Here is a 461,373-nt window from a genome sequence, read left to right as displayed (position 1 = left end):
TTCATCTTGCTTAACTTTTTCTAATATCTCTTCATCTGTCATCTTAGAGACTTCGCTGATAGTTAACTTAGTATTCTTATATCTGCTAATTTTATTATCCTTATCAAATACTAAAACAGACTCAGTTGCTGTATCTTTTCCAAAATCATTTTTTGTAACATACCATAGTTTTGTTTCTTTATCTTTATCATTCATATATTCAGCAAACGTATACTTTCAAAATTGGGCGCTATTAATTATTTTATTTAGGCTTAACAATGCAAAAATAACTGCATAGTAGTTAAATCTCTCTAAAAATTTATATCCAAATGGTGTTACTTTATACACACCCAAAATAAAAAAAGCCAGAAACACCTGCAAATAGGCATTTCTAGCTTAATCAATACAATTACCCCACAGACCCTTCCAATGACTCTTTTTGGAATCAAGGGAAAGAAATAGGCTTTACAATGATATTTCATTTAACAAATTACTATAGACTGATAGTGTATATCAGCAGGTAATATCATCTAGAACGTAGCCAATATCGTAGTCAAAACAGCAGGTAGAGGAGTTATTTAAAGAATCAAACTCTTTTTCTTATTAATCATGAAGTTAAATTCTTTCTAGAAAGTTGGGAATAGTTATAATTCAACTTGAAAAAATTTAGATTTCTATTTTATGTCTTCTATATCTATATCGTTTTTAGCCATTATGGTCTTAATTACTTCTATGCCTATCTCAGTTAAGAAATTGTTTCGTGATCTAGATAGAAATTCAGACTCATCTCGTTTATATAGCCTTACTATTTCAGGTATTAAATAGAAAAATACATAGATAGGGATAACATATTCAACATCTTCATTTTTTACCAACGGTGCTATACTAGAACTTTTCTGCACAACTATTCTCAGTTCTTTACCTTCAGAAACCTCATTTAGATAAAAAGTGACTGCCGCAAGTGGCATTTGCAAATCAATTTTTATAGACGTAATTGGATAACCGTTAGTAATAAACGCTTTAGTTATGATTAACTCAGCTGTCTGAATACTAGTGCCTTCAAATTGGTTTTCTTCACTAAGAACTGTGCCTGTAAATCCATTAATGTTATCTAAAGTAATATCTTTACTTAATTCAAATTCTTCCTTTATCCGTTTATAAAAAAGCCAATGAAACAAGTCTGATTCAGTTTGATGGATCGAAGATAATGGTTCAATTGATCCTTCCCCAATCAACCGCTTCACACGCCTTAACTCATAGAATTCAGCAGAGAATATTACAGCATACAATCCATCTTCCGATTTAACAAAAATGACATCGACATTTGACTTATTTAGTCGTTCCTCTTTAGGTAGTAACACCCCTGTACTTTGATCAAAAACTCTTCGAGTGCTAAATTCACAAAAAGCTGTAACTTTAATATATGAAAATACTTCTTCAACTTCTTCAAATTTAATTTCTTCTGCTTCCGAAACATTAATCCACTTATAAAGAAATGTTTTTTCATCCTCAGGTGTTCCCTCTGGAATATTTTTAACTGCCAAAGGGTCTTTATGTTCCCTAACCAGAACTTTCTCTTTAACATCGTCTAAAGTAGCAAATTCATTATTTAGTTTTAAAAGCGTATAACGTTGGTTTTTAGGCAAATAATTCATTAATTTAACTCCTAACCTTGAATAGTAAATTGTTCTAACTGAAATTTGCAGTAATTTATAAATAGATATTTAGATAAGAACGGTGATTTAGATAAATCTAGTTCAAGTTTTATTTCTCCTCTAGCTGCTTGGACTAGGAGGAGATTCAATTGTAAGTAAATTGAACTATACTCACTTGAAGAACTATATTTCGAGAAAATATCGAAGGTTATAGATCCATTTTCTAAATAAAAATCTTCATTATTTGCAATAAACCCCTCAGCTAGTTCTATCGCACACATTTGTGGGTTTAACCTTATAACGATCTTTGCATTCAAAATTCGTTTGAGAAACCAGAGTTGTATTTTAGTGAATTTCGCATCAAAACAAATTTTTAAGTATTGAGGTTCTTCAGGACTGTCTCTAAAATCTAGCTCCTGAATTTTTTTATCTTTTTGATTAAAAAAAGAAACTTTTACTTTTGGAAAAGTAATACTCTCCCAAATCCACTTAATTATTCCGAAAAATGCGAGAACTAAAATAAACCCTACAGCTACAAAAAACGCGAATACAATACCTTCAGCCTTCTCTATCCTAGTAGGTTCCCATTTTAAATAGTTGAAGTATGAAGTAAAAATTGGCATAAACTTATGAGATAAACCTAAAGCCATTAAACTTCCAAAAAAGGTAGCAATCGCATCAATAAATTTTGATTTTATCTTCTCCTTCATAGTTAGCGCGTGTGTCCTGTAAAAAGGAATTGGACAATCTTGATTATTAAAGAATATAAGCCCTTATCAAATGTATTCGATAAAGATATATTCCCATTAGAATGAATACGGACACGATTTTTTGGACTTTTTAGATACAACTCTATATATTGAATCTTTTGACTATTCTCTTTTAAGAAATTAGATATATTGCCAACTTCATCGGAATCAGACAACATGTCTTTAACTGTCGTTTTTTCCAACTCAGCTTCTTCTCCGTCTTCTTTAAAAGAAAAATCAGTAAAAACAAATTCTTCAAGCTTTGATACCCACAGTAATAAAGCTAGAAATTTGTAATTTGTGATTATTACGGGTCTAAAATTCCCATTTTCAAATTGCCTACTTATTTTATCCACATTTTGTAAATAACAATCAGGATTATATGCAATGCATTTAAATGGGGTATCTTCTTTACCAATAATAGATTGTTTACTAGAGAATAGAGCTGCCAAGTCCTCTAGCTCAGATAAAGAAAAATCTTTCAATATCTGAATTGCTTTATAAGTTGCCAATCTCTACACTCCCTTTCTTCAATCCTATTCACTGTAAGTATAATATATAGCTGAAATAAATACTATAATTTTCCACTTGTTTCCACCATCAATAATTTGAAAATATTTTGAACATGCTAAATCAATTACTACAATCAATAAAAGAAAATGTAACACAAGAGTATTCCCTAATGTTGCATACCTCATTTATTATTATACCAGTATTTATTTACGACACATAAGGGTGTACCATAATAATTTTAAACGAAATGACTACATGTAGTCATTGAAGCCAATCTTCATAAGACATCTGTAAAATCTTCAAAAAAAGAAGCGTTGAAAAGAAGGAACTTTTCTTCAATGCTTCTTTTTTTGATTTAGTTTACCGCCCTACCTGAACGAATAATCTGATTTCTAAACTCTCGAAAAACTTCTTGTGGTTGATAATAGTCTATATCTATTTCAAATATTTCCGAAAACAATTCAAGGAACTTTTCTACTGAAATGATGATGTTACCATCTTCCTCTTGGCTATTTTTTATTATTTCTGCTTCTAATTCAAATAAATCTAGTGACGAACTAAAATCATAAATCATGTCATATTGAACAAAAAAATCAAGAAAAAGTTGCTCAAATTCTTTCTTATTTATCACTAGTGTTTCAAGCGGATCAACTTTATTTTCTTCAGCCATTCTTCCAATTTCCTCACTTTCATTTTCAAAAATCACAAAAATGATATTAACTTAAAAGCCACTAACAAAATAAGACTTACAAAGTAAAGGGTAATCCAACAAAATAACCATTCGCTCTACGTAATACGATTTGGTATTCCTGCTTTTCAATCGGTAATTCATAATAGTAATTTACTGTTTCTGCTTTCCCACTTTCAATATACTCAGGATTATCCAATATCATAGCATACTCATAAAGCTCTTCACCATCCTTATTTTCAATCGACCATTGTTGCGGACGTATCGGATTTTCCGTATCATTTTTAAGTGTATAGGTCACTTGTAATACACGATCATGTTGTGCAAATTCATTTCTTTTTTCGGTCAATTCAATATTTTTAAATGTTAGTTCAACCCCATCTGCCTGATAAGTTTCACCTATTTTTAAATCTTTTGTTACAATTTTTATTGGCTTTTGTTCTGGAAAATATCTGTCTTTAATTGTTAGATAACTTCCAAAAAGAATCAATCCTAGTAGCACTAAAAGAATTCCTTTAACGAGCCACTGAAACGGGAAGTAAACTTTAAACATCTTTTTTCTCCTCCGTTTTGTATTTGTTTTTTAGAAAATACGATAACTTTTGATCAATGTCATCCAGCTTTTCAATTACTTCATTACTTATCATTGATTCTAGTTCTGAAATTTTTTGTTCAAATTTAATGCTTTCAGGATCATTAAATTTATTATTTGATGGACTAGCTAACACTGGTAAATTTGAAACCATAACACGAAACATATTTGCCTTGGAACCAAAAACTCCTTTGTTTTGGTTGTAAAAATTGTTGAATATTTCTTTAGTTTCTTCTGAAGCCGAGACTTTAAAATATGGATAGTTCATTTTTTTCTTCCACCTTTCTTTTTTTGGGAGGGAGTCTGTAGGGAGCTTGCTCCCTCAGAGATTTACCCACCATCTGACTTGCCAGAAAGTAGCCTAGCGTGAGCGGGGCGGATTGACTGGCAAGTAGATGGGTAGCTGGCGTATGTCCTAAAAACTGCTTCTTTCCAAGCAACTCTTCATAGGCAAAAAACTGGAAAGTCCACTAACAAGCCCATTCAGAATTCCATTTCAAAATTTTGTTGCCTTTTTTGCTGATTTTCAATCATTTGTTGTGTGAATTCATAATCCTTTTTAGCACGATACATTTTTACATCGTCATTCATTATGCGACTGATTTGATAGTGAATCTGTTTAGCAGAAGGTGTATGAGAACAATTTTTAAAACCCTCTGCCGGTAAAAATAACTCTTTCTGATCAGTCTTTTTAATAGAAATTGTTTTACTTTTCGCACTACGTAAAGTTTGAGGATTCACATCCGTATGAAGTTTAATCGTGTATTCTTGATCATCTTCTAAATACATTGTATTTACAAAATGCTTGTCTACCTCTCGCAAGAAGTCATCATATTTAATGAATTTTTCATCGCCTTCACGGTCGCTAAATTGCTTTTGTGCGATGGAATCTAATTCCACAAACGGTACATTTAACTCACCAGTTTTGTAATTTACTCCACTAATTAGCGACATAACTTGCTCTCTTTCCATATTAAAAAAATTTTTTATATGTGATTCTTCTAAATTCTTTTCAAGTTGTTCAGAAACAGATTCAAATGAATATCTTTTCCCTAACTTTCTTGCACTAAAAGTACGTTCGACATACTGACTTTTTTCTTTTCTAGATTGTTTATCTCTTCCTAAAGTAATTAACTCACCTCTACGCTCATAGAAATTTACATCTTGTTTGTAAAGAACATAGCCTAGTTTGTTATTTGTTTTTGAAAATTGATAAACTTCAATGTTATATTCTTTTGCCAAATGATCCGAAAAATCTTCAAAAGAATTCACTTCGCATTTTTCCAACGTTGCTTCGATCGCATTTTGCACAAACTCTTGATAATTAATTTTTCCATATTTCATCTTAGAAGGATCGTTTGAATAAAGATTGGTTCTCTTTTCTAAGTTTTCATAGTACTCATTATTCACTGATTCAAGACCATGTTCATTGAGGACTTGATCGTTAATTTTTCGCATTCGTTCTAAATCTTTAGGGTCAATACGCAACCTTTTACATGTTTCTACGTTAATATTATTAATGACAAGATGACTATGAAAATGATCTTTATCATTGTGACTTGCAACAATGATTTGCGAATTTGGAAAAGCTTTCTCTGCAAATTCGACAGCTATTTCGTGCATTTTAACAATACTTAACTCTTTAGAAGTACTCTTATCAAACGAATGAATAACATGAAACGCTTGTGCTATATCTTTAGATTTATTCATCTTGGTACGTACTAAATTCATTTCTTGCAGTGCTTCCTCACTATCATCACTACAATTTATTCCTGAGACTGCAACACATTTTTCTTTTTTTGAAGAATTAGCTGCATATTGTAATAGCGAGGATAAATTTTTCTTGCGTCCTTTCGATGTTATAGTAGCTCCCAAAGTTGTTTCACCTCATCTTTTAAACTTGCAATAATCTGAATTGAGTGGATTAAATTCTGATCAACTTTTTGGGAATACTCTTCTTTTGTACCCGGTCTAGTTTGCTTTTCTATCCAATATTCGAAATATTCTTTTTCTACTTCTGATAATTTAAAAAAAGAGGGAGCACTCCGATTGGACTCCAAAAAAATGTCATCTGGGTAACTAATCATCAACTTTTTTGCTATGCTATTGGCAAGTTCATCTTTAAAAATGTTGTAACGGCTAGCATCAAAACTAAAATGTAGGCTCTTTTCTTTTTTATCTTCAGATTCTTCTCTAAAATATTTAGCAATGATATTTAATGCCTTTACCGCTTGATTCAAATTGTTACCAATTTGATTTAACTGTTTGGTTAAAGCTACCCTATCATCTTCAGCTAACAACGGCGGTTCATATTTGAGTCCCTTTAACCGCTCACGGCAAACGTCTGCTCTAGAAATTCCCCTTTGTTTTGCAATCAATGTCAGTTCAAGATAAGTCTTTTTATCGACACGAAAATTTAAGGCCTCACTATGTTTGCGATTTTTTTCGTACATTTTTTGTTTATCATCCATTGATTATCCCCTCAATTTTTTCTAGAAAGCAACATTTGAAATTGCTCTCTATTTCATTTTTCATCTTTAATTCTTCTTGAATCATCAGTTCAATATAATTAGTGACCGTGATTTTTTCATTTGTTGCGTTCTTTACTGATTCACATAATTCGTCAAGTTCTAAGAAATCATGCGTACTAATCTTTAGAATTAATTGCATGACAATCCCCCCTTTTATTTTTTTAATAGATTATCGAAAAGTGGATTAGGATCATTAAGTGTATCTCTGAATAACTCATTGTCTTCATAAGTGAATCTTCGTCTTGATTTTGATCCCTTATCATTTTCACGGATTTCACTATCAATAATCACTTTTTCATGATTTGAATCAAATTTTTTCGCTGACTTTCTGTCTTCAACAATATTGATTTTTTGTGTTTTTTCTTTCATTTCTCCACTATCTTTTTGAACGTTCTCCCGAACATCTACTGTTTTGAATCCTTGACTACTTGTAGAACTTTGTATATTTTCTCGGACATCTACTGTTTTTGGTTGACTTGCATTGCTACTTTGCACATTCTCTCGGACATCTACTGATTTAAACCCTTGACTACTTGTAGAATTTTGTACATTTTCTCGAACATCTACTGTTTTTGGTTGACTTGTACTGCTACTTTGCAGATTTTCTCGAACATCAATTGTCTTAGTACCTTGACCATTTGAAGAACTTTGTAAATTCTCTCTTACATCAACGTTCCGTCCGACATGACCATTCAATGAACCTTGAATATTTTCTCGGACATTTACTGATTGTCCACCTTGATTACTTGTAGAATTTTGTAGATTTTCTTTGACCAATTTTTCTAATCCGGTATTTGAATTTTTAGCTTCTTGAATTCTTTCTTTTGTCAACGCTTCTTTTTCGTCCATATTAGCGCCTGTACGTCCTTCTACACGTTTCCTTAACATTTTCTCACGATTCATTGCTTCAGGCGTGTATTTCGCTTCCTGTCGCTTCTGATTAATTAATTCTTCAGCAGACTTAGCTTGACCGTGCATAACATTTTTGCGTTCTTCAATATCTTGTTGAACTTTTTGCTGAATTGCACTTGCAGGATTATTATTCGATTCAGCATTATTTTTCATTGCTTCACGCATACGTTCAGAACTAGACATAATTCTATCGGCATTTTCAACCTTAGCACCATCTTTTCTATCCGAAAGACGTGTGGGCATGGAATCAGCATATTTTCCAGTTTCATCTTCTTTATTTTTAGCCAACATAGGTTTGCTATTTTTATTAATAGCGGACACGGTACCATCATCTAAACCTTCTTTGAACTTATTCTTGGTATCATTAGCTATATCACGCATACTTTTAAATGGTTTTGTTGCTCTTTCACTAGCCATTGTAGCTCCATCTGAAACTAAACCTGATAATCCACGTTCATGGGCATATCCCAAAGCTCTTCCAGTTTTGCCAGCTTTTTTTGATAGAGTTTCGCCGAAATTCTTTTCTGGTTTTCGATCTTCTCCTTCTCCGCTGTCTGATCCATTTCCATTTCCGCTTCCTTTGGCACGATTAAATCCATTTGATCCTTTTCTAAACAGCATAGCGCCCATGCCGAATGCTGAAGCAAGTTGCCCATAGCCTTCTTTGAGTCCAATATCAACACCAAAGTATCTCATGACTGTTCCACTGCCTTTTATCAGCACAAACACAGCACAGATATAAGCAATTGTTTTTATAAAAATATTTGTGGAGATACCTTCGCCAGTATTTAGGTAATTTATGAACATTGCAAACATAGATAACCCGAACCCTTGAAATCCGACTGTCAAATAGCACTGTAAAATATCTGACAAAACTTGTTTTGATCGTTGTCCTGTTTCTAAGTCAGTAGCAAATACTAAAACTCCGAGTACACGTTTAAATGCTAACTCGAGTATTGCTGTAATTATAATGAAAGCACTAAAAACATACGCTACCGCTAAAGCAATCAATCCAAATGAAATTCCCCATAGTTTCGCTTGATAGCGATAATATCCTGATTTGATACCATCAACAAAGGTTGACAAAAAATTATCTGAAAATTTAGTAGCAACAAATTCATTATCAGAATTTTCAACTAATTCATAACGCAGGTTATCAGCTGTTGGGTTCTCTTTTTCCATTTTATCAATTACATTATCTGTCAATACTTGCGTAAGATCCGTTTTCCAGAAATTTTCTTTTGTTAGATTATTCCGGTCATTCGTTTTGTTAATCATTGAATACTGATCTGTTTTATTGATATAAGCTAAATCAGTGACCCCTTGTTCAATCAGCGACCACGCCACGCCTTCGTCCGAATTTGTAATCGTAGTCGTATCACTATAAAATGTTTTAGAAAACTCTATTCCACTGTGAATCAAAGTCGGCATTAAAAGAATCAATGCTACTGACATAACTACGTTCATTCCAACCGATTTTAAGTCTAAAGTCCCTTTTACAGTCACCATTTTATATCCAATAATCATTAGTGAGAGTACCATCAATCCAATAACAATTGTATTTAAAACTGACTGATAGACTTTGTTCAATCCGGTACTTTCTACAAAGCTAAACAAATCTAAAACCTCGGGAATCATATTTTGAATGCCATCGACAACAGCGAACATTGATTTTATAACAGACCAGCCTATCCACATACCGAACTGGCTGTAAAAATTTCCGTTATATTTTTTCAAATAATTCTGATAAAGTGGATTAGTTAAAAACTCAGTTTGACTCTCAGTATCATCAAACCAGTTGAAAATACTGCCTTCTGCAACGTTACTCGTAAAAATAATCATAGCTGTTAGAATAAGAAAACTAATCGACAACCAATTAATTTTACTCTTAATTACCTTCATTGTTACCTCCCTCAGCCCATTTTTTTAGGCTCTCAGAAAGCTTCTGCGCTGTTTTTCTGTCAATTATGATGTGAGTTACACATTTGTCATTTTCAGATCTTAAATCGAGAACTATAGTATTGAAGCAGATACTCTCGATTAGTTCGAGAGTATCTGTGTTTTGATCAAGACACCATATTTGATCTATTAGACGATTTTTAATCATGTTTTTTCTCCTTCTAACCAATTATGCATAGAGATTTTAGGTAACTCTTTAATTCCGAAGGCTTTATTGAATTGATCTGTAGTTTCTATATTTTCTAGAAGCTGATTTTTATATCTAATTTGAAGTCCCTTTAGAAAAAACTTTGTGTAATCGAATAGTCCTTGATCTGTTTTTGCTTGAAAAACGCATGCTTTATGTTGTGTTATAATGCATTGAGCGTTAAGATACTGAGTATTTTCATATAAAAATTCAATGATTTTTCTGATATCTTTTATGTCTACATTAGCGTTTTTCAAATAGTGATACACTTGAAATAATTTTCGACCATCTTCGTTATTTGCTTCATAAAGAACACTAATCTTACTGTAAATCCTCTTTATATTAATATCCTCTTCTTCCATAACGGGAGTAGTCTTTGATGTGTTCTGTGAAGTAGTCTTTGTATACGTATATACGAATTTGTACATACCTCTACCTTTTTTTAAAGAGACATATCTCTTTTTTTCGATAACCCTCTGACGGATTTTCGACACATACTCCTTTTTTTCACGATCTAAAGCAGGAAAAGTAATTTCTATCAATTTATGTACATTTAAAACAATGTACATAACATTTGATAATGTAACTGCTCTTTGCTCATAATAAATATTTCTAAAAACTCTTTTGATAATTCCCTTTTTCTCTAAGTACACAATTGCATCTTTTATAGCTCTTTCTGATAGTCCTGTTTTTTTGCTTAATTGCTTATATGATTTTTGCAAAATATCTTCAATAAATTTCTTTTTATATCCAATTAACTGGCCCTCATCGTTAAAAATTTTTTGGGGTCTGTACCAGTAAGTAATTTCTGCTAAGATAACTATTGCATTCAAATAGGGCTTCTCAACGCCTTTTTTCGTTTTTTTTCTTAATTGACCGTACCACGAATGTGGAATTACATTTCCGTCAAAATTTATTTCTCTAAGTTTGTCAACTACAACATTTCCAGAAGAAAACACCTTTTCACCTTCTTTTTGATATAATAGCTATAAATAAAGTTTTCTCAGAACTTTATTGTCGAGTGCTTCCTGTGGTCGCCAAACTATCGGGAGCACTCTTTTATATATTTTTTTCAATTCTTTTCAATACTAAATTTGCTATTTCATCTTCTCTCAAAACTTTCACCTCTCTTCATTCGAGCAAACATAAACTCATTAACTGCCTTTTTCGAATAAAATTTTCTTGCCCCTAATTCAACGACGGGCAATCCCTCATTTCTCACAGCATTTTTTAAAAAGTTTTCGCTCACATTTAAGTATTCTGCCATTTCCTTTTGATTTAGATATTCTCTTGTCATACCCGCATTTTCTTGAGCCTTCTCAATCGCTTTTGTAGCAATCTGATAAAACTGCTTTAGAAACATTTCCTCCTGCTCTTCTGAGATCATTAATTTTATTGCTTCCACAAAAACCTCTCCTTTTTGATTGTTCTATAACTTCTCTACCTAACAAATTATTACTTTTTGTTACAAAATATCGCGAAGTAACAAAAAGTAACAATTTACACCATTAATATACTATCGTCTCCTATTAATGTCAATTGTTTTTTTGTCTTTTTTTGTTACTTGATATATAATGAAACCAAATTCCATAAGAGAGGTGATTGTATGAAACCAAATCCTGTTGAAACAGGTAAAAGAATTAAATCAATTCGTTCTAATTTTGGAATGACTATGGAACAATTTGCAGATTTAATTGGAAATGCTCAAAAAGGAAATATTAACAATTGGGAACGAGGATTCTCCCTTCCCAACAAAGAAAGATTAATTAAAATTGCTGAATTAAGTAACAAAACTATCGACTGGATTAAATGGGGAACTTTGGAAGAATACATAGCTTCATACCTTAAAGATTCAGGGTATGAACTATATATTAAAGACTTCCCAGAGATACCTCACAAAGTCTTTAATGACATTCAAGAAAGATATAGTAATACGTTTTCGCTAAATAAAGACTATGAGTTATTGAATCCTATAATAAAAAATATATTTACAAAATATTACTCAAAAGATTTTGAAATTTATCTAAATGAGATACTTGCTAATAATATCAATCCTCTTATCGAAGAGTACGCTAGTCAGAAACACTCTATCTCTAAAGAGTTATTTTTCAAAAGAGCCAACAGTAAACTTCAAGACAAAATAAGAAATGGTGATTTCAAATACGGTGAAAAAGAAACACTGATTGATTCTTTAAAACAGCTATTAGACGAAATGGACTTAGCCTATCAAGATATTTCAGAGTATTCATCTGTCGAGGATTTCTTTTATAAAATTACTAAAAACCAATTTGAAACAGAAAAATTCATTTCTGATCTTAGCAAAAAATACAATTTTCCATATGAGAAAAATAGTATAATCGCAACATTTCTAACTAATAATCACGATAAATTTAAAAACAATTGATTCTTCAAATAACTTCTCTACCTGCAATCATGAAGTAAGGAGAGAATCAAATGGCAACATTTTTTTGTTATAAATTACAAAATGGCGAAAAATATTGGGGATTTGAAACTTATTTAGGAAAAGATCCCAAGACTGGAAAAGATATACGTACAAAGCGTAGAAGATTCAAGTCAAAAGCTGAGGCGCAAACAGCACTTAATAGACTACTTGTAGACTTTAAAGAAAAACAAGAGTTTAAAATAAATGTTACAACTTTTCAAGAGTTGTATGAATTATGGATTGATAACTACAGAACAAGAGTAAAACCGTCTTCTGTTGCCGTTGCTCAACGTTTTTGCAAGAACCATATATTACCTGCTTTTGGAGAATTACGATTGGATAAAATAAGTGTTAGTTATTGTCAAAAACAGGTGAATGAGTGGCACAAAACATTAAAACAATATGGTTTCTTGAGAAAAACAACTGCTCAAATATTTAAATTTGGAGTAGCAATGGAAGTCTGTAAGGATAATCCTATGTCTAAAACATTGCTTCCAAGAAAAATTGAAGAAGAACAACCCTTGAAGTTTTACACGAAAGATCAATTACAACTGTTTTTACAGAATACTAAAGAAAATAATTCAGTTAAACTGTACACTTTTTTCCGTTTATTAGCTTATACAGGAATGCGTAAAAGCGAAGCATTGGCGCTTCAATGGGAAGATATAGACTATTTCAATAAAACAATAACAATTGGTAAAACTATCGCTCAAGACGAGTTTAATCAAGTAGTTCTACAAGTACCTAAAACTAAAAATTCATCAAGAACGATTCAGCTTGATGATTTTACACTTAAACAACTGCGTATTTGGCAACAAGAACAAATGAAAATAATGATCTTATATGGCTATAACACGAATTCACCAAAACAGTTTCTTTTCACTACAAACACAAACAAGTTGTACTACCCCCAAGTAGTAAACGATTGGTTAGACTGGATTTACAAAAAGACACCGATGGAGCCTCAAATTACTCCACATGGATTTAGGCATACCCACTGTAGCTTATTGTTTGAAAGTGGTGCGTCGATAAAAGAAGTACAGGAACGATTAGGTCATAAAGATATTAAAACTACCATGAATATCTATGCTCATGTCACACCACAATCTGTTAAGAAAACTGGTGACCGATTTGCAAAATTTATGGGCGAATAATTCCAAACGTAGCCAAAAACGTAGCCAACTATTAAAATACAAATAAAAAAACGCTCGAAACGCTTTAATATCAACGTTTCGAGCAATGAAATAGTTATTAACCCACAGACCCTTCCATCTCATAACTAATCAACCGGTTCAATTCGACTGCGTATTCCATCGGTAATTCTTTGGTGAATGGTTCGACGAATCCCATGACGATCATTTCGGTTGCTTCGCTTTCGGAGAGACCGCGGCTCATTAGGTAGTACAGTTGTTCTTCTGAGATTTTGGAGACTTTGGCTTCGTGTTCTAGGGACACCTGGCTGTTGTGGATCTCATTGAATGGGATGGTATCGGATTTCGATAGGTCATCCATAATGATAGTGTCACACTCGATATGGGAGATAGAGCCTGCGCTCTTCTTGCCGAAGGTGACTTGTCCACGGTAGTTTACTGCACCTCCGTCTTTAGAAATTGATTTTGAGACGATGGAGCTGGAGGTATTTGGTGCGTTATGGATCATTTTTGCACCAGTATCTTGGATTTGGTTGGCACCTGCAAAGGCAATGGAAAGCATCGTGCCCCGTGCGCCTTTGCCATCAAGATACACACTTGGGTATTTCATGGTTGTTTTGGCACCTAAGTTGCCATCGATCCATTCAACGGTAGCACCTTCTAAGGCTTTGGCCCGTTTGGTTACTAGGTTATAGACGTTGTCTGACCAGTTTTGAATGGTGGTATAGCGGCAGTAAGCGTCTTTTAGGGTGAAAATTTCAACGATGGCTGCGTGCAAACTATTGCTTGAGTAGGTTGGGGCGGTACAGCCTTCGACGTAATGAACGCTGGCGCCTTCGTCAACGATGATCAATGTTCGTTCGAACTGACCGGTATTTTCGGCATTGATCCGGAAATAGGTTTGTAATGGCACATCGACACGAACGCCTTTTGGTACATAGATAAAGGTACCACCTGACCAAACGGCTGAGTTTAAAGCAGCAAGCTTGTTATCGGTTGGTGGGACTAATTTTGAAAAGTATTGTTTGAACAGCTCAGGGTATTTCTTCAAGGCTGAATCGGTATCGGTAAAGACGATGCCAAGTTTTTCAAACTCTTCTTTCATGTTGTGATAAACGACTTCTGATTCGTATTGAGCAGAAGCGCCGGCCAGGTATGCCCGCTCGGCTTCTGGAATACCAATGCGCTCAAAGGTCTCTTTGATTTTTTCTGGTACGTCATCCCAATCACGGGCAGGACGATCACTTGGTTTTTGGTAATATTTGATGGCATCAAAATCGATGTCAGACAGGTCTGGGCCCCAGTTTTGCATGGGCATCTTGTTGAAGGCTTCAAGAGACTTCAAGCGGAACTCAAGCATCCATTCTGGCTCTTGCTTGACCCGTGAGATTTCACGGACGATGTCTTCGGTCAATCCTTCGCCGGTACTAAAAACAGGCTGCACGTCATCGTGGAAGCCAAATTTATATTCTTCTAATTCGGGTACACCCATGGTTCTCACTCCTTTTGTAGTGCGGTTGTCTATTCGCTGGTTTCTTCAGTGTCAGATTCATTGGCGTGGCTGTGACTGACAGATGCTTGTGTACTGTCGGCAGCAATGGCTTTTTCTAATGCTTTCCAAGCTAAAGTCGCACACTTGATGCGTGCAGGAAACTTCGCCACACCTCCAAGCATGGAAGCATCGCCTAAGCGATCGCTTTGGGGAATGTCATTTCCTTGGACGAGCTCAGAAAACAAGCCTGATAGTTCACCAGCTTCTGCTAGTGTCTTACCGATAATCGCATCCCCCATCATGGATGCACTGGCGGTACTGATGGAACAGCCTTCGCCAGTAAACGCGATGTCTTTGATGGTGTCTCCTTCGACAGCGAGCTCCAAGTGGATCACGTCGCCACAGGTAGGGTTATTCAATTCGACTTTGTACGTTGAATCATCCAAGGTGCCCCGATGATGTGGGTGGCTGGAATGATCCAGAATGACTTGTCGATACAAATTATCTAATTTCGTTAGTGCCATGTTGGAAAAACTCCTTCGTCAGCTTGATGGCGTCAACCAGTCGATCGGCGTCCTCTCTTGTATTATACAGGTAAAAGCTGGCCCGTGCAGTCGCTGGGACTTGCAAATAGCTCAAGAGGGGTTGGGCACAATGATGACCTGCCCGTACCGCGATGCCTTCCATGTCTAAAGCGGTGGCAACATCATGAGGATGGATGCCTGCTAGATTAAAGGCGATCACTCCCGTGCGTTTTGCTGCTTCTTGGGGGCCATAGATGGTCAAGCCTTCAATGGCTTGCAGTTTTGGCAAAACGTAAGCAGCTAAGTCTGCTTCATGGGCGTGGATGTTTTCTAAGCCGATTTCTGTTAAGTAATCCACCGCTGCACCTAAACCGATCGCACCGGCAATATTTGGTGTACCAGCTTCAAATTTCCACGGCAGTTCTTTCCACGTGCTTTCTTGCAGATGGACAAAATCGATCATTTCACCGCCAAATTCGACGGGCTCCATCTGATCCAGCCATTGCCGCTTGCCGTACAAGACACCAATGCCAGTTGGTCCGCACATTTTATGGCCAGAAAAGGCATAGAAATCACAATCCAGTGCTTGGACATCAACTGTCATATGTGGAACAGCCTGAGCACCATCCACCACCATGACGGCTTGGTGCTGATGCGCCAATTTGGTTAGCTCCGCAATCGGATTGATCACGCCTAAAACATTGGAAACGTGAGCGATCGAAACGATAGCGGTTTTTTCTGTGATCTGTTTCTTGGCATCTTCCATGTCCAAGGTGCCTTCTGGCGTCAGCTGGATATATTTCAAGGTAGCTTTTTTTCGGGCTGCTAATTGTTGCCAAGGGATGATATTGGAATGATGTTCCATATAGGAAATCACGATTTCATCGCCTTCATTGACAAAACGGTCGCCGTAGCTGCGGGAGACCCAATTTAAACCAGTGGTCGTCCCTCGAGTAAACAGCACTTCCGCCGTTTCATTCGCATGGATAAAGCTGCGCACTTTTTCCCGTGCGCCTTCATAGGAATGGGTCGCCCGTTCTGCGAGGGTATGGACCCCACGATGAACATTGGCATTGTCTTGATGGTAATAATCGGTGATCGCCTGCAGCACCGCCTCTGGCTTTTGCGTAGTGGCGGCATTGTCGAGGTAGATCAATGGTTCGTCATTTACGAGCTGATCCAAGATGGGAAACGCTTGTTTCACTTTTTGGGCATCGATCATGCGAGTAACTTCCCTTCGATAACGGCAACCAATTCTTGTTGCACTTCTTTGACTGGGATCGCGGTCAAGACGGAGCCTAAGAAGCCACGAATCACCAAACGTTCCGCTTCTGCTTTGCGCAGCCCACGACTCATCAAGTAGTACATTTCTTCTGGATCGACCCGTCCCACACTGGCTGCGTGTCCGGCGGTTACTTCGTGCTCATCGATCAAAAGGATTGGGTTGGCATCGCCCCGGGCTTGGTCAGAAAGCATCAAGACCCGACTTTCTTGTTGCGCGTCCGCCCCTTTTGCTCCTTTTAAAATGTGTCCGATACCGTTAAAGGTTAAGACGCCGCGTTCTCTAATGACGCCGTGTTGCAGGATATGGCCAATGGAATGCGGTGCTTTGTTGGTGACGCGAGTGTCGATTCCTTGTGTTTGACGCCCAGCACTGATTGCGACCGCTTTGACTTCCGAATGCGCGCCTTCGCCTACAAGATCAGAATCAAAGTCCGCCACGACGTCGCCGTCATTCATGACTCCAATTGCCCAATCTACCATCGCATCTCGCAACACGTAGCCGCGACGATTCATGTACGTAGTGATGTTGACACCTAACTGATCAATCGCAGAGAATTTGACCTTCGCACCTGCTTTGGCGATCACTTCCACTACGATATTGCCAGACAGTTTTTTCGCTTGGTCGCCTTTGGTTTGGAAACGTTCCAAGTAGCTGAACTCACTGTGCTCATCAGCAACGATCAAAATGTGTTTAAAGAAATGCGCTTGACTATTGCCATTGTGATAGAAAATCGCTTCAAGGGGTTCTTCGATCACCACGTTTTTTGGTACATACAAGAACATGCCGCTATTCATAAACGCCGCATGTGCTGCGGTCATTTTGTCTTCATCCATTGGTACTGCTTTGGTCATGTAGTATTGATTGACCAACTCTGGTACTTCTTTCATTGCTGTAAACAAGTCGGTGAAGATCACGCCTTTGTCGATCAGCTCTTGCGGTAATTGCTCAAAGATGGTGGTGTCATCAAACTGAACGAGAGTCGGATGGTTATCCATCGCGTCAAAGGCGGGAACCAAGCCAGCACCTGTCTCCTTAGATTCACTTGCAGGTAAGGTTGGATCGATGAAGCCTGCAAATTCTTTTTCACCAGCAAGTGCTTGTTCGTCGATATTGAACAATGGCCAACGCTCGTAACGCACCCGCTCGATTTTTGGAAACGCAAGTTCATCCACTTTCGCAAGGGCTGCTTGGCGTAATTCCAACATCCATTCAGGTTCTTCTTTTAACGCTGAAAAAACGTTGACTTGTTCAAGATAATCCTGTAATTTTGCCATTTACCTTGCCTCCTTACGCTTCTTCTTCTTTGTAGTCGATCCCTAACTCTTTACTGATCCCAGCATAGCCTTCTGCTTCTAGGCGTTTGGCTAAATCTGCCGAACCGGTCATCACGACACGGCCTTCCATCATGATATGAACCACGTCTGGTGTGATGTAGTTTAACAGACGTTGGTAATGGGTGATGATCAAAGCGCCAAAGCCTTCACCGCGCATTTCATTGACGCCTTTTGCTACGACTTTCAAGGCATCAATATCTAGACCAGAGTCGATCTCATCCAAAATCGCAAAGGTTGGATCTAGCATCAACAATTGTAAGATTTCATTTCGTTTCTTTTCTCCACCAGAGAAGCCTTCATTCAAATAGCGTTCCGCCATTTCTTCTGGCATATTCAATAAATCCATTTTTTCATCTAATTTTTTCAAGAAATCCATGACAGAGATTTTGTCGTCTTCGTCACGTTTGGCATTGATCGCTGCCCGCATAAATTCCGCATTGGTGATGCCTGGAATTTCACTTGGGTATTGCATCGCCAAGAACAGACCTAAACGAGCTCGCTCATCCACTTCCATTTCCAAGACGTTTTCGCCGTCGAACAAAATTTCCCCTTCTGTCACTTCATAATTCGGGTTACCCATGATGGCAGCGGACAAGGTTGATTTCCCTGTACCGTTTGGTCCCATGATGGCATGGATCTCTCCAGTTTTTAACACTAAGTCAACGCCTTTTAAGATCTTTTTATCTTCGATTTGGACGTGTAGATTTTTGATTTCTAAAACTGACATTTCTTTCCCTCCAGTATCTTTTCTTTCTCACTATTTTAGACTAATTGAGAATGAACTTCAAACGCTATTCCCGACTTTTTTAAAATATTTCTAATCTGTACATTGGAATTATTATAAAGTATTACATAGAGATAGTACATGGTTATTGTCTGTAATACTAGAAATTTTTTTGATTTGTTGTAAAAAAGAAAAAGGAATACGACATTGGCTGCCGCATCCCCTACCTTCACTTCTGCTGTGCCCATTCTTCTCGCAAGATGCCATACTTGATGGAATCATAATAGGTGCCTTCCCAGAAACGGACTTTGCGGATCTGGGCTTCTTTGGTCATCCCTAGCTTTTCTCCTAGTTTCATCATGCGGTGATTGCCCGACCACGTGGTATAACCAACACGCTGGATATGAGGCTGTGATTCAAACAACTCATTGATCCACTGGCGAATTGTTTGGCTGCCAATCCCTTGATTCCAAAGGGAAGCATCATAGATGGCTATCCCGAATTCCAACCACTGCTGCAAGGTATTGTCTTCCCAATAAGCGGTCGCGATCCCTACGATTCTTCCTTGATAGCTGATCGCTTTACGTAACGGGTTGTCGATACAGCTAGCGCCAAACCCCGTTCGAAATTCTTCCCACGTCAACACGGGGTCTTGGAAATACGGTCCGTCCCATTTTTTCCATTCTAAATCTGCCTTAGGCCCATAGCTGATCGACCAAAGTTCAGCAATTATTTCTTCCGTAATCGGTTGAAGTGTGACTGTTGCTGCCATCTTCAAGCCCCCCTTTCTCCTAAAAAAAGTCGTCTCCTTAAAGGGTTCTTCACGCATTATGGAGAACCCTTTGAGATATAAGTACACGTATTGTGATCGACGATCAGTGCTTATTTCCCAAAAAGCTTTTGGAGAAACCCTTTTTTCTCAGGGACTTCCTTTGTTTCAGTCACCTGAAGCGGTCCAGTTTCCTTCACGACTTGCTGAAAGCCACGATTGTCTTGCAGCAACAGACCGTTTAGTTCCAAAATCCCAGTCAGACTGCCAATCATCCGCCGCACCTCTCCCGCACTTTTACCGAAAAAGCGCTGGTCGTCATTTGCTTCGGCTTCTTCCAAAATAACCAGCAGCTGTTGGATGCTTTGATTTTGTTCACCTAAGACGTACGACAACTGGTCAACTTCCGCTGCTGTAGTTGCCGCTGACGGTACTAAATCCGTTACGAGCTTTAAGCTATCTAAATAATCCTTTAAGTCAAAAATGAACGTTTGTGCCGCTTCATTGTTCATTAATTGGCTTTGACTCAATTTTCTTTGTAGCGCTTCCAATTCGTTTGAACGTTTAGAAAGTTCGCTTACGATCGTTTCTGTATCCATACGCCACCTCCTAATGACATTGTCCCGTTTTCTCTTTCATCCGTCAAGAATTCGTCGGACTTTTTTCTGCGTTTTTACCGATCAGACCTGCCTATTGCTCCTGTTGGTACTTTGACGGTGCGCAGCCATAGCGCTTCGCAAAGAGCCGATTAAAATGGTTGATGTTTTGGAACCCAGATTGAAACGCCGCCTCTCGAATCGTCAGTGTTTCGTTACTGCGTAAATAAAAAAACTTTTGAAACCGAGCTTGCAATAAATCTTCTTTGGGCGTGGTATGAAAAAATTGTTGATAAAGCTTATAGAATTGGCTTTTACCGATGGAAAGCTCTCGGCTAAACTGGTAAAAATCCCATTGCTGTTCGCAATTGACTAACATTTTCAACCGCATCGCTTGAAACAGTTGATAGTGTTCGTTTTGTGGTTGCGGGATGCTTTCTTCAAAATTGCGTTCAAGTAAGACCAATAGATTTGTCATATACGCCGCGATCAATTCTTCCGTGTGCCGTTGTGGCAACAAGGATTCATGATTGATCTTTTGGATCAATTTGTTGATTTGTTGAATATTTTTCGGCTGGAACAGTTGGTTACAAGGGATCGCATAGGTTTCTTCGATCACTTGATCCGTTTGAAACTCAACAAAGCTATTAAAAAAATCTTCTTTGCCACGATAATCTTGATAGACGGTTGGAGGAAAAAGAATGCAGCTACCTTTTTCACTAGTTTCTTGATGACCATCTTCAAAAGTGAAAACCATTGGAGACAACGTCAACACGAAAAGATAATGCTTTAAGCCAGAGGGTCGATAAATATGATCGGAAACAGCATTGTGCATTTGAAATCCTGAATAGGTTACGTTCAACTTCTCACTCCTTCCTACTTGCCTTTAGTATAAAGAAAACGGACAAAACGTCAATAGAATAAGACAGAATGTAGTGTTTATTTTCATGGACTATCGCTACAATGAAAGAAAAGAAAGGGGTTGCAAAATTGAAGAAAACTACGATGTATTTAGACAAACACTTTATTTTGGCACCAGTCGACGAACGGATCTACGGCTCTTTTGTGGAGCACTTAGGGCGCTGTGTGTACGAAGGGATCTATCAACCAGAAAGTTCTTTTGCCGATGAGCAAGGCTTTCGTCAAGATGTCGCTGCCTTGGTCAAGCAGTTGAATGTGCCGATCGTCCGTTACCCAGGAGGCAATTTCGTCTCTGGGTATAAATGGGAAGATAGCGTCGGCCCTAAAGAGCAACGGCCAGCAAAAATCGATTTGGCCTGGCGGGTAATCGAAAGCAATCAGTTCGGCTTAAACGAATTTATGGATTGGACCAAACAAGTCAATACGGCACCGATGATGGCGATCAATCTTGGGACACGAGGAATCGAAGCAGCGAAAAACTTGATCGAATACACCAATTTAAAAGGCGGCAGCTATTATAGTGACCTCCGTCGTGCCCATGGGGTGGCCGATCCTCATGACATCAAACTTTGGTGTCTAGGAAATGAAATGGACGGTCCTTGGCAAGAAGGACATAAGACAGCCGATGAATATGGCCGTCTCGCAGAAGAAGCTGGCAAAGCGATGCGTTTGGTGGACCCAACGATCGAAACCGTCGCTTGTGGTAGTTCTTCTCTCACGATGCCGACCTTTGGCATGTGGGAAGATACAGTATTAAGTCATTGTTACGATCAAGTCGACTACATTTCCATGCACCAATATTATGGTAACCGTAACGGCGATAGCCAAGATTATCTAGCAAGCAATGTCGCAATGGATCAGTTCATCAGTCAAGTCGCAGCAATCTGTGATGCAGTGAAAGCCAAACGCCGAAGCAAGAAGACGATCAATATTTCCTTCGACGAATGGAACGTCTGGTACCACTCAAATGAACAGGATCAAAAAATTGAACCTTGGAGTCAACACCCACCACAATTAGAAGACGTCTATCACTTTGAAGATGCGTTACTCGTCGCAAGCATGATGATCACGATGCTTCATCACGCAGATCGCGTTAAAATCGCCTGCATGGCACAGCTGGTCAACGTGATCGCACCGATCATGACTTCCGATACTGCCGCTTGGAAACAAACGATTTTTTATCCCTATGAAATGATCAGCAACTATGGTCGCGGTCACGTGTTGCATAGTATCCTTCGAGGAGCTGATTTCGATAGCAGCCACGGAAAAGCTTCTTATGTGGATGCCATTGCGATCGAAAACGAAGATGACTATTTGACCTTTTTCTTAGTAAATAAGGATTTGCAGGATGCCAATGAATTCACTTGCGACTTGCGTCAATATGATTCATTGCAAATCGCTACCCATCAAGTCTTGCACCACCCAGACTTGCATGCCGTCAATACCGAAGCAACCCCGAACAACGTTGTGCCCGTCAATGGAAAAACAGCGGAATTGAATGACGGCATTTTGCGTGTCGTCTTGGAAAAACAAAGCTTCCAGATGCTACGCTTGAAGAAAAACGGCAGCAAGTAACGAGCGTATCTGTTTTAGCCAAAAAAAGCAGCAGCCTTGGTGACATCCTGAAAAAACGAGACTTTTACGGAGTGGAGAAATCCACTCCTTTTTTATGATCCCCCCTGTTCACTTGCTATTTTTCACATTCTTAACTGATCTGGGCAAAAAGGCGGCAACTGTCGGCTTACTTTTCCAAAAAAAGAGACGACAAAAGAACACCATGCGGCAGCTAAGATACCGCAGGGTGTTCTTGATTCATTGTTTAGCCGTTATAGGCATCAACGATGATTTGTTTCAATTCAGAGATTAGTGGTTCTTTTGGATTTGCTGTTGTACATTGGTCTTCGTAAGCCAATTCAGCCATGCGATCAACTGTTGTATCTAGTGTTTGTTGAGTGACGCCTTGCGCTTTCAAGCTCATGTCGATACCCACAGATTGTCCTAATTCGTAAACAGCTGTTGCCAATGCTTCAACCAATTCAGCCGTTGTTTTGCCTTTAAGGCCTAAGAATTTCGCAATGTCTGCGTAATCTGTATCGGCACGGAAGAAGTCATATTTAGGGAACATTGCATGTTTTTGTGGGTCTTTGGCATTGTAACGGATGATGTGCGGTAAAAGAATCGCATTTGTACGTCCGTGAGGAATACCATATTCACCACCGATTTTGTGGGCTACTGAGTGACAAATACCTAGGAATGCATTGGCGAAGGCCATACCTGCCATTGTTGAGGCATTATGCATTTTTTCGCGAGATTCCATATCAGGTGTTTTCACTGATTTTTCTAAGTAGTCAAAGACTAACTTGATTGCTTGTAAGCTCAATCCACGAGTGTAATCAGATGCCATTACTGACACATAAGATTCGATCGCATGAGTCAAAACGTCCATTCCAGTGTCTGCTGTAACAGAAGCAGGTACTGACATTACGAATTGAGGGTCAACGATTGCAACATCTGGTGTCAATGCGTAATCAGCTAATGGGTACTTCACGTGTGTTTCACTGTCAGTGATAACCGCAAATGGGGTTACTTCAGAACCAGTACCAGACGTTGTTGGGATACAAACGAATTGCGTTTTTTCTGGTTTGTCGATCTTGTATGTCCGTTTACGGATATCTAAGAATTTTTGTTTCGCGCCGAAGAATGAAGTATCTGGGTGCTCATAGAACATCCACATGCCTTTGGCAGCATCCATTGCTGATCCACCACCAAGGGCGATCACTGTATCTGGTTTGAAATCAACCATCATTTTTGTTCCAGCGTAAACGGTGTTTGTTGATGGGTTTGGTTCTACGTCAGAGAAGACTTCGATTTTCACGTCATTTTTACGACGAGCAAGTACTTCACGAACCGTATCGCAATAGCCGAATTGAACCATACCAGGGTCACAAACGATCATGACACGTTCAACGTTTTCCATTTTCTCCAAGTACATTAGAGAGTTCTTTTCAAAGAAGATTTTTGGTGGCAATTTAAACCATTGCATATTATTTCTCCGTTTCGCTACAGTTTTCACGTTGATCAAGTTCACAGCAGAAACATTTCGTGATACAGAATTTTTCCCGTATGAACCACAACCAAGTGTCAATGATGGAATCATTTCGTTGTAGATATTTCCGATACCACCTTCTGCAGATGGTGTGTTAACTAAGATACGGCAAGCTTTCATGCGTAGGCCGAATGCTAATTGCAAGTCTTCGTTTTCAGTGTGGATCACCGCTGTATGGCCTAATCCGCCTAAATCAAGCATTGCTTCACATTTTTCGAACGCGTCTTCTGTGTTGTTTGCTTTGATCATTGCTAAAACTGGAGAAAGTTTTTCTCTTGATAGTGGGTAATCAGCACCGACACCGTCAAGTTCAGCGATCAATAATTTTGTTCCTTCTGGTACGTTGATGCCTGCTAATTTCGCGATTTCCATTGCTGAATGTCCAACGATTGCTGGATTTACGGCATATTTTCCTTCGTTCATCACGGCATCTTCAAGTTTTTGTAATTCTTTTGCTTTTACAACATAGACTTGATGTGCTTCAAATTCTGCTTTCACAGAGGCATAGACTTCTTTATCAACGATCACTGCTTGTTCAGAGGCACAGATCATTCCGTTATCAAAAGTTTTTGATACGATCAAGTCATTGACTGCTCGTTTCACTTTCGCTGTTTTTTCGATATATGCAGGTACGTTCCCTGGTCCAACACCTAATGCAGGTTTACCAGTTGAGTATGCTGCTTTGACCATGCCAGCGCCACCAGTTGCTAATACGATCGCAATTCCTGGGTGGTTCATCAATAAGCCAGTCGCTTCGATTGATGGATGTTCGATCCATTGCACACAGTTTTCAGGTGCCCCAGCAGCGATGGCTGCATCACGAACGATACGTGCAGCTTCTGCTGAACATTTTTGTGCAGATGGGTGGAAAGCAAAAACGATCGGGTTACGTGTTTTCAAAGCGATCATTGCTTTAAAGATCGTTGTAGATGTTGGGTTAGTTGTTGGTGTTACCCCACAAACGACACCAACTGGTTCAGCGATTTCGATCAAGCCTTTTTGTTTGTCTTCATTGATCACGCCGACTGTTTTGTCATGTTTGATACTGTTCCAAATATATTCTGAAGCGTACATGTTTTTGATCGCTTTATCTTCGTAGATACCACGGCCAGTTTCTTCTACTGCCATTTTAGCTAAAGGCATATGTTTGTCTAGTGCTGCCATTGCCATTTCATGAACAATGTGGTCCACTTTTTCTTGATCAAAGCTTTCCATTTCTTTTAACGCCACATTTGCCTTCGTTGCTAAATCGTCAATCATTGCTTGTACGTCGATTGTCACTTCTTTTTCCAATGTCTTAGCCATTGTATGTCCTCCTAGTTTTTAAACATGTTTTGTTTGTTAACTACTTCACATACAGATCATACAACATCTTTTTTCGTTTGTAAATAGTTTTTGTGATTTTTTTCACAGTTATTATGATTTTTCTTTTTTCAAAACCGTTTTCAAGGGTTTCTAAAGAAAAGAAGTGGACAAAAGTTTCGGTTTTTCTTAAGAAACATGTCATGTGCTTAATTGAACAAACGGAAGATTTGCGAAAATATTATATCCTTAATAAATATTATCTCTTCATCTTTTTCCCATTTTCTGTTAAAAGACTAACTCTCTTAAGTAATTATTCATATGACGGCAAATCTAGTACACTCCATTTCTTTAGGCGTTGACTTTTTGCCGTGAATGTATCCTGTTTGAACACCTCACAAGCTTTTAATACAAGCGGTGATGAATTTTCTTCATTTAGCTGTTCGATTGGAAAAAAAGCTGCACCCAATGAATCTTGTCCTGCAAATTGAGAAACGTTTTTCTCAAGGTTGCCAGTGGTTGCTTTAATCTCATAAAAGACACAGATGTGATTATTCATGGACATTCCTTGATAGTGCCAGGGGTACAGAAAATTAATTGTTCCTAATTGATGATAGCTAGTAACGGTCATGCCGGTTTCTTCTTTAAATTCTCGATACAGTGTGTCTTCCAGCAATTCACCTGCCTCCATGCTGCCGCCTGGTAAATCATAGCGGTTTTGATAAGGTCCTGCCTTCTTTTTGATGACGGCCAAGCAGTTGCCTTGAAACAAAATTCCATATACTCCAAATGCGGTATGGTACAACCGAATCCCTCCTAACTTGTATCTATTCTACGTAAATCAAAACAAATCATCAACAGGCTTAGTCGATTTATGTCTTACATCGAACATGCTTGGCTTGATTCATAAAAAAACGACCAGCCATCGCTGATCGTCTTTCTCTTTAAAACAAATCCTCTTGGTCGGCTTCTGTTAGAGGCTTTCCGTGGGCAAGCTGGGAAACAACGTGCGCCATCTTTTTGTAGGAATCATTCAATCCGATTCCGCCTTTTTTCGGCATCTTCAAGATATAGATGTCTTTGGCATAGATTGTCACTGCTGGATTTTCCTCTGACATCGCTGCAGCCCCTGGAATTCCTTGCGCATTGAATACTTTCGTCAATCCTGCTGCCATTTCGCCAAAATTAGGATAATGCATCGCAGGTCCGCAAAGAACGGCATCGGCGTCAAATTTTTTAGCAAACCCCACAAATTTTTTGTTCACTTCTTCTTGATGCTCGTGATAATATTGGTCACCACAATAAAGCGTTGCAACGATTTGTGCGTCTTGCTCTTGAAAAAGTGGATTCAAGGTTCGACCTGGACCAAGGGCAGCTTTTTTGCCGCTTGGCGGCAACTGAGCATTTTCATCACTTCCCATCCCTGCAGTGACATGATTGAGAATCAAAATTATTTTTTTCATGAGCGGTGCCTCTTTTCTTATAGATCATCAAAATCGAAATCATCAAAATTGATTTCCTCTTCTTCTTGTTCAACGGTATCCGCTTCTTCTTTTAGATATTGATTATCTAAGACTTTGATAAACGGATAATAAATAGCCATTCCTAAGAGGATCAACAAGACTTGTAACACGGACGCTTGCCAACCACTGACTAAGAAACCAGAAATAATCGGTGGCGTGGTCCATGGCAGTTGAATTCCATTGGTATAGTTGACTAACCCAAGATCCATACAGAAGTAAGAGATAATAATATTGATCGTTGGCACTAAAGCAAAAGGAATCAGCAGAACTGGATTCAAGACGATCGGTAACCCAAAGATGATGGGTTCATTGATCCCGAAAATACCTGGGATTAACGATAACTGTGATAGTTTTTTGACCCGTTGGCTTTTACAGACTAAGATCATGACTAAAATCAAAGATAATGTCGAACCGCCCCCACCAAAGGTCGCGAACATGTCTTGAAATTGACCGGTGATGATGTTAGGAATTTCTGCGCCATTCTTGAAAGCATCTAAATTTTCAATAGATAATGCTCGTAAGATAGGGTTGAAGACAGCGCCGACCACACTGGAACCATTGATCCCAAAGAACCAGAAAAAATGCAAAAATAGGTAGGCTATGATCATGGCACCTAAAGTATTTCCTAAACTTAACAACGGTGTCTGTAAGAACTTAAAGAGTATCTCTTGCAGATTGCCATAAGACGTCAAGTTGGCTAACCAGTTGGCGATCATAAAGACCGTCACGATCACAAAGCTGGGAATCAACGCCTCAAAGGATTTCACCACAGTTGGGGGAACACCGTCAGGCATTTTGATCGTCCACCCTTTGCGTAATAACGCAACGAACATTCTGGTGGAAATCAAGGCAACAACCATCCCTAAGAACAAACCGCTAGAACCCATCCATCGTAATGGCAGGCTGCCAACTTCATATACTTCCGTAGAGCCTTCTGGTGTGAAAACGGTCGTAAATGGTGTCACGATAAAAAAAGAAACGAGTGAAATAATGGCTGCTTGCATGGCATCAACTTTAAACTGTTTTGCCAAACTATACCCGATCCCACCAACGGCTAAAATCGTCATAATGTCAAAGCTGGCTGTTGCTGGCATATTCAACATCGTTGCCCAGTTGTCTCCCAGCAAACTGCTCATCATCTCGTTCCAATTTGGAATCGGAAAATTGGTCAAGACTAAAAAGAGTGAACCCACGATCAACAACGGTGTGGATAATAAGAAACCATCACGAATCGCAATCAAGTATTTGTTTTCACCGATCGTCTTTGCCATCGGTGTTAACACTTTTTCTAACCAGTTTAAAAATTTCTGCATTTTTCTTCCTCCCATCTGCGTGCTATCTGGCAGATAACACGTAGTCCCCTGTTACTCCAACACTTTTATTACTTTGCTTTGGCTTTTTTGATCAAGCTTAAGGCATCTTTCAACGCTCGTTCGCCATCCATCATGCCGTATGCTTCTGTCGCGATCGTGCCGACTGGAATCCCCATTGGCTCGAAAGTTGCTTTCATTTTGCTATCTAAGTGTCGTACTTGTGGACCTAACAAAATAGCGACTGGTTTTTCTTGTTCGACTTTTTCTTCTGCATGGATCGCAGGGAATGCTTCAATCGTCAAAGGCATGTTGTGCTTTTTGACGACTTCCATCATTTTATTGACCATGATACTCGTTGACATTCCAGCTTCACAAAACAAATAGATTTTTTTCGTTGCCATATCCATTCCTCCAATGTTTGTTTTTCTCAATCGCGGTTGTTAGACCGGCGCTTTGATTCGTTTTTCATAAGCCTCCAACCATTCTTTCGTGATGGGTTCGATCACGGTTGTCTGCTCAGGTCCTGGTGTTGCCATAAAAATAGCAGGCGCTTGATTGGTGGTTGCGACACTAAAGGTAAATTCTACATTGGTTGCCACCCCCCAGCGACCCTGTTTATCTAAGGCGATCAGCGAGAAGGCGCCGGCTTTGCCGTAGCGCTTCTTCAATCGCGCTTCAAAGTCGTAAACGGCTTGATCACATGCTTCTTGCGGTGCTAGCCCTTCTCCCATCAAACGGACGATCTCGTAGGAAAGGCAGCCTTTCATCAAGTCTTCCCCTAACCCTGTGGCAGCGGCACCGCCGATTTCACTATCCACATAAAAACCAGATCCAGATAAAGGTGAATCGCCAACACGACCGCTTTTTTTCATAAATAAACCAGAACTAGAGGTTCCTGCTGCCATGCTTTGGTATTCATCCAGCGCAACTACTCCCACTGTATCGTGGCCGTCATAGGGATCGAGGTTGTTGGCAGCGATCTCTGCTTTGCGCTTTTCCCAAATGGTTTTAGCTCGCGGTGTCAGCATCTCTTTGGGCTGGAATCCTTCGGCAAGCGCATAAGCGACCGCTCCTTGGCCGATCCGAAAACTATTGAATTTCTCCTCACTTAGGCTGCGTGCCACGGAAATAGGATTTTCCACATCGACGATCCCAGCGACGGCACCAATTTTGAAGGTATCACCATCCATGAAGGCAGCGTCCATTTCCAACACGCCTTCTTCGTTGGGCAGTCCGCCATACCCCACCGATTTATAAAATGGATAATCTTCCACTGCTTTAATGGCTGTTTCTACTGCATCTTGGCAGGAGCCTTGTTGCTCTAATATTGCTTTAGCAGCGAGCACGCCATCGTGTGCCATCCGCCATGTAGCAATCATTCCCCACATAACTATCCCTCCATTTTTTCATAGCGCTTTCAAGTATATTCTATACGGTATATACTAGTATGTCTATACTAAAAAAAGAGTTTCTCAAAAAAATTGGAAAAACTCTTCTTCGTTCGTGTCTTCGCTTATTTTGTCAGTGCTTGTAAGCTGCGCAAATAAATTTCAAGATTCGTCCGTAGATCGGCAACCGCCATGTACTCATCTTGGTTATGAGCGATCCCTTTTTGCCCTGGAAAAGACGGACCAAAAGCAAGGATGTTTGGCATCTTGCGGGCGTAGGTTGCTCCTGTAGTCGTCACGGGGGTTGGATCATTCCCCGTTACTTGGTGATAGATCGTCGATAGCTTTTGGATTTCGGGGGCATCTTTTGATCGGCAGAACCCTGGAATGCTGCGAAGGATCGTAAGGCTTGCCCCTTTTGGCAATGCCTTTTGCACCCCAGCGAGCACTTGTTCCTCCGTTACCGATACAGGATAGCGAAAGGCCACTTCTAACGCTAGTCCACTGGCGGATTTTTGGAGAACCACAGGGGTCAAGATCAATTTTCCTGAGTCGGCATCTTCTAGTACCAAATCAAGGCCTTCGCCATAGTACTGCTGGTGAAAACTTTGGGTGATCCACTGCAAAGCTGCTTGCAATGACGGTGTCGCCGCCAGTTGCGGTGCCACTTGCTGCGCAAGTTTTGTAATGGCATTGTCCCCTAGCTCAGGGGCATTGCTAGGGGAGCGTTTGCCTAGTGCTTCAAAGGACTGGCTGCCTACGGTTACCGATAGGTGGTCTGGCACATGATCGCGGAATTGATCGCCAGAAAACGCAGCTAACAGCTGCTGTTCTTGGACGGGCAATGGAAAATCAAGTTGCACATTGACGACACCCCGTTCGCCGTAAACCACTGGATACTTGCAGTCTGGCGTAAAACCAAAACGCGGTGGCTGCTCAACCGCTAGATAATGCGGGATATCCGACATGCCGCTTTCTTCATCTGTACCGAAAATGATCCGCAGCGGTAATTGCGGTTGATGACCAAGGTCTTTCAATACTTTCATGGCAAACAAACAGCTGATGATCGGGCCTTTGTTATCTAAGATCCCTCGGCCATAAAAGTTGCCGTCTTTTTCAGTTAGTGCAAACGGTGGGTAGCTCCAGCCAGAACCTGCCGAGACGACATCCAAGTGTCCTAACACACCGATATAGTCGGTATCCGTTGGTCCCCAATGGGCATAGCCGATCGCATCATCGATGACCGTTGTTTGAAACCCGTATGCTGCACTTTTTTCCATGACATATGCTAACACTTCTCGTGGTCCTGTGCCATAAGGCGCATGAGGCGCCGGCTCACCTTTGACGCTTGCGATCTGCATCACCTCGCTCAAAAGCGTGAGAAATTCTGACCAATTGGCTTCAATACTTGCTGTGAGTGGATCCATTGTCTTCACCTCTAAAGGATTGATTTTATTTTTGACGCACTAATGTATTTTTGAAGGTATATTTGTCTGCTCGGTAATAGGATGTATCGTATAAGATCGGTTTGGCTGATGCGGAATAGGTCATCGAATGGACCAAAAGCATCGGTTCCTCTTGAGGCACCTGTAAAAGTTTCGCAATATCGGCAGGACTTTTCACAGCTTCCACCTCTTGATGGGAATAACCAATCTCGATGTTGGCTTCAATGACTTGATACAAAGACGACTCTAATTGAGCTTTCGTGAGTTCTGCGGTGTCTTCTTGCAGATAGCGTTTCAGTACGTAAAGATTTTCCACCGTCATCGGCTCATCATCAAAGTAGCGCAAGCGCACCAAATAAACGATTGGTTCCTTGGCGTAATCGCCAAACAGCTGACCAATCTCTATCGGGAGCTCTTTGACGGTTTCGATATGCAAAACTTCCGTACGGGTCTTTTTCCCTTGGATTTTGGCGGTCTCGGTAAAACTTTGGAGCCCGCCAGAGCCGCTTTGGATCTTGGGCTGTTTCATGACATAGGTTCCTTTGCCTTTTTCTTTCACTAACAAATTCTGGCCAATCAATAGATCGATGGCTTTGCGCACCGTTAAACGGCTGCACTGAAATTCCTCTGCTAAATCATAATCGGAAGGAAGCTTTTGGCTCGTCACGTACGTACCTTCATGAACCCGTTGCGCAATCTGCTGGGCAATTTCTTGAAATACTGCTTGTTTTTTCAACGTCTCTCCTACTTTCTTTCACTTTGCTACCATTCATAAAACGATCGATTGGCACTGACGCCAGAAGAAACACTGACAAACGCTTGTTCATCGATTCCTTGGATCATGCCTTCGACGGTCTTGAGTTCTCTATGGGAAATGACCAGTAATAATAGTTTTTTCTGTTGATGATCAAATCCACCTTCGACATCGTTGATGACCGTGATGCCTCTCTGCAAGGCACATTGCAACGTCGTAATGACGGGTTCTGCTTTTTCTGTAACGACCAGCAGCTGTACACGCCGCTGCTTCAGGTTGACGTAGTCGACCATCCGCCCACTGATGAAGAAGGAAATGGCACTATAAAAAGCATAAGGCCAGCCAAAGATCAGCCCTGCTGCTAGCTGCAAACTGACATTGAAGCCTATAAAGAAACTGCCGATACTTCTACCAGTGGCTTTTTTCACTAAAATCCCTAAAATGTCAAGCCCACCCGTTGAAAAATCGTCGTTCAATGTCAAGCCCACCGACACCCCGTGCAGCAATCCGCCAAACACGGCATAGATCACCGGATCGGTCGTTAAAGCAATGACCGGTACCACCTTCATCATAACAGAAGACAGGACGACGGTACAAACCGTCATGATGGTAAATTCTCGATCGATTTTGACCCAAGCAACCGCTAACAATGGCGCATTAAAAAAAAGCACCAAAAGCGGGATCGAAAGCTGCAGATTCAACTGCTCATCTAAAAGCTGCGATAACAATTGCGACAAACCAGTGATCCCACTCGCATAAATATTTCCCGGCAGCCAAAAGAGATTTAGGGCAATCGACGACAGCAATGCATAGATCAAAGCAACAAGCATTCGTTTTCTATAACGTGCCATGTTTTTCCTCCTCCACTTCGCTTTTAGTATATATCATTAAGTATATACTGTCACGCAGAAAAAGCAGGCGAAATGAGGGGGAAAACAGGAACGAAGCAATGTAAAAACACGCCAACATCAAGGAGAAAAACGTTGGTATCAAAGGTTTTTTAAGATTTTTTTTAAGCGAGTAAATCACTTGAAATTCGCTAAAAAATGAATAAAATAAAAAGTGTAAAAACAAAAGAATAAAGAAAGGATGATTCTTATGACACATGAGATTGTGCCACGCCGCTCAGATTCATACAGTATGACACCTTTTGGTTTCTTTGAAGATTTTGGCCGCAGTTTTTTTGATGGGTTTAAATCGAACCTGATCAAAACCGATATTCACGAGAATGACACGGAATTTCTCGTTGAAGCAGAACTGCCTGGCATCCCTAAAGAAAATATTCAAGTAACCTATGAAAATGGGGTTTTAACGATTACGGGACAACACCAGACGGATCATGCGACCGAAGATGAAAAAGGACGTCTGGTTCGCAGCGAGCGCAGCTTGACAAGCGTTCGGCGGCAATACCTGTTAGAAAACGTCAAAGAGGATGAAATCAAAGCCTCTTACGCTGAAGGAATTTTGAAATTGACGTTGCCAAAAGACCAAGGCAAACAAGCGTCAAAGAAACTGATTCCGATCGAGTAACGAAGGCAATCAAAGCACCGCAGCAAAACGAGCGATCTCTGTTTTGCTGCGGTGCTTGTTTTACTTTAGAAACTGTCCGACTACTAAAAAAATGCACCATCGCTTCTGAGAAAGCGACGGTGCGTTTGTGCTTATTCTTTGGTTTCGTCTTGGATGCTCGTTGCGTCTTCGACATCAGCTGGTTCGATTTGTGTCTCAACGGATGCAACAGTTCCGGGTTTCACTGTGCGGATCGCTGAACGATCAAACTCTAAGAAAATTCCTTCACAGTCGATGATCACGGTACTTTTTTCTGTGTTGACTTCAGAAAGAACGCCGTGGAGTCCGCCGATGGTTACGACTTCATCGCCAGCTTTCATATTTTCTAAAAGATTTTTACGCTCTTGCTGTTGTTTCTTTTGTGAACGACTCATAAAGAACCACATTGCCACTAAAGCAACCAGCATAAAGAGCATTGGTAAAGATTGTGCCATTTTTTTCACCTCGATTTATTTTCTTTCCTATAAGATACTTTATCAGAATTCCTCTATTATTCCCACCATTTTAGTAGAGAATGTTAGAAATTCCTCGCATTTTCCTTGTTGAAACCATACTCTTCAATAAAATGCTCACGGAACTCCAACAAGTTGTCATCCATGATGGCTTGACGGACATTTTTCATCAGATTCAATAAGAAGTAGACATTGTGGTAAGACGTCAAACGCATACCAAAGGTTTCATCACATTTGATCAAGTGGCGGATGTACGCACGAGAATAGTTTTTACATGTATAGCAATCACACTTCTCGTCAATTGGTCGAAAGTCACGGGCATATTGCGCATTTTTCACGACTAAACGACCTTTTGAAGTCATACAGGTACCGTTTCTTGCGATCCGTGTTGGTAAAACGCAGTCGAACATATCGACACCACGAATCACGCCATCGATCAAGGAATCAGCTGCCCCAACGCCCATCAGGTAACGTGGTTTGTTTTCTGGAATCCAAGGAGTTGTAAATTCCAACACGCGATTCATTTCCGCTTTTGGTTCGCCAACTGACAGGCCACCGATGGAATACCCTGGGAAGTCCATACTGATCAAGTCTTGGGCACTTTGCTTGCGCAAGTCTTCAAATCCTGTACCTTGAATGATCCCAAACAAGCCTTGCCGATCGGGATTGGCATGGGCTTTCAAGCCACGCTCCGCCCAGCGAGCCGTCCGTTCCACCGATTTTTTGACGTAGTCATAGCTTTCATCAAATGGCGGACACTCATCAAAACTCATCATGATATCTGACCCTAATTTGTTTTGGATATCAATCGCTTTTTCAGGAGATAAAAACATTTTCGACCCATTCAAATGGTTTTTGAAATGGACACCTTCTTCGACGATGTTGCGCATTTCGGCTAATGAAAAGACCTGAAAACCACCAGAATCTGTTAAGATTGGTTGATCCCAATTCATAAATTTATGTAAGCCGCCTGCTTCTGCAACAATGTCTTCTCCTGGACGTAACCACAAGTGATAGGTATTGCTTAAAATGACGCCTGCACCCATTTCTTTCAACTCTTCAGGGGCAAGGGTTTTGACCGTTGCTAATGTGCCGACTGGCATGAACATTGGCGTTGGAAAGGTTCCGTGAGGCGTGATCAGTTCGCCTAAACGGGCACCGGTATGCTTTTCTTTCTTTATCAGACGATAACGAATGGCTGGTTCCGTCATTCATTTCCCTACTTTCTCTCTATACTCGATTAACTGTGCAACGCTATCTATGATAAGGGTTGCCCTTACATTTTGCAAGGAAGTTTAAAGAAACTAAGAGTATTTTCTCCTAGTCATGCGAAACATCTATTACTTTTTTTTGAAGATTTAGCGAAAGTTTGCTATCATGTTATTTATATTGAAGGGAGGTTTTTTGAAATGAAATCAAATAGAGAACTAAAAGCAGAAGCAAAAGCAATGCTGCGAGGACGCTGGAAAGACAGTGTTTTGATGTGTATTGTACCGACTTTGATCTCGATCGCTATCGCATTCGTCATTATCGTCCTTACTGTTATTCCATTGTATCAAAGCGGTATGTTCAATGATCTTGGTTCTACCGATGCAGTCAATTCCGCTGGCGGCAGTGGTGGCAGTGGCGGCGGCGGTTTGATCAGCGGTCTATTTTCTGCCTTATTCGGTGCTGGGATCTCTTGGACTTTCCTTGATCTTTTACGCGGTAAAAAACAGTCGATCCAACCCTTTTCTGATGTCTTTCGTGGCTTCAGTGGTGCTTTCGTGTTAGGGATCATCGTCATTTATATTTTGTCGACTATCTTCACGACGTTGTGGACATTCCTGTTTATCATTCCTGGGATCATCAAAGCTTATTCTTATTCTCAAGCATATTTTGTCTTTTATGATACTCATGAAGAAACGGGCATGCGGCCAGATTTTCTCAGCTGCATCACAGGTAGCCGTCATTTAATGAGAGGCTACAAAGGTCAACTGTTCATCCTTGATCTGAGCTTCATCGGCTGGCACATTTTGGCCATCATGACTGCAGGAATCGGCTACTTATGGCTGACACCTTACATCAGTGCAACCAAAGCAGCGTTTTATGACAATCTACCTAAACGAGCACTTGCTTAAAAGATCGGTTCGCCGGTCTTTTTTTTGAGGAAAACGACCTTTTTCTTTTGCAAACGCTTCCGTTTCGTGTTATAGTATACGTGTAAGGAAGGTAGCAACTCTGTTGGTGGTTTTCGTAAATATCGCAAACTCAATCTACTAAAAGTTGTTGAACGTACAAGTTTCACCTAGTACCAAACGTGTAAAGTAACAAGAAGAAAAACGTAACAAGGATCGAACATTTCCATATCGAAAAATGATACGTCTCATTTTGTATCGGAATACACGAAACATGTGTAAGTTTGTAAATGAAAACAAATTTTCGAGAAACATTGCTTTGCATGGACCACAAAAAGCGACCACCACTTATACCTTCCTCTAGTAGTAAGCTGGGCGACAAAAAAGCAGTTCTAAAAGTTGAGAAATTGTTTCAACTTAAAGAGCCGCTTACGTCGCTCAGTTTTTTTTGTTTATTTTAAGAACATCGCATCGCCAAAGCTAAAGAAGCGATACCGCTCATCGATGGCATGCTGGTAGGCAGAAAGTGTTAGGTCGCGTCCTGCAAAGGCACTGACTAACATCACTAAGGTTGATTTTGGTAAATGGAAGTTGGTAGAAAAAGCTTCCACGATTTTAAACTGATAGCCTGGCGTGATAAAAATACTCGTCCACCCACTATCGGCTTTGATTTGCCCATCAAACTTAGTCCCAATGGTTTCTAACGTACGGATCGAAGTCGTACCGACTGCAACGATCTTGCCGCCATTTGCCCGAACCTCGTTCAATTGAGCGGCAGCTTCTTCTGTCAAACGGTAAAATTCGCTGTGCATCTCATGATCAGCGATATTATCGACACTCACTGGACGAAACGTTCCTAAACCAACGTGCAAAGTCAGATAAACCAGCTTGACGCCTTTTGCGGCGATCTGCTCCAGCAATTCTGGGGTAAAATGCAAGCCGGCAGTCGGTGCAGCAGCTGAGCCGTTTTCTTTGGCATAAACCGTTTGATAGCGGTCTGGGTCTTCTAGCCGTTCTTTGATATAAGGCGGTAACGGCATTTCGCCAAGTGATTCCAGAATCTCTAAAAAGATTCCTTTGTATTGAAAACGAATGATCCGGCCGCCGTGATCGAGCTCTTCTTCCACCACTGCCTCTAATCGTCCGTCGCCAAAGGTGATCTTCGTGCCGACTTTGGCTCTTTTGGCTGGCTTGATCAAGGTTTCCCACGTATCCCCTTCAATATTATTCAGTAAAAGGATTTCCAAATGGGCACCTGTTTCTTGTTTTTCGCCATAGATACGAGCTGGTAATACCCGCGTATCATTCATCACCAAAGCATCCCCTGGTGCCAATTCATCAATGATGTTATAGAAGTGCTTGTCCTCAAATTTGCCAGTCTCACGGTCAACCACTAATAAACGGGAACTTGAGCGATCGCTTAATGGCGTTTGGGCGATCAGTTCTTCCGGTAATTCAAAATCAAAATCTTCAGTTGTAAGCATGTTGTTCCTCTCTTTCCCTAAATTCTTCTCTATTCTAGCATGTTTTTATAAAAATTGAAAAAACAGCTTTTTATTCTGCCCTTTCTTAGAAAAAAATAAAGAGACTGCTGCCAAGGCGTTCTGCAGAAAAACCCCCTTTTTCCCAATGAAAAATAACGGGGGATCTTCGCCGTTTCTATTCCCTATGCATCGCTCCTTAATTTGGACTTGCTTCTGGCGCTATTTTTGGTTTTGCCTATACAATTATGAAAAAAATGGGCAGATTATTTGAATAACAAGGGACTTTTCGGCATACTTAGTACAGATTCTAAGCCATTATTCAGATTGCTTAAATAAAAATAGAGGTGACATCATGATTGAGTTTCAGCAGGTATCCAAAATTTACAAAGGTGGTAAAGTCGCTGTTGAAGATGTGAATCTTTCCTTTGAAAAAGGCGAATTCATTTGCTTCATCGGGACAAGTGGTAGCGGAAAGACGACTTGTATGCGGATGATCAACCGTATGACGGATCCTTCTAAAGGAAAAATCTTGATCAATGGAAAAAGCGTTACAGAGATCAACCCAGTGGAATTACGCCGTCAAATCGGCTATGTGATCCAAAGCATCGGTTTGATGCCTCACATGACGATTCGGGAAAACATTACATTGGTTCAAAAATTGTTAAAAGTCAGCCAAGAAGAACGCAACAAAACTGCCGAGCGCATGATCGATTTGGTGGAATTGCCGCGAGAAATGCTCGACCGTTACCCCAACGAATTATCTGGGGGGCAACAGCAACGGATCGGTGTTGTCCGTGCCTTGGCAGCTGACCAAGATGTCATCTTAATGGATGAGCCTTTTGGCGCACTAGACCCAATCACTCGTGATTCCCTACAAGATTTGGTCAAAGACTTGCAAGAACGGCTTGGAAAAACCGTCGTCTTCGTTACCCATGATATGGATGAAGCATTGAAACTTGCTAGCCGCATCGTGATCATGAGTGAAGGAAAAGTCATTCAATTTGATACACCAGAAAATATTCTGCAACACCCAGCAACACCGTTTGTGGAAGAATTGATCGGTGAAGACCGCTTGTTGCAAGCAAAACCTGACACAACGCCAGTCAAAGACGTGATGTTGAATACCCCGATCGCTATCACACCAGAAAAATCCTTACAAGAAGCGATTCATTTGATGCGGGAAAAACGGGTCGATACCTTGCTGGTTACCGACAATAGCAACGTGTTAAAAGGCTACATCGATGTCGAATCCATCGACCGCAACCGTGGCAAAGTTACTAGTGTCGGCGATATCTTGAACAAAGATGTCTTTTTCGTTCGTGAAACCGCCTTGTTGCGGGATACCTTGCAACGCATTTTAAAACGCGGCTTAAAATATGTGCCGGTAGTAGATGCCGACAAACATTTAGTCGGGATTTTGACCCGTGCTTCCTTAGTTGATATCGTTTATGACGTGATTTGGGGCGATGAGCCATCGATCATGGAAGCCATTGAGTCGGCGAAACCTGAAGAAACTGAGGAGGTCTAGCGCATGCAAAGCTTCTTTAATGAATATGGCGGCCAATTGGTCACCAAAAGTCTCGAACATTTGTATATCTCCTTTGCTGCTTTGCTCTTAGGGATTCTTGTTGCTGTACCGATCGGTGTGATCTTGACCCGTTTCCCCAAAGCAGCAACGGTCGTGATCGGCATCACCAGTGCGCTGCAGACCGTGCCTTCTTTGGCACTATTGGCATTGATGATCCCGATTTTAGGTGTCGGAAAAGTCCCTGCTATCGTCGCTCTTTTCATTTATTCCTTGTTGCCGATTTTGCGAAATACCTACATTGGAATGAAAAAAGTCGATTGGAATTACCGCGATGTTGCCAAAGGGATGGGGATGACCAACTTGCAGTCGATCATCAGTGTGGAATTACCCCTAGCGATCCCAACGATCATGGCAGGGATCCGCTTATCGGCCGTGTATGTTTTAGCCTGGGCTACCTTGGCTTCTTACATTGGTGCCGGTGGACTTGGTGATTTGATCTTTAGCGGACTAAACAACTACCAACCGCCTTTGATTTTTGCTGGGACGATTCCAGTGACGATCTTTGCTTTATTAGCTGACTGGTTACTGGGTTTGTTAGAAAACAAACTGACACCAGCTGCCTTAAGGGGGGATGCGTAATGAAAAAAACTTCAAAATTAGCGCTGTTGTTTTCCTTAAGTGTCGCTTTACTGTCCGGTTGTTCCTTTCCCGGTTTAGCCTCGACTTCTGATGAGAATACCGTGGCGATCACAGGTGGGATCACTTCCGAAGCCCAAATTCTTGGCGCGGTGGTTGCCGGTATGGTCGAACACTATACGGATAAAAACACAACCGTCATTAACAACTTAGCAACAACGACCATCAATCACCAAGCGATGATGAATGGCGATGCGTCGATCTCAGCTGCCCGCTACACAGGAACTGACTTGACCACGACGTTAGGGTTGGAGCCAGAATCTGATCCACAAGCCGCCTTTGACAAAGTCAAATCAGAATTTGAGCAACGGTACCAACAGACTTGGTTCCCTTCTTACGGCTTTGATAACACGTATGTCTTTCTTGTCAGAAAAGATACTGCCGAAGAATACGGATTGGAAAAAGTCAGTGACTTGAAAGATGTCGCAGATCAATTGGTTGCAGGGGTCGATACCGCGTGGATCACACGGGTCGGCGATGGGTACGATGGCTTCCAGAAAGCCTATGGGTTCTCTTTCCAAAACATCCTACCAATGCAGATCGGTCTCGTCTATGATGCTGTTGATAACGGAAAAATGGATATCGTTTTAGGGTACTCAACCGACGGCCGGATCGGCAGTTACGATCTCGTGATGCTGGAAGATGATCTAAACTTCTTCCCGCCTTATGATGCCGCACCGATCGTCGATGACAAATTGTTGAAAGAAACACCTGAAATCGGCGATGCCCTGAACAAATTAGCAGGCAAAATCGATACCGAAAAAATGCAAGAATTGAATTACCAAGTGGATAATGACCTTCTAGAACCAACGGTAGTTGCCGAACGTTTCTTAGAAGAAAATAATTACTTCGAAGGAGAGTGACGAAATGGCAGACATGAATTTATTCCAACAATTTCTTTTCTATTTTCAAGAAAATGGCGGCTATGTTTTTGCTCAGTTCATTCGTCACTTCTTGATTTCAATCTACGGGGTACTTTTTGCCTCGATCGTCGGGATTCCAATCGGGATCTTGATTTCTAAAAAAATGCGTTTGGCAGATTGGGTGATTCGTTTCGCCAATATCATCCAGACGATTCCATCTTTAGCGATGATCTCGATTTTAATGATCGGCATGGGCTTAGGTGTGAATGTCGTGATTTTAACGATTTTCCTTTATTCTTTGTTACCGATCATCAAAAATACCTATACCGGCATGCGCCAAGTCGACCGCAATACGTTAGATGTCGGCAAAGGGATGGGGATGACTAGCTGGCAGCGATTGTATATGATCGAATTGCCATTGTCTGTTTCGGTGATCATGGCAGGGATTCGAAACGCCTTAGTCGTGGCGATCGGTATCACCGCTATTGGCGCTTTCGTTGGTGCTGGTGGACTGGGGGACATCATCATCCGCGGAACCAATGCGACGGATGGTGCATCGATCATCTTAGCCGGTGCTTTACCAACTGCCTTGATGGCGATCATTACGGATCTTGGATTAAGCTTTATTGAACGCCGCTTAGATCCCGCCAGCCGTACTTCACGCTAAACTTATTTGGAAAAAGCAAAAGCCGTTGTGACCATTTATTGGTCGCAACGGCTTTTTTGGTTCGGTCATTTTTCAGAAAAGCATCGCTTCAGCCGCTTCCCTTTTTAGGGTTAACGCCCTGCTCTTTTTTGCTATTTATTCATTCCGTATACTTCGACTTCATAGATTCGGGCTGCTGAGTCTGCTCCTTGTGTTGGTTTATCGATACTGATTTTTACATATTGCACCTTCTTGACAGCAAACGTATTGGTGCTATTGCCCGCTTCATTTTTCAACGTTCGTGAAACTGGCTCATAGTCTTTGCCGTCTTCACTTACGAGCACCGTATACGCCCGCGTATTCATGTCTGGGCCTTCTCCACCAGCTTCCGCATGGGCGAGGCGTACTTCACTGACCGTTTGTGGTCGACCGAGATCGATCATCAACTCATGAGGCGCATTGCCTGTCGCACACCACTTCGTACTCAAATCACCATCGAGGGCAAAAGCTGGTGCTTCGGCATCATTGACAAACGATGAAGCAGTTGCTTCGGCATCTTTTGAAAGCAGCATTAACTCTTTTGGCGCATCAGCAGAAATCGTGATCAATCCCGCCATTTCCAGAGGGGTCTCTCCTGCTTCGTTTTTGGCAACAAGCGTGACTTTGTAGGTACCTGGTTCCGAATAGGTCACTTGGGGATTTTCTTCTGTACTGCTGGTGATATCGCCGCCTTCAAACGTCCATTCAAATGCTTCGGCATTCGCAGATGAGGTATTCGTGAAGGTGATCGTTTCCCCCGGTGCCGCTAAGGTTTTAGAGGCTGTAAAGGCTGCTTTTGGCAGCTGATTGTTTGGCCAAGTGATCTCCACCGTATCGGATAGCTTGCCACGATTGCCATAGCGATCCACTGCCACCACCGCGAACTTGGTTTTCGTCCCTTTTGGTCGTTCAATGGCATTCAAATAGTGGTTGGTTGCTGGCGTAGCTGCTAAGAAAGAGCGTGAGCCGTCATCGTTCATTTGATAGACCTCATAAACCACAGCTGTCTTGTCCTTGGCAGCTTCCCACGTTAAACGGACACCCGCATAGTTGCCCTCTTCTTCATCAAAGAGCACATCCTCCACCGTCAATGCTTCGGCAGCGAATTTCTCCGCTCTCTGATCTCCGATCGTTAATTGCCCTAGATTCAACTCATAGACATCACTGGTATCTTTCGTGGTTATGTCATAACCGATCGCTGTCACTTCCCCTTTGATGTCTTTCAATGAGTAAGTGATCGTCGTCCAGTCTGTTGCGACCTCTTTGTCTCCTTTGATCGTTTGTGTCGAACCATCGGCTAAAGTCACGACCAAATCAAGAGCTGTCGGTACCGTTGCTTTGACAGTCGTCGTCAGCTTCGTCTTTTTCGTCACAGGAAATGCTGTCTGATACAATGCCATGTGACTGGTACTGCCTTTTGTCATCTGTCCACGTAGTTTCAGTGCATTTCCACCATTATAGGCATCCGCATAATTGATTGATACAGCCAAATCATTGTCTTTTCCATGATCAAAGACCCAACGATAGGTCGGCAAAATAGCTTGCAAGCTTCGGTTGTTCCAATTGCGGCTGGACACTTTTTCTCCCTCGATAAAATAGTTGTAGCCATTCCCCAGACTAAAATTCGTCACAAAAGGCAGCTCTGTGATAGCGGTCTGTTCCAGGGCATAGGTGGAGATCCCAGGCCACTCTGTCGCTTCTGGCAGCTGGCTTTCCCGAGGATCGCCCGTGTTATTGACCCAAAAAGCATTCTCTTTGCTTTGGAAATCATCCGGCGTACTAGCAGAAGAATAGGTCCAGCTAGGCACATACAGGCCCAATGAGGTATAAGGAACGCCTCTTTCATCCGTAAACAGATCCCAGCGCACAGGCGTTGAATAGCCATTTTCTTGTACATCGATCCCAGCAAAAAGATCGTAAGGATCGACACCGATTTCACGGGCTTTTTCATTGGAGGCCTTCAACAGCTCCTTGTCCGCCAGTTTGTCAGTGGTCCACCAGAAATTCAAGAACATACTATCTGCCAATGGGTTCATCTCTGCATCCACCAAATAGGCTTTGTTCTTATCCGTCAAAGCGTTTTGCCAATCCATTTTCCCATCACTCGTCATGGAATCATACCACATGATCTCTAAATGCTCGTCGGCTTGTTCTTTGAATTGGGCGATCAATTCTTGCATCGCTTTGGCGTGGCTTTCATTTAGTCCTTTACCATCAGCCCCCGATTGTTCGACACCTTCCGCTGCATCATCAAAACTAGTGACCGCCGTATCGGTTTCTTGATTGATGAACCAGCCATCAAAGCCATACGTATTGGCAACTTCGATCATTTTTTCTACGATCGGAAAATTGCCATCCTCATCCTTAGCTAAAAACGTATCTAGCCATTCCAACTTCCCACCATGGGCAGTTTGTGGAAAGAAGATCGTTCCTAAAACCGGCACGCCATTCCTATGAGCAGCATCTGTCACATCAGGACTTGGTGGTACGATGATCCCTTCGCCAGAAGAGCCGCCCCAATAAACCAATTGATCGATGTATTGCCAATAAGAAAAGACATTGGCATCAAAGGTATTGATCCCACGTGGTGCATTGCCGCTCGTACTGCTATTCATGATCGAAAGCGCCACGACTTTGGTTTCTGCCGTTTGCGTGTCATTCATCTTCGGCAACGTCTCTTTAGCTGCCCGCTGCGCTAATGGAACAACGCTGGTATTGTATTTCGCATCTGGATCTTTTTCAAAAGACCATGCCAACAAATCCTCTGGGAACCAATAAGACGACTCCGGTTGATTGTCCATCGCTTTTTCCAACGTACTTTTGGCTGTTTCTTGGTAAACGACTTTTCCAGTTGTCTTCGCCTCACTTTGGGTGCAGCCACCGATTGCCGTTGCCGCTGCCAACACCAACAAAGATGCGCCAACTTTACTGATTTTCCTTGTCACACTTCTTCCTCCTTGTTTTACATAAACCCGCCAACATTCCTACACTAAAACGATAACGCTTTCAAAGACCGGAATATAGGAACAAATTAAAGAAATCATGCAACAAATCCAAGAAGGTTGAGTTTAGAAAAAAAAGAGCCTCCTTTTTGGGAAGCTCTTGGTCAACTAGCTAAAAAATCAGCTCTTCACACTTCATTCATAATGTGTCCATGCAGAATAAATTTCCACAACTTTATTTTTCTCATCAACTTTGTAAACCACTCGATGTTGCCTACTCAGCCTACGTGAATATCTGCCTTCATGTGTAGGTCTCAGCTTTTCAAAAGACTGCGTGGGCATATATGGATCTTCCTTCAAGGCCTGAATCACTTCTTCAAACTGTTTTTTTAAATTCGATTGTTTGATTTTCCTTAGATCCACTTTCGCAGAGTTTTTGATTGTGACCGTATCACTCCTCATCAAAGAGCTTGCCAATCAATATCATCGATATCCGTAAAGCCACTGTCGTCTTTTTCGCGGTCTCGTACCTTTTCTAGAGTACCTGTTTGCTCAAGAAAAAGGGTTTCTTGAATCGCTCTCCAGTCTCCTAGCCCAATCAACACCGCATTGTTTCCACTTCGATCACTAATAATCTCAATTTCAGTATGGTTTTCATTTACATCTTTCAATAACTGATAAAAATTTTTACGAGCAGTGCTAGGATTCATCGTTGTTTTAGCCATTGCCACTCCTCCTTTTCTTGATATAATTATAGCGTACCTGATTGAGTACATCAAAAATACAATAACGTACTCATATACAGCGAACTTTCCCCGTTATTTTTACATAGAAAAAAAGAGCCTCCTTTTAGGGAAGCTCTTTGGCCCTGCTTACTTCTTACTCCTTTCCAACGAGCGGCAGCCAAACGCGCATTTCGCCTATGCCCCGATTGCCCCATAAATGGTATGGGATCAGTTGCCACGTACGAGGTATGACCGTTTCCGCTCGTTCTTCGTAAAGGGTTGTTCCCGACCATTCTTCGCTTTGGTAGCCTTTGATCGCCAAGCGTAAAGTAGTTGGCAACAACGTATCCTCTTTCGAAAAGGTCGCCTCCAGCGCCTGTGGGTCGATGCGGCAACGCCAGAGTGCTTGACCATTGTCGGCTTCTTCTATGCAATACACGAAGGGGCCACGTTGCAATGCGACTTGATTGATGTCTTGAATAACTTGAGGATTCGCACGCAAGATTTGCAATGGTTGTTCAAAACGGATATTGGCCGTCACGTTTTCGACTGCCTCAAAGATGATTGCCTCGTTCGTCTCCTGCCATTCGTGTTCACTATCGATTTGAAACTTACTTAGTCCGTTAGGTTTGTGGATGATGAGCGTCTTTGGAATGCCTTGATAGCGAATCGTGAGGTCCTCTGTAAAAGGAAACCCGCCCGTTTGTTCAAACGTAAATTGATCAGGTTCTTCTAAACGGCTTGCTACAAATAAATTCACGTAAAGCTTCTCTTGATCGCAAGTGTAAACCAAGCGCTGCAGCGAAGCGACCATCCGTGCAAAATTGGGCGGACAACACGCACAACCGAGCCAATCGGGTCGTTGGGCTTTGACGTGACCTTTGCCAGGATTTTCTTGATCTCGTTGGGGATTGACCTCCAAAGGATTCACGTAGAAAAAGTGTTTGCCGTCAATTGCCGCACCAGAAAGGACGCTATTATACAACGCTCGTTCCATCGTCGCTAAATATTTTGGTTCATTGGTTAGTTTGAACAGCTCAAAAGAAAATTGGACCAATGCAATAGCTGCACAGGTTTCACAATACATCGTATCATTTGGCAAATCATAGGGACCGACAAAGGCTTCCCCGTGAACGGTTGAGCCGACGCCACCGGTCACATACATTTTCTTACAGGCGATGTCTTCCCAAATCGCTTCGCAAGCGTCGATTAATGCTTGATCTTGGGTATGCTGGGCGACTTTTGCCATCCCGCTTGCCATATACAGCATTCGTACCGCATGACCTTTGGCTTCATGCTGCTTTTTAGGTTGATCGTAGGCTTGTAAATAGGTGAGGTCTACCCTTGGCGTTTCATCTGATAAGCCATCCGCTTGGTTTTTCAAGATTTCTTTTTCGTAAAAGGCAGGATCTTCCCCACGTACTTCAAGAAAGAAATCAGCTAATGTCAAATAGGTTTGTTTACCGGTGTATTCATACAAACGCACCAGAGCCAATTCGATCTCTTGATGGCCATCAGCACCTTGAATTTTTCCAGGCTCCCGCCCAAAATACGTGCAAATATTGGCGATATTTTTCTCTGCCACGGTCAGCAATTTATCCTTGCCTGTTGCTTGATCATAAGCGATAGCCGCTTCGACTAGATGCCCGGCACAATAAAGTTCATGACTGAAATACAGCTGACGGTATTTTAACTTCGGTCGGGTCAATTGAAAGAAGGTATTTAAGTATCCATCCGCTTCTTGCGCAGCAGCAACTAAGTCAATCACTTCATCTACTGTCGTTTCCAACTGCGGATCGCTAGTATTCAACAAGCTATACCCAGCCGACTCGATCCATTTGTAGACATCACTATCTTGGAAAAACCAGCCAAAATGTTCCCCTTCCATTTGCCCTGCAGCGATGCGAAAATTCGCCAATGCATGGCTTTTCCCAGCTGGCAAATTGGGATCTTCCCGTTCTGCTTGAACATCTACATCGATTTCATCATTTAGGACTTGGTATTGGTAAGGAATCGTTTCTTTGCGAACAAGCTCTTGGTATCCTTGCCAAAACTCGTCCGTGAGCTGGATCTTGTTTAATGCGAATTCTTTCATTACGTTCTCCTATTCTTTTATTTTTTTATGTTTGATCATTCGTTTCATATTTACTTCATTAATAAAAAGGCCGGATCATCTCCTGTGATATGTTGCCCTGCCTCCTCTTTGATCGTTTGCTTATATAAGAGCTGGTAGGCTTTAGGACTCATGCCTTTTTTCTGTTTAAAGGTATTGGTAAAGTGCTGCCTACTGTTGAATCCTGCTTGAGCGGCAATTTCGACGATTGGCAGCTGACTATTGCTTAGTAAAAATGCTGCCTGCTTCAGACGCTCACTAGTGAGAAAATGGTTGACCGTCACTCCCAGTTGCTCATGAAAGAGTTTATGCAAGTAGGCTTTCGTAATCCCCACAGCCGCTGCGATTTGGGAGACTTGAATATCTTCATCAAAATGCTGTTGAATATAGTTGACCGCAGCGTTCACATAGCAATTGCCCCGTTTGGTTTCTTTCGTACGTAATGAAAAGGCTAATTCCATCAACATCCGCTTAAACAAGAGCTCGATCGTAAATTGCCGTTCAGCAGACGGTTGCTCTTGAGTATCATCGATCATTAGCAGCTGCAGCAATGACTTGATCGCTTGTCCAAATTGGCGGACATCGCGACTTTTCGCGTAAGGCTCATTCAATTGTACATTTCCTTTGATGTATGCAAAAACATCACGAACACAAAGGCCGGACGGTGTCTCACTCAGAAGAAATTCAATATTCAGTAAGGTGCAGGAATCTCCTTCAACGAGTAAGGCGTGTTCCACAAACGCGTTTATGAAAACGAAATCATTTCTTTCCAGAACAATTACTTGATCTTGCACCTTTATCTTACACTTCCCTTTGGTCACAAACATGATCTCACACGCTGGGTGTTGATGTGGATCCATGGAAAAACGCTCAAGGGCAACACTATAGTATGCTGTAATCTTCGCATAGTTTGTTTCTTGTGGAAACACCATTGATCAACTCCTTTTTCATTCGTTGACGATTTCTTTCTTTTTTATTTCTAGTAGACAAAACTTTCCCTCTCTTTTTTATTGCTTAATATACTATAAGAAAAACGTACTAGGAGGAAATCAATGTCTTTTTTACATTTTGCACAAACACCCCCAATGGGATGGAATTCTTGGGACTGCTATGGCGCTTCTGTAACCGAAGCAGAAGTGATCGCCCATGCAGATTTTATGGCAGAGCATTTGAAAGCTTATGGTTGGGAGTACGTCGTCGTGGATATTCAATGGAGCGAACCAGAAGCAAAGTCTACAAGGTACAATGATTTTTATCCGTTGTGTATGGACGACTATTCTCGCTTGATTCCTGCTGAGAACCGTTTCCCTTCAGCAAAAGATGGCGCTGGTTTCAAAAAACTTGGTGACTATCTGCATCAAAAAGGGCTGAAGTTTGGTATCCATATCATGCGCGGCATTCCACGACAAGCAGTTCATCAAAATACGCCGATCAAAGGAACGGATAAACGGGCACGGGACATTGCTATGAATTCAATCTGCCCTTGGAATTCCGATATGTATGGGGTCGATGTTTCATTGCCTGAAGGACAGCTTTATTATGATTCTTTGCTCGAATTATATGCTTCTTGGGGTGTTGACTTTATAAAGGTGGATGATATCGGCGATTCGAAAATTTACGGTGATGCCCATAAAGCAGAAATCAAAGCGATTCGCCGTGCGATCGATCGATCGGGTCGAGAGATCGTCCTTTCTTTGTCTCCCGGACCAGCTGCCCTCAAAAATGGTAGTTTCTTTCAAAATCATGCCAATATGTGGCGCTTGACGGATGACTTTTGGGATCATTGGGACGCCCTTTACGCCATGTTTGACCGAGCAGCAGAGTGGGCACCTTTCGTCCGTCCAGGTAACTGGCCTGACTGTGATATGCTGCCGTTGGGTCATATCGGCATTCGGGCAGTTGATGGTGGCGGTGGTGATAGCTGGACACGTTTTACGGAAGAAGAGCAATACTTATTGATGAGTTTATGGACGATCTTCCAATCTCCATTGATGTTCGGTGGTACTTTACCAGACATCGATCCCTTTACGTTACGTTTATTGACGAATACTAAAGTCTTAGAAATGTATCGAAGAATCCATACGAAAAAAGAGTTCTATCGTGATCAAGAGTGGATCATTTGGGAGGCGTTGAGCGACACAGCCGTCTACTATGCCATTTTCAATGTTTCTGATCAAACGCAAACCATCCCAAAATCGATTGCTGCTTTACTACCAATTAAAAGCGGCACTGAGTTATGGCAACAAAAAGAACAAACAATTGCCGATGCTGAGGTTCCTACTCATGGTGTCAGATTATTAAAAGGCAGTATTTAGTAAAAAGGGCAGCAGCATACGTTTACAAGCAGCACAATGTAACCTACTCATTGTGCTGCTTGTTTTTTATTCTTCGTACACTTTTCGACCAAGAAACGCAACGCCTTGATCATTGATTCCAGAGAAAAACAACCTTTCTTTTTGGTCGATGTACTCATAATATGGGACAAATTCGTTTTCTCCCCACAAGTAACTTCGTCCTTCTTTTTTTAATGCTGTTATTTCTTGCAGTTGAGAAGATATAACTTGAGATTCATGATCAAATTGGATGATTTCCCACTTTCCTAACAGAGTTTCCTGCTCTGGCATTCGTGAAACACTTCCTTGATAGATTGAAGCAGAGATTACTGGCCAGCCTGATTCTAGCCAATAGAGTTTACGTATTTGTAAATGGAATTGGTCACTGAATGGTTTTCTCCGTGCATGATGCACAACGAAGCTTTCTTTATTGGATTGCGTAAAGATCGAGTTATGACCAGGAGCGTATACAACTGGTTCTTCTGAGAACTGATAACTGCCCAACAGTTTAGTCCCTACTTCGGTTGGCGTCTTTTCTTGATCCGTCATGGCCGTACCATGCCAGTCCAGATATGGCCCTGTAATTTCTTTTGCTCGGGCGACACGGATATTATACGAATCGTTAAGTGAGTCGAAAGAAACAAACAAATAATAATAATCGGTTTCAGGATGATAATAGATAAATGGGCCTTCAATAGCAGTATCAACTGTTTTCGGACGAAAAGCAATCCGTTGGCCATAGCTCTTTTCTTGAAGTTTTCCAGTTTCTTTGTTCAATGGAGCAATATAGATTCCGCCAAAGAAAGAACCATAGATAAACCACTGCTCACCCGAGCGGTCAAAAGCAATATTGGCATCGATCGCGTTATGCTGTGCAAGAGTTGCATTGGTTTTAACAACCTCTCCTTGATCTTCCCAAGGGCCCAAAGGATCTGATGCTGTAGCTAAGCCGATAAAAGAAGTGGTACTGCCGAATGTCGAAGCAGAATAATACATACGGAATTCGTCCTTGTAGCGGATAACTTCCGGTGCCCATAGTCCTTGAGCTTTGCTCCATTTTACTGCTGGTTCAGGCATTTCTGACAATGCCTGTTTCTCAAATTGCCAATGGATCAAATCTTTTGAACGACGAATTGGTACACCAGCCGTTTTGGGCTGGTGTGTGTCCGTTGAATATAAATAAAAGGTGCCTTCATGTTCAATAATCGTAGGATCATGAACCCCATTGATCGCTGTCATGTCTTCCCTCATCTCCTAATTGATTTATGCTATTTTATAAAAACAGGACAGCTACTTGACGAGCTGTCCTGTTTGTTCCCACATTCCTGCAGGACAGTTTTTCTTAGCTAAATTTGCGCGAAACCGATAAAAGCAGCCGCATTTGGTACAGGTATGATTCAATCGCAATGGACAAGTCTCACAAACAGCGATTCTCCTACTGACGATCTTCGGCGAAGCCAAGTCGCTTTCTAAAGAAAGTTGTTCTGCTATCAAGGATTCAATGTCTTCCTGTGCTGCTGCAGCAGCATCTTTCACTTCGCATCCTTTACAAGTCATGGGATCAGACTGTCAATGAGATCGTTAGAACACTCATTGCTGGCACCCGCAAGCTGACTTTGTTCTCTTTAACATCGTAAGCGGTGAAGTCTTGGATCACCACATCTTCAGGATGATCAAAATCATTGTGTGCGTTCATTTTGTCCCCCACGATATAACGAGCTTCTTTCACTTCATTGATCGCTGTTTCCAGGGAGAAGGTTAATTCTTCCGTGCCTTGGGTAGCAAAATTACAAACCGATAGATGGATCGTATCCTCTTTTTTCGAAATCGTATACGTAATGGTATCACTGCTAGTTCCATGGCTATCAATGGTTTCAGCATCTTGATGGACTTTGTACAAATCAAAGACATGATAGCTTGGAGTTTTCACCATTTGTTCGCCATCTGTCAAAATCATCGCTTGCAGGACGTTGACGGTTTGTGCGATATTTGCCATATGCACTCGCTTGGCATGTTTATGGAAAATATTCAAGGTGATCGCTGCGACCATGGCATCACGAATCGTATTTTGTTGGTATAAGAAGCCTGGATTCGTCCCAGGTTCTGCTGAGAACCAAGTGCCCCATTCATCAACAATGATTCCCACACGCTGTTCTGGGTCATACTGGTCCATGATCGCGCTGTGGCGGGTCAATAATTCATCCATGTAGGCTGCTTTTTCACAGGTCACTTGCCACTCTGCCTCATCAAATTCCAAGGCGCTCCCTTTTTCTTCCCAGCCCTGCGGATGAACGTAGTAGTGCAAGCTTAGGCCGTCCATCAACCAATGGGCGTTTTTCATCAGCGTTTCTGTCCAATGATAGTCTGCGACATTCGCTCCGCCAGCAACTTTGTAGATTTTTTTGTCACCGTATTGGCGGACATAGGTTTGATAGCGGCGATACAGATCCGCATAGTACTCTGGCCGCATATTGCCGCCGCAACCCCAGTTTTCGTTTCCTACGCCAAAGAATTTCATTTCCCACGCATCTTCATGGCCATTTTCTCTGCGAAGATCAGCCATCGGAGAAATGCCATCCATCGTAATGTATTCCACCCATTCCGACATTTCTTGCACCGTTCCGCTGCCGATATTACCGTTGACATACGCGTCACATTCCAGCTGCTTGATCAATTCAAAAAATTCATGGGTCCCGAAATGATTGTTTTCAGTCACGCCGCCCCAGTGAGTGTTGACCATCGTTTTGCGGTTTTCTTTAGGACCAATCCCGTCTTTCCAATGGTATTCATCGGCGAAGCAGCCGCCTGGCCAACGCAGCACAGGGATTTGAATGTTTTTCAGTGCTTCAACCACATCGATCCGCATCCCATTTTTATTTGGGATCTGCGAATCTTCTCCAACGTATAATCCTTCATAGATACAACGGCCTAGATGCTCTGCAAAATGACCGTAGATATATTTGCTGATCGTTGTTCCTGATTTTGTGTTTTGAATGTTGATCGTCAATCAGTTCACCTTCATCTCTAATTTATTGTTTGCGACCGGCTCGCCAAAAACTGGGAATCCTTTTTCATCCCAAGTGAATGGTTGTGCAACTGCATGTCGATTCGGGTTTGCCAGAGGATCGCCTGCCTGATTTTTTTCTGGTCTTGCATGATAAACTAAAATGTCCTCACCATCTGCCCCTTTTGTAAAAGAGTTATGCCCCGGTCCATATTGAGAATTCCGTTCTGACGTTTGAAAGACTGGCTCTTGGGATTTGTGCCAAGAAAATCCATTCAATAAATCACTATTTTCGTCTGTCCACAATAATCCCATAGCGTAATTTTCATCTGTAGCACTGCCAGAATAAGTGATAAAAATCTTACCATTTCGCTTAAGCACGGCTGGTCCCTCATTCACCATGAAACCAATCTGTTCCCAAGGGTATTCAGGGATCGATAGTAAAAGCTGCTTTCCTTTTAGTGTCCATGGATTTTCCATTTCTGATAGATAAAGATTAGAGTTTCCTGGAATTCTTGGATCTTGTTGCGCCCAAACATAATAAAGTTTCTCCTGATGTTCAAACACAGTTGCATCCAAACTAAAACTTTCAAATTGCGTGATGACCTGTCCTTTTTCTTCCCATTCCCCTTCAAAAGGGTCACTTGCATTATTTTCGATCACGAACATTCGATGATGATAATTTTCATTTCTGATCTCTTCATTATCACTCGCGGCAAAATAGATATACCACTTATCAGCGATAAAATGAATTTCTGGCGCCCAAATCAATTCACTCATTGGTCCCGACTCATGTGCCTGCCAAACCGTCTTTCTTTCCGCATCTTCAAGTTCATTGAGGCTTTTCGCTCGTCTAAGTTCAATCGACTGATACCCAGGAACTGAACCTGTAAAATAATAGTAACCATCGGAATGTAAATATACCCAAGGGTCTGCTCGTTCATACACGATTGGATTTTGTATTGTCTCTGCATTTGCTTTTGCCATACCTTACTCCTCATTCCTAACAATAAATAATGGTACTCCTGCTTCTGAGGTACCTGTAAATGTCATTACTTGCTTTTGCTGATTTTCATCCCAGCCGGAAAGAAACTTCCCTTTATAAACAGTGTCATCGATAACCACACTTGAATCTTCTTGACTATTCTTTTCTGCTAGTTCCCATGTTCCAGTGCGATCACCTTTGATCGTGCCATTTTTTTCAACTGTAATTTCCTGTGGTTCTTTCAAATCATCCGTTAAAAACTTGTCAAAGGAAATCAGCGTATAGGCACCCGTAACTTGATTCTTTGTATAGTCAGCAATCGTTTCTTCGCTGTATCTCAATGGAGAAACAACCGGCCAGCCTGCTTCTGTGAAAAACATTTGATGGACTCTCACAGAATGGTATTCTCCGCTATTTGGAAAACGTGTATGGAAAATCAAGTAATATTGATTGGTTTCTTCATCATAATAGGTCGAGTTGTGACCTGGCGAAACATAGCCAACCCCTTCATTGCTCGTATTCTCGGTATATAGGAAGTTCCCCATAATTTTAGTTCCGAAGTCTTGAATACTTGCGTCATCAAAAACTGTTCCAAATTTCCCTTTGACCTCAGCCATTGGATTTCCTTGGCTGTCTTCATAAGGACCATCGGGATTCTTTGACCGCGCGACTCGAAGGTTGTATCCACCGTCTGCATCTAGCCCACCAAATGAAGTGAACAAGTAATAGTAGCCATTTTCTTGATTATACTGAATGTATGGTGCTTCGATGCGACTGTGATTTCCGCCCATCAAATGTGTTCCGTATGAATTGCGATCTTTAGGCAAACCCGTTTCATCATCCATTTCTAGGATAAAAATCCCACCTGAGTATGATCCATAGACCATCCATAATTTTCCTTCATTGTCATAAAAAACATGAGGATCGATCGCATTTGGATGAATCGCTGCATTGTACGCTTTACCAAACTGCGGAGAGGTTCCTGAATAAAGAAAAGATTCGACTTTTTCATAAGGACCTTCAATAGAGTCAGATACCGCCACTCCCATTACGGAGAGCGGTGAAGTTCCTTGACACAAACAATAGTACAAATAGTATTTTCCATTCTTAAACTGTTGGATATCACTAGCCCATAAAGTATCTGTCTGTGCGTACTCAAACTCTTCTGCCAATTCTTCTCGAATATTCTCAAATAGTGTATCTTCAGATACTGAATTAGATATCTGCTCCCACTTCATCAAATCCTGAGACTTGGCAAATTGCATATGTGATCCAATAATATAAAACGTATCATCCGCTTTGATCACCGATGGGTCATGGACACTAACATCGGCAAACTCAGGAGGGGACAAGACTTCTTCAACTGCAGAAGCAGTACAGCCAGATAAAAGAACCATTAGAGGAACACACGAGAAAAGAAATTTTTTGATCATGATTTTAACAATCCTTTCTTGCTATAGCCTGACAACAAGCACTTGCTGGCACTGTACAAAAAGATTGAAATTGCGACAAAAAAGAACCAATGATACGCCATGCTAACAATTGAAAATGTGAGAACCATCAAAAGACAAAGAAGCGATTCTTTTGGTAACAAGAATGGACTCGTCAATGAAAAAACGGCTTTTTTCCGCCACTTATCTTTACTCAATCGAGTGACTAAGGATAAATTGATCAATACTAAAATCACATAACTGAACAAAAACAAAAGTGGCCATTGGAAAAATGCTCTCATTAGATCACTTTGCTGCACAATCAGCAATTCCAAATAGAGAATGCCTAGAATAAGTGGAAATATAAAGACCCGCCATTTGTATAAGCGAATGGCTGACACATAGTTTTTCCAAAATAAAGTCAATACTTCTATATAAGAGTAATAGCCTGTAAATAGATCCTCTTTATTTAGAATCGTTAAGACAGCAACAGTACTGGGAACAAAGCCGACCACAAAAAAACCAGCTAAAATACCTAGAAGCCACAAAATATTTAGTTCTATCAGAAGTACCAATGCATTTAGCCAGTTCATTGCTTTTAGAAACATCTACTCACCCTTTCATTCCAGAAAGTGCAACTGATTCAATAATTTGCTTTTGGAAAATAATAAATACGATCAAAACCGGAAGTAATGAAACAACGGAAGCTGCCATAATCAACGGATAATCCGTTTGAATTGCATAGGCGGCATTTAAGTTTGCGATCACTACTTGCAATGTTTGTTTTTCTGGACTATTCAAGTAGATCAAGGGTGCTAAGTAGTCATTCCAAGCACCCATAAACCATAAAATAAATTGAGCAGCAACCGCTGGACGAATCAACGGAAAAATCAATTGGATAAAGGTTTGTAAATAGCCCGCACCATCAATTTTCGCCGCCTCAACGATCGAATCAGGAATATTAGATAAATATTGTCGTAAAAAGAAAATCATCGTGATATTTCCAAACATTCCTGGGATGATCAATGGTAATAACGTATCAACCCAGCCAATTTGGGAAAACATCATAAATTGCGGGATCATCACCGCTGGATAAGGAATCATCAAAGCGGCTAAAAGGATTAGAAATAGCGCATCTTTATGCGGCATCCGTAATTTGGCAAATGAGAAGGCGGCTAAACTGGATGTCAGAGTACCTACAACAGTCACAGAAAGTGAAACGATCACTGTATTTTTAATCCCTGAGAACAAAGTGTCCAGCTCAGATAAACGTTTGTACGCATCAAATTGTACTGGGTCTGGAATCCATTGAGGTGGCAGCTGGAAGACGCCAGCTCGGTCTTTTAGCGATGTTGAGATCATCCAAAGTAACGGCCCCACCATAATAACTGCTCCAAGGGAGAGAATTAAAATAATGAGTACGTTGCTTATTTTCAGTTTTTTCATTCTTTTCCCTCCTAATCTAATTTATAGCTTGAACGATTGTTCATATAGAATTGGAATGCTGTTATCACAAAAACCAATACTGCTAGAATCAACGCCATACTGCTTGCATAACCCATTTGCCAATTTCTGAAAGCTTTTTGCCAGATATACCAAACGACCGTAGCACTGCTATATTGTGGTCCGCCAGTTGGTGTCATAATGTTTATTTCCGTAAAGATTTGTGAGCCGCCAATAATATTCGTAACGACTAAAAAGAAAGTGACTGGTCTAACCATCGGCCAAGTGATATTGCGAAACTTTTGAAAAGAAGAAGCACCATCTAATTCTGCTGCTTCATAAAAGGTTTTTGGTACACTTTGAATCGCTGCCAAGTACAAGAGCATAGAATAGCCCAATCCCTTCCAAACAGACATAATAATAATTGCCGGTTTGACTGTTGATGGGTTTTGCAACCAGTTAGGGCCGCTGATACCGAAGATATCCAAGACCTGATTGACTAAACCAAAATCACCATTGTAAGCCCATTGCCACAAAATCGAAATGGCTGCTAATGATGAGATGACTGGAATATAATAGATCGTTCGAAAAATCGTCGTTCCTTTAATTCCTCTGCTCAGTGCTGATGCCAGCATAAATGACAAAATCAAACCGATTGGGATCCCTAACATCAAAAAGACGGTATTAAACATCGTCTTATAGAAGTACTCATCTCTAAAAAGCTTCTGAAAGTTCTCAAAACCGATAAAATTCATTTGCCCTAGACCGTTCCAATCTGTAAAGGCAGCATAAACCGAATAGCCCAAAGGTATCAATGAAAACAAAATAAATCCTAAAACTGGAAGTAGAACGAACAAGAAAGCAACTTTGTGCTCTTTTGCATAAAGACTATTTTTATTTTTTGTTTTTTTTATTTCCACTTGTTCCATTACGCGTCCCTCCATAAAAATCTTTGGGGTCACATAGATATGTGACCCCAGTGAGTCTATCTTGCTGTTTCTTGTTGGCGAATCGCTGAGTCTAGTTTTTCTTGCATCTTAGGTTGAACTTCTTTTAAATAATCCGCTGCCGTTTGATCTCCATCTAACACAGGTTGGATATTGATAAAGAATTCATCGTACCATTCTGCATTGTAGGTTGTTGCTACTGGCAAAGCGCGACCATAATCTTGGACGATGTCAATAAATTCTTGTTTATTATTAGGTACACTGTCCGTATCAGAAGCCCATTCTTCAGCCATATCAATCAGGTTAGGAATTTGAATCTGTGCGTCTACTAATTGTTGTTGTCCTTCTTCAGATGCACTTAAATACTCAACTAATTTCACTGCTTCTTCTGGATGTTTGGTTTTGCTGGCAACACCAATTCCTAAAGAACCGATATACGTTGCAGATTCGCCTGTAGAGCCTGCTGGCCAAGGCATCAAGTCATACTCAAAATCTAATCCTGCATACGTACTCATATCCCAAGGTCCTACAGGGAAGAAAGCAATCTCACCATTCATCCATCTTTGATACGTATCCAATGTTTGGGCATCAGAAATTGAAGGGGTGAGTTCATGCACATTTTGCAGATCCGCAAACCATTGCAATGCTTCCGCAAATTCTGGTGTATCGACTGTAACGGTATCTTTGGCTTCGTTGATCCAATCTGCTCCGTTACTCCAAACAAAAGCTTGTAAACTCCAGTTTACGTTAAATCCTGTTGCCCATTGGTCAAGATTTCCATCTCCATCAGAATCCTTCGTCAACTGTTTAGATACTTCAATGAATTCATCCCATGTATAAGGCGTATCTGTATCTGGCAAATCAATACCAGCTTCTTTAAACATGTCTTTGTTATATCCTAAAGCAAATGGTCCAACATCTTTTGGTAATCCATACAAAGCACCGCTACCAACTTTTTCACCATCATACCGATAACTGTTTACCCCATATTCCCAAATGTTTGAAAGATCAAAATCTGAATTCTCAATTTCATCCGTAATATCTAGCAAAACACCATTATCAACGTAAGCCATTAGATTGCTTTGTTCTACATAGAAAACATCGGGCATATTACCGCCTGAGATTGCCGCTTGCAGCTTTGTTGCATATTGATCAGCATCTGTGGCGATAATCTTAACGCTTACATCATTTTCTTCCTCAAATTGTTTAATTGCTGTTTCATAGGCTTTCTTCTCGTCCTCGCCGCCTCGAAACATAAACGTAATTTCTTTACTTCCGCTATCATCACCTGAACTATTATTACTGTTTCCGCAGGCCCCTAATACCAAACTACTTAAACCTAGAACTGCTCCCGAAAAAATAACCTTTTTGATGTTCATCTTTTCCATCCTCTCAAGTTTTATAGATATTTGCAGGTACGTTATCACATTTGTTCATTGACATCTCTTAAAAAAGACCTTACTAACTGCTCATAATAATTCCTAACACCTAAGATATTTCCTATAAAGAAGCCTATAAACAATTCACAAAAACAAAACATAGAAATTGATGTTTGCAAACACTTTCAATTTACAAATAAATCATAACTTGATTTGTAATCGCTGTCAACAATATTTTGATTAATTTATTTAGGATAATATCTATATTAATTAATAAATATATTAATAACTAGCGAAATAAACAACGCTATTTACACAAATTAGCAAATATGTTAACATTCAAGTAAATCAAACAGTTTAAGCGGAGGTGACACGATGCAATTAGAAATCAATCAAGAAGCATTGCCTGTCTATGAGGCACTTGCCAGTAACGTGCGAATCAAAATCATTCAATTGCTGGCTAAAAACAAGATGAATGTCAAAGAGTTGGCACAGGAGTTGGGCTTAAGCAGCGCCATCATTACGATGCACATCAAAAAATTAGAAGAAGCCAAAATCATTAAAACAGAGCGTGTGGGGCAAAAAAAGATTTCCAGTTTAAGAGTGGATCATATCGATATCAACTTTCCTGAGAAAATCTTTAATGCCTTTGATACGAAAGAAACGGCGATACCGATCGGTCATTATACAAATTACTCGGTAGAACCAACGTGCGGGCTTGCTACTTCAGCTGATTTTGTGGGAATGGTGGATGAACCGAAGTTTTTCATGGATCCCCGACGAATGGATGCCCGCATCTTGTGGTTTACGAAAGGATTTGTTGAATACCAATCGCCAAACTTCTTAGCAAGAGAAGAAAAACTGGAAATGATGGAGATTTCAATGGAAGTTTCGTCTGAATTTCCTTTTTCCAATAACAACTGGCCGTCAGACATCACCTTCAGCTTAAATGGTGTGGAGCTTGGTACATGGACTAGCCCAGGGGATTTTGCAGATATTCGCGGCAAGTATACACCAGATTGGTATCCAGACAATCTCAATCAGTACGGGTTATTGAAGACGATCCGCATCATGGATCACGGAACTTACATGGAAGGTGTTCCTCTTTCCGACATTACGATCAAGGATATACCTGCCTACGAAGATACGTGGCACTTAAAAGTGGAAGTCAAAGAAGATGCCGAGCATGTCGGCGGTTGTACCCTCTTTGGCAAGGGGTTTGGGAATTACGATCAGGATATCAAACTGAAAATGTTTTATAGCTAAAAAAAAACGCTAGTCTTAGCGGCTGACCAAAACATTTCTTTTGGGAATCAGGTCGCTAAACTAGCGTTTTTGTTATTTCTTCAAATGGTAACTGTACGTACTTACAATGATGTTCTCACGCCAAGAGAGTCTGAAACGCAAGCGCAGGCTTGTTTGGTTGTGCAAAATATTTTGCCAGCGACGTCTTGGGACAAACTGTGGAATGATGACGGTCGTTGTGTAATTGTGTTTGGCTGCATTGCGGCTGACTAGATCCACATAACGCAAGATGGGATTTTCAATCGAACGATACGAAGAATGAACGACGGAGAAACGCACGTCTGGGAATTTTTGCTTAAATTCTTGTTCGATCTCTTTTTCTTTCTTCACATCTTCATCCAACGAGACGTGCATCGCCACGACATAATCACCAATCGATTGGGCATAGTTCAATGCGCCGATATTTACTCGGGTAACATTTCCGACGAGAACGATCACGGTATTTCCTTCATAGACATGCAGTGCTTCTTGTTTTTCCAATCGCAGCTGTTCTGCGACTTTTTTATAATGATCATGGATCTTGTAAAAGATATACAAGAGGATCGGCATGATAATGAAAAATGGCCAAATATCGCCTAAGCGATACACGAACAAGATGGCAATGATCGCAAAAGAAATCAAAGCCCCAATGATGTTGGCGATCGATTTAAAGAACCAGCCTTTGCCTTCTTTTTTCCATTTGATGACCATTCCGCTTTGGGATAGTGCAAAAGGAATGAATACCCCGATGGAATACAACGGAATCAAACGCTCGGTCGATCCTTGGAAGATAAACAATAGGACGATGGAACCAGCAGCTAAGGTGATGATCCCGTTTGAGTAGCCGAGACGATCCCCACGGTCTTGATACATGTGTGGCATATATTTGTCTTTGGCTAAGTTATACGCCAACACGGGGAAGGCGGAAAATCCAGTATTTGCGGCAACTGCTAAAATCAGCGCTGTGGCAAATTGCAAAACGTAGTACATAAACCCATGACCAAAAACAGCAGAGCCGATTTGAGATAGGACGGTCACTTCTGCTTCTGGTACGATACCGTACCAATAGTTGATAAAAGTGATACCGACGAAGAAGAACCCTAAGATCGCAGCCATGATCGTCAAAGTCGCAGCTGCATTTTTCGCCCGTGGTTTTTTGAAAAATGGCACCGCGTTACTGATCGCTTCGACCCCCGTCAAAGAAGAGGAACCTGATGAGAAAGCCCGTAAGATCAAGGCTACGGATACCCCAGGCACCACAGCTCCCGGCAGTGCGGTTGCATTCAACGGTTGCGCACCAGTTACGATGTTGTACAAGCCCACCACGATCAAGACTGTGATCACTGCGATAAAGGTGTAGACAGGAATCATTAAGAAGCTAGCTGATTCTCGCAGCCCTCGCAGATTCATCATCATGATCAAGAGCACGATCACGACAGAAATCGCCACTTGATGGCCGAACAACGCTGGCACAGCAGAAGTGATGGCTTCCGCCCCTGCTGAGACGGATACTGCTACTGTCAGCATATAATCGATCAACAGTGAGCCGCCGGCAATCAGGCCCGCATTTTTCCCTAAATTTTCACTACTTACTACATACGCCCCACCACCGTGAGGGTAAGCATGAATGATCTGACGGTAAGACAAGGTCAATGAAATCAAAAGAATAATAACAAAAGCAGCGATCGGTAATGAATACCAGATGGCAGCAGCGGAAAGTGCCACTAATACGACAACGATCTGCTCTGTCCCATAAGCAATCGAAGACAAAGCATCAGAAGATAGCAACGCAAGGGCCGCCGTCCGGCTCAGTTTTTGTTCATCATTCTCTGCGGATTTCAATGGACGTCCGACCAACAAACGTTTCAAATACTCCACTTTTTCTACACTCCTTTTCATGAAAAAATCCTTCGTTAAACTTGTAACGATATCCTCACAAATATTGAATTATCAAGACTGTATGCTACTCTTGTAACCGCGAAAAGTCAATGAAAATCAGATGAAAAAACGACCCTTTTTCCCTCTTTTGATTATTAGAAATTTCACGTGATGGCACAAAAGCAGAAAGAACAAATGCTCTTTCTGCTTTTCGATGTTAGTGGAAGAAATGACTTTCTTTGGAAATGTCGCTTAATTTCTTCGTAGAGTTGACTAGATAAGGATACGCGTAGGTACCGACGATCCCAAAGACCAGGAACAAAATCGTTAAAATAACCAATTGTGGTACGGCATTTGGCCAATAGATCCCGCCAGCTGATTCTCTTAACAGATTGACTGCATGGGTAAATGGCAGCAGCGGATTAATGAATTGGAAGAACTTCCCAGAAACTTGGATCGGGTAGTTTCCTCCCCCACCTGAGATGGAGAGAACCAAAATGATGATGGCGATCCCTTTCCCGAGGTTGCCGAACAGTCCTGCCAGTACGTAAACGATCATCATAAAAGCGAGTCCGACGAGTAATGCGAAGAAGACACTGTACACTGGATTGTGGACATCAACGCCTAATAAAAACATATTTCCTAGGGTCACGATCAAACTTTGGGCGACTGCCATCGTCAAGAACGTCAGCATTCGTGCCACAAAGGTTTCACGTTGTGTAAAGCGTTTTTTGTCTTTCTTCTCTAAATGATACTCCGTTGTAGCGACACTTGACAACAATAATGCCCCTACCCACAAACACAATGCGGTATAAAACGGTGTGCTAGCTGAACCATTGTTGGCGATTGGATAGATTTCATTGCTTTTTAATTCCACTGGTTGTTTGAAGAAGTCGGCTTCATCGGTGGCATCAAGTTTCAATAATTTGATGACTTCTCCAAGATCGACTTCATTTTCTCCTGCTCGGATCGCATCAGCGGCTTTGTGGATGCCTGCTTTGATACTCGGCCAATCGTTATTGATCAAATCGACAGCCGCATCCAAGGCTTTTTCAACTTCTGGCAGTTTTTCATCCACCATCGCCATCGTAGAGCTGATTTCTGATTTGATGGTTGGCCAGTCGTTTTGCAAGAAGTTTACGGCCAGCCCTAATTTTTCTTCGACCACTGGCAATTCATTGTTGTAAAGGTCGGCTCCTTTGTTGATGGCATTGACGATTTCATCCATGTGACCATTCAGCATCGTATTGGCATCGTGCAATTCTTGCTTGATGGCAGGCAATTCTTTTTGGTATTTTTCCAAAATCGTCACGGCATTGCTGACCACTGATTTGGTGGAAGACAGCAACGAGTCAAAATCGATCTCTTGGGCTTTTTTCAAGACATCTTCGGCGGTGGTGATGGTTTCGATTAGTTTGGTTAGAATGTCGTTGATGGTGGTGGTGATTGAATCAACATTGATGCTGTTCATGAGATTGGCAACGTTTTGAGCAGCTGCGGTAACTTGATCGAGATACGCTGTAATTTCATCAACAGACCCATTTTGAACAAGGTTATTCAATTGCGATAAGCGGTCAGATAAAACACCTAACGTTGTTTTGGCATTGCTTAGTTGTGCAATGATACCTTCTAGGTCGGCGTTACTGCCAGAATTCTGAATATTGGTTAAAAAGGCAATCAAGGAATCCAAGGCGGCTTGTTGTTGTTGGATGTTCTTTTGAAAGTCAGTGATCGTTGCACTGATTGCTTGACGCTCTTCATCTGTTAGTTCATTTTCAGCCAGCGCTTGGCGAATCGTACTTGTTAGACCGGCTGTGGTGGTTGCCACTTGACTGATCGACTCAATCGTCACCTTCACACTGCTAGAAATACTTGGCAGGGCATCTTGCAATTGTTGCGCCCCATCTTTGGTCGCGGTGGCGAAGCTGGCGGCTTGGTCGCCTAGTTGTTCGATCTGTGGTAAAGCGGCTTGCACTTGTTCAATGACTTGCAGTCCTTGCTTGGCGGTGTCGATGCCGTCCGTCATGGTGCTGGCAATGTCATCGAAATCATCGTCGATCATCTTCAATTGTTTGCCAGCATTTTGGATCTCTGGGATCTTTTCTTGCAAGGTCAAAATGATGTTGGCTTCTTTCTTCAATGCAGGCAGCTTATCGTTTAAGCCGATCAGTTTTTCCCCCATGGCATCCACTTGTGGGATATAATCGGTGAATTCTTCGGCTTTTGCGATCTTTTCTTTGATTTCTGGAAACTTATCGTGCAAGGTGACGATCTCTTTCGTATAGCCATCGATCGTAGCCAAATTGTCATCGGTGTCTAAGATCATCGATTTGACTTTGTTGATGCTGACTAAGTTGGAATCAATGTCATAGCCGATTTCATTGAAGACTTTTATCAACGTGGAGCTGGCGGTTTCAATAAAGTTTTGTGAGATCTCTTCTTGAAGGCTGCTGGCTCCTTTATCGGTGATTTTTGGTGCGATGGCATTGATTTTTTGGTTGCTATAATACTCGATGGTCGGTTTTTCGATTTTTCCACTGGTAAAGCTGATCAGATCATCTGAAAAATCCGCTGGCAGATAAATACCCGCGTAATATTTTCCTGACTTGACCCCTTCTACTAAGTCCTCTTTTGAATCCAAGAAACGCCAGCCCAACTGCTTGTTTTTATGGAGGGTATCGATGACTTCATCACCGATATCGATGTGCTTGTCTTGAAATTCTGCCCCTTTATCCGCACTGTAAACGGCGATCGGCAATTCACTGGTGTTGCCGTATGGGTCCCAGAGGGCTTTGATATTGAACCACGCATAAAGCGAGGGTAAAATCATTAAGGCAATGATCAAAAATGCAGAGATTGGATTGCTGAAAATTCGTTTCCAGTCCAGTTTATATAAATAGAAAACATTCTTTAGTTTATTCATTTTTTCTTCCCCCACTAGTTCTTCGTCGAAGGATAATTTACCATGTTTTTCCCCTGCCGCCAACGGCTAGGATCGACCAAGAAAAGTCCTTTTGACAAATGGACGTTTTTGTCAAAATGAAACCCCTTTACTTTTTGTTTTTTTTCGCTTATTGTTAAACTTTCTTTAACTTTACCATGATGGCGAAAAACACACCACTCATATCCTTTGATCTGTTTTTTTACAGGCCTTTCCTATACAAAAAAAGCTTCCTTTTTCTGCAACGAAAAAGGAAGCTTTTTTAGGTATTATTTCAGTTGATCCTTTGCCAATAACTCATACACATACTTCAATGAGGTAGCTTCGCCATATAATTGAAGATCTGCTTTTTCCTCTGGGGAATAGACTTGATCAAAACTTTGATCGGGAATCAGCACGACATCGATGCCCGCACGCGTCGCGGCTGTTGCTCCCACAAGAGAATCTTCCATGACTAAAGCTTTTTCTGCTGCGACTTGCGCTTTTTCTAAAGTCAGCAAGTAAGGTGCTGGATCAGGTTTATGGGCGGAGACATCATCGCCAAAGGTCTGATAGTCAAAGGCCTGCAACAAATCGAAATGCGCCAACAATTCAGAGGCTCTTTTTTTCATCGTCGAGGTGGCTAATGCCGTTTGGAAGCCTTTCTCACGAGCCAATGCGATGGTTTCTTTCGCATAGGGTTTGGTTTTGAAGGTGCCATCGATTATTTGCTGGGCAATATAGACTTCCCGTTCTGCTCGTAATTCCTGCACTCGCTGCTGACCGCCTACGAGGTCGGCTAATTTAGTGGCAGTCTGTTGCCAACTTTGACCACGCCAACCAAAAATATCAGCGGCTGTAATCGGAAGCTCATACTTTTTAAATAGCGCCAACCACCCATCAAAATAGACTCTTTCAGTATCGACTAACAATCCATCAAAATCAAAAATCAAAAGTTCTTTCATAAACGCTCCTTCGTTTTGCTAAGATTTTTTCCTCACTCACTGGGGATCAAGACATCTCTCGACTTTTGTCAGCAGCTGCTTGCACTGCTTTGATGACAGCCGCCCGAAAGCCATTTTCCTCTAAGGTTTTGACTGCTTGGATCGTTGTGCCCCCTGGCGAGCTGACACGATCCTTTAAGACGCCTGGGTGTTCCTTCGTCTCTAATACCATCTTCGCTGCGCCTAATACCGCTTGAGCAGCAAATTCATACGCCATCGGCCGCGGCATTCCTTCTGCCACTGCTCCATCTGCCAAAGCTTCAATGAACAAATACGTGTAGGCTGGTGAAGAACCGCTGACACCAATGACTGCATCGATCATGCTTTCTGGTACTTGCTCGGCTTTGCCCAGGCTTTCAAAAAGCTGTTTGACTTCATTGGCTTCGGCTTTCGTCACTTGACCGTTGGGACTGATAGAAGACATCCCTTCCCCCACCAGTGCAGGGGTGTTTGGCATGACCCGCACGATTTTGCGCGCACCGATGATTTCTTCCATTTGCGCGATCGTCACACCCGCGGCAATGGATACTAGCAAATGCTCCTTGGTCAAGCCGTCTTTTAAATCAGCAAGCAAGCGGGGAAAGACAAAAGGTTTAACTGCTAAGACGAGGATCTCCGCTTTTTCGGTGACATCTGCTAGCTTAGTTGTCCCAGTGATCCCGGTTTCTTTTTCTAATTGTGCCAAAGTCGGCTCGTAGCGATGGTTATAAACCAAGATCTCTGCTGGTTCATACAGGTTTGCTGCAATCAAGCCATTAATGATAGCTTTTGCCATGTTACCGGCTCCTAAAAAGGCGATTTTTCTCATAGTTTTCACGCTCCACTTCTGATTTTGGTACCACTTTTTGCTAAAAAAGCCTAATCAATGACTAGGCTTCAAATTCGATCATATACGGATGCAAGGCAGTGTTATAGATCCCTTCTGTATATTCTACCACTTCTCCTTGTAGATCATACGAATAACGGGTTCGTTTCAAGGCAGCGACCTCCGGCGTGATCATAAACTTCTGTTGCTCTTCAGTCAAGGTCGTTGCCACAAACGCATCTTGAAAGCGATCGATGATCATTCGATGTTCATCCAATAGGCGATACAATGATTTTTCTTCAAAGACCTCGATGGAGGTTCCCTTTAGTTGCTTTGGCAAATGGTACTCATAGTAAATAAAGGGTTGGTGGTCAAAATAATACATGCGACGTAAACGCATGACTTCTTTGCCCATCAAAGAATACGCGGGGTGCTCAGGCGCAAGTTCGACTAATTCATAGCTGAGGTTTTTCTTCGTGTATTCCTTGCCAGTCTTTTCAAGCAATTGGCTAAACGTCGTGCCTTTTGACAGCTTGTTATAAGGGCGATTGCTTAAAACCGTCGTCCCACGTCCGCTGCGTTTTTCCACATACTCATCTGCCGCTAACAATTCGATGGCTTTGCGGACAGTGATCTTGCTGACATTGAAGGTGGCTTCCAATTCTGTTTCCGTCGGTAAAAATGAACCAATCGGGTAGCGACCCGACATGATGTCTTCTTTGAGCTTATCGGCAACATCACGGTAAAGAATGTGTTTGCGTTTCATTGCTATCTCGCCTTTCTCTCATTGGATTGGTCTTGTTCTCCTTATTCATCAAAGGTAGGAATGTCTTCTGGTTGCGGCTCGATCAAGACTTTCCGCGGCTTGCTGCCTTCAGAAGGGCCAACGACACCTTGATCTTCTAATTCATCCACTAACCGAGCCGCCCGGTTATAGCCGATGCGAAAACGTCGCTGCAAGAGAGAAACGCTGGCGGTCTGCATTTCCACCACAAGGGCTTTGGCATCTTCGAATAGCTCATCTTGCGGTTGTCCGCTACTGCCGGTACTCGTTTCTTCCTCAGTGACCATCATTTTTTCTTCATAATTGGCTTCTTGCTGATCGGTCACGAATTCAACCACTCGTTCGACTTCTTGGTCGGAAATAAAGGCCCCTTGGACCCGAATCGGTTTGTTCTCACCCATCGGCAGATACAGCATGTCGCCGCGTCCCAGCAGTTTTTCGGCTCCGTTCCCATCAATGATGGTCCGCGAATCGACACCGCTGGAAACCGCAAAGGCCATCCGTGACGGAACATTGGCTTTGATGATCCCTGTAATGACATCCACACTTGGTCGTTGCGTTGCCAGGATCATATGGATACCTGCTGCCCGTGCCATTTGCGCCAAACGAATGATGGCATCTTCGACTTCGTTGCTGGCAACCATCATCAAGTCGGCTAACTCATCGACAATCACTACAATGAATGGCAAGATCGGACGATTTTCGCCGTCTTCTAAATTCTTATTGATCACTAAATCGTTGTAGCCAGTAATGTTTCGGACCCCAGTTGCCGCAAATTTTTCGTAGCGCTCTTCCATTTCCTTGACCACTTTTTGCAACGCTTGCGCCGCTTTGCGGGGATTGGTCACGACAGGTGTCAAGAGATGGGGAATCCCATTGTAAACATTTAATTCAACCATTTTCGGGTCGATCATCATCAGTTTGACTTCATGGGGTTTTGCCCGCATCAAAATACTGGTGATGATGCCGTTGATGGCTACGGACTTCCCGCTCCCGGTCGATCCGGCAATCAAGAGATGGGGCATTTTCGTTAAGTCTGCCGTTTGGACACGGCCAGAAATATCGCGTCCTAAAGGTACTTCTAATAGTTTATCTGGATGATCCGGTTGGGCTTCGATCACTTCTCGGAATGAAACCATGCTGACTGCACTGTTTGGAACTTCGATCCCAATCAATGATTTCCCTGGGATCGGCGCTTCCATCCGCACATCTTTGGCAGCTAAGGCCAAGGCGATATCGTCGGTCAACCCGACGATTTTGCTGACTTTGACCCCTACTGCTGGTTGAACTTCGAATTTGGTTACTGCTGGTCCTAAGCTGGCTTTGACGACTTTTGCGTCAACACCGAAGCTTTGGAAGGTAGTTTCTAACACACCGATATTTTGTTCGATCTTTTTGTACTCGCTGCTTTGATCCGTTGAAGGGATCGAATCGAGTAATTGCGCTGAAGGCAATTCATAATCACGATTTTCAGCTTCTTCCGAAATCTCAAATTCCAATACTTCACCATCATCATCGAGGATCTCTCCGTCTTCATTGACCTTTTTGCTTGGTCCCGGTTTGTTTCCTGCTGGATGTGGTGCTTGAGCGGCCTCTGGTCCCGCCGCTTGCGGCAATTCCTGGAAGTGGTCGATGGGTACAAAGCTCAGCTGCTCTGGTTCAAAGTCAGCTGGCGCTTGCATCTGTTGTTCTTTTGCTGATTTTTCGTTTTCTGTCATTGGTCGGACTTGATTCTTTTCTTTGATCTCCGCCATGACTGCTGCTCGTTCGGCTTCTTTTTTGGCTTCTTTTTTGGCTTCTTTCGCAGCTTGTTTCTCTGCTGCTCGTTCCGCTTTGCGGGCTTCTCGTTCGGCTTGCTTTTCTGGAGAGCCTTCTAACAACCGCTGCAGCTTGTCACCAGCTGCTTGCAGGTGCTCGACTAACTCGTGGCTGCTCATTTGGCTGAACAAGAACACCCCAATCAGCATGAGTAAAACAGCAATGATGTAGCTGCCGATCTGGGAAACAAGAAAATAGGTCGCCCCATAGAGCATGGCGCCAATCATTCCGCCCCCGACATTTTGGATCACTTGGCTGCGCCGAATATCGCCTAACAGCGTCATCCACGTGGTTTGGAAGATATTGGCTTGTTCTCCCACCACATTACTAAAGATTTGCGCATGGAGGATGATCAGTAAACCAAAATACACCAATACACAGCCAATCACTCGCCGAATACTCTTAAAGCGAGCATCGGTCGTTTTGATCGCTAACCAGACACCATAAGCGGCTAGGGCAACACTCAAAAATTGGTACGTGTTTCCGCCAACGATCCGAAACCCGTTGGCAATCAAGGTTCCTAAAAAACCTAAATGGAAAAAGCCAAATATCGAAAACAAGACAAAGAGCAGGCCGACGCCGACCAGCATTAATTTCTCTTGCTGTTTTTGTTGTTTTTTTGTTTTGCGTTTCTTTGCGCGTTTTTTTTGCGCCATTTCTATCCCTCTTTTCATCTTTCCCTATTATAACGAAAAAAGAAGGCGAACAAAAGTTTTCCTGTGAGAAATTTTGGTTAGCTGTTGGAATTTAAGGAAAAAAGAGGATGTCTGCCAGATATAGCAGTGATCATCCTCTTTCTAGCTGGTCAACAAATTCAGCGACTGTATAGACAATCAGTCCCGATGATTCAAAATCAGCTGTATTGGTCGTTACTAGACTGTCGATTTGATTTCGCTTCGCACAAGCTGCTAAAACAGCATCCTCAAAATCTGTCATTGTTGAATCAAGCGCCTGAAGGCAATCTGCTTCCGTGACGGTTAAGACGGTATGCACTTGGATCAGTTTTTTGACTTCCCTCCGAGCATCGACTCCTGCTGCTCCATCGAGAATATAGAAAAGATCCGTTAAGGTACCTGCCGTAATCACGCCCTCGCAAAGTCCATAAATGGAACTGTTGTATATCTGTTTGATGGCTTCTTGATGGCTTTTAGCCCCTCTTCCTAATAAATAGTCAAGGATCACATTGGTGTCAATCACGACTCGTTTGGCTTTGTATTTGGTCATGCTTATTTTATTCTCCCAGATATTTTTTCCTACGCCGTTCGTTTCTTACTTTTTTGATGTCCACAACGTCAGGTGTTTCAAATGAATCTGCTAAAATGCCTTGCAAAGAATCGACTAAACGAAGTTTCTCCTCTAGGGACAACTCTCCTACTGACTGCTTTTCTGTAATAACTAACTGTTTTTTGCCATTGACTTCTTCTGCCAGTTCCATTTCTAGTTCAGAACCTACCTGGAGATCCAATTTCCGAATCATTTTCTTAGACAAGCGAACCCCCTGTCCGTTGCCCCACTTAATCAAATGAGCGGTCTCTTTATAATGTTCCACTCGGCTCCCTCCTCTTTATCGGATTTTCCTTACTACCTATCATTATAACATGAGCACGCCTATGTATACACAAGTATATACTTCAATCGTTCCTTCTTTCCTTAAATACGCAAAAGAAATGAATGTATAAAAAAACACCAGCTGCTAAGCAGCCAGTGTATCTTGTTGACTTGTTTTAGTTTGGTGTGACATCTTCGCCAAACCACTTTTCAGAGATTTCAGCAAAGGTGCCATTGTCTTGCAATTCTTTCAAGCCATCATTGATTTTATCTGCCATGGCTTGATCGTCTTTACGCACACCTACAGCAAAATCTTCTGCTTCAAAGGGGCTTTCGATTTCGTTGAAGTCATCGGTTTTGCCTGTTTGAGTCAAATAATATTCTGCGTAGACGCGGTCGATCAAAAGACCGTCGATCCGACCGTTTTCTAGATCGATAAAGGCTTCATTAAAGCTGGCATACAAGGTTGCGTCATTGCCGTCTACGAGATCCTTCAGAACTTCCGGTTGGTTGTTGAAGGTCTCATAACCAGAAGAACCTTCTTGGGCGCCTAAGACTTTGCCCTCCATATCATCAAAGCTAGTAATGCCGCTGGTTTTTGCTGTGACTAAGACTTGTTTGTTTTCCATATAAGTATCTGTAAACAATACTTTTTCTTCACGAGCTGCGGTTTTGGTATACCCGTTCCAGATCATATCGATGGTGCCATTGCTTAGTTCGGTTTCTTTCATGGACCAATCGATTGGTTGAAATTTGACTTTGGTTCCTGTTAGATCCAAAATCGCTGTTGCTAAATCCACATCAAACCCAACGATGTTGCCTTGGTCGTCTTTAAAGCCCATCGGTACAAAAGTATCGTCTAGGCCGACGATCACTTCTTCTTTGTCAGCGGCACTGGTTGTGGTGTCATTGTTGCTGCCACACGCCCCTAATAAAAATACACTTGCTGCTGCGATTCCCGTCAATAGTAATTTTTTCATTTTGTTCTCCCCCTTATTCTCCTGCTACTTTTAATAATTGATCACCGATATTTTCGGCAAAAACCAAATCATGGGTCACCACGATCTGGGTCACTCCTTCTTTTTTCAGATCCAAGATCAGCTGTTCGACTTGCTGTCTCAAGCCTGGATCTAAGGCGCTGGTAGGCTCGTCATAGGCCAACACTTTGGGATTCATCGCCATCGCTCGTGCGATAGCCACCCGTTGCCGCTGCCCCCCGGACAATTGGAAGGGATATTGGGCTAGTAGGTCACATAATCCTAGTTTTTCTGCCAACTGTTCGGCTTTTGCTGTATACGCGGCCTTGTCTTGTTTTAGCACCATTTTTGGCGCCAAAGTGATGTTTTCAAAAACTGACAAGTGCGGAAACAATTGGAAGTCTTGGAAGACGACACCGACGACTTGTTCTTGTTCTTTTGTGTCGGTGGGATCAAAGGCTTTGCCATCCAGCAAAAAGCTTCCAGAATCGATCGTTTCTAAACCAGCCAGTGTCCGAAGCAAGGTGGTTTTCCCGCCACCGGAAGGACCGACCACCGCTAAGATACTGCCGTCTTCGATCGTCAAGTCTAGCTGATCGATGACTTTTTTAGCGCCAAATGACTTTGATACTTGTTTTAGTTCTAACATATGTGGTTCCTCCTAACGGTAATAGTCCAGTTTGGTCTCGATTTGTTTTAACAACAACGTAAAGACGCCCGTCATCACCAAGTAGATCAAGCCGACCCCGACTAACGGAAGCAAGGTACTGTCTCGCTCCATAGCGATTTTTCCGATTCGCATCACGTCTGACAATCCTAAGATGTAGACGAGGGATGTGTCTTTGACAAGATTGATGACTTCATTGCCGACAGATGGCAGGGTGATCTTGACGACTTGTGGGATGATAATTTTTTGGATCGTTTGGATCGGGGACAAACGCAAGACTTTCGCGGCTTCGTATTGTCCTGCTGGAATCGATTGGATCCCTCCACGGAAAATCTCGGCAAAATAAGCAGCGTAATTGATAATAAAAGCGATCAAGGCTGCTTCAAAGCGGTCAAAGACGATCCCTAAGATCGGCAGACCGTAGAATACGAAGATCAGCTGTAGCAATAAAGGCGTTCCTCGCATCAACCAAACGTAGACTTGCACGATCAATTTCAAAATACGCAGACGACTGGCTAAAACAAAGGCCAACAAGATGCCTAAGGGAATGGACCCGATTAAGGTCAGTGCGAACAATTTAACGGTGATTCCAGTTCCTGAAATCAGTTGGGGCATAACATTGACTAAATACTCAAACATGGTGACTTCCTCCTTGATAGGTTTCAATTTCGATTAGCAGCGATACAGCTTAGCGACGGTTGGCTCCGACGCTTATGTGGCGCTGTACGTTGGCTGGTGAGGGGCAACTGGCAAGTTTCATTTTTCTAAAAAAGAAAAACAAAAAAAGCGCACACTGGCATTTGCCAGAGGACGCTTGATACGTGGTTCCACCTCAATTTGCCTTTCCTTCACAGGAAAAGGCCTCGTGCAGTCCTTGTGATCCTTCCACTTTCGGTTTTCGGTGAGATGCAAAAAAAGAGAAAAAAAACGTCCCCTAGCCATTACAGCTAAAGGACGTTATCAACGCGGTTCCACCTTTGTTTATCAGTGCTTCACAGCAACTGAACTCAGAAAGTCATCAATCAATGACTGCTGCTGTAACGGGCAAACCCGGTCTTTCCTACTTTTCTTTCGGAAAAACGACTCCAAGATGTGTTTCACAACCATGCGTTATCTCTTTGCACCAACCAGAGACTCTCTTCAAACAGCAAGTCTTGCTACTCTTCTTTTCGATGTCTGTTTCATTAAGTTGTGTCTTACTTTACTCGCTCTTAAAGAAAATGTCAAACATTTTTTCTGAAATTTTCGAAACTTTGTCGCATGCACCGGTTTCGAGGGGAAGATTCAGGGAAAAGAAGACGCAGCTGCTCAACCGAAGTACGCTTCAGCTAAGGCTTGTCCTTGCTTGATTTTTGCCCATTGCTGTTCAGTCGAAAGCTCATTGCCGCAGTCACAAGAGGCAAAGCCGCATTGATGAGAAAGATAAAGCCGCTCCTTAGGAATGATTTGGCTGGCTTTGTCTAATAAAGCGATCACTCGCTCTTCATCGTCTAATGTGGCGGTTTTGCTGGATAATAAGCCTAAGACAACTTCCACTTCTGGACGGTCTTTCAGCGCTTCTAAAGCCGAGATATCACCGGCACGGTCATCGTCCCACTCTAGGAAAAAGCGGTCATAATGCTGATCACGCAAGAATTTTTCGGCGATCGCTTTGTAAGTACCGCTGGCGGCCGCGCGGCTTTGGTAATTGCCGCGGCAGTTGTGGGTCCAGACTTTTAATCCTAATTCGTGGGCGTAGTCAGCGACTTCGTTGTTGATCGCCACGAATTCATCTGCTAACGCTTCTAAGCCGTCATTGCCTTGGGTGAAGAAGCTCTTGTCATTGTCTTCGGCGAATAATTCCCATAAACAATCATCGAACTGAACGATCTCACCACCTGCTTCTCGGTATTCCTGCAAGAATTCCTTGTAGGCGTTAAGCAGCCCTTCCCGCAAGGCTTCTTTCGTTGGATACACTTGACCTTCACCAACGAGGTCGTTAAAGACAGTCAGCTCGGTAAAGGCGTGGGCAGCCCCCCAGACGGTGATTTTGACTGGCAGATCGCCAGCTTGGCGTTTGGTTTCTTTAAACAACGTCAAGTAATGATGGTTTTTGCCAGATAATGGTTCTGTGATTCGGATGCCGATGTCTTTACGTGTCTCAAAATGTCCACCGTCCAAATCTTCAAAGGCATACCCATGATCGGAGATATAGCGCTCAACGCCTTTTAATCCCCAGAGAAAATCCAGGTGCCACATTGAGCGGCCGTGTTCGCCGTCTGTGATGACTGTGATGCCGTGTTCTTTTTGCGCTGCAATGATTTCAGTGATCGCTTTTGCTTCCGTTTCTTGGTAGCCAGGAAACGCATCATAAAACGGGTAGCGGATGTCCTCCCGATGCTCGATTTGATTTTTGTAGTCCAATAAATCTTGTGGTCGTAACAATGACCCCACAAGCTGAAATTTGTCTGTTGCCATATCCATTCCTCCTATACAAAGTTTTCAAAATTGTTAGATTTATTCTAGCAAACATCTTATACTATAGATAATACTTATAAACTTATATATTCCATAGGCAATACCTATAACATAAAAAGGAGGTTGCATCCCATGCGTATCCAGCAGCTTGAATATTTGGAAAAAATCGTAGAAACTGGCTCTTTCAATGAAGCCGCAAAACAGCTTTTCATCAGTCAGCCCTCCCTCTCTCAAGCCATGAAAGAGTTGGAAAAAGAGTATGATCTGCAGCTGTTTTACCGCAGTAAATTAGGGGTGACCTTGACCGATGATGGCCGTTCCTTTCTCAACTATGCTCGAAATGTTTTAGACCAAGTCAATCTCTTGGACGAACGCTTTCGCAAAGACAGCCATCGCAAGCATGTTTTCAGTGTTTCCGCACAACACTATGCCTTCGTCGTCCACGCCTTCGTGGAGCTGGTCAAACAGTTAGGGGAAGATGAATTTCAATTCACCTTGCGAGAGACCCAGACACAAAATGTACTGGATGATATCCAGACGTTTAAGAGCGAATTGGGGGTCATTTATCTGAATGATTTCAACACGACGGTCCTCACCCGTTTGATCCACGAAAAAGACCTGCAATTCATTCCTTTGTTTGAAGCCAAACCCCACGTCTTCATCGGCCGAGAAAATCCCCTGACTCAGAAAAAAAGTATCACATTAGCTGATTTGGAACCTTATACCTATTTGTCGTACGAACAAGGGGAAACCAATTCCTTCTACTTTTCTGAAGAGATCTTAAGCACTTTACAGCGCAAAAAACACATTCGCATCAGCGATCGTGCCACGATCTTCAATTTGATGGTGGGTCTCAACGGCTATACCATCAGCTCTGGGATCATCAGCAGTGAGCTGAATGATGAAAAAATCGTTGCGATCCCTTTGGAAGTCGATGATGCGATGACCCTAGGTTACCTCAAACACAAGAAAATGGAACTGAGCGAGATGGCTTTGGACTATCTCGCCTTGTTGAAGCAGCATATCAAAAATTACGGTTTCGACGTCTTTTAAAAAAAACGATCCGCAGACAGTCGGTCGGGCTACCTTAGTAAGGTGTCCCGACCCTGTTGCGGATCGTTTTGTTTCTTTTGTGCTTTTTTTGTTCTTAAACTGTCTTACGTTGGCGTTGTGGAGAATAAATCAACGCAATGGTTTCCATTCCCACTCTTCGACTTCAGCGATATCATAGCCGTTTTCTCGAATAAAGTCATGGTGATACGCAACGGTGTCTGCCATTTTTTGGGCAAAGTCCGTTGCTTTTTCTCCATAGACCCATTCGGCGGCGTCTTTGGCTAAGTGGAAGCGATCCAATTCAGAAAGGATCCGCATATCAAACGGTGTCGTGATGTCGCCATTTTCTCGGTACCCGTGAATATGAAGCTGTTGGTTGCGACGGCCAAAGAAGATGTCGCGAATCAGTCCTTCATATCCATGGAAAGCAAACACGATCGGTTTGTCTTTCGTAAAGTAGGCTTCGAATGCTTCATCGCTCAACCCACGAGGATCGACTTCTGGACGACGCAATTTCAATAGATCGACCACATTGATGAAGCGGACTTTCAACTCTGGGAAGGCTTCAATCAGCAAGGAAACAGCGGCTAAAGCTTCCAAATTCGGTTCCGTCCCAGCAGCTGCGATCACAATATCGGGTTCTTGTCCTTCATCTGTCGATGCCCAGTCGATGACTTTCAAGCCATCTTTGACAAGCACTTTCGCTTCATCCGCCGAATAAAACTGCGGACGTGGGTGTTTTGAAGAGACCACTAGATTGATCTTTTCTTCAGAAGCGAGCGTTTCTGCCATGACAGCCATCAAGCTATTGGCGTCGGCTGGCAAGTAGACCCGCACAAAGTCGGCTTTTTTCTCTGCAATATGGGTCATGATCCCTGGATCTTGGTGGGTGTACCCATTATGGTCTTGTTGGAAGACCGTTGATGAAGCAATCAAATTCAATGAGGGGTACGGGTTGCGCCAGTCAAGATCATGGGCTTTTCGTAACCATTTGAAGTGCTGCGTAATCATAGAATCAACGACTCTTAGGAATGACTCGTAGCTGGCAAAGAAGCCATGACGACCCGTCAGCACATAGCCTTCCAAGAAGCCTTCTGCTTGATGCTCTGATAATTGTGAATCAATCACACGGCCCACTGAAGACAGCCATTCATCGTAATCAGGATGTTTTGGCTCCAACCATTGGCGATCCGTGACTTCAAACACATGGTTCAACCGATTGGATTTGGCTTCATCTGGGCCAAAGATGCGGAAGTTGTCAGGATTTTCTTTGATGATGTCACGGGCAAATTTCCCAAAGACCATCATGTCTTGGGCAGTCGTTTCCCCAGGTGTCTCAATCGCAATGGCATGTGCTTGCCAATCTGGCAAGCGTAGCGGTTGCGGATCGATCCCCCCATTGGTGATCGGATTGACCGCCATCCGCTGCTCCCCTTTTGGCGCCAATTCTTGAATCTCAGCTTTGATGCGGCCGTTTTCGTCAAAAAGCTCTTCTGGACGATAAGACTGCAGCCAATCCGTCAAAGCATCCACGTGTTCCATATGTTTCGCATTGACCGGGATCGGCACTTGGTGGGCACGGAAGCCCCCTTCAATCGGCTCTCCATCCCAGACTTTCGGTCCAGTCCAGCCTTTCGGCGTGCGAACGATCAAAACAGGCCAATGAGGCATAGCGGCTTCTTCCGCAGAACCTTTGCGGACTTCTGCTTGGATCGCGTGGATCTGTTCGATGGCTTGATCCATTTTCTGTGCCAATTGCGGATGAACGGCTTCTGGATCGTCCCCTTCTACGAAATAAGGGGTCCAACCCATGCCTTCAAAATATTTCGTGAGATCTTGGTCACTTTTACGAGCCAAAATCGTTGGATTGGCAATCTTGGCGCCATTCAAATGCAAGATAGGCAAAATTGCGCCATCATTGACTGGATTGATAAAGGTATTTGAAAACCAGCTGCCCGCTAATGGTCCAGTTTCGGCTTCGCCATCACCGACCACTACTGCTGCAATGACATCGGGATTGTCTAAAATAGCTCCGGTAGCGTGGGCGATGGAATAGCCTAGCTCGCCGCCTTCATGGATCGAACCTGGCGTTTCAGGTGCCGCATGAGAAGCGATCCCACCTGGGAAAGAGAAGGTTTTGAATAGATGTTTCATCCCTGCTTCGTCTTGGGTGGCTTTTGGATAGATCTCGCTGTAGCTGCCGTCTAAATAAGCATTCGCAACCATGACTTGTCCACCATGGCCTGGTCCTTCGATATAAAACATGTTTAAGTCGTACTTATTGATGACGCGATTGAGATGGGTGTAAATAAAATTTTGCCCTGCGATCGTTCCCCAGTGACCAATCGGATTCACTTTCAAATCTTTTTCTTCGATGGGGCGGCGCAATAAGGGATTGTCTTTCAAATAAATCTGACCAACGGAAAGGTAGTTGGCTGCTCGCCACCAAGCGTTCATTTTCTGATAATACTCTGGTGTATCGTAGGTTGTCTTCATTGTGCTCCTCCTTTTAGTCCATTGTTCCACTCTTACATAAAAGTCTATGCCCCCTATATTTAAAAGTCAATTTTGCTGATTGCTGGTGCTTTCAGGGGTCTGCTTATCCGCACTTCGCAGCCAGAAGGCAAGAAAGCTTAAGAAAAACGCAAAGAAACCGCCGACCATCGCCAACGGTTTCTTTTGTGATTGGGTACTTATTTGATCGTTACGTATTCTAATCCCACAAGCTTCGCCCATGTTTCGATCTGATCAGAATTTAGGACAAGTGAGACAACGGTGTGATGGCCACCGCCTGTTTCGATCCACTGTTTGACGCCATCGTGGAAGTTTGGTTTTGGTGTCCACATTACTCGTGCAACCGGTAGTTTTGGTGCTTCTTCAGTTGGCTCAAAGGCATCGACTTCATTGATCAATAATTTGTAGTGGGTGCCAAAGTCTGCCATCGAAACCACGACACCTTCGCCGCCTTGGCCGTCAAAGACGAGTCGGGCTGGGTCTTCACGATCCCCCATCGACAATGGCGAAACCACGATTTTTGGTTTGTTGGCTGCTAATACTGGATCGACTTCCATCATGTGGGATTGCAAGATGGCTTCTTTTCCTGGTGTCAGCTCATAGGTATAATCTTCCATAAAGCCAGTCGCTTTATTGTGGGCCATGATTTTCATCAAGCGGTCAATAGCGGCGGTTTTCCAGTCCCCTTCACCAGCAAACCCATAGCCTTCTGCCATCAAACGTTGTACAGCTAAACCAGGCAACTGCTGCATACCATATAGGTCTTCAAAGTTCGTGGTAAATGCCGTATAGCCGCCTGCTTCAAGGAAGCGGCGCAGACCGATTTCTTGTTTGGCTTGGGCTTTGACATGACGTGCCCATTCTTCTTTGTCGTAATCGCCATAATCGAAATCATACAGCTGGCTGTATTCTTCAAAGAGTGCATCGACTTCTTCGTCAGTCACCGCATCGACGACTTGAACCAAATCGCCGATCCCAAAATAATCAACGGTCCAGCCAAATTGGATCTGTGCTTCGACTTTATCGCCTTCGGTCACCCCAACGTTACGCATGTTGTCGCCAAAACGAGCGACTTTGATTTGGAAGCTTTCATTGTAGCCGACTGCCACGTCCATCCAAGCAGCGATTTCTTTTTGGATGGCTTCATTTTTCCAATAGCCGACAACGATTTTGTTTTGCTTTTTCAAACGGGCATTGATAAATCCATATTCTCGGTCACCATGAGCCGCTTGGTTCAAGTTCATGAAGTCCATATCGATGGTTTCCCATGGAATTTGTTCATTGTATTGAGTGGCAAGGTGCAGCAATGGTTTTTGTAATAATTTCGTGCCGCGAATCCACATTTTTGCTGGTGAGAAGGTATGCATCCAGGTGATCACCCCAGCGACTTCATCCCGATAGTTGACTTCTTTCATGATTTTCGTAATCGTATCGGCAGTAACAGCGAGTTCTTGTAAAACGACTGGATAAGGCAGCTTTGAGCTGTCATTTAAGCTTTTGACCATTTCTTCTGCATGGTCCCGTACTTCTTGTAACGCTTCTTCTCCGTATAAGTGCTGTGATCCTACAACGAACCAAAATTCTTTTTTCCCGATTTCTAACATTTTACTTGCTCCTTTTTCGTTATTTTTGCCCGTAATAGGCATTTTCTCCATGTTTGCGTAAATAATGCTTGTCTAAGACCCGCTGCGGCAATTCGGGTGCGTAACTGTTCAGCTGACGCGTGATAAAATTCATCTTAGCGATTTCTTCTAAGACCACTGCGTTCATCACCGCCGCATCCGCCGTTTTGCCCCAGGTAAATGGTCCATGACCGTGAAGCAAGACACCAGGAATTTCTTCTGGCGTGATGCCCCGTTCCTTAAAGGTTTCGACGATCACCTGTCCTGTTTGTGCTTCATAGCCTTCATCGATCTCGGTTTGCGTCAAAAAGCGGGCACAGGGGACTGCCCCATAAAACGTATCGGCATGAGTTGTGCCCATCGCTGGCAGATCGAGTCCTGCCTGAGCCCAGCTCGTCGCCCAAGTAGAATGGGTATGGACGATCCCACCAATTTCTGGAAATGCTTTGTATAAAACGGCATGCGTTGGCGTATCGGAGGAAGGATTTTTCGCTCCTTCCACTACGTTGCCCTCAAAATCACAAACCACCATATCACTGGCTTGCATGGTTTCATAGTCAACACCGCTAGGTTTGATGACAAACAATTGCTGTTGGCGATCCACTGCTGACACATTGCCCCAGGTGTATTTGATCAATCCTTGCTTCGGCAATGCCAAATTGGCCTGAAAGACTTCTTCTTTTAATCCTTCTAACACAAAATTCCCTTCTTTCTTTTTAAATCAACGCATCGATTGCCGCTTGCTCGATCGGCAACCCTGCTTGGTAACGTTGGGTAAAGACGGTGAACCCCTGAATGTCGGCTTCTGTCGGGGCTAAGGTCACGCCGTGGTCATTTTTAAACACTTGATCTGCTAAGAATGCGGCCAAGGATTGTTCTGGCGTATGACGGCGAAGGTACGCTGCTAAAAGGGCGATCCCCCAGGCGCCGCCTTCACCAGCCGTTTCCATGACCGTGACTGGGGCTTCCATGACAGCTGCCAAGACACGTTGGGCAACTTCTGGCGTCTTGAAGATCCCACCGTGACCAACGATTCGATCAATAGCGACGTCTTCGGCTTCCAGAATCTTCATCCCGATCTTCATCGCACCAAAGGCACTAAACAGATGTAAGCGCATGAAATTTGCTAAAGTAAAAGAACTCTCTGGCGATCGGACGAAAAGCGGCCGTCCTTCAGGGATCTTAGTGATATTTTCACCAGAGTAATAGCCATAAGAAAGCATCCCGCCACAGTCTGAATCCCCTTTCAATGCTTCGTTGAATAAGGTCGTAAACAATTCTTCCGTGGAGAGTTTCATTCCAGCTGCGTCGGCAAACTCGCGGAAAAGTTTGACCCAGGCATTGATCTCCGAGGTACAGTTATTCGTATGGACCATCCCCACCAAATCACCAGAAGGCGTCGTGACCAAATCGATCTCTGGATACACTTTAGTTAAGGGTTCTTCTAAGACGATCATGGCAAAAGCAGACGTCCCGGCTGAAACATTCCCGCTTCGCTGTGCCACACTATTCGTGGCAACCATGCCAGTGCCCGCATCGCCTTCTGGCGGACATAACGGGATGCCAGCTTGCAAAGTACCAGTTGGGTCGAGTTTTTTTGCACCTTCTGCCGTCAATGTGCCGGCTGGTTCGCCTGCTGTCAACACTTGCGGCAAAAGGTCTTTGATCTGCCAAGGATAGCCTTGACTGCTGATTTGTGTATCAAATTGCTGCAGCATATTCGCATCATAGTTTTTTGTCGTACTGTCGATTGGGAACATCCCTGATGCATCGCCGATTCCGATAACTTTTTCCCCTGTCAGCTGCCAATGGACATAGCCGGCTAAGGTAGTGAAAAAAGCAACCTCTGGGACGTGGGCTTCTTGATTCAAAATCGCTTGATACAAATGCGCGATACTCCAACGCTGCGGGATGTTGTATTGGAACAATGCTGTCAAGGCTTTTTCTGCTTCTTCCGTGATCGCATTGCGCCATGTCCGAAAAGGTACCAACAGCGTGCCTTGCTGATCAAAAGCCATATAGCCGTGCATCATTGCAGAAAAACCGATACTGCCGATCGTCGTCAAAGGTACCTCAAATTGCTGTTGGATGTTGTGCGCCAACTCTTGGTAGCTGGCTTGCAGTCCTTGCCAAATCGCCTCTAGTGAGTAGGTCCAAATCCCTTGCTCCAATTGATTTTCCCATTCAAAGCTACCTGAAGCGATCGTCTGAAACTGCTCATCGATCAAGACAGCTTTGATCCGTGTCGAGCCTAGCTCGATCCCAAGAGACGTGCGCCCGTCAATAATTGCTTGCCTTACTTGTTGCGTCATCTTCTTATTCTCCTTTTTGGTTATTGACTGAACCGCGAACGATCAGCTCCGGTTCAAAATAAAAGCGTTGCGCTTCTGTTGCCTTACCTGTAGTGATCCATTGTGCCGCCAATTCCCCCATCGCTTCTTTCGGGTGAGTCAGTGTGGTGATCGTCGGTGTGGACAAGGTGCTAAGAGGCGAGTCATCGTTACCCACGATCGAAAAATCAGTAGGGACGTTCTTCCCAGCAGCCGTCAATGCTTGAATCAAGCGATGCGCGATCTCATCGTTGTAACAAACGATGCCTGTGACTTGATTATCGGCAGCCGTCAAGCGCTGGATCGCTTGTTCAATAACGGCTTCTTTCGTCTCGGTCGTATACGTCAAGACGTCTTCTGCTGCAAACGTCCGCTTGGCTTGGGTCAATGCTTTGACAAACCCTTTCATCCGATATTTCCCTTGTAAGTCATCGATTTTCGTGATCATCATCAACTGCTGATGCTGTTGTTCTAATAAATAATTGGTTGCTAAAAACCCAGAACGTGTATCGTTGACACAAATATGCGGCAAGTCTAGTTCTTCATAATAGGCATTGATCATGACGAGAGGAATCCCGGCTTCTTGGAGGGCGACATAATAAGCAAGATTCGGGTTGTACTGGCTGCTCTTCGTTGGCTCAACGATCAACCCGTCTACCCCTTGATCCATCATTTGCTGCAAGCACGCTCTTTCTTGCTCATGGTCATTGTTGGTTGATCCTAGAAGCAGTGAATAGCCTTGCTCCCGCAATGTCTGCTCCACGCCGCGCATGATCGAAGGGAAAATATAATCAGACAAATAGGTCATGATGATCCCAATCGTTTTGCGGTTTTTATGATTGACAGTCTCAGGTTTTGAAACGTAGGTGCCTGAGCCCCGTTCTTTTCTTAAATAGCCTTCATTGACCAAAACAGCGATCGCTTGGCGTACCGTGTGACGGCTATAATGAAATTCTTCCTGTAAGGTTGCTTCTGAAGGGATCGCATCGCCTTCTTGATAGGTGCCTAAGCGGATCTTTTCTCTTAAGATATCCGCAAGTTGTTCGTACTTATTCGCCATTTTAATCCCATCTTTCAAAAGTTGTCCGTACATCTAAGATACCAAGAAACCGCTTCCGTGTCAATTGCTGCTATGGCTTTTTTCTAAAAAAACCTAACGAAAAGAAGGTAAATGATAAATTACCTTTATTTTCATCAGAATAAAACGAATCAAAACACTATTTGTTGTATAATTGAATAAAATGTTGCTTATTACGTTTAAGGAGGTAAGTATTTTGACGAGAACACCTAATGAAACCTACGAGGAACCCATTATTTTGTATTCAAAAAAATATCGAGAAAATCGCAGACATGATGCCAGCTGTCGTTGGCTCATTACGAAAAAAGGCGTCTGGATAAACAACACCCATCCAAAAATCCCAGATGAAAAGATCCCCATGGCAAAAATTGCCGATGTGGAATTACATATAGGCAAAGGTCTCTTAGTGGACTACCTCCGACTGCAGGTACCAGGTAATTCTCAATTGCTCTATTTCACCAATCGAATCGATGCCCAAAAAGCCTATGAATTTTTAACGGATCATTTGGCAGCACTTGGTGGGCAATCAGCCAAAAGTTACGTGGATGAAGAGGCTGGAAAAATCAAATTACTTTCCTATCATTATCGTGATGCTTGGGTCATTTCAGAAGATACCCTCACAATCATCGATTACAAGAAGAAAGCGAAACAGGTTCTGCAGATTCCCCAAATTACCAGTGTCAATTTGAAAGAAGTTGCTGAATCAGGTCTTTGGAAAGGCAATGGCTTTTTAGAATTGTATATTGGCGGCGGAGCGATCAGAGAAACCCATTCCTTCAGACGAATGGAACCGAATCACTCCCTTTGCTTTGCCGAAAAAGACCTGGTGATTGCTCGGATCATACAGCGCTACCTCACCAACTTCCCTCGGGAGCGGTCGGTCCCGTTAACGAACCCATCGCCGCCGCCAGCTGCGAAGCCGACGGAAGCGCTCATTGCTGAACTACGTGAACTAAAAGTGTTGGTCGACGAAGGAATTTTGACTGAAGAAGAATTTGCATTCAAGAAAAAACAACTGTTAGGATTATAGAAGCAATCGCTTCGGGAAAAAGCCGCCCTCCTGCCATGAGAAGGCAGAGCTTTCCGTGAAGGGCTGTGCTTTTTCCCTGGGAAAATTTTGAACGGTTTTTTTAGAACATGCTATACTAAATGAAGAATACGTAGAGTATCTCAAAGGAGGTCTTTCTCATTTTTTCTTTTAATGACATCAAAGCACGTTTCCCCCAGGCAACGTTGCATGACAAAGTTGCCACAACGAAGGCTATCGAATCCATCGCCTTCGGCAAAAAATATATTTGGCTGCCAACTGACCAATTAAGTGACAGTGAAAAATTGCTGATCCAACTGGGAAACGGCTCTTTGCAACCAGAAATCGATAACCGAAACCATCCATGGTATCCGATTTTATTTGAACATCAGCCCGTTCAAGAGCCAGAGTGGATTCGCTTGCTGCAAGTTCATTTCACCCGAACCATCGACTCTTTGCAATCCGAATGGCTCGCAGAGATTCAGCAAATGCTCCCTAGCGTGGTGGATCTTTTTTTCCTCACCGAAGACCATGCAGTGATCGTAGAAAAACAAGATGGTGCCAATTTGCCCATCGAAGATCTCGACGGCTTATTCGTCGCTTTGGATATGGATTTCGACTGCTATTCCCAGCTGTTCGTCGGTCCCTTCCATCATCCGCGCCACGATTTCACTACCTTATGGGCAAGTGAGTCTAGCCTGTTCAAAAATGAGTTAAAAACGAAAACCACCAGTAAAAGCATGGATCTGCCCAAAGTGGTCTTCTCTCTTTTTCGCAACGGCTTTTCCGAGTATATTTCCTTGTTTCGTACCTTGTATCTAGATTGGTTTGAAGAAGAGACCGAAACGATCATTCAATCCCTGTGGCGCAATCAAGGCAATGCAAGCTCCACAGCCAAAGAACTGTTCATGCATCGGAATTCTCTCCTATATAAGATCGATAAGTTTCAAACACTGACGCGCTTAAATTTAAAAAATATGGATGATCTGCTGCTTTGCTATTTATTGATCGATCAGTTCACCCATCAGAGCAATTAAACAACATGCACAAGAAAATGTTTTTTTCTTGTGCATGTTTCCGTTGCACCTTCGAAGCGTTTTCATTTATGATGTTCATGTAAACTAAATGGAAAGAGGTAATCCCAATGGTAGAAATGGCCTTAAAAAATATCCACAAAAAATATGATAATAATGATGCATATTCGGTAACTGATTTTAATTTAGATATCGCGGATCGCGAATTCATCGTTTTCGTTGGACCTTCTGGTTGCGGAAAATCAACAACGCTTCGAATGATCGCTGGTTTAGAAGATATTTCTGAAGGCGAATTGAGCATCGGTGGAAAAGTAATGAACGATGTGGCACCAAAAGACCGCGACATCGCGATGGTTTTCCAGAACTACGCATTGTATCCCCATATGACTGTTTTCAACAACATGGCATTTGGTTTGAAATTGCGTAAATACGACAAAGAAGAAATTAAAAAACGGGTAGAAAATGCCGCTGAGATCTTAGGATTGACAGAATACTTAGATCGTAAACCAGCTGCCCTTTCAGGTGGTCAGCGTCAACGGGTTGCCCTAGGCCGTGCCATCGTCCGTGATGCCAAAGTCTTCTTGATGGATGAGCCGTTGTCAAACTTAGATGCGAAATTGCGGGTTGCCATGCGTGCGGAAATCGCAAAATTACACCAACGTTTAGAAACAACGACGATCTATGTAACCCATGACCAAACAGAAGCGATGACCATGGCTGACCGGATCGTTATCATGAAAGATGGCTTCATTCAACAAATCGGTTCACCAAAAGAAGTCTACAACACACCGAAAAACATTTTCGTTGCCGGCTTTATCGGTTCACCAGCAATGAACTTCTTCAATGTTACGTTGAAAAACGGTATGATCTCTGATGGACAAAGCTTGAACTTACGTATTCCTGAAGGCAAGAACAAGATTCTTGTGGAAAAAGGGTACGAAGGCAAACAATTAGTCTTTGGTATTCGTCCAGAAGATATTCACAGTGAACAAATCGCATTGGAAGCTTCTCCTGAAGCAACTGTACGTGCCGAAGTAGTCGTATCTGAATTATTAGGTGCAGAAACGATGCTTTATACACGCGTAGGTGCGACTGAATTTATCTCGAAAGTTGATGCTCGTGACTTCCACCGTCCAGGTGAAACGGTTGATTTGGCTTTCAACATCAACAAAGCACACTTCTTCGACAAAGATTCAGAAAATGTCATCACACTTCCTTAATTTGTAGTTACCATGCACTGTTCTCGGATTTGCCCCCTAGGCAGTCGCATTTAACTAATATCCACTTTTATTCCTTATTTGTATCCCCTAAAAACAGACAGTCAGCAGACTGTCTGTTTTTGGGTTTCGTTGTGTTTCCTACGAAACGCTTAGTTACGAACGAGAAACCAGAAGCGGTGTAAGCAGCTCATTTCCCCCCTTCTACCGCCCACAGCCTCGATGCTTTAAGTACGTGAAACACTCGCCCATCACTTGCCTTTAGACAACATACGCGTGGTGTCAGCTTCGTCCTCTTCCTCCTCAATTTCTCTTTTGTTTGTCTATGATGCGATGTCCTAAACACGAGAAAACGAACCAACGGGCTTGCCACGCATTGCTGCTTAAGAGGGGCTTTCTTGGCTAGTGTAGGCAAAAAAGCACCGCAAAAAGAGTAGTGCTTGTGGGGGATGACAAGCACTACTCTGGGGAGCCTATTCAACTGCTGACCACCTAGCTTTTTGCCAAGCTGCTGGTTAGCGATCGTTTTGCAAGAGGGTCAGGCTGTCTGCAAGGACAGCTTCGCCATCTAACAACTCGTAATCTGTTTCTTTGATCAATTTATAAGGCACCGCTTTGACCATGAGAAAGTCTTTCAATCGATTGACTTCGTACTTCGACTGCGGACCGATCAGCAAGGCATCGACAGTCTGCTGCTGCAGGATCTGTTCAGCAATGATGGCTGGTGCCGAATAGATATGCACGGCTAATCCTTTTTCATCTGCAGCTCGCTGCATGTTTTTCACTAAGAGACCCGTAGTGATACCTGCGGTACAAATCAATAAAATCGGCTTTTGTGCTTGTTCCTCCATAAACAGGGCCTCCTAAGATATTTTCTTTTTCTTATTGTAGATATCCAACACGACGGCCAGCAGCAAAATCAATCCTTTGATGGCTTGCTGCCAATCGACACCGACTCCTAAGATCGACATCCCATTGTTTAAGACACCCATCACCAGACCACCAACGATCGCACCCATCACAGTACCAATACCGCCTGATGTGGAAGCCCCACCGAAATACACTGCAGCCATTGCATCTAATTCCATTGACGTTCCTGCTTGCGGGGTGGCTGCGTTCAACCGAGCGGCTAAAACCAAGCCCGCCAAAGCTGCCATCATCCCCATGTTCACGAAGACCCAGAAGGTGATTTTCTTCGTCTTGATCCCAGAAAGTTCGGCTGCTTTTTTGTTGCCGCCGGTTGCATAGATTTGACGACCAGCAACGGTTTTGTTAGTCAAAAAGCCATAAGCAGCCACGATCACCCCTAAGACGATCAAAATGATCGGATACCCTTGATAAGAGGCAAAGATATAGGTAGCGCCGAGAAATACGACCGCAGTAAAGACGGCTTTAAAGGCAAAGGCTGCCATTGATTCCACTTCAAAAAGATTTTTTTTGCGACGCTCACGGGTCCGCCATTGGCCTAAAATCAGGATGCCCGTGATCACTACACCTAAAATCATGGAAAGTAAATGGATCTGACCGCCTGCAATATCTGGCAAATACCCAGTAGAAATTTGTTGGAATGCCTTGGGAAACGGCGCCAATGATTGACCACCTAAGACGACTTGGGTCAGTCCTCGAAACATCAGTAAACTAGACAAGGTCACGATAAATGCTGGGATACCGACATACGCGACCCAGAACCCTTGCCAGGCACCGATCACTGCGCCCATCAGTAAGCAAAGAGGCACTGCCAGCCAAGGACTGATGCCGTTATTGACCATTAAGACGCCTGCAATCGCACCGACAAACGCCATCACGGACCCTACGGATAAATCAACGTGTCCTAACAAGACGACCAAGAGCATACCAGCTGCCAAAACGAGAATATGACTGTTTTGCAACACGAGGTTGGTGATATTCAGCGGCCGCCAGAAAATCCCGTCGGTCATGAGCTGAAAGGCCACCAGCAGCACTGCTAAGATAATGATCATACTGTATTTGCTAAAGATTTCCAGTGCCTTTTCTTTCAGCGAATGGCTGCGTTCTTTTTTTAATTTATTGGTTGTTTCCATCTCAAACCCCACTCTCTTCTAATGTCATTAGATTCATCAATCGTTCTTGATCCGCCTCTTCCCGCAGGACCTCGCCAGTGAAGCGGCCTTCGTTCATCGTATAGATTCGGTCACACATGCCTAATAGTTCTGGCAGCTCCGAGGAGATGATGCAAATGGCTTTGCCAGCTGCTGCCATCTCTTCGATGATCGTATAGATTTCGTATTTCGCCCCGACATCGATCCCACGGGTCGGTTCATCTAAAAATAAGATGTCTGGTGTGGTCATCAGCCATTTTGCCAAAACGACCTTTTGCTGATTCCCGCCGCTCAAGCTGCCGACGTTTTGATAGATCGAATTGGTTTTCGTCCGCATTTTTTTGCGGAACTCTTCTGCCATCGTGACTTCTTTTTCTTTATCGATGACCCCTTGGCGGCTGATTTTGGCAAGACTAGCAATGGTGGTATTCTCGCGAATATCCATCAGCAGATTCAAGCCCAGCGCTTTTCGATCTTCCGACACATAGGCTAACCCATTTTTGATGGCGGTTGGCACGTCTTTGACAGAAATCGGTTGGCCGTCTTTATAGACTTCCCCCGAAATCGAACTGCCGTAGGAATGACCGAAGACACTCATGGCAAACTCTGTCCGTCCCGCACCCATCAAACCGGCGATGCCGATGATCTCTCCTTTGCGGATCATCAAGTTCAAATTCTCATTCACCACACGGGTATGGTCGATTGGATGATGGACCGTCCAATTTTTGACTTCAAAAAACGGTTCACCAATAGTGGGGTTCCGCTCTGGGTAGCGATTGGTCAAATCTCGCCCAACCATGCCGCGAATGATGCGCTCTTCAGAAATTTCGGCACCACTCAGCGTCTCGATCGTTTGCCCGTCACGTAAAATCGTGATGCGATCCGCCACATTGACGATTTCATTCAACTTGTGAGAGATGATGATCGAGGTGATCCCTTGGTTGCGGAACTCTTTGATCAGCTCTAACAGATTGGCACTTTCTTCTTCATTCAACGCCGCGGTTGGCTCATCTAAAATCAACAATCGGACGGATTTTGAAAATGCTTTGGCAATTTCCACCAGCTGTTGATGTCCGACACCGATTTGTGAAACCAGCGTATTCGGATCTAATTTCAAGCCAACAATCTTTAAGAGGCTGTCTGTTTTCTTTTCGGTCAGATCCCAATCAATGATGCCGTGTTTGGCTTGTTCGTTTCCTAGAAAGATATTTTCTTTGATCGACAGGTAAGGACTTAATGCTAACTCTTGATGAATAATAACGATTCCTTTGTCCTCACTGTCCCGCAAATCTTTGAACTTGCATAACTCCCCTTCATAATAGATCTCTCCGTCATAGCTGCCGTAAGGATAGAGTCCGCTTAAGACATTCATCAGCGTGGACTTGCCAGCGCCATTTTCTCCACACAGTGCGTGGATCTCTCCTCGCTCGATCGAGAGGTTGACGTTATCAAGGGCGCGAACCCCTGAAAACTCTTTGACGATGCCTTTCATCATCAAAATATTATCTGCCATGTTCTTTCACCCTTTTCCTTTTTATGTAAAAGTGGTGCGCTGCCTTTGTAAGAAAAGCGGAAAGAACGAATAGTGGGGATGATTCGTTCTTCCCTACTGCTTTCGGGGAAACTAGTATCTTTTCTCGCTGGATCAGCGCTTCTTGCTTAAATGCCTAGCTCTTCTTCTGTATAGTAATCGGTATCGATCAGTTCTTCTTTGTAGTTGTCCCTATCCACAGAAACGGGATTTGACAAGTAGGTTGGTACGACTTTGACGCCATTGTCATAGGTTTCCGTATCGTTGACTGGCACTTCCTCGCCATTGGTGATGGCTTCGATCATTTCGATCGTGTTTTTCGCCAACACCCGTGTATCTTTGAAAATCGTTTGGGTCTGTTCGCCCGCGATGATCGATTTCACCCCTGCCACCGTCGCATCTTGACCGGTAATCACAGGTAGTGGTTTATCGGAAGAACCATAGCCAACGCCTTTAAGCGATGAAATGATTCCTAGGCTGATTGGATCATAAGGTGAAAGAACGGCATCCAATGTTTGATCCGTATAGTTGGCACTCAACAAGTTGTCCATCCGAGCTTGCGCAGTTGAACCATCCCAACGCAAAGTAGCGATTTGGTTGAAGTTGGTTTGACCAGAAGGAACGACTAGCTGTCCGCTGTCAAAGTATTGTTGGAAGACCGAAAGGACCCCATTATAATTGATCAGTGCATTGTTATCATCTGGAGAGCCGCCGAATAATTCAATGTTAAATGGTCCTTCACCGTCTTTGAGACCCAATTTGTCTTCAATATAAGACGCTTGCAGCACGCCGACTCCAAAATTATCAAAGGTGGCATAATAATCGACGTATTCCGAGTTCATCAGTAAACGGTCATAGGCGATAACTGTGATATCTTCGTTATGGGCTTTTTCCAACACGTCTGTCAGTGCCGAACCATCGATCGAGGCGATCACTAAAGTATCAACGCCTTTGGTGATCATATTCTCAATTTGTGCCACTTGGTTTTCTACTTTGTCTTCTCCATATTGCAGGTCAGTTTTATAGCCGAGCTTCTCTAATTCTTCTACCATGTTGTCGCCATCTGCGATCCACCGTTCTGCCGATTTGGTCGGCATCGCGATCCCAACAAATCCTTTGTCTCCGTCACCGTTTGCCCCGCTGTCTGATCCATTCCCACAAGCTGCTAACAATCCGCCAACCAATAAGGTGGATGCTAGGACGACCAATTTACCAAAAGTACCTTTCATTGTGATCCCTCCATGTCTTTTTCTTACATTCTCAGTATAGCCAGTTAAGGAATCGCTTACATTTAGATTTTTTCGAGGTTTCTTGGATTTCTTGAGAAAAAACGACTCAGTTGCCCCCATTTCTTTTCGTAATCTTGGATTTTTTAAGATTCCCTTGGTTTTTATTTGATTTGATATTTTGTGTAAAGCGCTTCCGTATTTTTTAGTAGAATAGACCATAGAGGTGAAAAAAATGAGGAATATAAAAATTGGGTTACTCGTTTGGTTGTGTTTGTCTTTCTTGGCTGGTTGCCAAGCAGTCAAAGAAACGACCGCTGAAACATCGGAAGAAAGTATCGTGATCGGTTTTTCTCAATCGGGAACAGAAAGCAGCTGGCGCAAGCGCCACACCGAATCGATTCGCACTGAATTAGAGAAGGAAGGCTATGAAGTGCTCTATCGTAACGGCTATATGAATCAAGAACGTCAGATTCAAGATATCCGCAGTTTTATCGTGTATCAAGTCGATGCCATCGTCTTTACCCCGATTCAGGAAAACAATTGGGAACCGATTTTGGAAGAAGCTGCGCAAGCGGGGATTCCCGTTTTCGTGGTGGACCGTCATGTCAACGTCAGCGATCCCTCCTTGTTTCTGACTCATATCGGGCCAAGCTTCAAAGCCGAGGGCAATCGTGCAGGTCTCTACGTCAGCAATTATTATAAAGAACATCAAAATGAAACGATCAATGTTTTAGAATTGACGGGACTGGATGCTACTTCTCCGACGTATTTGCGCTCAGAAGGGTTCCGAGAAACCATCAAGCGTGATTATGCCCACAACAATGTAACGATCCAAGTCAAAGATGAGCTAAATGGTGACTTCATTCGCCGCAAAGGCAAAGAAGTCATTGAACAATACATCGCAGAAGGCAAAATGGAGCAGATCGATGTCTTGTTCAGTCACAATGACGAGATGACTCTTGGCGCTCTTGAAGCCCTCGAAAAAACCGATATTGAGCCAGGGAAGGATTTGGTGATCGTATCGATCGATGCCCAAAAAGAAATGATCGACAAATTGAAGCAAGGGATCGTCAATTGTGTCGTTGAATGCAACCCAGATGCTGGTGTGTTCGTCAAAAATGCCATCTCGCGCTACTTGGCTCGCGGCGCCGATGCCATTCCTCGTGAAATCTATGTCCATGAAACAGTTTTTTCCAGTGATATGGACTTTGATCAGATTCCACCAAGAAATTATTGAGGAGATGAAGATGAAAACAAAAAGTATCAAGGGCATCTTCCAGCAGACCAACAAACTGATGATCCTCGTCGCCTTTATCCCCCTCGTAGTAAGCAGTGTCTTTTACTCGCGGCAGATTTTTATTTATCAAAACACCATCAACAATATTGAAGAAGCCAATCAATTATCGGAAAAAGTCGATGCCATTGTCTTGGAAGAAATGTGGGATTTAGTCTTTGGTCAAAAAACCGTCGCACAAGTCCAAGAAACCAATGTGATCGATGAACTAAGGAGCGATCTGCAGCACATTCAAGAAAATACCAGCACTGCCAAAGAGCTCAATATTTTAGCAGTCGCCTTTCGGACGCTCGATTCTTTAGAAACCTATCAGCAACAGTTGATCGATAATATTCTCATCGATGAACCGGTGGAACAAAACCAATACGTCATGATCCAAGTGGATTCGGTGATCGATTTGCTATCCGATATTTTGCAGCAGTTTGTCGGAGTAGAGATCAGCTTAGCCAGCCAAACCAACCACGAACTGGTCCAATCCGTGTTGCTGCTGATCCTTTTTCAGGTCGTGTTGCTTTTGATCATCTTTGCGATCATCAATAAAAACCGCCGCTTTGTTCGTGACAATCTGCAATACCCGCTGGATCGGTTGTTAGACCTTTCCAATGAACTATCCCAAGGACATTTGAGCTACCGAGCAGAACTGCCCGAAACCCCAGAGCTGCGGACTCTGACGAGTAGCTTGAATCGAATGGCAGATGACTTGACTCGGCTCTTGGAAGAAAATGCCTTGAAGCAGTATCACTTAGCCCAAAGTGAGGTGCGGGTCTTACAAGCCCAGATCACTCCGCATTTCATCTATAATAGTTTAGATGCGATTGTTTCTTTGATCGAAGCTGCCCGTTTTGAGCAAGCAACCGAAATGACTTATGCGCTGTCAGATTTTTTCCGCATTTCCTTAAGCAAAGGGCAAGACTGGATTCCGCTGGAAAAAGAATTGCGGCATGTGGACGATTACTTGAAGATTTTGCAGATCCGCTATGGCAGGATGCTGTCTTACACCATTGAAGATCAAACCGTCAGTCCAGAACTACAGGTTTTGAAAATGGTCCTGCAGCCCCTTGTTGAAAACGCCGTATATCATGGCACCAAGTTTGTCCGTCGTGTCGGCATGATTCGAATCACAGTGTCAGAATTGCCTCACCAGATTCAAATGACCATCAGTGACAACGGCGTTGGGATCGACCCTGAGCGTTTGGAGGAGATTCGTCGTAACCTTAAAGAAACCACTGATCCCGCCTCTGAGAGCGGCTATGGCCTATATAACGTCTATCGCCGTCTCCAGCTGAACTACGGCAGCGAAGCGCAACTGACGATCCACAGTCAATACCAAGAAGGCACCACGATTAACGTCACAGTACCAAAAAGGGAGGAACCCAACCATGTACAAAGTGTTCATAGTTGAAGATGAACATCTGATTCGCGATAGTTTACGCCACCAAATCATGACTCTCGCCAAACAATACCCGATCGTTTATAGCGATGAAGCCGCAGATGGCGAATTGGCGCTGGCTTCGATCCTTGATCTGCGTCCTGATATTATTATCAGTGATATCAAAATGCCGTTTATGGACGGCTTGGTCTTTGCGAAAGAAGCCAAGAAGTTATTGCCGCAAGTTCGCATTATTTTCGTTAGCGGTTTTGATGATTTTGACTATGCAAAAACGGCACTGCAGCTGCAAGCAGACGATTACTTGCTCAAGCCCATCAAAAACGAAGAATTAGAACAAGCCATCAAAACCGTCGTTCAACACTTAGATGAACAACAAGCCACTCATCAGCAATTATCCAAAGAAGACGATTTATTCGAAATGGAAATCAAAAAGAATCACTTTCTGAATCACCTCTTTAAACAAAAGATCACGATCTCAGAAGCCTTTTTGCAAGCAGAAGAACTGGGCCGGCGCTTTTCAGGCAAACAGTTTTGTGTGCTATTAGCAAAAACCCCCTTCAATCAAAGCTTTTCTGACTACACTCGCTTTAGCCAGCAGCTGACCAAAGCCTATGAACAAGATGATGCTGTCTTGTTCTCCAGTGTGTCCAGCCGCTTCATCAAGTTTTTGCTTTTTGACCATGACCGAGAACAAGTTTTAGAAAAAGCCTATCAGATCGCTCAAAGCCTCGTTCATGGTTCTGGGGAAGAAGTAGCAGTGGCGATCGGACCGGTAGCAGATCGCTTCTCGGGTATCTCTCTTTCTTATCAGAAAGCTCGTGACATGCTAAAAACCTATGGCAGCATCCGCAAGGAAAAAATCATCAGCTATGAAGACGACATTCGCGAAGGGGAACTATCCCCCACCAATCCTTTCAAAACCGACCTTGCTTCACGGCTGGCAAATGCTGGGAAACAGACGATCCCTGAGCTGATCGCTGAATTGATGGCGCCTCAAGGAACCGTTGAGCGAACACAAATGTACCGTTTGTTCGTCTTAGTCGAACTGCTGGCATTGTTGAAGAAAAAAGACAGTCATTCGCTGCCCCAGATCGTTCAGCACGCCCATGACTTAGACTATCTAGCGGCATTGACCCATGAGCCAGAGAACTATCAAACGACTCTGGCAGAACTGTTGCCATTATTGACCAAACAACCCATCAATCCTGCGATGGCGAAATATCAAAGCGTCATCAATCAAGCCAAAGCCTTTATCAGTGAGCACTTTTCTGATCCCAATATTTCCTTAAATGTAGTTGCTGAAAAAGTTCATTTGAGTCCAGCACATTTCAGCACCATCTTCTCGCAAGCCACTGATTCTACGTTTATCGAATACTTGACCGAGCAACGGTTGACCTTAGCTAAGGAACTGCTGTTAACGACCAATCTACGGCTATCTGAGATCGCCTTTGATGTTGGCTACAATGACCCAAATTATTTTTCCTTTTTGTTCAAGAAGAAAGAAAACATCTCACCGAAAGAATACCGTCAAAAAAATGCCTAAATGAGTGAAGGGATGCAAAAAAAGAGTGAGGGACAGCAAAATCGTCCTCACTCTTTTTCATTTTCTACCTCATGCAGTTATTTCTTCTCCATCGCAGCTTTTAAAGCAGCTGCTAATGGGCTTTCTTGCGGTTCTTCTTGATTGATTTTGTTCATCAAGCGGCGTTCTTCGTGTTTCGACAGCTTTTTGCTGCGTTCCTTTTTATCCGCCATTTTTTCGGTGGTCCCATCGAATTTACAGCGGAAATAGGCGCCGTTTTTCCCTTCAATGATCTCCATCTTTCGGTGGCATTGCGGGCAGCGTCGGTTTGAAACTTTCGGGTCTTTCCGACGACGGTACTTGCAGGTGCCACTGGAGCAAACATAGATCTTGCCATCACGGGTATTTTTCTCCCGCAAGGGTTCGCCGCATTCGGGACAACGTTTTTGGGTCAATGAGAAATCTTGGTACTTGCTTTCGCTTTGCTTGATTTCTTTGACCAGTTGTTTTGTGTCTGCTTCGATTTGTGCAAGGAAGGTTTGGGCAGAATAGGTGCCTTTCGCAATGGCTTCCAGTTCCTTCTCCCATTTTTCCGTCAATTCTGGTGTCACCAAGGATGGATTGACTAAGACTAACAGCTGCTTGCCTTTTGGCGATACTTGCAAGCCGCTTGGGGTCCGCTCCATCAGCTCAGATTTGATCAGCTTTTCAATGATCTCCGCACGGGTTGCCGGCGTACCGAGACTATGTTTTTCCATTTTGCCTAAAAGAGTTCCTTCATTCAACGGTTTCGGTGGTGTGGTCAACTCTTTCTGGATGGTGAACTCAGGCTTGACGGTACTGCCTTTTTGCCAAGCTATGTCACTGGTTTCTTCTTCAGAAGTCGTTTTCCATCCCGCTTCTAACACGGTATTGCGGTTGAATACAAAGGTTTCTGAACCAAAGGTCACGGTCACTTTCTGCTGCTGCTTTTTATGGGGTTTCGCAAAGAGCATTAAGAAACGACTAACGATCATTTGATAGATCCGTTGTTCATCGGTAGTTAATTTTTCATAACGTGCCCGCTGTTCCGTTGGCAATAAGGCATGGTGATCGGTAACTTTTTTATCATTGAAGACAGCTTGCTGCACCACTTGTCCGCCATTTTTCAAGTATTCTTTGACTTCTGGGGCAAAATCCGCAACTGCCTGCAGGCGTTCCTTCATGGTTGCCTTCATATCATTGGTCAAATACTTGGAATCCGTCCTTGGGTAAGTGACGATTTTATGGGTTTCATACAAGCTTTGAACAAGCGACAAGGTCTTCTTGGCTGAAAACCCATAACGCTGATTGGCTTCTCGTTGGATCTCGGTCAAATCGTAGGGCAATGGTGCACTTTCTGTTTTGACCTTTTCTTCGATCGCTGTCACGCGACCATTTTGTTGACTCATTTGCTTGACCAATGCTTCGGCGTCGCTGCGTTCTTTTAGTTGATAGGGATTTTTTTGCTGCAGGCGGGCCTTGGCATCGCCTACGTTTAGGGTAATCACATGATAGGTTTGCGGACGGAAACTCTCGATCTGCATTTCCTGACTGCGCACCAAAGCTAAGGTAGGGGTTTGGACCCGACCCGCACTAAGATTGTCTTGATATTTGACCGTCAATGCCCGGGTGACATTCAACCCTACCAGCCAGTCGGCTTTTGCCCGCGCAAGGGCGGAGTAGTAAAGATTGTCGTAGTGCTTGGCTGACTGCAATTTTGCAAAGCCTTCTTTGATGGCTTTAGGGGTTTGCGAAGAAATCCACAAACGTTTGACTGGTTTGTCAAAACGAACCCACTCCAAAATCCAGCGAGCGACTAGCTCCCCTTCTCTTCCCGCATCGGTAGCGATCACGACTTCCCCGACATCTTTTCTTTGAGCCAGTTGTTTGATGGCTTTTAGTTGATGACCGGTTTTTGGTAACGGCTTGATCCCGATGGACTTAGGGATCATCGGTAACGTTTCCATCTGCCATGATGCCCAGTCTTTGTTTAAATCTTCAGGCATTTTCAAGCCCAATAAATGACCAAGGGCCCAAGTAACGATCGCCTTGGGTCCTTCGTAATAATTTTTATGTTTTTGCTCACAGCCCAAAACTTTGCTGAGGTCTTTGGCAACGCTTGGCTTTTCCGCTAGAATTAGTTGTTTCATAAAAATCTTTCCTGCTTTCATCGACGACTTGCTGATATTCTTTAAGCAATGCCAGTCCAATATATTGTTGGAGGTAATCGTCGCATTCTTCGCACCAGCGTTCGTCTTCTTCATTCCAAAAAGCCGTCATAAAGTTTGATTTTGCATTTATGTACGAATACTCTTCTCTGATTTCTTGCCATTTTTGTTCATAAAATGACTGCGCCTCGCTGAAAGTTGTAAATGTGAACGCCTCTTGAATATCTGACTGCCATCCCTCAAAAAACCACCACGGTTCATTGTCCCCATACATGACTACTACTTGATACATTCCATTGCTCCTTTCACGATTCCTTCCTCATATTAGTCACTTTTACTTAAACTTGCAAGGAATAAGTTTCAGCATTTAAACATTGCTTTAAAAATTCATTAAACCCTCGTTTTTTTGTACGATTTATCGGTTGTTTAAGATTACATCATTTCTATGCCCCTATAGTCTAGCACAGATGTTTCCTGTTGTGAATATAACATCAAAAGATTAAAAAAATATCAAACAAGATTTATTTTAACCTCGTAAAAAAAATTTGTCTGCGATGGATATGCTACAATAATGACAACCACGAAATTGCCAGGAGGTGCCCCATGTATCTCGAACAAATCACTTTTCCCGATCAAGAGACCGAGTTTGATTTTTTCCTTTCCATCAAACGAACCGTTTATGATTCTTACTACCCTTTTCAGATTCTCAGTGCCCGCCTTTTTCAGCAGATCGATTTTGAACCGGTCACGATCTTATATGGCGGCAATGGTTCTGGTAAAACCACCGCATTGAACGTGATTGCCGAAAAGATCCACGCGCAGCGCTTTGCTGCGTATAATCGCTCGAATTTTTTCGAGAACTACTTAGCCTACTGTACTACTGGCAGCATCGACGAACCGCAAGAAAAAGTACTTTTGACCAGCGATGATGTCTTTGATTACATGCTGGCTATTCGAAATTTGAATCAAGGGATCGATCATCGCCGAGAAGAAGTATTCCAAGAATACTACCAAGCAAAGTATGCAGACTTTCGTTTCAAGGGTTTTGACGATTACCATGAATTGAAGAAAATCAATCTTGCACGATCCAACACACAGTCCAAATTCACCCGCAAGCACTTGATCGACAATGTCCGAGAATATTCCAATGGCGAAAGTGCCTTTCGCTTCTTTCAAGAAAAGATTCGTCCCAACAGCCTTTACTTATTAGATGAACCAGAAAATTCTCTTTCTGCTGAGCGTCAGCTGGAACTGGTGCAGTTACTAGAAGATTTTGTCCGCTATGAGCAGTGCCAATTCATCATTGCTACTCATAGTCCTTTCGTTTTATCTTTAAAGGAAGCCAAAATCTATGATTTGGATCAAACGCCCGTCGATGTTCGGAAGTGGACCCAGTTAGCCAGTGTCCAGCAGTATTACCGCTTTTTTCAAGCACACCAAGCCGAATTTGATGATCGATCATGAGCAAAGTAAACCATTTTCCGCCAAAGATTTCTTTTGGTGGCTTTTTTCCGTCGCACTCACACAAAGACCAAAATCAAATTGATCAGCGCAATACAGAAGGCGACCACTCCCGCAATTTTGCCCCACTTGACTTCTGCTTGGTTATACTGATCGGAATGCCCCGCAATCTGAGAGGACAAAAAGTAGAACTTTTTAAAAACAAGCAAATACCCGGCTAAACCCAATAGTACGGCTAAGGCAAGATGGTTGATTTGGCTTGAAATGACCTGAGTCTGATGAAGCATCACCACCCCTACGACACTAACGACAAACCCCCATTTCATGAGATTGGCTTTGGTACGATTCATGCTCCTCCTCCTTTCTTTTAAAAATGCCAATGCATCAAAAACATTCATTTTCTACCTAAATTATAGCATAATTTGACTATTTTTTTAAAATGGAAAGCGCTCGCTCTATTCGGACTTTCGAATTGATTTATAAAAAGCCCTAGCTAAGTGCAACTGATTGGTTCAGTGGTCTTAGCTAGGGCTGATTGTGTTAGTGGTTAAACATATTGTAATTCTTTGGCTTCTTTGTAGGCTGCATCGATCAAACCGCCGCCCAAGCATTCCATCCCGTCATAAAAAACGACTGCTTGTCCAGGAGTGATGGCGCGGACTGGTTCGTCAAAAATCACTTCTGCTCGATCTCCATCTAATAGACGCACCGTTACTGGTACATCTTGTTGACGGTAGCGGAATTTTGCTGTGCATGAAAATTCCGTGCCGCGGTCTTGTTCTGTAGTAAAGTGGATTTGGCTTGCTTCCAAGCGATCTGCATACAATGCGGGGTGATGGAATCCTTGCCCCACATACAAAGTGTTGGTCGCTAAGTCTTTTCCTACGACAAACCATGGTTCTTGAGTGGCACCGCCGCCGCCAATGCCTAAGCCTTGACGTTGTCCGATGGTGTAGTACATCAAGCCATCGTGTTGTCCTTTGACTTCGCCATCTAATGTAACCATATTGCCTTTTTTCGCTGGCAAGTAATTACTCAAAAATTGTTTGAAATTCTTTTCTCCGATAAAGCAGACACCCGTGGAATCTTTTTTCTTGGCTGTTGCTAGACCTGCCCGTTCAGCGATCGCTCGTACTTCTGATTTTTCCATGCCGCCTAGTGGGAACATGGTTTTGCTCAATTGTTCTTGTGACAATTGGCTTAAGAAATACGTTTGATCTTTGTTGTTATCCACGCCTCGCAACATATGAGTCACGCCGTTTTCATCAACGGTCACTTGCGCATAATGGCCAGTTGCTACATAATCGGCACCAAGATCCATCGCATAATCCAAAAAGGCTTTGAACTTGATTTCCTTGTTACACATGACATCTGGATTTGGCGTCCGTCCGGCACGGTATTCTGCAAGAAAATATTCAAATACACGGTCCCAATATTCTTTTTCGAAATTCACTGAATAATAAGGAATCCCGATTTGCGCAGCCACTTTGGCTACGTCTTTGTAGTCTTCTGTTGCGGTACAAACACCGTTTTCATCGGTATCATCCCAATTTTTCATAAAGATCCCGACAACATCATACCCTTGTTCTTTCAGCAAAAGTGCTGTTACTGACGAGTCTACCCCGCCACTCATTCCAACCACCACACGGGTGTTTTCGTTAGACATGATCGTTTCACCATCATTTCAATTATAGATTCTGAAATCATCTACGATTTGAAGGTCGCAACTTTTCAGTAATTTGCATTATACAACAAAACACAAAAAAGTTCACTGTTTGCTGTCTTTTCTTATAAATTCCTTGTTACTAGATAAGTTCTTATTTCATTCGATCCACAGCCGTCCTCTTATTACTGCTGTTCTTGGCGTAATAAATCACTAGGGGGCAAAATCATTTTTAGAAAAGTCATCTGGAGAGAAGTTGCTGTTCGTTATTCCCCCACTCAGTCTAATAGAAGAAGCGCTGTTTTTGTGTCTTTCATCGACAGCTGTCCAAACGACAACAACTTACTTTTTAAACGGTCGTTTGTCATAAAATCGTATGGAATTCTTCAGGAAATGTAGAAATGCCGCTATCAGAAAAAGACTATACTTCTTTTAGATACTACTTTATGAGGAGGGGCATTTCATGAGATCACACACAGGGATATCGAAAACTAGGAGAAACGACGGAAAGAAAAGAAAGAGCCTTGCGCTACTGCTTTTTCTCATCGGTGGTGTTTTTGTCATTCATTACGTGATTGATCAGGTCAGGGATGCTGCGTTTGATCAGACAGCGCTTGTCTCAAAAGAGTTCACTCACCAAGCCAATCAAGCGATTCAACAAGCGATGGCAGACACGCAGCAACTGTCGTTGATTGTACAAACCGATCAACGCTGGGGCAATGACACATATGGATATGGAGAAACGCAAAATACGTTTGCAGCAAACGGGTGCGCTATTACTTCTTTAGCGATGATCGATTCTTTTTGGACGGATCATCCATCGAATCCTGACAAACTATTAAAGTGGGCTGGCGATCAATTTTATCTTCCCAAACAAGGAACGAGTTGGCAAATCTTTCCTCAGTTTGCCGAAGCTTTTGGTTACCAATTTGCCGATTTAGGAAGTTCCTTTGCGGCTGCCTATGAGAAAATGACACAAGGCATTCCCGTTGTGGTCTCGGTTCAAGCAGGAACCTTTACGACCTCAGGACATATCATGGTATTGGCTTTGAACAAAGAAGGAAATGTTCAAGTATTCGATCCTAATGATTCCCCCGAAAAAGCCCATTATGAGAAAAGCTATCCTAACGATGTCTTTCAAGCAGAAGGAATCCATTATTGGAGCTTTTGGCTTTGATGTTCTGATGGGCTGAAGCTGCAAAAACACGCCATTTTTGCGACAAAAAAAGACTAGCCGAAGCTAGTCTTTGCTTATCTTACTATTATTGAACGCGTGGTTCGTTGTTTTCTTGAATACGCGTCGTTGTTCGGTTGAAGGCACCTTTGGCTTTACGTGTTTGTTTTGACGCAAAGTCGCCAGTTGTTTCTGCCGCACTGCTTACTTTGTCTTGAACTGTTTCAGAGTCTTTTTCGAATTGTTCACGTGTTTTGACATCTGCTACGTTCACGTTTACTTCGATGACGTCTAAATTCGTCATTTTGTTGACTTGTGTTGAAACAACCTCTTTGATTTGGTCGTAGATCGTGGTCATGTCGCTGCCGTATTCTGCAACGATATCAAGATCGACTGCCACTTGTTTTTTCCCAACTTCAACGTTGATCCCTGAAGTCACATCATCGGTGTTGACTAATTTACCTGCAATATTTGAGAAGAAACCGCCATCGACTGTTAAGAGTCCGTCTACAGATTCTAATGCAATGCCTACGATTTTTTGAATCACTTTGTCTTCGTAAGTTAATTCTCCTTTAACACCTGTTGTTGGTTTTGTTTGGTTTTCCATCGTACATTCCTCCTACTATAATCTTGATATAAATTAAACAAATAATGTTACCAAAGTTAACGGCGCGGTCTTTGAAATTGTTCAAAGAATCCGACTTCTTTGAGATAAAATCCCAGATACATACCTAGTGCCGTAAACAGCACCAGCAGTATGGTTTTCAAAAAGCCGATCGTTAGAAACAGGATCGCTAGGATCAAACCGAAACCTGCAAAGATAAGCGGGATCTTATAGTGGTAGAACCATTCACTCATACCTGTTCCTCCTAAACTACACGCGGCTGGTCATGGGCTGCTGGCGTTTCTTGCGTATCTTTTAAGACAACTTCCGTTTGGATATTGCTTTCGATACCGAAAAGCTGCTGCAGACTGCTGCTGATCTCACCAACCAATGCTTCTTGTTTTTGCGGGATGGCTGCTGTTTGTTTCATTTCTCCATCGATTTTTACGGATACTTTATTCTTGACGATTTTGATTTTTACAGATGGCTGATGGATGAAATCTGCTTGTTTCACCCGTTCAAGCACAAAATGCTCTAACGCCTTCTTCTGAATCACTAAATCGCCTGTTTTATGGGAAATGATCAAGCTGTCCGAACGTTTTGGATAAAACAAAACGACAAAGAGCGCGATCACGGTGAAAATGGCAAAGCCAACAGATAACCAAAAGAGCAGCATACTCATGGAAGATCCGACCCAAGGATATTCATCCAAAGGAATCAAGTAAACAGGCAATGAAGCCGCTTGCTGATTGGCGATGATCCCAAAATAAAAGACAAGTAAGAGTAAAAGCAATCCGATGATAAAAATCACTTTAGAAATCTTACGCATTGGCAACCTCCTTTACTGCTTTCTACTTAAAGCATACACATTTCTTAAATATCCATCAAATAATAACTCTTGGAATCGATTATTTTTTACATATAAAGTTTATTTTTATCAAAAAAATTTCCTTAATCAAAGCTTGCTGTCAAAGTCATCACAAAAAAAGCAAGCCGCCCAAATCTGTTTGGACGCTTGCTTTTTTTGTTATCTGTTAACGAGCCAGCTTAGTAAGTTCTTGTTGTTTTGCATGATACAACACCGCCAGTTCATTTTCGGAAACTGGCCGACCAAAAGGACGCGGCTGTGGCAGAAACGCCAATTCTGGTGCATCGACTCCTACGTTGAGATTCTCAGCGATCGGTACACTGTGATGATGAATATGCCCATGCAGATTGCGGCTGTTTTTGGTGATCCCCAGCAGCATAGGATAATGGGTCAGTATAAATTGCTGATGAGCAAACTTCAGCAAGACACCGACATCTTCAAACGCATACTTTTCGGCTCCCAAACAACCAGGATCATGCTTGCGCAAGTACGCAAAGAAAGCTCGGGTATCATGATTGCCTTTGATAAAAACGATTTTGCCCTGCAGCTGTGCTAACAGCGCAGCAATTTCTGGAAAGCCCGCTTCGTAATCAGGGTGCATCGCGACATCCCCTAAATGATAGACGACATCTTTATCCGCCACGACCTCATTCCAGCTGGCGATCATCGTTTCATGCATTTGCGTCACTGTCTCAAAGGGGCGTGGGGCAAAGTCATTGTCCCCGAGCAAGGCTGCATGAAAATAGTGGGTATCAGACGTAAAAAATTTCATAGTCGCTCCTTACCTTGGTGCTTTTTCTGTGATCAGCGTCTTTAAATCATCGCTAACGGCTGCTTTTTCGTCGGTGCAGGAAACCGCGCATCGATTGCTGCCAATTCGCTTTGGGAAAAAACGATTTTGCAAGCTTCAATGTTCTGCAGCATATGCAGCGAGTCACTGGTTTGGGGGATCGCTAAGACGTGGGGTTGTCGAAGGGTCCATGCCAAAAGCAACTGAAAGATCGTGCAGCCTTTGGCTTCTGCCAGCTCTTTCAACACTTCATCATTTTTGAAGTGGTGTCCTAGCCGATCGCCTTGAGCAATGGGTGAGTAGGCAATCACAGGAATCTCAGCCTCTGCCTGCCAAGGCAAAAGATCGTATTCGATCCCCCGGGCACCTAAATTATAGAGTACTTGGTTGGCGGCACATTGATCGCCGTTTTCTAACCGCAACAGCTCCTCCATATCTGCCACGTCAAAATTAGAGACGCCCCATGCGCGAATTTTTCCAAAGGCTTTGGCAGCTTCTAGTGCGTCAACTGTTTCTGCTAACGGCACATCTCCTCGCCAGTGGAGCAGATACAGATCAAGATAGTCGGTGCCTAAACGCGTTAAGCTGCGGTCTAAAGCTTTCGGCAATTCATCTGAGGAGGCATTCCAGGGATAGACTTTTGAAATCAAATAAAGATCCCCTCGTGTAAAGGGCTGGATCGCCTTGCCAACTAGCGTTTCTGCGTTTCCCTCGCCGTACATTTCTGCGGTATCGATGACAGCCGCTCCAGCTTTGATGCCCGCTTGCAACGCATCGATCTCGGCTTTTTCCTTGGCTGGGTCATCCCCCATATGCCAAGTCCCCATGCCGACGGCTAGCACTGATTGCTTGTTTAAGGTTCGTTTCATCTTGATTCCCTCTTTCTCGTCTTAACTCATCCTGTTCCTGCGAACACCTTGGGTTTGTTTTCTATAGTATAAAAAGAAACCGCCAAAGATACAAAAGAAGTGTATCAATCCCATGCCTGCTTGGCGGAGTGACACACTTCTTGCCCTTTGAATGATATAGCTACTTTTGACAAAAGCTTACGCTTTGACAAACAACCCGCGGCTGATAAAACCATCCATTAAAAAGTAAAATTTTTCTTGCAGCATTTTGTGCTGTTCATCTTTGAAAATGTTGACTGCTTTTAACCCATTGGCTGTCGTGATGGACATCTTGAAGGTTTGCAGATCTTTTGCAACAGTGATTTTTAATTTAAAGCCTTCTTTGCTTTGGGGTGTTGCTTCAAGGCCGCGAATCAATTGGAAGTTGCCGCCGTTCGTTTCTGTAAAGCCATTGTCCCGCAACGTATATTTTTTTGCTTCAGGAGCAATGCGGTATTGGGTTGCTGCGCCTAAAACGGTTGCTGTTGTTTCAAATGCCATGTTCTTCACCTCTTTAACATCATTTCTTTCATTATAAATAGTTTTCAGCGAGATTGCTAGCTGTTCTCCTACTTTTTCGTGGCTAAGACAGTTTCTGCTAATAGCTGAGCAAATGCTTCGATTTCCGCCAATGTGTTGCCATAGCCAAAGCTGACTCTGACCGATTCCCGAATAGCTGGATGCTCTTTGCCCACCATCGCTTCGAGCACATGGGAGGGCTCTACATTGCCCGCCGTACAAGCGCTGCCTGTCGAGATGGCAGCCCCTTTTAAGTCCAATTTCATCAGCAGCAAGTCACTGCTGACACCTGGGAAACGCAGATTCAAAATATGCGGCAATTTGTGTGCTGGATCACCATTCAACTGAACATCGACGCCTTGTGCTGCTAAGGTCTCCATCAGTACATCGGCAAACGTTTGATATTGTTCCGCCGCTGCTTGCTGCGCTTCGGGGGTATGCAAAGAAGCTGCTTTGGCCATTCCCATGATGGCTGCTAAGTTTTCCGTCCCTGCTCGCCGTTTTTCTTCTTGCTCGCCGCCATGGAGTAGCGCAGGCAGCGACAAGCCATCTCGTTTATACAAAAAGCCGATCCCTTTTGGTCCGTTGATTTTGTGAGCAGAAATGCTTAGAAGATCAATACTGTTTTCATTGATTTCAAGCGGGATCTTGCCATAAGCTTGCACGGCATCGGTATGAAACACGGCGGGATGCTCCCGTAAAAGGGCCCCAATTTCTGCAATCGGCAGCAAATTGCCCGTTTCATTGTTTGCCGTCATTATGGATACTAAAATCGTATCGGGACGTAAGGCAGCCTCAACTTCACTGACGGCCAATTGCCCCTTTTGATCTACGGGCAAATAGGTCACCTCAAAGCCTAAGCCTTCTAAATAGCGCATACTCTCAATGACCGCCGGATGTTCGATCTGGGTCGTAATGATATGTTTGCCTTGTGCTTGTTTGCTAAGAGCTGTACCGATGATTGCTGTATTATCACTTTCGGTACCACCACTATTAAAAATGATCTCATGTTCTTTGACTCCTAGCTGCTGAGCGATCGCTTGACGAGCCAATTCTAATTGGGTGTGGGCGTCTCGACCATAATGATGAATGCTTGATGGATTGCCAAAAAATGTCTGCATCGTTTCACTCATCACTTTGATCACTTCTGGATGCAGCGGTGTCGTTGCTGCATGATCTAAGTAAACCATTCTTTTCACCTATCCTTCATTACTGCCATTATAACAAATCTTCCTCAGACGTCTATCGTGAGTGTCCATACGAAAAAACCTGTCAGTCAAAAGCGGAAAAATCGCCAATGATGACAGGCAGCTGAACGAGTTCAGCCTTACGAAAAATCAGGAACGTGTGCTGTTTTGCTCGTGCGGCTCACGACACTTACTGATCGTTTTATTTTTTTCCAGGTTCAGAGGCAATGACAGTCAATTCACCAACCAATTCCCATTTCTTGATCGGGTTTGGCAAAATGCAGCTCGTGCCCATTTTTAGTTCATAGGAATGACCGTCGATTATCAAATGCCCATACCCATCGATCACGGTCATCAAAGTATAATCGGCCTTTTGTGCCAACGATAATTTCCCACGTACTTCCCACTCATACACATTGAAAAATGGCGTTTCAAGATAGGTAACGACTGCTGATTGTCCTTGTTTGACCTCACGGATCGATAATTCTGGCGTCCGTGCAGGAATCGTCGTCACATCGATCGATTGTTGGATATGCAGCTCCCGAGTTTGTCCTTGATCATCGGTACGATCATAGTCGTACACCCGATAAGTCGTATCCGAACTCTGCTGGGTTTCCAAGATCATGATCCCTTTTCCAATGGCATGGATCGTTCCGCTTGGCACATAGAAGAAATCGCCTTTTTTCACAGGGACTTTTGTTAACAAATCATCCCAACGACCCGCATCGATCATCTCCGCAAGTTCTTCTTTGGTTTGTGCATGGTGGCCATAAATGATTTCCGCACCTGGTTCGGCATCAATGATGTACCAGCATTCCGTTTTCCCTAATTCCCCTTCATGGGCTAACCCATACGTGTCATCAGGATGGACTTGAACGGATAGATCATCTTCTGCGTCTAAAATTTTAATTAATAATGGAAAGACTGGTTCGTCTGAATGACCAAATAGTTCTTGATGGTCTTGCCAAAGATCCGCCAATGTTTTGCCTTTAAACGGCCCATTTTCAATGACGCTCACCCCATGAGGATGCGCACTGATCGCCCAATCTTCACCGATCTTGTCGCTCGGTAAATCAAAACCAAAAACAGAATGCAGGCGACTGCCGCCCCAAATTTTTTCTTGAAAAACAGGTTTCATAAACAATGGTTCCATAATTGTTCCCCTCTCTAGTTGTTCGTGCATATTATAGCATGAATCCGCTTATTCGGCAGTTTCTTTTAAGTAACATTGCAGGATTTCGTCACGATGACCCAAATAGCTTTCTCGATGATCCACTGGATGGACCCGATTCGATAAGAAAATAAACGCTTTTTTGTTAGGGATATCTACTGCGAGAAACGTGCCTGTATAGCCTGTATGAAATAATTGATACGGTGCGCCTAATAAGTCCCAACCATAGGTGCGAGGCTTTGTGCTTTCAGGCGTCTGCCTGTGAGCTAGCGCCTGCATGACTTTTTCTGAGAAAAACGGCGCTCCTTGCTGCTGACCATTTGCCAGTAACAGTTGAACGAAAAGCGTCAAGTCATCCACGGTAGAAAACAACCCTGCGTTGCCGGCATGGTTTCCCAACACCCGTGCTTTAGGATCGTGGGTGATTCCTCTAAGGATGCTGCCGTCTGGCTGCTGCTGGGTAGGCACGATCATTGGCAGCTGTGAGGGAGGAAAAGGCGGAAAGCCGCTGTTCTTCATGCCTAAAGGCGTCAAGACTTCTTCTTGAAAAATCTCGGTCACTGGTTTTTGATACAGCTCCTCCAATAAAAAGCCCAGCAAAATCGTCCCAGTATCCGTATAGCTGACCGTTTGACCGATCGTATCACTGCTTTCAAGCTGCAAATACGCCTTGCGCAAGGCAGCAGCAGCCAACTGGTCTCGATGAGGAATCCACGTGTTGATGGCTGCCGTATGCGTCAGCAAGTGCTTGATCGTTACCCGATTGTCTTTAAACGCTGGCAGCCAACGAGTAAGCGGCGCCTCCATCTCGATTTTTCCTTGATCCCGCAATTTTAACAGAACACTCGTTGTACAAACGACTTTCGTCAATGAGGCTAAATCAAACAAATGATCTTTCGTCATAGGTTCGGTTTTCGGAAGAAGCGCTGCCTGTCCGAATACATGGGTCTCTTGGGTTTCACCAGCGATAAAACGCAGCACCGCTCCTGGGAAAACGGTCGGCATTTTTTCTTGAATGAGCTGTATTGTTTTTGGGTACATTGTCATCATTCCATACTCGCTCCTTTCAGGCTTGTCTTGTTTCTAACTTTAGCACTTTTCGCAATGAAAAAAACTACCCATTAAGGATAGTTTTCAGATTTTTTTCTAATCAGTGTTACATAGATTACTCGTCAGCTGGTGCAGCTTTTGCTTGCGCCTTTTGGATGATTCTCAAATAACTGTAACAGGCACAGTGGCTACCTAGTCCCCCTACGATCAATCCCGCGAGTAAGGGATGGATCAAGACGAGCAGTAAAGCGAGGCCACTCAACAGCCCTAGTAACATCAGTGTCTGCAACGGTGCCCAAAAGATGATGAAAAAGCTTTTGATCATGGCGATCCGCATGGGTGCCGCCAAATGCACACTGTCGCAGATAAAATACAGCAACCACACGAGTAAAATGCTACTTAAAAACAAATAACCGACAGCCAATAAAGGCAGCTGAAAGGAATCGATTTGGCGATAAGAGCCTATCAGCAGCAAAGCGAGACTACCGAAAAAGAGGCCTGCGGCAAAACTGCGCCGATAATTTTCCCGATAGAGCCGCCAAAAGGTCCCTCCGATGGCCTGTCGTGGTTCTTGATAGTACAACCAGCGCCGCATGACCCCAAATAAAGCAAAGGTCGCTGGCAAAAGAATGCTAGGAAAACTAATGATCAAACCAACCAAAGAGAAAAGAAACTGACGAGGTGAGCTGGGGAAAATCAGCCCCAAAGCTAGCAATAGAACGGGCAGATTGAACAGTAACCAGTAGCCATTCAAAAGCAACATACTAGCTATCGCTTGACTGGCACCATACCAACGATACCATCGTTCATTTCCCATCAGTCCGCCTCCTTTCTCTAATCAGCTGATTTCCCCTCTAGCGGGCTAAGTTTTGTAGATTTTGCTGCCATTTCTCTGTTTGATAATCCAGCAACTCTTGATAGCCCGCTGCTTGTGCTTCCGCCTCAGCAAAGATGGCACGCACTTCTTCATCGCTGTCAGCAAAGATCGCTGAAGCATTGGCTTCTTCAAAAATATCGTTGATCCGTTGCTGAATAATTCCTTCTGGTGAGTCTGGCATCGGGTTGATCGCCGCAAATTCCGTGTCGTCTTTTTGCGTGTCCCAAGTGATGGCATGCTGCCATTTCGTTGCCCAGTTCATTTGATCTTCTGGAAGATTTAACTCAAATTTTGTTTTGGTATTGTCTAAAAAGGCGGAGTTGCCGTTCCATTGGAAACTTGATGTTGCTTGCTCAATCTCCGAAACGCCTGCACTGTCTTCTGCATAGGCATCCGTAAATTGCGTATAGCCTTCTTCGTCAAAGCCATCCCAATACTGGCCTTCTGGACCAAACATCAAGATCGATTGGCCCAACGGTCCTGTCAACCAGTCTAAGAAGGCAAAGACTTTTTCTGGGTCTTCTGCATTTCTAGTAATGACACTGACATTCCACCCTAGCATTTCATAGGAACCTGGGAAAATATTGTCAGGATCTAGTCCTGGTTTTGCAATCGGCTCGATATAGAAATACCCCGCATCTGGATTTTGTTCTTGCAAGATGTAATGGGCATCGCGAGCATAGTTGGACGGGCTGGCAGCCGCATAGACAGCTACACGACCACTGGTTACTTTTTCTGCCACCATATCTGCATCTTGGGTCAAGGTATCTTGGGTCATCAAGCGCTCACGGTACAGTCTTGACGCATATTCAATCGATTCTACGTAGTTTTCATTGGCAAAGATCGAGGTCAATACGTCGCCTTCAGGAACAGCGCGAATGCGGATATCTGCTGGTGAACGCCCTTCTGCAAATGCGGAGTACAAGACATTGATCCCTTGTCCGCTGACATCTGTTTCAAATGGAATGACATCAGGAAACTCTGTTTGAACTTCTTTCAAATACTCATAAAGATCCTCTGTTGTTTTCAATTCTGGCGCACCTAAAGCATCATGGATCTCTTTATTGACGACATAACCGGCATTCCCGAAAGGCTCCGAGCTATACCAGTTGGGAAACTGATAAAGTTTGCCGTCTTCTGAACGAAGCATGTTCAGGATGTCTTCTCCCGCCCATTCTTTCAAGTTTGGATACTTATCCAAGTAATCATCAAATGGCACTAAGGCACCCGCTTCTCGCAGCCGTTCCACATCCGACCCTCGATCAAGCCAAATAAAATCAGGTAGATCATCGCCAGCGATCATTGTGCTTAGCCGCTGTGCTGCATTCCCGCCACCATCGATTGCACGAATATCTACCTTGGTCAGTTCTTTGATAGCAGCAGTTGCTGGATCATCTCCCCAACGATCCATCGTGTACCAATCATAATTACCAAACATCGTGATCTCCAACGGTTCACTACCTAATTCAAAGACCTCCGAACTGTCACGGTCATTTGCTGCCGCCCCATCACTTTCTTTTGTCCCTGACTCACTGCCGCAAGCAGCCAGTAAGAGACTCATCGCAGTCACTGACAGCACGCTTTTTAATACCTTTGCTTTCATTCTTTTATCCCCTTTCAACGTTTCGTTCCTTCTCCCCTCTAATCAAGAGAGTTCCTCCTGCTCTGCTAATCTTTCAACGAACCAATCAATACACCTTTTACAAAATACTTTTGGACAAACGGATAAACCATTACGATCGGCAAAGTCGCCACCATCATAATTGCCATTGATAAGGACTTGCCAGTGACACCAGTCATTTCCGCCAAACGTGCTGCTGAGCCAGAATCGATTTGACTCATTTGCGAACTCACCGTATTCGAATTCAAGACTCGTTGCAAAAAGGTCTGCAAGGGAATGAGATGATCTGAAGTAATGTAGATGCTTGGCATAAACCAATCATTCCAATGCCCAACGGCGGTAAATAGCGACAAAGTGGCAATGACTGGACCTGATAACGGCAAAATGATTCGGAAAAACGTGCCCCAATACCCACAACCATCAATTTTCGCTGAATCCTCCAATCCTTTCGGCAGTTGCTGAAAGAACGTACGGAAGATGATCATATTCCAAACACTGATCAGACCAGGAATGATCATTACCCAAAAAGAATCCATCAGTCCAAGTGAACGTACCACTAAAAAGGTTGGAATCAAGCCGCCGCTGAAGAACATCGTGAGGATGAAAAAAATCGTAATAAATTTTCGCCCCATCAGTTCTCTTTTTGACATTCCATATGCTGCCATCGCTGTCAGCATGATCGATGAAAACGTCCCGATCACTGTCCGTAAGACACTGATGAAAAAGGCATTCATCAAGCGCTGATCTTGAAAGACGATCTGATAGTTTTCCAACGTGAATTCTCTTGGCCAAAACGTGATCCCACCAGTCACCGTGTCACGTCCAGAATTAAAGGAAATCACCAGCGAATTCCAGAAGGGATAAAACGTCAAGAATGCAAGCGTTATCAAGAAGAGGTAAATAAAAATCATCATCGCTTGGTCGCCCCAATTTTTCTTCATTGTTCATTTCCTCCTCTGCTGATTACCATAAGCTGTGACCCACTTTGCGTGCGAAAAAGTTTGCTCCGCTCAAAAGAGTGACACTAATGACTGCTTTGAACAAACCAACAGCTGTTGCGTATGAATATTGAGAGTTGCTGATCCCTACCCGATACACATAGGTATCAATGACATCCGCCACATTTCTAAGAGCTGGATTGCTCCCCAGTAAAAGCAAATCTTCAAAGCCCGCATTCAATAAGTTGCCGATCTCCAAAATGAGAAAAATCGTAATGATTGGAACGATCGAAGGCAGAGTGATCAAAAAGACTTGCTGAAATTTCGTTGCGCCATCTAGTGATGCTGCTTCGTACAGTTGCGGATCGATCCCAGCAATGGCTGCCATATAGACGATCGAGCCAAAGCCAATCGATTTCCAAAGATTTGTCGTAACGATGATCGTCCAGAAATAGCGAGGGATCGATAAAAAGTTGATTGGTTCATCGATCAGGTTTAAACTCTCCAAAGCAATATTTAAGCTACCGTTATCCATCGATAAAATCGACATCGTAAACCCCGCCACGATCACCCATGATAAAAAGTGTGGGAGATAAGTAATCGTCTGCACCACACGCTTGAAGGCAACGTTCTTGACCTCGTTAAGCATCAATGCCAACAAAATCGGTGCTGGAAAACAAATAGCAATCTTTAGCACACTGATCATAATGGTATTCCGTAAAATTTCCCAAAAACGTGGTTCACTAAAAAAGCGCCGAAAATTATCAAAGCCGATCCATGGACTGCCTGTCATACCTTCAAAAATATTGTACTGTTGAAACACCATCAAAATCCCGTACATTGGGATATAACTAAAAATGCCTACCAGTATGATCGCAGGCAGTACCATCATCTGCAGATCCCACTGAGCAAAATATCGCTGTATCCACTTTTTTTCCATCACATCTACTCCTTGTCTTCCCAATTCCACCTTGTCGCACCCACAATAGAAACCGCATACAAAATAAACAACAAACAATCTCTGCGTCCAGAGCCATCGAATCTCGATTCTTTTTTATTATAAATTAAGAATAACCACAATTCAATATAATGTTTAGGTTTTTTGAATCATAATGGCTATTATATTAAGTTTTAAAACAAGTACCCAAACTATTAAATAACAAAACAATAAAAGTCAAATAGATTGGACCTGCTCTGCTAATACAGATAAACTACCGTTTTTTCAATGATTGGTCTTCAAATCGATGTAACAGGTTTTTGCACTCTTTCGTGCGAAATAAAAACAAAAGTTTCTTTTTTTGACAAAAAAAAAGAAAAAGCAGAGAATCGCCCTCTCTGCTTTTTCTTTCATAACCTATTATTTTTTAACGATAAACCACCATTCGATACCGATCGCATCGTAGGTCGTCAACAACTTCCGTTTTTTGTCGATGAAGAACTCTTGGTTCTTCTCAGACAAGTGCTTTTCCAATGTATCGATATCTTCTTGACTGATGGAGATTTTCAAGAAGTCTAAGCCAAGCACCTCATGGGTCGGCAAATCGATCGTACCACCTTGTGCTTCAGTCAAGCCGACTTGGAAGTCACCATCATTGAGGATAAATTCCTTCGTTTCGGCTTCTTTTGTTTTCAAGCCTAAGCTTTCTTCTAAGAAAAGCTGCTCTTTGGCTAGATCACTGACGTTTAAATACAGCTTGCCAAAATGAGCTTCTTTTGATAAGCCAGCCGCTTTTGCAGGTGCCGCTTTGATCAATTCTGCTTCGTCTTTTGGTACCGCAGTTCCTGCGGGTGCTGTAAATAAGACTTCAATTTTGTTCCCTTCTGGATCAGCTATAATAAAGCCTAATTGATTCGCTTCATAACGAGCTTCTTCGAAAGCAATCGCTTTTTGTTGGGCATTGCTCGCGATAGTTGCCGCTTCTTCTAATGAGGATACGGCTAAGACGATGCGCTGCATTTTTTTGATCTCGCCGAAGTGATCGTTGGCACGCGGGCTTTCTTCCAACCATAAAACTTCTCTATCTAATCCTTTTAGACCAAAGATGGCCAATTCATTTTCTTCTCTTTTCAACTCAAAACCAAGTACATCCCGATAAAAGGCAATCGCTTGATCGCGGTCTTTTACCCGGATTGCAACAGTCAGCAACTTCGTACTGCTCCCCAATAAGAAATCTGTCATTGTTTCTCCCCCTACTTACATATGTACTCATTGTACTGATAAAACGAAATTCTAGCAAATGAAATCCCTACCTATTTTATTCTTTTTTTAGAGAAAATAAGAAGAAAAGCACAGAAAAGTCAGAATTTTGCATTTTTATGAGTAGAGAAGAGGCATTTGGGTGTTGCTAATGGCTTCAGCTACAGACAGCTGCGGCTGGACTTGCCGCGAGGATCTGGGTTCCTAAACGATCGATTCGATCGGTGATACAAACGGCAGCTACCCCTGCTTTCAAGGCTTTCTGCGCACTTTTTAGTTTTGGCAGCATGCCGCCTGTGACTACTTCTTCGGTGATCAAACGGGGGATCTCTTCAAAAGAAACAGCCGATAACCACTGGCTTTCTTGCTTGATCCCAGGGACATCCGTCAACAAATATAGTTTTTCAGCTTGTAAACTAGCAGCAACCTGACACGCTACTTCATCGGCATTGATGTTCAGCCATTGCCCCTCTGGGGTAATTCCTAGCGGTGCTAGGATCGGGACATGTTTTTTCTCTGTCAAGAGCTGCAGGAAAGCAGCGTTGATTTGTTGAACCTTCCCCACCTGTCCTAATTTTTCTTCATTAATGACTTCTCCTTGAATCAGGTGATCACAGCCAGCATTCAGTCCTACGGCATGGAACCCAGCTTGCTGGAAAGCGGTCGTGATCAGCGGTTGAACTTGTCCCAAAAGGACCATTCTAGTTACTTCAAGCGTCTGGGGGTCGGTCACCCGCAGGCCGTCTTTGATCGTGACTGTCAACGCCATTTTCTCCATCATTTCTGAGATGTAGTGACCGCCGCCATGGACGATGACTACTTTTTTGCCCGCAGCTTGCCAGTCTGCTATCGTCTCAAAGAATGACGGGGTTAAATTGTCTGAGGCGACACCGCCGATTTTTACTACGATCGTTTCCATCTACTCGCTCCTTTTTGTCTAGTACCTGATTTCTTTCAGGTATGATATAGTGCGTTGATTTTCACATAGTCATACGTCAGATCACAGCCCCAAGCGGTGCCAACGCCTGTCCCTTCTTTCAGCTCGACAGCGACTTTGACTTCATTTTCCGCCAACTGTTCTTGCATGATGGTTTCGTCAAAAGCTACCGGTGTCCCTTGGACAAAGACGGGAATGTCGGCTAATGCAATCGATACCGTTGCTGGGTCGATCGGCTGCCCACTATAGCCCACTGCACATAAGATACGCCCCCAGTTCGGGTCTTTGCCAAAGAGGGCTGTTTTGACCAGTGGCGAACCAACGATGGTTTTGCTGATCATTCGGGCTGCTTCATCGGTCACAGCTCCACTCGTGTGAGCTTCGATCAATTTGCTGGCGCCTTCTCCGTCCTTTGCAACTGCTTTGGCTAGTGCGGTCAGAACTGCTTTGAGCATCCCTTTAAACTCATGATAAGCTGGCGTGTCAGCTTCAATCGTTGGATTTTTGGCTAACCCGTTGGCTAAAACTAACACCATATCATTGGTGGATGTATCGCCATCGACCGTGATTTGATTGAAGGTAACGTCGGTTAATTCTTTCAGCAGTGCTTGCAAGAGTGCTGGAGCGATCGCCGCATCCGTCGTAACAAAGGCCAGCATCGTAGCCATATTGGGATGGATCATACCAGACCCTTTGGCACAGCCCGCAACAGTCACCGTTTTGTCAGCGATCGTTGATTGGATGACACTGCTTTTTTCAGTCAGATCCGTCGTCAAAATCGCTCGTTGAAATCGGTGGGCATCCCCTTGCCTGTTTAGTTGCTGAATCCCTGCAGTGATTTTTTCCATCGGTAAGCTCTTACCAATGATCCCGGTGGAGGCTACCGCAAAGGCTTCGGGACTCGTATGCAGCTGGGCTGCTGCCAATTCTGCCATCTCTTGTGCATCTTTTAAACCTTGCTCCCCGGTACAAGCATTGGCATTGCCCGCATTGACGATCACGCCTTGCAAGGTGCCTGCTTGCATTTTTTCCTTTGTAACGAGAATGGGTGCCGCTTGTACTTGATTGGTGGTAAAGACTGCCGCAGCACTGGCTGGCACTTCAGAGACGATCCAACCAAGATCGACTTTCTCTTTCTTCAGACCGCAATGCAGACCGTCGGCAAAAAAACCTTTGGGGGTTGCGATCGTTCCTTCGATTTCTTTCATTTTCTTTCCTCCTACTGCCACCTTTTTGCGGATTGTCCACTGGCTGACACGAGTATCCTCACGCGTCTGTTGGCTATTTTATGGATATAACGGTGCTTGCATAAGACCAGTCGTTTCTGGTATCTTTGCCCATCGATTGAAGTTTTGGATCGCTTGGCCAGCAGCCCCTTTGCCTAAATTATCGATCACTGCGACAACGGTCAACACTTGGGTCAGCGGATTGAAACATATGCCAATGTCACAAAAATTCGTTCCCGTCACTTGCCGCAGCTCGGGCAGCTTTCCTAACGGTTGCACTCGGACAAACGGATGGTCTTGATACGTTTTTACGTACTGCTCACAGATGTCCTCTTGCGAAATCGCGTCTTTGATAGGCGCATAAAGCGTCATAAAGATCCCTCTTTTGACAGGCAGTAAGCTGGTAGAAAATTGGATCGGCGGCATTGCTTGATCCCATTGCTGAAACTGCTGCATGATCTCAGGAATATGCTGATGCTGATTTGGCTTATACATCGTCATGTTATCCGCAGCGGTTGCAAAGTGACTGCTGTCCGTCAATTTCTTACCAGCACCCGACAAACCCGACTTGCCATCAAAAATCAACGTACCGCTGAATAGTTTTTGCTGAACCAACGGCGCAGCAGCTAAAATAGCAGCAGTCGCATAACAGCCTGGATTGGCGATCAAATTGCCAGGAGTAGGTGCAAACTCAGGCAGCGAATAAGTCGCTTGTGCCAACAACTCGGCAGGTGCAGCTTCTTGGTGATACCATTTTTGATAGCTATCCCGATCCTTCAATCGCAGATCACCAGAAAGGTCAATCACTGGAAAGTCATTTGCGACAAAAGTCGCTGCGAGTTCTTTGCTGATTCCAGCAGGAGTCGCAAAAAACACGAGTTGATTTTCCTTTTGGATTTTTTCTGCATCAAAAGGTTCGATTAGCCGCTCTGTCAGTCCAATTAAATGAGGATACAAAACAGATGAATTTTCATGCATAGAATGACTATGCAAGGTGCCCACCTCCAATTGGGGATGTTGCTGGATCAAACGAATCAATTCAATTCCGGTATACCCTGTTACACCAACGATTGCTGCCTTCAAACACGTCACTCCTCAAAAGAATTTACTTAAGATTATAAGAAACTCCCATCGCTCTGTCAATGGTTATTTATAAAACTATTCAAAATAAATTCGCTATTATTCGGTTTTTATAAGAAAAAAAGCCCGAAAAATCTATTTTTATGCAATTATGCTAAGACAGCTTGCAAAATCGCCAAGGCTGCTGTCGTTTCCTCTTGCGAGATCGTTAAGGGCGGCAGCAAGCGCAAAACTTTGGTTCCCGCCTTTAATGCGAGGAGGCCTTGGTTTCGCAGTTGGGTCAACACGGATTGCAAGCTTTCCGAATCGGCTAATTCGATACCGATCATCAATCCTTTCCCACGAATCGCCTGTACCTTAGATAGTCCTTGCAATCCGTCGAGAAACTGCTGCTGGCGCAAGTGAACATTGACTTGAATGTCCCCTTCTTGCAACACACTGCAAACAGCACTAGCAGCAGCCATCGCTAATTTATTGCCACCAAAGGTCGAACCGTGACTACCGGGTCCAAAAGCCGTTTGCAAATGGCTTTTGCCTAGCATCGCTCCGACAGGGATCCCGTTACCAAGCCCTTTTGCTACGGTAAAAAGATCAGGTTCAATGCCATATCCTTCAAAAGCAAACAGGGTTCCTGTCCGCCCCATCCCGGTTTGGATCTCATCCACCACCAGTAATACCCCCAACTCCTGACAAAGGGCTGCCACCGCTTGGACCCACGCCACCTCAGCAGGGATTACACCGCCTTCGCCTTGGATCAATTCTAAAAACACGGCTGCCGTCTGCTCATCTAAAACGGCTTGCAATGCCTCAAGGTCATTAAAGGGTACATACACCATCTCTGGTACTAACGGTCCAAACCCATCATGGATACTACTTTGCCCAGTCAAAGACATCGCCCCAAAGGTTCGACCATGAAAAGATTGTTCAAAACTAATGACTTTGCTGCGGCCAGTCGCTTTGCGAGCCAGCTTTAAAGCAGCTTCGTTCGCCTCAGCGCCACTATTGCAAAAATAAGCCAGATACGGTTCGTCTGAGGCGCTCTTTTGATGTTGGGTCAGCTTCTGGGCAACTTCTTCTTGCAACTGGCTGTCATACAAATTCGGCACATGCCAAATCTGCTCTGCTTGTGTCATCAACGCGGCTTGCACTTTGGGATGCCCATAACCGAGATTAACGACCCCGATGCCGCTTGTTAAATCTAAATATTGGTTGCCTTGCGAATCTACCACATAGCTGCCGTTGCCTTGCTGGATGTCGATGGGTAAACGGCTGTAATTAGGAAAAAGATGACTCATTGGGTTCACTCCTTGTCTTGGATTATTCGAAATTATGTATTAATATACATTTTAATCTAGTTAATTGCAATGAATATTTAAATTAAAGCGATAAAAATTCATAAAAAAAAGAAAGCAGTGACAATCACTGCTTTCTTTCAGTCAACCTTTGGCGGTCTGTTTATCATCATTTGGGGAAGAATTTCTTTCATTACAAACAGTGGATCACGCCACTTCTTCTGAAAATTGACTGTTATACAGGTCTGCATAGAAACCGTTTTGTGCCATCAATTCCTCATGATTTCCAGTCTCAACAATGGACCCGTGATTCATCACGATGATATTGTCAGCATCACGAATCGTAGAGAGACGGTGAGCAACCACAAAGCTGGTCCGATTTTCTAACAAACGACCCATTGCTTTTTGGATCAAGATCTCCGTCCGCGTATCGACACTAGAAGTTGCTTCATCCAAAATCAAAACGTCGGGATCCGCTAAGAAGGCGCGGGCGATCGTGATCAGCTGACGTTGACCTTGGGAGATGTTGCTGGCTTCTTCATTCAAGACCGTATCATAGCCTTCTGGCAATTTGCGAACAAAATCATCCACATGGGCAGCTTTCGCCGCAGCGATCACTTGCTCTTTGGTTGCTTTTTCATTTCCATAATGAATGTTGTCATAGATGGAACCAGTAAACAACCACGTATCTTGCAGCACCATCGAGATATTACTACGCAACTCATCACGAGTCAAGTCTCGGGTATCTTTGCCATCGTAACGAATGCTACCGCCAGAAACATCATAAAAACGTTCCAAGAGATTGATCAGCGTGGTTTTCCCAGCGCCGGTAGGTCCTACGATAGCCACCATCTCACCAGCTTTAACATCCAGATTAAAATCGGTCATCAATAATTTGTCTGGCGCATAACCAAATTGAACATGATCGAAACGAACTTTGTATTCACTGTCTTCCACTGGCAATCCAGAAGGCTCATCAGTCATTTCTTCTTCATCCAAGACTTCAAAGACCCGTTCGGCAGATGCAACGGTTGATTGGATGGTGTTTAGTAAGCTAGCGATTTGAGTGATTGGTTGAGAGAATTGATTGGTGTATTGCAAGAATGCTTGCACATCCCCTAACGTCATGTTCCCATTCGCCACTTTGATCCCACCAAGGACAGCCACGAAGACATAGCCTAAGTTTTTAATGAAGTTCATCAAGGGCATAATGATCGCTGAAATAAATTGGGCTTTCCAACCAGCGGAATACAGACGGTCATTTTCTTCTTCAAAAACGACTTGATCGGCAGCTTCATGGTTGAAGGTTTTGACAACGGTATGACCGCCGTAAGTTTCTTCGACTTGGTCATTGAGCAATCCTAAACTTTTTTGTTGTGCCGCAAAGAATTTTTGCGATTTTGGTGCGACGATCATCACGACGATCAAGCTTAAAGGAACCGTTGCTAAAGCAACCAAAGTCAGTTGCCAACTGATCGTCAGCATCATCCACAAAACCCCGATAAAGGTCACGACACTCGTAATAAATTGGGTCAAGTTTTGTTGCAGGGTACTTGCGATATTATCCATATCATTGATCGCCCGTGACATGATATCCCCATTTGAGTGAGTATCATAGTAAGAGATCGGCAAGCGGTTCATTTTTTCATCTAAGTCACGACGCAGCTCATAAACCGTCCGTTGCGAGACACGGGTCATAATAAACTGTTGTAGAAAGTTGAAGACGGCTGAAATCACATACATGCCGATCGCGATCAAAATGATTTGACCAACTTTCTCAAAATCGATAGGAAATTCTGTTACCTGTTGGCCGGCTTGCATCTGCTGCGCACCGATCATGACACCTTTAAAAATTTCAGTGGTCGCTTCTCCTAAAATTTTCGGTGTTTGGATTTGGAAGATCACGGCTGCGATCGCTAAAACGAAGACGGCAATGATAGCGATGGAGCGTTTCGACATGTACCCGAAAAGCCGTTTGACCGTCCCCCAAAAGTTTTTTGGTTTTGGTCCTTTGGCACCGATGTTACGGCCTGGACCGCCGCCCATTGGTCCGCCACGGTGTTGTGTTGTTGTTTTCTTTTCACTCATGCAAGATCCTCCTCTCTCAATTGTGAAGAAACGATTTCTTGGTAGGTTTCATTGTCTGCCATTAATGATTCATGGGTCCCTTTTCCTACGAGTTTTCCTTCATCCAATACTAAGATCGTATCGGCATCCATGACGGTGCTGACCCGTTGGGCAACCACGACCATAATGCTGTCTTGCATGTCGCGTTTCAGCGCTGCTCGTAAGTTGGCATCGGTTTTGAAGTCCAGTGCGGAGAAGGAATCATCAAAGACATAGACATCTGCTTGTTTCACTAACGCACGAGCGATCGCTAAACGTTGACGTTGTCCACCAGAGAAGTTGCCGCCGCCTTGTTCTACACGGCTATCTAAGCCATCTGCCAGTTCGGAGATAAAATCTTTGGCTTGGGCGATCTCTAAGGCTTGCCAGATTTCTTCATCTGATGCATCGGGTTTTCCGTATTTCATATTTTCACGAATGGTACCAGAAAACAGTACCGCTTTTTGCGGAACAAAGCCCACGACTTCTCGTAGATTGTGCTGGGTGACTTCTGCAATATTGACCCCATTGATTTTGATTGCACCAGACTCCACATCGTACAAACGAGGCAAGAGATTGACTAAGGTCGTTTTCCCTGAGCCCGTCCCACCGATGATGGCAACAAAATCACCAGATTTTGCTTGAAAATCGATATCTTCCAACGCCAATTTCTCAGCGCCTTGGTAGCGATACGCCACATGGCCAAAGGCCAAGGTTGCTTGGTCCCCTTGTAAGCTCAATGTCGCTGGTGTTTTTGGATCGAGAATTTCATCTTCTTCATTTAAGACTTCGTTGATCCGGTCAGCTGATGCTTGGGCTCTTGGCACCATCACGAAGATCATGGACAGCATCATAAAGCTGATCAAAATTTGCATTGCATAGGTCATAAACGCAATCAAGTTTCCGACTTCTAAGGTCATTTCGGCAATATAATGTCCCCCAAACCATGTGATGGCAATGTTCGTCCCACTCATGATCAACGTCATCAATGGCATCATCAATGCCACGATGGTGTTTACTTTAATCGCGGTGTGGGTGTAATCTTTGTTGGCTTCATCAAAGCGATTCGCTTCATAATCCGTCTTGTCAAATGCCCGAATAACGCGGACCCCCGTCAAGCCTTCACGAAAGACTAAGTTCAAACGGTCGGTTTTCTTTTGCATACTTTTGAATAAAGGAACGGCAAAATACATAATACCGCCGACCAATACTAGCATGATAGGAATAACGACTAAAAAGATTCGTGTTAATTGGGCATCTTTTTGATAGGCCAAGAAACTCGCCCCAATCAGTGTGATCGGTGCATTGATCATCATACGTAAAAACATTTGCGTCACCATTTGAATTTGGTTGACGTCGTTGGTGGTTCTTGTAATCAACGATGCGGTCCCAAATTTATCAAAAGATCGAGAAGAAAAATTCTCAACTTTTTGGTAAATGTCCGAACGTAGTTTTTGTCCTAATTTTTGTGATTCTCTTGTTGCGAAATACGTATTTCCTAAAGCGGCGATGATACTGATCAATGAAAAGCCGATCATGTAAAAGCCGGTTTTCCAAATGTAATCAATGTCGCCTGTCGCCACCCCATTGTTGATAATATTGGAAGTCAATGTCGGTAGATACAAATCAGAAACGACTTGGATCACCATAAACACCACTGCCATGATTATGGAAATGACGGATACGCGTTTTATCAGCTTAATCATAGGTTTCCCCTCTTTCTTTTTTTGCGCCCTCTCTTAACCAGCGGACTTTACTGTTGAAATCAGCGATCGCTTCGGCAGGATCATAGTCTGGATCAAACGCTGATTGGCGATAGGCTTCGGCAATCGTCGAAAAGACAGTATGCATCAGCAGCTGGATCAGCATTTTCAACTCATGGTCGTCTTTGACTTTCAATAAATCTTTGTCGACCTCTGACAAAAAGATGGCTTGCTGCTTCTGCCGATCGGCTTTGTTTTCTTGATGCATCTTGTGCTGCATCTCTGGCACGACTTTATGGAAGGAACGATAATCCATACTCATAAATAAATTGCGGTAAAAGTTTGCGTTTTTGCCTTTGAAAACCTCGGCGATCATCCGTGAAAAGTACCATTCGAACCCCGCAAACAGATCCCCGTTTTCATGTTGGATCGATTTCAGCAGATCTCGCTGACTATTTTTTTTCAACGTATGGAAATAATAGTAATACAGATCTTCTTTGTTTTCGAAGTATTGGTAAAAACTCCCGCGAGGAATCTCGGCATCTTTGATGATGTTGGCGATCGAGGCGTCTTTCAGCGGCAGTCTTGAGAATTCTTTTTTCGCCGCATTTAAGATGCGCTTTTGTTTTTCTGGCGGCAAGTGAAAAAATGTATCGGTCGGCATCACAAGCAACTCCTTTCTAATTTAAAATAAATCACAGCTCTCGATATGACACGTTGTCATATGACACTGTGTCATTATACACCCCTCACCAGAGAATGCAAGAATTTAAATTTGACTTTTTTATGAAGGAATCGATTCTGGTCTTTTTATAAAGGGCGTTATTTGAAAAGAAATAACCAATGAAATTTCTGAAAACAAAAAACCTTCGTTTCCCTGATGGAAAACGAAGGTTGCTATTTTTTCATTCTGACGATTATAAATAACAATCATTTTTTCTTGCGGCGCCATAGAATCAAGAAAACGATCAGCAGCAGGATAACACCTGCGATCAGTAAGGTATAGCTTGGCGCTTCATTGGTTTTAGGTAATGTTTTTTCACCATCGGCAGTAGCGTTGGCCTCTTTCGAAGAAGTCGTTGTCGCTGTTTCTTGAGCACTCGTCGATGTTGCGGTCGCTTCTTCAGTCGTACTCGTTTGCGTGCCTGTAGGCAGATACATGGAATCATTTGCCGCTTGAATGATATAAGAGATCCGTCCTGGGACAAAGGCACCTGGATCGACTTGCATCTCTTGTTCCATCTGATTTAAATTGGTCAAAATTGAGATCATCCATTCGTTGGAAACGGCTTGATTCAAATGTAAAAAGACTCCGTCTGCTGGATAGACGACCCGTAAATATTCTTGCAGCTGATCCACAACAGGAATCAAGTCAGCAAAACTGGCGTAGCTATTCGCATCAAAAGCCAATTGCGGCTCAATGGCTTCCCAGGATAACGTCTGATCGACAAACAAGGCACCGATGATTTTTGCTAAGTAAGCAATATCAAAGCCCATCGCATCACTGGAATAACGTAGCGCCAGACGATTGCCATTGGTCAATTCTTCATCTGTCAACTGGTCCAACTGTTCTTGGGTAAATGCGGTCACACTTCCTTCAGTGATCCCTTGGGTTAAGGCGCTACGCAGCGAACTAGGTTCATCGGCTAACGTGTTGATCTCATTGACATCTTGTGTCCCCGTCTCTGCTTGGATCGAGGCAATAACAGCTTCGGAATCGACTGGTTCTTGATTCTCGGTAGTCGTAGTTTCTGAAGCAGCGGATTGATCCGTCTCTTGATTTTCTACTGTACTTTCTTGGACAGCAGCTTGTGTCTGATCCGTTCCTGATTGCTCCTCTGATGAAAGCGTCTCGCTAACGGCAGCCTGATTGCCACTTTCACTCGTAGCTGTTTCATCTGCATGAACCATCAGTGGTGAAAAAGCCAGCGTCATTAGTCCGAACCAAATTATTTTTTTCATCCTCATTGCCTCCTCGAATGGGATCACTCCCTTTGTAACGAAACTGTAACATAAAGGAAAATTTTTCGCAATCTATTTAGTAACTTCTTAAAAAAAACCTCTATCTTTATCCGATAGAGGTTTTAACACTATTTTATCGTTGCCACATGCATGACGGCTTGACCCGCTTTTGTTTCTGTTCCTGGTAACCCTTCGATATTGGCTACTTGCTCCATATTGGTGATGATCACGAGCATCTCAGAAGCTTTGCCTTTAGCCGTCAACTGTGCCAAATCGACTTGGGCAACTTGGGTAGCTGGTGTCACGGCTTGGCCTTCCTCCACCAGGATCTCAAAAGGTGCTCCTTGCAATTCGACGGTGTCAACACCCATGTGCAGCAGAATCTCTAGCCCGCTGGCAGTCTTGATCCCCAATGCATGTTTCGTGGGAAAAATCGTCGTGACGGTTCCTGCTGCTGGTGCATAGATCGCACCATTGTCTGGCAAGACGAAATACCCGTCGCCCATCATTTTTTGCGAAAATACCGGATCACTTGATGCACTGATCGCTTTTGTCGTGCCTGTGGCTACTGCGTATAAAGGGGTATCGATCGTTTCTTTTGATGGATTTGCTGTCATTTCCTTTGCAGCCGTTTCACTCGTTTGTTTTGGTTGCGGTTGCACAGTAACGGTTGTAGCTGTTTTTGCTTCTTCTGCCTCGCTTTCTTTGACTGCTTCTAAGCGATCTTTCGGAATCCCAAAGAAGTAGGTGGCAACGAAGCCGCCAGCATAGCCTGCTAACAAGCCGAAAATATAACCCATCCAACGGCCGTTGGCAATCAATGGAATCAAAGCTAGCCCTGATGGTCCAATCGCCGTTGCGCCGATATTTGTCAAAGCGCCAATGACCGCACCACCGATCCCACCACCAATACAAGCAGTGATAAATGGTCGACCTAATGGCAACGTCACTCCATAGATCAATGGTTCGCCGATGCCTAAGATCCCAACTGGCAATGCACCTTTGATCATTTCAGAAAGCTCTTTGTCTTTACGTAGTCGTACCCATAAGGCTAAAGCTGCTCCGACTTGACCGGCACCAGCCATGGCTAAGATCGGTAATAATTGCGTGCTGCCTGTTGCTTCGATCATTTGAATGTGGATCGGGGTCAAAATTTGATGCAAACCAAACATGACCATTGGTAGGAAGGCCGCCCCTAAGACAAACCCAGAGAAAGCACCGCCCACGTTCAAGACCCAAGTGATCGAACCGACTAAGCTGTCAGAGATCAGACCTGCCAATGGCATGATCAAGAAAATCTCCGTCAAACCGATGGTCAGCAAACACAACGTCGGGGTCACGATAATATCGATCGCTTCAGGAATCACTCGATGCAGCACTGCCTCTAATTTCGCCAAAAGCCATACTGCGAAGATCACACCGATGATCCCTCCTTGGTTGGCAGCTAAAGCTTCGCCAGTGAACAAGTTTTGGATCGGGGCTTCTGGGTTCATACCTGTCAGCAAGATGATCGAACCGATCACGCCACCAAGGGTTGGATTGGCTTTAAAGACCTGCGCTACATTGACCCCAGTAAAGATCGCTAAATAGGTGAACATCCCATTTCTGAGGACGTTTAAAATCATGACATAATAATTCCAAGTATCTCCATCTAATCGGCCAGCCGTGATCATATTGGTCAGGACAGAAGCGATCCCTGCGACGAGTCCTGCACCAACGAAGGCTGGAATCATTGGAACAAAGATATTAGAAATATCTTTCAGCAGCGACTTTAATGGTGATGATTTTTGTTTTGCTTTTTGGGCTGCTTTCATCTCTGCCGTTTTTTCTGATAGCGCCTCTTTGCCTGATTTTTGCGGTGGGATCTCTTGCCCTAAATCAACACCAGCTTTTGCCACCATTGCATTGGCTACTTTGTTGACTTTCCCTGGTCCGATAATGACTTGCAGCTGCTCATCATTGACCACACCCATCACACCGGGAATCTCTTTTAACCCTTGTTGATCGACCTTGTCGTGGTCGCGGACGGTCATTCGTACGCGAGTCATACAGTGATTGACTGTTTCTACGTTGTCCATTCCGCCGGCTTCTTGAAAAATCTTCTCCGCTAACTCTTCTACCGTCAGTGTTTCTTTTGCCATTACTTTTCTCCTCCTAACGCCGTTTTGACAAACCCTTGTGCCGTGGCAAGTTTTGCTTGTGCTTCGTCTTTCGTGCTATCAGTCAACAGCATCACGATCGCCAATTTGACATTCTGATCTGCTTCTTCAAATGCCGCGGCGGCTGTTTCATAATCAGCTTCAGTCGCCTGCATGATGATCCGTTTTGAGCGTTCCACCAATTTTTCGTTGGTCGCTTTCACGTCGACCATCAAATTATTGTAGACTTTGCCGATCCCTACCATCGATAACGTCGAGATCATATTCAAAATCAGTTTTTGGGCAGTCCCAGATTTCAAACGAGTCGAACCTGTCAGAAATTCTGGTCCACAATCGACCTCGATTGGAAAGCTGGCATGCTGAGAGATCTCCGCGTCTTTATTACAAGCGATCGTTGCCGTTGTGGCACCGAGCTCATTGGCATAGTCAAGCGCCCCAATCACGTAAGGGGTTCTGCCACTGGCAGCGATCCCGATCACCATATCATTTTGGTTCAACTTCAAATCGACAAGGTCTTGTTTGCCTAGCATTAAAGAGTCTTCTGCTCCTTCGACAGCGACCGTCATCGCTTCTTCGCCACCAGCGATCAGACCGACCACCATCTCAGGTGATACCCCAAAGGTTGGGACACATTCGGCCGCATCCAAGACGCCTAATCGACCACTCGTCCCAGCGCCAAGATAAATCAAGCGTCCGCCCTTTTTAAAAGCGACGATGGTTTGTTCAATCACTTTTTCAATACTAGGAATTTCTTTTTCCACCGCATAGGCAACTTTTTGATCTTCTTGGTTCATTTTTTGACACGCTTCTAAAATCGTCATTTCATCTAAATTGCTCGTTTCACTATTGCGTCGTTCGGTCGTTAATTTGTCTAAATTGATTTTATTCATCGGAATCATCTCTTTCTAATTTAAATCGCATCCCTGCTTTGATTTGTTGGATCAACGGCAGATCGGCTGGTATCACCTGAGCGGCGAGGTTGACTTTTGGGTCTGCCGGCAAAGGTCGTTTGCACACCTGGATCTCTCCCATATAGCGTAAGTACTCTTGGTTATCGATCGTCACAGCCCCCACTGGCCGCTCTTGACTAAGTTCAGGTTTGACTTCTGGAATGGCATTGAAACGGGCATCGGCGCTGCGCAAGACATCCCGAGCTTCATCGTAACGATTTTGGTGATTCCCTAAGACGTGTTCAAAGTAAGTGGAACCAAGATCTTTAACCCGCAAAACGATCCGCGCTTCTTGCAGATACGTCGCAAACTGCTGGGCACTTTTTTCAGAAACCATGCCATCGCCAATGTAAACAGCATCGACTGAGCCAGTTGCCAATAAGTCGATCGCTGCGGCAAAAGGCGACCAGTTGCGGTGTCTTTCCAGTGTGGGTAATCCTTGAAATAACGGTCCGCGTTTCTTGGCATCCCCTGGAACAAAGGCTTGGACGAAAAAGCCTTGTGCTTTCAACCAGCGGTTCTTCTCCTGAAACCAGCCAACATCCAGTCCCGTTTCTGGTCGGGGGTAATAATTGTGCCAAGCTTCCAAACGAGTAAAATCGGCTCCATACGCCTGCAGCTCTCGAATGTCTTTTTCCGTCAATGTACTGGCATTCAAACTGATGGTCATTTCTTTTGAAAAAGCTGCGATTTGCTGATTGTCGATCGCATAATCCATTCGTAAACCAGTGACACCGATCTCCCTTAGTTCCGCCAGATTGTCGATGGAAAAGCCCGCTTCTGCTAATGCGTTTCCAGAAATATCTACCATTAAAGACAGCTGATGGTCTTTTGCGAAACCTCCCAAGTCCGTCAAACGCTGCCGATAAGTACTGCGATCATCTTCTGGTATGTGCATGGAGGTGAAAATCCCTTTAAAGCCTGATGCCATCGCAGTCATCTGCTCAAGTTCTGCTGCCGTCAAGTCTTCGTTCATAAATACAGAAAAGCCGAACATCTCTTTGCCTCCTTGGTGGGTCACTTTCGTGATACCGTTTTCTATAAAAGCATTATAACTGATTCTTCCCCTATTCGCAACTATATTTCATAATTAAATCATTAATATAGAAATATTGTTTCATTTAATAAGAAAGCTTTACCGTTTAAACTTTCTTATGCCCTTCTTTCTACACTTATGGTACACTTTATTAGGAACGAAACTTGCTTTCGTCATTTTTACATAGTAGGAGGAATCACATCATCAATGATTACAATGGATGATATTATTCGCGAAGGCAATCCAACCTTGCGTGAAGTAGCAAAAGAAGTACCTTTTCCTTTGAGCGAAGAAGATATCGCACTAGGAAAAGAAATGATGACCTTTTTAGAAAATAGCCAAGACCCAGTCAAGGCAGAAGAACTTGAATTAAGAGGCGGCGTTGGTCTAGCAGCTCCTCAATTAGATATTTCAAAACGAATCACAGCGGTCCTCGTCCCTAGCAGCGACCCAGAAAAAACAGAACCTGATTTTAAAGATGTTCTATACAATCCCAAAATTCTAAGTCATTCCGTGCAAGAAGCTTGTTTGGGTGAAGGCGAAGGCTGTCTGTCCGTGGACCGTGAAGTCCCTGGCTACGTGGTACGCCATGCCCGGATCACGATCAGCTATTACGACATCAACGGCAAAAAGAAAAAAGTTCGTTTGAAAAACTATCCTGCGATCGTCGTTCAGCATGAGATCGATCATTTGAACGGGGTCATGTTCTACGATCATATCAATCAACAAAATCCTTTTTCATTGAAAGAAGGCATTTTAGTCATCGACTAACTAAAAAGTCTCTACCGACATTTTGCGGCAGAGACTTTTTTTCTATACTATTGACTATCTTCCTTCACGGTTTTGGCATTAATTGCCTTTTGCTAGGCTTTCTTGATGATCGGCTTTGATTTTTTCTAATAACGCTGGCTGCTCAAAAAGGTCTAATGCCGTCAGCGCTAAAAGTTCCGCCGCGATGGCGATCGATTGCAAGCCTTTTTCACTCTTGGCAGCGGCTTTGAATTCTTCCGAATGCCCCGCAATGTAATCATCTGAAATCGAAACAGTGGGTTGGATCGTCGGGATCACTTGGCTGACATTGCCGACATCAGACGAACCAAGGCTTGTTTTGGCTTCCGTATCGATCTCATCGGCAGGTACGCCCGCTTCTTGGGCATGGGCGAAGAAGATCTCATCAAAACTTGGTGTCACGATCACATCGTCGACGGAGTTTTGGAACAAACCAAAATCATAGGTCGCTCCCGTAGCTAAAGCGGCTCCTTTTACGATGTTTTCGACTTTCTCGTAGACATCATTCAAGGTTGCTCGATTGGCAGCTCGTAAATAAAAACGACCGGCTGCATATTCTGGCACGACATTGGCTGCCACGCCGCCATCGGTGATCACACCATGAATATTGACATCTTTTGGTAAATGCAGGCGCAACCCATTGATCCCGTTAAAGACTTGCAGCAATGCTTCTAACGCGTTGATGCCTTTTTCTGGTGCAGCTGCCGCATGGGAAGCCCGTCCATAGAACTTGATATCCACTGGATCATTGGCTAATGAAGCCGTCGTTTTGCCATAGCGATGGGCTGGATGGACACAAAGAGCGGCATCGACATCATCGAAGAACCCTTCACGGACAAAACTGCCTTTAGCGGAACCATTTTCTCCACCTTCTTCTCCTGGCGTCCCATAGACTCGAATCTCCCCGCCTAGCTCATCGATGAAAGGTTGCAGAGCACTGGCAGCTAAGACGGAATAAGTCCCGAAGAGATTGTGTCCGCAGGCATGACCGATGCCAGGTAACGCATCATACTCGGCTAAAAAGGCAATCGTCGGACCCGGTTTCCCACTGACATAGCGGGCATCAAAGCCGGTGCGATGGCCTGCCACATCCTTTTTGACAGCAAAGCCTTCTTTTTCTAATTGGGCGATCAGGGCATCGGCTGAATAAAACTCATAGTTGCTGACTTCTGGGTGATTGTGGATATCTAATGCCAAGGCTTGATAAGCGGCTAAACGCTCTTGGATAAATGGTTTGATGGCTGCTTTCGTAATAGTTGCTGTTGTCATAATCAAATCTCTCCTTTTTATACATGCTTTTTCAGTTTTTTTATCAAATTACATGGTGCTTATTTTGCCCCAAAGGTTTCCCAAGCAGGAACGCTTGATCCTTTTGACGTTTCCTCGATGACTTTTTTCGTATCCTCTGTTTGGTAAGCAGCGACCACTTTTTGGTAAACTTCATTGTCTTCCTCTTCTTTACGGGCGGCAATGATGTTGACGTAAGGACGGGCCGTTTCATCAACAGGCTCTAAAAAGATCGCATCTTCGGTTGGTACAAATCCTGCATCCACCGCCATGCCGCTATTGATGACCGAAACATCGACATCCGAAAGTGCCCGGGCGGTTTGCGCTGCATCAAGTTCTGAAATTTCTAAGTTCAAACGATTTTCTGTAATATCCGCGACCGTTGGTGTTTGTCCGGCTGCTTCATCCACTTTGATCAATCCAGCTGATTGTAATAAAAGCAATGCCCGACCACCATTGGTCACATCATTAGGGATCGCAACTTTAGCTCCTTCCGCCAAATCGTTGACATCCGTCACTTTGTCGGAATAAATGCCTAATGGCGCATTGACTGTATTGCCGATCGATACGAGATCAGTACCAAATTCTTCATTATAGTTGTCCAAGAAAAATTGGTGTTGGAATGAATTAAGGTCGATGGAACCATCAGCTAAAGCTGCATTGGGTTGGTTGTAATCAGAGAATTGGACATATTCTAAATTGATGCCTTCGTCTTTCAAACGATCCTTGACATCATCCCAGACGTCGGTGTCCGCCCCGATCACCCCTAATTTCACCGTCACTTCTTCTTGATCATTGGCTGCGGCACTGCCATTGTTTCCGCATCCTGTAATAAAGAATAATGCTGCCCCTAAAACGATTGATTGTACGATTTTTTTCATTTTTGCTTCCTCCATAGACTTGCTTGATTTTTTATTTGTACGTAAGTGGTGGTCAGTGTGATACTCGTTTAATGAGTAGGTTGCTGACAAATTGACTGATAAAAACGAATACTAAGATGATCAAGGTCGCCATGATCGTGACATCGGTCTGGAATCGGTTGTACCCGCGGGTGATGGCTAAGTTGCCTAAACCACCAGCCCCAACAGCTCCTGCCATGGCGGTCAATCCGATCACATTGATCACAGTCAATGCAGAGACCCGAATGATTCCCGCCACGCCTTCTGGTAAATAGACCCGAAAAATGATACCGAAAGGACTGGTGCCCATCGCTTCAGCTGCTTCTACGACACCGGGGTCAACTTCTAGCAAGGCGATCTCGATCTGCCGAGCAAAGAAGGGGATGATCCCAGCAATCAGAGGAACCAATGCTGCTGTTTCGCCGATGGTCGTTCCAACAAGGAATCGGGTAAAGGTTCCTAGTAACGTCAATAAGATAATAAAGGGGATCGAGCGGACCACATTGATGACTTTATCGAGAAATTCAAAGAGCGGTCGATTTTCTAAAATCCCATTCGGTCGAGTTACTACCAAGACGATCCCTAACAAGATACCTAAGATGCCCGCAATCAAAGAGGTCCAAAAAACCATATACAAGGTTTGGATCGTTGCTGTCACAAATTCATCTTGGATCGCAACAACATTGGGAAAATATCTTTCTAATAAGGCAGCCATCTAAAATCCTCCTTTAATCACATTGTTTAATGGTTCTGCATGATTTTCTTTTAAAATATTGGTGTAAACTCCTTGAGCCTTCAAGTATTCTAAGGCATGTTTACGCTGTTGGTATTCGCCTGATAAGCTAACGACTAAGCTGCCGATCGGCACTTCTTGCAAGATCTCCACGTTGCCGTAAAGAATATTGGTGGTCACTTTGTAGCGGCTGTACAATTGAGCGATCAGTGGTTCATTGGTTTGATCGCCAACGTAGGACAGCTCCACCAGCCATTCATTTGGTGCCAAGGAAGAAAACTTCGAACTGCCAAGGATCGTTTCTAAGGCCTGGTCGATGTGCGTCGCCGTTCGGATGAAATCTTTGGTCAATGGTTTTTCTGGTTGACTGAAAATCTGAACGCTTGAACCTTGCTCGATGACTTCGCCATCTTCCATCACTGCCACTTTGTTGCAGATTTCTTTGACGACTTGCATCTCATGAGTAATGATCACGATGGTCAAGCCGAGGGTTCGATTTAATTTTTTCAACAAAGCCAATATCTGTAAGGTCGTTTTCGGATCAAGGGCGCTGGTTGCTTCATCACAAAGCAAGATCTCTGGATCATTCGCTAACGCTCTGGCAATCGCGACCCGCTGTTTTTGTCCTCCAGATAGTTGGCTAGGAAACGCTTGGGCTTTTTCTTCCAATCCCACCAATGCTAACAGCTCGGTTACTTTTTGATGACGTTCCTGTTTGGACCGTCCCCCGTATTTTAAGGAGAAATCCACGTTATCAAAAACATTGCGGCTGTCCATCAAGTTGAAGTGCTGAAAGATCATTCCGATCGTTTTCCGTTTTTCTCGCAGGGCTTTCGCAGAAAGCGTGGTCAGCTCGGTACCATTGACGACGACGCTGCCGCTACTTGGGCGCTGCAATAAGTTGATCACACGGACGAGTGTACTTTTCCCGGCGCCTGAGTAGCCCACGATGCCGTAAACGTCCCCTTTGTCGATCTCGATCGATACGTTTTTGACCGCTTGGATCGCGGGTTTCTTTGGTTGATTGAATGTTACTGATATGTCTTTTAATGAAATCATCGTCTTCCCCCTAGTTCTTGTCTTTTTCAATAAAAAAAGGCATCCTCAAACAAGTCACCTGTGACTTGTTTGAGGACGCCTTTTTGCGTGTTACCACCTCAGTTTAAGCTGCACTCACATACAGCTCCTTTTCGAGTACGATCATACTCTAGCCAGATAACGGTCGCTACCGTCGTCGCCTTGCAAACCACTGCTCGGAACGAATCACTCCTTGGCCATTTTCTAAAAGTCGTTTGATGCTTCTTTTCAGCTACCGAAGCTCTCTGTTGAAAAAACGTGCTTTTGTACTTACCAATTCTTCGTGTGTGGTGCTATTTGATTTTGGGTATAAAAAAAGTCCTTTTACCAGCGTTTGCTAGTAAAAGGACGAATACTCGTGTTACCACCTTTTGTTTAGAAGGTTTCCCTTCCCTCAACCCAACGTCTAGTCGTGCTAGAGATTGGTGCACTTTGTAACGGTAGTGCGCATCCGTGATTGCCTACTTATCGACAATCAATCCTCCAAGGCCATTTTTCATCGCTTCTGACTTGACTCTTTCCACCAACCAGAGTCTCTCTTTGAAGTATCCGCGGTTACTTTCCTTCTCAACAGATTCATTATTCTTGTTGAAGAGTACTTTACTGGAAAATGAACGCCTTGTCAACAAAAAATCACAATTTTTTCATCTGAGGATTTGCCAAGACTTCCGCAAAGCGTCCTTGCCAGATCATTTCGTACCAATCAATGATTTCAGCTGCTGATCGTCCTCGGCTTGGATACGTCGTTGTGGCTTGGGCATACACGACGTTTTGATAACCCAGACCATGCGCGAATTTGATCGTGCCATCAAGGCAATATTCCGTCTGAGCACCAGCAAATTCGATACTACGCACTTGGTTTGTCTGTAAGACCGCTTGTAGATCTGTTTGAAAAAAACTATTGGCGTGTTTTTTTCGAATCAAACGATCCGTTGGTTCATAGGCCAATGCTGGGTGCAGTTGCCATGCTTTGCTACCGTAGGGCAACGCCTCCTCTTCATGCTGAACAAAAATAACTGGTTTTTCTTCTTTACGATATCGTTGGATTCGTTGGTTGACGAACAGCAATAATTCCGACAAATGGTCAATTGTTTGGTCATTTGTTTGACAGACCCCATTTTGCAAGTCAATGATCAATAAGACATCTTGCATCACTTCACTCCTCAATTTTGGTAGAGCATGCCTTTTTCTGCTAACTGTTGTTTGGCTTTTTCCAGAGCCGCAGGATCGGTGTAGCGCAACGTATGCAAGTGTACCCCATTGGTTAAATCTGAGAGCAAGCGGGCTTCTGCATGTTTGGTTTTGTTGATGAAATCAGTCACGTCTTGGTCTGTTTGGATCTGCAAATTGCCAGTGATCTCTCCATAGATCTCATGCTCAACGATGACATCGACCACTTCCACACCACAAGCGACAAAGATGCGCAATTCTTCTTCCGTTTGTTCAGGTCGATGCTGCACCGCTAGCTTACTTACATGCCCTGCCTCATCCAACAGCGCTTGCAGACGATAGCCGCGAGCCGTAGCCACAATCGCTTCACCAGCTGCTCGCAATAAGGCAATGTCCCCAACGATGATTTGACGGCTGACTCCGAGGGATTCTGCCAGTTTGCTGGCACTGATCGCTTTGTCCGCTTGCTTCAATGCCGCTAAAATGTTTTCTCGACGTGTTCCTCCATCCATACTCATTCCTCCAATTGATTCTCTTGATAGGTTTTTGAGTGGTTCATAATTGATTGAAACATAGCCAAAATCGTTTCTTCATAGGCTTGATTAGAAATCGCCTGCCGAATGTTTTCCAGCACTTTCTCTTCACGATTTTCATCTAATACTGGCAATTGACTGCTTTTCTTCAATTGTACGATTTCGTTGACCGTGCTCATACGTTTTTCCAAAAGATGCGTGAGTTGCCAATCAATGTCATCGATCGCTGCCCGCTGAACAGCCAAGGGATCTTGCTGGTTGTTTTCTTCTTCTAAATCGATCGTCTTGATGACCCGTGCTGGATTTCCCGCCAACACAACATTGTCTGGGAATGATTTGGTAACGACACTGCCAGCGCCTACCACGACATTGTTGCCTAAGCGGACCCCTGGCAAAATCGTGGCCGCACCACCGATCCATGCGTTGTCGCCAATCACGATCGGTGCCCCTAATTCTAAGCCGCTGTTTCGTTTGACCGGATGTAATGGATGCGTCGCCGTAAACAACCGAACATTGGGTGCCAGCATACAATTGTCGCCAAAGGTAATCGGGCAAACATCTAATAGCACACAGTCGTAGTTAGCATAGAAGTTTTTGCCGACAGAAATATTGTAGCCATAATCAAAGCGGACATTCGGTTCGATATAGATTCGACCAGTCACAGAGCCGAAAGTTTCTTTTAGTAACTGCTCTTTGATTTTTGTATCAGTTTCTTGATTGATCAGGTTCATTTGTTCACGGGCATATTTTCGATCTGCCACCAATTCTGGATCTGGGGAAAAGTACAATTCGCCAGCAATCATTTTCTCTTTTTCGGTACGTTGTGTCATATCATAAACTCCTTCATTCAATTTTCTGGAAAAACGTTTCGGCTGCTGCGGTCAACATGCCATATTCATTCGGGATCGCCAATGGTTCCTTATTGATGACCAACACCTGCTGGCTGTAATCGACTAGCCCTGCAAAAGGATAGACTTGCAGCGAAGTCCCCACGACCACCGTCAGGTCGGCTTGAGCAACGGCTTGAATGGCTCCTTCAATGGTTTCATCAGTAAATCCTTCCCCGTAAAGCACGATCGCTGGCCGAATCTGACCACCGCACCCTGCATGGTGCCAATCTTGCAAATACGCTTGCCAAGGTACCTGATTGCCGCATTTTCGGCAATAACAGTTGTACAAAGAGCCGTGAAAATCGATTCTTTGGTGACTGCCTGCTTTTTCATGCAAGCCATCGATGTTTTGCGAAACGACCCAGACGGTTTTCTTCGCTTGCAGCTCAGCCATTTTTTGATGAATGATATTAGGCTGTGCTTGAGGATGGTAGAGGTGCTTAACGAACTGATAAAATGTTTCCGGTTCGTTTTCTAAACAGTCATGGCTTAACAAATACTCTGGCTGTGCCACTCCTTGATAGACCCCTTTTAAGGAACGGTAATCAGGAATGCCAGATGGGGTCGAAACACCAGCCCCCGTCAAAAAGGTCACGGATGATGCGGCGGTGACCGCTGCGATTGCTTGCTCAATAGATACCTTCATCGTTCTAACTTCCTTTATGGCTTTTCTCTTATTCTAACCGAAAAAGAACCGTTTTTGCGAAAAATCAGCCATTTTCTTTTTTAAAAGCAACTAATGCTTTTTCGTGCGGAATTTCTTATAATAGATGCAACAAATGCAAGGAGAATGGGAAAACCAAATGAAAATTTTGATTATCGAAGACAACAATGAGATCAGCGAAATGTTGGCTACTATTTTAGCAGCTGACTATACTGTCCAGCAAGCCTATTCAGGCACGGAAGGTCTGCTACTTTTTCAGCAAGATGCTTTCGACTTGATTTTGCTAGATCGAATGCTCCCTGGTAAAGATGGGACACAAGTCTTGCAAGAGATTCGCCAAACCTCTACGGTACCCGTCATTATCTTGACTGCCTTAGATGAACCAGCTGATGTTTCCACCCTTTTGTTGGCGGGTGCCAATGATTACTTGACCAAACCCTTCAATGTCGAAGAATTAAAAGCCCGTATCATTGTTCAGTTGCGCACAAATAAACAAGCCCCTCCTGTTGCCAGCAGCCTCTCGTATAAAAACATTCAACTGTTGCCTGACTCGTTTCAGCTGCAACGAGGAGAAGCAACGGTTCAGTTAAAGAAAAAGGAGTTTGAGATTTTTTCCCTGCTCTTAGCCAACCCCAAAAAAGTTTATACGAAAGAAATGCTCTATGAAGCTGTTTGGCAAGAACCCTATTACGGTGAAGAAAACACGATCAATGTCCATATCAGCCATTTACGCAGCAAAATCAAAACACTCGATCCAGAGGAAGCGTATATCGATACTGTCTGGGGCATCGGCATCAAGTTAGCTTAAAAGGAGGAACCCCATGCATATACTTCAGTTTTTCGCTGCCTTGATCGTTGCTTTATTGATCGGTTACTGGCTATTTTTACTGTATGATCTGAAAAAGTACCACCAGCAATTAGCAAGAATCAGCGAAATCGAAACAAATCAAGAGATCCATTTGCAGACCCGAGTGCCCGCTTTAAAAGCGATCGCCTTGTTAAACAATCAGATACTTAGAAAAAATAAGCAGCAACACTATCAAATGCTGCAAGAAAACCAGCAATTGGAACAAGCCATTCAAAATATCTCTCACGACTTGCGCACCCCTTTAACGGTCGCCAGCGGCTACACACAACTGCTGCAAGCCGATACGACCCTCAACAACCAACAGCTGCAGCTGTTGGAAAAAGTCAGCAGTAACCTAGAAAAAGTCGAAAATCATCTGGAACAGTTATTGACCTATCAGCGCCTCAAAGACAATCAACTGGCTTTGACCTTAGAAGAATTCGATCTTTCTCGTTTGCTGGAGGAGGAACTGCTCCAGCTCTATCCTTCTTTTGAGGAAAACCATTTATCACTGACGGTTGCGATCCAACCCAATATCATGATCATTTCAGATAAAAAAAGTTGGCAGCGTATTTTTCAAAATGTCCTTGGTAATCTGCTGGAACATGGCAATGAAACGGGAACGATCCGCTTGAAACAACAAGGAGATCGCATCGTTTTCCAACAGGAAAATCAGCTGAGGACACCGATCCAGCATCCAGAAAAATTGACTCACCGCTTTTATACGGAAGACCTTTCACGGCACAAACAGCAAGCTGGACTTGGTCTGTATATCATCGCGGCATTGACTCATGCATTAGAGGGCAAGATTCAATTGGATACAACCGAAGAGACGTTTCGTTTGACTTTGGCTTGGCAGCAGTCTGCTAAGTCCCATTAAACACTGGCTACACGGACAAAAACGCCCAACAGTCTGACCTTTTGCGGTCGGTCCTGTTGGACGTTTTTCTTTTCTTTATAATTCTTGTCTCTTAAACACCAGATGTGCAGCCAAAAGACAAAGCAACAAACTAATCAGACTCCCAACAAAAATTGGTTGAACCATTTCCCACGTTTTGAAAGTGGTCATAGTCACCATCTCTAATCCGCCTTGGAAATCCAAGTATTCTAAGAATTTCCAGGTTGGCAAAGAAAAACGTGCAATCGCAAAGCCCATCGGAATAAAGATCGTCGCCAACACGCTGACTGCTGTATTTTTGGTCAAATACAACACCAACAAGGCAAAAGATGAGGTAGCCAGTAAGATCAATACAAAGCCAGCGAAATAATACACTAAGTTTTCTAGCTGAGAGATGTCTTCAAAGCCGGTACCGCCAATGATCGTTCCCGCAACAAAGCTCACTAAGCAAATAGCCAAAATTTGCAAGACAAGTACCAACGCATACACCAAGAATTTTCCAAAGAGATAGGCGGGTTTAGAAACACCGACGGTAATGATATTCTTCATCGTCCCTTTCGTGTACTCACTCCCTAAAACTTGCATCACTAACGGCAGTGAATAATACAATAACATGGAAGACAGGCTGGTCTGGATCGCAAGAAAGCCCGTCATTTCGGCAAGGCTGCCTGTGGTTTGCGTACTATCTCCCAGGGTGACTCCCACGTCACCATTTGAAACAACCGCTAAAATCACCAACAATAAAATAATTCCTTCTGTGATCCAAAAACTTTTACTTTTAGATAAACGATACAAATCTGCCCGAATAAAATTCAACATCTTAATTTCCCCCTTCACTTGTCACTAACTCTTTGAAATACGACTCTAGGTTTTCCCCTTCAAAAGAAATCTGGTCGATAGCGATCCCTTCATAAACCAATTGACGGATTAGATCACGAATCAATACATTTTCTTGGTAGATGTGGATCTTGTGGTCACTGACAACTTTATATTCAGAAATCAGCTGACTGTCCAGTAAGCGGCTAGCTGTGGCTACATCATCGACTTCTAATTGAATAAACCGTTTCGCCATCAGATCGAATTCGTGTTTGGTCATCTCTTTGATCAGACGCCCCTCACTAATGACCCCAAAGCGTGTAGCCACTAAGTACAACTCTTCTAAAATATGGCTGGAGATCAAAATCGTCATGCCGCGTTCTTGATTCAATCGTAAAAGCAACTCTCGAAATTCAACGATCGCGACAGGATCCAAGCCATTGATCGGTTCATCTAAAATTAGAAAATCTGGCTGATTCAACAAAGCAATCGCTAAGCCCAGTTTTTGTTTCATCCCTAAAGAAAAATCACGGTATTTCTTGTTGCCGACATTGGTCAAACCAACAAATGCCAGTGCCTTACTAACGGCATCAGGTTCCACCACCCCGCTGATTTTGCAATAATAGTTCAAATTTTGTTCTGCGGTCAATTGGTCGTAAGCGACTGGGGTCTCAATCACATTACCGACCCGTTTCAGCATCTGGATGTAGGCTTTGCCGCCTTCAACACCAAACAACTGCAGACTGCCACTGGTGGGTTGGATCAACTGCACGATCGCTTTTAGTAAGGTCGTCTTCCCAGCACCATTTCTCCCTACCAATCCATAAATATCTCCTTTGGCGATCGTTAGATCGACATCATGCAGCGCCAGCTGTTTGCCGTAACGCTTGTTTAATCCTTTGATTTTAAGAACATTTTCCATTTCTACTTCCTCCTTGCTTGCTTCTGTGATCATTCTAGCAAGCAGATCTAAATCAGCTATTAACTAATTATTAATTGATTCTTAACTCGTATTTTTTTGCAAAAAACAACTTATTTCTATTATACACAGCTGAAAATAGCCCCAGTGAGAAAAATCATCCCTTTTTCAGCAAACCCACCAATAGCAAATGTAGCAGACGATCTTTTCATTACTGCTTTTGCGCTTTGTTTTTTGCCTCACAAAGAAAGAGATTCCTTCATGACAAGGAACAATAAACGTGGTAAACTAGTCACGAATCAAAGTGAGGTGAAATACATTGGTAGCAGCTATTATTTATTGGGCAATGATCATTATCAGTTTCGGTTGGTTGGCAGTCAGCTTATATTTCTCTATCTTCTATTTAGCACGTAAAGAAAATGGCAATTTATGGGCATTTGGCTTTTTAAATGTCATCACAGCAATCATTCAAGCCATCGTCCTTGTGGTTTACCGTACCTTGGGACAAGATTGGGGCGTTACACAATACTCAAGCCTCATCTATCTAGCACTTGGCTTATTGCTTGGCTTGACAGTCATCCAAGCTATTTTAGGCCGTGAACCAAAAGCGAAAGTCGCTTAAGGGTTCCAATAGACACTCGTAAAAACGATCCGCTTTCTCTTTGATAAAAATAGGGAAATGGTCGTTTTTTTGTTAAAAAGAATTGACATTTGGGTGCTTTTCTTCTAAACTCTGAGAAGAATCAAATTAAATACGAGTACCCTTTAACATTTAGGTAGAGGTCGCGAGGTTCATTAATCCTGCTGAGTGAAGCAACACGTTTACAGCAGAGCTAGGGAACATCGCCGAAACAAGATCGGTTTTGCTTGCATCGATTTTGTTGGGCCGCAAATGAACAATTTGCGGACTGTCTTAGCTTGTCTAAGTTGCGCTATGTTTTGTGAAAGGTTTGTCGACGATGACCTGTCAACAGCCGTTTTCCAATCATGGAGTACGGCTGTTTTTTTGCTTTTTCATCCTTACCTGCTTGTCCAACTCGTGAAAGGAAAGAGATAAAATGAAAAAAAATAATTGGATCTGGGCGGTCTTCGCCCTCTGTCTAACCCTCATTCAGCTGCCCCTAACCGTGCAAGCGGATGACCAAACGCCTGCGGAACAATTCCGTGTCGGTATGGAGGCAGGCTATGCCCCCTTCAACTGGACGCAAACGACGGACGCCAATGGTGCCGTGCCTATTTCTGGGGAAGAAGGCTCTGCGTTTGCCGGCGGTTACGATGTCCAGATCGCCAAACGAATCGCTGAAGGTTTAGGCAAGGAATTAGTGATCGTTAAAACCCAATGGGACGGTCTGCCGCCAGCTTTACAAGCAGGGACTATCGATGCCGTGATCGCTGGTATGTCACCAACGGCCGAACGCCGCGAGCAAATTGATTTTACTGATCCTTACTATGAATCCGACTTGGTGGTCGTAGTACGTAAAGATGGGGCATTCGCCGATGCCAAAAGCCTCGCCGATCTTTCGGGGGCAAAAATCACTGCTCAGCTGAATACCTTCCATTATACGGTCATTGATCAAATCCCTGAGGTCCAAAAAGAACAAGCCATGCGGGACTTCTCCTCCATGCGCGTTGCTTTAGCTTCGGGCATCATTGACGGCTACGTCAGCGAACGACCAGAAGGCGTCACTGCCGTCGGAGCAAATCCTGATTTGAAGATGGTCGAGTTCGATGAAGGGGCCGGTTTTGAAACCAACCCAGAAGACGTCCAAGTAGCAGTCGGGATGCGCAAAGGCGATCCAGATGTTGAAAAAGTCAATGAGATCCTTGCAGGAATCTCTGAAGAAGAACGGGTTTCCCTGATGGATCAAGCAGTCTTAGATCAGCCTGCAGATGCCAGCGGAGAAACGGCGGATCAAGGTCTGATCGCTGATTTCAAAAAAATCATTGATGATTACGGCATGCTCTTTTTACGAGGCGCTGGCTTGACCTTATTCATCGCGATCCTTTCAACGATCATCGGATTGATCATCGGTCTTTTAGTCGGTATCTTCCGGACATTGCCGCTTTCAGAAAATCCAGTAGGACGTTTCTTCCAACGAATCGTCAACGGCCTGCTGACCATCTATATCGAAGTTTTCCGCGGTACCCCAATGATGGTTCAGGCAATGGTTATTTTCTACGGAACGGCTCTAGCCTTTGGCGTCTCCATGAATCGCACGCTGGCAGCCGTGCTGATCGTTTCTATCAATACGGGTGCCTACATGTCTGAAATCGTTCGTGGGGGGATTTTTGCTGTAGATGACGGCCAATTTGAAGCAGCTCAAGCCATCGGAATGACCCATTGGCAAACCATGATCAAAGTCGTCTTGCCGCAAGTAATGCGCAATATTTTACCAGCTACCGGAAATGAGATCATTATCAATATCAAAGATACTGCCGTCTTAAGTGTCATCAGTGTTGCGGACCTCTTCTTCCAAGGTACATCAGCCGCTGGAACGAACTTCCAATACTTCCAAACATTTGCGATCATCGGTGTGATCTACTTAGTCTTGACCATCAGTGCCACCCAGATCTTGCGCTTTGTTGAACGCAAAATGGATGGTCCCAGTGCGTATGTCAAATTAGAAGACATCAACCCGAACGAATAAGGAGGAAGAACATGTCAGCAATCATTGAAATTGACCATTTAAAAAAGAGTTTTGGCGACAACGAAGTCTTAAAAGACATCAGTTTGTCTGTTAATAAAGGAGAAGTTGTCACGATCATCGGTTCTTCTGGTTCAGGAAAATCCACACTTCTTCGCTGCATCAACTTGTTAGAAAAACCAACCAGTGGGCAAATCATCTACTTAGGTGAAAATGTGCTGGAAAAAGGCTATGACTTGCCGAAATACCGTACGCATCTAGGAATGGTTTTCCAATCCTTTAACCTATTCAACAATATGAATGTATTAGAAAACTGCGTGACGGGACAAGTCACTGTTTTGAAACGTGATCGCAAAGAAGCAGAAGCGACTGCCAAAGAAAATCTGGAGCAAGTCGGTATGGCTCAATATGCCAACGCCAAGCCTTCCCAGCTTTCAGGCGGACAAAAACAACGGGTAGCCATTGCCCGTGCCTTATCGATGAATCCAGATGTCATGTTGTTTGATGAGCCGACTTCTGCACTGGATCCAGAAATGGTCGGTGAAGTGTTGAAGACCATGAATACGTTAGCTCATACTGGCTTGACGATGGTGATCGTTACCCACGAAATGGGCTTTGCCAAAGAAGTATCTGATCGGGTCATCTTTATGGATCAAGGTGTCATTGCCGAACAAGGGACACCTGAAGATATCTTTATTCATCCAAAAGAACAGCGCACCAAAGAATTCCTTTCCCGTGTGTTGAATTAATTTTCTGTCTTGAAACACTTAGCGATCTTCTTCCGAGCTTTTTCGTCCTTTTTCAGTACGCTTGGAAGAATTTAATGCTAAGTGTTTTTTTATTCTCTAAACGACAATTGTCAGAATTTATCAAAAAATCACAAAAAACCATTGCTATTTGTTAGAAACTTTGTTATTTTTTTTAAAACTAAGGAATTATAGGAGCTTTCATTTATGGAAAAAAAGTTACAGTTTAAGGATTATATGTATGTTGGATCAATGCTTTTTGGTCTTTTCTTTGGTGCGGGAAATCTGATTTTCCCAGTCCACATGGGACAAGAAGCCGGTGCGAATGTCGGCTTGGCCAATCTTGGCTTTTTAGTAACAGGGATCGGCTTACCGTTTTTAGGGGTGATCGCCATTGGGGTTTCCCAGAGCAGCGGTGTTTTTGAATTAGCTTCTCGAATCAATCGACGCTACGCACTTATTTTTACGATTTTGCTTTATTTAGTGATCGGGCCGTTCTTTGCTTTGCCCCGTTTGGCTACCACTTCTTATGAGATCGGGATCGCTCCCCATGTTTCATCTGACATGCAAACTTGGTTATTGGCGTTGTTTTCTGCCCTCTTCTTTGGCGCTGCCTGGTGGTTTTCTCGTAAACCAAGCAAAATCTTAGATTATGTAGGGAAATTTTTGAATCCATTATTTCTGGTCTTACTAGGCGTTTTGCTGTTTTTTGCTTTTTGGCAACCTCTAGGAACCATCAGCGATGCGCCGATCTATCCTAGCTATCAAAGCGATGCTTTCTTTACTGGTTTCACCAACGGCTACAATACCCTTGATGCGCTGGCATCTTTAGCCTTCGGGATCATCATCGTCTCGACGATTCGCAATATGGGGGTTGAAAAACCCACGACAGTCGCAAAAGACACGATCCTTTCTGGTTCTGTCAGTATCGTGTTGATGGGGATCATCTATACCTTACTTTCTTATATGGGAACCAAAAGTCTAGGGCAATTTCCTATCAGCGAAAACGGGGGAATCGCTTTGGCACAAATCGCCAATCATTACCTTGGCACCGTTGGCAGTCTGTTGTTGGCTTTGATCGTTATCTCCGCTTGTTTAAAAACTGCCATTGGTTTGATCACGGCTTTTTCCGAAACCTTTGCTGGATTGTTTCCCAAGCAAAGCTACGGGTTCTTTATCGCTTTGACAAGTATCTTGCCAGCGATCTTCGCCAATGTCGGCTTGACCAATATCATCGAGTTTTCTATTCCAGTCTTGATGTTTATCTATCCACTGGCGATCACGTTGATTTTGTTGGCGATCATCAGTCCCTTGTTTCATCATCGTGCCAGTGTCTATCGAATGACGACATACTTCACGTTGATCGCTGCAATCATCGACGGTTTAAATGCAAGTCCTGCACTGATTACCAACAACGCTTTCGTGCAAGGAATCTTGTCTTTTGCGTCAGAATATCTGCCCTTCTTCCAAATCGGGATGGGGTGGGTCGTACCGGCTGCGATCGGATTTTTGATCGGTTTGCTATGGTCGTGGTTCAAAAAAGACCCTGTTTCAGCCTAAATTAGTTAAAAAGATGAAAATAACCTACCTTTTTTTAAAGGGTAGGCTATTTTTTTGATTAAAAAGACTGACAGTTTCGTAAAAAAAAGATACAATAGAGCCACAAAGGAGGATACCTATGTTTTATGAAGAACTTATGATGGACCCGCAAACATTAATTAAATTTAAAATATTCCGGCGTATGCTGACTCTGCAAAACCCTAGCCACCCAATCGCACAATTGGCAAAGGAAATGGAGTTAAGCTACCAACAAGCTTTTATAGAGTTGACTGAGATCGACCAAGATCTAACTGAGTTAACTCCGGATCATATGTCGATACTCGGTCGTGGCGGTAAATTACAGCCTCAGAATATCGCGGTAACGATCGATGAATACCGCTTCTATTTATTGAATAAAAGCGTTCCGTTCTTATATGTTCTTTACATGCTGAATGAAGACCATCCTACGATCACGGATTTTTGTGCAAAATACGATGTCAGTCGTTCAACGGTGTCTCGCAAATTTGAACATCTAAAAAAACATTTGAAGCAATTTCAGCTTCGCTTTACGTACACTGAATCAAACTTGGTGGGCGATGAGCGTCTTGTGCGGCTCTCCCTATTCAATATCATTTGGTTAGGTACTCGTGGAATAGAATGGCCATTTGCGATCGCTGAGAGTGAGACAGAAAAAATGGTGGATCGATTCACGGAGTACTTCCCAATGACTCATTCTTATCTTGGCCGATTAGAGTTGAAGTATTTCGCCGCCTTGATTCTTTTACGAATCAAAAAAGGAAATTTTGCCAAATACGACAAGCGGTACAATTTCCTAATGAAAAATAATCCATATTTCGATTTTGAGCGTTTGACACAAGTCGTTGATCCTGAAGTTTCAATGACAGACAAACAATTAAAAGGCGAATCAGGGTTTATTTACTTGATGGCGCAAATCTTCCCATTCTATTTGAGTCCTGAAGAAGAAGCGTTGCAACAAACCTTGCAATTCTTTTCAAGCAAACAAAACCCAGTTTATCCATTAGTCGCAGACTTGTTAGCAGAGATGAAAGCAACCTTCTTTGCTTCACAACCTGGCCTGTTAGATGAGCCATTGGTCGTGGGCAATTTAATCAATGTGACTTTCGGCAACTACGTTTTCCGTCAGCCGTTTCCAAATATCTATCGCTTGCTGACGCCATCGATCAATCGCGGGTCTGCTGAAGAGCAGCTGCAGCAAAAAATCGATGAATTCTTAACGAGTTATCGCGAAGAATCCGCGGTGGACTATATCAACGATGAAAACCAAGAGCAGATGGCAACGATGTATACTCACGCCCTGCTGCCGTTTTATGATCAAATCCGTTATTCGAATCGTTTACGGGTAGGGGTTGCGTTAGAAGACAATTTCTTAGTCGTTCAAGGATTGAATCAATTCTTACATGACTTGACCTTCGTAGCAGCAGAACCTTATGATCTAAACCAGCAAGAAAACTATGATGTCATCGTTAGTTCCAATCAGTTGATGAAAAAACTCAAACCAGAAAAAATGAGTTATATTTGGGATTATGCGGCAGATGATCGGCAATACATTGATTTGTATCGTACCTTGAAAAACCGTTTTGATGAAAAGAACCTTTCTCTGTAATCAAACCGTTACGGTTTCTTAAGAACTTCCGAAAAGATTTGTCACAAAATATTCATATTTATCTCGTATACTCTATGTATACCAACAAACAACCCTAACTAACACTTTTTCATTTTTAACTCCTTCCCGTCGGCCACCCACCGACGGGTCTTTTTTTGCTTCTTTTCGCAGCCAGCAAACTTAAACACTTTCCAATCTTTTCTCCACAAAAAATTCATATTTGGACAGTATAGTATACATAACCCAACAAACAACCCTAACTAACACTTTTCATTTTTACTCCTTGCCTGTCAGCTACCCACTGACAGGCTCCTTTTTTTCTTACGGGGTTTGCCGTATACTAAAGGCAGGAGGTGTCCTATGACAAAAGCCATTACGACAGTTGACCAATACATTGCAACAGCTCCAGCAGAACGACAAGCGATTTTAAGAAAGGTCCGTCAAACCATCAAAGCCGTTTTACCTGAAGCGGTTGAAAAAATCAGTTATCAAATGCCTACCTATCATCAGGGAGAAACTATCGTGCATTTTGCCTGCGCCAAACAGCATCTTGGCTTTTATCCCACGCCTTCTGCGATCACGGCCTTCCAAAAAGACCTACAACCCTACAAAACCAGTAAAGGGGCGGTTCAGTTTCCTTTTGCACAGCCGATCCCTTACGAACTGATCGCTGTGATGACCGCTTGGCGACTCGCAGAAGTCAAAAACAAGCACGCTTAACCAGCAATAAAAAAACCGCTGTGTCTAATGACGCAGCGGTTTTTTTGCTATGCACAGGCTTGTCTACAAGCCAGGTTTTGTATTCAAGGTGCTAACTTTCAGCACATGATGCAGGGGAATAATCCGCAGCTGCTGACGGTCGCTTTGTAATTTCAAGACAACTTGTTCTTTTGCTACCGTTTTGCCGACGATCCAGCCGGTAACGGTTTCAAAACCACCCAATTTCTCTGTTTTTACTTGCAGCACGACCAGGTGCTTGGCAGCGGCTGCCTCTTGCAGCGTTCGCTGGATTTCTTTGACTTTTTCAGACTGATTCTTCTTGTCAGCATCATCACTGAAAAAGGTATCCAGCAACGTTGTGGATGTCATCACAATGAGTTTGCCCAATTGTTTGATGGGCGATGGTTTCTTTTCCATTGGACATTCCTTTCTGCGCGTTGCAGCAGTTTATAAAAACCACACATACGTTCGCATTTCCATGGTTCTATTTTAGCAAATTTTTGGTAAAATACAAGCGAACACGCCTTATTTTTCAGAAGAAATAACCTCTAGCCAAAAAGGAATTCCTTCTTGTAGCAGTTGATAAGTCTCTTCGAAATCTCCTGTATAATAAGGATCTGGTACTTCCGCGGTTTCTTTGCCAGGAACAACACTCAAATACGAACGAATCTTTGCGGTGGTATCGGTAGGTGCCAGCGCTTGAAGTGTTTCAACATTGCTTTGATCCATACCGATGATCCAGTCAAATTTGGCAAAGTCTGCTTCTGTGATCTGCCGTGAAATGAGTCCCTCGCTGGATAAGCCTGCTTGACGCAATCTTTTTTTGGTTCCGGGATGAGCAGAATGTCCGACTTCCCATGAGCTGGTCGCTGCCGAATCGATCTGCCAATCCAATTTGCGTTTTGCTATTTCTGATTTATAAATAGCTTCTGCCATGGGGGAACGGCAAATATTACCTAAACAAACAAATAAAACTTTTGTCATCGCTCACTGCTCCTCTTTTTCATAGATTTGGTGGCCAAAAAATTCCACATCCTTCGCCAAACGAAACAATTGCGTTGCAATCTCTAAAGGGGTCTCTGGAAAGTCGTTGTGAATCCAATTTTCCAAAATGCCTCCGCAGCCGTAGGAAAAGAACCGGCTATAAAATAGAATGTCTTGTTTCGTCAATTGCTGCTCTTGATCGACCTCCAAGAACAAGCGCTGAAAAAGCGGTTCTGTGATCTGTAGAAATCCGCTCATTAAGATTTCGCGGTCATAAGCCAGTGATTTGCGGTAAAAGGCCGGCGCTTGTTTCATTGCTTTCAGCATGCGCAAGGCGGCTTCTTCCCAATTATCAAGGGAGACATCTTCTGTCGTCAAAAAAATCAGGGCATCTTGCCGATAGATCCATTGGATCAAAGCTTTTTTATCAGGAAAATGGTAGTAAAACGTCTGCCGATTGACTTGCGCCTTTTCGGCGATCTCCTGTACGCTGATTTTATTCACTTCTTTGGTCTCACAAAGGGTGATCAATGTCTGGCCAATCACAGCCTTCGTTTGTTTCCCATCCATCATAGGGCACCTCTTTTTCTTCTCTTTCTATCATACCAAATTTTCCTGCAAAAAAAAATCCTATCAAATGGTCCTTTTTCACAGACCTTCCCCGAAACCTTCATCAGAGCAATAGATTCCTGGGCGCTTTTTAAATAGGACAGGTTTCTACAAAAAACGCCTGCCTCCATTTGAGGCAGACGTTGCTTTCGATAGTTAAACGGCAGGTTACTCATTGTGCCATTTTGGTTTGAAACTGTTCTCTTCGAATCACACTGACTTTTTCAGTGAAATTGGCCCAGTCGATGGGTCTGGGTGGTGCCAGCCATAAGATATGGTCGATCCCCAATACACCATAAAAGGGTAAGTTTGAAAGAATCAGATGCGTATGATCATCTGGGTAACTTTGGAATTGGACATTTAAATCGAGGATTTTTTCGATATTCTTTTGGATCATCTGATTGTAGGAATCGCCAAATGAAAAGTCCACGCAAACATACAAGGGAACCAAAATCTCTTTTAGCGGAATCGTGGAAATCAACAGAATCAGGTACCTGAAAAACAAAAACTCTTTATTGTTCCATAAGATCGGCCGGTTGCGGCTTTCTTCCAGATAGTTACGGCAAAAGGCAGCATATTCTGGATAGGTTTCAAGAAAATACGTCACATCCATATATTGGTATTCATAGCGAGAACTAAAGGAAAACGACAAGAGCTGATAATGGATCGTTGTCGTTTCAGCATGAAGAAGTGCCAACGTGTCCGCGGTTAAGGAAAACTGCTGTTGGACGGCTTGAATAAAATGCTCGTTTAATTGTTGGATATAGGTTTGTTCTTGATCGATGTAGCTATTGTTGTCGATCAGCCAGCCCTCAACGATCAAAAAGCGCAAAATATCTCGAGCTTCACGCTCTAGCACTTCTTGATCGGTGATCGTCAAAATCTCCTGCAGCCAGCGTTTCAATTCCTCAATGATCACGAGATGTTTGGGCAAGACTAAATCATTTTCCACGCTGTTTTGCAGGTAATGACCATTCGTCATCCGTGCCAAAACGATTCCTAGATAATGTTTCTTGCGAATCCGCATGCGAGCAGACTGTTCTGGTTTCAGCCAGGTGCTTTCATTAAAACGATCAAAGGTCTTTTCTTTTTCTAGGATTTCTTTTGGAAAAGGGGAATGATTCAGATAGTACTCCTTCATAAAAAAGAGAAAAATAAATTCCCTGATCTCACTTTCCTCACCAACCAGCTGAAATTCTTTCGTCACTTCAATATCATATTCTTTCAAGATCAGTTTGAACTGTTTAAATTCTTTATAGACGGGATTATGGCTTAAATAGTGATTGGTGGCAAATTCGTATAAAGAAGACAATTGCTCAAAAAAACATTCTTTCAACATGGAAAATTTCAACGCTTGATCCAAATAATAGGTCAGCAGTGTATCGGAAGTTGCCAGCCCCGAGGCATTCAGTTTAATGACCGTCCCATCCGTCACGATCTCAAATTCCTCGTTCAATCCGAGTTCATAAAAATCAAGATTCAATTCTTGAACGGTTTTGTTGATCAAAAATTCCGACATGGTCAATTGATCCATCAATGTTTCCTTCGTTTCCGAAAGAGCGACTGCGTTTTCCAAATATTGCAGCATCACCAATTTTCGTTTGTCCGCCTTATTCAAAAATGTCACAAACATGCGTTTTCAAGCCTCCATTGTTTTTTTGGCCATAAAGGACGTTTCCTGAAAATAAGTAGCACAAGCTGGCAAGATAAGAAGGCTTATCATCGCCATCACCATCTGTATTATTTCCTGGCAGTGCTAGATCGACGTTCAAACGATCCGGCGCAAAGACATCCTCCAGCATGACTCGTTGGGCAAAATGTTTTTGCTTTTCCAAAAAACTGCTTTCTGACAGTGAGGATCGCTCCGGCTCTTTTTTCGAAACGGTTTCTGGTTCAGGCGCGGGTTGTTCTTTGGATTCTTCCATTTCAGTTGGCGGTTCCTCCACTTTTTCTGGTATTTCTTCTGGTGGGTCCGTCGGGACGATTTCTTCTGAGGGGTCCAGCGGATTATAAATGGTCGCAAAAACGACTTGTTCTGTAACAAGATCGATCATTCCGATAATCATGCACGCACCAATGACAAAGCCAAATCTGCGTTTCATTTTATTCACCCTCCTTATCATCAGCGCATCTTCTGATGATGTTTCTACGATGCTGAACGGTCCAACAACTTATGGGCGCCCAGCAGACATCCACTAATTATAAATAAAATAACAAATAAAAGAAACCAATTTTTCATTGATTGTTGTTTCCATACCGTTTCTTGTTTTTCAACCATCACTTTTGCTGCTTTCGACGTGCTGATTGTCGCCGCTGGTTTTTGTGGGTGATCGGCAGTTGCCTGCTCAACAGGAATTGCTGTCAGCACGTACCGTTCTTCTGTTCGAGTAGGCGTAGGACAAGTGATCAAGGTCAATTTTGGTGTCTGTTCTTCCTCTAGCACCGACAAGTCCGACTCGTCTACGGTTTTTTTATCCGTGATGATATACTGTTGACTCTCCTCGAGATAGGTCACTGATACTTCCATCCCCACCTGTGCTTCTAGCAATTGACCAAATAACAAACTTTGTCTGCCAAGATGATGCCCTAAAACGACAAAATTGCTATTTTTCAACGAACGTTCGGGAAACATCGCGACGCCGCCTCTCAGCAGCTGTTGATTCGTTAGTCCCACCAACAGCGGCTGCTGGAAATCGATCGCCTCGATTGCGACAAAGCCGTACCCAGTGATCGTTGTCGGCTGAGGCGCCAATACATCTGACAGAGCTGGCATTTGGATCGTTTCTTCTTCTGGGATCGTTGCCGGCAGCTGGGTGGCTATCGTCAATTGCGTGGTGCGTAATTGCCAACTGACGATGCTTTCTTTTAGAAAAGGCAGTGCCAGCAAAAGGATACCTACGATGATCAACCCATCGATCAAGCATTTCTCAAGGTGCTCACGCTTCATCCGTTTCATTTTTTTTCTTTCGTCGGTACCATAAAAGCAGCAGCAAGGCGAGTAGTAGCAACAGTCCGCCGATCAAGAAGTAAAGCCATGTGTAATCTGTTTCGATCGTCACATCCTTCTTATTAAGATCACGTGCGACCTCTCCCGTCACTGTAAATTCTTTTTCGAAGGTCCATTTATAGAGATAGCTTTCTTCTTCGCCTTCTTCATTTTCAATTTTGTATTGCCCTTCATCGCTTTTTCCACCATAGGCAACGGAAGTCAACACGTAGGTCCCTGCTTCTAAACGTTGTCCTTCTAAAGAGATTGGGTACGAGAAGTTGGAATTAGGTGCCATTTGCATTCGTGAGGTATCCGAAGAATACAAGACGTCGCTATCACCTTTTTTCTTCACTTCATTGATCAGGCGTAATGAATTCAAGTAAGCTGCTTCAGGATTTTGAAGAGTGACATTGATAGTATTTCGGGCGTTGACTTGACCTGGTCCAACATCCAGCAGTTTTAGATCCGGTGAAACTTCTGTTGTGTTTTGACGCAGTAAAATCGCAACGACATAGGCATACTCATTCTTGATAGCTAACCCTTGCTCTTCTTCACTGTCAGCAGTATCGGTTTCCTCTGTCGTCTGTTTTAAGGTCAATCCGCCTGCGATAACCCCTTCAAAGGATTCTGAAGGCATGGTGATCTTTAAGGGCAAGGTGATTTGGGATTGTTTGGGGATCGTGATCTCTTCATCCACTTCAATCAAATCAGCCATATCATAAGGCAAGGTTTCGTCCGCTTCGATGTCGTTTTCGCCATATTCCACGACTCCGTTTAAGTTTGTGGTAGCTGAAGCGATCACTGGTGCGATGACGACCTCTTGATCGGTGTCATTACGCAATTGAACTTCAACGGTTTGTACCGTACCCGGCGCCATTTTCAAGTCAAAGTACGTTTTTTCTTTATCGATTTGATTTTCTGGAATTACGGGATTGACGGCAAAGTTAAATTCAGAAGCGGTTCCTATCGTTGGTACAAAAAAGAAAATACTTGCGAATAGGAGCGCCAAAAGCTGGTTGATTTTTTTCATGATGGATGTCCCTTCTTTCTATGTATTCTCCTTAAACCACGAAAGGGTTCAAGGAGAAAGCTGGTACTTATGGGTTTGTTGGTGTGTCTGTCAGTAACCAAGTAAACGTGGTGTTGTATTGGCTGGCATATTTTGTCGTTGAGCCTGGAACTTCCAACTCAATGCTGTCCATAGCTGCAGCTAAACTATCGCCCCAGCTCATTAGATAGGTCCCTGCCCCTTCGCCATCTTGGGCACTCATCACTAAGGATTGAGCACCATTTGGATTCAATGTGATCGTTGAACTTACATTTGATGGTTTTGGTGACAAGGAAGGTGTTACTACAGTTCCCTTCGTCAAGCGAATTTGCGCGGCGGTCAATTCTTGATCTTCTGCTGTTTTGAACTGACCATTTTGGCGAACATTCAATGTCCAACCGCTCTCTGTTCCCCGATTGTCTGTCACTTGGACAAAATTTGGTCCTTCTTGATTCACATTTGCTGAATCTACGTATTTTTGGGTTTCCGCATGGTAGATCTCTGTTTTTGAGGTGATTTTTTGCGTACCAAAGTAAAGGCTTGAAGCAAAATCAATCGATAACGGTCCGTTGGTTCCTGGATTTGGTCCATCTGGGTCCGTTGGGTCAACTGGTTTGATCGGATTTTCTGGATCTGGGTCTGTTGGACTGATTGGATTGGTTGGGTCTGTATTTGGTTCAAAAGTGATCTGTCCGTTTGAATTGTATTCTGCGCTGTCCGCTGCTTGTGCCAGCACAGGAGCAGCGAAGCTTAGCCCTAATACTGAGAGAAATGCTAGTGTTTTTTTCATGTCTATACTCCTTATCCTTCCGTTCCTGGTGTATCTGATAATACCCAAGTTAGTGTAGTCGTGTAGCTAACGGCATCTTTTGGTGTGCTGCCGGGTACAGAAAGTGCGACTGCTTTGGTAACATCTGCTTGTACTTCTTGGCCATCCTTATCTATTTCAGTGACCGTCTCAACGCTTCCCCAAGCGTTGACCCATGTTCCAGCACCCGTTTGATTTGCTGCGGTCATCACCACTGATTCAGCACCTGCTGCATCCAATGTGATCGTCGCCTCTGCCACTGGAGCAGTAACGCCGACCGCATTTGATTTAACGGCAGGACTTGTTAGGGTAATGACAGAACCTGTCAATTCTTGATTCAACGTCGATTCGTTTTTGAATTGACCATTTTGCTTCACAGACAACCGCCAACCGGCATTGCTACCGCGATTATCCGTTACTTGAACATAATTGGCAGTTTTTAATGTAGAAACTGTGTCATCGTCATTCAAGTACCCTTGTGCTCGTGCATAATAGACTTCGTTTTTATTGGAGATTTTATTGACGCCAAAATCTAAGCTAGAGGCATAATCGATCGATAATGGTCCATTTGTTCCTGGGTTTGGTCCATCTGGATCGGTTGGATCCACAGGATTGACTGGGTTTTCTGGATCTGGATTTTCTGGATTGACTGGGTTCGTCGGATCGGTATTTGGAATAAAATCAACCGCCCCATTTGAGGTGTAAGAAGCCGCTTCAGCTGCTGAAACCTCAGTTGCTGCACTCGCTGCTGCCAATACGGCAAGACTTAAAAAGACCCATGCTGTTTTTTTCATTTCTATTTGACACTCCTTTATCTGTTTTACTGAAAATCAGTGGTTTTAATTGCTTTCAGGGACATTCTTTAAATTCCAAGTCAATGTCGTCCGATACTCTTTGGCTAATTTTACGGAACTGCCTGGTACATTTAATTTTACTGCCGTTGCCCCTTCCGTTGCATCGTTCCCAAACTTGTAGATCCAAGTGCCCATTCCTTTTCCGACAGGTGCGTTGACCAATGTGATTTCACTATCGGGTACAAAGGTATGACTTGCCGTAACCGTTGGTGCATACTGCATATCGGTGACCGAAGTTGCTGCACCTGAAGCGATCGATAATGAAGCCCCGACTAGCTCTTCGTCATCAGCCGTTTTGAATTGTCCGTTTTGCACAACGCTCAATGACCAGCCTTCTTGCGTTCCTCGTTTATCTGTTACTTGCACATAGTTTGGTCCAGCAGCGCCAGCTGTGAACTCTTGCAGCTGTGCGTAATAATCTTTTGTTTCGGAAGTGATCAGTTGGTTGCCAAATTGAAAGCTTGAAGCAAAATCGATCGATAATGGTCCAGCTGTTCCAGGGTTTGGTCCATCTGGATCGGTTGGATCGACGGGATCCACTGGTTTTTCTGGATCGGTCGGATCAACTGGATTGGTTGGATTTGGGTCCGCTTCAAAAGTGATTGCTCCATTTGAGGTGTATTCAGCGGCATTAACGGTTGTTGGTAACAGAGCAGTGCTCATCAATAGAATGCCTGCCGTCAAGAAAAGTTTTTTCATTTTTTGTTCTCCTTTTGATTAAAGTGATTCCTGCTGCCAACAAAACGACAAGACCACTGCTTTGATAGCTATTAAAGTGATCCGACCCTGTTGCCGGCAGAATGTTGTTGCCTTTTTGATTTACTTGTTTATTCCCTGGCTGTTCTTTTACGGGCTCTTCTGGCTCCTCAACTGGTTCTTCATAGACACCGAAAAAGGAAGTAATGCCATTGCTGTCATAGGCACCTGCTTCGGCTGCTGAAACGAGCTGAGGAAACATTAATAGACAGCCAGCAATAATACCGATCATGATTTTTTTCATTTATTTTCCTGCCTTTATGGGTTGCCAGGTGCCGAAACTAGCTGCCAGCTCAAGGTTCCTTGATAGTCCCCGACTTTTTGCTGTTCGACTGGAACGGTAAGCTTGATTCCTTCATTCTGACTTTCTCCCCAGTGCTGATTCACGACGTATGTGCCATTTTCTGTCAATTCCGTTTCCTCGATGATCATTTCCCCACTGGTTATCATCTGTTCTTGACCGTTTGTCACAAAGCGGAAGACATCGGTTAATTGATCTGTCCCATCCGTTAATGGCTGTTGCTCTTTGACCGTCAAGCGCCATGGACTCCGTTCGGACCCTCTCGTATCTTTCACTGCTAGCTCGCCTGTGATCGTTGGCCAATAATCTTGTGTTTCTGTAGCAACTTTCTGCTGCCCAAAATCAAAGTCTGTTGGCACACTGCTTAAAATAAGCTCGCCGGCAACTGCGACATTGACGACTTTTTCTGCCCGTTGACTGCCTGCTGCATAATGGTAAGCCGTTGACACATTTTTCAACAGCTCAGCTTCCGTTGCTTGCTGGATCGCGGCAAAAGCTTGCGGATCGACAGTCGGTGGTACATTTGCCCGATTATCTGCAAAAATCGTGGTTGCTTGGGTATAGTCTGCCAAAGCGGCTTCATCTGTCAGTGCCGTTGCTTCTGGTAAGGTCAAACGGACATCTTTTGCATAGACGGCAAATTGCCGATCAGCGGAAATGACACTTTCATTTTTGACCACCACCAGATTCACGGTAGTTTCTGCCTGATTCTGATCGTTTTCCCCTACGGAAAAAGTGATCGCTTGTTTGCGATAGACCGCTGTTTCTAACGGTTCTTGAATCGCAGCTAAGACCTCATCTGTCAGCGTATCCTTAAAGAAAGGACGCCCGCTGGCTTCGAGATAAGTCACGGCTTGTTCTTTGGTCAGCGATTGTGCCTCTTGCTCTGTAAGGATCACATTGCGGGCTTGGACTTCCGCCTTATTTGAGTAGCGGACACTGATATCGTAACTATACTCCCCATCAGGACTCGTCCAATCAACTGGCTCTGAATCTGGTTGTTCCGTCAACTGCTGATCCGTGCTATCCAGCTTGCTGGATTTGATTTGACCCGCATAGACCCATGAACCGGACGTTTGGGTTTCTGGTGTGAACGTCAATGTTGGCAATTCCGTTACCGTGTAGGGAATCAATAAACGCCCTTTTTGCACCTGCGTCCCCGCCTGCTCAGTTCCCCATGCTTGCAAGGTCAGCGGCGTATTGTTCTCTTTGACTGCCGTTACATTGTGACTAATGGCACCGATCCCATTCGCGACTCCGGGTGTTTCGACTTCGTAGTTAATGATCGAACCTGGTATCGCAATACCGTACCCGTTGGCTGCATTGGTCACATCGTTGTCCCCGATGAAGGTTTTCCCAGTCGCTTTTTCGATCCCACTGAAATTGATTGGCGTGATCGCTGCAGCATTAGCAGCAGTTGGATTTATGGTCAGTACTTGATAGGCACTAACCGCCCCAAACCACGTTCCTTGACTGTTGACTCGAGAACCTGCATCATTGGTCGTCGTTTTCAGCCACGTTAAGTGATCTTTGTCCGTATCTGGTGTGGCGAAATCTGACAGATTGATTCGTCCCGTTCCCGGCGGCGACTCGATCGTCCCTTTGTCTTCTACCGTTAACTTCGCTCCTGAAATCAAATTCGTTGCGGAAGTAATCCCGATACCAGCATCTTTGGAAAGATGGATGTCACCGAACTGATGATAGGTCGTTGCGTGATTGGCAGCAGTCGCTGAACGGCCATTTTTGATGTCTCCCCCATTGGCCATCAGCTTGATACCGTTTGTCACATTCAATTCGGTAAAGTTGACGATCCCCAGACCCGTCACAGCGATTGGATCAGTTTGATAAGAAGCTGTCCCATCGACATTTTCACCAAAGTTCATCTTCACTTGATTACTGCTGTTGGCTACGATCGTGTTCGTAAAGTTATCTGACGCGTTTCCGCCTGAGATCCCATTGATACTTTTGGCTCCTTGAAGTCGCATCTCGACATCTCTTAAAATTTGATTGGAAGAAATATTGGAATAATACGTGGTGTATAAATTCCCGATACTTGATCCTTCCGCCTGGATATTCATATAAATTTTGCCGCTTCTCGTATTGCTAGCAGTCCGTCCGCCATCACCATAGATCGTTGCCCCATTCAGCGCATCTGACCCCGGCTTTGTGTAAATGTTCAATGTAATCGTATTGGAGCTGTCGGTCCCAACGATATTTGTACTGTTAAACGGATTACCGCCTGAGATGTTCGTTCCAGAAGGAAGGGCAAACTCACCATCGTAATTTCTCAAATCCAATGTCAAACTGGCATTTCCTAATAACCGTCCATTGTTCGTAACACCGCCTGAAAAACCATTAGACCCTGTACGCGGAGTACCTGAGAAGTTTCCGCCAAACACTCGATTATCTGAGTTTCCGTTAATGGTGTGGGAAGAAGCGACACCATAAGAGGCACCGAGTGAGGCATTGATCACCCCATCATAAACCGTTACTGCGACATTGCCGGTCACTAATAAGTCATCCCAGCCGCCACCAGATAAAAACCAGTCTACTTGCCCATTATTTACTGTCGTTCGTCCATCTCCGTAAACACGGCGTCCAGTATAGCCTGTTCCTTCTAGCGTATCGACGATCCCAGAGTTCAAAGTATTGGAAGAATTTCCCTCAATGACACCTGAGAAGGAACCACCGTAGGTCCAGCGAGCAACCGTGTTATTCAAGATCGTTTTGGTATTCCCTTTAATATAGATATCCCAAGCTGTTCCTGGATAACCGCCGCCACCAACGATATCCCATCCAGATGAATAGCCTCTCGTTTTATTGCTCGTTGAGTAATCTAGATTTGTCGGTCTGGATCCTGTGTAAGCAATCCCATCTCCCCCAGGACTACCATCCGAAGTGATCGTACCAACTTCAATCGTCGTATTTCCCTCAACATAGCCGCCTCGACCAGCTGCCGTCGAATAAATCGCACCGTTTGAAAAGGAACCGCTGACTAAATGAGAAGTGATATCGCCATAAACTTTAAAACTTGCCGCTGCTTCTGCCAGTGCTGCTCGTTGTTCCGGAGTATAATTGTCATACGTCGTCGTATTCGAAGCCCCCATTGAACTTTGAGTCAAGGTACTAACGTTGTTTCCTCCACCGCCGTTAAAATCACCAATTCCGCCGACGCTGGCACTCGGTCCCGCTTTCACGGTATTGACGATGTTTCCTGTGATAGTACCAGTATTCCGATTGCCACCTTCAAATTCACTCCGACCAGTGGAATAGCTGCTGGCATCAAGGTTAGTCACGATGGCATCCTTAGAACGGTCAGAGCCGATGTTGCCATAAAATGAACCGCCTACAAACCGATTGGATATCCCTGACCAACCGCCTGCACCCGAGATCGTACTGCGGATCGTTCCATTGATGTTGCCATATTGAACGCCACCAGCAAAAGTACTTAAACGGAAGCTTGCATTGGTGGTTTGAATCGTCGTTTCAACATTGCCTGTCACATTGGCTGTATTGGAAGCGTTTGTTTCAAGACCACCGCCATATTAACTGCCTAATGTGCCATTTAAACGATTGATCGTGACACTGGTATTCCCATCAATCGTACCAATATTGGCACCTCCAGCGATCGTACTGATATTACCTACTGTATTATTTACGACAATCGCTGTATTCCCGGTCAATGTACCACCGTTTTGATTCCCCCCATAAATATTCCAAGTTCCTGAACCTGTCGCATTCAATGTGATCGTTGGGTTTCCCGAAAGGTCGCCATTGTTGCTTCCCCCATAAATCGCAAGACCGTTCCCGGTGGACCCACCGTTCAATGAAAGGCTATACCCATTCATGTACATCCTCGTACCACTATAGTTGAGGTTTCGAATCACTACATCAGAACCGAAGTAAATGTCCGTGCCAAGTGCAACCGTGCGACTCCCAGTGGTCAACGTTGTTGCATCTGTGATGGGATCATCACTATGCCCTGTGATGATCAAGCGGCTGACTTTTCCTTGTAGCGCATAAAAAGTCATGTTCGTATTATCGACTGTGGCTGGAATCGTCTTTGAAGTCAGATTCGTTGGCAGTGATAGCGATCCACCCGAGCCAACATACAAAGCCAATTCTTGTCCATTGCCGTTTTGATACATATCAAACAACGCTTGACGAATGCCTTCAGCACTATTGGTGTATTCCGCATATGCTGATCCATCTCCAGCTGGGCTTGGTACAGCGATCACTTTCGTTTTATCGGCTTCTGCAATGATCTCTTTGATCGATTGCTCTGCCAACGAGATGTCCGCCGCTCTTGCCTTAACCGTCGGTTTAAAAACAGCAGTTAAGGTTTGGTTCTCCGTGAGAATCAATTCGGTCAACGCTTGACTTGTATAGACCGTGCCATCTAACGACCAGCCTTCAAAAGCAGTATCATCTTCAAAAACTGGCAAATCACTTTCTTTTAATGCTTCCCCTTTGTTTTTGCTGATCTGAGTGCGGGTTTCCCCGGTAGCAAATAGATGCTCCGTGTCTGTCAGAAAGGTCACCTGTACTTCTTCTGCAGCTTCCGATGAAGCTTCTGTTTCAGATGAAGCTGTGTCAGTGGCTCCTGTAGACGAATCTGTCGAAGCAGGTTCACTAGATGCTTGCACTTCAGTTTCGTTCGTCTCTTCCAGACTGTCGATCGATGAAACGACAGGGTCAGAAGAAGACATACTTTGTTCTTCACTTGTTTTTGTAACACTTTCGGCTTGTGCCACTACCATTGCATATGAAAAAAACGGACCTGATGTTAGTAGAAAAACAAGTAAAGTTGTTAAAAACCGTTTCACTTTATCCCTCCTATCTTAAAAAAATAAACGTATCGCGCAGTGCACGCCCTGTGTTACAACTCTTAGTTTAGCGAGTTGGCGAAAGAGAATTATAATTCTTTTTTTCTTCCATTCAAAATTATGATTATAATTGATTTTTCATAATTCCGATTTTTGCAACTTCCACATCTTAGAGCTATCTGTTACTCATCGATTGAAAAAAAGCGCAAATTATCAGGATGAATCATCGATTCTTTTCAAAAAACTGCTTTTCTCTTTCATAAATCATACAAAAAACGAGGGATAAATCAACACTCATAATTAAATTAAGATGAGAAAAATAAATAAAAAGTTAGAATATTTGACAAAATTCAGCGGCACAAAACTCTTTTCTAACGACCTAAAATAATAAGTTAAAAGAACGCTTCCTATCTTCTGACTGTAGATAATGATAATGTTATAATCAAAAATGAATAAAAAACGTTATTTAAAAATTCTATTGCATATAAAATAACAAAATAAAAATTATTATTTTTTTTATAAATCACTGATTTTGATAAAATAAGCAAAGTTATTTTTGAAATAACGCAAAAAAGAGACTGTGACAAAAGCCCATAAAAGAAAGCCGCAAGAAAGGCTCTATAATTTATGGGACTGATGAGTCAAAATTGATTCTTCAGCCTCATTTTCATTTTCGGTATTAAAAAACATATCGTTCTCTAATATGATTAAATCACGACAAAATAAACAAACTAAGAGGACGATAAGTGGTATGAATGATTCTACAAATATGAATACAAAACAAGGAAAGTAATATTCAAAAAAATCTGAGCTAGAATGAGTTTCATCCTGCTCAGATTTATCTTTTTGCATATTAGCCTCTATTGAAAATAGCTATTATTCTCCAATGACTTGTGCGTATACATCGTTGCAAGATGTTGCCTCTCCATTAGCAAATGATACTGAATAGATGTTGCCTCGACTTCATTTGTTGCAGTAAAGTTTGTTGCTCTTATTGTAATTCCATCAAGTTTCTTTTCCATAATCTAATCTGGTGGAATTGACGTATAATTCGCAATAAATGAATCAATTTTTTCACTTAGATCTGATACTTTTGGAGAATCAATTGATGATGTCGTTTCTGATGAATGAGTTTCATTAAGCAAAGAACTGTAAGAAGTTTCTGTTTCACTTGCTATTAGACTTTGTGAGGTTGACTCTTCGGTTTTGTTATACGAATCTTCAAAGGATGTTTTATGTAGTTTTACATTATTCAAAAAACCATCTATAGCCACAAAGTACTCAATTGATTCTTCATCATCATTCAGGAAAAATGTCATATTGTTTTTATACTTAAAGTTTATTAATTCGGGAAAAATATTTTTTAGCTCATCATCAGACACTTCAATATAAAATCCATTTCCAGACTTTTTCACTGTATAAGGAAAACCAGGTGAATTATAGTCATCATTTCCATAATCGATTATTTTTTTCTTTATCTATTCTAAAAGAAAACTCTCCTTCCCCTCGTTAGCAACACCATACCAATCACCATAGAAGTCTTTAGCTGGATCTACAGATAGAAAATAGCCCCCTACAAATCCAATTATAACCAACAAGATAAACCCTAATATTTTTATACTTTTTTCATAAATACCCTACTATGTTCCTTTTTTAATAATACAGTATAACAAATATTATGCATTGAAAATCAAGTTTGTGCCGCAAAGAACGAAGATTTACTTGCATATTATTGTATTCAACTTTGTTCAATTTTACATCCTTTCCTACATATTACAAAATTGTTAGGTTACAAATATAACTTGAAATATTTTTTATATATTATAGTATGGTATATTAAATTTGTTAGTAAAATAATAATGAAAAAGGAGATTAAAACAATGAAGAAGTTTTTAATTAGTGTAGTGTTTGGTATATCAGTTTTAAGTTTGGGTCAAATAAATGGTTATGCAGATGAGAATGGTTTTGAGATAGATGAAACTAATCAACCATTAATTAATGAGGCAATATCCAATGAAGAGTCTAATAGAGATTATATTGATGGTGTAATTAGAATGTTTGAAGATTCTGATAGTGCTGAAGAGTTCAACGCATCTTTAAATGAGAGTTTAACAGTTTTAAATTCCTATGATGCCGAACAAGATGCATTGTTGGAAGAGTATAAAGCGGACGTTGCCGAATCAGTTGATCCTTTTTATGTTGAACCAAAGTCTAAGATAGGTGCTAGAGATCATCGGTAACTCCTGCAAATCCAGTTTATGCGGCTGCAATTGCTGCATACAATAAAGGTATATCAATGGTTAAGAAAAAAGGTCACAATCAGACTGCTGCTTATATGAAGCACGCCATTATTTCTGCTGAGAATTACTATTGGAATCCAACATGGAAACCTTCGACATATGTTAATAAAAACGATAGCTGGGCAAAGACTGTAGACGGCGAGGAGTTAATGACCGCTTATTATTCTAGACTTAAAAAAGAAGCATTTTCTACAGGTAAAAAATCTGGTTCTTTCTCAGGAAGTTATACATTTCTAAGCGGCCAACTTCACACAGCATTACGTGGGGTTAGTTACACAGTAACTTATAAGAAACAAGCCAATGGAAATTATTGGACTCAAGTAAAGGTTACGGATATATTTGATTTCAAATGGGAGCTAAATGGTTATGATGGCAACTTCGAGGTGGGATTTGGAAACAATTATTGTTATGCAATGCAAAGAGCAGGCTTTATCATTCCTTATAAAATCGAAGTGATCCACGAAGTTTCTAGATAGTATAAAAAGAGATGAGCTTTACGCTTATCTCTTTTTGTTTAAGATATATATAATGGATTTTACTAGTGCACCCAAGAAAAGTATCAGGGCTAATACCTTAAAAACTACACCAAGTTCCCAGTTGATTGATCCTTCTCTTAAAAGCTCCTGTTTTTGGGATTTGCTTAGTCCTTCAACGCCTACAGGAATCCAATTTACACTTAAATAGACACCTATAAGTAACGAAATCATTGAATATATATATAGGATTCTTATTTTTAAACCTTTTAAAAAGTTGATCATCTTAGCACTCCTTTACAAACTATTATATCAGAAAGCTAGCTTTAAATAATTATCGCTAATATAATTTAATAATTTGTGAGTACTTTTTATAAGAGGTTACTTTTGTCCGACCACTTGGTTATATTAGCTATTTTAATATTCCTAATTTTATCATAGCCAACCTTATTACCACCAACACATATTTCTAGTTCATCATGCCCCCTAAATGTGGCCAACTATATCAGGAAAGTAATTCCCATCTCGATCATGCGCTTCAATTTAGATATCTACTGATTTGTTCTTGAGTGTTGCCTGATTTAAAGTTTCGGCGATCTCATTAACATCCATCTGGAACTTTTGAATTGGTTTACTTCTTTCAATAGTTCTTTCTCCATCAATTGCTTTGGTATGTTCTGTAAGATAAAATCCTCCCCATTTCACCATTCCTTTTTCAACTCTTTTTCCTTTAATGGATCAATTAAATAAATGATCCGCCATCCACAAAAGTGGTATAAATATGCTCGTCCGCCACTGGATCCCCTTGGATCGATTGTACGATTTTCTCAGCTGCCACCATGCCCCATCGATGTTTCGAATAGGAGATCGTCGCTAAGCGCGGCTGCACAAAAGCGCCTAATTCCGTGTTATCAAACCCGATGATGCGGATCTCTTTTCCGATGCGATAGTCGGTCTCGCGGACATATTTGTAGACACCGATCGCCATTTCATCATTGAAGGCAAAGATATCAATGGGAAACTGGGGATCATTTGCTAAGAGCTGTTTTGCCGCTCGATAACCAGAAGGTTCCGTGAAGTCACCAGGAATGACTTCATAAGGAATACCAAAGCGCGTCAATTCTTTCGTGCTGGCTTCCAAGCGCTCCCGACTGTCGTAGCCTTTTTCTGGCCCTGCTAAGAGGAAGACTTTTTGGCTTTGTCCAGCGATCAAGCGATCGATCGCCAGCGCAGCCCCTCCTTTATTGTCTAACAAGACTTGATGGATGTTTTCATGAGACAAGACACGGTCTAACACGACGATTTGATGCCCTCGTTGGGCGTATTGCTCGATTTCCTTTGCTGGAAACGTCCAATCCAAAATGATGGCACCGTCCACCATCCGCTCAGGAATAAACAAGTGTGATTTCTTGCCGCTGCAGACGATCATTTCATAGCCGAAAAGTTCCAGCCCTTTCTTGATGCCATCTAGCAATTCCCCATAAAAACTTCCGGCATAATCAGCGAGATAAACACCGATGATGTTGGTTTGTCTGCGTTTCAGTGTGCGAGCAGCCATGTTCGGAACATAGTTTAATTCGTTTGCGATCGCTTGAATCCGCGCGCGGGTTTCCTCGGTCACTTTTGGACTGCCATTCAATGCATACGAAACGGTGGATATGGAGACACCCGCTTTTTGGGCAATATCTTTGATTCCTACCATGGCTTCTCCTTTCTTAACGATAAATATCGATCGTATTGGTTTGGTTTTCGTTTAATTTGGCGCAAAGTGCTGCTTTCTTCAGGACAAGCGCACCTTGACGGTAGCGATTTTCCGCAAACTCAGTGGATATTTCTTCCCCGTTGATCAATACTTTGGGCGTACTTGCCGAATGATAGACGATTTCGACCGGCCGATCAAAGAGTCGATACGTCAGTGTCAACCCTGCTAGCTCCGCTGGCAAGACGGGATCAAGTTCAACGTGATCAACAAAGGTACGAATGCCTAACACATTGCTGATCAACTGATTCATATAGATCCCTGGACCACTAGAATAGATGCGCCAGCCGCCTTTGACGCCGACTGCTGCCTCCTTAAGTTTACCAAAATTTTCTTGGGCTTCAACCCTTGTTTTGAAATCGCCATCAGAACTGCTGAAATACGCATTTGCTTGACGAATCTCCGCGTTTTCGACCCGTTGAGCGATCTGGATCGGATTGATGAACCCAAGCGCTTGCCAAGTCTCTTCTTCTCGACCTAATTTCGCCATCGCTTCGGTAAAGCGGATGTGGGCGTGAACGTACTGCAAACCGATTTCTCGTCCAAAGTTGGCTGCTTGTTCTGCTCGCTTGAAATTGGTGCTGACACCACCCGCATAAGTCGCTGGACGATTCATCAAGCGCACCCCATCTGGAAATTGCAAATGCTCCTTAATGATCGCCACATGATGATCGGCTTGTTCGGGAGATAACAGCTCACCGATCATGCTTTGTTGCATCGGCAGCAAGCGGTATTGGATTCCAGTTTTCTTGTCAGTCGGATGGACCATCAGTTCCACGTGCTCGCTATCTTCCATATAGACAAATCCTGGCAACGTGCCATCAGCTAACATGTATTTTTCAAAGTCGTGTTTGATGCCCTTAGACAGTTCTGTTAAATGTTTGGCATACTCTGGGTCAAATGCCTGCAACTGGCTGGCTAATTTTTTCAATACTTCATAGGTCAAGGCAACGGTCCAGCTGCTGGCCATTTGTTTCTTCAACTTACTGTTATTTGGCTGCAAGGTGTCATCCCAATCGCCATCGCCATAACAAGACAGGTACGTTCCTTCCAAGAAGTTCGCTTCGATATACGCCACTTCTTTTTTCAAATGATCAAACAAAGAAGCTTTGGTCTTGGTTTTCAAGAAGGTTGCGCGATCCGTATAAGGCAGTTCTTTTTCCAAAATCGCGAAATCTTTGGTTTTTTCGAGATAGTCACTAACGACTTTCATTGGCCAGACGATCACATCTCCGTGGCTCTCATCGGCTTTTTGTTTCTCATAGCGATCAAACATAAACCATTGTGGCCAGTTGCCGTCATCTGCAAATTGATTTTCAAACAAATGCTCGATGATGGACGCCACCATTTCAGGACGATTAAGTGCTAAGAAATACTCAGTCGGTCCTTGGGAAACGTCTCGAGTCCCCCAAGCAGCACCACCGTACTGCTCAAGACCATGAGGAGACAGGTAATGAACAAGCATATTGTGGGTGTACCAACGTGCCAAGTGATTGAAGGATGTAACGTCCGCCTGCGAATGTTTCAATTCAAACTGATTCAACAAATCATCGACAAAGGCCGTATAGGCAGTGTCTTCTTGCTGGCGATCTAACGTTTCGGAAACAAAGGGTTCACCAGTCAGTGTGCCTTGGATCACGAAGGAAACCGTCGCCTGTTCTGCAAAGGTCAATACGGTCGTGCTATCAGCAGCGGCCACATTGAAGATTGCTTCATCGGTCAGTTCAAAAGGCTGAGCTGCATGGAGATAATACGTCAATTCTGGATAAGTTTCCGCAATCGGTGAATCCGCTGTTCCTTTGATGGTGAGCAATTGTTGGTCTTGCGTAACAGCAGCAGTCGGTGCGGCTTCATCGATCCCCATCACAAATTGATTAGTGATGGCCCAGGTGTAGGCACGTCCTGCTTCACTGGTGATGGTGGTTGCGATCGTGCGGCCGTTTGCTTTCGTGAAGGTCGTTACTTGAATGACATCATCCGCTGTTTTGTAGTACCACGTCGCCGAATTCAAGCCCATTTCAAAAGCAGATGGCATCGTTAAAATCCGCCATTGATCGCCGTCTTTCAGGTAGATCCGCTGACCAGAACGTTTGACCAGATTCAATGAGTTGCGGCTATTACTCAACAATTTGTTCATGTTCGTATTGCCTAATACGATTTGGGAGTTAAACATCCCCGTCATGTAAACAGTCGTGCTCAAAATGGGTTGATCAACGATCAACTCTTGTCCGCTCATCAAAATATGCCCATGGGAGCGTTCCATCTGTGCTTCTTTTTCCTTCAACACGACATGGTGATAGTCAGGGGTAAAAAAGGAATAAAGCTGTTCGTCAACGATTTCCACTGCTTCTTGCTGCGGGAATCGCTCGTTGATTTCTTCTGTGGAAAATGTCAGCCCTGTGAGCGGTCGACCGAATTTTTTTCGTGGCTGCGCCGTTGCTTGCAACGAGTCAAAGGACAAGGCTTGATACGTTTCTTTCAGCGTTTCAAGTGCAAACTGCGGTTCATTGACTGCCGTCGCTTGATTGGCTTTGACCGCTGCGTAAAAAACGATTTCTGTAGGCGTCTCACTTACCGTCAACCATTGCGTTTGCAGTGCCGTATAGGCAAATTCGTATTGATACACTTCATTGGCTAACGTTTCTTGGCTAAGTGCAGCTGGTTGATTCGTTTCTTTGTAGCTGCGACCGAAAAATTGATAGCCATCCGTCGAGAAGCCTTTTAAGGCTTGGAAGCTGCCCTGTTCCACTAATGGAAATTGACCATTTTGTGGTTGATTTTGGCGCGAGGAAAGCACGATGCGATCCTTATCATGGCTAACATGATGGTCGATATATTGCGAAACATAGGCTTCATTGGATTGAACAGCACCTTTGGCGGCATTACCAAGATCTTGTCCATAAACTAGTTCCGCTTCCCCAGAACCACTCAATTGAACCCGCCAGAACCAGCAATCTTGTGCCAATTGGAAATCAACTTGGTAATCGATGGACTGATACGTCCCAGTCCAAGTCAGCTGTTTTTCTGAGTAGGCAAAGGCGCTGTTAGCATTTGAACCGATCAAGGGAATAAAGGACAACTCCCCCGCCTCACGCAGACGTAGATAGATTTGATTCAAACTACCATCTAGCGCATTTCCGTTCAACTGATTGATCATCACACCGTGACTTTGGATCTCATATAAATCACCGTTTGGTAAAAACGTCACGGTCGTATTTGCGTTATTCATCACTATTTTTTTCGTCATAGAAACCTTCCTATCTTACCTAACTAATTGCAGGGTTGTTTGTTGGGTGTCTCGGCTGTTCCCACCAATCATGATGTGGAATTTCCCTGGATCACTGCTTACTTGTTGGTTGCTGTGGACATAGCGCAGCAGTTCTTCCGTGATCTCAAATTGAACGGTTGCTGATTCGCCAGCCTCTAGCCAAATTTTCTTAAAGCCTTTCAGTTCTTTCACTGGGCGAACCACTTCACCGACTAAATCGCGAATGTAGCATTGGACCGTTTCCCAGACCGCTGCTGTTCCTTGGTTCGTAACAGTGATGGAAGCCGTGACCGTTTGATCTTTGGTCATAGTCGGCTGATCCAACGTCACCGCAGAATACGCAACTGGGCTATAACTCAAGCCAAACCCAAATGGATATTTGGCATAATTGGAGACATCCAAATATTTTGAGACATATTTTTCATCCGGTGCACTTTCATAAGGACGACCGGTATTGTCAACGTTGTAATACACAGGAACTTGTCCAACGGTTTCTGGGAATGACATGCTCAAGCGACCGCTTGGATTGTATTCTCCCCACAGGATCTGAGCAAGTGCGTTTCCGCCTTCGGTTCCAGGGAACCAAGCCTCGACGATCGCTTTGGCTGCATCCACACCTTGCAAATCAAGAGGACGACCGTTATAAAGAGTTACGATCAATTGCTCGTTGTATTCTTTCAAGGTTTCAACCAAGGATAATTGGGCTTGCGGCAAACGAATGTCGCTGCGGCTGGCAGCTTCACCGCTCATCCATTCCTGCTCTCCTAGCGCTAGGACCACTTTATCGGCTGCCTTCACTAATTCGATCGCTTCTTGGATCGCCGCTTCAGACGGTGCAAAATAATCAAAGGGCTCTTGACCGATCAACAGATCCGCACCCAAGGCTTGAGCACCCTCCACTAATGTCACTACTTCTTCTTGTTTCCCTTGCCAAGACCAAGCCCCTAATAGATCACGGGAGTGAGCACCTGGGCCTACGATTGCGACTTTTTCGGTTTTCTGCAACGGCAGAACACCTTCATTTTTCAACAACACCATTGATTTCTTTGCGATATCGCTGGCGATCTCACGGTGTTCTTGAGACAAAACAGTGGCTGCTTCAGCGGCTTCATCAGCGCCACGGTATGGATTTTCAAATAGTCCCAGCTCATTTTTTAAGGTCAAGATTCTTAGCACCGCTTCATCGACTAAGGCTTCCTCAACGGTGCCTTCTGCGATCAACTCTTTCAAGTTATCGGTGTAGCAAGTCGTCATCATCTCGATATCGACCCCAGCTTTGATGGCTAGTTCAGCGGCATGTTTTTCATCCTCCGCTGCGCCATGAGCGATCACTTCTTTGATTGCTGCCCAGTCAGAGATCACAACGCCTTCAAACCCGAATTCTTCTCGCAAAACATCGCGGAAAAGCCAGCGATTGGCCGTTGCTGGAATGCCGTCTACCGTATTAAAGGAGGTCATCACCAGCTTGGCACCAGCATCAAGGGCTGCTTTATAGCCTGGCAAATAACTTTCTCGCAGTTGGCGTTCTGACATATTGACCGTGTTGTAATCGCGACCACCGATAGCCGCACCGTAAGCCGCAAAATGTTTGACGCAAGCAGCCACGCGGTTGAAATCCGTTCGCAGATCATCCCCTTGATAGCCTTTGACGAAGGCTTCAGCGAAGCGACTGTTCAAGTAAGGATCTTCCCCCGTCGATTCCATGACACGGCCCCAGCGTGGGTCTCTTACTAAGTCCACCATCGGTGAAAAGGTCACATGCAAGCCAGAAACAGCTGCTTCTTTGGCAGATACTTCCGCCATTTTCTCCGCTGCTGCCAAATCCCATGAACTACCTAATCCTAATGGAATCGGGAAAATCGTCCGAAAGCCGTGAATGATGTCCGCCATCAATATCGTCGGGATATTCAAGCGGTTATTGGCGATATACTCTTTTTGGACGCGGATCGCTTCTTTTGCACCAGAAACACCTAGCGTTGTTCCCGCATTGTTGATGTTTTCTTGTGTCAGTCCTAAGTCGCCCATCGGACCTGTTTTCTCTTCTGCTTTATCTGAATAAAAAGCCGCTGCCAGTTGCAGCAACTGATCGATTTTTTCATCTAAGGTCATTTCTGAAAGTAGTTCGGTTAATTTCTGCTGTTCCATTTTTATTCATCCTTTGCTTTCTTCAAATTGGACTTCTGCTTCTAAAGGAAAATGATCGGAGGGAAAACGACGATCACAAGAATCCGTTAGACAGGCGGTTTTGACCACCGTGAAGCCTTTCGTATAGATATAATCAATTTCTTCTAGTTCTTGCCATGGTAACGTATAAATAAAATTTTGATAGGAGCCTTTTGGCCCATGATGGGGATTTTGTCCATGTTCTTTGGCATTTTGAAAATGCTGCTCTAAGTACCGATGCACCCGCTCCGTTGGCTCCGCATTCAAGTCGCCCATCAGCAATACAGGATAGCGTTCGATCTGATCTGCCAGCTGCTCAAGGATCACTTTCATCCCTTCAAAACGAGCCATTTCTGAAATATTATCTAAATGAGTCGTGATAGCAAGAAACGGCGGATTCTTTTTTTCCTGCAAGACTGCCCAAACACATAAGCGTGAATACGCAGCTTCTGGATGAATACTTGGTTCAGTCGGTGTCAATGACAACCAAAACGAACCTGAAGCTAATAACTCGAAAGCCTCTTTTTGATAATACAGTCCGATGCCTTCGCCTAAGTCATCACCGTCACGTTCAGCCGTGACGGAAGCATACTGCGCTAACTTTGCTAAATCTGCAAATTGGCTGGGACGAGCTTCTTGGATCGCCAGAACATCCCAGTCGTAGTAATCGATCAAGGAGCAGACCGCCTCCGATCGATAGTGCCATTGCCATTCTTGGTCATAGTCGGTATCGACTCGTAGATTGTAGGTTGCTACTTTCATCTTCATTCATTTCCTTTGAGTAATTTTGTGATTTGCTGCATTTCACGACGGATTTGTTTCGCTTCGCCGCCGCCATGCCCTTTATTTAAGTAAATACGCAATTCTTTCGGTCCAGGAATCTTTTTATAGGAAACGAAGAAATCTTCCATGGGACAGATGGGATCAGCACTGCCGACCGATGTATAAACAGGACCAGTTATCTGATGAGCAAAATACTTCAAATCAAAATAACTCATGACTTGATAGATCGTTTCCCGCGTTTCTGGAAATTGTTCGATATACTCTTGAATCACCTGGTAACTTCCTGTTTTTTGTTCGATCCGATGGACAAGATTGGAGTGGCTTGGCACATCGGCAAACGTCGCAAAAATCGGGACGTTCGTTAATGCGTTGACCAATAAGGCGATGCCGCCTCCTTGTGAGCCGCCTCTTAAAATAATGCGCTGCGGATCGATTTCCGGTATCTGTTGAAGGACTTCTAGTGTGCGCAAACTATCTGCGACCAATCGCTTCATATAAAAATCTTCTTTTTTCAAGATGCCGCGTCCAAAAGGTGCTTCATGCTGCGTGGTTTCATAGGGAACCTGATCTTGCGTGCGTCCCCCTTGTCCGCGATTGTCGATGACAAGACAGCCGCAGCCGATCAATAACCAATGAGCAAATTGGAACGGTTCTTGCACATGATTCATATAGCCTAAAAAATCAATCACGATTGGACAATCTGCCGCTTGTTCTGGCAGCAGCAGATGCCCATAGATCGTTTCATTACCAAGACTTTGAAAAGAAATCGTAAAACAATCGATCCCTTTCAGCAAAGGCGCTTGTTTGGTTCTTTCAAAGGCTAGCGGAAGGGTGTCAAGTTCTTGTTGGACCGAAGCCCAAAAATAGGATCGATCCGTCGCTGTGGATTCAGTCATTTGTCTCTTCCCCCTTCGCTAATACTTTATTGAAAAACAACACTTGGACAAAGGCTGAGCCTGAGATCCCTAAACAAACAAATAAGAATAGGTTCACTTTGCTGCACAATACAAAGACAAGAATGGGGATCACCAATAAAATGATCGCATTCGCCGTACTGCTAAGAACCGCATAGGCCGTTTCTTTTGCTGTTTCTTGCAATGATTGGGCAAACAAGCTGTACAAGAGAACGAACACGACGAGATACAGCGCAGCCAAGCTGACGAGGATCACGGCTAAAACGCCAAAGTAAGGTGTAATCATCATCAAGGAATAGATCAACCCAGCAAAGACTGCGACATACGCAATAACAAGACCTTCTAAGAAGAGCCCACGTTTGAGGTTGCTTAAGAATGCTTGCTTGTATCGCTGCCAAATCGGGACATCCCGTTCCTTGTACAATTGATCGATCGTCTGATACAGCGCGATCAATGCTGGTCCTGCGAGAATCAGCGTCATTGTTGGAATCATAAAGAGAAAACTAACAATGATCATATCTGCTAAAAAAGCAAAGACCCGATAGTACCATCCTTCATAAGAAAATAGTCGATTCATTATGATCCTCCAATCAAAACTTGCTGATTTGTGCTGCGGGTGCTACGTAAACTTGTTTCTTGCCTTCTTGTGAATTTGGGTCGTTTCTCAACGTACAGTTTTCTGGGTTGCAGCTTGCACGTCTCACTACGTGAGCCAATCGCAGTGATTCTTTGTACGGACACTACGCTCCCTGCGGTCGCCTAGTACTTTTCATCATCTGCTCGTCTCCGCTTTCGCTTCGCCTACAGTTGCACTAAGCAAAACCCACTAAGTGCAGCTTACATGTCTCACTACGTGAGCCAATCGCAGTGATTCTTTGCATGGACACTACGCTCCCTGCGGTCGCCTAGTACTTTTCATCATCTGCTCGTCTCCGCTTTCGCTTCGCCTACAGTTGCACTAAGCAAAACCCACTAAGTGCAGCTTACATGTCTCACTACGTGAGCCAATCGCAGTGATTCTTTGCATGGACACTACGCTCCCTGCGGTCGCCTAGTACTTTTCATCATCTGCTCTGTCTCACTACGTGAGCCAATCGCAGTGATTCAAAGCAAAGGAGAGGAAAGGTCTTTTTTTTGGCTTCCTTTCCTCTCCTATGGGGGTTATTTTAGTCGTTCGCGGTTTTCGGCCATTTTTTCAGTTTTAATGTCTTTGATTGCATCCCAGTTGTTTGAATCTAAGAAGCTTTCAAAGTCGGTTAGTGTGCTGTCAAATGTTCCTTCATCTTTTGAACGGATCAATGAGATGATCGTGCTGTTGATTTTGGTTTTGATGGCTGTGTTTGAACGTGCTTCAGCAGTTCCAGCATCTGGATCCGTATTTTCAATCACAAAGTGTGGATACAATTTGCCTTCGCCCCACTCTTGCATTTGAGTCAACGCATTTTCGGTTTTGACTTTCATTGCATTGACACGGTCATTGTTAAAGTAGTTGAAACGGCTGATACCATATTTTTTGTTGTAGCCTTCGTTGTCGGTTTGTTCCATTTCTTTGATTTCTGGCAAGTAATCGATTTTGCCTTCATCGTTATATTCATACGTCACGCCTTCAACACCGAATTTTGTCAAAATTTGTCCTGGTTCATCGATCAAGTACGTGAAGAGTTGGGTTACTTTTGCTGGATCCGCCGCATCTTTTGTGATGTAGTTGATCAACCAGCCAGAGATTCCTGTTTGGTTCAAGGTTGCTTCACGACCAGACGTGCTGGCAGGGCCATCGATTGCGATGTAGCGTGTGTCAGAGTTTTTCATGAATTCAGTGAAGTTCCCACCTTGTCCGCTCGTTCCTGCGACTAAGATCGTTGCATAGTCCCCTTGTTTTACTTTTTCATCATAGGTTGGACCGTCATCGGTAAAGCTGTCATCACTGATGTTGCCGTCACGATACACTTGATTGAAGGTTTTCAACCATGAGATATATTCTTCATCTAAATTACGGTCGTAGAACGCACCATCTTCATCTTCTAATGGAACACCTAAGAAATCTTGCAATTTATCTAAGAATGGTCCTGCTGTTTCGCCGATCGTTGTGAAGCCCATTGGTGTCAAATCAGGGAATTTCTCGCTGATTTCTTTCATGACTTTCACATAGTTTTCTGGAGTTGAAACATCTGGTTTGCCTAATGCTTCATAGACATCTTCACGGATCACAAAGTTGTCGTTGACGGGAATATTGCCGCTTTCGTAGTCTGCTGCTGTGTTGGAATAGTTTGGATAGCCATAAGTTTTGCCATCATCTAAAGCAAACCATTTGAAGGTATCTTCGGTCACGACATTCATCAAATACGGATCGTATTGTTCCGCTAAATCGTTCAATGAGTATGCCCAGCTATCAGCTTTTGTGGCTGCTTGACTGGTTTTATCCATCAACGTCACGATATCAGGCATATCACCACTTGAAATCAAAGCGTTTAATTTCGAATCATCCCCTGAAATAAATTCAATATCAATGTTCAAATCTTTTTTGATTTGGGCTGTCGTCACATCTTCACCAAATGGCAAAGCTGTCCAGTCTGAATTGATGTACCATGTGATCTTGGTTGGTTCTTCTTTGGTATCGAGTTTCCATGCTGGTGTCTTTTCATCTAACTCATACCGATCTTTGATAGAAAAATCCGAACTGCTGGCATTGTCTGAGCTGCCGCCACATGCTGCTAAGCTGAGTAATGCTGATGCTGCCAATAAACCGCCTACTACTTTTTTCATGTCTATCCCTCTTTCTATTCTTTTACTGCACCGGCCATCATACCGCCGATAAAGTGTTTTTGAAGCAATGGATATATAATTAAAATTGGCACTGTCGTGATGACGATCGTAGCCAACTGAACCCCACGGGTCGTTGCTTGGACGATAAAGTCGGTACTACCGCTTTCAGTCATCGTACTCAAGTTGGATTGGACGATGATTTCATAAATCTTCATTTGCAGCGGATAGAGATACTCTTTTGTGATATACAGTTTTGTCGTCATAAAATCGTTCCATTGGCCAACCCCGTTGAACAAGATGATGGTTGCCAAGGCCGGTTTCGTTAATGGTAAGAAGATTTTATAGAAGATTTGGAATTCACTTGCACCGTCGATCTTCGCAGATTCTTCGAGTGAAGGCGGAATCTCACGGAAAAAGTTCATTAAAATCACGACATCATAGTAGCTGAACAAGGCTGGAATAATGTAGACCCAGAAAGAATCCAGTAATCCTAGCGAGCGAATCAGCAAGTACGTTGGAATCATACCACCACTGAAGTACATGGTGATGACCCCCATCGTTGTATAGATGTTGCGGCCGACCAAGCGTGATTTACTCAATCCGTAAGCCACGATCGCACAAAACAAGGTATGGGTCGCAGCCCCAAGAACCGTTTTTAACACTGAGATCAAGAAGGCACGGGGGATACTTGCGTCGGAAAAAACTTTCCGATAGTTTTCCCAGGTAAAGCCTTTGGGCCATAACACGAGGCCGTTGCCCGCTAATCCAGAACTAGAAGACACGGAGGAAACCAAGATATTCCAAATCGGTACGATGATCATCAATGAGAATAAAATCAAGATCACGGTATTGAAGAAGTAAAACCACGTGTTTTCTTTTGCTTTTCTTTTGATCATGTTTTTTCCTCCTATAAGATAACTGAATTGCCGTTGTTCAACTTGCGGGTCACTCGATCCGTGATCACCAATAAGATGACGGAAATGACCGCGATGCCCAAGCCGACAGCAGTTGCATAAGAGAAATCACCTTGCGTCAACCCCATTTTATAAACGAAGGAGTTGATGACTTCTGAACGGTTTTGGTTCTGTGAATTCATTAAAACTAATGTTTGATCTAGGTTTGACCCTAAGATACCGCTCACATTCAGAATCAAGTTTAAGGAGATGATCGGTGTCAGTAATGGCAATGTGATCGAACGAATCTGTCTTAGCTTGCTGGCACCATCGATTCGTGCGGCTTCATAAAACGTTGGATCGATCCGCGACATACCTGCCAAGTAAAGGATCGTTCCCCAGCCGACTTCTTTCCATAGATCCGAAAGGACCGCGATCCACCAATATTTGCTTGGATCCAATAGATGATTGACCCCTTTGTCCATCAATCCTACGGACATCAGCACTTGGTTGATAAAGCCGTTCGTTGACAGCCAAGAAATCATCATCCCACCTAGCACGATCCATGAGAAAAAATGGGGAATGTATGAAACCGTTTGAATAAATTTCTTCAAGCGGCCATCTTGCATTTCAAAAATCATAATGGCTAACACAATCGGGATCGCAAAACCTAAACCTAATTTCAATAAGCTGATGGCTAACGTATTTCTAACCGCTTCCCAGAAAAAACTGTCATTCATAATGATACGGAAATTCTCTAACCCGACCCATGGTGCTGATGAAATCGTGTCAATCACCGTATAGTTTTTGAAAGCGATTATAATTCCGTAGATCGGAATATAATTAAATACGATCATAAATGCCACGCCGGGAAAAACCATCCAGTGAAGCTGCCGTTGACTATAAAACTTTTGCAGTTTACTCATACACAAAATCTCCTTCTTTCTATCCTCGCAACACTACGTATATCTCCACATTTCGGTGAAACGTTTCTACAAAAAGATTATATCCGCTGCCAATCGAAAATGCAAGCCTTTCCAATTATTTTTTTCAACTTTTCTTTTTTCACAAATTTTGTTGGGTTCCTCACAAATACAAGAGCTTTCATATCAGCTTTTTCATAAGAAATCCTTTTTCCAAACATTCCCTTTTAATCAAATTTCACAAATATTGTATTTTTTCAACATCGATTAATTCACAGAAATTATTAAAAAATAAAAAGAAACGTTTCACCAAAAGCACAAAAAAGCAGCAATCATCGTTGATTGCTGCTTCGTTCTATTCACTTCTTTGGGGATAGCCAAAATGGTCATAGGCTAACGGCGTTGCGATCCGCCCACGCGAGGTGCGTTTCAAAAATCCTTTTTGGATCAAAAACGGTTCGTACATATCTTCCACTGTTTCGGTTTCTTCCCCGATATTGACAGCGATCGTACTTAATCCCACCGGGCCGCCTTGATACAATTCGATCATCGTGCGGATCAATTTCTGATCGATATAATCCAAGCCAGCATGATCGACTGCCAAAAGCGCCAATGCCTGGTCAGCAACGGTGCGATCGATCAACCCATCCGCTTGTACTTGCGCATAATCGCGAACTCGTTTAAGCAAACGGTTGGCGATCCGTGGAGTGCCTCGGGATCTGCGGGCGATTTCGATCGCCCCTTCTTCCACGATATCCGTTTCAAAGATCGACGCAGTCCGCTGCACGATCTCTTTTAAATCATGGTCTTCATAATATTGCATATGAGAAATGATCCCGAAGCGATCCCGTAGTGGCGCCGAGAGCATCCCCGCCCGCGTCGTTGCGCCGACTAAGGTAAATGGCGGGAGCGGAAAATGAACTGGGTGAGCCGTTGTCCCTTGCCCCACCATGATATCCACATAAAAATCTTCCATTGCCGAATAAAGCATTTCTTCGGCGACACGAGGCAAGCGATGGATCTCATCGATAAACAGAACATCCCCCGGCTGCAGCTCATTCAAGATCGCAATCAAATCCCCTGGTTTTTCGATCGCAGGACCGCTGGTCGTCTTGATTTGGACCTGCATCTCGTTGGCGATCACCATTGCCATCGTTGTTTTCCCTAAGCCTGGCGGACCATATAAGAGGACATGATCCAACGCTTCTTCTCGATTTTTCGCCGCTTGGATATAAATCGAAAGCTCCTGCTTGACTTTGTCTTGTCCGATATATTGGGTAAGGGTTTGCGGACGCAAGGATTTTTCGATAATCTCTTCTTGTTCTGTGCTTTCTGGCGAAACAATTCGTTCATCCATCGTCTACTTGCTCCTTACTTTTTCATCATCAATCGGAGAGCTTCCCGCAAGTACTCATCCGTCGATTTTGTGGTATTCGCCGCTAATTGTTTTTCGGCTTTCTTGACTTCTTTTTCGCTATAACCCAATGCTTTCAAGGCTTCCATTGCTTCATCTAAAGCAGTCGTTGCTACGCTTAGAGGAACGATCGCTTCTTCTCCAACCAGTTCAGCCACTTTGCCTTTCAAGTCTAGGATCATTTGCTGCGCCGTCTTTTTACCGACACCTGGGAACTTAGTCAAATAGTTGACGTCCCCATTTTCGACTGCCGTGATCAACCCTGTATGGTCTTCATTGGCCATGATTGCTAACGCACTCTTTGGTCCAATACCTGAGACACTGATCAATTTTAAAAACAACTGCTTGCCTTCGATCGTGGCAAAGCCGTAGAGACTATGAGCATCTTCACGAATCACTTGGTGCAGATAGATTTTTACTTCTTGGTTCAACTTGCCGCTAAATGAATACGGATTGCCAAAAGCGATCTGATAGCCGATGCCATGAGTCTCAACGACGATATACGCCGGAAAGATATCCGTTACTTTTCCTATGATATATTCGTACATGTGCTTTCCTTTCTGTACATATGTTCCCTTTATTGTAGCACAGACGAGAGGGCAAAAAAAGGACTGTGAACGAAGGAAAAGGCTTAGCAGGAAACAAACGGAGGAAAAACCGTTGTTTCAGTCGCATTTTTTCAAACGAGACATGCTGCTGCGTCTTTTTTTCGCACACAGTTCCTAATACTTACTCAACGAGTGATTTGAATTCGCCATAGCCTTTTTCATCCATTTCTGCTAAAGGGATGAACTTCAATGCTGCCGAGTTGATACAATAGCGCAAACCGCCTTTGTCCTGAGGACCGTCTGAAAAAACATGTCCTAAATGAGAGTCAGCTTCTTTGCTGCGGACTTCTACCCGATGCATGCCGTGAGAAAAATCAGCTTTTTCTTGAATATCTTGGCGACTGATCGGTTTCGAAAAGGACGGCCAGCCACAACCTGCGTCATATTTATCAGTAGAAGCAAACAATGGTTCTCCGTTGACGATATCAACATAGATCCCTTTTTCATAAAAATCATCATACTCGCCAGTAAAGGGGCGTTCGGTTGCATTTTCTTGGGTAACCGCATATTCGATTGGCGACAATTTTTCTTTTAATTCTTTTTTATCTGTCATTTTTTCACCTGCTTTTCCTCTAGACTCATCCTGTATGCTCTATCATGCCTTTTTTCTTAGCGAATGTAAAATGACTTGCTCAAATTGCTTAAGGGTTTTGCAGCTTTTGCCAACGAGTCGTTGGTTCCGCAAAATGGTAGAAATGCGGTTGATCTTTTGTATAGATTTCTTCGGTTAAGACAGCTTCTGGCAAATTGCCAAACAACCCAGCCGCAAAAAAATAGGTGTGTGCTTCTTTGAGGTAAAAGAACAGGCTCGAGCCGCATTGACTGCAAAATCCTCGCTGTGCCCACTCAGAAGAATCGTAACGTCGCAGCCACTTCGCTCCTTGAAGAGCTATCTGGTCCTCAGCGCATGGCGCAAGAGCAAACATCGGTCCGCCGTGAAATTTCTGACAGAGACTACAATGACAAACCGTGATTTCTTTCGCAACTCCCGTCAAGTTGATCGTGACTTTGCCGCAAAGACAACTACCAGAAACATCCATCCTTATTCCTCCTCCGTAAACTCTTGCAACAACTGATAGACCGTAGCGACAGGAAATCCTACGATCGTATAAAAATCGCCGTTTATCGATGAGACAAATATTTTGGCTGCCCCTTGGATCCCATAAGCGCCCGCTTTGTCTTGGTACTCATCTAAGGCAAGATACTTGTCGATCTCTTGATCCGTCAAAGGACGAAACACAACTTCCGTCGAAACCACTGCTTGGCGTTGCTGTTTGCCTTTTTGCAAAACGACGGCGGTATGCACCCAATGGGTACGTCCGCTCATTTTTCGCAACATCGACCGAGCATCTTTACGGTCGACTGGCTTTCCTAAGATTTCTTCATCCACCACGACCGTCGTATCGCTTGCGATCACCAGATCTTCAGGATTGGTTTGTGCAATAGCCGCCACTTTTTCTGCTGCCATCCGTTGGACATAAGGGATCGCAGCTTCGTTTGGTCGGACCGACTCGTCGATATCTGCTGGTATGACCGCAAATTCCGAGACTAACTCCGCTAATAATTCTTTGCGCCGCGGCGACTGTGAAGCCAAAATAATCATTCCATGCCACTCCTTGCTCGATGAGGATCTTGAATCCGTTTGAACATCCGCTCCATGTCGCTGTTGGTGAAATGGATCAGCACCGGACGACCATGGGGACAGTTGAAGGGATTCTCGCATTTCGCTAAATCTTGCAACAAGATCCTAGCTTGTGCTTCATTCAAATAGTGATTGGCTTTGATGGATCGTTTGCAGCTCATCATGATCGCGGTTGCTTCACGAAACTTTTTGACACTGACACTTCCTGTCGTCAATAACATATCGATCATTTCGCGGATGATGGCTTCTTCTTCACCGCTAGGGTACCACGTCGGGTGCGCTCGGACGATGAAACTATTGGTCCCAAAAGATTCCAGATGGATCCCGACTTCTGCCAGCTTGTCGCTTTGTTCTTGTAATTGCAGTGCATCGCTGTTGGGATAATCCAAAACGATCGGCACCAACAATTCTTGCAGGTCATTGGTCACTTCGCCGATTTTTTCGCGGTAATACTCGTATTTGATTCGTTCTTGCGCCGCATGCTGGTCGACGATATATAGCCCCGCCTCGCTTTGGGCAAACAAATAGGTCCCATGCATCTGCCCAAAATAATCCAATTGGGGAAAACGCTCCTTCGCTGGTTCTTCTTCCAGCAACCGTTCGACCGTTTTTAGGTAGTTGCGGTCATCCCCATGCATTTCAGGATGCAGAGTCGCTTGACTTTGCAGATCTTGCGCCGTAAGCTCTGGCGTCTCATCTGGGAGAAAGACTGGCACTTCTGGCAGCGACGCTTTTGTTTCCGTCTGGCCTTCCACAAATGGTTTTCGGACAGGCTTATTTGGCAGCGTCTCTTCCAAACTGCGAAAGGTTTCCTCGGTTTCTTCCAACAGGTTGTCGCTAGATTCCTGTGGCATTTCTGGAAGTTTTCCACCTTCCTCCACAGGTTTTTCCACAGAGTTATCCACAGTCTGTTGATAAGTGTTGCCCCGCACCTCAAATTTCCCTGTTTCGCGATTATAAGACAACCCAGAAGTCGAATTTCCTGCTGACTCCAGTTCCAAGCCAAGCTGCTGGACTTTTGGCTGATCGGCAACTTTTTTCTTAAAACGCAGATTGTCAGCCGCGTTAGGAATCAAATTGATTTCCCGCAGCGCCTCATTGATGGCTTTACTGATTAGCTTGGTCAATTCTTCTTCTTTTGACAAACGAACTTCTTGCTTAGTCGGATGAACGTTGACATCGACTAATAAGGGGTCCATTTTGATTTCAAGGACAGCTAATGGAAAACGACCGACCATCAATTTTGATCCGTAACCAGCAACGATCGCTTTATTCAAAGCGAAGTTGCGAATATAACGACCATTGATGATCGTGGATAAATAGTTGCGGCTGGCTCGGGTGACTTCTGGCAGTGACACAAAGCCAGTGACTTTAAAGTCGAGGTCCTCAGTATCGATCGCGATCATTTTTTTGGCGGTTTCCACCCCGTAGATCCCTGCGATGGTTTGTTTTAACTGCCCACTTCCAGTGGTGCTCAACATCTTATTGCCTTCATGAACGAGACGAAAAGCCACTTCTGGGTGGCTCAGGGCGATCCGATTGACGATATCGCCGATGTTCGCTAGTTCCGTTTGCAGCGTCTTGACATATTTCAAACGTGCCGGTGTATTGTAAAAGAGGTTTTCCACAGTGATCTTGGTTCCTTGCCGCAAGTTGGCAGGCAGATGCTCTTCAACAGCGCCGCCTTTTAAGCGCACAAAGGAGCCTTGTTGGGCGCCTTTGACTGCCGTTTCAATCGAGAGGATCGAAACCGAAGCGATACTAGGCAAAGCTTCCCCGCGAAACCCGAGGGTACGTATTCGAAACAAGTCATCCCGATTGTGGATTTTACTGGTGGCGTGGCGTTTAAAGGCAGTCAAGACATCCTCTTCTGCAATTCCTTCGCCATTATCGATGACTTGGATTTTACGCAAGCCCGCTTCTTCAATAAAAATATCGATTTGGGTACTGCCGGCATCCACGGCGTTTTCAACTAATTCTTTGACGACAGAAGCCGGTCGCTCAACGACTTCTCCTGCCGCGATTTGGTTCGCCAGACGTTCGGATAACTCTTGGATCTTTCCCATCTGCTGACCTTCTTTCTAAATTCGTTTTTGCAGCTCGTACAATGTATTCAGAGCGTCCATCGGGGTCATTTCCAACAGATTCAATTTCTTCAATTGATCGATGACGCCGATTTCTTCCGTAGATACTTCACTAAACAACGACAACTGCTGACTTTCTTCGACGACGGGTTTTGGCTGTACCGTCGGTTCATGTTCTTCCAGCGCTTTTAAGATCGTGGCTGCGCGCTGTAAGAGTGCACTTGGCAGTCCAGCGATTTTGGCTACATGGATCCCATAGCTTTTATCTGCGGGCCCTTCCATCATCTTATGCAAGAAGACGACTTCGCCTTCTTTTTCAACGGCACCGACATGGACATTGCGCAAGTGCGCCAATTCCTCATCTAAAACCGTCAGCTCATGATAATGGGTGGAGAAAAGTGTTTTGGCATGAACTTCTTTGTGGATATATTCAATGATGGCTTGTGCCAATGCCATCCCATCATAGGTCGCAGTCCCACGCCCTAACTCATCAAACAAAATCAAGCTGTTAGGCGTTGCATGACGCAGCGCTTGGTTGGCTTCCATCATCTCCACCATAAACGTGCTTTGACCGGCGATCAGGTCATCGCTGGCACCGATGCGAGTAAAGATCCGATCAAAAATCGGCATCTCTGCAGATTGTGCGGGTACGAAACAGCCGATCTGCGCCATAATGACTAGCAAGGCAAACTGCCGCATGTACGTACTTTTCCCAGACATATTTGGGCCTGTGATCAACAAGATCTCTGTTTCTTCATCCATCACGATACTATTCAGAATGTACTCTTGGTGACCAAGGACTTTTTCCACTACAGGATGACGGCCGTCGATGATCGATACCGCTCGTTTTTTCGCTACTGTCGGCCGCACGTATTGGTAGCGTTCCGAAACTGTGGCGAAACTTTGTAAGACATCGACCGCACTGACGGCTTTGGCTAACTTTTGTAGACGGGTGATACTCTTTTTCACTTCTTCACGGACGTCAAGAAACAGGCGGTATTCCAAATCCACCGATTTCTCTTCGGCTTCTAAAATCAAAGTCTCCAGTTTTTTCAACTCGGGGGAAATAAACCGTTCCGCATTGGCTAACGTTTGCTTGCGCTCGTAGCGAGAGGTATCTAAATTCACTAGATTGGCTTTCGTGATCTCAATGTAATAGCCAAAGACGCGGTTGAACCCAACTTTCAGGTTTTTGACTCCCGTCGCTTGGCGTTCGTTGGCTTCTAATTCCGCCAGCCATTGCTTGCCGTTACGCATCGCTGTACGATATTCATCTAATTGTTGATGGAACCCGTCTTTGATGATGTTGCCTTCCGTGATCTGCAACGGGGCATCTTCATCGATCGCAGCTTCGATCAGTGCAACCAAATCATCTAGGGGCGTTAATTCCAGCAGCAAGTCATTCCACTCGCCACGGTTGATGCCTTGCAGCAATTGCGCGATCAAAGGCACTTGCTCCAAAGAAGATTTCAACTGCAGCAAATCGCGGCCATTGACATTTCCGAAGGCGACCCGTCCGACTAAGCGTTCCATGTCATAGACTTTCGTCAACGCTTCTTGCAGATCTGCTCGCTCAAAGAAACTGTCCAGTAACGATTGGACCATTTCTTGGCGGGCAGTGATTTTCTTTGGCTGGATCAAGGGACGGTCTAACCATTGCTTTAACAAACGGCCACCCATAGCGGTTTTTGTCTCGTCCAACAACCACAAAAGAGTCCCTTGTTTTTTGCCAGTTCGAATCGACTGCGTCAATTCTAAGTTGAATTTGGAATAATGATCCATTTTCAAGGCATGATCGGGCTGATATTCCACGGCTTGTTGAATATGCGCTAAACTGCGTTTTTGGGTGATCGCCAAATAACTTAGCAACTTCCCTGTGACTACTTTTTCTAACTCTTGGGAGAGAGGTTCTGTTAAAAATTGAAATTCGGCATTTTCTTCCAACGTTTCTTGCTTAGAAAACACGACATTCAAGCGATTGGTCAGTGTTGTTTGCAATGACTCAGGGATCTCGCTGCACAAAACGACTTCTTTCGTTTGCAGAGCGGCGGCCTCATTGACGACAGCTTCTTCATCTTCCAATTGCGCTGCTTTTAATTCACCGGTACTTAGATCGACATAGGCAAAGCCAAAACGCTCCTCTTGCTGCAAAACAGCTGTCAAAAAGTTGTTTTCTTTGGCGGATAGGCCTTTGCTGTCCATCACCGTTCCCGGCGTGATCAGTTGAACGACTTCGCGTTTGACCATTCCTTTGGTGGTTTTTGGATCTTCCACTTGCTCACAGATCGCTACTTTGTAGCCTTGCTCGATCAAGGTGTCGATGTAATTGCTGGCAGCGTGGTAAGGCACCCCACACATAGGGATCGGTTCCTCCGCATTTTTGTTGCGGCTGGTTAACGTCAGTTCTAAAATTTGTGCTGCCTTGACAGCATCCTCATTAAATAATTCATAGAAATCCCCTAAACGATAGAATAAAAAAGCATCTTGGTACTGAGCCTTGATGCTTAAATACTGTTCCATCATCGGGGTATTTTTAGTTTCTTGAGGCATTGGTTTCATCCTCCTCGATGGCTTTATTCATTTTCTTTTGGATCTCCGTCGTGACATATTGCAGCAATTCATCTGCTTGCAGTAACGCTTGGCGATAAGCAACCACTAAAGGATGCTGCTCGTATTCGTTTGTCAATGACGCATAACGCTGCTCGGCAGCTTTTTTTGCTTCGGGTTTCTCATAATGCTCAAATTGAACGATTTCTTTTTGCGCTTGCTTCAACGCTTCTTCCAGCTCCAATAGCCCTTGGTTTTGCAAGGCTCGTGCTTGAATTTCTTGAAATTCTTGAACGATCGGATGATCAGACAAGAGCCTTTGCAAAGCAGCCAGCTCTTGGGCAACGTGTGGTTCCTTGGCTAATTGCTCTTCCATGCTTCTCCTATTCTGTAAACGGGCGATCTTCACTGATTTGGATCGGACGGATCGATTTTGCTTTACCAGTGGCTTCATCAATCTCAAGCAAGCAAGCCGACAAAATACTGCGGCCTTTTTCAATCACTTCAAACCGTTGCGGCAACGCCGTCAAAAATTTTTCAATGACTGGTTCGCGTTTCATCCCCAAGATCCCATCATAAGGACCAGTCATGCCGACATCTGACAAATAAGCTGTTCCTTGGGGCAAAATCCGCGCATCATTGGTCTGGACGTGGGTATGCGTGCCGACGACTGCCGAAACACGGCCATCCAAATACCAGCCCATCGCTTGTTTTTCGCTGGTGGTCTCCCCATGAAAATCCACAAAGATAAATGGTGTGCGTTTGCGGGCAATCGCAACCAGTTCATCCATTTTGCGAAACGGATCATCAAGGTCTACCATGAATGAGCGAGCTTGCATGTTGATTACCGCTAATTCAATGGTGTTGACTTTCACAAACACCATGCCGACGCCCGGTGTTCCCTCTGGAAAATTGGCTGGACGAATCATTTTCTTCGCATCGCCAATAAATTCAAAAATGTCACGGTTGTCCCATGTATGATTGCCTAGTGTCACGACATCGACACCATCTTGCAAAAATTTCTTATAGATTTTACCAGTGATCCCACGACCCGCCGCCGCATTCTCGCCGTTTGCGATCGTCACCTGTGGCCGATACGCCTTTTTTAATTTTGGAAGGTACTCCGTGATCGTTTCTCTTCCTAATGAACCAACTACATCTCCAATGAATAATACCCGCACACATTTTTCCTCTTCTCTTTTAGCTTCTTTTCTATTATAAGGGTTTTGGTCCAGAAAAAAAAGGTTCTTTCACTTGCGGTTCTTCCCTGCAGCAGAACAAAAAAACACGCTAGACTCTTTCGCATCAGTCTAGCGTGTCGCTTAATTCTCTTAGGAAACAGTGGTGTCCTCTTGTCCTACATGTTCTACGATCGCCACGATCAAATCACGGGCTTTTTCCATCGCTTCCACGGTAATAAATTCATACTGGCCATGGAAGTTTTCACCGCCGACAAATAAGTTCGGTGTTGGGATCCCTTTATAGGTGATTTTCGAGCCATCGGTCCCGCCACGAAACGGTGCTTCGATCGGCGTCACGCCAATCGCTTGCATCCCTGCTCGGGCAGCTTCGATACTGCGGGGATCTTTCTTGATCAAATCCCCCATATTGTAATATTGATCATACAGCGTATAGGTGATACGTTCTTGCCCATAGGCTGTGTTCAGTTCATCAATGATCCCTACGATGTTGGCTTTTCGCTGTTCAAAAAGCGTATGATCGTGATCACGAATGATATAAGAAACTTCTGCTCGACCAATATGTCCCGTCAAATTGTGCAGCAGGTAGAAGCCTTCATACCCGCGGGTGCGTTCAGGAACTTCCTCTGCTGGTAAGGCATCATCGATTTGATGCGCGATTTTCAAGGCGTTGACCAAACGACCATAGGCAGTCCCAGGATGCACACTCGTACCGTCGATCGTTATATCGATACGAGCCGCATTAAAGGTTTCATATTCCATATGGCCCACGCGACCACTGTCCATCGTGTAAGCAAATGCTACTGGAAAATCCGCCGCATCAAAGCGATCAGCGCCAGTCCCGATCTCTTCGTCAGGACCAAAAGCAACCCAGACATCGCCACGCTTATGCGCATCCATCGTTTGTAAGATCCGCAGCGCATCAATGATCTCTGCGATACCAGCTTTATCATCTGCACCCAGCAGGGTCGTTCCATCCGTTGTGATCAACGTTTCGCCGACATAGTCTTTGAGATTAGGAAATTCAGCAGTTGTCATATAAATGGCTTTTTCTTTATTTAAACAAACATCCTTGCCATCGTAATTTTCATGGATCTGCGGTTGAATATTTTCAGCTTCGAAATCTGCCGTATCTACATGGGCAATAAAGCCGATCGCCGTTTTTTCAGGATTACCAGGTAGACGTCCGATCACAAAACTATTCTTTTCATAGTAAGCAACATCCGCTAATCCCATCTCGATCAACTGATCTTTCAATAAAAGAGCCAACTCAACTTGTCCCTGCGTCGTTGGGATGGTCTGACTCGTGGCATCCGAGCGAGTATTCATTTTTGCATAGGTCAAAAAATCCTTTAAGATTGCTTTCAATTCTGCACGTCCTTTTTCTTCAATTCTTCTACTATCTTTATAACGACAGGGGACGATTGTCCGTTTCGTGGATCACTTGTCGAAAATCAGCAAAGCCAGCTGCTAAGCCGCGCAGCAAGATCTCTGCCGTTCCCATATTGGTGGCTAAAGGAATCTCGTATACATCTGACAAGCGAATCAATGCCGTTACATCTGGTTCATGGGGTTGTGCGGCTAAAGGATCGCGCAAAAAGATCACCATGTCCAAGTCATCTTGCGAAATCATGGCGCCAATTTGCTGGTCTCCTCCCAGCGGCCCTGATTTGTAGCGGTGGACAGGCAACTGGGTTGCTTCTTCGATCCTCTTCCCCGTAGTTCCTGTTGCGAAAAGTTCATGCTGCGCTAAAATTTCTCGATAGGCAGTCACTAATTTTACCATTACATCCTTTTTTCGATCATGAGCAATCAATGCGATTTTCATTTGCTGCATTCCCCCTTTTTTCTATTGTACCAATTTATTTTCTTTGCGACCGAGAAAAAACAAAAAAAACATAGCACAGATGCCGCAAATCGACTGTGCTATGTCTAAAGGATTCCTTTTTAAATCAGTTGTAATTCTTTCAAGGCTAACCAGATGCCATCTTCATCATTGCTAGCGGTCACCATATCTGCGACTTGTTGGATCTCAGGGACCGCATTGCCCATTGCCACACCGACACCTGCGGCAGTCAGCATTTCACGATCGTTTTGGCCATCACCAAAACAGATCACATCTTCTTGTGCTATCCCTAATTGTTCTGCGACACACAGGATCGTTGCTGCTTTGGAGCCTTCTTTTGGAACGACATCCACACTGTTTTCATGCCAACGTACAAAACGCAGTTTGCTGTATTTCTCGTCAAAGAAATGCTCATACTCTTTTCCGTAAAAAGCCAATGCTTGATAGACTTCTTTTTCTTCAGGAAAGTCCATGTCCAACTCAGGAAGTTGGGCACCAAAGGAATGCATCGCTGCTTCCATTTTAGCAATATCCAACGAAGACGCTCGTTTCGCTGTATCCATCCCGACAAAGGCCGTATCGATCCCAAGCTCTTGGGCTTCTGCCACGAAAGCAGCCAATTGCGTTTCATCGAGCAAGTTTTTATATACCTGCTGATGTGAAAGAAAGGCGGCTGCCCCATTACATAAAATGTAATTATCAAAGGACAACGAACGAATAATGTCTTGGGCGTGAAAACGACTGCGCCCAGTGGCAACGGTCACGAAATGGCCAGCATCTCGCAGAAGATCAAGGGCTTTTAGCGTACTGTCTAGTGGCTGTTTGTTCGAGTCAAGCAAGGTTCCATCAATATCAAAGGCAAAGAATTTCCGATTCATAAAAGGTTAAGGCTCGCTTTCTATTAAGAAGTAACTAAGATTTTGGTCTTGGTTGCGGTCATTTTTACAAAAAACAGCAAGAAAAACCGTACATACTTATTCTTAACACAAATGACCGCTGATTTCAACGCTCCGTTAAGGGATGATAGCTTCTTCCTAGAGAAATCTTAGAGAAAAGAAAAAAAGAAGCATCGCTGCTTCTTTTTGTAGGTTCTGATTAGTCGACATAGGTCGATTTTGAGTTGTTCAACCATGCATAGCCAAGTCCCATGACCAAGCCACCGCCGATATAGTTACCAATAAAGGCAAAAACTAAATTATTGATCACACTGCCGACAGTCATGCCTGCCAAGTGTCCGCCTGAAGCCCAGAAAGCTAAGGTGAACGCTGGGAAGTTAGCGATGACGTGTTCGAAGCCTAAGAAAGCAAAGATGAAGATGATGAAAATGATTGCTGCGACTTTTCCAGCATCGTCTTTCATCCGCATGCTTACCAACACGGCTGTGTTTACCACGATATTGGCGAACATCGCTTCCACTAAAATTTGGATAGTGGATTTTTCTAATTTTGCAGTGATCGAGGTCAGCATAAAGTTGTCTGCGGTCAGCCCTTGAAAAGGTCCCGTTAGCGCAACGATCGAGCCGAAGATCACCCCGCCGATCAAGTTGAACAAGACACACGTAAGCAAAATTTTCAATGCCAAAGGAATACTTAGACGTTTACGGTAAACCCCAACAGTCATATACAACATATTCGATGTTCCTAATTCTGCGTTCATATAAAGAATCATGACTAAAGACCAGCTAAACATAAATGCATACAAAATTTTTCCTAACCCGTGAACCATTGATTCACCTTTCATAGCGATCGCAAAAGCAATAGCTGTTCCGAGGGTCAAGAATAAACAAGCCATCATCGCACGTACAGCGTAACGCAAATAACTACTCTTGATCAAATCGATTTTCTTTTCTATGGATGAATCGATCTTCTCAAATAATGGGGATACTGGATTCATTTTTCTACTCCTTTTATGAAAAATTTTACTTCGTTATAATTTGCACAATACTTCCATATTCTAATGACGAAATGCTGATTTGTAAAGAGATATTTGAAAATATAAGTAATTAATGAAAAATTTCAAGCTTTGTTTCCATCAAATCCAAAGCCAGCTCCATCTTGACTTTTGCCCCTAGTTTGTCGTATACTATTCCTTGTGTAAAATAATGCAGCAGGAAAATAACAGCTCGTCACCAGTTCGTTGCCCCTCGGGTGCAATTGCGTAACCGCGGCTGCAAAGGTGAAGATTGAAGAACGAACTGCACGAATGTGAGTTTTTCAACGGATTATTTTACTCCAAACTATTTTATTGGAGGAACTAAATTATGTCTCGTTATACAGGACCATCATGGAAAATTTCTCGTCGTTTAGGAATTTCTTTATCAGAAACTGGAAAAGAATTGGCACGTCGCCCTTACGCTCCAGGTCAACACGGACCAAACAGCCGTGGCAAAAAATCAGAATACGGCATGCAATTAACTGAAAAACAAAAATTGCGTCATATGTATGGCATGAACGAACGTCAATTCCGTACATTGTTTATCAAAGCAAGCAAAATCAAAGAAGGTAAACACGGTGTTAACTTCATGATCTTGCTAGAACAACGCTTAGATAACGTTGTTTACCGTCTAGGTTTAGCAACTACTCGTCGTCAAGCACGTCAATTAGTAAACCACGGTCACGTTTTAGTTGATGGCAAACGCGTTGATATCCCTTCATACCACGTTGAAGTTGGACAAGTCATCAGCGTTCGTGAAAAATCACAAAACATCTCAACAATCAAAGAAGCAGTTGAAGCAACAGCTGGCCGCGCGTCATTTGTAAGCTTTGATAGCGAAAAATTAGAAGGTTCATTAACTCGTTTACCTGAGCGTGATGAATTGTCTGCAGAAGTTGACGAAGCACTAGTCGTTGAATTCTACAACCAAAAACTTTAAGATTTCAACCGACACGATTCCTTTTTGGAATCGTGTTTTTTTGTGGACTCAACGGATTTACGGATCCTTTAAGAAGACCCTTGAAAAATACCAAAAAAACCGACAATGATACATCGCTGTATTCATTTGCCGGTTTTGTTCCTATTTTAGATAAAGTTCGCAACAGATTCGCCTTCTTCTTGCTTTTGGCGATAATTAAACATGAGCAGCTCTGTTTGGCGTCGTTTGAAAATGATCTTTCGTAAGTTTCGTGGCACGAATTTACGAATGTCTTCTTCATTGTACCCCACTTGGAGCTTGTTCTCATCTAAGATAATTGGTCGTTTCAATAAGTTCGGGTATTTTTCGATCAATGAAAGCAGCTCCTCTAGCTTCAACTCTTCTAAATCAATGTCTAGCTTTTGGTACACTTTCGAACGAGTAGATATAATGTCTTCCGTTCCATTTTTCGTTAAAGAAAGAATCTCCATTAGTTCATCACTATTTAATGGATCGCTAAAAATGTTTCTCTCTTTAAATGGCAGTTCATTTTCGGTCAACCATGCACGGGCTTTACGACATGACGTACAGCTGGGTGTTGTATATAGTGATATCATTTGTTCATTCTTCCTTTCTCTTTGATGTACTTCGATTTTTTGTTTGGTGCTCAACCTTCGATTTGATCGATCGTTTCCTGTTTGACGATATCGGCGATTCGAATATTGATCTCTTTGACTTTCAAAGAAGTCAAGCGGCTAATTTCTTCTAAGACCACTTCTTGGACTTGCGCAAAGAGTTTGGGGATATCTTTGCCGTAAGCCACGATTACTTCCAAATCAACTGCAACCTCTTCTTTGCCAACTTCCACATCAATGCCAGAAGCGACTTGCGGCTGTTCTTCAAGGTTTTCGGTCATATCTGAAAGAAATCTGCCATTTACACTAATCAAGCCATCAATTGACTGCAAAGCGACACCAACAATTGTTTCAATGACTTTCTCTTCAAAGGACAGTGGACTTGCTTGCGCTGCTTCATTAGACACATTCGTTGTTTGCTGATCGTCAGTCATTTTTCACACTCCTTGGTTAAATAAGAAAGGATACTAGAGACATCGCAAAGTCGCATACACGACCTTGTCTAAAGTGGACATTCCTCTTGGGAATTTTTTTCCCTACCTTTCTAGCATAAATTCTTTTTGTTTTTTTTACAAAGAAAAACACTTGTTTTCGGAATAAATTTATCGTGCAAGATAAAATGAATGCGCTAAAAAAATCTCAAAGCATAATTTTCCTGAAATGATTCGTTTTTCTTGACAAAAAAAAGAAAGCATCTACAACGCTCTCTTTTTTTCGTGTTATTTTGACAAAACTTCCAACGGATCAATCAGTTGGTGTCGCGCTAAACTTGGTGAAAGACTGACTTCAAAATGCAAGTGCGGGCCTGTACTGTTCCCCGTACTTCCCATAGAAGCAATCACCTCGCCTTGTTCGACCGTTTGACCGACTTCCACTAAATTGCGATGATTGTGGGCATACAATGTCGTCAGCCCATCTTTGTGCTCAATGGCAACGTAATTTCCCCATGAAGAATGATATTCTGAGCGGATCACCGTTCCTGAAAAACTAGCCATGATTGGCGTTCCTTGTGGTGCGGCGAAGTCCACTCCACGATGAAACCCATTGCCTCGCGGACCAAAGACAGAGGAGACAACTGGATTGCTGACAGGATAGATCATCTTTTCGCTGCCTGTCGGTAATTCTGGTTTCTCTTTGTCATAACTCGTCAGGGCATACGCTTCGATCAGCGCATTCAGCTTCTCATTGTATTGTGTATCTGATGCATAACGTCCGGTCAGATATTCCGTGGCGTCTTCATAAGATTCCGTTTCTGATTTCCAAACACCTTTATAAAAATTCGGATTGTGGTCCAATCCTTCTTTCAACAATTTCGCATAATCTTTCAAAGAAGATTCGATGCTGTCATATTGGCGAAAAGTGGCATGAACTGTGTATAAATTACCAGAGCCATCGTCTTCTTGCGTTTGGAAGGAAATCCCATTCCCTTCATAAAGTCCCTTAATACCAAATAAGTTATAAAAAGGCTCCTGGCTCAGACGGCTTCTTCCGCTGCCAGACTCTAAAATTGCTTGGGCAATCATGACCGATGCGTAAAGATCTTCTTCTTGTCCAACTTTACGAGCATCTTCTCCAATCTCCATAATAAAGTCCCACGTTTCTTTGACTGGCGTGACTTCAAATTTTGCTGGCTCATCTTCTTGCGGCGGCGTTACCGTCAACTCTGGTACATTCGGTACTTCTTTGATGTCAGGCGAAGGCTGGCTTGGTGTTGATTCTGGCTCAGGATTTGGTGTTGTCTCTGGTTCTGGTTCTGGATTTGGTGCTGGATTTGGTGCTGGTTCTTCTGGTTCTGGCGCCGGCTCAGGTGTTGGTTCTGGTTCTGGATTCGGCTCAGGATCAGGATTTGGTGTCGGCTCTTCTGGTTCCGGTGTTGGTTCTGGTGTCGGGGTTGGTTCTGGTTCTGGCAAAGGTTCTGGTGTTGGCTGTTCAGGAGCAGGTGTTGACTCTCCTGGAACTACTTCGCCGTTTTCTCCTGGTACCGTTGCGGCATCTTCAGGAACCAAGCCCATGGTTGGCCCGTTCACTCCCGGAACCGTTGACTCAGCTGTATTTTGACCTGCAGTAGACTCGTTCGTCAAAACAGATGCCGCAGCCGATACTGGCAGCATTGTTGAAAATTGACTGGTAATAATGGCAATCGCCATCCATTTTTTTATTTTCATTCGTGAACTTTCCTCCTTTATTCCTCCCTCTATCATACAAAAAATGCAAGAAACTTTGTAATCAATTTTTGCATTCCTATATGAAAAACGAGAAAAACTTGAATTTTCGCTACTCTTCCCTATCTTTAATTACGCACAAGAAGTTCCTCTTGCTTGCAAAAAAACAAAAAACAACGGTGCTGTTCTTCACCGTTGTTTTTTATGCGAATGAGCGCTAAGAAATTCAGACGATTCTTTTCGTTGCTCGCTCAATGACGATGGGATTTTGAGTAAGCGTCAGTTTCTTTTGATAGACTTGTAGTTGAATACCACTACCCTTTATTAGCGAAATTTTGATTGCCTGATGGTTGACTGACACGTCAATCAAACATTGGTTATACGTAATTTTGAATGTATATTTTTTCCAGTCTGCTGGAATTGTGGGGGCTATTTTTATTCCTTCTCCATCAGTTCTCACGCCACCAAATCCATAGACGATATTCATCCAAGCTGCAGCAATCGAAGTCATATGCAATCCTTCACGAGTATTACGATTGAAATTATCTAGATCCATTCTAGTGGCAAATTCAAAAAAATGATAAGCTTCATTTTCCATGCCCAATTCTGCCGCCAAAATAGAATGAATCGAAGGTGACAGCGAGGATTCGTGAATCGTCCTTGGTTCATAGTAATCATAGTTGATTTGCTTTTCCGCTTTCGGAAAAGATTGGTTATACAAGAAAAGAAACATTAAGACATCTGGTTGTTTGATCATATTGTTACGATAGATTCGATCGTAGGACCAATGATCATAAAGCGGGAACTCTTCGACGGGAACCGAGCGGATATCCACATGAGGCAATTTGAAAAAACCATCATGTTGTTCAAACAAACCATACTCCGTTTTTAAAATAAGCATTTCTTTGCTACAAATTTGCCAGTAACCAATCTCCTTTTCACTCAAACCATGCGCTGATAGAAGGGTACTATATCTAGTTTCGTCACTCGTTTTCAATTTTTTCAATACCTCTACAGTATAATCGAATGTTCTTTTCGCCATATAATTTGTATACGTGTTGTGATTTACCATCATCTGAAATTCATCTGGTCCCATCACCCCAAAAAAGCCAAATTCACCTTCTGGAGACCAATCACCTCTAGAAGCCAAAAAGCGTGAAATTTCAATCAACATTTCGATTCCGTGTCCATACAAAAATTCCGTATCTTTTGCTACCTGCATGTAGTGCCAGATACCATAAGCAACAGCCGTGCTTGGCTGAAACTGAAGGCTGGCATGCTGCCAAAGATCGCTGGCTTCGTTCCCATTCAATGTAGCGATGGGATAACACGCTCCTTGGCAATCAAGCTGGCGTGCTCGTTTTTTTGCTTCCGCCAATGTATGATAGCGAAATTCTAATAAATTTTTTGCTGCATCAAGATTTGTCAATAAGTAAAAAGGAAGGCAGGAAGTTTCCGTATCCCAAAAAGCATGTCCACCGTATGCTTCACCAGTGAGCCCTTTCGCACCAATATTATGACTAGGATCTTGACCATGGTATGTTTGATGTAACTGAAAGATGCAGTAGCGAATCCCTTGTTGATTACTTGGATCACCATCGATTTGGATGTCTTCCTTAGCCCAAACATTTTGCCAATAGGTGCGACTCTTTCGTTCCATCTCATCAAAGGAAAGACTTTTTTCCAGATCGGTGAGACAATGGTGTTTTAGTTGATTTAAATCAAGTCCGGTTTTATCGGCAATATTTACCGCATTTCGGTTTACTTGAAAGTTCATCCCTTCTTCTAGTTTAACGTTAAACTTGCGGCCGATAAATTTATCCCTTTCCACAAGTTGCGTGTCGAGGGACTCAGTGGCGGATAAAGAAAAGCCAGCATAAATGGTTTGCTTGGTGCTTCTTGTTTCTGCTGCTAAAAACGCATGCCTGTTTGAAGATTCTTTTTCTCGTTCCACCCAAAAATTTTGACCTTCAGATAGATGGCTCGTGGCAAAGTCAATCCCCATCAAAATTGAGATGGATGGACTACCTTCAATGACTTTTAACGAGATCTGCTGATACCCTAGTGATACCGTTTCTCTATCTAGTGAACGTACAAAAGTCACCTTTAATTTGATATCCTTCTCAGGTTTCCAATAAAAACTACGAGTCAAGATACCTGTTCTAAGATCAAGTCGTCGTTGAAAAGATTCGATATCTGAATAAGCTAAATCTAGTAACACCTCACCACACCAAATTCTGGTATATAGCCAATCGACCGCATTGACCATAAAATGACTCCTCGAAATGATCCCCTTATACTTTACGCGGTTTTCCTTAGGGCTATTTTCGTAGATTCCATTGAAGTAGCTACCTAGCAATCGTTCTCCCGAATATCCTTCTTCAAAATAACCACGGATGCCCATATATTCATTTGCCAAAGAAAAGATCGATTCGGACACTTCACTTCGTTCTTTATCAAACCCTTCTTCTGAAACACTCCACGGATCAACCGTATAGTATCTATCTGCAATCTTCCCCATAACACGTTCCTTTCTAGTATGTTGTTTTTCTTACAATCAATTTCCCATTGAGTAATGTGATTTGCGGTTCATTCGAATGGTTATCAATGATATTGACCAAGGTAGTCATGGCTGCTTCCCCTTTTTTAATCTGATCTAATCTGATCGTAGTTAACGGAGGATCATTTAAAGCTGCATAACGGATATCATCAAAACTGATGATCGACAGTTTCTTTTCATAAAAAATAGCTTCTTGTTTTAATTTATGAATAAACTTGATCGCTAAGTAGTCTGCTGTAACGAGCACTGCTTGAAACTTGTCTATGCTGCTGATCATTGTTGCTTGTTGTTCTTCTGTATACTCTAATCCCTCATCAGGCCTTATACCAAAATCCTGCAAAGCCTGATGATAGCCTAGATACCTTTGTTGAATAACCGATGTCTTTGATTGATCAAATTCATAGGACAAAAAGCCGATCTTAGTCAGACCCTTTTCAAGTAAAAAGGCAGTCGCTTCATATGCCGCTTTTTGATCATTCGTATTGATAAAAAAACTATTCGGATAGTCCGTGATTCGATTGAACACTTCATCCTCTAGATGCGTATCAATGAAAACGATTGGGACCTGGACAATCCGATTGACTTCTTCAAATAATTCTTGACTAAATCCTACTGCAATAAACCCATCAAATTTCCAATTTTTCTGTAATTCTCCAATATCATCTGTTTTGGTCACGCTATGGACGAGTGTAAAAAAGCTGTGCTCTTTTGTCACTCGCTGTATGCCATCTAGAACTTCTGTCACAAAAGGGTCCGCAAAGTCCAAATTTTTTTGATCTGAAAAATACAGTACCCCAATTAAGCGAGAAGAAGATTTGACTAACGCTCGTGCATTCATATTTGGTGAATAATTATATTTTTTTATGATCCCTTCGATCATTTCTATCTTATCTTGGGACACACGGTGCGCTTTTTTATTTATAACATTCGAGACTGTCGTCACACTGACCCCTGCTTCTTCTGCAATTTTTTTAATTGTAATCCTCATGCGCTTTGTCCTTTCGATAGTACTTGTTTTTCCTTATTATACCGCATTGTCGAGAAGCATCAATCAAAGGATAGCCAACAAGATTGGGTACCCTTTATTAGAACAATGACAATTTAAGAAAGTGGACTCTTTCCTCCTTGAGTTCTTCTTACGCTCTCTATTTTGTAGGACAAAAGGGCACAGCACATGGATCAAAGTCTCTAGCTAACTACGAACTCATCAAATTTCTTGGGGTTCAGCGATGGTTCGCTCAGTCTTTTGATACATTTTTTTTAAGAGCAGATTATTGATCAATGAAGTCATGGCGAACCCACCAAACGTATAAACGTAAATAGCAGTCAACAATCTTTCGGGACTACTCAAGCTAAAATACATCATCATACTATTAAAGAGCAACAGCAAACCCGCTTGCTTCCCATTTTGAATCGCTATCAGCAAACAGTTCTTGATACTACGCCACACACCATCTTCATATCTACCAATATAAGAAAATAGCATGACAAACAATAATAAGAGACAGACGATGAAAGGGAATAAAATGGCTAAGCCAATCACCCTAAAGACTATAGATTGAAGGGTAAACAAATAGAAATTGAGTGAAAAGATCGTTGTAAAAAAAAGAATACCTAACCAAATAATTGTTGCTTCAAAAAAATCCCTTTTTATCGTAGAAAAGTAGTGTCGCACAAGCCCTTCTTCTTGGCCCGCCAGTATTTTTTGCCAACAAGTGTTCATGGCTGTCAAAGAGACGCCGATTGTAAGGATCGGCAGACTAGTAAGAAGAAATAAGCCATTAAGCAAGCATATATCGGTAATCCTTGTTAATCCTTTCATCAATGGCGTATCAAATCGAAACAAAGTTTTCATGTATACTCCTTTCACCTAGAATAGGAAGGCTGAAGCAGTATTTCTACTTCAGCCCGCACGATCTAATTTATAATTTCTGAGTATCGATCAAAGGCATCATTTTGGATCCCCATAAACTCTTCGATCCCCATTGCGTTCAATTGTTCCAGATAGCTCTCCCATTCTTCTTCAATTCCGCCTTCTACTACCCATTTGGCAGCCATTTGCGAAGCATAAGAACTAATATCTACATAAAGTGCTGACAACCGAGCCAATTCTTCTTGCGAGTAAATCACATTCGGAAATGCAGGTTGGACGTATTGATTGATTTCACTATCAAGAATCAATTTCAATCCATCCCCTTGTGTCTCATCAATCGTCACACGCTCATTAAATTGATCATCCACATATTTTGGTCCAAAATCGCGCAATGAATTGATCCAAGCCCATTCATCCGCTGATTTCCCATCCTGTGGTGGTAAAACTGTATACTGGTCCCCGTTTTTCTCAACACCAACACCAAATGAGCCATAAAAGGTTTGAATGCTTGCATCATCTGTATAGAATTGATCAGCCCACTTTAAGAGCGCAGCAGGATTTTCACAACTCGTTGTTATCATAAACTCATTCCGACCGTAGTTATAATGATCTGGATCGGATATGACATAGCGTTGTCCATCTGGTCCTTTCAATGGTGGTAGTGCAACATACTCCTCAGCATGTAAGCCAAACGTTGCATCCGCCGTCCATCCAGCAGCCACCCCTACAAGAGCGGTATCTTTATTCATTCGTTTCGCATCACTCATGGATGTATCTTGGGTAAACAATTCTGGATCAATTAACCCAGCTTGATACGCCTCACTCATCCAAGCAATGCCATCACGATAGGTTTCTTCCATGCGTAAGTAGATTGGTTTTCCATCCTTCATTGACATTTCGTACGTATTGTCAGCTCCAAGCCGATTGTTAAACGGTAAAATGAATGAGAAGGTTTCACTAAAGTTTCCGACACCATACGGGATCTCATCCGTTGCATCTCCATTTCCATTGGCGTCCTCTTCTTTAAAAGCTGTTAAGACATCAATAAAATCTTCATACGTATCAGGCATCTCCAAGCCAAGATTATCAAGCCATGTTTGATTGATAAATAGTTGGTTCGCAATGAGCGGACGCATCGGTAGTTTTTTCGGTAAGCTATAGATATGCCCGTCTGGAGAGGTGATCATTGCTTTAATTTTCGGATCTTCCGACATAATGCGAGTAAGATTAGGCATGTTTTCTGCAATCAAGTCTTCTAAAGGGATAAACACATCTTGATTTTGAGCTATTTCGGCATCATTAAAGGTGATTGACCCTAAAAAGGCATCAGGCAAATCGCCTCCAGCCATCAAAACAGACTTTCTCTCACCCCAATCTGCTGAAAGATGAATATCCCATTCGATTTGAATCCCTGCATTTTCTTCTGCTTCTTCTAAAAAGCCTTTTGTAAAATCATCTCCCCAGTCTGACCAGCGAACAGTGGTGATTTTAAATTGATTCGTGTCACTTCCTTGCTCCTCTACGGCCCCTTCATTTCCACAGCCAGTCATCATCCCTAAAATTCCTAAAGAACAAAACAAATACCTCCATTTAAACTGTTTCATCATCATTCCTCCATTTTTTATTCTTTCAACGCGCCGATCATGACACCTTGATTAAAATACTTTTGTAAAAACGGGTATAACATCATAATTGGTGCTGTTGATACGACAATTGCTGCATATTTCATCATGTCTGCCGTTGCTCTTAGCTCAGATGCAAGTTCTCCGGTTGCTTGTGTTTGTAGTAATTGATTACTTATTATTAATCGTCTAAGTATCAATTGCAGTGGTTGTAGATTGTCATTGGTCAAATAAATCAATGCATTGAACCACGAGTTCCAAATACCAACTGCTGTCCATAAACCGATAACAGCCAATATCGCTTTTGAAAGTGGTAACACCATGCTAAAGAAATAGCGGATCGTTCCACAACCATCAATTTGAGCTGCTTCCCATAAACCAGCAGGAATACTATTGTTGAAGAATGTTCTAGCTACGATGATATTGTAACTAGATACTGCAAAAGGAATGACCATTACCCAAAACGTATCTAAGAGACCGACATTCTTGATCGTTAAGTAAATCGGGATCAAGCCGCCCGAAACGAACATGGGAATAATAAACAATAAAGCCAGCCATTTCCTACCGTGCAAATCTTTTCTAGATAAGGCATAACCAGCGGGGATATTAACGAATAATGCGACAGCGGTTCCTACGATGGTATATAAAATGGTATTCAAGTAGCCTCGCCAGAATAAGCTCTGCTCAAACAAGCGGATATACCCATCTAATCGCCATTCATTTGGCCACAACCAAACATTTCCATTCCCGACATCCGCTGGATCACTAAAGGAAGCAATGATCACAAACCAAAGCGGATAAATGATTAGAAGGATCAACAAAATGGCTCCCCCATAAACAAAGAAATCGAATATCCTTTCAGAACCAGTTTTTTTACTTTTTTTCATAATCTCCTCCTAAAACAGCCCAGTTTTCGTCAAGCGCCTCGACAATGCATTCACTAAGATCAATATGATTATATTGATCACTGTATTAAATAAGCCGATAGCAGTTGAATAACTATATTGAAAGTTTATTAACCCTACTTTATAAACATATGTGGAGATAATTTCACTTCCTGCTAAATTCAAGGCATTTTGTAACAGCAACACTTTTTCAAACCCAACACTCAATAAACTACCTGCTCTTAATATAAGCAAGATCATTGCGGTGGGAAGAATCAGTGGTAAATCAATGTGCTTGATTTTTTGTAGTCTTGTGGCACCATCCATAGTCGCAGCTTCGTAGTAAGTGGGATCGATCGCTGATAAAGCCGCTAGATAAATAATGCTGTCCCACCCAACATGTTGCCAGACATCACTCCAAACGTATACGCTTGCAAAACTTCCTGGCTGAGAAAGCAAGGAAGGCAATTCTATGCCAACAAGCCGCATGAGGTTGACAATCAAACCATTGGTAGGTGATAGAAACAAGATCAACATCCCGCACATAACCATTGTAGAAATGAAGTGAGGTAAATAGGTGGTGACTTGGAAAAACTTCTTGAATTTTTCTACACGAATTTGATTGCAAAGAATTGCTAATGCAATTGGCAATGGAAAGCCGACAATCATACTGTAGAGGGAAATAGTTAGCGTATTTCTAAGGGTTACTCCAAATTGGAACGAATTAAAAAATTGAGAAAAATGCTTAAAACCAACCCACGGACTTCCAAAAATACCCAGTGATGGGGTGTAATCTTTAAATGCAATTACTAAACCATACATTGGAATATAAGTGAATATGACTAATAAAATCAAAGCCGGCGCTAATAAGACGTACAAAGAAAGACTATTTTTCATTTTATTCTTGTGAAAACTTGCGTTGCTTTTTTTTTGCACATGTAACCCTCCTACAAAGAAAATCATTCTTTTCATTTTTTTTACGGTAGAGATAGGAAAAAAGTAACTACTCCTCCAAATAAATAGCCTTTCGTCTACTATAGAACGAATGTAAAACAATCATTGGCCACGTATCCTGATTGTTTTTTACTTAGAAGTGAATCAATTTTTTAGTCTGTCTCTTGAAGGTTTAACGTTAAACTATAAGACAAAGTTTAACGTTAAACTTATTCGTTGTCAACGCTTTCATTAATAAAAAACAACAAACTTCTTCTGAGTAATTGGATGGTCGTATAAGCACTAGGATTTTGAACAAAACAAAAACAGCAGCGAGCTTCCTCCCTGCTGTTTTGATCTATCTTGACTCTATATCGATATATTCCCGATCGTTTGACACTTCTTTGTAGGCGGGACGCATGATTTTTTGTGCGTTGACCAGCTCTTCGATCCGATGGGCGGACCAGCCGACGATCCGCGCGATAGCAAACATTGGTGTATACAGTTCTTCTGGCAGATCCAACATGTTATAAACAAACCCGCTGAAAAAGTCGATATTGGCACTGACTCCTTTGTAGATTTTGCGCTTTTCATTGATGACTTGAGGAGCAATACGTTCGACCATTGTATACAATTGATATTCTTGCCAAGCTTCTGATCCTTTTTCTTGGGCCAATTTTGCCACATAATTTTTAAAAATCGCCGCACGGGGATCGTTGTCGCTGTATACCGCGTGGCCCATGCCATAAATCAATCCTTTACGGTCAAACGCTTCTTTATCTAAGACTGCTTCCAAATAGCTGCGGATCGCCTGTTCATCGGTAATATCAGCAACGTTGCGCTTCAAATCTCCCATCATTTCTGTCACTTTGATATTAGCACCACCGTGTTTAGGCCCTTTCAAAGAACCTAGCGCTGCAGCAATCGTTGAATAGGTATCCGTCCCACTGGAGGTAACGACTCGTGTCGTAAAGGTCGAATTATTCCCGCCGCCATGTTCCATATGCAAAACCAGTGCCATATCCAATGTTTGGGCTTCTTGGAAGCTATATTCTTTCGTTGGACGCAGCATAGTCAAAATCGTTTCAGCTGTACTCAACTCTTCGGTCGGGCGGTGGATATACATACTCTCCCCTTGATTGTAATGATTGTAGGCATGATAGCCGTAGATTGCCAAGAGCGGAAAGACACTGATCAGCATCAGACTTTGTTCCAATACATTTTCAATGCTGATGTCATCTGCTTGTGGATCGTAACTTGCCAGTGTCAAAATACTGCGAGATAAGCTATTCATGATATCAGAAGAAGGTGCTTTCATAATGACGTCACGAACAAAATTGGTCGGCAATGTACGTTTTTCTGCTAATAGGCAATGAAAGGCCGCAAGTTCTGTTTTGTTTGGCAGTTCGCCGAAAAGTAATAAATATGCAATCTCTTCAAAGCCAAAGCGTTTTTCATTGACGAACCCTGCAACTAACTCGTTGATGTCAATTCCGCGATAACGCAGCTCGCCACAAGCTTCAATTGGCTTGCCAGCAATGATTTTTTCTGGATAAATGGTTGAGATCGTCGTAACCCCTGCTAAGACCCCCGTGCCATTTAAATCCCTCAGTCCACGTTTCACATCATATTCTGAATAAAGATTCACATCTATCAAATTGTATTTCTGACATTGCGATGCAAGATAGGACAGCTTCTCTCTCTTTTCTAATCTTTCCACGGTGATGTTACCTCCAATCTTTCTACAAACTATCGACTACAATGTTATTTAACCGTATACAAACATCGTTAAAATAGTCATCCTATAAAATCGTTGCTTTTTAACAAACTTTCACACATTATAGCACGATGTTTAGAAAATGAAATATTTTTCATAAATTTAATTGATTTTTTAAATTATCAACGTATAATTATTCCTAATAAGTACGTTTATCTTCGTAAAAAGGAGGATTCTTATGAAGTGGCAATCTCAACTCACCGTCAATGATACGCAATACACGTATATTGACTTAGCAAAAATCACCCAAGACTTAGGGGCTGATTTATCTCGCTTGCCCTACTCCATTCGAGTTTTATTGGAAAGTGTTGCTCGTCATCAAGACGAGGAAATTACAGAGGATTATTTACCATTTTTAGCGAACTGGCAGGCAGAAACCCCTACTGGTGTCGTGCCATTCAAACCAGAGCGGGTCGTTTTGCAAGACTTTACTGGGGTACCCGCAGTCGTTGATTTGGCTGCCATGCGGGATGCGATGGTCGCTTTAGGCGGTGCCGCAGAAGACATCAATCCTGAGATCCCCGTCACACTCGTCGTCGACCACTCTGTGCAAGTCGATCAAGCCGGTACTCCTGGGGCGATCGCTTTTAATACGGAGCGGGAATTTGAACGCAATGCAGAACGCTATCAATTCTTGAAATGGGCGCAAGGTTCTTTCGACAATTTCGAAGTCGTTCCACCTGAAACAGGGATCATTCATCAAGTCAACATCGAATCGTTGTCTGATGTGATCTTGCAAAAAACACACGAAGATCAACGACTGCTGTTTCCTGATACATTGCAAGGAACCGATTCTCACACCACGATGATCAACGGCTTGGGGGTTCTCGGTTGGGGGGTTGGCGGTATTGAAGCGGAAGCTGCGATTCTTGGCGAACCTTCTTTCTTCCCTACGCCTGAAGTCATCGGGGTGAAATTTATCAACGAGATGCCTGCAGGTACCACCGCCACCGATTTAGCACTAAAAGTAACTGAAGTGCTGCGGATCGAAAAAGTGGTCGGAAAATTTGTCGAATACTTCGGTCCTGGCTATCGTCATTTAAGTTTAGCTGATCGAGCAACGTTAGCAAACATGGCTCCCGAATATGGTGCGACTTGCGGTTTTTGTCCGATTGATCAAGAGACCTTGAACTACTTAGCAACGACCGGTCGCTCCAGCGAGCTGATCGAACTCGTTGCCGCTTACGCCAAAGCCAACCATTTCTTTTATGATGAAGCGATCGTGCCAACCTATACTAAGACGATCACCATCGATCTAGCAGAAGTTCAGCCAGCATTAGCAGGCCCTAAGCGCCCGCAAGATCGGATTTTGCTTCCAGCAGTCCGTCAGGATTTTGAACAATCGGTCACGGCTGCCGTCGGTCCCAAGGGCTTTGGTCTTTCAGAGGACGAATGGCAAAAAGAAGCCAGCGTTACCTGGCCAGATGCTGCACCTGACAAATTAGTGACCGGCGATATCGTCTTGGCGGCGATCACTAGCTGTACGAATACGAGCAATCCCTTCGTCATGCTTTCGGCAGGCTTATTGGCTAAAAAAGCCATTGAGAAAGGTCTGACCGTCTCTCGTACGGTCAAAACCTCCCTTGCACCTGGCTCCCAGATCGTGACCACCTATTTGCAAAACAGTGGTTTGCTGCCGTATTTAGAGCAACTCGGCTTTTATTTGGTGGGCTACGGTTGTACCACCTGTATCGGAAATTCAGGTCCTTTAGAAGCGCAGGTCGCTGAAGCAATTGAGGCAGACAATCTACTGGTGGCATCGGTTCTGTCAGGCAATCGAAATTTTGAAGGAAGAATCCATCCACAGATCAAAGCCAATTATTTGGCTTCACCGCCATTAGTTGTTGCCTATGCCATCGCTGGCAGCATTCGCAAAGATCTCACAAAAGAACCGTTAGCTATCGTCAATGACGAGCCGGTGTATTTGTCTGATATTTGGCCTAGCAATGAAGAAGTCAATGCTTACGTTCAAGAGTACGTCGGACCAGAAGCATTTCGCGCTGCCTATGAGCATCTTTTTGATGCCAATGAACGCTGGAATGCGATCGAAACCACCACGAGCGCATGTTATGAATGGGATGAGCAATCCACTTACATCGCTCATCCGCCCTACTTTGAAACATTGACCAAAGAGTTGCCTAAACCAGATGTCTTAGCTGCTCTGAAAGTCTTGGCAAAATTGGGTGATTCCGTCACCACTGACCATATTTCTCCTGCTGGCAGCATCAGTATGGATTCTGCAGCTGGAAAATTTTTACAAGAAAAAGAAGTTCCGTATCGTGAATTCAACTCCTTTGGTTCGCGACGCGGCAATCATCAGATTATGATGCGGGGGACTTTCGGCAACATCCGTCTGCAAAACCAGCTAGTGCCTGGCAGTACTGGCAGTGTCACGCATTATTTTCCAACAGGGGAAACCCTGTCGATATTTGACGCAGCTATGAATTACCAAAAAGCTGGTCAAAGCTGTATCATTTTAGCTGGTAAAGATTATGGCATGGGTTCTTCTCGCGACTGGGCCGCCAAAGGAACACAATTGTTAGGCGTTAAAGTCGTCTTAGCAGAAAGCTTCGAACGAATCCATCGCAGCAACTTGGTCATGATGGGGATCATTCCGCTTGAATATCTTGCTGGTGAAAGTGCTGCATCATTTGATTTGGACGGCAGCGAAACATTCTCGATCGCTTTGCCAGAAGAGCCAGTGGTCAAGCAGCTGATCGAAGTCACTGCGCAACGGATCGACGGAGGGACTGTCTCCTTTATGACCCGCCTGCGCTTTGATGCCCCTGCAGATATTCGCTATTGGAAGCATCAAGGAATTTTACCGATGGTCATTCGAAAAAAAGCTGAATTAGGAGGAACTGCCCATGCCTAACCAAACAACCCATGAAGTAACGACGATCACCATTCCTTACATTGCAGGAGACGGCATCGGTGCCGAGATTTGGCAGGCTGCGCAACCTGTGATTGATGCCGCTGTAAATAAAGCCTATGACAATCAACGCCGTATCGAATGGCTGGAAGTTTTAGCTGGAGAAGCCGCCTTTGAACAGACGGGGGAATGGCTGCCGCAAGCAACCATCGATACGATCAAGGCTCAACAATACGCCTTAAAAGGACCGTTGACTACCCCAATTGGCGAGGGCTTTCGCTCCTTGAATGTCACCTTGCGGCAAACGCTGGATCTTTATGCCTGTGTCAGACCTGTTCGCTATTTTACAGGGGTCCCTTCGCCTTTAAAGCAGCCAGAAAAAACCGATATGGTGATCTTTCGAGAAAATACTGAAGATGTTTATGCTGGCATCGAATTTGCCAAAGACGACGATGCAACGCAGCGTCTGATCCAGACATTGCAAGCAGACTTTGCTGTCAAGGCGATTCGTTTTCCTAAAACTGCCGCTATCGGCATCAAGCCGATCTCTTTAGAAGGCAGTCAGCGCTTGATCGCTGCTGCCATTGAGTATGCGATCGCTCAAAAGCGGCCCACGGTGACACTGGTGCATAAAGGCAATATCATGAAATTTACAGAAGGCGGCTTTAAAAACTGGGGCTATCAGCTTGCAGAGACCACATACGCCGACCAGTGTTTTACAATGAATCAATACAACAAAATCAAAGCAGAAAACGGCTCAAAGGCAGCCGAAGCCGCTCTTGCCTCGGCAAAAGCGGCTGGGAAAATCGTTGTTAACGACGTGATCGCAGACAACTTTTTACAACAGATCCTTTTGTATCCAGAAAAATTCGACATCATTGCCACTTGTAATTTGAACGGCGACTACACTTCTGATGCACTTGCTGCACAAGTCGGCGGCATCGGGATCGCCCCCGGTGCCAATATCAACTACGCTACCGGGGCAGCCATCTTTGAAGCTACCCACGGAACAGCACCGGATATCGCAGGACTTGGCAAAGCCAATCCCTGTTCGCTGCTGCTGTCAGCGTGCATGCTATTAGAACATTTGAACTGGCCAGAAGCAGCCCAAATCCTAACACAAGCCATTGAACAAGCCTTGCAAAGTCAACACGTCACTGCCGACTTCGCGCAGTTGATGCCAGAAGCGGTCTGTTTAACGACACAAGCGTTTGGTGAACACCTCCTTCAGTTGATCCATTCGTAAACTCAAGCTGTGATTGAGTCGGCATTTGCCTGCTCAATCACAGCTTGATTGCGTTTTCACCTTTTGAGAAACTATACTTAGAGCATGAAAGGGGGAATTCATTTATGAGTGAATTCAACATGAGAAAAATCGGTCAGCAGATCGCTGCCAAACGCAAAGAAAAAAATCTGACCCAAAGCAACTTGGCCGACCAGTTACTTGTCAGCTATCAGGCGGTCAGTAATTGGGAGCGGGGCAACTCACTGCCGGACATTGAAAAATTGCCGCAGCTAGCAGCGATTTTAGACCTATCCATCGATGAGCTGTTAGGGAAGCCAGCAGCTGCGGTGCAACATTATCAAGCAGGAACCGCACAGCCAGAAGAAATCGCCGAACTAGCTCCGCTGATCAAACCGCAAGAATTGTCAGCGTTGATTCAAGAAGAACCGTTTCAAGAAACTTCTTTAGATTTAGACTTATTGCCTAGGCTAGCACCTCATTTGACCAGCGCAGACTTGCAGCACCTGCTAAATGGTGCCGAGAATATCCCAGAAGAGGTACTGGAAGAACTCCTGCCTTTTTTGAAAAAGCCCCAAGTAGAAGAGCTCCTGAAAGGTAAGCACTATTCCATGGCTTTTTGGGAAGAGGCGGCGCCCTTTTTACCCCCCAACTTTTTGGCGGGAGAAATCAAAGGCTGGCTTGAAAATCCTGACTTCCGCTTTTCTGAGATTGAAGAACTGCTGCCCTTTTTACCTGCGCCGTATCTGGATGAACTCCTGCTGACCGCCCTGGAACAGCCAAACGTTGCCGCAGCAGAACGCTTGGCTTATGATGAAATCGAAGAACTGCTGCCGTTTCTGACAGAAGCAACGATCTGCCGGCTCGTTCAAGCACTGCCCTTCTCAACAGATGAGCTGGAAGAGATCGCCCCTTTCCTCTCCTCAAAGAACTTGATTGTCCTTTTTAAAAAAGGACACTAAAAAAACAAGATTCTTCTTTACTTTTGGTAAACCACCGTTTATAATTTCGTTAACCAAATAAATTAATTTTAGGTTAACGAAATTATTATAAGAGAGAAGGATTCGATGAAATTATCATTACGTGAACAAATCCATGCCGCTTTATTTGCGATCATTATTGCTGGTCTTTCCCAACTGACGATTCCATTAGGTTTGATCCCATTGACAGGACAAACCTTTGCGATCGGGTTGGCGGTGACTTTCCTCGGCACGCGAACAGGAACGATGGCGATCATCATCTACTTGCTGTTAGGATTGATTGGTTTGCCCGTTTTCGCTGGTTTTTCCAGCGGTGTCGGTGTTTTGTTAGGACCAACTGGTGGCTATTTAGTCGGCTTCCTCTTTAATGGATTGCTTACTGGATTGATCGTAGAAAAAACAGCGTTTCACTACACAGGAGCAGTGATCGGCAATATTGTCGGTGCGCTGGCAACTTTGTTGTTTGGTACATTGTGGCTGAAATGGAGCACGGGCATGGCATGGCCGGCTGCCTTTAACGGTGGCTTTGTTCTGTTTATTATCCCTGGGATCATCAAAGCCGTTGCCGCAGCTTATCTAGGTATCTTTTTAAGAAACCGCTTGGCGCAACCATTGGCTTTACGTTAATAAAAAACACTCGCGTCATATGCAGCGATTCCCATCAGTTAGCTTTTTCGTCTAACTTTTGAAAATCGCCGCATCACGCGAGTGTTCTTTTTTATTTCTTCCCCTCTTCAATCGAGAGCTGCGGCCAAATTTTCTGCCACTGCTTCATCGCTTGGCGTTGTCGATAAACCGCAAGATACTGTTCATTTTGGGCAAAATGCGGTGTTGGACGCACCCGAAAACTGCAAATATCCTGCCAGCCAAAAGGCGCCATCAATTCAAGCTTGCCTTGATTCATTCGTGCCGCTACCGCTGTACAACGCTCTGGAAACTTCGTTAAAGCATCGAAGGTACTTGTATAAGGCGGCTCCTCGGCAAAATTGTGCTGGTGCATCAACGCTTGGTTTCGAACCTCCCAAGGAAATTCGGGAAACGAACGGCGCAGTTGCGCTTCGATCGCTGCTGTTTCTTCTATGCTTACAGTCGGATCATAAAACACGACATCAATATCGGTCAGCGGTACCTCCGCTATTTTCCCACTGAGAAACCCCCATAAATAATTCCGCAGGTACCCAGCACACAGCCAGCAATCCGACAGCTGCAACGCTTCAATGATCGTAAGCAGTTGTCGACATTCATGATTTTTTGCAAACAAGTTCTGGATCGCTTGTTCCTTCATTGGCGTCCTCCTCTAATGGGTTCAGGCTAGTTATTTCAAGGTCCAACCACCGTCGATGGGCACGATCGCCCCCTGCAAGTAACTAGCTTGCGGACTGGCTAGAAAAAGGGTCAGTGCTGCAACTTCTTCTGGTTGCGCCCAACGCTTGACTGGCGTCTCTTCTGCTACCCATTGCGCCATTTTCCCGTCACCCGCAAAATCAGCCGCATTCATCGGCGTTTGAATCGCACCGGGCGCGATGCCCTTCACCGAGATCCCTTGATCTGCAACATCCAATGCCAACTGTTTGGTAAACCCGACGATCGCGTGTTTTGCGGTTGTATAGGCGATCCCGCCCCCACCTGCGACCATTCCAGCGATGGACGCCATATTGATGATCGTTCCGCCGCCATTGGCTTGCATCAGCGGCAAAATTTCTTTCGTTAAATAAAACATGCTGGAGACATTGGTTTGAAATATCTCCTCCCACTCCATTGACGTCGTCTCAGCGATCGTATGATAGCCGTCAAGCTTTCCTGCTGTATTTAACAAGACCGTGATACCGCCAAAGTGCGTCACACAAGCTTGGACCGCTGCAAGACAATTTTCTTTCACCGCTAAGTCACAACATGTGCCGAAAAAGCGGGGCTGGGCTAAAAGCGAATCGGGAAACGATTGGCAGTCAACACCAAATACTTGAGCGCCTTCTGCAAGAAACGCCTCTGCTTGCGCTTTACCGATGCCTGAAGCAGCCCCTGTGACAAACACAATCGTTTTGTCATCGATCCACGCTGCCGTCATTCCACGATTTTCCAATCTTCCGCAAGAATGTCGCAAACAGTCGGTGCGAAACTCGAGAATCCCTCATCTGCTGTTTTGATCAAAAAGTAAGGGGTGACTGGGGCATTGTCGTACACTTCGCCTTCAACGAATGTCACATAAAGTTCAAAGCCGCCCCAACCTTCACGAATGATTTTTTTGCCGGCTTTTAATTCTGGTAAGATTTCTTCAAATGTCATGATTTTTCTCCTTTGTGTGTTTCTTCTAATGGTTTAAATTGCTTGGAAAATCAATTACGAAAACAAGCAGAACTCGTTTGCTGCGCTAATACGGCAGCAGCGTGATCGCTTGCGCCAATTCCTCTAAAAGATGCGCCGTTTTATAGTCCTCAAATGCCTCATGATGGTTTCGCAGCAGCGTCCGAACTTTCGTTGGAGAATATGCTTCTGCTAAGTGATTTTCCAAAACGAAGCGTCGGGTCAACTGCCATTCATAATAGTATCCGAAGGGACGGCAATAGTAGCTGGTTCCCGCAAGTTCTTTTTTCTCAAAGCGTCGATGGGTATGCCCAAAGACGACTGCCCGCACATTGGCGTACTGATCGATCACTGCGCCAAAATCAGGCGACCCCAAAAACGCATTTAAGTGGTTCCAGCGGGCGTACTTGCCGGTCTGCCGCACAATAAACGCTTCTTGGGGCACAAAATGCGTAGAAAGAAGAATTTCTTGGTCTTGCGGCAAATGGGCCAATGTTTCCGCTAAACGCTCATTGATGGCTTGGCTGATCTCCTTATCCGATCCCTTTCGTTGAATCATGCGGTCATACCAAAACAAATTTTTCAGCCGCAAGATCTCAGCTTCACTGGTCAGATCAGAATATTGGTAGTCATACCAGCCATTGATTCCCAACAGCAGTGTTTTTTCTGATAAGCGATACGTCTGAAAATTAAGAAAGGCGGGATCATCGAAAGCCTCGATCTCTTGTTCCGCCAAGTCTACCATTTCATGATTGCCCCAGTGAAAGGTCGTTGGCACCTGTCGATTTTGAAAAAATGCGACCACGTCTAATAGTCGTTGTTTTTTATTCGCCACATCTCCTGCCAGATGCAGATGGGTCACCTGATTTTTCTGCAAATAATCAGCGATCAGCTGCAGATGGGGATCAAGTAATTGGTTGATATCGACGTGCAAGTCGCTAATAACCGCCAGCGTGCCCATCTCAGCGGCCCGCCGTCTGCTTTTCGATCCGTAACAATTGGACATCGTTAGCTAAGATCCCGCTATTTCCCACCAATTGCAACCGTTGATAGGTCGGTTCCACCTGCATCCGAGTCTGTTCTTCTAAATACACCTGAGCCCCTTGCTTCAACCAAATCGTGCCTAAGGGTGTCGTTAAAGGGGTGTCGTAGATCGCCAATCCTTCTTCTGGATAGCTTTGCGGCACGATGATCAGGCGAAAATGGATGTCCAAACGGCAGGTGATCTCCGTTGCAGGAAACGGACCGACGCCGTCTTCAAAATCCAAGTAGAGACGATCATCTGGCTGCACATAAGGGGTTATTTTCTCAATTGCTGCTGGCTCAATGTTCAGTTCCATGACGAGAGCCCTCCTTTACATGATACGTTTTTTCCATTCCTCAAGGGTGATGCCACGCGTGACTTCATCGATGATTTCTTCACCCGATTTGCGGGCAGCTGGGATCGTTGCTTCCAATTTCATCCCAATTTTCTCCATGACCCGTCCAGACTTGGGATTTCGGGCATCATGTCGAGCAAAAATTCGAATCAATTCGAGTGTTTCAAAACCGAAATGCAGCAGTGCCATTGCCGCTTCTGGCATAATCCCTTGCCCCCAATAATCGCGACTTAATGTATAACCGAGCTCAGCGATCTCTTTTTCTGATTCTACCCGCAAATCGATGGTCCCGATCATTTTTCCTGAGTCTTTTTCTTCGATCGCAAATTTTCCTAAGGGTGCAGCAACAAAATACTCGGCGATGCGTAGTTTTGTTTCTTCAACCGACCCATGTCTAGCAAAGACGAAGGTCGTCGTTTCTTCATCATTTGCATAGGCAAACATGTCCGCTGCATCCGCCAAGGAAACAGGACGCAAGAGCAGCCTCGGTGTCTCCAACCGTTGATTTTCTGCTAACAACAGCAAATGTCGTTCTTTTGTTGTCATAGGATCCCTACTTTCTGTCAATACTCTCTCACGATCGCACCCCTCTTTTGCTATTTGCTGGATATGCTATAATAAGCATAAGTAAACGCTTTGAGGAGGATACTTCAATGTCAGACGAATTAGAAAAACGCCTTGATACAGGAATGTATGGGACGCCTCGCGTCAACCCAGATGAACAGCGCAAGTATTTAGGCACGTTTCGTGAACGGTGTTATCTTAGTATGACAGTAACAGAAATGAAGAAGAAGGACAACCAGAAAACGCTCTTGAACGCCTTACCAGATTATCAAGGAGCGCTCGTGCTGCTTAATGGAAAATTGCCAGAATCGATCCAGACCGATTACATCACTTTACTGACCAAGCAACAGATGGAATTTCGGATCGTCTCCGATGCCCAAGATGCCGGTCCAGACAGTATCGGCTTGCTGATTGCTGGGAAAGAAGCCGTCAATGAAGACGTCATCGATATCGAAAAAAAATTCCCTGCAGCTGCCACTCCATCGGATAAAGAGCAGGAACAACCAGAGAAAACGTCATTTTGGAAACGTCTTTTCCATTAAAAGGAGGAACTATCATGGAACAATCAACACCGCCCTACCTTTCATTAAAGAAAGAACTGCTTGATGCTTTGGATCTGCATATCGATTTGTTAAAAACGGCACCCACGATCGAATCCAGCCATCTAGATGGCGTATTGTTCATGATGCGCAGCTTGGGTTTTATGCTGGATCGCGCTCCGAAAGTACTCCTGCTAGAGGATAAGAATGAAATGAACTTTATGATGTTTCAATATTATAGCCTCCTGTCGGAACTGAAGTACAATCTGGTTTTAAACTTTCCCTACGCCTCGATTCAAGGCGTACCGTTATTAACCTTGATCCAACGTTTTCCTACCACGTATGAAAAAGAAATGAAACAATGGTGGGAAGCCCGAACGGGTCTCAAGGTGGAAGAAACAAAACAAACGATTGAAATCGCTGCTTTTGAAGGATAAGAACATACAAAAAAGGCTCACGATACCTCCTGCAGATAGAAAGTACTGGATATAATAGTTTGTTAGTAAAGCGAACCATAAAGCAGGACGATAACGTATCTCTCATGATTTCTTCAAATAAAAACCAGTCAGAGGCAGTTTCTGACTGGTTTTTATTAGTTTTAAGTTGTATTCTTCTTAATTTATTTGATACATCAAAGAATCAACTTATCTTTTTTATTTAGTAAAAATCAACTGTAAAACCAATTGGATCTCCATTTGCATTTAGCGCTGGCCGAATAACAAAGCCTGTAAACTCTAAAAACTTCCCTTCAGCCCATAAAGAATATGCACTTGCACTCGCTTCTGCACTAGTAGCTGCAAAAATGCCGCTATTACCCAGATTGACTGGAGTATTCACATCTGTTTCGCCAGAGCCATCTTCTCCGCCATCTACATCTGTACCACCGCCGTCGGTCCCATTATCGCCGCCGTCTACATCTGTACCGCCACCGTCGGTTCCGTTATCGCCACCGTCTACGTCTGTACCGCCACCATCGGTTCCGTTATCGCCACCGTCTACGTCTGTACCGCCACCGTCGGTCCCATTATCGCCGCCATCTACATCTGTACCACCACCGGCGGTCCCATTATCGCCACCGTCCACATCTGTACCACCGCCGCCAGTTCCATGGCTTGATGTACCAAACTCAATGTAAATGTAATCACCTTCTGGATAAACAGCGTAGCCTTTGACTACATCAGGGTAATTCTCACGCAGCCATGCGGAGGCTTCTGTTGTGTTTAAGAATGGACCGACCCGCAGTTGTGTATAATATGAATTTTCATAGACAACGGTAATCGTAATTTCACGATCAATTGCTCCACCGTTATCTTTATTACCAACACCAAATTCAATATAGATATAATCGCCTACAAAATGAACTTCATGCCCCTTAACTACTTCTGGATAATTTTCATGCTTCCAAGCAGTAGCTTCCTCGTTACTTAGGAATGGTCCGACACGTAGACGAGTATAATATGAATTCTCATAGACAACTTCAACTACAATTTCACGGTCAGTCGCGCCTCCATTATCAGGTGTCGGAATATTGAACTCAATATAGATATAGTTTCCTTCTAGATAGATTTGTAGGTCTGAAACTAAACCAACATAGTTTTCAAGCAGCCATGCCGCCACTTCATCGGTAGTTAAAAATGGTCCGACGCGGAGGCGTGTAATTTCTTCATTTTCTGCAACGACTGTCACTTCAAACTCTCGATCAACTGGTGGATTAGTGGAACCATTATCTCCACCTGAACCATTATCCGTTGCTGGTGGTGTTGGCTTTGTGGAGCCATCTCCTGATCCATTATCTGTTGCAGGCGGCGTTGGTTTTGTTGATCCGTCTCCTGATCCGTTATCTGTTGCTGGAGGTGTCGGTTTTGTAGAGACATTTGATCCATTATTACTGTTTCCAGGATTTGTATTGCTTCCTCCCCCAATTGGTTTGGTCGGATCAATTTTGTCAGTATCTTGAATCACTGCTTGACTAATCGTATTACCCTCTGCATCCTTTAGAGAAACCACATTTCCATCAAACACTAATTTGTTGCCAGCATAAATCAAGTCAATATTGTAAATATTATTCCATTGTGCTAGACGTTCGATCGTAATATTTGTCGCTTTACTGATGGCGCTAAGTGTATCACCCCAAACAATCGTATATTCATTCCCAGTAATATCAGCTTTGATTTGTTCGGGTGTTCTGGCAACCCATACGCTTGCGGAAATAGGGGATGCTGTTTCTTCTGATGCTGAAACTTGATTTGATAACGCACCAGCCGTAAAAATTGTTGCTAGTAATGCCAACGTTTTAACAATCTTACCATTAAATTTTTTCATTCCGTACTCTCCTTTTTTGTAAAGCTATTATATTCAACTTATTACACACCATAACCTGATTAAAATTTCAGGATGGATCTGTATAATAAATTTAGTATACTTATCTACTCAGAAGGGCTCTTGTGAATCATAGCCCGTTGAAAGACAGAAAAGAGCGGCTAAAGAAAAAGTGATTCCTCGGTTAGAAGCACTAAAACCATTGATTTAAGCCTACGAAAAAAGCCTGCACACTGAATGAAGAACCGACAAAGCACTGTCAAACATTCGCAGGGATCGGAAAAAATCATCCATATCCTTTGTGTACCTATAAGATGCTGCCAAAGGACCGTTCCACAAATTCTTAAAGCAATGCGCCTATGTTTAGGAGTCACCCATCGAACCACAATCAGTTTCGGCTATAATACCTGCCTTACTTCCAAATAACTTGAACATTGAGTATCGATTCAACTCCGTTTCCGATGATGAACTTTCATTTTTGATTCAATTGAAAACAATCTTTGCACTTCTTTTGTCACTAACAAAGATAAGAGAACCCGTCTGCCTTTGCCGCTTTTTTGATGCCAACCATTTTGTTATATGTAAAAGCATAGTTGAAAGACAATATCTATGTTCATATCTTTTTTATACATGCTGACCTAATTTAGCGGCTCTTCAAAAAACGATAGTTATTTAATCGTGTATAAAAAAACTAGAACTTCCTCTCTTTAGATTACCAAAAATACAATTATTTTTCCAGTATTCATATTAAAATAAATATTTTTTGATAAATAAAGACAAAAAAACGAGGGAATTAACTATTGTGCTAACTGTCAGATCAGGAATCAAACAACGATATAAAAAAAACTGCACACTTTGAAAGGAACTCTCCTTCCAAAGTGTGCAGTTCTTTGCTTTTTGTACTTCTATCAGCTCTCGAAGACTTCAGGGAACAACAGGCGTAAAACAGACATAGTTAAGCGTCGGCCTTTCCCGCTGTATGGATAAACGTGCATATGCATCGCTGGGTTGAAATTGGCTTCAATGATTCCATAAGCCCCCGGTTCATTGGCTGGCTTGGTTTTATCTGGAATAATCAGATCGATTCCGCTGATAGATGCTTGTAATGCGGCTACCGCATCGACTGCTACTTGTTTGTAATCATCGTTGAAGTCATCCGTCACATCGATAGAATCACCGCCAGTACTGATATTCGAGTTTTCTCGCAAATAAACGATCTGCCCCTCTTCGGGTACTGAATCCACTTGATACCCTTGCTCTTTTAACATCAGTTGTTCCAGTTCCCCTAATTGGATCAGTTCTAATGGGGTCCGATGATGGGTGCCGCGCAATGGATCGAGATTTTTCTCTGCGACGAGTTCCGTGATCGTGCGCTTGCCGTCACCCACGACATTGGCAGGGATACGTAGTAAAATCGCATCGACTCGCCCATCGATCACGAAGAACCGATATTCCGTCCCTGACAAAAAGGTCTCAACGAGGATCGAATCATCTTCCGCAAAGGCAATGGCGACCGCCGCTTGATAATCCGCTAAAGAGGCACCTTCTTTGAAAATCGAGATACCGATCCCATAGTTGGTGGTTTTCGGTTTTACCACAAACCCGCTGTGGGCAATCTGAGGATAAAACGCGATCGCTTCTTCTGCCGAAGCGAACTCAGCGCCACTTGGTACATGAAAGCCATTTTCGGCTAAGATTTTTTTGGTGACCGTTTTATTCGCCATGATCAATGGGACGATGTACTGATCCTTACTGGTCATATTGGCATTTTTAACATATTCGATGTGGTCTTTCACGGCTAATTTCAAGAATTGATCCGTTTCATCCAGTACCGTCACTTCGATTCCTTTTTGGATCGCATCGAACAAGAGAATCTGGGTCGACAATTCCATTGCTCGAAAGCCAGCTAATTGATATGGTTTTTCCCAAGCAGCTTGATGATACTTTTGTCCCAGCAATGTTGCTGTCTGCACTTGACTGGTTGCTTGACTTGCTGAGAAAAGACGTCCCGCGAAGGTTCTTTCTGGTTCAGCCAGCATTTCTGAAAGCTGATCCAAAAATGGTGGATGCGGCAGCTCAAGGGCTTGGGCAAAGTCCATCATTTCAGTAATCAGCGCTTGCGCTTCTTGCTGATAAGTCAAAGGTGCAAGCGGATGTTCTAATGCGACCTGATCATTTTTCTGATTGCCCTCTTCGATCCACGCATCCGCATCGCTGCCTTCTTCTTTTGTACTTAAAAACAATAAGAAGAAATGCAAGAATGCGACTTGCTCTTTGGAAATCCCATAGCGGGCAAAGGGATCGATGTCAATATTTCTTAACTCAATATAACGGATACCCGCTGAGGCTAAATCTGCGACCCGTTTTCCCCCACGTAGACGCACTGGCGCATAAAATTCTTTTTCTTCTGAAAGCTTTCCCGTCTCCACTAATTTGGCAATATCTGCAAGATAGGTCTCTAACGAAGCGTAAGATACCTTGACGTCTTCGTGATTCGTGTACCCATAGCGGCTATTGCGAATACTGCGGACTGGTTCTTGCGGTCCGTTTTCTGTCGTAAAATAATTGGCTTCTGAAGCAGGAGTCGCCCCAAAGAAATACGTCAAAAACCAGCGATAGTGCAAATAATTGCGAGTTACTTTCAAATAAAGTGCCGTTTTAAACGTCTGGAAGCTTTCCTTCGTTTCAGACAAAGCATACAGCTGTTGCAAAAAGTCTTCCGCAAATTCGAAATTGAAATGAATCCCACTGACCATTTGCTTGCGGCGACCATATGTTTTGGCTAAGTAGCGGCGGTAGAGCACATCTTCAAATTGGTCTAATTTAGCAATGACGATGTCTTCTTCTTTTTCTGGTAAAGCCGGTGGCATACTCAATGGCCAGAGCATTTCTTCTGCTGACATCGAACGATACGCCACATCATGAATAGCCCCTAAAAAACGGAACAATTCATCCACGGAATCAGCGACGGGCGTAATCAGTTCCAGTTGGTTTTCGGAAAAATCCGTTTGGATATACGGATGGAAGCGCCGATTGCCTAACGTTTTAGGATGATCGGTACCTGCAAACGTCCCATCGAGCCGCACCCGCTGCGCTTCACGCTCAATCCCGTAGCGTCCTTTCAATAAATAAGGAAAAAGCTCTTTATGTGATAATAATGTTTTTATTTTCATTCGACTGCCCTCTATGTTCTTCTACTAAATTTTTTCTCAAATGCTATTTCTTTCCATCTATTATAGTGAAAACTGGTGAAAAATGCAGAAATTTGCTCCTCACTTGTAATATCTCTTACTAAAATTACCAAGAATTTATAAAATACTTGAATAAATTTGATATTTACCTTCAAAATAAAGTATACTGCTTATAGAACAGTAAATTATTATGTCCATATTACTCTTTTTTGAAAGGAAGAATAGTGAATGAAGCCACTTAATCTTACCAAACGCGAACGTCAAATCATGAATATCTTTTGGAATTCAGACAAACCTCTTTCTGCAAATGACATTGCTGTCCAACAGCAAGATCTAAGCAAGAATACCATTCAAGCAGTCGTACGTAAACTAAAAAACCACGACTTATTGAAAGTAGCGGATATCGGCTACAGCGGTACTGTTTTGACTCGGTTGTATTCTCCGAATGTGACCCAAGAAGACTTCTTAGCAGCAGAATTGTCTGATCAATCTTTATTGAATTTGATTACGAACTTTATCGAAACCAATAAAGATATCGATACATTGAACAACTTGGAAAAAATGATCACTGAGCGCCAAGGGGAACTTAAGAAATAATCTTTCCCCATCGTTCAACTCGTTGTATTCTGCCTGATACTTCCCAAAGATTTTAGACAGTGCAGAAGAAAACGAAGCCTTCAAACTGCTTTTCCTGATTTTTTGGCAAAGTCGTGCATCGCTGTACCCACATTTGCCACGCCAAGTGTTCTCAGCTTTACGTCACAAGTCAAGCTCGTGGAAAGAGACGACGACCCGTTCTCTCTTCCCTTTGATCTCACAAAAGCAACAATAAAGGAGAGCCATGTGTAGGTGTATCACCTAACACAGGGCTCTGTTTTTTTATTCTTTGATCAAGCCTTTGAATAAGCCAACGACAAATTCATTTGGATCAAATGGTTCTAAATCATTGATGCCTTCTCCGAGTCCCACTAATTTGACGGGCAGCCGCAGCTCGTTACGGATCGCCAAGACGATCCCCCCTTTGGCTGTTCCATCAAGTTTGGTTAAGACGAGACCAGAAACATCCGTCGTTTCTTTAAATTGTTTTGCTTGATTCATCGCGTTTTGACCTGTTGTCGCATCCAACACGAGCAGGACTTCATGAGGGGCCGTTGGGTCCACTCGTTGAATGATCCGTTTGATTTTTTCTAGTTCGTTCATCAAATTGACTTTGTTTTGCAAACGACCCGCGGTATCTACTAATAAAACGTCAGCATTTTCTCGTTTTGCGCGCTCCATCGCATCAAACACGACTGCTGCTGGATCGCCTCCTGCATTGCCACGAACGACTTCAACACCAGCTCGTTCACCCCAGACCACTAATTGATCGATGGCACCGGCACGGAAAGTATCCGCTGCAGCCAATAAGACTTTCTTGCCTTCGGCTTTGAATTGGTGGGCTAATTTCCCGATACTGGTGGTTTTGCCAACACCGTTCACGCCAACAAATAAAATGACGGTCAACCCCGACTGCATATTCAACTCGTTGACTTCACCGACACCCGCTTCCCCATATAGGTCAACCAATTTTTCGATGATGACATTTTGGACATCTGCCGTTTTCTTCACATTACGTAGTTTGACTTCTTGTCTCAATGCATCCGCGATCTTCATCGCCGCATCAAAGCCGACGTCTGCGCCAATCAGCGTTTCTTCCACTTCTTCGAAGAAGTCTTCGTCCACCGTACGGAAGTTAGCAAACAATTCGTTCATCCGTTGCCCAAAGGTTTTCCGTGATTTCGTCAATCCTTTGGTGTATTTATCCTGCACACTTTCCGTTTCTGGCGCTGGTTGAAGGATTGGTGTAGCCGCTGGGGTTTCCTCTGATGGTACATCCTTAGCCACTTCTTCTGGAATACTTGGTGCTTCTTCTCCTTTGTTCGCTGTCGTTGCTTCTTGCTGCAGGGACACTTCAGCAGTTTCTTGCTCTGCCTCCAAATCACTGGAGTCGGCGGCTTCTGCAGGTGCCACTGGTTCTGAAGCGCCTTGTTCAGCAGGAGTTTGTGCTGGCTGGCTTTCTTCTGAACGCTGTGCCTCTGGTGAGTCAGCATCGACTAACGGTTTGTCGGTTTCTTGCTCTGCTTCTTTGGTTTCTCCAATCAGCGCTTTTTTGATTTTGTCAAAAAATCCCATCTTACGCACCTCCTTTTAAGACATATTCTTCAATCACTGCTGCCACACCGTCTTCTTGGTTTGAAACGGTGACAACGTCAGCCGCCTCTTTAATGATTGGAACGGCATTGGCCATCGCTACGCCAATCCCTGCATAGCGAATCATCGGCAAGTCATTTTCTTCATCACCGATCGCCATCACTTCTTCTTGCTTGATCCCTAAATCTTGCGCCAATAGGCTGATACCATAGGCTTTGGTGATTCCTTTAGGCATAAATTCCAACAGGTTATTCCGGCTTTTGATGATTTCATATTTCTCGCGGATCTCTGAGGAAATCTCAGGGATCTTAGGATCCAAGACTTCCTGATGGTAGGCGATCACCGCTTTATTATAGAGCATCGATTCATCCAGATCAGCTACGGCAAAAGGACGACAATCCAATAAAGGATTCAACGAGCCATAAATCGATGGATGCGCTGCTGAAGTGGGTAAACTCAAGACGATCTCTTCGGATACCACGTCTAGAGGCAAATTCAAGTCTTCCGCCACTGAAACCAATTCATGGATATCCGCCAGCTGCATCGCTGCTTTTTCAATGATCTCGCCAGTCTCATTTTTTTGAACCAAACCGCCGTTAAAGGTGATGCTATAGTCGCCGGGTTCTTTCAGCGATAATTCTTCTAAGTACGGACGGATCGCCCGTAATGGACGTCCCGTACAAATGACGATTTTTACGCCTTGTGCTTTGGCACGAGCAAGTACCTCCTTGTTGCGAGGAGTCACTTCTTTTTTGTCATTCAATAACGTTCCGTCTAAATCGATCGCAATCAGTTTAATCATACCATTCCTCCTCTATGCTTGATCTGCTGCAAAACTACCGCCTTCACGCACTTCTTCTAAGCGCACGGACACGGTCTTCGACACTCCAGATTCTTGCATGGTCACACCATACAACACATCTGCTGCCTCCATCGTTCCTTTACGGTGAGTTACGACGATAAACTGTGTATCATTTTGGAAAGCACTCAAGTAATGACCGAAACGAGAGACATTGGCTTCATCCAATGCTGCTTCCACTTCATCAAGCACACAAAACGGTACTGGACGAACTTGAATAATGGAAAACAATAACGCAATCGCAGTCAGCGCCCGTTCGCCCCCTGATAGCAAGCTGAGGTTTTGCAATTTCTTGCCCGGTGGTTGGGCTTCGATCTCGATCCCAGTGTTCAATAAATCTTTCGGATCTGTTAAGACTAATTCCGCATGACCGCCGCCAAACATATTAGGAAATACTTGTTTGAATTGCAGACGGATCGCATCGAAGACTTCGCCAAAACGGGTTTTGACTTCTTCATCCATTTCAGACATCGTATCAAACAGCTGTGCTTTAGCCGACAGCAGATCGTCTCGCTGACTCGTCAAGAACAAATGCCGTTGATTGACTTGCTCATATTGTTCGATCGCATTTAAATTGACTGGACCAATTTGCTCGATCGCTTGTTTTAGTTCCTGAATGTCGACTTTGGCTTGTTCTGCATCCTCGATTTCAGGGAAATCTTGCGCTGCCTTTTCAAAGGTGAGATTGTATTCTTCTTGTAAATACAACAAACGATTATCCATCACCAATTCTGCGCGATTTTTTTCGATCTCAACTTCGGTTTTTTCTGACAGCTTTTCTTTTTGCGTTAAGTTTTCAGCACTCAGGGCTTCGTCTAATGCACCGATTTCTTGTTGAACGACTTGACGTTGTTCACGAATCACCGTCAATTCCGCTGTTACCTGCTGCTTGGTTTTTGTGAAGGCTTCAATTCGCTGAAGAATGCTTTCTTCTGAAAACTCATGATCGCTGACGTTGCTTGTCAAGGCAGCTAACTGCCGTTCTAAGGAGAGTTGACGCGCTTCGTTTTCTTCTAATGCTTGATTCGTAGCGGCAATTTTTTGCTGCAAATGCGCCACTTGTTCTTTTTGAACTGCGAAAGCTGCCTGCAAGCGCGCACTTTCTTGTGCTAAGGTTTGGCGTTTTTCCTCGATCAAGTCTTCTTCGGCATTCATTTGATGAATATCTTGGTCGATTTTCGCCAATTGCGCAGCAATATTCTTTTGCTGCTCTTCCAAGCTCGTCTTCTTCTCATCATATTCCTCAAAGAAGGCTTGCACTTCGCGATGTTCAAAATCAAACACTTGCTGCTCTTGCTTCAAGCGGCTCAGGTCATTCTCAAGATTTTGTAAGCGGCTTTGCAGCTCATGCTCCGTCATGCGAGCCTGTTCTCCTTGCGTCCGCAATTCTTCTAATGCTGCTTGTGCTTCTTTGGTCGCTGCTTCAAAATGCTGGACTTGCTTTTCCGTTTTTAAAAGCCGCTCATCCAGTTGCGCCGCTTGTGCCGTCAATTGTTGCAGCTCGTTGCTTTGGCTAAACAAACTACCGGCATTTTTCTTCGTTGCGCCACCCGTCATGGAACCGCCAGCATTCATGACATCCCCTTCTAAGGAAACGACCCGATAGCTATAGTTCAATGCCCGTGCTAACGCATTGGCACTTTGCAAGTCTTCGGCAATCAAGATACTGCCTAACAAGTTATCCGTAATCGTTTGGACGTGTTCGGGCGACTGGACCAATTCGCTGGCAACGCCGATAAATCCAGACACTTGCTTGGCTTGATTGCGGGCATAATCTGGCAAATGACGGGCTTTGATGGTCGTCAGCGGTAGGAAGGTTGCACGACCCCCTCGATTTTCTTTCAAATACGTGATGGCTGCTCGCGCATCCCGCTCATTTTCAACGACGACATGCTGTGCAGCGGCGCCTAATGCGGTCTCGATCGCCACGGTATAGTCTTGCGGCACATCGATCAACTCCGCTACTGCGCCAACGATACCGCTGATCTGCTGTTTGTTTTTCAAAATCAAGCGAACGCCTTGATAAAAGCCGCTATAATTTTCTTGAATGTCTTGCAGACTGCGCTGTTTCGCTCGTACCTGCTGCACTTGACTCATTAACTGATACATTTTCTTTTGTTCTTCATCAAAGCGTTTTTTGTTGGTCTGAGCTTTTTCTTGAAGATGGATGTATTGCTTGCGTTGTTCTTCTAAAATCGCTTTAGCCTGCGTCAGCTGTTCTTCCACGATTTGCGCTTCCGTCGTCTTTTCTTTCAACGACGTATTTATTTGCGTCTGCTTGCTTAGCGCCGTTTGATTTTTCGCGGCTTCTTGTTGGTATTGACGCTCCAAGTATTTCAATTCGTTTCCGATCGTTGCCTGCTCCTGCATGGCTTCGACATATTGGCTGCGCAATTCTTCAATGATTTCTTTTGCTGAACGTTGGTACTTTTCCTGCTCTTGCTGACACGCCAGCATCGCTGCTTCAACTTCCTGCACACTACGATTCTTTTGTGAAAGCAAGCCGATCAGTTCCGTTTTTTCTTCATTTAAAAGTGTGACCCGCTCTGTGACTTCCTCTAAAGTTTCTTGGTATTCGGCAGAGCTTTTTTGCGTATGCTTTGAACGTTCATCCAAGACTTCTTTTTGCCCTTCGGCTTGCTTCAGTCCTTCGGTGACCTCTAAAAGCTGCTGATTCAAACGCTCCAACGTTTCATCAAAAGCAGTACGTTGTTGCCGCAAAGAATGTAACGACAGTTCCCCTTGGTTGATCTTTTCGGAAATCTGCGCCAGTTCTTGGTTAAAGGTACTCAGTTGAGCTTTGGCTGTCTCCCACGCTTCTTTTGCTTTCGTGATCTCTAAGACCGCATAGGCCACATCGACCGTCGTCAATTTTTCTTTTAACGCTAAAAAGCGGTTGGCTGCTTCACTTTGGGCTGCCAGAGGCACCAACTGATCTTCTAGTTCATAAATGATATCTTGTAGACGGCTTAAATTGTCTTCAGTTTCAAACAATTTTTGCTCGGCTTTCTTTTTCCGCTGTTTGTATTTTAATACCCCCGCAGCTTCTTCAAAAATCCCACGACGGTCTTCTGGTTTGCTGCTGAAAATTGCTTCTACCTTGCCTTGGGAAATGATCGAAAATGATTCTTTCCCCAACCCAGAGTCCATAAACAACTCTTGGATATCCTTTAAGCGGCAAGCTTGTTTATTTAAGAAAAAGTCGCTTTCGCCGGTTCTTCTCAAGCGGCGAGTCACGCTGATCTCACTGTAATCCATCGGCAAGTAATGATCGCTATTGTCTAAAACGATCGTCACTTCCGCTATATTTAGCGCTCTGCGGGTGTCAGAACCTGCAAAAATAACATCAGGCATTTTGCCACCACGTAGATTTTTGGCAGATTGTTCTCCTAAAACCCAACGAATCGCTTCGGTAATATTGCTCTTGCCGCTGCCATTTGGTCCGACGACTGCAGTCACTCGATGTTCGAAATCAATGACTGTGCGGTCGGCAAAGGATTTAAAGCCGGCAATCTCTATTCGTTTTAAATACACTCCGCCAGTCCTCTCTTACTGTTCAAGATCCGCCAAGGCATTCGCAGCGGCGTCCTGTTCTGATAATTTCTTCGATTTTCCTTGTCCTTTTCCGATCAAGGTATCATCGCAATAGACTTCCGTCCAAAAAATCCGTTCATGGGCGGGGCCTGCTTCTTTGATCAAACGATAATTGATGGAAACATCGCCGCCGCGCTGCAAGACTTCTTGCAAGCGGGTCTTGTGATCCATCTCATGGGAAAAAGCACCTGCTTTTACTTTTGGAAAGACAACTTTCGTCAAAAAGCGGCTGACACTTTCCAGACCTTGGTCCAAGTATAACGCACCTAAAAAGGCTTCAAATAGATCACAAAGCAAAGAAGGTCGTTTACGACCGCCAGAGTTTTCTTCCCCTTTGCCTAGACGAATGTATTCATCGAATCGGCAATCTTTGGCAAACATGGATAAACTGTCTTCGCGAACGATTGCCGCCCGTAGCTTCGTCAGCTTACCTTCGGGCAGATCTGGCAATTCACGATACAAATACCGTGAAACGATCAACTCTAAGACAGCATCGCCCAAAAACTCTAAACGTTCGTTATCTGACAAGTGCAAGTTGCGGTGCTCATTCACATAAGATGAATGCGTAAACGCTTGTTCAAGCAGATCTACATCATGGAACACAATATCAAACTTTTCTTTTAGTTCTTTCGTTAATTGTGTATTCATTTGTCACATTCCTTCATTAGTTTATCGACACTTCCCTATTATACTGGTTTTTGCCGAATTATGAAATGTTTCCTCCAAATTCTTGGAAAGACTGTAATAAAATTTTATTTACTTAATCTTCTCCTGTATAAAAAAGCCTGTTTTCCTCAGATACCCGCAAAAAAAAACAGGAAAAAAAGACGTCCTGGAAAGGACGTCTTTTCATCGATCATTGATTAACGAGATTCAGCTGTAACTGAAACTGTTGCCCATCTGTTGTGGTCAATGTCATAAGCCCATGAGAAGTCTTTGACACGGTTTGAAACAGGCATTACTTGGTTTCTGTAAAGAGTAGGGATAACAAACGCTTCGTCTGCTGCATACTCTTGCCATGCATCAAATGCTTCTTTACGTTTTGCATCATCAAATGAATCTTTTGAGTCGATTGCATCTAGAAGTTTTGTATTTTCTTCAGATTCAAAACGAGTGTAGTTGAATGCTGCGTTCGGGCCGTAAAGTCCGCTTGGAGAAGGATCTGAACCAGTTCCCCATGCTGCTTGGAAGACATCGATCTCAGGATCATCGTTTTTCAACTTGTCATAGAAAGCTTGGAAGTCGATCAAGCGACCAGTTGTGTATTGTACATCAAGTCCGATTTCATTCCATTGTTGGATGTAGTAATCAGACAATGGTTGAGCCGTTTCGCCACCAGACATTGAAGCAAAGTTGATGGTTAATTTCTCACCATTTTTGTCTTCACGCATGCCATCGCCATCGACATCTTTGTAGCCAGCATCATCAAGTAATTGATTTGCTTTGTCGATGTTCAATGTGTAGCCTTCTACTTCGGTGTTGTGCAGTGTGCCGAATACTGGTGGGATCAATGTCGTTGCATTTGAACGCAAGCCATTGTAGAAACGGCTTCCGACAGCATCGTTATCGATTGCGTAACCCATTGCTTGACGCAAGGCTTTATCCGCCATTTTAGACTCAGGGTTGTAGTTTACTTTGTTTTCTTCTTCATTCCAAGTACCTAATTTAAAGCCTAGGTAAGTGTATGCTTGTTCAGGACGACCTAAGATTTGGTAGCCATCTACATCTTTGTAGGTTGGATACGTATCTGTTGGCATTGAATAAACAACGTCATATTGTTTTGCATTCAATCCTTCTACGATTGATGCTGAAGGAACAGCTTTAAATGATAATTTATCCATTTTAGGTGCGCCGCCGTAGTAGTACTCATTCGGTACGTATTCAACAGACTCTCCCGCAACGATATTTGACATTACATAAGGACCAAAGACAACTGGATTTTTACGAACTGGATCGCTTGATTCCATATCTTTGACTTCGATACCTTCAAATGCATGTTTTGGTAAAGCAGATTCATACACTCCGCCACCAGCTTGCAACATACCTGGGTGAACTTCTTTGTATTGGATTTTAACGACTTTGTCACTTTCTTTGGTGATACCAGAAATAGTATCAGCTTTGCCATCATGGTAATCTTCCATACCAACGATATTGGTAAAGTTGTTATCATAGCGGATACCTGTGTAATCTTTATGACCGATTACTTCATAAGAGAAGATCACGTCATCAGCGGTAACATCTTCGCCATCTGACCATTTCAAGTTGTCACGTAATGTGATCGTTGCTGTGTTGTTGTCTTCATCTAACTCAAGATTTGCTGCACCGCCGTCAACGATTTTGAAGTCAGAATCGTATAAGAACAATGTTTCATTACTTGGTTCCATGAAATAACTGTCATAACTGTCTTGATAAAACTCAGGTACGAATAACCCTTGGAACTGCGTATCCATCACTACTGCAACATCCAATGTACCGCCTTCGATTGCTTCTTCGTCATTGCTGACTTCGACTGGCATTGTGCTGATATCTTCTGTTTCTGTCGCTGCATTGCCGCCACCAGAAGAATCGGTTCCGCCGCCGTTGCTGCCACAAGCTGCCAATGCTAACACTGACAAAAGAGTGACCATACCAAAAATATTTTTCTTCATCCTGTATCCTCCTTGTTTATCCTAGTCGTTGACGCGCATCCGCTGAACGCTTAAATGCTTGACCAACGTAATTGATACTCAACATCAAGACTAAAATTAGAATTGATGCGGGTAACCAGATCCACTGTCTGTTGACCAGCACATCACCGCTGCTGGCATATCCGATCAGTGTTCCCAAACTTGGAACATTGGTCGGCAGACCAAAACCTAAGAATGTTAGTGTCGTTTCAATACCGATATTCGCTGCAAAGTTCATTGTTAAGTTGGTGATGATCAATGAGCTAAGGTTCGGCATGATTTCGCGGAACATGATGACGAAGTCGTTGGTTCCGAGGGTTTTCGATGCACTAACATAGTCGCGACGGCCTTCTGAAAGGGTCTTACTTCGGAAGAGCCTTGCTTTTCCGACCCAGTAAAAGGCACTCATGACCCATATAAAGGTCCAAACGTTATAACGAGGTACGATCGATACGATAACGATAATGATCAACATGATCGGCAAAATCATAACGAAGTCAACGATACGCATCAAAATGTTATCAATGATGCCACCATAGTAACCTGAGATGATCCCTAGTCCGACCCCAACGATCGACGTAATGATCGTGATTGAAAAACCAATCAAGATTGAGTTACGCGCACCGATGATCAATTGTCCCCAAACATCACGGCCACCTTCATCCGCCCCTAAAAGGTAGGTGCCGCCGTTTGGCGAAATCGCGCCAGGTACAGCGTATTTATCAAGGATGCTGACACGCATCACTTGTGATTGGTCGATAACTGCTGAGCCGATAAACACGAACAATAAAACTGCGACTAACAAAACTAATGAAAAGATCGCCATTTTATCTTTTAAGAATTCGCGAAAAATCATTTTTAATCCCATAGGCGGGATGCTCTCTTGTTTTAGTACTTTTTCTTTCTTTTCAGACACATTTATCCCCTCCTATTACTGGATTCTGATTCTTGGATCGACAATACTCATGATGATATCTGATAGTAGCGTACCGATCAAGGTCGCTAGTCCTAAGATCAATGTCAGTGAAGTGATCACGGCATAGTCCCGTTGGACGATACTATCGATAAACAGTTTTCCGACACCTGGGTAAGCGAAGATTTTCTCAATGACCACAGAACCTGCGATCAATGAAGTGATCTCGTAGCCCATTTGTGATGCGATCGGCAACGATGCATTACGGAAAACGTGACGTGAGAAGACTTTATTCGTTGGTACCCCTTTTGAACGAGCGGTACGAACGAAATCCAATGATTTCGAATCAATGACTTCACTTCGCAAGTATTGGATCGTCACTGCTGTTCCTAATAATGCAGAAGTGATCGCCGGTAATAGTAGGTGATACAAGCGACTCCAAAACTCAGCCATGCCACTGACCCCCGGAGCAACGGAACCACCCGTTGGGAACCAAGCCAATCGGTAACCGAAGATGAACAATGCGATCAACGCAAAGATAAACAACGGTACGGCGAAACTGAAGAAGTTGTAAACAACGACGACTTTATCAAGCAATGAATTTTGGTAACGTCCTGCCCACATCCCTAAAGGAATGGCAATCACGTAAGTCAAAATGACCGTCAATAAAGATAACCACAATGTATTGCTGATACGTCCTGCTAATAACGTTGAAACAGGTAATTTAAAGATGAAACTTTGACCAAAGTCCCCTTTTAAGGCATTTCCGATCCAACGGAAATACTGGGTATACCATGGGTCATTCAAACCAGCGGCTTCACGCATCCGCTCAATAACAGCTGGATCTTGGTTTGGATTGATCAAACCAGTAAATGGATCCCCAGGCATTGCTTGTGCGATCAAGAAAATCAAGATACTCAAAATAATGACTTGCGGGATCATCAACAACAAACGACGTAGAATTGTTTTCCACATTATTCAGCACCCCCGTTTTTCAATGCGACTTGGTGCGACTCGGTGATTTTACGCAAGTCATACACTCTGCCAGTTTCGTCGTAGTAATCTTTTTGATGGGTCACATATTCCAACTCGACCTTGCGGCGGTTTTCTTTGTGAGCATCGCGATTTTTTACGTCGATTTGAGGAATTGCTGATAATAAACGTTTTGTATAGATGTGACGCGGGTCTTGATAGATGTCTTCCCGTGTCCCGATCTCAACGAAGCGGCCTTTGTACATGATGGCGATATTGTCACACATGTGTTTTACGACCCCTAAGTCATGAGAGATAAATAAGAAACTTAAGCCAAATTCTTGCTGGATCCGTTTCATAAAGTTCAGTACCTGCGCTTGAACGGATAAGTCAAGGGCTGAAACCGGCTCATCGGCGACGATCAGTTTTGGATTGGATGCTACCGCGCGGGCAACCCCTAACCGCTGACGTTGTCCACCAGAGAACTCGTGAGGATATTTGTATAGGGCATCTTCTGGCATCCCAACGATATCCAGAAGGCTTTTCACGCGTTTTTTCTCTTCTTGATCGCTTAAGCGTTCAAAGTTGCGTAATGGTTCGGCGATAATGTCGACCACACGTTTTTTAGGATTCAAGCTGGACATTGAATCTTGGAAAATCATTTGGACATCTTTGTTGTAGTTCATTTTTTTGCGGACGGAACGTTTGGTCACGTCTTGCCCGTCATAAATGATTTCGCCACTGGTGATTTTTTCTAACCCAACGATGGCTTTCCCCGTCGTGGATTTACCAGAACCAGACTCACCAACCAATCCGTAAGTTTTTCCTTTTTCTATGATGAAGTCCACACCGTCAACGGCATACACATGGTCCGTGACGCGGTTGAAAAATCCGCTGCGAATAGGATAGTGGACTTTCAGATCTTTAATTGTAATTAATTCTGTCATCTACACTTCTCCTTCTTCGTCTCTAAAATGAAAATGCTTGTAGCATGTGCAACGGACCAAATGATCAGGTGCTACTTCATGCAAGACTGGGTTTGCTTCGTGGTCGCTTTCAGGAATCCAAGGAATCCGTGCGGCAAACCGACAACCTGTCCGTGGCATATTTTTCAATGAAGGAACTACGCCTTCGATCACGTGCAGTTCACTGTCTTGTGAATTTTCTTGAGGGATCGAGTTAAGCAATGAGCGAGTGTATGGATGTTTCGGATTGGCAAACAACTCTTCGGCTGTTGCGACTTCCACAAACTGACCCCCGTACATCACGGCTACTCGGTCGGCCATCTCTGCTACGACACCTAAATCGTGGGTGATCAAAATGATCCCCGTCTGTGTTTCTTCTTGCAGATCTTTTAGTAGATCAAGGATCTGTGCTTGGATAGTCACATCCAACGCGGTCGTTGGTTCATCCGCAATAATGATTGGTGGTTTACAAGCAATCGCGATCGCAATGATGACCCGCTGACGCATCCCACCAGACAATTCATGAGGGTATTGACGTCCTACTCGCGGCGGATTCGGGATCCCCACTTGTTCTAATAATTCTAATGCTCGTGCTTGACGCTGTTCGGCAGTCATATCCGTATGGTAGGATAACCCTTCTTTGATTTGATCTTCGATCCGCATCAAAGGATTCAGTGCAGACAATGGATCTTGGAAAATCATCCCAATATCATTTCCGCGAATTTTGTTGTACAGCGTTTCGTTTAAGTTTGACAAGTTTAAATCTTTATATAAGATTTCTCCGGTGATTTTCGTGTTGTTTGGGTCATGCAGCCCCATGATCGTTGTAGCTAACGTACTCTTGCCGCAACCAGATTCTCCTACGATCGCTAAGATCTCATTGCGATCCAGTGTAAAAGAAATACCATCTACTGCGTCATAGTAATCGTCTTTAATACGAAAACCTGTGTGAAGGTTTTGAACATCTAGTAATTGATTATCTCTGGACAATCGAATACCCCTCTCTACTTTCTAAGATGTCTTGCAATTTAATGTAAAAAAAGAAGGAACATGCATTTCATTTCCAAAAGCTTTCTTAACATTGTATAATATATTCTTAATAATTATATAGAAATGCCACCAATAATGCAAGTCCCAGAAAAGTTAATACACTGAATTTTCAGAAAATTTATATTACGCTTTCAACGCCGTCATGTCAGGTTTAACGACCGTTTTTTAGATTTCAGTACCAAAGAAAAGCCGCTCAAAATCACTGCGGATCAATTATGAGAAAGAAAGAGCTAAGTCATCTAGGACTTAGCTCTTATGTCTGTCTTAAGCAAGATGGCTTGAAATATAATCAACCGCTCCACCGACTGTTTCGATCTGCTCGGCATCTTCATCAGAAATCTCGGTACCAAATTCATCTTCTAGTTCAAGGACGAATTCCATCACACTGATCGAATCAGCGTTCAAGTCGTCTTTAATGCTCATCGTATCCGTTACGTTCTCTGCGTCAATTTCAAAATGATTGGCGATCACGACCGCAACTTTCTTGAATACTTCATCTCGTGTCAACTGGCTTCACCTCCACGCGTTTGCACAAAACATAGAATGGCTAACAAACATTGTACTGCTTTCTATGCTTTTTGTCTAGATATTTTTGCAATTTCATTACAATGATTGCATTATGATTGCGTTTCGTCTTTGTCAGTCGGCATTTCTTCAAAATGGGCGACCAATTGTGCCACGACATCTGTCGCTAACATCGTATGGATCTGCTTGATGGTGTACGCCACCGCTTCTGGTCCTGTCGCACCATGGGTTTTGATGACTGGTGCTTTCAACCCAAACAATACGGCACCGCCGTGTTTCGCATAATCCATTTCATTTTTCACTTTCCGCAACGCATCTTTTAATAATAATGCGCCTAATTTCCCTTTGGCACCAGAATCGAGAATCGATTGTTTCAACAGCGCCATCAAATTCAAGGCGGTTCCTTCGATCGATTTCAAAACAGCATTTCCAGTAAAGCCATCTGTCACGACGACGTCAGCTGCACCATCCAATAATTCCCGAGCCTCGACATTGCCGATAAAGTGGATCGTCGGGTCTTGCGAAAGTAGTTCAAAGGCTTTTTTCGTTAATTCACTGCCTTTGGTTTCTTCTGTTCCGTTATTTAACAAGCCGACCCGTGGTCGATTGATCCCGCGAACTTTTTGGGCATAAAAGGACCCTAAGACGGCATAGTTTGCCAAATGTTCTGGTTTATTGTCGGCATTGGCACCTAGATCCAGCATATCAAAGCCAGCATCTTTGCCGATCACTGGCATCGTGGACATCAATCCGGGACGGTCGATCCCTTTGATCCGACCGACGATAAACAAACCAGCCGCTAATAAGGCACCAGTATTTCCAGCTGAAAAAATCGCATCTGCCTCACCATTTTTGACCGCTTGTGCTGCCAAGACCATTGAGGCGGTTTTTTTTCGTCTGATCGCTTTGACAGGCTCATCATCACTATTGATTTTTTCATCCGTGTGGATAATGGTGACATTTTTATCGTCCGTCATGTATTTTTTGATTTCATTTTCTTTTCCGTAAAGGAGGAATTCAATCTCTGGAAAGTCTTTTTTTGCCAGCATGACTCCTTCTACGATCGCTTTTGGGGCGTTGTCTCCGCCCATTGCATCAACAGCAATCCGCATCTCGCTGCCACTCCCTTCATTTTCCCAATCAGTATAGCATATTCTTTAATCAAAAAATTGTTTGTCTGCTTTTTTTGCTGCTAAATAGTTCGCCAATGCCGAAAATTCTGGTAACAGCTGCCAGCCATTTTTTTGCCAAAGCTGGGCAGCTTCGACTTGTGCCACTTCTAGAATATGGGCATCTGCGACCAAATCGGCAGCCGCAAACTCTGGCAAGCCCGATTGTCGATTGCCGAAGACTTCTCCTGGTCCTCGCAACTGCAAATCTTTTTCGCTGACTACAAAGCCGTTGGTGGTTTCTGTCATGATCTTCATTCGCTCGACCCCTGTCTCGTTCTTCGGGTTTGCGATCAATATACAGTAAGAAGCATCGGCACCGCGCCCTACTCGTCCACGCAATTGATGAAGCTGGGCTAACCCGAAGCGATCAGCGTCAATGATCAGCATCACTGTCGCATTGGGGACATTGACCCCTACTTCGATGACCGTCGTGGAAACCAAGATCTGCAGTTGATTTTCTTTGAAAGCTTCCATGATGCTGTCTTTTTCTTGATTCTTCATTTTCCCATGTAGCATTCCCACTTGATAAGTAGGAGAAAAGTAACTTTGCAGCTGCTCATAAATCTCCGTGGCATTCTTGACATCCAGCATTTCGGATTCCTCGATCAAAGGACAGATGACATACATCTGATGCCCATGTGCCAATTCTTTTTGCGCCCACTCTAAGATCGATTCAAACTGCGGCGGACGAACCCAGCGAGTCTCTACAGGAATCCGTCCTGCTGGCATCTCATCGATCACCGAAACATCCATTTCGCCATAAGCCGTGATCGCTAACGTACGAGGGATCGGCGTGGCGGTCATAAAGAGCACATCAGGCAGATAGCCTTTTTCTCGTAAGACTTTTCGCTGATTGACCCCAAAACGGTGTTGTTCATCGGTGATGACTAAGCCTAGATGTGCAAAATCCACCCCTTCTTGAATCAGCGCATGGGTCCCAACGATGATGTCGATCTCCCCAGCTGCTAATTGTTCTAAGATGACCCGCCGTTCTTTTGGTTTGGTCGAGCCTGTCAAAAGAGCGGTGGTCACTTCTAAGGGGTCAAAGAGCTGATTCAAGCTTTCTAGGTGCTGCTGAGCCAAAATCTCAGTCGGCACCATCAGTGCGCCCTGAAAGCCAGCCGTCATCGTGGCATAGAGAGCGATCGCCGCCACGACTGTTTTCCCGCTTCCTACGTCTCCTTGCAAGAGTCGCTGCATGTGCTGCGGACTTTTCAGGTCATGGCAGATTTCATTGGTCACGCGCTTTTGCGCATTCGTCAATTCAAAGGGCAGTTTACGAGTAAACTCTTTCAAGCGTTGCACATCATAATCGATCGCCAAGCCGTTTTTCTCGGCTTTTTCACTTTTCTTCAGTCCTTGGATCTGCATTTGGAACAAAAAGAACTCTTCAAAAATCACCCGACGCTTCGCTTGATGACTCTCTTGGGGATCTTTGGGAAAGTGCATCGCAAACATCGCGGATTTCCGATCCAACAAGCGATATTTTTCGATCAATGACAAAGGCAAGATCTCTGTGATCTGATCACCAAAATCAAGGAATGCCTGTTTGATCAGTTCGATCAACACACTTTGACGCACGGCTTTATTGACATGATAAATGGGGGCAAAGTCTTCTGCGCTCTTGCTGCCGAGAATTTTCATTCCCGTCAGTCCTTTGCGTTTGGCGTCCCATTTGCCATAGACGGCGATCTCTTCTGAAACCTCTACTTTATCCTTCAAATAAGGCTGATTGAAAAAGGAGACATTAAAAACATCGTGGTCTTGCATCATGCGAAATTGCAACCGACTTTTTTTATAGCCAAAGCGATTGACGACCGGCGGGGAAACGACGATCCCCTTGATCGTTACTTTTTCTTGGTCTTGAATCTCCGCTAACTGCCGTTCTTGAATGTCTTCATAACGAAACGGATAATACTTCAGCAGGTCTTCAATGGTTTCGATCCCTAAACTCGCCAAGTCTTGGGCGCGTTTTTCTCCGACACCCTTTAATACCGTAAGTGGCTGATTCAGCATAGGTACCCTCCTTTTCCAAAATGATTTTGTTTATTGCAGAGATTCCTGCATTCATAGAAAAAGACGGAGCCAAAAATCATCTACGATTTTTGCCCCCGCCGCCTAATTTGTTTATTCTGCTGAGAAAAGATACGGATAAACTGGCTGATCGCCTTGATGGATCTCTACTTCGATCTCAGGATGCAGCTCAACGATCGCTTCTTCGATTTTCGCTGCTTCTTTGGCTTTGCCTTCTTCACCGATAATGATGGTGACGATCTCAGTATCTTCTGTGATCATTTTTTCTAAGGTAGTCATGGAAGCAGAGAAACGATCCGGAACAGAAACAACGATTTTGCCGTCGACCATTCCTAAGAAGTCGCCTTCTGTAATTTCGATGCCATCAATTGATGTATTACGGATCGCATGAGTCACTGATCCGCTGACAACACTTGCTAAGACATCGGTCATAGCTTGCTGATTTTCAGCTAGTGTGGATTGCTCGTGGAATGCCAGCATCGCTGTCATCCCTTGTGAGATCGTCCGTGTTTCAACAACCGCTACTGGAATCTCGGAAACTTCCGCTGCTTGCTGCGCAGCCATAAAGATGTTTTTGTTATTTGGTAGGACGATCACTTGGTCGGCATTAACTTCATTGATCGCCAACAAAATGTCTTCTGTACTTGGGTTCATCGTTTGGCCGCCACTGATGACATATGAAGCACCCAGGCTAGTGAACAACTCTTTCAAGCCTTCGCCAGCCGCGATCGCGATGATCGCAAATGGTGTCCGTGGACGTTTCACTGGTGCAGGTTTTGCACCTTGCTGGTCGTGTTCCAAAATCGTTTCATGCTGAAGACGCATGTTGTCAACTTTGATTTTCACCAATGAGCCGAATTTTTGACCATAATTCATGACTTCGCCAGGATGTTCCGTATGGATATGGACTTTGATGATCTCATCGTCGTTGACCACTAATAAGGAATCCCCTAACTCATTTAAGTAATTACGGAATGTTTCATAATCAAATTCACTATCTACAGTCGGACCTTCACCGATCTTCACCATGATTTCTGTACAGTAACCAAAGGTGATATCTTCTGTCGCTAAGTGTCCTTGAACGCTGCGATGATGTTCGGCATTGACCATTTCGTCCATAGCCGCTGGGGAAGGTTCGAAGATTTCATCGGCTGGGTATTCACCCGTCAACGCATTTAAGAAGCCTTCATAAATGAACAACAATCCTTGACCGCCGCTATCTACCACGCCGACTTCTTTTAAGACGGGCAATAGATCTGGGGTTTTCGCCAATGAACGTTTTGCACCGTGAACCACGGCTTTCATCACTTCGATACAATCATCGGTAGTTTGTGCTTTTTTCTCGCCATATTCAGCTGCGATGCGTGCCACAGTCAAGATGGTTCCTTCCACAGGTTTCATGACTGCTTTATAGGCGGTTTCTACTCCATGAGTAAAGGCTTGAGCCAATTCTGGTGCAGTGAGTGTTTCTGCGGTCGGGATAGCTTTAGAAAAACCGCGGAATAATTGAGATAAAATGACGCCAGAATTCCCACGTGCGCCCATCAATAGTCCTTTTGAAAGTGTAGCGGCAAGATCGCCGACGTTTTCTGAAGTCGCATCTGCGACCGCTTTTGCTCCACTGGTCATGGATAGATTCATGTTTGTCCCAGTGTCTCCATCTGGAACAGGAAACACATTCAATGAGTTGACAAACTCTGCATTAACTTGTAGACGAGCCGCGCCTGCCTGCACCATTTCTTGAAACTGACTTGCGCTGATATTCGTTACCTTCACTTAGATAGTCCTCCTTAAAATCATCCGCCATGAACGGATCCCTTGCCTAATCTGGCAGTACACGTACGCCTTGAACAAATACATTTACCGAGTTCGCAGATACACCTAGCATCGTTTCTAAGTTGTATTTCACTTTTTCCTGCACGTTGCGGGAAACTTCGGAAATCTTTGTTCCATAGCTGACGATCGTGTATACATCCACTGCAATGCCGTTTTCTTCTTGGCGGACAACGACACCGCGAGAATAATTTTCTTTTCGTAAAATTTCATTGATGTTATCTTTGATTTGTTTCTTGCTAGCCATACCAACAATGCCGAACACATCTGTTGCTGCGCCTCCGACCACTGTTGCAATGACTTCATTGCTGATTTCAATAATACCTGATGAGGTTTGAATTTTTACAGCCATTTTATAGCCTCCTTCAATGGGCATGACCCATCTTTCTTCTTACATATTTTATCATAGCTGTACCGCAAATAAAAGGATGAGACATATGAAAAGGGGCTTTCTGACCAAACGTCTTGCATTTCGACCTTGTTTAATTTACAATGTTTACCGGGAAAAGTCAATGTTTCTTGAAAATTACTCTTGCTTTTTTCACCTTTCTGTGATAAATTCAGATGGTATGAGCTGAAATAGCGCTCCAACATCAAGGCAAAGGAGGAAATAACCACATGGCTAAAGTTTGTTACTTTACTGGACGTAAAACTACAAGTGGAAACAATCGTTCTCACGCAATGAATGCGACAAAACGTACTGTGAAACCTAACTTGCAAAAAGTTCGCGTTATGATTGACGGAAAACCTAAAAAAGTTTGGGTGTCAACTCGTGCTTTGAAATCTGGAAAAGTTGAGCGCGTATAATTAGACCTTTTCGGCCGTTCGTTTTGAACGGCTTTTTTTGTACCCTTTTTTCTTTGGTGCGCTTTCACTTAGGTTTTCATTAAAGAAAACAGGTCTTTGTTTTTTTAATCGATTCACCTGTGGTAAACTAAGAAAAAATTGATAAAGAACAGGTGACTTCTTGTGACGAAAATAAAAACATTTGCCAAACAACATTGGCCTTATATGCTTGCTAGTTTCTTCTTGCCGTTTCTTATCATGGCAGTGATCTATTTGACCATCGGCATCTACCCTGGCAGCAGCCGCAGTGTCTTAGCCAGTGATGCCTTTTCGCAATTCTCAAACTTTCATGCCAGCTTTCGCAATATGCTCTTAGGCAAACAAAGTATCTTTTATACATGGAACGCCTCTTTAGGCTTGAATTATCTGGCACTGATCTCCTATTACTTAGGCGGGATCTTCACTCCTCTGGTCTTGTTTTTCCCAAATCAGCTGATGCCAGATGCGTTGTACTTCTTGACCTTGATCAAGATCGGCAGTGCGGGCTTGGCGTTTTGGTTTTATGCCAGCCAAACCTTTAAGATCCAACGTTGGCAGCATGTGACCTTAGCCGTCTGTTATGCCTTGATGTCCTTCATCACCGCCCATTCGGAACTGATCATGTGGCTTGATGCCATGATCTATCTACCGCTAGTGATTTTAGGTATTGACCGGTTAGTGAAAAAGAAAAAACCAGTCGTGTTATTTATCAGTTATCTGCTGTTATTTTTATCCAGTTTTTACATGGGCTTTATGATCGGTCTCTTTTCCGTGATGTATTTCTTGGTTCAGTTGGGGCGCAACTGGAAGCAAGCTCGGGGGGCGATCATCCCTTACGGCATCACCTCCTTGTTAGCTGGCGGCGCCTCAATGGTGATCATCTTACCTGCCTTATTGGATTTGCGCTCGAACGGGGAAGAATTAACAACGATTTCTTCCTTTAAAACCGAAGCCACCGATGTCTTTGACCTCGTGATGAAAAACATGATCGGTGTTTACGATACGACAAAATACGGCTCCATTCCCTTCATCTATATCGGCTTATTGCCGCTGCTGTTGTATATTTTATATTTTGTTTCGAAGAAAATCCGCTTGAAGGATAAATTCTTATACGCTGGCATGTTTGCTGTTTTGATCGCCAGTTTTTATATCGTGCCGATGAATCTTTTTTGGCACGGGATGCATGCCCCAAATATGTTCCTTTTCCGTTATGCCTATTTGTTCTCCTTCTTAGTGATCATGCTGGCGGGATACGGGTGGGAGCAGCTGCAGCAAAAAGATCGCGGATTGTTTCTCATTATTGGTCTTTCTACGATCGTGGTGTTTGCCCTCTCCTACGCATTGAAAGGACCTGGAACCTATGAATATGTTTCCGCTACTTCTTTTGCGCTAACGATCGTATTCTTTGTTCTTTACTTGTTATGTATTGGGTTCGGGCAATTAGGTCTTTTAACACAAAAACGAGTGACGATCTTGCTGCTGATCTTCGTCTGCGGAGAAATGGCCGTCAATACGAGCGGCATGGTTCGCGGAATTTTGAATGATTGGAACTATGCTTCTCGCAGTTTGTATACAGAACCTTATCCGGACATCAAAAAACTAGTCACTCAAGCCAACGAAGACAATGATACCTTTTTCCGATTAGAAAACCTTGATCCTGTTTCTTCCAACGACAGTATCAATTATGGCTACAGCGGTGTCAGCATGTTTTCTTCGATCCGTAACCGCAATTCCTCAAGCTACCTGGATAAGCTGGGCTTTCGGTCCCGCGGCACCAATTTAAATATCCGCTATCCGAATAATACCTTGCTGATGGATGCTTTTACAGGGATCAAATACAATATCTCCAAGCCAAATCTCACCAAATACGGCTTTCAACGTGTCGGGGAATCTGGTGAATACAAGCTTTATGAGAATCAAAATGCGTTACCGCTAGGTTTCTTGGCTGAACCAACCATTGAATCGATTGAACAGCCGCAAAACGACAACTTGACGAGCCAGAAAAATCTTTTCAATGGCTTGGCGGATTTAAATTTAGAGTATTTTGCCTTTCAGCCGATCACGGTGATCCATAGTAAAAATACAGATATCACCAATGACGGCATGTATATGAAATTTACCGAGCAAGAAAGCAATGTCGCAAAAGAAGTGACTTGGCAAGTGGAGGTTCCAGCGAACTCGCAAGCATACTTGAGTCTTTTCCCTGCCAACTTTGGGGAATTGGAAAGCTCATCTGCCACCGTGACAGTCAACGGCCAGCAGCGAGAAACGCAAATCAGTATCAACGGTCAATACTACGACTTAGGGCACTATGAGACCGATACGACGGTTCAATTCACCGTCAGCTTCTACGGAACGCCTGAAATCTCCTTCCAAAACCCGCAAGTCGTGACCTTGGATACCAACGCCTACCAACAAGCAATTGATGCGATCCAAGATCGAGGGGTCGCTATGACGGTCGGCAAACGCAGTGCCAAAGCCGATATCACGACTGAAAAAGAGCAGCAGCTTGTAACGACCATCCCTTATGACAAGGGCTGGACTGCTACGCTTGACGGCAAAGAAGTTCCAATCACCGCCTTTCAAGACGGCTTTATCAGTGTGACGATCCCAAGTGGCACCCATCACTTGGAACTGTCCTTCTTGCCGCAAGGCTTTGTTATCGGTGTTTGCTTGTTCTTCGGCTGCATCGCATTGTTTATCCTGTTTGCTTGGTTTTACCAGAAACAAGTAGCCAAAAAGCAAGTCTTAGACGACCAACGCCAACTCATGGATCAACCACCAGAAACCTAATCGAAAAAGAACCAACTCGTCTTTTTGAGGCGCTCCCCATAAGTTAGAGCAAACGCTGACTTATGGGTGTCGCTCAATGATCAGTGAGTTTGGTTCTTTTTTTGTGCTGGCGTTCCGCAGTTGTTCGCTCTAGTGGCCTTAGCCTCCACTACCGACTAGATCCCCTTCGATGCGGGGACAAATGTCTAGCCCGTTAGCCCTTAGAGCGTTTAGCGAAACATAAGATAACTGTTAGGTTCTTCCGCATTTTTCTTGATGGAGTGCAACGATCGCTCCCATAATTTAACCATTTTGGTTTGTTTCAAGACGCGAAAGATCGAAAGCCCTTGGTCGATTTTCAACAGTCCTTTTTCTTGATCACCATAAATATACCAGTACCACCCTTGATAGCAAAGAAGATGCGTGCTGTTTAGCATGTCTCCGCGATCTGCCAATAATTCCTCTGCAATGGTCAACACCTCTTTTGCCCACTCCAGGCGGCGAAAATTGACAAACGTCGTAAAACAACTAAAAATCAAATCCATTTGAATTTCTCGCATCAAGGACAAGCCTTGTTCTTTTTTTGTGCGGGAAATAGCGATCTGCAGTAAGTGATAGGAGGTTTCGACAGGAAACAAGAATTGAAAATAACGAAACAGCAAAATCTCATAAACGCCCCAGTTGTCTACTTTCGTAAGGTAGGAAATGACGGGGCGAGTTTTGGTGCGCAGCTTTTCCATATAGTCACCAGAAGAGTGATTGGGTTTAGGACCTGAGAGATTGATTTCATGTATCTCCTTTGTGATCTCAAGGTACAGAAAAACAAAAGAATGCTGTTTGGAAGCGGCGATCAGTTCGCTGCGCATTTCCTCCAGTCCTTCTTTGCTTCGCTGGGCATGGGCGTTACTCAAGAAAGCTTCTTTGTTGATCCCTAAAATTCGATCCAGTAAATCCATAAATTCGCTCGTCATATAGCTGGGGAAGCTCATCAGGTTGTCGTGACTTTTTATGCCTTTTTGCTGCGCACGTAAATAATAAAACTCCTCCACCGTAACATGGATATTTTCTAATAAGCGTTCCAAGCGATGAATACTGATACTTGAAGCACCTTGCTCAAATTTACTGATAAACGAGCGACTGTTTTGTTCATCCGCCACTTGAGCGATCGTATAGCCGCGCTCTTTGCGCAATTGTCGGTACAGTTTTCCTTCTTCCATAACCATCCTCCTAGCGATCAGTCTGCAAACGCCAAACCAAACTTGCTTTACGAATGAAGCTCTGCCATTAAATGCTACTATTTTAGATTCAAATCTAGATTCAAATTTAGATTCAACCTTATAAAATGTTGAGGAACAAAATCTACGATCCCCTATTTACATACCACTCTTTTAGCTGTTAGCCACTCGTGACAGTAACCTCTGGTACGCTCCTGGTACATTTAAATTCCACTATAGTGGATTATTTTCTTCTCTTAGTATAAAGCATCCTATACTGATTTTACAACGTAGAACGTGAAAGGATGATTTCGATGAAAGAATATCAACAAAACAAAGGCTATCGTGCCTTAGTCAACGCCGCCTTACTCAGCGGCATCGGCATGAGTTTATTTAATATCGTCTTTGTAGTTTATGCCAGTACATTACCCTTTAATGCCCTTGCTGTTTCCTTAGCCTCCATGGCACTGTTAGTCCCTGATCTCTTACGGATCCTGACTGGCTATCTAGCCGATCGTACCAGAAACAAAGTGCAATGGATGATCAGCAGTCGACTATTACAAGGAGTCCTTTTTGTGGCACTCGCTTTTTTGATCCAACTGCCGCCTAGTTTATGGTCTTTCTTCCTTTTGCTAGGCATCAACATTGTATCTGATTGTTTGGGCGCTTATTGTTCTGGGTTGCAGCTGCCCTATGTTCGCCGTCTTGTGCCTGCTGACGCCTTAGACAGTGCCATGGGCTTTCAAATGGCGTGTCAAACCACCGTTTAAATCGTCTTTCAAGGGATCGGTGCTTGGGGGATCATTTTACTGAATAATAATTTTGCCGCTTTTGGTTTGATCAATGCCGTGACGTTTTTCTTAGCCGCCATCGTGATCTTCTGGAACCGCTCGCTCTTTAATGCGGTGCCTGGGAAAATCACGATGGCGCCAACACCACTCTTTCAGAATTTCTCGGAAACCTTTAAGTTATTGACTGGTACGGCTTTTCTTAAAAAGATGATCCTCTTTGCCTTACTGATCAATACCTTAGCCGCTAGTACGAGTGGTCTACTGAATCTCCAGCTGTTGGATGACCTTGCGCTTTGGTTTGCCACTTATGGCAACACCGTTGCGATGGCAGGCATCGCTACTTCGATCGGCATGGTCGCCGGCGCCTTGTTTGCTGCCGACTGGTTCAAGAATACCGGTCTGGTTCGCTTGATTGCGTATACCTCTTTCGTTTTATGTCTATTGACCTTGAATTTTCTCTTCCTGCATAATCGTTGGCTCATGATTGTGCTGCTCTTTGCTGAAGGCTATCTGATTGGAAAAATCAATCCTCGCTTTTCGGCACATCTGATTCGTGAGATCGATGAAGAACATCTCGCCATCAGCAGCGGGATCTTTTCCACCATTGTGATGCTAGGGGGGCCCGTCGGACAAATGGTCTTTTTAGGCATCGGCAATCGCTATCACGTGGCTTGGAGCTGGCTGCTTTACTTGCTTTTCGCATTTTTGGTAGCCATCGCCGCTTTAGTCGCTGCCAGTACCTTAGAAAAAACACCCCCCACTGCTGCGCCTAAGAAGGCAGCGGAAAGGACTGAGAATTGGCAAGAAACCACCCCTGTTTTGCCTGAGAAAAAATAAAAACACAAGCTTTCGCTTTCTCTTGTTGGATAAGAGCAGCGAAGCTTGTGTTTTTCCTTATTCATAGGCAACGTGAACCAAATACAATCCTTCTGGATGAGCCGTGGGACCTGCCGCATTTCGGTCTTTTTGCGCAATGATCGCAGGAATACTGTCAGGTGCAAGTCGTCCATTGCCGATTTTCAACAATGTGCCCACCATGATTCGGATCATCTTGTACAAAAATCCATCGCCGCGAAAGGTGAAAATCAACTCATCTCCAGCGTCATTGACCGCCATGGACGCTTCATGGATCGTCCGTGTTTTGTCATCAACGGAACTGCCCGTCGCACAAAAACTGGTAAAGTCATGGGTGCCTAAAAAATCTGGCAACGCTCGTTGGATTTTTTCCAAATCTAGCGGATACGGATAATAGCTGGCATAATGACGGCGGAAAGGACTGCGAGGTTTCCCAATGTCCACTCGAAACTGGTAGGTTTTTTCAACGACTAAGTAGCGGGCATGGAAGGTATCGTCAACGATCTCCACCGATTTTACCGCAACATCTTCTGGCGTTTGGGTATCTAAACCAAAGCGCATTTTTTCCAGTGGGCGCTTTTGAGGGAAATCGAAGTGGATCACTTGCCCTTGCGCATGGACCCCCGCATCGGTGCGGCCAGAGCCATGAATCTGAATCGGCTGCCCATTGTTCATCTTCGTTAATGTCTTTTCAATCTCTTCTTGAACCGTTCGTCCATTGGGTTGACGCTGAAATCCTTGAAAATTCGTGCCATCATAAGCGATCGTCGCTTTATAGCGGACCATTGAATCACCTGTTTCTTTCTATTTTTTCAAAAAAAGGCCTATGAGAAAAGTCTGATCGATCGACAGGCCTTTTCGAACCAGCCGCTGGGATCGCCAGCAGACTCGTTGCTTCGTTAAGAACCTTTCGTGGGTTGACTTCAATCATAGGTCTTCGATTATCCTCTTAAGAACACTAACGCTACTGTAAAGAGCGCAAAAACGATGACAACCAATGTGTCCCGTTGATGCCAGTGCAAAATCCGATACTTCGTACGCCCTTCGCCGCCTTGATAGCCTCTGGCTTCCATAGCGGTAGCTAGATCTTCCGCACGGTTAAAGCTGCTGACAAATAAAGGAATCAACAAAGGAACGATCGCCTTCATCTTCTGCAACAGTCCCCCTTCGCCGAAATCGACCCCGCGGGCACGCTGAGCATTCATAATTTTTTCTGTTTCATCCATCAAGGTTGGCACAAAGCGCAACGCGATCGACAGCATCAGTGAGATTTCATGGACAGGGAAACGGATCGCTTTTAAAGGACGCAAAATGTATTCGATCGCATCTGAAAGCTCTAATGGGGGTGTCGTTAAAGTCAACAAGGTCGACATGAAAATGATCAAAACAAAACGACAAAAAATAAAGATCCCGTTTTGGACACCAAATTCTGTAATGTTAAAGATCCACCAAGACCAGTAGACGTCGCCGCCGGTAGTAAATAAAATCTGTAACGCCACAGTAAACAAAATCAGCCAAATCAAAGGTCGCACGCCTCGAATAAAGAAGCCAAAATCGATTTTTGAAAAGGAGATACAAAAGAGCGTAAAAGCACCCGCTAATAAATAGCTTTGCCAATTATTCGCCAAAAAGATAATCGCGATAAAATAAAAACTAGCAATCAATTTGACTCGTGGATCTAAACGGTGGATCAAGGAGTCCCCAGGAATAAAACGACCGAAAATCAGTTTATTCATCATGGGCAGTCGCCCCCTTTGCTACTAAAACATCTGCCAGCTCATCAGCTGTTAGCGGCAACTGCTCAAATGCCAATCCTCTGGCTTGTAGTTGCTCCGCAAATGCGGTTGCAGTCGGTACCCCCAACTGCTTTTCTTGCAGCCAGGCAGTGTCTTGAAACACAACAGACGGCGTGCCTGCTTTGACGAGACGTCCTTTTTCTAACACATAGACATAATCAGCATAGTTTGCCACATCATCCATCAAGTGGGTCACTAAAATGATCGTCATGTTCTTTTCCCGATGCAGGCGATCAAACATTTCCATCATCTCTTTGCGTCCTTGTGGATCTAAGCCAGCTGTCGGCTCGTCTAAGACCAAAACTTCTGGTTCCATAGCCAAGACCCCAGCAATCGCTACACGGCGCATTTGGCCCCCTGAAAGGTCAAATGGTGAACGTTCCAGAAAACTTTCATCTAAACCTACCAATTGAATGTATTCTTGGGCTAAACCTTTGGCTGCTTCTTCGGAGACCCCAAAGTTTTTCGGTCCAAAAGCGATATCTCTCGCAACGGTTTCTTCAAATAATTGGGATTCAGGAAATTGAAAAACGATCCCGACTTTTTTACGTAACGGTTTTAGATTTTTGTTATCTGTCTCGGGTTTGATGACTCGCTCACCGATCGTGACCGTGCCAGTCGTTGGTTTTAATAATGCATTCAAGTGCTGCAGCAACGTAGATTTTCCGCTCCCTGTATGACCGACTAAGGCGGTATAAGAGCCTTCTTTGATCTCTAAATCGATATCGAACAAAACCCGCTGTTCAAACGGAGAATGCGGTTGGTAGGTGAATCCTACTTGTTCAAAACGGATGTCCATAGCCAATCCACCATCCCTTCTTCAGTTAAGTACGCTTGCGGTACCGTGACGCCCCGCTGTTTTAGTGCCGCCTTTAATTTTTCAGGAAATGGCAGATCTAAGCCTAGCTCAATCAGTTCTGGACCTGCAGAAAAAATCTCTGCGGGTGTCCCCTCGCGGACGAGCTCTCCTTGACGCATCACCAGCACCCGATTGGCGTTGGCTGCTTCATCGATATCATGGGTGATCGATAACACGGTCAAATTGTTTTTTTCTTTGATTTTTTTGATCGTTGCGATCACTTCTTCACGACCTTCTGGATCTAGCATACTAGTGGCTTCATCAAGAATGATGATATCTGGGCGCAATGCAACGACGCCCGCAATGGCTACCCGCTGTTTTTGACCACCAGAAAGACGCGCGGGTTCCCGGGTCGCAAACTCGCTCATCCGTACTTGTTCCAGAGCGTCTTTGACACGAACCAGCATTTCTTCACGTGGGATTCCTTGATTTTCCAAACCGAAAGCCACATCATCTTCCACCGTCGAACCAACGAATTGATTGTCAGGGTTTTGAAAGACCATACCGACCATTTTTCGAATATTCCAGATATTTTCTTCATTCAAAGGCAATTCGCCGACAGAAACACTGCCTTCTTGCGGCAAGATCAAACCATTGATGGTTTTTGCTAAAGTTGATTTACCAGAGCCGTTATGGCCGATCAACGCCACCCATTCCCCTTTGTTGATGGAAAAGGATACGTTATTTAACGCGGCACGCTCTTCTTCGCTATAACGCACAGTAATAGCATTCAATTCAATGATTGGCTTCATGATTGACTCCTTCATTTGCGATTAATTCTTTCTAACACTACCAAAAAAGCGCACGTTTTTCAATGATTCACGCACGATTTGTCTCCAGATCTTTTTTTCACTTGCCATTACCTGTCTTGACAGGTAATCGAAAGTAAAAAAAAAGCACTTTATGATGAGTGCGTACACCTCGAAATACATCGAGGTGTAGGCGCTGAGCTAGACTCGGAAAGTTTCTTCCAACATCATAACACTCTTAGTAAACATCTATAAAGTGATGATAAGTGTGATTTTAAACAAGTTCTAGGATAACCATTGGTGCAGCATCTCCGCGTCTTGGTTCTGTTTTCAAGATACGAGTATATCCACCTTGGCGATCTGTGTAACGAGGAGCGATATCATTGAATAATTTTTGTAATGCTGATTCAATAACTACTTCTTCGTTTTCTTCACGTACACTTGCAACTTCATTACGAACGAATGCTGCTGCTTGACGACGTGCATGCAAATCACCACGTTTACCTAAAGTGATCATTTTTTCTGCAGTTGAACGAACTTCTTTCGCACGAGCTTCAGTCGTAACGATACGTTCGTTAATGAATAAATCAGTTGTCAAATCACGCAACATCGCTTTACGTTGGCTAGATGTGCGTCCTAGTTTACGATAACTCACGTGGTTTCCCTCCTTCACTTTCGAATGTTGTATCGGTCAGACGAACCGAACTAACGTAATCGAAAACGGTTTAATCGTCTTTACGTAGTCCTAAACCTAAATCATGTAATTTCACTTTGACCTCTTCAAGAGATTTACGGCCTAAGTTTCTTACTTTGATCATTTCTGGTTCAGATTTGTTTGTCAATTCTTGTACAGTATTGATTCCTGCACGTTTTAGACAGTTGTATGAACGAACAGATAAGTCTAATTCTTCGATCGTCATTTCCAACATTTTTTCTTTTTGTGTTTCTTCTTTTTCAACCATGATTTCAGCGTTTTTCGCTTCATCCGTTAGGTTAACAAAGATGTCTAAATGTTCAGTCATGATCTTCGCAGACAAACTCATTGCTTCCAATGGTTCGATTGAGCCATCAGTCCATATTTCCATCGTTAATTTGTCGAAATCATCCCGACGACCGACACGTGTGTTTTCTACTTGGTAGTTGACACGACGTACTGGTGTATAGATTGAATCGACTGGAAGAACGCCGATCGGCATGTCTTCTTTTTTGTTTTCGTCCGCTTGAACGTAGCCGCGGCCAGGTTTCACTGTTAAGCGAGCATGGAACGTAGCACCTTCAGAAACGGTACAGATATACATATCTTTGTTAAGGATTTCTACATCACTATCAACGATGATATCGCCAGCAGTTACTGTAGCAGGTCCTGAAATATCAATTTCAAGGGTCTTTTCTTCATCCCCGTACATTTTCAATGCAAGACCTTTAATATTCAAGATGATTTGAGCAACGTCTTCCCGAACACCCTTAACAGTTGAGAATTCGTGTAAAACTCCATCGATTTGAATATTGGTGATTGCCGCACCAGGTAAAGAAGATAATAAAATACGACGTAGGGAATTTCCTAGTGTAGTTCCGTAGCCTCTTTCAAGAGGTTCCACGATGAACTTGCCATAATCTTTGTCTTCATCAATCTTTGCGATTCTTGGTTTTTCGAATTCAATCATTCTTATCTATTACCCCTTTCAAAACGAAAAGTGTCTTGTTCAATGACGTATTTGTTACACTCAAAATGAGCAGCACTCATTAAACACGACGGCGTTTTGGAGGGCGGCATCCATTATGAGGGACTGGAGTCACGTCACGGATCGCACTCACTTCCAAACCTGCTGCTTGTAATGAACGAATTGCTGCTTCACGTCCAGAACCAGGTCCTTTAACTGTTACTTCAACAGTTCTTAATCCGTGTTCCATTGCTGCTTTGGTAGCTGTTTCTGCTGCCATTTGAGCGGCAAAAGGAGTAGATTTTTTGCTTCCTTTGAAACCTAATGAACCAGCTGATGACCATGCTAATGCATTACCATGAGTATCAGTGATCATTACGATTGTATTATTGAATGTTGAGTGAATATGTGCAATACCCGCTTCAATATTCTTTTTCACACGGCGTTTACGACTCACTTTTTTTGCTGCCATGAAGTTTTAACCTCCTTCACTTAGGAATTATTTTTTCTTGCCTGCGACTGTTTTAGACGGGCCTTTACGAGTACGTGCATTGTTTTTCGTGTTTTGTCCACGAACTGGCAATCCACGGCGATGACGGATTCCACGGTAAGAACCGATTTCCATCAATCGTTTGATGTTTAAGTTCACTTCACGACGAAGGTCACCTTCAACTTTTAATTTATCAACTTCCGCACGGATAGCATCTGTTTGTTCATTCGTTAAATCACGAACGCGAACTTCTTCAGACACGCCAGCGTCAGCTAAAATTTGTTTTGCAGTCGTGTTACCAATACCATAGATATAAGTAAGTGAAACGACCACACGTTTATCACGAGGAATATCTACTCCTGCAATACGAGCCATATTTGTTACACCTCCGATTATCCTTGACGTTGTTTATGTTTTGGATTTGCTGGGCAAATCACCATAACGCGTCCTTTACGACGAATTACTTTACAATGTTCGCACATTGGTTTTACTGATGGTCTTACTTTCATGATAATACCTCCTGTGGTTTTACGGAGTACAATTATTTAAAGCGATAAGTAATGCGGCCACGGTTCAGATCATACGGGGATAATTCCACCGTCACTTTGTCTCCAGGTAAAATACGAATGTAGTGCATCCGGATCTTACCAGAAACGGTCGCTAGAACTTGGTGTCCGTTTTCCAATTCTACTTTAAACATTGCATTCGGCAAAGTTTCGACGACTGTACCTTCGACTTCAATCATATCTTCTTTTGCCACGCACAGTACCTCCTTGTACTTGTGATTTTCACACGATAAAATGGCGGAAACTCGGTTCCCACCTGATATTCTCAAACTATGCTCCTACTTAATAAAAAGTAGAAGTCGGACTGACATATTCTATCATATCCTGTCAAAGATTTCAAGAGAAAGTTTTAAGCTGCAAGTTGGACTCGGGCAATCTATGATTAGTCAATGATCTTTTGAACATCTTCGAATACAGCGTCGATGTCGCGATCCCCATCAATCGATTGCAATAACCCTTTGTCTTTGTAATAAGTCAAAATTGGTTCACTGCTTTTGATATTGACAGCTAGACGATTTTTGACCGTCTCAGGCTTATCATCTTCACGTTGGTAGAAGTCATGACTTCCACAACGATCACATGTTCCTTCCTCTTTTGGAGGATTGAACAATTTATGATAAGTTGCCCCACAATTGCGGCACATGAAGCGGCCGGCTAAACGTTCTACAAGAACTTCTTCAGGAACATGAATATCAATAACGGCATCAATTTTTTTGTTAAGGTCAGCTAGCATCTCATCTAACGCTTTTGCTTGATCCAATGTACGAGGAAAACCATCTAATAAGAAACCTTTCTCGGTATCAGGTTCAGCTAAACGTTCTTTAACGATCCCATTTGTAACCTCATCAGGAACTAATGCGCCTTGATCCATGTATGATTTTGCTTTAAGGCCTAGTTCTGTTTCGTTCGCCATCGCAGCCCGAAACATATCGCCTGTTGAAATATGAGGAAGACCGTATTCAGCAACGATACGTTCTGCCTGAGTACCTTTTCCAGCACCAGGTAATCCCATTAAAATGAAGTTCATTCTAATTCCTCCTGTAAGTTTTTGAATAGTGTTGAGGAAACCCTCAACACTTCAATAACTTTAATTGATGAAGCCAGTATATTTCCGTTTCAGCATAAGCCCTTCTAACTGCTTGGCAGTATCAAGTGCCACACCGATAATGATCAATAGACTCGTTCCACCTAGACCGATCGATTGCGGTAGATTCCAAGCCATCTGAGCGATGATTGGAAGTAAAGCAACCAATCCTAAAAAGATCGATCCAACCGTGCTTAATCGCATCAACAAACGTGATACATATTCTTCGGTTCCTTTACCAGGACGCACACTCGGAATGTAACTTCCTTGTTTTTGCAAGTTTTCCGCTAATTTCTCAGGGTTTACTTGAACAAATGCGTAGAAGAAAGTAAACGCAACGATCAAGACAGTATAGATGATCGCACCCGGTACAGTGTTGTAACTAAAGATCGTTTGCACCACTTCGTACCAAGTTTCTCCTCTATATGAACTACCTAATGCTTGAATGATCGCATTTGGTGTTGTAATAAAAGAACTGGCAAAGATAACTGGGATAACCCCGGCAGCATTTACTTTCAAAGGAAGGTAACTGCTGGTAGGCGCTCCTGCTACCCGTTTTGTATATTGGATCGGAATCTTGCGTTCTGCTTGTTGAACATAGGTTACTAATGTAATGACGATCAACACAGCGATCACAAGCAGCGCCATAAAGATAGCATTTAGCCAGATATCCGATTGATCCACGTTAATGAAGTAATCTTCAATCAATTCTTTGATGCTTGCTGGTAAGCGTGAAATGATCCCTGCAAAGATGATCATTGACACACCGTTTCCGATACCACGCTCGGTGATCTGCTCTCCTAACCAAGTGACTAACATCGTTCCGGCTGTTAAAATCAGACCGATCACGATATAGGTTGCCATATTAGGATTGTTTACAAACCCGAGTTGAGTGTAATAGTTAAATCCAGCCGTTAATGTCATGGATTGGACAAAGCCCAATACCAACGTCAAGTAACGTGTTGCCTGATTTAGTTTCTTACGACCCACTTCACCTTGTTTTGACCATTCAACAAATTTAGGGACGATATCCATCTGCAACAACTGAATAACAATTGAGGCAGTGATGTAAGGCGAAACCCCCATCGAGAAAATCGAAAATTGTTGCATGGCGCCACCACTTACCAAGTTTAACATGTTTAAAAATGGTAGATCCGCGATGGTATTTAGGCGACTTGCGTCTACGCCTGGCACAGTAATATGTGTTCCCAGACGAAAGACAAACAAGATTAAGACGGTGAACAATATTCTGGATCTAATATCCTTAACCTTAAAGGCATCCTTCAATAGTCTGATCATTAGATCACCTCGATTGATCCACCAGCAGCAACGATTGCTTCTTCAGCTGCTTTTGAGAATTTAGCTGCTTTCACAGTCAATTTCTTCGTTAATTCTCCGTTAGCTAATACTTTGATTCCAGCTTTTTCGTCTTTGACGATTCCAGCTTCGTGTAAAGCAACAGGTGTTACTTCAGCACCGTCTTCAAAGCGGTTCAAGACATCAAGATTGATGACTGCATATTCTTTGCGGTTCACATTTGTAAAGCCACGTTTTGGTAAACGACGGAACAATGGTGTTTGTCCACCTTCGAATCCTAGACGTACTCCGCCGCCTGAACGAGCTTTTTGACCTTTTTGTCCACGTCCAGCTGTTTTACCGTTACCAGATGAAGTTCCTCGACCGACACGGTTACGTACTTGGCGTGAGCCTTCTGATGGTTTTAATTCATGAAGTTTCATAGGTTTGGCACCTCCTTAATCAAACTAGATCTGCTGATCCTTAGACCTCTTCAACGTCCACTAAGTGAGAAACAGTGTTAACCATGCCTTTGATTGCATCATTAGCAGGTTTTACAACTGTTGAATTCAACTTTGTAAGACCTAACGCTTTAACAGTATCACGTTGGTTTTGGGGACGTCCGATAATACTGCGTTTTAAAGTAATTTTCAATTCAGCCATTATAGTGTCCTCCTTAACCGATTAATTCTTCTACTGATTTGCCGCGAAGTGCTGCCACTTCTTCAGCGCGTTTTAATTGTTTTAAACCTTCAACTGTTGCGCGAACAACGTTGATTGGTGTGTTAGAACCTAAAGATTTAGATGTGATATCAGCTACCCCAGCTAATTCCAATACGGCACGAACTGGTCCACCAGCAGCTACCCCAGAACCTTCTACAGCAGGTTTCATAAGGATGCGTCCGCCGCCGAATACACCGATAACTTCGTGAGGGATTGTAGAACCAACCATTGGTACTTCCACCAAGTTTTTCTTCGCGTCTTCGATTGCTTTACGGATTGCTTCTGGTACTTCTTGTGCTTTACCAGTACCGAAACCTACGTGTCCGTTTTTGTCACCGACAACAACTAATGCAGCAAAACGTAGACGACGTCCACCTTTAACAACTTTAGTTACACGGTTGATCGCAACAACGCGGTCTTCTAATTCCAAATGTTTTGGATCAATATAAACCATGAATGGTGTTCCTCCTTCTCTTAAAATTCCAGTCCATTTTCGCGAGCTGCTTCAGCTAAAGCTGCTACACGGCCATGGTAAAGGTATCCACCACGGTCAAAGACTACTTCTTTAATACCTTTTGCTGCTGCACGTTCTGCGACTAATTTACCGACAGCTTGTGCTTGTTCAGTTTTTGTTGCACCTGAAACTTCTTTGTCTAAGGCAGAGGCACTTGCTAGCGTCACACCCGCTACGTCATCAATTACTTGTGCGTAGATGTTTTTGTTCGAACGGAACACGTTTAAGCGTGGGCACTCAGCAGTACCAGAGATTTTGTTACGTACACGACGATGTCTTTTCTGACGTGTCTTGTTTTTATCTGGTTTTGTAATCACAATTTGTCACCTCTTTTAATTTTGCTAGCCTAAGCTGCTAGTCGTAAAGAATTACGACTATTTACCAGTTTTACCTTCTTTACGGCGTACAAATTCGCCAACATAACGAATTCCTTTGCCTTTATAAGGTTCTGGAGGACGAACGCCACGGATATTGGCAGCCAATTCGCCAACGACTTCTTTATCTGATCCTTTAACGATCACAGAAGTGTTTGAAGGAACTTCGATTTCGATTCCAGCTGGCGCTTCGATTTCAACTGGATGAGAGTAACCAACGTTCAATACAAGTTTTTTCCCTTGTAATTGAGCACGGTACCCAACCCCGATTAATTCTAACGCTTTTTGGAAACCTTCAGAAACACCAACAACCATATTGTTGAAGTTTGCACGGGTAGTTCCGTGGATAGTTTTCATTTCTTTACTATCATTTGGACGAGTGAATGTTACTTCGTTTCCTTCGATATTCATTGTGATATCAGAAGAGAAAGTACGTGTTAATTCACCTTTAGGTCCTTTAACTGTAATGTCGTTTCCGTTTTGCTTGATTTCAACACCAGCAGGAAGAACGACGATCTTATTACCGATACGACTCACTTAGAGGCACCTCCTTGTGGAATATTTTAAATTACCATACATAAGCGACTACTTCGCCGCCAACATTTTTTGCTCTAGCTTCTTTGTCAGTGATTACACCGTCAGAAGTTGAGATAATCGCGATTCCTAGACCATTCAATACTTTTGGTACTTCGTCAGCTTTGACATAAGCACGCAAGCCTGGTTTAGAGATACGTTTTAAGTTTGTGATAACACGTTCACCGTTTTTACCGTATTTAAGAAATACGCGGATCACGCCTTGTTTGTCATCTTCAATGTATTCAACATCGCGGACGAAACCTTCACGTTTCAAGATTTCAGCGATATCACGTTTGATTTTTGAAGCAGGTACTTCTAGGCTTTCGTGTTTAACCATGTTTGCGTTACGCACGCGCGTTAGAAAATCTGCAATTGGATCTGTCATGACCATGGGATAATTTACCTCCTTTATGCGAGTATAGTTTACCAGCTAGCTTTCTTCACGCCGGGAATTTGTCCTTTATAGGCAAGTTCGCGGAAGCAAATACGGCAAAGATGAAATTTACGATAAACTGAATGTGGACGTCCGCAACGTTCACAACGAGTGTATTCTTGCGTTGAGAATTTAGCAGGGCGTTTGTTTTTAGCAATCATTGATTTTTTAGCCACGTAGTTCGCCTCCTTTTTTTATTTTTGGAATGGCATGCCTAATTGTGTCAACAATTCACGAGATTCTTCATCTGTGTTTGCTGTTGTTACAATCACGATATCCATACCACGTACTTTGTCGATCAAATCATAATCTACTTCAGGGAAAATCAATTGTTCTTTGATACCTAAAGTGTAGTTTCCGCGTCCGTCGAACGCTTTTTTGCTCACACCGTGGAAGTCACGGACACGTGGCAATGACACACTTACTAGTTTATCTAAGAATTCATACATTCTTTCGCCGCGTAGTGTTACTTTCGCACCGATTGGCATTCCTTCACGTAAACGGAATCCTGCGATAGATTTTTTCGCTTTTGTGATCAATGGTTTTTGACCTGAGATCAATTGTAATTCTTCAACAGCTTTGTCTAAGTTTTTAGCATTAGAAACAGCGTCACCGACACCCATGTTGATAACGATTTTATCAACTTTTGGTGCTTCCATGATTGAGCTGTAGTTAAATTTGTCCATTAATGATGGGACAACTTCTTTTGAATATTTTTCTTTAAGGCGGTTCATCTGTTAGCCCCTCCTTCCTTCATCAGATTATTTATCAAGAACTTCTCCGGTTTTCTTAGAAACGCGGACTTTTTTGCCGTCAACTTCTTTGTAACCGACACGCGTAGCTTCACCGTTCGATGGATCAACCACCATCACGTTAGAAACATGAATTGGTGCTTCCATTTCAACGATTCCGCCTTGAGGAGCAGTTTGAGAAGGTTTTTGGTGTTTTTTGACAACATTGACACCTTCAACAACGACTTTGTCTTTTTTAGGAAACGCTGCTAGCACAACGCCTTCTTTGTTTTTGTCTTTACCAGTGATAACTTTAACTTTATCGCCTTTTTTAACAAACATGTTTGTTTCGCACCTCCTTTAGATAAGAATCACTATTACAATACTTCTGGTGCTAGGGAAACGATCTTCATAAAGTTGCCTTCACGCAATTCGCGGGCAACTGGGCCAAAGATACGAGTTCCACGAGGGCTCTTATCGTCACGGATAATAACCGCAGCATTTTCATCGAATTTGATGTATGAACCGTCTGTACGACGAGCTCCTGATTTAGTACGAACGATAACGGCTTTAACGACGTCACCTTTTTTGACAACCCCACCTGGCGTTGCTTGTTTAACCGTAGCAACAATCACGTCACCAATATTGGCAGTTTTACGACCAGATCCGCCAAGGACTTTGATCGTTAGAATTTCACGGGCACCTGAGTTGTCCGCCACTCTTAATCGGCTTTCTGCTTGGATCACGATGTGTATCCTCCTTTCAGATTTTGCAATTCACAATCTATATAGGAAAATCTCGTGTGATTAGATAATCACTGCCTTTTCAACAATCTCTACTAGACGGAAACGTTTCGTAGCTGATAATGGACGAGTTTCCATAATTTTCACGATATCGCCAACTTTTGCTTCGTTGTTTTCATCGTGTGCTTTGTATTTCTTAGAATAGTTCAGACGTTTGCCGTAGATAGGGTGGTTTTTCTTTGTTTCAACGACAACAGTGATAGTTTTATCCATTTTGTCTGATACCACGCGACCTTGGTAAACTTTGCGTTGATTTCTTTCTTCAGTCATACGCTAAATGGCCTCCTTCCACTATTACTTAGCTTGTTCACGCAATACTGTTTTAATGCGTGCAATCGATTTACGTACTTCTTTGATACGTGCAGTGTTCTCTAATTGACCTGTTGCTAATTGGAATCTAAGATTGAACAATTCTTCTTTCAATTGTTTTTCTTGATCTAGCATTTCGGCAGTGGTTAATTCTCTGATTTCTTTAACCTTCATTCGATTCACCACCCATTTCCTCACGTTTTACGATCTTCGTTTTCACTGGTAATTTGTGAGAAGCAAGACGTAGCGCTTCGCGCGCAACTTCTTCAGGTACACCGGCAATTTCAAACATGATTTTACCACGTTTAACTGGTGATACCCATCCTTCAGGAGCCCCTTTACCAGAACCCATACGTACCCCGATAGCTTTGGCAGTATAAGATTTGTGAGGGAAAATTTTGATCCATACTTTCCCGCCACGTTTCATATAACGAGTCATTGCGATACGGGCAGCTTCGATTTGACGGTTTGTGATCCAGTGTGATTCAACAGCTTGTAAGCCGTATTCACCGAATGCTACTTCTTTTCCGCCTTTCGCTTCGCCACGCATTTTTCCGCGGAACTCACGACGGTGTTTTACACGTTTAGGTACTAACATGTTTATTTCCCTCCTTTCTCAGTGTTCTTTTTAGTTGGAAGAACTTCTCCACGATAAATCCACACTTTAACTCCTAGTTTTCCGTATGTTGTATCTGCTTCTTCCCATGCGTAATCAATGTCCGCACGTAATGTATGAAGTGGAACGGTTCCTTCTGAGTAACCTTCTGAACGAGCGATATCCGCACCATTTAGACGGCCAGAAACTTGTGTTTTGATTCCTTTAGCGCCAGAACGCATTGTGCGTTGGATCGCTTGTTTTTGAGCACGACGGAAAGCAACACGGTTTTCTAATTGACGTGCGATTCCTTCGCCTACTAATTTAGCATCTAAATCTGGTTTTTTGATTTCAACGATGTTGATGTGAACTCGTTTGCCAGTTAGGCTATTTAATTCTTTTCTTAGGTTTTCGACTTCAGATCCGCCTTTACCGATAACCATACCTGGTTTAGCTGTGTGGATTGAAATATTCACGCGGTTTGCTGCACGCTCGATCTCAACTGTAGACACAGCGGCATCAGCAAGTTTAGATGCGATAAATTTACGGATTTTCAAATCTTCATGTAGAAATTCAGCATACTCTTTTTCAGCATACCATTTAGCATCCCAGTCACGGATGATGCCTACACGCATTCCAATTGGATGTACTTTTTGACCCACTGATTGTCCCTCCTTATTTTTCTGATACGACTACAGTAATATGACTTGTACGTTTGTTGATCGGTGAAGCTGAACCTTTCGCACGTGGACGGAAACGTTTCATCGTTGGTCCTTCGTTTACGAATGCTTCAGAAACAATCAAGTTTTCAACATCTAAGTCAAAATTATTTTCTGCATTGGCAATAGCTGACATCAAGACTTTCTCGATGATTCCAGCTGCTTTATTTGGTGTGAACTTTAAGATCGCGATTGCTTCAGCAACGCTTTTCCCTCTGATTAAGTCAATAACTAGACGAGATTTACGAGGAGAAACGCGGACTGTTTTAGCAGTTGCTTTCGCTGATGTGATTTGTTCTGCCATTTTTGGATATCCTCCCCTCAAAATTAGCGTCTTGTTTTCTTATCATCGGCAGCATGTCCGCGATAAGTTCTTGTTGGTGCAAATTCACCTAATTTGTGTCCTACCATGTCTTCTTGGATGTAAACTGGTACATGTTTCCGTCCATCATACACAGCAATTGTAAATCCGATAAAATTAGGGAAAATTGTAGAACGACGTGACCAAGTTTTGATCACTTTTTTCTTTTCAGCGCCTTCTTGTGCTTCGACCTTTTTCATCAAATGGTCATCGACAAAAGGTCCTTTTTTCAAACTACGACCCATGGTGTACCTCCTCTCAAAATGTGCGACACACGGTCAAGTATATTACTTAGTTTTACGACGACGAACGATAAGTTTGTCTGATTTTGCTTTTTTGTTACGTGTTTTGTAACCAAGTGCAGGTTGTCCCCAAGGAGAAACTGGTGCTTTACGTCCGATTGGTGCTTTACCTTCACCACCACCGTGTGGGTGATCATTAGGGTTCATTACGCTACCACGTACAGTTGGGCGTTTGCGCATCCAACGAGAACGACCGGCTTTACCGATGTTGATCAATTCGTGTTGTTCATTACCAACAGAACCGATTGTTGCACGACATGATGCTAAGATCATCCGTACTTCACCAGAGTTCAAGCGGATCAATACGTATTTGCCTTCTTTACCAAGTACTTGAGCACTTGTTCCAGCTGAACGAATCAATTGTCCACCTTTACCAGGTTTCATTTCGATGTTGTGGATAACAGTACCGACTGGAATGTTTTCTAGTGGTAATGCATTCCCTACTTTAATATCTGCATCTGGACCAGAAACGACAGTCATGCCAACTTCTAATCCTTTAGGTGCTAAGATGTATGCTTTTACTCCATCCTCGTAATGTACTAACGCAATGTTAGCAGAACGGTTTGGATCATATTCAATCGTTTTAACCGTAGCAACGACGTTGTCTTTGTTACGTTTGAAATCGATCAAACGGTATTGACGTTTGTGACCGCCACCTTGATGACGAACCGTGATACGTCCGTTGTTGTTACGACCAGCATTGTTTTTCAAAGGAGCTAACAATGTTTTTTCTGGTGTTGAAGTTGTGATTTCAGCGAAATCAGAACTTGTCATATTACGACGGCCGTTCGTGGTAGGTTTGTACTTTTTAATCGCCACGTCTTTTTCCCTCCCATGTAAAGTTTATGCGTGAGTTGCTTATTCAGCAGCTTCGAAAATTTGGATTTCTTTAGAATCTTCAGTTAAAGTCACAACAGCTTTGCGACGTTTTTTTGTATATCCTGCATATTTACCCATGCGTTTGAATTTCGGACGAACGTTGATGATGTTCACGTTTGCCACTTTCACTCCGTCAAAGGCAGCTTCTACAGCTTGTTTTACTAAAGTTTTGTTAGCTTTTGTGTCCACTTCAAAAGTGTATTTCTTGTCATCCATGGCAAGCATTGATTTTTCAGTGATCACTGGGCGTTTAATAACGTCTAGTAAGTTCATTATGCAAGCACCTCCTCGATCTGAGTAAGAGCAGTTTGTGTCACTAACATTTTGTCGTTAGAAACGATGTCTAAAACACTAATGTTATCAGCAGTAACTACAGAAACTTTTGGCAAGTTGCGCGCAGATAAAGCGGCAAAGTCGTTTTCAGATTCTAAAACTACCAATACTTTAGAGTCAATTGTCAAGTTAGCTAAAACTTGTTTGAATTCTTTTGTTTTTGGAGCATCAAAGCTTAATCCTTCTACTGCTACCAAGTTATTTGAAGCAACTTTTTCTGACAATACAGATTTCATTGCTAAGCGACGAACTTTTTTAGGAAGTTTGTAGCTGTATGAACGTGGTGTTGGTCCGAAGACTACGCCACCTCCACGCCATTGTGGTGAACGGATTGAACCTTGACGGGCACGTCCAGTTCCTTTTTGGCGCCATGGTTTACGGCCACCGCCACGAACGGCACTGCGGTTTTTCACAGCGTGTGTTCCTTGTCTTAATGAAGCGCGTTGCATGATGATTGCATCATAGACAACTGATTCATTTGGTTCGATTCCGAAGATTTCTTCGTTCAATGTAATTTCGCCATTTTGGCTTCCATCTTGTTTGAATAATGCTACATTCGGCATTCCTTAGTTCCTCCTTTCTTCCTATCTACTTATTTAGCTTTCACAGCTGATTTGATTGTAATCAATGATTTTTTCGCGCCAGGTACATTACCTTTGATCAAGATAACGTTGCGTTCTGCGTCTACGCGTACGATTTCCAAGTTTTGGATCGTGATGCGATTTCCGCCCATACGTCCAGCAAGACGTTTGTTTTTGAATACACGGTTAGGTGCAACTGGACCCATAGATCCAGGACGACGGTGGTAACGAGAACCGTGAGCCATTGGTCCGCGGCTTTGTCCGTGACGTTTGATAACGCCTTGGAATCCTTTACCTTTCGAAGTGCCGGTTACATCGATGATGTCTCCTGCTTCAAAAATATCAACTTTGATTTCTGATCCTACTTCTAAGCCCTCTAGCTCTACATTCTTGAATTCGCGAATGAAGCGCTTAGGAGCCGTGTTTGCTTTTGCAACATGACCTTTCGCAGGTTTGTTAGACAAAACTTCACGCATATCTTGGTAGCCGACTTGAATTGCTTCGTAGCCGTCATTTTCGATTGTTTTCACTTGTAGCACTACGTTTGGTGTAGCTTCTACTACAGTTACTGGAATCAATTCGCCAGATTCAGTGAAGATTTGAGTCATTCCCACTTTTTTCCCTAAGATTCCTTTGGTCATGATTACACCTCCATCTTAATTATTATAGTTTGATTTCGATATTAACACCGCTTGGCAAGTCTAGCTTCATTAAAGCATCAACAGTTTTTGGTGTTGGATTCACAATGTCGATTAGACGTTTGTGTGTACGCATTTCGAATTGTTCACGTGAATCTTTGTATTTGTGCGTCGCACGGATGATCGTGTACAAGCTGCGTTCAGTTGGTAATGGAATTGGACCAGATACGCCAGCTCCAGTTCTCTTTGCAGTTTCTACGATTTTATCCGCTGATTGATCTAAAATACGATGTTCATACGCTTTTAAACGGATACGAATTTTTTGTTTTGCCATTGTTTTCCCTCCTTCGCCTATTTTGAAAAGTAGACATAGCTCCACGAAAATTTTCCGTCACGCTCGTCCATGGCAAAGCGTCCGGGCGTGTCGCAACCTCTCGTTTCGTAGCCGGCAGAAAATTTCTTTGCTGCCAGTGTGACTTACGTATTTACGTAAACAGCACCTTTATGATTATATTACGGATAAACATTGATTGCAAGCTTTTTTTATGGAAAAACCGGGATTCTTTTGCATTTCTTTCAGAAAATTTTCTTTTGGTTTCGTAACACAAAAAAAGAAGCGTTGACCGCTTCTTTTAAGCACTTCTTCATTTCCTATTTATTATAGAAGAAAACCTGCTATTGCTGCGCTTTTTCCTCCATACGGTCTTGGGCGTGGGTATAGGCACCATGCCACACATGACCCACATATGGATTGATGACCACTCCTTCTTTGATTGCCGCTGTGACAAAGGCTTTCGCTAACCGAACGCTTTCCACGACGGGTTTGCCTTTTGCAAGACCCGCAGCGATCGCAGCTGAAAAGGTGCAGCCTGCCCCGTGATTGAAATCGGTAGCGATTTTGTCACTTTCTAACAAGAGGAAGGATTGCCCATCGTAAACGAGGTCAACGGCTTTTGCTCCTGGCAAGCGATGCCCCCCTTTGATCACGACGTATTTAGCACCTAATTCATGGATTTTTTCAGCAGCTTGCTTCATGGCCTCCACACTCGTCAAATCACCCAAACCTGAAAGAATCCCCGCTTCTACTAAATTAGGGGTGACAACATCTGCTAACGGCAACAAATGCGTGATGATGGCATCGACGCTTTTTGGCTGTAAGATTTCTGCAGTCCCTTTGCAAGCAATGACAGGATCGATCACCACATTTTTGACTTGCTGCTGTTGGATCATCTGCGCAGCTTGGACAATATTGTCTTCATTGCCTAACATGCCCGTTTTTAGAGCATCCATCGGATCACCTGCAAAAGCAGAGATCATTTGTTTTTCGACAAGCGCTGTTTCCATCGCCGTTACTTCATGGCTCCAACCTGCTTGTGGGTCCATCGTGACGATCGAAGCGATCGTGGCAAAACCAAAGACACCATATTCCTGAAATGTTTTTAAATCTGCTTCGATACCGGCACCTCCGGTTGAATCTGACCCAGCAATTGATAGGACTTTTTCCATCTTCCTCATCTCCTTGTGCTTTTTGCTAAGTATAGTCAATCTTCCCCTTGACGAAAAGAGCCATTTGGCTTATTTTTAAACCATCCAATTGAAAAAGGTGGTGCAGGATGGCTTCATCAAGTATCGACAAACAGAAGAAACAACCGATTTACCAGCAGATCGTGACTCATTTTATCGAAGAGATCCAAGCGGGAATCTATGGACCTGGGGATCGTTTGCCACCAGAGCGTAGCCTCGCCCAGACTTTTGGCGTCAATCGTTCCACCGTCGTCAAAGCGTTAGATGAATTGAAAAGCTTAGGATGGATCGAACGAAAACAAGGCAGCGGCTCTCGTGTATTGGAAGGTCGTTGGGGGAACCGCCAAACGCCACTTTCTTATTTGCGCTCGTCTTTAAGCAGCCCTTATCTGCAGCAAGACCCTTACGTTCAACAGATTCAGCATTTGCGCACCGAGAAGGATGTGCTGGATCTGTACACAGGTGATCTACCTGCCGATCTGATCCCCGATTTCACGTTTCCTGCCTTTACCTGGGAAGAGATTCGCAAGGAAAGCACCAAAGTATTACCGACGGGTTATGAACCTTTGCAAGAAATCTTATTGCAGCACCTTGCTGATTCCTTCAATTTGCCCACCAACGGACAAAAACTAGTGATCACTGCTGGATCGACACAAGGAATCACCTTGCTAATGCAAGTCTTATTGCATGCGGGGGATTGTATCGCGACAGAGGACCCTTCTTTCTTGTTCTCTCTCCCCTTGTTTTCCACGATGAATGTCCAGCTGATCGGGATCAAGCAAGATAGCGAAGGAATGCGGCCTGCGGCATTGGAAAAAGTGTTGAAGGAAAAGAAGATCAAATTCGTCTATCTGAATCCCACCTTCCAAAATCCAACGGGTCATACTATGACTGACCATCGGCGCCAAGCGATCATCCGCCTTTGCCAGACCTACCAAGTACCGATCATTGAGGATGATGTTTTTAGCGAGTTGGCTTTTGATAAAGTACCGCCCAAGCTAAAATCCATGGCTCCCGAAACCGTCATTTATTTAGGCTCGCTTTCAAAATTACTAGGATCATCCATCAAAATCGGCTGGCTTTTGGTGCCAGAAGCGTTAGCCGATCAATTTGCCCAAGCGAAAAAACGGATGGCGATCGATACCACGATCTTCCCGCAAGTCCTTGCCAACATCGCCTTATGCTCCTTTGATTACCACCAGCAACAGCGGACACTGCTTGCAGAAATGGCCCAGCGTCAGCAAGACTTACTCCAACTCTTGCAGGCATTTCAGGAGGATTGGCAATGGCAGCCGACGAAAGGTGGTCTTTACCTGTGGTTGACTTGGCGTCACCGCACATTGACTCGCAAAGATTGGTCACTCTTTTTGGCGAACGATTGCTTAGTAGCACCTGCGTTTCTTTTCAGTAACGATACGAATGGCTTGCGTTTGAACTATACCCGCTTAGCCAAAGATGATTTACCGCTATTTCAAGAACGATTCACAAAAATCACCCAACAGTTAAAGGAGCAAACCTATGAACGAAACCATTGAGCTTTTGCACAATCACCGCACTTACCGACAATTTGACCCTGACTACCGCTTGAGCCAAGAGCAAGTAACCGCGATTTTGACTGCGGCTCGTCAAGCACCTAGCTGGATGAACGGGCAAGCCTATTCGATCTTAGTGATCGACGACCCGCAGATCCGCCAACAAATGGTCGAATGGAATCCTGGCAATCCTCATATCGCAGCAAGTTCACTCTTTCTGCTATTTTTAGCTGATTTAAATCGAACCAAAAAAGTTGCTGACGAAAAACAGACTCCCTATCCAATCGATGAGGGCTATCAGCCACTATTGATCGCCACCACTGATGCCAGCATCGCTTTGCAATCTGGTGCGATCGCTGCTGAATCACTGGGCTTAGGCACCGTCATTTCTGGCAGTGTCCGCAAAGACAGCGCCAAAATCGCTGAATTGTTGCACTTACCAGAATATGTCTATCCTGTGGCTGGCTTGAGCATCGGTAAACCAATCGTAGAAATGAAGGTCAAACCTCGCTTGCCAGAAGAAGCGGTCATTCATTACAACCATTATCAGGACTATTCTTATGAGGCGATCGAAGCGTACGATCAAACGATGACTGCTTTTGGAGAAGCCCGCGAGACCAAACCATGGTCAGAAAAATTCGCTGGCTTTTACAGCAATCGTCCTGACCAAGGATTTGACGCCTTCTTGAAGAAGCAAAATCTAATAAAATAAAAAGCACCGCTCTCTTTAGCTTTGATGAACCGTAACGGATTCATCCACGCTAGAGAGAGCGGCTTTTTTCTACAAGAGTCAAAAAAAGGGCTCTATAATTTATGGGACTGATGAATCAGAATTGATTCTTCAGCCCCATTTTCATTTTAGGTATTAAAAAACATATCGTTCTCTAGTATGATTAAATCACCACAAAATAAACAACTGAGAGGACGATATGCTATATGAATGATTCTATCAAAAAAATGCTGAGAATAATAGAGAAAGATTTGATGATTACAGAGGTCTCTTACGAGACCCTTCAGAAGAAAAAGACGTTGGTCGTCGATGCTGTTCTCTCGCCTACTCCTCGTGCTTGTAGAAGTTGTGGTTCTACTGTGGTAGATGGAAACGGGAAAGCAATTATAGTGAAAAATGGGAAGAAGGAAACGATTGTCCGTTTTGAACAATACAATCATATGCCTTTGGTTATGCGCCTAAAAAAGCAGCGCTATACCTGTAAAAACTGCCGAACCCATTGGACGGCTCAAAGTTATTTTGTCCAACCCAGACATTCAATCGCAAATCATGTTAGATATAAAATTGCTTCTTTACTGACTGAAAAAGTATCTTTATCTTTTATTGCGAAAAGCTGTCAGGTATCTTTGACCACCGTTATTCGTACATTGAAAGAGTTTAAAAGCTATTTACCAAAGCAATCTAAGAAGATTCTCCCAAGAGTATTGATGGTTGATGAATTTCGTTCGCATGCTTCTATAGAAGATAAAATGAGCTTTATTTGTGCAGATGGCGAAACAGGAAAATTAATAGATGTTTTGCCTACGCGTAAATTACCTCGATTAACAAGCTATTTCTTAGGTTGTACCAATCCAGAAGAAGTAGAATTCTTGGTGACAGACATGAACGCCGCCTACTTCCAGCTCACCAAACGTGTTCTGCCAAATGCGAAAGTCGTGATTGATCGGTTTCATATTGTCAAACACATGAATCAAGCGTTCAATGAGTTGCGTATCCGTGAAATGAATGAACTTCGTAAAGCCGGACAGAAAAGCCAGGCAGAAAAACTGAAAAAGAACTGGCGCTTTTTGCTAAAAAATCGTGCAAACATCAACCATTATGAATACAAAACATGGAAAAGTTTCCGAGCACCAAAATACCCATTTCTTACTGAAGCAATGATGATTGATCGATTGCTTGAGTTTTCTCCGCCCCTAAAGGAGGCGTATCGCTTTTTTCATGAATTAGTTGAAGCCTTTCGAGACAAAGACCCTGACTTATTTTTCTCCTTATTGGCAGAACTTCCCGAAACGTTAGATGACAGCTTTCGGGAAAAGCTTCAAAACCTTCTGACCTATGAAGAAGGCATCACCAACGCAATGATCTATCCTTATTCCAATGGAAAAATAGAAGCGAAGAATACCCACATAAAGACAATGAAACGAGTATCCTACGGATTTAAATCATTCGAGAACATGAGAATTAGAATCTTTTTGATCAATCAATTAATCAATGTAAGATAACAAAAAATGGCTCTATAATTTATGGGACTGATGAATCAGAATTGATTCTTCAGCCCCATTTTCATTTTAGGTATTAAAAAACATATCGTTCTCTAGTATGATTAAATCACCACAAAATAAACAACTGAGAGGACGATATGCTATATGAATGATTCTATCAAAAAAATGCTGAGAATAATAGAGAAAGATTTGATGATTACAGAGGTCTCTTACGAGACCCTTCAGAAGAAAAAGACGTTGGTCGTCGATGCTGTTCTCTCGCCTACTCCTCGTGCTTGTAGAAGTTGTGGTTCTACTGTGGTAGATGGAAACGGGAAAGCAATTATAGTGAAAAATGGGAAGAAGGAAACGATTGTCCGTTTTGAACAATACAATCATATGCCTTTGGTTATGCGCCTAAAAAAGCAGCGCTATACCTGTAAAAACTGCCGAACCCATTGGACGGCTCAAAGTTATTTTGTCCAACCCAGACATTCAATCGCAAATCATGTTAGATATAAAATTGCTTCTTTACTGACTGAAAAAGTATCTTTATCTTTTATTGCGAAAAGCTGTCAGGTATCTTTGACCACCGTTATTCGTACATTGAAAGAGTTTAAAAGCTATTTACCAAAGCAATCTAAGAAGATTCTCCCCAGAGTATTGATGGTTGATGAATTTCGTTCGCATGCTTCTATAGAAGATAAAATGAGCTTTATTTGTGCAGATGGCGAAACAGGAAAATTAATAGATGTTTTGCCTACGCGTAAATTACCTCGATTAACAAGCTATTTCTTAGGTTGTACCAATCCAGAAGAAGTAGAATTCTTGGTGACAGACATGAACGCCGCCTACTTCCAGCTCACCAAACGTGTTCTGCCAAATGCGAAAGTCGTGATTGATCGGTTTCATATTGTCAAACACATGAATCAAGCGTTCAATGAGTTGCGTATCCGTGAAATGAATGAACTTCGTAAAGCCGGACAGAAAAGCCAGGCAGAAAAACTGAAAAAGAACTGGCGCTTTTTGCTAAAAAATCGTGCAAACATCAACCATTATGAATACAAAACATGGAAAAATTTCCGAGCACCAAAATACCCATTTCTTACTGAAGCAATGATGATTGATCGATTGCTTGAGTTTTCTCCGCCCCTAAAGGAGGCGTATCCCTTTTTTCATGAATTAGTTGAAGCCTTTCGAGACAAAGACCCTGACTTATTTTTCTCCTTATTGGCAGAACTTCCCGAAACGTTAGATGACAGCTTTCGGGAAAAGCTTCAAAACCTTCTGACCTATGAAGAAGGCATCACCAACGCAATGATCTATCCTTATTCCAATGGAAAAATAGAAGCGAAGAATACCCACATAAAGACAATGAAACGAGTATCCTACGGATTTAAATCATTTGAGAACATGAGAATTAGAATCTTTTTGATCAATCAATTAATCAATGTAAGATAACAAAAAATCTGAGCCAGAATGTGGTTCATTCTGACCCAGATTTGATTTTGCACAACTCATCAGTCCTTATTGACAAAGAGCCAAAAAAAGAGCAAAAGCGCGTACGCTTTTGCTCTTCGATCAATCAAATTAAGCTTGGATTGAAGTTACAACGCCTGAACCAACAGTACGTCCGCCTTCACGAATTGAGAAACGAGTTCCGTCTTCGATAGCGATTGGGTGGATCAATTCAACGTCGATTGTTACGTTATCACCAGGCATAACCATTTCAGTTCCTTCTGGCAATTCAACAACACCAGTTACGTCAGTTGTACGGAAGTAGAACTGAGGACGGTAGTTAGTGAAGAATGGTGTGTGACGTCCACCTTCTTCTTTTGTTAAAACGTAAACTTCAGCTTTAAATTTTGTATGAGGTGTGATTGTACCAGCTTTAGCCAATACTTGTCCACGTTGGATGTCTTCACGAGCAACACCACGTAGCAATGCACCAATGTTATCCCCTGCTTCAGCATAGTCTAACAATTTACGGAACATTTCAACACCAGTTACAGTTGTTTTAGCAGTTTCTTCAGCAATACCAACGATTTCAACTTCGTCACCAACGCGAACTTGTCCACGTTCAACACGGCCTGTAGCAACAGTACCACGTCCAGTGATTGAGAATACGTCTTCGACTGGCATCATGAATGGTTTGTCAGTGTCACGTTCTGGAGTTGGAACGTATTCGTCAACTGCAGCCATTAATTCCATGATTTTTTCTTCGTATGAAGCATCGCCTTCAAGAGCTTTCAAAGCAGAACCAGCGATTACAGGAACATCGTCGCCTGGGAAGTCATATTCTGACAATAAGTCACGAACTTCCATTTCAACTAATTCTAGTAATTCTTCGTCATCAACCATATCCATTTTGTTTAAGAAAACAACGATGTATGGTACACCAACGTTACGTGATAACAAGATGTGTTCACGTGTTTGAGGCATAGGACCATCAGCAGCAGATACTACTAAAATCGCGCCGTCCATTTGAGCAGCACCAGTGATCATGTTTTTAACGTAGTCCGCGTGTCCTGGGCAGTCAACGTGAGCATAGTGACGTGCTTCAGTTTCGTACTCAACGTGAGCAGTTGAGATAGTGATTCCGCGTTCGCGTTCTTCTGGAGCGCCATCGATTTGGTCGTAAGCTGAAGCTTGAGCCAAACCTTTTTTAGATAATACAGTTGTGATAGCAGCTGTAAGTGTAGTTTTACCATGGTCAACGTGTCCGATCGTACCAATGTTTACGTGGGGTTTAGAACGGTCAAATTTTTCTTTTGCCATTTTAAAATGTTCCTCCTAAAAATGCAGTTTATTTTTTATATTTGATAGGTAGGGAGCCGCAGCTCCCCATCCCTTATCATCGATAATATTGTACACGAAACTCAGAAAAAAATATAGCTTTTTACTTAATTTCCTATACTTCCATCAATTATTCAGCTTTGCCGCCGTTTTTCTTGATGATTTCTTCTTGAACAGATTTAGGTACATCTTCATAGTGATCAAATGTCATCATGAACGTACCGCGACCTTGTGTTGATGAACGAAGTGTTGTTGCGTAACCGAACATTTCAGCTAATGGCACGATTGCGTTCACGATTTGTGAGTTACCGTGTGCTTCCATTCCTTCTACGCGTCCACGACGAGCAGTTACGTGACCCATAACATCACCTAAGTAATCTTCTGGTACAGTGATAACTACTTTCATCATTGGTTCAAGAATTACTGGGTTTGCTTTCTTCGCTGCAGCACGTAAAGCCATAGAAGCTGCAACACGGAAGGCAGTTTCACTTGAATCGACATCATGGTATGAACCATCATAAAGTTTTGCTTTGATGTCTACTAATGGGTAACCGGCTAAGACACCGTTCGCCATTGAGTCTTCAAGTCCTTTTTCAACTGCTGGGATGTATTCACGAGGAACCACACCACCGACAATCGCGTTTTCGAATTCGAAGCCTTTACCTTCTTCGTTTGGTGTAAATTCGACCCATACGTGACCGTATTGACCTTTACCACCAGACTGACGTACAAATTTACCTTCCGCTTGTGTTGCTGCACGGAATGTTTCACGATAAGAAACTTGAGGCGCACCTACGTTTGCTTCAACTTTAAATTCGCGACGCATACGGTCAACTAAGACGTCCAAGTGAAGTTCTCCCATACCAGCGATAACAGTTTCGCCTGTTTCAGCGTTTGTTTCCACACGGAATGATGGATCTTCTTCAGCAAGTTTTTGTAAAGCAACCCCCATTTTATCTTGGTCAGCTTTTGATTTAGGCTCAACAGCGACTTCGATAACTGGTTCTGGGAATTCGATTGATTCAAGGATTACTGGTGATTTTTCATCACATAGTGTATCCCCAGTTGTTGTGTCTTTCAAACCAACAGCAGCGGCGATATCGCCTGAGTATACTGTTTGGATTTCAGCACGAGTGTTGGCGTGCATTTGTAGGATACGACCGATACGTTCGCGTTTGCCTTTTGAAGCATTCAATACGTATGATCCAGAGTTCAAGATACCTGAATACACACGGAAGAATGTCAAACGACCTACGAATGGGTCAGTCATTACTTTAAATGCTAATGAAGCAAATGGTGCTTCATCGTCAGCCGGACGATCAGTTTCTTCGTCTGTTTTAGGATTGATCCCTTTAATCGCAGGAACATCAAGTGGTGAAGGCAAGTAGTCGATGACTGCATCCAACATCAATTGAACCCCTTTGTTTTTAAAGGCAGATCCGCAAAGAACAGGGAAAAAGTCAACAGTCAATGTTGCTTGACGAATACCAGCTTTCAATTCTTCTTCAGTGATTTCTTCACCTTCCAAGAATTTCATCATTAGTTCTTCATCAGTATCAGCAACAGCTTCGATTAATTTTTCGCGCCATTCTTCAGCTAATTCTACGTATTCTTCAGGAATTTCAGTCTCTTGGATTTCAGTTCCTAAGTCATTTGTGTAGATTTCAGCTTTCATTTTTACTAAGTCGATAATACCAGTAAAGTCATCTTCCGCACCAATTGGTAATTGGATTGGGTGAGCATTTGCTTGTAAACGATCATGTAAAGTTGATACAGAGTATAAGAAGTCTGCACCAATTTTGTCCATTTTGTTACAGAATACAACACGCGGTACGCGGTAATCTGTCGCTTGACGCCAAACTGTTTCTGTTTGAGGTTCTACACCTGATTGTGAGTCCAACACAGTTACAGCACCATCAAGTACACGCAATGAACGTTGCACTTCGATTGTGAAGTCCACGTGTCCTGGTGTGTCGATGATATTTACGCGGTTTTCTTTCCATTGCGCAGTTGTCGCAGCAGAAGTGATTGTAATCCCACGTTCTTGTTCTTGTTCCATCCAGTCCATTTGAGAAGCACCTTCATGTGTTTCACCAATTTTATGGATTTTACCTGTGTAATAAAGGATACGTTCAGTTGTCGTTGTTTTACCAGCGTCAACGTGGGCCATGATCCCGATATTACGAGTTTTTTCTAGCGAAAATTCTCTTGCCATTCTAGGTTGTTCCCCTCTCATTCTTACTTAACTTAAGCTAAGGTTGTCTCAGTACCTTCCAATAAAAAGCAGTGAGGATCTTACCAACGATAGTGAGCAAATGCGCGGTTGGCTTCCGCCATTTTGTGTGTGTCTTCGCGTTTTTTCACAGAAGCACCAGTGTTGTTTGCTGCATCCATGATTTCTTTTGCAAGACGTTCTTCCATTGTGTGTTCGCCACGCAAACGAGCGTAGTTTACCACCCAACGAAGACCTAGAGTTGTACGACGTTCAGGACGTACTTCTACTGGTACTTGGTAGTTAGAACCACCGACACGGCGAGCTTTAACTTCCAATACAGGCATAATGTTTTTCATTGCTTGTTCGAAAACTTCCAATGGATCATTTCCTGTAGATTCTTTGATAATGCCAAAAGCATTGTAGATAATATTTGCAGCAACACCGCGTTTACCATCAACCATTACACGGTTGATCAAACGAGTTACTAATTTTGAGTTATAAATAGGATCTGGTAAAACATCACGTTTTGCAACAGGACCTTTACGAGGCATCCGTAACTCCTCCTTCCGAGATATCAGTTCTGATTTAAATAAGATTCATTTGATCTGTTTGTCTTAAAGATTAAGCTTTAGGACGTTTTGTACCATATTTAGAACGAGATTGTTTACGATCGTTAACACCGGCAGTATCCAATGCACCACGAACGATATGGTAACGTACCCCTGGTAAGTCTTTTACACGTCCACCACGTAACAAGACCACGCTGTGTTCTTGTAAGTTGTGTCCGATACCTGGAATATAAGCTGTCACTTCAATCAAGTTTGACAAACGAACACGCGCATATTTACGTAGAGCTGAGTTCGGTTTTTTCGGTGTCATAGTTCCCACACGAGTAGCTACCCCACGCTTTTGAGGTGAGTTAACATTCGTTTGAGCTTTCTTGAAACTGTTATATCCTTTGTTCAATGCTGGTGAATTTGATTTTTCAACCTTGGATTTACGAGGTTTACGTACTAATTGATTAATTGTAGGCATCCCTAGTTGTCCTCCTTCCTTGATTCGCTTTATAGTCCCACACATCCAGGTGGTTCTTTTTTTGCGATAAAAAATAATGCATTCTCTGCATTCATATCAACTATGCTTTGATAGACAGTCAGCACGTCTCCAACGAGAGACCTGTAGATAAAGCACCTTTGATAGAATATCATGCTTATTCTTACCTGTCAAGTATCCCCCTAAGCTTTTTTCAAAAGAAATCTGTTACGAAAAAATCCGCAAATTTTACGCTTCTTCCTATATAATAGAGACAAAGCATTTATTTAAAAAAGGCGGGAAGAAAATGAACCTAAAAGAAATGGTCGGCATTGAAGCGGCTAGTTATGTAAAAGATGGCATGGTGGTTGGCTTGGGCACTGGCTCAACAGCCTACTACATGATTGAAGAACTGGGTCGACGGGTAAAAGAAGAAGGTCTATCAATCACGGGTGTCCCAACTTCTTGGGCATCGAAAAAACAAGCAGAAGGATTAGGTATCCCGATTCGCACCATCGATGAAGTGGACGCTGTGGATCTAACGATCGACGGTGCAGATGAGATCAGCCAGGATTATCATGGCATCAAAGGCGGCGGTGCAGCCCTTTTATTCGAAAAAATCGTGGCGTCTAACTCCAAAAAAGTCTTGTGGATCGTTGATGAATCGAAAATGGTCGAAACACTTGGTGCCTTCCCGTTGCCAGTGGAAGTGATCCCTTATGGCAGCCAACAGCTGTTGCGTCTGTTCGAGAAGAAAAACTACCATCCAAAACTGCGTCTGAATGAAGAAGGCGAACCGTTAAAAACCGATTGTAGCAATTACATCATCGATCTTCATCTAGAAACGATCACCGCCCCTACTGAGTTGGCACAGGAATTAGATGCTACAGTAGGCGTGGTTGAACACGGTCTGTTTTTGGATATGGTCCATACGATCATTGTTGGATTGCCTGAAGGCCCGAGTACCAAGCACGTTAGATAAAGGAAACAAAAAAGAGGAGCGATAATGCTTCTTTTTTTTCGTTATTTTTCTTCAATCGACTTAATTTTTATTATTTTTTGTGCAAATTACCCTATCATTTAAGAAATAATTATGATACATTCAATAAAAAGGGAAAGGTAGGAGGGTTTATGAAAATCATAGGCTATGCTCGTTCAACGATCACCGACAACTCAACAAGTGAACAATTAAACAAGCTCGAAGAATTTGGGTGTCATGAATTTTTCCATGAGACATTTAGCGTGAAAGAAAGTGAAGAAAATCATTCATTGGAGTCAGTGGTGGCACAAATGCAGCCCGGCGACACCTTAGTCGTTACGGAACTGCATCGTTTAGGGAAAACCACCAAACAGCTGACCGATCTCACTGATCTATTAAAACAGCGAGAGCTTCATCTGGTTTCACTGGCAGAACAAATCGATACCCGCGGTCCGATGGGACAGGTTTACTTCAATTTAATGGAAGGACTTGCGATCATGGAACGCTCACTCATCAAAGAGCGCACGCTGGTCGGCTTAAATAAAGCCCGCAAAAAAGGCAAAATTGGCGGTCGTCCAAAAATCGATCCGAAAACGATCAAAAAAATCCGTCAATTGTACTACGAGAAAAAAGAAACGATTCAATATATTTCTGAAAAATGCGGTGTTTCTGTAGGTACATGCTATAAATACATAAAATTATCCGAAGAAGAATGGAACAAGTTACGTTCATAGTTGTCGACTCCCCCTAGAACAGCATGAAACAAAAGCGGTCCTCTTTTTAATGATCCCCTTTTGTTTTTCCTTAAGAATGGCGTTTTCCCCCAGCTTTTCCTCCAAAACCATGGAAATTCTTTGAGAAAGAGTGTACAATAAATACGGAATTGAAAATTTCAGAAAAATATCGAATATCTAAAGGAGAGTTTTACATGCCAAAATTAGTATTTTCTCGTCATGGACTAAGCGAATGGAACAAATTAAACCAGTTTACCGGTTGGGCTGATGTTGATCTAGCGCCAGAAGGTGTCGAAGAAGCAATCGAAGGCGGACGTAAAATCAAAGAAGCAGGCATCGAATTTGACGTTGCTTACACATCTGTTTTAACTCGTGCCATCAAAACTTGTAATTACATTTTAGAATATTCTGATCAACTTTGGGTACCAACGATCAAATCATGGCGCTTAAACGAACGTCATTACGGTAAATTACAAGGTTTAAATAAAAAAGAAACTGCTGAAAAATACGGTGACGAACAAGTACACATCTGGCGTCGTTCTTACGATGTTTTACCTCCATTGATGGAAGCTTCAGATGAAGGTTCTGCTGCAAACGACCGTCGTTATGCAATGCTTGACCCTCGCGACGTACCTGGTGGAGAAAACTTAAAAGTTACTTTAGAACGTGCATTGCCTTTCTGGCAAGATGAAATCGCCCCAGCATTAAAAGACGACAAAACTGTCTTAGTTGCGGCTCACGGAAACTCTCTACGTGCATTAGCAAAACATATCGAAGGTATTTCTGACGAAGATATCATGGATCTTGAGATCCCAACTGGTCAACCACTTGTTTATGAATTGAACGATGATTTGACTGTTGCGAAAAAATACTACTTATAAGCCTCGCTTATCGCTGCCCTTTTTTAAAAAAGGGCAGTTTTTTTATTGGCATTTCCTCCCCCCTCTTTTATAATTGAGGGCGTACTCGAAAGGAGCTTATTATGAAACTAGTCAAAAATGATACCGTTTTATTTTTAGGTGACAGCATCACAGATTGCGATCGTGATCGCCAAGATCCCCACGATTTAGGACAGGGGTTTGCCCGTCTCGTTGCCGATCAGCTGGCAGAGAAATTCCCCACTGCGGACTTTACCTTTTATAATCGGGGGATCGGCGGCAACAAAGCTGCCGACGTCTTAGCCCGTCTCCAAGAAGATTGCCTTCAATTAGCACCTGACGTCTTGATCTTTATGATTGGGATCAACGACACGTGGCACAATGCCGGTGGTCCCGATTTTGGTTCAGAAGAGGCCGCAACGTCCTTTGAGGCAACCTACCGTCAAATTCTGGAACAAGTGACCCAACAGGGGATCACGCGCATTTTCTTGCTGGAACCTTTTGTTTTGCCATATCCTGAAGATCGCCAAACTTGGCGGATCGATCTTGATCCGAAAATCCAAATCGTTCGTCGCTTAGCTGCCGCCTTTCATTGTCAGCTGCTGCCGCTGGATGGCTTGTTTGCCGAAGCAGCCGTCGCTAGCTCCCCGCAGGCACTGACAGGCGATGACGGGGTGCACCCCACTCCTGCTGGACACGCCTTGATTGCAGATCAGCTAATGGCCCGTTTGGCTTTTTCTTCTGAAGGGTAAATAAAAAGACCGCTCCGCGACAACCAAGTCGCAGGAACGGTCTTTTTTATGATTAAAGATAGGTTGAAGGAGTCAAGGAATCTTGGTAGATTGCAATCACGTCTTCTTCTTGCAGCGGTACATACGCATTTGTTGCAATAGAGCTGAATTGAACTGCTTGAGCCGCCATTTCAGCAAAATGGGTGTCATCGGCGATCCCTACTTCTGGCAAAGTCATCGGAATATCGCAAGAAGCAAAAAAGTCATACAGTTTTTGAATCCCCATTCGGGCAGCTAATTCTGGCACTGCTTCTTGGACACCAAAGACTTCTCTAGCAAACCGCGCAAATTTCGGCGCCGTTTCTTCATTCAATACATGAAGCATCCAGCGTGGGGTCAGGATCGCTAAGCCGATGCCATGGGTAATGTCATAAAACGCACTCAACTCATGCTCCATCGCATGACAAGACCAAGCACCACCCTTGCCGCTTCCAGTCAAACCATTTAAGGCTAAGGTGCTCGCCCACATCAAATTCGCCCGTGCATCATAGTCTGTGGGGTCATTTAATGCGATGGGCAGATTTTTAATGACTGCTTTTAGCAATCCTTCTGCTACACCGTCTTGGACATCTGTTCCTTCTGTTTTACTGAAATAATTTTCAATCAGATGGCTCATGATATCCGCTGAACCGGCAGCCGTTTGATAGCGACTGACACTAAAGGTCGTTGTTGGATCTAAAAAAGATACTTTCGGTAAAAATTCGGGTCCGTGAACACCAAGTTTTTGTTTCGTTTCTAGATTAGAGATCACCGCGCCGCGATTCATTTCACTGCCAGTAGCCGCAAGGGTCAAGATCGTTATTAATGGAATCGCTGGTCCTTGATAGCTTCTGGAAAGAACTAAGTCCCAAGGCTCTTGCTCACTGCAAGCCGCCCCAGCGATCACTTTGCTGCAATCAATTACAGAACCGCCGCCAACAGCTAAAATGACGTCGATCTTTTCTGAACGACAAAGAGCAGCTCCTTGACGAACGGTTTCGATTCGTGGATTTGGATCGACACCAGTCAATTCAGTGACTTGATTGCCGTTGGCAGTCAATTGCGCCATGACTGCATCGTACAAACCGTTTTTCTTGATACTGCCGCCACCATAGACTAGCAAGACGTTTTTTCCAAATGTATTCAGTACTTCTGGCAGCTCGTTCAGACGGTCTTTCCCAAAACGAATGTCCGTCGTTACATGAAACGTAAAATTATTCATTGTCTCGTCTCCTTTTTACACCTTTTCTTTTCATTAAACCATTTTCTGGCAAAAGTGCAACGCTTCTTCGTGGCTTTTGGCCAACAAAAAAAGATAACACATTCTCGGTTGCATGCAAACCAATACGATTTGGCTGCTTGCTCTATCAAAAGCAAGCAGCCTTCGCATCGTTCATGCACCGATCCTGCGGTATCTTTTTTACGCGATCGCTGTTTCTAAGCCAACTTTGATCATGTCGTTAAATGTCGTTTGTCTTTCTTCTGGCGTTGTTTCTTCTCCAGTGATGATGTGGTCGCTGACGGTACAGATCGCTAAAGTTTGAACGTGGAATTTCGCCCCTAAATAGTATAAGGCTGCGGCTTCCATCTCAACACCCATCACCTCAAGGTCTGCCAACTGTAACGTTTCCGTCATGTCATCTTTGTAGAAGGTATCTTCAGATAAGATGTTACCGACGTGAGTCGTAAATCCTGATTCAATCGCTGTATCATAGGCTTTACGCAACAGTGCAAAGTCAGCGATTGGTGGGAAATGGAAACTTTGGAAGTTTTTTGCTACCATCGATGAACTTGTTGCTGCCGCTTGGGCAATCACAAGATCACGCACGTGGACATCTTTTGAGATGGCACCACACGTACCGACCCGAATCAATTTCTTCACGCCGTAAGAGTTGATCAATTCATGGGCATAGATACTCGCTGAAGGCATGCCCATGCCGGTTCCTTGGACAGAGACCCGCTCGCCCTTATAAACGCCTGTATAGCCCAACATCCCCCGAACGTTGTTGTAACAGATCGGGTCTTCTAAAAATGTTTCAGCAATATATTTTGCCCGCAGTGGATCACCTGGTAACAAGATTTTGTCTGCGATCTCGCCTGCTTTTGCTTCGATATGAACGCTCATTCGTTTTTCTCCTTTGGTCTGCTTTTTATAGTACTGCTAACGTTTCTTTGATCAACGCTTTAAATTCTGCCTTGACCCGTTCCGTCGTTTCCACGACTTCTTCATGATTCAAGCTCGCTTGCATACCAGCTGCCAAGTTTGTGATACAAGAAACACCTAAGACTTTCAAGCCACTGTGAACAGCAACGATCACTTCTGGGACAGTCGACATACCGACAGCATCGGCGCCGATCGTCCGAGCAAAGCGGATCTCTGCTGGCGTTTCATACGTAGGACCTGAGAAGCCCATATAGACGCCTTCTTTTAAGTGCAATCCTTTTGATGCACCAACTTTTTGTGCCGCTTCCCGATAAGGCAAATGGTAGGCTTGGCTCATATCTGGGAAACGTGGACCCATTTCTTCTTCGTTTTCACCAATCAGTGGGTTGTCCCCCATAAAGTTGATTTGATCGGTGATCAACATCAAGTCTCCCGGCTGGAAGCTTTCGTTTACGCCGCCACAGGCATTGGTCACGACTAAAGAGTGAGCTTTCAATGCCGCCATCACACGGACGGGGTAAGTAACCGTCTGCATCGAATGGCCTTCATAATAATGGAATCGTCCTTGCATCGCTAAGACTTTTTTCCCAGCTAATGTTCCATAGACCAATTGTCCTGCATGACCAACCACTGTCGAAACAGGAAAATGCGGGATATCGTTGTAAGGCAACACGATTGGGTTTTCGATCTCATCGGCTAATTCACCTAAGCCAGATCCTAAAATCAACCCAAATTCCACTTCACCGACGCCGCTTTCTTGGATAAATGCCGTTGTTTCTTGTAATTTCTCATGTAACGTTGTCATTTCATCACCTCTAGTTTAAATGTTGTAAAAAGCTTGTTCCGTTTTCTGTAGCTGAAACACCAAAGTTTTCAGCGATCGTTGCGGAAATATCCGCATAGTAGCCTTGTGGCAATTTGCCTTGGCCTTGGAATTTCTTGCTGTACGCTAATAATGGCACATATTCTCTCGTGTGATCCGTTCCCGTAAAGGTTGGGTCATTGCCGTGGTCAGCTGTGATCAACAACAGATCCTCGTCTCCCATTGCTTCTAAAAGTTCTGGAATACGCAAATCAAAATCTTCAATGGCATGGGCATACCCTACGACATCGCGACGGTGACCATAAAGCGCATCGAAGTCGACCAAGTTCGTAAAGCTTAGACCCGTAAAGTCTTGTTTCATCACCTTCAGTAATTGATCCACACCGTCCATATTGCTCTTCGTCCGTACAGAATCGGTGATTCCTTGTCCGTTGAAGATATCATTGATCTTCCCTACGGCGATCACGTCTTTTCCAGCTTCTTTCAAGGAATCTAACACTGTATGGCCAAATGGATCGAGTGCGTAGTCATGACGATTGCTCGTACGAGTAAAGTTTCCAGGCTCACCGACATACGGACGCGCGATGATGCGGCCGATCATATATGGCTCATCTTTCGTGATGTCCCGAACGTACTGACAAATACGATACAATTCTTCTAATGGAATGATTTCCTCATGCGCAGCGATCTGCAACACTGGGTCAGCCGAGGTGTAAACGATCAGATCGCCTGTTTTCATTTGATGTTCGCCGAAATCATCAATGACTGCTGTCCCTGAATACGGCGCATTGCAGACGATTTTACGTCCTGAGAACGTTTCGATCTGTTGCAGCAATTCATCGGGAAACCCATCGGGAAATACGCGGAAAGGTTTTTGGATATTCAAGCCCATGATCTCCCAGTGCCCCGTCATCGTATCTTTCCCAACGGAAACTTCTTCCAATTTGGTTGCATACCCATCATGGTCAGCTACCGCCTTCACGCCTTCTAAAGGACGGATCGTCCCTAGGCCTAATTGTTCCAAGTGAGGGATCGTCAAGCCTGCTTCTTTTGCAATATGGCCTAACGTATCTGAACCGACATCACCAAAAGCTGCCGCATCAGGTGCTTCACCAATTCCGACTGAATCCATCACGATCAAGTGTACACGTTTAAACATTCTATTCCCTACTTTCTTTATTTTATGCTTTTACAAGCGGATCTACTACCTCTATCATACTAAACTTAAGCAAAAATTGCGCTGGGTTGCTTTGGAAATTTCCTGATGCGTTCCTTTCACCCAGAGGATAGAAAAAGGGCAGGACACAGCAACACATTCATGTCCCATAGCCCCACCCTTTCATACTGAAAAATTATTTAGATTTAATGTAGTTCTTCCCGTTAGCTTTCGGACCAGCAGCTTTTCCAAGGAAAAGAACGAGCACGATGATCGTCAAGGCATAAGGCGCAGCTTGTAAGTAAACCGCTGGAATGGAAGAGATGATTGGCAGTTGGCCACCTACGATACTGATGTTTTGCGCAAAACCGAAGAAAATCGCAGCTCCCATCGCACCAAGTGGATTCCATTTACCAAAGATCATCGCAGCCATCGAGATAAACCCTTGACCGGCGATCGTTGTCACGGCAAAGCGACCCGCGATCGATTGAGCAAACAAGGCACCGCCCATCCCGCCAAGGAAACCAGAGATCAAGACACCTGAGTAGCGCATCACGTAAACATTGATCCCTAAGGTATCCGCTGCTTGTGGATGCTCACCGACAGAACGAAGACGCAACCCAAAGCGTGTTTTGAAAATCACGAACCACGCGATCACTGAGATCAAAATAGCGAAGTACGCCGGTAAGAATGTTTGATTAAAGAAAATCGGGCCAATGATAGGAATATCTTTAAGAATCGGGAAATTGAAATACCCCAATGTCCGTTGGATGTTATCCGTTTGCCCTTTGTTGTAGATCGCTTTGACTAAGAACACAGCCAAAGCTGGTGCCATCAAGTTCATCACCGTACCACTGATGATGTGGTCGGCACGGAAGTTGATGGTTGCCACCGCATGCAGCAAGGAGAAAACCACACCGACAAGTCCGCCGACGAGCATCCCTAACCATGGTGTCCACGCACCAAATTGTGACGCAAATTCAATATTGAAAACAATCGAGCTAAAAGCACCCATAACCATGATTCCTTCAAGACCCACGTTAACGATCCCGCTGCGCTCTGAGAACACGCCACCTAGCGCCGTCAAAATCAGAGGAGACGCATAAATCAATGTTTGAGTGACGATCGAAGAAATTAAACTAATATCCATTAGATGGTTCCTCCTTCCTGATCTTGATCGTTTGGTTGGGCTTCAATCTCCTGTACGACCAGCGCTTCTTTTTTGCCGTCAAAGATTTTTGCCAACAAGAAACGAATCACAAAGCTGATCGCTACGAAGAAAATAATAATTGCGATATTGACATCGACTAATTCAGATGGAATACCTGCAAACTGCATGCCTTGTCCACCTAATTTCAAAATACTGAACAAGAGGGCTGAAAGCAAGATTCCGATCGATGAGCCGCTTCCTAACAAGGATACAGCCATACCGTCAAAACCGATGCTCAATGATGACCCTTGAACGAAGAAGTTTTCAAACGTTCCTAGTCCTTGAACGACTCCACCTAATCCAGCAAGCGTTCCAGAGATGATCATGGAGATAATGATCGTCCGTTTGCTGCTCATCCCCGCATATTCAGAAGCGCTTGGGTTCAAGCCCACCGCGCGGATTTCATAACCAAGAGTGGTTTTTTTCATCAAGAACCAAACCAAAACTAAGAAGATCAAGGCTAAGAAGATCCCTAAGTTCAAGCGAGAGTTGCTCGTGATGCTTGCTAGAAACGGCGTCTGCATGGAGGCATTTTCCCCCACCATTTTTGTGACCCCTTTTGTCGTGATCATGGATTCGCTCATCACATTATTGACTAAATGGTTCCCCGTATAAAGCAAGATATAGTTCATCATGATCGTCACGATGACTTCACTTGTTCCAAAGAATGCCCGTAGGAAACCAGGAATCGCAGCTGCGATCGCCCCGCATAAAGCCCCTACGATCACGGCTAATGGCAAGACCACCAACCGAGGCGCATCTGGCATCGCTAGTGCGACCCAGATACTGGCAACCCAACCTGCTAGCGCTTGACCAGAAAGACCGATATTGAAGAATCCGGCTGAGTTTGCAACGGCAAACCCCAGAGCGGTAAAGATCAATGGCCCTGCTGTAACAAAAATCTCACCAATGTTGCGGGCATTTAACCCACCTGTTTGTCCGTTGATAAAAACGGTCCGAAACATTTGTGTATACCCTGTGATTGGGCTGTAGCCGAAGGCCGCCATGATGATCCCGCCAAGGACGAATCCCAACAAGACAGCGATGATCGGCACTAATATATTGCGGATCTTTTCTTTGCGGTTATTCAACCGAACCACCTACTTCCTCCATTTGCAGCTCTCGTCTTGCTTCCTCCAAGGAGTACCCTGCCATCAACAAGCCAAGCTCTTTCTCTGATGTTTCTTTCGGATCAACGACCCCAACGATCTCACCAGCATGAATAACAGCAATGCGGTCTGATACATTCAAAATTTCATCTAATTCAAAGCTGACTAACAACACCGCTTTGAATTTATCCCGCTGTTCAATCAAGCGTTTGTGGATAAATTCGATCGCTCCAACATCCAACCCACGGGTCGGATTGGCAACGATCAATAGATCAGGATCGCGGCTGATTTCTCGTGCGATGATCGCTTTTTGTTGATTCCCGCCGGACAATGCCCGTGCTGGTACGATCTCGTTGACTGTTCGTACGTCAAATTCTTGAATCAAGTCACGAGCAAACTCGTTGATCTCTCCGTAATCCAAGACACCTGCATTACTCAAAGGTTTTTTGTAGTAGGTTTGCAAGGCGATGTTTTCTGATAACATCATATCCAAGACAAGCCCGTATTTATGGCGGTCTTCTGGCACATGACCAACGCCGGCTTCGGTGACTTTCCGAGGCTTGAAGTTAGTGATGTCATCACCATTCAGCAAGACCTTGCCGCTTTCGACTTTCCGTAAACCAGTGATGGCTTGTAACAGCTCTGATTGCCCATTGCCATCGATCCCAGCAATCCCCAATACTTCACCTGCACGTACTTCTAAGCTTAAGTTTTTAACTGCTTCTAAGCCACGGTTTTCTTTTACAACTAAGTTTTCAACAGAAAGCACGACTTCTTTTGGTGACGCTTCTTTCTTCGGTGTCTTGAAGGACACAGAACGACCAACCATCATATCGGCCAACTGTTGTGAGCTGACGTCTTTGACATTGACAGTGCCGATCCCTTGTCCCCGACGGATAACTGTACAACGGTCTGCCACCGCTTTGATCTCATCCAGTTTGTGGGTGATCAAGATGATCGATTTGCCTTCACGCACCAATCCGCGCATGATTTCGATCAGCTCTTCGATTTCTTGCGGTGTCAAAACTGCCGTTGGTTCATCAAAAATCAGTACATCTGCGCCGCGGTAAAGAGTCTTCAAGATCTCTACCCGTTGCTCCATCCCAACAGAGATGTCACGCACATAGGCATCTGGATCAACCGATAAACCATATTGCTCAGAAACTTTTTTGATTTCTTTGCGGGCTTTCTTGCGATCTAACACACCGAGATGATGGGGTTCGCTCCCCAAAATGATATTTTCTGTTACAGTAAAGGCGTCTACCAGCATGAAATGCTGATGCACCATACCGATCCCCAATTTGTTTGCTGCGGTCGGACTCGTGATATTCACTTTTTCACCATTCATCCAGATTTCACCAGATGTTGGTTCCAATAATCCTGACAGCATATTCATCAAGGTCGACTTGCCCGCTCCATTTTCACCAAGCAATGCGTGGATTTCTCCTGGCCTTACTTGCAAGTTGACATCGTCATTGGCTTTGAACGTTCCAAACTCTTTGGTGATATGACGCATTTCTACAACATATTTTTCCTCAGCCAAATTACTCACATCCTTACTTTCTAATTCGCTTATACAAACCATTCGTCATGTCAAAAAAATAATTGCTATTGCTTAGGATGATTACTATCCTCATGAAAACCCGTAGCTTTCATCAACATAGTAATCCAACAACGATCATCTTGCCCTAAACTAGGGCAAGATAACCGAAAAGCACAACTTTATTTTTCAGGTGTTTCTGGTACTTCTACTTTGCCGTCGATCACGTCTTGTTTCGCTGTTTCGATCGCTGCTTTGGCATCATCTGAAAGGAACCCTTCAGTAATGTCTACACCGCCATCTTTCAAGCCGTAAACAATGTGTTCGCCGCCAGGGAAGTTGTCTTCTAACGCACGAGTTGAGATATCTTGTACCGCTGCGCCAACACCTTTCAATGTTGAAGCCAATGTGAAGTTATCTTCTTTGCCGTCAGCAGTTGTGTATTTTCCTTCGTCTTGTTGATCGCTATCTACACCGATGACCCAAACTTTTTTATCTTCTAGGTCTGCTTCGTTCAATTGTTCATTGATTGCTTTTGCTTCTTGGAAGACACCTGCACCAGTACCACCAGATGCGTGGAAGATTACGTCAACGCCACTTTGGTACATTGAAGCTGCCAATGCTTTCCCTTTAGCAGGATCACCAAATGATGCTGCATATTGAGGATCAACCGTGATTTCTTTGCCTAATTTTTCAGCTGCGTCTTGAACGCCCTTCATGAAACCAGCTTCGAAACGGTCGATAACGACGCCTTCTTCACCACCGATGAAGCCGACTTTGTTTGTTTTGGTTGTATACGCTGCGGCAAAACCAGCTAAGTAAGCTGCTTCGTTATCTTTAAATGTTGCTGAAACAACGTTGTCTTTGCCTTCGATCACATCATCGATGATCCCGAATTGTGTATCAGGGTTTTGGTCAGCTGCTGCTGCGATTGAATCTTTCAATAAGTAACCTACACCGAAAACTGTTTTGAAACCATTTTGAACGGCACCATTTACGTTGGTTGTGTATTCTGAAGCTTCATTTGATTGCACGTAGTCATAACCACCAGCACCGCGAGCGATCCCGTGTTCCTCACCCCATGCTTCTAAGCCTTCCCACGCTGATTGGTTGAATGAACGGTCATCCACCCCACCGATATCGGTAACGATTGCGACACTATGCGCTGCATCAGTCGTACCGTCTGCAGAACCGCCGCCAGTTGAATCAGTTGAACCTGAATTTCCTCCGCCACAAGCACCAAGTAAAGTCAACCCAGCTACTGCAACAATACCTAAACTAAATAATTTTGCTTTTTTCATTGCTGTAAAGCCCCCTAAAAATATAGTTTTTTTCAACAGCCGCATCGACTGAATGAACATGGTTTATAAATCTTTGTTCGTGAAGTAATAAGGCAATAGGCCTTCTACCGTGGTTTCTTTGATGACACCATCATCGCCGACTAAGGTCACCGGCATATCTGGCGCACAAAATTCCACCATGACCTGGCGGCAAGCACCGCAAGGAGAGATCGGTTCTGGCGTATGACCCGCCACAACCAAATGTTGAAACTCTTTTTCGCCTTCAGAAACGGCTTTGAAAAAAGCGGTTCGTTCTGCGCAATTTGTTAAGCCATATGAGGCATTTTCAATGTTGATCCCTTGATATATCGTACCATTTTTGGCAACGAGACAAGCACCGACCGGAAACTTAGAGTACGGCACATACGCTTTATCTAAGGCGGAAACGGCGGTGTCGATCCACTCTTTTTTCGCTATTGTCATTGTCTTCCCCGCTCTTATTTTTATTTTTTGCTACTTGATGCTAGGCCTAGTAGCCAGCACCTGTTGAGCCAGTCACGATAGCAACACTTGCGCTTGTTCCTAAGCGGTTTGCGCCCGCTTCGACCATAGCTGCAGCTTCTGCTTCGTTGTGGATACCACCAGAAGCTTTGACACCCATTTCTGGTCCTACTGTTTCACGCATCAAGCGAACATCTTCAACGACTGCCCCACCAGTTGAAAAGCCAGTTGAGGTTTTCACGAAATCTGCACCAGCTGCTTTGGCTAATTCACAGGCTTTGACGATTTCTTCGTTGTCTAATAACGCTGTTTCAATGATTACTTTGACAAGCGCTTTGTCTTTGGCTGCTTCAACGACTGCTTCGATGTCTGCTTGAACTTTTTTGTATTGTTTTGATTTCAAGGCACCTACGTTGATTACCATATCGACTTCATCTGCGCCGTTTTTGATCGCATCTGTTGTTTCATAAGCTTTGACCTCAGATGTGTTTGCCCCTAAAGGAAAGCCGATCACGGTACAAACAGCCGTTGGTTCACCTTGTAATTTTTCTGCTGCTAATGAAACCCACGTTGGATTGATGCAGACAGAATAGAAGTGATAGGTTTTTGCCTCTTCGATGATTCGTAAAACATCTTCCTCCGTTGCGTCTGCTTTCAAAATCGTGTGGTCGATCATGCGATTCAATTCCATTTTTATTCGCTCCTTATTCTGTAATAATGTCATGGATCAATGGCGGTTCTGCGCCATCTTCCCCAATTTCAATATTTTGGTCGATCAATGCTTTGACATCCTCGATTGCTTCGGTATTGCTATAGATCGTCAATAGCGATTCCCCTTTGCTTACGGATTCGCCAACTTTCTTATGCAATTTGATGCCCACGGCATGGTCGATGTCTTCGTCTTTGGTCTTACGACCTGCCCCTAACATCATCGCCGCGATCCCTAGCTCATTGGCAACTAATTTCGTCACCACGCCGCTCGTTTTCGCTGGGACTTCCACTTCATATTTCGCTGTCAAAATCTTGCTCGGGTCATCGATCACTGTAGCGTCTCCGCCTTGGTCTGTGATCATCTGTCTGAATTTTTCTAACGCTTTGCCTGAATGCAGGGCTTCTTCCAACAGTTGGCGTGCTTCTTCCAATGAATCAGCTTTTTTCGCTAAAACGACCATTTGGCTGCCCAGTGCATAGCACATTTCTTCCAAGTCTTTCGGTCCTTTTCCTTGCAGCGTCTCAATGGCTTCCACCACTTCCAAACTGTTGCCGATCGCTTCCCCTAAAGGCTGTGACATATCAGAAATGACTGCCATCGTTTGGCGATTTGCCAATTTTCCGATGCGGACCATCGTTTGGGCTAAGCGTTTGGCATCCTCCAAGTTTTTCATAAAGGCGCCATCGCCTGTGGTCACATCTAACACGATCGCATCGGCACCTGCCGCGATTTTTTTACTCATGATCGAGCTGGCGATCAATGGGATCGAACTAACCGTTGCCGTCACATCTCGTAAGGCATACAGTTTTTTGTCTGCAGGAGCTAAATCTCCTGATTGACCGATCACGGCCACTTTGCTTTCGTTGACTAATCGGATAAAGTCGGCTTCAGAAAGCTCGATTTTAAATCCAGGGATCGCTTCAAGCTTGTCTAAGGTCCCACCAGTATAGCCTAAGCCGCGCCCAGACATTTTCGCAACTGGTACGCCAACACTAGCCACTAAGGGCGCTAAGATCAATGTGGTCGTATCACCAACACCGCCAGTCGAATGCTTATCGACTTTGATTCCTTCAATTGAGGATAGGTCGATCACTTCACCAGAATTTGCCATTGCTAGCGTTAAGTTCGTGATCTCTTCATCTGTCATATCTACATAAAAAATAGCCATCAACAAGGCACTCATTTGATAATCTGGAATACTTCCTTCAGTATACGCAGTTACAATGTAGTCAATTTCTTCCTTCGTCAATGACTTGCCGTCACGTTTCTTTTCAATTAAATCCACCATTCGCATCGAAATGACCCTCGCTTCCTTTAACATTATACAATAATTTTTCGTAGGGTAAACCACTTTAGTAAAACAGTTTACTAAATATCGCAAAACTATGAAAACACTTACAAGAAGAAATATACCGCATTATTTCTCGCTTGTCAATGTCTTCACGCTCTCACGAATAATTAATTTTGTATCAAAAATCTTATTTGGAATTCGCCGTGTCGGAAACTCAATGGCGTCCACTAAAAACTTCGCTGCGGTAAACCCGATCTCAAAAGTCGGCTGCATGACCGTGGTAAGCGGTGGTGTGATGTATTCCGATAATTTCAAGGCATCAAAGCCGATCACCGAGTAGTCTTCTGGTACTTTTTTGCCCGCCTCATAAATCGCTTGATAACAGCCGATCGCCATGGCATCGTTGCCACAGAAGAACGCTGTGATCTCTTTATACTTCAATAATTCCTTCGTTGCTTCGTACCCGCCGGTAACCGTTAATTCAGCATTTTCTACATATCGGCCTTTAAAAGGGATCTGATGATCCTTTAAGGCATGGCGATAGCCATTGAACCGTTCCTCTAATTGATAGTAGCCGGTGATTTCTTTGAGCATCGCAATGTTGCGGTGACCATTTTTGATCAAATAGCTGACGGCTTGGTAGGCGCCTTCGTATTCTTTCACGATCAAACGACCATTGTCCCGCTGATTGATCCCACGATCGACTAAAATAATTGGTCGGTCATCAAAGAACCCGCTCTTCAAGGAATAATCCTCTGGCAGCAAATGCGGCGTCGCTAATAAGATGCCATCTACCGAACGATGAGACAGTTCATTCAAATATTGAACCTCTTTTTCTTGGCTGTGGCGCGAATTGCATAACACTAGCATGTAACCTAGTGGATTGAAATAACTTTCCGCCCCTTCAATGACTTTAGAGAAAAAGAAATCCGTCACATCAGGCACGATCATTCCGATCGTTTTTGAATGGCGGTTGATAAGATTCGAAGCAAAAAAATCCGGCTTATAGTGATATTTATTTACGATATCTAAGACCCGCTTTCGGGTTTCTTCACTAAAACGGCTGCCTTTATTGTTTAGGATCTGCGACACGGTCGTGACAGAGACGCCAGCCATTTCAGCAATCTGTTTAATCGTCAATTTCATCTGCTTCTCTCCTCTCTTGCCTAAAGTGTAGCAAATTTTTCTCAAAAAAAATAGCACACTTTCAACAAGTGTGCGACTTTCTTTTTCGTTGATCAAAAATGGCCCGATGATACAGACAGCTCTTTTAGCGGAGCTGCGATTGCTCCAAAGGCTGATGACAAAAGGCTTTTTGAGAAACCAACTGCCCAGTTGCCGCTAACCAGTGCTTGTCTTGGCAATGCCTTTGATCTGTTGAAAATCAAAGAGCAGCTACGCTTCTTTTACGCTTTGAATGATGTAATAGCCTTTGTCTTTTTTGATGATTTCGGCATTGCCAAAGGTCTCTTGCATTTTCTTTTGAGCACTCGGCGCCCCTTGTTTCTTTTGGATCACGATCGTTAAAGTCCCGCCTGCTTTAAGCAAAGGAAACGCCCCCGTCAAAATCTCATGAACGACTTCTTTTCCTGCCCGAATCGGCGGATTGCTGAGGATCGCCGCATAAGCAGGTTGATTTAATTGGGCATAGATATTGGATTGATGGATATCTACCTGTTCAATGCCGTTACGCTGGGCATTGCCTTTTGCCAAATCCACTGCCCGCTGATTGATATCGATCATCTCTACAGGTCGTTGACTCGCATAAGCCAACGCTAAGCCAACAGGTCCATAGCCGCACCCAACGTCCAGCAGACTTCCTTCTGGCAGCTCCCCCCACTCAAACGCATCGATCAGCACCCGCGAGCCATAGTCCACCGTGTCACGGGAAAACACCCCGCTATCTGTCACAAAATGAAAGTTCTTTCCTCTTAATTCAAACGACCACTGCTCAAAATCATGGGCCGTATCAGGATTTTCTGTATAGTAATGATTACTCATGGTTATGCTCCTTTCTTCTATTTCCTCTTCGCTTGTTTTTTCTACTGGTTTCTACTAGTTTTTCCTTGTTTCTTCTATTCGAACAAGTGAACATAGTGAAATCACCAGTAAAAAAGCCCTGCAAGATTTGTCTGCTGCTTCTTTCTAATCATACCGAAAAACAGCCAGAAGTAAACGCCCAGCAAAAAAAACAACGAAAAAACAGTTTTTTGTTGTTTCTGCAAAGGAAATCATGTCTTTTTTCCAAGTTCCGCAAGTTTCTATGGTAAAATACTTTCGAACAGTGGCCCGTCGCTTCTAATAGAAACCGATGATGCCGCAAAAAAGGAGCCTACTATGCAAGAAACCATGAATTTTTATCAAATTCCTCGTGAGCAATGGCAAGGGTTTTATACGAACGGCATGATGCCTTTCACTCAAGAAGAATTGGATAATATCAAAAGTTTGAACGACCGGATCTCGGTCCAAGATGTGGAAGATGTTTACGTGCCTTTGTGCCATCTGATCCATCTTTATATGAAAGAGTTTGAATCATTGACCCTCAGCAAGGGACTCTTTTTACACCGCTACGTCAAAATGCCGCCTTTTATCATCGGCATCGCTGGAAGTGTCGCCGTCGGCAAAAGCACCACCGCACGGCTCGTCCAAAATTTATTGGCCCGTTTGTTTCCCCGCAGAACCGTCCAACTGATCACCACTGACGGCTTTTTGTACCCGAACGAAGTCTTGGAAGAACGCGGCAGCTTGAATCGCAAAGGATTTCCAGAAAGTTATGATATGGAAGCCTTGATCAACTTTTTGAATGCGGTCAAATCAGGAGAACCAGACATTCAGATCCCCGTCTACTCCCATGAAGTCTACAATATTATTCCTGATACGTATGAAACGATCAGTCAACCAGATATCTTGATCGTGGAAGGCATCAATACCCTGCAACTGCCTGCCAACCAACAAATCTATATCAGTGACTTTTTTGATTTTTCAATTTTCGTGGATGCCCAACCAGCACTGATTGAAAAATGGTATTTGGAACGATTTGAATCATTACTAGACACTGCCTTTCAAGATCCCAGCAATTATTATTACCAATATGCGATCGGGGATCGCAAGGAAGCGATTAAAATGGCAAAAGAAGTATGGAAAAATGTGAATTTAAAGAATTTACACGAGTATATCTTGCCTACACGCAGCAGAGCCGATATAATTCTTCATAAAACAAAGCACCATTTGATCGATGAAGTGTTCTTGCGCAAGTATTGACCGCTTCATTTTTATGATTATGCTGTTGAAAAGGCCCAGCCTTTTTTCAATAAAAACTAAAAGAATTGAGGTAATTTATTGTGACAAACGTTGACACTTTGCCAAACGTCGAAAAAATTATCGTACTTGATTACGGTAGTCAATACAACCAGCTGATTACACGCCGTATTCGTGAGTTCGGTGTTTTCTCAGAATTATTGAGCCACCGCATTACCGCTGAAGAAGTAAAAGCGATGAACCCAAAAGGGATCATCTTATCTGGCGGACCAAACAGCGTCTACGACGAGAACTCTTTCGGCATCGACGAGAAAATTTTTGAGTTAGGCATCCCAGTTTTAGGGATCTGTTACGGCATGCAGTTGATTACTTATAAATTAGGCGGAAAAGTTGAACCTGCCAAAAACCGTGAATACGGCAAAGCAGAATTGGAAGTCACTTCTGATGCAGCGGCCCTTTTCCAAAACACGCCCGCAACCCAAACCGTGTGGATGAGCCACGGAGACTTGGTCACTCAAGCACCTGCAGGCTTTGATGTCGTGGCAACGAGCAAAGATTGCCCGATCGCTTCTATCCAAGATGCCGAGCGCAAAATGTACGGTATCCAATTCCACGCAGAAGTTCGCCATTCAGAATACGGCAACGACTTATTGCGTCACTTTGCCATCGACGTTTGTCAATGTACAGGTGATTGGACAATGGACAACTTCATCGATATGGAAATCGCAAAAATCCGCGAACAAGTGGGCGACAAAAAAGTCTTGCTTGGTCTTTCAGGCGGGGTCGATTCTTCTGTCGTTGGTGTTCTTTTACAAAAAGCGATCGGCGATCAGCTGACTTGTATTTTTGTTGACCACGGCCTCTTGCGTAAAGGCGAAGCCGAGCAAGTAATGGAAAGCCTAGGCGGCAAATTCGGCTTGAACATCATCAAAGTTGATGCCAAAGAACGTTTCCTATCAAAACTTGCGGGGGTTTCTGATCCTGAAGAAAAACGCAAGATCATCGGAAATGAATTCGTGTACGTCTTCGATGATGAAGCAACCAAACTAGCTGGCGAAGAAGGCGTTTCTTTCCTTGCCCAAGGAACCCTTTATACCGACGTCATCGAATCAGGAACCGAAACTGCGCAAACCATCAAATCTCACCACAATGTGGGTGGTTTACCTGAAGACATGCAATTCAAATTGATCGAACCATTGAACACCTTGTTCAAAGACGAAGTCCGTGAATTAGGGACTCAACTTGGCATGCCAGACAGCATCGTATGGCGCCAACCATTCCCTGGACCAGGTCTAGGCATTCGTGTCCTTGGCGAATTGACAGAAGAAAAACTAACGATCGTCCGCGACTCGGACGCAATCTTGCGGGAAGAAATCGCAAATGCCGGCTTAGACCGCGACATTTGGCAGTACTTCACCGTCTTACCAGGCATCCGCTCCGTCGGTGTCATGGGTGATGGCCGGACCTACGATTATACCGTCGGCATCCGTGCAGTCACTTCAATCGATGGCATGACCGCTGACTTTGCCCGCATCCCATGGGAAGTCCTACAAAAAATCAGCGTCCGCATCGTTAACGAAGTCGCACACGTCAATCGGATCGTGTACGATATTACGAGCAAACCACCTGCTACTGTGGAGTGGGAATAATCTTCAAAAAGACAGAAACCCTCTGTATCAAGGGTTTCTGTCTTTTTTTATTTTGATTCTTTCCAACAGATATTCAATACACATCAAAATATTAGTAGACGAGCAAAAAGGGAATAACCAATTTTATTTTTTTCTATGTTTCCAATTGAACTAAGTTCTTTACGAGTAAAAACGGGCAAATTATTTTATAAAAAAGAGTGCGGAAAAATATTCCACACTCTTTTTCTATTTACATATTCTTATCTATCAGTTGTTACTGCTAATTCTAACCCAAAATACCAAACGCACTCAAAACGATCGATAAGATCAAGATGATCCAAATTACTCGAGTGGAATTTAGTTTCTTTTGGCCTAACATCCAGTAGGTCAGCAAGACGAGCAAGATAGGTACAAGGGATGGCAAGATGGCATCCAACGTGTCTTGGATCACTAATTCGACACCGTCTTTTTTATAGACAAAAGGAACAGTTGCTTTGACCACAGAGGGAATCAAGGCACCAATCACTGTGACCCCTAAAACGGTTGCGGCATTGGTGAAGGCAGATAATTTGTCTTTCAAGGTCGTCACTAATTTGACCCCTTGTTTGTAACCAAGGGGAAGCAACGCTGCCCGACCGAAAAGTAACGCGATGTTGGCGATGATCCAGATGACACAACCAACGACGGAACCGTTTTGCGCCAATGTGCCAGCAACAGAGCCAAAGATTGTTCCCCAAATCACGTGGAACAAGGAGTCACCGACACCGGCCAAGGAACCCATCAAGGCCGTTTTCAAGGCGATGATCGTTTCTTTGGCTTTGTGTCCATCTTGTTCTTCAATCGCGACATCGATTCCCATGATCAAGTTCCCAAAGATCGCATTTGTATTGAAAAATTGATTGTGGGTCCGCAGCATATCTTGCAGCTGGGTTTCATCGTGGCCATGGAATTTTTTCAAGACGGGCAGGATGCCGTAAAGGTAGCCTGAACTCATCATTCGCTCATAGTTCCAGTTTAATTGGCTTGCCAAAATATAGCGCCAGCTAATGGTATTCAACTCTTTTTTTGTCAGTTTTTGATCACTCATCGCCATCATATCCTCCTTCAAAATCTCCAGCAGCTGCCGTTGCAACGGTGCCTTTTTCGCTATCTCGTTTAAAGACTAACATTGCTGCTACGAGCCCAATGATGGAAACTCCGAGCATTGGCACTTGCAGATACGCAGCTAAAAAGAAGCCTAATAACAAATAAGGAATGTAGTGCTTTGTTGGCAAGTAGCGCAATAAGATCGCTACCCCGACGACTGGCAAGACGCCACCAGCGGTTTTTAGTCCAGTCATCAGCCATTCTGGCGTGTTATCGGTAATCGTCGTAACGACTGCATCTCCAGCTAAAAGCATCAATAAAATCGGAATCGCCCGTGACAATCCCCACAAGAAAGAACCCGATAAAACTAACCGTGGGATTCGTTTGACTTGCATGTTGTCGATGGCTCTATCGATCCGGTGTAGTAGAAATACGTTACAAAAACGAGCCACGACGTCCAGTTGCAGCATCAGTAAGGACACTGGAACTGCTAAGCCGATGCCGTATTCCGCGCCGTTTCCTGAGATCACGGCAAACGCCGTTCCCAGTACTGCGCCGGTAAAATAATCTGGGACGGATGCACCACCAAATGCGGCGATCCCTAAACGCATCAACTGCAAGGTACCGCCGACCATCAAACCGGTCTTCAAGTCCCCCATGATCATTCCAGAAATCATTCCGGCGATCGCTGGTTGGGTCAACGTATTGGAAATAAGTGAATCATTAATAGCAATAAAAGCATAAACAGTAATAAGAATGATTTGATACGCTGCTAAATGCATGAATTTTCCTCCTAATTGTATGAACGAGTCTTAACTGGCTGGTTATCGATCGTTGTGTCGCCTCAGATAAATCGTGAAAAACACTCGTTTTTTGACAAATCTTCCGCTACATATTCTCCTCGATCGAAGCGCTGCCTGATTTATCCTCGTAATTTCTTCATAAAGTCGATCGATGGTTCATTCGGTACAAGCTGTGCCGTGATGGTGATGCCTTTTGCGGCGATCGCTTCAAAGATCGGCTCTTCTTCTGGCAGCACTTGAATGCTTTTGGTCACTTCCTGTGCGCCTTCTTTGTAGCTCATGTTGCCGACGTTGATCGCTTTGATCGGTCCATCTGCTTCAATATAACGCAAAACATCTTGGGGATTTTTGAAAAGTAAAAACAACCGTTGCTTGCCGTAACGACCAGCGCGAATATTCTTGGCTGCAGTTGCCACTGGAAGGACGGAAAGTCGCATCGAAGTTGGCGCTGCCATTCGTAAAGAAGATTTTTGTAACGGGTCAGCGGCGACTTCATCATTGGCCACGATGATCCGTTGCGTGTTTAAACTGGTGGACCAGATACCGGCGACTTGTCCATGGATCAAGCGCTCATCGATCCGACTATTGACGATATTTTCTTGTCCAGCATACGCACTGTAATCCCCTAGTTCCTCTTGCTTTTCTTCTAAAATTTCTTGTTCTGCATGGTTCATCCCTGCTTTGACATCAACGATGTTTTCTTTGGCTAAGCAAAGCAGCTCGTTGATCGTCGCTCGTTGATTGACGACTGCCTCGATCACTACGGACAATGTCATTCCAGCGAAAATCGCCACTTCGTCATCCTCTAAATAATTCTTGACTGCAACGTTGCACGGGGTTCCTCCTAATAGATCCGCAATAATCAATGTCGAACCGTTAAGGGCTTTCATTTTCTCGTTCAATTCTTTTTCAAACTGCAGATTGTCACTATCTGGTCGTAATGAAACGGTGTGAACGTTTGCTTGCTGGCCTACGATCATCTCCAGACTGCTTTTGACCCCTTCTGCCATGCCGCCATGACTGATCAATACAATGTTTTCCACTAATTTCCCTCCTACTCCGTAGGTCGCCCTACTTAACATGTTATGTTCCTTGTAAGCATACTATACCATATGGCAAGCCATTCGTAAGCCTAATATCTTAACATATTGAATTTTATTTTTTTGGCCTGTACAGAATGGAAAACAACATATTTTCTACAATAATTAAGTGGCAGGAAAGGATTTAACATGTTATGCTTGATGTATTCATATGGAATGGAGGGAAACCACTGTGTTGCCAAAGTATGAGCAGATCAAGCAAGATCTTTTACAAGAAATCAAAGACCATAAATTCCTTCCCGGCGATAAGTTTTATTCAGAGGCGGATATCAAGCGGATGTATTCTGTTAGTTCGATCACGGCAGTCAAAGCGTTGAATGAATTGACGAGTGCTGGCTATCTGTATCGCATCCAAGGCAAAGGGACCTTTGTTTCAAAAGCAAAAGTATCTCAGAGTGTGAAGTTTTCCGACATCGAGCTGCATTCACTAGACCAAGAAAAGGTCAAGGTCCTTGCGGTGGAAGAAGGAAATGCCCCCGAGATTTTGAAAGAATTAGGCTTGGCTGCCAGTGCTTCCTACTACCGAATCAAACGGGTCCGCTATTTTGGCGATGTTCCTTTCTTGGTTCACATCACTCATTTGCCGAAGAAGCTGATGAAAGAACCGATCGCCAAAAACCTCAACCGGTATGCCAGTGTTTATGAGCGGGTCCGAAAAGACTTTGCGATCGACCTTTTCTCATTGGCTTCTGTTGAAACCAACGAAATCGTCTTTCCTGATGACGCTGAATTGTTGAACTTATTGCAACTGAGCTTCCGAGAGCCTGCGGTCAAACAAGTCAAGCACTCCTATTTGGCAGATGGAAGTGTCGCTGAATACATCGTCAGCTACAAGCATTGGAAATATTTCAAAACAAAAATAGAAGTAGAGCCCGCGTAAATTTGGGTCTCTACTTCTATTTTTTTATTCCACGACAGGTTGATCACAGAAAACGAGTTCCTTGATCTCCACGCCATCGGTTTCAAATACCACGACTTCGTTGCTGCCTTTTTTCAAAAATTCTTTCGGACAGTATAAGGAATGCACGGGGCCACGTTGCCAATAGCGACCAAGATTGGTGCCGTTGACGATAACGACGCCTTTGCCATACCCACGGCAATCGATGAACGTATCTCCTACCTCTGTCAGCGTGAAGGTCGTTTGATAAAAGGAGGGGTGTGTCGGATTTTTTCCTGCTTGATAATCGATGGCTTGTAGCTGCTCTGCGGAAAGCGTCAATGGGTAATGACGATAGCCTTGATGGAAATGAATATCTTGCATGATGCCCCCACGGATGCCTTTGGCTTGTGTAGGCCCATTCAATTTAAAGCCGTAGTTCACGCGCCCTAAGTTTTCTACTAAGACATCTAGCTCGATGGTTTCTTTATCTGGTGTCCCTTGGATCAACAGCTCCTCACCTAGCGTTTCTTGGTATTGGATCGCCTGTAATTGGCCGTCGGTAAAAATATGCAACCGATCGCTAGCTTCTACCACTTTTAATTTGTTTTCTCGATGATAGTTTTTTAACTGAACCGAATAGAGCAAATAGCCGTAGCCTGTGCTGACAGTTTCCATTGTTAGTGGATACATGTTTTCTTGCGGTGCCATCAGCTGATCTTTGATGACCAATAACGAAACACTGTTTTCGATGGGAAAGGTTCCTAATGCCGCTAATTGCTTGGTCCGTGGGTTGGCTTGCCACACTTCGGGACAGGCTTCTTTTATGGCTTTTTGTACCTGATAGTATTTGTCGGTAGGTTCTCCTGCTTCTGTCAGTAAAGCATCGTAATCATAGCTGGACACTTGTGGTAGATCCAGCGCCCCCCGAGCGGAACAGCCATTGTAAAAGCCAAAGTTCGTGCCTCCATGGAACATGTAAAGATTCAAGGAACCGACTGCTAACATCTCTTTGACTTCATTAGCTAAGTCTTGACCGTCTCGCTTGATGATCGGCTCCCCCCAGCGGTTGAACCAGCCATCCCAATATTCCATGCACATGATGGGCCAGTTTTTGCCATGTTTTGCCATAAACTCTTTCATCACAGCCGCATTTTCCTTGGAACGACTGCCGAAATTGCCTGTGACAAAAACATCGTCTTCAATCAATGTCCCAGCGTCCAAGACTTCTTCCCATGCCCCATCTGAAGTAAACAAGGGTACATCGATGCCGCATTCTTCCATCAACTCTTTGGTCTGGCGCAAATATGCTTTTTCCATTCCATAAGAGCCATACTCATTTTCCACCTGCATCATGATCACTGGTCCCCCATGGGTGATCTGCAACGGCACAAGTTTTGGCAGCAAGACCTGAAAATAGTTACGCACCTTTGCCATGAAGCGTGGGTCGGTTGAGCGCAACCGCATCGGTTCGTTTAACAGCCAAGCTGGCAGCCCGCCAAATTCCCATTCAGCACAAATGTAGACGGAAGGCCGCAAAATGACCATCAAGCCTAGCGCTTGGGCTTGCTTTACAAAAGCACAAATGTCTTTCATTCCTTCAAAGTCGTAGACTCCTTCACGAGGTTCGTGGAGATTCCAAGGAATGTAGGTCTCAACTGTGTTGGCTCCCAGTGCTTTTAGATTGTAGAGGCTATCTGTCCATTGCGCCGGTGTCATACGGAAATAATGGATCGCTCCGCTGATCAATTTGATTGGTTTTCCATCTAACAAAAAATCTTCTTTTATCTCAAACGTTCGCATGTCGTCTTCCCCTTTACCAGTATCTTTGCCAATTAGGCAATGCCAATCGGATCAATGCTTCCAAATAGAAATAATCACCCCAAAGATTGGGTTCATCGATGCCTTTGCCTTCCGCATGAGCATACACACCATGTAGCAATAAGCCTTCATTTTCTGGCACTTGGCTCGCTGCATACTGCTCGCCTAATTGGTAAAGCATCCCTTTAGCGATTTTTTTAGCATCCGGATACGCCCCCATTTTCTCTGCTTCCAACAAGCCACAAGCTGCGATCGCTAAAGCTGAGCTGTCTTTTTCAGCAGGATGTTGGTCGTTAAAATCAAAGTCCCAATACGGTACCAAATCTGCTGGCAAATGAGCCAAAAACACCTCCACGATCTGCGAATAATTTTCTGGAAAAGGCTGGCTATGCAAGTAGCTTTCATTTAAAGGAAGCCCTAAAATCGCCCAGCTTTGCCCTCGTGCCCAAATCGATTGGTCGCTATTTCCTTGATGCGTTGCACCGTGACTTGGCTGCCCCGTCTCTGGATCGAAATAGTACGTATGAAAGGTGGTGGCGTCATTTTTGATGACAGTCTTTCGGACTGTCTGATAATGCTTACTCGCGGCCTCTGCGTAACGAGGCTCTCCCGACAATTGGGTTGCTGCAAATAAAAGCGGCAAGTTCAGTAGCGAATCAATAATCAAGCGGTATTCTTGTGGGTCGCCATAAGTGCCCCAAGCTTGAATAAATTCCCCCTTTTCTTGAAAACGTGCCAACAAAACATCTGCTGCTTGAATGACTTCTTGCTTGCAGTGTTCATCGCCAGTGATCTTGTAGCCCGCACCGGCGGATAAGCTATATAAAAATCCAATATCATGATGATCTAATACAAAATGGTCGTCTAAGCGCGTTTGAAAACTGTCGATATTCTCCATTGCTCGAGTCAAAAAGTTCTTCTCTTTGGTCCACTCATAGGCGAGCCACAACATCCCCGTCCAAAAGCCATTGGTCCAATCATCGTTGCCTTTCAGCCGATATTTGCCATTGGTGGCACAGGCTGAAGGAAACTGTGTGCCAAAGCGCTGACTATTTTTTTCGATCTGTTGGATGCACGCGGTGATTTTATCCGCTAACCACACATCGGTCACTTTTTCTCCTAACAGGATCAAGCGTTGTTTGTTCTCTTGCAGACGCATATTCCCTCTCCTCTTAACTTGTTAACATATTAACTGAAATCATTATAACGTAAACGAACAAAAAAAGCGACCTTCCTTCATTGATTCCTAAAAAAAGAGCATGACAGCTGCCCACAAATGCAGACCTGTCATGCTCTTGTCCTCTTTTTTTTAACAGTTCCAACCAAATACTTCGATTTGTGTAAGAGCTGGAAATGGGGAATCATCCTCTGCTTTTTGCAGCTCTTTATAGGTTAGCTTAGTCGTTTCTTTTTTCGGAAAACGAACTTCTTGAAAAGACGCCGTATTTGTCGTTTCCACCACCAGCTCTTCTCCATCAGCAAAGACTAAGGTCCCTTTGGTCCAATAGCTATCATGGGGATAATCTGCCCGTAACAGGAAGCGAACCCGATCGATCAAGACGGGACGACCAAACTCAATGGTCAATGCAGCATCGGCTTGCTGATTGATGCCCCAAGAAGCAAACGGATACGAACCGTGGGATCGGTTGCCATATTTTCCATCGATTGCATTCTTGGCAAAAAAGACGGAATCATCTCGCGTCTCCACATTCGCTGAAGCATGAGGATACGCCCCTGTCGCTGACTTTTGATCATGGGCATTGAAAGATAAATTTTGATAATTCGTGATCTCAAACGCATGGGCTTTACGCACCATCAGGTGATGGCGCTGCGAGGCAAAGGCCGTTTCCACCGAGGACTTTCGATGAGATTCCGTCCAAGGGAGCTGATATTCCCAAGTGGATTGGGAAAGATAGATCAGTGACGGTGTTAAGGTTTCATCAAGCTGAAGGACATAATACGGATTTTCCCCTGTCACCTCAACGACGATCTTATCTCCTTCCTCATAGGGATAGTTTTTAATGGCTAATACGGCCAAATCATCACCAGAAACTTGAAACGGCGCGGGTTCTTTTTCATGGTCGATGCGACCGACGATCATCTGGTCCTGCTTATTTTTTATTGCTAGCGTAATCATTTGGATCGCTCCTTTCTTTTTCTACGATACCACCGACTAAACAAATCAAACGGTGCTTCCCGGGCGGAATATGTTGTGCTAAGTATGGAAAACTAGTTCTTGGAAAAAAGACGGAGGTATTGGCTTCTGGCTGAACAATACTGGCTTGTTGATAGCCTTCGATGTTGATGATTTGAGAACAAAAGCCTCCTTCACTGACTCGACTCCAGGTCGGTCCTGTTTGGGCCTGAGGCAACCGTCCAGTCAGCGGTACACTAAACCCGCCCTCACGAAGGTCCAACGAAATCGTCGTCGTCAACTCGTGCACGCGCACATGCCACTGACCAAAGGGATAAATCTCAGTTTCAATCACTACCTCCTCAAAGGGCGCCCATTGGTAAAAGACGCCTTTTTCCGTCACTCGATAATCCCTGACTGCGCTCTTCGTGCGAAAATAGCTGCCATCTCGAGCAATAGCTAATATGCTATCGAAGGCGCCTTCGGCATACGTGACGCCAGCTTTCGGCACACTGAAACCAAGTTTGCTCGAATAGACGAATTTGCTGTATTTTGCTTGAGCATGGGCTTGCTGTTCAAGCATCAAGCCTGCAGGATACCCCAACAGATGATGGCTTTTTTCATTGTGCACCAGCAACATATTGCCTTTTTCAATCCGTTTTTGCGGCTCTCTTTTGATCGGCTCAGGTTCAGCCCGCCAAAAAGGATGCGTTTCCGCAACCGCTAAAAGCAAAAAGGTCTTCAGCCCCCAATAAGGCGAGCCTGGTGCATTATACCCTTCTGCCATCACATGATTTTCATAGTGGTACCCGATGGACAAGCGACCATCCAAAGTGAAAATCTCCTGTGCCATCCAATTGCGCAAGTGCTTCGCCAGTAGTCCTCGCACCTGTCCCCATGGGATCGCTTCGACGTCTGCGAAAACCAGTGCCGAGAAAAACGCCCCTTGCGCAAACCGATAAGTCAGGCTGCGGCCATAGGGCAAGGCTTCGCCATCTTCATCAAAATAATAGACGAAGTCTTGCGCAAATAGCGTGGCTCGCTCTTTAAAACGCTGCGCCCATTCTGGGTCTTCGTCTTGCATAAATGTAGCGTAAATCAAGCCGTAATAATGAAACGCAAAAGGAATGTAGTAATCTCGCTGCGTCGTTTTCCCGTCTACGTACCAACCATCGCCAACGTACATGGAATCGATCAATGCCAACTCTTGGGACAATTCTTCTTTTGCCAACGGTTCCCCACAGTGAAACAAGGCAACGCGTATCAACACTTTGAAGAATGTCCAGTTGTTCTTAGGAATCTTGCACTCAAGTGCTTGAGAAAGCCAAGCCACTAGCTTTCGCTGGTTCTTCTGCGGCAACGCTGTCCAAAAAGCGTCCTTCTGCAACAATAGGGTCAATGACAATGCGGCTGCTTCCACGATGTATTGATCATAATCCGTGATCCTTCCCCAGTAAAACGCGTGTTCAGGATCTGTCCCTGCTATCACTTTTTCTACGTAAGCTGCTCGTAACGGATCATCTGGGTAAACCCTCCAATAAGGCGCCAGCCCCCACAAAGGACGCACAAGCGCTTCCATCTCAGCCCGTGTTCGATCATATACGGCCCCACTGCTACCTAGATTCAATCCTGGATAGTCATCTGCCAAGATCGCTGCTTGCAAAGGAGTGATCATGTCTTCCAATGCCCGCTGATAATCCAGACGCGTCAAAAATGGATTCTCTTTGATTGCCATTTGCTTCATACGCCATCTCCTTCTGTCAATTTACAGAACAGAATAGCAAGCAACGGCTTTTTTATCAAGCGATCTTCTACTGGCAATACTGCTGAAAAATGAGAAAAGATCTCGAGGGATTTTTGACTTAACCTGTTAACAAATCTTTTAGGATTGATTTTCTTCCCTTCTTTTTCTTTTAACTAGCAAAGTTAACTTAGTCTATATGAAAAAATTATGATAAATCATCCATAGTGCTCTGACTTTTTTTCATAATTTTTTTGCTAACCCTTTTTTGTCTAGATGAGGTCAGCGTCCGTTATACTATCAACTTTTTTCACTAGAAAAAGACACCCTAGAGCCTTAAGTCAGAAGCCTACCACTTCTTCTCAAAAGCCCTTAAGATGTCTGATTACTGGCCATTTCTCTTGTCAAACAGCGAAAAAAACTATTCTTCGACCGTGACTTTGTTCCACCAAGAAGTGGCGGTCTTTTGGATCACTTCATTCAAGTCTTCGATGTGCTGTTTTCCAGTACTTGCTAGCCATTCTTTGGCTGCTTCTGTTCCTTGTTTTACAAAGGGTTCAACACCATCTTTCCACGTTGCCCGGCCGCACAAGACGCCATTGAAGGTCGAGCCAGCTTCTTTGGCAAAAACCAGCGTTTCTTGGAATAAGCTGGCTGATACGCCTGCACTGAGAAAAATAAACGGCAGATGCGTCGCGTCGCTTTGCGCTTTGAAATACGCGGCAGCTTCTTCCTTGGTATACACGGCTTCTTCCTTAGCAAAACCTGCCACATAATTCATGTTGACTGGTACTTCCACTTTTAACACATCAACTTTGTACTGCGGTTTTGAAAATTCCTTCATCAATCCGATGACTTTTTCTGGTTTGCGTTGCGCATATGCTTTTGAGTCGACTTCAGGCAGCTTAGCATCATAGGAAAGGACTTCTAAAAAGAAGGGCAGATCAGCGGCTTGGCATTCACTGCCGAGTCGTTCCACAAAGACATGTTTCAACTGATTGATCTGGGCATCTTCATCTACATCATAGTAAAGCAAAAATTTGATGGCATCTGCGCCAGCTGCTTTTAATCGCTCAACCGACCATTCCCCTAATAAATCAGGCAAACGTCCCGGCGTAGTCGCATCATAGCCGGTTTTTTCATACGCCAGCAAAAGCCCCGCCTCTGGATCACGGCTTTGCGCAGCTGCCAACCCATATTCTGGATCTAATAAAATAGAAGACGCGTAAGGGGTCAATTCTTGTGAGACTAGCGTTTTAAACTGGCTGATTTTTTCTGCATCAGCCTCCGCGCCCAGTGCTGCCATCATTTTTTTCAAGGCACCTCGTTGGTCGATCGCTAAAGCTGCGATCACTCCTTCTTTCGTTGACAGACGATCCATCGCTGCTTTTTTGGCTTTCGTTACAGTTGCTTTCATTAAAATTCCTCCTTTTTTGTCCATGCCAAAGAATCAACCGCTTTCACTTTTTCAGCGTTGGCGAAACGGTTGTCAGCACGTATAAAAATGTCTATTGATGAAGCCGTTCAACTGATTGACCACCGCACGTATCGACTTCGTACACGAAAAGATACGTGCTCGTGGTGGGCTTTCTCAGTCATCGTTCGTTGTTATACGGATGAATCGTCACGCCTTTGACCACCCGATTGACGGTACGCGTTGGCGAAGGGGTGTCGGGTGTATTCCTGACTTTGATCGATGCCAGCAGTGCGATCGTTTGTGCAAAGACAATGTCTGCTAAGGCTAGATAACCGTCTGGCAATGATGTGTCATCTGGAAAGAAAAAGTTTGTTCCTGAAAAATTCACGGCTGCCGGCTGTCCGATGGCAGTCACTGCGGCGGCGATGCCATCACTCTTTAATTCTTCCAACATATCAAGATCATACTGCCGCGTGTAGGGCGTATTGCTGACAAAGACAAAGACGAGGGTTTGATCATCTACGAATGATTTCGGTCCATGACGGAAGCCCATCGAAGAATCGAACACGGTGGCGATTTTTCCCGCAGTCAGTTCCAATACTTTTAGCTGTGCTTCCCTGGTCAACCCCGACAACGTGCCTGACCCAAGGTAAACGATCCGCTTAAAGGAACGGTCCGTCAGTACTTGGAGTTCTGTTTCTCTGTCGATCACTTCTTGCCCCAATCGGCTAAGGGTTTCAACATAATGCCTCTTTTCTGTCAGAGGCGTCTGGTCAAAAATCAGCAGTGCGGAAAGAGCCATGCAAGAAAAACTTCCCGTCATTGCAAAGCCAGCATCATTTGACCTCTCAGGCATCAATAACAGATAGCTCGTTTCATCCGTGGCAGCTTGTTGTGCCAAAGATCCGTCGGCTGCACAAGTGATCGTCAAATGATAACTGTCGGCAACGAATTGATCGACGATTTTGACCGCTGCTAAACTTTCTGGTGAATTGCCGCTTCTAGCAAAAGAAACGAGCAGTGTTGGTTCATCCGCAAATAAAACTTGTTCTGGAGCTGCGACAATATCCGTCGTAGCAATACTTTCAAAAAGATAATCCGCAGTTGCGCCCGTCTTATTCAAGTAAGGAACGATCGTATCTCCGACATATTGCGACGTCCCCGCTCCCGTGAAGACAACCCGAATGCGTTTATCCGTCTTTTGCTTGATGGTACGTAAGAAAATCGCGATCGCCTCTTGCTTTTCTTGATAGATCGTCAAGGTTTCTTGCCAAAGTTCTGGCTGTTGTTTGATTTCTCTTGTTGTAATCTCCGCACCTAATTCTGCTAATTCCTTTGTTGACAGTTGAAACATCTTTCTTCCTCCTAGCTACTGTTTTTCCAGTATGTATTCCCAGTGACGGTGCGAGGAGCGCTTGTCTTGGATGAATGCTTAGCGATCACCCAAAGGGCAAACTTCCCCGACCCCACTGGTTTTGAATACACGCCTTTTCTTTGCTCGAGTGGATCATTTCAGACTGTCTAGGAAATGCGCTACTCGTCGTTACGCAAGTGGCGGACTTTGTATCTAAATTGGTCTGCTCGAGCAACACTCAAGGTGTATTCGATCACTTCATTTTCAATATTGAACGTGCTACGTACCAGGTTCAACACTGGCGCACCTTCGTGGATTTTTAGCAATGCCGCATCTTTTGCACTGGCAATGCTGGCAAAAAATTCTTCGTCCGCGAGGCGGATCACTTGATGAAAGTCTTCATGAAATATATCGTACAATGGTTTTTGCTCGATCATCTCACTCGTTAAATGCATGAAACGTTTGACGGGCAGATAAGAACGCTCGATCATCATCGGTTGGCCATCAGCAAGACGCAATCGTTTTAACTTGTAGATCGGCTCGCCGATGGAAACTTGCAGCTGAGTGGCAAAATATTTTGTCGCTTCCATTTTTTTGAATGCCAATACTCTAGTTTCTGGTTGTTTTCCTAGTGCTTTCATCTGTTCGGTAAAACTATACGAACCTGATAAATTGGTTGCCTGCTTGCGGATATCCGAGACAAAGGTGCCTTTGCCATGTTGGCGATAAATATAGCCTAATTTTTCTAACTCCTGTAGTGCCAAGCGAACGGTGGTCCGACTTAATCCGTAGCGCTTTGACAGCTCTCTTTCTGAGGGAAGCATTGTGTCTGCTTCCATTTCATTTTCGATTTTTTCAATCAGTAAATTTAACAATTGATCGTATAATGGTTGTCGATTTTTATTGATATTCATAAGCCCCTCCAAACTGGTTACTACCACATAACGAGTGTACTATTTCCCGATAGGCGTGTCAAACAATTGTCTACAGGGGCTCTGTTTCCTGAATTTGCGTCTTTTCACGCAGGAAAATGAACCAATTGCCAGCACGAGCTAAGCTGAAAAGTCAGCTGTTGCTTGCTTAGCAAAACTCCTCCTACGTGTTGCGCCGTTTCTTCTGCTAGCTTGCTTATTGCGGCCAAATGGATGGATACAGACCAAAGCCAGAACCGATCAAGCCGATCACTAGCAGCAAAACGATACATTTCAACGGCGTCCAGCCGCGTTTTGATAAGAAGAAATACAGCATCAATGTGATGGTCAATGGAATCACTTGCGGCAAGATCCCATCGAGGATTTTTTGAATATCGATCGTCACAGGCACTTCGTTGACTTTGTTAAACGTCAATTCATATTTGCCGTTAGCCAGTTCATTGACCGCAGCATTTTCTTGCAATGTGTCGGTCAATTGACCATTCTCATCCGTGGTATACAGCATGTCTTCGTAAGCGGCAATGGCTGCTTGATCATCCACGATCGTCGTCGCTTGCGTCACTTCATTGGTAGTGCCGTTAGGGATCTGAATATCCAAAGACGTCGCTCCATACACGCAGGTCAAGGAACCGACAACAAAAATCCCTAAAATACTCGCTGCTCGGGTAAACTCTTTGGCATTTTCCGTTAAGATGCCAATTGCATCTGTCCCTAAACGATAGGACCAGTGCATCAAGAAGTACCGCAAACCAAATTGGGCCGCATTGAATACCAGTAAGAATATAAACGGTGCAGCGATATTGCCGCTGATCGCCATATTGGCTGTGATACCCGCCGTGATTGGTACCAAGGTAAACCAGAACAACGCATCACCGATCCCACCTAACGGTCCCATCGCGGCGACTCGCACTGCCCGAATCATGGGAATATCGGCTTTGTTTTGTTCCATCGATAAAATGATCCCCATCACAAAGTTCACCAAAAATGGATGAGTATTGAAAAACTCTAAGTTATGGCTCATTGAAGCAGCCAAATCCTTTTCATTTTTATGGATTTTTTTCAATCCCGGTAAAATACTGAATAACCAGCCTCCTGCTTGCATTCGCTCATAGTTGAAAGAGGCTTGTAGAAATAAGGAACGCCAGACCATATTGTTCAAGGTCTTTTTATCCAGTTGTTCTGCGGGCGCTTGTTCGCTATAAGAATCGGGAATATTATATGCCATCTTCATCGCCTCCGAAATCATAGGTATTGGCTGCTGCTACTTTAAATTTGGACTGGATTTGATAATCCCAAAAGGCTAATGCGAAGCCGATAAAGGCTAGAATGATCAAGGCGGGTCCTTGCAAGGAAGGTGCCGCCATCACGATCGTGGCTAAACCAAACCCCATAAAGAAGAAGCCCCACATTTCTTTGGAAACCATCACTTTTAGTAAAATCGCAAAACCGACATACCGCATCATGCCCCCAGCTGCGCCGAGCCCACCCATCAACCATTGAGGGATCGCTGCGACCGCCTGATTCCCGAAGGCAGCACCGCCGATAAAGAATAAGACCACGATCAAGCCGAAGATCGTTCCAAGACCCGCCATCGCTAAATAATTGATTCGATCAATGCCCTTCGTATTGGCATCATGGGCGTAGCTGTCGGCTTTTGACATCACTGGCGACATTAGTGAGAAGATAATCTTCACCCCATATTGCCCCAGCAAAGAAAACGGAATCGCCGTAGCAACCGCTACTGTGGGTTCCAGCTGCAGCGTGATTGCTAAGATTGCTGCCATAATTCCGCCAATCACCGCATTTGGCGGTTGCGCGCCGCCTACTGGCATATTGCCGATCGTCATTAACTGATACGTTCCGCCAACGATCAAGCCGGTTTGAAGATCTCCAAGAATAAGTCCGATAACCATCCCAGTAACAATGGGTTGGTACAATGATTCTAAAAAACTAAATTGATCGATCGCGGCAATGAATGTGACTATGAAGACTAAAATGATTTGAAAAATCGTGTAATCCATTTTCTTTCTCCTTCCTTACCTCTGCATTACTGAAATAATTTCTTTTCATCTTCAACAGGTGTCGTTGGAACCCGCTGGATCACTAATTGCACCCCCATTTCCTTCAGTTTTTTAAAGGCATCGACATCTGCTTCATCGACGGCAACTGTCGTAGCAACCTGTCTTTTCCCTTCTGACATATGCATATTCCCAATGTTCAGTTTCTTGATCGGCACCCCACCTTCAGCTAATTTCAACGCATCTTGCGGATTTTCAACCACCATGAAAATCTTTTGTTTTGGCGATGCTTTATGAATGATCTCGATGGTTTTTTGAAGCGAGAAATACCTCGTTTGGACGCCAGCTGGCGCCGCCATATCCATCAACCCTTGTCTGACTTTGTATTTGGCGACCTTATCATTTGCCACTAAAATTAGATTTGCCCCCAACGTACCGTTCCATTGGGTGGCAACTTGCCCATGAATCAACCGATTGTCGATTCGCGTCAATAAAATATTTGGTTCTCCCATAAATATTTCCTCCTTTTATTTACTGCATGATTTCTGCAACCGCACTACGTTCTACTTCAATCACCGTTCCCGATTTCACCCTTAGGTCCACTGTCTCTTTCCCAAGTGCTTGAATCTCCCCAATAATGCCGCCGTATAATTTGATTTTCTGCCCCTTTTTCAAGGACTGCTGCAATTCAGCGAAATAGCCTTTTTGCTTTTTCAGATGTTTCCCATTCAAGAAAGACGAGACCCCCAAAAAGAGAAAGAGAAAAACAAGCACCACGATTGAGGCTGCTAAGATCATTTCCCACATCGTTAAATCCCTTCTTCCTCCTTGATTTCCTCATGGCCTTTGATCTTTCCGTGAAAAATACCGGTCTTGCCAATCTCTGCCAGTTCTTGGCAAAAACGCTCTGGATCAGCTGCTGTATATCTAGTCAACGAACCTTCCACTAGCATCAGCAGATTGCTGCCGCCGATGACCTCGACTTGCGGGTCCTCATTGGCAGCGGTCATCGCAACATTAAAAGGGGTCCCGCCCACAAGGTCTGCACAAATCACGACCCCATCACAGGTTTCCTTTAATTGATCGATTGCTCCTTGCAACTCTTTTTCAAAGCCAGCTAACGGATTTTCCTCTAAAAACGGCACTGCTAGAAACTGTTCTTGCGGCCCTGCAATCATCGCAAGCGCATTTTCCATCCCTTGCGCAAATCCTCCATGACCTGTTAAAACCAAACCAAGCATCTTATGTCCTCCCCTTATTCTCAACTGGTAGTAACCACATATCCAATATAAACGCTTTCATCTTGTCTGTCAATAAAATTTTTGTTTTTATATAAAAATGTCTTCGTTATCTTTAAATACGAAAAATAGCGCCAAAACAATGATTGTAAAACAGTTAACCACTTGATAAAGGTATTGAAATTCATCAACAGCACGACAATAACGTTATTTTTAACTAATAAACCCACTGGTTTTTGTGCCCTGGTATCTAAAGAACCACAAGGCACTCCACCATTCATCGATACAACAATCAACGTTGTTAAATAAAGGAACTATCAGCAAATTTGCTGCCTTAATAAAAAAACCAGTTAGGTATAATCCCTAACTGGTTTTGATCATCGCCAAACTCATTTTCCATTATGCGTTTTATTAAATTGTATTGCCATTTTTTTAAAGAATAATTCATGTTATTAACTTAAACAGGATAGAAGTAACATGCTACCTTACAATCCTGAAACTTTGAGAATATGACCCCCCATACTAACAGAACTCTTGTAAAGCGTATCTTAGTGGAGCCGATTTACTCTAAATTCACTGTTTTCACGTGAAACAAAAAAACCTAACCAACCAGCAGGATCGCTGTTTGATTAGGAAAGAGGCACTGCTTTATTGTTCGGTCAACCACATGCGTGAGTGTTCAACTTCTTCATACGTTAACTGATGACTCGGGGTCCAAATGGTTGAAAGGGCTGCGCCCCGTGAGGTGAAGATCTCTTGGACGTAAGTACTGTCGGCTAGGGAAACGATTGGGTCGTTTCTGCCAAAACTCAGAAACACATGAGTGTCAGGCAAGGAATTCGTCGGTAAATTCTCGACTGGATACATGGCGTGGTAGAGGATCGCTTTTTTAAAGTGGTCACTATCATTTAGTAATAAGCGAATGGCAATGTTGGCGCCATTGGAATAACCCACCAGTACCACTTGCGCTAACGAAAAGTGGTATTCTTTGGCGGTTTGCCGAATGAAATCGGCTAATTCGTCGCCGCGAAGTGCTAAGTCGGCTTCATCATATACCCCTTCAGCTAGGCGTTTGAAGTAACGAGGCATGCCGTTTTCTAAAACGTTCCCGCGAATACCTAATAGTGATGCTTGAGGATCAAGGGCTTTGCCTACTTCCAGCAACGACTGTTCGTCGCCACCAGTGCCGTGGAGCAGCACCAAAACTGGTGCGTCGGCTGCTCCTTGTTGGTAGATTGCTTTCATCGAAGTTCCTCCTTTAACTTGGTCGTTTGATATCGAAAATCTCCCCAATCGTTGCGTAAGAATTTCCCGCTAGCCGGCTGACTGCTTGTAAGGCACGGGGATCGATCTTGCCGTCTTGATAGACATCCTCTGCAATCTGGTAGCCGACGACTTCCAACAATAAAAGATCGGCAGTGGTCTGCTGGTCTTTTTTGATGGGTACGTGCTGATGCAGAATCGTTTCTAAGCGGACACTGGCTTCTTTCAAGCCAGGAACGGCAATTGTTTTCGACGCCGTTGTGGCAAATCCAGAAACCGTCAACTCGCTTTGGTCTGCGGGCAATAATGCCGCGGTTTTATTGGCCTCTTGGACATTTGTTTGATCCAAAATATGCACAACGGCTTCTTTCGTCGCCAACAGATTGCGGGCGGTGTCTTTGAGTTCCCCTTCTTTGCGCTGGATAGCCAACGAAAGGATCACGGGTTCTGAGCTGACGATGTTAAAAAAACTGAATGGGGCGATGTTGACGATACCATCGGCTGATTGCGTACTGACCACTGCCACTGGCCGTGGAATGATGGAGCCAATCAGTAGTTTATAATTTTCTCGTTGGGTCAAATCCTTGGGATCTAAATAGTGCATACAGCGTCTCCTTTTTTCTAAACCGATAAATCTGGCAAGCGATCCTCGATCTCTGCACGGCGGCTTTCAAATTGGGCTGGCAGCATCAACTGCTGTCCCAGCGTTTCTAATGGTTCATCAACTAAAAAGCCTGGGGTTTCTGTTGCGATCTCAAAGACGATGTTGCCCCGCTCTTGTAAATAGACGGCTTTGAAATAATTGCGGTCTTTGATTTCAGTGACTCCGTATCTTTGATCGTACAAGTACTCTTGCCACTCTTTTTGCACTGCTTCCGTTGGCACAGACCACGCGATGTGATGGGCGGTGCCAACACCCCAGCGTCCTGCTGGCAGTGCTTCATGGGGCACGACGATCTCATGAGCGCGGGTGCCTGCGGTATGAAGATGGGTGCTTTTCTCTGTTTTGTTAAAAATGTTCAGTCCTAGATCATCTGCCAACGTTTGAATGGTCGCTTCTGGTTGTGCCGAAAGCAAGACGGCCCCATGAAAGCCTACAATCGCTGGTGTTTCCGCCGATTCTTCGGCTTCGACTAGCGCCAAAGACAGGTCATGCTGATCATGAAGTTCTAAAGTTGGCCGGTCAAACAATGTACTTTCTTGGACAGTTACTTGATGTTTCGCCAAATGTTCTTGCCAATAGGCACTGCTACCTTTAGGAATACGAAAGGCGATCGTGCCGACTTGTCCGCTTCCTACTCGTCCAGGATGGGCATTTGCCCAAGGGAAGAAAGTGATGATGGTCCCATTTTCTAACGCTTGATTGCTGTAATAAAGATGATACGTGTAGGGATCATCAAAATTGACGGTTTGTTTGACGAGGCGCAACCCCAACACGTCACGGTAAAAGGCAACGTTCGTTTGCGGATCGCCTACGATGGCTGAAATATGGTGGATCTGTTGAATGGGTTGCATACTATGTGCCTCCTTAGGCGCGTTTTGTATTGAAGGGTTTGATGACTCCTTCGATGTATTCACGGCGATTTTCTAAAAATGGTGCCAATGATAAGGATTCACCCAATGTTTCATACGGCTCATCCCCCATAAACCCTGGTTCATCTGTCGCTAGTTCAAAAAGAATATGGCCGATGCGCACATACAAGGATTCAAAATAGTAACGATCGACATAGCCAGAGTTGGCCAATCCCAAGTTATCAAAGACTTCTTGCCAGACTGCTAATGAGTCATGGTGGGCTAAACGAAAAGCGACATGATGCACTTCGCCGTCCCCTTGTTGTGCTTGTGGGCTCGTGGTATCTTCCACTAAAACGATTTGGGCGCCATTGCCGCCTTCACCGACTTCTAGCAAATAGCGATTGTCTACTTGATCAATGGTTTTGAAATCAAAGACGGATTCCAGCAGCCCTTTGAAATCTGCCAAATAAGAAACAGACATTTCAACAGGACCTAAGCCATAAATCGCAAACTCAGTAGGAACGGGTCCTTTTTTCCAAGGAGTACCAGCTTTCACGCCAGTATTGTGTTCATCAGAGATCAGTTGATAGGCTTGCGTATCAAAATCCCAAAAGCGCAACACTTTTTTCCAAAATTCGGTGGTGATTGCCTCGTGTTTTACCTCAAATTCATCAAAGCGTGCGGCATAATAATCAAGGGCTGCATCACTGGGCACTCGGAAACTGGTGCGGGTGATCGAATTGGTTCCTTTGCTACCACGAGCGGTATTGGGAAAATCAAAGAACGTCATGGTCGTTCCCGGTGTCCCTAAATCATCCGCAAAGTAAGTATGGTACGTATAGATGTCATCTTGATTGACGGTTTTTTTCACTAAACGCATCCCTAACACATCTGTAAAGAAATGGTAATTCCGTTCCACATCACTTGTCATGGCCGTCACATGGTGTACCCCTAATAATTGGTCTTGTTTTCTCATTTTCTTTTCCTCATTTCTGATCGTAAGTTATTTTTCGTAAAATTGTTTTTAATTGTTGCAATTCTTCACTGCTGAGTTCGGAAAAACTCGCCGCAATCTTTTGTGCATGACTGGGAAAAATTTTCTCCATCAACGCCCTGCCTGCTTCCGTAATACTGACGTATGTTACCCGTTGATCTTCTTGGCTAGGTTCCCGTTGCACGCAGCCTTTTTTGACTAATTGATCGACCACGTAGGTTGTGGAGCTGCTGGCGATCAAGATTTTTTCCTTGATGGCTTGCGTCGTATGGGTGCCTTTATGGTAAAGCAATTCCAGTACGGAAAACTCTGTGATATTTAAGCCATAACAACGGACATCTTTTTTTGCCACTTGTTCCAAACGACTCGCCGTACGCAGCAAACCGATGTATGCTTTGAGCGCTTCTTCTTGATGCGCCATTTTCCTCACCTCTTTATTTCGAATTCGAGATAATCATAACTTACTTTTTGTAAGTTGTAAAAGGATATGCTTTGGTTATTTAAGAAAATCATTCAATGCTTATTTTTGTAGAGATAAAGAACACTTAGACACTAACGACGGTCCTCGCCTTTTCTCTATGAACCCGCCAAATCTAAGAAAAAAAGCGGAACTTATGAAAGGTTCCATAAGTTCCGCTAAATATATATTTCAATGAAAAGGATTCGATCCATTCCATGTACCGATCAATGAAGCGCTGATTCCGACGCATACTTGTCCTTTTTAGATCATTGTGGTCGGCTGCACCTGCTTTTCCAAAGCCAGCAGCCACTTTTTGCGTTCGATCCCGCCACCATAGCCGCCGATACTGCCATCGCTATTGATGACACGGTGGCATGGAACGATCAACGCCAATTGATTTTTTCCGTTGGCATTGGCAACAGCTCGGGTAGCTTTTTCATTGCCGATTCGCTGTGCCAATTGTTTGTAAGAGTATGTTTCTCCGATCTTCATCGCCAACAGCTGCTGCCAGACGGCTTTCTGAAAATCAGAGCCGATCAAGGCGATGGGTACCGTGAAGGCAGTTCGATTCCCTGCAAAATATTCCGTCAGTTCTTGCTTGAGTTGCTGAATGATTGCTGTTTGCTGGGGAATGATCACTGCATTCAAGCGGCTTCTCAAAACAGCGATCTCCGTTTCTAGCCCTCTGCGATCCACGAATTCTAACAAGTAAAGCTGCTGCTGGTCGCTGATCGCCAACATCGACCCCAGCTTGGTCTCAAGCCAAGCAGAAGAAAGAATCGTTTTTTCGCGGCTGTTGGAAGGCAACTCCCCCATAATCCGAGAAAACGCATCTCGAAAGCCGTTGCCAGAATCGAAACCGGCTTCTAATTGCGCTTGGATCAGCGGTTCTCCTTCACGAATCTGCTTAAACGCTAATCCTAAGCGGCGTGCACGGGAGTATTCGATAAAGGTCATGCCAAAATATTTTTTGAATTGTCGGCGTGCGGTATTGGGATGGATCGCTAGTGCTTCAAAATCTTTGTCGGTCCACTTTTTCTCTGGGTTACTCTCCACGGCTTCCACCAGGCTTTTCACGTCAGGGGATAAGTGGCTAGGCGAGCTGAGCGGGCGACATCGTTTGCAGGGACGATACGCCGCCAGCAGCGCTTCTTGTGCCGTCTGAAAAAACTCGCAATTTTTTTTGAGCGGTTTTTTCGCTGGGCAGGTGGGACGGCAAAAGACGCCGGTGGTTTTTACCCCAACGTAAAAAATCCCTTCATATTGGGAATTTTTTTCAATCAGCATGTCGTAATAGTGGTCCCGTTGTCGGCTATCTTAAATCATCTTGCGCATCCCTCCCTCGTTTCTACACTTACAAAAATACTTCGTGCCTGTCCAAATACACGATCAACCAATGCAGCAGTCTGCAATGGCCGTTCGAAAATTTGCCCATATCCTTCTGATGACATACGATCACCCTTTCCTCTGAATGACCTTAGTGTACAAAAAATGGACTTGGCACATCCCATAAAAATTAACACCAATTTTTTAAAAAGGATCGAAGGCAGTTGCCCTCCGATCCTTTTGATTTCCAGTTTGCCTATTTTTCAGCGAATCTTAAAGCGGCACCTACAGGAATCTAGACCGTCGCCTTCTGCTTGACTTGCAGGGCACTTTTTTTCCGCAAGACTCGCTCCAAACGGGGGCGATTGTAGCGTTGGATCATGATGAATGGGCAATTAGCCAATAACGCATAGACGATCATCACCCAGCCCGCCCACGCAGGATTCCAGAGGAAAAAGAACGGTGCTGGAACCATCAGCAGCCAATGGGTCAGCTCTGCTCGGCGTGTCTCGATGACGAATTTTTCCAGATAGTCCTTTTGCTGTTGAGCCAAGCGGGATTTGTCAAAGCCTTTTTTGGCAATCACAGTGCCGTCGGGCAATTTGTCTTTCCACTGACGAATACGAAACACCTCCGACCAGATCCTACCGCCTTTTTCAAAGGCAAAAGAACGGAACCAGTTGGCATGACGTTCAAAAAAGGCATCACTGACTTTGCGCAAGCTAAAGGAAATGCCCAGATGTAACAGCAGCCAAGCCAAGCTGTCTGTAATGAGCAAGAGCAGTGGGGATAAGGTGATCAGCGGCATGTGCATCGCCTCCTATAAATTGATTTTGCGTCCTTTCCAGGTCACGGATTTCAACAAATGGGTTTGGATCCACGACCAACCAAATAAGCCTAGGAAAAAAAGAAAGTAACATGGGAAAAAAAGCAGCAGGATTCGGTTGAAGTTGCCGACACGGCGGGCAAAGCACAGAGTTTGTCCAAAATAAGCAGCATAAAAAAGCAGTCCTAGCCACAGCGGTTCCATCAGAAATGGTGCCGCCAGTACCCCAATGCCGCCGCTGATCCACAAGATGACGCCCGCCATAATCAAAGGGTGAGTGGATTGCGAAGCAGTGGCAAAGTCCTTCGTCCAGCCTTGAACAAGTTGACGAACACCAGCTGGATACATCCGAAAGGCCACCAAGTCTTTTCCACCATACAAGGCGATCGGCAAGCGTTTTTTCTTAAAGCGTCTCGCTAATGCTAGATCATCTAAGATTCCTTGTGGCATGTCCTGATGTCCATTGGCTTGAAGGTACGCAGTTTTGCTGCACAAAATACACGGACCAAAGGCGCCGCCAGCTGAGAGTTTTTCGCCTACGATAGAAAAGCGGTTCAACCCGACAGGTAAGACGACATTAAAGACGGCAGACAGTTGTTCATACAGGCGCTTCGTTTGATGATAGGGCTGCACCGAGAGCAGTCCTTGTCCCGATCGCTCCTCATACGCAGCGAAAAGACGCTCTAAGCCATCTTCTGCTAGAAAGAAGGTATCGGCATCCAAAAATAATAGATACTTGCCCACCGCTTGTGAGGCGCCTAACCAACAAGCCGCCGCTTTCCCAGCAGAATCAGCAGTGGTTTGCAAGACCGTCGCACCGAAGCCCTTAGCACAGGCGATCGTCTCGTCTTCCGATCCGTCATCAACCACCAAAATCTCCACAGGATGAAGGGTTTGCTGCTGCAAGGACGCCAACAATTGCGGCAAATTTTCTGCTTCATTGCGGGCGGGGATGATGATCGACAGTTCTCCCCTCTCCGTCAAGTCTTTGGATGCGGCTGTCTCCTTGCGGGTGGGTATCGTCGGCAGGCGGAAAAAAATCAGCCAGCCTGCCAGCCAAGCAGCGCAAATACCAGCGAGCAGCAGGTACACAGTCATCATCCTTTCTTGTCTTAGTGTTCTCTTTTGGTGATCATCTCACTGACTTGCTGGCCACTGAGGGTCACCATCGGCATGCCGGCACCTGGATTGACCGTACCGCCAACGAAGTATAGATTGTCGTAGCGTTCGCTGTGTTTCGGGTGTTTAAAGCCATGATTTTTCTTGCGGTTAGAGACCGTGCCGTAGATGGCGCCACGATGTGACAAATAATTCTTTTGGATGTCTTCGGGTGTCCAGCGGTCTTCATACACGATGTGCTTACGTAGATCCGTTAAGCCCATGTTTTCCAGCTTGATCAAGATCCGTTCACGAAAGTCATCGTATTCCGCTTCCGTAAAGGGTTTATCCTGCAAATAAGGGATATGAGGCAAGATTTTGATGTTCTCATGCCCTGCCACTGTTTGCGAAGGATCGGTTTTGTTGGCATTGACCAAATAGATCGTTGGATCTTCTGGCAGCTGATGCTGATGGAAATTTTGATCAAAGTTTTCTTTTGAGGCATTTGAAAAGAAAAAGTTGTGATGCGCCAATTGCGGATAGGAGGTTTTGACCCCTAAGTGCAAGACAAAACCAGAACTTGCTGGTTCAAATTTTTCTTCCAGTTTTTGAGTAAAGGTCGGCGCTTCTTCTAACAGCTCTTCATAGGCCGGGATCACTTCCATGTTGGAAACAAAATAGTCGGCTTCGATCAGCGTGCCATCATCCAAACGAGCGGCACGGATCTGTTCTTGTTCAACGATCAATTTTTCCACTTTGTGTCCCGTGTGGAAGGTCACACCGATCTCTTTTGCTAAGCGAACGATGCCCTCGGCTAAACGATGCATCCCGCCTGGCACGTACCAGACACCTTGGGCATGCTGCATATAGATCATCATGTTCAAGACGGCTGGGGCGTCATAAGGAGATGAGCCGACATACTTGATAAAATAGCTCAGCATGTCTTGCAGCTGCGGATTGCTGACACGTTTTTGAATGGCATCATGCATCGAAGAGAAATAATCAAAGCCTTTCAGTGCTTTGATCACGCCATGATACTTCAAGATTTCTTTCGTGGTATCTAAGCCTTTCTCAAAATAGCCTTTTTCTGTGATTGCATAAATCTTTTGCGCATAGTCCAAAAAGTCTTGGTACTCTGCCATGTCTTTTTCCGACAAGTGCGGGTTTTCCTTTGCCATACGTGCAAGATCGCCATAGAGATCGATCTTGGTGCCGTCAGGAAAAAAGGAGCGCCATTCCAATGGCAATCGGCGAATCGCAACATAATCCGCCATATCGAGGTTGCTGCCAGTAAATAACTTTTCGAAAATCTGCGGCATCGTCAAAATTGAAGGACCTAAGTCAAAGCCGAAGCCGTTTGTTTCCAGTCGGTTCAACTTGCCGCCTAAGTGTTGATTTTTTTCATATAATGATACATCAAAGCCATTTTGGGCTAATGAGACTGCCGCTGATAGACCACCAAGTCCGCCGCCGATCACTACAACTGTTTTTTTCTCTTTCATTGAATTGCTCCTCGTTTGCTTTAATGAACGACCCTATTTAGCCAAACCTTCTCGACAAAACAGACGGTTGCGTCTCACTGCAACTGCGTGTCTTGGCACTGTTTTGGCATTGGCAGCTTGAATCAAAGGATCGTTTTTCTAGATAATTCTATAGTATCACACCTTTGAAAAAATGACGGGGATGAGCCTATCGGTCAACTGATGCTGCTTTGTCTGCGACCATGATTTCAGCAAATGAAAAAACAACCTGCTGGCAAAGAATGGAAACCCAGCAATTTCGCCCAATTCGGAAATATTCTTTTTATAACAACAATTATCAGAATATTTGAACATTTTTGACGTTAATACCAGCGAAAAATAAATCTTCGTATGGTTACGAAAAAACGCGTTTGAGCCAATTTGGAATATCCTGTACATTGAATGTAGCGAAAGTCCTTCCCCCAATCATTTTAAAAAAACAAACGGACCTTCTCAGTAAGACATTGCTTAACAGTGACTGTTTTTGATAATGACACGTATTGTCGCTTTTTCCTAACACTTATAAGGAGTATTGATATGAACTTACAAACGATCCAATCAGCCGAAGAATATTTAAACTTTTTTGACGAAGAATTTATCCACTCGCCCTGTTCTTATACTCATCCGAAAATCTTTAATTTTTATCTCTCTTTGCGCCAACGATTTTTGGCGATCTATGAACAAGAAGAGGGTACTTTTTTCGAAAAAATGTCGTTGCTACTAGATATCGACGCACAGCTGCAAATACTAAAAGAACTTTATGTTTTAAAAATTTCTTCTTTAAATGAGTATGCGGAAGAAGAGATCATTCAGCTGACGGTCAAAGACAAAACCTGTTTCTATCGGGAATTGACCGGTCTTCAGCTAAACCAAAAGGCGCCTTGGAGTTTGATTTACTTAAGTGAAGCCCAATGAGTTCGCCCACATCGATCGATTGAATTGAAAACCGCTGGTTCCAAAGGCTTGCATCCGTACCTGATGCACTCCCCACTTCCCCTCCCCACACTCCTGCACAGCTGCGGAGAGTCAAGCCATAAAAAAAGAAAGCATTTTTCCTTTTCACTGTTTAAGCAGTGAAGGAAAAATGCTTTCTTTTCATTTAAAAGGCCCTTTCTAGCAGCTCTTTAGGTCAAAACATAATGGGAAACTAGAAGAGGTCTTTTAAGGCAAATTGGCGGTTGACGTTAGGATTGATCCGTTCAAGCAGTCGATTCCAGTCAGAAGAAGAAGGAATCGTTTTGAAGACGATGCATTCTACGATATCTCGAAATTCGGTCGCATGCTCGGCATAGTTCGTCACTAGCAAATCGATGGTGTTTTGTTCTAAATACTGAGCATTGACTTACCCTGAGTCAGGATAAAAGACTTGATGGGATCGGCTAAAATAGCGGTTAGACCAGCCTTCAATGTACTGAACGATATTGTTATTTCCTTCGAAGATAAAGGCGATATTTTTTCGGGGAAACCAATGACGTTCTCGAACAGACTCGATATAAATCACTAAGTTTGCACAAAAATCCGTCAGATACTCCTCAGAATAAAGGTTGTGGTACTCGCGACTATTTTCTAAAAACTCTCGGTAAGCAGCAAACTCCTTAGGAAAGGTTTTCTTAATAAACGCATTCACATCATAGATATTGCGATTGGCAGACGTGGATAAGCACTCCTTCAATTTGGCAGAGGTAAAAAAGGATTCAATCAGAATCTGATCCTCTTTGGGCTTTTTCGACGATACATTCAACATCTGATAAAAATCGTTGGTCAACGTGCGGATCTCTGTCCAATGATTATAAGAAAGACAAAACTTTTGTTCGACGATCACATTTTGCAGTTTTTTCTTTGTGATAATACTAACAAATAAGAAGATAAGTTCATCGTTCGTCAATCGACATTGAAAGTACTTTTCAATGACCCCATTGATTCGTTGAAAATGCATCAGCTGAATACTGTGTCGCAAGGCGTGGTACAATTCGGCGTTGATTTGCACAGTCTTACCTTGCATAAATCGCTCAAGCGAAATATAGAGCAGATACGTGTATTGTGAAAACGAAACGATGTGGTAACTATTTTTGTCAAACATCCTGCCGATTTCCGTTACTGCCTGCTGGACCGCAGCTGGCGGAAATACAGTGTGGGGGGTGCTGTCCGTTTCATAAAAAAAGGTACAGAAGAAATTGCGGATATCTGCTTCTTCCCCAACGATATTCACAGGATCTAATGCTAGCTGGAGATCAAAACGTGCCAGTTGTTCATGAATGCGCTGCAAGTACTTCGATAAGGTACTCTTAGATAAAAACAAGCAGTCCGCCCACTCATCGATCGTCTTTAACTCTCCAATAAAAATATTTTCCAATAAAATAAAGAGCGGTTCATTCGCTAAAAGCGAGGCTTTTTTCTTTTCATACTGTGAATAATCAAATAGTTCAAACGAATAGCCTTGATTGGTGGAAGTGATCAGGATCAGCCCACAGAAATACTCGTTGATCTGACTGATGTCTTTGCCAATCGTCCTGGTGGTACTAGTTGTTACTTCAGCCAATTGACTGGCACTGCAAATTTCATTTTTTTCAAATTCACTTAGAATCTGCAGCCATCGGACGGTCGATTTGCTTGTGACAAAACTCAATTGAAAATTTTTCAAACATAAGCTCCTTACTAAAAAATTTCTTTTTTGCGGCTAAATTACGCATGAAAGGCGCCTAAGCAGTCTCATTATATCGGTTTTCATCCTACATAAAAAATCGGTTTTTTCATAGCTTGATGAAAAAAAGCGTGGATTCCAGACTACTGTTGTATAACAATTATTTTATCGGCTATTGGAAATAGTGCAAGGATTTCGCTTTTGCTTTCATCAGAGACCGCCTAGGGCGGATGCGCGTCTTGCTTCATGCTTGAAAAAGCTGCTGCGTGAAAAATTGACTATGTTTTCTTTATTTGTCTAAATGTGTCTGACATGATGTTTAAAAGCTGCTCATATTGAGATTCTTGACTTGTTTTTTTCACTTGTACGTTAAAGTCCTGTTCAATAAATTGTTTGGGTATCAACTGATCCATTTCTATTTTTGAAAGCCGCTCGGTACACTCCGCTAACAGTTGGTAATCCTTTGCGAGTGTTTGCGGCAGCTTGTATGTTTGAGTAAAAAAAGAATAGCTTGCAGTCTTTTGAATCGTTAGTGCCACCTGTTTTTGAATCAAATAGTGCAATTTTTCTAATTGCGTATCCGTGACGGATCGTTCATCATTTCGTTCAAATAATTGACAGTAATAGTCTAAAAATTCACTATTAGCCATCACTGTCTCAAAATCCGTTTTATTTATTCTCATAAAATGTTCCCCTCTTTTTCTATTTTATGCATCACTGTTTACGACGTTCTTTTCGTTTGTCAGAAAAAAGAGCAGCTCATTTATCTCTTCTACTTTTTTATGGTTAATCATTTCTTGTTAGTTCTTTTCAACGATCAATACTGATAGAAAAAAGGATTAGACTTATAATTGATGCGCTTCCTGATTATTTGCTCCCCTAGTTCGTTAGCAAGTTTTTATTCGTAGGGGTAACAACTGTAACGATTTTGCTTCTCCGCTCGTCATCAAGAGCATGCGAATCGACCATTTGTGCTGCTTGCTGACCGATCTGCTCACGCCAGTTTGTGGATTAGCAACGGTTACGGTTATGTGAAAATTATAAAGAATCTATGCACGATTTTTTTAAACATTTTTTCGGTTTTCATGAAAAAAAAATTAAAATCGTTGCTCTCGAAAAAATGACTAGAAAAAGACAAAAAAAGAAAGCATCCATGATACTCTCTTTTTTGACTATTCTTATTTTGTTAAAAAAGCGATTGGATCGACCAATTGCGCTTGGCTCAAGCTAGGCGATGCACTGACTTCAAAGTGCAGGTGTGCGCCTGTGCTATTGCCCGTACTACCCATGAGGGCAATCGTTTCTCCTTGTTCCACTTGTTGACCAACCTTCACAAGGTTCTGTTGATTGTGTGCATAGAGCGTCGTCATCTCGTCCTCATGGAGAATCGCTACATAATTCCCCCAAGAAGGATGAACCTCTGAACGGATGACCGTTCCAGATTGACTCGCCAGGATTGGGGTCCCAAACGCTGCGGCAAAGTCAACGCCCCGATGAAAGCTTCCCCAACGTGGGCCGAAAGTAGAAGTGACAACGGCTTTTTCAATAGGAAAAAGATACGTCTCACTTGCGGTCACATCAGGTTTTTTCTGATCATAACGGGTCAACGCATAGGCTTCGATCAAAGCTGTCAGCTTTTGATCATACGTCGTATCTGTGGCATACCGGCCAGTCAAATAACGGGCAGCCTCTTGATAAGAAGCCGCTTCTGATTTCCATACGCCTTTATAAAAATCAGACTGCTGCCCGACCCCTTCTTTCAACAAGCGTGCATAGTCCATCAATGACTCTTTGTAGCCAGTATATTGGCGGAACGTTGCCGTGATCGTATAGTGATTTCCCGAACCATCATCTTCTTGTGTCCGAAAAGCGACACCCTGTCCTTGATAGGTTCCTTTGATACCAAAGAGATTGAAGTACGGCGCCTGACTCAGTCTGCTTTGCCCGCCACCTGACTCTAAAATAGCCTGTGCAATCATGACAGAAGCGTACAAATCATTTTTCAAGCCGATTTCTCGGGCATCTTCACCAATTTCTTGGATAAAATCCCACACTTCTTTTACTGGTGTGACCGTCAAGGTCGTTTCGCTACCTTGCTGCGGTGTCGGATCGGATTGACTTGGCGCGCTTGGTGCTTGGGTACTTGGTGGCATGATCGGTGACACAGCCGCAGGTGTTTCTTGACTTGCATCACTGTTTGCTTCTGGTGTCGGTTTCGTTTCTACAGGTTTTGACGGTTGGGGCTTCTATGGCTGCGTCTCAGGTTTGGGTGCTTCAGGCTGTGTTGGTTTTTCTGGTTTCGGTGCTGGCGTTGGTTCTTCTGGCTGAGAAGGCTCTGGCTTACTCGGTAGCTCTGGCTCTGGTTCTGGTTCTGGTTCGGGCTCTGGGGTCGGTTGGGGAACTGGGGTTGGTTCTTCGGTTTGCTCTGTTCCCTCCGGCGCTGTCTCAGATCCTTCTGGTACACTTTCTACAGGTACCGATCCTTGCTCAGAATCGGACACTTGTCCTTCCACTGCTGGAGCGGTTTCTTCGATCGTCCCTGCTGTGCTGCTGTCACTTGCTTGTGCAGCTGTTTCTGATGTTTGGGTAACGGTCGTACTTTCTGATGCAACAACCGCAGCTGAAACTGGCACACCAGCTAAAAGTTGTCCGCAAACCAAAAGAAGCGCTACCCCTTTTTGCGAATGCTTCATAGGCGAAATCCTTTCTCTTTCTTTTTCCTCTTAACAACCTCTATTGAAAAAACATCTTGCCATCCAATTAGTAAATAAATATCAATTCTCTTTTATTATACTACGCTTCGTTTTTTCGACTCAAGCAAATGACTCCCGCCCTAGTGAAAGAGAACGAGCTTTTGGAGAATGGGTCTACTGGTAAAAGATCACGCTTTGCATCCAACGCATTGTCGATCCTCGGCTTCAGCAGTTTTTTTCTGTTGCCTAAGATCCTCTGGCGTCATCAGAAAAAAACACTGTTGTTCAAATGGGTGGCTGCCCGTTGAACAACAGTGTTTCAATTGTCTCTTCTTGCTCCATTGGCTTTTTATCGAGCGTTGGGAGCCTTTCTATTCGTGCTTCGTTTTTCTCAAGTTTATATATGATTTTTGGCAATTGGTTTCTCAGGTTCTTGCTATAATTACTCTGAAGAATTGATATTCTTAGAAATTTTCTGCTGGCAGTCAGAGTCTTCAAGGGACTATGACCAAAAACGCCGATCAGTTGAGGGTTTCATTCTCTGTGCAAATGATTATGCTATAATTATTGAAACTTATTTTGTTGGAGGCTGACATGAAAACATTTCAATTAAAATTCATGCGAAACCGCACGTTGATTCGCTGGCTGCAATTGTTAAATGAATTTGAGAAAAGTCCCACCCGTACATTGGGAGAACTTGCTGAAGTGACCGAAAGCAGTACCCGTACGTTGATTACTGACATCGCTAGCCTGCGAGAGCACTTTAAAGGGGCGATTGCGATCCATACAGCAAAAATCGGGTACCTTTTTGAAGTAATCGATCAGGATAGGTATCGAAAGCAAAAGCAAGAGTTGGTAAAAGATGAACCGATTTTCCAAATTTTAGAAAGTACTTTTTATAATGAGCAACAGTCACTCCTTGATTGGAGCTTAACGCTTAATATTTCTGAACAAGCGCTGATCAGCTATTTCCGAAAAATACAGCCTTTTTTATCCCCTTTCGGTTTAAAAATCAAAACTGACCCCGTCTCTTTGGCAGGTTCGGAGATCGATATTCGGAAATTTTTTTGTCTTTTTTACTACGAGTCTGACATTAATGTCCACACGCTATTTCCTTCGATCCATGTCCAAGATGCGGTGATGGAAATCACTGATCTTTTGGAAACGAATGCCTTACAGAGCTCTTCGTTTTCTTATTTTGCTTATATCCTTTATATTAGCGTGGAGCGCAGCAAACGTGGTTTACTTGCTGCCCCCTCCCCTCAACTCAAGGAGCTGATCAAAAAAAATGATCTGCTGTTTGATTATGAGGCGCTAAAAACCATCATTCGGCGTTATTTTTATTATGAATTCCCTCAAGAAGAAGCCGTCTACCTTTTGACGTGTATCATTTGTCGCCGCAAAATCAACACCGACCTAGCAGCCAGCGAAGCGTTTTGCCGCAATTACAACCAATGGCCAGAGATCAAACAGATCACTGCAGATTTTTACGCACAAAATCGTGGGCATAGTTTGGATGAACAAAAAGACTTGCTTTGGCTAGAATCTTTTTTCATCGTTGTCAAACTCCGTGAATTGTTATCGCCAACGATGAATATCAATATTGACGACCTCAATGACTTTGTCCAAGAAAAGTTTGCCGCAGAATTTGCGAAAAATCGCCAGTTTCTCCTTTCCCACCCGCTTGTAAAAAATCTCTATTCTCTCGATCATTTGGATGATTTTTGTACAAGCCTCACGTTCCATATGGAAGCAATTATTGAAGAGAATTGGGGCAAGCCGCGAATCATTGCCGTTATTTTTGAAGGCAATGAATATGTTTGCGAGCATGCCGAAAGCATTATCCGAAAATATCTAGGGTTTTATCATGAAATGTACTACCCTGATTCAAACGAACTTTCCCATGAGTACTTAAAGGAAAAAAATATCAACTTGCTGATCACCAACTACCCTGAATATGCGACGGAGTATTTGCTGGATGTCGAAAGCGTCTTATTAAAATCGATACCTGATGCTGCCGATTGGAATCATCTCTTGAATCGGATCAATCCAAGGATTTTGCGATTAATTGTACTTGATAATACATGACGATACCAACCATCCGAATAGAAAGAAGCACAAAAAAGCAGCGAAGCGTTGGCTTCACTGCTTTTTTGCGTTCCATTCGATGCAAGACCACTCTACTGGCGATCAATTATTTTTGCTGTCTGCTGCTTATTCGGCAGCTTCAATATCTTTGGCGATTTTTGCGACATCGATCTCCCGCTGCAAGTAGTCTTGGTTGTCGATAGGAAAATGCTGACGAAATTCGGCTAGTTCCATCAATTCGACTTCACCAGCTGCCACTTCAAAGTCTAAGACATGGCCAGCAAATGTCCGATCATCACTAATAAAATGCAGGTGGAAACCAGCAGCCGCAGCACCGTGGAACAACAGCGGGGTAAAGAATCCGACGATCGTTCCGCTGATATTTTCTGCCTGAAATTCTGGCTGATGCTGGATGATCTCAATGAATTTTGGATATGGCTTTTCTTGCTTTGGGGCAACGCGGACGTGCATCTTGGTAAATACCCCATGGATTTTGACAGCGGAAAACAAATTCGGGCTGACTTCTGTCAGGACGTGGTTTTTCACTTCTTCATCGGTCATTTCTTGGCTGACCTGCAGGTGCTTCGCTGCAGAAAAATCAACAACTGCCGCATAGGGGGTTCCTTCATTTCCTTGGAGCACTTGCACCTTGCCCGATTCGTCTACATGGTAGATTTCACCATCTAAAATAATCACTTCACCATTGGAACCAGCCAACGTACCGATCCCAAAATTGCCAGATTCAAGCATTTTGCCGATTTGCTCCGTGCCATCCATTAAATCCTGCATCAACCCACCTAGGGTGCCATGCTGATATAAATAACTTTTGTTTTTCACTTTCATCTTGCTGCTCCTTTGGTCTTAATAAAATTGATCAGGTAGGATCGTTTTGCCCAGATCGGCATTATCTGAATAATCCACAGGGATATCAATGATCACTGGACCATCCGTTGCAAAACCTTCTTCGATGGCTGCCATCAATTCTTGTTTGGTGGTTGCCCGTAGGCCTTTGGCACCAAATGCTTCGGCATATTTTACGAAATCAACGGGTCCAAAATCAACCCCAGAAGCACGATCATATTTCATTTCTTCTTGGAATTTCACCATATTGTAGGTACCGTCATTCCAAATCAAGTGAATGATGTTTTGTTTCAAACGGACGGCTGTTTCTAACTCTTGGGCAGAAAACAAGAAGCCGCCATCGCCAGATACAGAGATCACTTGAGTATTTGGTCGCACGAGCGCTGCAGCGATCGCCCATGGCAAAGCGACCCCTAAGGTCTGCATGCCATTACTAAAGAGCAGATGCCGTGGCTCATAACTACGGAAATGACGGGCCATCCAAATGTAGTGGCTGCCGACATCCACCGTTACCGTCATGTCGTCGGTCACTTCTTGTTGCAAAGCATCGATGATTTCCAGAGGATGCAAGGTACTGTTACTGCCTTCGACATCCGCTGGTTTTTCATTGAGTTTGGATTGTAGCGTCGTTAAATAGTTTTGGGCGTCTTCGCTCAAGTGATACTGATCGATGGCTTTTGATAGTTGTTCAATAATTTTCGCGATACTGCCCATCAATTCAACTTCTGGCTGCATAAATGGATCGATCTCCATCGGTACTTCATCGATGACGATCACGCGGGCATCTTTTTCCGCATTCCAGTTGCGGGCTTCGTATTCGATCGGGTCGTACCCCACAGCGATCACTAAGTCGCTGCGTTTCAACAGCATATCACCAGGCTGATTGCGGAATAAGCCGACGCGGCCAAAGAAATGCTCTTCTAATTCACGAGAAATGATCCCAGCACCTTGGAAGGTCTCTACGACAGGCAACCCAGTTTTTGCAACTAACTGACGAATCGCTTGTGTTTCTTTCACGCCTGAAGCCCGCATCCCTAAGAGTAAGACAGGCAGTTTGGCTTCTTTGATCCGATCGACGAGTGCCTGGATATCTTCTGCATCGGCACTGCCTAATTTAGGCGAAGATAGAGGTTTGATCGCTGCCCCTTGAACGGTTCCGTCTGTCACATCTTGAGGAATGGATAAAAAGCTCGCCCCTTTTTTCGCTGTTTTTGCGATGCGAAAGGCGTTGGCAATACTTTCAGAAAGGGTTTCAGGATCTTGGACTTCACTGCTGAATTTCGTGATCGGCGCAAACAACGCCGCATTATTCATGCTTTGGTGGGTCAATTTTGAAAGGTCAGAACGCTTCACTTGGCCTGCTAGTGCCAAGACGGGATCACCTTCGGCAGTTGCCGTGACCAACCCAGTCGCTAAATTACTGGCTCCTGGTCCACTTGTTGCAATGACGACTCCTGGCTCTCCTGTCAGGCGACCGATTGCTTGTGCCATAAAGGCCGCGTTTTGTTCATGTCGTGCCAAGATCAACTCTGGTCCCCGATCACTCAACACGTCAAACACGCCATCGATTTTTGCACCGGGAATCCCAAAGATATAAGGCACCCGATAATTTTCTAAACTTTCAACAATGATTTCTGATCCTTTTGCACTCACTGTATTACCTCTTTTCAAAAACTGTATTAATCACAATACATATAATAGCACTTTTTATTTATTTATCAACGAAAAACACTTATTAAAATCTGTATTATAAAAACGAGTTTTTTTAGAGAGCGTTTGCATCTGCTTCAGACTGTAGGTGTACGTCTTTCCATTTTTCCGACAAAAAAAGGAGTGGATCGCTCCACTCCATACATCCTTTTCTGTATCAGAACACCGCATAAAAAGAAACTGCTTTCGTCGGTTTCTTATTCTGCAGGGACATTTTTTTCCGTCAGCCAACCGACAGCCAGTGTCATGGCCGCTCGTGCGGCTTGGGTCTGATCCATCGCATTGACCATCACAAAATCATGGATGATCCCTTGCATCCGTGCTTGGGTGACTTCCACGCCAGCTGCTCGTAAATGCTGCGCATAGGCTTCCCCTTCATCCCGCAAGACATCTGCTTCGCCTGTAATGATCAACGCTGGCGGCAGATCGGCTAACTCCTCTTTGGTCGCGCGTAGTGGAGAAGCGGTCATTTGATCCCGCTGTGTTTCATCCGTCGTGTATTGATCCCAGAACCATTGCATGCCTTCTTTGGTCAGAAAATAATTTTCGCCGAATGCTTCATACGAAGGCGTATCAAAGCGGGCATCTGTCACAGGATAGAACAATAATTGCTGTGCGATCGGAATGCCGCCACGGGCTTTCGTTAACAAGGTCATAACCGTCGCCATGCTCCCACCTACGGAATCGCCAGCCACGGTCAAACGGCTAAGGTCTAAGCCTTTGACATCGACAAATCCTGGTAATTGCTGCAAGACCGCATAATTTTGTTCGATCGCCGTTGGGTATTTTGCTTCTGGTGAACGACTATATTCAGGAAAAATGACGATCGAGTTGGTTCGTACCGCCAATTCACGGATCAATTTATCATGAGTCGCGGCACTGCCGAAGACCCAGCCCGCGCCATGGAGATAATAAATGACAGGGAGAATCGCATGATTTCCTTCAGGACGAACAAAACGAACATTGATGGTCCCCCATTCGCCTGTATCTACGGTCTGATCTTCTATCTCAACCGCCAATTTATTGACGGGTGACTCTTGGACTTGTTCCAATAGTGCGCGCCCTTCTTCTGGCGGTAATTCATAGATCCGTGGGTGCGGTGCATTTGCCTCACTAAATTCAACGGCTGCTTTTTCCAACGAAATTCTATCTGTCATACGATTCTCTCCTTTTGTTTGAAATCGTTCGTGTTGACCTTAAGGGTACCACCAAGTCATTCTGATGCAAAGAATCTTGCTTCCTTCTGCTTCCAAGCATTTTGCTCGACAAAAAAGGTGGTTTTTGCACTCTTAACTGCCTTGCCTTCATCACCGATAACTGTAAGACACTCGCTGTGTAAACTTCCCAAAAAACTGAAAGGCGTAGGTAAGTACGTATGAAATTCACATTAGATGAAACACAAAATAACCGTCTGCTCGCTGCTATTTTTCAAGAACTCGCTGTCATAGTCTTTGATCCGCAAAAAGAAGTTGTTTTCGCCAATGCCAACATGACGGATATCCTAGGTTATAGCCAAGAAGAAATCATTGGCTTGCCGCATCGGACCTTTTGTTTTGACCATTACGCTGCCAGTACGGATTACCAAACTTTCTGGAATCAACTACTTTACTCAAAGCAACGGTTTCAAGACAAAATCATTCGGAAAAACAAACAAGGAGAAAAACTGATTTTAGAAGGGATTTACTTCCCCGTCCTCGATGAGCAGCAAGAAGTCGTCAACGTCGTCAAAATCGCTTTTGACATTACCCAAAGAGAACAAGCCTTAGCGGTCACTATCAAAAAAGTGCAAGAAAGTGCGGCTTCCCTGACACGACTTTCTGCCAACGGACACCAGCACGTCGATCATTTGTCAGAGAACTTGGCGCAAGTCAAACTGCTGTCTGATCAAAATCAAGCAACGACCCATGCCTTAGAAATGGATAGCCAACAGGTGACAGCGGTGCTGCATGACATCGACCGCATTGCGCAACAAACCAAACTGCTGTCCTTCAATGCTTCCATCGAAACAGCACGGATCGGCGAACAGGCAGCTGGCTTTCGGGTGGTTGCGGATGAAATGCAAAAATTAGCTGAACAGACCAAGCAGTTGACCCAAACCATTGCCGCAACCATGCAAGCCATCAACCAACAAGCCTTAGTCGTGTTAGATAGTGCCGATTCGACGACCATGAAAATCAGTGATTCGCAAAAAAGCCTCGCTGCCGTTTTGCATTCTTACGACACGCTGCGAACGACGGCCAGTCTTTTAAACGATGAAGCCGAGTATTTATCAGAAACCAACGACGCTGAGTTGGAAACCTAGAAACCAAATGAATAAAAAAAGAGCGCCGCTGTTTGCGACGCTCTTTTTTTTTGACCAATAATTTGATCCCTTATTTGATTTTATTGATACTCAGTACTAGCCAGCCTCCACCTCTTGCAGCAACTGCTGTAATTCTTGCAAAAATGATTGGGTCGTAAAGCCCAATGCTTGAAGAGGAACACGATATTCCTGTTGAACCACCAAAAAACTGCCAAAGATTTTATGTTGGAACGAAAAGGAAAGAGTTTTCCAAATACTCCAGGAAAAACTGGCTATTCGTTTTTCTTTCTTTTCATACGTGCACAAATACACTCGCTCGATACCAAAAAGCAGCCCCGCATTCGCTTTCTTGCCAGTCATCTGTGCCGTTAGCAGTGCCAGAGGCGTCTCCGTTTCAGGCACTTGAAAACTGGTAAGGACTTGTCTTTGCCATTGCCGTGGCAGCACTTGTCTTTCTCCAGAAAAATAGAACAAAAAATCTTGCTCTTGCAAAAAAGCATTCAAACGAGTTTGCCGCTCCTTGACTGGATCGCGTGGCGCCTGCTGAATCAAAGACGTCTGATTCATTGCCGATTGCTTTGACTGCTTGTGATCACTTGAACCCCCTGCCGCTGAGGAGTTTCCCAGGGGAAGAGGATCCATCGTTTGGTTGGCAGCAGCTGATTGACTGATTTTCTTCAGCAAAAAAGCAAGATGCGTCAACGAAAGCTGTTTTGCTGCCATAGAATTGGCATGCGGGCTTTTGGTAGGATCGAAAGATTGTTTGATCACCATTTTCCCACGACAATACAGACAAATCGCCGTGCCAGCGTCCCAATTGACTTCTAGTTCTCCTAAGCAGTGGGGGCATTGAATCGGAATAATATCCATTGAATCATCCTTTCGTTTCGATACAGGTATCGGAGCTATCCGTGGTAAAGATACGGATCGTATTCCAGCTGACAAACGCCAGCAGCACTAGAAACGATAAGCCATAAAAACCGAAATACCAAGTCAGGATTGCTAAAAAAAAGGATCAAGGCAAATTCATACGCCATGTTTTCCAGACCGCTGTAAAATACTGTCTTTCGGACGAGTTTCTTCCTACGGGCTTCAAAAGCTTTCTTCACTGCAGCCGTTGATGCATCCGACTGACTCAATGCCTGAGAAAGTTCTGCTTTGAATTTGCCGTACTCTGAGAAAAACTTGACCTCTGGTACGAGCAAGAAATACCAAGTCGCAAGACAAGCAATCAGCAGGATAACCGCTGAAGCGAGCAGACTAAAGGCAACAGCAGGCATTAAAAAGCCACCAAAAAGAAAATTAAAAAGGGTCCCTGAAATTATTCCGAATGAAAAAAAGGTATAGCAGAACTGCCATAGGACACTGCTGGTTTTGGAAAAACTTTTTTTCACTTGCACGAGCTGTTCACATTCAGGAAGCTGGGTTGGAAAAAGACGTTCAGCATCGGTGCCATCAGCCACGAAAGAATAGGTTTGGTTTCCGTACTTGAATTCGCCAATGTAATAAGGAAAATACAGTTTTTCCGTATCACATTGTTTCGGAAAAAGAGTCAGTTGAACCTCATTGGCAACCTCAGCTCCCACCAAATGGTCTTTGGCTTTTGCTTCAAAGACTTCCAATAAATGGGTATCAGCAAGTGCTGCTTCTCTGGAAATATCAAAGGGCAGCACCTGAACGTCTTGGCTAAGTGCCGAAAACTGCTGCATATCCGTGCAATAGGCGGCACCTTTTTGAAGATGCAGCGGCAGCTTGCCATTGATACTGTAATCCGCTTCTTTTTGGGTATCCGTAGGAAAATATTCATTGAAAACCGTTGTGTTTCCGCTGTTATGTAAAGAAATGTCGGCAGTAATGCGCCCACTCTCCCTCTGCTGTTCCTCGTGGACATAGCTTCCTCTCACTTGCGCATCATAAGCAATTTGAAAATAATATATCGGGATGAATACACGTTTTAGATGAACCATCTCTAGTTCAAAAAAGATACTTTCCGAGATGGTCTCTTGCCAGGCTAGTTTATTTTTCAATGCCTCTTCACATGCCTTTTCATCATAGGCAAACGGATAAAATCCTTCTTTGACGGTCCCTTGAATGCGTGGCAACTCTTTCAGCGAGACGACTTGGTTTGTTTGTTCCTGTTTTTTTTGTTCTGGTTTGATCAACAGCTCATTCAAGCAATACTGACAGACTGCTTTTCCTGAGTCCCAATCAACTTCTAGACGCCCTAAGCAACTGGGGCATTGGATTTGTGTGATTTTCATTTTTTCTCCTTTTTTATGAATCATTTTTTTCAACAAGATGGCTTATCAAAAAAACCGACGAATGTTCCAAATAATATTCCAAAGAAGGGTAGCGATCACGACCACATAAGCGAGCGTATCGAGCCATTCAGAAAATTTCCTGATTCTTGCAAGGTGCTTCCCACGCTTCTCGTAGTTTGCTAACAAAGCTGCCCCGGCCGTTTTCTTACCTAATAATTCTCTTTTAAGCTCATCTCTAAATTTTTGGACTGTTTTGAGATACTGTTCTTTTAGAAAGTGCAACACTATCCCCGATACTACCCAATAGACGGCAGTTGGCAGGGAACTCATGACAATCCCCCCTATGACAGCTCTAAACACTCTTCCTAGAGTGATCCATTCAGAAATGAATAGTGCAAGGAACAGCAGGATCACACCTAACGTAAAAAAGAGTACAGAGGACCAGCCAAAAACCTTGCGAGCTTTTGAAAAATTTGCAACCGTTTGTAAGGTTTCTTGGCATTGTGGGATAATCGGCAGCTTCATTCGGTCAGGATCTTTGCCGTCGATCGCAAATTCAAAGGATCGCTCTTGGTACTTGAAGGTGCCCATATACAGGGGAAAGTAGAGCTTTTCTGTAGCACAGCTGATCAGGGAAAGATCTAGGTGCAGCTCTTTTAGATGATCGGCAGATTCTTTCTTCTGGATCACGGCATTCGCATGGGCTCTCAATTCCGCTTGTTTTTCAGAACCAAAGAGCGCCTGCTCTTGCTCAATATCAAAGGGAAAAGCATGAATAGCATGTGCTGAGACTAGCTGTTGAAATTCCTTTTGATCGTTACCAAAGTGCGGTTTTCTTTTCATTTCATCATTGACCTCGAAGCTCTGAGGAATTTCTTGATCGATCACCTCCGAACTGCCGCATTGATAGAGCCTGATCTTCTCATCTGGATGGTCGCCGCGCTTCTTTTCCCACGTGGTCGTATGCGAGCCGTCCCAAGCAATGGAATGGGTATCGTAGCTAAAGGCCCCCTCCCAGTGCATCGTATAGGTCACCTGAAATTCATAAATCGGAATAAAATATCGTTTTACCTCGCTGACTTCAAGATGAACGACAATGTCCTCAGGAACTGATTCCTGTTGGATCAGCCATTTTTTCAAGGCATTTGCTACCTCGTCTTCATTAAAGGTAAACGAATAAAACCCTTCTTTGACTTCTTGAAAAACTACGGGAGCTTGTTCATTCGAAGCTTCTTGCGTTTGTTTTGGCGGCGAATGTAGGACTGACTTAGTTAAGCAATACTGGCAGACTGCTTTTCCTGTCTCCCAGTCAACGGTTAACTGACCCAAGCAGCTGGGACATTGGATTTGTGTGATTTTCACTGCTTCTCCTTTTGCACATACTGATTTTCTTATCAATGAAGTGGCTTGGTTGCAAGTGAGGGGGAATATCTTTTTTATGGTGTTAGTTGGGGGAAGCAGCGAAGGAAAGCTGCTTGTTTGCAGGTAGTTGCTCGAAACATTTCTTTTCCAGTGATGAAGCAAACAAGTGTATTTGTACCAAGAGCTGTTTAGAAAAAAACAACCGCAAACGAAAAACAACTCTTTATATATCATTATATAATAAAAAATATCTTAAATCTATTTAATATTGATAAAAATAATTGCTGATTTGCTAGTTGAACTTCTTCCGTACGCTCAGCAACCCTTACTAGTCGGTTGTTGATGGCGGATACGTTAGTAAAAATGTTATAATTAAAATATTCACAAGAAAGGAATTGGAAAGAATTATGGGGATGTTTATTTTTGTTATTGGTTTTTTGACAATGGTTGTAAGCGGAATCTTTTTTATTCTTGGGTTGATCAAGAAAAAGCCGCTTCGCAACAAAATCGTTATTTTTATGGGTGGTTTTCTCTTATTGATTGGCGGGGCACTATTGACTCCTGCAGCAACACCGGAGCTTCACGTAGATGAAGCAGAACTGGTTACGAATGAGCAAGGCGAAGCGGCGATCACTGGGCGAACCAACCCAGAAGCGCGGCTGACGATCAACGGGATGGAGGTTTCGCTGGCGGACGAAACATTTTCTTATGCTGTCCAATTGGAAGATGAAGAGGAACAGGAATTTACTCTCCAAGCCTTTATGGGTGGAATCACTAAAGAAGAGGTCGTCACCGTCAAACCTTCTCAACCATTTCTAGCGAGTTTGCAAGCTGAAAAACAAGAACAAGAAGCGCTGGAAAAAGCTGAGGCGGCACTGGCTCTTGCCGAAACCCAGCCAAACCAAAAGAATTACGACGAAGCCGTGACGCTGATTCATGCTTTAAGTAAAACCTACGAAGATCTCGCTACTCGGCTCGCGGTAGTTGAAGACCATCTTGCCATCGGCAAAGCCCTTGATACTGCTGAAGCTTCTCTTGAACGCAGTGATTTCGATCAGGCAAAAGAACTGGTCGCACAAGCGGTTTTGAACAAGGAAACGTTTGAAAGTCGGTTATCCACTGTAGAAACCAAGATTTCTGAGAAAGAAGCAGAAGCCCTCGTTGCAGAAGCTGTCCAAGCGGTGGAAGCAGCAGAGGCGGAGCCGACAAAAGATACCCTTGCTCGTGCAGAAGATGCTGTCGCTCGTCTCAAGACCCCCGATGAGGAATTAGCTGCTCGAACGAAAACAGTGGCGCAAACGATCACTGCCAACGAACAAGCAGCCGCCCAAGCCAAGGCGGAGGAAGAACGACAAGCAGCGGCAGCTGTGCCAGAAGAAAGCCAGCCAGCCGCTGCTAGCAATCAAGCCCAAACGTCGGTCCTCGTTACACCAACAGGTTCGAAATACCATACGAGAAAATGCGGCAACGGTACCTACACGCCTGCAACTTTAGCAGAAGCGCAAAGTCGCGGACTTACTCCTTGCGCAAAATGTTTTCCGTAATAGCCACTAAATTTTGCAACGAAAAAAAGACAAACCTCATTTTTGTCTAAGGTTTGTCTACTGTCTGAAGCGGTTGTCTCGTCGGAGGCAGCCGTTTTTTTGTCACTTGCTAGTTTTCCTCATACGAAAACTCGTACTCGTTTTGTTCGTCATCGATCAGACGCTTGTCATTGTTGTCCGCCATTTTGAATACTTTCTCAAAATCATCGCCAGTCATGCGCACTTCCCTTTTCTCTTGATCAATGATCACTTGGGCATTTGTCACTTCAAAGGTGTGCATAGGACCGATGTCTGCCGCAGTCAGTGCTTTGCTTTTGGGAAACTCTGCTTGCAGTGTTTCGTTGATCTGCACTAATTGCGTCTCTTGTTCTTTTACCAAGTCCGCAGGTTCCTGATTCGGATCGACCAAAAAACTCAGCGTTTTATTAACGGTGAGCTTTCCATCTTCCAAAACGTACAAGGCATTTTGTTGATGACTGTTGCTATTGGTCAATACTTGATTCGCAGCTGCAGAGTCAACCCCTGAGCTGCTGCAGCTTGTCAAGAAAAATAGTGTCGCTAAACAAACGGCAGCAACTAGTCCTCTACCTAACATGCTTTTCGTTTTCATTTTTTCCTCCTCGTTGCCCCAAATTTTGCTTCTTTGATGATTTTTCCGCAATCCGCGGATTTGGTTTTCTACAGATTAAAGTGCTTTTAGTATAGCATAAATTATTTGCTTTTATAGCCTTTTTTTATAGTAAGGATAATTTTACGCACAAAAAAACCAACCTTGTTGAAACAAGATCGGCTTTCTTTAGGATTGATTCGTTGAGACCTTTGAACGCTCTCGCTGGGGTATGATCGTTGCTTACTGTCCAATCAAGCCGACAACAAGTCCTAAAACGATCACTCCTAGAAACCCATTCACAAGGTGCAACCCGACTAATTTGCGGGACTGTCCCGAGTAAACAGCCATCACGAAGGTGGCGACGCCATAAACCCCTAGCCACACTAAGCAAGCGACTTGCAAGGAGGTCATCAGCCAACCATCATGATCGAATTTTGCAAACCAATAGACGACTTGATAGGTCGCTGCTGATAAGAGAATCCCACCAACGATCGTGCCGCCAAAGGTAAAGAGCATGTCACCGGTCGTCATCTGCTGATCAGCCATCTTCTCTGCCATTCCTGATTCTTTCGCCCAAAACTTGCCCCACTTATGCATCGGATTGTAAAGCAGACTTTCCACCACGACCCAGCTGAGGGTGCCGAAAATCAATGTCCAAAAATTAACCATTTTCGTTTTCTCCTACACTTTATTTTATCGTCATATTCCTGAGAACCGAAGAAACAACCGAACGCGGGGTTCCTTCCCCATCAGTTTATGTCTTAAGGGACGTTTCTTCAACTTTTTTCACTGGTTTTCTCAATTTTTCGATGGTTCCAATAAAAACTAAGAAAAATGATCGTATACAATAGTGCGGTGAAGCCAGTGACCGCCAATGGGTTAGTGATCAAAATACCGACAAACAGCAAAATCAGTGCAAGGATCGCCCCACTCAAGAAAATCGTATAGCCCATTTTCTTCTGCTTGCGTACCAAAACAAACGCCGCCGCACTGATCAGCAACTAGATCAGCAATACAGTATGAGACAGGGAGCCTGCTAGATAATTGAAGAGTTTGTAGCCTAAAAAGTAAGAAAGAACGACCCCAAGATATAAAGTACCGCTGCAAAACATGATCGCTCGTTGGGGCACGCTGTTTTTATTCAGCATCGTAAAGCGGCTTTTTTTCTGGCCATTGTTGCTTAATCGGAAAAACAACGTTCTTGAAGAAGCATAGACCCCAGAATTGATTGACGAAAACAAAGCCAAAATAATCACTAAATTGACGATGTCGGAGGCAAATGGGACATGGATTTTTTGAAACACCATCACAAAAGGACTGACATTTGGATCGGCTAATTGATTCCACGGATAAATGATCAGTAAAAGAAACAAGGGAATGATGTAAAAAGCGGCAATCCGAGTCATCACTCCTTTGATTGCTTGCGGGATCGCTTTTTTGGGATTTTCCGCTTCACTGATCGTAATGGCTACTAATTCAGAACCGCCGTACGAATAGATTACGACCAATAACGAATTGATAAATCCTTTGAGACCATGGGGGGCAAAACCACCATAGTCTGTCATTTGTCTCATCGTCGGGAAAAAGCCCAAATCAAAGACTTGCGTGGCAACCAGATAGAGACCCACCAAGATCAACGCAATCACCACACTGATTTTGGCCCATGAAAGCCAATATTCCGTTTCCGCAAACAAGCGAACCGAAAACAAATTGATGATGGTCGTGAGTAGTGCCAAAATCAACACAAAGATCCAAGCTGGAATATTGGGAAACCACAACTGCAAAAAGCTTGCGGCAGCAACTGCTTCGGCGATGATGTTGATCATCCACATTGACCAGTAGATCCAGTCGATGAAATCGGCTGTATGCACGCCAAGATATGGCTGGACTAAGCCCGAAAGGCCATGTTGTTTTTGGTCAGATAAGACCAACTGTCCCAGTCCTGTCATGACGACAAATAAGATCAGCCCGCAAAAAATAAACGCCAGTAAGACCGCAGGCCCCGCTAACTGGATCGCTTCACCGCTGCCCTTGAATAGGCCAGCACCGATGGCGCCACCTAATGCCAACATAGTGATATGTCTGGTTTTCATCTGCTTTTTTAATTGATTTTTTTCTGTCATAGGTTCCTCCTTGAAAGCCGTTGATCCTCCATAAAAGGTGATTCTCTCACTGTCGCTATTTTTAATTATATGAATGATTTTTTTTAACTACCTCATAGAGAATACCAGACGCTTCTGCTATTGCAACTAAGAATTGAAAAAATTATCTATTTTTTCTGAAAATTCTATCATCCTCTAATCTTTTTCACCTAAATCAAATCTTGGCGAGCTTTTATCTAAGTGAATGCACGAAAAAAGCCATCTCCCAACTTGCGGGAAATGACTTCCTGTCCTTTTTTCAAGCAGGCAGGATGATCAATGAGTCGTAACCAACTCGTCTTTGACGGCGTCAGGGAGATCTTGTTCGGTCACCTCTTGATACGACTCAACATGTTTGCCCTTTGCATCAAGCTCTAGGTAGGCATTTTCTTTTAGCTTTTGTGGTGCCCAAAACGTGATTTTGATCTTTTGCCCATCTTCATTGACCCCTTCTTGTGTATATTCGTAGGAATCGTGTTCTTGCAACACGCCATACTCGTCGGATGTTTTGATATAGACCTTTTTCTCCGGTACGAACGGATTGAAACGATCCACCAGCTGAACCAGTTCGCTGGAATCATCTTTCGTAAAATAAGACCATGTAACCAATGTGACGGTCCCGATCGTTAACACGAGCAGGATCATACTAATTGCTTTCTTCAAGTGATTGTCCTCCGTTTTTTCTATCTACCTTCAGTATAAAAAAACAAGCGATAAATATAATCAAACTTAAGGCGTATTTTTCCGTCGGTCATTGTGACTAAGGTATCAATGGAATATTTCTGCTTTTTCCAACCTCAATGTATAGACAAACAACTAAGTTCTCCTACAAAAACGTCCCTTCTCACAGGAAGACCAGACTGTTTAATAAGTATCGTGATTTTTCATTCTTTGTAGTAAACTAAACTGCAACAACTTACTTTTAAATACTCATGATTGAAATCTATAGAAAATCGAGGTGCCCCATGCTAGAAATCAAACTGATCGATCAAAAACATCAAGCTGATATCCGCTTGAAAAACGAACCCTTCTCCTTATGGGGGAAACTGCTGCCGACTTATAATGAGGGCAACTGGCAGTACACGATCTGTAAATTTGCATCCGAAGACATTCAGACGATGTGTTTCCCAGATGAAAATTATTCCTATGACGAAATGAGCCGAAACAGTCTGTTTATCGGTGCTTATGATGATGGAAAATGCATCGGCTTAGCGATCGTTCAAGACGCTTTTTTCAAGTATCTGTACCTCTATGACTTAAAGGTCAACACAGACTACCGTAAGCAAGGAATCGGTCAACTACTGATCCACCAGGCACTGAAAGCGGCCCTTGCCAAAGGTTATCGCGGCATCTACACGCAAGCACAGGACAACAATCCTTCTGCCTGTCTGTTCTACTTGCGAGCAGGCTTTCGTATCGGAGGTCTGGATACGGAAGTGTACAAAGGAACCAATCAGGAAGGCAAAAGTGACATTTTGTTTTATTTGGATGCAGCGGAAACGGCAGGCAAAAAATAGCTAAAAAAAGAAAAAAAATTCCTCCTGCCAGATGGTACACTTAAGGCAACAATGTTTTAGAAGGTGAGGAAGAAGAATGTACGTAGGATTTGATATTGGCGGAACAAGTATTAAATATGGTGTTTTGGATGAAACCGGAGCGATCCTTGAAAAATCAGCGATCCCTACTAGCTATGAGCCAGCCCAGTTTTATCAGGATCTACTCACGATCATCGAAGATGCCCAGAGCCGCCACACGATTGATGGCATTGGGATCAGCGCCCCCGGGATCGTTCAAAAAGACGGCTTTATGTTAACTGCGGGCGCCATCAAATCGTTATATGGCGAAAATTTCAAAGCAGTCTTGGAAGCGCGTACAGGGTTGCCTGTGGCGGTGGAAAATGATGCCAATGCAGCAGCGATCGCTGAAAAATGGATCGGCAATGCGCAAGAGGCTGCCAACTACTTGTGTCTTGTCCTAGGCACTGGTGTAGGCGGTGGGATCGTGATCAATAATCAAGTCTACCGAGGTGCTCATGGCATGGCGGGTGAATTTGGCTGGATGGTGATCGATCAGCTGCCAGAAGAAGGCAATATCGAGGAAAGTTCCATCAATAAAAAAACTGCCGTCGTGGGCGGCTTGATTCGCCTCTACAATTTAGCGGGGGCAGCGGTTCCTGGCTTTGAACCCACCCAAGACGCCAAAGAGATTTTTGACCGCGCGCAGCAAGGCGAAGCGTTGGCGCTGAAGCTGACGGACCAATTTCTGACGGATCTGTCTGTAGGGCTGATCAATTTGATCAGCTGCTTTGACCCAGAATTGGTATTGATCGGCGGCGGCATCAGTGCCAATCCTTATTTCTGGGAACGACTGCAGGCTCGCTTGACGATAACGGAAACACGGCATGAAGCGATCAATTATTTGCGCGGACAAACCATCGCACCTGTTCGTCCAGCGAAGCTGAAAAACGACGCCGGCTTGATCGGCGCAGTCTATCAGATCCATCAACAGCTGCACCGTTAAAAGTTCGGATATGCTATACTGGTGTAAATTGATTATCTAGGACAGCGAGGAACCAGCATGGCGCTTTTTGAACAATTAAACTTGAACAAGCTCTCTGCGGTAGAACAAGAAATCTACCGTTTTATCGTCAATCACTTAGAAAAGATTCCGTATATGCGCGTGCGCGACATTGCCGATGATGCTCATGTCTCTTCGACTTCGGTCTTTCGTTTTATTCAAAAAGTCGGCTTTCAGTCGTTTCCAGAATTTCGCTTCTATATCAAAAATCATTTAGAAAAAGCTCATTTTGACGCACATCCGGAACACTTAGGTTTAGAAGCGCGCATCAAAGGCTTGAATATGCAGATCTTCCACCCTGATGCGGAATACCAAATACGAAAACTCGCCGAAGCGATGCGGGATGCCGATTTGATCTTATTTATGGGGATGGGGGCATCCGGTGCGATTGCGCAATACGTTGCCCGCAAACTAGCCAGCCTCGGTTACTTTAGTATCAGCATTGATGAGCTAACCTACCCGATCAAAAGCTTTTTGCGAAAAGAGCAAAAGAATGTTTTGGTTTTTTTGAGTGTCTCTGGTGAAACCAAAGAACTGATCGAAGTCATTACCGGTTTAGACAATCAGGCGATTGTGCAGAAGTACTGCATTACCCCAAATCGGGAAAGTACGTTGGCACGTCTGTGCGATTATTCGATCGAGTATGCGATCAAAGAGGAACGCAAAGACATCTTTCTTGATTTGACTAGTCAACTGCCTTCAGTAGCGATTTTAGAAACGCTGATCGGCTATTTGCAAGATTATCGTACCCATTCTTGATGGTTCGGTTTACTGAACCATCTTTTTTTGTAACACTGTGTTCCAGCTGCGGAATTTTTTTCATTTCTTGAGAGATATGTACGGAATCCGTATCCGCTTACTTTTAGTCGTTTTCATTCGCTATAATGATGGCATCAATTAATGAAAGGTGTTATTATTATGCAAAAATTCAATGACCTGTTAGACCGCTCGTTGGTACCAATCGCAACAAAGTTGAACAATCAACGCCACGTAGCAGCGATTCGAGATGCGTTCATGCTGATTTTCCCACTGACCATCGCTTCTTCTCTCGTTATTTTGGTCAACAATATTTTATTTTCCAATGAGAGTTTCATCGTGCAATTATTTCAACTGAATCGACTTTTCCCGAATCTGGAAAGTGCCCAGCAAGTCCTAGCTTCCGTGGCGAACGGGACCATCAACATTATGAGTTTATTTATTGCGTTTCTTGTTGCTCAGCTTTTAGCCAAGCATTTCCAAGCAGATGCTACGCTAGTTGGTTTGACAAGTGTCGCTGCCTTTATGATCTTGTACCCGACCTCCTTTGCAGTAGATGATGTCAATGTGATCTCCACACAATATTTAGGCGCCCAAGGGTTGTTTGTAGCTATGATTGTGGCTTGTTTGGTCGGTGAATTCTTGCCGAAGCTTTTCAAAGTCAAACGACTGCAGATCAAAATGCCTGAAATGGTACCACCAGCAGTTTCTCGCTCCTTTTCTGGCATGATTCCGATCGTGATCATCGTGGCAGTCACTGCTTTGATCAATTTCTTAGTTTTGATGATCGCGCCAGAAGGCATCAATGAACTGATTTATAATGGGATCCAAAGTCCATTGCGGGATCTGGGGGGCAATGTCGTCGGTGTCTTGATCTTGGCATTCTTACAAACTACGTTGTTTGCGATCGGGATCCATGGACCAAATACTTTGAATGCGGTTCGTTCAGCGATTTTTACCGAACAGGACCTAGCTAACCTAGACTTTATCAACCAAGGCGGCTCCTTGTGGGACGTTCCTTACAAAGAAACTTGGGGCGTTTTAAATGATATGTTCGCAAATATGGGCGGAACTGGTATGACATTGGGCTTGATCATTGCGATCTTCATCGCTTCAAAACGTCCAGAACAACGTGAGATCGCTAAGATGTCTTTAGTTCCAGGAATTTTCCAAATCAATGAGCCGATGATCTTCGGTCTACCGATCGTCTTGAACCCAATCATGATCATTCCGTTTATATTAACGCCTATGGTCAATATTTTGGTGGGTTATTTTGTCACTGTTGTCTGGCCGATCATGCCGACCCCAGCGATTGGGGTACCATGGACGACCCCAGGAATCATTAATCTCTTTTTAGGAACTGGAGGAAATGCGATCGCTGCAGTTGTCGGTGTCGTTTGTCTTGCGATTTCGGTCTTGATCTATTTGCCATTCGTGATCGCCTCTAACCGTTCCCAAAAAGTGGAATTATAAGCAAACGAATGAGTCGAGGAGGAATGAAATTTATGTCCGCAAAAATGCCAAAAGATTTTTTATGGGGCGGCGCGATCGCTGCCCATCAAGCGGAAGGCGCTTGGAATGTTGCTGGCCGTGGAATGAGTACCGCTGATGTTATGACGGCCGGTGGCAACGGTATTCCCCGTAAAATCACCAAAGGCGTCATTGAAGGAGAGTATTACCCGAACCATGAAGCCATTGACTTTTATCACCGTTACAAAGAAGATATCCAGTTATTCAAAGAGCTGGGCTTGAAATGTCTACGGACATCGATTTCTTGGAGTCGGATCTATCCAACTGGAACAGAAGAAGAACCAAATGAAGCCGGTCTCCAATACTACGATGATCTTTTCGACGAATTGCAGGCAAACGGCATCGAACCCGTGATCACTTTGTCCCACTTTGAAATGCCTTATGCCCTCTATGAAGAATTTGGTGGGTTTGTTAACAAGGAAGTGATTCCCCTCTTTGTCAAATTCGCTAAGACTGTTTTTCAACGGTATCGTGACAAAGTAACGTATTGGATGACCTTCAATGAGATCAATAATCAAGCAGATGGGCAAGAACCACTGCACGTTTGGACCAATTCTGCCATGATCATCGAGGATGACAGTCAAAAAGAAGCACTCGTCTTTCAAGCGGGCGTCAATGAGTTGATTGCCAGTGCGGCAGCCGTGATCGAAGGCAAAAAAATCAATCCAGAGTTTCAGATTGGTTGTATGATGGCCTATGTTCCGGTCTACCCCTACTCTTGTGCGCCAGCTGATTTGATGGCATCCGTCAAAGCCAATGAACGGCGCTATTTTTACAGCGATGTCCATGTACGAGGCAAGATCCCAACCTATGTGCAAAAATATTGGGCGAAAAAAGGCATCACGATTGAGATCACGCCCGAGGAACAAGCGCTATTAAAAGCGGGAACCGTTGATTATATTGGGTTCAGCTATTACATGTCAGGAACGATCTCAACCCTTGATGAAGTGGCTGGCACACCAACTGAGGATATCCCAGGAGCAAAAATCGTGAGTAATCCTTATATCAGTGCTTCTGATTGGGGCTGGCCTATTGACCCAGTCGGGTTGCGTTATGTGTTAAATACGATCTATCAACGCTATGACTTGCCACTATTTATCGTGGAAAATGGCTTCGGTGCTTACGATCAATTAACCGATGAGCAGCAAGTCCATGATGACTACCGCATCACTTACCTGAAAGAGCACATCGAACAGATGGAAAAAGCGGTAGTTGAAGATGGTGTACCGTTATTAGGCTATACGCCTTGGGGGATCATTGATATCGTCAGCTTCGGCAGCGGCGAAATGGAGAAACGCTATGGCATGATCTATGTCGACAAAGACAATACTGGAAAAGGAACCTTGAATCGTTTGAAAAAAGATTCCTTTGCGTGGTACCAGCAAGTGATCGCCTCCAATGGTGAAACGCTCTAATTACTGCTTCCATGACTAACGCACAAAAACCGCCCCCTCGTTGCGCCATACTCCTTTTCACATTAGGAGCCCGGCAACGAGGGGCGGTTTTCTTATTAAAGAGGGGCGCCATTGCGAGGATGGCTTTTCTTATCATCACTAAACACTACCTCAATGCTGTGGTACACTATAGCTATTCATTTACTTTCACTTTAAGGAGGAGCTGCATGAAGCCGATATTTCGTTCGATCCAATCTCAAGATGATGCGCCCTTAGCCGCTATCATCCGCAAAAGCTTGACAGACCACCAGTTGGCGGTTCCAGGGACTGCCTATTTTGATCCCGAGTTAGACCACTTAAGTGAATTTTATGCAGCAGATCCTGCTAGCCGCCATTATTTTGTCGTCACTAATGAATCGGGTACCCTTTTAGGCGGCGGTGGTCTTGCCGCTTATGATTCAGAAGGGAAAATCGCCGAGCTGCAAAAATTTTATCTCAGTGATGCTGCCAAAGGGCAGCGCCTCAGCTATCCCTTGCTGGCGAAGATCGAGGCCAAAGCTGTTGAACTAGGTTATCGGCAACTCTATTTAGAATCCCATCATTCTCTAGAAGCAGCCTTGCATGTCTATCAAAAAGCCGGCTATCGCGCATTGTGCCAGCCACTATTGGCAGCACAGCATACCACGATGGATCGCTTTTATGTGAAAACACTCGCTGAAGAAAACGAATAGAAAAGCAGCCGTTCCTTGATCGCTAGGAATGGCTGCTTTTCCGTTATCCTTGTCCATAATAAGCATGTTCGCCATGCTTGCGGAAATAATGTTTATCCAGCAAATAATCAGCGATCGGTGTTCGATCCAAGGTCAAAGCTTCGGTACCTAATGCCATTTCTGCGACCTCTTCTAAAACAATACTATTGCTGACCGCTTGTTCCGCAGATTGCCCCCAAGTAAAGGGACCGTGTCCCGCTGTGAGGACAGCTGGGCATGCAAGTGGATCTAATTCCCGCTTTTCAAACGTCTCGACAATGACTTTGCCAGTTTCTTTTTCAAAGTCTGCCGTTACCTCAGAGGCCCGTAACGGTCGTGTGCAAGGGACACTACCATAAAAAGTATCCGCATGCGTCGTTCCATATGCAGGGATGTCTCGCTGTGCTTGCGCCCATTTTACCGCATTTGTCGAATGCGTATGGACGATCGCCTTGACGCCTTCGAAGTGCTTATACAATAGCGCATGGGTTTTGATATCCGAGGAAGGCTTCAACGCCTTCGCCTCTTTCGGCGTTCCCGCTAAGTCGCAAACTACCATTGAATCAACCGTCATCGTCTGATAATCAACACCGCTGGGTTTAATGACGATGATCCCTAAATCTCGATCGATCTCACTGACATTTCCCCAAGTTAGCTTTACTAGTCCTTCCTCAGGCAGTCTCTTATTGGCTTGATAGACTCGCTCTTTCATCAATTGAAGCTGATTGATCAAGGTAACCGACCTCCTTTAGTTTTGGTAATAAAAATGCTTTGGCTTGTTCGATTTCCGCAATCGGGTCAGCGCTCGTCTCACTCCACATCTCGATGACAAAAGAACCGTTGTAATTCAACCGCTTCAGCGTGCGTAAGCAGCCATCAAAATCAACACACCCAGTGCCAAACGGTACTTCTTTAAACTTTCCTCGAAACTTATCTGAAACCGCCAATGTATCTTTCAAATGAATCTGGGTTATCTCGCAAATGCCTTTTTCTAATTCATAACCGACATCATTTTCTGGCCAGGCCGATAGGTTCCCGACATCTGGATAGACTTGTAGATAGGGCGAAGGGATCTGCTCCTTGATCCGTAAATACTTTGAGATAGAATTTAGAAACGGATCATCCATGATCTCTAGTGACAAAACGACACCCTTTTCAGACGCCCTAGCGACCGCTTCTTTTAGATTGGCAATGAACCATTCTCGGCTACAAAGACTTTTTTCCTCATAGTACACATCGTATCCGGCTAATTGGATGCAGCGAATACCCAAATCTGAAGCCAGGTCAATGGCTTTTTCCATCAGATGCATCGCGTGCTTGCGCTTTTTTTCATCGATCGAACCAAAGGGAAACCGCCGATGTCCACTGAGACATAAAGACAAGATTTTGATCCCCGAGGCATAGATTGCCTCGACGATCTCTTTGCGTTGCTCTTGGTCCCACTCTAAGCGTGCCAAGCGTTCATCGGTTTCATCAATGGACATTTCAATGAAATCGAAGCCTCGGTCTTTGACAAACTGCAATCGTTCCGACCAAGAGAGGGTTTTGGGTGTTGCTTTTTCATATAGACCGATCAAACTCATGGAAAACTACCCCCAAATCCGTAAAATCTCTTGCTTGAAATCAACTGCTGCTTGTTGCGGATCGTCAGCTGCAGTGATGCCTCGTCCTGTGATAAAGGTATACACATCAATGCCAGCAAACAGAGCCAACGTCTCGACGCTCAATCCTCCCGTGACTGACACTCGAAACCCCATATCGATCAATTTACGGACTTTCGTTAAATCTTTTTCTCCCCATGTTTCACCAGCTAACAGTGCGTCACGACTTTGATGATAGATAGCTTGTGAGATGCCGGCATCTAGCCACTGCTGTGCTTGCTGGTAGGTCCAGTCACCATATAATTCTACTTGGATCTCAGCAATTTCTTTTGCCGCTGCCTTCATTGTTGGGATCGTTGCTGCACAAATCACGGTCATATAATCCGCGCCAGCTTGCTGGCAGTTTTTGGCGACCGTCCCACCGGCATCGGCACATTTTGTGTCTGCTACGATCAACTTTTCCGGATACATCGCTCGGAAGCAGCGTAGGACCTGTGCTCCTTCTTGCAACAGTAAAATAGTTCCTGCTTCAATGATATCCACCACATCGCCAACTTTTTTGATATCAGCCAGTGCACCAGCTAAATCGGAGTGATCGCAAGCGATCTGCAGTTTTGGTATACTCATGAAATTCCCCTCTCTTTTGTTCAATCATCTTTTTGTTCTTGTCACGTCCTGATGCACTACTCCTTCGAAAGACCCGCTTCTCTGACCCGCTCAATAATTTCTTTAGGGGACATCACATTTCTGACTCCGATCACTGTTACGCCCTTTTCTTTGGCTTTATCGAACATATTGACAAAGTTCATTGGCGTAAAGACCACATCGTAATTCTTGGCGGTGCTTTTGCCTTCAGAAATCGCGCAATGATGAATAGAGGTGATCGTGATCCCTTCTGACTTCAAAGCTTTTTCGACACTCCGCATCATCATCAAACTTGTTCCTGATCCATTTGCACAAGATACCAATACTCTCATCTTCTTTTCCTCCTAAGAATTCATTATTTTTGTTTTTCTACATACGCATCATAATCATCTACGATCAAGAAATACCCTTCTGGATCTCTGCGGTACTGCAACTGTGGAATCACTAATAAGATCACCACTACAAGAACCACACCAATGATGCCTAAGAATTTCATCAATACTGTAAAGAATGGCCAGACGGTCGCCCAGTCGAACATTCCAAGATAGCCGCCATATTGAGACAATCCTACCCAAGTAGCGATCAATGCCGAACCACCGATCTGAATAATGCCGGATAAGAATGGGAAGAGACAAGCCGCTTTGATGCCTCCGCGGTTGTTGGCAAAAACGGCGATCGCTGCGTTATCAAAGAACAGTGGGATAAACCCAGCAATGACGATCGTTGGTGAACGGAACAAAATCAGTAAAGCAATCATTAAGAATTGTCCTAATGCACCGAATAAAAAGCCCACCGTCACGGCATTTGGCGACCCAAAGGCAAAGGTTGCGGCGATATCGATCCCTGGAACAGCACCTGGTAAAATCGTATTCGAGATTCCTTGGAATGACTCGGTCAATTCAGAAACGAAGGTGCGGACACCTAATTGAAGAATTGCTAAATAGACGGCAAACATTAGTGATGTTTGTAAAATATAAAATAAGAAACTTTGTCCTTCTGCCATAAATCCTGCTGTTATTAAATAATCTTGTCCAAGCGTTACCAAAATGATACCGAAGAAAAAGAGCATCAAAATCGAAGTCGATACCATATTTTCATTGAAGACTGATAAAAAACCCGGTAGTTCGACATCTTCTAATTTGCGGTTGGATTTGTTCTTTTTGAAGCGTTCCGCAAGTCGTGCAAAGAAGTAAACACCAAACATCTGTTGATGGGCAATCGCAAAACCAGCACCTTCCGTCAAATCTTGACAGATGCCAACGGTCAAATTGGACCCCACCGCCCAATAGCAGCCTAAGATCAAGCCCATGACAAGTAAGACTTCGATTCGACCCAGGTCTGGGAAACAGAATAGCAGCAGCCAAAAGGCCGTTGCGGCTTGCTGTACTTGCACATTTCCAGTAGTGAAGACGGCCCGCAGCTTCGTATATTTTTTGAAGCGAACGAGTAAGATATTAAAAACAAAGGCAATCAATAATAAGAGCATCGTGTCACCAAAGGTACGTCCAAATCGTTCTTCAATGCCGGCGGTGATCGCATTTTGACCAAAATACGGGTCAGTGACCATCGCATCTAATTCAAAATGCTCCTTAAGCCCCACCAGGATCGGACGGAAATTATTAACCAATCCACCAGAGCCAATCGTCAAAATCAAGTAACCAACGGTGGCCTTTAAGAAACCTGCAACACATTCAACAAACGGCCGTTTCAATAGTAAGTAACCAATCAGTACAATAAAACCGATCAAAAAAGCTGGCTGCATCAAAATATTCTGAGCAAAGTAATCCCAGCATCTCAATAAGAAATCTCCTACCATTTCCATCTAATCCCTGCTTTCTTTTTGGTCATATTTCTCCATCACCGCTTCAAAATCTGCCATTGTTTTTACACCTAGTAAATCTTCCACCAGCCCTTCTTCCATCAGCATTTCGGATAAACTAGCGATATTGTTCATATGTGCTTCAGCGTTTTTGGCAGCGAGCATAAAGAACAACTGCGCCTCTTTGTCGGGGTCATCATCTTGAAATGAAACGGGGGCTGGAAAAATCGTCAATCCGATCCCCGTTCCTAAGACACCTTTGCTTTCTGCTGAAGAATGGGGCATGGCTACTTTGGGAATGATCACAATATAAGGACCGTATTGATGAACATCCCGAATGACATCTTCAATATACTGATCCGTGATCAACGCCTTTTGCTTTAATCCTTCGCCACTCGCCCAGATAGCGGCTTCCCAATCTTCGGGCTGTTCATGATTGATCGCAACCAACTCATTTTCATAAAAATAACGCAGCATTACCTTTGCTCCTTTCAAATTTGGCTTTTGCAGCATCCCCCCTTCTTTTATAAAAAAGAAGGGAATGGCGTATCATTATCGACCGAAAACACATCTTTGAAGCCGCGATAGAAATTAAATTCAAGATCGTCTTTATTCGTTGGGTAGGTAAATTTGCCGCCAACTTGCCAAATATACGGTTTAAACTCATAGTGCAAACGATCTTTTTTAAACTTCCAAATCTCAGTGATCTCCTTTGGATCAGCCATAAAATTGGACCAGATATCATAGTGTACAGGTATCACTACTTTGGCATTGAGGGATTCTGCCATCCGCAACATATCGACTGAAGTAACCTTGTCGGTGATGCCCCGCGGGTTTTCGCCATATGCACCTAAGCAAACATCGATCTTGTACTGATTCCCATGTTTAGCAAATACATTCGAATAATGAGAATCTCCAGCGTGATAAATCGCCCCACCGGAAGTCTCAAACAAGTAATTGACTGCGATACGATCCATGTCCTGTGGCATTTTTCCTTTCAAGCTGGTATCCGGATCTTCACAAGTAATTAGAGCGGTTCGATCGAATGCTTCTAAAGCGACGATTTTCACCTGCCCAATGGTCACTTCATCCCCTGGTTTGACCACGATGGTTTTTTCTTCTGGTATTCCCCATTTCAACCAAGTTGCAACGACTTCATGGGGACCGACGAATTTTGCTTCTGGACAATTTTGATGGACTGCAGCTGCGGTATTGATGTCTAAATGATCGGAATGAATATGGGTCACCACTAACGCATCCACTCCTTTGATTTCAAATGGATCGATCACAAAGGGCTGCGTCCGTAAGTTAGGCTGCATTTCCTGTACACCACTCATCCGCATCATTTGATGGCCTTTTTTCATTTGCCCATTCCCATGACTGCGTTTGCCAGTGCCGCACCAAAGGTCGCATAAAATGTTGGTTCCTTCCGCACTCTTTAACCAAATACCCGTACAGCCTAGCCACCACATGGAAACTGTGCCTTCTTTCACAAGTTCACTTTCGATCTCCTCGTTTAAATAGGTTCCCCATTCTGGAAACGTATTTAACAGCCAACTCTCTTTCGAAACATCATTTACGTGTACCATCTTTGTTCCTCCCTTGCTTATTTACACCTTGATTCTAACATATAGAAAAACGCTTTCAATCAAGTTTTATGTTAATTTATCTTATTATATGTTAATTTACCGAGAAATAAATGTGATTATTTAATATATATGGTAATGTTTCTGTGATATGTTAAAATGAGTTCGAAAGAAGAAACGATAAAAAAATGGCAGTTTCTAAACGACGGCTGTGCGATTATCCCGCGAATTCGTGAGAAAGAGACACGTGATTTTGCTGCACAGGATAATTGCAAGCTGGACAAATGATAGAAGACAATAATAGAAAAAAGCGCATGTGAGGAGGAAGTATCGTGAAACGTTCCAATGAAGAAGTGAGGCAAAGAAGAAAACAATTGATCGATCTGATAAAAGCATCTGGTCTTTCTGATGTGAGGACCCTCAGTCATCAGTTGGGAGTATCAGAGATGACGATCCGCAGAGACTGTACTGTCCTCAGTGAGATGGGTCAGATCAAACAAACCCACGGAAAAATCGAATACTGTGAAGCTTATGAAGATGAAGCACATCCCACCGACTCGATCGAGTACATCAAAGATCGACTGGCCAAAGAAGCGGCTCGCCAAGTAAAAGATGGCGATACCCTTTTCGTCAATACGAGTACCAGTGCGGCTCAAACGTTGCGCCATCTCACAGACAAACGAATCAGTTTGCTGACAAACAACACGAGTGTGATCCAAATGGAACACCATCCAAAATCAACGATTGTTTTAAGTGGCGGCGAAATACGTTACCCTAAAGCGGCATTGTCAGGAGACATCGCCGTGGAGTCATTTTCTCACGTTCGTTCTGATGTTACGATCATTGGCTGTAGTGGGTTAGATTTACAGACCGGCATTTCCACTTCAGTGATCCACGAAGCCAAAGTCAATGCGAAAATCATCGAAAATTCTGGCAAGTTGATCGTTATCGCGGATTATCGCAAAATCGGCAAGCAATCCAATTTTACGATTGGCGCAATTGCGGATATTGATCTGCTGATCACCGATCATTATTCTGATCCCAAAGTCATCGATTTGATTGAGCAACAAGGTGTTCAAGTCATCCAAGTACCCGTCTAACCTTCTTTGCCGCTAAAAAAAGCCCGACAGTTGATCTGAAAAGTCACGCCTTGCTGCCTCTTCCAACAGAAACAGCAAAGCGTGCCCTTCGATCAACCGTCGTGGCTTTTTTCGTTAAACAATCGTGCGCTTCAAACGTGCTTTATGGGTCGTGCCTCTTGTGAATTAGAGCCGCAGCAACCAAATCAATGCAACAGCACCCACGGTTTGGACGACGCCAACGGAAAGACCATAGAATAAAAAGCGCGGGCCTTCTTTTAAAAACTTGCGGAAATCCAAGCGCAAACCGATGGCTGCCAACGCCGTCGTTTCAAACCACGTACTGATAAAATGAGCGCCCTCATTCAACCAGCTAGGCAGCGGCAAGAAGCTGTTCAAGATACAGATGGTCAAGAAGCCCAACACATACCAAGGGATCGGCAGCCGCAGCTTGCCTTTGGCTTTGGTTTTGGTGGGGGTCTTTGTCGTCATTCGTTCAAAAACAATGACGACGACTGCCAACATGATGATGCGCGCGATTTTAAAGAGCATCGCGTATTTGACGGTGTCGGCATCAATCAAACTAGCCCCCGCCACGACTTGTCCGACGGATTGCAGCGTGCCACCAAGTAAGGCGCTTTTTTGCAACAGATCATCGCCGTATAAGGCCAATCCTAAAAACGGCAGCGTCAGCATCATCACTGTTCCTAAAAGATTGACCAAGGTGATGATCTGCCCTTTTTCTTCATCATCGGCATCAATGGCTGGTGCGATCGCCGCAATCGCAGAGGACCCGCAGACAGCGTTGCCGCCTGCCATCATCAGGCTCATCTTTTGATTAAAGCCCATTTTTTTCCCTATCAAATAAGCAGCGGTAATGACCAAACTCATCATCAGCAATATAAAGAGAAAGCCCCGAAGGCCCATTTCACTGATGGTCTGGAAAGTGACGGTAAAGCCCAGCAAAACCACCGAATATTCCAAGAGCCGACTTTCCGCAACCTTCGTTCCGACTTGATAGCGTTCTTGCTTGAACAGTGTATTTCCTAAAATGATTCCTAATAAAATAGCAAGGGTTGCTCCCCCTAATTTTGGCACAGCCAAAGCCATGATTCGGGCGATGACGGCTACCGAAAAGGATAGGAACAAACCGGGAAGTATCAAAGCTGTTTGTCGTTGCTTCATTGCTTTCATCCTTTCATATAACATCCATTATACACAGATTGACCGATCAGTAGGATTTATTGGTATAATAGTTATGATTGAATTTTCTAATGGAAGGGATTGCAATGTTAAAATTACTGGAGACCTTCAAGATGGTCTATGAAACGAAAAATTTTTCGAAAGCTGCCGAATTGCTGTTTATTTCGCAGCCCACGGTTTCTGCTCAGATCAAGCAGTTGGAACAAGACCTGGATACACCGCTTTTTTTACGCAATGGTCGCAAAAACGTGATCGCCACGCCCCAAGCAGAGTACCTTTACGAAAAGGCACTGAATTTATTGGATGAGTGGTCGACGATCGCCAGCGAGATCCATACCAACACGCAGCATCAAAGCCACTGTGCCCTAGGCATCTCTCATACCTATGCGATGGCCTTGATGCCTGACTTGATGATTGCTTTATACAACGCCTTTCCCACGGTGCGTTTTCGGGTATCGATGATGAACTCCGCTGAAGTCTTAACAGCGCTTGAGCAACATCAACTAGATTTAGGGATCATTGAAAAACCCTTATCTGCACCGAGTATTTTGCGTTTCCCGATTTTGAAAGATCAGCTCGTCTTAGCTGGTGATCCCCAAGTCGGTCCTTGGCTCGTCCGAGAAGCGAGTTCTGGTGTCTACTATTACACTAAGCGCTATCTAGAGGAACAAAATATTCAAGGACCGATCATTGAGATCGCCAGCAATGAATTGATCGTCGCTTTACTGAAACAAGGCTTCGGCTGTTCGATCCTTTCCAAGCGAGCCGCCTACGGCATTGGCTATCAACTGCTGGATAAAAATTTTGAGCGGCAATTTTACCTCATCCAGCGCAAAGCCGTCACAGAACCAGCCATCGAGGGATTGCGGACCTTCATTCAGGAGTGGTCGCAAGAGGATTCCTCACAAGCAGAAAGCAAATAAATTCACTTGTTTTTAAGGGAGGAAACCACCGCCTCGTGGGATTTCTTAACCTTTTCTTACGATTACGCTTCCTCGCTGCCGATCTGGTCCGTTTGATTGTTTCTTAAGAAATTTGTGCTAAAATGAAGAGTACTGGCTATGGGCTCTAATGTTCCCCTTTTCGGTGAATCTTAGACCGCCCTTTGACTACTTTTGCGGTTCGTGAGCAAACCAGTAAGAAAGGATCTTGAAATGAACGAACAAATCAAGAACAAATTAGCGCTGCTTCCTGACCAACCCGGTTGTTATTTAATGAAAGATAAAAATAACAAAATCATCTATGTTGGGAAAGCCAAAATTTTAAAAAATCGTGTCCGTTCGTACTTTACCGGCAGTCACGATACGAAAACCGAACGGCTCGTTCAAGAAATCAATGATTTTGAGTACGTCGTTACCGAATCAAATACGGAAGCCTTATTGCTGGAAATCAATTTGATTCAAAAAAACAAACCGAAATACAATATCATGCTAAAGGACGACAGGTCGTATCCTTTTATTAAAGTGACCAAAGAGCGCTATCCGCGTCTGATCATCACTCGTAAAGTTTTAAAAGACGGGGCTTTATATTTTGGCCCTTATCCTGATGCACGAGCAGCCAACGAAACCAAACGGGTGCTGGATCGCCTCTTTCCATTGCGAAAATGCGGTCCTTCTCAAAAGCGGCCTTGTCTTTATTATCATTTGGGTCAATGCGTCTGTCCTTATGTCAACAATGTAGATCCCAAGGATTATCAGAAGATCGTTGATCAAGTCAAACACTTTTTCCACGGCGGTCACGTCGATATTTTGAAAGACCTGAAAGAGAAGATGTGCGAAGCCATTGAAACGTTAGAGTTTGAACGAGCGGCTGAGCTGCGGGATCAGATCCAAGCAATCGATACCGTCATGACGCGACAAAAAATGACTCTGACAGATCTGATGGACCGTGATGTCTTTGGCTACAGTGTCGACAAAGGCTGGATGTGTGTCCAAGTCTTTTTTATCCGTCAAGGAAAGCTGATCGAACGAGAAGTCTCTTTGTTTCCTTTCTACAATGAAGCGGATGAGGATTTCTTGACCTTCGTCGGCCAGTTTTACCAAAAGAATGAACACTTCATTCCCAAAGAAGTCTTTGTTCCGCAAAATGTCGATGCTGCCCCATTAGAAGCGCTGCTGGAAACCAAAGTCCTGCAGCCCCAACGAGGCGACAAAAAGAAATTGGTCGATTTGGCCAATAAAAATGCCCGCATTGCCTTAGCGCAAAAATTTGCGTTGATCGAGCGTACCGAAGAACGGACGATCGGTGCAGTGGATCGTCTAGGCGAAGCCATGGGGATTGCGACACCTTATCGGATCGAAGCTTTCGATAACTCCCACATCATGGGGACCGACCCGGTGTCTGCAATGGTGGTTTTTGTCGACGGGAAGCCGTTTAAAGATGATTATCGGAAATATAAGATTCGTACTGCACAAGGCGGCGACGATTATGGCTCTATGCAAGAAGTCATCTATCGCCGATACTCTCGTGTCCTAAAAGAAAACCTGCCTTTTCCTGATCTGATCATCATCGATGGTGGAAAAGCCCAAGTCGGTGCCGCCCAAGAAGTACTGTATAACCAGCTAGGTTTAGATATTCCCGTTGCCGGTTTAGTGAAGAACAACAAACACAAAACCAGCGAGTTGATTTTCGGGGAATTTTTAGATCCGATCCAGCTGGAACGCAATTCTGTGGAATTCTTTTTGCTGCAACGGATCCAAGATGAGGTCCATCGTTTTGCGATCACCTTCCATCGCCAACTGCGCAGTAAAAACAGCTTTTCTTCCAAACTGGATGAAATTCCTGGCTTAGGACCAAAACGCAAGCAACAGCTGATGAAAACCTTCAAGTCGTTAAAAAACATCCAAGCAGCTTCCGTGGAAGAGATCCAGCAAGCTGGCATCCCCAAAGCCGTTGCGGAAACTATCTTAGCCAAACTAGGTGATCAAAACCAACCCACTTCTTAAGTCAAAACAAAAACGCTCCATAGCCAACAGTAGCTATGAAGCGTTTTTTCGTTAAAGAAGCATTTTGTAAGCCATTACTTTTTGCGGTGCTGTAACAGGTCAGGCTTCATGTCTAACATGGAATAGCCACGAACATCATACCGATTGCGGCTGCAGGAATAGTCCACTGGACGTCCCGATTCTAAATAGATGATCTGTTCTAATTCCAATACTGGGTCATCTGCTTGGCACGCTAAATAGGTTTGATCGTATTCATCGCTTTTGGCAGCCTGAAAGGTCCGATAAGCACCAGCAAATTTGTAGCCTAAATCTTGCAGTAGATAGTCATAGACGGATTCTTCCAAGATCTCTTTCGTCAAACCGCTGACCAGATCCAACGGCATAAAGGAATGCTCGAGTATGTATGGATTGCCTTCTAAGATCCGCAAACGGATCACATGATAGATTGGTTGTTCGGCAGTGATCTGAAGCATCTCTTGAATTCTTGTTGTAGGAAAACAGACTTCAAAGGTGATGACTTGGCTAGTCAATGTCCGTTTTTCTTGTTTCATCTGATAGCTCAGGCCTTTGTATTCTGTCACCGATGAGGTATCTTTGCCCCAAAAGGAATGATTCAAAACTTTGGTCCCTAAGCCGCGCTTTGTCAGCAGCAAGCCTTCCATAATCAGGATATTCACCGCATTTTTAATCGTCATTCGGCTGACGCCAAACTCTTCCACTAACTCTGTTTGATAAGGTAAAAGACTGTCTTTCGGATAAGTTCCGTCCTTGATTCTTTTACGCAGAACATCTGCGATCTCCATATATTTGGGCATTTTGCCACCTCCAAAACGTGTGTTGTATTGTATTGATTGAAAAACGATAAAAGAACCGGCCAAACGAAAAGAGTGTCATCACACCACTGCACCTTCCAATGAAGCAGTGTGATAAGGGGTATTGCACTCTGATCGCGGCCGGATAAGGTCTATTACGTTTGGCGCTTGTTTCTAATCGACTCGATCAGACATTACGCATTTTTTAAACGGCGTGTTTCTTGAATTTGCGCCATTTTCACGAACGGCAAGTAGATAACGATTGACAAGATCAAGTTAACAGCTGCCAAGATTCCGCCAGCAATACTTTGTGTCGACAAAATACCGCCGATGATTGGTGGCGTCGTCCATGGTGCGATGACGGTACTTGCAGGAACTAAGCCAGTTGCGGTTGCAAAATAAGCAGTCGTTACTAAAACAAGTGGGGTCAACACATATGGGATGAACAAGATTGGGTTTAAGACAACTGGTAACCCAAACATCACTGGTTCATTGATCATAAACACACCTGGTGCAACGGATAGTTTTGCGACAGTCATATACGCTTTATGATGACGAGCAACTAAAAAGATCGCAATCAAAAGACCTAGTGTCGCACCTGTTCCGCCGATGTTCACGAAAGAATCAAAGAATGGTTTGTTCACGATATAAGGCAAATCTGTTCCTGCTTCTAATGCTCGTGCGTTTGCTTCGATCGCAGGCACATTGATCGTTTGCATGAACGGGTCGATGATGTTGGCACCATGTAAACCAAAGAACCATAAGAATGCAGAGATAAAACCTAATAGCAAAGCAGCTGGGTAAGAGTTTGCCAAGCCCATGAATGGTTGTTGCACCAATTCATAGAAGGACAATACGATACTTGTCACACCAAATGCTTGGAAAATTGCTGTAAACAAAGCAAAGATCGATACGGTGATCATTGCTGGAAATAATGCAGCAAATGAACGTGAAACTGCTGGTGGTACTCCATCAGGCATGTTGATGACTAAGCGTGGGTTGCCAGCTAGACGACGGAAGATCTCAGTAGAAATGATCGATACGATTAATGCTAAAAATAATCCTTGAGAACCAAGTCCGGCAGCTGTTAACAAACCATCTGGGCCTGTCGCCATTGCACCTAATGCGAAGAAACTTGCAACTGAGATCGCCCCAGCACCTAATGCGTCTTGATTGTAGCTTTTAGCTAAATTATACGCTACTGTGAAAGCGATTAACAGACCAAGTATTGAAAAAGTACCTGCTGACAAGTTGTTCCCAAAGGCTTGCCATGTTCCTTCACCAAAAATGCCATTCATAAAATCAATATAGGCAGGGATTGGTAAGTTGTTGATCAATACCCCAAAAGAGCCTAAGATCATCAACGGCATCGTTACGATAAATCCGTCACGAATGGCCACTAGATGTCTTTGAGAGCCTATTTTAGAAGCGATCGGAATAAAGTGCTTCTCCATAAATCCAATAAATTTATCCATTGTTTTTTCTCCTTTCAAACCCTAAACAAAATAATGAAACCGATTTCTACTAAAGAATACCACGAGAACGTTTCCATGTCTAGTCTTTTCTTTATCAAAACTGTGCTTTTATTTAACCCAGCTTATCATTTGCAAAAACAGGTGGTTTTTTAATAGAATCCCCCCTTTGAAATTAGCCAGAAAAAATCCGCGATTTTACACAAAAAAGCAATGCTGATTCCTACAGCATTGCTTTTTTCATTGTTATTAAAAGCCGTTATTATCTGAAACTTCTTTAAACCAACGACCTGATTTTTTCACCGTTCGTTTAGCATCATTTGCTAAGTCAACGGAGATAAATCCGTAACGGTTCTTGTAAGCATTGGTCCATGACCAGTTGTCCATGCAGGTCCACATATGGTAGCCAACACAATTGGTTCCTTCTTGGATCGCTTGGTGGACGTACTTCAAGTGGTCAGAGACAAATTCGATGCGGTAATCATCTTCGATCACGCCATCAGCATTGACGAAACGTTCTTCTCCTTCGACACCCATGCCATTTTCAGAAATGTAGCACTTGATATTGCCATAGTTTTCTCGCGTGTTCGTCAAAATATCATAGATCCCTTTTTCATAGATTTCCCATCCACGATACGGGTTCATTTTCTTGTTCGGCATATCATAGTTATCAAAGTAATCATCAGGCATTGGACTTTTCGCTTCATCGATCGGTGATTCTTTCTTCATGATACGACGAGGTTGGTAATAATTGATCCCCAACAAGTCGATCGTATTTTCGCGAATCGTTTGTAAATCATCGGCTTCCATCGCCGGTACCATATCCAATTCCTTGACGATGGTCACTAATTCTTCTGGGAACGTGCCTTTGACCGCAGGGTCTAAGAAAGAACGATTAAAGAAGGCATCCGCGATTTGCGCTGCTTTGACATCCTCTGGATCGTTCTCATCTCTTGGATAGCTTGGCGTCAAGTTCAAGATGATGCCGATCTCCCCATCAAGGTTCATCTCATGATAGACTTTGATGGCTTTAGCACTCGCCAACGTTTCGTGGAACCCAACTTGGACTGCATGTTTCATGTTGATCTCATTTGGATAATGGAATTGGTAAAGATAGCCGCCTTCAACAGGGACAATCGGTTCATTATGAGTGAACCATTTCTTGACACGATCACCAAATAATGTAAAGCAGGTTTGCGCAAATGCGACATAGGCATCCACGGTCTCTCGGTTCAACCAGCCGCCTTTTTCTTGCAGCGCCATCGGCATATCGAAGTGGTAAAGGTTCATGAAAGGTTCGATCCCATTGGCGATCAGCTCATCAATGTAGGCGTTGTAAAAATCAACGGCTTTTTGATTGACTTCTCCTTTGCCTTGCGGGAAGAGACGACTCCATTGGATCGACGTCCGAAACGTCGTATGGCCGGTTTCTTTCATTAGTTGAATATCTTCTTGATAGCGTGTGTAGACTTGCGAGGTTTTTTCAGGACCTACCTTATTGAAAAATTTCTCTGGTTCTTGCTGATACCAGTAATCCCAGATGCTTGCCCCTTTGCCATCGCCTTCAAATACACCTTCTGTTTGTGGGCCACTAGCGGCTGACCCCCACCAAAAGCCTGCTGGAAATTGATAATCCATCTTCATTCACTCCTCATTTTTTCTTTGCTGCCCTAATCATAAAGGAAGCAGTTACAAAAATCAATCTTTTTTAAAATAAATGTATAGACATTTAAAATAAAACATGATACATTATCAATGTAATCGATTGCAAAAAGAAATCTAAGGAGTGAAATAATAATGAATGGTTTTATGGACAAGTTATCTGAAAAGATTTTGCCCTTGGCAAATGCCTTAGGACAAAATCGCTACCTGACCGTCTTGCGGGACGCGTTTATGCTTTCGTTCCCAATCACTATGTTTGGATCGATCGTGGTCGTTTTAAACAACCTGCCCTTCTTCAGTGATGCCACTAAAGGAACATTAGGAACACTGTTTGGCAATGGGCAAAATGCAACAATGAGTATCATGACTGTTTTCGTTACTTTCGGTATTGGCTATTATTTATCAAAATCATATGATGTGGAAGGGATTTTTGGTGGTGCCGTTTCGTTTGCCAGCTTTTTGATCTTGACTCCTTTCTTTATGACTACTGAATCTGGCGAAACGATCTCCGGTGTGCTGTCTCTTGATCGTCTCGGCGCAAAAGGGATGTTTATCGGGATGATCGCAGCATTTTTGGCAGCTGAAATCTATTGCCGCATCACAAAACGCGGCTGGCAGATCAAAATGCCTGATGGGGTACCACCAGCAGTTTCTAAATCTTTTGCCGCTTTGATTCCAGCAATTATCACCTTAACGGTATTTTTAGTGATCAATGCCATCATGACGGGTGTCTTCAATGCCAACTTGCATGACCTGGTTTATGAATTGATCCAAAAACCATTGACTGGACTAGGCAGCAGCTTGCCAGCAACTCTATTGGCTTTGTTCTTTGTTCAATTCCTTTGGTTCTTCGGTCTACATGGTCAAATCATCGTCAACTCTGTGATGGACCCGATTTGGAATACATTGATGTTAGACAACTTAGAAGCGTATCAAAATGGGGATGCACTGCCGCATATCGTCACAAAACCATTTATGGAAACCTTTACTGTTGGATTAGGCGGTTCTGGTATGACGTTAGCCGTTGTTATCTTGATGGCTTTCGTATTGAAGAAAAAACAATACCGCGATGTGGGTCGTTTGGCTTTAGCACCAGGGATCTTTAACGTTAACGAACCAGCCATCTTCGGTATGCCGATCGTCTTGAATGCGACGATCCTGATTCCTTGGGTCGTAGCACCTCTTGTGGTAACGACCTTCAACTACTTAGTGATGGCGGCTGGACTTGTTCCTGCACCAACTGGTGTTTCTGTTCCTTGGACCGTTCCAGTGGTCTTCAGTGGTGTCTTAGCAACCAACTCTTGGTTAGGTGGTTTGCTGCAAGTCATTGACGTGGTGATCGTCGGCTTGATCTGGTATCCATTCTTACGTGTGTTAGATCGTCAAGCAGAACCATCAATCGATTAAGCGCAACGGCTGGCTGAATTTTTTCAGTCAGCCGTTCTTTTTATAAAAAAACCAAGGTTTGATTGTCGAAACCGCTTTTTTCAGCTATACTTCTTGCGAGGTGATCAGATGCCAAAATACCAAGAAATTGCCAATATTTTACGCACACGTATCAAAAACAAAACGTATCCGCCTGACAGCTTACTGCCGAATCAAACTGATTTAGTCGAGGAATTCGGAGTCAGCCGGATGACCGTCAAAAAAGCCATCGGTATTTTAGCCATGGAAGGACTGGTTTATTCTCAGCGGGGCGCTGGAACAAAAATATTGAACCACCCATTCTTAAAAAAAGACACCACTGCTTTAACGGTCTATGAAGGCTTGTCAACGGAAATGGGCAAAGCTGGCCGCAAGCTAGTCAGTCAGGTCATCGATTTTCAAGTCGAATTTCCTGACCAAACGATCCAAGAAAAGTTGATGTTAACGGAAGAACAACCGATCTATAGTATTGTCCGCTTGCGGATTCTTGAAGACCAACCGTTTATTTTAGAATATACCTATATGCCCGTCCATTTGGTGCCCAATTTAACTCGTGGCCATTTAGAAAGTTCTATCTACCGTTATGTCAAAGAGGAACTAGGGGTCCAGTTTGCTGGCGCCTACCGCACTATTGCCGCTGATAAAAGTACCGCGTACGATCAACAGTATTTGGACTGTAAAGCCGATGATCCGGTCTTAGAGATCGAACAGATCGTCTATCAGAAAAATGGCTCACCCATCGAATTTTCCCGTAGTCGCAACCGTTATGACGTGCGGGCCTACTCTTATTTAGATGTCCAGCACTAAAAAGACCTACCCACGATTTTCTTCCATCAGAAACCGTGGGCAGGTCTTTTTGTTGGTGCATTCGTTGCTTCGTTTACTTTTTCGCTGAGGGTTGGAATCGTTTCAGCCGCAAGGCATTTAATAAAACGGATACCGAGCTGAAGCTCATGGCCGCCCCAGCGATCATTGGATTGAGCAAGGGACCACCGAAAAGATGCAGCACACCCATTGCGACAGGGATGCCTAAGACGTTATAAGCAAAAGCCCAGAAAAGATTTTCTTTGATGTTTTTGATGGTTGCCCGACTTAACTCGATCGCTGATGGGACGTCCATCAGATCGCTGCGCATCAGTACGATGTCTGCCGATTCGATGGCGACATCGGTACCAGAGCCGATCGCGATCCCTACATCGGCTTGGGCTAACGCGGGCGCATCATTGATCCCGTCACCTACCATCGCAACCTTTTGGCCTTTGGCTTGCAGGCCAGCTACTTTGGCGGCTTTATCTTCTGGCAAGACGTCACTGATCACTTCATCGATACCGACTTGTTTGGCGATGGCTTGGGCCGTTCGGGCATTGTCGCCCGTGATCATTGCTACGTACAAGCCCATTTGATGCAACCGTTCAATGGCTTTTCGACTGCTTTCTTTGATAGTATCTGCCACAGCGATGATCCCGATCGCTTCGCCGTCTGTGGCAACATACATCGGTGTTTTCCCTTCGTGAGCCAATTGTTGGGCTTGCTCGATCAGGCCATCGATGGCAACGTTTTGTTTTTCCAACCATTTCTGGTTGCCTAATAGGACTGGACTGCCAGCGATCGTTCCTTGAATCCCATGCCCTGGGATCGCTTCAAACCCGTCAACTTCTTGAAGGGCGAGGGCTTGCGTGCGGGCTTCGATCACAATGGCTTCGCCTAATGGATGTTCTGAGCCTTTTTCAACAGAAGCCGCCAGCTGCAGCAATTCCGTCGGCGTGTGATTACCTGCAGGCAGGAGATCGGTTACGACTGGTTTGCCTTCTGTGATCGTGCCGGTTTTATCAAAAACGATCGTCGTCACGTTTCTAGCTGTTTCTAACGCATCGCCGCTTTTGATCAAGACGCCATTTTCTGCCCCTTTGCCCGCACCCACCATGATGGCGGTCGGTGTCGCTAATCCTAAGGCACACGGACAGGCAATCACTAATACAGAGATCGTAATGGTCAATGAGAAGATCCAGGTTTCTTGTCCTAAGAAAAACCATGCAAGTCCTGCAAAAACCGCCAAGACCATGACGATCGGGACAAACACACCCGAAACTTTGTCAGCCATGCGGGCAATCGGCGCTTTGGAGCCTTGGGCATTTTCTACTAACTGAATGATTTGCGCTAACGTTGAATCTTCTCCCACATTGGTGGCTTCATATTGAAACGAGCCGTTTTTGTTGATGCTGGCGCCGATCACCCGATCACCGACTTGTTTTTCGATAGGTAAGCTTTCTCCAGTAATCATTGATTCATCGATGGCAGAGCGGCCTTGGGTAACGATCCCATCCACAGGAATCTTCTCACCAGGTCGTACGATTAAGATATCGCCAGCTGCGACTTCTTCAATACCCACTTCGACTTCTTCGGCTTGATTCCCGCTGCCGCGGAGCACGCGGGCTTTTTTCGGTGCGAGATCCAACAACTTCTTGATAGCTTCAGAGGTTTTGCCCTTCGAGACCGACTCAAGGTATTTTCCTAAAGTAACTAATGCCAAAATAACGGCGGCCGTTTCATAGTACAAGTGCATCGCATAGTGGGTCGTGCCCAGGTAGACCATCACGGTTCCATAAATACTATAAAAGAAGGCAGCACTGGTTCCCAATGCGACAAGGGAATCCATGTTGGGATGGCCTTTCCAAAGCGCTTTGAAACCAGCAATGTAAAAGGCGCGACCGAGGACCATCACCGGTAAGACCAAAAGCAATTGAGTGGTAACGAAATTGACTGGATAGGCCATCGGATCTAAAAAGCCAGGGATCGGCAAACCGATCATTTCCCCCATCGTCAAATAGAACAAGGGGATCGTAAAGAGCGCTGAAAGCCAAAACCGTTGCCATAAAGCACGAATCTCTGCCTGTTTTGAATCCGCCTTGTCGGCAGAAGCGGTCGGCAGCTGTGCATCATAGCCCGCCTCTTTCACGGCAGCTGCGATCTTCGCGGCGGTCACTTGATCTTGTTGATAGCTGACCGTCAGTTTTTCTGTTGCCAGATTGACGGAGGCTTGCTCCACACCCGCTAATTTTCGGACAGCTTTTTCTACTGTTTGGGCACAAGACGCACAGGTCATGCCCGAGATGGCAAAGGTCTCTTGTCTTTGGGAGCCGATCAGTTGATAGCCCGCTGCTTTGATGGCCGCAGCGAGTGTTTCTTCGGTGAGCTGCTGCTCATCATAACGAATATGTAATTTTTCAGTAGCCAAATTGACAGCTGCTTGGTCGACCCCCGCCAGCTTGCTGACTGTTTTTTCGACGGTCTGGGAACAAGACGCACAGGTCATCCCTTTTACCCCATAATTCTTTTCGATCATTGTTTCCTTCCTCCTTGCTTGCTATGCAAACCCATTAACCTTTTATGTTTACAGTTGTAATCTTCTTCTACTTTACAATTATCGTTTACACTTGTCAACGATAATACTCAAAAAAAGGACGTTCTCCTTTGAAGCGGCCCAAAACGCGAGACTTTTGGTCTACCTTTGGGCGGTCGCTACCGGTGGAACGTACTTTTTTCTAAGAAACGATCACTGCCGTTGCAGGGGTCGTTTCGCTTATTCAGGTATTGGTTTTAGGAGGCTAGCACTCTTGCCCGTTGGTTTTGATCAGCTCTTGGTACCAGTAGAAGCTGTCTTTCTTGTAGCGTGCCAAAGATCCTTCTTGCGTTTCATCTTGGTCGACATAGACAAAGCCATAGCGTTTTTGGTAGCCGTTCAACCAGCTTAGCAAATCAGTGAAGGACCAGGTGCAATAGCCAAGAACTTCCGCGCCGTCGCTGATCGCTTCTTTAATGGCATGGACATGCCCTGCTAAATAATCGATGCGGTATTGGTCATGGATTTGATGATCGTCGGTTAGTTTGTCGTATTCACCAAGTCCGTTTTCTGTAATGATCACAGGCACCCGATAACGGCTAGTGATTCGTCGTAAAGCGATCCGCAGCCCTTGAGGATCGATCTCCCAATCCCAATTCGTCCGTTCCACAAATGGATTTTCGGCTTTTTTGAACATTCCTGGTGTCCCGGTTTCTTCGGAGCTGCCTTTTTTCCCAGTGGTGTTCATTTTACCCGCACCGACACCATCTAATGGATTGTAGGCATTTGTTGCTGTTTGGTAATAGTTGATCCCTAAGAAATCTGGTTTTGCTGAACGCAGCAAGTCCATATCTCCTGGTTCAATCGTTGGTGCGATCCCTTGCTCTTTCAAGTAATTCATTGCCGCAATCGGGTATTCGCCCCATAGATAGACGTCTAACCAATAATGCGCCATCAAGTCTTCCGCGTTTTCAGCTGCCAAAATATTTTTCGGGTCGCTGTTGATTGGGTAGTTTGGTGAGTAGGCGAAACTTGGTCCGATTTTCCCTGGGATTTTCATCTCATGGAACTTGTTGATCACCGAAGCATTCGCCAAGTTAGCGATATGATTGACTTCATACATCCGTTTAGGATCGGTCACTCCTGGTGGATGGGCAGCTAAAAGATAACCTAAAGAAGTAAAGATATTTTGTTCATTCAAGCTGACCCAATAGTGGACTTTGCCGCGAAAGGCTTCAAACAATACGGCCGCATAGTTGGTGAAATCTTCAATGATTTTGCGAGATTCCCAGCCACCGTATTCTTCTTGCAAAGCTCGTGGCAGATCCCAATGGTACAAGGTCACCATCGGTTCGATCCCTGCTTTTATCAGTTCATCGATCAATGCTAAATAAAAGTCTAACCCTGCTTGATTGACTTCTCCTCGTCCTTCTGGAAAAATCCGTGTCCAAGCAATGGAAAAACGATAGGTTTTCAATCCTTGTTCTTTCATCAAGGCAACATCTTCTTTGAAGCGGTGGTAATGGTCGACTGCGACATCTCCGTTAGTTGCTTTAAAGGTTTTTCCTGGAATGCGGACAAAATCGTCCCAAACCGAAGTGCCTTTGCCGTCTTCTTGCCATGCGCCTTCTACTTGATAGGCTGCTGATGCTGAACCCCATAAAAAATCATTGGGGAATTCTTTTAGTTGTTTATGATCCAATTGTTTCCCTTCTTTCTGTTTGATGATACCCCTTTCTTAAGTATACCGATAATTGCCTGATTTGTCATAAGAAGATTTTGTACCTATGCCAAGAAAGCCGATGGCACGCAAAAAACATCCTTGCAAGCAGTGGCGTTCTCCTTGCAAGGATGTGGACTAGCTATGGATCATGCATCAAATTGTGCCTGATAGAGTGCGGCGTAACGCCCCTCTTTGGCTAATAACTCTTCGTGGGTCCCTTGCTCTACGATATTCCCCTGTTCCACCACGAGGATCGTATCGGCATGTCGAATCGTGGACAAGCGATGGGCGATCACAAAGGAGGTTTTGCCTTTCATCAATTTGGTCATCGCTGCTTGGATCAGCAGCTCTGTTTGTGTGTCGACATTCGATGTGGCTTCATCAAGAATCAACAGATCGGCATCCAACAGCATTGCTCGTGCAATCGTCAACAGCTGTTTTTGCCCTTGTGAGATACCGGTTCCGTCTTCAGAGATCAAAGTATCATAGCCTTTTGGCAGGCTCATAATAAAGTCATGGATATGGGCGGCTTGTGCAGCAGCTTGGACTTCTGCCAACGTCGCATTCGCCTTGCCGTAGGCCAAATTGTCGAAAACCGTTCCCGTGAACAACCAGGTATCTTGCAGCACCATCGCATAGCTTTGCCGTAGGCTGCGGCGTGTCGCTTGGCGGATATTTTTACCGTCTAACCGAATCGCTCCTTGGTCTGGGTCATAAAACCGCATCAAGAGGTTCACGATGGTGGTTTTCCCGGCTCCAGTCGGTCCGACGATCGCGACCAAGCTGCCAGCTGGTACTTGTAGCGAAAGGTCTTTGATGATGGGCTGCTGTGCTTGATAGCCGAAGGTCACATGGTCAAAGGCGACATCACCAGACACCTCGTGGTATTCGTAGGCTCCAGGAACATCAGAAACTTCAGGTTCTTCATCCAGCAAACGGAAGATCCGTTCTGCCGCCGCCAATGCTGATTGCAAATCGCTGAAGATGTTGGCTAACTCATTGATTGGTCCTGAGAATTTTCTGGAGTAAAGAACAAAGGAAGAAACATTCCCTAATGTCAGATGACCGAACAAAAACAGCAAGGCGCCAAACATACTGATCAAGGACAACGACAGATTGTTGATAAAGTTGATGGAAGGACCAGTCATACTGCCGTAGTACTCGGCATTGTAATAGGCATCCACCGCTTCTTGGTTTTTTTCGTCAAAACGGCTGATGATCGCTTCTTCTTGGTTATACAGCTTGATCGTTTGCTGACCAGAAATAATCTCTTCCACAAAGCCGTTCAGTTCGCCTAATTTGCGAGAACGACGGCGAAACAATGGTTGAAATTTGCTCATCAAAAAGCGGGTCAAAAAGATCGAAGTGGGAACCGTTACGACAAAAATCAGCACCAGCAGCGGCGAAATCAAAACCATCATCACAAACGAACCAATGATCGTCACAAGACTGCTGAGGACTTGAATGGCATCGCTGGCCAATGACGTATTGATGGTATCGACATCATAACTGATGCGGCTGATGATATCCCCAGTGGCGACTCGGTCAAAATACCCCACCGGCAGTTCGGTGATTTTATCAAAAATCGCCTTGCGCATCGCTGCCACCACCCGCTGACTCAAGCGGATCATCATGAGCGAGATCAGATAACTAAGAAGGGAAGACGCAAGATAAAACAGCAGCATCAGCCCACAATAAAAGAAGACTCGGTCAAAAATGACCTTGCCGGGACCCGGTTGAATGGCATCAATGGCGTACCCTGAAAGCAACGGGCCCACCAAGGCGAAGATGTTGCTGGCCATCATCAATACAGCGGCTGCCAGCAGGAGACCTTTGTACTCGTAAAGATAGCCCCACAAACGCCGTAGTGTTTTCTTACTATCCTGCGGTTTTTCCGTTTTTTTCTTCGGCATCGTCGGCACCTCCTGTCTGACCTTGATAAATGGCTTGGTAGATCGCATTTTCTGCTAGTAATTCTTGGTGACTGCCAAAGCCGTTCATTTGCCCGTTTTCCAGTACCAAAATTTTGTCGGCATGCTGGATCGAGCTGATCCGCTGCGCGATCAAGACCGTCGTCGTCTGTTGAAACTGCTGTCTTAGGACCTTGCGCAACTGAGCGTCGGTCCGATAATCCAGCGCACTGGCAGAATCATCCAAAATCAAAATCTCTGGATCCCCCGCCAATGCCCGCGATAACAAGACCCGCTGCTTTTGACCCCCGCTTAAATTGCTGCCTTTAGCATGCAGTGGATGAGCTAAGCGCTTGGGTAGTTGATTGATAAACTCCTTGGCTTGGGCGCGAGCCGCCGCTTCTTCGATCTGCTCTTTGGAAAACCGCCGGCCAAAGGCGATATTTTCTTCGATCGTTTCCGCAAAAAGCACGTCTTTTTGTAAGACGACACCGAATAACTGATGCAGCTCCGTCGGATCGATGGAGCGAATGTCGAGACCAGCGATGCGAATCATGCCCTTCGTTGGGTCATAGAGTCGCAGCAGTAGTTTGACGATCGTTGATTTTCCACTACCAGTCGCACCGATGATCCCTAAGGTTTCTCCCGGCTGCAAGGAAAAATCGATGTCTTTCAGCACCTGGGTACCGTTAGGATAGGTGAAGGAAACTTTTTCAAAAACGATATGCGCAGACTCTTCTTTGACAGGCGCCTCAATGACTTGCATATTTTGCGGCAGGCGCAAGACGGATTGGATCCGATCGGCAGAAGCCAGCCCCTTCGACACGATCACAAAGATGCGCGTGATACTGAGCATGGCATTCAAAATGATCGTAAAATAGGTCAAAAAGGCGATGATGACGCCTGGTTGGGTCAATCCTTGATTGACGCGAAAGGCACTGACGACGATCACTAGCGTCAGTCCGATATTCAAAAATAGATCCATCAGGGGCGGTGTCGCAGCCATCGTTCGATTAGCGGTGGTTTCCGCAGCTACTACGTCTTGATTGACGTGGTCAAAGCGCTTTTTCTCGTAATCTGCTTTGGACAAGGCCTTGATCACCCGAGCCCCAGTCACATTTTCACGGACAGTTCGCACCAACACATCCACTTGCTTTTGTAATGAGGCAAACAAGGGGATCCCCCGTTTCGAGATCGTGACTGCCGCCACTAAAGTGAAGGGCAAGACGCCCACTAAGACCAGCGTCAACACGGGATCTAATGTGGCAGTGATCATGATCCCTCCTAATAATAGAATCGGGGCACGAATCCCCATCCGTTGGATCATGCCTACCGTTTGATGGATGTTGTAAGTGTCTGTCGTCAAGCGAGACACCAAAGAAGGGATCCCGACTTCTTCGACTTGCGGAATCGACAGATAGGAAACTTTTTCAAATAAATCATGGCGTATACTACCAGTGGTATCGCGAGCAACACTGGAGGCCATCCGATTGGCGATGATATTGGTGACGACTGCGATGATGGAGCAGACCACCATCGCCCCACCCCAAGCAAAAATCGCAGATACCTGCTTCGTGGGGATCACAGAATCGATGATGTACGCCAAAATCCAAGGCAATAGCAAGTCCATCAGGGAGCCGAAGAATTTGATACTGACGCCAAGGGAGATGCGGCCGATATAGGGTTTTAAATATTGAGTCAAAAGATTCATTCCATCGCCTCATCTTTCGCTAAAAGCCGCTGGGAATTTTCTTTGACGATTTCCAGATCGGCGATCAACTGCTGCTGTTGGGCAGCAGAAAAACCTGCTACGACTTGTTCATTCCAGCTTTGAAGCAGCTGTTGGATCGCTGGTTGGACGGCGAGTGCTTTTTCGGTTGGATAAACCAGTAATTGTCGTTTGTCGGTGGGACTGCTGGTTCTAGTGACAAATCCTCGTTCTTCTAGGATTGCTAGTTGACGGGCAACATTGCTTTTATTCACAAAAATCTTCTTGGCTAAGGCTTCTTGACTGATCCCCGGTTGGCGGCAAATGTTTAAGATATAGGTATGATGCATCCCACCTAAACCAAATTTTTTCAATTCTTTTTCCCGATAAAGGATGGCGAGACGGGCAATATGATTGATTGAGCGGATAATGGCTTCCATGAGCACTCCTGCCTTTCTTAGTTCTTCAAAGTGTCTAATCTATTATAAGGAATAATCGTTGCGTGCGCAACGATTATTGTTTCTGACGAAAAGCAACAGGTACACTGTTGTTGATCAGCAAAAAAAGAACTTCAGCCCTCTCGCTGAAGTTCTTTTCTGATTCATTTTATTCAGATTCTTTCAATAAAGCTTGTACGACCTTACGACGACGGTACAGCTGTCTGGTTTTCCAGCTGATAAAGCCGATGAGTAAAGCGAGCCAAGAAATGATCGTCAGCCATAAAGCTCCGTCGAAAAACCAAGGTGCGTCGTAATCAACGACTAAGACATTCTCCCCTGCTTGCTGTTGGACAGAAACGGCACCAATGGCACTCAAAGAGACATCTTTTTCAGTTAGTGGCTGCTGATTGAGGGTCAATTCAGTATATCGGTAATTGATGATCGGTAACGCCTTCCACGTCCCTTGATCACCTTGCCAACGTAAAGTAAGCTTCCCGTTTTCTACGGTTTTTGCCACGGTATCATTCTTTTCAATGATTTCTTCCCCGTACAAATTGTACTTGTTCTTCTTGGTCTCTTGATAGAGGGGCAGATAATCTGGCGTAGAACGTTGATACAGCGCTAATGCTAAGGACTTGTCTTTACTAAAATAGGCTTCCTTCAATTGCGCTTCAGATTCCGCCGACAGATAGGTGTGGTTTCGCAGTGAAACCGCAGCTTCATCGGAGTGCCAGTCCTGCATTTTGACCGTGTTTTGGATCAGGATTTGACCAACACTCAAGACTAAAACGAGGACGAACCAACGCGGATTTGCCAATGGCTTGCCCCGATAATAAGGAACTATCAGGCACAAACCGACTAAGATCAAAATCGTGGCAGGAACAAAGAACCGAAAAGGAAATTGCAGTAAATTGATCACACCATTGTCCAGACTGCCTAGCCATTGCCAAGGAACAGCGTTCGATGATAAAACGAAAAAGACTGCTGCAGCTGCCGTCATTAATTTGAAGCCGCCAGATAGACGCGGCCATACACGGATCGCACCGCAAAAGAACAAAGCACATAAGATGGGCAGCAGGTACGGAGTCGTCCACCAATAGCTGCTGGTTCCAGTAATGGTATTGTTCTGCATGTTGCGATTCACAAAAGGCGCGATCAACGTGTTACTCGTATAAAGATCCAACATCCCTAACCAAATATTGGCGGTCAGTAGCAAGAAGATCCCGATCGCTCCTGCTAAGCGCAGCACCAATTGTCGTTTTTCTTCGCCAGAAGTCCCAACAAAAAAGGCGCGTAAGAAAAAGGGTACGTATAAGAACACTAACAAGATGCTTGAAAACACATGGATTTGAAATAAGACCGCCACGGAAACCCCTACCGCAAAAGGCCGTAACCGTTTATGTTCCCCTAGTGCGATCAGTGGGATCAGGCACAGTGGCAGCACAGCCGCCCCCCAAGCAGAAAAGCCCTGCCGCTCAATCCAATACTGGACAGAATAGGTCGCCATAAACAGGACGCTCATCCCCACTGACAGCCAACCATTGACTCGTAATTTCTTTAATAAGCCAAACATCGAAAACCCTGCTAACAAATAGAGCAGCCCGTTGGCGAGCAGCTGGTAGGAAAACCACGAAGGACTCAGCAAGACCAGCAATCCTTGGAAATAGGCAAAAAAGGGCCCGTATAATGCATTGACGATACGAGCAGATTGCTGAAACCCGTAGATAGAAAGAAAATATTGAAAATTGCCCTCTTTGATCTGCTGGCTGGTCTCATAAAAACGATTGAAGTGAAAGACCACATCAGAGCCCAAAATCATGCCTTGGCCTAAGATCTGCGGTAATAAAAAAACACCACTCATTGCAATCAGAATCACCACTTGCCAGAAAAGCGGCTTTTGTACTATTTTTTGTTTCAAAAAAAAACCTCCTTGCACCTTTTCGGTACGCTCATAAAAAGAGTACCAGATAGGGACGAGGAGGGGAAAAAGAAAGCTTAGTGAAAAGGGATACATGGTAAAAATTTAACCAATTACTAAACTTTTCTAGGTTTTAGGTGGTCGTTTCTGTGCTTTTTCTCAAATTTATTGGGTGATCGTTTGCCAGCTTTCCAGTAGTTCGCTTAAAAGCGGGACGACCGTTTCTGCAGGGGCTGCCTCTTTTTGGACATTGGCACTGACTAGCTGATCGTACATATAGCCATACAGAGAATCGAGATCTTCTGCAATAGCGCCACCTTGCTCACGGTCTAAAGAGACCCGTAATTCCAATAAAATATTCTGCGCCTTGACAAATTGCTGATGAGCTTGGCTCAAATCTTCTTTTTCCAATGCGATCACTGCTAATTTGATATTTTTGATCGCTGCTTGCAACAGCATTTCAATCAGTTTGTTGGGGGTGGCACTCATTACTTGGTTCTGCAAATAGTTGTTTTGAACTTTTTGATAATTCATCTTTTTTTCCTCACTATAAATCAAATTCGACGAAGGCGGCACTGTCTTCTTGCTGCAAATACGTTTTGACAAGATTGTTTTTGCGGTTCAAACGCCCCAGTTCTTGTTTGATCTCTTGCTGCTGGGTTTTGACCTGGTCTAAGAACGCTTGATACGCTTGGATCACTTGTTGCGCCAATACACTGGTTTGTGGACTATGGCTCTGTGCTTCTGCTTGCATGGCTGCTATGACCGCTGCATTGGCTGCCATCAAACGACTGGCTTCTTCGCTGTCGCCGCGCCATTGGGCAAAACCAGTTAAGATCTGATTCAAACGTTCATCTAACGATACGTGTGGCTCCATAGGTTGTTTCCTTTCATGTTGACGAGGGTTTCTTATGCGAATGAAAAAATGACTGCTTTAGTCGGCTATTCTGCCTAGTTTGACGTATTGGCAAACTGATTGCTTAGGTAGCTCAGCTGATTTTCAGCCTCCATCATCACGGAGTCTAACTTGGTAAACATTGTGATGTAACGCTCTTTTTTCATTGCCAAAATATCATCAAACCGTGTGATCTGCTTGTTTAAATCCTTGATGGTACTGTCATAGGTCGCAGATTTGGTGGCAATGATCCCTTTATTGGCTGAAGTATTGACGACATAGCTGTTGGCTAATTCTTTTAGGGCTAGTGTATAGCCAGTCTCTTTCGTACTCGCAGTGCCATCAGCTTCTTTGGTTTTCGTACTTGCATAAAAGAAAGACTTCACAGCAGCGGGATCTTCCGCTAAGGCTTTTTTTAACTTTGTCGTATCCAGTCCCAATGTACCATCATTATCAACGGTGGATATGCCTAGCTTATTGGCGGTCAGCTTTGAGCCGCTGACGGCTGGAATGGTGATCAAATTTCGCAATTGGGTCTGTAGACGGGTCAACGCACTGTCTCCCACCAAGGTCCCCGTCTTGTTGTTTTCACTACTAGGATCTCCCACGGTCAAATTGTCGCCGATAAAACTCATCAAGCTATTGTATTGATCCACTAATCCTTGCACTGCATCAACGACTTGCGAGGTATCATTGGCTAAAGAAAGCGTCACATGCTCCTCGCTTTTTTTAGCTAACGTCAGCGTGACACCATCGATAACATCTGTCACACTGTTGCTGTCGCGAGTGATCTTCATGCCGTCTAGTTCAAAAATAGCCGGTTGGCCTTGCGTCGTTGTCGCAGTTGAGCCGATCCCTAACCCTTCGGCGGCATTGCCATCGATCAAGAAATTTTTGTCGCCCATTTTGGTATTCGTTAAAATCAAACAGTTATCCATGATGCTCGCCGCGACGAAGGTCGTCTTGCTTTGGCTATTGATCTTGGCTGCCACATCTTTTAAGCTGTCTTCGGCCGTGATCTCGATCGAAGCAGTGATCGGTTTGCCATCTTCATCGACTTCCGAACTGGTCAATGACAGCTGACCACTGACATTTAGGGCCGTTTTGCTGCTTTGAGCTACTTGACTCCCCGTCACCTTCGTGGCTGTTGCTAGTTGGTTGACTTTTAGATCATAGGTGCCTTCTGGAGCTTCCGTTGTTCCTGCAATTGAAGCGATGCTGCTATTGGTGGTCGTTGCTTTTTTCGTTTGATAAGCATCATCTTTTTGTAATGCATCGACTTTTGACAAAAAGTTAGTCAAGCGAGTGCTGATATCACTCCATGCCGTTTTTTGTGCTTTAAGCGACGTGATTTTATTCTCAGCGCGGGTCTTGTTGATCGCATCTGCCGCCAATAATTTTTCAATATCTTCTGAAGTCACGCCAGAATAACTCCCTAGCGTTGTACTGATTCCTGAACTGCTGGTTACACTTGCCATGTTTTCATCCCTTTCGATCGACAGCGATGCCCATGTCATCCCATATTTTCCCAATCACATCTAGCATGTTGGCGGGCGGGATCTCTTTGATCACTTCGTTGGTCTGCATATCCACTAAACGCACCATCGTACGCCCTGTGCGCTCATGTACTTCATAAGCCAATTTCATATCTTTGCCAATTAGTCGCTGATTCACTTCCTCCACGGAGGCTGCGATCTTGTGCTGATCGGCTACTGAAAAATAGTGGATCGGCGGTTCAGTGGCCACTGTCTGTTCCTTTTTCTCCGCCAGTTTCCCCTCTTGGTGTTGTGGCTGAAGGTTGGCGGTCTCTTGATCTAGGGATTCGATCGGACGTGCTTTGGCGACCGACGCAACGGCTTCGATCGGGTGTATTCCTGACATTGGCTGAATATCCATCAGAGCTTCCTCATTTCTAAGCGTTTTTGTGCTGCTATGTAAAACACAAGAACTGCGCTTCCCCTAGGCAGTCCTTGTGTCAGTGGTTCACTTGATCAAAAATTATCCTTGTAACAAGCTCAATACGCTGTTAGGCATTGAGTTTGCTTGTGCCAACATTGAAGTTGCTGCTTGAGAAAGGATGTTGCTCTTCGTAAAGCTCATCATTTCTTGCGCCATATCAACGTCACGGATACGTGAGTTTGCTTCAGATAGGTTTTCTTGCGTTGTCCCTAAGTTGTTGATTGTGTGTTCTAGACGGTTTTGCGCCGCACCAAGATCCGCACGTTGTGCAGAAACTGCTTTGATCGCTTTATCGATTTTCGTGATTGGGTTGTTTTCAACGCTGACAGTTGCCGCTGCTGCTGCTTTGCCTTCATCAGAAGCGGTAAATGTTGCTAAAGCATCATCGTATGTTTTTTGAGCTGTTGCTTTTGCTGTATCATCCCCAGCTGTTACGATGGCTGTTTTTAATTCAGCAACTGTTCTACCTGCTACCGCATCAACTGAGCCGTTCGGTGCATATTTTGTTGTAGTATCTGCTTCGAAGGCAGTCGCTACTGCTTTAACTTTTACTGCAGCAACAGCTTTGGCATCGCTTATGTCAATGGCTTGTGTTAAATCTAAGCCTTTTACTTCCAAGGCAGATGAGCTCATGTTTTTGATTGAAACGCTCATTGTTTGGTTTGCATTGGCACCGATTTGGAAAGTGAATGATTTCGCATCATCGCCTTCACCAGTTAACAATTTTTTTGTATTGAATTCAGTGGTATTGCTGATACGGTCGATTTCATCAGACAATGCAGTGTATTCTTTGTTGATCGCACTGCGGTCGTCATCACTTAACGTACCGTTTGAACTTTGAACCGCAAGATCACGCATACGGCCTAAGATGCTGTGGGTTTCATTTAATGCACCTTCTGCTGTTTGGATCAATGAAATACCATCTTGTGCATTGCTTTTTGCTTGTGACAAACCGCCGATTTGGCCTTTCATTTTTTCAGAAATTGCTAAGCCAGCTGCGTCGTCCCCAGCTTTGTTGATGCGTAAGCCTGAAGATAATTTAGACAAAGAATTGCTTTTAGAAGCATTTGCTGCCGTTAGGCGTGAGTAAGTATTCAATGCTGAAACGTTTGTATTGATTCTCATGTGTAGTTCCTCCTAATTTTTATTCGCTAAGGTTTCCCTCTGCTACTATTTATCGGAAGAAACCGTTCAGGGTTAAGCCTTTTTTCTAAAAAAAATAAAAAACTTTTGCTCTCAGCAAAGAACAAAAGTTTTTGGGTTAATTTAAATAATCTAGAATGGACATCTGCATGATCTTTGTTCCCATCGCTAATGTTGAACGGTAGGCAGTCATTTGATTTTGATATTCCATATACTTTTCCGCAATATCGACGTCTTGTTTGTTGGACAGTGTTTCGGTCAAGTTCAGCTTTTCCGTCTCATTTCGATCAGCTGCCGCCTCCAAGCGATTGTAGAGGGTGCCGATCTGCGCCCGTACATTCACCACATTAGTGGCATGCTGGTCATGAGCGGTTAAAAGCTCGCCCCCTAAGGCATCTTTATCATCACTGCGCAATGCAGACAACAAATCATTGAAATAGGTGCTTAAATTTTGGGGATCCGCAGCTGTGCCCGTCTCGTTCATCAGATGATCACCGCTGGCTAACAGATCCACTGAGACCCCATTTGCGATTTCTCGCGGCAAGTCTTCGCTGGTGCCATTGTATTTGATACCGACGATGGCGTCATTTTCTTTGACGATCTCAAAAGGCGCCGTCGTCGTATTCGTTCCGCTAAATAGATAGCGGCCATCAAAGTTGGTGCTTAATGATTCAACGATGCCTTCGATCTCTTGCTCGATCTCTGAACGATTTGCCCCTAATTCCTCACTGCCAGCTGTCGCATTGGCAGAAGATTGAACCAACGAGCGAATCCGCAGCATCGAAGTACTGACGCTTTCTAAAGCAGAATCTTGGGCTTTTGTCCAAGAAATACTGTCTTTGATCGTATTGTTGTAAGTTTTGTTTTGATTTAACGACACATTGAGATCCATGATTTTTGAAACCAGCAGCGGATTATCCGAGGACTTGCTGACTTCTTTTAAGCTCGATAGCTGATTCAACGTGGATTGGACTTTGGAGGCGTGGGTGCCTAGATTTCGTAAAAAATCATTGTAGGTGATTGAATTGGAAATACGCATGGTCTACACTCCTGTTCGATTGATCAATGTGTCTAACATTTCAGAAACGACCGATAATATGCGGGCATTGGCCTGAAATCCTTGTTGGAAACGAATCACATCTGACATTTCTTCATTTAATGAAACCCCAGACACCGATTGATTTTTGTATTCTAGTTGATTCAGCAGCGACAATTGGGCACTGACTGTATTGTCGGCTTGCTGTTTTGAGATCCCGTTTTTGGTGACGATGCTGTTAAAATAGCTGCTGACACTCATGCCAGATGCTGCATTGGCAAACGACAATGTCTCAGAATCAAAAGAAGCGATCGTCTTTTCTGACAACGGGAAGTCCAATTTGGCACTGCTGAGTTTCGCCATTGCAGCAGCTCTTGAACCATCTCCTGCTGCATTGCTCGTTCCGCCGGTCACCAGACTTGGGTTATCTAACAGTGCTTGGCTGACCCGAATCGTCGTCGCTGTACCAGTATCATCTTGGCCGATCTCAAATAGACCGCTAGTAGGAGAAGCGCCGCCAGTAAAGACCATGTTCATGGCTTGCGCGATCGTCGATGTAAAGTTGTTCAATTCCGTCAAGCGGCTGCCGATCTCCCCAGATGATGCTTGCAGGCCTCCGATCGCGCCTTCTTTGATCGGCAATTCTGTATAGGCGGTTTCGCCATTGTCGGTGGTTTTCGTCAACAAGACGGTTCCAGCTGGATAAGACCCTGTGATGGTTTCGGCAGGATTCAAGGCGTTGCCGTCTTTGGAAACCAAGGCGCCTGTGTCGCTTTGTCCCACCACCACACTAAGGGTATTGCGTTCCTCCGCACTTAAGATCGTCTGTCCGCTCATGGATACAAACCCACGGCCATACTGATCGGTCTTGGTTTCGATCCCTGCTAGACCCGAGAGATCTTTCAACAGACTGTCTCGACGATCTAAAAGATCATTGGGTGTCTCACCACTCGTCGTCAACCCATAGATCTGTTCATTCAAGGATTGCAGCTGTTTGACCTTTTCATTGAAGTCCAGCGCGGATTTTTCGATGGTATCCAGCGTGTCGCTTTGCAACTGCGTCATTTGTTTGCCCATTTGGTTGATGGTATCGGCAAACGTACTGCTGTTTTCCAGCACGAGGGTCTTAGACGTATCCAGTTCAGGATTGTTGGCTAATGCGGTCCAAGAATCAAACATCGTTGCCAGCTGTTTGGACAGTCCATTGTCAGAAGGCTCATTCATTAAACTTTCCAGCTGTCCTAATATGTCTGCTTTTTGTTCATAATATGTATAGGTAGAATTGGCATTGCGTACTTGTCCAATGACAAAATCATCGACGATCCGTTCGACACTGCCGACTTTCACACCCATACCGATGCTGCCGACACCCGCTAAATGATAAGACGCTTCGGCTTGCAAGTTGACTCGTTGTCTTGAGTAGCCGTCTGTATTGGTATTTGCAATGTTATGGCTGCTGGTTTGCAACGCTGCTTGATTGGCGGTCATGCCCCGGGTTGCGGTGCCTAATGAACCAAATAGTCCTGTCATAGAAGTACTCCTTACATTTTTTGATCGATGATCGCTGTTGAGACAGCTTGTTTTTCTTGGTATTTCGAATACGTATTTGCCCGTGTCTTGATATTTTCTTTGACTGCATCCATCAAAACAGTTTGGAAACTAATGGCTTGCTCCGTCAGCAGGAGATTTTCGGCTTGCTGCACTTGGATCTGGCGGATGAGTTCTTTGATCGTCACTGAAAGAGTTCCTTCATACGTGGAAAAAACGGGTACGAAGGCGGTTTTTTTCTCGACGAGTTCTGGTAATTTTTCTGCTTGATTTTTGATCAAGCAGGTCTTTTCTTTTTGCAGCAACCGCAAGAACTGCTGAAGCTGACGCTCAAATTCCCGTTCTGTCATCTAGTCGACCTGCTTTTCATCTTGTTGCAGCATTTTATCTGCGATCGTTTCGGCAGATACTTGGTAGGTGCCTTCTTTGATCGCTCGTTTCAATTCTGCCACTCGCTCACTGCGACTGGCTGTTTGATTGGCACTCTTTTGAATGGCTTGAGCTGTTTCGGACAATTGAACATCGACGGTTTTTTCTGTCTGAGCAGCAGATGGCTTTTCTTGTTTGACCGCTTCACGTTTGATGGCCTTGTCGCTGTATTCTGCGTAACCTCTTTCGATTTTCATAGGTTCTCCTCCGTTCTCATTCTTCTACCCTCTACTATCGGTCAAATCACAAAAAAGTTAAACCCATATGTTTAACTTTTTGCGATTTCTTCAAATTAATGCAAATTGTGGATGCGTTGTTTTTGCGAAAGAATGTTGGTGATCCGCACACCAAAGTTTTCATTGATGACCACGACTTCCCCAGTGGCGATCAGTTTGCCGTTCAACAAAATCTCTAGCGGTTCATCCGTCAGTTTTTCCAGCTCGATGACGGACCCCGTATTGAAAGATAAAATATCCTTAATGGTTTTTTTGCTGCGGCCTAACACGACACTTAGATCCAATGGCACATCAAGAATCAAGTCCAAATTATCCCCATCGCTCACACCGCTGGAGGCTAATGTTTGAAACGCAGGTTTGCTGACTTCCACGGGCTTTGATGCAGCCGCTGGTTCTGGCGTAGGTGCAGCAACGGGTGCCGTTGGCTGCGGTGTTGGTGTTTCCCGAGTAACGACAGTCGCTTCGTCTGAGAGCATCGCACTGGCGATATCGTTGACCACAGGATCGGTAAAGATCTGCATGATTTTGCTTTCGATCAAACCTTCGACGCGCAAAGAAAATGAGATACAGTAAATCTCTTCCTCTGCCTCGATCCCGCTATACTCAATGTTTTCTGGTGTCTCCCATAGTTTGACGATCGGCGGCAAGATATCCACTTTGCGGCTGATCATCGTTGCCATCGAAGTCGAGGCAGTTCCAATCATTTGGTTCATAGCTTCTGCCACAGCACTTAGCTCTAATTCCGTAAATTGAGTGTTGCTGGTTTCACCAGTTCCACCCATCATCAAATCGGCGATCACGATGGCATCTTTGACTTCTAATAGCATCAAATTACTGCCTAAAAGGCCTTCTTTAAATTCGACTGTCGTCGCTACTTTTGGTGCAACGAGGTCGTTTAAGATCTCTCCAAATTTGATTTTAGACACCCGGGGAGTCGTGATGCTGACCCGACGATCAAGAATGGAAGACAACGTCGTCGCCGCTTGCGACATGGAGATATTGCCAACTTCGCCGATAATGTCGACTTTGACTTGCTCTTCTAATCCTTGCGGCTGGGCTGGGGCACTTTGATTCAACAATGCATCGATTTCTGCTTGGGATAAACGTTCACTCATAGTTCTTGCTCCTCTTCTAACTTGTCTAATAATTCAATGGCTAAACGGTCCTCTTGCTTCCCAGGTTTTGCTCGGAAGTAAGGTTTTCCATCGATGAAAGTCTCCAATGGTTCAGTAATTTTTTTGTCTAGTTTGATGACATCGCCTTCTTCTAAGTGGAGAAACTCAGAAAGACTCATTTGAGCATGGCCCAGCAGAACTTCTAAATTCAAACCGACGCCATTCAAACTTTTTTGCAACTCGCGGCTATCGTCTTGGTTGACTGGCTGATTGCTATCAAACCAATTGCGGAAACTTAATTTATCAATGATCCCTTCAAAGAAGACATAGGGGATACATAGATTGATAAAATGTTTCACTTCAAAAATTTTGATAGTAAAGGTCACTAACACGACGGGTTCGTTGGGCGACATATTTTGCATCAATTGCGGATTCGTATCGATTCCATCCAAAACCGAATCCAAGGCAACGATGTCCTTCCAAACATTTTGGTAGACCCGTACAAATTGTGCCACCACTTCTTCCAAGATTGCTGTTTCAATATCAGTAAAACTTTTTTTCTCGCTAAAATCCATTTCGATCGGCTTGTTTTGATAGACATCCAAGCCGCCGCACAACAACTCCACCAACATCATACACAGTTGTGGGTTCATCTCGATCATTTGAATCCCGCTCAAAGGCTGCGAATGAAAGAGCCCCAACAAAGTAAATTTTGGTATCGAATGGATAAATTCGTCATAACTGACTTGTTCGATAGCTGCCAACTGCAAAGAAACATTGGTCCGCAGTTGGGTAGAAAGCATGCTACTGCTCATCTTCGAGAAATCCTCGAAGATCATGTGCAGGGTATTGACGTATTCTTTCGACAGCTTTGTTGGTCGGCGAAAATCGTAGGCTTTCACTTTGGCTTGTTTGTCTTCTATCTCAATAATTTCTTGATCGATCTCTCCGCTGCTCATCGCATTCAACAATAAATCAATCTCTTGCTGCGTCAATACCTGATCCACACTAATCCCCCATTTTTTTAAAAAATCATGTGATCGATTTGAATCACACTGGCTACTTTTTCACCGATCGTCACGACCCCAACGGCATGTTCTGTCTCTTGATTGCTTAGTTGGATATCGTCTTCGGTGATATCAAGAACTTCAATTACTTCTTCTACGAGGACCCCTTTGGTCTCCTCTTGCTTCTTCATGATCAATATGTTTTTTTCGTAGGCTGGTTCCATGATGGGAATCAATTTTGCCAACCGAATCACCGTTACGACAGACCCCCGCAGATTGATCAACCCTTCCACCCACTCTGGTGCTAAGGGCACCTTCGTAAAAGAAGGGGCATCAATGACCTCGTCCACCGAGTCCGCCGAGATCAAATAGTACTGCTGAGCCATTTTGAAAAGAATCATCTGCATGTCGCTATCCTCCTAGGCATTAGGCAAAGGCTTTGTCGATGGCAGTGATTACGCGGTCCGTGTCAAAGGGCTTCACGATAAAGTCCACCGCACCGGCGCGAATCGCATCCATCACCATTCCTTGTTGTCCCATGGCACTGCACATTACGACTTTGGCCTGCGCATCAAACGTGCGGATCATTTTTAATGCCTCTAGGCCATCCACTTCTGGCATCGTGATATCCATGGTCACTAAGTCTGGTGTCGTTGCTTGGTATTTTTCAAAAGCCTCTTGGCCATTTTGGGCTTCCCCCACGACTTCATAGCCGTTTTTTTCTAAAATATCCTTTAATTTCATGCGCATAAATACCGCATCATCCACAATCAATACTTTTTTTGACATTGTATTTGCCCCTTTCAAATTCCTAATGAATCAAATATGTTTTCTAGTACACCGATTTCTGGAATCAAAAATAACGATGCCTCTAATGTTTCTTTGGCGTAGACGAACTCATTACGGATCACCATCACCTGCTCATCATACTGGGCCATCGCCAAATAGATGGAGCTGATCGCTGCGCCAAAGAAATCATAGCTGGCGCTTGGTAAAGACGCACTCAGCTGGGTTTCCAACAGTTGCCCGATCGCGATCAAAAAAGAATTGGTAAGGATGTTGGTCAACTCGTTGATGACCGATTGCTTCAATTCTTCAGACGGATCGCTTTCTTGGATCATCAACTGACGCAATTTTGCGGCGGATTCATCCGTTAAGACAAACAAGAAGATCCCTCGAAATGCCCCTTCGATCTGGCTCATCACCACATGAACTTCTTTGTCTTCCGCCATGATCTGCTGATACAGGTCCTCATAAGCTAGAATCTCGACTTCCGGTACCCGCATATCGATCGGTTTTTGGACGAGCTTTGATAAACTAGTCGCAGCGTGACCACCGCCGATATTGATCAGTTCTTTTAGGCCATCGATCTGCAGCGCTGTATAGCTCATAAGCGGTCATCCTTTTTTTCCTGACAGATGGCATGAATGTCTAGGATCAGTGCGATCGAGCCGTTGCCCATAATCGTTGCCCCTTGATAGCGATTCAGCTTTTGCAGCAATGGATCGATTTTCTTGATGACGATTTCTTGCTGGCCGATCAGCTCATCTGCCAAAATGCCGTGAAACTGCTGGTCATTGTTGACGATGATGGCAAATTTTTTCTCAGATGGATCGCCTTCGATCGCTAAGAGTTGATCGGTCCGAACCAACGGAATCAACTCCTCTTGAAAACGATAGACCTCATCCGAGACCGTCTGGATGATCTCTTCTTCTTTGACCATCACCACGCGTTCGACGAGATTTAGTGGGATCGCAAAGGTTTCTGCTCCGACGCGAACCATCAACGCTTGAATGATCGACAGAGTCAATGGCAATTTGATCACAAACTGCGTGCCTTTATTTGGCTGGCTCTTCATTTCGATCGTGCCCCCTAGTTGGGTGATCTTGGATTGCACGGCATCCATCCCGACACCGCGCCCAGAAATGTTAGTCACTTCTTGTGCCGTTGAAAAACCAGGATGGAAAATCAGCTGCTGCAACGCTTCATCGGAAAGACCTTCCGTTGCTAAGCCTTTCTTTTCAGCACTTGCTTTGATTACTTGCGGATCAAGGCCTTTGCCATCATCCTCTAAAGTAATGATCACGCGATTGCCTTCTTGATAGGCCGCCAAGCGAATCGCGCCCTTGCGCGGTTTGCCCAGTTTTTCCCGAACATCGGGTGCTTCGATGCCGTGATCGACAGAATTACGTAACAGATGGACCAGAGGTTCGCTCAATTCAGAAACCACTGTTTTATCCAATTCCGTTTCTTCCCCAAAAATGACAAGTTCCATTTCCTTTTGCAGTTCATTGGATAAGTCCCGAACCATTCGTGGAAAGCGACTAAAGACGACATTGACTTGCTGCATGCGGATCCGCAAGACCAAATCTTGCAGCTCAGAGGTCAATCGCGAAACTTGCTCTAAGGGGTCTTTGACTGCTTCGATGTTTTCCCGCTCACTGACATCTTCCAATTGATTGCGATAGACCACCAATTCGGACACGAGATCCAAGAATGAATCTAAGCGATTCAAGTCGACTCGGATCGATTGATTTTGGGCGGACGCATGATGCGCGGGCGCCGGCGATTTTTCTTTCGTTTCTGTTGTCGCTTGCTGAAGAGCAGAAGTCTCTGACTCTGGGGTCGGCACTGGTTGAAGCAGCTCTTCTGCCTCCTCCAACACAGCAGCTGAAGGATCAAACGGTGCCACCACGAAGGCTTCGATCTCACTGTTGCTGGCGATGTTTTGCTCGACATCAGCCAGTGTTTGCTGCGTCAAATACAGCAGTGAAAAATCTGATTCAAAGGTGCCTTCTTCGAGTGTTTGGGCATCTGGTTCTGTATAGAGAACATCCCCTGCTTGGCCAAGCTTTTCCATGATCAAGAAGGCACGAGCACCTTTTAACATGGATTGGGCATCTAAGCGAACAGCAATTTGGACCGCTTGATAGCCATCTCCAGCCGCTTGCTCGATCACATACAGATCAGAAGGATCGATCTGTTGAAGCTGTGGGGTTAACGCGCCCACTGCGGTGGGGTTTTGGCTTGCTTCTGTCTCGGTTGATATACCGCCAGAATGTTCCGTTTGGTCAAGTTCGGCCAATAAATCGGCAATTTGAGCTGGCTGCAGGTCGCGTTCTTCCCGCAAGTCCTCCACAAGTTCTGACAGGCGATCCAGACATTTGAAAATCAATGAGATCGATTGCTGGGTCACTTGCAAGGTCCCAGTTTTAAATAACTCAAAAATATTTTCCATTTTATGGGTCAGCTGCGTCATGACGTCATAGCCCATCGTTGCCGCCATCCCTTTAAGGGTATGGGCAGAACGGAAAATATCATTCAGCAAGGCGCTATCTTTTGGATCGTTTTCCAATTGCAAGACATGATCATTCAACTGCGCTAAATGATCGTCTGTTTCTTCAAAGAAAAGGGTACGATAGACACTATTGTCATCCAAATGGGTCCCTCCTTTACAAAATTATACTTTTTGATAGATAAACGAATCGATTTTCTTGAGACCGAATTGTTCCGCAAAATTGATCGTTTCTGTCGCTCCCGTAAACAAAATGCCCCCTGGGACCAATGCATCGCTGAATTTTTGATAGACGGCATCCCGAGCATCGCTTTTGAAATAAATCGTCACATTGCGGCAAACGATCACATCAAAAGGCCCATTGTACGGGTCTTTCAAAAGATCGTGTTGCTTAAAATGAACCCGCCGTTTGATTTCCGCTTTGATCTGATACTGGTTCTTTTCTTTTGCATCAAAAAAACGGGTACGTTCTGCCGCTGAGACATTCCGCAATTCGTGGTCTCGATAGAGTCCTTGCTTGGCTTTTGCCAAAATTTGCGTATCGATATCGGTAGCCAAGACATTGGCTGCGGCAATTTGGTTTTTTTCTAGCAGCATCGCGATCGTATAGGGTTCTGCCCCAATCGAACATGCGGCACTCCAAATTTTGGGCAGCGTGGTTTTCGGGAGAACAATGGTTTTCAAGACGCGTTCAAAGGCGTCAAACAGTTCTTTGTTGCGATAAAATTCCGTTACGTTAATGGTGATATGGGCTAAAAAAGCCGCCCGCACCCCGTCATCGCCTTCGATCAATTGCTGGTATTCCCTCAACGTTTTTGCCCCGCTGTTTTCCATGATCGTAAGGATGCGGCGCTGCATTTGATTTTCTTTGTATGCGGCTAAGGGAATCCCTAATCGGCGATCCACCCACGCATTAAATAAGGCAAATTCTTCTTCCATCTTCTTCACCTGACCATCTGTGCAATTTTTGCTTCAATGCCCTGCAATGGCAGGACTTCATCTACGACTCCTTGTTCAATGGCATACCGCGGCATCCCAAAGACTGTACACGTTTCTTTGTCTTGAACGATCGTATAGCCCCCAGCCGCTTGGATCTGTCGTAAGCCAGCGGTGCCGTCTTTTCCCATCCCCGTCAAAACCACTGCCGCTAGTTGCGGGCCATAGTAGTAAGCTGCTGAGGAAAAAAGATAATCGACGGTTGGCCGCGTCCCATGCCGTTTTTCTCGCTGGTCCAGCTGCAGGTGCCCTTGTTGGACCGTCATGTGGTAATCCCCTGGACAAAGATACACTTGATTTTCGATCCGCATGCCGTCGACTGCTTCTTGTACTCGGACGGTTGTCTCTGTGTCTAAGCGTTTTGCAAAGGAAGCCGTGAAGCCCGCTGGCATATGCTGAACGATCAAAATCGGGCAACGCAAACGTGCAGGCAGACGGCGAATAATTCCCAGCAAAGCACGGGGTCCGCCTGTTGAAGCACCAATGACTAGCGCATCAAGTGATACCGGCAAGCTGTTTTGTGTCAGCTTAGTGGGCTGGGCAATCGTTGGTACTGGCGGGTGAACCGTACCGACTTCATGATCCATCGCCAAAATCTTTTGATGAAATTCAGCGATCCATTCTTTTTCGATCATCGATAGACTGACGGGTTTTTCCACAAAATCTCGGGCGCCAAGCGCCAAAGCCTCAATCGTGGTTTCTTGATTGGTTAATGAACTAAGCATGATGACGGGAATGGCTGATTGCTGTTTCATCCTCCGCAAGGTCTCTAATCCGTTCATCACTGGCATCTCCACATCCATTACTACCAAATCGATCGCTTCTTTGGTCAGATAGTCCAATGCTTGTTTGCCATTGCGGGCAGCGACGGTCACCTCGATATCAGGCAGCTGATTCAATAAATCTGTCACTACTTTCCGCATGAATGCCGAATCATCGACGATCATTACTTTTTTCATGTCCCTGTACTCCTTTTACAAATAAACGATTTCTTGTTTGACTTGCCGAACCATGGTCTTGAAATCCTGAAGATCTACGATCATCGTTCGACCAGCGCTGCCGCCAACATGTTTGGCTACGATCGGAATGTTTAGCCGAGCCAAGACTTCCTCGACGGCTTCAATATTGCGCTGGCCAATATTGCTGGCAGCGTTAAGCGTCTGGAACTGAAACATATTGGCGCCGCCAACGATTTTCGCTTGAAAGCGAGGCCGACGGATCTTTTGTTCCAGCTCAGCCACCATCGCTGGCAATGCCAAGTCCGCAAACTTCTCGGGCTTGATTTCCCGCTTGTGCAAAAAAGGCTGACTATCTGGCAGCATAATATGACTCAAGCCGCCGATATGACTGGCTTCATCGTAAATGATCGTGCCGATGCAAGAACCTAAACCCACCGTGATCAAACGCGTCGGCGCTTGGGCGATCTTATACTCCGAGATCCCCACATGCAGTTCCTCATTCACGGTCATCATTGTCATGGTCATTGACGGCTGCCAATTCCTCTGTCTGATAGGCGTCTAACTCCGCCGTCATCTCAGCGGCTTGTTCATAGCTGAAGAGAAACGGCAGCTCCAATGCCAGCACAAGTTCATCGTCTTTTTTCAGAAAGGCTTCGATATAGTTTTGCTTGAGTCCTGATGTATTTAGTTCCGCATTGCTAGGACTTTCAACTAGCGGTAAAATGCCGACGATCTCTTCCACGTAAAGGCCGATCGCCTGCTCTTGCCAGTGACACAACAAGACCACATTTTGCCCAGTTTCCGGTGTAAATTCATCAAACAGCTTTTTGCGGATGTCAATGATCGGCACCATTGCCTCTTCAAAAGGCTGGATCCCCAGCACGAAATCCGCCACTTCCGGCAGCTGGGTAAAAGAAGCAGCCTCAATGACCCGTACCACATAGTCGATACCCAAGGCAAAGAGTTGTTGATGACTTTTAAATACAACGTATTGTTCCATTGGCGTCACTGCTCCTTTTTAGAATTTGAAACTATCCACTTGGAATTTAAGGATAGTGGCGATCGTTTCGATCTCTTGCACATTCCGTTCAAAGTCTTCGATGACTAAGTAGAAGTCTTCTAAGTTTGCCGTTACTTCTTGGGTGCCGGCAGAGGTTTCCGAAACAGCAGCCGAAATGTTGCTGACGGAAACTTGAACCATGTCTTTTTTCTCAACGATCCCGGTAATATGGGCTTCCACGGCTTGAATACTTGAAACCAATTTTTCAACAATATCAGAGATCTCATTGGCTGACTCGATCGCTTTGTTGATATTGTTGGTTTGTTTTTCGCCGCTTTCAAAGGAATCCGTCACTGCAGAAACCACTTTTTCCGATTTTTTGCGGATCGTTTCAATGATCGAACGAATGCTTTTCGTTGATTGACTGCTTTGTTCCGCCAAGCTGCGGACTTCTTCCGCAACGATGGCAAACCCTCGGCCCGCTTCTCCAGCTCGAGCTGCTTCAATGGATGCATTCAATGCCAGTAAGTTGGTCTGATCAGAAATGTCATTGATCAGCTGAACGATCTTACCGATGCTTTGGACATCTTCGTTCATGTCGTTCATGCTTTCTACTAATTCTGCTTGGTTTTGCCGTTCGATCTCCCAGCTTTCAAACACATGGAACATCATTTCTGAATTGTGGACATTGCTGCTTTGGGATTGACCGACATAGCCGTTCATCAATTCGATCTCTTTGTGGATCTCTTCGATACTTAAGGCTAGCTCGTCCATATCAAAGGAGGTTTGTTCCGCTTCGGAGGCTTGTGAACTAGTGGCATCTGCGATGGCATTCATCGTCTGACGCACATTTTCAATTGAATTTTTGGCATTTTTTGAGGTTGTCGTTAGGCCGCCTACCATTTTTTCCATTCGGCTGCTTTCTTCGTGCATGCCAACGATCACCGCTTTGAAGGTGTTTAAAACCCCTTGAAAACGATTTTGAACTTGCCCAAAAAGAGAAGTCTGGTCGCTGCTGCCGATCTCATCGATATGCGACAGATCGCCAGAACCGACTGCTTCTAGTTCTGTCAATAACGTATCCATGCCCGAGTGGGTCTCTTTTTTTACCAAATAGGTCATTCCTACTAACACTGCGATTTCTAGCAGCAGTACGATTACTGAAAAAATAAAAAAACTTTTTGCTGCTTGTCCGTCTCCGTGGGTGCGGATCACGAAGAAATAGCATCCTAATAATACGATCAGGGTAAATCCTAGCGGAATCAACGCCGCCAAGCGGATTTTTTTGATGATAGCTTGTACCTTCTTCTTCATAACAGTATCCTTTCCTATGCAAAATGATCAGTCGTGCTGTTTATCAAGATTCGCTCTTCACTTGATAATCGTTGGGTCACTCCTTCTTTATCCGATTATGAAAACAATCTTCTAGTTCTTTAATCGGATCTTTTGCTAGAAAAGTTAAGCATCTTCACCAGACATATGTATCTTTTGGATCAGCAAAGCGCGTATAGCCGCCTTGATATTCATCACGAACCAAGCGACCGTTTTGCAGCTCGACCACCCGATTACGGACCGTATTGACCATCGTGCTGTCGTGAGTCGCCAAGAGGATCGTGGCACCGACTTGATTGATCCGCAAGAGCAGTTTCATGACTTCAACGGCTGATTTGGCATCCAGATTGGCGGTGGGCTCATCGGCGATCAAGACTGCTGGCTCTGTGACGATCGCCCGCGCGATCGCTACTTTTTTGCGCTGTCCCACGGAAAGCTCCTCAGGATAGTGATCCTTTTGAGGAAACATACCCACCAGTTGCAGTGCTTTGGCGGTTTTTTCCTGACGCAGCTTGCGGGGAGTGCCTAGTACTTGCAGCGCATAATCGACGTTTTTGGCAACCGTCAGATAAGGAAGCAAAAGGTCTTCTTGTCCGACGATACCGACTTGTCGTCGAACCATATAGAGATGACGGTCTTTGAGTTGTTCCAACAAGACATTGCCGACTTGGATAGAACCAGCCGAAAGCTCTTCTTCTTTCAAGAGTAATTTGAATAAGGTCGATTTGCCCGCACCGCTGGGACCCACCACATAGATAAATTCTCCTTGAGGGATCGCAACAGAAATATCGGCCAATGCCAACGTGCCATTGCTGAATTTTTTACTGACCTTGGTTAAGCGAATCATGTTCTTTCTCCTCTAATCTGTAAAACGATTGATCACGGACCACATCTCATCGGCTGTCTGCATGGCTTTCGTGTTCAATCCATACGCACGCTGGGTCGTTAACAAGTCTGTCATGGAAGTCGCTAAATCCACCGTCGACTGTTCTAACTGTCCTTGCAAGACGCTGCCAAAGGCTGCTGGATTGGTTTGCGAAGTAAGCAACGCTTGATCACCGGCACGATACAGTTGGTTGCCCACTGGCGTGATGTTTTCTGTATTCGTCGGCTGATAAAGGGTCAGCTGTCCCAACACGCGAGTCTGACCATTTTCTTCCGTCGTCAGCTGACCGCTGGCATCTATTGCGATTTGCTGCGCATCTGGCCACTGAGGGGTCGGTACGTTTGTGGTCATTGCCACAGGGTACCCTTCACTATTGACTAATTGCTTGTTCTCACTTAAATGAAAATTGCCTGCTCGACTCAGCAGCAATTGACCAGTTTGGTCCCGGACCCCGAAAAAGCCATTGCCTTGGATCGCGAGATCTAATGGCTGAGTGGTGCCCGCCAGATTGCCTTGGGCAAAACTGGTAGTCGTAGTCGCTTTTGCCCCCATTGACGCACCATATTGGGCGGCGTTGCCATTAAATAGCGTTTCTTCTGCACCGATGGCATTTTCCATCAATGCTTGAAAATGGGTCGTTTGTGCTTGGTAGCCATTGGTATTGACGTTGGCGATGTTGTTGGCTGTCGTGTCTAAGTTTGTCTGCAAATGATTCAACCCAGAACGGCTGATTCCTAATAATCCACTGATATTCATTGACTCATCCTCAAATCTTTCCTAATTCGTTGACCGCTTTTTGCAATGTCTGATTCGTTGAACTCAAGGCTTTCTGATTGGCTTCAAATTCGCGAGAAGTCTGGATCATCGCCACCATTTCATCGGCAACCGCTACATTGGCTTGTTCTAAGGCACCTTGCTGGATCACGGGTGCATTCACCGTGGTTCCTGCTGCGTTGCTAGTCACATAGTTTTGACCAGCTGTAGTCAATGCTTCTGGGGGGAATGTTTGGATCTGAAAGTTCGCTGGTCCCAAGGCGCTGACTGCTTGTCCATTGGCACCCAAGACAAGATAGCCTTCTTGTGTCACGTATTGATTCTGCTGATTGACGGTAAAGTCGCCATTTCTCGTATACAACCGCTGCCCCGCATTATTTTGAACGACAAAGTAGCCTTCGGAAAGCAGTGCAAAATCGCTGGCTTGTCCCGTCTGTTTGACAGCACCTTGGTCTTGACTGATGGTACTGCCTGCCAATTGGGTCCCTAAAGACAATCCACCGATATCACGGCGGGTATCCGCATTGGGCCCGCTTTGGTAATTATGCAATGCGACTTCATCTAGCGCCGACTGGAACAAAGTTTTTGCTTGATACCCTGTTGTATTGACATTGGCAATATTGCCGCTCGTCGTCTCTTGTCGCTTTTGTAATAATGAAATGTTCCGTGATAAGACATCCAATCCTCGAATCATGCCAGTTCCTCCTCAATCAATGTGCGCAATTTGGCAATCGTTTTGCCATGAATTTGTGAAACTCGCGGAATCGAGACTTCTAAGATTTCAGCGATTTCTTTTAACGTCAGTTCTTCGGTATAGTACAAACTTAAAATCAATTGTTCCCGTTCCCCTAATTTTTTGATGCACGCCACCAAGGCGGTGCGTTTTTCTTCAGCGACCAAGGTCTCTTCGACATTTTCGGCTGGATCCCGAACCATATCTTTTAAGGTCATGCCTTCTTCTTGGTAAGCAAACAAGGTATCTTCCAAAGAGACGCTGGCTAAGTAGTGCAGACTCTCATAAATATCCGCTAGTTGACTTTGGTTGATTCCCAGCTGTTTGCAGATCTCGGTGTCGGTCGCTTCTCTTTTGAGGCTTTGCTCCAACTCTTGCCGTGCTTGATAAAACTGATTGACTGCCGCCATTTTGTATCGGGAGATTTTGGCGTGCTTGCGTACTTCATCAATAATTGCTCCTTTGATGCGAATCGCTGCATAGCTTTCAAAAGGAACTTTTTTTGAGGGATCGAATTTCCGCAAGGCATCCATCAGCCCAATCACCCCAATATTATAGAGATCGCCTGATTCATAATCGGCGGTTTTGATAGACAGGCGCTGAACCACCCGTTCCACTAGCGGCAGATACTTGATGATCTCCGCTTCTCGATCGACTTCATACATCGGCGATGCCCCTTCCTAAGAAAATTCTGCTTAAATGTCAATACTGCCCACCGTTTCGATCGCAATTTCATTGGGAATCTCATTTAGAGAAAGAACGGCGATATCTGGAAAATTAAAAACGATCATTTTTTTGAATGCTAACCGGATCTTAGGCGATGCCAGAATCACGAAATTGATATTTTGAGCGATCGCCGCATGTTGGATCCCACTGATGGAATCCAACAGCTTGGTCACGGTATCTGGTTTTAAGACCGGGTACGAGCCAGTTGCGGTTTTTTGGATACTTTGAGCGATGATTTCTTCTAGTTTCGGCTGGATCACCGCCACTTGCAGCTCGTGGTTCTCATTGGCATACTTGGCAGCGATCGTCCGTTTCAATGCTTGGCGGACATATTCTGTCAAAACTTCTACGTCTTTCGTGACAACGCCGTAATCGGCTAAAGTTTCTAAGATCGTTGCTAAGTCATTGATGGGAATTTGCTCATCCAATAAATTTTGTAAAACTTTTTGGACCTCGCCGAGCCGTAAAATATCGGGGATCAATTCATCGATCACGACATTGTACTGCTCTTTGATGCCCTCCAATAATTTCTTGACTTCTTGGCGACCTAACAGCTCTGGTGCATGGGCATAGATGATTTCTTTTAAGTGTGTTGCGATCACGGTCAACGGCTCGATAATCGTAAACCCTTGCAGATCCGCCATCTCCTTATCGGATTCATCAATCCACATAGCATCCAGATGAAAGGCTGGTTCTTTTGTTGCGATTCCTTGAAAAGGAAACGGCTCTTCATTCGGACTGATCACCATGACTTTATTCGGGTAAATATCGCCGCGGCCGACTTCGTTGCCGCGGATCTTGATCACGTAATCGTTGGCATCCAAATAGAGATTGTCGCGAATACGAACGGGACTGACTAAGATCCCTAATTCTCTAGCACTCTGTTTACGGATCGCCACGATGCGGTTCATCAAGCTGTTGTCGATCGAACTATCCACGATAGGGATCAGACCATACCCGATTTCCACTGAGATTGGTTCCACTTGGAAGGAAGCCACGGAATCGTCTTCTTCCTGTGCTTCTTTTTTGCGTTCCAGTGCCAATTTTTGTTCCCATTGTTTTTGTTCCACTCGCTGCTTTTCTTCTTTTTGCGTCACCAGAAAGCTGGCTGCGAAAAGGCCTAAGCCAATCAACACAAAAGGCACAAACGGAAACCCAGGAACTAAGGCTAAGACGAAGAGAATCGCCCCCACGATCCGAAACAGTTGGGGATTACGCATCATATCTGACGCAATATCTAAACCAAACGAACTATCGTTATCAGAACGAGTCACGATCACCCCAGAAGCAATGGAAATCAATAAAGAGGGAATCGAGCTGACCAAGCCATCCCCGATTGCCAGTTTCCCGAATTGGGCGAAGGCTTCCATGACGGTCATTTGTCCCCCCATGGAGAAAATGATCGCCCCGCCGACTAAATTGATGACAGTGATCAAGATCCCTGCGATCGCATCCCCTTTGACAAACTTGCTGGCACCATCCATCGAACCAAAGAAATCAGCTTCTCGCTGCAGATCTTTTCGTCGTTTGCGGGCATCCGCTTCCGTGATCAAACCGGCATTTAGGTCGGAATCGATCGCCATTTGCTTGCCGGGCATCGCATCCAATGTGAAGCGAGCAGTCACTTCTGAGACACGCCCTGCACCATTGGTCACGACGACTAGCTGAACCACCATGATGATCACGAACAAAATGATCCCCACGATGTAATTGCTGCCGGCAACGACATTGGCGAAGGCATCGATCACGCGTCCGCCATTTCCTTGGGTCAAGATCAACCGCGTGGAAGATAGGTTCAAACCTAAACGAAACATCGTTGTGATCAGCAGCAAGGTTGGAAACGTAGTGAATTCCAACACTGATTTGGTAAACAGGGTGATCAGTAAAATATTGATCGCGATCGTCAAATTGATAATGATCAGAATATCTAATAGTGCACTCGGTAATGGAATAATAATCAAACCAATAATAGCTAGGACGATCACCGAGATTAAGATATCCGCCAGACCAATGCCTTTTTTCGGTTTTGAGGCAGCCTCATTCATTTTTGTTCCTCCTGTTTCCTTAAATCTTGCCGCGTTGGCTTTCTTCTAACTGATAGACTAAAGCGATGATTTCGGCAATGGCTTCATACATCTCAACCGGGATCAGATCCCCGGGTTCTACTTGGCGATAAAGGGCTCGTGCCACTTCACGGTTTTCGATCTGTGGAATATTTTCTTTCAGTGCTTCTGCTTTCATCCGCTGCGCCAGCTGATCTGCCCCTTTGGCCAGGACCCGCGGCACCCCTTCACTACTGGCATCGTAACGAATCGCAATGGCGAAATGGGTCGGATTGGTGATCAAAACCGTCGCTTCTTTGACGTTGGCGATGGCATTTTGGGTCATCGCACGGTACTTCGCTTTGCGCTGTGCTTTGACTTGCGGATCACCTTCCATTTGCTTGAACTCTTCTTTGACTTCCTGCTTGCTCATCATCAAGTTCTTACGATGGCTATAGCGTTGGTAGCCGTAGTCGACTACGGCCAAAACGATCAAGAAAATCGAGATCTGTAAAAACAATTCTTTGGCCCGCAGCAGCATGAACAGGATCGTTTTTTCCAACCCGACTTCACTCAAACCCAGTAAAACAGGGACGGCGGCTAAAAATTGTTGGTAGCACAAGTAGACGATCACGCCGAATTTCGCCAATGTTTTGCCTAAATTCATCAACGAGCGCAAACTGAATTGCTGCTTGATCCCGCTGATGGGGTTCAGCTTTTTAAAGTCTGGCTTGACGGCCTTGCCAGAAAACAACAGACCAACTTGGGCATAATTCGTGATAAGCCCGACTCCGAGCGCGACCAGAAAGACGGGCGCACACAACAAAAGCAGCAGCAAGATACTCTGCACCCCCAGTTTCGGCAGATCCGCCAAACTGGTTTGATAATCAGCCAGCTGCGCCAAACTTCGGGAAAAATAAGGCAAAAAAGAAGCTGCGAAAAACTGCCATAAAGACAGGATCAAAAACGAGAAGACCAATAGCGAAACAGCTGCTGCTAATTCCTGGGTCTTAGGGACCTCCCCGCGTTTGCGGGCATCCCGCAGCCGCTTGGCACTAGGTAGTTCGGTTTTGCCATCTTTTTCTGCCATCTTCTCACCTCCTGCTGGCTACCTGTTACTTTATTGAAAGGACTCGATAAACTCCTGCAAGTAGCGGACCGTATCTGGCAAGTGTTTGCCTAAGTACGAAAGAACATTGGGTAGTAGCAAGAGAAACACCACAAAACTGATGGCGGTTTTCATCGAAAGACTCATCATCAAAATATTGATCTGGGGAATCGACCGAGAAATCACACCTAGCACCAGGTCCACCAACAGCAGCGCAATGATCATTGGTGCCGCAAGATTGACTGCCATCACCATCATTTGGCTGAAAAGTTTGACGATGCCTTCAACCGTCGTTCCTTGGATCACCACAGAGCCTAAGGGCACGATCCGAAAAGACAACAGCAGTGCTGTGATCAGTCGATGATGCAGATCAAGTCCAAAAAACACAGCGATCGTCAGCCAATAGTACGTTTTGCCATACTGGGAAGAGGCGATTTGCAACGTCGGATCATAGGCTTGCGCCATCGAAAAGCCTACTTGAAAGTCGATCAGTTGACCCGCAATTTCCACACCAGTAAAGACCAGCTGACTCAAATAGCCCATCGCCATCCCAAACAGTACTTCCTTGATGACGAAAACCGTCAGCATAAAGAGGGAAAGCTCGGGAATCGCAGGTGCCGTCGGCAGACATAGGACCGTCAACGCCATGCCGATCACGATTTTTGCCAGTGACGGAAAATTTTGCTGTGAGAAGATCGGACAAAGGACGACAAACGCCAATATTCGACAAAAAATCAACACCGTCGCTTGAATCGGCGCCATCAGGTTTCCTCCTTACATTGCCGCAATCATCTTGAAAATCATTTTGGTAAAATTCAACAAGAGATTCAGCATAAAATTCCCCGCCAAGATCAAGGTCAAAAAAATCGCTAATAGTTTCGGCACAAAGCTCAACGTTTGTTCTTGGATTTGGGTAGTGGCTTGAAAAATACTGATCACCAATCCAACGAGCATGCCGACCAATAAGGCAGGGCCAGATATCGCTAAAATTCGAAGAAAGGCTTCCCTTAGCACATCAAGTACCATTTCTACTGTCATTTCCTCTTGGCTCCTTTCTTAGCGGCTATTGAAAGCTCTTGATCAGCGACTCCACGATCAGATACCAGCCATCCACTAAAACAAATAGTAAGATCTTGAAGGGCAGTGAGATCATGATCGGCGACAGCATCATCATCCCCATCGACATCAAGATACTGGAGACGACCAGATCAATGATCAAAAAGGGGATAAAAATCAAAAAGCCGATACTGAAAGCCGTTCGTAACTCACTGATAATAAACGCCGGTACCATAACGGTCAGAGGAACATCGTCAGAAGAATGATACTTTTCGGTCTCCCCATCAGCTTCCGCAAACAAGGCAATGTCTTTTTCCCGTGTCTGTACCATCATAAAGGCCTTGATCCGTTTTTCTGAGCGGTCAAAGGCTTCGGCTTGGCTGATCTCTTGTCGATCAAACGGTTCGATCGCTTGCTGGTAGACGTCGGTATACACAGGTTTCATAATAAAAAATGTCAAGAATAAGGCCAACCCGATCAACACTTGATTGGGCGGGTTTTGCTGTGTACCTAACGAACTGCGCACAAAGGACAAGACCATGATGATACGAGTAAAAGAAGTCATCATGATCAGCAAGACTGGTAAAAGGGAAAGCAGCGTCAGCAACAAGAAAGTATTGATCGTATCACTTGAGCCATTCCCATTCGACAATAAATTGTTGATGGTGGAACTGACGTCTTCCATGTCTAGCGCAAATGCCGTCTGCGGAAGCATCAGACTGCTGAAAAGGACCGCAGCCATGATCTTGATATCTCTGCCTTTGATCTTCATTTTTGCTTGCCTCGTTTTCCAGCAATTTCCGCCTTGGCTTTGTTGAGCCATTCAGAAAAGTCTTTGCCAGCTTGCACTTGGGTGCTTTCTAGGCTTTGCTGTAAAAAAGCGGCCGTTTCTTCTGGCGTCAACTCTTTGATGATTTGGTTTTGCTGTTCAGAAAAGCTCATGACATAACATTTGTCCATGATTTGGACGATCCCGATCGAAGACGACTTGCTGACGGCGATTTTTTGCAAAATACGCAGCTGGTGATTGTGCTGGTTCGTGTAACGATTCAAATATTTCAAACTGATGTTGATCAAATAAAGAATAAGCAGCAAAAACCCAATCATTTTGACCAGCGATAAAAATGTTTCCATCAACATGCCTCTTTCTATTGGATCACTAAATCCGTCACATAAACATCCTTGGCGATTTCTGATCCGTATTCCTGATTAATTGTTTCTTTCAATGCTTTTTTTAAATTCGGTACACTTTCGGCGGAGCTCAAAATACCGCTGGCCTTTTGTTGGCGCAATAAATTTACGACGCTGTCACGAATGACGGCCACATTTTTCGTGGCTTCCGCGCTTTTTTCCTCATCCGCCACTAAAATCGATAAATTGACCTTCATGTATTGCTGCTCTTGGTTGTCTTCTTTGGCCAGATTGACTAAAAATTCATCCAATGCCACGATCGCTTCGTCTGAGGAGATTTTGCTGCTGTCTTTTGCTGTTTCAGCAGCTGCTGTTTTTTCCCCCGTCAAAAAGTGATTCGTCACTAAGGTCCCGCCGATACTGCCGCCGACTACCACGATCAAGAGGATCGGCAGTAAAACAACCATACTCAAGCCTTTTTTCTCTTTTTCTGCTTTTGGTGCTTTTTCTTCTTTTGCCATCTTTCCCACCCTTACGTTTTCACTTGGTTCGAATGGATCACCGTATGATACTCGATCACCCGCTGCGCAACTTCTTGCGCAGCTTCCGTCACCACTAATGTTTTGCCGTCTGTCAGTGTGATCAATGTATCCGGCATTTCTTCGATCCGATAAATCAATGTTGGATTTAAATAGAATGGCTTACCATTCAATGCTGTCACTAGAATCATGGTCAAACTCCTCTCAATGATGAAGCGTCACGTTCTTAACGTTTTAGATTCAATAATTCTTGCAGCATTTCATCAGAAGTCGTAATACTTCTTGAATTCGCTTGATAGGCACGGCTCGCAATGATCATTTCGGTAAATTCTGTTGAAAGATCGACATTGGACATTTCCAAGGCACCTGCTTGCAGCGTTCCTGCGCCATTGTTGCCAGGTCCTGCAACGATCGGATTTCCTGAGTTGCTGGTTTGGATATAGTTGTTGCCGCCGACTTTTTCTAAGCCTTCTGGGTTATTGAAGGTTGCGACACCGACTTTTCCCATCACAAAGGTTTGATTGCCGTATTTTGCCAACACTAAGCCATTGGCATCGATCGCCATGGAGTTATAGGTCAAGGTTTCCCCATTGACGGTCAGTGTGCTTGGGATCGACAAGGGAGATACCGCACCTTGTCCGCTCAATGCCGTGTTTTCATCAAAGTTGTCATCATAGACAACTGGTTGACCGCCATTGACTGAACGACCTAAGACTTGCATCCCATCACTATTGGTCAAGGTTCCGTTGCTGTCGCGCACGAATGCGCCATCTCGTGTGTAATAGGTTTCGCCATTTGCTCCTGGTCCTTGTACCATAAAGTAGCCCTGTCCGCTGATATAAAAATCCATGCTGCGACCTGTCGATTGCGGGGCACCGACTGTATTGATAGTATCGATGGAGCCCGTCTGAACCCCTAAACCGATCTGCGTTGCGTTGATCCCACCTAAGCCGTTGCCTGGCGCAGTTGCGTTAGACATCGTTTGGCTCATCATGTCTTGGAAAAGTACTCGACTTGATTTGAATCCAACCGTATTGACGTTGGCGATATTATTGGAAACCACGTCCATTTTCGTTTGAAGATTTTTCATTCCACTAACACCTGAATATAATGATCGTAACATGCTTGTTTTCCTCCTTATGGTTGGCGTATTTTCCTCTGTCATTCAGAAAATACTTGCAGCCCCTTTTCAGTCCAGCTGCTATTTGATAAATGTGGCGCTGTCAATATTGGTGACGGTGTGAAGCTCATTCATCCCCATCGCCGTAATGATGGTTCGTGAATGGACATCGGCGATCAAGCCCATATCTTTGTAAACAAGCAGTGATTCTTTGCTGCCTTTTTCCGCGAGCTCACTAAGCGCCGTTGAAAGGGATTGATAATCATCGTCTTGTAAGGTCAATTCTCTTGCGGTCAAACGCTTTTGCGCATGATGCGAGACTTTGATGTCGCTTTGTTTTTGTTCAAGCATTGCAGAAAAGGCTTGTTTGTCCACGCCTTTGCGGGGATGTTGATAAGGCTCCCCGGCAACTTTTTGCAGCCCCTGTTGAATCGTCAAACTCATTTTGCTTCGCCGCCAATCTCTTGGATCGCACTCATACTGTATTCTTTGCCATTTACGACGATCGTGGCGTAGCCATTGGCAAAGCGGACTTTTTCGATGGTTCCTGACAATGTTTCTGTGCCGTCCATCAGAGTGACTTGTTTATTGATCAAGCTAAAAGCTTGCTGCTGTTGCTGTAAAATCACCGAGGTCGTCAATGTTTCGCTCAATTCATTCAAGCTCTCTAAGGTCGTAAATTGAACCAGTTGCGAGATATAGTCGGTGCTACCACCACCAGAAGAATCGCTGCCTCCCATCGATGGGTTGCTCATAGATGCGGCTAAGATCTTCAAAAAATCATCCATGGAGATATCTGAAGATTTTTTTGTTTGCGTTAATGCCGATGTATTGGCAATACCGGCCGCAGCTGCTGTAATTTCATCTGCCATAGGTCTCCTCCTTTACACTAAAATACTGATCGCATGATCGATCGGTGCTAATTGCGGCTCTTCTTCAGCCGTATTGCTTTGATGAAACGGCTTTTTGCTTTGTCCTTTTTGAGCCTGTAAAAACCGCTGTTGGCTTAACTGACTGTCACTTGCCATCATACTGCCGGCAAAGGATTGATTTGCCAGCGGACTAGCCTGCTGGACAGAAGCTAACGTAGGTTCTTTGATCGCTAGGATCGGCTGCTCTTGCTTTTGCAAAACTTGCTCTAGCTCATGCTTGATGGACAGCAATAATTCTTTGGCTTGCGGCTGCTGAACGGTCAGTTCTAAGCGGCTGCCTTGGGCATTCGTTTCTAGGGAAAGCTGGATCGTGCCTAATTTTTCGGGAACGAATTGCAGCGTGATTTTTTTCTCGCTTGCCGTGCTGCTCGTTTGGACAAGTTGGGCAGTCGCTTTTGCTAAGGGCAGGACCGCTTGTTCCATATTCGCTTTTGTTGGCGTTGGTCCTTGCTTGGTCAAAAGGGGAGAAACATCAAGCAGCTGCAGTGCTGGTGCCGCCATTTCATTGTCAGTTACTGCTGAAGAAGCAATGGCTTGTGCAGAAACAGCTTCCGCTTTTTTGGCGACTGTTTCATTCGTGCGTTGCAAGGTGCTAGTCGTATCCGTCGCTTGGTTGGTCACTGGCGACACTTGATTTAATGGTCCCGTTTGGCCCAATTGCGCGGTCCCTTCGGTGGACTGTTTCAGCTGTGCTTCTGTCGTTTGCGCAATCGCGGCTTGTGTTACTGAATCGACTTCCTTGATTTCCTTGAAAGGAGCGATTCCTTTTGCCGTGGTCTGCTCCTCGCCTACTAAGTCTTCTGGCAAAGGTGTTTCAAGCGTTGTTGCTGCGGCTTCACTTCTGTCATTTGTCATCAAAGCTAGACCTTCAAGCGCAGGCTCGGAGGGGTTGACGACTGTGGTGTCTACGTCTATTGGTGCTGGAAAAGCTGCTGAAACACTGTCGAGAGAAGCTGCTGTGGCGCTCGTTTGGTTCTGCTCCGTCGTTGCCATTGATGCCTGTGGCGCTTCTTGAACCAAGCCTGCAAAAGGTGCCTGGCTGATCTGGCTCATTTCTGGCGCTTGTGTCGTTGCAGGTTGTTCGACTGCTGGAGTGATTTCTGGCTCCTGTGGCAGATGTTCCATACTGCTGGCAATCCCCATTTCTGGTGCGGTGGCGGTTTGCTCCGTCATACCTGATGGTTCGAAGGATGCTGGCAGATTGCTTGCTGTCTGTTCCGTCAGCTGTTGCATCAGCAAACTGAAGACTTCTGGTGACGCCTCCGTCTTTTTTGATTTGCTACCGATAGGTACAGCGGTTGCGGCACTTGTTGTGATCTCTTTCATTGTTCACCTCCTCTCAGCTGATGCTTTGAAACCAAGGTCGTCTCATCACTAAAACCATTAGTGCTTTAAGAAAATAAGGCGCGATTGCCGAACTCATCCAATTGTTTTTGCTCTTCCAATTGCTGTTCATAGGTGTATTCAGCAAATTGTTTTTCTCGCAGCTTTTCCACGATCTTGCGTTCCTGCTGCGCTTCTACCACCACCGATAAAGACTCTGCCAATTCTTGCTTCACGTGAAACATTTTGTTCTGAACCTCATCGATGGTGGCATTCAACGCAAGCAAATAGCGTTGTTGCACTTGCATCCGCCCAATGGTCATCTCATTGACATCAAAAAGCTGGGCTTTTTCCTGTGTCAGCGTATTCAGGTGCTGTTCTTGCTGAATCAATAACTGTTGTTTTTGGGCGTAAGCGCGTTTGGCTTCTTGCTCAATGGTTTTTCGGTGATCCAATACTTTTTCTAAGGAAAAGTGAAATGCTTGCATAGCTGCTCCTTTATGATCTGTTTTACATGGTCGAACGCTGGCGCTCGATCAGCGCTTCTTCACTGAACAAATGCGCCAGTTCAAAAATCGTTTGTTCAAATGGGATCCGCTCATCCACTTTTTGCTGTAAAAACCGCAGGATGGGGTGATGCAGCGCGATCGCTTGGTCGGTCAACGCATTGCTGCCGCTTTTGTAGGCACCGATATCGATCAAATCCTTGGCCTCTGCATAAACGGCCATGTTTTCTTTTAGTTCCCCCGCATGTTTATGCTGTTCCTCAGAAACAAGGGTCTTCATCAAGCGGCTGAGGCTGTTTTGAATATCGATGGCAGGATAATGATTTTGAGCGGCGATTTTTCGGGACAACAGAATATGTCCATCAAGAATTCCCCGCACCGCATCAGCGATCGGTTCATTCATGTCATCCCCTTCTACCAAGACAGTATAAAAGGCCGTGATCGAGCCTTGGTCCGACATCCCACTGCGTTCTAACAACTTCGGTAAAGCTGTAAACACAGAAGGGGTATAGCCTTTGGTCGTCGGCGGCTCGCCTGTCGATAGACCGATCTCCCGCTGTGCCATCGCAAAACGGGTCACCGAATCCATCATCAATACGACTTTCTTCCCTTGATCGCGGTAATACTCAGCGATCGCTGTTGCCACATGAGCCCCTTTTAATCGTACGAGGGGCGGCATATCGGAGGTAGCACAGACAACGACCGACTTGCGGTAACCTTCTGGGCCTAGATCATTTTCAATAAATTCTTTGACTTCTCGTCCCCGCTCGCCGATCAAGCCGATCACGATGACATCGGCTTCGCAATAACGAGCCAACATCCCCAATAAAGTACTCTTACCGACCCCGCTGCCGGCAAAAATGCCGATCCGTTGGCCAAGGCCGACGGTCAAAAGACCATCGATCGCCCGGACACCTGTCGGCATGATCTCAGCGATTTTTTGACGGCGAAAGGGGTCAGGAGAATCTTGACTAACGGGATATTCTGGCGCACTTTCCAGCTCCAGCGCCATATCTAACGGTCGCCCTAGTCCATCTAAGGTGTGCCCTAGCAGCGTATCATCGATTTTTACCGTCAACGATTTGCCAGTTGGCCGCACCAAACAGCCCGGTCCGACGCCTTCTAGCTGATCAAGGGGCATCAGGAGCACAGTTTTTTTCACAAAGCCTACGACTTCGGCTAAGGCTGTATGTGTCTTGTTTTGCAATGCGACTTCACAGATTTCCCCTATGAAAACCGCCAGCCCTTCGACTTTGATCAGCAGACCTACAACTTCGCTGACTTTGCCGTAGGTGGTAAAAAACGGCTGTGCTTGCGCCGTTTTGCGCAGCGCTGTGATTGGTAATTCAAACGTCATTCCTTCACACTGCTTTCTAGAAATTGGCTCAAAAAGCGAGCGATTTCTTTCCTCAGTTCAAAAACCACCAAGGCATTTTCAGATTCGATACAAAAATCGTGTTCCGCCAAGCTGTCATCTGCCATGAGTAAATAGCGAAACCCGCTGATCGTCTGCTTTTTGGTTTCCAACAATTCTCGCAACCCTGCAAGATGCTGCTCTTGGCTGCGAACAGTCACAAATTGATCGGGTTGTTCAAATTGCCATAGCACAGACTCCACAAAAGGCAGGAAGCCTGCTTGCTCATCTGTAAAACGTTGATTGATCAAGGCTTCAGCGATTGCCGTGCCATAAGCGATCATCTCTTGCTTTTTCTCTGAGCGAAAGGTGTTGATCTCAGAAACGGCTTCAGCGACATTGGCTTGGGCTTGTGCCATCAATGCTTGCGCGGCTTCTTTGCTGGCATTGAGTCCTTCTTGATAGCCTTGTTGAAAGCCGTCTGCTTGTCCTGCTTGAAAGCCTTCCGTTCTCGCTTCTGCTAGAATTTGCGCCGCTTGTTCTTGTGCATCGGTCAAAATCTGCTGCTTCAAGGCTTCCATTTGCTGCAGATGCCGTTCCTGCTCCAACTGGCGTGCACGTCTAGCCGCTTGCAGTTCTGGGTCTAAGCTTGGTTTCTCAATCGGCGCTTTGATGGTCGTATCCGTCAAAATACTGCGCGCAGCTTCGGTCGTTTTGACCGCCTGCTGCTTCAATAAACTGCTATTTGACCACTGCATCTTGGTCGCCCCTTCCGATGTAGATCTCACCGGTTTCATCTAGCCGTCGAATCACAGCCACCACACTTTGTTGGGCTTCTTCTACAGCAGACAAGCGGGTAGGACCCATAAATTGAATTTCTTCTTGCAGATTTTCCACCGCCCGTGATGAGAGGTTGGAGAAAATAAAGTTCTTGATGTCATCAGTCGTGCCTTTAAGCGCTAAGACTAAGACATCGTTTTGAACATCTCGCAAGACTTTTTGAACATCCAAGCGATCGAGGGTCACGATATCCTCGAAAGTAAACAAGCTGGATTTCACTTCGTTGGATAGTTCCGGTTGCCGCTTTTCTAAGTCGTTCAAAATGTTCTTTTCGGTGCTGCGGCTGACTGAGTTCAAGATTTCTACCAGTGTGTGCACACCACCGACATTTTCCGTATCGTTCTCAATGTAATTCGAGAATTTGTTCTCGATCACTTTTTCGATCCGTTCGATCACCAAAGGCGACGTACTGGAGATCGTCCCGATCCGTTCAGCGATCTCCACTTGCAAATGATCGGGAAACTGCGACAAGACGCTGGCCGCTTTGTCCGGCTGCATGTAGCACAAAATCAACGCTACCGTTTGTGGATGTTCGCCGATCAACAGATTGGTCAACTGTTGAACATCGGCTTTGCGAGCGATATTAAAGGGCCGTTCCCGCAGCTGGATCTGAGTCAATACGTCAATGACTTCTTTGGCTTTTTGAGGGCCTAATGCTTGGTTCAGCAAATTTTTGGCATAATCGATCCCGCCGTCTAAGACATATTTGCGGGCCGTTGCGGTATGAGAAAATTCCTCCAATACTTGATCCCGCTCTTCGGGACTGACAAAGTCGATGTTGGCGATCTCATAGCTCACTTTTTGTATAAATGATTCTGGCAGCAGCTTCATGATCTTTGCAGAGGTATCTGATCCTAGAGAGATCAGAAGAATCGCTGCTTTTTTTACCCCGTCTATTGTATCCATGGCTGCCCCCTTATTTTTCTTTCATCCAAGCTTTGATCAATTCCGCCGCTACTTCAGGATTGCTTTCGGCATAATTTCTAGCCGTTTGATCCAATGTTGGTTCTCCTGAATGTTCTGCTGCGGCTTCTTGTGTGGATGCTTCTGGCACCGCTGGTTTCGTTTCAGCAGACCGATTGCCGACACCGCCAAAAACGACTTCTTGTGCAACGGTCGGACTTGTACCAGTGCTAACTGCTGACGGTTGTGCAAAAGTGACCATTTCCTCCGTCACATCGACTTCCAGCTCGTCTTCTTTACGACGACGTCGGATCACGCCAACGATCATTAAAATCACTAAGAACAAGGTCAACACGATGCCGCCGATGATGGCATACTTGAGATAACCTTTGGCAGCTGCAATCGGTTCATTCCCTTGCGGATCAACGGCTGGATCAACCTCTGCTTGGGCAAAGTCAAATCCTTGGATCGCGATTTGATCACCACGGTCATTGTCATAGCCGACGGCACTAGCAATCAACTGCTGCAATTCTGCTTGATCCGCTTGCGAAAGGTTCGCATTGATCACGATCGAGCTGGTCATTCGTTCGATCATGCCAGGGGCCGTAATGGTCGTGGTGGTCTCGGTATCCAATTCGTTTTCCACCGAACGGCTATAGGAATTGTTTCCCTCTCCATCCGTACCCGTCACATTGGAGACATTGTCATCCACCGTCCCTGTTTGGGCTTCTTGGACGGTGCCTTGCGAACCAGCAGCCTGCACTGTCTCACTCTTGATCTCTGGGTCATCATAAGTGACTTTCTTCCGCTCGATCGAGTCAAAATTCAAGTCTAAATTGATCGACACTTGGAATTTGTCTGCGCCATAGATCGGTGTCAGCAGCTTCGCTACTTTTTCTTCTAGCGTTTTTTCGTAGGAATCTTTGATGGCAATGTATTTATTGTTCAGGCCACTTAATTGACTGGCTTCATCTTCGGTTCTCGTCAAGGTATTGCCAGCACTATCAACGACTTTTACATTTTCTGGCTTCAGCTTTTCCACTGCCCCTGAAGTCAAGGTAACGATCCCTTGCACGGACTCGTCTGAGATCTGCTGATTTTTCAAGGTCAACACGATAGAAGCAGTTGGCGCACTTTCCTCAGAAGAAAAGACACTTTCTTCTGGCATCACGAGTAAAACTTTGGCGGATTTGACCGCATCGATCGACTCGATCGCTCGTTGCAGTTCGCCCGTTACTGCCCGCTGATACATGATCTTGCGGTCTTCGTCGGTTGTCATCATGTTGGCATCATCAAATAATTCAAAGCCTGTACTGGTATTTGGTAATTTATTGTCCACGGCAAGATTGATGCGGTATTCATCGACTTGGTCTTTATCGATCAAAATAGTCGTCCCATTGTCGGCTAATTTGTAGGCGATCTGCTGTTCCTCCAAATCCTTGCTGATCGTTCCCGCATCGGCATCGCTTAGATCCGTAAACAAGATACCGTATTCAATTCGCGTATTTAAATAATACACAGCTGCTGTGATTCCGAGAACGCTGATAACGGAAAGAACAACGATCATTTTCTTTAAAGAGCTTTGCATTTGCCAACGGTCTTTGAGTTGTTCTGTCCATTCTTTCACTTTATCCATCATTTATCCTTATTCCCTCACCCACTGCTAAAACTGCATATTTTTCACGTCATTGTAAGCTTCTAAACACTTGTTTCGTACTTGAACGGCTGTTTGTAGCGCCAATTGCGCCTCCGTCATGCGAATCATCACATTCCCTAGATCGCTTTCATCGCCGGTGATCAAATTTACAGTATCTTGATCCATGACCGCCGTTTTTTGATTCAACTGATCGACCGCATGGGTCAAGTAAGAAGAAAACTGATTTTCCTCGGCGCCTGCAGCACTGGTCTCGTTTGAAGCAGCCCCCGTGCCTAGTGTCCGCAAAACGTTTTGGTAGTCCGTTAATCCTGTCGTTAAAAGTCCATCCATTTTCTCGTTACCCCTTTGATATTTCTAATGCTTTTTTCAAGATCGTTTTATTCATTTCTGAAGCAGAAACATTGGCTTCGTACGTTCGAACCGCTTGCAACATTGCCACCATTTCATCGGCAATATCCACATTTGATTGACCGACATATCCCTCATCGTTGGCAGCGGGATTCGTAGGATCATAGGTCAGTTTTTCCGTCTCATCGGCAGCGATCCCCGTCACTTTGACACCATATGTCGCCGGTGTTCCTTCACGACTATTTTTTAAATTTTCTGAAAAAAGAATACTCTTTTTTTGATAAGCAGCGGTTGTTTGTGTTTGATTCGTATTTACATTTGCGATATTGCTGGAGATCGTATCTAGTTTTAACCGTTCCAATGCTAGACCGCTCGCGTTGATCGTTAGTCCATTAAACATACCCATTTGTTTTTCCTGCGCTTTCTATCAATTACTCAATACAAGGTTCATCATTTGCAAGCGACCGTTGACTTGTGCGGTCAATGCACTGTAATATAACCCATTGGCTGCTTGATCCAACATCTCCACTTCAAGATCCACGTTATTGCCGTTGTCTTTGATGCTGGTAGTTGCATTTTCAGTGATTTTCGGTTTTACTTGAGAAACTGACGCTTCGGTTGCAGCGTCCGTCCCTGATGAAGCGAGTGCCTGCTTTAATTCGCTTTCAAACACGATGCGTTTTGCTTTGTACCCATCCGTGTTGACATTGGCGATATTAGACGAAATCAATTCTGCGCGTTGGGCAGAAACGTTCATGGCTGTTTTTAATAAATCATAGGTATCCAACAATAATTGCTCCTTCCACCTTCTGTACCAAACATTTTTTTCAGCGATGGAACAGAAACAAATATATTTATTTATTTTTTTGTTATAGATTAAAAAAACAAGAAGACGTGATGTCATTATAGTAGAATTATTTTTATTTTACAATTTGATTTTTGCAACTTTACGGATATGACATTTAAGTTACAACCATGTTATGTTATTTGTTAAACACTGTTTCATCGCAATTTCGTCCCCAGTTATAAAAAGTAAACGATCGATATAAAGCGTTTTACAAGCATATCTATGCCTTTTGATCAAAATCAGTTTTTTGATAAAAAAACAAGCATTATTCGAAAAATTGATTAAAACATTTTCATTTGCGCTGAATGACATGACAAACCCTGAGAAACGCTTCACGAAAAAAAACGGTACCATCTATAAATATTCACAAAAATTGCAAGCTGTACCATTTCAAAAATTTGTCGCAACTTGTCCAAAAAACAACAAAAAAAGAAGAAGCTGAAAATTTATTTTAGTTATTTTTAGGATTATTTTTTTTTGCTATTAAGAATGATTTTAATTCACCGATAAAATAAATGAGGGTTTAAAACCTGGAAATAGAATTTAGGAGGACGCAACAAATGGATTTTTTCTTGCTGATCGGTATTATTTTAGGACTGATATCTGTGGTGGTTGGGATGATTGTAAAAGGTGCCAATGTGGCCGTTTTGATCAATCCGGCAGCCGCGATCATCATTTTCGTTGGTGTGATCGCAGCCGTTATCAATTCATTTCCCAGCAGTGACATCAAAAAAATCCCGAAGATCTTCGGCGTTCTGCTGAAAAATAAAGAATACGACTTAAAAACAACCATCAATACCATCGTTGAATTAGCCAACCAAGCCCGGCGCGATGGTTTGTTATCTCTTGAAGGTGCCATCCAAAACTTAGAAGATCCTTTTTTAAAAAAGGGCTTGGAAATGGTGGTTGATGGCATCGCTGCCGAACAGATCCAAGAAATCATGGAGAATGAGATCTATGGGATCGAAGAACGGCATCGCATCGGCTCGGCTATTTTTAAAACCGCCGGCACGAGTTCCCCGACCTTAGGGGTGTTAGGAGCCGTGATCGGGCTGATTGGGGCGCTAGGTAATTTAGAGGATGTAGAAGCACTGGGGCACATGATCTCGGCGGCTTTCGTGGCGACCCTTTATGGTATTTTCTTCGGCTATGTCCTGTTCATTCCCTTTAGCTCACGACTGACCTTGAAATCGGAGCAAGAGGTCCAAATGATGTCGATCATCGTGGAAGGGGTCTTAGCGATCCAAGCCGGACAATCGCCGAAAAGCATTGAGAAAAAATTATACAGCTTGATCGATCCGAAAAAACGGCAAGAACAATTATAAAGGGTGAAGCGACATGAAGCGAAAAAAGAAACATGAAGAACATGTAGACGAAGCGTGGCTTTTGCCTTACTCGGATATGTTGACCTTGCTGCTGGCTTTGTTCATCGTCATGTTTGCTATGGCGAAAGTCGATGATGAGAAGTTCCAAGAAATCAAAAGCGAATTTGGCACCATCCTTTCCAGCCACCACAGCAATTCATCTGTGATTGGGTCGGTGATCGATATGGGCGAGACCACGCCGCGAAAAAAAGCCGCCACTTCTGCCGAAGCACAAGCGCAAGAAGCAGCGGTTCGGACCCAACTAGAAAATCAGCAACTAGAAAAAATCAGCGACCAGCTGTCACAAGAGCTGGCAGCTTCTGGCTTAAAAGAGCAGACAGAAGTCCGCTTGGAATCCGATGGCTTGCATATCACGCTTGCCAGCAGCATCTTGTTTGCCTCTGGCAGCGCCGAGATCACGGACACCACTCGTCAGTCACTGGATCTGCTATCGGACTCACTGAAAAAATTAAAAACCAACAAAATCGTGATCGCTGGGCATACCGATAACGTACCTGAAAAAGGCAATGGCCGCTACCAATCTAACTGGGATCTTAGTTCCGCTCGGGCCATTACCGTTATGGAGTACTTCATCAGCAAAGGCGCCGTTTTAGAAAAAAATGCTGCCATCCAAGCCTTTGCCGATACCGAACCGAAGGCCGATAACAACACCCCCCAAGGCCGCTCGGAAAACCGCCGCGTGGAGATGATCATTCAGCGGACTGAAACGGCACAATAGCCCATAATACGGTTTTATAAATATCATTATGAAAAGCCAAGACGACCAATATCCGTCTTGGCTTTATTGCAGTCTCCTACTCACTAAACAAAAATCACTCATCAGCCATTCTTGCGAATAGCTGATGAGTGATTTTTTTGCTTGGTTTATTTTTCCACTTCAAACCGATTGGTCAATCGCTTCAACTCTTCTGCAATGTCTCTGAGATCGGCCACATGGTTGGTAAATTCATCCATGGTTGCCAAGACTTCTTCTGCATTTGCGGAAACTTCTTGTGTACCAGCGGCATTTTCTTCCGTTGATGCGGAAATGTTTTCTAAGTTTTCCAGTACACTGTTTTGAATGTTTTCGATACGTGCACTGGCTGCTTCAATATGATGGATGCCTTCGATCATATAGCTGCTGCGTTGGAAAACTTCTTTTGAAGACGAGATCGCTTCTTTGATCAAGTTGGTTTGGCGAACGCCGCCTTTGACAGATGCCGACGTTTGTTTGACCATTTGACTCGACTGCTCACGAATTTCTTCAATGATCGCTTCGATCTCTTTGGTAGAAGCCTTGCTTTGTTCCGCCAATTTACGGATCTCAGCTGCCACGACGGCAAAGCCTTTGCCCGACTCACCTGCACTCGCCGCTTCGATCGATGCATTCAAGGCTAGCAAGTTGGTTTGGTAAGAAATATCGTTGATGACCCCAATGATCGAGTTGATGTTTTGGATACTATCATTCATTCCCGTCATGTTCGACATCAAACGCTCCATCTGTGCCAACTCTTGTCGCCAGCTGTCATCGACTTGATCCATGATCGTTAAGTTTTCTTGATTGATCTTCGTAGATTCTTGCGACTTGCTGCTCATGCCGCCAACATTTTCTCGTAATTCTTTCACGACTTGCGACAGATTTTGCATTTGGGACACGCTGTATTCTGTTTCTTGGGCTTGAGCACCGGTCACTTCAGCAATCCCCGTAATGGTTTGAGAGACTTCTTCTGTCGCAATATTGGTTTGTTTTGACAATTCTAATAAAGAATCAGACATTCCTGCGACACTGTTGCTTTCTTTTTGTACTTTTTGGATCAATGCACCCGTGCCTTCGATCATCACATTGTAATTGTCCGCCATTTGCTGGATCTCATTGCCTGCTTTGTCTGGATAAACAACTCGGCGTGCCAGTTGATCCCATGTCCATTTTTCGCCTTTGGCTCTTTTGGTTTTGCTCATCTTCTCTAGTTTGCCTTCACCGACTTTTCTAAAGTAACGATTGAAGCAATCGATGATCGCTGCGACTACTTTGATCGCGGCATAAGAAACCAGTCCTACAAAGAGCAGCATCAAGATCGTAACGATAATGGTGGTGCGGACTAACGCTCCTAGCTCTTTGTCTAGATCACTAGCTTTGACTTCGGAGTACGCCCAAACATTGGAATCAGCAGACTTGTCATACAACACATCGTTGACTTTATTCGAGTCGCCTAAGCCAACCATGCCTGTCGGGTTTTTAGCTTCTTTGATTTTTTGGAACACTTCTTCTTCTTTGATATTCTTACCGATTTGTTTGGTGTTTTTTGAGGTCACGATGACCCCAGATTCTGAAACTAAGGTGACATTCCCAGTCCGCCCTACGGTAAAGGAAGACAAGATGTTTTGAATGCTTTCATAGGAAACATCGACGCTTAAAACCCCCACTTGATTATGGGAATTTTTGACCCTGATCGAAGCCGACGTCACAAATTGATTCGACACTGTATCTAAATAAGGTGCTGTCCAATAGACTTCTCCTTCGGCTTTTACGGCCCCTTTGTACCATGGCCGAATCGTGGGCTTATAATCATCTGGTAAGGGATTGAAGGTCACATACTCATCATCTTCTGTTCCAAAAGTCACCGCTAAGAAGCTGTTACTTCCAGCAATCGCTAAAGAAAGATCTGAACGGATGCGTCCCATGCTGAATTCTGTTTTCATCGCTGGCAGTTCAGCCATTGATTTCAATTTGCTTTCCGTCGATCGGCGCAAACTCTTTTCTTCCGCCAAGATCAAATTGACGGCACTTTCTTTGTTCAAATCATTTCGTTCAATCAATAAGTTCTTGGTGGTTAAATAGGAACTTGTCAGCATGACAATGATCGGGATCCCCGCAACCAGCATCAAGGTGATCATCACATAAATTCCTATCGTCTTTTTTCTTTTTTTCACAACTGTGCCACTCCTTCATTTCCAATTTCACACGATCCAATGAAGACTCGTCCGTAGACGACCCTTAGTAAGGATAATCGGTTATTTCTTTGAATGATTAAGAGGGTTCATTGGCAGAAACGGCTGCAAGCGCATTTTCTTTTTTTTGCTAAGGCTTACGATTGCTGATCTAACGAATAGAAAAGCTCCTCAGTCATGAAGGAGCGTTGCGACTGCATAAAAATAGCCAGCACGGAAGTTTCCGCACTGGCTGTAGGTTCCCTTTAATGGGACTGCTTTTTATTGCCTATAATTCTTTGATGACGGCTTTTTCTTCCGCCGTCAAAGCGAAATCAAAGAGCGCTAAATTTTCGGCTTGATGTTTTTCTGAATGGGATTTCGGAATCACGATCACCCCACGCTCGATTTGGTAACGCAAGACCACTTGGCTCCAGGTTTTTTGATGCGCTTCACCGATTTGGGTCAAGGTTTCCCGAGCCGCTTCTGAAATTCGGGAAAGTGGCCCCCAGGCTTCTGGAACTACCTGATTGGCTAAGGAATAGGCGATGATCGCGTCGTTCCACTTGCCTGGATGCGATTCGATTTGATTGACCGCTGGTTTGATCCGACTGTTTGCCAATAAATAGCTAAGTTCTTCTTCTTGGAAATTGGACACCCCGATCGCTTTTAAGACTCCTTTATCGACATAAGCCTCAAGAACCGCCCAGACAGCGGCGATCTCTGCCAAGTTGTCCCACGGATGATGGATCAAATAAAGATCGATTGATTCCGTCTGCAGGGCTGCTAAACTCGCTTCGACAGACGCTTTCACGGCAGCTGCATCTTGCGTATGCTCTGGTTTGCCAGGAATCTTAGAAGTCAGGAAAAATTCGCTGCGGTCGATCCCGCTTTCCTTGATGGCTTTGCCTACCACGGCTTCGTTGCGGTAAGAAATCGCCGTATCAAAATGCCGATACCCAAGCTTGATAGCAGTCAACAGCTCTGTCGTATCATCATTGATCGCACCTTGGTATTCTCGGTTTTCTTTCCCAAATGTATTCGTCCCACTGCCGATCACTGGAATCTGAATGCCGGTATTCAATTCAATCGTTTCCATGCTGCTTCCCCCTTTGTGTTGTTTCTAGTCTATCAAAAAAGCAGGAGTATGGGGAAGAAAAACTCTTATTGCCGCTAAAAAACGGGGAAAAGCACAAAACGCATGTTCAAGCTGCCCCTCCTCCGTTATACTGAGGGTAAGACACGAAACACCCAAATAAGGAGGGTTACTTTTGAAAAAAACACTATTTTTTCTTTGTGGATCACTGACATTCGGTTTAGGTACATTAGGAATATTTTTGCCTTTCTTACCTACAACGGTCTTTTACTTGCTGACGGCTTATTTCTGGCTGCGGAGTTCCGATACCTATTATCAACGCTTGGTTCAATCAGAAAATTATCAAAAATACATTGAAAAACCACTCGTACAAAAACAGCTGAGCACCAAGGGAATGGTTCGGATGTTTGCCATGATGCTGGTAGTCTTTGCCATTCCTGCACTATTGATCCCTAATCTGCTGGTACGTTTCGTCCTCGCTGCCATCTACCTCGCCCATGTTATTGGGATCACTTGGTATTTAAAAGGACGCAAACCCGCGATTCAAAAAACGGATCAGCCCCTGTAAGGTGAAGCTGCACGAACACACTGTAATCCACCAAGCAGGCGAGCCTTGCTAGTGGACTGCGGTGTATTTTTTTCTCCTATTTTAGCGGGAGCCCACTGACGCCTCTTCGATGATGGGGGCGGATTGGGCGATCGCTAACCAGGCAGCAGGGATTCGGTATGGGGAGCAAGAAACATAGTCGATGCCGATCTCTCGCAAAAATGCAATGGAATAGGGATCACTGCCGACTTCGCCACAAACACCGATCGAGTGCTCTGGCTGACGATCTCTTACGCCAGTGATCGCTTGGCGCATCAACGTGCCAACACCCGCCTGATCTAAGTGCTGGTAAGGATCTTCTTGTAAGATCCCCGACTGCAAATAGGCTTGAATAAAGCTGCCTGCATCATCCCGCGAAAAGCCAAAGGTCATTTGAGTCAAGTCATTGGTACCAAAACTAAAGAACGCAGCATCTTCAGCACACTCCCCAGCGATCAAGCACGCTCTAGGTGTCTCGATCATCATGCCGATCTCGATGTGCAATGGTTGCTGCAGGGTTGCTTCTGCTTGAGCGATCACCTGTGTCAACGTCGCTTTCAACACCTGCAGCTCTGCGGGCAAACTGATCAGGGGCAATAAGATCGCCGCCTCTACCTCGACTCCTTGCTGCCGCAATTCCACAGCCGCTTCACAAATTGCCGCTGTTTGCATTTCATAAATTTCTGGATAGCTCAGTCCTAAACGGCTGCCGCGATGCCCCATCATGGGATTGACCTCTTGCAGCTCGTCAATTCGCCGCTCGATCACTGCCAATGATTTTTGACTACGGCGAGCCATTTCAAGGCGTTCATGCTCATGGGGCAAAAATTCATGAAGTGGTGGATCTAATAAACGAATCGTGCACTTCTTTCCTTGCGCGGCCTGCAGCATTTCTTGGAAATCGGCTTTTTGATAAGCCTTGATCTCAGCCAACGCCTTCAATCGTTCCGCCTTCGTTTCCGCCAAGATGACTTCCCGCATTTTCCACAAACGCTCTTCCCCAAAAAACATATGCTCCGTCCGTGCCAGACCGATGCCCGCTGCCCCAAAGGCCAGCGCAGCCTCAATGTCGTTTTTCGTTTCCGCATTTGCGTAAACCTTTAGATCTGCCTGGGCTTGTGCCCACGTCAAAAGCTGATCCAGCAAGACCCGCTCCTGGACACTGGTCATAGGCAGCTGCCCTTGATACAGTTTGCCAGTGCTGCCGTCTACCGAAAGCACGTCACCTTCTTCAATCAGCAGCTCGCCGCAGCGAGCCTGCTTCAAAAATACATCGACACTTAATGCCTCGCACCCTACCACACAGCAGACCCCCAGACCACGGGCGACCACCGCCGCATGAGAAGTCATCCCCCCACGAGCGGTAATGATCGCTTCACTCACCACCATGCCTTCAATATCTTCAGGTGAGGTTTCCTGCCGCAGCAACAGAACTTTTTCTCCTGCGCGGCTGGCTTTTTCCGCCGCCTCTGCAGTGAAATAGACATGTCCTGAAGCTGCTCCTGGACTAGCCGGCAAGCCCTGCGCAAAGGCTTTGGCTTGCTGTAAGGCTTCGGGGGCAAATAACGGGTGCAGCAATTGATCGATCATTTCTGGTGTGATGCGATCTAGTGCTTGCCTGATGGTGATCCGGCCTTCTGCAACCATATCCGTTGCGATTTGCGCTGCGGCAGCGGCGGTTCGTTTGCCGTTTCTTGTTTGCAAGACAAACAGCTGGCCGTCATCGATGGTAAACTCAATGTCTTGCATGTCTTGATAGTGATCCTCCAAACGCTCAGCCAGTTGCTTTAATTCCTGATAGATCCTGGGATGCTGCTGTGCCAACGCTTGGATCGGTTGCGGTGTACGAATCCCTGCAACCACATCTTCCCCTTGGGCACACACTAAAAATTCGCCGAAAAGTCCCGGTTCCCCGGTTGCTGGATTGCGGGTGAAGGCGACACCCGTCCCACTATTTATCCCGCTGTTACCAAACACCATTTCTTGAATCGTTACGGCAGTCCCTAGATCGTCAGGGATGCGATGGAGAGATCGGTAGGTCTTTGCCCGTGGGTTGTTCCATGAGCGAAAAACCGCCGTGATGGCTGCCAACAATTGCTGAAACGGGTCTTGCGGAAACGCTTCTTGAGTATGTTCCATATAAATACTTTGAAACACGCGGCAGATCATTTGCCAATCATTGCCAGTCATCATTTGGTCTGACGCATAATTCTGCTGTTTCTTATAATCTGTCAAGTAGGCTTCAAAGTGCTCTTTTGCTACACCTTTCACCACATCCCCATACATTTGGATCAAACGGCGGTAACAATCATAAGCAAAAACGGGGTCCCCCGTCTGCTGAGCCAAGCCTTGGACGGTTTCATCATTCAACCCAAGGTTTAAGATCGTATCCATCATCCCTGGCATGGAAAACTTAGCCCCACTACGGACAGAAACCAACAACGGCGACTGCAGTCCGCCAAATGTTTTGTTCCTGCGGACTGCCAATTCTTCGATGGCAGCTTTGACTTGCTTGATGATCGCCTCAGGAAGAACCTGTTCTTCTAAATAGGTCAGGCAAATAGTCGCAGGGACGATAAATCCCTGGGGAACAGGCAAACCCAAATTGGTCATCTCCGCAAGATTTGCCCCCTTCCCGCCTAATAGTGCTTTTTGCTCTTTTGTGCCTTCTGAAAACCATACGACTGCTTTTTCCATCATGTTCCTCCTTTTAAATGTTATATACTATTTCGATTAATTAGCAGTATATAGTATGACACATTTAATCGTCAAGCTGAAAAAAGAAAACTTTTAAGGGATTTATCCTTTTTAAAAGAGAAGGATTGCCTTTTTATTCGGAAAATCATATAATCAATAGCATAGCACATAAAAGAAAGAAGGTGACACATTGGAATTAAGCCAAAGACAAATGAAAATCATTGAGATCGTCAAAGAGCATCAGCCAATCAGTGGGGAAACCATTGCGAAGCAGTTGGGCTTGAGCCGCGCAACCTTGCGGAATGACTTATCGATTTTGACCATGACCGGTTTATTAGACGCCCGACCGAAAGTCGGCTATTTCTATACAGGACAAACCGTTGAGCCTTTGCTTTTCGAAAAACTCTACCATACCAAAGTTGCAGAAGTCATGATCCCGCCGTTGCTGATCTCACAAACGGTCTCCGTTTATGAAGCGGTCACGACTTTGTTTATGTACGATGTCGGTTCCCTCTATGTCAAAAATGACCAAGACGAGCTGATTGGGGTCCTCTCCCGCAAAGACCTACTGCGCTTTGCGATCAGCAATGCCGCACCAGAAAAAACACCTGTAGCGATGATCATGACTCGCATGCCAAACATCGTGACCATCACAGCCGAAGAAACGATTTTGACGGCTGGTACGTTGTTAGGGCGACATGAAGTCGATACCTTGCCTGTGGTCGATCCGCAGGAACCAAAAAAAGTCATCGGCAAAATCACGAAGACACGGCTGATGAATTACTTTATTCAAGCAGGCAATGACAGTGACAACACACACTTTTAGGGGGCAAAAACAATGAAGAACGTTCGAATATATTTGATTTCAGATTCCGTAGGCGAAACGGCACAAAAGCTGATCGCAGCCGTTTCCGCGCAGTTTCCCACGATCGACCTTTCAGACATCCAGCTCTTTCCCTTTACTAATGATGAAGAGAGCTTAGGCGAGATCCTCAAAGATGCCTTGCTAGACAAATCGATCGTCGTTACCACCTTAGTCAATAAAGAGTTAGTCGCCTTTGTTGATGCCTTTGCCAAGCGGACTGGTTTGCAGTATGTCGACTTTATGTCGCCCTTGACCACGATGCTGGAAAAAACATTCGGTGTAGAAGCCGTCCAAGAGCCTGGTGCCTTGCATCGCTTGAACCAAGCATATTTCAGCCGGGTGGCAGCGATGGAATTTGCGGTGAAATACGACGACGGCAAAGACCCACGGGGATTTCTCGATGCTGACTTTGTCCTCTTAGGGGTTTCGCGAACCTCGAAGACACCATTGAGTTTATACATGGCAAACCGCGGCTACAAAGTGGCAAATCTGCCTTTGATTCCTGAAGTTGCTTTGCCAGCCGAAGTGCACCAAGTCGACCCGCGAAAAATGGTCGGTTTGACCACGAATCCAGAATCTCTGACCGAGATTCGGCGCTCCCGAATGCATTCATTGGGCTTAAAAGAAGAGACCCATTACACCAATTGTGAACGAATCGAAGCAGAATTAGCTTACGCGAATGAATGGTTCAAAAAGCTGAACATTCCGGTGATCGATGTCAGCAAACGTTCCATTGAAGAAAGCGCGATGCTGATTGAAGAACAAGCCAAAGAACAGGCCCATGTTCAATAAAGACGCCTTGGCAAACCTGACCGAGATCATCAACTTGGAAGCCATCCAGCAGCTGCCGAAAGCCACCGAGCACTTTGTCAGCGATCTGCATGGCGAATACGATGCCTTTGACCATATTTTGCGGAATGGTTCTGGCAGTATCCGAGAAAAAGTCGAGATTTTGTTTACTGGCGTCTTGACGAAAGAAGAACAGACCGAACTTTGTTTTGTCATTTATTATCCAGAGGAGCTATTACAAGAACAGGCCTGGACCCCTGCCGATTGGCGCTTAAAGATGGCACAGCTAGTAAAAGTTGCCCGCTTTACTTCCAGTAAATACACACGCTCCAAGGTACGCAAAGCACTGCCGTCTTCTTTTGCTTATATCTTAGAAGAACTGTTGTACCAATATGATGCCGACTTCAATAAAGAAGCTTACTATCGGGCGATTTTTGATAAGATCATTGAATTAGAGGCCGCCCCGCTTTTTTGCCAAGAACTGGCGTACTTGATTCAGCGCTTCGTAGTGGATCATCTCCACGTCTTAGGCGATATTTATGATCGCGGACCAGCGCCAGACAAAATCGTCGATCGCTTGATGACTTTGCCCTCACTGGATATTCAGCTAGGCAACCATGATATCTTATGGATCGGCAGCTTTTGCGGCTCGCTGCCCTGTTTGGCCAATACGATCCGCATCGCTGCTCGCTACGGCAATCTGGCATTATTACAAGATGGTTATGGGATCGATCTATCAAAAGCACTGGCTTTGAGTCAAAAATATTACACAGAAAATGAAGGCTTTTATCCGCAAAAAACAGTGGACCCTTTATCAAGCCAGCAAAAAAAAGCCGCCATGCTTTTGCAACAGGCGTTTGCCATCATCCAATTCAAAGTCGAAGCAGCCGTGATCCAGCGGCGACCAGCATTTGCGATGGCAGAGCGCTGCTTGTTGCATCGCTTGTCTCAAGATCGGCAACAAATCCAGCTAGACCAGACCTATCCATTGATCAACGGCTGTTTTCAACTAGTAGATCCCGATGATCCTTACCGTTTGACAGCAGAAGAACATGAGGTACTGCAAGATTTGCTGAGCCAATTTCAACGCTCGCCCCGCTTAGCTGCGCATATGCGCTTTTTAGTTGAGCATGGCACCTTGTACCAGCGCTTCAACGACAACCTGCTGTATCACGGCTGCCTGCCTTGTCAGGAAAACGGCGATTTCCTGGCCTTTACTTTCCAGCAGCAGCCCTTAGCAGGCAAAGCGTTGATGGACTTTTTTCAGCAATGTTTGCAGGAAAGCTTTGCCCAACCAGAAAAGCAAACAGACCTTGCCACCGATATGATCTGGTATCTTTGGTGCGGCGAAGGCTCTTCCCTCTTCGGCAAAAAAGCCATGAAAACCTTTGAGCGCTACTTTATAGCAGATCGCAACACCCATAAGGAACAAAAAAATGCCTATTATTCTTTAAGGGAAAACGAAGACTTCTGCTGCCGTGTCCTAGCTGCCTTCGGTCTGCCGCCGACAGGTCACATCATCAATGGCCACACCCCTGTGAAAGTCCGTAAAGGCGAGACGCCCATCAAGGCAAATGGTCGTTTATTGGTGATCGATGGCGGACTCTCTCGCTCCTACCAATCCGTCACAGGCATTGCTGGTTACACGCTATTGTCAAATTCCTTCGGCATGACCTTAGCAGCCCATCAACCCTTTACAGATCGCCAGCAAGCCATCCAGCAGCGACGTGACATCGTCACTCAGAAAAAAATCGTCGTGCGGCAAACGGAAAGAACAACGGTAGGGCAAACAGATATCGGCAAGCGGCTGCAGCAAGAAAGCCGCGTGCTTTTTGAAGAATTAAAAAATCATCCGATCCCTTGACGAGTCATTCGTCAACCAATCGGATGATTTTTTTTACAGTCCTTTAGAACTATGAAAGGCTTTGAGTTTTTCCAACGCCTGCAGCACAATGATCAAGACCAAGATCGCTAAGGCCAAAAAGAGCGTTTCTAACCCTTTTCCTTGTGCCAAAAGCAGCTCTCTTAAAATTGCTGTAATACTGATCAAAATCAAGTAACGCACCGGAATATGGTGACCTTCTTTTACGTAACGCAATAACATCAAAATAATTTCCAGTAAAATAAACAATGTCGCGATCTCTTCGATCAATAAGGAAAGATCACTGACTTCATGCAGCGGAATCACATGGACAACGATTTTGTAGATCGCTTCCGCCATCACCACCAAAACCAACAGAACCAACAGTCCTAACATAATATCAACAATCACACTAATCATTTTTTCGAAGTGCTTAAAATACTTTCCCATAACACCCCTCCTCGCACTTATTATAGCGAAACTGTTCAAAATCACTTTACGATATGCTTGCAAGTGCAGCTTTTTTTAGGAAGGAAGGAAATAAACACGCAGGACTGAGGGTAGTCGCTTTTTTCACTAGTCAAAAGGGATAGCTGCTTTATGGGGACGCAGCCACGAAAAAGCCTGTTTATGGCAATGGCCGGGCGTGACTCCTTCACACAAGCAAATAAAAAAGCTAGGCATAAAGCCTAGCTGAAATGGTGCCTTTGGATTGGACTGGTTTTCCTTATAAACTGGGATCAGTTGACCCCTTCGACTGTTAGATCAACGTTTTCACTCGTATCTTCCGCAGCTTCGTCATCGCTATTGGAGGTTTCCGAAGACGGTTCAGTCGTTTCACTGCTGGAGCTGCTTGTTGTAGTACTGGTCGAACTCGTAGACGAAGAGCTTGAAGAACTGCTGCTAGCGCTACTGCTGGAGGTATCGCTGGTGGTCGTTGAGCCGCCACTCGGCGCGGTACTCGAACTGCTTTCGCTACTTGCAGAAGTACTGACGCTAGGCTCTGTCTCTACTTCGCTTACAGAAACAGACGTGCCTTCATTTGTCGACGCTTCGATCGAGCGACTAGTCGTTGAAGACGGTGTATACGAACTAACACTGGCTTCATAAAAAATCTGACTGGAATCAGAGGTTTCTTCGATACTGCTGCTTGCGGTCTGGTAAGGTGGCTCGGAGGAACTACTGGAAGAATCTCGAACAAAGGGCGCGGCAACAAAGGCATTGGCATCTTGATTGATCGCCACACTCAAAAAAACCGCAACAAAACAACTGACTAATGCCGACTGCATATTGAACTTGAATTTCATCGCACTCCCCATCCTTTCCCAAAAATATGGTTGGACCTTCCGTCAATGATCTATCTCATTCTTATATTATACAAAAAAAAGCAATCGTCAACAAATTAAGTTTTATTTTCAAAGATGACAAAGACATGAATGCCCGTTGCGCAACAAAAAAAGCCCGAGGGCGACGGTCGATCACCTGCGGGCCCATCCCTTCACTAAGGGTTGGCAGGTGCGACGGATGCTCGTTCCTCTGGCTTTAATGGTTCCTTTACTTAAGAAATTCTTTTACTTATAAGTTTCGCAGATGATTCGGGTCATGGATCGGTGCTTCAATATCACTGTCTCCCATGCGCGGTGTTGGATGAACGGACTCATCGGGCATCGCTGTTTCACCTGGTAACGGTTGATCGATGATTGGCTCAGTATCTGCAGCACGATCCGTTATTTTGTCCATCGGCTGATAATCGTAGACGCCGACAACGAGTTTGTCTCGTTCGATGTCATCTCGGTAGCCGTATAATGGATCATGTTCATCGTCTCTGTGATCTGAATCGCCAAAAGAAAACGCATCTTTGATTTTTTCCCAAAGCGAACGATCTTCGTCTTCACTAGCAGCATGCTCCACTTCCACATCATCGATGGATTCTAACCCAAATTGATCGATGACTGTTTGATTCGCATACAGCACGATATCGTCTTTGCCATAGCCTTCGTTTGTCAATTGCTCAATAACCGGTAATACTTCTGTTCGAGTGTCGTAACTGCCAATAATCGTTAGGTTTCTGTTGTGCATGTGAAATCCTCCTTATTTTGTGTACGCTTCGATTGTTCTGGTTCTGAAGCAATTCTTTTAAAACTAGCAATTTCTATTGCTTCTTTCATTCTAACGCAGGGTTCCCTGATTGACCAAATAGTTTGATTGCGCTTACGAAAAACAAGTAGTTTCTTGATAAACCGCTAGCAGCTTAGTGAACGCTTGATCCAGCATAAAAAACCGCGTGAGCCAATGGCATACACGCGGTTGCTTTTGCTTATTATTTGGAAACGATCAACTTTTGCCCGACATAGATCGTATAGCTGCTGTTGATCTTGTTCCATGATGCGATTTGGCTGATGCTGGTGTTGTATTTTTGTGCCAGTGACCATAGGCTGTCACCTGATTTCACCGTGTGCGTCTTCGTTGAACTACTGCTGGTATTCGTATTAGAAGACCCACTGCTAGCAGCTGTCAAGTAGGCACCGCTGACCCAGCCTTTGCCAGAAACATAATACCATTTGTTCGTGCCATTGACGGTCGTCCCGGTTTTTATTGCGGTAACCGTGACGGTTGCCCCTTTACTTAAAGAACCAGTAATACTGCTGCTGGTAGAAGCATCGGAACGAACATTTAAAATCTCGGTGGTTTTCATTTTCTGATTTGTCGTCGTTGAACCGCTGTTATTGGAAGAGCTGCTGGTTGTTGTCAAGTAGGCACCACTGACCCAACCCTTGCCAGAAACGTAGTACCACGTTTTATTGTCTTCCACTGAAGTGCCGTTCTTTTTCGCTGTCACGGTAACGGTCACCCCTTGACCAAGCGTCGTCACGACACGGCTGCTAGTAGAAGCATCCGAGCGGACATTCAATGCGGCCGTCGTCTTCATTTTTTGATTGATGCTTGAACTGTTGTCTTCTTTTTCTGCTTCAGAAGCATTATTGTTGGTCACTTCAGTAAGGTAGGCACCGCTGACCCAACCTTTGCCAGAGACATAGTACCAATTTTTGTTGCCGTTGACTGATGTGCCGGTTTTCATAGAAGTGGCTGTAAAGGTCGTGCCTTTGCTAAGTGATCCTACCACTGATCCGCTAGTAGAAGCGCTGGAACGAATATTCATCGCTTCCGTCGTCTTCATTTTTTTGTTGATCATCGTGCCAGAATTGCTATTGTCAGAACCGGTGTTGCCTGATCCGCTATTGTTATTTGAATCATCGGTCGAAACCTTCGTCAAATATGCACCGCTGACCCAGCCTTTGCCAGAAATTTTATACCACGTGGTGTTGCCGTTGACGCTGGTGCCCGTTTTGGTCGCCGTTGCCGTAAACGTCGTATTGGCTGCTAACGAACCAGTAATAGAGGCACTGGTTGAGGCATCCGAACGAATATTCATGGATGACGTGGTTTTCATTTGCTGATTGATCGCTGTTTCATCACTGACGATCGTTTCATTGCTATTGCCGCCGCCTGCATTTGAACTGCCAGTGTCATATTGCGTTAAATTATACGTACTGATCAAATTGTTTAATTTGCTGGCATAAGAAGTATCGGTTGCATACCGCCCTTGCAGCCAAGCGGTCGCTTGCGTGTAAGAGGTCGTATTGCTTTTCCACGCACCGCTGTAATAGTAGTTGCCGCTAGAAAAACTCGTGTTGCGCAACACATACGCATTGTCTTCAAAAGACTCTTTTAATGATGGGTATTTCCGAAACTTGGCGCTGATCAAATAATAATTGCCTGAACCATCATCTTCATACGTATCCATTGTCACGTATTGGCCATTATAGCTACCTTTGATCCCAAACATATTGTTGGCCGTGGTCGTCAAAGTTGATGCGCCCCAGCCAGATTCCAAAATCGCTTGTGCCATCATGACAGAGGCATACAGATCGTTTGCTGCCGCTACTTCCGTTGCATAGCCGCAAATCTGACTGATAAAGGCAGCCGGATCGATCGTTGCCCGTGAAAATAAGGCCCGACTGGTCAAATCCGAAAGGGCTGATGGTACTTCATCTGCTTCTAAGACTTCATCACTAGCGACTGTTGTGCTTTCTGTCGTCGCTGTTTCTGATCCCTCAGTGACTGCTTTAGTCCCTGACTCCTCCGTCGTTTCCGAAGTTTCTTCGGTCACAACAGGTGCTGTCGTCGATGCTGTTGTTTCCTCAACCGGTGTGCTGTCGGTTTCTGGTGTAGTGTTTGTTGTTTGTTCAACGACCTTGAGGTCATTGCTAGTTTCTGTCGTTGCCGTTTCAGCCGCATGCCCTAAGGTCGGGATAAACGTTGATCCCGCTACTAAAGTAGTAGCCATCGTAATACTTTTTTGGGTATATTGTGTGCGCTTCAAGCGCTTTTCTAAGCGGCGTCGTTCTTTACGAATTGTCATTTAATCCCTCCGTCGTATTAGCCTTTTTTTATTGTAACACGATTTATTAAAAAATGGGGGGTTAAGATGAAAAAACAGTGAAATCAACGAGATAATTTCTTGCTATGAAACAGTTTTCTCTTTTGCTTCATCCGCCAATCCTCTGTTTTAAAAAAAGAAAAAAGAGTGGTTTTGGCACCAAAAAAGCAGCCTTTATCAAAAAGACTGCTTTGATTGAATTGTTATTTAATAACAGGCGCGGGCTTTTTGGCTTTTTTCAGCATCGCATAGCCAATGTTGAGAACGAGCCCAAAAACCGCCAAGAAAATTGCCGTATAAAAGGCTTTTGTATAATCTCCTTGGTTACTTTCAGCGATTGCTGCTGCCACTCTAGGCCCAAAGAATGCCGCCGTAGAATAACCAATAAAGACGATTCCATAGTTGACTCCTTGATTGATCGGTCCGTAATTTTCCATAACGATCGATGGGAAAACCCCCATCACGCCCCCGAAGCACAGTCCTAAACCGATGATCCCGACAGTGAAGATCACGGTTGTCTGACCAAGTGTCAATAGGAATAAGGACAATGCCACCACGCCATAGATGATCATCAACGTATTCGTCCGACCAATTTTATCAGAAACGGTGCCCCAAAGGACCCGACCAAAACAGTTGCTCAATGAGTACAAGCTGACATAAAAGGCAGCGGCGGCTGCCGTCAAACCGAACATACTTTGCCCGATCACTGATGCGTTAGAAGCAATCATCAAACCTGAGAAAGCCCCTGCCCCTAACATAACGATAATCAAGTAGAAGGTTGGGGTCTTTAGCATGTCCAACCAATTCAGATTGATTTGTGGGCCATTTTTCCCTTGCGCCGCTGGTTGCCAACCTGCTGGGCGATAATCTTCTGGTGCCTTGCGAATAAACAGACTAGCCACTAAGACGATCACGATATAGGCGATCCCTAAAATCCGAAACGCTGCTAGTACATCTTGTGATTCGATCAAACGATTTGCAATCGGTGCGGCAATAATCGCTGCCCCACCCATACCTGCTGTGATCAAGCCAGAAGCCAGTCCCCGTTTATCTGGGAATAGCCGAATCGTATTGCTTAAACAAGCCGAATAGGCAAAGCCTTGCCCTAAACCAGCAAAGACTCCATAGGTCAGGTAAAGCATGGCGGGTGAGTTGACCAATCCCGTCAGGAAGAAGCCCGCTCCGAACAACACGCCTCCACCAGCGATGACCCATCTAGCCGCTCCTCGGTCTGTCAGCAAACCACCCAAAATCATGGTAATCGGGCCAACTGCGGCATTGATGGTAAAGGCTAACATGATCTCTTCCATAGACCAGCCTTTTAATTGACTAAGAGGTCCTGCAAAAACACTAAAGGCGTAAACAGCGCCCGTACACAGCAATACCGCGGTCGAAGCGATCAGAATCAGCCAGCGATTGATTTTTGTTTCCATTTTTTCTCTCCTTTGCTTTAAGCATGTTACTTTATTCACATGTTTTTTCAAAAGCTAGCGCGCGTGACGAAACACAACGCGCAAGGCTTTTTATTCGAGATGTTCTGCGACTGCTGTTTTTCCAGCAATTCGGCCAAAAGTAAAGATATCTGTCAACGAGTTGCCGCCTAAGCGATTGCCGGCATGGATCCCCCCAGCAACTTCCCCTGCTGCATACAGCCCTTCAATGATTTGATCTTCCTTCGTCAACACATGGGTTTGCGGATCGATCTTCAATCCCCCCATCGTGTGGTGAACCGCTGGTTTTCTTGGTGTGGCATAGAAAGGTGCTTTTTCCACTTTCAAGTCGAAGACATCTTTGCCAAACTCTGGGTCCTTCCCAGCATCCACATAGCTGTTGTATTTCGCAACGGTCGCCTCTAAGACGGCTGGATCAACATTGATCTGCTCTGCCAGGCCAGCCAAGGTCTCACTGCGGAACAGCGTACCAGCAGCTACTTGCTTATCGATTTTTTCTTGGCTCGTGTTATAAGCGGTTTTCTTGATCTCTTCATCCGCGATCAAATAGAACAATCCGCCATTATCGATCGCCGCTTGGGTCAATACATCGCGGCTTTCGTATTCATTGACAAAGCGTTCACCCTTTTGATTGACCATCACAAAGTTAGCAGGTGGCACTTGCAGGCCACTGAACAAAGCCCCTGTGTTTGGATCAGATACGGGCATCATTTGCGAAAAGCCCATGCCAACAAGGTCCGCTCCAGCACTTTCCCCTAGCTTGATCCCGTCACCAGTGATCGCTGGTGAATTTGACGTTTTGATATCGTCTTCGATCTCTGTCCAATAGGTATTGTATTGTTTCAACATTTTCGTATTCGCTCCGAACCCACCAGAAGCTAAAATCACTGCTTTGGCATGGATCGTGACTTTTTGACCGTTACGGCCTTCCCCGATGATTCCAGTAACCTTGCCATCTTCGATCAATAATTCTTTGACAGGCGTATCGGTTAAGATCGTTCCCCCATGTTCTTTCACGAATTGATGCAAAGCAGAGACAAAGGCATACCCTTCGTTTTTGACTGGTTTATGTCCTCGGCGCCATTTCGCTCCTACTGGCATATCGACATTGTTCATATCAAATTCTACGCCGATTTCTTCTAGCCATTTCACTGAGTCCAATGCTTGATCCGTCAAAATCTTCACTAGCTCGTATTTCCCATAGATCGGTTGACCATTCAAATCTTTGCGTTTTCCGCCTAAATAGGTTTGAATTCGATGCCACAAAGCAGAATCAAACAAGTATTCTTTTTCTGGCGTCGTTTCTGAAAGATATGCAGTGATTTGTGCCTTCAAAGCTTTGAAGTCTGGCAAGTATTCTGCATCGATCTCTTGCTCATCGATCGTCAGCACTTCTTCTAAAGCACTGCGTTCGCCAGGCAATGCGGAAAAGCCGTTTTGCCATTTTGGATCCGCGGCATTCATCGGTCCGCCAGTACGTACGGTATTGCCACCGATCGCTGGGAATTTTTCTACTAAGATCACATCTTTATTGGCTTGCAGCACACTGGCAGCTGCACTCAGACCCGCGCCGCCACCACCTACGACAACGACATCGGTGGTATACGTTTCATCTTCTGTTTGCAAAGCACTGGCGGCTTTTGGACGTTTGCGCAAGACATCTGGGTTCGCACCAGCCATTTTCACAGCTTTTGCTACACCATCAACGACACCGTTACTAGTAACCGAAGCACCAGAGATCGCATCGACATTTAAGGTTTGCCCTTCAATGATCTCTTGAGGAATCCGTACGAAAACGACATCAGCGATCCCTTCGGATTCACCAGAAGTATCGATATCGATAGCTTCGATCCGTTCTTCACTCAATTTGACGACCATTGGTAGATCCCCGTTATGTCCTGGTGCTGTGACGGTGTATTCGCCAGGCTCATAAACGACTTCTTCTGGTACGTTCAACAAATTAGCGACTTCCGTAAACCGAACAAACTTGCGGAAACAGCTTTCCAAAAAATCGACCGTTCGTTGATCTTTTAAATTGCCTTGATCATCAAAGGCTTGATGCGCACGCCCCAGCAAGAACTCATTTCCTGGCATGACTGTCGCATTGACACCCGGTGCATCAAGGATTTGGCGCAAATGAAGCTGTGCTCGCGAAGAGCCTTGTACATCGTAGGATGCACCGACAATCATTACCGGTTTGCCATCAAAGGGATGGAGATTGAAGGAGAGCCATTCCAAGACGCTTTTCAATGCGGAAGGAATCGAATGGTTATGCTCTGGTGTCGCAATGATCACCCCATCGGCTGCTAAAATCTTGCTATTTAACCGTTGGATCACTTCACTATTGGTTTGATCTTGTGTTTCATTGAACATTGGAACATCCTTGATTTCCAGTAGTTCAATTTCTGCTAGGGCAGCAAATTCTCGCTGCATAAACGCCACTAATTGGCGATTGGTGGATTTTTTGGCGTTCGTTCCGATTAGGCCGACAAATTTCATGACTGGTTCCTCTCTTTCTTATGCTTGTTCCCACGAAAATTTCTTTGCTCGTTCTTTAGCCGTTGAATATTCACTGACCAGACGGTTCGTGATTTCGACAAACAAGACAAATTCATTGAAACAATCTTCTAGTTCGGCAACTTTTTCGCTATCGATCAAGTTTCCTTGTTCATCGAAGGCTTGCATGGAGTGCCCTAATAAAAATTCCGCACTCGGCATGATTCGAGCTTTTACTTCTGGTGCATCTAAGATCTGACGCAAGTGGGCTTGGGCTCTCGATGAACCTAATGCACCAAGAGAAGCACCCGTGATCATCACTGGTTTATCGATCAAAGGCCGCGTCGTATAAGAAAGCCATTCAATCATGCTTTTTAGCACTGCTGGGATCGAGTGATCGTATTCTGGTGTACTGATGATCACCCCATCTGCTGCTTCGATCTTCTCTGACAAGGCTTGAACTGCCGCTGGTGCCGTCCGATCTTCTGGTTCATTAAATGCCGGCAGATCACTGATTTCGCAAAGTTCGATCTCCGCTTGGTCACTAAAATGGCTTTGAATAAATTGCAGTAAGCGACGGTTGGTCGAACGCGTCGAGTTGGTTCCTACGATTCCAATCAATTTCATTATCATCTCTCCTAATTGTGAATAATTTAACATTTATCAATAAATAAAAAGTTTTTGACCATTGGCTTTGATTTCTTTTTTCAATCGTTTCTCAAGTTGGTTATTAAGACCTACTGAGATGAAAGGCTTCTTCCTAAACAAAAAAATCTTCCCCAAGTACCCATTTAGTGTACGACTGAATTCTTTATTTGCGAAATATTTATTTAACTATCTATCGATAACAAATTTGTTATAATGAGAAAAATGACTAGGAGGACCACGCAATGGCACTTAAAGATTCCCATCTGATGCTGCAATACCTCGATACCTTGTTAAAGCATAGCAACTATACCAAAGCCGCCAAAGACCTCTACATCTCACAGCCTTACTTGACACAAACCGTGAAACGTGCCGAACAAGAGCTAGGGACCCCCATCATCAATCGGCAGCCGGGTCATTTTCAACTGACGGAAGCTGGTAAAATCTATTATCAATATCTGGAAACCTTGGAAACAGAGTCTGCCAAATTGAAAAGTCGGCTGTCTTGGTATACCGCGACCGAGAAGCGTTCTTTGCGCTTAGGCATCTTGCCCAGCCTTGGTTCCTATCTGCTGCCACTCTTTTTGCCTGCATATTATGAACACTATCCCAACGTGCACTTTTTCTTGCGGGAAGACCTGCCCAAACACAATGAAAAACGACTGTTGAATGGGCAGCTGGACTTTTTTATCGGACAAAATCCTGAGACGATCGCACCGAATCTAACAGTCCACAGTACCAATCAAGAACGGTATCTAGCGATCATCCCGCCTTGTTCTCCCCTGTATCAACCAGAGAAGCGGTATTTAGCACCTGATTCATTGGCAGTCAAAGACTTGCTGCAAAGTCCGTTGATTTTGACTGCCAGCGGCTCGGCGATTCGGCGCCAAATCGATCAATTGCTGCAAAAATACAAAGTAGAGGCGACCGTTCTCATAGAAAGCAGCAATATTTATACAGCAGCAGCATTAGCAGAAAACAACCTTGGGATTGCGATCGTACCAGAAAGCGTGCTACAAGCAGCGACTGCGACTCCTTTTAATCTTTATCCGATGCCAGAGGAACTCTTGTCCCTCACCTATTTTATTGCCCATCAAGCCGAACGGGCATTGTCAAACAGCGAAGCCGACTTGATCGAGACCTTTTTGCAACACGTCTAGCTTTCTTTTTACAAAAAAACAAGCAGCCACCACCTATATTCCTAGGTGATCGCTGCTTGTTTTCATTCTGCTGTTGGCGTTTCGATCAAACGGGCTAATTCTTGCGGATAGATCAGTTCTCCTTGTTTGGTAATGACTAACCCAGTGATCCCTTCTAACGGCGCCAGCTCCTGCAAGATGGCTTGTGGCTCTTTGCCGAATAAGCGGGTCGTCCAAATCTCTCCATCAACCGATTGGTCGGAGAGAATTGTGACACTGGCAATGGCTGACTCTAACGGATAGCCCGTTTCTCGATCAAAAATATGATGATAGGTCTTGCCCGCTACCTGATAGGTTCGTTCATAGATCCCTGATGTAACGACTGATTGATTATGCACCTTCAACGCAGCAACAAAATTCCCTCTTGGCAAGAAAGGGTTTTGGATCCCGATCCGCCAATAGCCATCTTGGTGGCTCGGGGCATCGCCGTAAGTCACCACATTGCCTCCAAGATCGATCAAAGCGGCTGTGACACCAACCTGTTTGAAATAGGTCATCAACAAATCAGCAAAATATCCTTTTGCCACAGCCCCTAGATCAAGCTTCATGCCAGCAGCTAACCCGACGGTTTGCAGCGTTTCATCCAAAACGATTTTGGCAGGATCAGTCTTTGGCAGCAGCTCCGCGATTTTCTCAGGCGTTGGTAGATGGGCATCTTGGAACCCGATCCGCCATTCCTGCACCAAAGGACCGATGGCAATATTTAAGTAGCTATCTTTGGGTACGCTATGGGCTTTCCCTAGTGCGATCAATTCAAACAATTCCTGTGTGGCAGCGATCGCTCCTTGTCCTGCCTGCTGATTGATCTGCATCAACTCCGACGTCGGGTCATTGGCACTAAAACGCTGTTCAAAGGCCGCAGCTCTTTTGGCTGCTTCCTCTAAGATCACTTCTGGGGTTTCATGCTGCACCCAAATCGTGATCACCGTTCCCATTCCCTGTAACACTCGTTGGCCTTCTGGCATTGTCCTTGCTCCTTTGTCCTGTTCTTTTGGCTATCATAGCAGTTTCTGGGAGAAAAAAGTAGTCTGCGGGATACCGCTGCTGCTTTTTTTGAAAAAAACTGCGAGGTCTCCCTCGCAGTCTGCTGTTTCTATTGCTCAATGATAAAAGTCGAAGCGGCCTTTCGCCAATACTTCTTTGACCCCACCGGTTTGGTACAAGGAACGGTCCATAATGGCTTTTTTCACCACGGAAGCGGGATAGCCTTTGATGCCCATTTTCCCTACTAAGCCAAAGGCATGGGTATTGCCGATCGATGCCACTGAACCTAATGATTCAAAGTGGAAATCTGCTAGTTTTTCCCCGTTCATTTGACGTAAGATGTTTTTACCCGCATGCTGCCCCATCTTCAAAGCGATTTGAGCCGTTGTTGGATACGGGCGATTGGTCGCTGGGTCCATGACTGCTGAAACATCACCGACAACATAGACGTTACTATGATCAGGGTCTGTTAGGTCTTGATTGACCATCACGCGACCACGACGAGCAGAAAAGTCTGATTCAGCCATCACATGGCTGCCGCTGACGCCTGTGGTCCAAACGATGGTTTTGGCTGATAATTCTGCTGTTGCTCCTGTATCGGCATCATTTTGATAGACAACGACACCTGGTTTGATTGCTTTGATGGGTTTACCAGTCAGGAAGTTTACGCCCCATTTAACGAGATTTTTGATCCCGTAATCCGATAGTTTTTCATCAAACATCGGTAATAAACGAGTCACTGCTTCGACACAGTACAGTTTGATGTCTTCTGGTTTGACACCTGCTGCTTTCGCGAAGGTTTTACGGTTTTCCACCAATGAACCTAGCAATTCGATTCCAGTGAAACCAGCACCGCAGACAACGATTTTTAGGTAGTCAGGATTTTGTGTTTCTTTGTATGCCTTCATTTGTTTCAACAAATGATGATAGATGTTTTCTGCGGAGTCGACATCCACCATTTCCAACGCATGCTCCTCGACACCAGGGATCCCAAATGATTCTGATTCAAAGCCTAACGCCACGATCAAATAATCATACGTGCACGTGGATTGATCTTTAAAAACGATCACTTGCTGGTTACGATCGATCGACGCCACTTCCTTTTGAACAAAGGTGGTCTTTTGGGGACGAACGACATCATTGATGGGATAGCAAATGCGGTCTCTTGGTTGCGTACCGGCCGCAACTTCATGAAGATCGGTTGCCTCATAATGATAATCGTTTTTGTCGATCAATGTGATGTGAAACGCTTCTTTTGCTCCTTGCAGTACGTGCAATGCTCGCAATCCAGCATACCCTGCTCCTAAAATGACAACTTCCTTCATGTTTCCTTACTTCCTTTCTTTGCTGTAAAAATTATAAAATCAAACCAATCGCAAAACTCAGCACTTGTACGCATGCTCCGACCGCAAGGATCCGAACGGCACAAATGAAGGTCTCTCTTTTGATTTGTTTTTGCATAAATCGTTTGGTCTGTTGCCAGACAAAGGGCGCCGCGAAAAAGGTCAGAACCAGTGACCAAGGCGCAATGTTGAAGGCAACTGAGGCAATGATCGCAACAAACGTCAAGACGTTCATTGTGATAAATAATTTCAACGCACGGGCTTTACCAAGGTAATGCACCAGCGTATAGCGCTCATTTTTTTCATCCTCTTCCAGATCACAAATGTTGTTTGCCAGCATCAAGTTGGCGATCCATAATGTGTTGGGTAATGAGATCAAGAAAATACTGCCAATCGTGGCAATGTTCCATTCAAAGGTTTGATAGGCATTAAGGTAGACACAGATCAATGAGATCATAAAGCCCATCGTAAAGCCAGAAAAGAACTCGCCTAAAGGCAAACTAGAAAGCGGCCGTGGACCAGAGGAATAAAAGATCCCGACTAGGTAACAATACAGTCCCATCCAAAAGAGCGGCCAACCAACCACCATTGCCAAGGCGATTCCCATGGCGGCGGAAACGATGATCATGGAGACCATCAACCAAAAAACCAATTTGACAGACAACTGTTCCCGACCAATGATATTGGTCTTTTCTTTGTAATCATGCCCTTCTGTGGCATGATGGTAATCGTTGTAGTTATCTAAAATATCCACCGCCATATTGAAGATCAGCATGGCAATGAAATACAATAGGACATAGCCAAGATGAATCGTTTGATAATTGTACCAGCTGTAGCAGACACCAATGAAAAATGGCAAAATACTGGCGGTTTTTGCTTTAAATTCGACAAGTTCTAAAAATACAGGTAGCGTCACAACTTCACCTCCTTTAGTGAGTGCATTAAACTAGTCAATCACGCCCCTTTACGCTAGAATAAGGGCTGAATGACTGTTAGAAAGGGTTATACTATGTTTGACTTTTGGATCGATTATCCGACGATCGAACAACGATTGAAAACCGTATGTTCCATCATTGAAGAACACGTTACTGTTCGTAACAAAGAGATACAAGATGTTTTGATCGACTTTACTTATTCAGGTGGAAAAATGCTGCGGCCAGCGCTCTTTTTTTTGTTTGCTGACTTAGGCGATCCCCATTATAAAAAAACCGACCAATTAACAAAAATTGCTGCTTCTCTAGAAATTTTACACATGGCCACTTTGATCCACGACGACATCATTGACGATTCGCCGCTGCGGCGCAGTCAAGTCACTGTTCAAGCCAAATACGGCAAGGATATCGCGGTCTACACGGGTGATCTTTTGTTCACTCAATTTTTTGAGCTTTTGATCGAAAGTATGAATGGCTCCCCGTTTTTAAAAACCAACGCACAAGCCATGAAACGACTCCTTTTAGGTGAACTTGATCAAATGCACACTCGCTACAACATCCATGAATCGATTGACGACTATCTGCAAAGCATCAACGGCAAAACCGCTGAACTGTTTTGGCTCGCTTGTCTCGAAGGCGCTCATTTTGGCGGCCTCGACACAGAAAACCAAGAGCGGGCGGGTGAGATCGGTCGCAACATCGGGATCGCCTTTCAAGTATTCGACGATATTCTCGACTACACCTCTGATAGCGGCACTTTGAAAAAACCGATTCTAGAAGATTTGGCACAAGGAGTCTATACCTTACCGCTGCTATTTGCCAAAGAACAGGCACCTGCAGCATTCGCTCCTTATTTGAATAAAAAAGCAGCACTCTCCTTGGCAGAAGCCCAAGAAGTTGCGGATCTTGTCGTTCGTTACGGCGGTGTCGAAAAAGCGCGCGCTTTCGCGGTCACCTACACGCAAAAAGCCTTAGACGACATCGATCTGCTGCCCGAAGCACCTAGCAAAGCCAAAATTCGTTCATTAACTGAACTGCTCTTGCAGCGCAATTACTGAGCCATAGAGCAATGAGAAGAAAAGCGTCCATCACTGATTGATGGACGCTCTTTTTTATCGTCGTCCTTGGTCAATGGCCAATAAGTGTTGAAAATGTTTGTTTTCTGCTGCCAATTCGGCAGGTGTTCCGCTCATGGTCAACTGACCATCTTCAATAAAGAGCACACGGTCCATCATCGAAATTCCTTGCAAGTGGTGGGTGATCCAAATGATCGTTTTGTTCTCCAGCACTTGGAAAAAGGTTTCGAGCACGCCTTGCTCCGTGATCGGGTCTAAGCCGACGGTTGGCTCATCCAATAAGATGATCGGAGTGTCTTTTAGCAAGATCCGCGCCAATGCCAAACGATGGCGTTCTCCACCAGAAAAACGCAAGCCGGCTTCATCCACCATCGTGGCCAAGCCGTTAGGCAAAGCTGCCACCATTTCTTTCAACCCGACTTGCTCCAGTACGCGCCAGACTTCTTCTTCCGAAGCCGACTCATTGCCTAGCAGAATATTATTCAAGACGGTCGTATGGAAAAGATAGGGACTTTGATTGATGACACCGATCAAGTCACTGATCGACTCACTCAATGCCGTCACAGGTACGTCGTTTAAGGTAATCGACCCTTGGGTCGGTTGCAGATCGCCTCGCAACAAGGAGGCAAATGTACTTTTCCCAGAACCGCTGCGACCAAGGATCGCTAGTTTTTGATGCGCAGGAATCGTTAGATCCAACCCATGAAGCACTTCTTTGCCTTCAGGATACTGAAAATGCAAGTCCTTGACTGTGATCGACACGAGGCCCGTCACTTCAGGTACTGACGGTTGCTCCATGGAGACCTCTTGGCGATTTTCTTCTGGCAGTGCATTGAAGCGATCGATGGAGTCTTTGTAGCGATTGGTTTCTTGAGCAGCTGACGGTAATGGCGCAAATGCATCAACTAAAGGAAAGACACACAGGACAAAGGCAGCGATCCAGTTGGCTGCTCCTCCGTGGTTACCTGGAAAGCGAATGCTGGTCCAAAGCAGCAATGCGACAGCGATCACTCCAAAGATGCTTTGTAAAAGAAAATCACGCCGGCGATCAAAGGACAGCATCTGTTCATCCACCGCCCGCAACTGCGTTTCCAGTTCCTTATGGGCAGCCACGTACTCGCTGCCTCTTTGAGAGAAGACCCAATCAGAAACCCCTAATACATTATCCGTCAGTGTCGTATACAAGTTGTTTTTCATGTGTTTTTGCTTTTCTTGCCGCGCGCCGTTGATGATCACCGACCAAAGCGGCAAGACAAAGACAATGATTCCTAATAGCAGCAGCATCACCAAAGCAAACCACCAAGAAAAATAGCCGAGTCCAATGATCAAGAACGCATACAAGATCCAAGCGATCACGGTAGGAAAGATCGTGCGCAAATACAGGTTTTGAATATGGTTGATATCTTCTGCCAATAAGCCCAAGATATCCCCCGTGCGATGTGCTTGCTTAAAGAAGATCGCATCTTTTTCTACTACGTTGTACAATTTCAAACGCAAATTAGAGGTCATGCGCAAGACCCAGCTATGACTGGTCAACCGTTCCAAATAGCGAAAGACTGGACGGCCGATCCCAAACGCTCGGGTCAGTACGATGGGGATGTAAACCAATAGAATGTTTTCTGGGATCGATGCCGAGCGGCTGATCAGGTACCCAGAATTAAACATCAGTGCCCCACCACAGAAAAAGGTCAAGAAGCCTAGGAATAAGGCCAGCGCCAAAACGTTTTTGTATTTTGACAAGAAAGGCTTGACCCACGTATCAGTTTTCAATGAGCGCAATAAGCCGATTTTATTCAAGCTGTTCCCTCCTCATTCCATTGACTAGTTCTGTAAAAGCACCTTGCTTTTGCTGCAGTTGTGCCAAGGTTCCTTGTTCCACGATTCTTCCTTGATCCATCACGATGATTTCATCCATTTCTTCCATCCAGTGCAAGCGATGGGTTGCAAAAAAGACTAAACGGTTTTCCATCAGCGGTAGCATCCGTTCTTTTAAGGCAACTTCGGTTTCAATATCCAAATGAGCCGTTGGTTCATCAAACAAAAGAATCTTTCGTTGCTGGTCTAAAAAGGCACGGGCTAGAGCGATCCGTTGGGCTTGTCCGCCACTTAGATGCCGTTCCCCTTCTCCTAACATCGTGTCCAACCCTTGCGGCAGCTCTGCTAAAAGCTCAGTCAAGCCTGCCACTTCAATGGCTTTCAGTACGGCTTCTTTGGTAGCTGTCGGCTGATAAAACGCGACATTTTCCTGCAAGGTCAACCGATAGATATAAGGATTTTGCGGAATATAGATCAGCTGTTCTTGCCAGCTTGCTTGGCGAAAGGCCGTGGTCTTGGCCCCTCCGAGAGTGATCTCGCCACTGTCTGGCACGAGAAAGCCACTCAAGGTATTGATCAAGGTAGACTTGCCAGAACCGCTCAGACCGATGATCCCGATCTTTTTGAAGCCAGTCACGTTCAAATTGATATCCGTCAAAGCCGCTTTTTCCTCGTAGGAAAACGCCAGCTGATCGATCGTTAACTGGGCGTCTTCCTGCCAACGAGGCACCGTTACTGCCGGTACTTGGGCTTCGGGCTGATGCAAGATCTCCGTCACCGCAGTCATCGCATTTTTCCCGTCTAAGGTTGCATGGTAATCACTGGAAAAGTCGCGGATCGGCAAGAAGTATTCTGGTGCTAAAATCAAGATGGTTAACGCTGGAAACAGCAAGATTCCTTCATTGATCAGCCGCAAGCCTAGCAAGACTGCTACGACGGCAATCGATAAGGTCGTGAAAAAGTCTAAGGCGAAAGTCGATAAAATACCGACTTTTAATGAAGCCATCGTCGCTTTCCGAAACCGTTCGCTGGAAGCAAAGATACTTTTGCCATATTTTTTACTGACCCCAAACAATTTCAGCGTGTCGATCCCTCGCAGGGAGTCGATGAAATGATTGGACAGTAATTGAAACGTTCGGTATTGTTTTTCCGCTTTGCTTTGCGCGGCATAGCCCAAGATGATCATAAAAATGATGATCAAGGGGAACACCAACAGCAAGACCAAGCCCGACTCCCAATCCAGATAAAAAACGAGTGCCAAAATGACCCAAGGAATGATCGACATATTCATGATTTTGGCAATAATCAATTTCAAGTAGTTTTCGACTTGGTTGATCCCTTCCAAGACCATCGTTGTTACATTCCCCGTCCCTTGCTGTTGTGCGATCTGAGGACCGACCCGAAACAATTTCTCCAACAATTGATCCCGCAGATCGGCGGCTTGCTGGTAACTGTAATCATCAAGTCTTTTGGAACGGAAATAGATAACGGCTTGTCGGGCGATAAACGAACAAAAGAACAGCAGAATCCAGCCCCACTGTTCCTCTAATGGTCGTCCTTCCCATAAGCCAGTGATGGCACGTGCCAATCCATACGCCTGCCCAATAATGAAGAGCGCCTGCAGGAACGAAAGTCCCGCAAGCAGCCCTAAAAGTTGTTTCATTCCTGGGAGCTTCATGATTTGTTTATCAATCATTTATACCCCTCCAACGCCTCCGTATGACTGATCCGTTTACGGAAGATATAGTAACTCCAAGCCGTATAGGCCAAGACGAAAGGCAAGATCGTCAGTGAAAGATAACTCATGATCTTCAATGTGTAGCGGCTTGAAGACGCATCAGCGATCAACAGGTCATAGCTTGAATCGATCGAACTGATCAAGACTCTTGGGAATAACCCTGTGAAGATCAATGCCACCAAAGCGATCAACGTCAAGCCGCTCGCAATGAAAGCCATCATTTCTTTGCCTTTAAAGACGCCGATATTTGCAATCAGTGTCAGTACAACGATCACAAGCAGCAAACCAAGCGTTGTCGCAAAATGATTCTCGAAGAAATCCGTTTGGAAGTAAAGCATCACAGCAAAGACGACTAAGCCTGCATATAAGATGCCATAAAAAATACTTGCATAGTTGCGTGCCCGTGCCCGAATCGGACCTTCCGTTTTCAAAGCGATATAGTTTAATCCGTGCAAGTAGCACAACAAAGTCAACGCGATCCCGCCAACGATTGAAAAGGGATTGACGTAATCCGTAAAGGTTGCCGTCATGTTGCCATCTTCACCCAAAGGCATTCCTTGGATCATGCTGACAAACATCAGACCGAAGAAAAACGGTACGATCGTACTGCCGATCGTCAACGTCCAGTTCCAAATGTTTTTGTGTTCTTTCGGGAAGTTTGCTCGAAACTCAAAGGAAACACCGCGAATGATCAACCCGACTAAGATCAATAACAAAATCAAATAAAAACCGCTGAACAAAGAAGCATACCAGTATGGAAACGAGGCGAACATCGCTCCGCCAGCGGTCAATAGCCACACTTCATTGCCATCCCAGACAGGCCCGATCGTTTTAACGATCTGGTCTTTTTCCTCTTCATTGTGGGCCAATGTCTGCACAGACATCCCCACACCAAAGTCAAACCCTTCTAAGAAGAAGAAGCCAGAAAATAAAAGCCCAATCAACGTGAACCATAGTAATTGCAGACCGGTCATCCTTCAAACGCCTCCTTATCAAATGGGTCTTCGTACCCTTCTTGGTTGTCTCCTTGGCTGATTTCGCCGAAGGCTTCTTTTTCAGGTCCATGATCCATTTCCCGTTTCACCAGATAGACCATCGTTCCGCCCAAGCCAGAGAACAAGAGGAAGTAAACGATGTTTGAGATCAAGAGTGAGGTCACGGAAACGTTTGGTGACACACTATCTTCGATCGTAAACAAGCCGTAAACCGTCCAGGGGTAACGTCCTAACTCCGTGATCAACCAACCAGCTGTATTGGCAATAAATGGGGTGAACAAAGTGATTGCCACTACCCAAAGTAACCAGCGTTTTTCAAAGAGCCATGGTTTCTTCTTACGCGTAAAATACAATCCCAGACCAGAAACCAACAGCATCAAGGCACCAAAACCAGCCATGATCCGGAAGCTCCAAAAGAGTGTGTTGACCGGCGGGTAGTAATTACGGTCGCCGTAGGTTTCAATCAATTGCTGATTGACCGTATCCATCCCATCGATGGAGCCGAAGGGTTCATTGAAGGCTAAGATACTCAACATATATGGAATCGAAACACCGAAGACTTGGTGATGTTCTGCTTCATTCGCCCAAGCAACGACGGTCCAAGCCGCAGGACTCCCAGTATCTTCATAGGCCCCTTCCATTGCGGCAAATTTCATTGGTTGTTCTTCAACCAAGTATTTCATTTGTTCATCCCCAGCTAGCAAGACGGTGAATGAACCGAACAATGCCACCGCAAAACCGATCCGCATTGATTTTTTGAAGAAATCACGTTCAATGTCTTTGTCTTTCTTCAATAGACGAAAGGCAGATAAACCAGCAACAATGATCCCACCCATCGTGATGGCAGCGGTGATCACGTGTAAAAACTCATACCACACCTGTGGATTTGCCAATAATGCACCGAAGTCAGTCATTTCTGCCCGGCCATTGTTCAAGGTATACCCCACTGGATGCTGCATAAAACTATTGGCAGCTAAGATCCAAAACGCCGATAGCATCGAACCTAGCGTCACCAACCAGAAAAAGGTGGCGTGCAGCTTGGGACTGACCCGATCCCATGTAAAGATCCACAGTCCTAAGAACGTCGATTCTAAGAAGAACGCCAACAAAGCTTCTAAAGCCAAGGGCGCACCAAAAATATCCCCGACAAAACGAGAATAGTCTGACCAGTTCATCCCAAATTGAAATTCTTGAATGATCCCTGTCACGACCCCGACAGCAAAACTCAATAGAAAAATATTCCCCCAAAACTTCGTCATCCGGCGATATTTTTCATCTTTTTTGATCACATAAAGTGTCTCCATAATTGCAACGACGACACCAGTTCCGATCGAAAACGGTACAAAGAAAAAGTGAAAAATCGTCGTCATCGCAAACTGGATTCGCGCTAGTGTCACAATATCCATCCTACATCCTCCTATTTCATAAAAAAGTACATTAAAATAATTCTAAATAAAGAAAAATTCCAACTTCGAATATACTCCTCTAATCAGTAAAAAAGAAGCAAATTGCTTGCCATTTACTGATTTTTAATCACTTCCTCTCCGATTCTTAAACATAAGGCGCTTTCATCGGCGGGAAACAGCTTTTTCTAGCTACTCCCAGCCATAACGGGTTCCTTCAGAAAGCAATGGATCACTCAATAAAATCCCCGGAAACTCTTCTTTCAATACAGATGTGCTTAATAATTGATACATAGCAAACGTGTTCTTCATCCCTAATCTTTTCAGCTGATCTAACGTTTGCTGCATCAAGTCCGCCGCTTGTGCCTTATTTTGTTTTAATAGATGCGTCCAGCCTTCAAAAAACGGCATAAAGATCGCTTGTTCAATGTGTTCTTTTTCATAAACATGATCTCGCCATAAATGAAAGGTCTTTTCCGCATAATTCGCCTCGTCGAAAACAGCAAAGACAGAAAATACCGTCTCAAACGTGTTGTACAAAATATCTTCATTGCCAGGAATTTTTGCAAAGCGCTGACTCTTTTTGATGGCGATCGTCAAGCAGCGCCAAAGCAAAGCTGGCTCCATCGAAATTGCTACGCGGGCAAACAGCCGCAGCTCATAAACACCCCATGTATCGGTATTCAGCAAGTAATGCTTGGCAGAGTCCAAACAATAATTGTGTTTCAGGTAAGCCTCCTCGATGGGCACCCCTTTAAAAAGCTCCTCTTTCATCAAGTAGTCAAAACGGATCAGTTGTAAGAAGTGGTCCAGCTCCAAGGAGTAATGCTGTTGAAAGTACGTGGTCAGCTTTTGATATTTCTTTTTTAATTTAGGTACTTCATCAATGGATTCGATCCCCATCGAACGGACATAGTCGACCATTAGCTTTTGAGCCTCCGAATGATGCTCCCCCGTATGCAGCAGCTGAAATTCGGCAAAACTCACTTCTAGTTTATCTAGCAAGCGATGAAATCGTTCGCAGGAAATCGTCGTTTTGCCATTTTCAAATTGCGATAACAAAGACATCGACAATTGTTCATCCACTAATTCCTTCAACAACAAGCCTTTGCTTTTGCGAAGCTCTTTCACTGTCGCACCATAATTGTTCATTTTTTCACCTTCTTTTTCAATATATTGAAATAAGCAGTTGCTTTTCCCGAAGAGCCTTTATAGTTGAATTATCTTATAGAAACGAGGGAAAAGCTATGGATACCCATATAAAAAAGAAAATGCTTCACGTGAAACATTTACAAAAAAGCTTCAAAGACAAAACCGTTTTGAAAGAGGTCACTTTTGACGTCACTCCTGGCGAAGTATTTGTCTTACTAGGATCAAACGGCGCTGGAAAAACCACTTTAGTCAAAATTTTGTCCACTATCCTACCTTTTGACCAAGGAACCGCGCTGATCGACGGGATCGACTTGACCAAAGATCCAGCAGCGATTCGCGAAAAAATCAGTCTGACAGGGCAATTTTCCGCCGTCGATCAAGAACTGACCGGACGAGAAAACTTGCTGATGATTGCTGCCTTGCGCCATGTCAAAAACAAACAGTTTATCGTCCAACATTTGTTAGAGCGTTTTGATTTGGTGGATGCCAGCAACCGACTAGTCAAAAATTATTCTGGTGGCATGCGACGACGCTTAGACATCGCCATGAGTTTTATCGGCGAACCTGACCTGCTCTTTTTGGATGAACCAACGACCGGGTTAGACCCGCAAAACCGCTTAGCCACATGGCACATGATCAAAGAGATCGCCGCTCAAGGACGAACGATTTTCCTGACGACCCAATACCTCGAAGAAGCTGAATTTTTAGCAGACCAAGTCGCCATCTTGCATGAAGGGAAAATCATCTTGCAAGGAACACCAACGGAAGTCAAAGCACTGCATCCTTCACAAACGATGGAAATCAGCGTATTGACGAAAGAACACTTGCAGACCGTGCGACAGCATCTGTCTGATTTTCCGCTGCAAGTCAATGAGTCCAGTCTCTCTCTGGCATTTCCCGTCAGTCAAGACTTCCAGCATTCCTTCACGCTGTTGCAGGAACTCAATCAACTACCGATCACCATCACCAGTTTTAATCAAAAGAATGCTTCGTTAGAAGATATTTTTCTAACACTTGTCCAAGAAGGAAACCAATGAAAGCAATTATAGAAACCAACACCTTATTCAAACGCAACCTCTTGCTATCGATTCGCAGTATGGAGACTTTGCTAAGTGGGATTTTGACCCCAGCGATTTTAATGATCCTCTTCGTCTATGTTTTTGGGGGAGCCATGAACGTCGGCGATACCTCTTATGTCGATTTTGTCGTTCCTGGTGTTCTCGTCCAATGTATCGCCCAAAGCGCCTCCTCCGTTGGGGTAACGGTGACGGAAGATTTGAAATCCGGCATGGTGGAACGGCTGATGACCTTGAACATCTCTAACTCAGCCTTTTTAAACGGGCATGTCTTCGCCGCGACCCTTCGGAGCTTGATCAGTACCTTGGTCGTGTTGATCGTTGCCATGATCATCGGTTTTCGCCCCCAAGCCACAGTTGCTGGCTGGGGACTCGCCTTCCTATTGATCTTTTGCTTCACCTTCGCTTTTACTTGGGTCTCCGTTCTGGTTGGTCTCATCGCCAAAAGCCCCGAGACAGCGACCTTGTTTACTGTCTTGATCACCCTTTTGCCCTACTTAAGCTCTGGTTTCGTCCCTACGGAAACCATGCCGCGTCCGTTAGCCATTTTTGCTGAATACCAACCAATGTCGCCGATCATCCATTCTTTGCGCGGGCTTTTGTTAAACTTAAAAGATACCACCTTGATCAGTGCCTTTAGCTGGTGCGGCGGTATCGTAGTGGTGAGCTGGTTCTTGGCAGGAATGCTTTATCAGAAACGGTTACGCTGATGGCGCTGGCTCCCTTTTTTGACTCTCTTATAAAAAAAGCGGCAACGACTAAGCTCCTGCTTCGTCGTTGCCGCTTATTTTTTAATCGAGGACTTCTCCGTTAGAAGCCGTCACTTTCTTATACCAGTCAAAGCTGGCTTTTTTGTACCGCTTTCCTGAACCATTGCCCCAATCATCTAGATCCACGTAAATGAACCCATACCGCTTGCTCATTTCTGATGAGGAGCAGCTGACAAGATCGATCGGTCCCCAAGGATAGTAGCCGATCAGTTCTACGCCATCATAGATTGCTTCTTTCATTTGTTCAATGTGCTGTTTCAGAAAATCAATGCGATACGTATCATCGATCGTCCCTTCTTCATTCAATGTCTCATAAAAGCCCATACCATTTTCTGTGATCATGATCGGCAATTGGTACCGATCATAATACTCATTCAAAGCGATCCGCAGCCCGATCGGATCAATTGCCCAGCCCCAATCATTTGCTTCTAAATAAGGGTTAGGCGAAGCTGCATCTTCTTTCCCGTAGTTTTCACTATGAATGATTCGCGTGTAGTAATAGGAGAAAGAAACAAAATCAACCGTATGCTTAAAGTCCGCTTCATCGTTTTCCCCAAATTGAATCTCGATGCCGTTTTCTTCAAAAAAGCGATAGGCATAATTCGGATAAGTTCCCCGCGCAAGTACATCTGAATAATAATATTCCATTTGATTATTTTTGAGAGCACTCAAAACATCCAACGGTTTACAAGTAGCTGGATAAACATTGCCATAATAAGACATCATACCAATTTGAAAAGAAGGATCAATCTCTTTGCCTACTTTGATCGCTCTCGCACATGCTACCAATTCATTGTGAACTCCTTGGTACTTAGCTTGCTTCAGATTGTCGACGCGGTCAGCGGGAATACCAAGGTGGTTAAACGATTCGTGGGTAATCAAGTTCATTTGATTGACTAAGATCCAATATTTGACCTTCCCTCGATACCGTTTGAATACGACTTGCGCAAAACGAACAAAGAAATCAATCAGTTTACGATTTGACCAGCCGTCATAAGCCATCGCTAAATGGATCGGCATTTCATAATGAGACAAGGTGATCAAGGGTTCCATGCCGTTTTCAAGGATACAATCGATCAATTCGTCATAAAAGCGCAACCCTTCTTCGTTAGGCGTTTGCTCGTCTCCCTTTGGAAAAATCCTCGCCCAGCTAATAGATGTTCGAAACGAATTCATGCCTGTTTCTGCCAAGAGTGCCAGATCCTCACGAAATGTATGGTAAAAATCGATCCCATCCCGTTTCGGGTAACGCCCTTCTTGATCATTTAAAGCAAATTCTACGTCTGCCGTCGTTATTTCTTTGTTGCTTTTCTTTTTTATATCGATATCATCACGAAAGCGATTGATGTCTGCCACGCTCCAGCCTTTTCCCCCTTCAAGATAGGCCCCTTCTAATTGATTTGCGGCAACTGCACCTCCCCAATAAAAATCGGCAGGAAATTGCTTCTTATTTTTCTTCATGTCATTGCTCCTCTTCTCAAAATTTGATTGCTCGCCTCTTAGACTGATGCTTCGGTTTGACCTTCTTCAAGCACTAATTTGCGTTCATAGGCCTTGAAGAAAGGATAATAAATGCCCAAATAAATCAAGAAATTCATCACTACTAAGACAGCACCACGAATGCTGGCTGTTGCGATCACTGCCGAAAAAATACTCGGAACCGTCCACACAGCCGCTAATGGATATGCCATTCCGGGAACAAGGTCGGACACAAAAGCGAAATAGGTCACGAAAGTGGTCACGATTGGTGCCACGACAAAGGGAATCGCCAGTGCTGGATTCAAAACGATCGGCAACCCAAACAACAACGGTTCATTGATGTTGAAGACCCCAGGAATAAAGCTGAGACGACCAAGCTGTTTTAAAAATTTTGATTTGGAGAAACACATCATTGCGCAAAGTGCTAAGGTTCCTCCGCCACCGCCGATCCATAAGAAAGTAAAGATAAACGGCTGTACCCCCAGATTGGGAATCGCTTGTCCGGCTTGTGCTGCTGCCATGTTTGCTTCAGAATTGACTAGCCAGATCGGCAACATCACCGTCGCTAATATTTGCGGATGAATTCCGAATAGCCACATGATACAAGTCAATCCTACATAGACCAAAGGTGCTGCTAACGAGTTGGAAGAAACACTTAACAATGGTGTGATCAAACTTGCAATCAGGGCATTGATGTCAAAGCCGATCAAGTGAACAATGATCCAAACGATCGTCATTGAAAAAAACACGGGAATAATCACTTCAAAACTGCTGCTGACATTCGTAGGGACTTGCTCTGGCAGTTTAAACCCAATATTGTATTTTTTACAAAGGCGCATGCACTCGACTGCTAATATAGCGGTCAAAATACTAGCAAACATACCTTCTCTTCCAAGATATTGCGTAGAGATAAACGTTCCTTCATCTAAAGAAGTGAAGGTCAATGTAGTAAAAAAGGTAAAAATTGCAGAAACGCCCCCTGCCAAACTATCCAGTTGGTAGCTTTGCGCTAATCGTGCGCCAATGCCAAAAGCTGCATAGATCGAAAGCAGTCCCATGCTCATATTGAAGGGAATGATCAGTTTTGCCACTAAGTCGGGATGATTGCCCATAAATGATACATACGATTGAGGCCATGGAATATACGGAATCAATAAAAAGATCGATCCGATCACTGTGATTGGAATCGTTGCGATCAACCCATTGCGAACAGCACTCAAGTGACGTTGATTAGAAAGTTTCATCATTGGCGGCATCACTTTGGTTTCAATAAATTGCATTAATTTATCCATCAGTAAATCCTCCTAAATTTTTTAAGATATATCTTAACTTGAATATAAGCGCTTTCTCATAAGGAAACAATAAAAGCTATTTTCCAAAAATGGAAAATAGCTTTTTACGTTTACTCTTTTCTCATATTCATAATCATAAAAATCATCCATAGATGAAGCACTTTTTGCGAGTAATAATTCGACGACATCAATGGAACGACCTCTTTAAACAAGACACGCTCTTCAAAGAGACTGCTTTGAGCGGCTTGCTCGCTGAACGTCAATAAAACTTTCTGACAGGCAGTTTTTTCAAGCAAGTAGGCCTTTTTGTCGATCCAGCTACCTGTTAGATTGATCACAAAACAGATATCTGTTTCCCGCAATACTTGATCAATCAGCTGGTCTTCCGCATTACGGTTCACTTCAAAAACGATATAGCCCATTTGACTAAGCAGTTCCCGCAGGAGATTAACAACCGAAAAAGAATAGCTGTTACCCAAGATCGCCACTCGTTTTTTTCGTTTCATTTCTTCTGCGATCCGTGTGCATTGGTGTTGATCAAATTGGTCAAAAATCTGTTTTTGGACCATGTACTCTCGGGCTAAAAATTGGTCAACCATTTCAGATACTTCACTCTTTGTATCGAGATTCGCTAGCATCCCTTCAAACATCGTATTCGCCAAATGGTACTCTTGTTCAAAATAAATCGTGAGGTCATTACGCATTTCTTTAAAACTAGCATAACCAAGTTTCTTACAAAATTTAGTGATACTGGCAGGGGTCGTCTGTGCAGCATAGGCGATTTCTTCAATATAGATCGCAGGAAATTCATCGATTCGCTCAATTAAAAGTTTTGTTATCAAAAAATTCAAATCGTATTTTTTGCATTTAAATAGATGTTCATTTAAACGAATGTATACTTGACTTGTCGTTTTCATAGCGACCACCTCACTTGCTTATTTACGCTGCTGGTTTCTTCTATCTTAGCATAGGCATCCATTTCTTAGAACCTTTCACTTATCGTACTTTTAATAGAAAGCAAAAAAAGAGTCCGCCTACGCGCAACTCTTCGATTCAGGTCCCCAGTTATTTCATTAACAGCTTTAACTGTTCATAAAAATTCTCATGGGTGCCACATAACAAGACTGGAATCACTTGGTCATCGATCACATCATAAGCAATACGATAGGTTGTCTCTGCATACTTAAAACCCTTCGACCAGATTCCAGCTAAATCGCCAGTTTTTTGATCGCCGCTATACGGTTCGACAGCTATTTCATCATAAATGACATGAAGAAACTTTTGTTTCAGCGGTTTCTCCTTCAACTTTTTTAAATAATTCACTACTTGTCTAGATGGAATCACCTCATAAGCCAGTTTCAGTTGCCAACTCCTCTTTGGTCATTGCTTTCCCGTCGGTAGCAGTCTCCTTTGCAATTGTCTTAAATGAAGAAATCAGCTTACTCTTACGCGCTTTAAATTCGGATAAAATATCTTCGTGTTCGTATCCCTCATTAATAATATCAGTCAAGATATCTTCACTGAAATCATCGAATGGCTTTACCGGTTCAATAAATTCATACAAGATTCCATTTTCTACTAGCTTTGCTTCTACTTCCACACCATTGGGAATACCAAAGTCTTTGGGCACCGTCAACATAATGGAATTCCCTTGTTTTCTTGTTTTCGTAATCATCGTTACACCCCTCCCTCTGCTTTAATAATTACTCTGTAAGAACATTATATCATAATCGAATGTAATGATAAGTAATGCCGAAAGCCGAGTGTCAAATTGAGAAAATAAATCGCCTGCTACTTTGCCTTATTTATGACTATCGACAAAGCAGGTGATATGGCCTATTAAACCAAAGAGCCCAATCTTCTTTTCCAGCGAAATATCGGCAAAAATACGGTATACTGGATATGATTGAATAAAAAGGCAGGGATACCCATGGATCTTAAAAACCGGCTGATCGCCTTCGCTCAGACCTTCAATGATGTTCAGGTCGACCATCCATTTGCAAAGTTTCCCGAGTACCAAGTCTTGCGGCACCGTAAAAGCGGCAAATGGTTTGGCTTGCTGATGACTGTAGAAAAGCAAAAATTAGGCTTGGAAGGAACGGAAATGATCGAAATTTTAGATGTCAAAGCAGCGCCCGAAATGGTTTCGATCATCAATCAAAGCCGCGGCTATTTACCCGCTTATCACATGAATAAAAACCATTGGCTCACCGCATTACTAGATGGCTCTGTATCAGAAAAACAACTCCAATCTTTGTTACGAGACAGCTATGAACGTACCCGTTAAACCCAAATATCACCAAAAAACCGATCAACGATGCGCCTATATAGCAGCACCGTTGATCGGTTTTCTTTTATAACGGATCCTGTGTCATCCGTGAGTCTAACGAAACACTTAGGCCAACTCTTCTCCGTTTGTTGCAATGACTTGTTTGTACCAATCGAAGGATTTTTTCTTGGAACGATCCATCGTGCCGTTGCCTTCGTCATCAAAGTCAACATAAATAAAGCCATAGCGTTTGCTCATTTCGCCTGTTGAAGCACTGACAAGGTCGATACAGCCCCATGGCGTGTAACCGATCAAGTCTACGCCATCAGCGATCGCTTCCCCCATTGCTTCAATGTGGCGGCGCAAGTAATCGATACGATAGTCATCTTCGATCTTACCTTCTTCGTTAAAGGTATCAATGGCTCCTAAGCCGTTTTCCACGATAAACAACGGTTTTTGATAACGATCATACAATTCATTCAACGCGATGCGCAGCCCTTCTGGGTCGATTTGCCAGCCCCATTCACTTGCTTCTAAGAATGGATTGCGGACGCCGCCTAACAAGTTTCCTTGCACTTCATCGGCTTCTTCTGTGGTGATATCCACGGCAGAAGACATGTAATAGCTGAAGCCAACATAGTCAACAGTATGTTCAGCGATCAAGGCTAAGTCTTCTTCGGTAATCTCAAGATCCTCTTTATTGACGCCATGTTCTTTGTACAAACGATCCGTAAAGGATGGGTATTTTCCACGTACTTGCACGTCGGCACAGTAGTAGTTGAAGGCTTGATTATGAATCATCGTCGCCACTTGGTTGACTGGGTTCGCATCAATGCTGTAAGTCGTTGCATAAATGATCATACAACCGATCTGTAACTCTGGGTTTAATTCATGGCCGATTTTGACTGCCTTACTGCTGGCAACAAATTGATTGTGCCACGCTTGGATCACGTTTGTAAAGTCGCTGGCACCCGTGCTGTTGACCATTCCTTGACTCAATGCGGAGAAATGGAAAGCAGAGTTGATCTCATTGAAGGTCATCCAGTATTTGACTTTGCTGTGGAAACGTTCCAAGACAACTTTTGCAAAACGTTCATAGAAATCGATCAATGCTCGATTTTTCCAGCCACCGTATTCTTTGGCTAAATGCAAAGGCATTTCATAGTGAGAGATCGTAACCACTGGCTCGATCCCGTATTTCAAACATTCATCGATCAGCGCATCGTAAAATGCTAGCCCAGCTTCGTTTGGTGTCGTTTCATCGCCTTTTGGAAAAATACGTGTCCATGCGATAGAAAAACGATAGCTCTTGAAGCCCATTTCTGCAAACAACGCAATGTCTTCTTTGAAACGGTCATAATGGTCGATCCCGCGATGATTTGGGTAGGTGTATTTGTCCTCATCGATCGTCCAATCAAACGTATCACTGCCTAAAATCGCTAAACGCTGTTTGCCGCCAGGCATTGCATCCGCCACTGACAAGCCTTTGCCATCGCGATCGAACGCCCCTTCTAATTGATTCGCTGCGGTCGCGCCGCCCCATAAGAAATTTTCTGGAAATTTTGCCATTTGCTCGTTCTCCTTTTGTTTTCTTTTGATAAACCTACCTAGCTGATTACTGAAAAATCCCCGATAAAAAACAAAAAACCTAAATAAGAGCCGCTGCTAAAACGAGAAGAGCGCTTTCTTATTTAGGTCTTGCCTGATCGAGTCAGTAACAATCCACGTGGGTTTTCTTTCTTTAACTATAGCACTAACTCGGTGGCTTGTCATCATAAAATCGGTTTCTTTTAACCAGCGATCTTTTGAAAAAAGGGGAAATTTAACCAGTAAACCCTGTCAAATTAGCTTCTTTTAAAGAGTTTTTTATGAGTAGCCATTAAACAATTTCCTAACAATTACTGTTGACCCTTTCTATACGTTTGTGCAACTCCCTTTGATCTTCAACCATCAAGAAATCACTCGATCCATGCTTTGTTCTGCTGCTTTTTCTTGCGTTTCTTGCGCCAATTCTTGTTCGGCATTTTTCTTATCCAAAATGCGGACAAATGGGTAATAGATCAAGGCACACAAAGGAATCATCAGTAACTGAGCTACCCCGAGTTTCCAACTTCCTTGCAGAATACCTGAGAGAACGATCGGGGCACCAAAAGGCACTTGCATCCCGATAGGAATTGGTAAAATATTCGTGATGGTTAAGATATAGCCAATCACCACGCAAACAACTGGGCTTAAAATGTAGGGAATCGCCAGAATCGGGTTCATTACGATCGGTAATCCGAAGATCAGCGGTTCATGAATCCCGAAAAGTGCTCCTGGTGCTCCCAGCTTCCCGATAATTTTGAATTGTTTACTCTTTGATAAAAAGAGTAAAACTACTACTAGACCAAGCATGGCGGAAAAATTAGCATAAATACTCCAAAAAGAACCAGTCACTAAGTTAGGCATCGGTTCTCCTGCTTGATAAGCAGCCAAATTCTCAAGATCCAGAGCAGTCATTATTGGACGAATAACCGCTAATACAACGATTGCTCCGTGAATCCCAAAGACCCACAACAACTGCATGATCAATAAGGCGATACAAATCGACCAAATCGAACCTCCAAGACTTTGCAGTGGAATTTGTAGAATCGTGTATACAAATTGATGGAAACTACCGAATTCCGTCATCTTCCACAAACCGGCTGTTATCGTAAATAAGACTGCTACTAACACTGCTGGAACCAGTCCCGAAAATGTTTTGGCAATCGTTGGTGGTACACCCTCCGGCATCGTGATAACCAAGTTTTTATCGACAAAAAACACATACAAACGGGCAGTTAAGACACCCACGATCATCGCCGCAAACAACCCTCTAGCCCCCAGCCAGTCAAAGGTCAAGGCATTGATCACAAGCTCCCCATCTTCAAAAACACTGATTGGTGTTAAGACTAAAAAGGAAAACAAGGAAACAAACCCAGGGATCAAGCCTTCTTTTCCATATAAGCCTGCCAATTTGTAAGCGATGGAAAAAGCGGCATAAATAGCTAATGCATTTGTCGTAAATTGTGCCGGTAAGGCGATAATATCGCGAAACGGGGCAATCATTGATTGATAGACTTCGATTTGCATGGAAGACAACAGTGTACTGAATGCGCCGATGATCATGATCGGCAATAGCGACATCAATCCATTAGAGATTGCTTGCATATACTTATTTTGCTGAATCTTACTTGCGTAGTACTGGCCTTTTTCGGTGAACTTCTCTGCGAAAGTCATATAATACACTCCTTTTTGATCTGTGTCCGAGAAACAAAACGTCTTGATAGCAATTGTGGGGGAGCAGCTAGTATCTTTTTTAAAAAGACCCACACTGAGTAAAATCAAAAATCAGAAAATCTATTTGTGTCACATTTGCATTGGGATCATCGGCGTTTCCCCGAACCATTCGATTACTAAGTAGATCAATCAGAGCCTATCTGCTTTCGGGAATGGCCGATCATTGACTGGATTCACCGTCTTAAGAAATCAAGTGTGCAAAAATTCACCTTGTCCCTTGTTGAAGAAGAACAAGGTCCTGCCTTTTACGCATTGTTCCCCTGAAGTCAGACGGTTTCTCCAGCTGGATCAATACTTTCAGTTTGAACCTCTGCTTGCGCTGCTTCTGCTTCTGTTTTTAATTTTCCTTTATCTAATATTTTGACAAAAGGAATGTACAGCAAGCAGCCTGCCAAAACGCAAACGACTTGTAGAACTGCGACCTGCCAGCCTCCAGCTAGAAACCCATTTAGAAAAATCGGTGTGCCAAAGGGAACTTGTACGCCACTAAGTCGTGGGACGATCCCACTCCAGATCGCTAGGTATGCTACAAGCACTTGAACCAATGGTGTTAATATGAACGGAATCGCCATGATTGGATTCAAAATCAGCGGTAAGCCAAAAATCACCGGCTCATTAATGGTGAACAATCCAGGAACGGCACTCAGGTTAGCGACTGTCCGTGATTGTTTGGATTTCGCCAACAGCAAAATAACGATAATCAATGACAATGTTCCTCCAGCCCCACCAATACCAGCAAACAAATCATAAAACGACTTGCTCAAAATATTCGGCAGTTCGGAACGCGCAACACCGCTAGCTAAAGCATCCATATTTTCCACATCCATTGGTAAGTACAAAGCGGTGACAAAGCTACCCACCACCAACGAACCATGAATACCGAAGAACCATAGCACCATTTGGATCAGTACAATAAATAACAACGAACCTACACTAGAAGACAAGCTTTGCAGCGGCATTGCCAAGATTTGATAGATGAAATCTGAGAATGAGCCATAAGAAGTAAAACTGAATGCCCAGCTAATGACGATCGCGGTAAACCCAGAAATAATTGCTGGAATCAAACCGGCGAAGGTATCCGTCACAAATTGCGGCACGCCTGCTGGCATTTTGATGGCGATATTTTTTTCTAAAATAAAGCAGTACAAACGAGCAAAGACTAAGCCACAGATCATAGCGGTAAACAAGCCTTGAGCGCCGAGTTTGCTCATGTCGAGGGTCGTTGTTTCCTCTAAGGTAACCATTGGCGTCATCATCAAAAAGGCAAACAGTGAAACGATGCCGGCAGGAACCGCCGATTGCTTAAATTCTGTCGCTAAACGGTGACCGACCAGAAAGGAAGCGTACACTGAGATAACCCCGACGGTCATACTGTAACCGACGGAAAAATAGCCGCCAATATTGATCGAATTGATAAAGTCTGTCCATCCTTGAATCGGCAAAACTGCTAACAATAAGGCGATCGAACCAATAATGTTGATCGGCAGCGTCGCCATCAACCCGTTTGAAATTGCCTTTAAATACCGATTGTTGGAGATTTTATCTGCAAATACTAACACCTTATCCATATATTTATCCATTTTCTTTTCACTCCTTTATTTGGATGACAAACAATACATCTTCATGACAATTGTGGGGATGGAAAACAGTGATACCATCGGTAACTGTCATTTTTGGTTTCAAGAAACGATTGGTATTCAAATCGATCAATGTGACAGTCGCTGTAGAAAGATCTCCTTGCAGGCGAACTGTTGTATTGCTTGGCAAGTAAAGCAACGCATCCTTCGATCCTGCGATGGCTGCCATACGAATCTGTTCATCTGCATCGATCAAGCGCTCTTGGCAAGGCACAAGCTCCTGAATATTTAATAATTCGAATAATTGCTTGATAAAGCCATAGTCATCTGCCCCAGGAAAAGATAAAGCTTCTGGCCAAATCATGGGACGATCAAACACTTCCCCGATTTCTTCCGCAAAGGTTGCCGTCGGGGTTTGCCAACTCCAGATGCCGTGGGCACCGTACGTGATCCCAGCCGCGCCGCCGGCTAACAGTGATTGCCATGCCGCTTTGCGGACATCCTTTTGACCAAATCGGCCGTATACGTGACGGGCATAGCCCATTTGTTCATAGCAAGGTTCTGAGTTGATGATCGGCAACTGCGGTTGTCTTTGATAAAAACGCTCTGCCAAATAATAAGGCATATTCAAAAAGGCGCTGTTATGACCTGATTGGTATAAAAATAAGTCCAAATGTTCGACGATCGTTGCGGGAATCTCTTCAAAACGTCCCTTGATATGAATCGTTTTCAGGGTATTGGGCGAATGCTTTTCAAAGAAAGCAAAGGCTTCTAGATACGTATCGATGGTTGGCTGTGTTGGGAAATCCGTATCGCCACCAATAAAGTAGATCGGATGGAAGGCATCAAAAGTCGCAATCACTTTTTGATAGTAGGCCTGTCGGCAATCCTCCGGCAACACGTTGCGTTCTTTGTCCAACTGGCTAGCCCACGTGCCTGCGACATAGTTTGACCACAAGACGACCAACGCTAAAGTAAAGCCTTTCTCATCGGCAATTTTACAAAGACGCTGAGCCCGTTCGAAATAGGCATCCTCCCAAACAGTAAAATCAAAGACGCCCGCATCAAGAGGAAACGGCAAGCAGTCAAATTGACCACGGCTGCGATCCCATTGCGGTAACACATTGATTTGAAGGGTATTGAAGCCCTGCTCTTTGCGTTTGTCTAAGTAGGTGATCCAGTCATTTTCTTGAATACTAGTAAAGGCACTCCAGCAAGTATCGGCTAAATAAAAGAAATGCTGGCCGTCTCGCAATAAGGTGCGTTTGTTTTGGCTTACGGTGATTTTCACGGTGGTGCTCTCCTTTCATCGGCACAAGTTGTGCACTGGCGGTTTTTTAATCAATATAACTGCTGAGCCAGCCTTCGCACAGCTCAAACCATTTAGCGACATGGGCATTGAGGTGACTTGGCTTGCGTGCCGTTGTTCGATCCGCTAATGCCAGTCCGTGTTCGCCTTTTTCAAAAATATGCAGTTCAAATGGAATTTCTGCTTCTCTTAATTTGACCGCCAGCTTCAACGAGTGTGCCACATCCACTAAGACGTCTTCCGTCGTATGCCAGAGAAACATCGGAGGTGTCCACTGATCGACATGATGCAAAATGTTCATGGATTGAATGGCTTCTTCCGTCGGTTGTTTACTCCCAAAAAAGCGCTCGTTGGCAGTTAAAGGTGTTTCGATCAGACTAGCGGCAAAGCCTAGCTCATCGATTGGGAAGGCATGCTCTTGATAAACCAATGGGTAGCCAGCGATCGCCAAATTCACTTTCAATAAGTCACTGCTAACGCCCAACGCTTCTGCCAGCTCAGCATCGTGCCAGCGCGTCGCTAACTGCAACGCTAGATGTCCGCCTGCTGAAAAACCGCAAACGATGATTTGTTCCTCATCCACCAACCATTCTTGAGCATGCGCACGAATGATTTTGACGGTTTGGGCGGCTTCCATCAAGGCATTGTGGGGAACGTTTTTCACTTGGTCACCGGTGGTGTACCATAAAACAACACTATTTAGCCCGATACTATTGAATTTCAAGGCAATGACTTCCGCCTCTCGATCACTGGTAAATGCGTAGCCGCCGCCTGGACAGACGATCACTAGCGGTCGCTTCTTGCCGACATTGTACTCTTTGGATTGGTGCAATAAATAGGTATCCACGTAAGCCGTTTGATTCAATTGGATTCGTTGGGTCTCCATATAGTTCCTCCTTTATCCTTCACTAAAAGCAGCTGATTTCTCAATGAACCGTTTCCATTTTTCATATTTCAAACGGATCACGGCCTGTTCGGCTTGCGGAACGATCGTGGTTTGCTGAATAGCTGGTTCATTCATGGTTGGATTGGCAACAAGCATTGTGCCGATGGCTGAAAATTCTTCGACTTCGCTGACGATGACGGGTTTATTGATCAAAGTCGCTAATAAGCTCATCAAGGCGCGGTTTTTCGAAACACCGCCATCGATCATTACCTGATTGATCAGTCGTTCAGCGACTTCTTCCATCACATCGATCACTGCTTTGATTTGAAAAATGATGCTTTCTAAAACGGCTTTCAACAGCTCATGAGTCGTCGTTGTGCGTTTCATGCCGACAAAGCTGGCAGTCATCGTATTATCCCAAAAAGGGGCACCCATTCCTTGCAATGCTGGGATAAAATAGATGTCTTCTTGACTGTCATTGGTCAGCACTTCTTGACAAATCTCAGCTACATCTGGCAGCGGAGCCACTTGCTCACTGAACCAGTTGATGGCGTCACCACAGGAACGGATGATGCCTTCTAGCGCAAACGCTATTTCCTGGCTAGTTTGCCAGCCGACCGTCGTCAAAATGCGGCGATTCCGCAACGTCTGCTCCTGCTGCACTTGCATCATGATCGAACAACCGGTACCCATCGTGATTTTTACATCCCCAAGGCTTTGACAACCTTCCCCGAATAATGCCGCTTGTGAATCGGCTAAGATTCCTTTGATAGGGATTCCGTGATAGTTACCGAAAACCGTATCAGCAGGTTTGATCGCTGGCAAGTCTGCTAGATGGATGCCAAAAAGTTTGACGAGCTCTGCATCCCAACGGCCCTCTTCAATATTGTAAAACAATGTTCGGCAAGCGTTGCTGGCTTCGGTCGCAAATACCTTCCCTTGCGTTAAATTCCACAACAGCCAGCTGTCCATCGTACCGATCGCCAACTCGCCAGTTCCCGACTTTTCCTTGATGGCCGATAATTCTTGTGCCAGCCATTTCACTTTGGTGCCAGAAAAATACGGGTCTAAGCGTAAACCGGTCTTTTGATTGATCGTCCTTTCCCAGCCTTGTGCCGTCAATTCTTCACAAATCGCGGCGCTGCGGTTGCATTGCCACACGATCGCATTGTACAGGGGATTGCCAGTCAATCGGTCCCAAGCAACGATCGTTTCTCGCTGATTGGTCAATGACAAGGAAACGATTTGATCTGCAGTGATCGCTTGTTCTTGAAACACTTGTGCCAGCAATTCTTGGACATTTTGCCAAATCTCGAGGGGATCATGTTCGACCCACCCGACTTTTGGATAAATTTGGCGATGTTTTTTATCGTAACGTTGCAGGATTTTCCCTTCTTGAAACAGTAAGAGCTTGGTACCGGATGTACTCTGATCTAAAACCAGCTGATAGGTCTTGTCCATCTTAAGCTCCTAGAAACGCAACCGCTGTTTTCGCTATGGAGGCACCGTCTAATCCATAATGGGCAAACAGTTCTGACGAAGAACCAGTAATCAAGGCTTCATCCGGAAAAGCAATGATTTTTTGTCGAATGTCCGTTTCTTCTGCCAGCGTTTCCGCCACGGCAGCTCCTAAGCCGTTGTATCGGCTGTGTTCTTCCACAGTGATCACGGTGCCTGTTTCTTTCGCCACTCGTTTGACCGTTTCTGAATCAAAAGGCTTCAAGGAATGAACATTTAAAACGGTAGCAGTGATACCTTGTTTTTCCAATAGCTCCGCAGCATCCAACGCTTGGCGCACGGTTTCGCCGGTGGCGATCAATGCGACATCTTGGCCGCTTCTCAGCTCAATGGCTTTGCCGATCTCAAAAGGATAATCTGCAGAATCATAACAATCTTCAACAGGATTGCGACCGAGACGGATATAGGCTGGTTCATTTGATGCCGCTAAGGCTTTAAACATTTGGATCGTTTCAAAGCGATCTGCTGGCAACAGCACTTGCAAATTAGGGATCGCTCGTGCCACTGCGATGTCTTGCAAGGAATGATGACTCATGCCTAATGCCCCATAGCTGACACCGCCGCTGATGCCTACGAGTTTGACATTCTTATTCGAATACGCGACATCGACTTTGATCTGCTCGATACTGCGCATGCTGAGAAAACAAGCAGGGGAGGCAACGAAAGGGCGTTTGCCCATATGGGCTAAGCCAGCCGCAATACTGACGATGTTTTGCTCTGCGATCCCTACTTCCACCAATTGTGTCGGTAATTCCTTGGCAAAAGGTGCTAACGAAGCGGAACCACGAGAATCACTGGTCAACACCGTGATCGCAGGATTCTTTTTTCCTTCTTCAATCAATACGTCGCACATCGCTTGGCGATTGGCAATATTATTTTTTCCCATGAGTCAAAACCTCCATTTGCTGATCAAGTTCGGCAATGGCTTGTGCAAGCTCTTCTGCCGTTGGCACTTTATGATGCCATTGCGCTTGATTTTCGGCTGCGGAATAACCTTTGCCTTTGATGGTTTTGGCAATGATCAGCTTCGGTTGATTGGGCTGATGCGGTTTTTCTAATGCAGCCACCAAGGCAGTCATGTCATTGCCATCAACGATATGCACATCCCAACCAAAGGCACGCCATTTTTCATCTAGCGGCTCCACTGCCATCACATCTTCCGAGGCGCCCGTGATCTGCAAGCCGTTGCGATCAATGATGGCGGTCAAATTGTCCAGCTTGTAGTTGGCAGCCGCCATGGCTCCTTCCCATACCGAGCCTTCTGCTAATTCGCCATCTCCCAACAACGCATAGGTTTGATACGTGCGGTGATCCAGTTTGCCTGCCAAAGCGATCCCTACTGCGACGGGTAAGCCGTGACCTAGCGAACCAGTATTCATCTCAACACCAGCTACTTTATTGTTTGGATGACCGATCAGTCTTGAACCAAATTGCGAAAAGGTGGCTAATTCTTCTTTCGGCAAAAAACCTTTGTCCGCTAAAACGGCCCATAATACTTCTGCCGCATGTCCTTTACTTTGGATATACTGGTCACGATCTTGCTTTTGAGGATCTTTCGCATCGACATTCATTATCCGATAATACAAGGCCACTAAAATATCGGTACAAGAAAGATCCGAACCAGTATGACCCGTTTTTGCTTGATAGATCAGCTCTAACACGGATTTTCGAATCGTTAAAGCCTTCATCTCCAGCTCGTTTATTTCCATGATTGATCCCCTCTCAAGTATGCTTTGACGTCTTCTTCGATTGGATCATAAAAATCTGGCTGCACACCGATGTATTTGCACGCTTCGTACAAGATCGGCACCACATTTTTTCTGACCGCCGCAACGTGATGAATATAAGGGCCCTCAACGAGTTTGAATTCCAAGCGATTCAAATTCGTAAATTCCAGGTAGAGATAGGTTCCTTGATTGTATGGTCCATCGATCCCTTTACCAGTACCCATCAGTAGGGAGTATTCGCCGTTGTCCCCATCAAAGCGACACAGCGTATACTCGTCTTTGATTGCCCGAAAAGCGACTGATCCTGGATAGTCAAAAACAAAATGTCGTTGCGGCAAGATCGGTTTGGTCTCTGCAGTGGAATAAGCAAAAACTCCTAAGTGTTGCAGCAATTCGCCATTCTCGTTTTCTGGATGGCGGCAGTTGACATCCGCAAAGATCGCTCGATGTTCCCCCAACGAAGCGGCTTCGACCAACAGTTCCGAGATCGCCCCATGGACATCCGTCTCACAGACAAAAGGCAAGCCTTCTTCTTGTAACAGCGACAAGGAGGCATACGGTAAAATACCGATTTCGTCTTGTAAGGCCGTCCAACACTGGATGACTCCTGCATTGCAGCCGTAGCTTTCACATAAGTTTTGCAAAGCCACTTTAAGGGCTGCCACCATCTCCAAATCTTTCGCCGAAATTTGGACTTCCGTATTGGTTTCAAAATAATCAATGACTGCTTGCACTTTATCTGGCTGCTGTTCTTTGACTTTCTTGATTTCTTGCACTACTTCTTGGATCGGTACTGGCGAAAGCGAAATATTGAAACGCTCCAATAGTTCGCCTTCGTTGCAAATCACGGTCCAAAAATCAAAGGGGCGTGGGCCAACTTGCAAGATTCGTGTTTGTTTGAAGGTCTTGACGACATTGCAGACTTTGATAAAGTCTTGCAAGCCGCGGGCAAATTCTGGTGAATCAATATCAGAATTTTTGGCATAGGTGAAAGGTACCTTGAAACGGCGCAAGACTTTCCCAATAGCGAAAAGACCGCATTGCGTATCCCG

General features: G+C 44.2%; 437 protein-coding genes, 4 pseudogenes, 1 riboswitch and 2 other annotated features (2 of these 444 running past the window's edge). Of the genes and pseudogenes, 80 read left to right on the top strand and 361 right to left on the bottom strand.

Annotated features, from left to right (window positions below; translation table 11 throughout):
• The 14 genes from QN079_RS02480 to QN079_RS02415 form a co-directional block, all read right to left on the bottom strand.
• Positions 1-195: the 5' portion of a hypothetical protein gene (locus QN079_RS02480; RefSeq protein ID WP_225582111.1), read on the bottom strand. Its footprint begins 564 nt before the window's first position; only the first 195 of its 759 coding nucleotides appear in the window; the start codon lies at positions 193-195; its stop codon lies beyond the left edge, outside the window.
• Positions 196-653: 458 nt separating this feature from the next.
• On the bottom strand, positions 654-1,634 hold the full coding sequence (locus QN079_RS02475; RefSeq protein ID WP_289230369.1) for a hypothetical protein: 981 nt from the start codon (positions 1,632-1,634) through the stop codon (positions 654-656).
• Positions 1,635-1,645: 11 nt separating this feature from the next.
• Entirely contained in the window at positions 1,646-2,344 is a 699-nt protein-coding gene (locus tag QN079_RS02470) for a hypothetical protein (RefSeq protein WP_112009061.1), read from the bottom strand.
• Positions 2,345-2,346: 2 nt separating this feature from the next.
• A complete protein-coding gene (locus QN079_RS02465; protein ID WP_225000578.1) occupies positions 2,347-2,895 on the bottom strand; it encodes a hypothetical protein in 549 nt (182 codons plus the stop codon).
• Positions 2,896-3,251: 356 nt separating this feature from the next.
• Entirely contained in the window at positions 3,252-3,566 is a 315-nt protein-coding gene (locus QN079_RS02460) for a hypothetical protein (RefSeq protein WP_289230368.1), read from the bottom strand.
• 76 nt (positions 3,567-3,642) lie between these two features.
• Entirely contained in the window at positions 3,643-4,137 is a 495-nt protein-coding gene (locus QN079_RS02455) for a hypothetical protein (protein ID WP_225000580.1), read from the bottom strand.
• Positions 4,130-4,444: a hypothetical protein gene (locus QN079_RS02450; protein ID WP_225000581.1), complete on the bottom strand. Its 315-nt coding sequence runs from the start codon at positions 4,442-4,444 to the stop codon at positions 4,130-4,132. The genes QN079_RS02455 and QN079_RS02450 overlap by 8 nt, the downstream gene beginning before the upstream one ends.
• 215 nt (positions 4,445-4,659) lie before the next feature.
• Positions 4,660-6,051, bottom strand: a complete 1,392-nt coding sequence (locus QN079_RS02445; RefSeq protein WP_289230367.1) for a relaxase/mobilization nuclease domain-containing protein — start codon at positions 6,049-6,051, stop codon at positions 4,660-4,662.
• Positions 6,036-6,647 carry a plasmid mobilization protein gene (locus QN079_RS02440; protein ID WP_289230366.1) on the bottom strand — a complete coding sequence of 204 codons (612 nt, stop codon included), beginning with the start codon at positions 6,645-6,647 and terminating at the stop codon, positions 6,036-6,038. Before QN079_RS02440 ends, QN079_RS02445 begins: the two co-directional genes overlap by 16 nt.
• A complete protein-coding gene (locus tag QN079_RS02435) occupies positions 6,640-6,846 on the bottom strand; it encodes a hypothetical protein (protein ID WP_138314754.1) in 207 nt (68 codons plus the stop codon). Before QN079_RS02435 ends, QN079_RS02440 begins: the two co-directional genes overlap by 8 nt.
• Before the next feature lie 14 nt (positions 6,847-6,860).
• Complete coding sequence (locus QN079_RS02430; RefSeq protein WP_289230365.1) at positions 6,861-9,521, bottom strand: pLS20_p028 family conjugation system transmembrane protein; 2,661 nt, start codon at positions 9,519-9,521, stop codon at positions 6,861-6,863.
• Positions 9,508-9,726, bottom strand: coding sequence for a BRCT domain-containing protein (locus QN079_RS02425; protein WP_289230364.1), 219 nt, complete (start codon positions 9,724-9,726; stop codon positions 9,508-9,510). The genes QN079_RS02430 and QN079_RS02425 overlap by 14 nt, the downstream gene beginning before the upstream one ends.
• Positions 9,723-10,598, bottom strand: coding sequence for a hypothetical protein (locus tag QN079_RS02420; RefSeq protein WP_289230720.1), 876 nt, complete (start codon positions 10,596-10,598; stop codon positions 9,723-9,725). The genes QN079_RS02425 and QN079_RS02420 overlap by 4 nt, the downstream gene beginning before the upstream one ends.
• Positions 10,599-10,867: 269 nt before the next feature.
• Entirely contained in the window at positions 10,868-11,170 is a 303-nt protein-coding gene (locus QN079_RS02415) for a helix-turn-helix domain-containing protein (protein ID WP_002313373.1), read from the bottom strand.
• A 201-nt stretch (positions 11,171-11,371) separates the two neighbouring features.
• On the opposite strand from QN079_RS02415, the gene QN079_RS02410 reads away from it, so the two are divergent.
• Together QN079_RS02410 and QN079_RS02405 are read left to right on the top strand one after the other, a co-directional pair.
• Positions 11,372-12,169 carry a helix-turn-helix domain-containing protein gene (locus QN079_RS02410; protein WP_010778236.1) on the top strand — a complete coding sequence of 266 codons (798 nt, stop codon included), beginning with the start codon at positions 11,372-11,374 and terminating at the stop codon, positions 12,167-12,169.
• Between the two features lie 50 nt (positions 12,170-12,219).
• The gene (locus tag QN079_RS02405; RefSeq protein WP_002337874.1) at positions 12,220-13,362 is read left to right on the top strand and encodes a site-specific integrase; all 1,143 of its coding nucleotides are present in this window, start codon (positions 12,220-12,222) and stop codon (positions 13,360-13,362) included.
• Between the two features lie 97 nt (positions 13,363-13,459).
• Here the strand turns inward: QN079_RS02405 and sufB are convergent, their stop codons facing one another.
• The 8 genes from sufB to QN079_RS02365 form a co-directional block, all read right to left on the bottom strand.
• Positions 13,460-14,851, bottom strand: a complete 1,392-nt coding sequence (sufB, locus tag QN079_RS02400; RefSeq protein WP_118215766.1) for a Fe-S cluster assembly protein SufB — start codon at positions 14,849-14,851, stop codon at positions 13,460-13,462.
• A gap of 29 nt (positions 14,852-14,880) precedes the next feature.
• Positions 14,881-15,375, bottom strand: coding sequence for a Fe-S cluster assembly sulfur transfer protein SufU (sufU, locus tag QN079_RS02395; protein WP_005232105.1), 495 nt, complete (start codon positions 15,373-15,375; stop codon positions 14,881-14,883).
• On the bottom strand, positions 15,353-16,597 hold the full coding sequence (locus QN079_RS02390; RefSeq protein ID WP_015508911.1) for a cysteine desulfurase: 1,245 nt from the start codon (positions 16,595-16,597) through the stop codon (positions 15,353-15,355). The genes sufU and QN079_RS02390 overlap by 23 nt, the downstream gene beginning before the upstream one ends.
• The gene (gene sufD / locus QN079_RS02385) at positions 16,594-17,934 is read right to left on the bottom strand and encodes a Fe-S cluster assembly protein SufD (RefSeq protein WP_015508910.1); all 1,341 of its coding nucleotides are present in this window, start codon (positions 17,932-17,934) and stop codon (positions 16,594-16,596) included. Before sufD ends, QN079_RS02390 begins: the two co-directional genes overlap by 4 nt.
• 13 nt (positions 17,935-17,947) lie before the next feature.
• On the bottom strand, positions 17,948-18,721 hold the full coding sequence (sufC, locus tag QN079_RS02380; protein ID WP_005232112.1) for a Fe-S cluster assembly ATPase SufC: 774 nt from the start codon (positions 18,719-18,721) through the stop codon (positions 17,948-17,950).
• 226 nt (positions 18,722-18,947) lie between these two features.
• On the bottom strand, positions 18,948-19,490 hold the full coding sequence (locus QN079_RS02375) for a GNAT family N-acetyltransferase (protein ID WP_118215767.1): 543 nt from the start codon (positions 19,488-19,490) through the stop codon (positions 18,948-18,950).
• 110 nt (positions 19,491-19,600) lie between these two features.
• A complete protein-coding gene (locus tag QN079_RS02370; protein WP_118215768.1) occupies positions 19,601-20,086 on the bottom strand; it encodes a hypothetical protein in 486 nt (161 codons plus the stop codon).
• A 91-nt stretch (positions 20,087-20,177) separates the two neighbouring features.
• Positions 20,178-20,945 carry an AraC family transcriptional regulator gene (locus tag QN079_RS02365; RefSeq protein WP_010748756.1) on the bottom strand — a complete coding sequence of 256 codons (768 nt, stop codon included), beginning with the start codon at positions 20,943-20,945 and terminating at the stop codon, positions 20,178-20,180.
• Positions 20,946-21,046: 101 nt separating this feature from the next.
• Between QN079_RS02365 and arfA the strand changes: the two genes are divergently transcribed.
• On the top strand, positions 21,047-22,579 hold the full coding sequence (gene arfA, locus QN079_RS02360) for an arabinosylfuranosidase ArfA (RefSeq protein ID WP_118215769.1): 1,533 nt from the start codon (positions 21,047-21,049) through the stop codon (positions 22,577-22,579).
• A 244-nt stretch (positions 22,580-22,823) separates the two neighbouring features.
• On the opposite strand, the gene adhE is transcribed toward arfA, so the two are convergent.
• The 9 genes from adhE to QN079_RS02315 form a co-directional block, all read right to left on the bottom strand.
• Positions 22,824-25,415, bottom strand: a complete 2,592-nt coding sequence (adhE, locus tag QN079_RS02355; RefSeq protein ID WP_010748754.1) for a bifunctional acetaldehyde-CoA/alcohol dehydrogenase — start codon at positions 25,413-25,415, stop codon at positions 22,824-22,826.
• 310 nt (positions 25,416-25,725) lie between these two features.
• Positions 25,726-26,217, bottom strand: coding sequence for an NUDIX hydrolase (locus tag QN079_RS02350; RefSeq protein WP_118215770.1), 492 nt, complete (start codon positions 26,215-26,217; stop codon positions 25,726-25,728).
• A 139-nt stretch (positions 26,218-26,356) separates the two neighbouring features.
• Positions 26,357-26,875: a GrdB-related putative oxidoreductase gene (locus tag QN079_RS02345; protein WP_074934382.1), complete on the bottom strand. Its 519-nt coding sequence runs from the start codon at positions 26,873-26,875 to the stop codon at positions 26,357-26,359.
• 17 nt (positions 26,876-26,892) lie between these two features.
• Entirely contained in the window at positions 26,893-28,248 is a 1,356-nt protein-coding gene (gene celB / locus QN079_RS02340; protein ID WP_086339082.1) for a PTS cellobiose transporter subunit IIC, read from the bottom strand.
• 68 nt (positions 28,249-28,316) lie between these two features.
• Positions 28,317-28,649, bottom strand: coding sequence for a PTS sugar transporter subunit IIB (locus QN079_RS02335; RefSeq protein ID WP_005227348.1), 333 nt, complete (start codon positions 28,647-28,649; stop codon positions 28,317-28,319).
• A gap of 39 nt (positions 28,650-28,688) precedes the next feature.
• A complete protein-coding gene (locus QN079_RS02330; RefSeq protein WP_118215771.1) occupies positions 28,689-29,636 on the bottom strand; it encodes a glycosylasparaginase in 948 nt (315 codons plus the stop codon).
• Positions 29,637-29,761: 125 nt separating this feature from the next.
• A complete protein-coding gene (locus QN079_RS02325) occupies positions 29,762-31,063 on the bottom strand; it encodes a Sapep family Mn(2+)-dependent dipeptidase (RefSeq protein ID WP_118215050.1) in 1,302 nt (433 codons plus the stop codon).
• Positions 31,064-31,088: 25 nt separating this feature from the next.
• Positions 31,089-31,817 carry a GntR family transcriptional regulator, LSA1692 subfamily gene (locus tag QN079_RS02320; RefSeq protein ID WP_118215049.1) on the bottom strand — a complete coding sequence of 243 codons (729 nt, stop codon included), beginning with the start codon at positions 31,815-31,817 and terminating at the stop codon, positions 31,089-31,091.
• Positions 31,818-31,843: 26 nt separating this feature from the next.
• Complete coding sequence (locus tag QN079_RS02315) at positions 31,844-32,686, bottom strand: YitT family protein (RefSeq protein ID WP_118215048.1); 843 nt, start codon at positions 32,684-32,686, stop codon at positions 31,844-31,846.
• A 247-nt stretch (positions 32,687-32,933) separates the two neighbouring features.
• Between QN079_RS02315 and QN079_RS02310 the strand changes: the two genes are divergently transcribed.
• Positions 32,934-33,365 carry an Hsp20/alpha crystallin family protein gene (locus QN079_RS02310; RefSeq protein WP_289230363.1) on the top strand — a complete coding sequence of 144 codons (432 nt, stop codon included), beginning with the start codon at positions 32,934-32,936 and terminating at the stop codon, positions 33,363-33,365.
• Between the two features lie 131 nt (positions 33,366-33,496).
• On the opposite strand, the gene yajC (QN079_RS02305) is transcribed toward QN079_RS02310, so the two are convergent.
• The gene (yajC, locus tag QN079_RS02305) at positions 33,497-33,838 is read right to left on the bottom strand and encodes a preprotein translocase subunit YajC (RefSeq protein ID WP_005232170.1); all 342 of its coding nucleotides are present in this window, start codon (positions 33,836-33,838) and stop codon (positions 33,497-33,499) included.
• An 83-nt stretch (positions 33,839-33,921) separates the two neighbouring features.
• Positions 33,922-35,067, bottom strand: coding sequence for a tRNA guanosine(34) transglycosylase Tgt (gene tgt, locus QN079_RS02300; RefSeq protein ID WP_118215046.1), 1,146 nt, complete (start codon positions 35,065-35,067; stop codon positions 33,922-33,924).
• A gap of 198 nt (positions 35,068-35,265) precedes the next feature.
• Between tgt and QN079_RS02295 the strand changes: the two genes are divergently transcribed.
• Positions 35,266-35,976, top strand: coding sequence for a DUF975 family protein (locus QN079_RS02295; RefSeq protein WP_289230362.1), 711 nt, complete (start codon positions 35,266-35,268; stop codon positions 35,974-35,976).
• Positions 35,977-36,425: 449 nt separating this feature from the next.
• Here QN079_RS02295 and queA read toward each other — a convergent pair whose 3' ends face one another.
• Positions 36,426-37,457, bottom strand: a complete 1,032-nt coding sequence (queA, locus tag QN079_RS02290) for a tRNA preQ1(34) S-adenosylmethionine ribosyltransferase-isomerase QueA (protein ID WP_010748742.1) — start codon at positions 37,455-37,457, stop codon at positions 36,426-36,428.
• Between the two features lie 352 nt (positions 37,458-37,809).
• On the opposite strand from queA, the gene QN079_RS02285 reads away from it, so the two are divergent.
• Genes QN079_RS02285 through QN079_RS02270 form a run of 4 tightly spaced genes read left to right on the top strand, consistent with a single transcriptional unit; the run spans position 37,810 to position 41,211 of the window.
• On the top strand, positions 37,810-38,985 hold the full coding sequence (locus QN079_RS02285) for a betaine/proline/choline family ABC transporter ATP-binding protein (RefSeq protein WP_005227327.1): 1,176 nt from the start codon (positions 37,810-37,812) through the stop codon (positions 38,983-38,985).
• Positions 38,986-38,988: 3 nt separating this feature from the next.
• On the top strand, positions 38,989-39,624 hold the full coding sequence (locus QN079_RS02280) for an ABC transporter permease (RefSeq protein ID WP_016609633.1): 636 nt from the start codon (positions 38,989-38,991) through the stop codon (positions 39,622-39,624).
• Entirely contained in the window at positions 39,624-40,544 is a 921-nt protein-coding gene (locus QN079_RS02275; RefSeq protein WP_005227318.1) for an osmoprotectant ABC transporter substrate-binding protein, read from the top strand. The genes QN079_RS02280 and QN079_RS02275 overlap by 1 nt, the downstream gene beginning before the upstream one ends.
• 4 nt (positions 40,545-40,548) lie before the next feature.
• Positions 40,549-41,211 carry an ABC transporter permease gene (locus tag QN079_RS02270; protein ID WP_005227316.1) on the top strand — a complete coding sequence of 221 codons (663 nt, stop codon included), beginning with the start codon at positions 40,549-40,551 and terminating at the stop codon, positions 41,209-41,211.
• A 131-nt stretch (positions 41,212-41,342) separates the two neighbouring features.
• Here QN079_RS02270 and QN079_RS02265 read toward each other — a convergent pair whose 3' ends face one another.
• The 5 genes from QN079_RS02265 to QN079_RS02245 form a co-directional block, all read right to left on the bottom strand.
• The gene (locus QN079_RS02265; RefSeq protein WP_289230361.1) at positions 41,343-44,174 is read right to left on the bottom strand and encodes an endo-beta-N-acetylglucosaminidase; all 2,832 of its coding nucleotides are present in this window, start codon (positions 44,172-44,174) and stop codon (positions 41,343-41,345) included.
• 192 nt (positions 44,175-44,366) lie between these two features.
• Positions 44,367-44,633 carry a Txe/YoeB family addiction module toxin gene (locus tag QN079_RS02260; protein WP_087626849.1) on the bottom strand — a complete coding sequence of 89 codons (267 nt, stop codon included), beginning with the start codon at positions 44,631-44,633 and terminating at the stop codon, positions 44,367-44,369.
• Positions 44,633-44,896, bottom strand: a complete 264-nt coding sequence (locus QN079_RS02255) for a type II toxin-antitoxin system Phd/YefM family antitoxin (RefSeq protein WP_010748737.1) — start codon at positions 44,894-44,896, stop codon at positions 44,633-44,635. Before QN079_RS02255 ends, QN079_RS02260 begins: the two co-directional genes overlap by 1 nt.
• Positions 44,897-45,050: 154 nt before the next feature.
• Positions 45,051-46,991: a glycoside hydrolase family 127 protein gene (locus QN079_RS02250; protein WP_289230360.1), complete on the bottom strand. Its 1,941-nt coding sequence runs from the start codon at positions 46,989-46,991 to the stop codon at positions 45,051-45,053.
• Between the two features lie 50 nt (positions 46,992-47,041).
• Positions 47,042-47,941, bottom strand: a complete 900-nt coding sequence (locus QN079_RS02245) for a helix-turn-helix domain-containing protein (RefSeq protein ID WP_081116191.1) — start codon at positions 47,939-47,941, stop codon at positions 47,042-47,044.
• A 120-nt stretch (positions 47,942-48,061) separates the two neighbouring features.
• Here QN079_RS02245 and QN079_RS02240 point away from each other — a divergent pair, with 120 nt between their 5' ends.
• A complete protein-coding gene (locus QN079_RS02240; RefSeq protein WP_289230359.1) occupies positions 48,062-49,324 on the top strand; it encodes a glycoside hydrolase family 27 protein in 1,263 nt (420 codons plus the stop codon).
• Between the two features lie 66 nt (positions 49,325-49,390).
• Here QN079_RS02240 and QN079_RS02235 read toward each other — a convergent pair whose 3' ends face one another.
• Genes QN079_RS02235 through QN079_RS02195 form a run of 9 tightly spaced genes read right to left on the bottom strand, consistent with a single transcriptional unit; the run spans position 49,391 to position 58,530 of the window.
• On the bottom strand, positions 49,391-50,581 hold the full coding sequence (locus tag QN079_RS02235; RefSeq protein WP_289230358.1) for an arabinan endo-1,5-alpha-L-arabinosidase: 1,191 nt from the start codon (positions 50,579-50,581) through the stop codon (positions 49,391-49,393).
• A gap of 51 nt (positions 50,582-50,632) precedes the next feature.
• Positions 50,633-50,899, bottom strand: a complete 267-nt coding sequence (locus tag QN079_RS02230) for a DUF6171 family protein (RefSeq protein WP_115231666.1) — start codon at positions 50,897-50,899, stop codon at positions 50,633-50,635.
• Between the two features lie 4 nt (positions 50,900-50,903).
• A complete protein-coding gene (locus tag QN079_RS02225) occupies positions 50,904-52,349 on the bottom strand; it encodes an alpha-N-arabinofuranosidase (RefSeq protein WP_289230357.1) in 1,446 nt (481 codons plus the stop codon).
• A complete protein-coding gene (locus tag QN079_RS02220; protein WP_289230356.1) occupies positions 52,350-53,333 on the bottom strand; it encodes a glycoside hydrolase family 43 protein in 984 nt (327 codons plus the stop codon). It abuts the gene before it with no gap.
• A 3-nt stretch (positions 53,334-53,336) separates the two neighbouring features.
• Entirely contained in the window at positions 53,337-54,764 is a 1,428-nt protein-coding gene (locus tag QN079_RS02215) for a glycoside hydrolase family 43 protein (protein ID WP_289230355.1), read from the bottom strand.
• Positions 54,761-55,369, bottom strand: coding sequence for a DUF624 domain-containing protein (locus tag QN079_RS02210; RefSeq protein WP_061053696.1), 609 nt, complete (start codon positions 55,367-55,369; stop codon positions 54,761-54,763). Before QN079_RS02210 ends, QN079_RS02215 begins: the two co-directional genes overlap by 4 nt.
• A gap of 4 nt (positions 55,370-55,373) precedes the next feature.
• Positions 55,374-56,207 (bottom strand): carbohydrate ABC transporter permease, encoded by an 834-nt coding sequence (locus QN079_RS02205; protein WP_005232200.1) that lies wholly within the window; start codon positions 56,205-56,207, stop codon positions 55,374-55,376.
• Positions 56,208-56,218: 11 nt separating this feature from the next.
• A complete protein-coding gene (locus tag QN079_RS02200) occupies positions 56,219-57,133 on the bottom strand; it encodes a carbohydrate ABC transporter permease (RefSeq protein WP_015508888.1) in 915 nt (304 codons plus the stop codon).
• A 56-nt stretch (positions 57,134-57,189) separates the two neighbouring features.
• Positions 57,190-58,530, bottom strand: coding sequence for an ABC transporter substrate-binding protein (locus tag QN079_RS02195; protein ID WP_289230354.1), 1,341 nt, complete (start codon positions 58,528-58,530; stop codon positions 57,190-57,192).
• A gap of 375 nt (positions 58,531-58,905) precedes the next feature.
• Between QN079_RS02195 and QN079_RS02190 the strand changes: the two genes are divergently transcribed.
• Positions 58,906-59,796 carry an ArsR/SmtB family transcription factor gene (locus QN079_RS02190; RefSeq protein WP_005227282.1) on the top strand — a complete coding sequence of 297 codons (891 nt, stop codon included), beginning with the start codon at positions 58,906-58,908 and terminating at the stop codon, positions 59,794-59,796.
• A gap of 72 nt (positions 59,797-59,868) precedes the next feature.
• On the opposite strand, the gene kimA is transcribed toward QN079_RS02190, so the two are convergent.
• The 12 genes from kimA to QN079_RS02130 all read right to left on the bottom strand — a co-directional run bounded on the left by kimA (position 59,869) and on the right by QN079_RS02130 (position 74,678).
• Complete coding sequence (gene kimA, locus QN079_RS02185; protein ID WP_289230719.1) at positions 59,869-61,692, bottom strand: potassium transporter KimA; 1,824 nt, start codon at positions 61,690-61,692, stop codon at positions 59,869-59,871.
• 217 nt (positions 61,693-61,909) lie between these two features.
• Entirely contained in the window at positions 61,910-64,615 is a 2,706-nt protein-coding gene (locus QN079_RS02180; RefSeq protein ID WP_289230353.1) for a YhgE/Pip domain-containing protein, read from the bottom strand.
• A gap of 287 nt (positions 64,616-64,902) precedes the next feature.
• Positions 64,903-65,577: an HAD family hydrolase gene (locus tag QN079_RS02175; RefSeq protein WP_289230352.1), complete on the bottom strand. Its 675-nt coding sequence runs from the start codon at positions 65,575-65,577 to the stop codon at positions 64,903-64,905.
• A gap of 46 nt (positions 65,578-65,623) precedes the next feature.
• Positions 65,624-66,424 (bottom strand): pyrroline-5-carboxylate reductase, encoded by an 801-nt coding sequence (proC, locus tag QN079_RS02170; protein ID WP_289230351.1) that lies wholly within the window; start codon positions 66,422-66,424, stop codon positions 65,624-65,626.
• A gap of 61 nt (positions 66,425-66,485) precedes the next feature.
• Positions 66,486-67,187, bottom strand: a complete 702-nt coding sequence (locus QN079_RS02165) for a GntR family transcriptional regulator (RefSeq protein ID WP_005232219.1) — start codon at positions 67,185-67,187, stop codon at positions 66,486-66,488.
• A gap of 41 nt (positions 67,188-67,228) precedes the next feature.
• On the bottom strand, positions 67,229-69,679 hold the full coding sequence (locus QN079_RS02160; RefSeq protein ID WP_289230350.1) for an FtsK/SpoIIIE family DNA translocase: 2,451 nt from the start codon (positions 69,677-69,679) through the stop codon (positions 67,229-67,231).
• 130 nt (positions 69,680-69,809) lie between these two features.
• Positions 69,810-70,247 (bottom strand): PIN domain-containing protein, encoded by a 438-nt coding sequence (locus tag QN079_RS02155; RefSeq protein ID WP_289230349.1) that lies wholly within the window; start codon positions 70,245-70,247, stop codon positions 69,810-69,812.
• 7 nt (positions 70,248-70,254) lie between these two features.
• Entirely contained in the window at positions 70,255-70,572 is a 318-nt protein-coding gene (locus QN079_RS02150; protein ID WP_218212368.1) for an AbrB/MazE/SpoVT family DNA-binding domain-containing protein, read from the bottom strand.
• Between the two features lie 175 nt (positions 70,573-70,747).
• Complete coding sequence (locus QN079_RS02145; protein ID WP_289230348.1) at positions 70,748-71,551, bottom strand: amino acid ABC transporter substrate-binding protein; 804 nt, start codon at positions 71,549-71,551, stop codon at positions 70,748-70,750.
• Positions 71,552-71,564: 13 nt separating this feature from the next.
• On the bottom strand, positions 71,565-72,197 hold the full coding sequence (locus QN079_RS02140; RefSeq protein WP_289230347.1) for an amino acid ABC transporter ATP-binding protein: 633 nt from the start codon (positions 72,195-72,197) through the stop codon (positions 71,565-71,567).
• A gap of 12 nt (positions 72,198-72,209) precedes the next feature.
• Positions 72,210-72,854: an amino acid ABC transporter permease gene (locus tag QN079_RS02135; protein ID WP_010748717.1), complete on the bottom strand. Its 645-nt coding sequence runs from the start codon at positions 72,852-72,854 to the stop codon at positions 72,210-72,212.
• Positions 72,855-73,162: 308 nt separating this feature from the next.
• Positions 73,163-73,397 (bottom strand) — a binding site (T-box leader).
• A 126-nt stretch (positions 73,398-73,523) separates the two neighbouring features.
• The gene (locus QN079_RS02130; protein WP_213355803.1) at positions 73,524-74,678 is read right to left on the bottom strand and encodes a cobalamin-independent methionine synthase II family protein; all 1,155 of its coding nucleotides are present in this window, start codon (positions 74,676-74,678) and stop codon (positions 73,524-73,526) included.
• 126 nt (positions 74,679-74,804) lie between these two features.
• On the opposite strand from QN079_RS02130, the gene QN079_RS02125 reads away from it, so the two are divergent.
• Positions 74,805-75,725, top strand: a complete 921-nt coding sequence (locus QN079_RS02125; protein WP_005227268.1) for a LysR family transcriptional regulator — start codon at positions 74,805-74,807, stop codon at positions 75,723-75,725.
• Positions 75,726-75,854: 129 nt separating this feature from the next.
• Here the strand turns inward: QN079_RS02125 and QN079_RS02120 are convergent, their stop codons facing one another.
• The 5 genes from QN079_RS02120 to QN079_RS02100 all read right to left on the bottom strand — a co-directional run bounded on the left by QN079_RS02120 (position 75,855) and on the right by QN079_RS02100 (position 83,284).
• A complete protein-coding gene (locus QN079_RS02120) occupies positions 75,855-78,221 on the bottom strand; it encodes a phosphoketolase family protein (RefSeq protein ID WP_289230346.1) in 2,367 nt (788 codons plus the stop codon).
• A gap of 197 nt (positions 78,222-78,418) precedes the next feature.
• The gene (araA, locus tag QN079_RS02115; protein WP_005227266.1) at positions 78,419-79,843 is read right to left on the bottom strand and encodes an L-arabinose isomerase; all 1,425 of its coding nucleotides are present in this window, start codon (positions 79,841-79,843) and stop codon (positions 78,419-78,421) included.
• Positions 79,844-79,862: 19 nt separating this feature from the next.
• Complete coding sequence (locus QN079_RS02110; protein WP_142968013.1) at positions 79,863-80,558, bottom strand: L-ribulose-5-phosphate 4-epimerase; 696 nt, start codon at positions 80,556-80,558, stop codon at positions 79,863-79,865.
• A gap of 19 nt (positions 80,559-80,577) precedes the next feature.
• Positions 80,578-82,173 carry a xylulokinase gene (locus tag QN079_RS02105; protein ID WP_289230345.1) on the bottom strand — a complete coding sequence of 532 codons (1,596 nt, stop codon included), beginning with the start codon at positions 82,171-82,173 and terminating at the stop codon, positions 80,578-80,580.
• Positions 82,174-82,177: 4 nt separating this feature from the next.
• Entirely contained in the window at positions 82,178-83,284 is a 1,107-nt protein-coding gene (locus QN079_RS02100; protein ID WP_016609602.1) for a GntR family transcriptional regulator, read from the bottom strand.
• 148 nt (positions 83,285-83,432) lie between these two features.
• On the opposite strand from QN079_RS02100, the gene QN079_RS02095 reads away from it, so the two are divergent.
• From QN079_RS02095 to QN079_RS02085, 3 genes are all read left to right on the top strand, one after another.
• Positions 83,433-84,299: an SHOCT domain-containing protein gene (locus QN079_RS02095; RefSeq protein WP_074934402.1), complete on the top strand. Its 867-nt coding sequence runs from the start codon at positions 83,433-83,435 to the stop codon at positions 84,297-84,299.
• Positions 84,300-84,502: 203 nt separating this feature from the next.
• Positions 84,503-85,333: a helix-turn-helix domain-containing protein gene (locus tag QN079_RS02090; RefSeq protein WP_289230344.1), complete on the top strand. Its 831-nt coding sequence runs from the start codon at positions 84,503-84,505 to the stop codon at positions 85,331-85,333.
• Positions 85,334-85,440: 107 nt separating this feature from the next.
• Positions 85,441-86,550, top strand: coding sequence for an ABC transporter ATP-binding protein (locus QN079_RS02085; RefSeq protein WP_005227260.1), 1,110 nt, complete (start codon positions 85,441-85,443; stop codon positions 86,548-86,550).
• A gap of 512 nt (positions 86,551-87,062) precedes the next feature.
• On the opposite strand, the gene QN079_RS02080 is transcribed toward QN079_RS02085, so the two are convergent.
• From QN079_RS02080 to chvE, 4 genes are all read right to left on the bottom strand, one after another.
• Positions 87,063-87,398 carry a PTS sugar transporter subunit IIB gene (locus QN079_RS02080; protein ID WP_289230343.1) on the bottom strand — a complete coding sequence of 112 codons (336 nt, stop codon included), beginning with the start codon at positions 87,396-87,398 and terminating at the stop codon, positions 87,063-87,065.
• A 12-nt stretch (positions 87,399-87,410) separates the two neighbouring features.
• On the bottom strand, positions 87,411-88,607 hold the full coding sequence (mmsB, locus tag QN079_RS02075; RefSeq protein ID WP_289230342.1) for a multiple monosaccharide ABC transporter permease: 1,197 nt from the start codon (positions 88,605-88,607) through the stop codon (positions 87,411-87,413).
• A 1-nt stretch (position 88,608) separates the two neighbouring features.
• Complete coding sequence (gene mmsA / locus QN079_RS02070; protein ID WP_289230341.1) at positions 88,609-90,138, bottom strand: multiple monosaccharide ABC transporter ATP-binding protein; 1,530 nt, start codon at positions 90,136-90,138, stop codon at positions 88,609-88,611.
• Between the two features lie 146 nt (positions 90,139-90,284).
• Positions 90,285-91,385, bottom strand: a complete 1,101-nt coding sequence (chvE, locus tag QN079_RS02065; protein ID WP_208788470.1) for a multiple monosaccharide ABC transporter substrate-binding protein — start codon at positions 91,383-91,385, stop codon at positions 90,285-90,287.
• Between the two features lie 232 nt (positions 91,386-91,617).
• Between chvE and QN079_RS02060 the strand changes: the two genes are divergently transcribed.
• The 3 genes from QN079_RS02060 to QN079_RS02050 are packed head-to-tail and all read left to right on the top strand — an operon-like array spanning position 91,618 to position 95,612.
• The gene (locus QN079_RS02060; protein WP_005227255.1) at positions 91,618-92,622 is read left to right on the top strand and encodes an ABC transporter substrate-binding protein; all 1,005 of its coding nucleotides are present in this window, start codon (positions 91,618-91,620) and stop codon (positions 92,620-92,622) included.
• Positions 92,623-92,632: 10 nt separating this feature from the next.
• On the top strand, positions 92,633-94,081 hold the full coding sequence (locus QN079_RS02055) for a sensor histidine kinase (RefSeq protein WP_289230340.1): 1,449 nt from the start codon (positions 92,633-92,635) through the stop codon (positions 94,079-94,081).
• Complete coding sequence (locus QN079_RS02050) at positions 94,059-95,612, top strand: response regulator (protein ID WP_289230339.1); 1,554 nt, start codon at positions 94,059-94,061, stop codon at positions 95,610-95,612. Before QN079_RS02055 ends, QN079_RS02050 begins: the two co-directional genes overlap by 23 nt.
• Before the next feature lie 77 nt (positions 95,613-95,689).
• Here QN079_RS02050 and QN079_RS02045 read toward each other — a convergent pair whose 3' ends face one another.
• Positions 95,690-97,762, bottom strand: coding sequence for a DNA topoisomerase III (locus QN079_RS02045; RefSeq protein ID WP_289230338.1), 2,073 nt, complete (start codon positions 97,760-97,762; stop codon positions 95,690-95,692).
• Complete coding sequence (locus tag QN079_RS02040) at positions 97,695-98,072, bottom strand: DUF1033 family protein (protein ID WP_289230337.1); 378 nt, start codon at positions 98,070-98,072, stop codon at positions 97,695-97,697. The genes QN079_RS02045 and QN079_RS02040 overlap by 68 nt, the downstream gene beginning before the upstream one ends.
• Positions 98,073-98,383: 311 nt before the next feature.
• Here QN079_RS02040 and QN079_RS02035 point away from each other — a divergent pair, with 311 nt between their 5' ends.
• Positions 98,384-99,244, top strand: coding sequence for an AAA family ATPase (locus tag QN079_RS02035; protein ID WP_289230336.1), 861 nt, complete (start codon positions 98,384-98,386; stop codon positions 99,242-99,244).
• Between the two features lie 56 nt (positions 99,245-99,300).
• Here the strand turns inward: QN079_RS02035 and QN079_RS02030 are convergent, their stop codons facing one another.
• A complete protein-coding gene (locus QN079_RS02030; protein WP_225582108.1) occupies positions 99,301-99,591 on the bottom strand; it encodes a hypothetical protein in 291 nt (96 codons plus the stop codon).
• 197 nt (positions 99,592-99,788) lie between these two features.
• Entirely contained in the window at positions 99,789-100,907 is a 1,119-nt protein-coding gene (mnmA, locus tag QN079_RS02025; protein ID WP_026008140.1) for a tRNA 2-thiouridine(34) synthase MnmA, read from the bottom strand.
• Positions 100,908-101,367: 460 nt separating this feature from the next.
• On the opposite strand from mnmA, the gene QN079_RS02020 reads away from it, so the two are divergent.
• On the top strand, positions 101,368-102,081 hold the full coding sequence (locus tag QN079_RS02020; RefSeq protein WP_289230335.1) for a C39 family peptidase: 714 nt from the start codon (positions 101,368-101,370) through the stop codon (positions 102,079-102,081).
• 85 nt (positions 102,082-102,166) lie between these two features.
• Here QN079_RS02020 and QN079_RS02015 read toward each other — a convergent pair whose 3' ends face one another.
• The 25 genes from QN079_RS02015 to QN079_RS01895 form a co-directional block, all read right to left on the bottom strand.
• A complete protein-coding gene (locus tag QN079_RS02015) occupies positions 102,167-102,685 on the bottom strand; it encodes an Asp23/Gls24 family envelope stress response protein (protein ID WP_005227237.1) in 519 nt (172 codons plus the stop codon).
• 56 nt (positions 102,686-102,741) lie between these two features.
• Positions 102,742-102,936: a DUF2273 domain-containing protein gene (locus QN079_RS02010; protein WP_005227236.1), complete on the bottom strand. Its 195-nt coding sequence runs from the start codon at positions 102,934-102,936 to the stop codon at positions 102,742-102,744.
• Between the two features lie 11 nt (positions 102,937-102,947).
• Positions 102,948-103,511: an alkaline shock response membrane anchor protein AmaP gene (gene amaP / locus QN079_RS02005; RefSeq protein ID WP_289230334.1), complete on the bottom strand. Its 564-nt coding sequence runs from the start codon at positions 103,509-103,511 to the stop codon at positions 102,948-102,950.
• A gap of 205 nt (positions 103,512-103,716) precedes the next feature.
• Complete coding sequence (locus QN079_RS02000) at positions 103,717-104,322, bottom strand: metallophosphoesterase (protein WP_005227234.1); 606 nt, start codon at positions 104,320-104,322, stop codon at positions 103,717-103,719.
• 41 nt (positions 104,323-104,363) lie between these two features.
• Complete coding sequence (locus QN079_RS01995) at positions 104,364-105,209, bottom strand: aldo/keto reductase (RefSeq protein ID WP_289230333.1); 846 nt, start codon at positions 105,207-105,209, stop codon at positions 104,364-104,366.
• A gap of 177 nt (positions 105,210-105,386) precedes the next feature.
• On the bottom strand, positions 105,387-105,728 hold the full coding sequence (locus QN079_RS01990) for a DUF1831 domain-containing protein (protein WP_005232263.1): 342 nt from the start codon (positions 105,726-105,728) through the stop codon (positions 105,387-105,389).
• A gap of 68 nt (positions 105,729-105,796) precedes the next feature.
• Positions 105,797-106,936, bottom strand: a complete 1,140-nt coding sequence (locus QN079_RS01985) for a cysteine desulfurase family protein (protein WP_015508865.1) — start codon at positions 106,934-106,936, stop codon at positions 105,797-105,799.
• 199 nt (positions 106,937-107,135) lie between these two features.
• Entirely contained in the window at positions 107,136-108,089 is a 954-nt protein-coding gene (gene manA, locus QN079_RS01980) for a mannose-6-phosphate isomerase, class I (RefSeq protein ID WP_289230718.1), read from the bottom strand.
• A 45-nt stretch (positions 108,090-108,134) separates the two neighbouring features.
• Complete coding sequence (locus QN079_RS01975) at positions 108,135-109,151, bottom strand: serine hydrolase domain-containing protein (protein WP_289230717.1); 1,017 nt, start codon at positions 109,149-109,151, stop codon at positions 108,135-108,137.
• A 118-nt stretch (positions 109,152-109,269) separates the two neighbouring features.
• On the bottom strand, positions 109,270-109,971 hold the full coding sequence (locus QN079_RS01970; protein WP_289230332.1) for a DUF624 domain-containing protein: 702 nt from the start codon (positions 109,969-109,971) through the stop codon (positions 109,270-109,272).
• Positions 109,972-110,008: 37 nt separating this feature from the next.
• Entirely contained in the window at positions 110,009-111,634 is a 1,626-nt protein-coding gene (locus QN079_RS01965; RefSeq protein WP_289230331.1) for an extracellular solute-binding protein, read from the bottom strand.
• Positions 111,635-111,699: 65 nt separating this feature from the next.
• The gene (locus QN079_RS01960) at positions 111,700-112,593 is read right to left on the bottom strand and encodes a carbohydrate ABC transporter permease (protein ID WP_005227226.1); all 894 of its coding nucleotides are present in this window, start codon (positions 112,591-112,593) and stop codon (positions 111,700-111,702) included.
• A 22-nt stretch (positions 112,594-112,615) separates the two neighbouring features.
• Positions 112,616-113,530, bottom strand: coding sequence for an ABC transporter permease (locus QN079_RS01955; RefSeq protein WP_289230330.1), 915 nt, complete (start codon positions 113,528-113,530; stop codon positions 112,616-112,618).
• Between the two features lie 417 nt (positions 113,531-113,947).
• Positions 113,948-114,769 (bottom strand): VOC family protein, encoded by an 822-nt coding sequence (locus QN079_RS01950; RefSeq protein ID WP_015508862.1) that lies wholly within the window; start codon positions 114,767-114,769, stop codon positions 113,948-113,950.
• Positions 114,770-114,944: 175 nt separating this feature from the next.
• A complete protein-coding gene (gene argB, locus QN079_RS01945) occupies positions 114,945-115,706 on the bottom strand; it encodes an acetylglutamate kinase (protein WP_289230329.1) in 762 nt (253 codons plus the stop codon).
• Between the two features lie 35 nt (positions 115,707-115,741).
• Positions 115,742-116,932, bottom strand: a complete 1,191-nt coding sequence (gene argJ, locus QN079_RS01940) for a bifunctional glutamate N-acetyltransferase/amino-acid acetyltransferase ArgJ (protein ID WP_086294468.1) — start codon at positions 116,930-116,932, stop codon at positions 115,742-115,744.
• Positions 116,933-117,010: 78 nt separating this feature from the next.
• Entirely contained in the window at positions 117,011-118,033 is a 1,023-nt protein-coding gene (argC, locus tag QN079_RS01935; protein WP_289230328.1) for an N-acetyl-gamma-glutamyl-phosphate reductase, read from the bottom strand.
• 146 nt (positions 118,034-118,179) lie between these two features.
• Positions 118,180-119,325, bottom strand: coding sequence for an acetylornithine transaminase (gene argD / locus QN079_RS01930; RefSeq protein WP_289230327.1), 1,146 nt, complete (start codon positions 119,323-119,325; stop codon positions 118,180-118,182).
• A 204-nt stretch (positions 119,326-119,529) separates the two neighbouring features.
• Positions 119,530-121,410: an ABC transporter ATP-binding protein gene (locus QN079_RS01925; RefSeq protein ID WP_005227219.1), complete on the bottom strand. Its 1,881-nt coding sequence runs from the start codon at positions 121,408-121,410 to the stop codon at positions 119,530-119,532.
• The gene (locus QN079_RS01920; RefSeq protein WP_289230326.1) at positions 121,407-123,134 is read right to left on the bottom strand and encodes an ABC transporter ATP-binding protein; all 1,728 of its coding nucleotides are present in this window, start codon (positions 123,132-123,134) and stop codon (positions 121,407-121,409) included. The genes QN079_RS01925 and QN079_RS01920 overlap by 4 nt, the downstream gene beginning before the upstream one ends.
• Positions 123,127-123,795 carry a TetR/AcrR family transcriptional regulator gene (locus QN079_RS01915; protein WP_005227217.1) on the bottom strand — a complete coding sequence of 223 codons (669 nt, stop codon included), beginning with the start codon at positions 123,793-123,795 and terminating at the stop codon, positions 123,127-123,129. Before QN079_RS01915 ends, QN079_RS01920 begins: the two co-directional genes overlap by 8 nt.
• 266 nt (positions 123,796-124,061) lie before the next feature.
• Positions 124,062-125,093, bottom strand: a complete 1,032-nt coding sequence (locus tag QN079_RS01910) for an LPXTG cell wall anchor domain-containing protein (protein WP_289230325.1) — start codon at positions 125,091-125,093, stop codon at positions 124,062-124,064.
• A gap of 128 nt (positions 125,094-125,221) precedes the next feature.
• A complete protein-coding gene (locus tag QN079_RS01905) occupies positions 125,222-127,234 on the bottom strand; it encodes a glucose PTS transporter subunit IIA (protein WP_289230324.1) in 2,013 nt (670 codons plus the stop codon).
• Positions 127,234-128,142, bottom strand: coding sequence for an N-acetylmuramic acid 6-phosphate etherase (gene murQ / locus QN079_RS01900; RefSeq protein WP_289230323.1), 909 nt, complete (start codon positions 128,140-128,142; stop codon positions 127,234-127,236). Before murQ ends, QN079_RS01905 begins: the two co-directional genes overlap by 1 nt.
• Positions 128,135-129,199: a DUF871 domain-containing protein gene (locus tag QN079_RS01895; protein WP_153882984.1), complete on the bottom strand. Its 1,065-nt coding sequence runs from the start codon at positions 129,197-129,199 to the stop codon at positions 128,135-128,137. The genes murQ and QN079_RS01895 overlap by 8 nt, the downstream gene beginning before the upstream one ends.
• A 246-nt stretch (positions 129,200-129,445) precedes the next feature.
• Between QN079_RS01895 and def the strand changes: the two genes are divergently transcribed.
• On the top strand, positions 129,446-130,009 hold the full coding sequence (gene def, locus QN079_RS01890; protein ID WP_005227211.1) for a peptide deformylase: 564 nt from the start codon (positions 129,446-129,448) through the stop codon (positions 130,007-130,009).
• Positions 130,010-130,087: 78 nt separating this feature from the next.
• On the opposite strand, the gene QN079_RS01885 is transcribed toward def, so the two are convergent.
• The 8 genes from QN079_RS01885 to QN079_RS01850 form a co-directional block, all read right to left on the bottom strand.
• Positions 130,088-131,296 carry a M20 family metallopeptidase gene (locus QN079_RS01885; protein ID WP_289230322.1) on the bottom strand — a complete coding sequence of 403 codons (1,209 nt, stop codon included), beginning with the start codon at positions 131,294-131,296 and terminating at the stop codon, positions 130,088-130,090.
• Between the two features lie 59 nt (positions 131,297-131,355).
• Positions 131,356-132,195 (bottom strand): MetQ/NlpA family ABC transporter substrate-binding protein, encoded by an 840-nt coding sequence (locus QN079_RS01880; protein WP_151195942.1) that lies wholly within the window; start codon positions 132,193-132,195, stop codon positions 131,356-131,358.
• A gap of 52 nt (positions 132,196-132,247) precedes the next feature.
• Positions 132,248-132,928, bottom strand: coding sequence for a methionine ABC transporter permease (locus QN079_RS01875; protein WP_010748680.1), 681 nt, complete (start codon positions 132,926-132,928; stop codon positions 132,248-132,250).
• Complete coding sequence (locus QN079_RS01870) at positions 132,929-134,005, bottom strand: methionine ABC transporter ATP-binding protein (RefSeq protein WP_005227207.1); 1,077 nt, start codon at positions 134,003-134,005, stop codon at positions 132,929-132,931.
• A 359-nt stretch (positions 134,006-134,364) separates the two neighbouring features.
• Positions 134,365-134,603, bottom strand: a binding site (T-box leader).
• Positions 134,604-134,656: 53 nt separating this feature from the next.
• Positions 134,657-135,175, bottom strand: coding sequence for a cysteine hydrolase family protein (locus QN079_RS01865; protein WP_289230321.1), 519 nt, complete (start codon positions 135,173-135,175; stop codon positions 134,657-134,659).
• Between the two features lie 11 nt (positions 135,176-135,186).
• Positions 135,187-135,711: a transcription repressor NadR gene (locus QN079_RS01860; protein ID WP_005227206.1), complete on the bottom strand. Its 525-nt coding sequence runs from the start codon at positions 135,709-135,711 to the stop codon at positions 135,187-135,189.
• Positions 135,708-136,556: a chorismate mutase gene (locus QN079_RS01855; protein WP_005227205.1), complete on the bottom strand. Its 849-nt coding sequence runs from the start codon at positions 136,554-136,556 to the stop codon at positions 135,708-135,710. The genes QN079_RS01860 and QN079_RS01855 overlap by 4 nt, the downstream gene beginning before the upstream one ends.
• Positions 136,557-136,569: 13 nt before the next feature.
• The gene (locus tag QN079_RS01850; RefSeq protein WP_015508851.1) at positions 136,570-137,262 is read right to left on the bottom strand and encodes an NAD-dependent protein deacylase; all 693 of its coding nucleotides are present in this window, start codon (positions 137,260-137,262) and stop codon (positions 136,570-136,572) included.
• Positions 137,263-137,419: 157 nt separating this feature from the next.
• On the opposite strand from QN079_RS01850, the gene QN079_RS01845 reads away from it, so the two are divergent.
• Positions 137,420-138,088 carry a response regulator transcription factor gene (locus QN079_RS01845; protein WP_015508850.1) on the top strand — a complete coding sequence of 223 codons (669 nt, stop codon included), beginning with the start codon at positions 137,420-137,422 and terminating at the stop codon, positions 138,086-138,088.
• 13 nt (positions 138,089-138,101) lie between these two features.
• A complete protein-coding gene (locus tag QN079_RS01840; protein WP_015508849.1) occupies positions 138,102-139,007 on the top strand; it encodes a sensor histidine kinase in 906 nt (301 codons plus the stop codon).
• Positions 139,008-139,082: 75 nt separating this feature from the next.
• On the opposite strand, the gene QN079_RS01835 is transcribed toward QN079_RS01840, so the two are convergent.
• Both QN079_RS01835 and QN079_RS01830 read right to left on the bottom strand, forming a co-directional pair.
• A complete protein-coding gene (locus tag QN079_RS01835; protein WP_010748673.1) occupies positions 139,083-139,844 on the bottom strand; it encodes a DUF2705 family protein in 762 nt (253 codons plus the stop codon).
• A 1-nt stretch (position 139,845) separates the two neighbouring features.
• On the bottom strand, positions 139,846-140,763 hold the full coding sequence (locus tag QN079_RS01830; protein WP_010748672.1) for an ABC transporter ATP-binding protein: 918 nt from the start codon (positions 140,761-140,763) through the stop codon (positions 139,846-139,848).
• A gap of 316 nt (positions 140,764-141,079) precedes the next feature.
• On the opposite strand from QN079_RS01830, the gene QN079_RS01825 reads away from it, so the two are divergent.
• The 6 genes from QN079_RS01825 to QN079_RS01800 all read left to right on the top strand — a co-directional run bounded on the left by QN079_RS01825 (position 141,080) and on the right by QN079_RS01800 (position 148,055).
• Complete coding sequence (locus QN079_RS01825; RefSeq protein WP_289230320.1) at positions 141,080-141,382, top strand: hypothetical protein; 303 nt, start codon at positions 141,080-141,082, stop codon at positions 141,380-141,382.
• Between the two features lie 147 nt (positions 141,383-141,529).
• A riboswitch (Lysine riboswitch) is annotated at positions 141,530-141,703 on the top strand.
• Positions 141,704-141,818: 115 nt separating this feature from the next.
• Positions 141,819-143,408: an ABC transporter permease subunit gene (locus QN079_RS01820; RefSeq protein ID WP_016609561.1), complete on the top strand. Its 1,590-nt coding sequence runs from the start codon at positions 141,819-141,821 to the stop codon at positions 143,406-143,408.
• Between the two features lie 11 nt (positions 143,409-143,419).
• A complete protein-coding gene (locus QN079_RS01815) occupies positions 143,420-144,154 on the top strand; it encodes an amino acid ABC transporter ATP-binding protein (protein ID WP_005227196.1) in 735 nt (244 codons plus the stop codon).
• Positions 144,155-144,358: 204 nt separating this feature from the next.
• Complete coding sequence (gene brnQ / locus QN079_RS01810; RefSeq protein WP_086338985.1) at positions 144,359-145,711, top strand: branched-chain amino acid transport system II carrier protein; 1,353 nt, start codon at positions 144,359-144,361, stop codon at positions 145,709-145,711.
• A gap of 118 nt (positions 145,712-145,829) precedes the next feature.
• Positions 145,830-147,335 carry a helix-turn-helix domain-containing protein gene (locus QN079_RS01805; protein WP_005227194.1) on the top strand — a complete coding sequence of 502 codons (1,506 nt, stop codon included), beginning with the start codon at positions 145,830-145,832 and terminating at the stop codon, positions 147,333-147,335.
• Positions 147,336-147,695: 360 nt separating this feature from the next.
• Positions 147,696-148,055: an iron chaperone gene (locus QN079_RS01800; protein ID WP_289230319.1), complete on the top strand. Its 360-nt coding sequence runs from the start codon at positions 147,696-147,698 to the stop codon at positions 148,053-148,055.
• 63 nt (positions 148,056-148,118) lie between these two features.
• Here QN079_RS01800 and QN079_RS01795 read toward each other — a convergent pair whose 3' ends face one another.
• The 13 genes and pseudogenes from QN079_RS01795 to QN079_RS01730 all read right to left on the bottom strand — a co-directional run bounded on the left by QN079_RS01795 (position 148,119) and on the right by QN079_RS01730 (position 162,612).
• Positions 148,119-148,472, bottom strand: a complete 354-nt coding sequence (locus QN079_RS01795) for a hypothetical protein (RefSeq protein WP_005227192.1) — start codon at positions 148,470-148,472, stop codon at positions 148,119-148,121.
• 108 nt (positions 148,473-148,580) lie between these two features.
• Positions 148,581-149,039 carry a low molecular weight protein-tyrosine-phosphatase gene (locus QN079_RS01790; protein WP_289230318.1) on the bottom strand — a complete coding sequence of 153 codons (459 nt, stop codon included), beginning with the start codon at positions 149,037-149,039 and terminating at the stop codon, positions 148,581-148,583.
• Positions 149,040-149,042: 3 nt separating this feature from the next.
• Positions 149,043-149,612: a TetR/AcrR family transcriptional regulator gene (locus QN079_RS01785; protein ID WP_289230317.1), complete on the bottom strand. Its 570-nt coding sequence runs from the start codon at positions 149,610-149,612 to the stop codon at positions 149,043-149,045.
• 208 nt (positions 149,613-149,820) lie between these two features.
• Positions 149,821-151,281, bottom strand: coding sequence for a helix-turn-helix domain-containing protein (locus QN079_RS01780; RefSeq protein WP_289230316.1), 1,461 nt, complete (start codon positions 151,279-151,281; stop codon positions 149,821-149,823).
• Positions 151,259-151,750: a hypothetical protein gene (locus QN079_RS01775; RefSeq protein WP_289230315.1), complete on the bottom strand. Its 492-nt coding sequence runs from the start codon at positions 151,748-151,750 to the stop codon at positions 151,259-151,261. Before QN079_RS01775 ends, QN079_RS01780 begins: the two co-directional genes overlap by 23 nt.
• Before the next feature lie 44 nt (positions 151,751-151,794).
• On the bottom strand, positions 151,795-152,595 hold the full coding sequence (locus QN079_RS01770; protein ID WP_289230716.1) for a class A sortase: 801 nt from the start codon (positions 152,593-152,595) through the stop codon (positions 151,795-151,797).
• The gene (locus QN079_RS01765) at positions 152,585-153,667 is read right to left on the bottom strand and encodes a WxLIP family cell surface protein (RefSeq protein ID WP_289230314.1); all 1,083 of its coding nucleotides are present in this window, start codon (positions 153,665-153,667) and stop codon (positions 152,585-152,587) included. The genes QN079_RS01770 and QN079_RS01765 overlap by 11 nt, the downstream gene beginning before the upstream one ends.
• Positions 153,668-153,734: 67 nt before the next feature.
• The gene (locus QN079_RS01760) at positions 153,735-154,475 is read right to left on the bottom strand and encodes a WxL domain-containing protein (RefSeq protein ID WP_060792398.1); all 741 of its coding nucleotides are present in this window, start codon (positions 154,473-154,475) and stop codon (positions 153,735-153,737) included.
• Between the two features lie 11 nt (positions 154,476-154,486).
• Entirely contained in the window at positions 154,487-155,287 is an 801-nt protein-coding gene (locus QN079_RS01755) for a WxL domain-containing protein (RefSeq protein ID WP_123833741.1), read from the bottom strand.
• A gap of 45 nt (positions 155,288-155,332) precedes the next feature.
• Positions 155,333-156,046 carry a WxL domain-containing protein gene (locus QN079_RS01750; RefSeq protein WP_502875145.1) on the bottom strand — a complete coding sequence of 238 codons (714 nt, stop codon included), beginning with the start codon at positions 156,044-156,046 and terminating at the stop codon, positions 155,333-155,335.
• Positions 155,979-156,347, bottom strand: a complete 369-nt coding sequence (locus QN079_RS01745; protein WP_289230313.1) for an LPXTG cell wall anchor domain-containing protein — start codon at positions 156,345-156,347, stop codon at positions 155,979-155,981. The genes QN079_RS01750 and QN079_RS01745 overlap by 68 nt, the downstream gene beginning before the upstream one ends.
• A 14-nt stretch (positions 156,348-156,361) precedes the next feature.
• A pseudogene (locus tag QN079_RS01740) lies at positions 156,362-161,230 on the bottom strand (hypothetical protein).
• 1,025 nt (positions 161,231-162,255) lie between these two features.
• On the bottom strand, positions 162,256-162,612 hold the full coding sequence (locus QN079_RS01730; protein ID WP_143142040.1) for a hypothetical protein: 357 nt from the start codon (positions 162,610-162,612) through the stop codon (positions 162,256-162,258).
• A 498-nt stretch (positions 162,613-163,110) separates the two neighbouring features.
• On the opposite strand from QN079_RS01730, the gene QN079_RS01725 reads away from it, so the two are divergent.
• Together QN079_RS01725 and QN079_RS01720 are read left to right on the top strand one after the other, a co-directional pair.
• Complete coding sequence (locus QN079_RS01725; protein WP_289230310.1) at positions 163,111-163,470, top strand: hypothetical protein; 360 nt, start codon at positions 163,111-163,113, stop codon at positions 163,468-163,470.
• Positions 163,471-163,526: 56 nt separating this feature from the next.
• The gene (locus QN079_RS01720; RefSeq protein ID WP_289230309.1) at positions 163,527-164,006 is read left to right on the top strand and encodes a hypothetical protein; all 480 of its coding nucleotides are present in this window, start codon (positions 163,527-163,529) and stop codon (positions 164,004-164,006) included.
• Positions 164,007-164,030: 24 nt separating this feature from the next.
• Here the strand turns inward: QN079_RS01720 and QN079_RS01715 are convergent, their stop codons facing one another.
• The 24 genes from QN079_RS01715 to QN079_RS01600 form a co-directional block, all read right to left on the bottom strand.
• Positions 164,031-164,288, bottom strand: coding sequence for a hypothetical protein (locus tag QN079_RS01715; RefSeq protein ID WP_142966932.1), 258 nt, complete (start codon positions 164,286-164,288; stop codon positions 164,031-164,033).
• Positions 164,289-164,546: 258 nt separating this feature from the next.
• A complete protein-coding gene (locus QN079_RS01710; protein WP_289230308.1) occupies positions 164,547-164,711 on the bottom strand; it encodes a hypothetical protein in 165 nt (54 codons plus the stop codon).
• 34 nt (positions 164,712-164,745) lie between these two features.
• Entirely contained in the window at positions 164,746-165,705 is a 960-nt protein-coding gene (locus QN079_RS01705; RefSeq protein WP_015508838.1) for a LacI family DNA-binding transcriptional regulator, read from the bottom strand.
• Positions 165,706-165,718: 13 nt separating this feature from the next.
• Positions 165,719-169,009: a GH36-type glycosyl hydrolase domain-containing protein gene (locus QN079_RS01700; RefSeq protein WP_289230307.1), complete on the bottom strand. Its 3,291-nt coding sequence runs from the start codon at positions 169,007-169,009 to the stop codon at positions 165,719-165,721.
• 15 nt (positions 169,010-169,024) lie between these two features.
• The gene (locus QN079_RS01695) at positions 169,025-171,175 is read right to left on the bottom strand and encodes a glycoside hydrolase family 3 N-terminal domain-containing protein (protein WP_005227178.1); all 2,151 of its coding nucleotides are present in this window, start codon (positions 171,173-171,175) and stop codon (positions 169,025-169,027) included.
• A gap of 6 nt (positions 171,176-171,181) precedes the next feature.
• Positions 171,182-171,961 (bottom strand): endonuclease/exonuclease/phosphatase family protein, encoded by a 780-nt coding sequence (locus QN079_RS01690; RefSeq protein WP_289230306.1) that lies wholly within the window; start codon positions 171,959-171,961, stop codon positions 171,182-171,184.
• The gene (locus QN079_RS01685) at positions 171,958-172,872 is read right to left on the bottom strand and encodes an acetylxylan esterase (RefSeq protein ID WP_289230305.1); all 915 of its coding nucleotides are present in this window, start codon (positions 172,870-172,872) and stop codon (positions 171,958-171,960) included. The genes QN079_RS01690 and QN079_RS01685 overlap by 4 nt, the downstream gene beginning before the upstream one ends.
• Positions 172,865-173,467: a DUF624 domain-containing protein gene (locus QN079_RS01680; protein ID WP_289230304.1), complete on the bottom strand. Its 603-nt coding sequence runs from the start codon at positions 173,465-173,467 to the stop codon at positions 172,865-172,867. Before QN079_RS01680 ends, QN079_RS01685 begins: the two co-directional genes overlap by 8 nt.
• A 584-nt stretch (positions 173,468-174,051) precedes the next feature.
• On the bottom strand, positions 174,052-175,653 hold the full coding sequence (locus tag QN079_RS01675) for a type 2 periplasmic-binding domain-containing protein (protein WP_010748650.1): 1,602 nt from the start codon (positions 175,651-175,653) through the stop codon (positions 174,052-174,054).
• 14 nt (positions 175,654-175,667) lie between these two features.
• The gene (locus QN079_RS01670) at positions 175,668-176,549 is read right to left on the bottom strand and encodes a carbohydrate ABC transporter permease (protein ID WP_005227173.1); all 882 of its coding nucleotides are present in this window, start codon (positions 176,547-176,549) and stop codon (positions 175,668-175,670) included.
• An 11-nt stretch (positions 176,550-176,560) separates the two neighbouring features.
• On the bottom strand, positions 176,561-177,472 hold the full coding sequence (locus QN079_RS01665) for an ABC transporter permease (protein ID WP_005232388.1): 912 nt from the start codon (positions 177,470-177,472) through the stop codon (positions 176,561-176,563).
• A 352-nt stretch (positions 177,473-177,824) separates the two neighbouring features.
• On the bottom strand, positions 177,825-178,826 hold the full coding sequence (gene ruvB / locus QN079_RS01660; protein ID WP_289230303.1) for a Holliday junction branch migration DNA helicase RuvB: 1,002 nt from the start codon (positions 178,824-178,826) through the stop codon (positions 177,825-177,827).
• A 14-nt stretch (positions 178,827-178,840) separates the two neighbouring features.
• Positions 178,841-179,431, bottom strand: coding sequence for a Holliday junction branch migration protein RuvA (ruvA, locus tag QN079_RS01655; RefSeq protein WP_005232405.1), 591 nt, complete (start codon positions 179,429-179,431; stop codon positions 178,841-178,843).
• 181 nt (positions 179,432-179,612) lie between these two features.
• Positions 179,613-180,044: a peptide-methionine (R)-S-oxide reductase MsrB gene (msrB, locus tag QN079_RS01650; protein WP_008376288.1), complete on the bottom strand. Its 432-nt coding sequence runs from the start codon at positions 180,042-180,044 to the stop codon at positions 179,613-179,615.
• Positions 180,045-180,132: 88 nt separating this feature from the next.
• Positions 180,133-180,531, bottom strand: coding sequence for a GFA family protein (locus QN079_RS01645; RefSeq protein ID WP_015508833.1), 399 nt, complete (start codon positions 180,529-180,531; stop codon positions 180,133-180,135).
• 2 nt (positions 180,532-180,533) lie between these two features.
• Complete coding sequence (locus QN079_RS01640) at positions 180,534-181,094, bottom strand: Maf family protein (protein WP_289230302.1); 561 nt, start codon at positions 181,092-181,094, stop codon at positions 180,534-180,536.
• Complete coding sequence (gene mutL / locus QN079_RS01635) at positions 181,091-183,199, bottom strand: DNA mismatch repair endonuclease MutL (RefSeq protein ID WP_289230301.1); 2,109 nt, start codon at positions 183,197-183,199, stop codon at positions 181,091-181,093. Before mutL ends, QN079_RS01640 begins: the two co-directional genes overlap by 4 nt.
• 15 nt (positions 183,200-183,214) lie before the next feature.
• Complete coding sequence (gene mutS, locus QN079_RS01630; RefSeq protein ID WP_289230300.1) at positions 183,215-185,767, bottom strand: DNA mismatch repair protein MutS; 2,553 nt, start codon at positions 185,765-185,767, stop codon at positions 183,215-183,217.
• The gene (locus QN079_RS01625) at positions 185,751-186,140 is read right to left on the bottom strand and encodes a YlbF family regulator (RefSeq protein WP_289230299.1); all 390 of its coding nucleotides are present in this window, start codon (positions 186,138-186,140) and stop codon (positions 185,751-185,753) included. Before QN079_RS01625 ends, mutS begins: the two co-directional genes overlap by 17 nt.
• A 7-nt stretch (positions 186,141-186,147) precedes the next feature.
• Positions 186,148-186,945 (bottom strand): TIGR00282 family metallophosphoesterase, encoded by a 798-nt coding sequence (locus QN079_RS01620; RefSeq protein WP_010748642.1) that lies wholly within the window; start codon positions 186,943-186,945, stop codon positions 186,148-186,150.
• A 150-nt stretch (positions 186,946-187,095) separates the two neighbouring features.
• On the bottom strand, positions 187,096-188,331 hold the full coding sequence (pepT, locus tag QN079_RS01615; protein ID WP_005227162.1) for a peptidase T: 1,236 nt from the start codon (positions 188,329-188,331) through the stop codon (positions 187,096-187,098).
• A gap of 37 nt (positions 188,332-188,368) precedes the next feature.
• Complete coding sequence (locus QN079_RS01610; RefSeq protein WP_008376307.1) at positions 188,369-188,791, bottom strand: methylglyoxal synthase; 423 nt, start codon at positions 188,789-188,791, stop codon at positions 188,369-188,371.
• Between the two features lie 119 nt (positions 188,792-188,910).
• On the bottom strand, positions 188,911-189,687 hold the full coding sequence (locus tag QN079_RS01605; RefSeq protein ID WP_005227160.1) for a Cof-type HAD-IIB family hydrolase: 777 nt from the start codon (positions 189,685-189,687) through the stop codon (positions 188,911-188,913).
• A 217-nt stretch (positions 189,688-189,904) separates the two neighbouring features.
• A complete protein-coding gene (locus QN079_RS01600; protein WP_289230298.1) occupies positions 189,905-190,702 on the bottom strand; it encodes a formate/nitrite transporter family protein in 798 nt (265 codons plus the stop codon).
• Positions 190,703-191,069: 367 nt separating this feature from the next.
• Between QN079_RS01600 and rpsD the strand changes: the two genes are divergently transcribed.
• Positions 191,070-191,681 (top strand): 30S ribosomal protein S4, encoded by a 612-nt coding sequence (gene rpsD, locus QN079_RS01595; RefSeq protein ID WP_005227158.1) that lies wholly within the window; start codon positions 191,070-191,072, stop codon positions 191,679-191,681.
• A gap of 146 nt (positions 191,682-191,827) precedes the next feature.
• Here rpsD and spx read toward each other — a convergent pair whose 3' ends face one another.
• The 10 genes from spx to QN079_RS01545 all read right to left on the bottom strand — a co-directional run bounded on the left by spx (position 191,828) and on the right by QN079_RS01545 (position 204,049).
• Positions 191,828-192,277 carry a transcriptional regulator Spx gene (spx, locus tag QN079_RS01590; protein ID WP_010748641.1) on the bottom strand — a complete coding sequence of 150 codons (450 nt, stop codon included), beginning with the start codon at positions 192,275-192,277 and terminating at the stop codon, positions 191,828-191,830.
• Between the two features lie 50 nt (positions 192,278-192,327).
• Entirely contained in the window at positions 192,328-192,729 is a 402-nt protein-coding gene (locus QN079_RS01585) for an Asp23/Gls24 family envelope stress response protein (protein ID WP_005227156.1), read from the bottom strand.
• Positions 192,730-193,014: 285 nt separating this feature from the next.
• Entirely contained in the window at positions 193,015-194,460 is a 1,446-nt protein-coding gene (locus QN079_RS01580) for a peptidoglycan DD-metalloendopeptidase family protein (protein ID WP_289230297.1), read from the bottom strand.
• Positions 194,461-194,683: 223 nt separating this feature from the next.
• Complete coding sequence (locus QN079_RS01575; RefSeq protein ID WP_289230296.1) at positions 194,684-196,978, bottom strand: glycoside hydrolase family 65 protein; 2,295 nt, start codon at positions 196,976-196,978, stop codon at positions 194,684-194,686.
• A 13-nt stretch (positions 196,979-196,991) separates the two neighbouring features.
• Positions 196,992-198,005 (bottom strand): LacI family DNA-binding transcriptional regulator, encoded by a 1,014-nt coding sequence (locus tag QN079_RS01570; RefSeq protein ID WP_289230295.1) that lies wholly within the window; start codon positions 198,003-198,005, stop codon positions 196,992-196,994.
• 219 nt (positions 198,006-198,224) lie between these two features.
• Positions 198,225-198,872 carry a DUF624 domain-containing protein gene (locus QN079_RS01565; RefSeq protein ID WP_289230294.1) on the bottom strand — a complete coding sequence of 216 codons (648 nt, stop codon included), beginning with the start codon at positions 198,870-198,872 and terminating at the stop codon, positions 198,225-198,227.
• Between the two features lie 62 nt (positions 198,873-198,934).
• A complete protein-coding gene (locus QN079_RS01560; RefSeq protein WP_289230293.1) occupies positions 198,935-200,500 on the bottom strand; it encodes a type 2 periplasmic-binding domain-containing protein in 1,566 nt (521 codons plus the stop codon).
• An 11-nt stretch (positions 200,501-200,511) separates the two neighbouring features.
• On the bottom strand, positions 200,512-201,399 hold the full coding sequence (locus tag QN079_RS01555; protein WP_289230292.1) for a carbohydrate ABC transporter permease: 888 nt from the start codon (positions 201,397-201,399) through the stop codon (positions 200,512-200,514).
• 9 nt (positions 201,400-201,408) lie between these two features.
• Complete coding sequence (locus QN079_RS01550) at positions 201,409-202,368, bottom strand: ABC transporter permease (protein ID WP_087626793.1); 960 nt, start codon at positions 202,366-202,368, stop codon at positions 201,409-201,411.
• 319 nt (positions 202,369-202,687) lie between these two features.
• The gene (locus QN079_RS01545) at positions 202,688-204,049 is read right to left on the bottom strand and encodes a citrate/2-methylcitrate synthase (protein ID WP_289230291.1); all 1,362 of its coding nucleotides are present in this window, start codon (positions 204,047-204,049) and stop codon (positions 202,688-202,690) included.
• Between the two features lie 235 nt (positions 204,050-204,284).
• Between QN079_RS01545 and acnA the strand changes: the two genes are divergently transcribed.
• The 4 genes from acnA to QN079_RS01525 all read left to right on the top strand — a co-directional run bounded on the left by acnA (position 204,285) and on the right by QN079_RS01525 (position 209,828).
• Positions 204,285-206,981: an aconitate hydratase AcnA gene (gene acnA, locus QN079_RS01540; protein WP_289230290.1), complete on the top strand. Its 2,697-nt coding sequence runs from the start codon at positions 204,285-204,287 to the stop codon at positions 206,979-206,981.
• A complete protein-coding gene (gene icd / locus QN079_RS01535; protein ID WP_289230289.1) occupies positions 206,974-208,224 on the top strand; it encodes an NADP-dependent isocitrate dehydrogenase in 1,251 nt (416 codons plus the stop codon). The genes acnA and icd overlap by 8 nt, the downstream gene beginning before the upstream one ends.
• A 104-nt stretch (positions 208,225-208,328) precedes the next feature.
• Positions 208,329-209,183 (top strand): helix-turn-helix domain-containing protein, encoded by an 855-nt coding sequence (locus tag QN079_RS01530; RefSeq protein ID WP_289230288.1) that lies wholly within the window; start codon positions 208,329-208,331, stop codon positions 209,181-209,183.
• A gap of 105 nt (positions 209,184-209,288) precedes the next feature.
• Entirely contained in the window at positions 209,289-209,828 is a 540-nt protein-coding gene (locus tag QN079_RS01525; RefSeq protein WP_221692598.1) for a biotin transporter BioY, read from the top strand.
• Positions 209,829-209,919: 91 nt separating this feature from the next.
• On the opposite strand, the gene QN079_RS01520 is transcribed toward QN079_RS01525, so the two are convergent.
• The 6 genes from QN079_RS01520 to QN079_RS01495 form a co-directional block, all read right to left on the bottom strand.
• The gene (locus tag QN079_RS01520) at positions 209,920-210,486 is read right to left on the bottom strand and encodes a nucleotidyltransferase family protein (RefSeq protein ID WP_289230287.1); all 567 of its coding nucleotides are present in this window, start codon (positions 210,484-210,486) and stop codon (positions 209,920-209,922) included.
• 30 nt (positions 210,487-210,516) lie between these two features.
• Complete coding sequence (locus tag QN079_RS01515; protein ID WP_060792416.1) at positions 210,517-211,266, bottom strand: 3-oxoacyl-ACP reductase; 750 nt, start codon at positions 211,264-211,266, stop codon at positions 210,517-210,519.
• Positions 211,263-211,484, bottom strand: coding sequence for a DUF2829 domain-containing protein (locus QN079_RS01510; RefSeq protein ID WP_005227147.1), 222 nt, complete (start codon positions 211,482-211,484; stop codon positions 211,263-211,265). Before QN079_RS01510 ends, QN079_RS01515 begins: the two co-directional genes overlap by 4 nt.
• Positions 211,485-211,569: 85 nt before the next feature.
• Complete coding sequence (locus QN079_RS01505) at positions 211,570-212,463, bottom strand: metallophosphoesterase (RefSeq protein WP_289230286.1); 894 nt, start codon at positions 212,461-212,463, stop codon at positions 211,570-211,572.
• Position 212,464: 1 nt separating this feature from the next.
• Complete coding sequence (locus tag QN079_RS01500) at positions 212,465-212,842, bottom strand: iron-sulfur cluster biosynthesis family protein (protein WP_005227145.1); 378 nt, start codon at positions 212,840-212,842, stop codon at positions 212,465-212,467.
• A gap of 15 nt (positions 212,843-212,857) precedes the next feature.
• The gene (locus QN079_RS01495; RefSeq protein WP_005227144.1) at positions 212,858-213,427 is read right to left on the bottom strand and encodes a GNAT family N-acetyltransferase; all 570 of its coding nucleotides are present in this window, start codon (positions 213,425-213,427) and stop codon (positions 212,858-212,860) included.
• Between the two features lie 107 nt (positions 213,428-213,534).
• On the opposite strand from QN079_RS01495, the gene QN079_RS01490 reads away from it, so the two are divergent.
• Both QN079_RS01490 and QN079_RS01485 read left to right on the top strand, forming a co-directional pair.
• A complete protein-coding gene (locus QN079_RS01490; protein ID WP_289230285.1) occupies positions 213,535-213,987 on the top strand; it encodes a YueI family protein in 453 nt (150 codons plus the stop codon).
• Positions 213,988-214,001: 14 nt separating this feature from the next.
• Positions 214,002-214,421, top strand: coding sequence for a hypothetical protein (locus tag QN079_RS01485; protein ID WP_010748629.1), 420 nt, complete (start codon positions 214,002-214,004; stop codon positions 214,419-214,421).
• 220 nt (positions 214,422-214,641) lie between these two features.
• On the opposite strand, the gene QN079_RS01480 is transcribed toward QN079_RS01485, so the two are convergent.
• Both QN079_RS01480 and gshAB read right to left on the bottom strand, forming a co-directional pair.
• The gene (locus tag QN079_RS01480) at positions 214,642-215,991 is read right to left on the bottom strand and encodes a LysM peptidoglycan-binding domain-containing protein (RefSeq protein WP_502875144.1); all 1,350 of its coding nucleotides are present in this window, start codon (positions 215,989-215,991) and stop codon (positions 214,642-214,644) included.
• Between the two features lie 1,220 nt (positions 215,992-217,211).
• On the bottom strand, positions 217,212-219,476 hold the full coding sequence (gene gshAB, locus QN079_RS01475) for a bifunctional glutamate--cysteine ligase GshA/glutathione synthetase GshB (RefSeq protein ID WP_289230283.1): 2,265 nt from the start codon (positions 219,474-219,476) through the stop codon (positions 217,212-217,214).
• Between the two features lie 246 nt (positions 219,477-219,722).
• Here gshAB and QN079_RS01470 point away from each other — a divergent pair, with 246 nt between their 5' ends.
• On the top strand, positions 219,723-220,091 hold the full coding sequence (locus QN079_RS01470; protein ID WP_005227140.1) for a BlaI/MecI/CopY family transcriptional regulator: 369 nt from the start codon (positions 219,723-219,725) through the stop codon (positions 220,089-220,091).
• Positions 220,092-220,373: 282 nt separating this feature from the next.
• Here QN079_RS01470 and ftsY read toward each other — a convergent pair whose 3' ends face one another.
• The 14 genes from ftsY to QN079_RS01400 all read right to left on the bottom strand — a co-directional run bounded on the left by ftsY (position 220,374) and on the right by QN079_RS01400 (position 238,619).
• Entirely contained in the window at positions 220,374-221,666 is a 1,293-nt protein-coding gene (gene ftsY, locus QN079_RS01465; RefSeq protein WP_142974024.1) for a signal recognition particle-docking protein FtsY, read from the bottom strand.
• A gap of 1 nt (position 221,667) precedes the next feature.
• Positions 221,668-222,486, bottom strand: coding sequence for a Cof-type HAD-IIB family hydrolase (locus QN079_RS01460; RefSeq protein ID WP_005227138.1), 819 nt, complete (start codon positions 222,484-222,486; stop codon positions 221,668-221,670).
• Between the two features lie 12 nt (positions 222,487-222,498).
• On the bottom strand, positions 222,499-226,077 hold the full coding sequence (smc, locus tag QN079_RS01455; RefSeq protein WP_289230282.1) for a chromosome segregation protein SMC: 3,579 nt from the start codon (positions 226,075-226,077) through the stop codon (positions 222,499-222,501).
• 15 nt (positions 226,078-226,092) lie between these two features.
• Positions 226,093-226,785, bottom strand: coding sequence for a ribonuclease III (gene rnc / locus QN079_RS01450; RefSeq protein ID WP_289230281.1), 693 nt, complete (start codon positions 226,783-226,785; stop codon positions 226,093-226,095).
• A gap of 215 nt (positions 226,786-227,000) precedes the next feature.
• The gene (locus QN079_RS01445) at positions 227,001-228,785 is read right to left on the bottom strand and encodes an oligopeptide ABC transporter substrate-binding protein (RefSeq protein WP_005227134.1); all 1,785 of its coding nucleotides are present in this window, start codon (positions 228,783-228,785) and stop codon (positions 227,001-227,003) included.
• A gap of 16 nt (positions 228,786-228,801) precedes the next feature.
• Positions 228,802-229,671 (bottom strand): ABC transporter permease, encoded by an 870-nt coding sequence (locus tag QN079_RS01440; protein ID WP_153883525.1) that lies wholly within the window; start codon positions 229,669-229,671, stop codon positions 228,802-228,804.
• 63 nt (positions 229,672-229,734) lie between these two features.
• Positions 229,735-230,691 carry an oligopeptide ABC transporter permease gene (gene opp4B / locus QN079_RS01435; RefSeq protein ID WP_005227132.1) on the bottom strand — a complete coding sequence of 319 codons (957 nt, stop codon included), beginning with the start codon at positions 230,689-230,691 and terminating at the stop codon, positions 229,735-229,737.
• Positions 230,691-231,635, bottom strand: coding sequence for an ABC transporter ATP-binding protein (locus tag QN079_RS01430; protein ID WP_005227131.1), 945 nt, complete (start codon positions 231,633-231,635; stop codon positions 230,691-230,693). The genes opp4B and QN079_RS01430 overlap by 1 nt, the downstream gene beginning before the upstream one ends.
• The gene (locus QN079_RS01425) at positions 231,636-232,643 is read right to left on the bottom strand and encodes an ABC transporter ATP-binding protein (protein ID WP_005227130.1); all 1,008 of its coding nucleotides are present in this window, start codon (positions 232,641-232,643) and stop codon (positions 231,636-231,638) included.
• A gap of 324 nt (positions 232,644-232,967) precedes the next feature.
• Entirely contained in the window at positions 232,968-233,210 is a 243-nt protein-coding gene (acpP, locus tag QN079_RS01420) for an acyl carrier protein (protein WP_005227129.1), read from the bottom strand.
• A gap of 110 nt (positions 233,211-233,320) precedes the next feature.
• The gene (gene plsX / locus QN079_RS01415) at positions 233,321-234,340 is read right to left on the bottom strand and encodes a phosphate acyltransferase PlsX (RefSeq protein WP_016609182.1); all 1,020 of its coding nucleotides are present in this window, start codon (positions 234,338-234,340) and stop codon (positions 233,321-233,323) included.
• 45 nt (positions 234,341-234,385) lie between these two features.
• Complete coding sequence (gene recG / locus QN079_RS01410) at positions 234,386-236,416, bottom strand: ATP-dependent DNA helicase RecG (RefSeq protein ID WP_060791588.1); 2,031 nt, start codon at positions 236,414-236,416, stop codon at positions 234,386-234,388.
• 111 nt (positions 236,417-236,527) lie between these two features.
• Positions 236,528-238,210, bottom strand: coding sequence for a DAK2 domain-containing protein (locus QN079_RS01405; RefSeq protein ID WP_289230280.1), 1,683 nt, complete (start codon positions 238,208-238,210; stop codon positions 236,528-236,530).
• Between the two features lie 46 nt (positions 238,211-238,256).
• Positions 238,257-238,619: an Asp23/Gls24 family envelope stress response protein gene (locus tag QN079_RS01400; protein WP_005227125.1), complete on the bottom strand. Its 363-nt coding sequence runs from the start codon at positions 238,617-238,619 to the stop codon at positions 238,257-238,259.
• Between the two features lie 266 nt (positions 238,620-238,885).
• Here QN079_RS01400 and rpmB point away from each other — a divergent pair, with 266 nt between their 5' ends.
• Both rpmB and QN079_RS01390 read left to right on the top strand, forming a co-directional pair.
• Positions 238,886-239,074 carry a 50S ribosomal protein L28 gene (gene rpmB, locus QN079_RS01395; RefSeq protein WP_003128045.1) on the top strand — a complete coding sequence of 63 codons (189 nt, stop codon included), beginning with the start codon at positions 238,886-238,888 and terminating at the stop codon, positions 239,072-239,074.
• 162 nt (positions 239,075-239,236) lie between these two features.
• Positions 239,237-241,885: a YfhO family protein gene (locus QN079_RS01390; protein ID WP_289230279.1), complete on the top strand. Its 2,649-nt coding sequence runs from the start codon at positions 239,237-239,239 to the stop codon at positions 241,883-241,885.
• A 209-nt stretch (positions 241,886-242,094) separates the two neighbouring features.
• On the opposite strand, the gene QN079_RS01385 is transcribed toward QN079_RS01390, so the two are convergent.
• Positions 242,095-243,081, bottom strand: a complete 987-nt coding sequence (locus tag QN079_RS01385; protein WP_115231604.1) for an Rgg/GadR/MutR family transcriptional regulator — start codon at positions 243,079-243,081, stop codon at positions 242,095-242,097.
• 311 nt (positions 243,082-243,392) lie between these two features.
• Here QN079_RS01385 and QN079_RS01380 point away from each other — a divergent pair, with 311 nt between their 5' ends.
• Positions 243,393-243,848 (top strand): MFS transporter, encoded by a 456-nt coding sequence (locus QN079_RS01380; RefSeq protein ID WP_289230278.1) that lies wholly within the window; start codon positions 243,393-243,395, stop codon positions 243,846-243,848.
• A gap of 8 nt (positions 243,849-243,856) precedes the next feature.
• On the opposite strand, the gene QN079_RS01375 is transcribed toward QN079_RS01380, so the two are convergent.
• Positions 243,857-244,000 carry a hypothetical protein gene (locus tag QN079_RS01375; RefSeq protein WP_289230277.1) on the bottom strand — a complete coding sequence of 48 codons (144 nt, stop codon included), beginning with the start codon at positions 243,998-244,000 and terminating at the stop codon, positions 243,857-243,859.
• A 1-nt stretch (position 244,001) separates the two neighbouring features.
• Here QN079_RS01375 and QN079_RS01370 point away from each other — a divergent pair, with 1 nt between their 5' ends.
• A complete protein-coding gene (locus QN079_RS01370) occupies positions 244,002-244,706 on the top strand; it encodes an MFS transporter (protein WP_289230276.1) in 705 nt (234 codons plus the stop codon).
• 57 nt (positions 244,707-244,763) lie between these two features.
• Here QN079_RS01370 and truA read toward each other — a convergent pair whose 3' ends face one another.
• From truA to thiD, 34 genes are all read right to left on the bottom strand, one after another.
• A complete protein-coding gene (gene truA, locus QN079_RS01365) occupies positions 244,764-245,510 on the bottom strand; it encodes a tRNA pseudouridine(38-40) synthase TruA (protein ID WP_010748617.1) in 747 nt (248 codons plus the stop codon).
• Positions 245,511-245,665: 155 nt separating this feature from the next.
• Positions 245,666-246,463: an energy-coupling factor transporter transmembrane component T family protein gene (locus QN079_RS01360; RefSeq protein ID WP_005227113.1), complete on the bottom strand. Its 798-nt coding sequence runs from the start codon at positions 246,461-246,463 to the stop codon at positions 245,666-245,668.
• Positions 246,453-247,319, bottom strand: coding sequence for an energy-coupling factor ABC transporter ATP-binding protein (locus tag QN079_RS01355; RefSeq protein WP_005232516.1), 867 nt, complete (start codon positions 247,317-247,319; stop codon positions 246,453-246,455). Before QN079_RS01355 ends, QN079_RS01360 begins: the two co-directional genes overlap by 11 nt.
• Complete coding sequence (locus QN079_RS01350) at positions 247,295-248,131, bottom strand: energy-coupling factor ABC transporter ATP-binding protein (protein WP_005227109.1); 837 nt, start codon at positions 248,129-248,131, stop codon at positions 247,295-247,297. Before QN079_RS01350 ends, QN079_RS01355 begins: the two co-directional genes overlap by 25 nt.
• Before the next feature lie 271 nt (positions 248,132-248,402).
• Entirely contained in the window at positions 248,403-248,783 is a 381-nt protein-coding gene (rplQ, locus tag QN079_RS01345) for a 50S ribosomal protein L17 (protein ID WP_003128038.1), read from the bottom strand.
• Positions 248,784-248,853: 70 nt separating this feature from the next.
• Positions 248,854-249,792: a DNA-directed RNA polymerase subunit alpha gene (locus QN079_RS01340; RefSeq protein WP_008376367.1), complete on the bottom strand. Its 939-nt coding sequence runs from the start codon at positions 249,790-249,792 to the stop codon at positions 248,854-248,856.
• 79 nt (positions 249,793-249,871) lie between these two features.
• Positions 249,872-250,261 (bottom strand): 30S ribosomal protein S11, encoded by a 390-nt coding sequence (rpsK, locus tag QN079_RS01335; protein WP_005227104.1) that lies wholly within the window; start codon positions 250,259-250,261, stop codon positions 249,872-249,874.
• Between the two features lie 27 nt (positions 250,262-250,288).
• The gene (gene rpsM / locus QN079_RS01330) at positions 250,289-250,654 is read right to left on the bottom strand and encodes a 30S ribosomal protein S13 (protein ID WP_005227102.1); all 366 of its coding nucleotides are present in this window, start codon (positions 250,652-250,654) and stop codon (positions 250,289-250,291) included.
• A 17-nt stretch (positions 250,655-250,671) separates the two neighbouring features.
• Positions 250,672-250,788 carry a 50S ribosomal protein L36 gene (gene rpmJ, locus QN079_RS01325; protein ID WP_002288710.1) on the bottom strand — a complete coding sequence of 39 codons (117 nt, stop codon included), beginning with the start codon at positions 250,786-250,788 and terminating at the stop codon, positions 250,672-250,674.
• A 32-nt stretch (positions 250,789-250,820) separates the two neighbouring features.
• Positions 250,821-251,039 (bottom strand): translation initiation factor IF-1, encoded by a 219-nt coding sequence (gene infA / locus QN079_RS01320; RefSeq protein ID WP_002288695.1) that lies wholly within the window; start codon positions 251,037-251,039, stop codon positions 250,821-250,823.
• Positions 251,040-251,227: 188 nt separating this feature from the next.
• Positions 251,228-251,872, bottom strand: coding sequence for an adenylate kinase (locus QN079_RS01315; RefSeq protein ID WP_096742105.1), 645 nt, complete (start codon positions 251,870-251,872; stop codon positions 251,228-251,230).
• A 60-nt stretch (positions 251,873-251,932) separates the two neighbouring features.
• Positions 251,933-253,228, bottom strand: a complete 1,296-nt coding sequence (gene secY / locus QN079_RS01310; RefSeq protein ID WP_005227099.1) for a preprotein translocase subunit SecY — start codon at positions 253,226-253,228, stop codon at positions 251,933-251,935.
• Entirely contained in the window at positions 253,228-253,668 is a 441-nt protein-coding gene (gene rplO / locus QN079_RS01305) for a 50S ribosomal protein L15 (RefSeq protein ID WP_003128016.1), read from the bottom strand. Before rplO ends, secY begins: the two co-directional genes overlap by 1 nt.
• A 40-nt stretch (positions 253,669-253,708) precedes the next feature.
• Complete coding sequence (gene rpmD, locus QN079_RS01300) at positions 253,709-253,888, bottom strand: 50S ribosomal protein L30 (RefSeq protein WP_003128015.1); 180 nt, start codon at positions 253,886-253,888, stop codon at positions 253,709-253,711.
• Positions 253,889-253,901: 13 nt separating this feature from the next.
• On the bottom strand, positions 253,902-254,402 hold the full coding sequence (gene rpsE, locus QN079_RS01295; protein WP_003128014.1) for a 30S ribosomal protein S5: 501 nt from the start codon (positions 254,400-254,402) through the stop codon (positions 253,902-253,904).
• Between the two features lie 20 nt (positions 254,403-254,422).
• Positions 254,423-254,779 (bottom strand): 50S ribosomal protein L18, encoded by a 357-nt coding sequence (rplR, locus tag QN079_RS01290; RefSeq protein ID WP_081118833.1) that lies wholly within the window; start codon positions 254,777-254,779, stop codon positions 254,423-254,425.
• Positions 254,780-254,836: 57 nt separating this feature from the next.
• Entirely contained in the window at positions 254,837-255,373 is a 537-nt protein-coding gene (gene rplF, locus QN079_RS01285; protein ID WP_005227095.1) for a 50S ribosomal protein L6, read from the bottom strand.
• A gap of 31 nt (positions 255,374-255,404) precedes the next feature.
• A complete protein-coding gene (gene rpsH, locus QN079_RS01280) occupies positions 255,405-255,803 on the bottom strand; it encodes a 30S ribosomal protein S8 (RefSeq protein WP_005227093.1) in 399 nt (132 codons plus the stop codon).
• A 32-nt stretch (positions 255,804-255,835) separates the two neighbouring features.
• Positions 255,836-256,021 (bottom strand): type Z 30S ribosomal protein S14, encoded by a 186-nt coding sequence (locus QN079_RS01275; RefSeq protein ID WP_003128010.1) that lies wholly within the window; start codon positions 256,019-256,021, stop codon positions 255,836-255,838.
• A gap of 18 nt (positions 256,022-256,039) precedes the next feature.
• Complete coding sequence (gene rplE / locus QN079_RS01270; protein WP_005227088.1) at positions 256,040-256,579, bottom strand: 50S ribosomal protein L5; 540 nt, start codon at positions 256,577-256,579, stop codon at positions 256,040-256,042.
• Positions 256,580-256,606: 27 nt separating this feature from the next.
• Complete coding sequence (gene rplX / locus QN079_RS01265) at positions 256,607-256,918, bottom strand: 50S ribosomal protein L24 (RefSeq protein ID WP_003128007.1); 312 nt, start codon at positions 256,916-256,918, stop codon at positions 256,607-256,609.
• 35 nt (positions 256,919-256,953) lie between these two features.
• A complete protein-coding gene (gene rplN, locus QN079_RS01260) occupies positions 256,954-257,322 on the bottom strand; it encodes a 50S ribosomal protein L14 (protein WP_003128006.1) in 369 nt (122 codons plus the stop codon).
• 60 nt (positions 257,323-257,382) lie between these two features.
• Positions 257,383-257,649, bottom strand: a complete 267-nt coding sequence (gene rpsQ / locus QN079_RS01255; RefSeq protein ID WP_003128005.1) for a 30S ribosomal protein S17 — start codon at positions 257,647-257,649, stop codon at positions 257,383-257,385.
• Positions 257,650-257,673: 24 nt separating this feature from the next.
• The gene (gene rpmC, locus QN079_RS01250) at positions 257,674-257,862 is read right to left on the bottom strand and encodes a 50S ribosomal protein L29 (protein ID WP_002288664.1); all 189 of its coding nucleotides are present in this window, start codon (positions 257,860-257,862) and stop codon (positions 257,674-257,676) included.
• Positions 257,852-258,286 carry a 50S ribosomal protein L16 gene (gene rplP, locus QN079_RS01245; protein ID WP_005226918.1) on the bottom strand — a complete coding sequence of 145 codons (435 nt, stop codon included), beginning with the start codon at positions 258,284-258,286 and terminating at the stop codon, positions 257,852-257,854. The genes rpmC and rplP overlap by 11 nt, the downstream gene beginning before the upstream one ends.
• A gap of 2 nt (positions 258,287-258,288) precedes the next feature.
• A complete protein-coding gene (gene rpsC / locus QN079_RS01240; protein WP_005226916.1) occupies positions 258,289-258,945 on the bottom strand; it encodes a 30S ribosomal protein S3 in 657 nt (218 codons plus the stop codon).
• 13 nt (positions 258,946-258,958) lie between these two features.
• A complete protein-coding gene (gene rplV / locus QN079_RS01235) occupies positions 258,959-259,306 on the bottom strand; it encodes a 50S ribosomal protein L22 (protein WP_003127973.1) in 348 nt (115 codons plus the stop codon).
• Between the two features lie 23 nt (positions 259,307-259,329).
• Positions 259,330-259,608 carry a 30S ribosomal protein S19 gene (gene rpsS / locus QN079_RS01230; protein ID WP_005226914.1) on the bottom strand — a complete coding sequence of 93 codons (279 nt, stop codon included), beginning with the start codon at positions 259,606-259,608 and terminating at the stop codon, positions 259,330-259,332.
• 42 nt (positions 259,609-259,650) lie between these two features.
• A complete protein-coding gene (gene rplB, locus QN079_RS01225) occupies positions 259,651-260,484 on the bottom strand; it encodes a 50S ribosomal protein L2 (protein WP_005226912.1) in 834 nt (277 codons plus the stop codon).
• A gap of 39 nt (positions 260,485-260,523) precedes the next feature.
• Positions 260,524-260,817, bottom strand: coding sequence for a 50S ribosomal protein L23 (locus tag QN079_RS01220; RefSeq protein ID WP_005226911.1), 294 nt, complete (start codon positions 260,815-260,817; stop codon positions 260,524-260,526).
• Positions 260,817-261,440 (bottom strand): 50S ribosomal protein L4, encoded by a 624-nt coding sequence (rplD, locus tag QN079_RS01215; RefSeq protein ID WP_005226910.1) that lies wholly within the window; start codon positions 261,438-261,440, stop codon positions 260,817-260,819. The genes QN079_RS01220 and rplD overlap by 1 nt, the downstream gene beginning before the upstream one ends.
• A 29-nt stretch (positions 261,441-261,469) precedes the next feature.
• Entirely contained in the window at positions 261,470-262,099 is a 630-nt protein-coding gene (rplC, locus tag QN079_RS01210; protein ID WP_003127967.1) for a 50S ribosomal protein L3, read from the bottom strand.
• 22 nt (positions 262,100-262,121) lie between these two features.
• Entirely contained in the window at positions 262,122-262,430 is a 309-nt protein-coding gene (rpsJ, locus tag QN079_RS01205) for a 30S ribosomal protein S10 (RefSeq protein WP_003127966.1), read from the bottom strand.
• Between the two features lie 341 nt (positions 262,431-262,771).
• Positions 262,772-263,602: a bifunctional hydroxymethylpyrimidine kinase/phosphomethylpyrimidine kinase gene (thiD, locus tag QN079_RS01200; RefSeq protein WP_289230275.1), complete on the bottom strand. Its 831-nt coding sequence runs from the start codon at positions 263,600-263,602 to the stop codon at positions 262,772-262,774.
• Between the two features lie 107 nt (positions 263,603-263,709).
• Here thiD and QN079_RS01195 point away from each other — a divergent pair, with 107 nt between their 5' ends.
• The 4 genes from QN079_RS01195 (at position 263,710) to QN079_RS01180 (ending at position 268,824) form a co-directional block, all read left to right on the top strand.
• The gene (locus QN079_RS01195; RefSeq protein WP_289230274.1) at positions 263,710-265,155 is read left to right on the top strand and encodes an aminotransferase-like domain-containing protein; all 1,446 of its coding nucleotides are present in this window, start codon (positions 263,710-263,712) and stop codon (positions 265,153-265,155) included.
• Positions 265,139-265,864, top strand: a complete 726-nt coding sequence (locus QN079_RS01190; RefSeq protein ID WP_015508810.1) for a nitroreductase family protein — start codon at positions 265,139-265,141, stop codon at positions 265,862-265,864. The genes QN079_RS01195 and QN079_RS01190 overlap by 17 nt, the downstream gene beginning before the upstream one ends.
• A gap of 224 nt (positions 265,865-266,088) precedes the next feature.
• Complete coding sequence (locus tag QN079_RS01185; protein WP_289230273.1) at positions 266,089-267,384, top strand: ISL3-like element ISEfa11 family transposase; 1,296 nt, start codon at positions 266,089-266,091, stop codon at positions 267,382-267,384.
• Positions 267,385-267,528: 144 nt separating this feature from the next.
• Positions 267,529-268,824, top strand: coding sequence for an ISL3-like element ISEfa11 family transposase (locus QN079_RS01180; RefSeq protein ID WP_289229717.1), 1,296 nt, complete (start codon positions 267,529-267,531; stop codon positions 268,822-268,824).
• Positions 268,825-268,953: 129 nt separating this feature from the next.
• Here the strand turns inward: QN079_RS01180 and tuf are convergent, their stop codons facing one another.
• From tuf to rpsL, 4 genes are all read right to left on the bottom strand, one after another.
• Positions 268,954-270,141 (bottom strand): elongation factor Tu, encoded by a 1,188-nt coding sequence (tuf, locus tag QN079_RS01175; protein WP_005226902.1) that lies wholly within the window; start codon positions 270,139-270,141, stop codon positions 268,954-268,956.
• Positions 270,142-270,289: 148 nt separating this feature from the next.
• On the bottom strand, positions 270,290-272,374 hold the full coding sequence (gene fusA, locus QN079_RS01170) for an elongation factor G (RefSeq protein ID WP_005226900.1): 2,085 nt from the start codon (positions 272,372-272,374) through the stop codon (positions 270,290-270,292).
• Positions 272,375-272,454: 80 nt separating this feature from the next.
• Entirely contained in the window at positions 272,455-272,925 is a 471-nt protein-coding gene (rpsG, locus tag QN079_RS01165; protein ID WP_003127957.1) for a 30S ribosomal protein S7, read from the bottom strand.
• A gap of 70 nt (positions 272,926-272,995) precedes the next feature.
• A complete protein-coding gene (rpsL, locus tag QN079_RS01160) occupies positions 272,996-273,409 on the bottom strand; it encodes a 30S ribosomal protein S12 (protein ID WP_003127956.1) in 414 nt (137 codons plus the stop codon).
• 304 nt (positions 273,410-273,713) lie between these two features.
• Between rpsL and rpiA the strand changes: the two genes are divergently transcribed.
• The 4 genes from rpiA to QN079_RS01140 all read left to right on the top strand — a co-directional run bounded on the left by rpiA (position 273,714) and on the right by QN079_RS01140 (position 276,749).
• Complete coding sequence (gene rpiA / locus QN079_RS01155) at positions 273,714-274,388, top strand: ribose-5-phosphate isomerase RpiA (protein WP_010748612.1); 675 nt, start codon at positions 273,714-273,716, stop codon at positions 274,386-274,388.
• A gap of 149 nt (positions 274,389-274,537) precedes the next feature.
• Positions 274,538-275,119, top strand: coding sequence for a recombinase family protein (locus tag QN079_RS01150; RefSeq protein ID WP_289230272.1), 582 nt, complete (start codon positions 274,538-274,540; stop codon positions 275,117-275,119).
• A 194-nt stretch (positions 275,120-275,313) separates the two neighbouring features.
• Positions 275,314-276,000, top strand: a complete 687-nt coding sequence (gene gpmA, locus QN079_RS01145; RefSeq protein ID WP_005226871.1) for a 2,3-diphosphoglycerate-dependent phosphoglycerate mutase — start codon at positions 275,314-275,316, stop codon at positions 275,998-276,000.
• A 101-nt stretch (positions 276,001-276,101) separates the two neighbouring features.
• Entirely contained in the window at positions 276,102-276,749 is a 648-nt protein-coding gene (locus QN079_RS01140) for an SGNH/GDSL hydrolase family protein (RefSeq protein ID WP_289230271.1), read from the top strand.
• 52 nt (positions 276,750-276,801) lie between these two features.
• Here QN079_RS01140 and QN079_RS01135 read toward each other — a convergent pair whose 3' ends face one another.
• The 13 genes from QN079_RS01135 to QN079_RS01075 form a co-directional block, all read right to left on the bottom strand.
• Positions 276,802-277,989 carry an iron-containing alcohol dehydrogenase gene (locus QN079_RS01135; protein WP_086294418.1) on the bottom strand — a complete coding sequence of 396 codons (1,188 nt, stop codon included), beginning with the start codon at positions 277,987-277,989 and terminating at the stop codon, positions 276,802-276,804.
• A gap of 198 nt (positions 277,990-278,187) precedes the next feature.
• On the bottom strand, positions 278,188-278,892 hold the full coding sequence (deoD, locus tag QN079_RS01130; RefSeq protein WP_289230270.1) for a purine-nucleoside phosphorylase: 705 nt from the start codon (positions 278,890-278,892) through the stop codon (positions 278,188-278,190).
• A 25-nt stretch (positions 278,893-278,917) separates the two neighbouring features.
• Positions 278,918-279,736, bottom strand: coding sequence for a purine-nucleoside phosphorylase (locus tag QN079_RS01125; protein WP_005226849.1), 819 nt, complete (start codon positions 279,734-279,736; stop codon positions 278,918-278,920).
• Between the two features lie 10 nt (positions 279,737-279,746).
• Positions 279,747-280,913, bottom strand: a complete 1,167-nt coding sequence (gene deoB, locus QN079_RS01120; protein WP_081116110.1) for a phosphopentomutase — start codon at positions 280,911-280,913, stop codon at positions 279,747-279,749.
• A gap of 193 nt (positions 280,914-281,106) precedes the next feature.
• Positions 281,107-282,060, bottom strand: coding sequence for an ABC transporter permease (locus QN079_RS01115; protein WP_005232556.1), 954 nt, complete (start codon positions 282,058-282,060; stop codon positions 281,107-281,109).
• Entirely contained in the window at positions 282,060-283,211 is a 1,152-nt protein-coding gene (locus QN079_RS01110) for an ABC transporter permease (RefSeq protein WP_005226844.1), read from the bottom strand. The genes QN079_RS01115 and QN079_RS01110 overlap by 1 nt, the downstream gene beginning before the upstream one ends.
• On the bottom strand, positions 283,204-284,814 hold the full coding sequence (locus QN079_RS01105) for an ABC transporter ATP-binding protein (RefSeq protein ID WP_005232559.1): 1,611 nt from the start codon (positions 284,812-284,814) through the stop codon (positions 283,204-283,206). The genes QN079_RS01110 and QN079_RS01105 overlap by 8 nt, the downstream gene beginning before the upstream one ends.
• Positions 284,815-284,951: 137 nt before the next feature.
• Positions 284,952-286,070: a BMP family lipoprotein gene (locus QN079_RS01100; protein ID WP_015508805.1), complete on the bottom strand. Its 1,119-nt coding sequence runs from the start codon at positions 286,068-286,070 to the stop codon at positions 284,952-284,954.
• Positions 286,071-286,133: 63 nt separating this feature from the next.
• Positions 286,134-286,532 (bottom strand): cytidine deaminase, encoded by a 399-nt coding sequence (locus QN079_RS01095; protein WP_005226837.1) that lies wholly within the window; start codon positions 286,530-286,532, stop codon positions 286,134-286,136.
• A gap of 46 nt (positions 286,533-286,578) precedes the next feature.
• A complete protein-coding gene (deoC, locus tag QN079_RS01090) occupies positions 286,579-287,241 on the bottom strand; it encodes a deoxyribose-phosphate aldolase (protein WP_005226835.1) in 663 nt (220 codons plus the stop codon).
• 13 nt (positions 287,242-287,254) lie between these two features.
• Positions 287,255-288,556: a pyrimidine-nucleoside phosphorylase gene (locus QN079_RS01085; protein WP_005226834.1), complete on the bottom strand. Its 1,302-nt coding sequence runs from the start codon at positions 288,554-288,556 to the stop codon at positions 287,255-287,257.
• Positions 288,557-288,679: 123 nt separating this feature from the next.
• Positions 288,680-289,699, bottom strand: a complete 1,020-nt coding sequence (locus QN079_RS01080; protein ID WP_005226832.1) for a LacI family DNA-binding transcriptional regulator — start codon at positions 289,697-289,699, stop codon at positions 288,680-288,682.
• A 249-nt stretch (positions 289,700-289,948) separates the two neighbouring features.
• A complete protein-coding gene (locus QN079_RS01075) occupies positions 289,949-290,554 on the bottom strand; it encodes a class I SAM-dependent methyltransferase (RefSeq protein ID WP_005226831.1) in 606 nt (201 codons plus the stop codon).
• Between the two features lie 336 nt (positions 290,555-290,890).
• On the opposite strand from QN079_RS01075, the gene coaA reads away from it, so the two are divergent.
• Together coaA and guaA are read left to right on the top strand one after the other, a co-directional pair.
• Positions 290,891-291,814, top strand: coding sequence for a type I pantothenate kinase (gene coaA, locus QN079_RS01070; RefSeq protein WP_005226828.1), 924 nt, complete (start codon positions 290,891-290,893; stop codon positions 291,812-291,814).
• Positions 291,815-291,894: 80 nt separating this feature from the next.
• On the top strand, positions 291,895-293,460 hold the full coding sequence (gene guaA / locus QN079_RS01065) for a glutamine-hydrolyzing GMP synthase (RefSeq protein WP_008376418.1): 1,566 nt from the start codon (positions 291,895-291,897) through the stop codon (positions 293,458-293,460).
• A gap of 265 nt (positions 293,461-293,725) precedes the next feature.
• Here the strand turns inward: guaA and QN079_RS01060 are convergent, their stop codons facing one another.
• The 3 genes from QN079_RS01060 to QN079_RS01050 form a co-directional block, all read right to left on the bottom strand.
• A complete protein-coding gene (locus QN079_RS01060) occupies positions 293,726-294,535 on the bottom strand; it encodes a PTS system mannose/fructose/sorbose family transporter subunit IID (RefSeq protein ID WP_289230269.1) in 810 nt (269 codons plus the stop codon).
• Positions 294,519-295,307, bottom strand: coding sequence for a PTS mannose/fructose/sorbose/N-acetylgalactosamine transporter subunit IIC (locus tag QN079_RS01055; RefSeq protein ID WP_005226797.1), 789 nt, complete (start codon positions 295,305-295,307; stop codon positions 294,519-294,521). Before QN079_RS01055 ends, QN079_RS01060 begins: the two co-directional genes overlap by 17 nt.
• 140 nt (positions 295,308-295,447) lie before the next feature.
• The gene (locus tag QN079_RS01050) at positions 295,448-296,371 is read right to left on the bottom strand and encodes a PTS sugar transporter subunit IIAB (RefSeq protein ID WP_502875143.1); all 924 of its coding nucleotides are present in this window, start codon (positions 296,369-296,371) and stop codon (positions 295,448-295,450) included.
• Positions 296,372-296,600: 229 nt separating this feature from the next.
• On the opposite strand from QN079_RS01050, the gene QN079_RS01045 reads away from it, so the two are divergent.
• A complete protein-coding gene (locus QN079_RS01045) occupies positions 296,601-297,308 on the top strand; it encodes a GntR family transcriptional regulator (protein WP_289230267.1) in 708 nt (235 codons plus the stop codon).
• A gap of 24 nt (positions 297,309-297,332) precedes the next feature.
• Here QN079_RS01045 and QN079_RS01040 read toward each other — a convergent pair whose 3' ends face one another.
• The 21 genes from QN079_RS01040 to QN079_RS00940 all read right to left on the bottom strand — a co-directional run bounded on the left by QN079_RS01040 (position 297,333) and on the right by QN079_RS00940 (position 318,944).
• Positions 297,333-299,108, bottom strand: coding sequence for a glycoside hydrolase family 35 protein (locus QN079_RS01040; protein WP_289230266.1), 1,776 nt, complete (start codon positions 299,106-299,108; stop codon positions 297,333-297,335).
• Positions 299,109-299,121: 13 nt separating this feature from the next.
• Entirely contained in the window at positions 299,122-300,285 is a 1,164-nt protein-coding gene (locus QN079_RS01035) for a glycoside hydrolase family 88 protein (RefSeq protein ID WP_289230265.1), read from the bottom strand.
• A gap of 150 nt (positions 300,286-300,435) precedes the next feature.
• On the bottom strand, positions 300,436-301,263 hold the full coding sequence (locus QN079_RS01030) for a DUF7402 domain-containing protein (protein WP_289230264.1): 828 nt from the start codon (positions 301,261-301,263) through the stop codon (positions 300,436-300,438).
• Entirely contained in the window at positions 301,238-303,004 is a 1,767-nt protein-coding gene (locus QN079_RS01025) for a DUF2264 domain-containing protein (protein ID WP_289230263.1), read from the bottom strand. The genes QN079_RS01030 and QN079_RS01025 overlap by 26 nt, the downstream gene beginning before the upstream one ends.
• 418 nt (positions 303,005-303,422) lie before the next feature.
• Positions 303,423-304,418, bottom strand: coding sequence for a tagatose-bisphosphate aldolase (lacD, locus tag QN079_RS01020; RefSeq protein WP_289230262.1), 996 nt, complete (start codon positions 304,416-304,418; stop codon positions 303,423-303,425).
• A gap of 178 nt (positions 304,419-304,596) precedes the next feature.
• Positions 304,597-305,772 (bottom strand): SIS domain-containing protein, encoded by a 1,176-nt coding sequence (locus QN079_RS01015; RefSeq protein WP_289230261.1) that lies wholly within the window; start codon positions 305,770-305,772, stop codon positions 304,597-304,599.
• A gap of 179 nt (positions 305,773-305,951) precedes the next feature.
• On the bottom strand, positions 305,952-306,686 hold the full coding sequence (locus QN079_RS01010; protein WP_005226773.1) for a GntR family transcriptional regulator: 735 nt from the start codon (positions 306,684-306,686) through the stop codon (positions 305,952-305,954).
• A 214-nt stretch (positions 306,687-306,900) separates the two neighbouring features.
• Positions 306,901-307,929, bottom strand: coding sequence for a PTS system mannose/fructose/sorbose family transporter subunit IID (locus QN079_RS01005; RefSeq protein WP_289230260.1), 1,029 nt, complete (start codon positions 307,927-307,929; stop codon positions 306,901-306,903).
• Positions 307,919-308,725 carry a PTS mannose/fructose/sorbose/N-acetylgalactosamine transporter subunit IIC gene (locus QN079_RS01000; protein ID WP_289230259.1) on the bottom strand — a complete coding sequence of 269 codons (807 nt, stop codon included), beginning with the start codon at positions 308,723-308,725 and terminating at the stop codon, positions 307,919-307,921. Before QN079_RS01000 ends, QN079_RS01005 begins: the two co-directional genes overlap by 11 nt.
• Before the next feature lie 26 nt (positions 308,726-308,751).
• Positions 308,752-309,234, bottom strand: a complete 483-nt coding sequence (gene agaV, locus QN079_RS00995; RefSeq protein WP_289230258.1) for a PTS N-acetylgalactosamine transporter subunit IIB — start codon at positions 309,232-309,234, stop codon at positions 308,752-308,754.
• Positions 309,235-309,253: 19 nt separating this feature from the next.
• Positions 309,254-309,529 carry a preprotein translocase subunit YajC gene (gene yajC / locus QN079_RS00990; protein ID WP_005226768.1) on the bottom strand — a complete coding sequence of 92 codons (276 nt, stop codon included), beginning with the start codon at positions 309,527-309,529 and terminating at the stop codon, positions 309,254-309,256.
• Between the two features lie 2 nt (positions 309,530-309,531).
• The gene (locus QN079_RS00985; protein ID WP_142973472.1) at positions 309,532-309,963 is read right to left on the bottom strand and encodes a PTS sugar transporter subunit IIA; all 432 of its coding nucleotides are present in this window, start codon (positions 309,961-309,963) and stop codon (positions 309,532-309,534) included.
• 645 nt (positions 309,964-310,608) lie between these two features.
• Positions 310,609-311,205 (bottom strand): alpha/beta hydrolase, encoded by a 597-nt coding sequence (locus QN079_RS00980; RefSeq protein ID WP_289230257.1) that lies wholly within the window; start codon positions 311,203-311,205, stop codon positions 310,609-310,611.
• A 13-nt stretch (positions 311,206-311,218) separates the two neighbouring features.
• On the bottom strand, positions 311,219-311,827 hold the full coding sequence (locus tag QN079_RS00975) for a flavin reductase family protein (protein ID WP_289230256.1): 609 nt from the start codon (positions 311,825-311,827) through the stop codon (positions 311,219-311,221).
• Positions 311,828-311,844: 17 nt separating this feature from the next.
• The gene (locus QN079_RS00970) at positions 311,845-312,738 is read right to left on the bottom strand and encodes a VOC family protein (protein WP_289230255.1); all 894 of its coding nucleotides are present in this window, start codon (positions 312,736-312,738) and stop codon (positions 311,845-311,847) included.
• Between the two features lie 13 nt (positions 312,739-312,751).
• Entirely contained in the window at positions 312,752-313,714 is a 963-nt protein-coding gene (locus tag QN079_RS00965) for a ring-cleaving dioxygenase (RefSeq protein ID WP_289230254.1), read from the bottom strand.
• Positions 313,715-313,724: 10 nt separating this feature from the next.
• On the bottom strand, positions 313,725-314,153 hold the full coding sequence (locus tag QN079_RS00960; protein ID WP_010748593.1) for a MarR family winged helix-turn-helix transcriptional regulator: 429 nt from the start codon (positions 314,151-314,153) through the stop codon (positions 313,725-313,727).
• A gap of 300 nt (positions 314,154-314,453) precedes the next feature.
• Positions 314,454-315,479 (bottom strand): bifunctional transcriptional activator/DNA repair enzyme AdaA, encoded by a 1,026-nt coding sequence (locus QN079_RS00955; RefSeq protein WP_289230253.1) that lies wholly within the window; start codon positions 315,477-315,479, stop codon positions 314,454-314,456.
• 334 nt (positions 315,480-315,813) lie between these two features.
• A complete protein-coding gene (locus QN079_RS00950) occupies positions 315,814-316,326 on the bottom strand; it encodes a glycosyl-4,4'-diaponeurosporenoate acyltransferase CrtO family protein (protein ID WP_289230252.1) in 513 nt (170 codons plus the stop codon).
• A 12-nt stretch (positions 316,327-316,338) separates the two neighbouring features.
• On the bottom strand, positions 316,339-317,445 hold the full coding sequence (locus tag QN079_RS00945) for a glycosyltransferase family 2 protein (protein WP_034695274.1): 1,107 nt from the start codon (positions 317,443-317,445) through the stop codon (positions 316,339-316,341).
• Positions 317,446-317,456: 11 nt separating this feature from the next.
• Complete coding sequence (locus QN079_RS00940) at positions 317,457-318,944, bottom strand: phytoene desaturase family protein (RefSeq protein ID WP_289230251.1); 1,488 nt, start codon at positions 318,942-318,944, stop codon at positions 317,457-317,459.
• Between the two features lie 555 nt (positions 318,945-319,499).
• On the opposite strand from QN079_RS00940, the gene QN079_RS00935 reads away from it, so the two are divergent.
• Complete coding sequence (locus QN079_RS00935) at positions 319,500-319,877, top strand: DUF7006 family protein (RefSeq protein ID WP_289230250.1); 378 nt, start codon at positions 319,500-319,502, stop codon at positions 319,875-319,877.
• 232 nt (positions 319,878-320,109) lie between these two features.
• On the opposite strand, the gene QN079_RS00930 is transcribed toward QN079_RS00935, so the two are convergent.
• The 4 genes and pseudogenes from QN079_RS00930 to QN079_RS00915 form a co-directional block, all read right to left on the bottom strand.
• Positions 320,110-320,262 carry a hypothetical protein gene (locus tag QN079_RS00930; RefSeq protein WP_289230249.1) on the bottom strand — a complete coding sequence of 51 codons (153 nt, stop codon included), beginning with the start codon at positions 320,260-320,262 and terminating at the stop codon, positions 320,110-320,112.
• 42 nt (positions 320,263-320,304) lie between these two features.
• Positions 320,305-321,603, bottom strand: coding sequence for an AcpB/EbpR/MafR family transcriptional regulator (locus tag QN079_RS00925; RefSeq protein ID WP_289230248.1), 1,299 nt, complete (start codon positions 321,601-321,603; stop codon positions 320,305-320,307).
• Positions 321,604-321,881: 278 nt separating this feature from the next.
• The gene (locus tag QN079_RS00920) at positions 321,882-322,286 is read right to left on the bottom strand and encodes a hypothetical protein (RefSeq protein ID WP_015508781.1); all 405 of its coding nucleotides are present in this window, start codon (positions 322,284-322,286) and stop codon (positions 321,882-321,884) included.
• A gap of 495 nt (positions 322,287-322,781) precedes the next feature.
• Positions 322,782-324,296 (bottom strand): annotated as a pseudogene (locus QN079_RS00915) (glucosaminidase domain-containing protein).
• Positions 324,297-324,890: 594 nt separating this feature from the next.
• Here QN079_RS00915 and QN079_RS00910 point away from each other — a divergent pair.
• The gene (locus QN079_RS00910) at positions 324,891-326,384 is read left to right on the top strand and encodes an AcpB/EbpR/MafR family transcriptional regulator (protein ID WP_289230247.1); all 1,494 of its coding nucleotides are present in this window, start codon (positions 324,891-324,893) and stop codon (positions 326,382-326,384) included.
• Between the two features lie 126 nt (positions 326,385-326,510).
• On the opposite strand, the gene budA is transcribed toward QN079_RS00910, so the two are convergent.
• The 3 genes from budA to QN079_RS00895 form a co-directional block, all read right to left on the bottom strand.
• The gene (budA, locus tag QN079_RS00905) at positions 326,511-327,227 is read right to left on the bottom strand and encodes an acetolactate decarboxylase (protein ID WP_289230246.1); all 717 of its coding nucleotides are present in this window, start codon (positions 327,225-327,227) and stop codon (positions 326,511-326,513) included.
• A gap of 18 nt (positions 327,228-327,245) precedes the next feature.
• Positions 327,246-328,898 (bottom strand): acetolactate synthase AlsS, encoded by a 1,653-nt coding sequence (alsS, locus tag QN079_RS00900; protein ID WP_289230245.1) that lies wholly within the window; start codon positions 328,896-328,898, stop codon positions 327,246-327,248.
• 254 nt (positions 328,899-329,152) lie between these two features.
• Positions 329,153-330,112, bottom strand: a complete 960-nt coding sequence (locus tag QN079_RS00895; RefSeq protein WP_289230244.1) for an alpha/beta hydrolase — start codon at positions 330,110-330,112, stop codon at positions 329,153-329,155.
• 218 nt (positions 330,113-330,330) lie between these two features.
• On the opposite strand from QN079_RS00895, the gene QN079_RS00890 reads away from it, so the two are divergent.
• Positions 330,331-331,257, top strand: a complete 927-nt coding sequence (locus QN079_RS00890) for a methyl-accepting chemotaxis protein (protein WP_289230243.1) — start codon at positions 330,331-330,333, stop codon at positions 331,255-331,257.
• A 96-nt stretch (positions 331,258-331,353) separates the two neighbouring features.
• Here QN079_RS00890 and QN079_RS00885 read toward each other — a convergent pair whose 3' ends face one another.
• From QN079_RS00885 to QN079_RS00875, 3 genes and pseudogenes are all read right to left on the bottom strand, one after another.
• A complete protein-coding gene (locus QN079_RS00885; protein ID WP_289230242.1) occupies positions 331,354-332,127 on the bottom strand; it encodes a hypothetical protein in 774 nt (257 codons plus the stop codon).
• A gap of 4 nt (positions 332,128-332,131) precedes the next feature.
• A pseudogene (locus tag QN079_RS00880) lies at positions 332,132-333,518 on the bottom strand (hypothetical protein).
• Positions 333,519-333,563: 45 nt separating this feature from the next.
• Complete coding sequence (locus tag QN079_RS00875) at positions 333,564-334,880, bottom strand: DUF485 domain-containing protein (protein WP_301994876.1); 1,317 nt, start codon at positions 334,878-334,880, stop codon at positions 333,564-333,566.
• 407 nt (positions 334,881-335,287) lie between these two features.
• Between QN079_RS00875 and QN079_RS00870 the strand changes: the two genes are divergently transcribed.
• Positions 335,288-336,424: a serine protease gene (locus QN079_RS00870; RefSeq protein WP_289230239.1), complete on the top strand. Its 1,137-nt coding sequence runs from the start codon at positions 335,288-335,290 to the stop codon at positions 336,422-336,424.
• A gap of 109 nt (positions 336,425-336,533) precedes the next feature.
• On the opposite strand, the gene QN079_RS00865 is transcribed toward QN079_RS00870, so the two are convergent.
• The 4 genes and pseudogenes from QN079_RS00865 to QN079_RS00850 all read right to left on the bottom strand — a co-directional run bounded on the left by QN079_RS00865 (position 336,534) and on the right by QN079_RS00850 (position 339,820).
• Entirely contained in the window at positions 336,534-337,034 is a 501-nt protein-coding gene (locus QN079_RS00865; RefSeq protein ID WP_289230238.1) for a hypothetical protein, read from the bottom strand.
• Positions 337,035-337,274: 240 nt separating this feature from the next.
• On the bottom strand, positions 337,275-337,703 hold the full coding sequence (locus QN079_RS00860) for a DUF1761 domain-containing protein (RefSeq protein WP_289230237.1): 429 nt from the start codon (positions 337,701-337,703) through the stop codon (positions 337,275-337,277).
• Between the two features lie 107 nt (positions 337,704-337,810).
• Positions 337,811-339,157, bottom strand: a pseudogene (locus QN079_RS00855) (amino acid permease).
• Between the two features lie 294 nt (positions 339,158-339,451).
• The gene (locus tag QN079_RS00850) at positions 339,452-339,820 is read right to left on the bottom strand and encodes a YxeA family protein (RefSeq protein WP_017144459.1); all 369 of its coding nucleotides are present in this window, start codon (positions 339,818-339,820) and stop codon (positions 339,452-339,454) included.
• 320 nt (positions 339,821-340,140) lie between these two features.
• Between QN079_RS00850 and QN079_RS00845 the strand changes: the two genes are divergently transcribed.
• The 6 genes from QN079_RS00845 (at position 340,141) to QN079_RS00820 (ending at position 346,163) form a co-directional block, all read left to right on the top strand.
• Positions 340,141-340,692, top strand: coding sequence for a GNAT family N-acetyltransferase (locus QN079_RS00845; protein WP_213356263.1), 552 nt, complete (start codon positions 340,141-340,143; stop codon positions 340,690-340,692).
• A 76-nt stretch (positions 340,693-340,768) separates the two neighbouring features.
• Positions 340,769-341,695 carry an ROK family protein gene (locus tag QN079_RS00840; protein WP_015508756.1) on the top strand — a complete coding sequence of 309 codons (927 nt, stop codon included), beginning with the start codon at positions 340,769-340,771 and terminating at the stop codon, positions 341,693-341,695.
• 57 nt (positions 341,696-341,752) lie between these two features.
• On the top strand, positions 341,753-342,511 hold the full coding sequence (locus QN079_RS00835; protein WP_086294364.1) for a MurR/RpiR family transcriptional regulator: 759 nt from the start codon (positions 341,753-341,755) through the stop codon (positions 342,509-342,511).
• A 159-nt stretch (positions 342,512-342,670) separates the two neighbouring features.
• The gene (locus QN079_RS00830; protein ID WP_008376519.1) at positions 342,671-343,981 is read left to right on the top strand and encodes a PTS sugar transporter subunit IIC; all 1,311 of its coding nucleotides are present in this window, start codon (positions 342,671-342,673) and stop codon (positions 343,979-343,981) included.
• Between the two features lie 32 nt (positions 343,982-344,013).
• On the top strand, positions 344,014-345,453 hold the full coding sequence (locus QN079_RS00825) for a 6-phospho-beta-glucosidase (RefSeq protein ID WP_289230236.1): 1,440 nt from the start codon (positions 344,014-344,016) through the stop codon (positions 345,451-345,453).
• A gap of 206 nt (positions 345,454-345,659) precedes the next feature.
• Positions 345,660-346,163 (top strand): GNAT family N-acetyltransferase, encoded by a 504-nt coding sequence (locus tag QN079_RS00820; protein WP_010748567.1) that lies wholly within the window; start codon positions 345,660-345,662, stop codon positions 346,161-346,163.
• A 43-nt stretch (positions 346,164-346,206) separates the two neighbouring features.
• On the opposite strand, the gene araD is transcribed toward QN079_RS00820, so the two are convergent.
• Genes araD through ulaG form a run of 7 tightly spaced genes read right to left on the bottom strand, consistent with a single transcriptional unit; the run spans position 346,207 to position 351,835 of the window.
• Positions 346,207-346,893: an L-ribulose-5-phosphate 4-epimerase AraD gene (gene araD / locus QN079_RS00815; RefSeq protein WP_289230714.1), complete on the bottom strand. Its 687-nt coding sequence runs from the start codon at positions 346,891-346,893 to the stop codon at positions 346,207-346,209.
• Entirely contained in the window at positions 346,865-347,764 is a 900-nt protein-coding gene (locus tag QN079_RS00810; RefSeq protein ID WP_010748565.1) for an L-ribulose-5-phosphate 3-epimerase, read from the bottom strand. Before QN079_RS00810 ends, araD begins: the two co-directional genes overlap by 29 nt.
• A 6-nt stretch (positions 347,765-347,770) precedes the next feature.
• Positions 347,771-348,409 carry a 3-keto-L-gulonate-6-phosphate decarboxylase UlaD gene (locus tag QN079_RS00805; RefSeq protein WP_010748564.1) on the bottom strand — a complete coding sequence of 213 codons (639 nt, stop codon included), beginning with the start codon at positions 348,407-348,409 and terminating at the stop codon, positions 347,771-347,773.
• Between the two features lie 56 nt (positions 348,410-348,465).
• Positions 348,466-348,759: a PTS sugar transporter subunit IIB gene (locus tag QN079_RS00800; protein WP_008376531.1), complete on the bottom strand. Its 294-nt coding sequence runs from the start codon at positions 348,757-348,759 to the stop codon at positions 348,466-348,468.
• Between the two features lie 23 nt (positions 348,760-348,782).
• A complete protein-coding gene (gene ulaA / locus QN079_RS00795) occupies positions 348,783-350,249 on the bottom strand; it encodes a PTS ascorbate transporter subunit IIC (protein WP_289230235.1) in 1,467 nt (488 codons plus the stop codon).
• A complete protein-coding gene (locus QN079_RS00790; protein ID WP_010748562.1) occupies positions 350,250-350,723 on the bottom strand; it encodes a PTS sugar transporter subunit IIA in 474 nt (157 codons plus the stop codon).
• 47 nt (positions 350,724-350,770) lie between these two features.
• Positions 350,771-351,835: an L-ascorbate 6-phosphate lactonase gene (gene ulaG / locus QN079_RS00785; RefSeq protein WP_010748561.1), complete on the bottom strand. Its 1,065-nt coding sequence runs from the start codon at positions 351,833-351,835 to the stop codon at positions 350,771-350,773.
• 329 nt (positions 351,836-352,164) lie between these two features.
• Between ulaG and QN079_RS00780 the strand changes: the two genes are divergently transcribed.
• Positions 352,165-352,932: a DeoR/GlpR family DNA-binding transcription regulator gene (locus QN079_RS00780; protein ID WP_010748560.1), complete on the top strand. Its 768-nt coding sequence runs from the start codon at positions 352,165-352,167 to the stop codon at positions 352,930-352,932.
• Between the two features lie 165 nt (positions 352,933-353,097).
• Here the strand turns inward: QN079_RS00780 and QN079_RS00775 are convergent, their stop codons facing one another.
• Positions 353,098-354,120, bottom strand: coding sequence for a YeiH family protein (locus QN079_RS00775; RefSeq protein WP_289230234.1), 1,023 nt, complete (start codon positions 354,118-354,120; stop codon positions 353,098-353,100).
• A gap of 65 nt (positions 354,121-354,185) precedes the next feature.
• On the opposite strand from QN079_RS00775, the gene QN079_RS00770 reads away from it, so the two are divergent.
• Both QN079_RS00770 and uvrC read left to right on the top strand, forming a co-directional pair.
• On the top strand, positions 354,186-355,037 hold the full coding sequence (locus QN079_RS00770; RefSeq protein ID WP_289230233.1) for a LysR substrate-binding domain-containing protein: 852 nt from the start codon (positions 354,186-354,188) through the stop codon (positions 355,035-355,037).
• A 231-nt stretch (positions 355,038-355,268) separates the two neighbouring features.
• Positions 355,269-357,059, top strand: coding sequence for an excinuclease ABC subunit UvrC (gene uvrC, locus QN079_RS00765; protein ID WP_289230232.1), 1,791 nt, complete (start codon positions 355,269-355,271; stop codon positions 357,057-357,059).
• A 74-nt stretch (positions 357,060-357,133) separates the two neighbouring features.
• On the opposite strand, the gene QN079_RS00760 is transcribed toward uvrC, so the two are convergent.
• The 3 genes from QN079_RS00760 to gmuD all read right to left on the bottom strand — a co-directional run bounded on the left by QN079_RS00760 (position 357,134) and on the right by gmuD (position 360,981).
• Positions 357,134-357,874, bottom strand: a complete 741-nt coding sequence (locus QN079_RS00760) for a GntR family transcriptional regulator (protein WP_289230231.1) — start codon at positions 357,872-357,874, stop codon at positions 357,134-357,136.
• A 191-nt stretch (positions 357,875-358,065) separates the two neighbouring features.
• Positions 358,066-359,346, bottom strand: coding sequence for a PTS sugar transporter subunit IIC (locus QN079_RS00755; RefSeq protein ID WP_005232725.1), 1,281 nt, complete (start codon positions 359,344-359,346; stop codon positions 358,066-358,068).
• A 246-nt stretch (positions 359,347-359,592) separates the two neighbouring features.
• On the bottom strand, positions 359,593-360,981 hold the full coding sequence (gene gmuD / locus QN079_RS00750; RefSeq protein WP_375847458.1) for a 6-phospho-beta-glucosidase GmuD: 1,389 nt from the start codon (positions 360,979-360,981) through the stop codon (positions 359,593-359,595).
• A 159-nt stretch (positions 360,982-361,140) separates the two neighbouring features.
• On the opposite strand from gmuD, the gene celB (QN079_RS00745) reads away from it, so the two are divergent.
• Together celB (QN079_RS00745) and QN079_RS00740 are read left to right on the top strand one after the other, a co-directional pair.
• Entirely contained in the window at positions 361,141-362,412 is a 1,272-nt protein-coding gene (celB, locus tag QN079_RS00745; protein ID WP_005226670.1) for a PTS cellobiose transporter subunit IIC, read from the top strand.
• A 108-nt stretch (positions 362,413-362,520) separates the two neighbouring features.
• Positions 362,521-363,237 carry a GntR family transcriptional regulator gene (locus tag QN079_RS00740; RefSeq protein ID WP_005226669.1) on the top strand — a complete coding sequence of 239 codons (717 nt, stop codon included), beginning with the start codon at positions 362,521-362,523 and terminating at the stop codon, positions 363,235-363,237.
• A 73-nt stretch (positions 363,238-363,310) separates the two neighbouring features.
• Here the strand turns inward: QN079_RS00740 and QN079_RS00735 are convergent, their stop codons facing one another.
• The 50 genes from QN079_RS00735 to flgB all read right to left on the bottom strand — a co-directional run bounded on the left by QN079_RS00735 (position 363,311) and on the right by flgB (position 409,184).
• Positions 363,311-365,773: a heavy metal translocating P-type ATPase gene (locus QN079_RS00735; RefSeq protein WP_289230230.1), complete on the bottom strand. Its 2,463-nt coding sequence runs from the start codon at positions 365,771-365,773 to the stop codon at positions 363,311-363,313.
• A 262-nt stretch (positions 365,774-366,035) separates the two neighbouring features.
• Positions 366,036-367,472: a glycoside hydrolase family 1 protein gene (locus QN079_RS00730; RefSeq protein WP_289230229.1), complete on the bottom strand. Its 1,437-nt coding sequence runs from the start codon at positions 367,470-367,472 to the stop codon at positions 366,036-366,038.
• A 167-nt stretch (positions 367,473-367,639) separates the two neighbouring features.
• A complete protein-coding gene (locus tag QN079_RS00725) occupies positions 367,640-369,406 on the bottom strand; it encodes an ABC transporter ATP-binding protein (protein WP_289230228.1) in 1,767 nt (588 codons plus the stop codon).
• A complete protein-coding gene (locus QN079_RS00720) occupies positions 369,372-371,114 on the bottom strand; it encodes an ABC transporter ATP-binding protein (protein WP_289230227.1) in 1,743 nt (580 codons plus the stop codon). Before QN079_RS00720 ends, QN079_RS00725 begins: the two co-directional genes overlap by 35 nt.
• Complete coding sequence (locus QN079_RS00715) at positions 371,111-371,551, bottom strand: MarR family winged helix-turn-helix transcriptional regulator (RefSeq protein ID WP_289230226.1); 441 nt, start codon at positions 371,549-371,551, stop codon at positions 371,111-371,113. The genes QN079_RS00720 and QN079_RS00715 overlap by 4 nt, the downstream gene beginning before the upstream one ends.
• Positions 371,552-371,717: 166 nt before the next feature.
• Positions 371,718-373,469 (bottom strand): glycosyltransferase family protein, encoded by a 1,752-nt coding sequence (locus QN079_RS00710; RefSeq protein ID WP_289230225.1) that lies wholly within the window; start codon positions 373,467-373,469, stop codon positions 371,718-371,720.
• Positions 373,470-373,634: 165 nt separating this feature from the next.
• Positions 373,635-374,003, bottom strand: a complete 369-nt coding sequence (gene fliS, locus QN079_RS00705; RefSeq protein WP_289230224.1) for a flagellar export chaperone FliS — start codon at positions 374,001-374,003, stop codon at positions 373,635-373,637.
• A gap of 13 nt (positions 374,004-374,016) precedes the next feature.
• On the bottom strand, positions 374,017-374,346 hold the full coding sequence (locus QN079_RS00700) for a hypothetical protein (RefSeq protein ID WP_289230223.1): 330 nt from the start codon (positions 374,344-374,346) through the stop codon (positions 374,017-374,019).
• Positions 374,347-374,420: 74 nt separating this feature from the next.
• Entirely contained in the window at positions 374,421-375,842 is a 1,422-nt protein-coding gene (gene fliD / locus QN079_RS00695; protein WP_353957178.1) for a flagellar filament capping protein FliD, read from the bottom strand.
• Between the two features lie 4 nt (positions 375,843-375,846).
• A complete protein-coding gene (locus QN079_RS00690) occupies positions 375,847-376,260 on the bottom strand; it encodes a flagellar protein FlaG (protein WP_289230221.1) in 414 nt (137 codons plus the stop codon).
• Between the two features lie 102 nt (positions 376,261-376,362).
• Positions 376,363-377,448, bottom strand: coding sequence for a flagellin N-terminal helical domain-containing protein (locus tag QN079_RS00685; RefSeq protein WP_289230220.1), 1,086 nt, complete (start codon positions 377,446-377,448; stop codon positions 376,363-376,365).
• 136 nt (positions 377,449-377,584) lie between these two features.
• Positions 377,585-378,505, bottom strand: a complete 921-nt coding sequence (gene flgL, locus QN079_RS00680; RefSeq protein WP_289230219.1) for a flagellar hook-associated protein FlgL — start codon at positions 378,503-378,505, stop codon at positions 377,585-377,587.
• 3 nt (positions 378,506-378,508) lie between these two features.
• A complete protein-coding gene (gene flgK / locus QN079_RS00675; protein WP_289230218.1) occupies positions 378,509-380,032 on the bottom strand; it encodes a flagellar hook-associated protein FlgK in 1,524 nt (507 codons plus the stop codon).
• Positions 380,033-380,043: 11 nt separating this feature from the next.
• Complete coding sequence (locus QN079_RS00670; protein ID WP_289230217.1) at positions 380,044-380,400, bottom strand: hypothetical protein; 357 nt, start codon at positions 380,398-380,400, stop codon at positions 380,044-380,046.
• On the bottom strand, positions 380,401-380,676 hold the full coding sequence (gene flgM, locus QN079_RS00665) for a flagellar biosynthesis anti-sigma factor FlgM (protein ID WP_005226638.1): 276 nt from the start codon (positions 380,674-380,676) through the stop codon (positions 380,401-380,403).
• Between the two features lie 95 nt (positions 380,677-380,771).
• Positions 380,772-381,830 carry a flagellar motor switch phosphatase FliY gene (gene fliY / locus QN079_RS00660; RefSeq protein ID WP_005226637.1) on the bottom strand — a complete coding sequence of 353 codons (1,059 nt, stop codon included), beginning with the start codon at positions 381,828-381,830 and terminating at the stop codon, positions 380,772-380,774.
• A complete protein-coding gene (fliM, locus tag QN079_RS00655) occupies positions 381,827-382,837 on the bottom strand; it encodes a flagellar motor switch protein FliM (protein ID WP_005232756.1) in 1,011 nt (336 codons plus the stop codon). Before fliM ends, fliY begins: the two co-directional genes overlap by 4 nt.
• A gap of 17 nt (positions 382,838-382,854) precedes the next feature.
• Positions 382,855-383,244, bottom strand: coding sequence for a chemotaxis protein CheW (locus tag QN079_RS00650; RefSeq protein WP_005226635.1), 390 nt, complete (start codon positions 383,242-383,244; stop codon positions 382,855-382,857).
• A 19-nt stretch (positions 383,245-383,263) separates the two neighbouring features.
• Positions 383,264-383,626 carry a response regulator gene (locus QN079_RS00645; protein WP_003129084.1) on the bottom strand — a complete coding sequence of 121 codons (363 nt, stop codon included), beginning with the start codon at positions 383,624-383,626 and terminating at the stop codon, positions 383,264-383,266.
• 14 nt (positions 383,627-383,640) lie between these two features.
• Positions 383,641-384,228 (bottom strand): chemotaxis protein CheC, encoded by a 588-nt coding sequence (locus QN079_RS00640; RefSeq protein WP_289230216.1) that lies wholly within the window; start codon positions 384,226-384,228, stop codon positions 383,641-383,643.
• On the bottom strand, positions 384,225-386,276 hold the full coding sequence (locus tag QN079_RS00635) for a chemotaxis protein CheA (RefSeq protein WP_289230215.1): 2,052 nt from the start codon (positions 386,274-386,276) through the stop codon (positions 384,225-384,227). Before QN079_RS00635 ends, QN079_RS00640 begins: the two co-directional genes overlap by 4 nt.
• Before the next feature lie 21 nt (positions 386,277-386,297).
• Positions 386,298-387,071, bottom strand: coding sequence for a CheR family methyltransferase (locus QN079_RS00630; protein ID WP_128488763.1), 774 nt, complete (start codon positions 387,069-387,071; stop codon positions 386,298-386,300).
• A gap of 5 nt (positions 387,072-387,076) precedes the next feature.
• On the bottom strand, positions 387,077-388,087 hold the full coding sequence (gene cheB, locus QN079_RS00625) for a chemotaxis-specific protein-glutamate methyltransferase CheB (RefSeq protein WP_289230214.1): 1,011 nt from the start codon (positions 388,085-388,087) through the stop codon (positions 387,077-387,079).
• Positions 388,088-388,102: 15 nt separating this feature from the next.
• Positions 388,103-388,612, bottom strand: coding sequence for a chemotaxis protein CheD (locus tag QN079_RS00620; RefSeq protein WP_005226629.1), 510 nt, complete (start codon positions 388,610-388,612; stop codon positions 388,103-388,105).
• A complete protein-coding gene (locus tag QN079_RS00615) occupies positions 388,584-389,087 on the bottom strand; it encodes a chemotaxis protein CheW (RefSeq protein ID WP_289230213.1) in 504 nt (167 codons plus the stop codon). Before QN079_RS00615 ends, QN079_RS00620 begins: the two co-directional genes overlap by 29 nt.
• A gap of 18 nt (positions 389,088-389,105) precedes the next feature.
• Positions 389,106-390,401 carry a methyl-accepting chemotaxis protein gene (locus tag QN079_RS00610; RefSeq protein WP_005226627.1) on the bottom strand — a complete coding sequence of 432 codons (1,296 nt, stop codon included), beginning with the start codon at positions 390,399-390,401 and terminating at the stop codon, positions 389,106-389,108.
• A gap of 154 nt (positions 390,402-390,555) precedes the next feature.
• Entirely contained in the window at positions 390,556-391,266 is a 711-nt protein-coding gene (locus QN079_RS00605; RefSeq protein WP_005226626.1) for a cell division ATP-binding protein FtsE, read from the bottom strand.
• A gap of 12 nt (positions 391,267-391,278) precedes the next feature.
• Positions 391,279-392,061, bottom strand: coding sequence for a flagellar hook-basal body protein (locus QN079_RS00600; RefSeq protein ID WP_015508738.1), 783 nt, complete (start codon positions 392,059-392,061; stop codon positions 391,279-391,281).
• Between the two features lie 10 nt (positions 392,062-392,071).
• Positions 392,072-392,773 carry a flagellar hook-basal body protein gene (locus tag QN079_RS00595; RefSeq protein WP_061053556.1) on the bottom strand — a complete coding sequence of 234 codons (702 nt, stop codon included), beginning with the start codon at positions 392,771-392,773 and terminating at the stop codon, positions 392,072-392,074.
• Positions 392,770-393,477, bottom strand: coding sequence for a sigma-70 family RNA polymerase sigma factor (locus tag QN079_RS00590; RefSeq protein WP_005226623.1), 708 nt, complete (start codon positions 393,475-393,477; stop codon positions 392,770-392,772). The genes QN079_RS00595 and QN079_RS00590 overlap by 4 nt, the downstream gene beginning before the upstream one ends.
• Positions 393,478-393,507: 30 nt before the next feature.
• Positions 393,508-395,583: a flagellar biosynthesis protein FlhA gene (flhA, locus tag QN079_RS00585; RefSeq protein WP_289230212.1), complete on the bottom strand. Its 2,076-nt coding sequence runs from the start codon at positions 395,581-395,583 to the stop codon at positions 393,508-393,510.
• 19 nt (positions 395,584-395,602) lie between these two features.
• Entirely contained in the window at positions 395,603-396,670 is a 1,068-nt protein-coding gene (locus QN079_RS00580) for an EscU/YscU/HrcU family type III secretion system export apparatus switch protein (protein ID WP_016609019.1), read from the bottom strand.
• Between the two features lie 30 nt (positions 396,671-396,700).
• Positions 396,701-397,450 carry a flagellar biosynthetic protein FliR gene (gene fliR / locus QN079_RS00575; protein WP_005232781.1) on the bottom strand — a complete coding sequence of 250 codons (750 nt, stop codon included), beginning with the start codon at positions 397,448-397,450 and terminating at the stop codon, positions 396,701-396,703.
• A gap of 12 nt (positions 397,451-397,462) precedes the next feature.
• The gene (gene fliQ, locus QN079_RS00570; RefSeq protein ID WP_005226613.1) at positions 397,463-397,726 is read right to left on the bottom strand and encodes a flagellar biosynthesis protein FliQ; all 264 of its coding nucleotides are present in this window, start codon (positions 397,724-397,726) and stop codon (positions 397,463-397,465) included.
• A 25-nt stretch (positions 397,727-397,751) separates the two neighbouring features.
• A complete protein-coding gene (gene fliP, locus QN079_RS00565) occupies positions 397,752-398,516 on the bottom strand; it encodes a flagellar type III secretion system pore protein FliP (RefSeq protein ID WP_289230211.1) in 765 nt (254 codons plus the stop codon).
• A complete protein-coding gene (locus tag QN079_RS00560; RefSeq protein ID WP_005231716.1) occupies positions 398,513-398,878 on the bottom strand; it encodes a flagellar biosynthetic protein FliO in 366 nt (121 codons plus the stop codon). Before QN079_RS00560 ends, fliP begins: the two co-directional genes overlap by 4 nt.
• A gap of 14 nt (positions 398,879-398,892) precedes the next feature.
• The gene (locus QN079_RS00555) at positions 398,893-399,396 is read right to left on the bottom strand and encodes a flagellar basal body-associated FliL family protein (RefSeq protein WP_005472968.1); all 504 of its coding nucleotides are present in this window, start codon (positions 399,394-399,396) and stop codon (positions 398,893-398,895) included.
• A gap of 11 nt (positions 399,397-399,407) precedes the next feature.
• A complete protein-coding gene (locus tag QN079_RS00550; protein WP_005226609.1) occupies positions 399,408-399,605 on the bottom strand; it encodes a flagellar FlbD family protein in 198 nt (65 codons plus the stop codon).
• Between the two features lie 35 nt (positions 399,606-399,640).
• Positions 399,641-400,537, bottom strand: a complete 897-nt coding sequence (locus QN079_RS00545) for a flagellar hook-basal body complex protein (RefSeq protein WP_074535607.1) — start codon at positions 400,535-400,537, stop codon at positions 399,641-399,643.
• Positions 400,538-400,615: 78 nt separating this feature from the next.
• Entirely contained in the window at positions 400,616-400,978 is a 363-nt protein-coding gene (locus tag QN079_RS00540) for a flagellar protein (protein WP_015508733.1), read from the bottom strand.
• The gene (locus QN079_RS00535; protein WP_003129052.1) at positions 400,975-401,406 is read right to left on the bottom strand and encodes a flagellar hook capping FlgD N-terminal domain-containing protein; all 432 of its coding nucleotides are present in this window, start codon (positions 401,404-401,406) and stop codon (positions 400,975-400,977) included. Before QN079_RS00535 ends, QN079_RS00540 begins: the two co-directional genes overlap by 4 nt.
• Before the next feature lie 12 nt (positions 401,407-401,418).
• Positions 401,419-402,792, bottom strand: coding sequence for a flagellar hook-length control protein FliK (locus tag QN079_RS00530; RefSeq protein WP_289230210.1), 1,374 nt, complete (start codon positions 402,790-402,792; stop codon positions 401,419-401,421).
• A gap of 65 nt (positions 402,793-402,857) precedes the next feature.
• On the bottom strand, positions 402,858-403,277 hold the full coding sequence (fliJ, locus tag QN079_RS00525; protein ID WP_005226592.1) for a flagellar export protein FliJ: 420 nt from the start codon (positions 403,275-403,277) through the stop codon (positions 402,858-402,860).
• A 22-nt stretch (positions 403,278-403,299) separates the two neighbouring features.
• On the bottom strand, positions 403,300-404,652 hold the full coding sequence (fliI, locus tag QN079_RS00520; RefSeq protein ID WP_289230209.1) for a flagellar protein export ATPase FliI: 1,353 nt from the start codon (positions 404,650-404,652) through the stop codon (positions 403,300-403,302).
• Positions 404,649-405,407 carry a FliH/SctL family protein gene (locus QN079_RS00515; protein WP_086338884.1) on the bottom strand — a complete coding sequence of 253 codons (759 nt, stop codon included), beginning with the start codon at positions 405,405-405,407 and terminating at the stop codon, positions 404,649-404,651. Before QN079_RS00515 ends, fliI begins: the two co-directional genes overlap by 4 nt.
• Entirely contained in the window at positions 405,391-406,395 is a 1,005-nt protein-coding gene (gene fliG, locus QN079_RS00510; protein WP_005226586.1) for a flagellar motor switch protein FliG, read from the bottom strand. The genes QN079_RS00515 and fliG overlap by 17 nt, the downstream gene beginning before the upstream one ends.
• Positions 406,396-406,405: 10 nt before the next feature.
• Complete coding sequence (fliF, locus tag QN079_RS00505; protein WP_175496507.1) at positions 406,406-408,028, bottom strand: flagellar basal-body MS-ring/collar protein FliF; 1,623 nt, start codon at positions 408,026-408,028, stop codon at positions 406,406-406,408.
• A gap of 27 nt (positions 408,029-408,055) precedes the next feature.
• Positions 408,056-408,379, bottom strand: coding sequence for a flagellar hook-basal body complex protein FliE (gene fliE, locus QN079_RS00500; RefSeq protein ID WP_289230208.1), 324 nt, complete (start codon positions 408,377-408,379; stop codon positions 408,056-408,058).
• A gap of 7 nt (positions 408,380-408,386) precedes the next feature.
• A complete protein-coding gene (flgC, locus tag QN079_RS00495; protein WP_003129038.1) occupies positions 408,387-408,803 on the bottom strand; it encodes a flagellar basal body rod protein FlgC in 417 nt (138 codons plus the stop codon).
• A 21-nt stretch (positions 408,804-408,824) separates the two neighbouring features.
• Entirely contained in the window at positions 408,825-409,184 is a 360-nt protein-coding gene (gene flgB, locus QN079_RS00490; RefSeq protein WP_017144455.1) for a flagellar basal body rod protein FlgB, read from the bottom strand.
• Between the two features lie 620 nt (positions 409,185-409,804).
• Between flgB and motA the strand changes: the two genes are divergently transcribed.
• Together motA and QN079_RS00480 are read left to right on the top strand one after the other, a co-directional pair.
• Positions 409,805-410,569: a flagellar motor stator protein MotA gene (motA, locus tag QN079_RS00485; RefSeq protein ID WP_005232810.1), complete on the top strand. Its 765-nt coding sequence runs from the start codon at positions 409,805-409,807 to the stop codon at positions 410,567-410,569.
• Between the two features lie 13 nt (positions 410,570-410,582).
• A complete protein-coding gene (locus QN079_RS00480) occupies positions 410,583-411,347 on the top strand; it encodes an OmpA/MotB family protein (protein WP_289230207.1) in 765 nt (254 codons plus the stop codon).
• Positions 411,348-411,493: 146 nt separating this feature from the next.
• On the opposite strand, the gene QN079_RS00475 is transcribed toward QN079_RS00480, so the two are convergent.
• On the bottom strand, positions 411,494-413,539 hold the full coding sequence (locus QN079_RS00475; protein WP_005226571.1) for a methyl-accepting chemotaxis protein: 2,046 nt from the start codon (positions 413,537-413,539) through the stop codon (positions 411,494-411,496).
• Positions 413,540-413,825: 286 nt separating this feature from the next.
• Complete coding sequence (locus tag QN079_RS00470) at positions 413,826-414,635, bottom strand: aldo/keto reductase family protein (protein ID WP_015508726.1); 810 nt, start codon at positions 414,633-414,635, stop codon at positions 413,826-413,828.
• Positions 414,636-414,807: 172 nt separating this feature from the next.
• On the opposite strand from QN079_RS00470, the gene QN079_RS00465 reads away from it, so the two are divergent.
• Positions 414,808-415,200, top strand: coding sequence for a YbaN family protein (locus tag QN079_RS00465; RefSeq protein ID WP_005226569.1), 393 nt, complete (start codon positions 414,808-414,810; stop codon positions 415,198-415,200).
• Between the two features lie 81 nt (positions 415,201-415,281).
• On the opposite strand, the gene ppdK is transcribed toward QN079_RS00465, so the two are convergent.
• Positions 415,282-417,915, bottom strand: a complete 2,634-nt coding sequence (gene ppdK, locus QN079_RS00460) for a pyruvate, phosphate dikinase (RefSeq protein WP_289230206.1) — start codon at positions 417,913-417,915, stop codon at positions 415,282-415,284.
• Positions 417,916-418,105: 190 nt separating this feature from the next.
• On the opposite strand from ppdK, the gene ccpN reads away from it, so the two are divergent.
• From ccpN to QN079_RS00445, 3 genes are read left to right on the top strand one after another with little or no spacing between them, the layout of a single operon-like run.
• On the top strand, positions 418,106-418,741 hold the full coding sequence (ccpN, locus tag QN079_RS00455; protein WP_142965147.1) for a transcriptional regulator CcpN: 636 nt from the start codon (positions 418,106-418,108) through the stop codon (positions 418,739-418,741).
• Positions 418,742-418,753: 12 nt separating this feature from the next.
• A complete protein-coding gene (locus tag QN079_RS00450) occupies positions 418,754-419,572 on the top strand; it encodes a pyruvate, water dikinase regulatory protein (RefSeq protein WP_005226564.1) in 819 nt (272 codons plus the stop codon).
• Positions 419,562-421,433 (top strand): fructose-1,6-bisphosphatase, encoded by a 1,872-nt coding sequence (locus QN079_RS00445; RefSeq protein ID WP_289230205.1) that lies wholly within the window; start codon positions 419,562-419,564, stop codon positions 421,431-421,433. Before QN079_RS00450 ends, QN079_RS00445 begins: the two co-directional genes overlap by 11 nt.
• Before the next feature lie 33 nt (positions 421,434-421,466).
• Here the strand turns inward: QN079_RS00445 and QN079_RS00440 are convergent, their stop codons facing one another.
• The 7 genes from QN079_RS00440 to QN079_RS00410 form a co-directional block, all read right to left on the bottom strand.
• On the bottom strand, positions 421,467-421,880 hold the full coding sequence (locus tag QN079_RS00440) for a phosphate-starvation-inducible PsiE family protein (RefSeq protein ID WP_010748527.1): 414 nt from the start codon (positions 421,878-421,880) through the stop codon (positions 421,467-421,469).
• Positions 421,881-422,170: 290 nt separating this feature from the next.
• Complete coding sequence (locus tag QN079_RS00435; protein ID WP_015508723.1) at positions 422,171-422,737, bottom strand: hypothetical protein; 567 nt, start codon at positions 422,735-422,737, stop codon at positions 422,171-422,173.
• A gap of 268 nt (positions 422,738-423,005) precedes the next feature.
• Positions 423,006-423,509 carry a general stress protein gene (locus QN079_RS00430; protein WP_010748525.1) on the bottom strand — a complete coding sequence of 168 codons (504 nt, stop codon included), beginning with the start codon at positions 423,507-423,509 and terminating at the stop codon, positions 423,006-423,008.
• Positions 423,510-423,750: 241 nt separating this feature from the next.
• Complete coding sequence (locus tag QN079_RS00425; RefSeq protein WP_289230204.1) at positions 423,751-425,853, bottom strand: SH3 domain-containing protein; 2,103 nt, start codon at positions 425,851-425,853, stop codon at positions 423,751-423,753.
• Between the two features lie 221 nt (positions 425,854-426,074).
• Positions 426,075-427,304 carry an L-lactate MFS transporter gene (locus QN079_RS00420; RefSeq protein WP_005226552.1) on the bottom strand — a complete coding sequence of 410 codons (1,230 nt, stop codon included), beginning with the start codon at positions 427,302-427,304 and terminating at the stop codon, positions 426,075-426,077.
• 90 nt (positions 427,305-427,394) lie between these two features.
• On the bottom strand, positions 427,395-429,821 hold the full coding sequence (locus tag QN079_RS00415; RefSeq protein WP_156235302.1) for a flavocytochrome c: 2,427 nt from the start codon (positions 429,819-429,821) through the stop codon (positions 427,395-427,397).
• 18 nt (positions 429,822-429,839) lie between these two features.
• Complete coding sequence (locus tag QN079_RS00410) at positions 429,840-430,445, bottom strand: NADPH-dependent FMN reductase (RefSeq protein ID WP_005226550.1); 606 nt, start codon at positions 430,443-430,445, stop codon at positions 429,840-429,842.
• 263 nt (positions 430,446-430,708) lie between these two features.
• On the opposite strand from QN079_RS00410, the gene QN079_RS00405 reads away from it, so the two are divergent.
• Entirely contained in the window at positions 430,709-431,623 is a 915-nt protein-coding gene (locus QN079_RS00405) for a LysR family transcriptional regulator (RefSeq protein ID WP_010748521.1), read from the top strand.
• A gap of 62 nt (positions 431,624-431,685) precedes the next feature.
• On the opposite strand, the gene QN079_RS00400 is transcribed toward QN079_RS00405, so the two are convergent.
• From QN079_RS00400 to QN079_RS00390, 3 genes are all read right to left on the bottom strand, one after another.
• Positions 431,686-432,627, bottom strand: a complete 942-nt coding sequence (locus tag QN079_RS00400; RefSeq protein WP_225000669.1) for an FAD:protein FMN transferase — start codon at positions 432,625-432,627, stop codon at positions 431,686-431,688.
• A 135-nt stretch (positions 432,628-432,762) separates the two neighbouring features.
• Positions 432,763-433,971 (bottom strand): NAD(P)/FAD-dependent oxidoreductase, encoded by a 1,209-nt coding sequence (locus QN079_RS00395; protein WP_289230203.1) that lies wholly within the window; start codon positions 433,969-433,971, stop codon positions 432,763-432,765.
• Between the two features lie 31 nt (positions 433,972-434,002).
• Positions 434,003-434,905, bottom strand: coding sequence for a prenyltransferase (locus QN079_RS00390; protein ID WP_289230202.1), 903 nt, complete (start codon positions 434,903-434,905; stop codon positions 434,003-434,005).
• A 93-nt stretch (positions 434,906-434,998) separates the two neighbouring features.
• Here QN079_RS00390 and QN079_RS00385 point away from each other — a divergent pair, with 93 nt between their 5' ends.
• Entirely contained in the window at positions 434,999-435,979 is a 981-nt protein-coding gene (locus tag QN079_RS00385) for a polyprenyl synthetase family protein (RefSeq protein WP_005226544.1), read from the top strand.
• Between the two features lie 54 nt (positions 435,980-436,033).
• Here QN079_RS00385 and cydC read toward each other — a convergent pair whose 3' ends face one another.
• The 5 genes from cydC to QN079_RS00360 all read right to left on the bottom strand — a co-directional run bounded on the left by cydC (position 436,034) and on the right by QN079_RS00360 (position 443,100).
• Positions 436,034-437,794: a thiol reductant ABC exporter subunit CydC gene (gene cydC, locus QN079_RS00380; RefSeq protein WP_289230201.1), complete on the bottom strand. Its 1,761-nt coding sequence runs from the start codon at positions 437,792-437,794 to the stop codon at positions 436,034-436,036.
• A complete protein-coding gene (gene cydD, locus QN079_RS00375; RefSeq protein WP_289230200.1) occupies positions 437,787-439,508 on the bottom strand; it encodes a thiol reductant ABC exporter subunit CydD in 1,722 nt (573 codons plus the stop codon). The genes cydC and cydD overlap by 8 nt, the downstream gene beginning before the upstream one ends.
• Positions 439,505-440,524, bottom strand: a complete 1,020-nt coding sequence (gene cydB, locus QN079_RS00370) for a cytochrome d ubiquinol oxidase subunit II (RefSeq protein ID WP_005226530.1) — start codon at positions 440,522-440,524, stop codon at positions 439,505-439,507. Before cydB ends, cydD begins: the two co-directional genes overlap by 4 nt.
• The gene (locus tag QN079_RS00365; protein ID WP_015508715.1) at positions 440,521-441,951 is read right to left on the bottom strand and encodes a cytochrome ubiquinol oxidase subunit I; all 1,431 of its coding nucleotides are present in this window, start codon (positions 441,949-441,951) and stop codon (positions 440,521-440,523) included. Before QN079_RS00365 ends, cydB begins: the two co-directional genes overlap by 4 nt.
• A 189-nt stretch (positions 441,952-442,140) precedes the next feature.
• Positions 442,141-443,100, bottom strand: a complete 960-nt coding sequence (locus QN079_RS00360; protein WP_289230199.1) for a helix-turn-helix domain-containing protein — start codon at positions 443,098-443,100, stop codon at positions 442,141-442,143.
• Between the two features lie 95 nt (positions 443,101-443,195).
• Here QN079_RS00360 and QN079_RS00355 point away from each other — a divergent pair, with 95 nt between their 5' ends.
• Both QN079_RS00355 and QN079_RS00350 read left to right on the top strand, forming a co-directional pair.
• Positions 443,196-444,137 carry an ABC transporter ATP-binding protein gene (locus tag QN079_RS00355; protein ID WP_289230198.1) on the top strand — a complete coding sequence of 314 codons (942 nt, stop codon included), beginning with the start codon at positions 443,196-443,198 and terminating at the stop codon, positions 444,135-444,137.
• Entirely contained in the window at positions 444,134-444,886 is a 753-nt protein-coding gene (locus QN079_RS00350; RefSeq protein ID WP_289230197.1) for an ABC transporter permease, read from the top strand. Before QN079_RS00355 ends, QN079_RS00350 begins: the two co-directional genes overlap by 4 nt.
• Positions 444,887-444,967: 81 nt before the next feature.
• Here QN079_RS00350 and QN079_RS00345 read toward each other — a convergent pair whose 3' ends face one another.
• From QN079_RS00345 to QN079_RS00325, 5 genes are all read right to left on the bottom strand, one after another.
• Positions 444,968-446,407 carry a glycoside hydrolase family 1 protein gene (locus tag QN079_RS00345; RefSeq protein ID WP_289230196.1) on the bottom strand — a complete coding sequence of 480 codons (1,440 nt, stop codon included), beginning with the start codon at positions 446,405-446,407 and terminating at the stop codon, positions 444,968-444,970.
• A gap of 38 nt (positions 446,408-446,445) precedes the next feature.
• Positions 446,446-447,717 carry a PTS sugar transporter subunit IIC gene (locus tag QN079_RS00340; RefSeq protein WP_289230195.1) on the bottom strand — a complete coding sequence of 424 codons (1,272 nt, stop codon included), beginning with the start codon at positions 447,715-447,717 and terminating at the stop codon, positions 446,446-446,448.
• 110 nt (positions 447,718-447,827) lie between these two features.
• Positions 447,828-448,634, bottom strand: coding sequence for a MurR/RpiR family transcriptional regulator (locus tag QN079_RS00335; RefSeq protein ID WP_015508709.1), 807 nt, complete (start codon positions 448,632-448,634; stop codon positions 447,828-447,830).
• A gap of 148 nt (positions 448,635-448,782) precedes the next feature.
• Positions 448,783-449,073, bottom strand: a complete 291-nt coding sequence (locus QN079_RS00330; RefSeq protein ID WP_289230713.1) for a type II toxin-antitoxin system RelE/ParE family toxin — start codon at positions 449,071-449,073, stop codon at positions 448,783-448,785.
• Entirely contained in the window at positions 449,063-449,392 is a 330-nt protein-coding gene (locus QN079_RS00325; protein ID WP_218193011.1) for an AbrB/MazE/SpoVT family DNA-binding domain-containing protein, read from the bottom strand. The genes QN079_RS00330 and QN079_RS00325 overlap by 11 nt, the downstream gene beginning before the upstream one ends.
• A gap of 255 nt (positions 449,393-449,647) precedes the next feature.
• On the opposite strand from QN079_RS00325, the gene QN079_RS00320 reads away from it, so the two are divergent.
• Complete coding sequence (locus QN079_RS00320; protein WP_074934324.1) at positions 449,648-450,004, top strand: MmcQ/YjbR family DNA-binding protein; 357 nt, start codon at positions 449,648-449,650, stop codon at positions 450,002-450,004.
• Between the two features lie 108 nt (positions 450,005-450,112).
• Here QN079_RS00320 and QN079_RS00315 read toward each other — a convergent pair whose 3' ends face one another.
• The 9 genes from QN079_RS00315 to QN079_RS00275 all read right to left on the bottom strand — a co-directional run.
• Positions 450,113-451,555, bottom strand: coding sequence for a glycoside hydrolase family 1 protein (locus tag QN079_RS00315; RefSeq protein WP_005226517.1), 1,443 nt, complete (start codon positions 451,553-451,555; stop codon positions 450,113-450,115).
• 381 nt (positions 451,556-451,936) lie between these two features.
• Entirely contained in the window at positions 451,937-453,244 is a 1,308-nt protein-coding gene (locus tag QN079_RS00310) for a PTS sugar transporter subunit IIC (protein ID WP_123833485.1), read from the bottom strand.
• A gap of 326 nt (positions 453,245-453,570) precedes the next feature.
• A complete protein-coding gene (locus QN079_RS00305; protein ID WP_086338869.1) occupies positions 453,571-454,884 on the bottom strand; it encodes a PTS sugar transporter subunit IIC in 1,314 nt (437 codons plus the stop codon).
• Between the two features lie 7 nt (positions 454,885-454,891).
• Positions 454,892-456,172, bottom strand: coding sequence for a glycoside hydrolase family 140 protein (locus QN079_RS00300; protein WP_289230194.1), 1,281 nt, complete (start codon positions 456,170-456,172; stop codon positions 454,892-454,894).
• 46 nt (positions 456,173-456,218) lie between these two features.
• Positions 456,219-457,076 (bottom strand): alpha/beta hydrolase, encoded by an 858-nt coding sequence (locus tag QN079_RS00295; protein WP_142967921.1) that lies wholly within the window; start codon positions 457,074-457,076, stop codon positions 456,219-456,221.
• 12 nt (positions 457,077-457,088) lie between these two features.
• Entirely contained in the window at positions 457,089-458,537 is a 1,449-nt protein-coding gene (locus QN079_RS00290; RefSeq protein ID WP_289230193.1) for an FGGY-family carbohydrate kinase, read from the bottom strand.
• A 1-nt stretch (position 458,538) separates the two neighbouring features.
• Positions 458,539-459,480, bottom strand: a complete 942-nt coding sequence (locus QN079_RS00285) for a transketolase family protein (protein WP_289230192.1) — start codon at positions 459,478-459,480, stop codon at positions 458,539-458,541.
• The gene (locus QN079_RS00280) at positions 459,467-460,303 is read right to left on the bottom strand and encodes a transketolase (RefSeq protein ID WP_289230191.1); all 837 of its coding nucleotides are present in this window, start codon (positions 460,301-460,303) and stop codon (positions 459,467-459,469) included. Before QN079_RS00280 ends, QN079_RS00285 begins: the two co-directional genes overlap by 14 nt.
• Positions 460,294-461,373 carry the 3' portion of an L-fucose/L-arabinose isomerase family protein gene (locus tag QN079_RS00275; RefSeq protein WP_289230190.1) on the bottom strand. The gene runs 339 nt beyond the window's last position, so the window shows 1,080 of its 1,419 coding nt (coding positions 340-1,419); its start codon lies off the right edge, out of view — the gene reads right to left on this strand; the stop codon is at positions 460,294-460,296. Before QN079_RS00275 ends, QN079_RS00280 begins: the two co-directional genes overlap by 10 nt.

It is taken from the genome of Enterococcus sp. FZMF (assembly GCF_030263915.1).
In the GTDB taxonomy this organism is placed as follows: Bacteria; Bacillota; Bacilli; order Lactobacillales; family Enterococcaceae; genus Enterococcus_D; species Enterococcus_D casseliflavus.
This window is presented reverse-complemented; position numbering and strand designations above follow the sequence as displayed.

Bases quoted from the DNA above. Each gene is read 5' to 3' on its own strand.
- QN079_RS02475 (WP_289230369.1), bottom strand. From the start codon at position 1,634: ATGAATTATTTGCCTAAAAACCAACGTTATACGCTTTTAAAACTAAAT.
- QN079_RS02470 (WP_112009061.1), bottom strand. From the start codon at position 2,344: ATGAAGGAGAAGATAAAATCAAAATTTATTGATGCGATTGCTACCTTT.
- QN079_RS02460 (WP_289230368.1), bottom strand. From the start codon at position 3,566: ATGGCTGAAGAAAATAAAGTTGATCCGCTTGAAACACTAGTGATAAAT.
- QN079_RS02455 (WP_225000580.1), bottom strand. From the start codon at position 4,137: ATGTTTAAAGTTTACTTCCCGTTTCAGTGGCTCGTTAAAGGAATTCTT.
- QN079_RS02450 (WP_225000581.1), bottom strand. From the start codon at position 4,444: ATGAACTATCCATATTTTAAAGTCTCGGCTTCAGAAGAAACTAAAGAA.
- QN079_RS02440 (WP_289230366.1), bottom strand. From the start codon at position 6,647: ATGGATGATAAACAAAAAATGTACGAAAAAAATCGCAAACATAGTGAG.
- QN079_RS02435 (WP_138314754.1), bottom strand. From the start codon at position 6,846: ATGCAATTAATTCTAAAGATTAGTACGCATGATTTCTTAGAACTTGAC.
- QN079_RS02430 (WP_289230365.1), bottom strand. From the start codon at position 9,521: ATGAAGGTAATTAAGAGTAAAATTAATTGGTTGTCGATTAGTTTTCTT.
- QN079_RS02425 (WP_289230364.1), bottom strand. From the start codon at position 9,726: ATGATTAAAAATCGTCTAATAGATCAAATATGGTGTCTTGATCAAAAC.
- QN079_RS02410 (WP_010778236.1), top strand. From the start codon at position 11,372: ATGAAACCAAATCCTGTTGAAACAGGTAAAAGAATTAAATCAATTCGT.
- QN079_RS02405 (WP_002337874.1), top strand. From the start codon at position 12,220: ATGGCAACATTTTTTTGTTATAAATTACAAAATGGCGAAAAATATTGG.
- sufB (WP_118215766.1), bottom strand. From the start codon at position 14,851: ATGGGTGTACCCGAATTAGAAGAATATAAATTTGGCTTCCACGATGAC.
- sufU (WP_005232105.1), bottom strand. From the start codon at position 15,375: ATGGCACTAACGAAATTAGATAATTTGTATCGACAAGTCATTCTGGAT.
- QN079_RS02390 (WP_015508911.1), bottom strand. From the start codon at position 16,597: ATGATCGATGCCCAAAAAGTGAAACAAGCGTTTCCCATCTTGGATCAG.
- sufD (WP_015508910.1), bottom strand. From the start codon at position 17,934: ATGGCAAAATTACAGGATTATCTTGAACAAGTCAACGTTTTTTCAGCG.
- sufC (WP_005232112.1), bottom strand. From the start codon at position 18,721: ATGTCAGTTTTAGAAATCAAAAATCTACACGTCCAAATCGAAGATAAA.
- QN079_RS02375 (WP_118215767.1), bottom strand. From the start codon at position 19,490: ATGGCAGCAACAGTCACACTTCAACCGATTACGGAAGAAATAATTGCT.
- QN079_RS02370 (WP_118215768.1), bottom strand. From the start codon at position 20,086: ATGGATACAGAAACGATCGTAAGCGAACTTTCTAAACGTTCAAACGAA.
- arfA (WP_118215769.1), top strand. From the start codon at position 21,047: ATGAAAGAAAAGAAAGGGGTTGCAAAATTGAAGAAAACTACGATGTAT.
- adhE (WP_010748754.1), bottom strand. From the start codon at position 25,415: ATGGCTAAGACATTGGAAAAAGAAGTGACAATCGACGTACAAGCAATG.
- QN079_RS02345 (WP_074934382.1), bottom strand. From the start codon at position 26,875: ATGAAAAAAATAATTTTGATTCTCAATCATGTCACTGCAGGGATGGGA.
- celB (WP_086339082.1), bottom strand. From the start codon at position 28,248: ATGCAGAAATTTTTAAACTGGTTAGAAAAAGTGTTAACACCGATGGCA.
- QN079_RS02335 (WP_005227348.1), bottom strand. From the start codon at position 28,649: ATGGCAACGAAAAAAATCTATTTGTTTTGTGAAGCTGGAATGTCAACG.
- QN079_RS02330 (WP_118215771.1), bottom strand. From the start codon at position 29,636: ATGTGGGGAATGATTGCTACATGGCGGATGGCACACGATGGCGTGCTC.
- QN079_RS02325 (WP_118215050.1), bottom strand. From the start codon at position 31,063: ATGGATCCACTCACAGCAAGTATTGAAGCCAATTGGTCAGAATTTCTC.
- QN079_RS02315 (WP_118215048.1), bottom strand. From the start codon at position 32,686: ATGGCACGTTATAGAAAACGAATGCTTGTTGCTTTGATCTATGCATTG.
- QN079_RS02310 (WP_289230363.1), top strand. From the start codon at position 32,934: ATGACACATGAGATTGTGCCACGCCGCTCAGATTCATACAGTATGACA.
- yajC (WP_005232170.1), bottom strand. From the start codon at position 33,838: ATGGCACAATCTTTACCAATGCTCTTTATGCTGGTTGCTTTAGTGGCA.
- tgt (WP_118215046.1), bottom strand. From the start codon at position 35,067: ATGACGGAACCAGCCATTCGTTATCGTCTGATAAAGAAAGAAAAGCAT.
- QN079_RS02295 (WP_289230362.1), top strand. From the start codon at position 35,266: ATGAAATCAAATAGAGAACTAAAAGCAGAAGCAAAAGCAATGCTGCGA.
- queA (WP_010748742.1), bottom strand. From the start codon at position 37,457: ATGCTTACAACTGAAGATTTTGATTTTGAATTACCGGAAGAACTGATC.
- QN079_RS02285 (WP_005227327.1), top strand. From the start codon at position 37,810: ATGATTGAGTTTCAGCAGGTATCCAAAATTTACAAAGGTGGTAAAGTC.
- QN079_RS02280 (WP_016609633.1), top strand. From the start codon at position 38,989: ATGCAAAGCTTCTTTAATGAATATGGCGGCCAATTGGTCACCAAAAGT.
- QN079_RS02275 (WP_005227318.1), top strand. From the start codon at position 39,624: ATGAAAAAAACTTCAAAATTAGCGCTGTTGTTTTCCTTAAGTGTCGCT.
- QN079_RS02270 (WP_005227316.1), top strand. From the start codon at position 40,549: ATGGCAGACATGAATTTATTCCAACAATTTCTTTTCTATTTTCAAGAA.
- QN079_RS02260 (WP_087626849.1), bottom strand. From the start codon at position 44,633: ATGAGGAGTGATACGGTCACAATCAAAAACTCTGCGAAAGTGGATCTA.
- QN079_RS02255 (WP_010748737.1), bottom strand. From the start codon at position 44,896: ATGGCTAAAACAACGATGAATCCTAGCACTGCTCGTAAAAATTTTTAT.
- QN079_RS02250 (WP_289230360.1), bottom strand. From the start codon at position 46,991: ATGAAAGAATTCGCATTAAACAAGATCCAGCTCACGGACGAGTTTTGG.
- QN079_RS02245 (WP_081116191.1), bottom strand. From the start codon at position 47,941: ATGGTGTTTCCACAAGAAACAAACTATGCGAAGATTACAGCATACTAT.
- QN079_RS02240 (WP_289230359.1), top strand. From the start codon at position 48,062: ATGTCTTTTTTACATTTTGCACAAACACCCCCAATGGGATGGAATTCT.
- QN079_RS02235 (WP_289230358.1), bottom strand. From the start codon at position 50,581: ATGACAGCGATCAATGGGGTTCATGATCCTACGATTATTGAACATGAA.
- QN079_RS02230 (WP_115231666.1), bottom strand. From the start codon at position 50,899: ATGACTTGTAAAGGATGCGAAGTGAAAGATGCTGCTGCAGCAGCACAG.
- QN079_RS02220 (WP_289230356.1), bottom strand. From the start codon at position 53,333: ATGGCAAAAGCAAATGCAGAGACAATACAAAATCCAATCGTGTATGAA.
- QN079_RS02215 (WP_289230355.1), bottom strand. From the start codon at position 54,764: ATGATCAAAAAATTTCTTTTCTCGTGTGTTCCTCTAATGGTTCTTTTA.
- QN079_RS02210 (WP_061053696.1), bottom strand. From the start codon at position 55,369: ATGTTTCTAAAAGCAATGAACTGGCTAAATGCATTGGTACTTCTGATA.
- QN079_RS02205 (WP_005232200.1), bottom strand. From the start codon at position 56,207: ATGAAAAAACTGAAAATAAGCAACGTACTCATTATTTTAATTCTCTCC.
- QN079_RS02200 (WP_015508888.1), bottom strand. From the start codon at position 57,133: ATGGAACAAGTGGAAATAAAAAAAACAAAAAATAAAAATAGTCTTTAT.
- QN079_RS02195 (WP_289230354.1), bottom strand. From the start codon at position 58,530: ATGAACATCAAAAAGGTTATTTTTTCGGGAGCAGTTCTAGGTTTAAGT.
- QN079_RS02190 (WP_005227282.1), top strand. From the start codon at position 58,906: ATGCAATTAGAAATCAATCAAGAAGCATTGCCTGTCTATGAGGCACTT.
- QN079_RS02180 (WP_289230353.1), bottom strand. From the start codon at position 64,615: ATGAATAAACTAAAGAATGTTTTCTATTTATATAAACTGGACTGGAAA.
- QN079_RS02175 (WP_289230352.1), bottom strand. From the start codon at position 65,577: ATGAAAGAACTTTTGATTTTTGATTTTGATGGATTGTTAGTCGATACT.
- proC (WP_289230351.1), bottom strand. From the start codon at position 66,424: ATGAGAAAAATCGCCTTTTTAGGAGCCGGTAACATGGCAAAAGCTATC.
- QN079_RS02165 (WP_005232219.1), bottom strand. From the start codon at position 67,187: ATGAAACGCAAACACATTCTTTACCGTGATGTTGCCGATAAGCTCAAA.
- QN079_RS02160 (WP_289230350.1), bottom strand. From the start codon at position 69,679: ATGGCGCAAAAAAAACGCGCAAAGAAACGCAAAACAAAAAAACAACAA.
- QN079_RS02155 (WP_289230349.1), bottom strand. From the start codon at position 70,247: ATGACCAAATACAAAGCCAAACGAGTCGTGATTGACACCAATGTGATC.
- QN079_RS02145 (WP_289230348.1), bottom strand. From the start codon at position 71,551: ATGAAAAAATTACTATTGACGGGAATCGCAGCAGCAAGTGTATTTTTA.
- QN079_RS02140 (WP_289230347.1), bottom strand. From the start codon at position 72,197: ATGTTAGAACTAAAACAAGTATCAAAGTCATTTGGCGCTAAAAAAGTC.
- QN079_RS02135 (WP_010748717.1), bottom strand. From the start codon at position 72,854: ATGTTTGAGTATTTAGTCAATGTTATGCCCCAACTGATTTCAGGAACT.
- QN079_RS02130 (WP_213355803.1), bottom strand. From the start codon at position 74,678: ATGGATATGGCAACAGACAAATTTCAGCTTGTGGGGTCATTGTTACGA.
- QN079_RS02125 (WP_005227268.1), top strand. From the start codon at position 74,805: ATGCGTATCCAGCAGCTTGAATATTTGGAAAAAATCGTAGAAACTGGC.
- QN079_RS02120 (WP_289230346.1), bottom strand. From the start codon at position 78,221: ATGAAGACAACCTACGATACACCAGAGTATTATCAGAAAATGAACGCT.
- araA (WP_005227266.1), bottom strand. From the start codon at position 79,843: ATGTTAGAAATCGGGAAAAAAGAATTTTGGTTCGTTGTAGGATCACAG.
- QN079_RS02105 (WP_289230345.1), bottom strand. From the start codon at position 82,173: ATGACGCAACAAGTAAGGCAAGCAATTATTGACGGGCGCACGTCTCTT.
- QN079_RS02100 (WP_016609602.1), bottom strand. From the start codon at position 83,284: ATGTACGGACAACTTTTGAAAGATGGGATTAAAATGGCGAATAAGTAC.
- QN079_RS02095 (WP_074934402.1), top strand. From the start codon at position 83,433: ATGTTGCTTATTACGTTTAAGGAGGTAAGTATTTTGACGAGAACACCT.
- QN079_RS02085 (WP_005227260.1), top strand. From the start codon at position 85,441: ATGGTAGAAATGGCCTTAAAAAATATCCACAAAAAATATGATAATAAT.
- QN079_RS02080 (WP_289230343.1), bottom strand. From the start codon at position 87,398: ATGGAGGAACAAGCACAAAAGCCGATTTTATTGATTTGTACCGCAGGT.
- mmsB (WP_289230342.1), bottom strand. From the start codon at position 88,607: ATGGAAACAACCAATAAATTAAAAAAAGAACGCAGCCATTCGCTGAAA.
- mmsA (WP_289230341.1), bottom strand. From the start codon at position 90,138: ATGGCAGATAATATTTTGATGATGAAAGGCATCGTCAAAGAGTTTTCA.
- chvE (WP_208788470.1), bottom strand. From the start codon at position 91,385: ATGAAAGGTACTTTTGGTAAATTGGTCGTCCTAGCATCCACCTTATTG.
- QN079_RS02060 (WP_005227255.1), top strand. From the start codon at position 91,618: ATGAGGAATATAAAAATTGGGTTACTCGTTTGGTTGTGTTTGTCTTTC.
- QN079_RS02055 (WP_289230340.1), top strand. From the start codon at position 92,633: ATGAAAACAAAAAGTATCAAGGGCATCTTCCAGCAGACCAACAAACTG.
- QN079_RS02050 (WP_289230339.1), top strand. From the start codon at position 94,059: ATGTACAAAGTGTTCATAGTTGAAGATGAACATCTGATTCGCGATAGT.
- QN079_RS02045 (WP_289230338.1), bottom strand. From the start codon at position 97,762: ATGAAACAACTAATTCTAGCGGAAAAGCCAAGCGTTGCCAAAGACCTC.
- QN079_RS02040 (WP_289230337.1), bottom strand. From the start codon at position 98,072: ATGTATCAAGTAGTAGTCATGTATGGGGACAATGAACCGTGGTGGTTT.
- QN079_RS02035 (WP_289230336.1), top strand. From the start codon at position 98,384: ATGTATCTCGAACAAATCACTTTTCCCGATCAAGAGACCGAGTTTGAT.
- QN079_RS02030 (WP_225582108.1), bottom strand. From the start codon at position 99,591: ATGAATCGTACCAAAGCCAATCTCATGAAATGGGGGTTTGTCGTTAGT.
- mnmA (WP_026008140.1), bottom strand. From the start codon at position 100,907: ATGTCTAACGAAAACACCCGTGTGGTGGTTGGAATGAGTGGCGGGGTA.
- QN079_RS02020 (WP_289230335.1), top strand. From the start codon at position 101,368: ATGAGATCACACACAGGGATATCGAAAACTAGGAGAAACGACGGAAAG.
- QN079_RS02015 (WP_005227237.1), bottom strand. From the start codon at position 102,685: ATGGAAAACCAAACAAAACCAACAACAGGTGTTAAAGGAGAATTAACT.
- QN079_RS02010 (WP_005227236.1), bottom strand. From the start codon at position 102,936: ATGAGTGAATGGTTCTACCACTATAAGATCCCGCTTATCTTTGCAGGT.
- amaP (WP_289230334.1), bottom strand. From the start codon at position 103,511: ATGCGTAAGATTTCTAAAGTGATTTTTATCATCGGATTGCTTTTACTC.
- QN079_RS02000 (WP_005227234.1), bottom strand. From the start codon at position 104,322: ATGAAATTTTTTACGTCTGATACCCACTATTTTCATGCAGCCTTGCTC.
- QN079_RS01995 (WP_289230333.1), bottom strand. From the start codon at position 105,209: ATGAAACGAACCTTAAACAAGCAATCAGTGCTAGCCGTCGGCATGGGG.
- QN079_RS01990 (WP_005232263.1), bottom strand. From the start codon at position 105,728: ATGGCATTTGAAACAACAGCAACCGTTTTAGGCGCAGCAACCCAATAC.
- QN079_RS01985 (WP_015508865.1), bottom strand. From the start codon at position 106,936: ATGGTTTACTTAGATCATGCAGCAACGACACCGCTGCATCCAGAAGTG.
- QN079_RS01975 (WP_289230717.1), bottom strand. From the start codon at position 109,151: ATGACAATGTACCCAAAAACAATACAGCTCATTCAAGAAAAAATGCCG.
- QN079_RS01970 (WP_289230332.1), bottom strand. From the start codon at position 109,971: ATGGGAAATGAACGATGGTATCGTTGGTATGGTGCCAGTCAAGCGATA.
- QN079_RS01965 (WP_289230331.1), bottom strand. From the start codon at position 111,634: ATGAAAGCAAAGGTATTAAAAAGCGTGCTGTCAGTGACTGCGATGAGT.
- QN079_RS01960 (WP_005227226.1), bottom strand. From the start codon at position 112,593: ATGAAGAAAAATTGGGGCGACCAAGCGATGATGATTTTTATTTACCTC.
- QN079_RS01955 (WP_289230330.1), bottom strand. From the start codon at position 113,530: ATGGAAAAAAAGTGGATACAGCGATATTTTGCTCAGTGGGATCTGCAG.
- QN079_RS01950 (WP_015508862.1), bottom strand. From the start codon at position 114,769: ATGACAGATTTCTTATTGGGGAGCAGTACGAAGTTGCTGACTGTTGCA.
- argB (WP_289230329.1), bottom strand. From the start codon at position 115,706: ATGGAAACGATCGTAGTAAAAATCGGCGGTGTCGCCTCAGACAATTTA.
- argJ (WP_086294468.1), bottom strand. From the start codon at position 116,932: ATGAAAGAAATCGAAGGAACGATCGCAACCCCCAAAGGTTTTTTTGCC.
- argD (WP_289230327.1), bottom strand. From the start codon at position 119,325: ATGAGTCATCTTTTTCCTAATTACAGCCGTTTACCCATCGACATCCAG.
- QN079_RS01925 (WP_005227219.1), bottom strand. From the start codon at position 121,410: ATGAGTGAAAAGAAAACAACAACACAACACCGTGGCGGACCAATGGGC.
- QN079_RS01920 (WP_289230326.1), bottom strand. From the start codon at position 123,134: ATGATTAAGCTGATAAAACGCGTATCCGTCATTTCCATAATCATGGCA.
- QN079_RS01915 (WP_005227217.1), bottom strand. From the start codon at position 123,795: ATGCCGACCGATACATTTTTTCACTTGCCGCCAGAAAAACAAAAGCGC.
- QN079_RS01910 (WP_289230325.1), bottom strand. From the start codon at position 125,093: ATGAAAAAAATAATTTGGTTCGGACTAATGACGCTGGCTTTTTCACCA.
- QN079_RS01905 (WP_289230324.1), bottom strand. From the start codon at position 127,234: ATGGCAAAAGAAACACTGACGGTAGAAGAGTTAGCGGAGAAGATTTTT.
- murQ (WP_289230323.1), bottom strand. From the start codon at position 128,142: ATGAATAAAATCAATTTAGACAAATTAACGACCGAACGACGCAATAGT.
- QN079_RS01895 (WP_153882984.1), bottom strand. From the start codon at position 129,199: ATGTTCGGCTTTTCTGTATTTATGAACGAAGACTTGACGGCAGCAGAA.
- def (WP_005227211.1), top strand. From the start codon at position 129,446: ATGATTACAATGGATGATATTATTCGCGAAGGCAATCCAACCTTGCGT.
- QN079_RS01885 (WP_289230322.1), bottom strand. From the start codon at position 131,296: ATGACAACAGCAACTATTACGAAAGCAGCCATCAAACCATTTATCCAA.
- QN079_RS01880 (WP_151195942.1), bottom strand. From the start codon at position 132,195: ATGAAAAAAATCGTACAATCAATCGTTTTAGGGGCAGCATTATTCTTT.
- QN079_RS01875 (WP_010748680.1), bottom strand. From the start codon at position 132,928: ATGGCTGCCTTATTAGAAAGATATTTTCCCAATGTTGTTGCGATCCAA.
- QN079_RS01870 (WP_005227207.1), bottom strand. From the start codon at position 134,005: ATGATTTCATTAAAAGACATATCAGTAACATTCAATCAACCAAAGAAA.
- QN079_RS01865 (WP_289230321.1), bottom strand. From the start codon at position 135,175: ATGCAAGATGTCTTATTGATCATTGACTTGCAAAATGGGGTCTGTCAA.
- QN079_RS01860 (WP_005227206.1), bottom strand. From the start codon at position 135,711: ATGAGTATGGATGGAGGAACACGTCGAGAAAACATTTTAGCGGCATTG.
- QN079_RS01855 (WP_005227205.1), bottom strand. From the start codon at position 136,556: ATGACACAACGTACCGAAAAAGAGAAAATGATTGCTGGCGAATTGTAC.
- QN079_RS01850 (WP_015508851.1), bottom strand. From the start codon at position 137,262: ATGAAGGTATCTATTGAGCAAGCAATCGCAGCGGTCACCGCCGCATCA.
- QN079_RS01845 (WP_015508850.1), top strand. From the start codon at position 137,420: ATGAAAATTTTGATTATCGAAGACAACAATGAGATCAGCGAAATGTTG.
- QN079_RS01840 (WP_015508849.1), top strand. From the start codon at position 138,102: ATGCATATACTTCAGTTTTTCGCTGCCTTGATCGTTGCTTTATTGATC.
- QN079_RS01835 (WP_010748673.1), bottom strand. From the start codon at position 139,844: ATGTTGAATTTTATTCGGGCAGATTTGTATCGTTTATCTAAAAGTAAA.
- QN079_RS01830 (WP_010748672.1), bottom strand. From the start codon at position 140,763: ATGGAAAATGTTCTTAAAATCAAAGGATTAAACAAGCGTTACGGCAAA.
- QN079_RS01820 (WP_016609561.1), top strand. From the start codon at position 141,819: ATGAAAAAAAATAATTGGATCTGGGCGGTCTTCGCCCTCTGTCTAACC.
- QN079_RS01815 (WP_005227196.1), top strand. From the start codon at position 143,420: ATGTCAGCAATCATTGAAATTGACCATTTAAAAAAGAGTTTTGGCGAC.
- brnQ (WP_086338985.1), top strand. From the start codon at position 144,359: ATGGAAAAAAAGTTACAGTTTAAGGATTATATGTATGTTGGATCAATG.
- QN079_RS01805 (WP_005227194.1), top strand. From the start codon at position 145,830: ATGTTTTATGAAGAACTTATGATGGACCCGCAAACATTAATTAAATTT.
- QN079_RS01800 (WP_289230319.1), top strand. From the start codon at position 147,696: ATGACAAAAGCCATTACGACAGTTGACCAATACATTGCAACAGCTCCA.
- QN079_RS01795 (WP_005227192.1), bottom strand. From the start codon at position 148,472: ATGGAAAAGAAACCATCGCCCATCAAACAATTGGGCAAACTCATTGTG.
- QN079_RS01790 (WP_289230318.1), bottom strand. From the start codon at position 149,039: ATGACAAAAGTTTTATTTGTTTGTTTAGGTAATATTTGCCGTTCCCCC.
- QN079_RS01785 (WP_289230317.1), bottom strand. From the start codon at position 149,612: ATGATGGATGGGAAACAAACGAAGGCTGTGATTGGCCAGACATTGATC.
- QN079_RS01780 (WP_289230316.1), bottom strand. From the start codon at position 151,281: ATGTTTGTGACATTTTTGAATAAGGCGGACAAACGAAAATTGGTGATG.
- QN079_RS01775 (WP_289230315.1), bottom strand. From the start codon at position 151,750: ATGAAACGCAGATTTGGCTTTGTCATTGGTGCGTGCATGATTATCGGA.
- QN079_RS01770 (WP_289230716.1), bottom strand. From the start codon at position 152,595: ATGAAGCGTGAGCACCTTGAGAAATGCTTGATCGATGGGTTGATCATC.
- QN079_RS01765 (WP_289230314.1), bottom strand. From the start codon at position 153,667: ATGAAAAAAATCAACCAGCTTTTGGCGCTCCTATTCGCAAGTATTTTC.
- QN079_RS01760 (WP_060792398.1), bottom strand. From the start codon at position 154,475: ATGAAAAAAACACTAGCATTTCTCTCAGTATTAGGGCTAAGCTTCGCT.
- QN079_RS01755 (WP_123833741.1), bottom strand. From the start codon at position 155,287: ATGAAAAAAACAGCATGGGTCTTTTTAAGTCTTGCCGTATTGGCAGCA.
- QN079_RS01750 (WP_502875145.1), bottom strand. From the start codon at position 156,046: ATGAAAAAACTTTTCTTGACGGCAGGCATTCTATTGATGAGCACTGCT.
- QN079_RS01745 (WP_289230313.1), bottom strand. From the start codon at position 156,347: ATGAAAAAAATCATGATCGGTATTATTGCTGGCTGTCTATTAATGTTT.
- QN079_RS01725 (WP_289230310.1), top strand. From the start codon at position 163,111: ATGAAGAAGTTTTTAATTAGTGTAGTGTTTGGTATATCAGTTTTAAGT.
- QN079_RS01720 (WP_289230309.1), top strand. From the start codon at position 163,527: ATGGTTAAGAAAAAAGGTCACAATCAGACTGCTGCTTATATGAAGCAC.
- QN079_RS01715 (WP_142966932.1), bottom strand. From the start codon at position 164,288: ATGATCAACTTTTTAAAAGGTTTAAAAATAAGAATCCTATATATATAT.
- QN079_RS01710 (WP_289230308.1), bottom strand. From the start codon at position 164,711: ATGGTGAAATGGGGAGGATTTTATCTTACAGAACATACCAAAGCAATT.
- QN079_RS01705 (WP_015508838.1), bottom strand. From the start codon at position 165,705: ATGGTAGGAATCAAAGATATTGCCCAAAAAGCGGGTGTCTCCATATCC.
- QN079_RS01700 (WP_289230307.1), bottom strand. From the start codon at position 169,009: ATGACGAAAAAAATAGTGATGAATAACGCAAATACGACCGTGACGTTT.
- QN079_RS01695 (WP_005227178.1), bottom strand. From the start codon at position 171,175: ATGGAACAGCAGAAATTAACCGAACTACTTTCAGAAATGACCTTAGAT.
- QN079_RS01690 (WP_289230306.1), bottom strand. From the start codon at position 171,961: ATGAAGATGAAAGTAGCAACCTACAATCTACGAGTCGATACCGACTAT.
- QN079_RS01685 (WP_289230305.1), bottom strand. From the start codon at position 172,872: ATGACTGAATCCACAGCGACGGATCGATCCTATTTTTGGGCTTCGGTC.
- QN079_RS01680 (WP_289230304.1), bottom strand. From the start codon at position 173,467: ATGAATCGACTATTTTCTTATGAAGGATGGTACTATCGGGTCTTTGCT.
- QN079_RS01675 (WP_010748650.1), bottom strand. From the start codon at position 175,653: ATGAAAAAAGTAGTAGGCGGTTTATTGGCAGCATCAGCATTACTCAGC.
- QN079_RS01670 (WP_005227173.1), bottom strand. From the start codon at position 176,549: ATGATCAAAAGAAAAGCAAAAGAAAACACGTGGTTTTACTTCTTCAAT.
- QN079_RS01665 (WP_005232388.1), bottom strand. From the start codon at position 177,472: ATGAGTAAACTGCAAAAGTTTTATAGTCAACGGCAGCTTCACTGGATG.
- ruvB (WP_289230303.1), bottom strand. From the start codon at position 178,826: ATGGATGAACGAATTGTTTCGCCAGAAAGCACAGAACAAGAAGAGATT.
- ruvA (WP_005232405.1), bottom strand. From the start codon at position 179,431: ATGTACGAATATATCATAGGAAAAGTAACGGATATCTTTCCGGCGTAT.
- msrB (WP_008376288.1), bottom strand. From the start codon at position 180,044: ATGACAGATAAAAAAGAATTAAAAGAAAAATTGTCGCCAATCGAATAT.
- QN079_RS01645 (WP_015508833.1), bottom strand. From the start codon at position 180,531: ATGGATGTTTCTGGTAGTTGTCTTTGCGGCAAAGTCACGATCAACTTG.
- QN079_RS01640 (WP_289230302.1), bottom strand. From the start codon at position 181,094: ATGATTATTTTGGCTTCACAGTCGCCGCGGCGCAAAGAATTATTAGCG.
- mutL (WP_289230301.1), bottom strand. From the start codon at position 183,199: ATGGGAAAGATCCAAGAGTTATCCGAACGTCTGGCGAACCAAATCGCG.
- mutS (WP_289230300.1), bottom strand. From the start codon at position 185,767: ATGCCTCAAGAAACTAAAAATACCCCGATGATGGAACAGTATTTAAGC.
- QN079_RS01625 (WP_289230299.1), bottom strand. From the start codon at position 186,140: ATGGAAGAGCAATTAGCCAAGGAACCACACGTTGCCCAAGAGCTGGCT.
- QN079_RS01610 (WP_008376307.1), bottom strand. From the start codon at position 188,791: ATGAAAATCGCATTGATTGCTCATGATCGAAAAAAGGATGTAATGGTA.
- QN079_RS01605 (WP_005227160.1), bottom strand. From the start codon at position 189,687: ATGAATCGGAAATTCTTTGCCTTTGATATTGATGGAACCTTGCTTGAC.
- QN079_RS01600 (WP_289230298.1), bottom strand. From the start codon at position 190,702: ATGAATCCAGTATCCCCATTATTTGAGAAGATCGATTCATCCATAGAA.
- rpsD (WP_005227158.1), top strand. From the start codon at position 191,070: ATGTCTCGTTATACAGGACCATCATGGAAAATTTCTCGTCGTTTAGGA.
- spx (WP_010748641.1), bottom strand. From the start codon at position 192,277: ATGATATCACTATATACAACACCCAGCTGTACGTCATGTCGTAAAGCC.
- QN079_RS01585 (WP_005227156.1), bottom strand. From the start codon at position 192,729: ATGACTGACGATCAGCAAACAACGAATGTGTCTAATGAAGCAGCGCAA.
- QN079_RS01580 (WP_289230297.1), bottom strand. From the start codon at position 194,460: ATGAAAATAAAAAAATGGATGGCGATTGCCATTATTACCAGTCAATTT.
- QN079_RS01575 (WP_289230296.1), bottom strand. From the start codon at position 196,978: ATGGGGAAGATTGCAGATAGATACTATACGGTTGATCCGTGGAGTGTT.
- QN079_RS01570 (WP_289230295.1), bottom strand. From the start codon at position 198,005: ATGAGGATTACAATTAAAAAAATTGCAGAAGAAGCAGGGGTCAGTGTG.
- QN079_RS01565 (WP_289230294.1), bottom strand. From the start codon at position 198,872: ATGAAAACTTTGTTTCGATTTGATACGCCATTGATGAAAGGATTAACA.
- QN079_RS01560 (WP_289230293.1), bottom strand. From the start codon at position 200,500: ATGATGATGAAACAGTTTAAATGGAGGTATTTGTTTTGTTCTTTAGGA.
- QN079_RS01555 (WP_289230292.1), bottom strand. From the start codon at position 201,399: ATGAAAAAAAGTAAAAAAACTGGTTCTGAAAGGATATTCGATTTCTTT.
- QN079_RS01550 (WP_087626793.1), bottom strand. From the start codon at position 202,368: ATGAAAAGAATGATTTTCTTTGTAGGAGGGTTACATGTGCAAAAAAAA.
- acnA (WP_289230290.1), top strand. From the start codon at position 204,285: ATGAAGTGGCAATCTCAACTCACCGTCAATGATACGCAATACACGTAT.
- icd (WP_289230289.1), top strand. From the start codon at position 206,974: ATGCCTAACCAAACAACCCATGAAGTAACGACGATCACCATTCCTTAC.
- QN079_RS01530 (WP_289230288.1), top strand. From the start codon at position 208,329: ATGAGTGAATTCAACATGAGAAAAATCGGTCAGCAGATCGCTGCCAAA.
- QN079_RS01525 (WP_221692598.1), top strand. From the start codon at position 209,289: ATGAAATTATCATTACGTGAACAAATCCATGCCGCTTTATTTGCGATC.
- QN079_RS01520 (WP_289230287.1), bottom strand. From the start codon at position 210,486: ATGAAGGAACAAGCGATCCAGAACTTGTTTGCAAAAAATCATGAATGT.
- QN079_RS01515 (WP_060792416.1), bottom strand. From the start codon at position 211,266: ATGACGGCAGCGTGGATCGATGACAAAACGATTGTGTTTGTCACAGGG.
- QN079_RS01510 (WP_005227147.1), bottom strand. From the start codon at position 211,484: ATGACATTTGAAGAAATCTTACCAGAATTAAAAGCCGGCAAAAAAATC.
- QN079_RS01505 (WP_289230286.1), bottom strand. From the start codon at position 212,463: ATGGGCACGCTGGCGGTTATTAGCGACTTGCACGTCGATATCAACCAA.
- QN079_RS01500 (WP_005227145.1), bottom strand. From the start codon at position 212,842: ATGGAACTGAACATTGAGCCAGCAGCAATTGAGAAAATAACCCCTTAT.
- QN079_RS01495 (WP_005227144.1), bottom strand. From the start codon at position 213,427: ATGACAACAAAAGAACGACATTTGCTGTTGTTAGCAGAAAATCAACGG.
- QN079_RS01490 (WP_289230285.1), top strand. From the start codon at position 213,535: ATGTCAGACGAATTAGAAAAACGCCTTGATACAGGAATGTATGGGACG.
- QN079_RS01485 (WP_010748629.1), top strand. From the start codon at position 214,002: ATGGAACAATCAACACCGCCCTACCTTTCATTAAAGAAAGAACTGCTT.
- gshAB (WP_289230283.1), bottom strand. From the start codon at position 219,476: ATGAAAATAAAAACATTATTATCACATAAAGAGCTTTTTCCTTATTTA.
- QN079_RS01470 (WP_005227140.1), top strand. From the start codon at position 219,723: ATGAAGCCACTTAATCTTACCAAACGCGAACGTCAAATCATGAATATC.
- ftsY (WP_142974024.1), bottom strand. From the start codon at position 221,666: ATGGGATTTTTTGACAAAATCAAAAAAGCGCTGATTGGAGAAACCAAA.
- QN079_RS01460 (WP_005227138.1), bottom strand. From the start codon at position 222,486: ATGATTAAACTGATTGCGATCGATTTAGACGGAACGTTATTGAATGAC.
- rnc (WP_289230281.1), bottom strand. From the start codon at position 226,785: ATGAATACACAATTAACGAAAGAACTAAAAGAAAAGTTTGATATTGTG.
- QN079_RS01445 (WP_005227134.1), bottom strand. From the start codon at position 228,785: ATGAAGAAAAATATTTTTGGTATGGTCACTCTTTTGTCAGTGTTAGCA.
- QN079_RS01440 (WP_153883525.1), bottom strand. From the start codon at position 229,671: ATGGGATTAAAAATGATTTTTCGCGAATTCTTAAAAGATAAAATGGCG.
- opp4B (WP_005227132.1), bottom strand. From the start codon at position 230,691: ATGTGGAAAACAATTCTACGTCGTTTGTTGTTGATGATCCCGCAAGTC.
- QN079_RS01430 (WP_005227131.1), bottom strand. From the start codon at position 231,635: ATGACAGAATTAATTACAATTAAAGATCTGAAAGTCCACTATCCTATT.
- plsX (WP_016609182.1), bottom strand. From the start codon at position 234,340: ATGCGGATTGCTGTTGATGCAATGGGCGGAGACAACGCCCCAAAAGCG.
- recG (WP_060791588.1), bottom strand. From the start codon at position 236,416: ATGCTGAATCAGCCACTTACGGTATTAAAGGGTGTCGGAGAAAAACGC.
- QN079_RS01400 (WP_005227125.1), bottom strand. From the start codon at position 238,619: ATGGCTGTAAAAATTCAAACCTCATCAGGTATTATTGAAATCAGCAAT.
- rpmB (WP_003128045.1), top strand. From the start codon at position 238,886: ATGGCTAAAGTTTGTTACTTTACTGGACGTAAAACTACAAGTGGAAAC.
- QN079_RS01385 (WP_115231604.1), bottom strand. From the start codon at position 243,081: ATGGAAGAAGGAAAACTGTACCGACAATTGCGCAAAGAGCGCGGCTAT.
- QN079_RS01380 (WP_289230278.1), top strand. From the start codon at position 243,393: ATGAAAGAATATCAACAAAACAAAGGCTATCGTGCCTTAGTCAACGCC.
- QN079_RS01370 (WP_289230276.1), top strand. From the start codon at position 244,002: ATGGCGCCAACACCACTCTTTCAGAATTTCTCGGAAACCTTTAAGTTA.
- truA (WP_010748617.1), bottom strand. From the start codon at position 245,510: ATGGTCCGCTATAAAGCGACGATCGCTTATGATGGCACGAATTTTCAA.
- QN079_RS01360 (WP_005227113.1), bottom strand. From the start codon at position 246,463: ATGATGAATAAACTGATTTTCGGTCGTTTTATTCCTGGGGACTCCTTG.
- QN079_RS01355 (WP_005232516.1), bottom strand. From the start codon at position 247,319: ATGGACATCCGTTTTGAACAAGTAGGATTCACCTACCAACCGCATTCT.
- QN079_RS01350 (WP_005227109.1), bottom strand. From the start codon at position 248,131: ATGAAGCCAATCATTGAATTGAATGCTATTACTGTGCGTTATAGCGAA.
- QN079_RS01340 (WP_008376367.1), bottom strand. From the start codon at position 249,792: ATGATTGAATTCGAAAAACCAAGAATCGCAAAGATTGATGAAGACAAA.
- rpsK (WP_005227104.1), bottom strand. From the start codon at position 250,261: ATGGCAGCAAAAAAAGTGAGTCGTAAACGCCGTGTGAAAAAGAATATT.
- rpsM (WP_005227102.1), bottom strand. From the start codon at position 250,654: ATGGCTCGTATTGCAGGAGTAGATATTCCTCGTGATAAACGTGTGGTC.
- rpmJ (WP_002288710.1), bottom strand. From the start codon at position 250,788: ATGAAAGTAAGACCATCAGTAAAACCAATGTGCGAACATTGTAAAGTA.
- QN079_RS01315 (WP_096742105.1), bottom strand. From the start codon at position 251,872: ATGAACTTCATTTTAATGGGATTACCTGGTGCTGGAAAAGGTACTCAG.
- secY (WP_005227099.1), bottom strand. From the start codon at position 253,228: ATGATCAGACTATTGAAGGATGCCTTTAAGGTTAAGGATATTAGATCC.
- rplO (WP_003128016.1), bottom strand. From the start codon at position 253,668: ATGAAACTTCATGAATTAAAACCATCAGAAGGCTCACGCCAAGTACGT.
- rpmD (WP_003128015.1), bottom strand. From the start codon at position 253,888: ATGGCTGAATTGAAAATTACTTTAAAACGCAGTATTATCGGACGTCCC.
- rpsE (WP_003128014.1), bottom strand. From the start codon at position 254,402: ATGGTTTATATTGATCCAAAACATTTGGAATTAGAAGACCGCGTTGTT.
- rpsH (WP_005227093.1), bottom strand. From the start codon at position 255,803: ATGGTCATGACAGATCCAATTGCAGATTTTCTAACGCGCGTGCGTAAC.
- rplE (WP_005227088.1), bottom strand. From the start codon at position 256,579: ATGAACCGCCTTAAAGAAAAATATTCAAAAGAAGTTGTCCCATCATTA.
- rplX (WP_003128007.1), bottom strand. From the start codon at position 256,918: ATGTTTGTTAAAAAAGGCGATAAAGTTAAAGTTATCACTGGTAAAGAC.
- rpsQ (WP_003128005.1), bottom strand. From the start codon at position 257,649: ATGACTGAAGAAAGAAATCAACGCAAAGTTTACCAAGGTCGCGTGGTA.
- rpmC (WP_002288664.1), bottom strand. From the start codon at position 257,862: ATGAAGGTTAAAGAAATCAGAGAATTAACCACTGCCGAAATGCTAGAT.
- rplP (WP_005226918.1), bottom strand. From the start codon at position 258,286: ATGTTAGTACCTAAACGTGTAAAACACCGTCGTGAGTTCCGCGGAAAA.
- rplV (WP_003127973.1), bottom strand. From the start codon at position 259,306: ATGGCAGAACAAATCACATCAGCGAAAGCAACTGCTAAAACAGTCCGC.
- rpsS (WP_005226914.1), bottom strand. From the start codon at position 259,608: ATGGGTCGTAGTTTGAAAAAAGGACCTTTTGTCGATGACCATTTGATG.
- QN079_RS01220 (WP_005226911.1), bottom strand. From the start codon at position 260,817: ATGAACTTACTAGACGTTATTAAACGCCCAGTGATCACTGAAAAATCA.
- rplD (WP_005226910.1), bottom strand. From the start codon at position 261,440: ATGCCGAATGTAGCATTATTCAAACAAGATGGAAGCCAAAATGGCGAA.
- rplC (WP_003127967.1), bottom strand. From the start codon at position 262,099: ATGACCAAAGGAATCTTAGGGAAAAAAGTGGGAATGACTCAAATCTTC.
- rpsJ (WP_003127966.1), bottom strand. From the start codon at position 262,430: ATGGCAAAACAAAAAATTCGTATCCGTTTAAAAGCGTATGAACATCGT.
- thiD (WP_289230275.1), bottom strand. From the start codon at position 263,602: ATGGAAAAAGTCCTATCAATTGCTGGGTCAGATTCAACCGGAGGTGCC.
- QN079_RS01195 (WP_289230274.1), top strand. From the start codon at position 263,710: ATGGCTTCATCAAGTATCGACAAACAGAAGAAACAACCGATTTACCAG.
- QN079_RS01190 (WP_015508810.1), top strand. From the start codon at position 265,139: ATGAACGAAACCATTGAGCTTTTGCACAATCACCGCACTTACCGACAA.
- QN079_RS01185 (WP_289230273.1), top strand. From the start codon at position 266,089: ATGAATGATTCTATCAAAAAAATGCTGAGAATAATAGAGAAAGATTTG.
- QN079_RS01180 (WP_289229717.1), top strand. From the start codon at position 267,529: ATGAATGATTCTATCAAAAAAATGCTGAGAATAATAGAGAAAGATTTG.
- tuf (WP_005226902.1), bottom strand. From the start codon at position 270,141: ATGGCAAAAGAAAAATTTGACCGTTCTAAACCCCACGTAAACATTGGT.
- fusA (WP_005226900.1), bottom strand. From the start codon at position 272,374: ATGGCAAGAGAATTTTCGCTAGAAAAAACTCGTAATATCGGGATCATG.
- rpsG (WP_003127957.1), bottom strand. From the start codon at position 272,925: ATGCCTCGTAAAGGTCCTGTTGCAAAACGTGATGTTTTACCAGATCCT.
- rpsL (WP_003127956.1), bottom strand. From the start codon at position 273,409: ATGCCTACAATTAATCAATTAGTACGTAAACCTCGTAAATCCAAGGTT.
- rpiA (WP_010748612.1), top strand. From the start codon at position 273,714: ATGAACCTAAAAGAAATGGTCGGCATTGAAGCGGCTAGTTATGTAAAA.
- QN079_RS01150 (WP_289230272.1), top strand. From the start codon at position 274,538: ATGAAAATCATAGGCTATGCTCGTTCAACGATCACCGACAACTCAACA.
- gpmA (WP_005226871.1), top strand. From the start codon at position 275,314: ATGCCAAAATTAGTATTTTCTCGTCATGGACTAAGCGAATGGAACAAA.
- QN079_RS01140 (WP_289230271.1), top strand. From the start codon at position 276,102: ATGAAACTAGTCAAAAATGATACCGTTTTATTTTTAGGTGACAGCATC.
- QN079_RS01135 (WP_086294418.1), bottom strand. From the start codon at position 277,989: ATGAATAATTTTACGTTTCATGTAACGACGGACATTCGTTTTGGGAAA.
- deoD (WP_289230270.1), bottom strand. From the start codon at position 278,892: ATGAGCGTTCATATCGAAGCAAAAGCAGGCGAGATCGCAGACAAAATC.
- QN079_RS01125 (WP_005226849.1), bottom strand. From the start codon at position 279,736: ATGACAACGTTACATGAGAAATTACAAGAAACAACGGCATTTATCCAA.
- deoB (WP_081116110.1), bottom strand. From the start codon at position 280,913: ATGTTTAAACGTGTACACTTGATCGTGATGGATTCAGTCGGAATTGGT.
- QN079_RS01115 (WP_005232556.1), bottom strand. From the start codon at position 282,060: ATGGATATTAGTTTAATTTCTTCGATCGTCACTCAAACATTGATTTAT.
- QN079_RS01105 (WP_005232559.1), bottom strand. From the start codon at position 284,814: ATGGTTTGTATAAGCGAATTAGAAAGTAAGGATGTGAGTAATTTGGCT.
- QN079_RS01100 (WP_015508805.1), bottom strand. From the start codon at position 286,070: ATGAAAAAAGCAAAATTATTTAGTTTAGGTATTGTTGCAGTAGCTGGG.
- QN079_RS01095 (WP_005226837.1), bottom strand. From the start codon at position 286,532: ATGACAATAGCGAAAAAAGAGTGGATCGACACCGCCGTTTCCGCCTTA.
- deoC (WP_005226835.1), bottom strand. From the start codon at position 287,241: ATGGAATTGAATCGCATGATCGACCACACGATTTTGAAAGCAGACGCA.
- QN079_RS01085 (WP_005226834.1), bottom strand. From the start codon at position 288,556: ATGCGAATGGTGGATTTAATTGAAAAGAAACGTGACGGCAAGTCATTG.
- QN079_RS01080 (WP_005226832.1), bottom strand. From the start codon at position 289,699: ATGAAATTGACGATTAAACAGATTGCTGAAATGGCTGGCGTCTCTGTC.
- QN079_RS01075 (WP_005226831.1), bottom strand. From the start codon at position 290,554: ATGAGTAATCATTACTATACAGAAAATCCTGATACGGCCCATGATTTT.
- coaA (WP_005226828.1), top strand. From the start codon at position 290,891: ATGCAAGAAACCATGAATTTTTATCAAATTCCTCGTGAGCAATGGCAA.
- QN079_RS01060 (WP_289230269.1), bottom strand. From the start codon at position 294,535: ATGATGGCGATGAGTGATCAAAAACTGACAAAAAAAGAGTTGAATACC.
- QN079_RS01055 (WP_005226797.1), bottom strand. From the start codon at position 295,307: ATGCATTTAGCAGCGTATCAAATCATTCTTATTACTGTTTATGCTTTT.
- QN079_RS01040 (WP_289230266.1), bottom strand. From the start codon at position 299,108: ATGCGAACGTTTGAGATAAAAGAAGATTTTTTGTTAGATGGAAAACCA.
- QN079_RS01035 (WP_289230265.1), bottom strand. From the start codon at position 300,285: ATGCGTCTGCAAGAGAACAAACAACGCTTGATCCTGTTAGGAGAAAAA.
- QN079_RS01030 (WP_289230264.1), bottom strand. From the start codon at position 301,263: ATGATTACGCTAGCAATAAAAAATAAGCAGGACCAGATGATCGTCGGT.
- QN079_RS01025 (WP_289230263.1), bottom strand. From the start codon at position 303,004: ATGAAGCAAATGGCAATCAAAGAGAATCCATTTTTGACGCGTCTGGAT.
- lacD (WP_289230262.1), bottom strand. From the start codon at position 304,418: ATGAAAGCAACTGTAACGAAAGCCAAAAAAGCAGCGATGGATCGTCTG.
- QN079_RS01015 (WP_289230261.1), bottom strand. From the start codon at position 305,772: ATGTTTCAACTGTCAACAAAGGAATTAGCAGAATTAGGTGCGGAGATT.
- QN079_RS01010 (WP_005226773.1), bottom strand. From the start codon at position 306,686: ATGAATATCAATAAAAATCGACAACCATTATACGATCAATTGTTAAAT.
- QN079_RS01005 (WP_289230260.1), bottom strand. From the start codon at position 307,929: ATGGCATATAATATTCCCGATTCTTATAGCGAACAAGCGCCCGCAGAA.
- QN079_RS01000 (WP_289230259.1), bottom strand. From the start codon at position 308,725: ATGGATTACACGATTTTTCAAATCATTTTAGTCTTCATAGTCACATTC.
- agaV (WP_289230258.1), bottom strand. From the start codon at position 309,234: ATGGGAGAACCAAATATTTTATTGACGCGAATCGACAATCGGTTGATT.
- yajC (WP_005226768.1), bottom strand. From the start codon at position 309,529: ATGTGGGAAATGATCTTAGCAGCCTCAATCGTGGTGCTTGTTTTTCTC.
- QN079_RS00985 (WP_142973472.1), bottom strand. From the start codon at position 309,963: ATGCTTGGTTTGGTTTTAACAGGTCATGGAGGATTTGCGCAAGGGATG.
- QN079_RS00980 (WP_289230257.1), bottom strand. From the start codon at position 311,205: ATGAAAGCAATCTACCAACAAGGAGCAGCCGACGCACCAGTTTTGGTG.
- QN079_RS00975 (WP_289230256.1), bottom strand. From the start codon at position 311,827: ATGCACTATTTAGATCCCAAGGATTTGACCCAACGAGAAAATTATAAA.
- QN079_RS00970 (WP_289230255.1), bottom strand. From the start codon at position 312,738: ATGCAACCCATTCAACAGATCCACCATATTTCAGCCATCGTAGGCGAT.
- QN079_RS00965 (WP_289230254.1), bottom strand. From the start codon at position 313,714: ATGAGAAAACAAGACCAATTATTAGGGGTACACCATGTGACGGCCATG.
- QN079_RS00960 (WP_010748593.1), bottom strand. From the start codon at position 314,153: ATGGCGCATCAAGAAGAAGCGCTCAAAGCATACATCGGTTTGCTGCGT.
- QN079_RS00955 (WP_289230253.1), bottom strand. From the start codon at position 315,479: ATGCTGATTGAAAAAAATTCCCAATATGAAGGGATTTTTTACGTTGGG.
- QN079_RS00950 (WP_289230252.1), bottom strand. From the start codon at position 316,326: ATGCCGCTGATCACCTTATCCCCACTGCTCTTGCTCATTACAGACAGC.
- QN079_RS00945 (WP_034695274.1), bottom strand. From the start codon at position 317,445: ATGATGACTGTGTACCTGCTGCTCGCTGGTATTTGCGCTGCTTGGCTG.
- QN079_RS00940 (WP_289230251.1), bottom strand. From the start codon at position 318,944: ATGAAAGAGAAAAAAACAGTTGTAGTGATCGGCGGCGGACTTGGTGGT.
- QN079_RS00935 (WP_289230250.1), top strand. From the start codon at position 319,500: ATGAACTTACAAACGATCCAATCAGCCGAAGAATATTTAAACTTTTTT.
- QN079_RS00920 (WP_015508781.1), bottom strand. From the start codon at position 322,286: ATGAGAATAAATAAAACGGATTTTGAGACAGTGATGGCTAATAGTGAA.
- QN079_RS00910 (WP_289230247.1), top strand. From the start codon at position 324,891: ATGAAAACATTTCAATTAAAATTCATGCGAAACCGCACGTTGATTCGC.
- budA (WP_289230246.1), bottom strand. From the start codon at position 327,227: ATGAAAGTGAAAAACAAAAGTTATTTATATCAGCATGGCACCCTAGGT.
- QN079_RS00895 (WP_289230244.1), bottom strand. From the start codon at position 330,112: ATGACAGATAGAATTTCGTTGGAAAAAGCAGCCGTTGAATTTAGTGAG.
- QN079_RS00890 (WP_289230243.1), top strand. From the start codon at position 330,331: ATGAAATTCACATTAGATGAAACACAAAATAACCGTCTGCTCGCTGCT.
- QN079_RS00885 (WP_289230242.1), bottom strand. From the start codon at position 332,127: ATGGATATTATTCCGATTCAATGCCCCCACTGCTTAGGAGAACTAGAA.
- QN079_RS00870 (WP_289230239.1), top strand. From the start codon at position 335,288: ATGGGGATGTTTATTTTTGTTATTGGTTTTTTGACAATGGTTGTAAGC.
- QN079_RS00865 (WP_289230238.1), bottom strand. From the start codon at position 337,034: ATGAAAACGAAAAGCATGTTAGGTAGAGGACTAGTTGCTGCCGTTTGT.
- QN079_RS00860 (WP_289230237.1), bottom strand. From the start codon at position 337,703: ATGGTTAATTTTTGGACATTGATTTTCGGCACCCTCAGCTGGGTCGTG.
- QN079_RS00850 (WP_017144459.1), bottom strand. From the start codon at position 339,820: ATGATCCTGCTCGTGTTAACGATCGGGACCGTCACATTGGTTACATGG.
- QN079_RS00845 (WP_213356263.1), top strand. From the start codon at position 340,141: ATGCTAGAAATCAAACTGATCGATCAAAAACATCAAGCTGATATCCGC.
- QN079_RS00840 (WP_015508756.1), top strand. From the start codon at position 340,769: ATGTACGTAGGATTTGATATTGGCGGAACAAGTATTAAATATGGTGTT.
- QN079_RS00835 (WP_086294364.1), top strand. From the start codon at position 341,753: ATGGCGCTTTTTGAACAATTAAACTTGAACAAGCTCTCTGCGGTAGAA.
- QN079_RS00830 (WP_008376519.1), top strand. From the start codon at position 342,671: ATGCAAAAATTCAATGACCTGTTAGACCGCTCGTTGGTACCAATCGCA.
- QN079_RS00825 (WP_289230236.1), top strand. From the start codon at position 344,014: ATGTCCGCAAAAATGCCAAAAGATTTTTTATGGGGCGGCGCGATCGCT.
- QN079_RS00820 (WP_010748567.1), top strand. From the start codon at position 345,660: ATGAAGCCGATATTTCGTTCGATCCAATCTCAAGATGATGCGCCCTTA.
- araD (WP_289230714.1), bottom strand. From the start codon at position 346,893: ATGAAAGAGCGAGTCTATCAAGCCAATAAGAGACTGCCTGAGGAAGGA.
- QN079_RS00810 (WP_010748565.1), bottom strand. From the start codon at position 347,764: ATGAGTTTGATCGGTCTATATGAAAAAGCAACACCCAAAACCCTCTCT.
- QN079_RS00805 (WP_010748564.1), bottom strand. From the start codon at position 348,409: ATGAGTATACCAAAACTGCAGATCGCTTGCGATCACTCCGATTTAGCT.
- QN079_RS00800 (WP_008376531.1), bottom strand. From the start codon at position 348,759: ATGAGAGTATTGGTATCTTGTGCAAATGGATCAGGAACAAGTTTGATG.
- ulaA (WP_289230235.1), bottom strand. From the start codon at position 350,249: ATGGAAATGGTAGGAGATTTCTTATTGAGATGCTGGGATTACTTTGCT.
- QN079_RS00790 (WP_010748562.1), bottom strand. From the start codon at position 350,723: ATGCTGCGTTATTTTTATGAAAATGAGTTGGTTGCGATCAATCATGAA.
- ulaG (WP_010748561.1), bottom strand. From the start codon at position 351,835: ATGGTACACGTAAATGATGTTTCGAAAGAGAGTTGGCTGTTAAATACG.
- QN079_RS00775 (WP_289230234.1), bottom strand. From the start codon at position 354,120: ATGTTATATGAAAGGATGAAAGCAATGAAGCAACGACAAACAGCTTTG.
- QN079_RS00770 (WP_289230233.1), top strand. From the start codon at position 354,186: ATGGAAGGGATTGCAATGTTAAAATTACTGGAGACCTTCAAGATGGTC.
- uvrC (WP_289230232.1), top strand. From the start codon at position 355,269: ATGAACGAACAAATCAAGAACAAATTAGCGCTGCTTCCTGACCAACCC.
- QN079_RS00760 (WP_289230231.1), bottom strand. From the start codon at position 357,874: ATGCCCAAATATATGGAGATCGCAGATGTTCTGCGTAAAAGAATCAAG.
- QN079_RS00755 (WP_005232725.1), bottom strand. From the start codon at position 359,346: ATGGATAAATTTATTGGATTTATGGAGAAGCACTTTATTCCGATCGCT.
- gmuD (WP_375847458.1), bottom strand. From the start codon at position 360,981: ATGGATTATCAATTTCCAGCAGGCTTTTGGTGGGGGTCAGCCGCTAGT.
- celB (WP_005226670.1), top strand. From the start codon at position 361,141: ATGAATGGTTTTATGGACAAGTTATCTGAAAAGATTTTGCCCTTGGCA.
- QN079_RS00740 (WP_005226669.1), top strand. From the start codon at position 362,521: ATGCCAAAATACCAAGAAATTGCCAATATTTTACGCACACGTATCAAA.
- QN079_RS00735 (WP_289230230.1), bottom strand. From the start codon at position 365,773: ATGATCGAAAAGAATTATGGGGTAAAAGGGATGACCTGTGCGTCTTGT.
- QN079_RS00725 (WP_289230228.1), bottom strand. From the start codon at position 369,406: ATGCCGAAGAAAAAAACGGAAAAACCGCAGGATAGTAAGAAAACACTA.
- QN079_RS00720 (WP_289230227.1), bottom strand. From the start codon at position 371,114: ATGAATCTTTTGACTCAATATTTAAAACCCTATATCGGCCGCATCTCC.
- QN079_RS00715 (WP_289230226.1), bottom strand. From the start codon at position 371,551: ATGGAAGCCATTATCCGCTCAATCAATCATATTGCCCGTCTCGCCATC.
- fliS (WP_289230224.1), bottom strand. From the start codon at position 374,003: ATGAATTATCAAAAAGTTCAAAACAACTATTTGCAGAACCAAGTAATG.
- QN079_RS00700 (WP_289230223.1), bottom strand. From the start codon at position 374,346: ATGGAGCCACACGTATCGTTAGATGAACGTTTGAATCAGATCTTAACT.
- fliD (WP_353957178.1), bottom strand. From the start codon at position 375,842: ATGGCAAGTGTAACCAGCAGTTCAGGAATCAGTACAACGCTAGGGAGT.
- QN079_RS00690 (WP_289230221.1), bottom strand. From the start codon at position 376,260: ATGGATATTCAGCCAATGTCAGGAATACACCCGATCGAAGCCGTTGCG.
- QN079_RS00685 (WP_289230220.1), bottom strand. From the start codon at position 377,448: ATGAGAATCAATACAAACGTTTCAGCATTGAATACTTACTCACGCCTA.
- flgL (WP_289230219.1), bottom strand. From the start codon at position 378,505: ATGCGTATTTCCAATTCAATCACCTACAATGATTTTTTACGAAATCTA.
- flgK (WP_289230218.1), bottom strand. From the start codon at position 380,032: ATGACAGGACTATTTGGTTCATTAGGCACCGCAACCCGGGGCATGACC.
- QN079_RS00670 (WP_289230217.1), bottom strand. From the start codon at position 380,400: ATGACAGAACGGGAATTTGAGCGTCAGCTTCAGCAGTTCTTGCGGTTG.
- flgM (WP_005226638.1), bottom strand. From the start codon at position 380,676: ATGAAAATCGAAAGAGGTTACGCAGAATACAGCGACAAGGCCATCAAA.
- fliY (WP_005226637.1), bottom strand. From the start codon at position 381,830: ATGAGTGAACGTTTATCCCAAGCAGAAATCGATGCATTGTTGAATCAA.
- QN079_RS00650 (WP_005226635.1), bottom strand. From the start codon at position 383,244: ATGCAGATGATTCTTTTCAAAATGGCTCAGCAGTACTATTTGATCTCG.
- QN079_RS00645 (WP_003129084.1), bottom strand. From the start codon at position 383,626: ATGTCAAAAAAAGTATTGATTGTGGATGATGCGGTATTTATGCGCATG.
- QN079_RS00640 (WP_289230216.1), bottom strand. From the start codon at position 384,228: ATGAGCTATACAGCGCTGCAGATCGATGGCCTAAAAGAACTGATCAAT.
- QN079_RS00630 (WP_128488763.1), bottom strand. From the start codon at position 387,071: ATGGAAGAAGAATTTGCCTTATTTAATGCGTGGGTGGATCGCCGATTA.
- cheB (WP_289230214.1), bottom strand. From the start codon at position 388,087: ATGAAAAAAGTAATGATCGTCGATGATTCGGCATTCATGCGGAAAGTA.
- QN079_RS00620 (WP_005226629.1), bottom strand. From the start codon at position 388,612: ATGACCATGACAATGATGACCGTGAATGAGGAACTGCATGTGGGGATC.
- QN079_RS00615 (WP_289230213.1), bottom strand. From the start codon at position 389,087: ATGGAACAATACGTTGTATTTAAAAGTCATCAACAACTCTTTGCCTTG.
- QN079_RS00610 (WP_005226627.1), bottom strand. From the start codon at position 390,401: ATGAAGAAGAAGGTACAAGCTATCATCAAAAAAATCCGCTTGGCGGCG.
- QN079_RS00605 (WP_005226626.1), bottom strand. From the start codon at position 391,266: ATGATTCGCTTAACCAAGGTCAGTAAAAAATTCAGCAATGGCACGTTG.
- QN079_RS00600 (WP_015508738.1), bottom strand. From the start codon at position 392,061: ATGAATATCAGTGGATTATTAGGAATCAGCCGTTCTGGGTTGAATCAT.
- QN079_RS00595 (WP_061053556.1), bottom strand. From the start codon at position 392,773: ATGATTCGAGGATTGGATGTCTTATCACGGAACATTTCATTATTACAA.
- QN079_RS00590 (WP_005226623.1), bottom strand. From the start codon at position 393,477: ATGTATGAAGTCGATCGAGAAGCGGAGATCATCAAGTATCTGCCGCTA.
- flhA (WP_289230212.1), bottom strand. From the start codon at position 395,583: ATGAATGAGGCTGCCTCAAAACCGAAAAAAGGCATTGGTCTGGCGGAT.
- QN079_RS00580 (WP_016609019.1), bottom strand. From the start codon at position 396,670: ATGGCAGAAAAAGATGGCAAAACCGAACTACCTAGTGCCAAGCGGCTG.
- fliR (WP_005232781.1), bottom strand. From the start codon at position 397,450: ATGGCGCCGATTCAAGCGACGGTGTTGATTTTTTGTCGAATATTGGCG.
- fliQ (WP_005226613.1), bottom strand. From the start codon at position 397,726: ATGACAGTAGAAATGGTACTTGATGTGCTAAGGGAAGCCTTTCTTCGA.
- fliP (WP_289230211.1), bottom strand. From the start codon at position 398,516: ATGAAGATCAAAGGCAGAGATATCAAGATCATGGCTGCGGTCCTTTTC.
- QN079_RS00560 (WP_005231716.1), bottom strand. From the start codon at position 398,878: ATGGAAACATTTTTATCGCTGGTCAAAATGATTGGGTTTTTGCTGCTT.
- QN079_RS00555 (WP_005472968.1), bottom strand. From the start codon at position 399,396: ATGGCAAAAGAAGAAAAAGCACCAAAAGCAGAAAAAGAGAAAAAAGGC.
- QN079_RS00550 (WP_005226609.1), bottom strand. From the start codon at position 399,605: ATGATTCTAGTGACAGCATTGAATGGTAAGCCATTCTATTTAAATCCA.
- QN079_RS00545 (WP_074535607.1), bottom strand. From the start codon at position 400,537: ATGTTACGATCATTATATTCAGGTGTTAGTGGAATGAAAAATCTTCAA.
- QN079_RS00540 (WP_015508733.1), bottom strand. From the start codon at position 400,978: ATGAGTTTGACGATTCAACAGGGGCTGCAAAAAGTTGCCGGGGAGCCT.
- QN079_RS00535 (WP_003129052.1), bottom strand. From the start codon at position 401,406: ATGGCAGATGAAATTACAGCAGCTGCGGCCGGTATTGCCAATACATCG.
- QN079_RS00530 (WP_289230210.1), bottom strand. From the start codon at position 402,792: ATGAAAGAGATCACAACAAGTGCCGCAACCGCTGTACCTATCGGTAGC.
- fliJ (WP_005226592.1), bottom strand. From the start codon at position 403,277: ATGCAAGCATTTCACTTTTCCTTAGAAAAAGTATTGGATCACCGAAAA.
- fliI (WP_289230209.1), bottom strand. From the start codon at position 404,652: ATGACGTTTGAATTACCAATCACAGCGCTGCGCAAAACGGCGCAAGCA.
- QN079_RS00515 (WP_086338884.1), bottom strand. From the start codon at position 405,407: ATGCAGTGGTCAAATAGCAGTTTATTGAAGCAGCAGGCGGTCAAAACG.
- fliG (WP_005226586.1), bottom strand. From the start codon at position 406,395: ATGGATACAATAGACGGGGTAAAAAAAGCAGCGATTCTTCTGATCTCT.
- fliF (WP_175496507.1), bottom strand. From the start codon at position 408,028: ATGGATAAAGTGAAAGAATGGACAGAACAACTCAAAGACCGTTGGCAA.
- fliE (WP_289230208.1), bottom strand. From the start codon at position 408,379: ATGGATGGACTTTTAACGACAGGATTAACGGACTACCAAAACGTTTTG.
- flgC (WP_003129038.1), bottom strand. From the start codon at position 408,803: ATGGGTATGTTTAATGGACTAACGATCAACGCGAGCGGTCTAGCATTG.
- motA (WP_005232810.1), top strand. From the start codon at position 409,805: ATGGATTTTTTCTTGCTGATCGGTATTATTTTAGGACTGATATCTGTG.
- QN079_RS00480 (WP_289230207.1), top strand. From the start codon at position 410,583: ATGAAGCGAAAAAAGAAACATGAAGAACATGTAGACGAAGCGTGGCTT.
- QN079_RS00470 (WP_015508726.1), bottom strand. From the start codon at position 414,635: ATGGAAACGATTGAATTGAATACCGGCATTCAGATTCCAGTGATCGGC.
- ppdK (WP_289230206.1), bottom strand. From the start codon at position 417,915: ATGGAAAAAGCAGTCGTATGGTTTTCAGAAGGCACAAAAGAGCAAAAA.
- QN079_RS00450 (WP_005226564.1), top strand. From the start codon at position 418,754: ATGAAGAACGTTCGAATATATTTGATTTCAGATTCCGTAGGCGAAACG.
- QN079_RS00445 (WP_289230205.1), top strand. From the start codon at position 419,562: ATGTTCAATAAAGACGCCTTGGCAAACCTGACCGAGATCATCAACTTG.
- QN079_RS00440 (WP_010748527.1), bottom strand. From the start codon at position 421,880: ATGGGAAAGTATTTTAAGCACTTCGAAAAAATGATTAGTGTGATTGTT.
- QN079_RS00435 (WP_015508723.1), bottom strand. From the start codon at position 422,737: ATGAAATTCAAGTTCAATATGCAGTCGGCATTAGTCAGTTGTTTTGTT.
- QN079_RS00430 (WP_010748525.1), bottom strand. From the start codon at position 423,509: ATGCACAACAGAAACCTAACGATTATTGGCAGTTACGACACTCGAACA.
- QN079_RS00425 (WP_289230204.1), bottom strand. From the start codon at position 425,853: ATGACAATTCGTAAAGAACGACGCCGCTTAGAAAAGCGCTTGAAGCGC.
- QN079_RS00420 (WP_005226552.1), bottom strand. From the start codon at position 427,304: ATGGAAACAAAAATCAATCGCTGGCTGATTCTGATCGCTTCGACCGCG.
- QN079_RS00415 (WP_156235302.1), bottom strand. From the start codon at position 429,821: ATGAAATTTGTCGGCCTAATCGGAACGAACGCCAAAAAATCCACCAAT.
- QN079_RS00410 (WP_005226550.1), bottom strand. From the start codon at position 430,445: ATGAAATTGATTGGAATCGTAGGAACCAACTCGACGCGTTCGACCAAC.
- QN079_RS00405 (WP_010748521.1), top strand. From the start codon at position 430,709: ATGGCACTTAAAGATTCCCATCTGATGCTGCAATACCTCGATACCTTG.
- QN079_RS00400 (WP_225000669.1), bottom strand. From the start codon at position 432,627: ATGCCAGAAGGCCAACGAGTGTTACAGGGAATGGGAACGGTGATCACG.
- QN079_RS00395 (WP_289230203.1), bottom strand. From the start codon at position 433,971: ATGAAGGAAGTTGTCATTTTAGGAGCAGGGTATGCTGGATTGCGAGCA.
- QN079_RS00385 (WP_005226544.1), top strand. From the start codon at position 434,999: ATGTTTGACTTTTGGATCGATTATCCGACGATCGAACAACGATTGAAA.
- cydD (WP_289230200.1), bottom strand. From the start codon at position 439,508: ATGATTGATAAACAAATCATGAAGCTCCCAGGAATGAAACAACTTTTA.
- cydB (WP_005226530.1), bottom strand. From the start codon at position 440,524: ATGACCGGTCTGCAATTACTATGGTTCACGTTGATTGGGCTTTTATTT.
- QN079_RS00365 (WP_015508715.1), bottom strand. From the start codon at position 441,951: ATGGATATTGTGACACTAGCGCGAATCCAGTTTGCGATGACGACGATT.
- QN079_RS00360 (WP_289230199.1), bottom strand. From the start codon at position 443,100: ATGAACAATTATGGTGCGACAGTGAAAGAGCTTCGCAAAAGCAAAGGC.
- QN079_RS00355 (WP_289230198.1), top strand. From the start codon at position 443,196: ATGGATACCCATATAAAAAAGAAAATGCTTCACGTGAAACATTTACAA.
- QN079_RS00350 (WP_289230197.1), top strand. From the start codon at position 444,134: ATGAAAGCAATTATAGAAACCAACACCTTATTCAAACGCAACCTCTTG.
- QN079_RS00345 (WP_289230196.1), bottom strand. From the start codon at position 446,407: ATGAAGAAAAATAAGAAGCAATTTCCTGCCGATTTTTATTGGGGAGGT.
- QN079_RS00340 (WP_289230195.1), bottom strand. From the start codon at position 447,717: ATGGATAAATTAATGCAATTTATTGAAACCAAAGTGATGCCGCCAATG.
- QN079_RS00335 (WP_015508709.1), bottom strand. From the start codon at position 448,634: ATGAAAACGACAAGTCAAGTATACATTCGTTTAAATGAACATCTATTT.
- QN079_RS00325 (WP_218193011.1), bottom strand. From the start codon at position 449,392: ATGATTACGAAAACAAGAAAACAAGGGAATTCCATTATGTTGACGGTG.
- QN079_RS00320 (WP_074934324.1), top strand. From the start codon at position 449,648: ATGGATCTTAAAAACCGGCTGATCGCCTTCGCTCAGACCTTCAATGAT.
- QN079_RS00315 (WP_005226517.1), bottom strand. From the start codon at position 451,555: ATGGCAAAATTTCCAGAAAATTTCTTATGGGGCGGCGCGACCGCAGCG.
- QN079_RS00310 (WP_123833485.1), bottom strand. From the start codon at position 453,244: ATGACTTTCGCAGAGAAGTTCACCGAAAAAGGCCAGTACTACGCAAGT.
- QN079_RS00305 (WP_086338869.1), bottom strand. From the start codon at position 454,884: ATGGATAAATATATGGATAAGGTGTTAGTATTTGCAGATAAAATCTCC.
- QN079_RS00295 (WP_142967921.1), bottom strand. From the start codon at position 457,076: ATGGAGACCCAACGAATCCAATTGAATCAAACGGCTTACGTGGATACC.
- QN079_RS00290 (WP_289230193.1), bottom strand. From the start codon at position 458,537: ATGGACAAGACCTATCAGCTGGTTTTAGATCAGAGTACATCCGGTACC.
- QN079_RS00285 (WP_289230192.1), bottom strand. From the start codon at position 459,480: ATGGGAAAAAATAATATTGCCAATCGCCAAGCGATGTGCGACGTATTG.
- QN079_RS00280 (WP_289230191.1), bottom strand. From the start codon at position 460,303: ATGGAAATAAACGAGCTGGAGATGAAGGCTTTAACGATTCGAAAATCC.